At 27.2% G+C, this 461,373-nt stretch carries 402 protein-coding genes, 14 tRNA genes, 6 rRNA genes, 2 other RNA genes, 2 pseudogenes, 2 riboswitches and 1 other annotated feature (2 of these 429 running past the window's edge); of the genes and pseudogenes, 136 read left to right on the top strand and 290 right to left on the bottom strand.

Annotated features, from left to right (window positions below):
* The 55 genes from MENTO_RS02310 to MENTO_RS02045 form a co-directional block, all read left to right on the top strand.
* Nucleotides 1-998, top strand: partial view of an ABC transporter ATP-binding protein gene (locus tag MENTO_RS02310; protein ID WP_099651260.1) — the 3' portion only. 841 nt of this gene lie to the left of the window's left edge; only the last 998 of its 1,839 coding nucleotides appear in the window; the start codon falls outside the window, past its left edge; its stop codon occupies nucleotides 996-998.
* A gap of 10 nt (nucleotides 999-1,008) precedes the next feature.
* Nucleotides 1,009-2,841, top strand: a complete 1,833-nt coding sequence (locus tag MENTO_RS02305) for an ABC transporter ATP-binding protein (RefSeq protein WP_099651259.1) — start codon at nucleotides 1,009-1,011, stop codon at nucleotides 2,839-2,841.
* Nucleotides 2,842-3,002: 161 nt separating this feature from the next.
* Entirely contained in the window at nucleotides 3,003-4,199 is a 1,197-nt protein-coding gene (locus MENTO_RS02300; protein ID WP_407657509.1) for an arginine deiminase, read from the top strand.
* 30 nt (nucleotides 4,200-4,229) lie between these two features.
* Nucleotides 4,230-5,228, top strand: a complete 999-nt coding sequence (gene argF / locus MENTO_RS02295) for an ornithine carbamoyltransferase (RefSeq protein WP_099651257.1) — start codon at nucleotides 4,230-4,232, stop codon at nucleotides 5,226-5,228.
* A 99-nt stretch (nucleotides 5,229-5,327) separates the two neighbouring features.
* Nucleotides 5,328-6,893, top strand: a complete 1,566-nt coding sequence (locus tag MENTO_RS02290; protein ID WP_099651529.1) for a YfcC family protein — start codon at nucleotides 5,328-5,330, stop codon at nucleotides 6,891-6,893.
* Between the two features lie 20 nt (nucleotides 6,894-6,913).
* The gene (gene arcC / locus MENTO_RS02285) at nucleotides 6,914-7,846 is read left to right on the top strand and encodes a carbamate kinase (protein ID WP_099651256.1); all 933 of its coding nucleotides are present in this window, start codon (nucleotides 6,914-6,916) and stop codon (nucleotides 7,844-7,846) included.
* Between the two features lie 106 nt (nucleotides 7,847-7,952).
* Complete coding sequence (locus MENTO_RS02280; RefSeq protein ID WP_099651255.1) at nucleotides 7,953-9,008, top strand: hypothetical protein; 1,056 nt, start codon at nucleotides 7,953-7,955, stop codon at nucleotides 9,006-9,008.
* 40 nt (nucleotides 9,009-9,048) lie between these two features.
* Nucleotides 9,049-9,597 (top strand): Holliday junction branch migration protein RuvA, encoded by a 549-nt coding sequence (ruvA, locus tag MENTO_RS02275; RefSeq protein ID WP_099651254.1) that lies wholly within the window; start codon nucleotides 9,049-9,051, stop codon nucleotides 9,595-9,597.
* A complete protein-coding gene (gene ruvB, locus MENTO_RS02270) occupies nucleotides 9,590-10,537 on the top strand; it encodes a Holliday junction branch migration DNA helicase RuvB (RefSeq protein ID WP_099651253.1) in 948 nt (315 codons plus the stop codon). The genes ruvA and ruvB overlap by 8 nt, the downstream gene beginning before the upstream one ends.
* A gap of 58 nt (nucleotides 10,538-10,595) precedes the next feature.
* The gene (locus MENTO_RS02265) at nucleotides 10,596-11,462 is read left to right on the top strand and encodes a thymidylate synthase (protein ID WP_099651252.1); all 867 of its coding nucleotides are present in this window, start codon (nucleotides 10,596-10,598) and stop codon (nucleotides 11,460-11,462) included.
* 115 nt (nucleotides 11,463-11,577) lie between these two features.
* The gene (locus tag MENTO_RS02260; protein ID WP_099651251.1) at nucleotides 11,578-13,713 is read left to right on the top strand and encodes an ATP-dependent Clp protease ATP-binding subunit; all 2,136 of its coding nucleotides are present in this window, start codon (nucleotides 11,578-11,580) and stop codon (nucleotides 13,711-13,713) included.
* 55 nt (nucleotides 13,714-13,768) lie between these two features.
* Complete coding sequence (hrcA, locus tag MENTO_RS02255) at nucleotides 13,769-14,797, top strand: heat-inducible transcriptional repressor HrcA (protein ID WP_099651250.1); 1,029 nt, start codon at nucleotides 13,769-13,771, stop codon at nucleotides 14,795-14,797.
* The gene (locus MENTO_RS03885) at nucleotides 14,790-15,353 is read left to right on the top strand and encodes a nucleotide exchange factor GrpE (protein WP_206335753.1); all 564 of its coding nucleotides are present in this window, start codon (nucleotides 14,790-14,792) and stop codon (nucleotides 15,351-15,353) included. Before hrcA ends, MENTO_RS03885 begins: the two co-directional genes overlap by 8 nt.
* A 27-nt stretch (nucleotides 15,354-15,380) precedes the next feature.
* Nucleotides 15,381-17,159, top strand: a complete 1,779-nt coding sequence (gene dnaK / locus MENTO_RS02250) for a molecular chaperone DnaK (protein WP_206335751.1) — start codon at nucleotides 15,381-15,383, stop codon at nucleotides 17,157-17,159.
* A gap of 57 nt (nucleotides 17,160-17,216) precedes the next feature.
* The gene (gene dnaJ, locus MENTO_RS02245; protein WP_099651249.1) at nucleotides 17,217-18,341 is read left to right on the top strand and encodes a molecular chaperone DnaJ; all 1,125 of its coding nucleotides are present in this window, start codon (nucleotides 17,217-17,219) and stop codon (nucleotides 18,339-18,341) included.
* A gap of 67 nt (nucleotides 18,342-18,408) precedes the next feature.
* A riboswitch (purine riboswitch) is annotated at nucleotides 18,409-18,503 on the top strand.
* Between the two features lie 83 nt (nucleotides 18,504-18,586).
* Entirely contained in the window at nucleotides 18,587-20,122 is a 1,536-nt protein-coding gene (locus MENTO_RS02240) for an NCS2 family permease (RefSeq protein WP_099651248.1), read from the top strand.
* A gap of 70 nt (nucleotides 20,123-20,192) precedes the next feature.
* Nucleotides 20,193-21,317, top strand: a complete 1,125-nt coding sequence (gene mnmA / locus MENTO_RS02235; RefSeq protein WP_099651247.1) for a tRNA 2-thiouridine(34) synthase MnmA — start codon at nucleotides 20,193-20,195, stop codon at nucleotides 21,315-21,317.
* A gap of 58 nt (nucleotides 21,318-21,375) precedes the next feature.
* Entirely contained in the window at nucleotides 21,376-21,993 is a 618-nt protein-coding gene (locus tag MENTO_RS02230) for a hypothetical protein (protein ID WP_099651246.1), read from the top strand.
* Nucleotides 21,994-22,111: 118 nt separating this feature from the next.
* Nucleotides 22,112-24,241, top strand: coding sequence for a DUF2779 domain-containing protein (locus MENTO_RS02225; protein ID WP_099651245.1), 2,130 nt, complete (start codon nucleotides 22,112-22,114; stop codon nucleotides 24,239-24,241).
* Entirely contained in the window at nucleotides 24,228-25,169 is a 942-nt protein-coding gene (gene fmt, locus MENTO_RS02220) for a methionyl-tRNA formyltransferase (RefSeq protein WP_099651244.1), read from the top strand. The genes MENTO_RS02225 and fmt overlap by 14 nt, the downstream gene beginning before the upstream one ends.
* A complete protein-coding gene (locus MENTO_RS02215; RefSeq protein WP_164703974.1) occupies nucleotides 25,162-25,683 on the top strand; it encodes an ECF transporter S component family protein in 522 nt (173 codons plus the stop codon). Before fmt ends, MENTO_RS02215 begins: the two co-directional genes overlap by 8 nt.
* Nucleotides 25,684-25,744: 61 nt before the next feature.
* Entirely contained in the window at nucleotides 25,745-26,302 is a 558-nt protein-coding gene (efp, locus tag MENTO_RS02210) for an elongation factor P (RefSeq protein WP_099651242.1), read from the top strand.
* 24 nt (nucleotides 26,303-26,326) lie between these two features.
* Nucleotides 26,327-26,626: an MMB_0454 family protein gene (locus MENTO_RS02205; RefSeq protein ID WP_099651241.1), complete on the top strand. Its 300-nt coding sequence runs from the start codon at nucleotides 26,327-26,329 to the stop codon at nucleotides 26,624-26,626.
* Between the two features lie 23 nt (nucleotides 26,627-26,649).
* Nucleotides 26,650-27,930 carry a trigger factor gene (tig, locus tag MENTO_RS02200; RefSeq protein WP_099651240.1) on the top strand — a complete coding sequence of 427 codons (1,281 nt, stop codon included), beginning with the start codon at nucleotides 26,650-26,652 and terminating at the stop codon, nucleotides 27,928-27,930.
* Nucleotides 27,931-28,039: 109 nt separating this feature from the next.
* Nucleotides 28,040-30,403: an endopeptidase La gene (gene lon / locus MENTO_RS02195; protein WP_099651239.1), complete on the top strand. Its 2,364-nt coding sequence runs from the start codon at nucleotides 28,040-28,042 to the stop codon at nucleotides 30,401-30,403.
* A 50-nt stretch (nucleotides 30,404-30,453) separates the two neighbouring features.
* Nucleotides 30,454-31,686 carry a replication-associated recombination protein A gene (locus MENTO_RS02190; RefSeq protein WP_099651238.1) on the top strand — a complete coding sequence of 411 codons (1,233 nt, stop codon included), beginning with the start codon at nucleotides 30,454-30,456 and terminating at the stop codon, nucleotides 31,684-31,686.
* Between the two features lie 2 nt (nucleotides 31,687-31,688).
* A complete protein-coding gene (locus MENTO_RS02185; protein ID WP_099651237.1) occupies nucleotides 31,689-32,135 on the top strand; it encodes a MepB family protein in 447 nt (148 codons plus the stop codon).
* A 242-nt stretch (nucleotides 32,136-32,377) separates the two neighbouring features.
* Nucleotides 32,378-33,902 (top strand): 16S ribosomal RNA (locus MENTO_RS02180).
* 208 nt (nucleotides 33,903-34,110) lie between these two features.
* Nucleotides 34,111-37,024: ribosomal RNA gene (locus tag MENTO_RS02175) — 23S ribosomal RNA — on the top strand.
* Nucleotides 37,025-37,088: 64 nt separating this feature from the next.
* Nucleotides 37,089-37,196, top strand: a 5S ribosomal RNA gene (rrf, locus tag MENTO_RS02170).
* An 82-nt stretch (nucleotides 37,197-37,278) separates the two neighbouring features.
* On the top strand, nucleotides 37,279-41,511 hold the full coding sequence (locus MENTO_RS02165) for an FtsX-like permease family protein (RefSeq protein ID WP_099651236.1): 4,233 nt from the start codon (nucleotides 37,279-37,281) through the stop codon (nucleotides 41,509-41,511).
* Nucleotides 41,512-41,518: 7 nt separating this feature from the next.
* A complete protein-coding gene (locus MENTO_RS02160; RefSeq protein ID WP_099651235.1) occupies nucleotides 41,519-42,139 on the top strand; it encodes a hypothetical protein in 621 nt (206 codons plus the stop codon).
* Nucleotides 42,140-42,153: 14 nt separating this feature from the next.
* Nucleotides 42,154-43,206: a phenylalanine--tRNA ligase subunit alpha gene (gene pheS, locus MENTO_RS02155; protein ID WP_099651234.1), complete on the top strand. Its 1,053-nt coding sequence runs from the start codon at nucleotides 42,154-42,156 to the stop codon at nucleotides 43,204-43,206.
* Nucleotides 43,207-43,213: 7 nt separating this feature from the next.
* Nucleotides 43,214-45,595 carry a phenylalanine--tRNA ligase subunit beta gene (gene pheT / locus MENTO_RS02150; RefSeq protein WP_099651233.1) on the top strand — a complete coding sequence of 794 codons (2,382 nt, stop codon included), beginning with the start codon at nucleotides 43,214-43,216 and terminating at the stop codon, nucleotides 45,593-45,595.
* Nucleotides 45,579-46,094, top strand: coding sequence for a YceD family protein (locus MENTO_RS02145; RefSeq protein ID WP_244162686.1), 516 nt, complete (start codon nucleotides 45,579-45,581; stop codon nucleotides 46,092-46,094). The genes pheT and MENTO_RS02145 overlap by 17 nt, the downstream gene beginning before the upstream one ends.
* 21 nt (nucleotides 46,095-46,115) lie before the next feature.
* Nucleotides 46,116-46,295 carry a 50S ribosomal protein L32 gene (rpmF, locus tag MENTO_RS02140; protein ID WP_011183295.1) on the top strand — a complete coding sequence of 60 codons (180 nt, stop codon included), beginning with the start codon at nucleotides 46,116-46,118 and terminating at the stop codon, nucleotides 46,293-46,295.
* Nucleotides 46,296-46,428: 133 nt separating this feature from the next.
* Nucleotides 46,429-46,884, top strand: coding sequence for a division/cell wall cluster transcriptional repressor MraZ (mraZ, locus tag MENTO_RS02135; RefSeq protein ID WP_099651232.1), 456 nt, complete (start codon nucleotides 46,429-46,431; stop codon nucleotides 46,882-46,884).
* Entirely contained in the window at nucleotides 46,884-47,810 is a 927-nt protein-coding gene (gene rsmH / locus MENTO_RS02130; protein ID WP_099651231.1) for a 16S rRNA (cytosine(1402)-N(4))-methyltransferase RsmH, read from the top strand. The genes mraZ and rsmH overlap by 1 nt, the downstream gene beginning before the upstream one ends.
* Nucleotides 47,811-47,832: 22 nt before the next feature.
* Nucleotides 47,833-49,140 (top strand): hypothetical protein, encoded by a 1,308-nt coding sequence (locus MENTO_RS02125; protein ID WP_099651230.1) that lies wholly within the window; start codon nucleotides 47,833-47,835, stop codon nucleotides 49,138-49,140.
* Nucleotides 49,141-49,155: 15 nt separating this feature from the next.
* Nucleotides 49,156-50,346 carry a cell division protein FtsZ gene (gene ftsZ, locus MENTO_RS02120; RefSeq protein WP_099651229.1) on the top strand — a complete coding sequence of 397 codons (1,191 nt, stop codon included), beginning with the start codon at nucleotides 49,156-49,158 and terminating at the stop codon, nucleotides 50,344-50,346.
* 12 nt (nucleotides 50,347-50,358) lie between these two features.
* Nucleotides 50,359-50,757, top strand: coding sequence for a cell division protein SepF (gene sepF / locus MENTO_RS02115; protein WP_167372682.1), 399 nt, complete (start codon nucleotides 50,359-50,361; stop codon nucleotides 50,755-50,757).
* Nucleotides 50,758-50,828: 71 nt separating this feature from the next.
* Nucleotides 50,829-51,806: an alpha/beta hydrolase gene (locus tag MENTO_RS02110; RefSeq protein WP_167372709.1), complete on the top strand. Its 978-nt coding sequence runs from the start codon at nucleotides 50,829-50,831 to the stop codon at nucleotides 51,804-51,806.
* Between the two features lie 26 nt (nucleotides 51,807-51,832).
* Nucleotides 51,833-52,047, top strand: a binding site (T-box leader).
* 38 nt (nucleotides 52,048-52,085) lie between these two features.
* Nucleotides 52,086-54,812 (top strand): isoleucine--tRNA ligase, encoded by a 2,727-nt coding sequence (ileS, locus tag MENTO_RS02105; RefSeq protein WP_099651227.1) that lies wholly within the window; start codon nucleotides 52,086-52,088, stop codon nucleotides 54,810-54,812.
* 22 nt (nucleotides 54,813-54,834) lie between these two features.
* A complete protein-coding gene (locus MENTO_RS02100) occupies nucleotides 54,835-55,446 on the top strand; it encodes a signal peptidase II (protein WP_099651226.1) in 612 nt (203 codons plus the stop codon).
* A complete protein-coding gene (locus MENTO_RS02095; protein WP_099651225.1) occupies nucleotides 55,430-56,365 on the top strand; it encodes an RluA family pseudouridine synthase in 936 nt (311 codons plus the stop codon). The genes MENTO_RS02100 and MENTO_RS02095 overlap by 17 nt, the downstream gene beginning before the upstream one ends.
* The gene (locus MENTO_RS02090; RefSeq protein ID WP_099651224.1) at nucleotides 56,346-57,797 is read left to right on the top strand and encodes a hypothetical protein; all 1,452 of its coding nucleotides are present in this window, start codon (nucleotides 56,346-56,348) and stop codon (nucleotides 57,795-57,797) included. The genes MENTO_RS02095 and MENTO_RS02090 overlap by 20 nt, the downstream gene beginning before the upstream one ends.
* Nucleotides 57,797-58,270, top strand: coding sequence for a deoxycytidylate deaminase (locus tag MENTO_RS02085; protein ID WP_099651223.1), 474 nt, complete (start codon nucleotides 57,797-57,799; stop codon nucleotides 58,268-58,270). Before MENTO_RS02090 ends, MENTO_RS02085 begins: the two co-directional genes overlap by 1 nt.
* A gap of 80 nt (nucleotides 58,271-58,350) precedes the next feature.
* A complete protein-coding gene (locus tag MENTO_RS02080; protein WP_099651222.1) occupies nucleotides 58,351-58,686 on the top strand; it encodes a holo-ACP synthase in 336 nt (111 codons plus the stop codon).
* Nucleotides 58,679-59,164, top strand: a complete 486-nt coding sequence (locus MENTO_RS02075) for a dihydrofolate reductase (protein ID WP_099651221.1) — start codon at nucleotides 58,679-58,681, stop codon at nucleotides 59,162-59,164. Before MENTO_RS02080 ends, MENTO_RS02075 begins: the two co-directional genes overlap by 8 nt.
* Nucleotide 59,165: 1 nt before the next feature.
* Nucleotides 59,166-60,305 (top strand): lysophospholipid acyltransferase family protein, encoded by a 1,140-nt coding sequence (locus MENTO_RS02070; protein ID WP_099651220.1) that lies wholly within the window; start codon nucleotides 59,166-59,168, stop codon nucleotides 60,303-60,305.
* A 118-nt stretch (nucleotides 60,306-60,423) separates the two neighbouring features.
* Nucleotides 60,424-60,499, top strand: a tRNA-Thr gene (locus tag MENTO_RS02065).
* A gap of 7 nt (nucleotides 60,500-60,506) precedes the next feature.
* Nucleotides 60,507-60,590: transfer RNA gene (locus MENTO_RS02060), tRNA-Tyr, on the top strand.
* Nucleotides 60,591-60,595: 5 nt separating this feature from the next.
* Nucleotides 60,596-60,670 (top strand) — tRNA-Gln (locus MENTO_RS02055).
* A gap of 5 nt (nucleotides 60,671-60,675) precedes the next feature.
* Nucleotides 60,676-60,751: transfer RNA gene (locus MENTO_RS02050), tRNA-Lys, on the top strand.
* A gap of 7 nt (nucleotides 60,752-60,758) precedes the next feature.
* Nucleotides 60,759-60,847: transfer RNA gene (locus MENTO_RS02045), tRNA-Leu, on the top strand.
* Between the two features lie 75 nt (nucleotides 60,848-60,922).
* Here MENTO_RS02045 and MENTO_RS02040 read toward each other — a convergent pair.
* Nucleotides 60,923-61,984: a lipoprotein gene (locus MENTO_RS02040; RefSeq protein ID WP_099651219.1), complete on the bottom strand. Its 1,062-nt coding sequence runs from the start codon at nucleotides 61,982-61,984 to the stop codon at nucleotides 60,923-60,925.
* Nucleotides 61,985-62,167: 183 nt separating this feature from the next.
* On the opposite strand from MENTO_RS02040, the gene rpmG (MENTO_RS02035) reads away from it, so the two are divergent.
* The 5 genes from rpmG (MENTO_RS02035) to MENTO_RS02015 all read left to right on the top strand — a co-directional run bounded on the left by rpmG (MENTO_RS02035) (nucleotide 62,168) and on the right by MENTO_RS02015 (nucleotide 67,038).
* Complete coding sequence (rpmG, locus tag MENTO_RS02035) at nucleotides 62,168-62,311, top strand: 50S ribosomal protein L33 (RefSeq protein ID WP_011183279.1); 144 nt, start codon at nucleotides 62,168-62,170, stop codon at nucleotides 62,309-62,311.
* A gap of 58 nt (nucleotides 62,312-62,369) precedes the next feature.
* A complete protein-coding gene (locus MENTO_RS02030; protein WP_099651218.1) occupies nucleotides 62,370-63,443 on the top strand; it encodes an aminopeptidase P family protein in 1,074 nt (357 codons plus the stop codon).
* Between the two features lie 95 nt (nucleotides 63,444-63,538).
* Nucleotides 63,539-64,669 carry an AEC family transporter gene (locus MENTO_RS02025; protein WP_099651217.1) on the top strand — a complete coding sequence of 377 codons (1,131 nt, stop codon included), beginning with the start codon at nucleotides 63,539-63,541 and terminating at the stop codon, nucleotides 64,667-64,669.
* A gap of 80 nt (nucleotides 64,670-64,749) precedes the next feature.
* Nucleotides 64,750-65,847, top strand: coding sequence for a phosphatase PAP2 family protein (locus MENTO_RS02020; RefSeq protein WP_099651216.1), 1,098 nt, complete (start codon nucleotides 64,750-64,752; stop codon nucleotides 65,845-65,847).
* Between the two features lie 111 nt (nucleotides 65,848-65,958).
* Nucleotides 65,959-67,038, top strand: a complete 1,080-nt coding sequence (locus MENTO_RS02015; RefSeq protein WP_099651215.1) for an acyltransferase family protein — start codon at nucleotides 65,959-65,961, stop codon at nucleotides 67,036-67,038.
* Between the two features lie 4 nt (nucleotides 67,039-67,042).
* On the opposite strand, the gene MENTO_RS02010 is transcribed toward MENTO_RS02015, so the two are convergent.
* Nucleotides 67,043-67,804, bottom strand: coding sequence for a phosphotransferase family protein (locus tag MENTO_RS02010; RefSeq protein WP_099651214.1), 762 nt, complete (start codon nucleotides 67,802-67,804; stop codon nucleotides 67,043-67,045).
* A gap of 62 nt (nucleotides 67,805-67,866) precedes the next feature.
* Here MENTO_RS02010 and MENTO_RS02005 point away from each other — a divergent pair, with 62 nt between their 5' ends.
* From MENTO_RS02005 to MENTO_RS01975, 7 genes are read left to right on the top strand one after another with little or no spacing between them, the layout of a single operon-like run.
* Nucleotides 67,867-68,463, top strand: a complete 597-nt coding sequence (locus tag MENTO_RS02005) for a non-canonical purine NTP pyrophosphatase (RefSeq protein WP_099651213.1) — start codon at nucleotides 67,867-67,869, stop codon at nucleotides 68,461-68,463.
* The gene (locus MENTO_RS02000) at nucleotides 68,460-69,002 is read left to right on the top strand and encodes a tRNA (cytidine(34)-2'-O)-methyltransferase (RefSeq protein WP_167372707.1); all 543 of its coding nucleotides are present in this window, start codon (nucleotides 68,460-68,462) and stop codon (nucleotides 69,000-69,002) included. Before MENTO_RS02005 ends, MENTO_RS02000 begins: the two co-directional genes overlap by 4 nt.
* The gene (locus MENTO_RS01995; RefSeq protein WP_099651211.1) at nucleotides 68,992-70,101 is read left to right on the top strand and encodes a nicotinate-nucleotide adenylyltransferase; all 1,110 of its coding nucleotides are present in this window, start codon (nucleotides 68,992-68,994) and stop codon (nucleotides 70,099-70,101) included. The genes MENTO_RS02000 and MENTO_RS01995 overlap by 11 nt, the downstream gene beginning before the upstream one ends.
* Nucleotides 70,101-70,751 carry a 5'-methylthioadenosine/S-adenosylhomocysteine nucleosidase gene (gene mtnN, locus MENTO_RS01990; protein WP_099651210.1) on the top strand — a complete coding sequence of 217 codons (651 nt, stop codon included), beginning with the start codon at nucleotides 70,101-70,103 and terminating at the stop codon, nucleotides 70,749-70,751. The genes MENTO_RS01995 and mtnN overlap by 1 nt, the downstream gene beginning before the upstream one ends.
* A 27-nt stretch (nucleotides 70,752-70,778) precedes the next feature.
* Nucleotides 70,779-71,129: a 30S ribosome-binding factor RbfA gene (rbfA, locus tag MENTO_RS01985; protein WP_099651209.1), complete on the top strand. Its 351-nt coding sequence runs from the start codon at nucleotides 70,779-70,781 to the stop codon at nucleotides 71,127-71,129.
* A gap of 56 nt (nucleotides 71,130-71,185) precedes the next feature.
* Entirely contained in the window at nucleotides 71,186-71,680 is a 495-nt protein-coding gene (locus MENTO_RS01980; RefSeq protein WP_099651208.1) for a hypothetical protein, read from the top strand.
* Nucleotides 71,646-73,679: a ComEC/Rec2 family competence protein gene (locus MENTO_RS01975; RefSeq protein WP_167372681.1), complete on the top strand. Its 2,034-nt coding sequence runs from the start codon at nucleotides 71,646-71,648 to the stop codon at nucleotides 73,677-73,679. Before MENTO_RS01980 ends, MENTO_RS01975 begins: the two co-directional genes overlap by 35 nt.
* 41 nt (nucleotides 73,680-73,720) lie before the next feature.
* Here MENTO_RS01975 and rpsT read toward each other — a convergent pair whose 3' ends face one another.
* On the bottom strand, nucleotides 73,721-73,966 hold the full coding sequence (rpsT, locus tag MENTO_RS01970) for a 30S ribosomal protein S20 (RefSeq protein WP_011183267.1): 246 nt from the start codon (nucleotides 73,964-73,966) through the stop codon (nucleotides 73,721-73,723).
* Nucleotides 73,967-74,103: 137 nt separating this feature from the next.
* Here rpsT and holA point away from each other — a divergent pair, with 137 nt between their 5' ends.
* The 8 genes from holA to MENTO_RS01930 all read left to right on the top strand — a co-directional run bounded on the left by holA (nucleotide 74,104) and on the right by MENTO_RS01930 (nucleotide 81,818).
* The gene (gene holA, locus MENTO_RS01965; RefSeq protein ID WP_099651207.1) at nucleotides 74,104-75,063 is read left to right on the top strand and encodes a DNA polymerase III subunit delta; all 960 of its coding nucleotides are present in this window, start codon (nucleotides 74,104-74,106) and stop codon (nucleotides 75,061-75,063) included.
* Complete coding sequence (locus MENTO_RS01960; protein WP_099651206.1) at nucleotides 75,056-76,498, top strand: hypothetical protein; 1,443 nt, start codon at nucleotides 75,056-75,058, stop codon at nucleotides 76,496-76,498. The genes holA and MENTO_RS01960 overlap by 8 nt, the downstream gene beginning before the upstream one ends.
* Before the next feature lie 100 nt (nucleotides 76,499-76,598).
* Nucleotides 76,599-77,846: a histidine--tRNA ligase gene (hisS, locus tag MENTO_RS01955; protein ID WP_099651526.1), complete on the top strand. Its 1,248-nt coding sequence runs from the start codon at nucleotides 76,599-76,601 to the stop codon at nucleotides 77,844-77,846.
* 2 nt (nucleotides 77,847-77,848) lie between these two features.
* Complete coding sequence (gene aspS, locus MENTO_RS01950; RefSeq protein WP_099651205.1) at nucleotides 77,849-79,582, top strand: aspartate--tRNA ligase; 1,734 nt, start codon at nucleotides 77,849-77,851, stop codon at nucleotides 79,580-79,582.
* A 99-nt stretch (nucleotides 79,583-79,681) separates the two neighbouring features.
* Complete coding sequence (locus MENTO_RS01945) at nucleotides 79,682-79,921, top strand: TIGR04561 family membrane protein (RefSeq protein WP_099651204.1); 240 nt, start codon at nucleotides 79,682-79,684, stop codon at nucleotides 79,919-79,921.
* Between the two features lie 8 nt (nucleotides 79,922-79,929).
* Nucleotides 79,930-80,808, top strand: coding sequence for an MSC_0882 family membrane protein (locus MENTO_RS01940; RefSeq protein WP_099651203.1), 879 nt, complete (start codon nucleotides 79,930-79,932; stop codon nucleotides 80,806-80,808).
* A 117-nt stretch (nucleotides 80,809-80,925) separates the two neighbouring features.
* The gene (rpsU, locus tag MENTO_RS01935; RefSeq protein ID WP_011183260.1) at nucleotides 80,926-81,090 is read left to right on the top strand and encodes a 30S ribosomal protein S21; all 165 of its coding nucleotides are present in this window, start codon (nucleotides 80,926-80,928) and stop codon (nucleotides 81,088-81,090) included.
* Between the two features lie 119 nt (nucleotides 81,091-81,209).
* Nucleotides 81,210-81,818 carry a short chain dehydrogenase gene (locus MENTO_RS01930; RefSeq protein ID WP_099651202.1) on the top strand — a complete coding sequence of 203 codons (609 nt, stop codon included), beginning with the start codon at nucleotides 81,210-81,212 and terminating at the stop codon, nucleotides 81,816-81,818.
* 39 nt (nucleotides 81,819-81,857) lie between these two features.
* Here MENTO_RS01930 and MENTO_RS01925 read toward each other — a convergent pair whose 3' ends face one another.
* Entirely contained in the window at nucleotides 81,858-82,568 is a 711-nt protein-coding gene (locus MENTO_RS01925) for a hypothetical protein (protein WP_099651201.1), read from the bottom strand.
* Between the two features lie 79 nt (nucleotides 82,569-82,647).
* Between MENTO_RS01925 and MENTO_RS01920 the strand changes: the two genes are divergently transcribed.
* From MENTO_RS01920 to MENTO_RS01890, 7 genes are all read left to right on the top strand, one after another.
* Complete coding sequence (locus MENTO_RS01920) at nucleotides 82,648-83,307, top strand: hypothetical protein (RefSeq protein ID WP_099651200.1); 660 nt, start codon at nucleotides 82,648-82,650, stop codon at nucleotides 83,305-83,307.
* A 1-nt stretch (nucleotide 83,308) separates the two neighbouring features.
* A complete protein-coding gene (locus MENTO_RS01915) occupies nucleotides 83,309-83,917 on the top strand; it encodes a hypothetical protein (RefSeq protein ID WP_099651199.1) in 609 nt (202 codons plus the stop codon).
* A 1-nt stretch (nucleotide 83,918) separates the two neighbouring features.
* Complete coding sequence (locus MENTO_RS01910; protein WP_099651198.1) at nucleotides 83,919-84,455, top strand: hypothetical protein; 537 nt, start codon at nucleotides 83,919-83,921, stop codon at nucleotides 84,453-84,455.
* A 9-nt stretch (nucleotides 84,456-84,464) separates the two neighbouring features.
* Nucleotides 84,465-85,061, top strand: coding sequence for a ribosome biogenesis GTP-binding protein YihA/YsxC (gene yihA / locus MENTO_RS01905; RefSeq protein WP_099651197.1), 597 nt, complete (start codon nucleotides 84,465-84,467; stop codon nucleotides 85,059-85,061).
* The gene (locus tag MENTO_RS01900) at nucleotides 85,054-87,969 is read left to right on the top strand and encodes a cation-translocating P-type ATPase (RefSeq protein WP_099651196.1); all 2,916 of its coding nucleotides are present in this window, start codon (nucleotides 85,054-85,056) and stop codon (nucleotides 87,967-87,969) included. The genes yihA and MENTO_RS01900 overlap by 8 nt, the downstream gene beginning before the upstream one ends.
* Before the next feature lie 107 nt (nucleotides 87,970-88,076).
* Nucleotides 88,077-90,698 (top strand): valine--tRNA ligase, encoded by a 2,622-nt coding sequence (locus MENTO_RS01895; RefSeq protein WP_099651195.1) that lies wholly within the window; start codon nucleotides 88,077-88,079, stop codon nucleotides 90,696-90,698.
* Nucleotides 90,699-90,785: 87 nt separating this feature from the next.
* Nucleotides 90,786-93,338: a hypothetical protein gene (locus tag MENTO_RS01890; protein WP_099651194.1), complete on the top strand. Its 2,553-nt coding sequence runs from the start codon at nucleotides 90,786-90,788 to the stop codon at nucleotides 93,336-93,338.
* A gap of 35 nt (nucleotides 93,339-93,373) precedes the next feature.
* On the opposite strand, the gene MENTO_RS01885 is transcribed toward MENTO_RS01890, so the two are convergent.
* Entirely contained in the window at nucleotides 93,374-94,090 is a 717-nt protein-coding gene (locus MENTO_RS01885; RefSeq protein ID WP_099651193.1) for a hypothetical protein, read from the bottom strand.
* Between the two features lie 103 nt (nucleotides 94,091-94,193).
* Between MENTO_RS01885 and MENTO_RS01880 the strand changes: the two genes are divergently transcribed.
* From MENTO_RS01880 to MENTO_RS01855, 6 genes are all read left to right on the top strand, one after another.
* Complete coding sequence (locus MENTO_RS01880; RefSeq protein ID WP_099651192.1) at nucleotides 94,194-95,105, top strand: hypothetical protein; 912 nt, start codon at nucleotides 94,194-94,196, stop codon at nucleotides 95,103-95,105.
* Complete coding sequence (yqeH, locus tag MENTO_RS01875) at nucleotides 95,090-96,187, top strand: ribosome biogenesis GTPase YqeH (protein ID WP_099651191.1); 1,098 nt, start codon at nucleotides 95,090-95,092, stop codon at nucleotides 96,185-96,187. Before MENTO_RS01880 ends, yqeH begins: the two co-directional genes overlap by 16 nt.
* Nucleotides 96,188-96,215: 28 nt before the next feature.
* Nucleotides 96,216-96,470: a DUF896 domain-containing protein gene (locus tag MENTO_RS01870; RefSeq protein WP_099651190.1), complete on the top strand. Its 255-nt coding sequence runs from the start codon at nucleotides 96,216-96,218 to the stop codon at nucleotides 96,468-96,470.
* On the top strand, nucleotides 96,454-98,421 hold the full coding sequence (gene tkt, locus MENTO_RS01865; protein WP_099651189.1) for a transketolase: 1,968 nt from the start codon (nucleotides 96,454-96,456) through the stop codon (nucleotides 98,419-98,421). The genes MENTO_RS01870 and tkt overlap by 17 nt, the downstream gene beginning before the upstream one ends.
* A 37-nt stretch (nucleotides 98,422-98,458) precedes the next feature.
* The gene (locus MENTO_RS01860) at nucleotides 98,459-98,710 is read left to right on the top strand and encodes a YneF family protein (protein WP_099651188.1); all 252 of its coding nucleotides are present in this window, start codon (nucleotides 98,459-98,461) and stop codon (nucleotides 98,708-98,710) included.
* A 248-nt stretch (nucleotides 98,711-98,958) separates the two neighbouring features.
* The gene (locus MENTO_RS01855) at nucleotides 98,959-101,625 is read left to right on the top strand and encodes a glycosyl hydrolase family 18 protein (protein ID WP_167372680.1); all 2,667 of its coding nucleotides are present in this window, start codon (nucleotides 98,959-98,961) and stop codon (nucleotides 101,623-101,625) included.
* A gap of 73 nt (nucleotides 101,626-101,698) precedes the next feature.
* Here MENTO_RS01855 and MENTO_RS01850 read toward each other — a convergent pair whose 3' ends face one another.
* The 7 genes from MENTO_RS01850 to MENTO_RS01820 all read right to left on the bottom strand — a co-directional run bounded on the left by MENTO_RS01850 (nucleotide 101,699) and on the right by MENTO_RS01820 (nucleotide 107,597).
* On the bottom strand, nucleotides 101,699-102,166 hold the full coding sequence (locus MENTO_RS01850) for a hypothetical protein (protein WP_099651186.1): 468 nt from the start codon (nucleotides 102,164-102,166) through the stop codon (nucleotides 101,699-101,701).
* A 15-nt stretch (nucleotides 102,167-102,181) separates the two neighbouring features.
* Nucleotides 102,182-102,733 carry a hypothetical protein gene (locus MENTO_RS01845; RefSeq protein WP_099651185.1) on the bottom strand — a complete coding sequence of 184 codons (552 nt, stop codon included), beginning with the start codon at nucleotides 102,731-102,733 and terminating at the stop codon, nucleotides 102,182-102,184.
* Nucleotides 102,734-102,992: 259 nt separating this feature from the next.
* On the bottom strand, nucleotides 102,993-104,123 hold the full coding sequence (guaB, locus tag MENTO_RS01840) for an IMP dehydrogenase (protein ID WP_169916095.1): 1,131 nt from the start codon (nucleotides 104,121-104,123) through the stop codon (nucleotides 102,993-102,995).
* Between the two features lie 2 nt (nucleotides 104,124-104,125).
* Nucleotides 104,126-105,667 carry a glutamine-hydrolyzing GMP synthase gene (guaA, locus tag MENTO_RS01835; protein ID WP_099651183.1) on the bottom strand — a complete coding sequence of 514 codons (1,542 nt, stop codon included), beginning with the start codon at nucleotides 105,665-105,667 and terminating at the stop codon, nucleotides 104,126-104,128.
* Between the two features lie 54 nt (nucleotides 105,668-105,721).
* Nucleotides 105,722-105,784: riboswitch (nucleoside riboswitch) on the bottom strand.
* 128 nt (nucleotides 105,785-105,912) lie between these two features.
* Nucleotides 105,913-106,149 (bottom strand): S1 RNA-binding domain-containing protein, encoded by a 237-nt coding sequence (locus MENTO_RS01830; RefSeq protein WP_099651182.1) that lies wholly within the window; start codon nucleotides 106,147-106,149, stop codon nucleotides 105,913-105,915.
* Between the two features lie 128 nt (nucleotides 106,150-106,277).
* Nucleotides 106,278-106,769: an isochorismatase family protein gene (locus MENTO_RS01825; RefSeq protein WP_099651181.1), complete on the bottom strand. Its 492-nt coding sequence runs from the start codon at nucleotides 106,767-106,769 to the stop codon at nucleotides 106,278-106,280.
* Nucleotides 106,770-106,820: 51 nt separating this feature from the next.
* The gene (locus MENTO_RS01820) at nucleotides 106,821-107,597 is read right to left on the bottom strand and encodes a glycerol-3-phosphate acyltransferase (RefSeq protein WP_099651180.1); all 777 of its coding nucleotides are present in this window, start codon (nucleotides 107,595-107,597) and stop codon (nucleotides 106,821-106,823) included.
* A 101-nt stretch (nucleotides 107,598-107,698) separates the two neighbouring features.
* Here MENTO_RS01820 and MENTO_RS01815 point away from each other — a divergent pair, with 101 nt between their 5' ends.
* The gene (locus tag MENTO_RS01815) at nucleotides 107,699-108,007 is read left to right on the top strand and encodes a hypothetical protein (RefSeq protein WP_099651179.1); all 309 of its coding nucleotides are present in this window, start codon (nucleotides 107,699-107,701) and stop codon (nucleotides 108,005-108,007) included.
* A gap of 40 nt (nucleotides 108,008-108,047) precedes the next feature.
* On the opposite strand, the gene MENTO_RS01810 is transcribed toward MENTO_RS01815, so the two are convergent.
* Nucleotides 108,048-109,058 carry a hypothetical protein gene (locus MENTO_RS01810; protein WP_099651178.1) on the bottom strand — a complete coding sequence of 337 codons (1,011 nt, stop codon included), beginning with the start codon at nucleotides 109,056-109,058 and terminating at the stop codon, nucleotides 108,048-108,050.
* 128 nt (nucleotides 109,059-109,186) lie between these two features.
* On the opposite strand from MENTO_RS01810, the gene MENTO_RS01805 reads away from it, so the two are divergent.
* From MENTO_RS01805 to MENTO_RS01760, 10 genes are read left to right on the top strand one after another with little or no spacing between them, the layout of a single operon-like run.
* The gene (locus MENTO_RS01805; protein ID WP_099651177.1) at nucleotides 109,187-110,011 is read left to right on the top strand and encodes a riboflavin kinase; all 825 of its coding nucleotides are present in this window, start codon (nucleotides 109,187-109,189) and stop codon (nucleotides 110,009-110,011) included.
* A 1-nt stretch (nucleotide 110,012) separates the two neighbouring features.
* Complete coding sequence (locus MENTO_RS01800) at nucleotides 110,013-110,894, top strand: deoxyribonuclease IV (protein ID WP_099651176.1); 882 nt, start codon at nucleotides 110,013-110,015, stop codon at nucleotides 110,892-110,894.
* 36 nt (nucleotides 110,895-110,930) lie between these two features.
* Entirely contained in the window at nucleotides 110,931-111,335 is a 405-nt protein-coding gene (gene nusB, locus MENTO_RS01795; RefSeq protein ID WP_099651175.1) for a transcription antitermination factor NusB, read from the top strand.
* Nucleotides 111,335-112,549, top strand: coding sequence for an exodeoxyribonuclease VII large subunit (xseA, locus tag MENTO_RS01790; RefSeq protein ID WP_099651174.1), 1,215 nt, complete (start codon nucleotides 111,335-111,337; stop codon nucleotides 112,547-112,549). The genes nusB and xseA overlap by 1 nt, the downstream gene beginning before the upstream one ends.
* On the top strand, nucleotides 112,539-112,745 hold the full coding sequence (gene xseB / locus MENTO_RS01785) for an exodeoxyribonuclease VII small subunit (protein ID WP_099651173.1): 207 nt from the start codon (nucleotides 112,539-112,541) through the stop codon (nucleotides 112,743-112,745). The genes xseA and xseB overlap by 11 nt, the downstream gene beginning before the upstream one ends.
* Nucleotides 112,745-113,548 carry a TlyA family RNA methyltransferase gene (locus MENTO_RS01780; RefSeq protein WP_099651172.1) on the top strand — a complete coding sequence of 268 codons (804 nt, stop codon included), beginning with the start codon at nucleotides 112,745-112,747 and terminating at the stop codon, nucleotides 113,546-113,548. Before xseB ends, MENTO_RS01780 begins: the two co-directional genes overlap by 1 nt.
* A 16-nt stretch (nucleotides 113,549-113,564) precedes the next feature.
* Nucleotides 113,565-114,677, top strand: coding sequence for a Y-family DNA polymerase (locus MENTO_RS01775; protein ID WP_099651171.1), 1,113 nt, complete (start codon nucleotides 113,565-113,567; stop codon nucleotides 114,675-114,677).
* A 58-nt stretch (nucleotides 114,678-114,735) separates the two neighbouring features.
* A complete protein-coding gene (locus MENTO_RS01770; protein WP_099651170.1) occupies nucleotides 114,736-115,656 on the top strand; it encodes a hypothetical protein in 921 nt (306 codons plus the stop codon).
* A gap of 1 nt (nucleotide 115,657) precedes the next feature.
* A complete protein-coding gene (locus MENTO_RS01765; RefSeq protein ID WP_099651169.1) occupies nucleotides 115,658-116,965 on the top strand; it encodes an SGNH/GDSL hydrolase family protein in 1,308 nt (435 codons plus the stop codon).
* On the top strand, nucleotides 116,953-118,971 hold the full coding sequence (locus MENTO_RS01760) for a lipoprotein (protein WP_099651168.1): 2,019 nt from the start codon (nucleotides 116,953-116,955) through the stop codon (nucleotides 118,969-118,971). Before MENTO_RS01765 ends, MENTO_RS01760 begins: the two co-directional genes overlap by 13 nt.
* A gap of 19 nt (nucleotides 118,972-118,990) precedes the next feature.
* On the opposite strand, the gene MENTO_RS01755 is transcribed toward MENTO_RS01760, so the two are convergent.
* Together MENTO_RS01755 and recD2 are read right to left on the bottom strand one after the other, a co-directional pair.
* Nucleotides 118,991-119,626, bottom strand: coding sequence for a hypothetical protein (locus MENTO_RS01755; protein ID WP_099651167.1), 636 nt, complete (start codon nucleotides 119,624-119,626; stop codon nucleotides 118,991-118,993).
* Nucleotides 119,619-121,850 carry an SF1B family DNA helicase RecD2 gene (gene recD2, locus MENTO_RS01750; RefSeq protein ID WP_099651166.1) on the bottom strand — a complete coding sequence of 744 codons (2,232 nt, stop codon included), beginning with the start codon at nucleotides 121,848-121,850 and terminating at the stop codon, nucleotides 119,619-119,621. The genes MENTO_RS01755 and recD2 overlap by 8 nt, the downstream gene beginning before the upstream one ends.
* A 112-nt stretch (nucleotides 121,851-121,962) precedes the next feature.
* Here recD2 and MENTO_RS01745 point away from each other — a divergent pair, with 112 nt between their 5' ends.
* The 4 genes from MENTO_RS01745 (at nucleotide 121,963) to MENTO_RS01730 (ending at nucleotide 127,366) form a co-directional block, all read left to right on the top strand.
* Nucleotides 121,963-122,517: a hypothetical protein gene (locus MENTO_RS01745; RefSeq protein WP_099651165.1), complete on the top strand. Its 555-nt coding sequence runs from the start codon at nucleotides 121,963-121,965 to the stop codon at nucleotides 122,515-122,517.
* Between the two features lie 139 nt (nucleotides 122,518-122,656).
* Nucleotides 122,657-123,793 carry a DUF1700 domain-containing protein gene (locus tag MENTO_RS01740; protein WP_099651164.1) on the top strand — a complete coding sequence of 379 codons (1,137 nt, stop codon included), beginning with the start codon at nucleotides 122,657-122,659 and terminating at the stop codon, nucleotides 123,791-123,793.
* 4 nt (nucleotides 123,794-123,797) lie between these two features.
* On the top strand, nucleotides 123,798-124,106 hold the full coding sequence (locus MENTO_RS01735; RefSeq protein WP_099651163.1) for a PadR family transcriptional regulator: 309 nt from the start codon (nucleotides 123,798-123,800) through the stop codon (nucleotides 124,104-124,106).
* A gap of 416 nt (nucleotides 124,107-124,522) precedes the next feature.
* Nucleotides 124,523-127,366, top strand: a complete 2,844-nt coding sequence (locus MENTO_RS01730) for a BspA family leucine-rich repeat surface protein (protein ID WP_099651162.1) — start codon at nucleotides 124,523-124,525, stop codon at nucleotides 127,364-127,366.
* Nucleotides 127,367-127,558: 192 nt separating this feature from the next.
* On the opposite strand, the gene MENTO_RS01725 is transcribed toward MENTO_RS01730, so the two are convergent.
* The 4 genes from MENTO_RS01725 to MENTO_RS01710 form a co-directional block, all read right to left on the bottom strand.
* Complete coding sequence (locus tag MENTO_RS01725; RefSeq protein ID WP_099651161.1) at nucleotides 127,559-128,575, bottom strand: alpha/beta hydrolase; 1,017 nt, start codon at nucleotides 128,573-128,575, stop codon at nucleotides 127,559-127,561.
* Nucleotides 128,576-128,608: 33 nt separating this feature from the next.
* Nucleotides 128,609-131,326 carry a DEAD/DEAH box helicase family protein gene (locus MENTO_RS01720; RefSeq protein ID WP_099651160.1) on the bottom strand — a complete coding sequence of 906 codons (2,718 nt, stop codon included), beginning with the start codon at nucleotides 131,324-131,326 and terminating at the stop codon, nucleotides 128,609-128,611.
* A gap of 404 nt (nucleotides 131,327-131,730) precedes the next feature.
* The gene (locus MENTO_RS01715) at nucleotides 131,731-132,195 is read right to left on the bottom strand and encodes a hypothetical protein (protein ID WP_099651159.1); all 465 of its coding nucleotides are present in this window, start codon (nucleotides 132,193-132,195) and stop codon (nucleotides 131,731-131,733) included.
* Nucleotides 132,196-132,483: 288 nt separating this feature from the next.
* Complete coding sequence (locus tag MENTO_RS01710) at nucleotides 132,484-133,407, bottom strand: IS30 family transposase (protein WP_099651158.1); 924 nt, start codon at nucleotides 133,405-133,407, stop codon at nucleotides 132,484-132,486.
* Between the two features lie 511 nt (nucleotides 133,408-133,918).
* Between MENTO_RS01710 and MENTO_RS01705 the strand changes: the two genes are divergently transcribed.
* Nucleotides 133,919-135,052, top strand: a complete 1,134-nt coding sequence (locus MENTO_RS01705) for a hypothetical protein (protein ID WP_099651157.1) — start codon at nucleotides 133,919-133,921, stop codon at nucleotides 135,050-135,052.
* Nucleotides 135,053-135,087: 35 nt separating this feature from the next.
* Here MENTO_RS01705 and MENTO_RS01700 read toward each other — a convergent pair whose 3' ends face one another.
* Together MENTO_RS01700 and MENTO_RS01695 are read right to left on the bottom strand one after the other, a co-directional pair.
* A complete protein-coding gene (locus MENTO_RS01700) occupies nucleotides 135,088-138,468 on the bottom strand; it encodes a lipoprotein (protein ID WP_099651156.1) in 3,381 nt (1,126 codons plus the stop codon).
* Between the two features lie 264 nt (nucleotides 138,469-138,732).
* Nucleotides 138,733-141,321 carry an AAA domain-containing protein gene (locus MENTO_RS01695; RefSeq protein WP_099651155.1) on the bottom strand — a complete coding sequence of 863 codons (2,589 nt, stop codon included), beginning with the start codon at nucleotides 141,319-141,321 and terminating at the stop codon, nucleotides 138,733-138,735.
* Between the two features lie 237 nt (nucleotides 141,322-141,558).
* Here MENTO_RS01695 and MENTO_RS01690 point away from each other — a divergent pair, with 237 nt between their 5' ends.
* Both MENTO_RS01690 and MENTO_RS01680 read left to right on the top strand, forming a co-directional pair.
* Nucleotides 141,559-143,427, top strand: a complete 1,869-nt coding sequence (locus MENTO_RS01690) for a glycoside hydrolase family 18 protein (RefSeq protein ID WP_099651154.1) — start codon at nucleotides 141,559-141,561, stop codon at nucleotides 143,425-143,427.
* Between the two features lie 420 nt (nucleotides 143,428-143,847).
* Entirely contained in the window at nucleotides 143,848-144,540 is a 693-nt protein-coding gene (locus MENTO_RS01680) for a hypothetical protein (protein ID WP_099651152.1), read from the top strand.
* A gap of 27 nt (nucleotides 144,541-144,567) precedes the next feature.
* On the opposite strand, the gene parC is transcribed toward MENTO_RS01680, so the two are convergent.
* From parC to MENTO_RS03815, 18 genes and pseudogenes are all read right to left on the bottom strand, one after another.
* The gene (parC, locus tag MENTO_RS01675; protein WP_099651151.1) at nucleotides 144,568-147,294 is read right to left on the bottom strand and encodes a DNA topoisomerase IV subunit A; all 2,727 of its coding nucleotides are present in this window, start codon (nucleotides 147,292-147,294) and stop codon (nucleotides 144,568-144,570) included.
* A 23-nt stretch (nucleotides 147,295-147,317) separates the two neighbouring features.
* A complete protein-coding gene (locus MENTO_RS01670; RefSeq protein ID WP_099651150.1) occupies nucleotides 147,318-149,255 on the bottom strand; it encodes a GmrSD restriction endonuclease domain-containing protein in 1,938 nt (645 codons plus the stop codon).
* 17 nt (nucleotides 149,256-149,272) lie between these two features.
* Nucleotides 149,273-151,216, bottom strand: a complete 1,944-nt coding sequence (parE, locus tag MENTO_RS01665; RefSeq protein ID WP_099651149.1) for a DNA topoisomerase IV subunit B — start codon at nucleotides 151,214-151,216, stop codon at nucleotides 149,273-149,275.
* Between the two features lie 106 nt (nucleotides 151,217-151,322).
* Nucleotides 151,323-153,242 (bottom strand): AIPR family protein, encoded by a 1,920-nt coding sequence (locus tag MENTO_RS01660; protein ID WP_099651148.1) that lies wholly within the window; start codon nucleotides 153,240-153,242, stop codon nucleotides 151,323-151,325.
* Between the two features lies 1 nt (nucleotide 153,243).
* Nucleotides 153,244-153,477: a hypothetical protein gene (locus tag MENTO_RS01655; RefSeq protein WP_099651147.1), complete on the bottom strand. Its 234-nt coding sequence runs from the start codon at nucleotides 153,475-153,477 to the stop codon at nucleotides 153,244-153,246.
* A gap of 16 nt (nucleotides 153,478-153,493) precedes the next feature.
* Nucleotides 153,494-155,326, bottom strand: a complete 1,833-nt coding sequence (locus tag MENTO_RS01650; protein WP_099651146.1) for a hypothetical protein — start codon at nucleotides 155,324-155,326, stop codon at nucleotides 153,494-153,496.
* Between the two features lie 122 nt (nucleotides 155,327-155,448).
* Complete coding sequence (udk, locus tag MENTO_RS01645) at nucleotides 155,449-156,072, bottom strand: uridine kinase (protein WP_099651145.1); 624 nt, start codon at nucleotides 156,070-156,072, stop codon at nucleotides 155,449-155,451.
* Nucleotides 156,072-157,121 (bottom strand): hypothetical protein, encoded by a 1,050-nt coding sequence (locus MENTO_RS01640; RefSeq protein ID WP_099651144.1) that lies wholly within the window; start codon nucleotides 157,119-157,121, stop codon nucleotides 156,072-156,074. The genes udk and MENTO_RS01640 overlap by 1 nt, the downstream gene beginning before the upstream one ends.
* A gap of 147 nt (nucleotides 157,122-157,268) precedes the next feature.
* The gene (locus MENTO_RS01635; protein WP_099651143.1) at nucleotides 157,269-157,982 is read right to left on the bottom strand and encodes an RsmE family RNA methyltransferase; all 714 of its coding nucleotides are present in this window, start codon (nucleotides 157,980-157,982) and stop codon (nucleotides 157,269-157,271) included.
* Nucleotides 157,975-158,694: a hypothetical protein gene (locus MENTO_RS01630; RefSeq protein WP_099651142.1), complete on the bottom strand. Its 720-nt coding sequence runs from the start codon at nucleotides 158,692-158,694 to the stop codon at nucleotides 157,975-157,977. The genes MENTO_RS01635 and MENTO_RS01630 overlap by 8 nt, the downstream gene beginning before the upstream one ends.
* Nucleotides 158,695-158,712: 18 nt before the next feature.
* Nucleotides 158,713-159,498: an MFS transporter gene (locus MENTO_RS01625; RefSeq protein WP_099651141.1), complete on the bottom strand. Its 786-nt coding sequence runs from the start codon at nucleotides 159,496-159,498 to the stop codon at nucleotides 158,713-158,715.
* Complete coding sequence (locus MENTO_RS03880) at nucleotides 159,498-160,148, bottom strand: J domain-containing protein (protein ID WP_208611562.1); 651 nt, start codon at nucleotides 160,146-160,148, stop codon at nucleotides 159,498-159,500. The genes MENTO_RS01625 and MENTO_RS03880 overlap by 1 nt, the downstream gene beginning before the upstream one ends.
* A gap of 36 nt (nucleotides 160,149-160,184) precedes the next feature.
* On the bottom strand, nucleotides 160,185-160,325 hold the full coding sequence (locus MENTO_RS03785) for a hypothetical protein (protein ID WP_157769389.1): 141 nt from the start codon (nucleotides 160,323-160,325) through the stop codon (nucleotides 160,185-160,187).
* 207 nt (nucleotides 160,326-160,532) lie between these two features.
* Nucleotides 160,533-161,111 (bottom strand): hypothetical protein, encoded by a 579-nt coding sequence (locus tag MENTO_RS01615; protein WP_099651139.1) that lies wholly within the window; start codon nucleotides 161,109-161,111, stop codon nucleotides 160,533-160,535.
* 26 nt (nucleotides 161,112-161,137) lie between these two features.
* On the bottom strand, nucleotides 161,138-163,270 hold the full coding sequence (locus MENTO_RS01610) for an AAA family ATPase (RefSeq protein WP_099651138.1): 2,133 nt from the start codon (nucleotides 163,268-163,270) through the stop codon (nucleotides 161,138-161,140).
* A 78-nt stretch (nucleotides 163,271-163,348) separates the two neighbouring features.
* Nucleotides 163,349-163,881, bottom strand: a pseudogene (locus tag MENTO_RS03990) (translation initiation factor IF-2); the annotation flags it as partial.
* 39 nt (nucleotides 163,882-163,920) lie between these two features.
* Nucleotides 163,921-164,055 (bottom strand): DnaJ domain-containing protein, encoded by a 135-nt coding sequence (locus MENTO_RS03820; protein WP_407657519.1) that lies wholly within the window; start codon nucleotides 164,053-164,055, stop codon nucleotides 163,921-163,923.
* Between the two features lie 218 nt (nucleotides 164,056-164,273).
* The gene (locus MENTO_RS03815) at nucleotides 164,274-164,483 is read right to left on the bottom strand and encodes a hypothetical protein (protein ID WP_167372677.1); all 210 of its coding nucleotides are present in this window, start codon (nucleotides 164,481-164,483) and stop codon (nucleotides 164,274-164,276) included.
* Between the two features lie 288 nt (nucleotides 164,484-164,771).
* Here MENTO_RS03815 and MENTO_RS01595 point away from each other — a divergent pair, with 288 nt between their 5' ends.
* Nucleotides 164,772-165,998 (top strand): hypothetical protein, encoded by a 1,227-nt coding sequence (locus MENTO_RS01595; RefSeq protein WP_099651137.1) that lies wholly within the window; start codon nucleotides 164,772-164,774, stop codon nucleotides 165,996-165,998.
* 278 nt (nucleotides 165,999-166,276) lie between these two features.
* Here the strand turns inward: MENTO_RS01595 and MENTO_RS01590 are convergent, their stop codons facing one another.
* The 10 genes from MENTO_RS01590 to MENTO_RS03810 all read right to left on the bottom strand — a co-directional run bounded on the left by MENTO_RS01590 (nucleotide 166,277) and on the right by MENTO_RS03810 (nucleotide 177,004).
* Nucleotides 166,277-167,044 (bottom strand): DNA-methyltransferase, encoded by a 768-nt coding sequence (locus tag MENTO_RS01590; RefSeq protein WP_099651136.1) that lies wholly within the window; start codon nucleotides 167,042-167,044, stop codon nucleotides 166,277-166,279.
* Entirely contained in the window at nucleotides 167,020-167,838 is an 819-nt protein-coding gene (locus MENTO_RS01585) for a DNA-methyltransferase (RefSeq protein ID WP_099651525.1), read from the bottom strand. The genes MENTO_RS01590 and MENTO_RS01585 overlap by 25 nt, the downstream gene beginning before the upstream one ends.
* Nucleotides 167,839-167,961: 123 nt before the next feature.
* Nucleotides 167,962-169,851: a translation initiation factor IF-2 gene (gene infB, locus MENTO_RS01580; RefSeq protein ID WP_099651135.1), complete on the bottom strand. Its 1,890-nt coding sequence runs from the start codon at nucleotides 169,849-169,851 to the stop codon at nucleotides 167,962-167,964.
* An 18-nt stretch (nucleotides 169,852-169,869) separates the two neighbouring features.
* On the bottom strand, nucleotides 169,870-170,169 hold the full coding sequence (locus tag MENTO_RS01575; protein WP_011183191.1) for a L7Ae/L30e/S12e/Gadd45 family ribosomal protein: 300 nt from the start codon (nucleotides 170,167-170,169) through the stop codon (nucleotides 169,870-169,872).
* Entirely contained in the window at nucleotides 170,156-170,464 is a 309-nt protein-coding gene (gene rnpM / locus MENTO_RS01570) for an RNase P modulator RnpM (protein ID WP_407657518.1), read from the bottom strand. Before rnpM ends, MENTO_RS01575 begins: the two co-directional genes overlap by 14 nt.
* Nucleotides 170,406-171,821 carry a transcription termination factor NusA gene (gene nusA / locus MENTO_RS01565; protein WP_099651133.1) on the bottom strand — a complete coding sequence of 472 codons (1,416 nt, stop codon included), beginning with the start codon at nucleotides 171,819-171,821 and terminating at the stop codon, nucleotides 170,406-170,408. The genes rnpM and nusA overlap by 59 nt, the downstream gene beginning before the upstream one ends.
* A 9-nt stretch (nucleotides 171,822-171,830) precedes the next feature.
* Entirely contained in the window at nucleotides 171,831-172,325 is a 495-nt protein-coding gene (gene rimP, locus MENTO_RS01560; RefSeq protein WP_099651132.1) for a ribosome maturation factor RimP, read from the bottom strand.
* 96 nt (nucleotides 172,326-172,421) lie between these two features.
* Nucleotides 172,422-175,061: a hypothetical protein gene (locus MENTO_RS01555; protein WP_099651131.1), complete on the bottom strand. Its 2,640-nt coding sequence runs from the start codon at nucleotides 175,059-175,061 to the stop codon at nucleotides 172,422-172,424.
* A gap of 35 nt (nucleotides 175,062-175,096) precedes the next feature.
* On the bottom strand, nucleotides 175,097-176,680 hold the full coding sequence (locus tag MENTO_RS01550; protein ID WP_099651130.1) for an SIR2 family protein: 1,584 nt from the start codon (nucleotides 176,678-176,680) through the stop codon (nucleotides 175,097-175,099).
* A gap of 54 nt (nucleotides 176,681-176,734) precedes the next feature.
* A complete protein-coding gene (locus tag MENTO_RS03810; protein WP_167372675.1) occupies nucleotides 176,735-177,004 on the bottom strand; it encodes a nitroreductase family protein in 270 nt (89 codons plus the stop codon).
* Nucleotides 177,005-177,567: 563 nt separating this feature from the next.
* Between MENTO_RS03810 and MENTO_RS03960 the strand changes: the two genes are divergently transcribed.
* Both MENTO_RS03960 and MENTO_RS01540 read left to right on the top strand, forming a co-directional pair.
* A complete protein-coding gene (locus MENTO_RS03960; RefSeq protein ID WP_279626463.1) occupies nucleotides 177,568-177,690 on the top strand; it encodes a hypothetical protein in 123 nt (40 codons plus the stop codon).
* A gap of 8 nt (nucleotides 177,691-177,698) precedes the next feature.
* Entirely contained in the window at nucleotides 177,699-178,436 is a 738-nt protein-coding gene (locus MENTO_RS01540) for a hypothetical protein (protein WP_099651129.1), read from the top strand.
* Between the two features lie 271 nt (nucleotides 178,437-178,707).
* Here MENTO_RS01540 and MENTO_RS01535 read toward each other — a convergent pair whose 3' ends face one another.
* From MENTO_RS01535 to MENTO_RS01330, 42 genes are all read right to left on the bottom strand, one after another.
* The gene (locus tag MENTO_RS01535; protein WP_099651128.1) at nucleotides 178,708-179,334 is read right to left on the bottom strand and encodes an NAD(P)H-dependent oxidoreductase; all 627 of its coding nucleotides are present in this window, start codon (nucleotides 179,332-179,334) and stop codon (nucleotides 178,708-178,710) included.
* A gap of 22 nt (nucleotides 179,335-179,356) precedes the next feature.
* Entirely contained in the window at nucleotides 179,357-183,838 is a 4,482-nt protein-coding gene (locus MENTO_RS01530) for a PolC-type DNA polymerase III (RefSeq protein ID WP_099651127.1), read from the bottom strand.
* Between the two features lie 14 nt (nucleotides 183,839-183,852).
* Nucleotides 183,853-185,121 (bottom strand): RIP metalloprotease RseP, encoded by a 1,269-nt coding sequence (rseP, locus tag MENTO_RS01525; RefSeq protein ID WP_167372674.1) that lies wholly within the window; start codon nucleotides 185,119-185,121, stop codon nucleotides 183,853-183,855.
* Between the two features lie 26 nt (nucleotides 185,122-185,147).
* The gene (locus tag MENTO_RS01520) at nucleotides 185,148-186,203 is read right to left on the bottom strand and encodes a phosphatidate cytidylyltransferase (protein ID WP_099651125.1); all 1,056 of its coding nucleotides are present in this window, start codon (nucleotides 186,201-186,203) and stop codon (nucleotides 185,148-185,150) included.
* Between the two features lie 73 nt (nucleotides 186,204-186,276).
* The gene (locus MENTO_RS01515) at nucleotides 186,277-186,993 is read right to left on the bottom strand and encodes a DxFTY motif-containing membrane protein (RefSeq protein ID WP_099651124.1); all 717 of its coding nucleotides are present in this window, start codon (nucleotides 186,991-186,993) and stop codon (nucleotides 186,277-186,279) included.
* A gap of 75 nt (nucleotides 186,994-187,068) precedes the next feature.
* A tRNA-Gly gene (locus MENTO_RS01510) sits at nucleotides 187,069-187,142 on the bottom strand.
* Nucleotides 187,143-187,211: 69 nt separating this feature from the next.
* Nucleotides 187,212-187,478, bottom strand: a complete 267-nt coding sequence (gene rpsO, locus MENTO_RS01505; RefSeq protein ID WP_099651123.1) for a 30S ribosomal protein S15 — start codon at nucleotides 187,476-187,478, stop codon at nucleotides 187,212-187,214.
* A gap of 112 nt (nucleotides 187,479-187,590) precedes the next feature.
* Nucleotides 187,591-188,136 carry a nucleotidyl transferase family protein gene (locus MENTO_RS01500; RefSeq protein ID WP_099651122.1) on the bottom strand — a complete coding sequence of 182 codons (546 nt, stop codon included), beginning with the start codon at nucleotides 188,134-188,136 and terminating at the stop codon, nucleotides 187,591-187,593.
* The gene (gene truB, locus MENTO_RS01495; RefSeq protein WP_099651121.1) at nucleotides 188,136-188,996 is read right to left on the bottom strand and encodes a tRNA pseudouridine(55) synthase TruB; all 861 of its coding nucleotides are present in this window, start codon (nucleotides 188,994-188,996) and stop codon (nucleotides 188,136-188,138) included. Before truB ends, MENTO_RS01500 begins: the two co-directional genes overlap by 1 nt.
* Nucleotides 188,997-189,025: 29 nt before the next feature.
* On the bottom strand, nucleotides 189,026-189,586 hold the full coding sequence (gene coaE / locus MENTO_RS01490) for a dephospho-CoA kinase (protein WP_099651120.1): 561 nt from the start codon (nucleotides 189,584-189,586) through the stop codon (nucleotides 189,026-189,028).
* 1 nt (nucleotide 189,587) lies between these two features.
* The gene (locus tag MENTO_RS01485) at nucleotides 189,588-189,866 is read right to left on the bottom strand and encodes a hypothetical protein (protein ID WP_099651119.1); all 279 of its coding nucleotides are present in this window, start codon (nucleotides 189,864-189,866) and stop codon (nucleotides 189,588-189,590) included.
* Between the two features lie 26 nt (nucleotides 189,867-189,892).
* Entirely contained in the window at nucleotides 189,893-190,480 is a 588-nt protein-coding gene (locus tag MENTO_RS01480; protein ID WP_099651118.1) for a sigma factor-like helix-turn-helix DNA-binding protein, read from the bottom strand.
* A gap of 96 nt (nucleotides 190,481-190,576) precedes the next feature.
* Nucleotides 190,577-192,874 (bottom strand): RelA/SpoT family protein, encoded by a 2,298-nt coding sequence (locus MENTO_RS01475; RefSeq protein ID WP_099651117.1) that lies wholly within the window; start codon nucleotides 192,872-192,874, stop codon nucleotides 190,577-190,579.
* An 80-nt stretch (nucleotides 192,875-192,954) separates the two neighbouring features.
* Entirely contained in the window at nucleotides 192,955-193,512 is a 558-nt protein-coding gene (locus MENTO_RS01470; RefSeq protein WP_099651116.1) for a DNA-3-methyladenine glycosylase I, read from the bottom strand.
* Nucleotides 193,513-193,568: 56 nt separating this feature from the next.
* The gene (locus MENTO_RS01465; protein ID WP_099651115.1) at nucleotides 193,569-194,081 is read right to left on the bottom strand and encodes an adenine phosphoribosyltransferase; all 513 of its coding nucleotides are present in this window, start codon (nucleotides 194,079-194,081) and stop codon (nucleotides 193,569-193,571) included.
* Between the two features lie 21 nt (nucleotides 194,082-194,102).
* Nucleotides 194,103-198,101, bottom strand: coding sequence for a protein translocase SecDF, variant type (locus tag MENTO_RS01460; RefSeq protein ID WP_099651114.1), 3,999 nt, complete (start codon nucleotides 198,099-198,101; stop codon nucleotides 194,103-194,105).
* A gap of 63 nt (nucleotides 198,102-198,164) precedes the next feature.
* Entirely contained in the window at nucleotides 198,165-199,700 is a 1,536-nt protein-coding gene (locus MENTO_RS01455; protein WP_099651113.1) for a YitT family ABC transporter, read from the bottom strand.
* A gap of 90 nt (nucleotides 199,701-199,790) precedes the next feature.
* Nucleotides 199,791-201,155: a DEAD/DEAH box helicase gene (locus MENTO_RS01450; RefSeq protein ID WP_164704004.1), complete on the bottom strand. Its 1,365-nt coding sequence runs from the start codon at nucleotides 201,153-201,155 to the stop codon at nucleotides 199,791-199,793.
* A gap of 7 nt (nucleotides 201,156-201,162) precedes the next feature.
* Complete coding sequence (locus MENTO_RS01445) at nucleotides 201,163-201,939, bottom strand: Nif3-like dinuclear metal center hexameric protein (protein ID WP_099651111.1); 777 nt, start codon at nucleotides 201,937-201,939, stop codon at nucleotides 201,163-201,165.
* Nucleotides 201,917-202,606 (bottom strand): tRNA (adenine(22)-N(1))-methyltransferase, encoded by a 690-nt coding sequence (locus MENTO_RS01440; RefSeq protein ID WP_099651110.1) that lies wholly within the window; start codon nucleotides 202,604-202,606, stop codon nucleotides 201,917-201,919. The genes MENTO_RS01445 and MENTO_RS01440 overlap by 23 nt, the downstream gene beginning before the upstream one ends.
* A 1-nt stretch (nucleotide 202,607) precedes the next feature.
* Nucleotides 202,608-204,023 (bottom strand): sigma-70 family RNA polymerase sigma factor, encoded by a 1,416-nt coding sequence (locus tag MENTO_RS01435; RefSeq protein WP_099651109.1) that lies wholly within the window; start codon nucleotides 204,021-204,023, stop codon nucleotides 202,608-202,610.
* Nucleotides 204,024-204,038: 15 nt separating this feature from the next.
* Entirely contained in the window at nucleotides 204,039-205,916 is a 1,878-nt protein-coding gene (gene dnaG / locus MENTO_RS01430; RefSeq protein ID WP_167372673.1) for a DNA primase, read from the bottom strand.
* A gap of 27 nt (nucleotides 205,917-205,943) precedes the next feature.
* Nucleotides 205,944-207,299: a glycine--tRNA ligase gene (locus MENTO_RS01425; protein WP_099651107.1), complete on the bottom strand. Its 1,356-nt coding sequence runs from the start codon at nucleotides 207,297-207,299 to the stop codon at nucleotides 205,944-205,946.
* A 90-nt stretch (nucleotides 207,300-207,389) separates the two neighbouring features.
* Nucleotides 207,390-208,193: a DNA repair protein RecO gene (recO, locus tag MENTO_RS01420; RefSeq protein WP_099651106.1), complete on the bottom strand. Its 804-nt coding sequence runs from the start codon at nucleotides 208,191-208,193 to the stop codon at nucleotides 207,390-207,392.
* The gene (gene era, locus MENTO_RS01415) at nucleotides 208,193-209,098 is read right to left on the bottom strand and encodes a GTPase Era (RefSeq protein ID WP_099651105.1); all 906 of its coding nucleotides are present in this window, start codon (nucleotides 209,096-209,098) and stop codon (nucleotides 208,193-208,195) included. Before era ends, recO begins: the two co-directional genes overlap by 1 nt.
* Nucleotides 209,091-209,600: an rRNA maturation RNase YbeY gene (gene ybeY, locus MENTO_RS01410; protein WP_099651104.1), complete on the bottom strand. Its 510-nt coding sequence runs from the start codon at nucleotides 209,598-209,600 to the stop codon at nucleotides 209,091-209,093. Before ybeY ends, era begins: the two co-directional genes overlap by 8 nt.
* Before the next feature lie 32 nt (nucleotides 209,601-209,632).
* Nucleotides 209,633-211,441, bottom strand: a complete 1,809-nt coding sequence (locus MENTO_RS01405) for a cysteine peptidase family C39 domain-containing protein (protein WP_167372672.1) — start codon at nucleotides 211,439-211,441, stop codon at nucleotides 209,633-209,635.
* 44 nt (nucleotides 211,442-211,485) lie between these two features.
* Nucleotides 211,486-212,031, bottom strand: a complete 546-nt coding sequence (locus MENTO_RS01400) for a DJ-1 family glyoxalase III (RefSeq protein ID WP_099651102.1) — start codon at nucleotides 212,029-212,031, stop codon at nucleotides 211,486-211,488.
* An 8-nt stretch (nucleotides 212,032-212,039) separates the two neighbouring features.
* Complete coding sequence (locus MENTO_RS01395) at nucleotides 212,040-217,112, bottom strand: ABC transporter permease (protein WP_167372671.1); 5,073 nt, start codon at nucleotides 217,110-217,112, stop codon at nucleotides 212,040-212,042.
* Between the two features lie 195 nt (nucleotides 217,113-217,307).
* Nucleotides 217,308-222,365, bottom strand: coding sequence for an ABC transporter permease (locus tag MENTO_RS01390; protein WP_099651100.1), 5,058 nt, complete (start codon nucleotides 222,363-222,365; stop codon nucleotides 217,308-217,310).
* A gap of 25 nt (nucleotides 222,366-222,390) precedes the next feature.
* Nucleotides 222,391-224,865, bottom strand: a complete 2,475-nt coding sequence (locus MENTO_RS01385) for an MOLPALP family lipoprotein (protein WP_099651099.1) — start codon at nucleotides 224,863-224,865, stop codon at nucleotides 222,391-222,393.
* Nucleotides 224,866-225,003: 138 nt separating this feature from the next.
* On the bottom strand, nucleotides 225,004-226,422 hold the full coding sequence (locus MENTO_RS01380) for an NADP-dependent glyceraldehyde-3-phosphate dehydrogenase (RefSeq protein ID WP_099651098.1): 1,419 nt from the start codon (nucleotides 226,420-226,422) through the stop codon (nucleotides 225,004-225,006).
* Nucleotides 226,423-226,503: 81 nt separating this feature from the next.
* A complete protein-coding gene (locus MENTO_RS01375; RefSeq protein ID WP_099651097.1) occupies nucleotides 226,504-227,259 on the bottom strand; it encodes a TrmH family RNA methyltransferase in 756 nt (251 codons plus the stop codon).
* A gap of 1 nt (nucleotide 227,260) precedes the next feature.
* Nucleotides 227,261-227,764, bottom strand: coding sequence for a dUTP diphosphatase (locus MENTO_RS01370; protein ID WP_099651096.1), 504 nt, complete (start codon nucleotides 227,762-227,764; stop codon nucleotides 227,261-227,263).
* 110 nt (nucleotides 227,765-227,874) lie between these two features.
* Nucleotides 227,875-228,840 carry a hypothetical protein gene (locus tag MENTO_RS01365; protein ID WP_099651095.1) on the bottom strand — a complete coding sequence of 322 codons (966 nt, stop codon included), beginning with the start codon at nucleotides 228,838-228,840 and terminating at the stop codon, nucleotides 227,875-227,877.
* A complete protein-coding gene (locus tag MENTO_RS01360) occupies nucleotides 228,840-229,544 on the bottom strand; it encodes an ABC transporter ATP-binding protein (protein WP_099651094.1) in 705 nt (234 codons plus the stop codon). Before MENTO_RS01360 ends, MENTO_RS01365 begins: the two co-directional genes overlap by 1 nt.
* Before the next feature lie 114 nt (nucleotides 229,545-229,658).
* On the bottom strand, nucleotides 229,659-230,939 hold the full coding sequence (locus MENTO_RS01355) for a glucose-6-phosphate isomerase (RefSeq protein WP_099651093.1): 1,281 nt from the start codon (nucleotides 230,937-230,939) through the stop codon (nucleotides 229,659-229,661).
* Nucleotides 230,940-231,031: 92 nt separating this feature from the next.
* On the bottom strand, nucleotides 231,032-232,018 hold the full coding sequence (locus tag MENTO_RS01350) for an aldo/keto reductase (protein WP_099651092.1): 987 nt from the start codon (nucleotides 232,016-232,018) through the stop codon (nucleotides 231,032-231,034).
* Nucleotides 232,019-232,090: 72 nt separating this feature from the next.
* Nucleotides 232,091-232,294 carry a MerR family transcriptional regulator gene (locus MENTO_RS03805; protein ID WP_167372670.1) on the bottom strand — a complete coding sequence of 68 codons (204 nt, stop codon included), beginning with the start codon at nucleotides 232,292-232,294 and terminating at the stop codon, nucleotides 232,091-232,093.
* Between the two features lie 250 nt (nucleotides 232,295-232,544).
* Nucleotides 232,545-233,192 (bottom strand): 5-formyltetrahydrofolate cyclo-ligase, encoded by a 648-nt coding sequence (locus tag MENTO_RS01340; protein ID WP_099651091.1) that lies wholly within the window; start codon nucleotides 233,190-233,192, stop codon nucleotides 232,545-232,547.
* A gap of 73 nt (nucleotides 233,193-233,265) precedes the next feature.
* Nucleotides 233,266-233,694: an iron-sulfur cluster assembly scaffold protein gene (locus tag MENTO_RS01335; RefSeq protein WP_099651090.1), complete on the bottom strand. Its 429-nt coding sequence runs from the start codon at nucleotides 233,692-233,694 to the stop codon at nucleotides 233,266-233,268.
* Between the two features lie 9 nt (nucleotides 233,695-233,703).
* Nucleotides 233,704-234,930 carry an aminotransferase class V-fold PLP-dependent enzyme gene (locus tag MENTO_RS01330; protein WP_099651089.1) on the bottom strand — a complete coding sequence of 409 codons (1,227 nt, stop codon included), beginning with the start codon at nucleotides 234,928-234,930 and terminating at the stop codon, nucleotides 233,704-233,706.
* A 152-nt stretch (nucleotides 234,931-235,082) separates the two neighbouring features.
* On the opposite strand from MENTO_RS01330, the gene MENTO_RS01325 reads away from it, so the two are divergent.
* The 3 genes from MENTO_RS01325 to MENTO_RS01315 are packed head-to-tail and all read left to right on the top strand — an operon-like array spanning nucleotide 235,083 to nucleotide 240,420.
* Complete coding sequence (locus MENTO_RS01325) at nucleotides 235,083-237,920, top strand: lipoprotein (RefSeq protein ID WP_099651088.1); 2,838 nt, start codon at nucleotides 235,083-235,085, stop codon at nucleotides 237,918-237,920.
* Nucleotides 237,920-240,013 (top strand): lipoprotein, encoded by a 2,094-nt coding sequence (locus MENTO_RS01320; RefSeq protein WP_099651087.1) that lies wholly within the window; start codon nucleotides 237,920-237,922, stop codon nucleotides 240,011-240,013. The genes MENTO_RS01325 and MENTO_RS01320 overlap by 1 nt, the downstream gene beginning before the upstream one ends.
* Nucleotides 240,013-240,420: an HIT family protein gene (locus MENTO_RS01315; RefSeq protein WP_099651086.1), complete on the top strand. Its 408-nt coding sequence runs from the start codon at nucleotides 240,013-240,015 to the stop codon at nucleotides 240,418-240,420. Before MENTO_RS01320 ends, MENTO_RS01315 begins: the two co-directional genes overlap by 1 nt.
* 66 nt (nucleotides 240,421-240,486) lie before the next feature.
* On the opposite strand, the gene MENTO_RS01310 is transcribed toward MENTO_RS01315, so the two are convergent.
* From MENTO_RS01310 to MENTO_RS01290, 5 genes are all read right to left on the bottom strand, one after another.
* A complete protein-coding gene (locus tag MENTO_RS01310) occupies nucleotides 240,487-241,467 on the bottom strand; it encodes a 3'-5' exoribonuclease YhaM family protein (RefSeq protein ID WP_099651085.1) in 981 nt (326 codons plus the stop codon).
* A gap of 26 nt (nucleotides 241,468-241,493) precedes the next feature.
* Entirely contained in the window at nucleotides 241,494-242,144 is a 651-nt protein-coding gene (locus MENTO_RS01305; RefSeq protein ID WP_099651084.1) for a uracil-DNA glycosylase, read from the bottom strand.
* Nucleotides 242,137-243,465, bottom strand: coding sequence for a methylenetetrahydrofolate--tRNA-(uracil(54)-C(5))-methyltransferase (FADH(2)-oxidizing) TrmFO (trmFO, locus tag MENTO_RS01300; RefSeq protein WP_099651083.1), 1,329 nt, complete (start codon nucleotides 243,463-243,465; stop codon nucleotides 242,137-242,139). The genes MENTO_RS01305 and trmFO overlap by 8 nt, the downstream gene beginning before the upstream one ends.
* Before the next feature lie 78 nt (nucleotides 243,466-243,543).
* Nucleotides 243,544-245,442, bottom strand: coding sequence for a M13 family metallopeptidase (locus tag MENTO_RS01295; RefSeq protein ID WP_099651082.1), 1,899 nt, complete (start codon nucleotides 245,440-245,442; stop codon nucleotides 243,544-243,546).
* A gap of 62 nt (nucleotides 245,443-245,504) precedes the next feature.
* Complete coding sequence (locus MENTO_RS01290) at nucleotides 245,505-246,557, bottom strand: FtsX-like permease family protein (RefSeq protein ID WP_322787567.1); 1,053 nt, start codon at nucleotides 246,555-246,557, stop codon at nucleotides 245,505-245,507.
* Here MENTO_RS01290 and MENTO_RS03875 point away from each other — a divergent pair.
* Entirely contained in the window at nucleotides 246,457-246,738 is a 282-nt protein-coding gene (locus MENTO_RS03875; protein ID WP_208611556.1) for a hypothetical protein, read from the top strand. The two genes, MENTO_RS01290 and MENTO_RS03875, sit on opposite strands and share 101 nt — an antisense overlap.
* Before the next feature lie 36 nt (nucleotides 246,739-246,774).
* On the opposite strand, the gene MENTO_RS01285 is transcribed toward MENTO_RS03875, so the two are convergent.
* The 14 genes from MENTO_RS01285 to MENTO_RS01215 all read right to left on the bottom strand — a co-directional run bounded on the left by MENTO_RS01285 (nucleotide 246,775) and on the right by MENTO_RS01215 (nucleotide 263,423).
* Nucleotides 246,775-247,482: an ABC transporter ATP-binding protein gene (locus MENTO_RS01285; RefSeq protein ID WP_099651080.1), complete on the bottom strand. Its 708-nt coding sequence runs from the start codon at nucleotides 247,480-247,482 to the stop codon at nucleotides 246,775-246,777.
* 589 nt (nucleotides 247,483-248,071) lie between these two features.
* Entirely contained in the window at nucleotides 248,072-249,205 is a 1,134-nt protein-coding gene (gene metK, locus MENTO_RS01275) for a methionine adenosyltransferase (protein WP_099651078.1), read from the bottom strand.
* Between the two features lie 86 nt (nucleotides 249,206-249,291).
* Nucleotides 249,292-250,056: a TIGR00282 family metallophosphoesterase gene (locus MENTO_RS01270; protein WP_099651077.1), complete on the bottom strand. Its 765-nt coding sequence runs from the start codon at nucleotides 250,054-250,056 to the stop codon at nucleotides 249,292-249,294.
* A complete protein-coding gene (ylxM, locus tag MENTO_RS01265; RefSeq protein ID WP_099651076.1) occupies nucleotides 250,056-250,382 on the bottom strand; it encodes a YlxM family DNA-binding protein in 327 nt (108 codons plus the stop codon). The genes MENTO_RS01270 and ylxM overlap by 1 nt, the downstream gene beginning before the upstream one ends.
* A complete protein-coding gene (ftsY, locus tag MENTO_RS01260; RefSeq protein WP_099651075.1) occupies nucleotides 250,375-251,475 on the bottom strand; it encodes a signal recognition particle-docking protein FtsY in 1,101 nt (366 codons plus the stop codon). The genes ylxM and ftsY overlap by 8 nt, the downstream gene beginning before the upstream one ends.
* Nucleotides 251,476-251,556: 81 nt before the next feature.
* Complete coding sequence (phoU, locus tag MENTO_RS01255) at nucleotides 251,557-252,243, bottom strand: phosphate signaling complex protein PhoU (RefSeq protein WP_099651074.1); 687 nt, start codon at nucleotides 252,241-252,243, stop codon at nucleotides 251,557-251,559.
* A 3-nt stretch (nucleotides 252,244-252,246) separates the two neighbouring features.
* Complete coding sequence (gene pstB, locus MENTO_RS01250; protein WP_099651073.1) at nucleotides 252,247-253,107, bottom strand: phosphate ABC transporter ATP-binding protein PstB; 861 nt, start codon at nucleotides 253,105-253,107, stop codon at nucleotides 252,247-252,249.
* Entirely contained in the window at nucleotides 253,100-255,244 is a 2,145-nt protein-coding gene (pstA, locus tag MENTO_RS01245) for a phosphate ABC transporter permease PstA (protein WP_099651072.1), read from the bottom strand. The genes pstB and pstA overlap by 8 nt, the downstream gene beginning before the upstream one ends.
* Before the next feature lie 39 nt (nucleotides 255,245-255,283).
* Nucleotides 255,284-256,393, bottom strand: coding sequence for a phosphate ABC transporter substrate-binding protein (gene ptsS / locus MENTO_RS01240; RefSeq protein ID WP_099651071.1), 1,110 nt, complete (start codon nucleotides 256,391-256,393; stop codon nucleotides 255,284-255,286).
* Between the two features lie 148 nt (nucleotides 256,394-256,541).
* Nucleotides 256,542-259,529, bottom strand: a complete 2,988-nt coding sequence (locus tag MENTO_RS01235; RefSeq protein ID WP_099651070.1) for an AAA family ATPase — start codon at nucleotides 259,527-259,529, stop codon at nucleotides 256,542-256,544.
* Between the two features lie 148 nt (nucleotides 259,530-259,677).
* A complete protein-coding gene (gene rnc, locus MENTO_RS01230) occupies nucleotides 259,678-260,373 on the bottom strand; it encodes a ribonuclease III (protein WP_099651069.1) in 696 nt (231 codons plus the stop codon).
* 1 nt (nucleotide 260,374) lies between these two features.
* On the bottom strand, nucleotides 260,375-261,370 hold the full coding sequence (gene plsX / locus MENTO_RS01225) for a phosphate acyltransferase PlsX (protein WP_099651068.1): 996 nt from the start codon (nucleotides 261,368-261,370) through the stop codon (nucleotides 260,375-260,377).
* Between the two features lie 67 nt (nucleotides 261,371-261,437).
* On the bottom strand, nucleotides 261,438-263,084 hold the full coding sequence (locus tag MENTO_RS01220; RefSeq protein WP_099651067.1) for a DAK2 domain-containing protein: 1,647 nt from the start codon (nucleotides 263,082-263,084) through the stop codon (nucleotides 261,438-261,440).
* 27 nt (nucleotides 263,085-263,111) lie between these two features.
* The gene (locus MENTO_RS01215) at nucleotides 263,112-263,423 is read right to left on the bottom strand and encodes an Asp23/Gls24 family envelope stress response protein (RefSeq protein WP_011183125.1); all 312 of its coding nucleotides are present in this window, start codon (nucleotides 263,421-263,423) and stop codon (nucleotides 263,112-263,114) included.
* Nucleotides 263,424-263,579: 156 nt separating this feature from the next.
* Here MENTO_RS01215 and rpmB point away from each other — a divergent pair, with 156 nt between their 5' ends.
* On the top strand, nucleotides 263,580-263,780 hold the full coding sequence (gene rpmB, locus MENTO_RS01210) for a 50S ribosomal protein L28 (RefSeq protein ID WP_011183124.1): 201 nt from the start codon (nucleotides 263,580-263,582) through the stop codon (nucleotides 263,778-263,780).
* A gap of 36 nt (nucleotides 263,781-263,816) precedes the next feature.
* Here the strand turns inward: rpmB and MENTO_RS01205 are convergent, their stop codons facing one another.
* Entirely contained in the window at nucleotides 263,817-264,560 is a 744-nt protein-coding gene (locus MENTO_RS01205) for a hypothetical protein (RefSeq protein ID WP_099651066.1), read from the bottom strand.
* A gap of 54 nt (nucleotides 264,561-264,614) precedes the next feature.
* Between MENTO_RS01205 and MENTO_RS01200 the strand changes: the two genes are divergently transcribed.
* Nucleotides 264,615-264,699: transfer RNA gene (locus tag MENTO_RS01200), tRNA-Leu, on the top strand.
* A gap of 107 nt (nucleotides 264,700-264,806) precedes the next feature.
* Nucleotides 264,807-265,244 carry a hypothetical protein gene (locus MENTO_RS01195; protein WP_099651065.1) on the top strand — a complete coding sequence of 146 codons (438 nt, stop codon included), beginning with the start codon at nucleotides 264,807-264,809 and terminating at the stop codon, nucleotides 265,242-265,244.
* Between the two features lie 11 nt (nucleotides 265,245-265,255).
* Here the strand turns inward: MENTO_RS01195 and MENTO_RS01190 are convergent, their stop codons facing one another.
* The 8 genes from MENTO_RS01190 to mgtE are packed head-to-tail and all read right to left on the bottom strand — an operon-like array spanning nucleotide 265,256 to nucleotide 272,902.
* Nucleotides 265,256-265,879, bottom strand: a complete 624-nt coding sequence (locus MENTO_RS01190) for a thiamine diphosphokinase (RefSeq protein WP_099651064.1) — start codon at nucleotides 265,877-265,879, stop codon at nucleotides 265,256-265,258.
* Nucleotides 265,872-266,543, bottom strand: coding sequence for a ribulose-phosphate 3-epimerase (locus tag MENTO_RS01185; protein WP_099651063.1), 672 nt, complete (start codon nucleotides 266,541-266,543; stop codon nucleotides 265,872-265,874). Before MENTO_RS01185 ends, MENTO_RS01190 begins: the two co-directional genes overlap by 8 nt.
* Nucleotides 266,543-267,439 carry a ribosome small subunit-dependent GTPase A gene (gene rsgA, locus MENTO_RS01180; protein WP_099651062.1) on the bottom strand — a complete coding sequence of 299 codons (897 nt, stop codon included), beginning with the start codon at nucleotides 267,437-267,439 and terminating at the stop codon, nucleotides 266,543-266,545. The genes MENTO_RS01185 and rsgA overlap by 1 nt, the downstream gene beginning before the upstream one ends.
* A 12-nt stretch (nucleotides 267,440-267,451) precedes the next feature.
* On the bottom strand, nucleotides 267,452-268,618 hold the full coding sequence (locus MENTO_RS01175; protein ID WP_099651061.1) for a serine/threonine-protein kinase: 1,167 nt from the start codon (nucleotides 268,616-268,618) through the stop codon (nucleotides 267,452-267,454).
* Between the two features lie 2 nt (nucleotides 268,619-268,620).
* Nucleotides 268,621-269,385: a PP2C family protein-serine/threonine phosphatase gene (locus MENTO_RS01170; protein ID WP_099651060.1), complete on the bottom strand. Its 765-nt coding sequence runs from the start codon at nucleotides 269,383-269,385 to the stop codon at nucleotides 268,621-268,623.
* A gap of 26 nt (nucleotides 269,386-269,411) precedes the next feature.
* The gene (locus MENTO_RS01165; protein WP_167372669.1) at nucleotides 269,412-270,764 is read right to left on the bottom strand and encodes a hypothetical protein; all 1,353 of its coding nucleotides are present in this window, start codon (nucleotides 270,762-270,764) and stop codon (nucleotides 269,412-269,414) included.
* A gap of 51 nt (nucleotides 270,765-270,815) precedes the next feature.
* Nucleotides 270,816-271,487 (bottom strand): tRNA (guanosine(46)-N7)-methyltransferase TrmB, encoded by a 672-nt coding sequence (gene trmB / locus MENTO_RS01160; protein WP_099651059.1) that lies wholly within the window; start codon nucleotides 271,485-271,487, stop codon nucleotides 270,816-270,818.
* A gap of 8 nt (nucleotides 271,488-271,495) precedes the next feature.
* Entirely contained in the window at nucleotides 271,496-272,902 is a 1,407-nt protein-coding gene (gene mgtE, locus MENTO_RS01155) for a magnesium transporter (protein WP_099651058.1), read from the bottom strand.
* Nucleotides 272,903-272,951: 49 nt separating this feature from the next.
* Between mgtE and ssrA the strand changes: the two genes are divergently transcribed.
* Nucleotides 272,952-273,363: a transfer-messenger RNA gene (gene ssrA, locus MENTO_RS01150) on the top strand.
* Between the two features lie 40 nt (nucleotides 273,364-273,403).
* On the opposite strand, the gene MENTO_RS01145 is transcribed toward ssrA, so the two are convergent.
* From MENTO_RS01145 to MENTO_RS01085, 13 genes are all read right to left on the bottom strand, one after another.
* Complete coding sequence (locus MENTO_RS01145) at nucleotides 273,404-274,522, bottom strand: serine hydrolase domain-containing protein (protein WP_099651057.1); 1,119 nt, start codon at nucleotides 274,520-274,522, stop codon at nucleotides 273,404-273,406.
* Nucleotides 274,523-274,600: 78 nt separating this feature from the next.
* Nucleotides 274,601-276,697: a PTS transporter subunit EIIC gene (locus tag MENTO_RS01140; protein ID WP_099651056.1), complete on the bottom strand. Its 2,097-nt coding sequence runs from the start codon at nucleotides 276,695-276,697 to the stop codon at nucleotides 274,601-274,603.
* 42 nt (nucleotides 276,698-276,739) lie between these two features.
* Nucleotides 276,740-276,973, bottom strand: a complete 234-nt coding sequence (locus MENTO_RS01135; protein WP_164703954.1) for a hypothetical protein — start codon at nucleotides 276,971-276,973, stop codon at nucleotides 276,740-276,742.
* Between the two features lie 79 nt (nucleotides 276,974-277,052).
* Complete coding sequence (locus tag MENTO_RS01130) at nucleotides 277,053-277,541, bottom strand: hypothetical protein (protein ID WP_099651055.1); 489 nt, start codon at nucleotides 277,539-277,541, stop codon at nucleotides 277,053-277,055.
* A 9-nt stretch (nucleotides 277,542-277,550) separates the two neighbouring features.
* Nucleotides 277,551-277,781, bottom strand: coding sequence for a hypothetical protein (locus MENTO_RS01125; protein WP_099651054.1), 231 nt, complete (start codon nucleotides 277,779-277,781; stop codon nucleotides 277,551-277,553).
* A gap of 9 nt (nucleotides 277,782-277,790) precedes the next feature.
* Nucleotides 277,791-278,240, bottom strand: a complete 450-nt coding sequence (smpB, locus tag MENTO_RS01120) for an SsrA-binding protein SmpB (protein ID WP_099651053.1) — start codon at nucleotides 278,238-278,240, stop codon at nucleotides 277,791-277,793.
* A gap of 19 nt (nucleotides 278,241-278,259) precedes the next feature.
* Nucleotides 278,260-280,374 carry a ribonuclease R gene (rnr, locus tag MENTO_RS01115; protein WP_099651052.1) on the bottom strand — a complete coding sequence of 705 codons (2,115 nt, stop codon included), beginning with the start codon at nucleotides 280,372-280,374 and terminating at the stop codon, nucleotides 278,260-278,262.
* Between the two features lie 53 nt (nucleotides 280,375-280,427).
* Nucleotides 280,428-281,390 (bottom strand): Gfo/Idh/MocA family protein, encoded by a 963-nt coding sequence (locus MENTO_RS01110; RefSeq protein ID WP_099651051.1) that lies wholly within the window; start codon nucleotides 281,388-281,390, stop codon nucleotides 280,428-280,430.
* A 74-nt stretch (nucleotides 281,391-281,464) separates the two neighbouring features.
* Nucleotides 281,465-282,976 (bottom strand): ribonuclease Y, encoded by a 1,512-nt coding sequence (gene rny, locus MENTO_RS01105; protein WP_099651050.1) that lies wholly within the window; start codon nucleotides 282,974-282,976, stop codon nucleotides 281,465-281,467.
* A gap of 92 nt (nucleotides 282,977-283,068) precedes the next feature.
* Nucleotides 283,069-284,109, bottom strand: coding sequence for a recombinase RecA (gene recA / locus MENTO_RS01100; RefSeq protein WP_099651049.1), 1,041 nt, complete (start codon nucleotides 284,107-284,109; stop codon nucleotides 283,069-283,071).
* A 40-nt stretch (nucleotides 284,110-284,149) separates the two neighbouring features.
* Nucleotides 284,150-284,617 carry a CinA family protein gene (locus MENTO_RS01095; protein ID WP_167372668.1) on the bottom strand — a complete coding sequence of 156 codons (468 nt, stop codon included), beginning with the start codon at nucleotides 284,615-284,617 and terminating at the stop codon, nucleotides 284,150-284,152.
* 34 nt (nucleotides 284,618-284,651) lie between these two features.
* Nucleotides 284,652-284,987: RNase P RNA component class B (gene rnpB, locus MENTO_RS01090), an RNA gene on the bottom strand.
* Nucleotides 284,988-285,033: 46 nt separating this feature from the next.
* A complete protein-coding gene (locus MENTO_RS01085; RefSeq protein WP_099651048.1) occupies nucleotides 285,034-285,390 on the bottom strand; it encodes a hypothetical protein in 357 nt (118 codons plus the stop codon).
* Nucleotides 285,391-285,469: 79 nt separating this feature from the next.
* Between MENTO_RS01085 and MENTO_RS01080 the strand changes: the two genes are divergently transcribed.
* Nucleotides 285,470-285,970, top strand: coding sequence for a Holliday junction resolvase RecU (locus MENTO_RS01080; protein ID WP_099651047.1), 501 nt, complete (start codon nucleotides 285,470-285,472; stop codon nucleotides 285,968-285,970).
* Here MENTO_RS01080 and MENTO_RS01075 read toward each other — a convergent pair.
* The 10 genes from MENTO_RS01075 to MENTO_RS01030 form a co-directional block, all read right to left on the bottom strand.
* Complete coding sequence (locus MENTO_RS01075) at nucleotides 285,951-286,490, bottom strand: DnaD family protein (protein ID WP_099651046.1); 540 nt, start codon at nucleotides 286,488-286,490, stop codon at nucleotides 285,951-285,953. The genes MENTO_RS01080 and MENTO_RS01075 overlap by 20 nt on opposite strands.
* Nucleotides 286,491-286,564: 74 nt before the next feature.
* Nucleotides 286,565-286,837, bottom strand: coding sequence for an HU family DNA-binding protein (locus MENTO_RS01070; RefSeq protein WP_099651045.1), 273 nt, complete (start codon nucleotides 286,835-286,837; stop codon nucleotides 286,565-286,567).
* Nucleotides 286,838-286,855: 18 nt separating this feature from the next.
* The gene (locus MENTO_RS01065) at nucleotides 286,856-287,860 is read right to left on the bottom strand and encodes an NAD(P)H-dependent glycerol-3-phosphate dehydrogenase (RefSeq protein ID WP_099651044.1); all 1,005 of its coding nucleotides are present in this window, start codon (nucleotides 287,858-287,860) and stop codon (nucleotides 286,856-286,858) included.
* Nucleotides 287,861-287,865: 5 nt separating this feature from the next.
* A complete protein-coding gene (der, locus tag MENTO_RS01060) occupies nucleotides 287,866-289,173 on the bottom strand; it encodes a ribosome biogenesis GTPase Der (protein WP_099651043.1) in 1,308 nt (435 codons plus the stop codon).
* 1 nt (nucleotide 289,174) lies between these two features.
* Nucleotides 289,175-289,834: a (d)CMP kinase gene (gene cmk / locus MENTO_RS01055; protein WP_099651042.1), complete on the bottom strand. Its 660-nt coding sequence runs from the start codon at nucleotides 289,832-289,834 to the stop codon at nucleotides 289,175-289,177.
* Nucleotides 289,835-289,846: 12 nt separating this feature from the next.
* On the bottom strand, nucleotides 289,847-290,542 hold the full coding sequence (locus tag MENTO_RS01050) for a hypothetical protein (RefSeq protein ID WP_099651041.1): 696 nt from the start codon (nucleotides 290,540-290,542) through the stop codon (nucleotides 289,847-289,849).
* An 86-nt stretch (nucleotides 290,543-290,628) separates the two neighbouring features.
* Nucleotides 290,629-291,906, bottom strand: a complete 1,278-nt coding sequence (rsmB, locus tag MENTO_RS01045) for a 16S rRNA (cytosine(967)-C(5))-methyltransferase RsmB (RefSeq protein WP_099651040.1) — start codon at nucleotides 291,904-291,906, stop codon at nucleotides 290,629-290,631.
* Nucleotides 291,887-292,780, bottom strand: coding sequence for a guanylate kinase (gmk, locus tag MENTO_RS01040; protein ID WP_099651039.1), 894 nt, complete (start codon nucleotides 292,778-292,780; stop codon nucleotides 291,887-291,889). The genes rsmB and gmk overlap by 20 nt, the downstream gene beginning before the upstream one ends.
* On the bottom strand, nucleotides 292,770-293,339 hold the full coding sequence (gene rsmD / locus MENTO_RS01035) for a 16S rRNA (guanine(966)-N(2))-methyltransferase RsmD (RefSeq protein ID WP_099651038.1): 570 nt from the start codon (nucleotides 293,337-293,339) through the stop codon (nucleotides 292,770-292,772). The genes gmk and rsmD overlap by 11 nt, the downstream gene beginning before the upstream one ends.
* 57 nt (nucleotides 293,340-293,396) lie before the next feature.
* Nucleotides 293,397-294,176, bottom strand: coding sequence for an NAD(+)/NADH kinase (locus MENTO_RS01030; protein WP_099651037.1), 780 nt, complete (start codon nucleotides 294,174-294,176; stop codon nucleotides 293,397-293,399).
* Between the two features lie 92 nt (nucleotides 294,177-294,268).
* Between MENTO_RS01030 and trpS the strand changes: the two genes are divergently transcribed.
* Nucleotides 294,269-295,279: a tryptophan--tRNA ligase gene (trpS, locus tag MENTO_RS01025; protein WP_167372667.1), complete on the top strand. Its 1,011-nt coding sequence runs from the start codon at nucleotides 294,269-294,271 to the stop codon at nucleotides 295,277-295,279.
* A gap of 54 nt (nucleotides 295,280-295,333) precedes the next feature.
* Here trpS and MENTO_RS01020 read toward each other — a convergent pair whose 3' ends face one another.
* The 5 genes from MENTO_RS01020 to MENTO_RS01000 form a co-directional block, all read right to left on the bottom strand.
* On the bottom strand, nucleotides 295,334-295,666 hold the full coding sequence (locus tag MENTO_RS01020) for a hypothetical protein (protein ID WP_099651035.1): 333 nt from the start codon (nucleotides 295,664-295,666) through the stop codon (nucleotides 295,334-295,336).
* A gap of 7 nt (nucleotides 295,667-295,673) precedes the next feature.
* Nucleotides 295,674-296,036, bottom strand: coding sequence for a 50S ribosomal protein L20 (gene rplT / locus MENTO_RS01015; RefSeq protein ID WP_099651034.1), 363 nt, complete (start codon nucleotides 296,034-296,036; stop codon nucleotides 295,674-295,676).
* A gap of 23 nt (nucleotides 296,037-296,059) precedes the next feature.
* Nucleotides 296,060-296,254 (bottom strand): 50S ribosomal protein L35, encoded by a 195-nt coding sequence (gene rpmI, locus MENTO_RS01010; protein WP_011183086.1) that lies wholly within the window; start codon nucleotides 296,252-296,254, stop codon nucleotides 296,060-296,062.
* Between the two features lie 31 nt (nucleotides 296,255-296,285).
* A complete protein-coding gene (gene infC, locus MENTO_RS01005) occupies nucleotides 296,286-296,828 on the bottom strand; it encodes a translation initiation factor IF-3 (protein WP_099651033.1) in 543 nt (180 codons plus the stop codon).
* Between the two features lie 173 nt (nucleotides 296,829-297,001).
* Complete coding sequence (locus MENTO_RS01000; protein WP_099651032.1) at nucleotides 297,002-297,475, bottom strand: PTS sugar transporter subunit IIA; 474 nt, start codon at nucleotides 297,473-297,475, stop codon at nucleotides 297,002-297,004.
* Nucleotides 297,476-297,652: 177 nt separating this feature from the next.
* Between MENTO_RS01000 and MENTO_RS00995 the strand changes: the two genes are divergently transcribed.
* Nucleotides 297,653-298,708 (top strand): formate/nitrite transporter family protein, encoded by a 1,056-nt coding sequence (locus tag MENTO_RS00995; RefSeq protein WP_099651031.1) that lies wholly within the window; start codon nucleotides 297,653-297,655, stop codon nucleotides 298,706-298,708.
* A gap of 9 nt (nucleotides 298,709-298,717) precedes the next feature.
* Here MENTO_RS00995 and MENTO_RS00990 read toward each other — a convergent pair whose 3' ends face one another.
* The 9 genes from MENTO_RS00990 to thrS all read right to left on the bottom strand — a co-directional run bounded on the left by MENTO_RS00990 (nucleotide 298,718) and on the right by thrS (nucleotide 308,536).
* On the bottom strand, nucleotides 298,718-298,903 hold the full coding sequence (locus MENTO_RS00990; RefSeq protein WP_099651030.1) for a hypothetical protein: 186 nt from the start codon (nucleotides 298,901-298,903) through the stop codon (nucleotides 298,718-298,720).
* Between the two features lie 4 nt (nucleotides 298,904-298,907).
* Entirely contained in the window at nucleotides 298,908-299,849 is a 942-nt protein-coding gene (locus MENTO_RS00985) for an ABC transporter permease (protein ID WP_099651029.1), read from the bottom strand.
* Nucleotides 299,849-300,883, bottom strand: coding sequence for a hypothetical protein (locus tag MENTO_RS00980; RefSeq protein WP_099651028.1), 1,035 nt, complete (start codon nucleotides 300,881-300,883; stop codon nucleotides 299,849-299,851). The genes MENTO_RS00985 and MENTO_RS00980 overlap by 1 nt, the downstream gene beginning before the upstream one ends.
* Nucleotides 300,870-302,189 (bottom strand): ATP-binding cassette domain-containing protein, encoded by a 1,320-nt coding sequence (locus tag MENTO_RS00975; RefSeq protein ID WP_167372666.1) that lies wholly within the window; start codon nucleotides 302,187-302,189, stop codon nucleotides 300,870-300,872. The genes MENTO_RS00980 and MENTO_RS00975 overlap by 14 nt, the downstream gene beginning before the upstream one ends.
* A 103-nt stretch (nucleotides 302,190-302,292) precedes the next feature.
* Nucleotides 302,293-304,458, bottom strand: a complete 2,166-nt coding sequence (locus tag MENTO_RS00970; protein WP_099651027.1) for a PTS fructose transporter subunit IIABC — start codon at nucleotides 304,456-304,458, stop codon at nucleotides 302,293-302,295.
* Nucleotides 304,459-304,467: 9 nt separating this feature from the next.
* Entirely contained in the window at nucleotides 304,468-305,403 is a 936-nt protein-coding gene (gene pfkB / locus MENTO_RS00965) for a 1-phosphofructokinase (RefSeq protein WP_099651026.1), read from the bottom strand.
* A 13-nt stretch (nucleotides 305,404-305,416) separates the two neighbouring features.
* Complete coding sequence (locus tag MENTO_RS00960) at nucleotides 305,417-306,109, bottom strand: DeoR/GlpR family DNA-binding transcription regulator (RefSeq protein ID WP_099651025.1); 693 nt, start codon at nucleotides 306,107-306,109, stop codon at nucleotides 305,417-305,419.
* 138 nt (nucleotides 306,110-306,247) lie between these two features.
* The gene (gene trxA / locus MENTO_RS00955; protein ID WP_099651024.1) at nucleotides 306,248-306,556 is read right to left on the bottom strand and encodes a thioredoxin; all 309 of its coding nucleotides are present in this window, start codon (nucleotides 306,554-306,556) and stop codon (nucleotides 306,248-306,250) included.
* A 45-nt stretch (nucleotides 306,557-306,601) separates the two neighbouring features.
* A complete protein-coding gene (gene thrS, locus MENTO_RS00950; RefSeq protein WP_099651023.1) occupies nucleotides 306,602-308,536 on the bottom strand; it encodes a threonine--tRNA ligase in 1,935 nt (644 codons plus the stop codon).
* Nucleotides 308,537-308,924: 388 nt separating this feature from the next.
* Here thrS and MENTO_RS00945 point away from each other — a divergent pair, with 388 nt between their 5' ends.
* Nucleotides 308,925-309,311: a nuclear transport factor 2 family protein gene (locus tag MENTO_RS00945; protein ID WP_167372665.1), complete on the top strand. Its 387-nt coding sequence runs from the start codon at nucleotides 308,925-308,927 to the stop codon at nucleotides 309,309-309,311.
* A gap of 50 nt (nucleotides 309,312-309,361) precedes the next feature.
* Here the strand turns inward: MENTO_RS00945 and pyk are convergent, their stop codons facing one another.
* The 21 genes from pyk to MENTO_RS00840 all read right to left on the bottom strand — a co-directional run bounded on the left by pyk (nucleotide 309,362) and on the right by MENTO_RS00840 (nucleotide 329,856).
* Nucleotides 309,362-310,798 (bottom strand): pyruvate kinase, encoded by a 1,437-nt coding sequence (gene pyk, locus MENTO_RS00940; RefSeq protein ID WP_099651021.1) that lies wholly within the window; start codon nucleotides 310,796-310,798, stop codon nucleotides 309,362-309,364.
* Between the two features lie 52 nt (nucleotides 310,799-310,850).
* Entirely contained in the window at nucleotides 310,851-311,822 is a 972-nt protein-coding gene (gene pfkA, locus MENTO_RS00935; protein ID WP_099651020.1) for a 6-phosphofructokinase, read from the bottom strand.
* 124 nt (nucleotides 311,823-311,946) lie between these two features.
* A complete protein-coding gene (locus MENTO_RS00930) occupies nucleotides 311,947-312,783 on the bottom strand; it encodes an SDR family oxidoreductase (RefSeq protein WP_099651019.1) in 837 nt (278 codons plus the stop codon).
* An 18-nt stretch (nucleotides 312,784-312,801) separates the two neighbouring features.
* Complete coding sequence (locus MENTO_RS00925; RefSeq protein WP_099651018.1) at nucleotides 312,802-313,641, bottom strand: SDR family oxidoreductase; 840 nt, start codon at nucleotides 313,639-313,641, stop codon at nucleotides 312,802-312,804.
* 72 nt (nucleotides 313,642-313,713) lie between these two features.
* A complete protein-coding gene (locus MENTO_RS00920) occupies nucleotides 313,714-314,193 on the bottom strand; it encodes a MerR family transcriptional regulator (protein WP_099651017.1) in 480 nt (159 codons plus the stop codon).
* A gap of 8 nt (nucleotides 314,194-314,201) precedes the next feature.
* Entirely contained in the window at nucleotides 314,202-315,164 is a 963-nt protein-coding gene (locus tag MENTO_RS00915; protein ID WP_099651016.1) for a GMP reductase, read from the bottom strand.
* A gap of 200 nt (nucleotides 315,165-315,364) precedes the next feature.
* Nucleotides 315,365-316,204 (bottom strand): HAD family hydrolase, encoded by an 840-nt coding sequence (locus MENTO_RS00910; protein WP_099651015.1) that lies wholly within the window; start codon nucleotides 316,202-316,204, stop codon nucleotides 315,365-315,367.
* Between the two features lie 185 nt (nucleotides 316,205-316,389).
* Nucleotides 316,390-316,617 carry a hypothetical protein gene (locus MENTO_RS00905; protein WP_099651014.1) on the bottom strand — a complete coding sequence of 76 codons (228 nt, stop codon included), beginning with the start codon at nucleotides 316,615-316,617 and terminating at the stop codon, nucleotides 316,390-316,392.
* Between the two features lie 625 nt (nucleotides 316,618-317,242).
* A complete protein-coding gene (locus tag MENTO_RS00900; RefSeq protein ID WP_099651013.1) occupies nucleotides 317,243-318,832 on the bottom strand; it encodes an ATP-binding cassette domain-containing protein in 1,590 nt (529 codons plus the stop codon).
* Between the two features lie 72 nt (nucleotides 318,833-318,904).
* Nucleotides 318,905-321,151 carry a class III lanthionine synthetase LanKC N-terminal domain-containing protein gene (locus tag MENTO_RS00895; protein ID WP_167372664.1) on the bottom strand — a complete coding sequence of 749 codons (2,247 nt, stop codon included), beginning with the start codon at nucleotides 321,149-321,151 and terminating at the stop codon, nucleotides 318,905-318,907.
* Between the two features lie 268 nt (nucleotides 321,152-321,419).
* Nucleotides 321,420-321,527, bottom strand: a 5S ribosomal RNA gene (gene rrf / locus MENTO_RS00890).
* 64 nt (nucleotides 321,528-321,591) lie between these two features.
* Nucleotides 321,592-324,505: ribosomal RNA gene (locus MENTO_RS00885) — 23S ribosomal RNA — on the bottom strand.
* Nucleotides 324,506-324,713: 208 nt separating this feature from the next.
* Nucleotides 324,714-326,238 (bottom strand): 16S ribosomal RNA (locus tag MENTO_RS00880).
* A 269-nt stretch (nucleotides 326,239-326,507) separates the two neighbouring features.
* Nucleotides 326,508-326,591, bottom strand: a tRNA-Leu gene (locus tag MENTO_RS00875).
* 4 nt (nucleotides 326,592-326,595) lie between these two features.
* A tRNA-Lys gene (locus tag MENTO_RS00870) sits at nucleotides 326,596-326,671 on the bottom strand.
* Between the two features lie 115 nt (nucleotides 326,672-326,786).
* A tRNA-Thr gene (locus MENTO_RS00865) sits at nucleotides 326,787-326,862 on the bottom strand.
* Nucleotides 326,863-326,872: 10 nt separating this feature from the next.
* Nucleotides 326,873-326,948, bottom strand: a tRNA-Val gene (locus tag MENTO_RS00860).
* A gap of 9 nt (nucleotides 326,949-326,957) precedes the next feature.
* Nucleotides 326,958-327,033 (bottom strand) — tRNA-Glu (locus MENTO_RS00855).
* An 8-nt stretch (nucleotides 327,034-327,041) separates the two neighbouring features.
* Nucleotides 327,042-327,117: transfer RNA gene (locus MENTO_RS00850), tRNA-Asn, on the bottom strand.
* Between the two features lie 151 nt (nucleotides 327,118-327,268).
* Nucleotides 327,269-328,123, bottom strand: a complete 855-nt coding sequence (locus MENTO_RS00845) for a bifunctional 5,10-methylenetetrahydrofolate dehydrogenase/5,10-methenyltetrahydrofolate cyclohydrolase (protein ID WP_099651011.1) — start codon at nucleotides 328,121-328,123, stop codon at nucleotides 327,269-327,271.
* Nucleotides 328,124-328,131: 8 nt separating this feature from the next.
* Complete coding sequence (locus MENTO_RS00840; protein ID WP_099651010.1) at nucleotides 328,132-329,856, bottom strand: potassium transporter TrkG; 1,725 nt, start codon at nucleotides 329,854-329,856, stop codon at nucleotides 328,132-328,134.
* Nucleotides 329,857-329,924: 68 nt separating this feature from the next.
* Here MENTO_RS00840 and MENTO_RS00835 point away from each other — a divergent pair, with 68 nt between their 5' ends.
* Nucleotides 329,925-330,839 (top strand): potassium channel family protein, encoded by a 915-nt coding sequence (locus MENTO_RS00835; protein ID WP_099651009.1) that lies wholly within the window; start codon nucleotides 329,925-329,927, stop codon nucleotides 330,837-330,839.
* A gap of 85 nt (nucleotides 330,840-330,924) precedes the next feature.
* Entirely contained in the window at nucleotides 330,925-331,374 is a 450-nt protein-coding gene (locus tag MENTO_RS00830; RefSeq protein WP_099651008.1) for a hypothetical protein, read from the top strand.
* 37 nt (nucleotides 331,375-331,411) lie between these two features.
* On the opposite strand, the gene gatB is transcribed toward MENTO_RS00830, so the two are convergent.
* The 5 genes from gatB to MENTO_RS00805 all read right to left on the bottom strand — a co-directional run bounded on the left by gatB (nucleotide 331,412) and on the right by MENTO_RS00805 (nucleotide 342,163).
* Nucleotides 331,412-332,851, bottom strand: a complete 1,440-nt coding sequence (gatB, locus tag MENTO_RS00825; RefSeq protein WP_099651007.1) for an Asp-tRNA(Asn)/Glu-tRNA(Gln) amidotransferase subunit GatB — start codon at nucleotides 332,849-332,851, stop codon at nucleotides 331,412-331,414.
* Nucleotide 332,852: 1 nt separating this feature from the next.
* Entirely contained in the window at nucleotides 332,853-334,301 is a 1,449-nt protein-coding gene (locus tag MENTO_RS00820; protein WP_099651006.1) for an amidase family protein, read from the bottom strand.
* Nucleotides 334,301-334,588 (bottom strand): Asp-tRNA(Asn)/Glu-tRNA(Gln) amidotransferase subunit GatC, encoded by a 288-nt coding sequence (locus MENTO_RS00815; RefSeq protein ID WP_099651005.1) that lies wholly within the window; start codon nucleotides 334,586-334,588, stop codon nucleotides 334,301-334,303. The genes MENTO_RS00820 and MENTO_RS00815 overlap by 1 nt, the downstream gene beginning before the upstream one ends.
* 1 nt (nucleotide 334,589) lies before the next feature.
* Nucleotides 334,590-336,590 (bottom strand): NAD-dependent DNA ligase LigA, encoded by a 2,001-nt coding sequence (ligA, locus tag MENTO_RS00810; protein WP_099651004.1) that lies wholly within the window; start codon nucleotides 336,588-336,590, stop codon nucleotides 334,590-334,592.
* A gap of 98 nt (nucleotides 336,591-336,688) precedes the next feature.
* On the bottom strand, nucleotides 336,689-342,163 hold the full coding sequence (locus tag MENTO_RS00805) for an ABC transporter permease (RefSeq protein WP_099651003.1): 5,475 nt from the start codon (nucleotides 342,161-342,163) through the stop codon (nucleotides 336,689-336,691).
* Nucleotides 342,164-342,302: 139 nt separating this feature from the next.
* On the opposite strand from MENTO_RS00805, the gene MENTO_RS00800 reads away from it, so the two are divergent.
* Nucleotides 342,303-344,804, top strand: a complete 2,502-nt coding sequence (locus MENTO_RS00800) for a hypothetical protein (RefSeq protein WP_167372663.1) — start codon at nucleotides 342,303-342,305, stop codon at nucleotides 344,802-344,804.
* Nucleotides 344,805-344,821: 17 nt separating this feature from the next.
* Here MENTO_RS00800 and MENTO_RS00795 read toward each other — a convergent pair whose 3' ends face one another.
* From MENTO_RS00795 to MENTO_RS00610, 38 genes are all read right to left on the bottom strand, one after another.
* The gene (locus MENTO_RS00795) at nucleotides 344,822-347,359 is read right to left on the bottom strand and encodes a hypothetical protein (protein WP_099651002.1); all 2,538 of its coding nucleotides are present in this window, start codon (nucleotides 347,357-347,359) and stop codon (nucleotides 344,822-344,824) included.
* 20 nt (nucleotides 347,360-347,379) lie between these two features.
* Nucleotides 347,380-351,666, bottom strand: coding sequence for an ABC transporter permease (locus MENTO_RS00790; RefSeq protein WP_099651001.1), 4,287 nt, complete (start codon nucleotides 351,664-351,666; stop codon nucleotides 347,380-347,382).
* A gap of 227 nt (nucleotides 351,667-351,893) precedes the next feature.
* The gene (gene truA, locus MENTO_RS00785) at nucleotides 351,894-352,649 is read right to left on the bottom strand and encodes a tRNA pseudouridine(38-40) synthase TruA (protein WP_099651000.1); all 756 of its coding nucleotides are present in this window, start codon (nucleotides 352,647-352,649) and stop codon (nucleotides 351,894-351,896) included.
* 3 nt (nucleotides 352,650-352,652) lie between these two features.
* On the bottom strand, nucleotides 352,653-353,654 hold the full coding sequence (locus tag MENTO_RS00780) for an energy-coupling factor transporter transmembrane component T family protein (RefSeq protein WP_099650999.1): 1,002 nt from the start codon (nucleotides 353,652-353,654) through the stop codon (nucleotides 352,653-352,655).
* A 1-nt stretch (nucleotide 353,655) separates the two neighbouring features.
* The gene (locus MENTO_RS00775) at nucleotides 353,656-354,603 is read right to left on the bottom strand and encodes an energy-coupling factor transporter ATPase (RefSeq protein ID WP_099650998.1); all 948 of its coding nucleotides are present in this window, start codon (nucleotides 354,601-354,603) and stop codon (nucleotides 353,656-353,658) included.
* Complete coding sequence (locus MENTO_RS00770) at nucleotides 354,594-355,451, bottom strand: energy-coupling factor transporter ATPase (protein ID WP_164703840.1); 858 nt, start codon at nucleotides 355,449-355,451, stop codon at nucleotides 354,594-354,596. Before MENTO_RS00770 ends, MENTO_RS00775 begins: the two co-directional genes overlap by 10 nt.
* Nucleotides 355,452-355,916: 465 nt before the next feature.
* Nucleotides 355,917-356,276, bottom strand: a complete 360-nt coding sequence (gene rplQ, locus MENTO_RS00765; protein WP_011183048.1) for a 50S ribosomal protein L17 — start codon at nucleotides 356,274-356,276, stop codon at nucleotides 355,917-355,919.
* Nucleotides 356,277-356,297: 21 nt separating this feature from the next.
* Nucleotides 356,298-357,251, bottom strand: a complete 954-nt coding sequence (locus tag MENTO_RS00760; protein ID WP_099650996.1) for a DNA-directed RNA polymerase subunit alpha — start codon at nucleotides 357,249-357,251, stop codon at nucleotides 356,298-356,300.
* 24 nt (nucleotides 357,252-357,275) lie between these two features.
* Complete coding sequence (gene rpsK, locus MENTO_RS00755) at nucleotides 357,276-357,668, bottom strand: 30S ribosomal protein S11 (RefSeq protein ID WP_011183046.1); 393 nt, start codon at nucleotides 357,666-357,668, stop codon at nucleotides 357,276-357,278.
* Between the two features lie 22 nt (nucleotides 357,669-357,690).
* Nucleotides 357,691-358,056 carry a 30S ribosomal protein S13 gene (gene rpsM / locus MENTO_RS00750; protein ID WP_099650995.1) on the bottom strand — a complete coding sequence of 122 codons (366 nt, stop codon included), beginning with the start codon at nucleotides 358,054-358,056 and terminating at the stop codon, nucleotides 357,691-357,693.
* A gap of 57 nt (nucleotides 358,057-358,113) precedes the next feature.
* On the bottom strand, nucleotides 358,114-358,227 hold the full coding sequence (gene rpmJ / locus MENTO_RS00745; RefSeq protein ID WP_011183044.1) for a 50S ribosomal protein L36: 114 nt from the start codon (nucleotides 358,225-358,227) through the stop codon (nucleotides 358,114-358,116).
* Nucleotides 358,228-358,295: 68 nt separating this feature from the next.
* Nucleotides 358,296-358,532, bottom strand: coding sequence for a translation initiation factor IF-1 (gene infA, locus MENTO_RS00740; RefSeq protein ID WP_028124060.1), 237 nt, complete (start codon nucleotides 358,530-358,532; stop codon nucleotides 358,296-358,298).
* A gap of 12 nt (nucleotides 358,533-358,544) precedes the next feature.
* Nucleotides 358,545-359,303, bottom strand: coding sequence for a type I methionyl aminopeptidase (gene map, locus MENTO_RS00735; protein WP_099650994.1), 759 nt, complete (start codon nucleotides 359,301-359,303; stop codon nucleotides 358,545-358,547).
* Complete coding sequence (locus MENTO_RS00730) at nucleotides 359,304-359,942, bottom strand: adenylate kinase family protein (RefSeq protein WP_099650993.1); 639 nt, start codon at nucleotides 359,940-359,942, stop codon at nucleotides 359,304-359,306. It abuts the gene before it with no gap.
* Nucleotides 359,943-359,954: 12 nt separating this feature from the next.
* Nucleotides 359,955-360,362, bottom strand: a complete 408-nt coding sequence (gene cdd / locus MENTO_RS00725) for a cytidine deaminase (RefSeq protein ID WP_099650992.1) — start codon at nucleotides 360,360-360,362, stop codon at nucleotides 359,955-359,957.
* Between the two features lie 81 nt (nucleotides 360,363-360,443).
* Nucleotides 360,444-361,904: a preprotein translocase subunit SecY gene (gene secY / locus MENTO_RS00720; RefSeq protein WP_099650991.1), complete on the bottom strand. Its 1,461-nt coding sequence runs from the start codon at nucleotides 361,902-361,904 to the stop codon at nucleotides 360,444-360,446.
* A gap of 1 nt (nucleotide 361,905) precedes the next feature.
* Nucleotides 361,906-362,343: a 50S ribosomal protein L15 gene (gene rplO / locus MENTO_RS00715; RefSeq protein ID WP_099650990.1), complete on the bottom strand. Its 438-nt coding sequence runs from the start codon at nucleotides 362,341-362,343 to the stop codon at nucleotides 361,906-361,908.
* A 20-nt stretch (nucleotides 362,344-362,363) separates the two neighbouring features.
* Nucleotides 362,364-362,984: a 30S ribosomal protein S5 gene (gene rpsE / locus MENTO_RS00710; protein ID WP_099650989.1), complete on the bottom strand. Its 621-nt coding sequence runs from the start codon at nucleotides 362,982-362,984 to the stop codon at nucleotides 362,364-362,366.
* A 20-nt stretch (nucleotides 362,985-363,004) separates the two neighbouring features.
* Nucleotides 363,005-363,352, bottom strand: coding sequence for a 50S ribosomal protein L18 (gene rplR, locus MENTO_RS00705; protein WP_099650988.1), 348 nt, complete (start codon nucleotides 363,350-363,352; stop codon nucleotides 363,005-363,007).
* A gap of 25 nt (nucleotides 363,353-363,377) precedes the next feature.
* Entirely contained in the window at nucleotides 363,378-363,920 is a 543-nt protein-coding gene (gene rplF, locus MENTO_RS00700; RefSeq protein WP_099650987.1) for a 50S ribosomal protein L6, read from the bottom strand.
* Nucleotides 363,921-363,939: 19 nt separating this feature from the next.
* Nucleotides 363,940-364,329 (bottom strand): 30S ribosomal protein S8, encoded by a 390-nt coding sequence (gene rpsH / locus MENTO_RS00695; protein ID WP_011183034.1) that lies wholly within the window; start codon nucleotides 364,327-364,329, stop codon nucleotides 363,940-363,942.
* A 31-nt stretch (nucleotides 364,330-364,360) separates the two neighbouring features.
* Nucleotides 364,361-364,546: a type Z 30S ribosomal protein S14 gene (locus MENTO_RS00690; RefSeq protein ID WP_011183033.1), complete on the bottom strand. Its 186-nt coding sequence runs from the start codon at nucleotides 364,544-364,546 to the stop codon at nucleotides 364,361-364,363.
* A 19-nt stretch (nucleotides 364,547-364,565) separates the two neighbouring features.
* A complete protein-coding gene (rplE, locus tag MENTO_RS00685) occupies nucleotides 364,566-365,108 on the bottom strand; it encodes a 50S ribosomal protein L5 (RefSeq protein ID WP_099650986.1) in 543 nt (180 codons plus the stop codon).
* A 17-nt stretch (nucleotides 365,109-365,125) separates the two neighbouring features.
* Complete coding sequence (gene rplX, locus MENTO_RS00680; protein WP_011183031.1) at nucleotides 365,126-365,455, bottom strand: 50S ribosomal protein L24; 330 nt, start codon at nucleotides 365,453-365,455, stop codon at nucleotides 365,126-365,128.
* A 13-nt stretch (nucleotides 365,456-365,468) separates the two neighbouring features.
* Complete coding sequence (gene rplN, locus MENTO_RS00675) at nucleotides 365,469-365,837, bottom strand: 50S ribosomal protein L14 (protein WP_011183030.1); 369 nt, start codon at nucleotides 365,835-365,837, stop codon at nucleotides 365,469-365,471.
* A 13-nt stretch (nucleotides 365,838-365,850) separates the two neighbouring features.
* Entirely contained in the window at nucleotides 365,851-366,111 is a 261-nt protein-coding gene (gene rpsQ / locus MENTO_RS00670) for a 30S ribosomal protein S17 (protein ID WP_206335786.1), read from the bottom strand.
* Nucleotides 366,108-366,527, bottom strand: coding sequence for a 50S ribosomal protein L29 (gene rpmC, locus MENTO_RS03985; protein WP_011183028.1), 420 nt, complete (start codon nucleotides 366,525-366,527; stop codon nucleotides 366,108-366,110). The genes rpsQ and rpmC overlap by 4 nt, the downstream gene beginning before the upstream one ends.
* Nucleotides 366,527-366,940, bottom strand: a complete 414-nt coding sequence (gene rplP, locus MENTO_RS00660; protein ID WP_011183027.1) for a 50S ribosomal protein L16 — start codon at nucleotides 366,938-366,940, stop codon at nucleotides 366,527-366,529. Before rplP ends, rpmC begins: the two co-directional genes overlap by 1 nt.
* Nucleotides 366,940-367,665 (bottom strand): 30S ribosomal protein S3, encoded by a 726-nt coding sequence (gene rpsC, locus MENTO_RS00655; RefSeq protein ID WP_011183026.1) that lies wholly within the window; start codon nucleotides 367,663-367,665, stop codon nucleotides 366,940-366,942. Before rpsC ends, rplP begins: the two co-directional genes overlap by 1 nt.
* Nucleotides 367,666-367,682: 17 nt before the next feature.
* Nucleotides 367,683-368,021 carry a 50S ribosomal protein L22 gene (gene rplV, locus MENTO_RS00650; protein ID WP_099650984.1) on the bottom strand — a complete coding sequence of 113 codons (339 nt, stop codon included), beginning with the start codon at nucleotides 368,019-368,021 and terminating at the stop codon, nucleotides 367,683-367,685.
* Between the two features lie 18 nt (nucleotides 368,022-368,039).
* A complete protein-coding gene (gene rpsS, locus MENTO_RS00645; RefSeq protein ID WP_011183024.1) occupies nucleotides 368,040-368,303 on the bottom strand; it encodes a 30S ribosomal protein S19 in 264 nt (87 codons plus the stop codon).
* A gap of 18 nt (nucleotides 368,304-368,321) precedes the next feature.
* Entirely contained in the window at nucleotides 368,322-369,167 is an 846-nt protein-coding gene (rplB, locus tag MENTO_RS00640; protein ID WP_099650983.1) for a 50S ribosomal protein L2, read from the bottom strand.
* Nucleotides 369,168-369,233: 66 nt separating this feature from the next.
* Nucleotides 369,234-369,518, bottom strand: coding sequence for a 50S ribosomal protein L23 (gene rplW / locus MENTO_RS00635; protein WP_011183022.1), 285 nt, complete (start codon nucleotides 369,516-369,518; stop codon nucleotides 369,234-369,236).
* Nucleotides 369,518-370,144, bottom strand: a complete 627-nt coding sequence (gene rplD / locus MENTO_RS00630; RefSeq protein WP_099650982.1) for a 50S ribosomal protein L4 — start codon at nucleotides 370,142-370,144, stop codon at nucleotides 369,518-369,520. The genes rplW and rplD overlap by 1 nt, the downstream gene beginning before the upstream one ends.
* A 13-nt stretch (nucleotides 370,145-370,157) precedes the next feature.
* On the bottom strand, nucleotides 370,158-370,874 hold the full coding sequence (gene rplC, locus MENTO_RS00625) for a 50S ribosomal protein L3 (RefSeq protein ID WP_099650981.1): 717 nt from the start codon (nucleotides 370,872-370,874) through the stop codon (nucleotides 370,158-370,160).
* Nucleotides 370,875-370,937: 63 nt separating this feature from the next.
* On the bottom strand, nucleotides 370,938-371,246 hold the full coding sequence (gene rpsJ / locus MENTO_RS00620) for a 30S ribosomal protein S10 (protein WP_027875738.1): 309 nt from the start codon (nucleotides 371,244-371,246) through the stop codon (nucleotides 370,938-370,940).
* A 221-nt stretch (nucleotides 371,247-371,467) separates the two neighbouring features.
* Nucleotides 371,468-372,130: a deoxyribose-phosphate aldolase gene (gene deoC / locus MENTO_RS00615; RefSeq protein ID WP_099650980.1), complete on the bottom strand. Its 663-nt coding sequence runs from the start codon at nucleotides 372,128-372,130 to the stop codon at nucleotides 371,468-371,470.
* A gap of 10 nt (nucleotides 372,131-372,140) precedes the next feature.
* Nucleotides 372,141-373,826: a phospho-sugar mutase gene (locus tag MENTO_RS00610; RefSeq protein WP_099650979.1), complete on the bottom strand. Its 1,686-nt coding sequence runs from the start codon at nucleotides 373,824-373,826 to the stop codon at nucleotides 372,141-372,143.
* 93 nt (nucleotides 373,827-373,919) lie between these two features.
* Here MENTO_RS00610 and MENTO_RS00605 point away from each other — a divergent pair, with 93 nt between their 5' ends.
* Entirely contained in the window at nucleotides 373,920-375,224 is a 1,305-nt protein-coding gene (locus MENTO_RS00605) for a thymidine phosphorylase (protein WP_099650978.1), read from the top strand.
* A gap of 32 nt (nucleotides 375,225-375,256) precedes the next feature.
* Here MENTO_RS00605 and MENTO_RS00600 read toward each other — a convergent pair whose 3' ends face one another.
* From MENTO_RS00600 to rpiB, 13 genes are all read right to left on the bottom strand, one after another.
* Entirely contained in the window at nucleotides 375,257-375,661 is a 405-nt protein-coding gene (locus MENTO_RS00600) for an organic hydroperoxide resistance protein (RefSeq protein WP_099650977.1), read from the bottom strand.
* 80 nt (nucleotides 375,662-375,741) lie between these two features.
* Nucleotides 375,742-376,041, bottom strand: coding sequence for a hypothetical protein (locus tag MENTO_RS00595; RefSeq protein WP_099650976.1), 300 nt, complete (start codon nucleotides 376,039-376,041; stop codon nucleotides 375,742-375,744).
* 10 nt (nucleotides 376,042-376,051) lie between these two features.
* Entirely contained in the window at nucleotides 376,052-377,491 is a 1,440-nt protein-coding gene (atpD, locus tag MENTO_RS00590; RefSeq protein WP_099650975.1) for a F0F1 ATP synthase subunit beta, read from the bottom strand.
* Between the two features lie 9 nt (nucleotides 377,492-377,500).
* Nucleotides 377,501-378,346, bottom strand: a complete 846-nt coding sequence (gene atpG / locus MENTO_RS00585; RefSeq protein WP_099650974.1) for an ATP synthase F1 subunit gamma — start codon at nucleotides 378,344-378,346, stop codon at nucleotides 377,501-377,503.
* The gene (atpA, locus tag MENTO_RS00580; RefSeq protein WP_099650973.1) at nucleotides 378,346-379,923 is read right to left on the bottom strand and encodes a F0F1 ATP synthase subunit alpha; all 1,578 of its coding nucleotides are present in this window, start codon (nucleotides 379,921-379,923) and stop codon (nucleotides 378,346-378,348) included. Before atpA ends, atpG begins: the two co-directional genes overlap by 1 nt.
* 12 nt (nucleotides 379,924-379,935) lie before the next feature.
* Entirely contained in the window at nucleotides 379,936-380,487 is a 552-nt protein-coding gene (locus MENTO_RS00575; RefSeq protein WP_099650972.1) for a F0F1 ATP synthase subunit delta, read from the bottom strand.
* A gap of 2 nt (nucleotides 380,488-380,489) precedes the next feature.
* Nucleotides 380,490-381,023 (bottom strand): F0F1 ATP synthase subunit B, encoded by a 534-nt coding sequence (atpF, locus tag MENTO_RS00570; RefSeq protein WP_099650971.1) that lies wholly within the window; start codon nucleotides 381,021-381,023, stop codon nucleotides 380,490-380,492.
* Between the two features lie 28 nt (nucleotides 381,024-381,051).
* Nucleotides 381,052-381,303, bottom strand: a complete 252-nt coding sequence (atpE, locus tag MENTO_RS00565) for an ATP synthase F0 subunit C (RefSeq protein WP_407657517.1) — start codon at nucleotides 381,301-381,303, stop codon at nucleotides 381,052-381,054.
* 85 nt (nucleotides 381,304-381,388) lie between these two features.
* Complete coding sequence (locus MENTO_RS00560) at nucleotides 381,389-382,246, bottom strand: F0F1 ATP synthase subunit A (protein ID WP_099650969.1); 858 nt, start codon at nucleotides 382,244-382,246, stop codon at nucleotides 381,389-381,391.
* Nucleotides 382,247-382,275: 29 nt separating this feature from the next.
* Entirely contained in the window at nucleotides 382,276-382,671 is a 396-nt protein-coding gene (locus tag MENTO_RS00555; protein ID WP_099650968.1) for an MG406 family protein, read from the bottom strand.
* A gap of 123 nt (nucleotides 382,672-382,794) precedes the next feature.
* Nucleotides 382,795-383,418 (bottom strand): uracil phosphoribosyltransferase, encoded by a 624-nt coding sequence (upp, locus tag MENTO_RS00550; RefSeq protein ID WP_099651520.1) that lies wholly within the window; start codon nucleotides 383,416-383,418, stop codon nucleotides 382,795-382,797.
* A 46-nt stretch (nucleotides 383,419-383,464) separates the two neighbouring features.
* On the bottom strand, nucleotides 383,465-384,703 hold the full coding sequence (locus MENTO_RS00545) for a serine hydroxymethyltransferase (RefSeq protein ID WP_099650967.1): 1,239 nt from the start codon (nucleotides 384,701-384,703) through the stop codon (nucleotides 383,465-383,467).
* Nucleotides 384,687-385,127: a ribose 5-phosphate isomerase B gene (gene rpiB, locus MENTO_RS00540; protein ID WP_099650966.1), complete on the bottom strand. Its 441-nt coding sequence runs from the start codon at nucleotides 385,125-385,127 to the stop codon at nucleotides 384,687-384,689. The genes MENTO_RS00545 and rpiB overlap by 17 nt, the downstream gene beginning before the upstream one ends.
* A 72-nt stretch (nucleotides 385,128-385,199) precedes the next feature.
* On the opposite strand from rpiB, the gene MENTO_RS00535 reads away from it, so the two are divergent.
* A complete protein-coding gene (locus MENTO_RS00535) occupies nucleotides 385,200-385,499 on the top strand; it encodes a rhodanese-like domain-containing protein (RefSeq protein ID WP_099650965.1) in 300 nt (99 codons plus the stop codon).
* A 37-nt stretch (nucleotides 385,500-385,536) separates the two neighbouring features.
* On the opposite strand, the gene MENTO_RS00530 is transcribed toward MENTO_RS00535, so the two are convergent.
* The 11 genes from MENTO_RS00530 to oppB all read right to left on the bottom strand — a co-directional run bounded on the left by MENTO_RS00530 (nucleotide 385,537) and on the right by oppB (nucleotide 401,675).
* A tRNA-His gene (locus MENTO_RS00530) sits at nucleotides 385,537-385,612 on the bottom strand.
* Nucleotides 385,613-385,668: 56 nt separating this feature from the next.
* On the bottom strand, nucleotides 385,669-386,541 hold the full coding sequence (rsmI, locus tag MENTO_RS00525; RefSeq protein ID WP_099650964.1) for a 16S rRNA (cytidine(1402)-2'-O)-methyltransferase: 873 nt from the start codon (nucleotides 386,539-386,541) through the stop codon (nucleotides 385,669-385,671).
* 38 nt (nucleotides 386,542-386,579) lie between these two features.
* Nucleotides 386,580-387,050, bottom strand: coding sequence for a transcription elongation factor GreA (gene greA, locus MENTO_RS00520; RefSeq protein ID WP_099650963.1), 471 nt, complete (start codon nucleotides 387,048-387,050; stop codon nucleotides 386,580-386,582).
* 58 nt (nucleotides 387,051-387,108) lie between these two features.
* Nucleotides 387,109-388,875 carry an excinuclease ABC subunit UvrC gene (gene uvrC, locus MENTO_RS00515; RefSeq protein ID WP_099650962.1) on the bottom strand — a complete coding sequence of 589 codons (1,767 nt, stop codon included), beginning with the start codon at nucleotides 388,873-388,875 and terminating at the stop codon, nucleotides 387,109-387,111.
* Nucleotides 388,876-388,928: 53 nt separating this feature from the next.
* A complete protein-coding gene (locus MENTO_RS00510; protein ID WP_099650961.1) occupies nucleotides 388,929-391,796 on the bottom strand; it encodes a DNA translocase FtsK in 2,868 nt (955 codons plus the stop codon).
* Between the two features lie 91 nt (nucleotides 391,797-391,887).
* Nucleotides 391,888-392,817, bottom strand: a complete 930-nt coding sequence (locus MENTO_RS00505) for an alpha/beta fold hydrolase (protein WP_099650960.1) — start codon at nucleotides 392,815-392,817, stop codon at nucleotides 391,888-391,890.
* A gap of 63 nt (nucleotides 392,818-392,880) precedes the next feature.
* Nucleotides 392,881-395,916 carry an oligopeptide ABC transporter substrate-binding protein OppA gene (oppA, locus tag MENTO_RS00500; protein ID WP_099650959.1) on the bottom strand — a complete coding sequence of 1,012 codons (3,036 nt, stop codon included), beginning with the start codon at nucleotides 395,914-395,916 and terminating at the stop codon, nucleotides 392,881-392,883.
* 2 nt (nucleotides 395,917-395,918) lie between these two features.
* A complete protein-coding gene (locus MENTO_RS03955) occupies nucleotides 395,919-397,772 on the bottom strand; it encodes an ATP-binding cassette domain-containing protein (protein ID WP_099650958.1) in 1,854 nt (617 codons plus the stop codon).
* Between the two features lies 1 nt (nucleotide 397,773).
* Nucleotides 397,774-399,342: an oligopeptide/dipeptide ABC transporter ATP-binding protein gene (locus MENTO_RS03950; protein ID WP_099650957.1), complete on the bottom strand. Its 1,569-nt coding sequence runs from the start codon at nucleotides 399,340-399,342 to the stop codon at nucleotides 397,774-397,776.
* An 11-nt stretch (nucleotides 399,343-399,353) separates the two neighbouring features.
* Complete coding sequence (gene oppC / locus MENTO_RS00485; protein ID WP_099650956.1) at nucleotides 399,354-400,325, bottom strand: oligopeptide ABC transporter permease OppC; 972 nt, start codon at nucleotides 400,323-400,325, stop codon at nucleotides 399,354-399,356.
* 15 nt (nucleotides 400,326-400,340) lie between these two features.
* Nucleotides 400,341-401,675, bottom strand: a complete 1,335-nt coding sequence (oppB, locus tag MENTO_RS00480; protein WP_099650955.1) for an oligopeptide ABC transporter permease OppB — start codon at nucleotides 401,673-401,675, stop codon at nucleotides 400,341-400,343.
* Nucleotides 401,676-401,753: 78 nt separating this feature from the next.
* Here oppB and MENTO_RS00475 point away from each other — a divergent pair, with 78 nt between their 5' ends.
* Nucleotides 401,754-402,260 carry a MotA/TolQ/ExbB proton channel family protein gene (locus tag MENTO_RS00475; protein ID WP_099650954.1) on the top strand — a complete coding sequence of 169 codons (507 nt, stop codon included), beginning with the start codon at nucleotides 401,754-401,756 and terminating at the stop codon, nucleotides 402,258-402,260.
* Nucleotides 402,261-402,271: 11 nt separating this feature from the next.
* Here the strand turns inward: MENTO_RS00475 and MENTO_RS00470 are convergent, their stop codons facing one another.
* The 13 genes from MENTO_RS00470 to rpsF all read right to left on the bottom strand — a co-directional run bounded on the left by MENTO_RS00470 (nucleotide 402,272) and on the right by rpsF (nucleotide 413,494).
* On the bottom strand, nucleotides 402,272-404,032 hold the full coding sequence (locus MENTO_RS00470) for a ribonuclease J (RefSeq protein WP_099650953.1): 1,761 nt from the start codon (nucleotides 404,030-404,032) through the stop codon (nucleotides 402,272-402,274).
* A 135-nt stretch (nucleotides 404,033-404,167) separates the two neighbouring features.
* On the bottom strand, nucleotides 404,168-404,791 hold the full coding sequence (gene nusG / locus MENTO_RS00465; RefSeq protein WP_099650952.1) for a transcription termination/antitermination protein NusG: 624 nt from the start codon (nucleotides 404,789-404,791) through the stop codon (nucleotides 404,168-404,170).
* A 13-nt stretch (nucleotides 404,792-404,804) separates the two neighbouring features.
* The gene (gene secE / locus MENTO_RS00460; RefSeq protein WP_099650951.1) at nucleotides 404,805-405,140 is read right to left on the bottom strand and encodes a preprotein translocase subunit SecE; all 336 of its coding nucleotides are present in this window, start codon (nucleotides 405,138-405,140) and stop codon (nucleotides 404,805-404,807) included.
* Nucleotides 405,140-405,304, bottom strand: a complete 165-nt coding sequence (rpmG, locus tag MENTO_RS00455; protein WP_099650950.1) for a 50S ribosomal protein L33 — start codon at nucleotides 405,302-405,304, stop codon at nucleotides 405,140-405,142. Before rpmG (MENTO_RS00455) ends, secE begins: the two co-directional genes overlap by 1 nt.
* A gap of 78 nt (nucleotides 405,305-405,382) precedes the next feature.
* Complete coding sequence (rlmB, locus tag MENTO_RS00450; RefSeq protein ID WP_099650949.1) at nucleotides 405,383-406,111, bottom strand: 23S rRNA (guanosine(2251)-2'-O)-methyltransferase RlmB; 729 nt, start codon at nucleotides 406,109-406,111, stop codon at nucleotides 405,383-405,385.
* A 1-nt stretch (nucleotide 406,112) separates the two neighbouring features.
* Nucleotides 406,113-407,438 (bottom strand): cysteine--tRNA ligase, encoded by a 1,326-nt coding sequence (gene cysS / locus MENTO_RS00445; RefSeq protein WP_099650948.1) that lies wholly within the window; start codon nucleotides 407,436-407,438, stop codon nucleotides 406,113-406,115.
* A 15-nt stretch (nucleotides 407,439-407,453) separates the two neighbouring features.
* Nucleotides 407,454-408,368, bottom strand: a complete 915-nt coding sequence (locus MENTO_RS00440) for an ECF transporter S component (protein ID WP_241033061.1) — start codon at nucleotides 408,366-408,368, stop codon at nucleotides 407,454-407,456.
* A gap of 107 nt (nucleotides 408,369-408,475) precedes the next feature.
* Nucleotides 408,476-409,906, bottom strand: a complete 1,431-nt coding sequence (locus tag MENTO_RS00435; protein WP_099650946.1) for a hypothetical protein — start codon at nucleotides 409,904-409,906, stop codon at nucleotides 408,476-408,478.
* A 67-nt stretch (nucleotides 409,907-409,973) separates the two neighbouring features.
* Nucleotides 409,974-411,320, bottom strand: coding sequence for a replicative DNA helicase (dnaB, locus tag MENTO_RS00430; protein WP_099650945.1), 1,347 nt, complete (start codon nucleotides 411,318-411,320; stop codon nucleotides 409,974-409,976).
* Between the two features lies 1 nt (nucleotide 411,321).
* A complete protein-coding gene (gene rplI / locus MENTO_RS00425) occupies nucleotides 411,322-411,765 on the bottom strand; it encodes a 50S ribosomal protein L9 (protein WP_099650944.1) in 444 nt (147 codons plus the stop codon).
* Nucleotides 411,766-411,900: 135 nt separating this feature from the next.
* Entirely contained in the window at nucleotides 411,901-412,131 is a 231-nt protein-coding gene (rpsR, locus tag MENTO_RS00420; RefSeq protein ID WP_011182979.1) for a 30S ribosomal protein S18, read from the bottom strand.
* A gap of 26 nt (nucleotides 412,132-412,157) precedes the next feature.
* Nucleotides 412,158-412,613, bottom strand: coding sequence for a single-stranded DNA-binding protein (locus MENTO_RS00415; protein ID WP_099650943.1), 456 nt, complete (start codon nucleotides 412,611-412,613; stop codon nucleotides 412,158-412,160).
* Between the two features lie 59 nt (nucleotides 412,614-412,672).
* On the bottom strand, nucleotides 412,673-413,494 hold the full coding sequence (gene rpsF, locus MENTO_RS00410) for a 30S ribosomal protein S6 (protein WP_099650942.1): 822 nt from the start codon (nucleotides 413,492-413,494) through the stop codon (nucleotides 412,673-412,675).
* Between the two features lie 165 nt (nucleotides 413,495-413,659).
* Between rpsF and MENTO_RS00405 the strand changes: the two genes are divergently transcribed.
* Together MENTO_RS00405 and MENTO_RS00400 are read left to right on the top strand one after the other, a co-directional pair.
* Nucleotides 413,660-414,181 carry a hypothetical protein gene (locus MENTO_RS00405; RefSeq protein ID WP_099650941.1) on the top strand — a complete coding sequence of 174 codons (522 nt, stop codon included), beginning with the start codon at nucleotides 413,660-413,662 and terminating at the stop codon, nucleotides 414,179-414,181.
* Between the two features lie 38 nt (nucleotides 414,182-414,219).
* Complete coding sequence (locus MENTO_RS00400) at nucleotides 414,220-414,963, top strand: class I SAM-dependent methyltransferase (protein ID WP_099650940.1); 744 nt, start codon at nucleotides 414,220-414,222, stop codon at nucleotides 414,961-414,963.
* 15 nt (nucleotides 414,964-414,978) lie between these two features.
* Here the strand turns inward: MENTO_RS00400 and pth are convergent, their stop codons facing one another.
* The 23 genes from pth to secA all read right to left on the bottom strand — a co-directional run bounded on the left by pth (nucleotide 414,979) and on the right by secA (nucleotide 446,655).
* The gene (gene pth, locus MENTO_RS00395; RefSeq protein ID WP_099650939.1) at nucleotides 414,979-415,539 is read right to left on the bottom strand and encodes an aminoacyl-tRNA hydrolase; all 561 of its coding nucleotides are present in this window, start codon (nucleotides 415,537-415,539) and stop codon (nucleotides 414,979-414,981) included.
* A gap of 16 nt (nucleotides 415,540-415,555) precedes the next feature.
* Nucleotides 415,556-416,599 carry a ribose-phosphate diphosphokinase gene (locus MENTO_RS00390; protein WP_099650938.1) on the bottom strand — a complete coding sequence of 348 codons (1,044 nt, stop codon included), beginning with the start codon at nucleotides 416,597-416,599 and terminating at the stop codon, nucleotides 415,556-415,558.
* Between the two features lie 36 nt (nucleotides 416,600-416,635).
* The gene (gene purB, locus MENTO_RS00385; RefSeq protein ID WP_099650937.1) at nucleotides 416,636-417,934 is read right to left on the bottom strand and encodes an adenylosuccinate lyase; all 1,299 of its coding nucleotides are present in this window, start codon (nucleotides 417,932-417,934) and stop codon (nucleotides 416,636-416,638) included.
* An 18-nt stretch (nucleotides 417,935-417,952) separates the two neighbouring features.
* Nucleotides 417,953-419,242, bottom strand: coding sequence for an adenylosuccinate synthase (locus MENTO_RS00380; protein ID WP_099650936.1), 1,290 nt, complete (start codon nucleotides 419,240-419,242; stop codon nucleotides 417,953-417,955).
* A gap of 206 nt (nucleotides 419,243-419,448) precedes the next feature.
* The gene (locus MENTO_RS00375) at nucleotides 419,449-420,123 is read right to left on the bottom strand and encodes a hypothetical protein (RefSeq protein ID WP_099650935.1); all 675 of its coding nucleotides are present in this window, start codon (nucleotides 420,121-420,123) and stop codon (nucleotides 419,449-419,451) included.
* 49 nt (nucleotides 420,124-420,172) lie between these two features.
* Nucleotides 420,173-421,522: a leucyl aminopeptidase family protein gene (locus MENTO_RS00370; protein ID WP_099650934.1), complete on the bottom strand. Its 1,350-nt coding sequence runs from the start codon at nucleotides 421,520-421,522 to the stop codon at nucleotides 420,173-420,175.
* A 54-nt stretch (nucleotides 421,523-421,576) separates the two neighbouring features.
* Nucleotides 421,577-422,920, bottom strand: a complete 1,344-nt coding sequence (locus tag MENTO_RS00365; RefSeq protein ID WP_099650933.1) for a M17 family metallopeptidase — start codon at nucleotides 422,918-422,920, stop codon at nucleotides 421,577-421,579.
* A gap of 91 nt (nucleotides 422,921-423,011) precedes the next feature.
* Nucleotides 423,012-424,358: a M17 family metallopeptidase gene (locus tag MENTO_RS00360; protein ID WP_099650932.1), complete on the bottom strand. Its 1,347-nt coding sequence runs from the start codon at nucleotides 424,356-424,358 to the stop codon at nucleotides 423,012-423,014.
* 9 nt (nucleotides 424,359-424,367) lie between these two features.
* On the bottom strand, nucleotides 424,368-427,967 hold the full coding sequence (locus tag MENTO_RS00355; protein ID WP_099650931.1) for an FtsX-like permease family protein: 3,600 nt from the start codon (nucleotides 427,965-427,967) through the stop codon (nucleotides 424,368-424,370).
* A 24-nt stretch (nucleotides 427,968-427,991) separates the two neighbouring features.
* The gene (gene secG / locus MENTO_RS00350; protein ID WP_099650930.1) at nucleotides 427,992-428,258 is read right to left on the bottom strand and encodes a preprotein translocase subunit SecG; all 267 of its coding nucleotides are present in this window, start codon (nucleotides 428,256-428,258) and stop codon (nucleotides 427,992-427,994) included.
* A gap of 73 nt (nucleotides 428,259-428,331) precedes the next feature.
* Entirely contained in the window at nucleotides 428,332-428,568 is a 237-nt protein-coding gene (locus tag MENTO_RS00345; protein WP_099650929.1) for a helix-turn-helix domain-containing protein, read from the bottom strand.
* Nucleotides 428,569-428,626: 58 nt separating this feature from the next.
* Nucleotides 428,627-429,580, bottom strand: coding sequence for a DNA-binding protein WhiA (gene whiA / locus MENTO_RS00340; protein WP_099650928.1), 954 nt, complete (start codon nucleotides 429,578-429,580; stop codon nucleotides 428,627-428,629).
* A gap of 20 nt (nucleotides 429,581-429,600) precedes the next feature.
* Nucleotides 429,601-431,019 (bottom strand): prolipoprotein diacylglyceryl transferase family protein, encoded by a 1,419-nt coding sequence (locus tag MENTO_RS00335; protein WP_099650927.1) that lies wholly within the window; start codon nucleotides 431,017-431,019, stop codon nucleotides 429,601-429,603.
* Nucleotides 431,020-431,046: 27 nt separating this feature from the next.
* Nucleotides 431,047-431,982 (bottom strand): thioredoxin-disulfide reductase, encoded by a 936-nt coding sequence (gene trxB / locus MENTO_RS00330; protein ID WP_099650926.1) that lies wholly within the window; start codon nucleotides 431,980-431,982, stop codon nucleotides 431,047-431,049.
* Nucleotides 431,966-433,576, bottom strand: coding sequence for a prolipoprotein diacylglyceryl transferase family protein (locus tag MENTO_RS00325; RefSeq protein ID WP_099650925.1), 1,611 nt, complete (start codon nucleotides 433,574-433,576; stop codon nucleotides 431,966-431,968). The genes trxB and MENTO_RS00325 overlap by 17 nt, the downstream gene beginning before the upstream one ends.
* 7 nt (nucleotides 433,577-433,583) lie before the next feature.
* On the bottom strand, nucleotides 433,584-434,516 hold the full coding sequence (hprK, locus tag MENTO_RS00320; RefSeq protein WP_099650924.1) for an HPr(Ser) kinase/phosphatase: 933 nt from the start codon (nucleotides 434,514-434,516) through the stop codon (nucleotides 433,584-433,586).
* Nucleotides 434,517-434,704: 188 nt separating this feature from the next.
* The gene (locus MENTO_RS00315; protein ID WP_099650923.1) at nucleotides 434,705-435,259 is read right to left on the bottom strand and encodes a hypothetical protein; all 555 of its coding nucleotides are present in this window, start codon (nucleotides 435,257-435,259) and stop codon (nucleotides 434,705-434,707) included.
* A 71-nt stretch (nucleotides 435,260-435,330) separates the two neighbouring features.
* Nucleotides 435,331-436,935, bottom strand: a complete 1,605-nt coding sequence (locus MENTO_RS00310) for a hypothetical protein (protein WP_099650922.1) — start codon at nucleotides 436,933-436,935, stop codon at nucleotides 435,331-435,333.
* Between the two features lie 169 nt (nucleotides 436,936-437,104).
* Entirely contained in the window at nucleotides 437,105-437,779 is a 675-nt protein-coding gene (locus MENTO_RS00305) for a folate family ECF transporter S component (RefSeq protein WP_099650921.1), read from the bottom strand.
* A gap of 16 nt (nucleotides 437,780-437,795) precedes the next feature.
* Entirely contained in the window at nucleotides 437,796-438,902 is a 1,107-nt protein-coding gene (locus tag MENTO_RS00300; protein ID WP_099650920.1) for a bifunctional folylpolyglutamate synthase/dihydrofolate synthase, read from the bottom strand.
* On the bottom strand, nucleotides 438,886-441,735 hold the full coding sequence (gene uvrA / locus MENTO_RS00295) for an excinuclease ABC subunit UvrA (protein WP_099650919.1): 2,850 nt from the start codon (nucleotides 441,733-441,735) through the stop codon (nucleotides 438,886-438,888). The genes MENTO_RS00300 and uvrA overlap by 17 nt, the downstream gene beginning before the upstream one ends.
* Nucleotides 441,735-443,738, bottom strand: a complete 2,004-nt coding sequence (uvrB, locus tag MENTO_RS00290; RefSeq protein WP_099650918.1) for an excinuclease ABC subunit UvrB — start codon at nucleotides 443,736-443,738, stop codon at nucleotides 441,735-441,737. The genes uvrA and uvrB overlap by 1 nt, the downstream gene beginning before the upstream one ends.
* 85 nt (nucleotides 443,739-443,823) lie before the next feature.
* Nucleotides 443,824-446,655, bottom strand: coding sequence for a preprotein translocase subunit SecA (gene secA, locus MENTO_RS00285; protein WP_099650917.1), 2,832 nt, complete (start codon nucleotides 446,653-446,655; stop codon nucleotides 443,824-443,826).
* An 88-nt stretch (nucleotides 446,656-446,743) separates the two neighbouring features.
* Between secA and MENTO_RS00280 the strand changes: the two genes are divergently transcribed.
* The 4 genes from MENTO_RS00280 to MENTO_RS00265 all read left to right on the top strand — a co-directional run bounded on the left by MENTO_RS00280 (nucleotide 446,744) and on the right by MENTO_RS00265 (nucleotide 451,042).
* Entirely contained in the window at nucleotides 446,744-447,304 is a 561-nt protein-coding gene (locus MENTO_RS00280; protein WP_167372662.1) for an IMPACT family protein, read from the top strand.
* A 59-nt stretch (nucleotides 447,305-447,363) separates the two neighbouring features.
* Nucleotides 447,364-448,311 (top strand): 5'-3' exonuclease, encoded by a 948-nt coding sequence (locus tag MENTO_RS00275; RefSeq protein WP_099650916.1) that lies wholly within the window; start codon nucleotides 447,364-447,366, stop codon nucleotides 448,309-448,311.
* Entirely contained in the window at nucleotides 448,289-449,434 is a 1,146-nt protein-coding gene (locus MENTO_RS03800; protein ID WP_167372661.1) for a phosphatase PAP2 family protein, read from the top strand. The genes MENTO_RS00275 and MENTO_RS03800 overlap by 23 nt, the downstream gene beginning before the upstream one ends.
* Nucleotides 449,435-449,503: 69 nt before the next feature.
* The gene (locus MENTO_RS00265) at nucleotides 449,504-451,042 is read left to right on the top strand and encodes an ABC-F family ATP-binding cassette domain-containing protein (RefSeq protein WP_099650915.1); all 1,539 of its coding nucleotides are present in this window, start codon (nucleotides 449,504-449,506) and stop codon (nucleotides 451,040-451,042) included.
* Nucleotides 451,043-451,080: 38 nt separating this feature from the next.
* On the opposite strand, the gene MENTO_RS00260 is transcribed toward MENTO_RS00265, so the two are convergent.
* On the bottom strand, nucleotides 451,081-451,680 hold the full coding sequence (locus tag MENTO_RS00260; protein WP_099650914.1) for an FMN-dependent NADH-azoreductase: 600 nt from the start codon (nucleotides 451,678-451,680) through the stop codon (nucleotides 451,081-451,083).
* A gap of 117 nt (nucleotides 451,681-451,797) precedes the next feature.
* Between MENTO_RS00260 and MENTO_RS00255 the strand changes: the two genes are divergently transcribed.
* Nucleotides 451,798-452,103 (top strand): winged helix-turn-helix transcriptional regulator, encoded by a 306-nt coding sequence (locus tag MENTO_RS00255; protein WP_099650913.1) that lies wholly within the window; start codon nucleotides 451,798-451,800, stop codon nucleotides 452,101-452,103.
* 3 nt (nucleotides 452,104-452,106) lie between these two features.
* Here MENTO_RS00255 and MENTO_RS00250 read toward each other — a convergent pair whose 3' ends face one another.
* The 3 genes from MENTO_RS00250 to MENTO_RS00240 all read right to left on the bottom strand — a co-directional run bounded on the left by MENTO_RS00250 (nucleotide 452,107) and on the right by MENTO_RS00240 (nucleotide 454,324).
* Nucleotides 452,107-452,436, bottom strand: coding sequence for a hypothetical protein (locus tag MENTO_RS00250; RefSeq protein WP_099650912.1), 330 nt, complete (start codon nucleotides 452,434-452,436; stop codon nucleotides 452,107-452,109).
* Between the two features lie 250 nt (nucleotides 452,437-452,686).
* The gene (locus MENTO_RS00245; RefSeq protein ID WP_099650911.1) at nucleotides 452,687-453,478 is read right to left on the bottom strand and encodes a TatD family hydrolase; all 792 of its coding nucleotides are present in this window, start codon (nucleotides 453,476-453,478) and stop codon (nucleotides 452,687-452,689) included.
* A 45-nt stretch (nucleotides 453,479-453,523) separates the two neighbouring features.
* Nucleotides 453,524-454,324 carry a TatD family hydrolase gene (locus MENTO_RS00240; RefSeq protein ID WP_099650910.1) on the bottom strand — a complete coding sequence of 267 codons (801 nt, stop codon included), beginning with the start codon at nucleotides 454,322-454,324 and terminating at the stop codon, nucleotides 453,524-453,526.
* A gap of 84 nt (nucleotides 454,325-454,408) precedes the next feature.
* Here MENTO_RS00240 and MENTO_RS00235 point away from each other — a divergent pair, with 84 nt between their 5' ends.
* Nucleotides 454,409-455,008 carry an FMN-dependent NADH-azoreductase gene (locus MENTO_RS00235; protein ID WP_099650909.1) on the top strand — a complete coding sequence of 200 codons (600 nt, stop codon included), beginning with the start codon at nucleotides 454,409-454,411 and terminating at the stop codon, nucleotides 455,006-455,008.
* Nucleotides 455,009-455,156: 148 nt separating this feature from the next.
* Nucleotides 455,157-455,723 carry an acyltransferase gene (locus MENTO_RS00230; RefSeq protein ID WP_099650908.1) on the top strand — a complete coding sequence of 189 codons (567 nt, stop codon included), beginning with the start codon at nucleotides 455,157-455,159 and terminating at the stop codon, nucleotides 455,721-455,723.
* A gap of 39 nt (nucleotides 455,724-455,762) precedes the next feature.
* Here MENTO_RS00230 and MENTO_RS00225 read toward each other — a convergent pair whose 3' ends face one another.
* From MENTO_RS00225 to MENTO_RS00205, 6 genes and pseudogenes are all read right to left on the bottom strand, one after another.
* The gene (locus MENTO_RS00225; RefSeq protein ID WP_099650907.1) at nucleotides 455,763-456,563 is read right to left on the bottom strand and encodes a pyrroline-5-carboxylate reductase family protein; all 801 of its coding nucleotides are present in this window, start codon (nucleotides 456,561-456,563) and stop codon (nucleotides 455,763-455,765) included.
* Nucleotides 456,564-456,634: 71 nt separating this feature from the next.
* Complete coding sequence (locus tag MENTO_RS00220; protein WP_099650906.1) at nucleotides 456,635-457,825, bottom strand: acetate kinase; 1,191 nt, start codon at nucleotides 457,823-457,825, stop codon at nucleotides 456,635-456,637.
* A 1-nt stretch (nucleotide 457,826) separates the two neighbouring features.
* Nucleotides 457,827-458,795 (bottom strand): phosphate acetyltransferase, encoded by a 969-nt coding sequence (pta, locus tag MENTO_RS00215; RefSeq protein ID WP_099650905.1) that lies wholly within the window; start codon nucleotides 458,793-458,795, stop codon nucleotides 457,827-457,829.
* A 1-nt stretch (nucleotide 458,796) separates the two neighbouring features.
* Nucleotides 458,797-460,188, bottom strand: coding sequence for a dihydrolipoyl dehydrogenase (gene lpdA, locus MENTO_RS00210; RefSeq protein ID WP_407657516.1), 1,392 nt, complete (start codon nucleotides 460,186-460,188; stop codon nucleotides 458,797-458,799).
* A gap of 78 nt (nucleotides 460,189-460,266) precedes the next feature.
* Nucleotides 460,267-460,584, bottom strand: a pseudogene (locus MENTO_RS03980) (biotin/lipoyl-containing protein); the annotation flags it as partial.
* Nucleotides 460,585-460,599: 15 nt separating this feature from the next.
* On the bottom strand, nucleotides 460,600-461,373 hold the 3' portion of the coding sequence (locus MENTO_RS00205) for a dihydrolipoamide acetyltransferase family protein (RefSeq protein ID WP_099650903.1). The gene runs 495 nt beyond the window's last position; the window shows 774 of its 1,269 coding nt (coding positions 496-1,269); its start codon lies beyond the right edge, outside the window; the stop codon is at nucleotides 460,600-460,602.

Raw genomic sequence — 461,373 nt, 5'->3', positions numbered from 1 at the left:
TCATTGCAGGGATTATTTACTCAATTATGGGTGATCAAGAAGCATCATCAACATTCTTTTCAACTACATTCCCAGCATACATGATCAATCAAGCAAGTTTAATAGCAACATATAGTAGTTTAATGGGAATTACATTCTCATTAGCTGTAGCTGGAGTTGCTAGTGTAAAAGTATCAAACTTATTAAAAGATGAATCAAGACTAGATCCACATTATACTGATGGAATTATAGTTAATGATATTAAAGGAGATATCGTATTTAAAGATATTGAATTTAGATACCCAGAAAAACCAGAAAAATTAATTTTACCTAAATTTAATTTTACATTTGAAGAAGGTAAATCATATGCGTTTGTTGGAGAGACTGGTTCTGGTAAATCAACAATTGCTAGATTATTATTAAGATTCTATGATCCAAGTAATGGTGATATTATTATTAATAAAAATCAAAACTTAAAAGATTTAAACTTATCAAGTTATTTAAGACATGTTGGTTATGTAGAACAAGAGCCACAAATTTTATTTGGTGATGTTTATGAAAACGTTAAGTATGGAAGATTTGATGCAACTAATGAAGAAGTTATTGAAGCATGTAAAAAAGCTGAAATACATAAATTAATTAGTTCATGACCAGAAGGATATGACACAATTCTTGGAGAAAGAGGATTTATGCTTTCTGGAGGGCAAAAACAAAGATTAGTTATTGCCAGAATGATTTTAAAAAATCCACAAATTTTAATTTTAGATGAAGCTACTTCTGCATTAGATAATATTGTAGAAAAAGAAATTCAAGCAAAACTAAATGAATTGATGAAAGGTAGAACAAGTTTTACTATTGCTCATAGACTTTCAACAATTAAAAACGTTGATCATATCATTGTTTTAGGTGGAAATGCTAAAGGTATAGTTCAACAAGGAACATTTAAAGAGTTAGTTAAAGTGGATGGTCATTTTAAAAACTTATACGAAGCAGGTTTATTAGAAGAACAAAATCAATAGGGAGGGAATTATGAAAAAGAAAAAAGAAATTTCAAATAGTCGAGCTTTTATATATTTATTTTTTAAATATTATAAGCAAGATTTTAAAAAAAATTGATGAGTAATTCCTAACTTTGTTTTTTGGGCTTTAATGTTATTTTTAGCTCCGCTACTAACAAACCAAATAAATTTAGCTTTAAGCTTAACTGATGCACAAAAAGCTGCATCTACTGGTTTTTGATTAGTTAGATTTTGAGGATTAGAAACAACTCAACTAATTATTATTTCAGTAGCATTATTATTCTTTAACTTATTTAACTCATTCTTATTTAACTGATGATCAAATACGTTTGCAAAACAAATTGAAACGCATTTAAGAAATGAAGTTTTAGAAAAACTAATAAGACAAGATATTTCTTATTATTCAGATAAAAAGATTGGTGAACTTTTAACTAATGTTATTTCTGATGCTCAAGTTGTAGGAAATCAAGCTGTTGATATTCCAATGAATGTGGCTAGTGCATTTTTCCAATCAATTATTGGATTATCATTAACTTTTATTCTTGAGTGAAGAATTGCTTTAGTCGGATGTGTAATTTTTGTATTAATTTTAATTGCGTTTTTTGGTTGTTATATTGCATTAGTTAAAAAATGAGAAAAAGTTAGATTAACATTGGAAAAAACAAATGGTAATGTAATTGATCGTGTTATCTCAATTAGATTAATTAAATCAACTGGAACAGAAGATTATGAAACACAATACTTTAAAGATAAACATGTTGATTATTATGACCAAGGAAGACCAATTGGAAAATGATTAAGTTTATTTTCAGTGATTGTTTTTGCTGGAGATTTCTTATTATTGTTTACTGCTCCTGTATTTGCTGCTGTTTTCTTTGCTGGAGATTCAGATACCACTAGAATGCAAGCATTCTTCCAAATCTTCCCTGCTTTTGTAATGGCGCAGGGAATGTTAACTGGGCCAATTATTACCTTATTTGTAATATCTGGTGGTGCTGCTATGGCTGGAGTTTCTTCATCAAGAATTCTAAAAACATTAAATGCTGAATCAATTTTAGATTTCCATTATCATGAAGGAAAAGAAATTAAAGACTTAAAAGGTGATATTGTATTCAAAAATGTTAAATTCAGATATCCTGAAAAACCAGAAAACTTAATCTTACCTAACTTTAACTTTACTTTACAATATGGTAAGTCATATGCCTTTGTTGGAGAAACAGGTTCTGGTAAATCAACTATTGCTAAATTGCTATTGAGATTTTATGATCCTAGTGAAGGACAAATATTGATTAATAATAAAGATGATTTAAAAGATTTAAATCTATCACATTACTTAAACCATGTTGGTTATGTAGAACAAGAACCACAAATTTTATTTGGTACTGTTTTAGAAAATATTAAATATGGTAAATTTGATGCAACTGATGATGATGCGATTGAAGCATGTAAAAAAGCTGAGCTACATGCATTAGTTATGAGTTGACCTGAAGGTTATCAAACTGTTTTAGGTGAACGTGGATTTATGCTTTCTGGTGGACAAAAACAACGTTTAGTTATTGCTAGAATGATTTTAAAAAATCCTGAGTTATTAATTTTAGATGAAGCTACTTCTGCTTTAGATAATATTGTGGAAAAAGAAATTCAAAATAAGTTGAATCAATTAATGAAAGGTAGAACAAGTGTTACTATCGCTCATAAACTTTCAACTATTAAAAATGTTGATCATATCATTGTACTTGGTGCTAATGGTGCTGGAATTGTACAAGAAGGAACATTTAATGAATTAACTAAAAAAGAAGGTCATTTTAAAAACTTATACGAAGCTGGAAAAATAGACAAATAATAAAACGCTAAAAAACTTAGCGTTTTTTTCTTTTTACGCAAAACACCTTTATTCAAAATAATAATTTTCAAAAATTTTCCCAAAATTTGGAAATTGTTATTTAAAAGTGCAATAATAAATTTGAGGTTAGTACCTTAACTTTAAAAAATTAGAAAAGGAAGTTGAAAAATATGTCTAAAATTAATGTTTATTCAGAAATTGGAAAATTAAAATCTGTTTTAGTACATAGACCTGGGGATGAAGTTGAAAACTTAGTTCCCGATTTATTGGAAAGGCTATTATTTGATGATATTCCATTCAAAAAAGTAGCCATTGAAGAACACGATAGATTTACAGATTTATTAAGAAGAGAAGGGGTTGAAGTTTTATACATTGAAAGATTAGTGGCTGAAGCTTTAGATCAAAATCCTAACTTGAAAGATGAATTTGTTAATAAATTTATCAAAGAAGGTATCAATGATAAAAAATACACTAAAGAATTTAAAAAATATTTATTAAGTTTATCAAATTTTGAAATGGTAAATAAAATGATAGCAGGGACTAAAAAAATAGAATTAGGTATTCATGATGAAAATCACTATCCTTTCATAGCTGATCCATTACCTAACGTATTGTTCCAAAGAGACCCTTTTGCATCAGTTGGTAATGGTGTGACTTTACACAAAATGTGATCTGTAACTCGTAACAGAGAGACATTGTTCCCGGACTTTGTGTTTAAAAATCACTCAAGATTTGCCAATGATGTGCCGCATTTCTATGAAAGAGAATGAGAAGAACCAATTGAAGGTGGAGACATCATGGTTCTTAACAAAGAAATTCTAGTTATTGGTGTTTCACAAAGAACAAGCATGAAAGCAATTGAAAGAATGTCTAAAGAAGTATTTGCAAAAGGAACATACAAAAAAATACTTGTATTAGACTTACCAAAAACAAGAGCATTTATGCACCTAGATACAGTATTAACAAATGCGGATTACGATAAATTTATCGCTCACCCATTAATATTTGATAATGTTGATGCTTTTAAAATTTATTTAATAACACCAGAAGGAAAAACTGAAATTAAAAAATCTTTAATTGATGTTTTATCAGAATTAGTTGGAAAATCAGTAAAAATAATCAAATGTGGTGGTGATGATGAAATTGCTGCTGGTAGAGAACAATGAAACGATGGAACTAACCATTTAGTTGTTGCACCAGGCAAAGTTATTGCTTATGAAAGAAACTGAGTAACAATTGATTTAATGGAAAAAGCTGGAATTGAAGTTATCAAAACTCCTTCAGCTGAATTGTCAAGAGGACGTGGAGGTCCTAGATGTATGTCTATGCCTTTATGAAGAGAAGATTTAAAACAATAAAAATATAAAAGAAAGATAAGGTTATAAAATATGGCAGTTAATTTAAAAGGAAGAAGTTTTTTAAAATTACTAGACTTCACACCTAGAGAAATCAGGTATTTACTAAATTTAAGTAGAGACTTAAAACGTGCTAAATATGCTGGTACAGAACAAAAAAATATGGAAGGTAAAAATATTGTTTTACTATTCCAAAAAGATTCAACAAGAACAAGATGTGCATTTGAGGTTGGTGCATTAGACCAAGGTGCTCATGTTACATATTTAGGACCTTCAGGATCTCAATTTGGTAAAAAAGAATCAGTTGTTGATTCAGCAAAAGTTTTAGGTAGAATGTATGATGCAATTCAATTTAGAGGATTCAAACAAAGTGATGTTGAAGACTTAGCAAAATACTCAGGAGTGCCAGTTTATAATGGTTTAACTGATGAGTTTCACCCAACACAAATTTTGGCAGACTTTTTAACAATTGAAGAAATCAAAGGTGACTTAAAAGGAATTAAATTTGTTTTTGCTGGAGATGCAAGAAACAACATGGGTAATTCATTAATGGTCGGATGTGCCAAAATGGGAATGCATTTTGTGGCAGCAGCTCCAAAAGAATTATGACCAGATGAAGCTCTAGTAAAACAATGTAAAGAAATAGCAGCAGAAACAGGTGGAACAATTACTTTATCTGATGATATGAAAAAAGCATGTACAGACGCTGATGTTGTTTATACAGACGTTTGAGTGTCAATGGGTGAAGCACCAGAAGTTTGAGAAAGTAGAATTAAACAATTAAAACCTTTCCAAGTTTCAAAAGAAAATCTTGTTAATGCTAAAAAAGATTATCTTTTCATGCACTGCTTACCAGCATTCCATGATTTAAATACATCTGTTGGTCAAGATATTCATGAAAAATTTGGACTTGAAAGTATGGAAGTAACTGATGAAATTTTCCAATCAAAACATTCAGTTGTTTTTGAAGAAGCAGAAAACAGACTACATACTATTAAAGCAGTTATGGTGGCAACTATCGGTAAACAATAGAATGCTCTAAGGAGAAATATGACAGCAACTGAAAAAAGAAAGGATGAAGATTTCAATTTAGCAGCTAAACAAGAAAAACCACAAAAAAGGAAATTTAAAATGTGGTCAGCATTCTCAATTTTATTATTGATAATTGCTTTCTTAGTTTTATTATCTTGAATTCTACATTGAACTGGAGTTTCAACAGATGTTAAAAGCACTATTGAAACACCCTGAACAGATCCTGCAACAGGATTGCCAGGTACAATAATAACAGAAACTACAAATCCAACTAAAATTCAAGCGGCTGGATTAGTCGATATATTGTTTGCACCTATGAAAGGTTTTCAAGGCAAAGCTGATGTTATTATATTTATCTTAGTTTTAGGGGCTTTTATTCAATTAACAATTGCTTCTAAATCTTTACAAGGATTCTCACAAGGAATTCTTGCAAAACTACAAGGAAAAGAAATTTATGCAATTATTCCATTAATGATTTTCTTTTCAATTTGTGGAACAGCAGAAGGAATGGCAGAAGAATCATTAGGTTTCTACATGATTTGTATTCCGCTAATGATCGCTGCTGGTTACGACACATTCACAGGTTTAATGATTGTTTTAGTTGGAGCGGGAGTAGGAGTTATTTGTTCTACAGTTAACCCATTCGTTATTACAATTGCTATGGATGGATTAAACAGTGGTTCAGGATTATCTGGTGGAAATGGTATTTCTGCTGGTGATGGTTTAGTTTGAAGATTAATCACATGAATGGTAATGACTGGAGCAGCTATTGCTTATGTTATGTGATATGCAAACAAAGTTAAAAATAATCCTTCAAAATCTGTTACATTCTCAACTTATGAAGGAGACAAACAATTCTTCTTATCAGAAAATAATGAAAAAATTATAATGACAGGAAAAAGAAAAACTTCTTTAGCAATCTTTGGATTGACATTCTTAGTTATGATTATGTATCTTGTTAATTGAGATTCAATTACAGGTACAACAGCGATGGCTGACTTTGGAGATAAAATTAATCAAAGTTTCCCATACTTAACATCAATGATTCCTGGATTTGGCCAAGGAGGATTAGATGTAGTAGCTACAATTTTCTTAATTGCTGCTATTATCATGAGTTTAGTTTTAGGATTAGGAGAAGAAGGATTCTTACAAGAATTTATGGCTGGTGCTTCAGATATTCTATCAGTTTGTTTAGTTATTGCTACAGCAGCTGGAGTAGGAGTTATTTTACAAGCAACTCACTTACAAGAACTATTTGTTAGTGGATTAAATTCATCAATTGGTGGAATTAATAGTCAAGTAGGTAAAATATTAGTTTTATTTATTCTATTCTTACCATTATCATTCTTAATCCCATCATCATCAGGATTTGCAGCAGCAATATTTCCATTAATTGCAACATCAGTAGCAGTTAAAGACTCTAATGGTGTAGTTACTGGATTCCAAGATGCAGCAGCGTCAGGATCTGTAATGGCGTTCTCAATGGCAAATGGAATATTAAACTTATTTACACCAACTTCAGGTGTTGTAATGGGAGCTGTAGCAATTTCAAGAGTTGGATATGATAGATTCTTGAAAGGAATTTGACCAGTTGTTTTAGGAGCATTTATTATTAGTATAATAATGCTTTCAATTGGTGGTGCAATCGGAGGAAGTATGGCTTAAAATATGAAAGGAAATAATATATGGCAAAAATAGTTGTAGCAATTGGTGGTAATGCTTTAGGTAATAATCCTGAAGAACAAAAACTAATTGTTAAAAATACAGCGAAACATTTAGTTGATTTTATTGAACAAAATAATGATTTAATTATTGTTCATGGAAATGGTCCTCAAGTAGGAATGATTAATAATGGATTTGAAGTAGCTAACAAAACAGATGAAAAAAATCCTATTGTTGATTTTCCTGAATGTGGAGCAATGTCTCAAGGATATATTGGTTATCATTTGCAACAAGCGATTACAAATGAATTAAATATTAGAAAAATTAAAAAAAGTGTGGCTTCAATTGTCACGCAAACATTAGTTGATAAAAATGATCTAGCTTTTAAAGATCCAACTAAACCAATCGGATCTTTTATGGATGAACAAACAGCTAAGAAAATGGCTTCTTTAAATAATTGAAATGTTAAAGAAGATGCTGGTAGAGGATGAAGAAGAGTAATAGCTTCACCAAAACCAATTAGTATTATTGAAAAAAATATGATTTCTAAATTAGTTGATGATGGATTTATTTTAATTGCAGCTGGTGGAGGAGGGGTTCCTGTTATTGAAGAAAATAATTTTATTCAAGGAGTAGCCGCTGTTATTGATAAAGACTTTGCAGCAGCAAAAATTGCAGAATTATGTAATGCGGATTCTCTTATTATACTTACAGCTGTTGATAGAGTTTTAATTAACTACAATAAAGCAAATCAATCTTCAATTAAAGAAATGAATATTAAATTAGCAGAACAATACATTTTGGAAAACCAGTTTGCCTCAGGTTCAATGCTACCTAAAGTGCAAGCAGCAATGGCATTTGTCAAATCATCAAATGGTAAACCTGCATATATAGGTTCACTAGATAAAGTTGCAGCAGTTTTAAAAGGCGAATCAGGAACAAAAATAACAAAATAACAAATAAAAAACCTTTAAACAAAATTTTTATGATTTATAAAGGTTTTTTTATTTTTAAATTATGTTTTACTCAGTTTGTTAAAATAAATCAAAAGGTTAAAAAATAATGAATAATAAAATAAAAATGCACACATTTCCAAAATCTTTGATATTAAGATCAGTTGATAACTATTTATTTGTTGATCCGAATAAATCATTTACATTAGTAAAAATAAATTTAAGGAATATCAAAATAGAAAAAACTTATACCATCAATGACTTAAAAGATTTTAAAAAATTTATTCAGACTGATAGTAATTTTTATTTTGAATTAGCAAATGATTCTAATAAAACTGAAATTGAAAAAAGCTGGTCCAAAATAGAATCAAATTTTTGTAATTTTATTTCAAAGTGTAAAAATAAAATTGATGATTTAGAAATAAATAGCTCATTTCAATCAAAATCTATCAATTCACTAGATAAGTTTTTTGAACAACATGAAAAAACAATTAATGATTTCATTAAACTTACATTATTTAGAGATACTAATTTTTATAACAAAGTTTTACACGCTGTTGATTTAACAAATAATAAAGTTGATTTATTAAATTTAAATCAACTTATAAATGAGCAAAAATTTACAAGCTTTAAAGATGTTGAAAACTCTTATAACAATTTTGAATTTAATCAAGATGAGTATGAATTTAGAATAATACCCTTTTTTGATAATTTTTTAACAACTCCAATAATTAGGAATTTAAACAATAAAGGTTTTTTAATTCCTTTTTGCGATTTTTTTGCAATTTTATATGTTAAAAAGAATTATGTTTTTTGTATAAATAACCAAGGTTTAATAAGTCTTGAAGAAAAAGAAAAAAACTATAAAATATTTTCAAGAATACCTCCTTTTTTGAGTATTTACATTGATGAAAAATTTGATTTTGAAAAAAATTTATCAGTTGAAATGATTATTACAAAATTAGCTAATTATTCTTTTGATTGCTGATTAAAATCTAATTATACAAACCATCAAAACTTATATATTATTGATCAATCAGATAAATTTGATGAGAACTTTAAAATGAACTTTAATAAATTGGAAATGATTTTGAAAGAAATTAATGAATATTTACTTAAAGATAAAACTATTCAAAAAGCTTTTGTTTTTAAAATAAAATCATAATTTTTGTTTTTTTCCTTAATAACTATATGAGGTGAAAAGAATGAAGGATTATATAGTTTGTGATATTAACTCAATTGATGATAATTATTTATATGTTGAGTATCAAAATAAAGGAGAATACTTTTCTTATTTATCAAAAGATAATTTTAAAAATGAAAAAAACATTAAATTATTTATTGTTGATCATAATACTGAATTTGAAAATGTTGAAATAGCTTTCAGATCAAGAGATGAAAGAAACCTTTTTAAAGAATTGGTGAAAATTAAAACAGTAGGGCTTAAAACTTCTTTTTATTTATTAAATAATTTTTCATTTGAAGAATTTATAAAAATGATTGAAGAATACGATATTGAAAGATTGGCTAAATTAAAAGGAATTGGCAATTATACAGCTAAACTAATAATTGAAGAATTACAAAAGCATTTTTTCAAAAACAAAATAACTCAAAAAAAAGAAAAAATAATGACAGCACTTGTTAAGTTAGGATTTTCTTATAAAACAATAATGAAAAATATTGCTAATGTTGATAACTCACTTTCAGTGGATGAAATAACTAAAATAGTTATGGAACAAATTAGTTATGAGTAATGATTTTAGACCAAGTAAGTGGAGTGAGTACATTGGACAAGAAAAGGTTATTAAGAATTTAAAAATATGTATAGAATCATCAATCAAACAAAATAAAGTTTTAGATCCGATAATTTTCTCAGGACCAAGTGGAATGGGTAAAACAAGCTTAGCTTATTTGTTAAGCAAAATATTAAAAACCAAAATTTATATCATAAATGGTCCTAGTTTACAAAGACCAAGTGACTTAATTTCAGTTCTAACAAGTATAAAAGAAAACCAAATTCTTTTTATTGATGAAGTTCATTCAGTTAGCAAAGACATCATGGAAGTTTTATATCCGGTTTTAGAAGAAAATAAACTTAGCATTATTATTGGAAAAGAATATAATTCTAAAATAGTTAATATAAAGTTACCAAATTTCACTATCATAACTGCAACAACAGAAATAAATAAATTACCATTTCCTTTTTTAAATAGATTTCCAATACAATTTGAATTAGTGGGTTACAATCATGATGATTTGACGAAAATTATAATTAATACATTTAATAAATTAGAATACAAAATAGAAATAGAACAAGCAAAGATTATTGCTAAATTTTCTCGATTAGTCCCAAGAGTTGCTATAAATTTGGTAAAAAGAATTTATGATTTTTTAATAACAGAAAAAATAATAGACTTATCAGAAAAAAATTTAATATGAGTTTTTAAACAAATGGGACTTTATGAATATGGTTTAAATGAAAAAGATTTAGACTACTTATTTACACTATCAGAAAATAATACATTGTCATTAGATAGCTTAGCACAAATTATAAATGTACCTAATCAAACAATTTTAAATAATATGGAGCCAATCTTTTTAAAAGAAAGATTAATTATAAAAACAGGCCGTGGTAGACAATTAACTAACAAAGGAAAAATGTATTTAGAAAAAAATAAAAATCAATATATTTAGAAAAGAAAATTAATAATTTTGGAATTATAATCTTAACATTGAATAAGGGAGATCAAACATGAAACAATATATTGAATTAGTTAATGAAATTTTAAAAGATGGAGAAAAACGAGAAGATCGAACAAACACAGGAACAATATCTAAGTTTGGTGTGCAAAAAAGATATGATCTTCGTGAAGGTTTTCCTTTATTAACAACTAAAAAAGTTTTCTATAAAGCAATATTTCATGAAATGTTATGATTTATTAGAGGGGATACTAACATAAAATATTTAGTTGACAATAATGTAAAGATTTGAAATGAATGACCTTATGATAATTTTAAAAAATCAGCTGAATTTAATAATGAAACTTTACAAGAATTTGTCGAAAGATTAAAAAGTGATAATGATTTTTGTAGTAAATGAGGAGATTTAGGTCCTGTTTATGGAAAACAATGAAGAGACTTTGGTGGAGTTGATCAATTTACTAAATTAATTAATGATATTAAAAACAATCCATTTTCAAGAAGACATATTGTTTCAGCATGAAATCCAGCAGAAGTAGATAACATGCTATTACCTCCGTGTCATTCATTTTGACAAGTTTATGTTTCAAAAGATGGTTGATTAGATTTACAATTGTATCAAAGAAGTGGAGATGTATTTTTGGGAGTTCCTTTCAATATAGCTTCATATGCATTGCTAATGGAATTAATTGCAAAAGAATGTAATTTAAAGGCGAGATACTTCGTTCATACAATTGGTGATGCACATATTTATTTAAATCACTTAGATCAAATTAATGAACAATTAAAAAGAGAACCGTTGCCATTATGTAAAATTAATATAAATTCAAATAAATCAATTTTTGATATATCATTTGAAGATATTGAAATTGAAGGTTATCAAAGTCATGCAAAAATTACAGGAGAAGTTGCAGTTTAGTAGCTTCTTTTTTCTTAGTTACAATATTAGCACTCTCCTATTGACTTTGCTAAATTTATGTATTAATATATTTACAAACCTAGGAAATAGGTTTTTATCAAGGAGGGAATTTATTATGGAATTTCAACAAAAAGGCGAAGAAGTAAACGCATTAGAAAAATATACTCGTGACTTAACTCAAACAGCTAAGGATGGGAAAATTGATCCAATCATTGGAAGAGAAGAAGAAATTTTAAGAGTTATTAGAATTCTTTCAAGAAAAACTAAAAATAATCCAGTTTTAATTGGTGAACCTGGAGTTGGTAAAACAGCTGTAGTTGAAGGACTTGCTCAAAGAATAGTCAAAGGAGATGTTCCTTCAATTTTAAAAGGCAAAAGAATATTAGAGTTAGACATGGGAAGTTTAATGGCAGGAGCAATGTATCTTGGTGATTATGAATCAAGAGTTAAAGCTATTGTTAATGAAATAAAAAAATCAGAAGGTGAAATAATTCTATTTATAGATGAACTTCACTTAATTGTTGGTGCAGGTAAAACAGGTAGTGGGGGAGGAATGGATGTTTCTAACCTATTGAAACCAGCTCTTGCAAGAGGTGAATTAAAAGCAATTGGTGCAACAACTTTAAAAGAATATAGGGAATACATTGAAAAAGATTCTGCTTTAGAAAGAAGATTCCAAAGAGTTATGGTTGAAGAACCAACAGTTGATCAAACTATTTCAATACTTAGAGGATTAAAAGAAAGATTTGAAACATATCATGGAGTTAGAATTCATGATAATGCAATTGTTAGTGCTGCAAATTTATCAAATAGATATATAGCGGATAGATTTTTACCAGATAAAGCAATTGACTTAATTGATGAAGCTTCATCAACTATTAAAACTGAATTAGCAAGTGTGCCTACTGAGCTAGATCAAATAAATAGAAAAGTTATGCAATTAGAAATTGAAAAAAGTGCTCTTTCAAAAGAAAAAGATGACAAGTCAAAAGAAAGATTAGCTGAAGCTATTAAAGAACTTGAAAAAACAAAAATTGCACAAGAAAAATTAGCTAGTGAATGAAATGAACAAAAATCAGAACTAGAAAAAATTAATGGTTTTAAAACAACAATTGAAAATTTAAGAAATGAATTAGAAATTGCACAAAATGAAGGTAATTATAAACGTGCTGGTGAAATTCAATATTCATTATTGCCAACTTTAGAAAAACAATTAAGTGAAGCTGAAAAAAATACTCGTGAAACATTAGTTAGTGAAGAAGTTACTGAAAAAAATGTAGCTGAAATCGTTGCTAAATGAACAGGTATTCCAGTTGATAGATTAGTTGAATCAGAAAAAACTAAATTACTTGAACTTGAAACTACACTTGAAGAAAGAGTAAAAGGTCAAAACGAAGCTATTGAAGCAGTTTCTCAAGCAATCTTAAGAAGTAGAAGTGGAATTAAAGATCCAAATAAACCAATTGGTTCTTTCCTATTTTTGGGACCTACTGGAGTTGGTAAAACTGAAATAGCAAGAAGCTTAGCTGATATATTATTTAACTCAAGTAAAAAAATGGTAAGAATTGACATGAGTGAATATATGGAAAAACATAGTGTTTCAAAATTAATTGGTTCTCCTCCTGGATATGTTGGATATGAAGAAGGTGGAAGATTAACTGAAGCAGTTAGAAGAAATCCTTATTCAATCGTTTTATTTGATGAAATTGAAAAAGCTCACCCAGATGTTTTTAATATTCTATTACAAGTGTTGGATGAAGGAAGAATTACTGACTCTCTAGGAAAAACAGTGGACTTTAAAAATACAATTATTATTTTAACTTCAAATTTAGGTAGTGAATATATTTTAAAAAACGGTTCAACATCTGAAGAAAGTAAAATAGCAATTCAATCTGAATTATTAAAACACTTTAGACCAGAGTTTTTAAATAGAATTGATAATGTTGTAATATTTAATCCATTATCAAAAGAAAATATTGCTGAAATTGTTACAAAAGAATTAAACATTTTATCAACTAGATTAGAAAATGATAAAAACTTATTTTTAACATTTGACTTAAAGGCAAAAAATAAAATAATTGATGAAGGTTACGATCCACAATTTGGAGCTAGACCAATTAAAAGATATATTGAGAAAAACATTGAAACTTTATTAGCTCAAAAAATTATTTCTGGTGAAATTGAAGAAAACATTAGATATACAATAACAGTTGAAAATGATAGCTTTTCTTTATCAAAAATTAGAAATTAGTAAAAAAAGTAGCAATCTAATACATAGAGTGCTAAAATAAAAACAGGTGATCATAATGTTAAGCGAAAGACAAGCTCAAATTTTAAAAGTAATTGTTTCAGAGTATATTAAGACTAATCAAGCTGTTAGTTCAAAAAGAATTCAAGAATTACTTAATATACAAGTTTCAAGCGCAACAATCAGAAATGATTCTGCAACACTTGAGGAAATGAATTATTTAGAAAAACAACACACATCATCTGGAAGAGTTCCTTCAACAAAGGGATACAGATATTATGTTGATCACTTAATGGAATTTGATGATTGTAATGAGAGTTTAAAAGAAAACTTGAAAACAATTTTATTTCAACGTGGGACAAAAATTGAAAATGTTTTAGAACAAGCTAGTCAAATAATTAGTGAAATGACTAAGATGACTGCTATTGTTACCAAACAAAACTTAAATAGTGAGTTAATGGTTAAAAAAATAGATCTAATTCCATTATCAGAAACTATGGCATCAGTAATTTTCATTCTTTCAAATGGAGAAATGCAAAATCAACTGTTCGATCTAAAAAATATTTCATTATCAGATTTATCAATATCAATAAAAATATTTTCAGATTGTTTAGTAGATACTCCTGTTAAGGAAATAGAAAATAACATATCACTTATTAGACCTAACTTAGAAAACACAGTTAAAAACTATGATTTAATTTTAGAGACTTTTATGTCAAACATTTTACAACCAAAAGAATCTAAAAAAGAAATTGTTGGAATGAAAAACATGTTAGAAAATCCTGAGTTTAATGACACAGAAAAACTTAAAAAAGTTATTAACATAATGGAAAACATGTCACCGTTTGACTGATTTGATGTAAGTTATAGTTCAAATCAAAAAATGATTCAAATAAGTACAAAAATCGGTGAAGAAATATCTGAAGATTTAAGTGATATTTCAATTGTCGAAACGGCAATTAAAACTGAACAAGGTTCGACCATGTTAACATTGGTTGGGCCTAAGAGAGTTGATTATTCTCAAGCTAATCAATTAATTAACTTGATTGTAGAAATAATAAATGGAGATGATCATAAAAATGAGTAATGAAAAAGAATTAAAAAAAGAAGAAACTTCAGTTGAAAATAATGAAAAAGAAGTTATAACTGAAGAAATAAAAAAAGAAAAAAAAGATTATAAAAAAATGATTCAAGATCTTAAAAAGCAAATTGAGAGTTGTGAAAAAGAAATTGAATTTCAAAAAGGTTTAAGAAATGCAGATATTGCAAATTTAACTAAAAAAAGAAATGAACAAGAAGCTTTAATTAGAAAATATGGTTCAAGCAATTTAGCTGAAGACTTAATTAAACCAATTGATTTATTAAAAAAAGTAGTTGATACACCTACTGAAAGTCCAGAATTACAAAACTATTTAATGGGATTTAAAATGATCATCAGTCAAATAGAAAATGCATTTGAAAATAATGGAATAAAAGCAATGGGTGTTAAAGCGGGGGATGAATTCGATTCGAATTTTCATGAAGCAAATGAATCACTAGAAGATAGTGGTATGGAATCAAATAAAATAGTGTCTGTGATTTCAGATGGATATATGATTCACGATAGAGTATTAATTCACGCAATTGTAAAAGTGGCAAAATAGTTAAATATTAAGAGGAGAAATAATTTTATGGCAAAAGAAAGAATTATAGGAATAGATTTAGGTACAACTAACTCAGTTGTTTCAATCATGGAGGGTGGACAACCAATCATTTTAGAAAACCCAGAAGGACAAAGAACAACACCATCAGTTGTAGCATTTAAAAATGAAGACATTATTGTTGGTGGAGCTGCAAAACGTCAAGCAGTTACAAATCCAAACGTTGTTATCTCAGTTAAATCAAAAATGGGAACAAATGAAAAAATTGATGTAAATGGTAAACAATATACACCAGAACAAATTTCAGCAGAAATTTTAAGATACATGAAAAAATATGCTGAAGAAAAAGTTGGAGAAAAAATTACTAAAGCAGTTATTACAGTTCCTGCTTACTTCAATGATTCACAACGTAAAGCAACTAAAGACGCAGGTAAAATTGCAGGTTTAGAAGTTGAAAGAATTATTAATGAACCAACAGCTGCTGCGTTAGCTTATGGTTTAGAGAAAAAAGATAAAGAAGAAAAAGTTTTAGTTTATGATCTAGGGGGAGGAACATTTGACGTTTCTATCTTAGAATTAGCTGATGGAACATTCGAGGTTTTATCAACAAGTGGAGATAACAAACTTGGTGGAGATAACTTTGATACTCAAATCATTAACTGATTAATTGAAAAAATTAAAATTGAAAGTGGTGTTGATTTAAAAAACGATAAAATGGCATTACAAAGATTAAAAGACGAAGCTGAAAAAGCAAAAATCAATTTATCAAGTCAATTAGAAGTAGAAATTAATTTACCATTTATTGCAATGAACGAAAATGGACCTGTTTCATTCTCAACTCAATTCTCAAGAACAGAATTTGACAAAATTACAAAAGAATTAGTTGATAGAACTTCAAAACCTGTTAAAGATGCATTACAAGCAGCTAAATTAAGCGCAAGTGACATTGATGAAGTTTTATTAGTTGGTGGATCAACAAGAATTCCAGCAGTTCAAAAAATTGTTAAAGAATTATTAGGTAAAGAACCTAACCGTTCAATTAACCCAGATGAAGTTGTAGCTATGGGTGCTGCTATTCAAGGTGGAGTATTAGCTGGAGATGTTACTGATGTATTATTATTAGACGTTACACCATTATCTTTAGGAATCGAAACTATGGGTGGAGTTATGACTAAATTAATTGATAGAAATACAACTATCCCTACAGAAAAATCACAAGTATTCTCAACAGCAGTTGATAACCAACCAGCAGTTGATATTAATGTATTGCAAGGTGAAAGACCAATGGCAGCTGACAATAAATCATTAGGTCAATTCCAATTGACTGGAATTAAACCAGCTCCAAAAGGTACTCCACAAATTGAAGTTACATTTAAAATTGATGTAAATGGAATTGTAAGTGTTATTGCTAAAGATAAAGACACTAATGAAGAAAAATCTATTACAATTAGTAATTCTGGAGCATTAAGTGATGCTGATATTGAAAAAATGATTAAAGAAGCTGAAGCAAATGCAGAAGCTGATGAACTAAAAAGAAAAAATATTGAATTAAAACATAAAGCTGAAAGTTATGTTGCAATTATTGAATCAAGCTTAACTCAAGAAGGAATAGAAGTTCCACAAGAACAAAAAGAACAAGCTGAAAAAATGATAACTGAAGTTAAAGAATTAATTGAAAAAGAAGATTATGAAACTTTAGAAACTAAAGTTAATGAATTAGAACAAATGATTCAAATGGCAAGTCAATTTGCTCAAGCACAAGGTGTTCAACCTGAAGAAGAAAAATCAGATTCAGAAGAAAACAAATAAAAATAAATTTAAAAAACTAACAACTGTTAGTTTTATTTTTTAAAAAGGAATAACAACATGGCAAAAAGAGATTATTATGAAGTTTTAGGTGTTTCTAAAACTTCAACAGAACAAGAAATTAAAAGTGCTTATAGAAAACTTGCTAAAAAGTACCACCCTGATGTGAATAAAGAAAGCGGTGCTGAAGAAAAGTTTAAAGAAGTAAATGAAGCTGCAAGCATTTTACTTGATGCTGACAAAAGAGCTAAATATGATCAATTTGGTCATGCTGCTTTTGATGGTAGTTCAGGATTTGGCGGTTCTGGTTTTGGAGGATTTGAGGATTTCTTCTCAAACATGGGTGGAGGAATGGACTTTGGTGACATTTTCTCAGACCTATTTGGTGGAGGAAGAAGTAGTCGTTCATCTAGAAGAGGACCAAGCAAAGGCCAAGATATCGGTTTAGAAGTAACTTTAACTTATAGAGAATTAGTTTTTGGAGTTAACAAAAGAACAATTTTAAATTTAATTAAGAATTGTGCTAAATGTAATGGTGTTGGAGCAGAAAATCCAAACGATGTTCATACTTGTACAAAATGTAATGGAGCAGGACAAATAATTGTTAACAAACAAATGGGTCCTTTCCAAGTTCAAAACCAAATTACTTGTGATAAATGTAATGGAATCGGAAAAGAATTCAAAAATAAATGTAAAAATTGTCATGGTAAAGGTGTTGAAACAAAAAGAGAAGAAATTGAAATACCATTACCAAAAGGATTATGACCTGGTCAACAGTTTGTTATGCGTGGACAAGGACATGCTTCATTAGAAGGTGGAATGCCTGGAGATCTTTTTATAACTATTGGTATAGTTAAAAGTGATGTATTTGAATTAGTACAAAATTCTAATGATTTAATTATGAATTATAATATTTCATATCTTGATGCAATTTTGGGAAATGAAGTTATTATTAAAACTTTAGATGGACCTGTTAAATTAAAAATACCAAAAGGTGTTCATTCAGGGCAATTAATAAAAGTTCATGACAAAGGTCTATTTAAAAATCAAACATCTGATAAACGTGGAGATTTATTAATTAGAATTAATATATCAGTCCCAACTTCAGTTTCAAAAGAAGAGAAAAAAATACTTAAAAATTTAGAAGAACTTTCATCATTTGAACCAAAAAACAATATTGAATAAAATCAACTTTAATTATAAGTTGATTTTTTATTTGAATATTAATAATTTATTAGATAAAATAACTAAGTATAAAATGAATATGAAAACTTATATAATCCTTCATATCGGGAAGGAGTCTCTACCTAACACCAATGTTAGATTATGAGTTTTATAGTTTTCACTATGCGTATTTTGCGCGTTGTGAAAACTCTTTTTATTTTTGCTGAGTTCTTCATTGAATTTTATACATAGAAAGAATAGGCAAAATGAATAATAAAAGTCCTAAACAGACTCAAGCTGAAAATGAGTCTGAATTATTTTTAAATGAAACACCTGAGCAAACAGCTCAGAGAAACAAGGAAGCTTTTGTCTTCAGCAACAATAAAGCTATCCGTTCAATTGAAAAGTACTTTAAGTTTGATACTTTAGGTGCGATTATGAAAAAAGAAATCATTGGTGGAGTTACAACTTTCCTTTCACTAATGTATATTCTTACAGTTAACCCTGGGTTGGTTTCAAATACTCCTTCAATAAACGAAAGCGCAGGAGCAATGAATTACTTTGGTATTTTCTTTGCTACAGCATTGGTTTCAGGTATTTGTTGTATTGTTATGGGTTTATTTGCTAATATTCCTGTTGCAATGTCTACATCAATGGGTATGAATGCTTTAGTAAGCGTAAACATTGGAATCAGTGGTGGTTTAGGTTTTGAAGGAGCTATGATAGTTACAATGCTTTCATCAGTAGTTTTTGTAACTGTTTCACTAACACCACTAAGATCATTTATTATTAAGTCAATTCCAAAAGGAATAGTTTTAGCAATTGGTATAGGTATTGGTTTATTTATAGCTTATGTTGGGATTTCAAGCATGGGTTGATTAGCTATGCAAGAAGATTCTGGAGTACCAGTAGCTTCTGTTGCAACATTAAGAGATAACTACTTGCCAATTATTTTAGGCTCTGTAACATTACTTTTAATTTTATTTTTAACATTTAAAAAAATACCGGGAGCAGTTGCTTTAGCAATTTTATCAATGTCAGTTATAGCAATTATACTAGCTTCTACACTTCCAAGTGATTCAAAAGCAATTTCATTATTAGGTTCAGCTGACTTAAGAAAATGAGAAGGTTGAAATTATGATTTTGAAGGATTCGCATGAAATTGAAAATCAACATTTAAAGCATTTGGAAATACTAAAATTTGAACATCACCTGTAACTTATATTTCAATATTTGTTGTTATGTTAATTAACTTCTTTGATGCTACAGGAACTATGGCAGCATTTACAAATCAATTAGATAAAAAAACAAATCAACATAAAGAAATTAGTCAAAGAGCTTTAGTTATTGACTCAGTTGGTACAATGATGGCTTCAGTAACAGGAACAACACCTTTAGGAGTTTTTGCAGAATCTGGAGCAGGAATTGAGCAAGGCGCAAAAACAGGATTGGCAGCAATTGTTAATGGTATATTATTCTTATTAGCTATTGCATTATTTCCAATCTTTAAATTAATTCCTCAACCTATTACAAGTGCAGCTTGTGTATACATTGGAATTATGATGATAAAAGAAGCAGCTCATGTTGAATGAGAAAAGCCAGAATTTTTGGTTCCAACTTTCTTATCAATTTTATTTATGATAGCAACTTATGAAATTGCTAATGGTGTAGCAATGGCGTTTATTAGCTATTCATTCATGATGATGATAACTGGTAAAGCTAAAAAGGTTAACCCTTCAGTTTATTGTTTATCTTTATTATTTATTATTTACTTTATTGCTTTTGCATTCATACAAATATAATTTGAAATAAACAAAAATATGATAAAATTAAATTACTCATTTGAGTAATTTTTTTGTGTAAGGAGGAACTATGAAAAAGAAAGTTATTGTAGGTTTAAGCGGTGGAGTTGATTCATCAGTAGCAGCTTATTTACTAATTCAACAGGGTTATGAAGTTGAAGGATTATTTATGCGTAACTGAGATTCCTCAGCAAACAATGATATTTTAGGTAATCAAGAAATTGATAATGATGTGTGTCCTCAAGAACAAGATTATTTAGATGCTTTAGAAGTAGCAAATAAATTGGGAATTAAATTACATAGAATTGATTTTGTTCAAGAATATTGAGAATATGTTTTTGAATACTTTATTAAAGAATATAAAAAAGGAAGAACTCCTAACCCAGATATCTTATGCAACAAATATATTAAATTTGATAAATTTTTAAATCATGCAATTAATGAATTGAAAGCAGATTATATTGCTATGGGTCATTATGCTGGAGTTAGATTTAATGAAGAAACAAAACAATATGAAATGATTCGTGCAGTTGATACAAACAAAGATCAAACATATTTCTTATGTCAATTAACTCAAGCTCAGTTATCAAAAACTTTATTTCCGTTACAAAGTTTGGAAAAACCTGAAATTAGAAAAATTGCAGCTGAACAAGGATTAATTACAGCTGACAAAAAAGATTCAACAGGAATTTGTTTTATTGGTGAAAGAGAATTTACTAAATTCTTACAAAACTATATTTCAAATCAACCTGGTGATATTGTTGATATTAAAACTAATGCAGTTGTTGGAAAACACATTGGAGCTATGTATTACACAATAGGGCAAAGAAAAGGTCTTAATTTGGGTGGAATGAAAGAACCCTACTATGTTGCTGCAAAAGATATTGAGAAAAAAATAATTTATGTTTGTCCAGCAAGTGATGAAAGTTATTTATTATCAAATAGTGCAACTGTAAATGAAATTAATTGATCATTAGATATATCAAAATATTTAGATAATATTAATGAATTTGAATGTACAGCAAAATTTAGATATAGACAACCTGATGTAAAAGTTAAACTAACTAAAATTAAAGATACGCAATATAAAGTATCTTATGATGCAGTAGTTAAAGCGGTAACTCCAGGTCAAGAAGCAGTATTCTACTTAAACGATATTTGTTTAGGTGGAGGAATTATTGATATAGTAGAATAATTTTAGAAAAAATAATTTATAATAATAAAGAATTTAAAAGAAAAGGAATGATGTTTTTATGGGTAACAGTGCAGGTTTAATAATTCTTTTAGTTATGTTAGTTGTTGTTGTAGGATTTGTAATCATTACAACAATTACTGGAAAAAAAGCAGCTAAAAAAGAAAAAGAACAAAGATATAAAGCGGTTAGAAATGAAATCAAAGCATTTTTAGCTAAAACAGATAACAGAAAAAATATTAGAGTTGAATTTGAAAAAGTTTATTCAAGAAAAGGACCCGAATATAAATATCGTGACGTTTTTGATGTTGTTGTTGAATTAATTGAGCCTAAAACACAAAAGTCAATTGAAAGAAGAGCTTATGAGGTTGAAGGTATTACAACTAAAATTGATAAAAAGAATTATGCAACTAAATGAGTAGTCAATACAATTTTAGATTTAAATGAAACAGAACAAAGAATTGCTATTGGTCAAAAAGAAGTTAAATTAACTAAAGAAGAAAGAAAGGCAATTAAAAAATCTGATCGAATTAAGGAAAAAGAATTAGCTAAAATTGAAAAAGAAGAAATCAAAAAAATTAGAGCTGAAGCTAAAGAAAACAAAAAGAACCCAGTTATCCAAAGAACAACTGACCATAAAGAAAAATTTGTTCCTATCAGAAGTAAAGAAGGAAATTAATAATATCAATAACTTGTAATTATGTACTCATAATGCAAGTTATTTTTTATTAACACATTAATAACACATGTAAAGTTGATAAAATATAAATAATAAAAACTTTAATAAGGAGAAAAATATGTTTAAATTGAATGCAAAAGTTAATAAAGAGACATTTAAGCTTGCAATGAAAGAGTGCGTTAAAAAAGCTTGAGTTTGGGATAATAAAGAAAATTTTACCAGTGCTGTAAAATGAAAGAAGGATAGGATCCTTGAAATTGATGCAGATGCTAATTTTGAAGATGAAAATGAATTTTCTGAATCAGCAGAATCAATTGATATTTTTTCTGCATACCTAAACATTGACTCTTTAGACGAAAATGAAAAAGAGGAATTTCTTAAAAGATGAAATTCAGCATGAGATTCTGAAACAGGCTTTGATCCAGAACTATTTGCAGGTGAAACAATTGAAGATGGTAATGCGTTTGGGGATAAAGTTAGAGAATACTTTGACATGAAAAATATCATTGCAAATGATAAAAGAACTAATAAAAAAATAACAGTAAACTTAGATGAAATGAAATTCTTTGAAGCAGAACAAAAAACAAAAGAATTACTTAAAGAAGATAATTGTGAATATATTTATGAAGCAGCATTCAGTTATGATAATGAAAAAATTAGAACAAGATGTGACGTTTTAAAAATTAAAGAAAACAAACACGTTGAAATCATTGAAGCTAAGGCTACAACAAAAGTTAAAGCTGAACATTTCTTTGACTTAATGTATCAAGTATTTGTTTTAGAAAAATGTGGATTTATTGTTGATGATATTTGTATTGCAAAAATTAATTCAGATTATGTAATGAACTCAGATTTAATAATAACTGCTAAAACTTTTGGTGATCAAGCAAAAGAATTTATAAACCAACTTGGAAAAATTAAATATGAAGAAATTGAAGAATTTGTTAAAAGTGATTTTGAAGTTGAATATGATACAGATCCAATTGAAGTTGAATTAGATAAATTAATAGCGCTTGATTATTTAACATATGGGTCTAACGCAAAGAGACCTACTTTAAAAGATGAATTGAAAATGTTCAGAGAAAAGTTTGATTTAGATCAAATATTTGTAACTTTATCAAACTACTTAAATATTAAATCTGAAAATGGTGAAATCCCAGAGTTTATGCATAATAAAAAATGTACTTTAAATTACAATAAAGACCGTGCTGGAAATTGAGATCATGGATTTAACCATGATGAATATGATAACTGTTATCATGTAATGAACTGGTTTGATAAAAATGAACCTGGGTTTTGAAACATTGGAAAATTTAAACGCGCTTTAAAATCACATGTTATAAGAAATTCAAAATCACCTTACTTCAAGGATTATGAAAGTTTGTTTGAACCAAGTATTGTACTGAATAATAAAGGCGAATCATTTTTTGAAAAAAATAGAATTGCAAAAAGAATGTTTGAAGTTTATGATTTGAAAAAACAATACCCAGATGATGAATCAAAATGAAGAATTATAGATTTTGATAATATTGAATGAATAGATAGTTTATTAAATATTTATAAAGATTTTCCTATTTATATGTATGACTTTGAAACATCTAAATGAGCAATCCCAAGATTTAATTTAGTTAATACTTACTATCAAACTCCATTTCAATATTCAATTGATGTAATAGTTGATGAAAATTATGACTACAATAAACCTGAAACAATGCATCACTATAGTTTTTTAAGTAATGAACAAGATACAGATCCAAGAATTAAGTTTATTGAAAACTTTATTAAAGATTCATTTAAACATGGCCCTGGTGTTTATGTTGCTTATAACAAAAGTTTTGAACAAGGTGTATTAAGAAAATTAGCAATGATGTTTCCTAAATATGCTAAACCATTAGCTTATATTATTCAAAACACAGTTGATTTAATGGATTTCTTTACAAGTGCTACAAAAGGAACTGGTAGACCAGCATTTTTAATTTATCACCCAAATTTTAAAGGTAGTTATTCAATTAAAAAAACACAACCAAGTTTAGATCCTAGTTTTTCATATAATGATTTAGTAATCAATAAAGGCGATAAAGCTAGTGAAACATTTAGAAAGTTTGTTGATGGTAGAATACCAAAAGCAGCTTGAGATTTGAAAGTAAAAGAAGGAATGCTTAAATATTGCGATAGAGATACTTTAGCAATGGTAGTTATTCTTAAAAAAGTTAAAGAATTAGTGGAGGCTTACAATGGAAAAAATTAAAGTTATATTTTGTGGCACTCCACAAATTGGTGCTGACATTTTAACAGCTCTAACTGAAATGGAAAACGTGGAAATAGTTTTAGTTATTTCTCAACCAGATAGACCAGTAGGTAGAAAAAAAGAATTAAAACCAACTCCTGTAAAAGAAGTTGCTTTATTAAATAATTTGAAAATAATTCAACCTGTTAAAATTTCTGAAGCTTATGATGAAATTGCAAAAATTGAAAGTGACTTTATTGTAACTTGTGCATATGGTCAGTTTGTTCCTACAAAAATCTTGGATTTACCAAGAATTGATTCAATAAATATTCATGGTAGTCTATTACCTAAATATCGTGGTGGAGCACCAATTCAGTATGCCATTAAAAATGGAGATTCTGAAACAGGAATTTCAATTATGAAAATGGTAAAAAAAATGGATGCTGGTGATTATTACATTCAAGAATCTATAAAGATTGAAGATTGTGATGATACTGGAACTATGTTTGAAAAATTAGCAAAGTTAGGTCAAAAAATGATCAAAGAAAACTTAGTTAAAATTTATAATAATGAATTAGGACCAATCGCACAAAATGAAGATCAAGTAACTTTTTCAAAAAATATTTCAACTGAAGAAGAAAGAATTAATTGAAATGATTCAACAGTTAATGTTTGAAATCATGTTAGAAGTTTATCTCCTTGACCAATTGCTCATACATTTAAAGGTCAAGAAAGATACAAAATTCAAAAAGTAAAAATAATTAATAATAATGTCGAACAAAAACCTGGAACAATTGTTGATATTAATGAGAATGGAATTAATGTTCAAACAAACAATGGGCAAGTTCAAATTCAACTAATTCAAAAACCAGGTAAAAAAATGATGGAAGCTAGTGCATATAAACTAACTAATTTATCAGATTTAAAAGTAGGCGATTATTTTGAATAAGAAAAGGTGATCAATTAAATATATTTGTTTAATTGGAATGTTATCAGCTTTACTGGTTACATTGTCTTTAGTAACAATGCTATTTACAAGTGATGGAGTTGCTATTCAATTCACAACCGGAGTTTATTTAGTCTTTTGTTATTTAGTACCAGGATATGGAATGTTGGTTGGTGGAATTGTTTATGGAGCTATTATGGATTTAGCCTTAAATTCAGTAATAACAATGGGTATAACAATTTTAATAAATGTATTAATGTTCTTTATTATGAAGTATGGTTCAAAATTGATAACAAAGCATGCAGCAGTAATTTTAGCAGCGAGTTTAGTATTTTTATATATCCCATTTTTATATTATGTAGTTTGAAATACACAAGAAATTTCAACAAGAAATGGGCTCGCTTTGAAAGAAGCAATTGTTGATAGTATTCAATGAATAGTTTCAATAGTTATTTTTGAAGTTATGTATTTTACTTTATCAAAAACAAAACTAAATGAAAAACTTTCAAACTTTTAGGTTAAATGCTATAATTTACTATGATTAAAATTAAATCTTAAAAAAGAAAGAAGGAAAACAAATGTCAGTAAATGATTTACGTCCTGGAACAACATTTATATACGAAGGTAATTTATTTGTTGTTATTGAACAGTCTTTCTCAAAAACAGGAAGACAACAAGGAAAAGTTAGTGTAAAAGCTAAAAACTTGAGAACTGGATCAAGAGTTGAAATAACTTTCACTGGTGGAGAAAAAGTTGAAAAAGCGATGATTGAAAGAAAAGATATGCAATACCTATACAATGATGGTACTGATGCATACTTAATGGATACAGATACTTATGAACAAATTCAAATTCCAATGACTAGATTAGAATGAGAAAGTAAATTCTTAACAGATGGATTAATGATTAAAATGACTGAATTTGATGGAGAAGTTTTAGGAATTTCTTTACCAGATAAAGTTGAATTAGAAGTAACTGAAGCTGAGGCAGCAGTTAAAGGTGATACAACAAGTGGAGCATTAAAAAAAGCTGTTGTTGAAACTGGATTAGATATTATGGTTCCATTATTTGTTAATGTAGGAACAAGAGTTATTATTTCTACAGTAGATGGTAAATATAGCGGTAGAGCTCAATAATAAAAGAAATAGAGGTGTAAGAATATGTATATTTCAATAGAGAGAAATAATCGTGGAGCATTAGAAATTGAAGTTAATGCTTTAAATAAGTTAATTCAGAATACAATTCTAATGCGTTCAAACTCAGATTTAAACAATGTAGATAATATTGAAGTATTAACAGACTTATATCATGATAACTTACTTTATGTTTTAATTAAAATTGATTTAAAAAACAAAGCTCAAATGTTAGAAGAAAATCAAATTAATAAAATAGTAGAGGAAATAATTATAAAAACTTTAAGCATTAAGCCAAAAAATATTGCTATTGCTTACAAAAGATAGAATAGAATAACGAGGAATAAAAAATGAAATTCACAGAATTAAAAATTATTGAAGAAGGTCAAGGTAAATGAATTGTTACTATTGATGGAACAGAATGAACTGAAACTTTAAAAAAAGCAAAAAATAGAGTTCTTGCTAACTTAGAAGTTCCAGGATTCAGAAAAGGAAAAATTCCAGCTGCTCAAGCTGAAAAATATGTAACTCCTTCAAAAGTTTACAATGAAGCATACAGAATTATGGTTTCTCCAGCATTTGATTTTGCAAGAGCTCAAGATGTTAAAATTGAGCCAATGAACTCACCAGAACCAATTCCAGCAAAAGTAAGCGAAAAAGAATTAGTTATTGAATTCTTATTTGACTTAAAACCTGAAATTAAATTGGGTGATTACAAAAACATAAAATCAGTTAAAAAAGAAACTGTTGAAGTTACAAATGAAGAAATTGAAGCAGTTATTGATCAATACTGTGAACAATTTGTTATGGAAAAACCAAAAGCAGCTGATGCTAAAATTGCAAAAGGTGACATCGTTACTTTTGACTTTAAAGGGTTCATCGATGGTGAAGCTTTCAAAGGCGGAGAAGCTAAAGGTCACAAATTAGTAATTGGTTCAAACCAATTTATCCCAGGATTTGAAGATTCAATGATTGGTTTAGGATTAGGAGAAGCTAAAATTAATGTAACTTTCCCTGAAGGATACACTCCTGAATTAGCAAATAAACCAGCAACTTTTGAATTAAACATTACTGAAATTAAAGCAAGAGAATTACCTAAAAAAGATGATGAACTTGTAAAAGATTTAAACTTACCTAATGTTGAAACTTTTGCTCAATTTGAAGCAAAAGTAAAAGAAGACATTGCAAAACAAAAATCACAAAATGTTAAAAACCAATTTGTAAATGAAATTATTGCTGAAGTTATTAAAAACTCAACAATTGAATTACCAAAATCAGCTATTGAAAATCAAGCAGCTGATTTAAGAAAAGAATTTGAAGCTCAATTAAAACAACAAGGTTTAGATATCAAAAAATACAAAAAAGTAACAGGTTTAAATGACGATGCAATTAAAGCTGAGCTATTAGCTGATGCTAAAAATAAATTAGAAACTTACTTAGTAACAACTGAAATTAGAAGTAAAGAAAAATTTGAAGTTACTGAAGAAGCTATTAATGCAAAATTCGAAAATTTAGCGGCACAGTTTGGAATTCCTGCTGATCAAATCAAAACTATGGTAAATCCAGAAATGTTGAAATCAGAAATAATCAATGATTTATTGGTTGACTTCTTATACTCAAATAACGGATAATTATAAAAATAATCAAACCTGATAAAGGTTTTTTTATTTTTAGCACTCTACTATTGTAATTGCTAATCAATATGATAATATATACTTAACCACGTGGGAGGTTATAAAAATGAGTAAAAAAATAAAACTACCTATTTTCCAAATTAGAGGTTCATTTATTGTTCCTGGAATAAAAGAAAATTTAGAAGTTGGAAGAAAAAACACATTAGCAAGTGTTAATTATGCAATTAAAAATTCAAATAATCAAATGATTGCAATACCGCAAATCGATGCTTCTGTTGAAAAGCCAGAATTTTCAGATTTACATAAGTTTGGAATTTTAATTGATTTTGAAGTGATCAAAGAATGAAAAGATAATTCATTAACAATCAGCACAAATCCAATCCAAAGATGTAAAGTAATTAATTTCTTTGAAAATGAAGATGAAGTACCTTATGCAGAAGTTGAGTTAATTGAATCAATTAATGATTTTACTGAACAAGAGTACGAAGAATTAATTGAAAAAATTTCTGAAGCTATTAAAACTAAAGGAAGTTTAGTAACAAAGCAAATTAAACAATTAATTTCAGGTGAATCTGACGATTTAAGTTTAGCTTTTGATTCAATTATGTTTAAACTTGCACCTTCAAAAATTTTAACTAATTCAGAATATATAACATCTTCATCTTTAAAAGAAAGATGATCTATCATTGAAAGAGTAATTTTTTCAGAGGATGGAATTGTAACTAGAAATGCTGAATCAATTGATGCTGCTAGACATAAAAATGAAATTGAACAAGAATTAAACCATAAATTAAAAGAAAAAATGGATAAGCAACAAAAAGAATATTATTTAAGAGAAAAAATGAGAATCATCAAAGACGAATTAGAAGATGAAGATGGTTCTGATGATAGCTCTTTAGACAAATACAAAGATCGTTTATCTAAAGAACCATTCCCAGAAGAAGTTAAAAGAAAAATTTTAGCTTCAATTAAAAGAGTAGAAGCTCTTCAATCAGGAACACCTGAGTGAAACACAGAGAAAAACTATATTGATTGAATGATGAGTATTCCATGATGAGAAGAAACTGAAGATTTGACTGATTTAAAATATGCAAAAGAAATCTTAGACAAACATCATTATGGAATGAAAAAAGTTAAAGAAAGAATTATTGAATATTTAGCTGTTAAAACTAAAACTAAATCTTTAAAAGCACCAATTATAACATTAGTTGGTCCTCCAGGAGTTGGGAAAACTAGTTTAGCAAAATCAATTGCTGAAGCAGTTGGAAAAAACTTTGTTAAAGTAAGTTTAGGTGGTGTAAAAGATGAATCAGAAATTCGTGGACACAGAAAAACTTATGTAGGTTCAATGCCTGGAAGAATTATTCAAACAATGAAAAGAGCAAAAGTAAAAAACCCATTATTCTTGCTTGATGAAATTGATAAAATGGCATCTGATCACAGAGGTGATCCTGCAAGTGCAATGTTAGAGGTTTTAGACCCAGAACAAAACAAAGAATTCTCAGATCACTATATTGAAGAACCTTATGACTTGAGTCAAGTTATGTTTATTGCAACTGCTAACTACCCTGAAGATATTCCAGAAGCATTATATGACCGTATGGAAATCATAAACTTATCAAGTTATACAGAAATTGAAAAAGTTAAAATTGCACAAGACTATTTAGTTCCAAAAGCAATTGAACAACATGAATTGACATCAGAAGAAATCTCATTTACTGAAGGTTCAATTAATGAAATAATTAAATACTACACTAGAGAAGCTGGTGTTCGTCAACTAGAAAGACATATTAATTCTATTATTAGAAAATATATTGTTAAAAATCTAAATGGTGAAATGGATAAAATTGTAATTGATGAAAAACAAGTTAATGATTTATTAGGTAAAAGAATATTTGATCATACTGAAAAACAAGAAGAATCACAAATTGGAGTTGTTACTGGTTTAGCGTATACACAATTTGGTGGAGATATCTTGCCAATTGAAGTAAGTTTATACCCAGGTAAAGGAAATCTAATTTTAACTGGTAAACTTGGTGAAGTAATGAAAGAATCAGCAACTATAGCGTTGACTTATGTAAAGTCAAATTATGAAAAATTTGGTGTAGATAAAAAAATATTTGAAGAAAATGATATTCACATCCACGTTCCTGAAGGAGCAGTTCCAAAAGATGGTCCAAGTGCAGGTATTACAATCACAACAGCTTTAATTTCAGCACTTTCAGATAAACCAGTTTCAAAAGAAATTGGTATGACTGGTGAAATTACACTAAGAGGTAATGTATTGCCAATTGGTGGTTTAAGAGAAAAATCTATTTCAGCTTCAAGAAGCGGATTAAAAACAATCATCATTCCAAAGAAAAATGAAAGAGACTTAGACGAAATCCCAGATGAAGTAAAAGCAAAATTAAAAATTATTCCAGCTGAAAAATATGAAGAAGTATTCGGGATAGTTTTTGAAACAAAATAAGAGTAGAATAATAACTAGTAAACACTAGTTATTTTTTATTAGGAGGAATTATGAATACACCATTAGCATATTTATTAAGACCAACATCGACATCAGAAATAATAGGACAAGAAAACTTATTAAAAGAAGATGGTTTAATCAAAAGAATGATTAGTAATAATTTTTGCAGGTCTTTAATTTTTTATGGCCCAAGTGGTGTCGGAAAAACTTCTTTTGCCATTGCTCTAGCCAATGATTTAAAGATTGAATATGATCTTTTTAATGCTAGTTATGATAAAAAAGAAAATTTAACAAAGATTATTGATAAAGCTATTAATAAAGAAAGATTTATTTTAATCATTGATGAAATTCATAGATTAAATCGTGATAAGCAAGATATTTTATTAAATTTTATGGAAAGCGGAAATGTTTATTTATTTGCTACAACCACAGAAAATCCATTTTTTACTATAAATCCAGCAATTAGAAGTAGAGCAACAATACTAGAACTAAAAAGAATTAACCATGAAGATTCTTTCAATTTTGTTAATAAATTAATAAGTGATAAAAAAATCGATATTAATATTAAACCAGAGTCGCTTAAATATTTATGTGAGCTTAATAGTGGAGATATTAGAAGTTTATTAAATAACATTGAATTATTTGATTCATTATATAAAGGCGAAGAAATAACAATGGATTTAATTTCAACAATAATTTCTCAAGGTAAAAATCCAAGTGGAGCAGCTGGTGATGATTTTCATGATTTAAAATCTGCATTGCAAAAATCAGTTAGAGGTAGTGATGTGGATGCTAGTTTACATTATTTTAGTAGATTATTATCAATTGGAGATTATGAAACTTTAATGCGAAGAATGATAATTATGGCATATGAAGATATTGGATTAGCAAATCCAACTTTGCCACCAAGAGTTATGCAAGCTTGTGATGCTTTTAGACAAATTGGTATGCCCGAAGGAATTATTCCATTAGGCTTAGTTATTATTGAAATGGCCTTAAGTCAAAAATCTAATTCCGCTTTAATGGCAAGCAGCAAAGCTTTTGAAGATGTTAAGAACGGAATGGCATATGATGTACCATCTCATTTAAAAGATAATCATTATAAATCAGCAATTAAATTAAATAGGGGAGTAAATTATTTATATCCACACGTTGAAGAAAAAGGATGAGTAGCTCAACAGTACCTTCCTGATGAAATTAAAAATATTAAATACTTTAAACCAAAATCTAATTCTGCGTATGAAAGAAAACTTTGATCCTTATATGAGGAGATGAAAAAATAATTATGTATGAATCAATTAAAAGAATGAATGAAATTTTTGAAAATAAAATCACAGATATTAAAATTGAAATAATAAATAAAGAATATGAAGCCGCAAAATTTATTCTTCATGGAGAAACATGCTATTTCAGAAAAGTTAAGAAGACTCCTAAAAAAGCAGGATATTTTGTAGCAGTGTATAAAATAGAGAATAAAAACATTCCTATAAATTATAATGATCAAATTGATAAACTTATTCTTTATGTGTTAGATGGAACTAATGAAGGATATTTTGTTTTTGATAAAAATACATTACTGAATAATGGGATTTTATCTTTTGAAAATAAAAGAGGTAAAATGGCTTTTAGAGTTTATCCTAATTGAATTAATGATTTAAATTCAACAGCGGAGAAAACAAAAACATGAGAAACGAAACATTTTTTCGAAATAAAAAATAGTTTTCTAATTTAATAAAAATTAAAGAAATTTTGAGGCAAAACTAAGTAGTCTCAACATTTTTTTTATTTTTTGGAAAAATTTTTTAAAATTTATTGCAACTTGATAAAAACTTATGCTATTATTAAAAAGTCCCTGATTGGGAAATGATCTTTGAAAACTAAATAGAACAACAATTGTACAATCCTGTAACAATTTCAAATTGAGTACAGAATAATATACAAAAAAATATAATAGTCAGAATCAAAACAATAATTTAAAATGAGAGTTTGATCCTGGCTCAGGATAAACGCTGGCGGCATGCCTAATACATGCAAGTCGAACGGAGGTGCTTGCACCTCAGTGGCGAACGGGTGAGTAACACGTATCTAATCTACCTTCTAGCGGGGGATAACTTTTGGAAACGAAAGGTAATACCGCATGTGGATGTTATTATCGCATGAGAAAACATTCAAAGATCCGTTTGGATCACTAGAAGATGAGGATGCGGCGTATTAGCTAGTAGGCGGGGTAAAGGCCCACCTAGGCGATGATACGTAGCCGAACTGAGAGGTTGATCGGCCACATTGGGACTGAGATACGGCCCAGACTCCTACGGGAGGCAGCAGTAGGGAATTTTTCACAATGGACGAAAGTCTGATGAAGCAATGCCGCGTGAGTGATGACGGCCTTCGGGTTGTAAAGCTCTGTTGTAAGGGAAGAAAACATAGGAGAGGAAATGCTCTTATCTTGACGGTACCTTACCAGAAAGCCACGGCTAACTATGTGCCAGCAGCCGCGGTAATACATAGGTGGCAAGCGTTATCCGGATTTATTGGGCGTATAGGGTGCGTAGGCGGTTTCGCAAGTTTGAGGTTAAAGCCCGGAGCTCAACTCCGGTTCGCCTTGAAAACTGCGGGACTAGAATATCAGAGAGGTAAGCGGAATTCCATGTGTAGCGGTAAAATGCGTAGATATATGGAAGAACACCAGTGGCGAAAGCGGCTTACTGGCTGATTATTGACGCTGAGGCACGAAAGCGTGGGGAGCAAATAGGATTAGATACCCTAGTAGTCCACGCCGTAAACGTTGAGTACTAAGTATTGGGGATTACCTCAGTGCTGCAGCTAACGCATTAAGTACTCCGCCTGAGTAGTATGCTCGCAAGAGTGAAACTCAAAGGAATTGACGGGGACCCGCACAAGTGGTGGAGCATGTGGTTTAATTCGAAGCAACACGAAGAACCTTACCAGGGCTTGACATACAGTGCAAAGCTACAGAGATGTAGTGGAGGTTAACATTGATACAGGTGGTGCATGGTTGTCGTCAGTTCGTGCCGTGAGGTGTTGGGTTAAGTCCCGCAACGAACGCAACCCTTGTCGTTAGTTACTAACATTAAGTTGAGGACTCTAACGAGACTGCTAGTGTAAGCTAGAGGAAGGTGGGGATGACGTCAAATCATCATGCCCCTTATGTCCTGGGCTACACACGTGCTACAATGGCCGATACAAAGAGTCGCAATCTCGCGAGGGGGAGCTAATCTCAAAAAGTCGGTCTCAGTTCGGATTGAAGTCTGCAACTCGACTTCATGAAGCCGGAATCACTAGTAATCGCGAATCAGCTATGTCGCGGTGAATACGTTCTCGGGTCTTGTACACACCGCCCGTCAAACCACGAGAGTTGGTAATACCAGAAGTACGTTTCCTAACCGTAAGGAAGGCGCGTCCCAAGGTAGGACTAGCGATTGGGGTTAAGTCGTAACAAGGTATCCGTACGGGAACGTGCGGATGGATCACCTCCTTTCTATGGAGATAAAAACAAAACAGATTGACTATTATATGTTCTATTTAGTTTTCAGGGATTATTTAAATATAATCTCTGAAAGAGAATTGTTCTTTGAAAACTGAATATTAGATGAAAAGCATTGTAAAAGATTAAAATAAATCAACAATTTTTAACAAATAAAAATAAATTTTTACTGAATCAATTATCAATTGCTTTAAGATTTTTTCTAAAAAATAGTAAGGGCACATGGTGAATGCCTTGGAAAATGGAGCCGAAGAAGGACGTGATTACCTGCGAAAAGCATCGGGGAGCTGGAAGTGAGCTTTGATCCGGTGATATCCGAATGGGGAAACCCAATACGATTAATCTCGTATTATCCATAAGTGAATACATAGCTTATGAGAAGGGAACCTTGGGAACTGAAACATCTTAGTACCAAGAGGAAAAGAAAATAAATAATGATTCTGTTAGTAGCGGCGAGCGAACGCGGAAGAGGCCAAACCAGTCTACGGGCTGGGGTTGTAGGACATCTTTTTAGAGTTACAAAATCAACATATAGTAGAAGCTACTGGGAAGTAGCGGCATAGAGGGTGATACCCCCGTATACGAAATGTGTTGATCTCTTAGATGGATCCTGAGTACGGCGAAACACGTGAAATTTTGTCGGAATCCGCCGAGACCACTCGGCAAGCCTAAATACTCCCATTTTACCGATAGTGAACCAGTACCGTGAGGGAAAGGTGAAAAGTACCCCGAGAGGGGAGTGAAATAGTTCCTGAAACCATGTGCTTACAAGAAGATAGAGCCCGTTAATGGGTGATATCGTGCTTTTTGTAGAAAGAGCCGGCGAGTTAATGTATCGTGCGAGGTTAAGCAGAATATGCGGAGCCGTAGTGAAAGCGAGCCTTAATAGGGCGTTTAGTACGTTGCATTAGACACGAAACCGGGTGATCTAGCCATGAGCAGGTTGAAGTTTGGGTAAAACCAAATGGAGGACCGAACCGACGTTCGTTGAAATGACCGCGGATGACTTGTGGCTAGCGGTGAAATTCCAATCGAACCCGGAGATAGCTAGTTCTCCCCGAAATATATTTAAGTATAGCGTCGAGGTTTACCGCAATGGAGGTAGAGCACTGAATCTATGATGGCCCCACCTAGGGGTACTGAATAGAATTAAACTCCGAATGCCATTGTCGGATACTCGGCAGTCAGAACATGGGTGATAAGGTCCATGCTCGAGAGGGAAACAGCCCAGATCGTCAGCTAAGGTCCCTAAATTTAGGTTAAGTGTGTAAGGATGTGGAATTGCACAGACAGCTAGGATGTTGGCTTAGAAGCAGCCACCATTTAAAGAGTGCGTAACAGCTCACTAGTCGAGTGATTCTGCGCCGAAAATGTACCGGGGCTAAACCTAATACCGAAGCTACGGATTGTATTTTTAATACAGTGATAGGGGAGCGTTCTAATTGTGATGAAGTCAGACTGTGAGGACTGGTGGAACGATTAGAAGTGATTATGCCGGCATGAGTAACGATTGAATGTGAGAATCATTCATACCGTTTGACCAAGGTTTCCTGGGCAAGGTTCGTCCACCCAGGGTTAGTCAGGACCTAAGGCGAGGCCGAAAGGCGTAGTCGATGGACAACAGGTTGATATTCCTGTACCTGCTAGTTAGTGATGGAGTGACGGAGAAAGGTAGTGTATCCCAGGTGATGGATGTCCTGGGTTAAGCACAAAGACGGCAACATAGGCAAATCCGTGTTGTATTAAACGTTGAAGTGTTATGAGGAGTGAACGGTTCGCCTAGTAACGAAGTACATGACCCTACGCTTCCAAGAAAAGCTTCTAACTTAATAACTAGTAGCCTGTACCTATAACGAACACACGTGGTCAAGGAGAAAATCCTAAGGTAAGCGAGATAACTGTAGCTAAGGAACTCTGCAAAATAACTCCGTAACTTCGGAAGAAGGAGTGCTCAACGCAAGTTGAGCCGCAGTGAAGAGGGAGGGGCAACTGTTTAGCAAAAACACAGCTCTCTGCTAAGTCGCAAGACGAAGTATAGGGGGTGACGCCTGCCCAGTGCCGGAAGGTTAAGAGGAGAAGTCAGCGCAAGCGAAGCTTCGAATTGAAGCCCCGGTGAACGGCGGCCGTAACTATAACGGTCCTAAGGTAGCGAAATTCCTTGTCAGGTAAGTTCTGACCCGCACGAAAGGCGTAATGATCCCTTCGCTGTCTCGGCTGCAGACTCGGTGAAATTTTAGTACCGGTGAAGATGCCGGTTACCCGCAACTAGACGGAAAGACCCCGTGGAGCTTTACTATAACTTGATATTGAAATTTGGTATAACGTGTAGAGGATAGGTGGGAGACTTTGAAGCTGGACCGCTAGGGCCAGTGGAGTCAACCTTGGAATACCACCCTCGTTATATTGGATTTCTAACTTCGACCCGTTATCCGGGTTAAGGACAGTGTCTGGTGGGTAGTTTGACTGGGGCGGTCGCCTCCTAAAATGTAACGGAGGCGCTCAAAGTTACACTCAGCATGGTTGGAAATCATGCATAGAGCGCAAAAGTATAAGTGTGATTGACTGTGAGACTTACAAGTCGAACAGGTACGAAAGTAGGATTTAGTGATCCGGCGGTCCCGAGTGGAAGGGCCGTCGCTCAACGGATAAAAGTTACCCCGGGGATAACAGGCTGATCTCCCCCAAGAGTTCACATCGACGGGGAGGTTTGGCACCTCGATGTCGGCTCATCGCATCCTGGAGCTGTAGTCGGTTCCAAGGGTTGGGCTGTTCGCCCATTAAAGCGGTACGCGAGCTGGGTTCAGAACGTCGTGAGACAGTTTGGTCCCTATCTGTTGTGGGCGTAGGAAAATTGAAGAGAGCTGTTCCTAGTACGAGAGGACCGGAATGGACACACCTCTGGTGCTCCTGTTGTCACGCCAGTGGCACAGCAGGGTAGCTATGTGTGGAACGGATAATCGCTGAAGGCATCTAAGCGAGAAGCCTCCTTTAAGATGAATTTTCCCATTTCTTTAGAATGTAAGATCCCTTATAGACTATGAGGTTGATAGGATGGATGTGTAAGTGTCGCGAGGCATTAAGCTAACCATTACTAATAGATCGAGAGAATTTTAGAAAAAAGAAGCAATTGAGTATGTAATCATCTAATATCCAGTTTTCAGAGAACAATTTAAAAAAAGATCTGGTGGTCATAGCGTAGAGGTCACACCTGTTCCCATACCGAACACAGAAGTTAAGCTCTACAGCGTCGACGATATTGCATTGTGAGAAAATAGAACGCTGCCAGTTTATGAAAGAATCCGCAAGGATTCTTTTTTTATGCATAAAATGTTAGAATATATATAAATATGAAAGGTTTTTGGTGATGTAAATGAATAAAATAATGAAAAGTTATTTAAAGACTTTTTTTAAAAACTGATTATCAACTTTATTCATGATAATTTTTATTGTCACTTTAGCTGCATCAGTTATTGGAATGCTTGCTACACCTCTACAAATCTATTCAAAAATGCAATCAGCTCAAAAGCAAAATATTGCATATAATACCAATTATTCTTCAAGAAAAAATGAAATTTCATATAGTGAAGATTTTGTTGTTAATTATAGTAAAAAATATCTAGATGAAAACTTTATAAGTCTTTTGGATGAAAAAATCAAACAAGAACTAGGAGTTTCATCAACTTCATCTGCTGATGAAAAAAATGAACTTTTAACTTTATTAGTAAATAATGCTTTAAAAAATTATCGAAGCGGTGCTAATTTGTCTGCTATTGAATTAGATGTTAAAGATTCAAATATTAATCCAAAACAAATTTTGAATTTGCATATTCAAAAAAGTTTGAAAGAAGCTTACTATGAATTAAATAATTTTTTACAAGATGATGATAAAACAAAACTTATTCCTGAATTATCATCAATTCTTTTTTCAGCATTTTATAGAGTTTATTCTTTTGCTTCTATGAATGGTATCAGTATTGAATTAAATTTACTACCGATTAATGAAATTAAAACAATTGAAGATTTAAAAAAAATGATAACTGCTTTAATGGAAAATATTGAAAAATCATTCGAAGCATGAAAACCTCAAACAATTAAAATTTCAGCTTATACAATTTTTGATGATAAATATTCTGAAATTTTAGCTTCAAGTAAATATCAACATGATGATCGAATATTTTTATTTGATCAAATACTAAATTCAAATTCAAATAAGGAATTGTATAAACTAAATATAAATAAAAACTTTGCATTTTCAAATTCAAATTCACTACCTACTGAATCTAAAAAAACATTTGAAATAAAGAATGATTCTGGAGAAGAATTTAATAATATTATTTTTGATAAAAAAGCTAAGAATTCAAAAAGAGCTGATAAATGAAGATTAGGTCAGATGCCTGAAGTAGTAATTTCGTCAGCTTATGCAACAAAAAATAAGATTAATGTTGGTGATGAAATTGAAATACCTTCTCAACAAATATCAAATACAGCATTTTCAAAAATATTAGATTCATTTAACTTTGCTCCAAAAGAAGGATTCTTCAATAGTGAAAATTTAAAAGTTAAAGTTGTTGGAATTGGTCAAACTTTTGATGATTTTGTTCCTGGTCCTAATTACTCTTCATTTTCTCAAACAATGGAAAATTATGGTTTCTTGTATTTTAATCAATCATTTATTAATGAGTTCAGAAATTATTCTTGAAATTTTTTAACTAGTAGTTCAAACTATGGTTTGGAAGTAAAAATCAAAAACGCAGCGTCAGCGCCTGAGACACCATACAACTTATTTACACTTAATAAAGATGGTGAAGAAATAAAAATACTATCAAATCTTGAAACAAGTTTAATACCATGAAAAGAAACAAGTTTAGCAACATCATTGGACAATTTAAAGATAAGAATTATCATTAACCTTGTTTTAGGAATTATTATTTTAGTACTATCATTTGTATTTATCAATTTCCAATTGAAAAAAGAAATGAATGAGACAAGAAAACAACTTGGTATATTTAAATCATTTGGATACAAAACAAGCGAATTAAGTTGAATTTTCTCAATAAAAACTGGTTTAATATTTTTAATAAGTTTAATAATAGGATTTTTTATATCAATACCAATTCAATTATTTGCAGCTCAAGCTTTTGATAATACTATAACAATAAGTTTTAGTAGAATATATACTAGTCCGATGTTTTTATTTAGTTTATTTATTATTATTCCAGGTTTATTTTTATTAATAAGTTACATAACAACAATCTTCTATATCAAAGAACCTGTATTGTCATTAATGTCTAATGGTAAAAAAGTTAAAACAAATATTAAGCAGCCTTTTATATTTAGAAAAATATTTACAGGGCAAGCAACTTTTAATTGAAGATTAAGAAGAGCTTTTGTTAAAACTTCAAAAGGAAAATTTTACACAGTACAAATATTATTTGCTGCAGCATCATTTACATACATATTATTATTTGGTGCACAAACACTTATGACAAAAATGTTAAATCAAACTTTTGCTGTTTACAATGAAAAAATTGATCATATGTTCCAGTGAGGAAATTCAAATCCTCAAGTTGATATTAAAGATGCAAATGGTAAGTATGTTTATAAAAAAACTTCTAAGGAAAATGTTAATTACAAATATAGCGATTATTCTGCTTTTGATAATACAAATGATTATTTAAAAAGTATTGAAGCAGAAAATGATATCAGATTTAAAGTTGATGCTGTTATTCAAATGACAAATAATTATTTTATGTCATTAAAAACAATTTCTGAAAAAGTAGAATTCATGTTGCCAAAAGATGAAATGCTTTATATTCTAGAAACTTCTAAAATTAAAACTGAACCGATTAATGTAAATGAAGAAGGTAAAAAATTAAACTTTATATCAACTATTTTAAACTACGATTTAAATTCACAAGATGCTAATTATATAAAAGCTGTAGAAGAAGTTAAACAAACAGGTGAAACTAAAGAAAAAATTAATATTAATAGTAATCTTAAAAATGAAAATTCATTGACAATTGGAAATATGAATTCAGAGCAAGCAAAAAATATTTTTAGTAAAGACTTGGCATATATTTATTCATTAAAAACTGCTCAAATTGACTTAACTTATTCTGTATTACCAGAACTAATGGGGAAAACCAATGGAGAAAAAATAGGGATTAAAGATTTTGCAACTAAAGTAACTAGTGAAAACTTTAATAAAGCTTATAAAAAATTGCAAGAAAGCAACTTGGTTAATAAAGTAAATATACTAAGCGATCAACAAATTAAAGTTTCTGAAAATTGATTACTAACTCAATTTATTGATATATTTGATGATGAATTTAAAGGTTTAGTTAATATTTTAGTTCAGTCTAATTTCGCAAATATGTCTACAACTTCATCAAATGTATTTAAAACAGTTCAATTAACTGATTATGCTAACTATGACAACTATGATTACATGATGAATATAAATGAAATTATGTTTGATAAAGAAAATGAAGTTTTATTCAACACTGTTATGCTATCTCAAGAAGGAACTTATGATGATCTTGATGTTAGTGCTAGATTAGTAAATACGCAAAGCAATGACTATGGAAATTTTGAACAAGCATTCAATTTTGCTGATATTAGCGCAGAGCAAATGAATAGATTTAAAAATTCTGAAAAAGAAAATGCGGGAACAGACATAATTAATGGAATTATTCCTTATAGTATGGCTAAAACATATAATTATAAAGTTAATGACATTATTGAGTTAGAAACAAAAACAACTGTAAAACAAAAAGTACGTATTAGAATAGTCGGAATAAACAAAAATGAAAGTATTAAAATGCTTGTGAATACTATTTGACTAAGCAATGAACATTTTAAAAATATGTATTATTCAGAAAACTTAAAACAAATTCCAATGTATTCAAACTTATATTCAAAAAATAAAATGTTGGACATTGATTTAAAAAACAAAGACATGACTAAAATGTTAATGTCACTAAAAGTTATTGAACAAAACTTTACAATTCAAGTTAAAGCAAATAAAGCCATTATGGCAGATATCTTAAAACCTATTTTTAAAACAACACAAACAATGTATCAAAATGAAAAACCAGATAGTAAATCAATTATTAATCCCTATATTTTGGGAATAAGCAAAATGAGTGTAACTAGTTCTTTTGTTATTAATACATTAGTTATAAACAAAGCAACTGAAATTGTTAATCAAATCATGTTAGTGTTCGTATTACTAACAACAATTTTATTGGCTATTATTCTTGTTGTTATTATTGGAATTATAGTGGAAGAAGCAAAAATAATAATCTTAACTTTACAAGCATTAGGATATAAAGATAAAGAAATTAACTGAGTAGTAATGGGGAGTTATGCAATTGGTGCATTAGTTTCATTTATTATTGCATATGTTGGATCTGTCATATTTTGAAAAATTTTATTAAATTGAATAGCTGGTAAGTTTAGCGTTTATATTTTTATGAGTGTTGATTTAAGAACTATATTGATCACTTTAGGAGTTATTTCAGTAGTATTATTGTTTGGATGATATGCATCAAATAAACAAGTTAAAAGAAATCCTTTAACTCAAATAACAAGTTTAGCTTAGGAGAAATATGGAAGTAAAACAATCAATAATAAATCACTTTGAAAACACCAGAATTAAAAAAGAACAAGCAACAAAAATATTTGAAATAAATTTTACATGGGAATATACAAACCTGTTTGAAATTATTTCTAAACCAAGATTCTTAAAATATTTAAATATGAAATATAAAAAAGAATTAACAAGAAAAACAATTTCAAACTTTAATGAAGCAATTGATCAAATTAGAGTTTTTAATAAAGAAGTAGAACAAACAATGTGGGACTACCTAATTCAAACTAATAATGATAAAATTATTTACAATATATATGAAGAATTTTTAGCTTTTATATATAGTTCAACAAAAACATTTATTAATGATATTTTGATTGAACAAATAATATATTGAAATGAAAATATTGAAGTTAAAATGGTTAATAATAAACACTATGATACAAATTTATATTTTGAATATGAATTAGAAAAATACAAAAAAAATTTTCAAAACTTTATATTTAAAAAATTGAAAACCTTACAAAAAGCAGAACCAAATAACTCTATTATTGGGATAGTTGTTCAAGCATATGAAGAAAATTTAAAAGAAAATGAAATGAAGTTAGTTTCTTTAAAACAAACAGCTTTATTAAAATAGCAAAAGGAGTTTTTATGATAAAAAAAATTAATAAGATTAAAGAGCAATTCGTATCTGATTTAAACAAAGTTAAGACAGTCGATGATGCTGAAAAATTAAAAAAATCTTTATTAGGTAAAGAATCAGAATTAAGTGTGATTTTAAAATCTTTAAAAGATTCAGATGCTGAGAATAAACAAGCAATTGGTATTGCAAGTCATGAGTTAAGAACATTCATTACTTCAACTATTGATGAGTTTATAGCAAGAGTCAAAAAAGAAGAACTTGATGCAAAATTAGCAAGTGAAAAAATTGATGTTTCACTTACAGGGTCATTAGCGCAATTTGGTACTAAACATCCTCTTAATATTGTTGTTGAAGAAATTACTCAAATCTTTACTGAAATTGGATTTGATGTTTTAAATGGAAATGATGTTGAAAGTGATGAATATTGTTTCCAAAAATTAAACTTACCAGTTGGTCACCCAGCTAGAGATATGCAAGACACTTTCTACATTAATGAAGAAACAGTTTTAAGTACTCACTGTACACACATGACTGCCAGAGTTTTAACTCAAATGGCAGAAGATAAAAACTTTGAAGGCAATTACGCTTGTGTTGCTATTGGTAATGTTTATAGAAGAGACGACGATGATGCAACACACTCACACCAATTTATGCAATTAGACTTACTATGTATTGGTAAAAAAATTACTTTTGCTAATTTGAAATGAGTATTAAAATACATGTGTAAAAGATTATTTGGTGAAGAAGTTAATATCAGATTAAGACCAAGTCTTTTTCCATTTACTGAACCTAGTGTAGAAGTTGATGTAAGTTGTTTCAAATGTGCTGGTCAAGGTTGTTCAATATGCAAATATTCAGGGTGAATTGAAATTTTAGGATCAGGAATTATTAATGAACAAGTAATGTTGTTAAATGGAATGGATCCAGAAAAAAATACTGCTTTAGCATTTGGAGCTGGTATTGAAAGAATAGCAATGCTTAAATTTGGAATTTCAAACATTAGAAACTTATATGAAAACAATGTTAAGTTTTTAGAACAATTTAAATTTTATGGGGAGTAGATAGAATATGATTATTACAAGAAAATGATTAGAAAAATATTTAGATCTTTCTAATATAACAAATGAACAAATTTCAGTATGTCTAAACTCTTTAGGATTTGAAGTAGAACAAGAAATTGATTATGCAAAATTAAATACAAAATTAGTTATTGGTCATATTGAAGAAGTTGATCCAATTGAAGGAACAAAATTAAACAAAACTAAAACTCGTATTGGTGAAAATAAATATGTAACAATTTTATCAACATCAAGAAATATTGAAGAAGATAAATTTGCAATTGTAGCTTTACCAGGTGCTAAATTGGCTAATGGACTTGAATTGGAAAATAGAGAAATTTTAGGTATTACATCTGAAGGTATGTTCTGTGGTTTCAATGAAATTGGATTACCTAACTCAGTTCTAACTGAGGCTGAACAAGTAGAAGTCTACTACATTGATTCAATCTTTAAAAACATGGATGAAATGGTTGGAAAAGAAATCAGTGAAGTATTGAACTATGATGACTACACATTTGAAGTAGACTTAACTTTAAATAGAAGCGATGCATTAGCTGCAAAACAATTAGTTAAAGAAATTGCGAATTACTTTGATTTACAAATTAATCATTCAGAACACAAAATTAAATATGAAAAATCATCTGAATCAATTAACATTGAAGTAAATAAAAAAGTTGAAGAAGCAGTGAATACTGTGTCACATACTTTTATTGGTTTAAAAAATACAAATACGCCTTTTGATTCATCACATGATGTTTGACTAAAGCATTCTAACGTTAAATCAACAGAAAATAAATTTGAAAACATCGCTAACATGGCGACTTTAATTTCAGGTCAACCATTTATTTTAATTGATGCTGAAAAAGTTAATGGAGAATTAACTTTGACAAAACAAATTATTGATGAAAAGGAATTAGTAGTTTTAAAATCAAATAAGGATATTGTAAATATTTTAGGATTAAAAACTGAAGAAAAATTTAAAGTCACAGAAAGCACAAATACAATGTTAGTTGTTATGCTAAATCTTGATCAAATCACAATGCGTAAACAGCAAAAAAACTTAAACATAAGTAATGTTGACACACAAAGATATGCTAAGCCCTTAAATCCAAATCTTTATGATCAAGGGATTGAAGAATTAGTTACAATCTTAAATGAATATAAGATGATTGAAGATGTGCAAAAAGTAGTAACAACTATTCAAAAACAAAACTATGATAATGTTTACTCAATAACTTTAGAAAAAGTTAAAGATATTCTTGGTATTGAAATAACAATTGATGAAATTATAAGTTTATTTAGAACATTAGATATTGATATATCTGTTAAGAAATCAGAATTAACATTTACTATTGATAAAAACAGAACAGACATATATGGTAAAAATGATCTTTGTGAAGAAATAGCTAGATTATATGGTTATGACAACATCATCGAACAACCATTAGAATATGTAAGTTTCAAGAAAACTAAAAACTTAGATAAAAAACTTAAAGATAAATTAAGCGATTATTTAGTTGGTGCAGGATTTAATAACATTAAAACTTATTCATTAACTGATATTGAATCAAATAAAACTTGAAACCTATTCAAAGTTAAAGATCCAGTTGTTTTAATGAGTCCTTTATCAAGTCAACGTGAAACATTTAGAAACAATTTATCAAAATCAATGATTGAAACAATTATTTTTAATGCTAATAATGGTAATAAATCAGTTAAATTTTTTGAAATGGCGGATATATTTGCATTGAATGGATTTAGACAATCTAACTTATGTTTTGGTGTATCAGGTGAAGCAATCTCTGATTCTTTAAATCAAGTACATATTAAATCAAATTATGCTTATATAAGCTCAGTATTAATGAGTATCTTAGATTTATACAGAATTAACACTTCTAATATAACATTTGAAGTGAATGAAAAAGTAATTGATGAAATTCACCCATACATTAATGCTGTTATCAAACATAAAAATAAAAAAGTTGGATTTATTTATAAATTAAACCCAGCATTTGAATCTGCTAATAAAATTCACCCAACATTCATTTGCGAAGTAAACTTAAACTTATTATTAGAAATAGCAGATAAAGTACATGTAACTAATGAGGTTTCAAAATTCCAACAATCAACAAGAGATATTTCTTTTGAATTGAAAAATGAAGTTTCATTTGATTCAATTGTTAAGGCAATGTTAAAAGATTTAAATTACTTAACTAATTACAAAGTAATAGACAAATATTCTGATGATGAAATGAATAAACAAAATATTTCATCTTTAACTGTTAAATTAACATTTAATAGTTTAGATCACCAATTAACTGAAAAAGAAATTAATGATGATTTTGAAAGAATATTAAGTAATTTAAAAAAACTTAATGTTAAAGTTAGATAATATGATGAATAGACAATATTTTGAAAAAAATGCGCATACGGAATTAACTGAAATAATTAGTGATTTAGAAGCTATTAAGCTTAATAATGTGCTAGTTAAAAAAGTTAAGTATTTAGATTATGATATTGATGTTGATTGAGTTGACTCAATTGAAACGGTAAACGTTAATGGTGTGATTAATTTTACACTTGATGCGATCGATTCTAGAACTGGTGAGGAATTTGAATATACAGATTCAATTGATTGAAATGATGAATATTCATTTTCAAATTCTATAAATGATCATGCTAACATTATAGTTGGTGAAGAATTTGATATAAAAAACTATGTAATCGAACAAATAAATATAAATTTACCTTTCAATTTATCAAATAATAGTGATATAATAAAAAAGACTGGATTTGGTTGGACAATTATGTCTGAAGATGAGTTTTATCAAAGTGAACAAAACAAAGTTGATCAGAGATGAGATAAATTAAATGAGTTCAAAAAAAAATAAAAATGTTAAGGGGGTTTTGAGATGGCTGTACCATTTAGAAAGACAAGTAAATCTGCTAAAAATAAAAGAAGAAGTCATTTAGCTTTAGTAGCTTCTAATTTAGTTTCATGCGAAAACTGTGGGTCAATGATTAAACCACACAGAGTTTGTAGAGAATGTGGATTCTATAAAGGAAAAGAAGTTAAATCTGTTCAAGATTAATTTCTGTTAATAATAAAAAGATGAGGTGATCCTCATCTTTTTTTGTATTTATTTAACATTTTAAATAACTTTTGCATTTTTTATTAACAAAATAGAATAAATATAGTAATATATATTTATAAAGTGGGAAGAAATGGGGGAAAGTGGTATGTTATTCTTTGGAACATATGATCATAATCTGGATGATAAGCAAAGACTTACCATTCCTTCAAAAATGAGAAACAAGATTTTAAACTCAACAGTTTATGTTTCTAAAGGTTTCGAAGGAAGCCTTGAAATGAGAACTGAAGAAGAATTTGAAAAATGAAGCTCTCAAATCTTAAATCTTTCTTCTTTTAATAAAGAAACAAGAATGTTAACCCGTGAAATTATTGGTAATACTCATGAAGTCGAGATTGATAAGATGGGGAGAATTAAAATCCCAAACAACTTATTAAAATTAGCCAACATTGAAAAAAGTGTTTACATTCTTGGGATGGGTGACAGAGTTGAAATATGAGATCAAAACTCATATGACAATTATCAAAATGAAAATAGTGACAAAATGGAAGAAATTGCTGAAACAATTTATCAAGGTTTAAATAAATAATGGAAAAACATATACCAGTATTATTAAAAGAATCAATTGATTACTTAAACATAAATGAAAATGGAACTTATGTTGACTGCACTCTTGGTAGAGCAGGGCATTCAAGTGAAATATTAAAAAGATTAAGTAAGGGTAAATTATTTTCAATTGACCAAGATGAAACAGCTATTAACGAAGGAACTGAAAAACTTAAACAAATTAGTGATAATTTCAAAATCTTAGAAGGAAACTTTGTTAATATTTCAGCAATGTTAGCAATGCAAGGAGTATTCAAAGTTGATGGAATCCTTTACGACTTAGGAGTTTCTTCACCACAATTTGATGTGGCAGAAAGAGGATTCAGTTATAGATTTGATGGTCCACTTGACATGAGAATGGATAGAACCAACAATAATTTAACAGCTCATGAAATAGTAAATAATTATAGTCAAGATGAACTTGAACAAATATTGTGAAACTATGGAGATGAAAAGTTTGCTAGATCAATTGTTAAAAACATAATTGCTTCAAGACCAATTAATACAACTTTTGAATTAGTAGCAGTAATTAAAAAATCCTTGCCTGCAAAAATTTTGAAACAACAAAAACACCCAGCTAAAAAAACTTTTCAAGCTTTAAGAATAAGAGTTAACAATGAAATGGAAACTTTAGAAAGTTCATTAGAGCAAAGTTTAAACTTATTAAATTCAAAAGGAAGAATAGTAGTTATTACTTTCCATTCGTTAGAAGAAAAAGTAGTTAAAAATATATTTAAGAAGTATACACTTGATGAGCAACAATTTTATTTAAGCAATTTACCTTATGAAGTTGAATCGTCAAAAGACTTTAAATTACTTTTCAAGAAACCATTAAAACCTACAAACACAGAAATTGAAAATAATAACAGAAGCCATAGTGCAAAACTATGAGTTATAGAGAAAAAATAAGAAATAAAAAGAGGTAAAAGTTATGATAGGAAATAATAAAACATTCACAACAGTAGAAATTAGAAAAAATGTAGTTAAAATTAATGCTTATAGAGTATTAGAAAAAAACATTATTTCTATTTTTGAACACGAAATTGAAGCTAAAAATAACTCTGCCTTTTTAACTGATAATGGAATCGTTAAAAGTTCAGTTTCAAGTGAACTTAAAAAAGAAATTTCAGCAGTTATCAAATCTATTATTAAAGATCAAGCCGATTTCAAAGATAATAAAATTTTTATGATTCTACCTAGTTCAACTTATGCATTTGCAACAAGAACTTATCATATTAATAGTTCAAGTACAATTTTAATTAATGAAGAATATATTAATGATTTATTCAAAAAAACTGTTAAAAAAGAGCAACAAGCAAATAATGCATTTCATTTAGATGTTCAATTTGCAAAAATTAAAATTGATGGTGTTAAATATGCTAATAAAAACTTAAAAGTTGAAGGTAATAATATTGAATTAACTGTTTCAGTAAGATCAATTTTCAAAAAAGTTTATGATACACATAAAAATGTAATTGAAAAAGTTGAAGATGGTGAAAATTCTTTTATGACCAATCTTGAAGCTTTATACAACTCAATTCAAAGACCTGGAAAAGACGAAAATGATATTGTTGTGGTTAACTGAAAAGAAGAACATATTGAAGCTGGTTTATTTAAAAATGGGTCTTTTATTGAATATACTTCAACAAATTTTGGAATGAATAAAGTTATTGCAAAATTATCAGATGAATTTGGATTAAGTGATGAGATGAGTAAACATTATTTATACAACAACATTAACTTTGATTCATCAAACATTTTAAGAACAATACTTTTAAAATTTAAAAATTCAGTCATTACTAAAACATTATCAGGTGAACAAATTCAATTAATTGTAAAAAAATACGTTAAAGAAGCTTATAAAGAAATTAAAGAGTCATTTGTTTCAAAAGAAAAAATTGATTTTGTTGTAACACCAATATTTAATTTTGGTTTAATTCAAGAAATTCCAAATGGAATATCTTTAATATCAAACAATAAAGTTTCTTCTGATTACATTAATCAAGTAAGAATTATAGGAGCTTTAAAAAATAATGAACACTTTGAGAGTTATGGTTTCATTAGTAAAATTGTAAATAAATTTATCACAACTCAAATTAAAACTAAAAAGCAAAAAATTACCAATGCAGGTCTTAACATGCAGTTTTCATTTTATGATGATTTCAGTGGTCAAAATAAAGCAAGTAGTCAATTATATTTAAAAAATGATGGTATACTAATAGATAAAGTAGAAGCATAAAAAGGAGAAAAAATTATGAACAATAATACACAAGAATTTAGCCAAAAAGCCAAAATAAAAGTTATTGGAGTTGGTGGTGGTGGAAATAACGCCGTATCAAGAATGTTCGAACAAGGAGCACATGGTGTTGATTTCTATATAGCAAATACTGATGCACAAGTTTTAGCAGGATCAAATGTTCCAAATAAAATCATTTTGGGCGAAAAATCAACTAAGGGATTAGGAGCTGGAGCAAATCCTGAAGTAGGTAAAACAGCTGCATTAGAATCAGAAAATGAATTAAAAGCTGCACTTGAAGGTGCTGACTTAATTTTCGTAACAGCTGGAATGGGTGGAGGAACTGGAACAGGTGCTGCTCCAGTTATCGCAAGAATCGCTCAGGAAACAGGAGCATTAGTTGTTGCTATTGTAACTAAACCATTCAGATTTGAAGGTAAATACAGAAATACTTTTGCTGAAGAAGGAATTATTGAATTAAAAAAATATGTTGATTCAACAATTGTTATTTCAAATGACCGTTTATTAGAATTTATTGGAGCTAAACCTATTCAAGAGGCATTCGCTGAAGCTGACGCAATTTTAAAACAAGGTGTTCAAACAATTACAGATTTAATTGCAGTACCAGCGCTAATTAACTTAGACTTCGCGGACGTTAAAACAGTTATGTCTAAAAAAGGAAATGCATTATTTGGGATTGGATTAGGAACAGGACCAGATAAAGCTAACTTAGCAGCAAATGATGCTATTTCATCAACTTTACTAGAAGCTGCTATTGTAGGAGCTAAAGACGTTATTGTTAATGTTACTGGTGGAGAAGGGATATCATTAAATGACGCTTATGATGTTGTTGACGTTGTTAACCAAGCAATTGATAATCCAGAGGTAAACATTGTATTTGGAGTTGCCATTAATAAAGAATTAACTGAAAAAGATGAATTAGTTGTAACTGTTATTGCCACTGGATTTGACGAAGAAATGATGAAAGCAACAGCAAGTTTAGGAACAAAATCAAACGCAACATCAACATTTGCTAACTTAAGAACATCAAGTCTTTACAAATCAACTCATGTTGAAGAAGAACCAAAAGTTCAAACATCTTTTGAAGAAGATGTATTACACGCACACCAAACTATGCACTCTACAAATAACACAACTTCAAATTATTCTGATGAAACTGAAGATGATTTCCCAACATTCTTGAAGTAGTAGGAGAATAAAATGAAAATTAAAGAACTATTAGATAAAATAAAAGCTAAAAAAGTTGAATCAGGGGAAACAGATCAAGCTTTAAGCGATGTAAATGCATACAGTATTTATGATGAAGAAATGAAATCTACTAATGAAGAAGTGGAATATGCAAAAGAAAGTGAATTAAACACAATCAACCAAGATATTCCTTCTAGAAGAACTGAAATAATTAAACCAGTTTCATTTTCAGATGCAGCAAAAATTGCAGATGAATTGAAAGTTAATAAAATTGTTTTAATAGATCTTTCTGAATTAGAAAAAACAGAAAAAAGAAGAATTATTGATTTTATATCAGGTGTAATATACATTAACGATGGTATCTACAAAAAAATTGAAGGTAACATTTATAAAATATTAATTAGGAAATAAGCATTGCTTATTTTTTTATTTCATTTTTATTTGTATGTTTATAGTAAAATATAAATAATAGAAGAGAGGTTATTATGTCAGAATATTCAACATTAGCACATAAAATGATTCAAATGTGGAACTCAAGTTTTTCAAAAATAATCAAACAACGTGAAGAAGCTGCTAGCTTAAAAATTAATTTTGTTAAAGCGATTAATAACTTTAATTCGACTAATAGAAATTCAAATAAGAAATTAAAAATAAAAGAATATAAAAACCCAACATCTAACTTTACGATTCTTTCAAAAGATGGCGTAAAAATAGTTGCAAGTGTATGATTGAACCCTAAACCAAGTAACAAATGAGTAATAGGTGTACATGGGTTTAATTCTGGAAGATTCAATGTTTTATATTTAACTTGACACTATCGTTCACTAGGATACAATATTATAACTTTTGATTTTAGAAATCACGGATCAAGTGATAGTGATGTTGTAACTTGAGGTTATAAAGAAAAGTGAGACTTAATGACAATTATTTCATGAGTAACACAAAATTATAAACCAGAAGAAATAGGTCTTGTTGGAACAAGTATGGGTGGTTTTACAGTTAATTACTTGGCTTTAACAGAGGAAAAATTTGTTAAAGAGAATAATATTAAATGAGCAATCTCTGATTCAGCTTATATGTCAGTTTCAAAACTCTTAAGAAGAATGGTTGCTAATAATGCTCCAAAAATATTTGAAAATTACGTTAACTTAGTGTTAGAAGATATGTTAAAAATTTATAAGAATGAATATGGTGTAAATCTAGCTGAACTTGATTTTATTAATTTAATTGAAGCAAAGCATAAATATATACCGATTATGTATATTCATAATAGATTTGATCGAGTAACAAACTTTTTGGATAGTTTTAAAATGCATGATGTCAAAAATAACATTGAAGAATCAGAGGCAAATGAATTGATTATTTATGATACTGGAATTAATCACACTAAATCAATTATTAAGTTTACTGAAGATTACATTTTAAGAACAACTGAATTTGTAAAAAAACATCAAATTTAATCAAAAATAAGATAAAATATTATTATAAAAACTAAAGGACAAGTTTTTTAAATCAATTATTTAGAGAGAACTAGTGTTTGGTGTGAACTAGTAATAATATTTAAAAGATATCACCTTTTTTTAACAGAAAAGAAAAATTATATTGAGTAGAATTCTGCGGTGGCACCGTTAAAACCTTAAAGATGATAAATTAAGTTTTAATTTATTAATTAGGATGGTACCGCGGTTGATCGCTCCTTTTTATAGGGGCGATTTTTATTTTTAAAAGGAGATTAGAAAATGAAAAATGTTTATAAAGATACATTATTAATAGGTCAAACAGATTTTGACATGAGAGCCGGATTAAAAGATAAAGAACCAGTAATCCAAGAAATGTGAGAAGCAAAAGGTATTTATGATAAAAAACAAAAATTAAATGAAGGTAAGCCTTTATTTATGTTACATGATGGTCCACCATATGCTAATGGTGATTTACATATTGGTCATGCATTGAATAAAACTTTAAAAGATATGATAATTAGATGAAAAAACGCTAATGGATATTTAGCTCCTTTTATCATGGGATGAGATACACATGGATTGCCTATTGAAACAGCTGTTACTAAAATGGGTATTGATCGTAAAAAAACACCTGCAGTTGAATTTAGAAATATGTGTAAAGATTACGCTTTAAAACAAGTTGCAAATCAAGCTAACCAATTTAAACGTTTAGGTATTTTTTCAAATAGTGATGTCAAATATGTAACTTTGACGCATGATTTTGAAGTTAGTGAATTAAGATTATTCCAGAAAATGTATGAAAAAGAAATGGTTTACAAAGCCTTAAAACCTATTTACTGATCTCCTTCAAGTGAATCTGCTTTAGCTGAATCAGAAATTGAATATAAAGATGTTAAATCACCAACTATCTTTGTAGCTATGAAAATTGTTGAAGGTAATGCAAAAATTGACACTGATACTGAAATTGTTATCTGAACAACAACACCTTGAACTATCCCTTCAAACCAAATGGCTGCTGTTGGTGAAAACATAGAATATAATATTGTTAAAGCAAACAATAGAAAATTTATTTTAGCGTCGTCATTAGTTAATAAAGTGGCTGAACAAATTGGTTGAGAAACATTTGAAATTTTAGAAACTCTAAAAGGCCCTGAAATTGCAGGTATTAAATATGCTCACCCACTGTATGAACAAAAAATTAATCAAATTGTAATTGGACATCATGTTACTGATGAAGCAGGAACAGGTATTGTTCATATCGCTGGTGGTTTTGGCGAAGATGACTACTTAATCGTAAAACAACATGGTTTAGAACCATTTGCTCCAATTGATGATCAAGGTAAATTCACAAACGAAATTGCTGAATTTAATAAAGAACTAGTTGGTGTATTTTATGAAGATGCGAATAAAATTGTTGGAATGGATTTAGACGCTAAACAAAGATTATTAAAATTAAAATTTGTTTCACACTCTTATCCACATGACTGAAGAACTAAAAAACCAGTTATATACCGTTGTACTTCACAATGATTTATTGGTTTAGATAAAGCAAAAGATGAAATTTTAGCTAACGTTGATAAAATAACAACAAAACCAGAGTGAGCTAAAAAACGTTTATATCAAGTATTAGAAGATAGAACTGATTGAACTATTTCGCGTCAAAGATTATGAGGTGTACCAATTGTTGCATTCTATGATGAAAATGATAAGTTAGTATTAAACAATGAAATCTTAGCATTTGCTATTGATAGAATCGCTGAACTTGGAACAAACTCATGATTTGAAAAACCAGCAGATACATTCTTGCCTGAAACTTACAGAAATAAAAACCTAAGAAAAGAAAAAGATATTTTAGACGTTTGATTTGATTCAGGATCAAGTGCTATTGCATTAAGTGAAAGATTTGAAAACTTACCATTACCATATGATTTATATTTAGAAGGTAATGATCAATATCGTGGATGATTTAATGCATCAATGATTAACTCAACTATTTACTCAGGTAAATCTCCATATAAAAAACTTATTTCACATGGAATGACAGTTGATGAAAAAGGAAATAAAATGTCAAAATCATTAGGTAATGGAATTGACCCTATTGAATTTGCAAATACACAAGGAGCAGATATTTTAAGATTATGAGTAGCTTCAACAGACTACACTGATGATCAAAAAATTGGCCCTGAAATTATTAAACAAATTGGTGAATCTTACAGAAAAATAAGAAATACAATGAGATTTATTTTAGCAAACTTATTTGATTTTGATCCAAGCAAAGATTATCAATCAGATTTAACTGAAGTTGATAGATATGCTTTACACAATTTAAGTGTTATTAAAAATAAAGCTAGTGAAGCTTATGATAACTTAGCATATAACCAAGTTTATAACTTAGTAGTAAATTATGTAACTAAAGATTTATCTTCATTCTATTTAGACTTTATTAAAGATATTTTATATATCGAACAAAAAGATTCATTAAGAAGAAGACAAGTTCAAACGGTTTTATACGAACAACTTTGAATGTTAATAGATTTATTAAGACCAGTATTAATTCATACAATTGAAGAAGTTTACCAATCAATGGTTAACTTAAAAAAAGTTGAATCTGTTCATTTATTAGATAATAAAAAACAAGATTTCATTGAGTCAGATGATTTTGTAAATAAATGAAATAACATTATGATCTTAAGAGATGACGTAAATAAAGCATTAGAAATTGCAAGAGAAGAAAAAGTTATTAATAAGGGTTTTGAAGCTGTTGTTAAAGTTTGTTTAAAGGATGAGTTTAAAAATATTGAGTCAACATCAGAATTAGAAAAAATATTCATTGTTAACTCATTAAATTTTACGAGTGACTGTTCAAGTTTATCAGAACAAAAAATAGCTTATGTTGGTGTTGAACCAAAACAAGGAGCAAAATGTGAAAGATGTTGAGGAATATTTGACACATTAATTAATGATGAAATTTGTGAAAGATGTAATTCAGTAGTAAAATCATTATAAATATGTTTAAGGGGTGATAGTTATGTTTAAAAATTGAATAAACAATTTTGTTTATGGTTTAAAAGCCTATGATTTCAAGTGAAAATTTAAACTAGTTGTCGCAACCCCAATTATGAGTTTTTTGATTTTAGCAGATTGAATTGTTAAATGAGTTGTTGTAGCAACAATGCAGCAAAAAGAAGAAAAACAATTTATAAAAGGTTTCTTAAAATTAAATTTTATTATTAATCCTGGATCAGCTTATGGAAGAAATTCAAACAAAATTGAATTAGCAATAACATTAGCAACTGTATTTGTAATATGTTTAATAGTTCTATTTATATTTTTAAATGATAAAAAATGAATTATAACTTCATCACTTTTACTAGCTGGTGGATTTGCTAATTTATTAGCTAGATCATGAGCGCCATTTGATGAAGTAAATAAAGTTTATGGTGGAGTTGTTGATATGTTTGTTTGAGATTTTAATTTTTTAGGATCATCAGGCTATATATTTAATTTAGCTGACATGTGAGTAAACATAGGGATTGGATTTGGAGCAATTTGTTTCATAATTGAAATATTCCATGTATTTAAACCAAAAAAAGAAAAAGAAATGAATAAAGAGGTAGAAATAAATGAAATTGATAGCTAATGTCGAAAAAGTAAGATTAGATAAATACTTGGTAGATGCATTGGCTGAATCTACCGAATATTCAAGAAGTTACATTCAAACTTTAATTAAAGATGGAAATATTAAAGTTAATGGAAATGTTGAAACAAAACAAAACTTTAACTTGATTGGAGATATTGAAATTGAAATAACAATTCCTGAAGTTAAATCATCAACAATTAATCCAGAAAAAATAGATTTAGATATTGTTTATGAAGACGATGATATTTTAGTTGTTAACAAACCAAATAACATGGTTGTTCACCCAGGTGCTGGAAATACTGAAGGAACAATGGTTAATGCCTTACTAGGCAGAGATGCTGAGTTTTTAAGCACAATAGGTGGAATTGAAAGACCAGGTATTGTTCATAGAATTGATAAACAAACTACAGGGTTACTAATTGTTGCTAAAAATGATAAGTCTCATCAAGTATTAACTGAAATGTTAAAGAACCATGAAATATACAAAGAATATGTAGCTTTAGTATGAGGTGAAATTAAAGAAGATAAAGGGATCATTGATGCGCCGATCGGAAGACATCAAAATGATCGTAAAAAAATGATGGTAACATCAAAAAATTCTAAATATGCAGTAACAAATTTTGATGTTATTAAACGTCTAGATAAAACTACTTTAGTTAAATGTGCAATTGAAACAGGTAGAACACATCAAATTAGAGTTCACTTCAATTTCATTAAACATCCTATAGTAAATGACCCTGCATATGGTAAGTTAGCTGAAAAGCAAACTGATTTCGGACAAATGCTTCATGCCTATAAATTAGAATTTTTACACCCAATCACAAAAGAAATGGTAAAATTAAAAGCAGAATTACCAAAAGAATTTACTGATAAAATTCTTCAGGAGGGTGGTGTTGAAAATGACTGAAAAACAATCTAACACTTATCAGGCATTAGTAAAGTTTTTAAAGAAAGAATACAAATACAAAAATGTGGATAAAAAAATAAAAGAATCACGTGTTTTATTTATTAATAATTCTAATGAGTATGCACTGATAGAAGTTCAAATTCAAGGTTCAACAGAAACTTGATCAAACATTGAAATGAGTGCGCAAAAAAACTTTATGAGTCAAAAAATTAAAAAATTAAAAATTGTGATTAGTGAAAATGAAAATAATTTAACTGAAGACGATACTGAAATTTTGGTTGTAACTACACCAAAGGAACTTAAAAATAATTTAGTTAAATTCTTACCATCAATTTCAAAATTAAACGAAAGTTATATTTCAATAGAAAAAGTAAAAGAAAATAAGATTCAAGATGAAGAATTAAATGATGAAATCAAATTAAACAATTTTAAAATTGCTTTAAATAAAATTAAAAACAATAATATTGGCTTCACTTGAATTATTTTATTCTTTTTCATAATAATGCCAGTTTCATTTACAATTATTGGATTATTTATGAATTTAAGTATTCTACAAGAAGTTGCTTATGGTAGTGGTGGTGCTGAAAAGCCTTCTTATTTATCAACTATTTGGTGACAAGCGCCAATGATTATATTTGGTGGAACCAATCAATCACTAACAATTGCTGGTGGACAATGATGAAGAATATTTACTTATGGATTTAGTGCGATGGATTCTGCTAATGGTATAGTGTTTAGTGCATTAATGATTTTCTTATTAACAACCTCACTATTTTCAATAAGTAAAATTACTGAAATTATTATCGGTAATGTTTGAAAGCTGGCTATTTCATTTGTTTTAGCATATATTACACTTGGATTTGTAGTTTCAGCTACACTTCCATATACAATAACTTCTGGTTCTTTACCAATTATAGGAATCATGGTTGGTATATTAGCAATGAATATTTCAGGAGAAACATCTCCAATTGCAAGATTTGGTAAAGTTAAAGTTATTTGACCAATAATTTTAATCATCTTAGCTATATTTAATAGTCAAGACCAATTAAGTTCATTTTCAGTATTAATGTCAGGTATCATCTTTGGTTCTATTTTTGCTGGATTAGTTAAAAAACCAGTTAAAGAATGAACATGAAGAGAAAACATTTTAATTTTATTCTTAATTGTATTTATAGTTGTAGGAATAGTATTTGCTGTGACTCTTAAAAACGCCCCAGCATATAACTATAATGTTATTACTGCCTTACAATTTTATGCAAAAAATAATATTGGTGGTAATTTTGATCACTATAACCAAATTATTGCAAAAATTGGATGAATTGGAAGATTTGAACAGGGACTTTGAAATGATAAATTCCCTATGCAATCTACTCCAGTAGCAACAAATAATATTGCATCTATAATTGATTCAATTTCAAGTTTTAGTTTAGGATTAAAATTATAATGAAAAGAGAAGATTTTTTAAGCTGAGAACAATTCTTTATGACCGTTGCAAAAGTTTGTGCAATGAGAAGTAAAGATCCTTCAACTCAGGTTGGTGCTATTCTTGTAAATAAATTAAATCAAATAATATCTACAGGTTATAATGGCTTTCCCAGAGGTGTAGACGATGATAAATTTCCTTGAACAAGAGAAGGGGAATGAATTGATACTAAATACCCATATGTAGCTCATGCCGAGTTAAATGCCATTGTGAGTGCCAGAACTAATTTAACTGATTGTGATGTTTATGTAACATTATTCCCATGTAATGAATGTACTAAAATCATTATTCAAGCAGGTATTAAAAAAGTATTTTATCTTGAAGATAAATACAAAGATTCAAACGAAGTTAAAGCGTCTAAGAAAATGCTAGATGCAGCACAAATTGAATACAAACAAATTAATGATTTTAATGTAAAAGTATCAATAAACTAATTGAAAACCTCACAAATGTTAGCGTGAGGTTTTTTTATTTGCTATAAATTGATAAAATTAAATAAAATAAAGGATGAAATATGATAGAAAAAATTGGGATTGATATTGTTAAAAATAAAAGAGTTAATTTAAGACAAAGTTTTTTAAATAAAGTTTTATCAAGTTCTGAACTTGATAAGTTACAAACAATATTATCAAAAAAATCTAAGATTGAATTTGTTGCGGGTAGATGAGCAGTTAAAGAAGCTATCATCAAAACTTTTAATAATGATCAAAAATTTGTGATGAGTAAAATTGATATAGGTTACACTGAAAAAACACCTATTATTTTAAATAAAGAATTAAAGAATATATTAATTTCAATTTCACATGAAAAAAAATACTCAGTTGGTATGGCGGTGAAACAAAATGATTAAGATGATTTGAGCACAAACAAAAGATGGAGTCATAGGTAAGGATAATTCATTGCCTTGATCAATTAAAGAAGAGATGCAGCATTTTAGAAATACAACATTGAATCAGAATGTATTAATGGGGAGCAATACTTTTGAATCAATGAACTTTAAAGGACTGCCAAATCGAATCAATTATGTACTAACAAGAGATATATATAAGTATAAGCATTTAGAAGCAGATAATTTAATATTCATAAATAATAGAGAAGAAATTATTAATAAGTTTAAAGGAATTGAATCAAAAGATATTTTTATAATAGGTGGTAGCCAAATTTATGAACTATTCTTTGAAGATTGTGACGAAATAATAAGAAGTGTTATTAAAAATCATTTTGAAGGAAATATACATATCAAAAACTTTAATTATGATAATTTTGATAAAATAAGTATAGTGGAAAAAGAACACTTTTATGTAGAATACATGAGTAGGAGAAAATAAAATGACTAAAGAAAAAGAAATTATTAAAACTGAAGCTAAAAAACCTGTGGCTAAAAAAAGTACATCAACTGACAAAACAGCAGCAGTTAAAAAAACTGGGACTAAAAAAAGTACATCAACTGACAAAACAGCAGCAGTTAAAAAAACAACTGTAAAAAAAGTTGAAGTTAAAGAAAATAAAACAAAACCAGTTGAAACTGTTGAAGTGTTTGAATCAAAAACAGTTCAAGAACCAAAAGTTAAAAAATCAAAAAAGAAAAAAGAAAAATTAAAATTAAATTTTTGAAAAATGACATACATGTGGTTCCCAATGTGAAACATGATGCGTAAAGCAAAGAAAATTAGCAAAAAAAATATCAAAAGTCCAGGATACTTTTCAGAAGAATATTGTTATAATTTTGTAAAAAAAGCTGCAAAAAGAATATTGTATGTTTCAGATATTACAGTTAAATGTGAAGGAATTGAAAATTGATTAGATCGTGGTGTTATTTTAGCTCCTAATCATCAATCAAACTTTGATCCAGTAGCTCTTGTTGCTTTAAATAACTTTTACTTACAACAACCATTAGCATTCATTGCTAAAAAAGAATTATGAGAAGATAAAAAGTTTGGTAGATTTGTACGTTTAATGGATTGTATACCATTAGATAGAAAAAACCCAAGAAGTGCATTAGAGGCTTTCAAAGAAGGAAAAGAATTAGTTGTTGATTTTAGACGTTCATTGGCTATATTCCCTGAAGGAACAAGAAGTCATTCACAAGAAGTGGGTGAATTTCAACCAGCAGCATTAAAAGTAGCTCAAATGGCTAATGCCCCTGTTGTTCCTGTAACAATCATTAACTCATACCAAGTATTTAGTAAAAACAGACCAAAACATATTGAAATTAAAGTTGTGTTTGGCAAACCAATCATGCCTTTAAAACATATCTCATTAAAAACAGAAGACTTAACAAAAAATACAAGAAAAGTTGTTGTTGAAAATATGGAAAAATGAGCTGATAAAGAAATGTTATTAGATCACAAGATAATAAATAAAATTAATTTAAAAAATAGAGAAGATTTTAAAAAATCAGGCAAAACAAAAGCTAAAAAAGCAAAAGATAAGAAAAAAATTAAAGACATATTTAAAGTTGTTGATTAACAACTTTTTTTATTTTAAAAAAAAGTTATTTTTTTCAAAATTTTACTTGTTTATTTAAATTTAATAATATAAAATAAATAATGTCCTTGTTAAAAGAGGATAGCAAAAAAAAGGCATCGCTGACTTAGCTCAGTTGGTAGAGCAATTGACTAGTAATCAATAGGTCGAAGGTTCAAGTCCTTTAGTCAGCACCATTTAAATGGAGGGGTAGCGAAGCGGTCAAACGCGGGTGGCTGTAACCCACTTCCTTTCGGTTCGGGGGTTCGAATCCCTCCCCCTCCACCATTTATTGGGCTATAGCCAAGCGGTAAGGCAAGGGACTTTGACTCCCTCATGCGCCGGTTCGAATCCTGCTAGCCCAACCAACTTTGACTCGCTAGCTCAGTCGGTAGAGCAACTGGCTTTTAACCAGTGGGTCCGGAGTTCGAGCCTCCGGCGAGTCACCATATACATCCCCAAGTGGCGGAATCGGTAGACGCAGTGGACTTAAAATCCACCGGGCTTTATCTCCCGTGCCAGTTCAAGTCTGGCCTTGGGGACCATTTAAAAAATAGAATCAATCTTCGGATTGATTTTTTTGTTTATAAGCGTATAAAAAAAATAGGATCTTAACCCTATTAGTATTTATTTAAATTATAAGAGAAAGTTTCTGATCCAGATTCAGATTCTGATGATTTAGAATCTCTAACAACTCAGTTATCTCAATTCTTTCAATTTCAATTGCTCTTAGAATTTTTACTCAAATCATAATCATAACTTTCGCTTGTTGGTGAATATGTGTTAGTCATAATATCTTTTGTATTAACTACATTTTTAATGCTTTCATTAAAAGTTTGTATTAAATCATCAGGTTTATATTTACCTTTAGCAATTGTAGTATTATCTCCCGATTTTCAAAGGTCTTGATATGCTTCATAACCCTGCAAGAATCCAACAAATTCACCGTTTCTTATTATTAAAAATAAAGGACCTTTTGAATTTTTAATGGCTTCAACTCTTGAATTAATTTCTTCATTAACTTTTTTTATCTTTTCTTTGTCTTTAGTTTTATCTGAAGAAGGATTATAACTTGCTGAATACACCATTCTAGCTACAGAAGGTTTTATTCAATCATTTAATATTTTTTTAGTTGCTTTGTCTGTTCAAAGATCACCAACAGTTTCAACTGTGGTACCGTGCATTTCTATTTTAGTACTAGTTGCTTGTTGACTAAAAGTAAATAATTCAGTTTGACTTTCAAAATATCATAAGTTTTGTTTTTTATTATAAGTGACATTAGTTTGTGCTAAATTACCATCTTCACCATATGCATCATTAGTTTCAAAAACATTACCTATATTTTTAAAATTCCCGCCAAAAGTATTATCATCACTTGCATTTGCTTCATTTAATTTTGCAAAAGCTTCATCTAAACTTGCATCTTCACCAACATTAGTTGCTTCTTTTAGCGCGTATTCAAATGATAATGAAGAAAGATTATCTTGTGCACCAATATAGTAGACAAGAGTTGAACCATTTTTTTGCATTTCACCATCTTCATTTAAGGTTGGTCTAGTTGCATCAGCTAATTTAGAAAAGTTATCATAAGCTGGGACTGAACTATTTCCACAAGAAACAACAAGTGAAGCTGAAGATGCTGTTAAAGTTACTGCTCCTAAAAGGGCTATTAATTTTTTCATAATTCCTCCTTAAGTTGAATGAATAAAATCATTAATAATATTTTACTATAAAACATTAAAAATAACCAATTTAATATTTAATAATAAAATATTTTGTCATCTAACTTGTAAAAAAGTAGAAAGGTTGATAATATTAAATAGATATTGTATCTATACAAGAAAAAGTTTAGCGAGGTGACGTTTATGCGTGAAAAATATATTCTACGTTGTACAGAATGTAAAAATGAAAATTACATTGGTAAAAACGATAAGAAAAAAGAAAAAATAGAAGTTAAAAAATTCTGCAGCAACTGTAACAAACACGAATTACATAAACAAAAAAAATAGTTTTAACTATTTTATTTTTTTATCTAAATATAAAAATTAATTCAAACAAGGAGTACTTATGAAAAAACAAGAAATAATAAATGAATTATTAGACTCTAATTCAGCGGAGGCAATTTTATTTTACTCGCCTGAAAACAGATACTGATTTTCAAGATTTAAATCTTCATTAGGATATTTATTAGTAACTAAAACAAAAAGTTATTTATTAGTTGATGGAAGATACATTACAGCTGCAAGAAATTCAAAAAATATTCCAGCTGAAATCGAAATCAGGGAATTCTCAAATAATTTATTTACTCAAATAAAAGAAATTTTAAAACAACATGATGTGAAAAAATTAGGATTTGAATCAGATTGAGTACATTATGCAGATTTTGAAAAATATACTTCAATTTTTAAAGATCAAACTCTAGTACCAATAAATTGTTCAGAAATCAGAATTGTTAAAGATGAGTGAGAAATTGAACAGTTGCAAAAGGCTTGTGACATCACAAATGAAGTTTTTGAAGCAATTCTTGACTATGTAAAACCAGGGATGACTGAAAAAGAATTGCAAAGATTTATAGATAATGAATTCCTAGTAAAAGGTGCTGAAAAAATATCATTTGATACTATTATTGCATCTGGTGTAAACGGAAGTATGCCTCATGCTGTTCCAACTGATAAAAAAATAGAAGTTGGAGATCTTGTAACTATTGATATGGGATGTTATTACAATGGATATTGCTCAGATCAAACTAGAACTATTGCTATTGGTGAAATTGATGCTAAATTAGAGGATATTTATAATGCAGTTTATGAAGCACAATCATTAGGAATAAGTTTAGTATCTGAAGGTGTTAATGCTGGAGAAATACATAAACAAGTTTATGATTTCATTGAAAAAAGAGGGTATGGTGGATACTTTACTCATGGTTTAGGTCATGGTTATGGAGTTGAAATTCACGAAGAACCATATGCATCTGCTGCAGGTAATACTGTTTTAAAAGAAAACATGACTTTAACAATTGAACCAGGAATTTACATTCCAGGTTTAGGTGGAGTTAGAATTGAAGATGATATTTTAGTTTTAAAAGACGGTTACAGAATGCTAACTTCAGCAACAAGAGAATTAGTAAAACTTAAATTTTAATCAAAGTGAACTAAAGGTTCATTTTTTTATATTTATGTAACTTATCAAATTATTAATACTTTATAATTGTTATAAATATAGTTTTGGAGAAAAAAATGTTTTATAGTAGTTCAATAAAAGCTATGATAGATGTATTATCAAATTTTAATTTTTGAAGCATTCTAATAGCAGCATCGTTTATTATTTTTATAGGCTTCATATTTCAAAGAAAAAAACTCATTTTTGCTGATTGAGAAAAAGTTGTTGTGAAGATAATTTTATATGCGGCATTGCCTGCATTAGCACTTAAAAGTTTTTTAATTGATATAAATACTGATTATATTTGAGAATCTATTTTTGTAGCAATTTTAGGTTTGATATTTTATACAAGTTTAACTTTTGGTTCCAAATATTTTTTCATAGGTAAGACAAAATCAATACAAGATACTTTAGGAATGAGTGTTGCTTTTTCATCAGCAGTTTATTTTGGTGTAATGATTATAAAAGCAATATCTCCAGCTGATCAGCAACAGTCAATAGATTTATATTCATCATTATTTTTAATTGGATTTTGAATTTTCATGTATTCAGCAGCGGATAATATAATGAAAAAGAAAAGATATGATGAAAACGAAGTACAAAATAGTTTGTTAGCTGAAAAACAAAAGTTTTCATTTATGAGCATGCTTAAAGTTTTTAAAAACCCAGTTATAATAGCTACATTTATAGGAATATTTTTATGATTATTTCAATTAATTCCAGGTGTTAAAGTAATTCACATAAATAATACATATTATTCAATAAGTAGAATAGATAAATTTATTCCAGGTTTAAATCAAGTATTAGGTATATTAGCTCCATTAGCTAGTCCACTTGCATGATTTTCAATGGGAGCAGTTTTAGCAAAGAGTCAAATCAAAGAATCTTTCCAATCATGTTTAGTTTGATGAGCAACTTTTGTAAAAAATATAATTACACCGTTATTTTGCGTTGGATTATTTATTATATTTAGCTTATTACTGAAAATAACTACTGGAAAAGGTATAACTTCACTAGCATTTGTATTATGTGTAGCAATCATAGCTTCACCAACAGCCAACACAATTGTAGGATATGCAATTATTTACAATAAAGAACCAAAAATCGCCTCTCATGTAGGTACTTTGACAATTTTAACAAGTATAATTACAATACCATTTTGAATACTAATATCGTCTGCTATTGGTGCAACAAGTTTGTTCTCGTAAAACGGCAAAACACTTTTTTGATTGAAAAAGTGTTTTTTTTGTCTACAATAAATCTTAACAAGCTTAAGGAATATAAAGATATGCAATTTTTAAAGGAAAAAAATAAACTAAATAAATTTATTATTTATCCTTTGATAGGTATTTTTTTACTTAACTTATTCTTTTTTATATTTTCATCATTTTACGATTATGAAATAATGCAAATATTTGGCCAGTTATTAAAAATTGATTTTATAAAATATCTTTCAATTTATTATTTACAATCAGGTTACACAGATTTATACATTGTTTTTGCATTGACAGCTTTCATTATAATAGAATATATTTTAATAAATTTAAATAAGAAAAAGGGATTAGATAAGGACTTTTGATCTTGAATCTTTTTTGTTCTGATATTGATTGCATGATTTATTTTTATGCTTTTAAAAGTAGATAGCTCATGAAAATTTAATAAAACAGTTGAAACTATTGATGGAAATATATTGGAATTTGACATTAAAAAATTTATTAGTGCAAAAGATTTTAGAATATTGTTAGTTATCATAGCTATTTTACAATTCGCTATATTATTAAGCGTACTATTATATGCAAAATTAGTTTGATTTAAAAAACCATTTTTTTATGAAAATAAATACTGAATTAAATGTATTCAAGTAATTGTTTTCTTCTTTTTAGCGTATGCCATAGTAGGATCATTAAAAATATTAATGGGAAGAGATTACTATAACTCGATCGAAGTTGTTTTAAAAGAAAGAGTAAACATGTTCCAAGAAAAATATGGAATTACATTAAAATTTAATCCAGATTGAATTAAATCACCTGATGGTTTTCAGCCTTGATGAATTTTTAATGGATTAATTGGTAATCCAAATAAAATAGAATGATCTATTGAAAAATTATTTAATGCTAATGCTTTCCCATCAGGACACATGGCTCAAATGGGAATGTGTGGATTTGCATTTATTTTTATAATTGATTTTAAAAATCTCAATAATTTATCAAAAGGAAAAATAATTGGAATTTATTTATTCTTTGTGCACCAATTATTTCTAGTAATATCATTTTTAATTAATGGAAGTCACTGACTTACTGATACAACATTTACTTGAATGTGAATTATCATATGTTCTTATTTATCTATAGTTATAGTTAATAAAATAGTAAATAAAAAGTCATAGTTTAAAACTATGATTTTGTTTTAAAATACATTTTTGACTAAAATTTACGACTTGTTTTTTTAATTCTTTTGGTTTTAAATATAGTTATTAAATATTTTAAAAGGGACTATAATGAAAAAAAGAAATTCAGGATTGGATATAATTAAAATATTTTTATCCTTATTTGTTGTTATATATCATCAATACTTGCATCAAAGAACGATTTTCAATGAAAATTTTAGTCAATTTGATAGTTGATTTTTTAGCTCTTTTTCAGTAATAATTGCTTCCCCAGTTCCTATTTTTATTTTAATTTCTGCTTATTTTGCAACTATTTCATCTAAGCAAGATTTAAGAAGTTTTTTTAAATTTGGGATAGACACTTTTTTATATTGAGCTATATGTGTTATTTTGGTTATTATTTTTGTTTCTGGTTTAAATGTTGATATTAGTATCAGTACAACATTGACTTTTGGAGGAAGAGACTGATGATATTTATGATCTTTTCTGATTATCAAATCAATTTCTCCTATATTAGTTCAGGGTATAAAAAGTGCTAATAAAATTGTTAGTTTAGTAGGAATTATATTTCTTTTAGGTATTAGATTTGCTTTTATAAAAGCAAACAATGATGAGCTATTTAATGCTGGAACGATAATAGGTTTTTTGTCTGTTTATTTGATAGGCATATGGATGACTTTTTTTCTAAAAGAGCAGATGAAAAATAAAAGAGTTATAAAAGCTTCAATAATTGTTTGTTGTATGTTTGTTGTATTGCCTTTTATTTTTAAGATAATGCAATTTTGAATAGATCTTAATATTTCTAAACTATTAGGATTTGATTCGCCAATGACACCTTTCCCTGTTATATTTAGCATATTTGCATTTATTTTGATTACAAATGTCTATATTGAAGAGAATAAGTTTACTAATTTGATTGCTAAGACCTTATTGCCAGTTTATTTATTTCACTTTGTTTTTGAGATCGCAATGAACCAATTGGTTTGAAGTAAAGTTTTTAAAAACTCAAATAGTTTAGCTTTATATGAATTAAATTTCTGTATAGCCTTAATTACATGACTTATTGCAGAAGTATTTGCTTTTTTAATAATTTATCCTCATGATTTTGTTTCAAAATATTTAAATATATCTCTTTGGACAACAATAAATTTTATAAATCAGAAATATAAAAAAATCTTAGCTAAATGCTAAGATTTTACTTTATATTTTCAAATTTTTCTTTGGCTATATCTTTAAAAATTTGATCGTTAGTTTGTTCAAACATATAACTTGCTCAATAAATTCATAAGTAATTTTGATATAAAATTAAATCAGTTATTTTACTTAATTCTGTTTGAGATAAATTTAATAAATTTAAAAATACATTTCATCTTTTTTTATTTAAAGATTCACTTACAAAACTAGCGTAATCAAATAAATAGTGATTATACATTGCATATTCAAAATCAATTACTTTTCACCCTTTTTTAAAATTAATAAAATTCCCTTTTACTAAGTCATTGTGTGAAAAAACTGGTTTAGAGTTATCACTTCAATAATTATCTATTATTAAATTCACTTGCTCTTTTATAAAAGTTAAATCATACAAACATTCTTTTGTATTTTTAGTAAAAAAATTTAAAAATTCTTTAGGATCAAATGTCTTTATATCAACCAATTCTAAATTATGAATTTTACTAATTATTTTAATTATTGATTTCATCTTATTGACACATATATCTGTTTCATGAAGAGTTATAGCATTATCAAAAAATTCAGTTTTAGAGATCAATTGTGCTTTATTCTTTTTTCATTCAAAAGGTATAATTATAAAATCATTTTTTAAATAATTTAATTGCTCATAAACCTTAATTTCATTAATTCTATCAAGGTATTTATCAACATATGGATAAGATTCTTTAATTAAAACTTTTTCTTTAACAAATATTTTATTACTTAAACCGTGAACTGCTTTCATTTTTATACCTAAACCTCTAAAATATATAATATATATTATCAAATTATCTCAGAAAGGCAGTCATGAATAAAAAAGAATTATGAATAGCTACCAATAATGAGGGTAAAATCAAAGAATTTAAAATGTTACTACCTGGTTATGAAATAAAAAGTGTTAAAGACTTACCAGAATATGTTGAACCAGAAGAAAATGGTGAAACTTTATTAGAAAACGCAAAAATTAAAGCTGAAGCACTTTCAAAATATATTAATGGCTGAGCTATTGGAGATGATACTGGTTATTTTTTTGATGCGCTTGATGGTTTTCCTGGAGTTTATTCAAGAAGATGAGCATATCCAGTAACTGATTTTAAAGATATATGTAAAATGATAATGAAAAAAACAGAAAATTCAGATAACAAAAATATGAGCATGCAAACTGCAATTGTAATTTGTAATTATAATCAAAATGAAAGTTTTGAAGCCTTAGGTGTTACAAAAGGTGTTATGGGAGAAGAATTAAAAGTGTCAGATCATACTTTTGGTTATGACTATATTTTTAAACCAGAACCATTTAATGTTTATTGTGCTGAATTAACTGAAGATGAAAAAATAAATTGTTCTGCAAGAGCATATGCATTAAATGATATTAAGAAAATAATTGAAAAGGAAATTAAATAATGGAAAGACAAGTTAATATAGTTTTATACGAACCAGAAATAGCTCAAAATGTTGCAGCTATCATTAGAACATGTGTTGCTACTAATGCTAAACTACATATTATTGAACCATTAGGTTTTATATTCAAAAAGGAAGAATTGAATCGTGCAAGTGCAGGTACTTTTGATTTAGTTGAATATGAGTTATACGATGACTGAGAAGATTTTTGTGAAAAAAATCCAAGTATTGATTTATTCTGTATTTCAAGATACGGAGAAAAACCTCATAGTGATTTTGATTTTAATTCTTATGAAAAACCTGTTTTTGTAATGTTTGGTAAAGAATCAACAGGGATTCCAAAACAAATAATAAAAGATAATTATCAAAACACTTTTAGACTGCCAATGTCACCTCAAACAAGAAGCATTAATGTAGCTAATACTGTTGGAATTGTAACGTATGAAATTTTAAGACAATGAGATTATCCAGCTTTAAGTAAAACCGAAGTTCAAAAAGGTAAAGATTACATTATGAGTGAAAGATGAAAAGATGAAAAATAATAAAAAAATAGCACTTTTTGGTGGTAGTTTTGATCCTGTTCATACTGACCATTTTAATATGGCTAAAGCATGTCATGATAAATTAGGTTTTGAGGAGGTTTGAATAATCCCAACTTTCTTGAATCCATTTAAATCTTCAACTAAAACATCAAACGAAGAAAGACTTAATTTACTTAATTTAATTTTTAAAAATGAAAATTACATTAAAATTGATCAATTTGAAATGAATAATCAAAGAGTAACAACAACTTATGAAACTGTTTCTCATTTTAAAAAAATGTATCCTTACTATGATTTTTCTTTTGTAATAGGTTCTGATAATTTAAATCGTTTAGAAGAATGAAATAATTTTGATGAATTAATTAGCTTGGTTAATTTTATTGTTTTTGAAAGAAGTAATGATTACAAAAAAGAGGTTGCACAAAAATACAATCTGCCAATTTATCATTTTGAGAATAATTATTTAAGTTCAACTAAAATCAGAGAACTTGAAGATTTAAAATTATTAACTCCAAGTGTTAATGACTATATTAATTATCACTTGTTATATCTTGATATAAGAATGAAACCATTTATGGATAAGGAAAGATATCAACATTGTTTAAACGTTGGAGAAATGGCTGCTAAATTAGCTGAATTAAACAATATTGACCCACAAAAAGCAAAAGTTGCTGGAACATTGCATGATATAACAAAGAGATGATCAGAAGAAAAACAAATTGCATACTTAACTAAGTATGAAAAAGCTTTACTTGGTGAACCAAAACCAGTTTGACATTCATACACTGGAGCATTTCATTTAAAATATGATTGATTAATTAATGATGAAGAAATTATTAATGCAGTTTATAACCATACAGTTGGCTGTGAAGAAATGACAACATTAGATATGATAGTTTTTTGTGCAGACAAAATTAGTGTTGAACGTGATTATGAAGATGTTCAATATTTTCGTGAAGAATGTTTTAAAGATTTAAAAACAGGATTTATTAAATTATTAATAAATCAATATGATGTAGCAATTAAAACTCATGGAATTGAAGCTATTGGAGATAAGCTTTTAAAAACATATAACTTTTACGTAAAAGGAGATAATTAATGAAATTAATAATTGGAGCTATGCATGAGGAATTACAAGATTCAATAGCGTTTTATAATTTAAAAAAAATTGATGAAGAAAAATTTGTTATTTATAAAAATGAAGAAATTATGTTTTGTATAACAGGTGTTGGATTAATTAATTCAGCAGCTCAATTAGCATATATTTTAACTAAATATGAAATTGATTCAATAATTAATATTGGAACTAGTGGTGGTTGTGATAAGAGTTTAAAACAAGGTGATATTATACTTGTTGATAAAGTTTATAATAGTGTTGCTGATGCAACAGTTTTTGGTTATGCATATGGACAAGTTCCAAGAATGCCAAAATACTATGAAACAAATAAAGAAAAAATAATGAATAAAATTGATTCTGCAAAAATTAAGAATATTGCATCATCTGATATATTTATTCACTCGATTGATCAAGTAAATTCTTTAGTAAAAAAGATTGATGATGAAATTAGCATTTTAGATATGGAATGTTTTGCCTATGCTCAAACTGCTTATTTATTTAAAAAGGAATTTAGTGTAATTAAAATTGTAAGTGATATTATTGGAAAAAAAGATGCAAATAATGTCCAATTTAATGATTTTATTAAAATTGCAGGAAAAGAAATTTTGGAAATACTTAAAAAAATATTATAATAATAGTATAGAACTCGAGGTGGATTTATGGCAAATCACAAAATTAAAGGTAGAAAAGAAGCTACAATCTTAAGAGAACTTACAATCATTATTGAAAGAGAAATGAAAAATGACATTTTAAGAGCTCTTTCAATCGCTGAAGTAAGATTAACAAATGATAGTGAAATAGCTAAAATTTATTGATCATTCTTACCATTAAACAAAGAAATAACAAAAGAATTAATAGCAAGTGAATTAGAAGACAACAAAAAAACAATTCGTATGAAATTAGCACATAAACTAAATACAAGAACTGTTCCAGATTTATTTTTTGAATATGATACAAGTTTAGAAAATGCTAATAGAATTGAAGAAATTCTAAATAAAGTAAATAAATAATTCAATAATTAATCTACTTAGGTAGATTTTTTTTTATTTTTTCATTAATAACTAGTATGAAAAAGACTAAGTACATATTAGCTACAATTGTAATTTTAATTCTTGTTTTTATAACAAGTATTTTTAGTTTTGATAACTTAAGTAAAAAAGAAATGTTTGTATTTGAAATGAGATATGAATTTAAAACAACAATTGATGACTTTAAATATCCTAAAAAATTACCTAAAAATAAATATAAAAACTATTGAAAGGAATTTCAAGATATTAATAGTAATTTAAATTGATTTGAACCCATTAAAATTCAACTCAATACAGATTATATAATTCTTGATATAAAAGAAAATTATGTGGAAAAAATAAATTACACTAATTTAAAAATAAATGATCTTTTAGTTTTCAATTTAAGTCATGTTGAAAATACTGAATTGTTTCTAATTTTGAACCAGTCAAAACCTTCTTCTATTATTGAAAGTGAGGTGAAATCATTCTGTGAATCTAAAAACGACAAATTTTTATATGAAAAAGGGATTATTAAGTTGATTACATTTTAAACCAATATCATATTTTGCTTTCTTGGTTTCACTTGTGACTATTTATAATTTTATATATTCAAAAGAAGTAATTTACTTATTATTAACAATATTGTTATTAATCTATTTTATTTATACACAAGAAAAGTATAAAAAAGCATTTATAGCTTTTTGAATAATTAGTGCTTTATTTTTACTTTTAATTTACTTGTACTGAAATTCAAATACTTTTCAGCAAGATCAAGTAATAGAAGAACAAGGACGAGTAATAAAATGTAAAACTAATTATATTATTGTGAAAATTAAAAACTCCAAATTCTATGTTCAAGCAACACAAAATAACTATGTTGTTGGAATGAAAGTAAAAATTACAGGTAATGTTTCTGAAATAAATTCGACAGCTAATTATTATCAATTTGACTTTAAAGATTATTTAATGAAGGATTATGTTAGGTATCAATTAAAAGTATCAAACATAGAACAATTAAATAATTTTAATATAAGAGTTGTATTTTATAAACTTTTTAAACTTAATAATGCCCACGCATTGATAAATATTCTTTTTCTTAATAAACAAGATTCATCTGACTTACTGATTTCTAATCTTAATAATTTAGGTTTGAAGTTTTTAATGAATTTTAACTTAATAAATATAGTATTATTTTTTAAATTATTGGAAAAATTAATAGGTAAAAAAGTAATAATATTTTTAATGTTTATTTTATTTGTATGAAACTATCTTACATGTTGACCATTAATTATGACTAGAATTTTGTTTAACCAAATATTAAATAGTTTTAAAAAGCTAAAAGACAAAAAAGAACTTAAAAATTTAATAGTTATGATTTGATTAATTTTATTATTTCCAAACTTTATTTCAAGTTCAGGCTTCTGATATATTAACTTAATTATTCTTTTTAGTTCATTAATGAATAAGAAAGTTAACAAAATTTGAATTTTTTTATATTTTTATATTCTGTTTAATATATTAAATATCTATTTTACATATCAGTTAAATGTAACAGCAAGTTTTTACGCTATTTTACTTTCACCTATAATAAGCATTTATTATCTATTAACACCAATTATATATTTTGTTGATAAAAATCTATTAAACAATTTATATAATGTATTGCTATTAATAATTTCAGCATTTAATAGTTTTAGTTTAATTAGAAATATAGGAAGTTTTAACATTTTATTTTTAGTATTAGGATTTATAATGTCAATTAGCTTATCAACTAATTTAGTCACAATTAAAATAAAATTATTTTGAACAACATTGTTTGTACTCACATGAGGCTTACTTTGATTATTAAAGCCTAGCGAATATTTATCAATGCTAAATGTAGGGAATGGAAATAGCTTTGTTTATCACAATAAATGGAATAACATAACTATTATATTTGATGCTGGAGTAGGCAAACAAAGAAGTTCAGATTTAGTTAGTGATTTCTTAAGGTACGAAGGAATAAATAAAATTGACATTGTTTTCATTTCGCATACGCATGAGGATCATTATAATAATTTATTTAGTTTAAAAGAAAATTTTAAGATAAAACAAATTATTTTAAACGATGATTTCGCTAATAGTATCAAAATAAAGAATGTAATGATTAATGTTTTCATTAATCCCAATGCTAATTCAGAAAATAATAAAAGTTTAGTTTTAATAGTAGATGTAGGCAATATAAGATCTGTTTTTATGGGAGATGCAGAAAAAGAAACAGAAAATCATTTAATTAACAGAATAGATTTCTTATATATTTTAAATTTAAGAAAAGTTAATATTTTGCAAATAGGGCATCATGGAAGTAAAACAAGTTCAAGCGTTGAGTTTATTAATTTAATAAACCCTGATATAGCTTTAATTAGCGGAGAAAATGAAGGAGGAAATAAGAAATTTCCTCATCAAGAAACAATAAACACTTTGAAAAGATTGAAAATTAACTATTACATAACAAATGGAAATAACAATTTTTTTGTAATGTTCAAAAATTTAAAAGTCGTAAAAAAATAAGGCAACATTTGTTGCCTTACATTATTCTTTTTAGTTGAGAATTACGCTTGCATTAAACGTGATTTTTCTCTTGCAGCTTTATTAGGTTTTAAGATACCTTTTTTAACACCTTTGTCAACTAAACTAACTGCGTGGTTAATTAAATCTGTTGCATCAGTAGCTTCATCTTTTTTAGCAGCTAAAGCTTTTTTAATCGCTGTTCTAATTTCTGATTTAATCGCTTTGTTTGAAGCTCTTGATTTTTCGTTAGTTAAAACACGTTTTTTTTGTGATTTAATATTTGGCATAATTTCAACTCCTTTATATAATTTTTAGTACAATTTAGATTATAACAAATAACTAGATAAAATTAAACATTTTTATTCTTTAAACATTTTTATCTAATCATTGATATAAAATAAGAATAACATTTGTGGAGGTAAGCATGTATTTTATTTATTCAGAAGATCATTTTTTATTAACAAAAACAGTAAATAAACTAGTTAAAGGATTACTAACTGAAAAAGATTATGAAGTTGAAAATTATTCTTTAATTTACAATGATATATCTGAGATTTATACTACCTTAAATACGTTTTCATTATTTGGCCAGCCAAAAATATTAATAATAAGTGATGCATGATTTGCAACTGAAGAGAAAATAAGTTTGCACAAAAATTATTCAGAAGAAGCTTTATACAAAATTCTTGAAAGCAAAACAGATAATATAGTTATTTTCACTTTGAATAATGAAAGAATATCAAAAAGATTAAAATTAGTTAAATATATGGAAGAAAATTTGGAAGTAACAAATGTTAAACCAATGCAAGAAAATGAAGTTTTAAATTATATTAAGGCATTTTTTACAAAAAGTGAAAAGTCAATAACAGATAATGACGCCGCATTTATATTTCAATCAATTCCAAAGGATATGCAAACATTAACAAATGAATTAACAAAACTTTCTCATATAGAATCAGATCTAATTACACTTGAAGATATTAAAAATAACCTAACTAAGTACATTGATAATGATATTTTTGAATTATCAAACGCCTTTGTAAATAATCAAACAAAAATATTTTTAAAATTATATAAAGATTATTTATTATTGAATGATGATATATCAAAATTGGTAGCCCTATTAAGCTCAACAGTTGTTTTCTTTAGAGATGTGAATGTTATGAGACAGCAAGGCATGAGAAATGATGAAATAGTTCAAATAACTAAGGCTCACCCCTATAGAGTTAAAGTTGCACTATCAAATAAACTTAACATTAAAAAATTAAATGATAAAATTAAATTATTATATTCTATTCAACAAGGCGTTTTAAATAACACTATGGATAAAGATAATATAGTTGAATATCAATTTATAAAAAACATGGAGGATAAAAATGGATAATAAAAAGATTTATATTAGTATTTCACATTTAATGTTTAATGTTATCAAGAACAATAAATTAAAGTACTATTTAAGAAAAGATGAAGCTTTTAGAAAAGAAGTTATAAAATTAATTGATTTATTACTACTTTTAGAAAGTGATAAATTTAAATGTAGATATAATCGTAAAAAGATCGCTGCTGAATTTGCTAAAGCTTATGTAAAAATTACAAAAGTTTCAAATAGATTTGAAGTACCTGAAGATGAAATGAATAGTGAAGAAATATATGCTGAATATTCACGCGTTGTTGGATTTATTAGTGAAAACTATAAAACAGCAAGAAAAACATTAACAAATGAGGAAGAGTTATTTACAATTGAAGATATCGAATTAAATGGTAAATTATCAGCTGACTTTGTTAAAAAAATGGATGAAAAATTGGCTGATGAAGCAAAAGAGAAAGCAGAAAAAGAAGCTAAGGAAAAAGCAGAAAAAGAAAAAACTAATTCTGAAGATAAAAAAACAACTAATTCAGAAAATATAAATCAACAAAATTTCAAACAACAAAATTTTAATCAACAACAAAATTTCTTTGGTGGTAACATGGGTGGGGATATGCCTCAAAACATTTTCTTAAATCCAAAATTCTATCCTTTTAAAACAAAACCTAAGTATATGCCAATACTTAAAAAATGTTTTACATTACTTATGTTAATTACAATAGTTTTTTATGTAACACTAGTTATTTATGTAGGCACTGTAAGAGTTGACTTAGATTATAAAAATCAAAGTTCATTAATTCATGTTCTTTTACCTAAAGCAAAATGGGAAGCTGGATTTGAATATTGAATAGTAACAACAAGTGCAAACGCAAAAGTTCCAAGTTTTTCAACAAATGTTGATATTTTCGCTAAGTCAACGACAAATATTGGTTCTATTATATTCGCAATTTTCTACTTGTTATGATTTGGTTATATAGGCTATACATTTTGAAAAAAACAGGATGCATCAAGATTGAAATTTAGAGTAAGTGGATTCACATTATTAATTGTTGCAGTATTTGTATTTTTCCTTTTATTTGAAACTGCTGGTTCAATATCAAATGATTTAGTTATGAAAAAATGAAATTCTTATGGTTCATTATCAATCAAACTAGCTGGAGAAACAAATCCAATACCAATTAATGATTTTAACTACTATGATGATTTTATTGCAAAATTAACATTAAATTATGCTTCACAATTAAAAGTTGTTACAAGTCTTTCAATATGTGCTTTTGTTTCATCAATTTTAACTTTAATGGGAGCTATAATGTTAGTTATCATTAATCCAAAAAAAGACGTTCAAAAAATTATGAAAGCGAGAGCTGAACAAGCAAACGCAACAATGGCTGCAATGCAAGGAAAACATTATGAAATCGATTCTTCACTATTTGACGAGGATGAACAAAAATAATAATTAAATGATAGATTTCTATCATTTTTTTTATTTTGCAAATGCATATTCTTTGTTCAGAAATGAAAATGTTATAATATTTAAAGCAAAAGGAGATTTTATGATTCAAAAACCTAGGGGAACACAAGATTTATTTTTAAATAATTCAAAAGAATGAAATGCAGTAGAAGAAAAATTTAGAAAAGTTCTAAATGTTTTTAATTATGGTGAAATTATTACTCCAATGTTTGAATCAAAAGAATTATTTGTTAGAGGTGTAGGAGACTCAAGCGATATTGTAAGTAAAGAAATGTACGAATTTACTGATCGCAAAGGTCGCGAATATGTTTTAAGACCTGAAGGAACAGCACCAACTGTTAGAGCAATTATTGAAAATAAATTATATATTCAAGAAAATTTACCTTATAAAACATTTTACATAGGACCTATTTTTAGATATGAAAGACCTCAAGCTGGAAGATATAGACAATTTAATCAATTAGGTGTGGAAACATTTGGCATTGATTCAATAAGCCATGATGTTGAATTAATTTCACTAGGTCAATCATTCTTAAACGAACTAAAAATTGATAAAGATGTAGTTGTGGAAATCAACTATTTAATAAGTGGGGATGAAAGAAAAACATATGAAGCAGAACTTAAAAAATACTTAAGTTCATTTACTGATTTATGTTCAGATTGTCAAACAAGAATTAATAAAAATGTTTTACGTGTATTAGATTGTAAAATAGACGGAAATAAATTTACTGATGCTCCAAAAATGTTTGAATTTGCGAGTCAAGAAAATAACGACAGATTAAACAAAACATTTATTCAATTAAAAGAACTTGGAATTGAAACACAAATAAACTTTAACTTAGTCAGAGGATTAGATTATTACACAGGTTTAGTATTTGAATTTAAAAATGTTAAAACAGATCAAGCTATTATAGCTGGTGGTTCATATAATAATTTAGTTGAAGAACTAGGTGGACCAAGTTTGCCTGCTAGTGGTTTTGCAATTGGGATTGAAAGAATAATGATGATTCTTAAAGATCAAAATATAAAAGTATCAGATGAAGATGAATTAGATCTATTCATTATTCCTTTATCTGATGAAGCTCAATTTTTAACAAATAAACTTTTACTAGAAGCAAGAAGTGCTAACTTGAAAGTTGACACAAACTGAAATATTAAAAACTTAAAAGCAGGATTTAAATCAGCAGAGAGAATGAATGCAAAGAATATAGTCATTGTTGGCGAAAATTCAATTAATAGCGATAATTATGCAATCAAAGATCAAATTTCTGGGGAAACAACAGAAGTAAAATTTAATGATATTGTTAAATATTTAAAGGGGAAAAAATAAAAATGAAAAGAACACATAATTGTAATCAATTAAACATTTCAAATATAAATCAAGAAGTAACCTTAAAAGGATGAATCAAAAAAATTCGTAAAATGGGTCAAATAACATTTATTGATTTAAGAGATTTTTATGGAATTACTCAAATTGTTGTTGGCGAAAGCAAACAAGAACTTATTGCTAACTTAAGACCTGAATATGTAATTTCAATAACAGGTAAAGTTATTGAGCGTAAATCAAAGAATACAGATATTGCTACTGGGGAAATTGAAATTGATGCTGATACAATTCAAATAATCAATAAAAGTGAATTAACTCCTTTTGTCATTGAAAATGATGTAGAAGTTTCAGAAGAGACAAGAATGTCATATAGATATTTAGATTTAAGACGTCAAAAAATTCAAAATAATATGCTTTTAAGAGCAAAAGTTAACAGCATCATTCGTAGAGAATTTGAAGCTGATAATTTTGTTGAAGTTGAAACTCCGTACTTTGGTAAATCAACACCAGAAGGAGCAAGAGATTTTTTAGTGCCTTCAAGATTAAACAAAAATACTTTTTATGCTTTACCTCAATCACCTCAATTATATAAACAATTATTAATGGTTAGTGGATTTGATAAATACTACCAAATTGTTAGATGTTTTAGAGATGAAGATTTAAGAAATGATCGTCAACCAGAGTTTACTCAATTAGATATGGAAATGTCATTTGCTACAGCTGAAGAAGTTCAAGATCAAATTGAAAAAGTAATTAAAAAAATATTCTTGGAAGTTAAAGGAATAGACTTTAAAGAAAAATTAATTAAAATGCCTTTTAAAGAAGCAATAGATTTGTATGGTAGTGATAAACCAGATATTAGATTTGATTTAAAAATTAATACATTAAATGAAATTTTTGAAAAAACTGAAATTAAATTATTTGAAGGGTTTAAAGAAAACAACTTATCAATTAGAGGAATTTGTGTTGAAGAGTTGCTAAGTAAAAAACAGTTAGAAGCTTTAACTGAAACTGCAAAACAAAAAAACTTTAACAATTTAGCTTTTGCCAAATTTGAGAACGGAAATTGAAGTGGTTCAATTGCTTCAAGTTTATCAGATAATGAAAAAGAAGCTATAGTAAAAAAATTTGATATTAAAGATAAAGCAACTATTTTGTTAAATGTTGGTAAATATGACAAAGTATCAGATATGTTAGGTGCTGTTAGAAATAAAGCAGCTGAAATCTTAAACTTGACAGATCCTAATGACTATAAACTATTATGAATCATTGATTTCCCATTATACGAATGAAGTGATGAAGAAGAAAGATATGTAGCAGCTCATAATCCATTTACAATGCCAAATATTAAATCAATTGCTGATTTTGAAACTAATAAAGAAAATGCAATTGCTGATTCATATGACTTAGTATTAAATGGATTTGAACTTGGAAGCGGTGGAGTTCGTATTACAGACTCAGAAATTCAACAAAGAATGTTTGAAGCAGTAGGATTAGATGATGAAACTATTGAAAAAAACTTTGGTTGATTTATCAATGCATATAAATATGGAGCGCCAAACCATGCAGGATTTGCTTTTGGTATTGATAGAGTAATTATGTTATTAACTAATTCAGAATCAATTAGAGATGTTATAGCATTTCCTAAAAATTCAAAAGGAATTGATATGATGAATGATGCACCTAGTTATGTAGAAGATAAACAATTAACAGAATTAAGTATTAAAACAATAAAATAAGCTAAACATCAATTGTTTAGTTTTTTATTTAATACAGAGTATTTTAACTAAAAAACAATTAAAACTAAAAAATGATAAAATTATTTAAAGGAGAATGCTATGAAGGGAATATTTGATATAGAAAATGCCTTAGTTATATTTGGTAAGCCAATTCCGTTTTTATTTATTTTTATTTTCTTTGCATCACTTCTTTTATTATCTTTGTTTATTTATTTAACAAAGTTTATTGTGACAAAAACAAAAATAGATAAAAGTAATAATAACTTAGAACTTGAAAAAATTAAAATTGATGAAGAAATTAACTCAATAATTAGAGAAACAAAAAGTAAAGAAAGGTAAGATAAACAATGAACAATGATATTATGAATGGTGCTAATCAGCAAAATCCGAATGAACAAAATCAAATCAAAAATCCAAACTATGTTAATTCTAATAACTTAGCGTTTGGCGACAAAAAATTTATTGCTATAGCTCCTGAGTTTACAAAAAAGGAATTAGAAGCAGTTAATGTAAACAAAAGAATAGCTAAAGAAATTAAGATGGAAAAATACAAAATTGCTTTTTTAATGTTTACATCAATTATTTGTTCATTAGTTTCTGCATTTTTTATTGCTTTAAATTATATTAAACTTCAAGATGGTCAAAATTTTTTAAAGATTAAACCTGAATTGGTTCCAAGTGCGGCAATTATGATAAGCATTTTAATTTTGAGTTTAATAGTAATGGTAATAGCTTTAATTGATTTAAGGCATATCTTGATTGATGTCAAAGGATATAAAACAGATTTATTAATGGGAAAGGAAAGAATTCCGTTCTTTATAATTAAAAGTTACAAAAAAATAGTTAAAAGACATATTTACTTAAATTGAACATGTTTTGGAATCTATTTATACGGTGGTTTAACAACTTTGATTTTATTTTTAGTTAATAAATCAGATAAAGTTAGTTTAGATTCAGAAATAATGATTTTTATTATAGTTTTATCATTAACTGCTGTTATTCAAATTTTTTCACTAATGTTTAATTATTCAAGAAAAGGTAATATTGATTCATTTTATGGATATGAAATAATTCCTCTTGATCAGCAACTAGCTTTAAAAAAAGCTGCAAATAAATTTTGTATGCTAGTTTTCTTTACAATATTAGCAATTGTACTATTTGTAATATTTATTCCTTACTTTATCATGAGAAAAAAATCTGATAAAAAACTTTGATGATTCTTATAGAAAATAAAATTAATTCTTAATAAATTTCATTAAATAATATTTTTTTATTAAAAGTCTTGTAATTTGTACTAAATTTGAGATAAAATATTAATAGTTTATTGAATTGGAGTTGAAAAAATGGCAAGTATTATCGTACACGAGGGAGAATCAATCGAAAAAGCTCTTAAACGATTTCAAAAAGTAGCATCATCTAATAAAGCTGAAGCTAGAAAACGTGAATATCACCTAAGTAAAAAAGAAAAAAGAATTTACAAACAAAAACAAAACCGTAAATATAAATAATAATTAGCAATAAATGCTAAAAGATGCTTATAAGCATCTTTTTTTTATATTCTTTCTAATATTAGTTATTAATTAAAATTCAATATATAATTTATTTAAAAGCAATAGAGGAGAAAGATATGAAAATATTAGTTTTAGGTGGTTGTGGAACTTTGGGTTCAGCAATCGTTAGTCAATTAAAAGAAAAAGATAGTTCTTATGAAATAATCACAGCTGGAAGAAAAACTGGCGATGTTCATGTAGATATGACTTCAGAAGAAAGTATTGAGGCAATGTTTGCGAAAATAGGTAATGTGGATCACATAGTTAATGCTGCTGGTTCAGCTGAAATGAAACCAATGGAAGATTTAACTCAAGATGATATAAAATTCTCAATAAATAGTAAATTGTTAGGTCAAGTTAACATGGTGTTAATTGGAAGCAAATATTTAAACGTAAAGGGAAGTATTTCATTAATTGCTGGTGTAATTAAAGATGAATTAATTAAAATGGGAACAATGTATGCTTTAACTAATGGTGCTATTGCTGCATTTGCAAAAGCAGCTGCATTTGATACTAAAAAAGATATTAGAATTAATTGTATTAGTCCAAGTGTGCTTGATGAATCAATGGTTGAATATGCTGAATATTTTAAAGGTGTAAAATCAGTGCCAGCATCAAAAGCAGCAAAAGCATTTATTGATGTCATTGAAAGCGATGTTAACGGCCAAGAGATAAAAGTTTATTAGTAAAAAAGAACTATTAGCAATTAAAACTAATAGTTCTTTTTATTTTAAATTGATTGTAAAACCTTTATAAATATAAATGAAGGATTCAATATAATTTGATTGAAGATAAGCCAAATACATGATATTTAAAAATTGCTTTTCAGTTATTTCAGTTCGCTTTAATAGGTTTGATGCATATTTAACGATTGTGTTAACAATAACCCTTGAATCAAAGAAAATTCCATCATAAACAACTTCATTTTCAAAAATCCCTTTAATAACATCCTTAATTATTTCATTTCCACCAAAAGTTACGAGAACTTCCTTTTTAAATTTATTTCATTTATCTAGTAAAACTATATTAGCAAAATTAATTGCTTCTGTTTTATTAAAATTATTTAGATCATAATCAACTTTTTCAGTATAAAACGCAGCTATAGTACTTAAAGAAGCAACATATCCATTTAGTTGCATATAATTAATAATTGACTTATCAAACTTTTTAAAAGCATGTCTTTCACTAACTATAGTTTTTAGTTTAGGTGTATAGAAATTTAAGTAGTTATTAATACCTTTAATAAAATCATTAAACTTAACTTCATTTATACTGTCAAAAGTAATGTAATCATTTGGTTGCAATCCAAATTTAGTAATAAATATTTTACATTTTTGTAACTTTTTATTTACTGGTTTATCTCATCATGAATTTAATTCTTCTAAATGTGATAATTCAGCTTCATTTAACTCTTTTAACTTGAAAATTTGAATCATTATAACTCCTCTATTTTATTCTTTTTTATATTATAAGGTATAATTAAATAAAATTATACTTTTAAAAGGGAGAAAGAATATGAATAATGAAATCGAAATTGATTTTTTAGAACCAGGATTGGCTATTATCATTTCAAGTTTAGAGAACATTGAAGCAGAATTGAAAAATAATAAGGAACTAACTTTTCTTTTAGATGATTTAAATGAAGTTGAAGAATTAGAAGATTTAGCTAAATTGTTAACAAAATTAAAAAGTCTTGAAAAACAATTGTTATCAGAAATTAAAGCTTTAAATCATTTGGAAGAGTTCGATATAGTTTCTGATTTACAAATAGCAACAGCGATGAGTGATTTTTTAGCAGCTGATGAATTTTTATTTAAATTTACAGAATTAGTTGAAACAAAAGATATTGTTGTAACTCAAGAAAATATTTTAGAAATTTTTAAAGAAGAAATAATTAAACAAGTTAACAAAATTTACAAAGAAGCTATTTCTAAATTGAAAAATATTTATGACAATGAAAATGAATTTATGAAAGTTTTAAAAATTGCAACTGATGAAAGTAACTTAAATGATTTAAGAGAAGCAAGCAAATTAATGATTAATTTACTAAAAATTGAAAGAACTGTTAGTGAAGAAAAAAAATATGAAATTCTAGCAATTCTAAACAAAGCTGAATCATTAATTAATTTAATTGATATTTGATCACAATACGAAATTGATTTTGAAGAAGAATAAAATGGATTCAAAATTTATAATTGCAATTTGCATAATAGGTTTATATGGATTAATACTTTTAATTGTAGGAATTTTAGCTTATATGTATTCAATTAAACATAAACCTTATAAAAAAGTTAATGATGAATATTTGAAAGAAATAGCAGAGTATAAAAAAAATGAAGCAGAAGTTTTAAAAAGTTTAAAACCAATCAAAACAAAATTCAAACTATCAGAAGATGAAAATGTTTATTTTATAGATGAATTAAATGTTTCTTATAATGAATTTGAAATTAAAAAAAACAAGAAAAAAGAATTTGATGATGAATATGATCAATACATTAAGAACTTAAAGAAAAATTATTCATTATTTAAATTTAAACCAAAACAAAATGATCTTGAAAAATCACTTATTTATATAAGTAATAAAAGAATTGTTTTAGATGATGGTAAAGAGTTCAAAATTATAAAATTAGAGAATATACTTTTAACAGAATATTTCATTTTGAACTTTGGTGGAGAATATTTAAAAGCAACTTATTTAAAAACAAAAAATGAAGAAATTTATTTTGTTACAGATGATTTAAAATTAAATTCTATTATTACAAGTTTTAGAATGGAGAATGATTAGTATGAAAATAATTATGTTTCCTTTAATAATTACTATATTTCTAATGTCGTACTCACTTTATATAATTGCTAAAGACTATAAATATTTTAATCAAATCAAGAAATTAATAAACCAAGAAAGTAAACACTACAAAAATAAAAAAATATTTAATATCTGTTTGATTTTCTTTATTTGCATATTATTGATGAGTTTAGCTTTTGTTGTGTTAACAATTATTTGCTTGATAATAATGAGCAATACATTGATTTTAATACAATCAGTTGTTTGTATTATTTACATGCTAATGTTAATTCTTTGAATAACTTTGATTCAAAACAAAATTAAATCAATTTATGTAGTTGTTAAAAATAATAAAATGGTTATTTGAAATAAAGTTTTTGAATTTGAAGAAATTGAAGTTATTAAAAATGATGTTAATCGTAAAAAAATAATATTCAAAGTTAAAGAAGCTGAAGGTTATGATTTCATAAAGGTTTCATATCACTGAGAGTTAAAAGATTTTTTAACTGAATTAAAAATAAAAACAGAATTTATATAGGAGGTAAATATGTTTAAACAAAGTGAATTTATAAAGTCTGCAGCAAATAAGTCTGGATGAATTGAAGATAGTATCCCAGAAGTTTGTTTTGTAGGAAGAAGTAATGTAGGTAAATCTAGTTTTATTAACACATTAGCAAATAAGAAAAAATTAGCAAAAGTAGCTAACACACCAGGTAAAACAAGATTATTAAATTTTTTTGATATAAATAATGGTAGTTTTAGACTTGTTGATGCTCCTGGTTATGGATATGCTAAAATATCTAACTCGATGAAAGTTGAGTTTGGTATTATGATGGAAGATTATTTAACCTCAAGAGAAAACCTAAAACTAGTTTGTATGTTAGTTGATTTAAGACATAAACCAACAAATGATGATATTCAAATGTATGACTTTTTGAAAGCAAATGATATTCCAGTATTAATGATTGGAACAAAGTTGGATAAGTTAAAAAGAAATGAAATCGTCAAAAATGAAAAATTAATAAAAGAAACTTTGAAATTTAATCAAAATGATGTGTTTGTTAAAGTTTCAAATTTAGATAAAATAAATATTAAAGAAAGTTATGATGCTTTAATTAGATTAATAGAGGTAGAAAATGGATAGTTGAGAGAGTAGTCAGATAAAAGAGATTGAAAATAAGTTAGATACTGACGTAAGAGTAGGTTTAACAGAAGAAGAAGCTGCAAAAAGGCTTTTAGAAAATGGCAAAAATGAATTGCCAACTGCAAAAGTAACACCTTGATGAGTTACATTTTTGCATGCATTTCTTGAACCATTACAACTAATATTAATGTTTGCTGCTGTTATTTCAGTTGTAGCGCCATTAATTTCATCGCCTGGTCAAAAAATAGGCTTTCATGAGTTTATTGACTTTATAGTTATTATGCTTATAGTTATTGTTGATGCTGTTTTAGAAACAGTTCAAACAGTAAAAGCAAGAAAAAGTGTAGATGCTTTAAAATCACTTTCTAAACCAAAAGCAATTGTATTAAGAGAACATAACCAAAAAGAAATTGATGCATCTGACTTAGTAATTGGTGATATTGTAGTTCTTGAAGCTGGAAAATATGTGCCTGCTGAATTGAGAATTATTGAATCAGCTGATTTCATGATTGATGAAGCAATTTTAACTGGTGAATCTGTGCCTGTTGAAAAATCTCAGAAAGCTATTAAAGAAACTACAATATTAGCTGAAAAAACAAATATTGCTTTCATGTCAACGTTTACAACTGCAGGTAGAGCTGTTGGGATTGTTATTGCAACTGGATTAAACACTGAAATTGGGAAAATTTCAGAGGCAATTGACAAAAACGAAGAAAGTGAAACTCCACTTGAGAAAAAAATTAGCAAATTTGGATATCTAATTAGTTGTGTTGCTGGTTTCATTGGTATTCTTGTATTTTTATTATTATCATTAGTTGGTGGTTTTGAAGCCTGAGCAAGTTACTTAATGGTTGCTATTACTTTAGCAATTGGAATTATTCCTGAATCATTAGCTGCTGTTATTTCTATTACATTAAGTTTTTCAACAAAAAGAATGGCTAAAAATAACGTTATTGTTAAAAAATTAGCTAGTGTTGAAACTTTAGGATCAGTTAATGTTATTTGTACAGATAAAACTGGTACTTTAACTCAAAATAAAATGACTGTTAAAAAAGTTATTGATAACAATAGAATAATGGATTCTAATGAATATTTAGATTTAGATAAAAGCATTCAAAAAGAATTATTGTTAAAAGCATTAGTTTTACCCAATGATAGTATTACTGAGGGAACTGAAAGAATTGGTGACCCAACTGAATTAGCATTAGTTGACTTTGCTGAATTAATGGGTGTTGATGAATTAGTTTATCGTAAAAAATTTGAAAGAATTGCCGAAATACCTTTTGATAGTGAAAGAAAACTGATGAGTACATTAAATACTGTTGGAAAAAAATCATTAGCATTTACTAAAGGTGCTATTGATCAATTGTTAAGTATTTGTGATCATATAATGATTGAAAACGAAGTTATTAAATTAACTGAATCACATAAAAATGAAATTATGCGTGCAAGTACTAATTTAAGTGATGATGCTTTAAGGGTTTTAGCTTTTGCATACAAAGAAGTTAAAAATGAAAAGTTTGAGGAAAAAGGACTTACTTTTATTGGAGCTGTTGCTATGATTGACCCAGTTAGAAAAGAAGCTGTTCAAGCTATTGAAGAAGCTCATGCTGCTGGAATTGAAGTATGTATGATTACAGGTGATCATGCCATTACTGCTTTAGCAATTGCTAGAGATTTAGGATTAGCATATGACGCTAAACAAGTTATCTCATCAGATAAATTAGATACAATGTCTGATGAAGAACTGGAAGAAATCATTGACAATATAAGAGTGTTTGCTCGTGTTAATCCAGAACACAAAGTTAAAATTGTTGCAACATTGCAGAAAAAGGGATATATTGTCTCAATGACTGGTGATGGAGTAAATGATGCACCAAGTTTAAGTAAAGCTGATATTGGTGTTGCTATGGGTATCACAGGTACTGATGTAGCTAAACAAGCCAGTGATGTTATTTTAACTGATGATAACTTTGCAACTATTATGACTGGAGTTAATGAAGGAAGAAACGTTTATCAAAAAATTAAACGAGCAATTACTTTATTAATGGGATTCAACTTAGCAAATGTTTTGTCAATTTTAATTATTTCTTTAATATTTAAAATATCACCATTAGAAGCAACAAATATTTTATATATTAACTTAATTGTAGAATCATGCTTAGCTATTGCTATTGGAATGGGTCCATTAGATGACACTCTAATGAAGCTTAAACCACAAGTTGGTAAAAATGGATTATTAAAAGGATTAATAATCCCTATTATTAAAATTGGTGTGCTATCAGCATTATGTTCAATCGGTTCATTCTTTATAGGAATGATGGCTACAGACGTCAATGCTTGAAACAATATATTTAAATCAGGTGAATATGTTGGAAAAATAAGTTTAGATTCAAATAACTGACTAGACCAAATTCATGCAATTATGAATAGTAGTTTATCAGCTATTGATAGAAATAAATTACTAGATGAATATATCGTATTTGGAAGAACAGCAATGTTTATAACCATAGTTATGTCACCTTTATTTTTTGCACATTTAATCAAAATATCAAATTGAAAAGCATCTAAAAAAATTAAATTACAAGTATCTAAACCTTTAATTTTTGCATCTTTATTTGCATTAGTTTTATCAATTGGAGTTATTACAATTCCTGGATTAAACAGTGACATTTTAGGATTAGTAGGATATTCCAAAGAAACAGCAAAATGAGCAAGTAATAATATTTGAATTATGTTTGTAGCATTTGCAATTTCAGTTGTCCCATTTTTCTTAATTTTATTAATTGATGCAATTGTATTTTACTCATATCATTTATCAGTTGGTAATTGACAAAAAAATCAAATGTTAATTGCTGAAATGATTAATCAAGATGTAAAAGAACAAAATAAAAAGCGTAAAAAATAATGAAGTAAACTCATTATTTTTTTTATTTGTACATAAATAATATGATTTTACTTTTTGTTAAAGACTAAATATTATAAAATTAATATATTGAAATGGAGAAATGAATAATGAAAAAAGAATTAGAAGCTAAATATAGTTATGAAATAGTTGAAGAAAATAGATATGATTGATGGATTCAAAATGAATATTTCAAAGCTAACCCAGATTCTAAAAAACCAAAATTTTCAATTGTTTTACCTCCACCTAATGTAACAGGTAAATTACACATTGGTCATGCATGAGATGGAAGCTTGCAAGACGCAATTATTAGATTTAAAAAATTAAATGGATTTGATGTTTTATATTTACCAGGTATGGATCACGCTGGAATTAGCACTCAAGTTAAGGTTGAAGCTAAACTAAGAGAACAAGGAATTAGTCGTTTTGAATTAGGAAGAGAAAAGTTCTTAGAGCAAGCATGAAAATGAAAACATGAATATGCATCAATCATTAGACAGCAATGAGCTAAATTAGGTTTAGCATTTGATTACAGCATGGAAAAATTTACATTAGATGAGGACATTAATAAAATTGTTACTGAAATATTTGTAGATTTTTACAATAAGGGTTTAATCTACAAAGGAAAAAGAATTGTTAACTGAGATCCAATTCAAAAAACTGCAATTTCAAATGTAGAAGTTATTTACAAAGAAATTGAAGGCTTTATGTATCATTTTAAATATATGATTGAAGGAACTAATGAATTTTTAAGTGTAGCTACAACAAGACCAGAAACTATGTTTGCTGATCAATGTTTAGTGGTAAATCCAAAAGATGAAAGATATGAAACATTTATTGGTAAAAATGCTATTAATCCTGTTAATAATCAAGCTATACCAATTATTGCTGATGATTACGTAGAATTAGAGTTTGGAACTGGAGTTATGAAATGTACTCCAGCACATGATTTAAATGACTTTGAAATCGCTGTTCGTCATAATTTAGCAAAACCTATTTGTATGAATGAAGATGGAACAATAAATGAAATGGGTGGAAGTGAATATGAAGGATTAGATCGTTTTGATGCTAGAACTAAAATCATTGAAAACCTAACAAAGGAAAAAACATTTATTAAAGCAGAACCTATAATTCACCAAGTTGGTTTTAGCGAAAGAAGCAATGCTATTGTTGAACCTTATTTAAGTGATCAGTGATTTGTTAAAATGGATAGTTTTGCAGATATGATTTTAAAACTTCAAGAAAGCGATAAACACATTAAATTCTTTCCTGAGCGTTTTGATCAAGTATTAAAAAAATGAATGGAAAATATTCATGATTGAACTATTTCTAGACAGTTATGATGAGGACATAGAATTCCTGCTTGATATCACAAAGATGATAAAACAAAAATTTATGTTGGAATGACAGCACCAAATGATGCTGAAAATTGAACTCAAGATGAGGATGTTTTAGATACTTGATTCTCATCAGGTTTATGACCTTTTGCTACATTAATGCGTGGTGAAGGTTTTGAATCAAAATATTTTAAAGAATACTTACCAAATGGTGTATTAGTTACAGGGCATGATATTATTTTTTCTTGAGTTTCAAGAATGATATTCCAAACAATTGAATATACAGGGCAAATACCATTTAATGATGTTCTAATCCATGGTTTAGTAAGAGATGAAAACGGAACTAAAATGAGTAAGTCTTTAGGGAATGGAATTGATCCAATGGATGTTATTGCTAATAACGGTTCAGATTCATTGAGATTTTCATTATTAACCAATTCTACTCCAGGGCAAGACATTAGATATAGTGATGCTAAAGTTAAATCAGCATGAAATTTCATTAATAAATTATGAAATGCTTCAAGATATGTTTTAATGAATTTAGAAGAAAACTTTAAGCCTTGAACTGAAGAAGAGATTTTAAATTCAGCAGCACTAAATGAAACTGATAAATGGGTTCTAACTGAATTTAGTAAAGTTTCAAAACAAGTTAACTATTTAATTGATAAATACGAATTTGCGATTGCTGGAAAAATGTTATATGATTTTGTTTGAAATACATACTGTAGTTGATACATTGAATTTGCAAAAGTAAATTTAAACAATCTAGAAACAAAAGAAGCAACTCAACAAACAATAGTTTATTTATTAAAAAATATTTTAATTATGTTGCATCCATATCTACCATTTGTAACAGAACATATTTACAAAACATTGGATATGAAAAAATCTATTTTAGAAGAATCATGATTTGATAAAGAATTTGCTTTTGAAACAGATTATATTAATGTTGTTATTGAATTAATTAATTCAATAAGAGAATTTAGAGCAACAAACAATATTAAAAATAGTGTAGTGTTAAATTGAAATGCAACCAATGGTAATTTAGATATCATAAGTAAATATACTAAAGAAATTAATAATTTCTTAAATGAATTTGTTAATGCAAATTTAACAATTAATGAAAATATATTAACTCAAACAACAAGCTTATCAGTTCTTGATTTCTTTATTGAAATTCCTAATAATGATTTTATTGATAAAGAGAAAATGCTAAATGAATTAATCAACAAGAAAAATGAACTCCAAAATGAAATAACTAGATCAGAAAGAATGCTGAATAATGATAATTTTATTTCTAAAGCAGCTCCTTCAAAAATTGAAGAAGAAAAAGAAAAATACGAATTATATAAGCAACAATTGCAACTAATCGAAGATAAGTTAAGTAAAATCTAAAAAAACGGTAAAAACACCGTTTTTTTTGCTATTTTGAAATAATAAAACAGTTGTAAATAAAGTATAATTTATTTAAAAGGGGTTAATATGAGAAACATTTCAATAGATTTAATAAATAAAATAAATAATTACATTCTAAAACAAAAGTTTTCAGCTGATGCAACATTGGCAATCTTAAATAAGGAACTTTTAAATTATGACAAGGCAACTCAAGAACATATTAAAAAATATACACTATATTTAATTTGACTTGATGATAACAAAAAAGATGCATCTCAAGCATGAGAAAAATATGTTGCTAGAGTTGAGGTTTTAGAAGCTAAGAATAATGTTAAATTAGTTAATGAAAAACAAACTGAGAAGTTAATTAAAGACCTACAAGATCCTTTTAGCAAAATAAATCAAAACAAACAAAAACGCAGTAGATTAAATTCTTTATCCAATAACTTATGAAAAAAACAAGAGGAAGAAAAACCAAAACAAATTGCTTTTGAAGAAGTTATTTCAAAAGAAGGAGAGATTTTAATTACTAACATCTATGCTGAAACAGTTGATAATGATTTAACAAATGAAACAATTGAAGATATTACAGAAGAAAATACAATCCCAACTTATGATGAAGAGCAATCTCAAGACGCTTCTGAATTGATTGAATCAATTAATAAAACAATTAGTGAAAACTTTGATAAATCAGAAGAATTAGATTTTGATGAGGACTTAATTGATTTAACATCAACTTTTGAAGAACTAAAAACTAGTGGAACCATTAATACCCATGAAAAAACAATTAGTGAAATTATTTCTTCAACATTACAAGCAGATAAAAAAGAAATATTTTATGAAGAATATAGTGATGATCAAACTGATCCAGTTTCTGAAAATATAGATAATGATGATTTAATCTTTGAAAACTATGATCAATTACCAGAAGATGAAAAGACAATAGCATTATTTGATGATGAAATTAATGATTACTCAACAATTGATATTCTTGGAGAAATTGAATATGTTGAAGATGAAGAATTAATAATTTTAGAAAATTCGCTAGAAAGACAACATGATGATACTTTCTTAAATACAGCTGAATTAAATGAACAAAGTGATGATTCAATTCAAACTGCTGATTACAATGAATTAGATGGTGAAGCATTATCATTTGAAGAACCTAACAAAGAAATTAGATTTAATTCAGAAGAAGATAAAGTTCATTTTTTACATGAAAAAGATTATATTAAAGAAGGATTTAATAAGCCATTTAAATCAACTGATATAATGCAAGAAAAAAATGAAATAAACTTTGACTTTGATCAAGATGCAATCAAAACTGAAGACTATAAAGAATTAAAACAAGATACACTAACTATATTTGATGAAACAGAAGAAAGACAACATGATGATACTTTCTTAAATACAGCTGAATTAAATGAACAAAGTGATGATTCAATTCAAACTGCTGATTACAATGAATTAGATGGTGAAGCATTATCATTTGAAGAACCTAACAAAGAAATTAGATTTAATTCAGAAGAAGATAAAGTTCATTTTTTACATGAAAAAGATTATATTAAAGAAGGATTTAATAAGCCATTTAAATCAACTGATATAATGCAAGAAAAAAATGAAATAAACTTTGACTTTGATCAAGATGCAATCAAAACTGAAGACTATGAAGAATTAGAAAAAATGACAACTGCAAGTTTATTAGAAACTGATGAAGATAGTTTAAAAGACTTTGAATTTAATACATTTGAGGAAAAAGAAATATCAATTATAAGTGAAACTCAATTTAACGATAACGGTTACAATAATATTGAAGAAATAAGCAATGAAACTGAAGTTAAAGATGGATCAGCAAATCATTTAATAGATAATAAAGTTCAATATGGTGAAATTGATGAAAACTTTGATCATGAAATCGAAAAAGAATTAAATCAAATTGAAGAAACAATTAGCAATCTTGAAAGTTACACTGAAAAAGTCAATAATGAAATTGATGATTTATTTTTTAGTGAAGAGGAAAGAACATTATTTGAATTTGAATCTGAGGAATTAGACGTTGATGATACAATGTTTGAAAATGTAACATTATCGTCTGGTATTGATCAAGAAGCTAGCACAATGGATGCATTAAAATTCCTTGATGATGTCGAAGATAAATATGAAAATATTCTAAGTGTTGATTTGGAAGAAGAAATGCTAAATGATGCACGTGAAGATTCAACAATGGATGCATTAAAATTCCTTGATGAAGTCGAAGATAAATATGAAAGTTTATTAAGTAATAATTTAGATGAAGAAATGCTAAATGATGCACGTGAAGATTCAACAATGGATGCATTAAAATTTCTTGACGAAGTCGAAGATAAATACTCAAAACTATTTGAATCAATGGATGAAGATGAAATTGGAACTATTGATAACTTAAACTGACAATCTGATGAAGAAGTTGATCAAATTGACTCAATAAATCTTGATCACATTGCTAAAGTTGGAGAAATTATAAAATATAATAACTCAGACTATATAGTTGTAGGTATGAGTCAAAAAACTGATAATTTTGGTGAAATTGTTGAAACTATTTTAGTTAGTGAAAACGGAGATATAGACAACTCAATTGAATTAATTGTAGAAATTAAATAAGAAAAAATACTTCAAATATGAAGTATTTTTTTATATTAAATTGATTTTTTAATAAAATTTACAACATCTATAAATTTTATTAAAAAATTGATTGAAGTGGACATTTTAGAAATTCTTATAATTTCTTCAACATCATTCATTTCTAATATAGAATCAAAATTTATATCTCTTAAAATTTTTTCCAAGAGCTTCTTTTTATCATTTAATGAGAATGTTTCAAATTCTTCAAGCAATATATCAGATGAATCCAGTATGCTTATATTTATGCCAACATGTTCTCTTATGGTTTTGAATCTTTTGCTAATATTAAATTCAATTAGAGAGTAAAATTCTGGTTCATTTTGCTTATTTATTTCAATATCTAAGCCCATTTTGTCTAATATTCAGTTAAAAGAAATAATTACTTTTTTATAATTCATTAATTTATTTTGAACAAAAATAATAAATTCAAATATTCTTTTTTTATTTTCTTGCTCTTTTTTATTAGTTTCGTTAAATCTTTGTTTTTCTTCAATTAGTAGTTTGCTTATTTCTTCAATGAACTCATCAATGAACTCATCAATTTTAGATAATTCTTTTTCTAAATTAACTAATTTAATTAAATTTTTATCATACATTTTATACAGAGAATCAAAATTATATTCGTTTGATTCATTTAATTCTTGAACTAAATTAATATTTTTTATACACGCATTAACATCATCAATTATTTCATCAACTAATATGTTGCTGACTAATTTACTTAATATCATGAAAAAAACCTCCATTTAACGTCTTATAACCTATAAATAATATTATACAACAATGAAATACTATATTAATTTGTTAAAATATAAAAAGGAAAAGAAGAGAACTATGAAGTATAAAAATTTGGAAATAAAAAATAATTCAGTTAAATTAAATAAATACCAATCAATCTACTTTAACTTTGAGGGTTTACAAAGTAAATTAAAAGAAATTAAGTTTCCAGTTTTAATTTTAGATACAGAGTTTTTTAATCGTAGTCATGACTTTGACAATATTGAACCAAAATTATATGGGGAAAAAGAAAAAGACATAGTTTATTTGATGAACTATTCATTTGCTAAGAGCTTTAATGAGATTCAATCAAGAAACAATCATAAGTCAATTAATAGTTTATCCATAAAAAGAAAAGTAAATGATGACAAATATGACTTTAAAAGTCAATATCAATCAATGATCAAAAGTTTTATAAATATGTGTATTAATAAAAACATTAGAACTATTATTTTTGCTGGACAAGACAATGATAAAAAAATAATTGAACAATGAATCAATACTTATAAAGCATTATTTAAAAATAAAAAAACAGATTTATTTATTTTTAACAAAGATACAAAAAAATATAGACTAAATAGTTTTGATATTTATGATGCATTAGAACAAAACTTAAGTTTTGCAAATTATTTAAAAGATGGGACAAAATTTTATAATGAACAAAATCTTAAAAAGGGTGATATTGAAGATTCAATTAAAATTAGAAGCTTGAAAAAATTCTTTGACTATACAGAAGAACTACATAGTAAATATAATTTTAAAGAAGACAATATTACGTTCTTATGTAGCAGAGCATTAAAACTATTTAGTTTAGAAAAAGTATCACAAAGTGAACATGATAAATTATCAAAAAGTTTAAAAGAAGCTAGATCGCATTGTTATGATGATGTTCTAAAAATATTAGTTTTAATCAAATTCTTAAGCTATATTATGAATAAACAAATGGGGGAAACATGAGCAAGTGTATAGGTTGTGGAATTTTAAAACAAAATAGTGATCAAAATAAGGCCGGTTATGTTATTAAACCTGAAAATGAATACTGTTTAAGATGTTTTAAAATTAAAAATTACAACGAGTTAATTAATCAAGAAATAAATGCTGAAGAATTTATTTTAAAATTAAAAACTTTAATTCAAAATGAAAGACCAAAAGACATTGAATTTTTCTATATTATTGATATTTTTGACTTAGAAGGAAGCAGAGTAAAAGAGATTGAAGCAGCTATTAAAAAATACCCTGTGACAATTGTTGTTAATAAAATAGATTTACTTCCAAAAGCAGTTAAGTTAGCCAAAATAAGAAGATATATAACTGACCTATTTGCAAAAAGCGATTTACTTGATGCAAATATTATATTGAACACTAGTTTCAAAAATAACTTCACAAATAGTCTATTAAACAAAATTAAAAAAACTAAAACTAAAAAATATTTTATAGGTAGTTCAAACGTTGGTAAGTCATCAATTATTAATTCTCTGTTAAAAGCAAATAATTTGATCCCACAAATTGTTGAATCAAAATACTTTAATACAACACTAGATTTTATTCAAATTAAATTATCAAGTGATGACATAATATTTGACACTCCAGGAATAGCTAGAAGTAATTCAACAGCAAATTTATTAAATAAAGAAGATTGAAAATACATTTATTTTAATAAAGAGGTTGCCCAAAATACATTCCAATTAAAACCTGGCAATACCATTTTTTATGCAGGAATAGCTTGAGTTGATTTTGAATGAATAGAGGAAGAAATTAATAGTTTTCATTTCTTTAATAATAAGGAAGTTAAATTACACAGAACAAATATAAAAAATGCATTTGATTACTACAATAGAAATAAGGAAAATATAGTTCCGTATAACTTTAATACAAAGTTTATAAAAAGAGAGTTTATTTTTAATGAAAAAGATATTAATAAAGAATTTGAAATATCTATTTCAGGATTAGGGTGATTTAATTTTAAAGTTAAAAATTCTATGAAAATAACAATAAATATTCCAACTGACAATGTTGAAGTTGAAACAACATTAAGAAAACCATTGGTTTAGTATAAAATAAACTTAAGGGAGTATTAAGATGAGTGAATTAAAAGAATTAACTATGCCAGAGGTTATAAAAGAAATAAACCGTTTGGCAAAGATCAAAAAAGAGCGTGAGTTAAATGCAAAAGAAAGTGCTTATAGAGAAGAACTAAAAGTGCTTTACTTAAAATACTTTAGAAGTGGTTTTGAGCAACAACTAAAAAGTACAAAAGTAATTGATGCAAATGGAAATGATGTTACACCAAGCAAACTAAAAAAAGAAGGAGAGAAACATGATAAACAAAAATAACAACAACTTAAATGCTTTAAGAATTTTAGGAGTTTCAGCTATTAATAAAGCAAATTCAGGGCACCCTGGTATAGTTTTAGGTGCTGCTCCAGTTGTCTATACATTATTTAACAAGATAATGAAACATAACCCTAAAAATCCAAAATGATTTGATAGAGATAGATTCGTATTATCAGCAGGGCATGGAAGTGCATTGTTATATTCAGCATTACATTTAGCAGGGTATAATTTATCAATGGATGAAATCAAAAATTTTAGACAATGAAATAGTAAAACACCAGGTCACCCTGAATCTCATTTAACTGAAGGTGTTGATGTAACAACTGGACCTTTAGGACAAGGTGTTGCGATGGGTGTTGGATTAGCAATTGCTGAATCTCATACTGCTTCAGTTTACAATCAATCAGGAATTAATTTAGTCGATCACCATACATTTGTTTTATGTGGTGATGGAGACTTACAAGAAGGTGTAGCTCAAGAATCAATTAGTTTAGCTGGTAGATTAAAATTGAATAAATTAATTTTAATTCACGACTCAAATGACATTCAATTAGACGACAAAGTAGAAAAAGCTCAGAGTGAAAACATGCATGAGAGATTTAAAGCTGCTCAATGAAATACTTTAAAAGTAACTGATGGTGAAGACTTAGTTGCTATTGAAAAAGCAATTAATGATGCTAAATTATCAGAAAAGCCTACATATATCGAAGTTAAAACAATTATTGGTATTGGAGCTTCAAAACAAGGAACAAGTGCTGTGCACGGAGCTCCTATTGGTGCTGATATTGAAACTGTTAAAAATGTATTTGAATGAAAATATAATGATTTTGAAATACCTACAGAAGTTTATGCACACTGAAATGAAAATATTTCAAAAAACTTATCTATTGAAGAAAAGTGAAATCAAGAATTAGATAAATTGAAAGATGTAAATCCTGAATTATGAAAACAATTCACAGATGCTATTAACAAAGAAATTAATTTTGATTTTGAAGCATTAAAAGGTAAAACTCCAGAAAAAGCAGAAGCTACTAGAGTTAGTTCAGGAAATATTTGAGATAGCATAAATGCTCAAGTTAAATTCTTAATTGGAGGATCAGCTGATTTAGTTTCATCAACAAGAATTAAAGGTGCTGATGGTCAATTTGACGTTGATAATAGAAGTGGAAGAAACATTCTTTATGGTGTTAGAGAATTTGCAATGGGCGCAATCAACAATGGTATTCACCAACATGGAGGGTTAATACCATTCTCAAGTGGATTCTTTGTATTCTCAGATTACATGAAACCAGCAATGCGTTTATCATCAATTATGAATACTCAACAATTATTTATCTTTACTCACGATTCAGTTGCAGTTGGAGAAGATGGTCCAACTCATCAACCAATCGAACAACTAGCAATGATTAGAAGTATTCCAAATCATATTACATTTAGACCAGCTGATTATGCTGAAACATTAGCCTCATACAAAATAGCATTACAAGATTTAAAAAACTGTCCATCAACTTTAGTTTTAACTAGACAAGATTTAACTCAATTACCTCATAATGATGTTTATGAAGAAGTTAAAAAAGGAGCTTATGTAATGTTAGACCAACCAAATGCAACAGTAACACTAATTGCAACTGGTAGTGAAGTTGGATTAGCAATGGAAACAGCTAACAAATTAAAAGAAGATGGCATTATTGCTAAAGTAGTTTCAATGCCATCAACAAACTTATTTGATCAACAAGAACAATCATACAAAGACAAAGTTATTGATAAATCAACATTAAGAGTTTCAATTGAAATGGGGACAACTTATGGATGAAGTAAATATACAGGTGATGATGGATTAAACATTGGAATCGATATTTTTGGAGCAAGTGCACCAGCTAATACAGTAATTAGTGAATATGGATTTACAAGTGAACAAATTTTTAATAAAATTAAAAAGGTTATAAAGTAAGAATTTAAAAATAAAAAAAATAGAATAGAGTGAAATTATGATATTATTTACAACAGAATTTAAGGCAGGAGAATTAGCAGGAATGTTAATCGGAGTTATCTTAGGAGCAATTATCTTAGGAGCAATTATTGGCTTTTTCATTACTAGAGCAATGGTTAAAAAACAATTAAAAGATAACCCGCCTGTTACAGAAAAACAAATTCGTGCAATGTACATGAGTATGGGAAGAAAACCAAGTGAATCAGACATTAAAAAAACAATGCGTGCAATGCAGCAAGCTAAAAAATAATTATAAGTGAAATATTTTTTTCAACATATAAAAAAATAATTAATAAATTAAAAATATGTATTTGATGCAAGCACCAAATACATATTTTTTGTTTTAAATTTTCAAATAAATGCATTTTTTAAACACTAATAAAATTACTTTCTAAATTTACTCAAAAATAAACTCACATATCACACTTATCCTTTATTTATTAACAATTTCATATAAAATATAATATTTTGTAAATAAAATAAATGAGGAGAAATATTTTGAAAAAATTACTAGGTTTATTAGGCACGATATCATTGATAGTACCAACAACAATTTTAACAGTATCATGTAGTACTAATACTAAAAAAATTAATATTGCAACAATCATTGAAAAAAAGAATTTAGGGATTATAAATAAATCAACAGAATATGAAATAAGACAAGCTGTTTTGTTAAATAATCCAAAGTTATTTACATCAGATTTTGAAATAACAAATATTAATATAAGTGAAGGTTCAGGAACTGCAAGATTAATTGGTCAGGATAAATATAATGGCGAAGTTACAGTTTCTTTTTACATTGTCCCAGCTTTAGAAGACAATCTCATAAATACTGAATTGGGCGTTATAAGTAGCAAAACAGAAAGTACAATTCGAAGTGCGATATTATCAAAAAATCCAGATATTAATACTAATGGTTTTGAAATTACAGAAATAGATTCAACATCAGCATTAATAATAGGTGATGATTTTATATATAATGGCTCAGTCACAGTTGTTTTTACAATACAGGCAAAAAAACCAAATTTAAGTAGTGTTATCACTGAAAAAGATTTAGGGATTTTATCTGATAACAACGCGCTAACAATTCAACAAGCAGTCATTAAATTAAATCCTAAGTTAACATCAAAAGATATTAGTATCACTTCTATAACTCAAACATCAGCAAAAGTTAATTCAACATCATCTGGAAGATATACAGGTTTTGTAAATGTTACATTTACTATCAATGGAACAAAACCAGAAAAAACTAATTTAGCGAATGTTATAACTAATCAAAATATTACAACTGTTTTACCAAATGCAGATCCTGATATAATATTAAATGCTTTAGTAAAAGATAATTCTAAGTTAGATTCTAATTATGTAAGAATATATGACGCAGGTTTTAATTCTTCAAGTGGCTGAGGTTGAGCTAGAGTTACTTCAACTGATGAAAATGTTTATATCAATCCAAAAGAAGGTTATCTTGATTTAACTTTTAAAGTAGATGAAAATCTTTTAGCTACTGATTTAGCATCAGTAATTATAAATACAAATTTAGGTACTTTAGATAAATTAGATGAAATAACTATTAAAAGTCAATTAGCAAAATTGAATCCTAATTTGGAAGTTAATTACGTAGATATTAATAATATAACTGAAGTATCAGCAACAGTTACATCAAATAATCCAAGCAAATATAAAGGAAGTGTAAACATAATTTTTAAACTTGATACTTCAAAAGCTGTTCCTCTAGCTTCAGTATTAAAACAAACTAGTTTAGGAACATTAAACTCAACTGATGAAGATACAATTAAACAAGCAATTAAATCAAAAAATCCAAGTATAGATATTAATGCAATAGAAATTGATGCACAATCAATTACTACATCAAACGCATTAGTTAAATCAACTGATCCAACAAAATATAGTGGATCGGTTGAAATAGAATATATTATAGATACAGCAAATGCAGTTGATTTAAGCACTTTAATAAAAGAAAGGAATTTAAAAGGTATATCTGACAACTTAGACTCAGGAATAATCAGAAATATTTTAAAATTTAACCCAGCTACAACAATTCAAGAAAAAGATTTAAAAGTAATCAATAAAACAAATGAATTAGCAACGATTCAATCTAATAATTTAGCCAAATATAAAGGCAGTGTAGAAGTTCAATATGAAGTAAAAACCCTAGTTGGATATCATTATGATTGAGGAGGAAATTTTGAAAATAAAATTGCATTAAATGATAAAGATTTGTTAACTTCTTCTTATAATGTTATTAATTTATCATTTTTATATTCTAATGTAGAATATCAAATGCCAACTTATAACCCTAATAATCCTGTCGCAATAAAAGAAGGAATTAAAGCGTTACAATCTCAAGGTAAAAGAGTACTTATATCAATGGGAGGAGCTACTGCTGAACATATGAAATTTAGAAGTGATCAAAAAGAACAATTAAAAGCAGCGATTAAAAGTGTGATTAACGAATATGGTTTTGATGGATTAGACATAGACTGAGAATCTGCTTCTTTAAATAGTTCAGAAAGTAAAAATGTAACAGCTCAAGCTCTTAAAGAATTAAAAGATGAATATAAATCTGAAGGAAAAGATTTCATTATAACTATGGCCCCTGAATTTCCTTACCTTAGAAAAAACACTGAAGGTAGAAACTATAAAGAATTTTTAGATGGGCTTGATGGTTATTATGACTGAATAAATCCCCAATTTTATAATGGTTGAGGAGATGGTGTTCAAGTAGAAACAAGTGATGATGCTGCAAAAACAGGTGTTCAACAAAACACATATATTACAAATGACAATGTTGATAAACGTGGTGAATTTTATTATTTAATGTCAAAATACATTACTTCAAGGCCTAATAATCAAAATGGTTTTTATCAAATACCAGCAGATAAATTCATTATTGGTGCTTCAACAAATGAACCAGCAGGAAGAGGAGCAGGTTCAAAAGAAGCTTTCAATAAAGCTTATAATTTATTAAATTCTGATGGGATTAAAATTAGAGGATTAATGACATGATCAATTCTTTTTGATGCGTTTGAGGGTATGATACCAGATACTTATGGAGGGACAGAGCCAAAAATTATGTGATATAGATGATCATACAGTAAATGATTTGATGAAAGTTTTGGTAAATTAAAAAATGTAAAATAAAGTGTAAAATTTAATAGCAAGTAATTAATAATTAAAAAAACTCATTTAAAATGAGTTTTTTTAATATAAACAGTTATTTTCATATTCCTTCTTCTTTTATTATTGGTACAAGTATAATAAATAATCAAATAACGTTGACTAAAGGTAATAGAAATAATAAATTAAAGATTATTTTTTTGCTCTTTTGATTAAATAAGCTTTCATTATTAAATTTATTTTTAAATGTTTTACTAATTGAAATAAATAAGATATTTAAAAATTTAAAAATAATTAAAATAATTAATAAAACTATTGAGTAATAAAATCCAGGACTTGGTAGTTTTGAATTACTATCTAAAACAATAACCATCAATAAAGCTAAATTTAAAATTAATCAAAAAGTTATGAAAAGATCCAAAATAGAAACTAAAACAATATAAATTTTAATTTCATCATGATCATTATAATCGTTGGTATCTTTTTTAATCTCTAAATTATGTATTTGTATTAAACCTATAATACTAGGCATTAATGATAAAAAATATAAAATACTTCAAAACATTTTACTTGGCTCTTATTATTCTAAATAACAATTAACTAAAGGAGTTATGAAATAAGAAAATCCAACAACCACATTTTTATCTGAATTTCAAAATTCTTTTGAGCAAATACATATTGCTGCCTGTGATATATGAATAGCAGCAACTCCCATCGTAGCGCCAATAGCTGCTGCTAAAACAGGAGCTTGTGTAGTTAGTAAAGAAATCATTGTAGTAACGGGTATTGAACCAGGAGGTAATTTAGGGCCTTCACGCACACTATTAACCATTTCAACAAATGCTTCATAGCCAATATGTCATCTGAATCCTCATCAATGCCACGAAATATAGTTTGTTTTTCTATTTCTATTTAATATATATTCAAACTTAGCATCAGAGTATTGATTTATCATGTCTGAAAACTCGAAATTATCATCTTTTAAATTTGGTTTTATTTGATTTTCTATAACTTCAGAAATTTTTATTCAATCTTTATTTTTTTGCAATTCCTCATAAGAACCTATAAATTGAAAATCTCTATATTTTTTGTCAATATTATCTAAAATTTTTTTAAATTGTTCTTTTTCCATAATACTTAATTTGCCTTTCCTCTTTCCTTTTGTAATAACAAAAGCTATTACACCTAAATTTTAACATTGCAATAAAAAAAGTGTAAAATTCAAAAATTAAATTAGGTAACAAATTATTTAAACAAACAAATATTATGAAATATTTCTAACTTTAAAATTTATAAATACTAACTAGGAACTAAGTGAACTTAATGACTTCAAACTAGATTATTCTTAATTAAATAAAAAACATAACATCCCTTAAAAGATGCCATGTTTTTTATTTATAGTTAGGAGCTTCAGCTGAAATTTCAACATCATGAGGATGAGATTCTTTTAAACTAGCTCCAGTTATTTTGACAAATTTAGCATTGTGTCTTAAAGTTTCTATTGTAGCAGAACCAGTATAACCCATTCCACTTCTTAAACCACCAACCAATTGGAAAATAACTTCTTCTAAAGTTCCTTTAAAAGGAACAACAGCTTCAATTCCTTCAGGAACTAATTTTTTAGCTCCTTTTTGAAAGTAACGATCACTACTTCCACGTTTCATTGCTGCTAAGGAACCCATTCCAACATAAGTTTTATATCTTTTATTATTTATAATAACTTCTTGGCCAGGAGCTTCTTCAGTTCCAGCTAACATACTTCCTAACATTACAGAATGAGCGCCCGCTGCTAAAGCTTTAACAACATCACCAGAGTATTTAATTCCACCATCTGCAATTAAAGTTACATCTTTATTAATTGATCAATTGTAAACATCATTAATTGCCGTAATTTGAGGTACTCCAACTCCAGCAACAACTCTAGTTGTACAAATACTTCCAGGACCAATACCAACTTTAACACAATTAGCTCCAGCATTATAAAGTGCTTCAGCACCTTCAACTGTACAAATGTTACCAGCAATGATATCTAAGTTAGGGTATTTAGTTCTAATTGCTTTTACAACATCAATAATACCTTTACTATGACCATGTGCTGAATCAACTACTAAAACATCAATACCAGCTGAAATTAAACCTTCTACACGTGTTAGAGTTTCATCATTGACTCCAACAGCGCCACCAACTCTTAAAAATCCATTAGCATCAACACAAGCATTTGGAAATTCATCTGTAGGTTTAATTGATTTAACTATTCTAATTTCATTTACTTGTTGTTCAATTGTTAAATTTTTATGAACAATACCAATACCACCAATACTTGCAATCGCAATTGCTAACTCAGATTCAGTAACTGTATCCATTGCAGCAGAAATGATAGGAATATTTAATTCTATATTTTTAGTTAATTTAGTTTTTAAACAAACTTCATGAGGTAAAACTTCTGAGTAATTAGGCACTAATAGTACATCATCAAAAGTAATTGCTTTATTTATAATTTTTCCATTTAGATCTTTATTCATATTTATTCTCATTCTATTGTTCCTGGAGGTTTAGATGTAACATCATAAACTACTCGGTTAACATTATCTACTTTATTTATTATTTCATTTACTACTTCATCTAAAAATTCTCAAGGAAGATGTGTGCTAGTTGCTGTCATAAAATCAATTGTATTAACACTTCTTAAAGCAACAACATAATCATAAGTACGATTATCACCCATTACACCAACTGTTTTAACTGGTAATAATGTAACAAAGGCTTGTGAAACTGAATTATATAAATTTCACTCTCTTAATTTTTTAATAAAAATAGCATCTACTTCTTGTAAAATTTCAACTTTTTCTTTAGTTACTTCTTCAATGACTCTAATTCCTAACCCAGGTCCAGGGAAAGGATGACGATTAATCATTTCTTCAGGTAACCCTAATTTAAAACCAACTTGTCTAACTTCATCTTTAAATAAGTTTCTTAAAGGTTCAATTAATTTAAATTTTAAATCTTCTGGTAATCCACCAACATTGTGATGAGATTTAATTGTTTTAGAACTAGCTCCATGAGAAGAAGATTCAATTACATCTGGATAAATAGTTCCTTGTGCTAAGAAATCAGCATCTTTATATTGTCTAGCCGCATCAGTGAAAACATCTATAAAACATTTACCAATAATTTTTCTTTTAGCTTCAGGTTCTTTAATTCCTTTTAATTCAGAAAAGAAAAGATCACTTGCATCAACTAATTTAATATTAATGTCAAAGTTAGTTTCATATGCTTTCATAACCTCAACAGATTCATTTTTTCTTAATAAACCTGTATCAACAAAAATACAAGTTAATTGTTTACCAATTGCTTTACCAATGATTGCTGCAGCAACAGATGAATCAACCCCACCGCTTAATCCTAAAATAACTTGTTTATCCTGAACAATTTCTCTAATTTCTTTAATTTGTTGTTCAATAAAATCATCAAGATTTCAGTCTTTTTTACATTTTGCTATATCATATAAGAAGTTTTCTAACATTTGTTTACCTTGTAGAGAATGAGTAACTTCAGCATGGAATTGAATACCATAAATTGGTTTAGTATTATGAGAAATAGCAGCAATACTCGCATTAGAATGTGCAATTTGTTTAAAATCTTTTGGTAATTTAGTTACGTGATCAGCATGACTCATTCAAACTTGTGAGCTTTCATCAACATTTTTAAAAAGAAGATTAGATTTATCATCAATTGATATAATAGCTTTACCAAATTCTTGTTCATCAGCTAATTCAACAGCCCCTTCAAAATATTGAGTTAACAATTGCATTCCATAACATACACCTAAAATAGCAATATCCAAATTTAAAATTTCGGGATGAATTTTATAAGCATTTTGTAAATAAACACTTGAAGGTCCACCAGAAAGAATAATTCCTTTTAATAAAGGATATTCTTTAATCTTTTCAATTGATGTATCAAAAGGTAAAACTTCTGTGTAAATATTAGCTTCTCTAACTCGTCTAGCTAATAATTGTGTATATTGACTTCCAAAATCTAAAATTAAGATTTGAGTATTTTTCATTTTATATCTCCTTCTAAATAAAAAAAGAGGTTTTTGTGTATCAAAAAACCTCACGCTTATAGTCTAAGGATAGGTCCAGAGGCAGGTCGGCAGCCCATTATGCTGCCATGTATAAGTTTTTTATATTTAATTATTTAAAATATTATATATTATAGTTGTATTTATATTCAATAATAAATACAAAAATATTTTAATTATAAAAAAAGAGAACAATAAGTTCTCTTTTTTAGTTCGTTAATTATTAATTAAGCGTTAACTTTTTTAATTGATAATTTTGCTTGAGCTTTTTCGTCGTTTAATTCTAAAATTAGAACTTCAACATCTTGACCAACTTTAACGAAATCGTTAATGTCGTTTACAAAAGTGTTAGCAATTTCACTAATATGAATTAAACCTTTGTATTGTTTACCGTCTAATTCAAAAATAGCAAATGCACCAAAAGGAGCAATATCAGAAATTTTAACTGAGATAACTTTGTTCATTTTGTCGTCTACTTTCTATAATACTGATCAAATAGATAAAATTATGAACTGTAATGTTAAAATTTTAAGATTCGATTTGTTCAAATACTAACTTTATTATATCAATTACTTTTAAAATTTTGTAGTTTTTATTTTTTATCTTGAAATCCAGCACAACCTTTTAAATCTATCACTGTTTCATATCCTAATTCAATTGCATGATCAAAAGTTGCTTTTACACATACTTCTAAAGCAACTCCGACAATTGTTAAACTAGTTATTTTATTTGCTTTTAAATATTCATCTAGATTATTTGAATTACCTTTTTCATCAAAAAAAGCACTATAACTTTCTGTATTTTTATTAGTTCCTTTTTTAATAACCATATCAACTTGTGAATCATTAAAATATAAATCAGTTCCAATTGTACCAACAACACAATGTGGACCTCATTCAGAAAAAGAGTAATGATCAACGGGATGAACGTCCTTAGTTGCAAAAACAAGATTATCATTTGCTTTAAATTCTTGAATTAATTCTTCAATATATTCTTTTTTAGTTTCAGCAGTTGGTACATACAATTTTCCATTAGGATCAACAAAATCAAATTGATAATCAACTATTATTAAAGCTTTGCTCATATCAACATCTCCTTTTTGATATTATAACAAATAAAAATGTAGCAATTTTTGCTACATTTTAGTATTCTTTTGTTTTTTAGGGTAAATTGGTTCTTCAGTTTTATTTTTTAATTTAACAATGTTTGTTTTATGTCTAACAACTAAAATAATCATTCCGACTAAAATAATAATTTGACCTGTTAACATTCCATCAGCATAGTTAATTCCGTGTATTTCAGAAGAAAACTTATGGAAAAAATTATAAAAACTAAAAACAATATTATTATCTCAAGCATCAATGAATGAATCATAACCATTAAATAAACTATAACCCATTACTCCATATGTTCAAGGCAATCACATTAATAGCAAGATAGTTGCTGTTCCAATAATTGAAGATAAACTAACTTTACGATATTTGAAAGCAAATATTCATCAAACAATAAAGAAAATTAAAAAGTATAAATAATTAACTACAACTAATAATCCTAAGAAACAACTAACTGCTTTACCACCTTTGAATTTAAATCAAATTGGTCAACAGTGTCCAATTAAAACAAAGATACAAGGAATAAAATAACTTGTTTTGCTGAATAATTCACTTGGTATCATTGAAAGACCAATAGCAAATGCAGCAGTAATTAAAACTTTAAAACCATCAAGTAAAGCAACTGCTAAACCTCATCTTTTTCCTAAAATTCTAACTGTATTAGTGGCTCCTGGGTTGTTTGAACCAACTTCGTAAATACTTACACCTTTAACTCATTTAGTAACAGGAACTGATCAAAGAACACTACCTAATAAATAACCAAAGATAGAAGCAATAATAATTCCTAAATAGGGAAACATTTAATCAACTCCTTTCATTAATAAATTTATTATATCAAATAGTATATTAGATTTTTATGTTAAAATTTATTGTAGTTAAAAACAGATATATAGGAGAAACTATGAGTGAACAAATTTTAAAAAGAAATTTAGATTTACCAATTGAAGAGCTTGTGAAGCAAAATGCTCAACTGAAAGTAGAAAACAAAGATTTTTACAAACAAGTAAGTAAAATTGATAGCAAAACAGCTGGATGATTAAGATTATTATGATTTGTTCCAATCTTAGGATGAGTTATTTATAATGCTTTAATGGCAGGAAGAAAAGCAAATCCTAAGTATTTAAATCAAGTTTTACCTATTAAAGAAAAAATAGCAAAAAATGAATTTCAAATTATCTATAATGAGAAATTAATTGAAGATAAAAAATAAAAACCTCATGTTAATTCATGAGGTTTTTTAAATATAAATACTAAATTTCGAATAAATCTAAGAAAATTGTGTCATAAATTCTTTCTAATCAGAAAAGTTTATGAACAGTAGCCTTATTGAATTTAGCTTTCATTCTATTTTCAAGTAAGTCAACATAACTCTCTCAAATTTCTTTATAACGATCTAATATCTCATTATTAATTTCAATCATTCTTCCTTGATCAGGTCTAGTTAAATCATCTTTATTAACTAAAATAAATAATCCATTTTTTGAAGTTAAACTGTTTTTACTAAATTTTAAGTTTAAATAGTTATCTTCGAATTCTACATCTTCAAATAATGATTTATTTGAGAAATATTGATCTTTAATCAATTTAACATAGTTTGCATCAATTGCTTTAGATTTATCAGCAATTTTGTTAAATGAGTTTAAGAATGATGGAAGAAGCATCATATCAATAGTAGTTCTTAAAATAGCTCAGATTAAAACTTTATTATCACCAGTTGATACAAAGTTTTGTTGAATTTCAAAGTTTACTAAAATAGTGATGTAAAAATTTGATGCAACAAAGAAAATCAAGAATCAAATTGGTGTAAATGAGATTTCTCTAACTGCTCTAAATTTTTGTCTATCAACTTTTGATTTGTATTTAAATACAATAATTTTTTTAAAATATAGGTTTTTTGAAAATCAGTTCATGTAAGTAAATTTTGCAAGCATGAATGCTGAAACACCTAATAATATGTATCTAACAACAGTAGCTGCTGTTCCTTCAAGTACAAATGCTGAAAGAACGAATAACACTGTAATCACACTCAACATTGCAACGTCTAATATAAATAAGAATAATAAGTATGGAATAGTTTTTAATAAAAGATTTGTAATTTTTTTATGAGTTTTGATTAAAGTCAATCTTTTTTCTTTTTCCGAAACTTCACTATTGTTAATTTTGCTATTTAAATCAGAAAGTAATTCTTTAGTTTGTTTAGTTTCCTTTTTTAGCGGTTTAACAACTTTAATTTTGCTTTTAGCTTGTTTTTTTTCAGCCATAAATTTCTCCTTTTCACATTTTATAATTATAATGTAAAATAGAAATAAAAAATAATTTAGTACAACAATAATTTGATTTTTAGAAATATAATTAAATTAATTTGTAAATAAATAAAAGGAGTAAAGAAATGGCTATACATTATAATGAAATGCTAATGATGCTATGAAACCTACCTGAAACAGTAGCTGTTTTTGCAGAATTTGACAGATGAGATGAGAATGAAACAAATATAATTAAAAAAGCAAAGGAAGAGAATTTGAAAGTTATTTTAGTTCAAAAAGAAACAAGTAACTTTAAAAATATTATTCCAAATAATGGAATAGAACAAAAGGCAACTGAATTAGACTGTGAAGTTGTTTTATGACATTCATTTAATCAAGAGTTTAATTATGAAAGAATTAAACAGGATTTAAATATAAAAAAAGCTTATATTTTGAGCAATAATATTGATTTAGACAAAATAAAATCTGCTTTTATGGAAAATAAGGTAATTAGTTATGATCAAAATCTTAATAAGCAAATTATAAAAAGTGAAATTCTTTTAAAAGAAGGGAAAATAAAAGAATATAAGCAATTAAATGGATTTAATTTTGGATTTAAGGGATTTGTTGAGCATGGTAACCATATTGGTAGAACAATTGATTATCCAACAGCAAATATCGTAATTAATGATGAATTGAAATTAAAAGAAGCAGTTTATTTAACAACAACTAAATTACCAAATGATGAAAAATTATACCCAAGTATTAGTGCTTATTGAACAAATAAAAATGGAGTTAATGTTTTTGAAAGTCATATTTTAGATTTTGACCAAGACATTTATGGTTGAGGAATAGAAGTTGAAATTATAGATTTTATTCGTGAGAGTGTTAAAGTAAATAATTTAGAAGAATTAAAAGAGTTATTGAACAAAGATAAAGAATGCGCAATAAAGCATTTTAAAGGAGAATAAAATGAAAAAACCAATCTTAGGTAGTCATGTTGGAATGAGCAAAACTAATAAACATGGTGAATATTTAATCGGAAGTGTTAATGAAGCAATAAGTTATGATGCTAATACATTAATGTTTTATACTGGAGCACCTCAAAATTCAGTGCGTACAGCAACAGAGAAATTACATATTGAAAAATTTGATCAAATCTTGAAAGAAAATAATATTAATAAAGATCATTTAGTAGTTCATGCACCTTACATTATCAATATTTCAAATCCAGTTAACCAAACTACTTGAGATTTTGGTGTTGATTTTTTAAAACAAGAGATTAAAAGATGTGAAGAAATTGGAGTTAAGATTTTAGTTTTACATCCAGGAGCTAGACTAAAAGGTGATTATACAGATGCATTAAATGCATTAGTTAAAGGATTAAATGCTGTTGCTGCAACTCAAAATAATGTAGTTATTGCTTTAGAAACAATGGCTGGAAAAGGTACTGAGGTTGGATTATCATTAAGCGATTTTAAATATGTAATTGATAATGTTGAACAACCAGATAAAGTAGCAGTTTGCTTAGACACATGCCATATGCATGATGCAGGTTATGATTTCAATGATTGAGATTCAATCAAAAAAGATATTAATAATACCATTGGTAAAGAAAAAGTTATTTGCTTCCATCTAAATGATTCAAAAAACCCTTTATTAGCACATAAAGATAGACATGAAAACATCGGATATGGTTATATTGGATTTGATAATCTTTTAAAAGTGCTTTGAGATGAAGAATATATTGATGTACCAAAAATTTTAGAAACTCCATATGTAGAAAATAAAGCTCCATATAAAGAAGAAATTGAAAACTTACTTAATAAAAAATTTACAAAAAAAGTTAAATAAAATATGAGATAATTAAACAAAAGGGAAGGTGATATTATGAGCGAACAAAAATTAAGCATGACTAAAAGACGTACATATTTAGTGCAAATGTTTTACAGATATTTATTAATGGATAATGATGTTAACTACATCAAGCAAGATATATTGGATGAAACACAAGAAAAATTGGATGTTGAAACAACTTTAATAGCAAATAATATTGCTGAAAAACTTTCAGATCTAAAAAATGAAATTAAAAAGCACTTAAGTTCAAATTGAAAATGAGATAGAATTCCAACATATATTCAATCAGTTTTAATTATTGGTGCTTATGAAATTATCTTTACTCCAACTCCAAAAGCTGTAACAATTAATGAATTAGTTAATTTAGTAAAAGAAAACGAAGTTGATTTTGATTACAAATTTGTAAATGCATGTTTAGATAAGGTTATAAAACTATAATGGAAAACAAAATATTTTCAGTAGCTGAAATAAGTCAAATATTTAAAGAAGCTATTGAAGGCAGTAATTATTTCAAAAATATATATGTCAGAGGAGAAGTAGGTAATCTAACTTTTAACAAATCAGGACATGTATATTTTTCTTTAAAAGATAATCAAAGTACAATAGCTGCAATGATATGAAAAAGCAATGCACATAAACTCACTAACCTAAATGTAAAAGAGGGAATGGAAATAACATGTTATGGAAGATTAACATATTATGTACCTAATGGAAGAGTAAGTTTTGAAGCTGTTGATGTAAGTGTTGAAGGAAAAGGCGATCTTCAAGCTATTTTTGAAGAACGTTTAAAAGAAATAACTGCTTTAGGTTGAACAGATCAATCAAGAAAAAAACCAATTAATCGCTTTGCTAAAAATATAGGTTTAATTACAACTGATTCAGGAGCTGCTATTAAAGATTTAATAACAACTTTAAAAAGAAGAATGCCTTCAGTTAATATTTATTTATTTCCTACAATGGTTCAAGGAGAAACAGCTAAGTTTGATATAGCTAAAAAAATACAACAAGCAAATCTATTTGAACCTAAACTAGATATTCTTATTGTTGGTCGCGGTGGTGGAAGCTATGAAGACTTATGAACTTTCAATGAAATGGAAGTTTTAAAAGCAATAGTTGATTCGTCTATTCCAGTTATAAGTGCGGTTGGTCATGAACCTGATATTACATTAAGTGATTATGTTGCTGATTTAAGAGCAGCAACACCAACAGCGGCAGCTGAACTAGCTTCAATTAGTACTGAAGAACTTTTAAAAGAATTAGCATATAATTATGAAAACCAAATTCGATTATTTAAAAATGTTTATAACAATCATCAGTTAAAATTAGAAGACCTTAAAAAACAAAATGTTTTAAAGATTAATAATAAATATGATATGCAATCACTCGATTTAAATTACATTGAAAAAAGTTTTATTAATAATATTAAAAACATAATTGCACGCAATGAAATGTTTATTGAAAACATTGAATCAAAAACAGCTTTGTTAGACCCTAAAAAGCCTATGGACAAAGGATTTGGACTAATAATGAGTAAAGATAAGCAAATAATCAATTCAATTGATAAGGTAGCTATAAATCAAGAAATTAAATTGGTTTTAAAAGATGGAGAAATCGAAACTATTATTAAAGGAGTAAAGAAAAATGGAAAATAAAACATATGATCAGTTAATAACTGAATTAAAAGAAGAAACATTAAAGTTATCATCAAGTGAAATTTCAATGGAACAAGCAATGAAAATATTTGAAGAAAACATTAAAAGAATTCAATTAGCAAAAGAAAAACTAACTGAATACAAGGGTACTATTAACAAAGTTTTAGAAGAAAATAAAATCGAAGAATTTAATTAATGAAAAAACGTTTAGATGAAGTTCTTGTAGAAAAAGAATTAGTTTCTACAAGAAGCAAGGCAAAAGAACGAATCGTTAATAGAAAAGAAGTATATGTAAATAATACTTTAGTAACAAAAGCTGGTTTTATGGTAAACGAAACAGACTTAATTGAAATAAAATTGAAACAAAGCACTTTTGTTTCAAGAGCTGGTTTAAAGCTTGAAAAAGCAATTAAAGATTGAAAAATAGACTTAAACAATAAAATATGTTTAGACATCGGAGCTTCAACTGGTGGTTTTACAGAAGTTTGTTTAGAAAACAAGGCAAGTTTAGTATATGCAGTTGATGTAGGAACTGATCAATTAGATTCTTCTTTAAAAAATAATCCTTTAGTAAAAGACATGCAAAAATATAATTTTAGATATGCAAAACAAGAAGATTTCAATCAAACAATTGATTTTTTTTGTTGTGATGTAAGTTTTATTTCACTAGACAAAATTTTACCGGCCTTAAATAGTTTAATTAAGGAACAAACATATGGTGTTGTATTATTAAAACCTGAATTTGAGGCAGGAAGTGAATTAGCTAAAAATGGAAAAGTAAATTTAAAATCAACTCATCTGCAAGTTATTAAAAATTTTATATTTTATGCTAAGCAAAACGGTTTTTCAGTTGATAGATTAACTTATTCACCAATTGTTGGTAATAAAAAGCAAAATATTGAGTATTTAGCTTATTTAACTAAAACAGAAAATCAAAAAAATTGAAAAGAAGAAGAATTGAATAAGGTTGTTAATCAATCTTGAAAATATTTAACTTAAAAAGGGAGGCATCCACATGAATCAAAAAGTTATTTTGCATCTTGATATGGATGCTTTTTTTGCAAGTTGTGAACAAGCTCATGATAAAACATTAAAAAATAAACCAGTTGTTGTTGCACGTAATAACGATAAAAGCATTATTGTTGCTGCTTCATATGATGCTAGAAAATACGGAATAAAAGCAGGAACGCCTATTTTTGAAGCAAAAAAATTAGCTTATGGAGAATTAATTATCAAAGAAGGCAATAGAGATTTATATGAAGAATATAGTGAAAGAATTTTTAACTTAATTAAAGAACAATTTACTTATAAAGTCGAAATACTAGGAATAGATGAATGTTTTATTGATGCTACTAATATTTGAAAAAAATATGGTAATGTTAAAAATCTTAGTTTGGCTATTCAAACTGCAGTTTATCAAGAAACAGGTTTAACATGTAGTATTGGTGTTAGTTTTACTAGATTATTTGCAAAAATGGGTAGTGATATGAAAAAGCCAAATGGAATTACTATTATAACTAAAGAAAATTACAAAACTCTAATTTGAAATAAACCAATAAAAGATGTTATTGGAGTTGGAGTTTCATCATTAGAAAAAATGGAAAAATTAAATGTAGAAACTGTAAATGACTTTATTAAACTTGATGAAAAAATTATTGAAAATACTTTTGGATTAGTTGGACAAAAAATGTTTCAAAAACTTAACGGAATAAAAAATAACGAAATAGCTTATTGAGATACATCGATGAAATCAATTTCAAAAGAAAAGACTTTTGAAAAAAGAAATATGTCTATTGAAGAAATTGAAGAAGTTTTATTTAGTTTAGCTGAAAAAGTAGTCATTAGAATGCAAAAAAATAACCTACTTGCTAAAACTGTTTCACTATTAATAAAGTTTTATAATCAAGAAATAAATTTTGATAAAAAAGAGCATAAGAAACGAAAATCATATAGTGAAACTTTTATAGAATATACTGATAGTTTAGAAAAAATTTATTCAACAGTAAAAACAGTTTTAGATGATATTTATGAAGGTGAATCTATATCATTAATTGGTATTGGGGTAACAAATTTACTAGAAAAAGACAAATTGGTAAAACAGCAAAGTTTTGAAAACATAATTATTTAATGTATAATAATAATTAATATAAAAAATGAAGTAACTAATCAGGATTAGGAGAAATTTTATGAAGTTTGGACTTAAAAAACAAGGAATAACACTTATTGTGTTGTCTTCTTTATATGGAATTGCAGCAGTTGCTTCAACAGTACCTGGAGTGGGAATTGAATCAATTAGATTTATTAATTCAGTTAAAAAACAATTACAGGTCATAATGCCTAAAGATAAATATGTTTTAGATCCTAAAAGTCCATTATACGAACCAATCATGGATAATGTAATTAAAAGCTCATATTTAGCTGACGCAATATCAACAATTGATTCTTATAACATAGCAGAAAAAGAAAAATTTACACCCTTATATACTGATTTTACAAATCAATGATTTACTAAGAAATGACAACCTGTTATTGATCAAAAGCAAGAAATTGATTTTTATGACATAGCTATGGACATGATTAAATTTGACCAAGCAATTGCAAAAGAATTCCAATCATATGGTTATGTTAATACTGGGACACAATGAATTTTCCATAAAAATGGAATTAAAGAAATGTTTTCAAGTGATTTAAAGCAAAATGCAATTAAGCAACAATCTGTTTGAAATCAAGATGACTACGAAGAATTAATACAGAGTACTGGACCTGGTTTAACAGGAATGAAAGTTAAACAATCACCAGGAACAAAATTGGTAAATAATAAAGTATGATTTTTAAATGAACAAATTGATTCAATTAAATACGCAATTAGTATTCAGACTTTACAAAATCCTTTTGTAAACAAAAATCTTAAAGCCGATGATGTTGCGGACTATGTAACTATTGATGATTTATATCATCCTAACTTTACAAGAGGAATAACAATGGCACAGGCAACTTTTATTATTATGTTGTCAGCTATTATAATAACTCCTACAGGTTTAGGTATAGGAATATGAAAATATAAAAAATGAGAAAAGACTGAAGCTCAAGAAGGCGCAGGTGAATAGTATGAAAAAATTATTAGCGATTTTGGCAGCTACTGCACTAATTACACCTGTTGTAACTAGTGTAGTTAGTTGTGGTGAAACTGAAGAATCAATGCGTAATAATCCATTATTAATTGGAAAAGGCATTGATAAATCAAAAGCTATTGATGATAGTCAACCAGGTAAATATGGATTTACTAATTTTTATATTGTTGGTGATAGTTTAAGTGATACTGATGGAATTTCAAATTTAATTAAAACTAAGTTTGCAAATTCATTGGTTGATCTTAATGTGAGATTATCTGGTGCCTATGGGTATGAAAAAAATAATACTCACTATTCTGCATTTAGTAATGGTATGACAGCTGGAACTATTCTTTCAGAAAAACTAGGTTTTGGTGAAATGAAACCAAGTAACTTTTTATCTAAAAAGGAAGAAAGTAATTATGGTAAAAATTATTCAGTTGGAGGAGCTACTGCAGCCAAGCTTGATTTACCTACAGGAATATTATTAAATGATGCTACAATTGATAGACAAACAGAAGCATTAATATCTCAACACAAAATTAATAATAATGATTTAGTGTTCTTTGAAATTGGAGGAAATGATTTATTTTCATTAATTGGATTTTATGGAAATGAAGCAAAACAAACAGAATTCATGAAAGATAGCGTTGATAGAGTTAGAACAGCATTGTTTAATCTTTTAAACAACGGAATTAAAAACATTATTTTTATGACTCCTCCAAGAATGGATTTTCCTCCTAGATATCGTCATGTTTTTGAAGATGCAAAAAAACCTGAAAATCTTGAAGCACAAAAAAAGGCTAATTTTATAATTAATATTTGTGATGAATACTATTCAAAAATAATGAATGTTTTAAATGAAGTTGAACTTTATTATCCAGATTCAATTCAACTATATGATTTATTCAAAAAAACTGATGAACTTGAGAAACAATTTAAAGATTTAGTTGCACTAGATGGTTCAGAAGCGATTATTAATGAAGCATATAGTAATGGTCAATCAATTGAGGTTAATTTAAATAATGAAAAAGTAAAATTTAATACTAATCCTAATGTTGATTTGTTACAAAACATTAGTGGAGTCATTAATGAATTTAAAGGTGACATTGTATTTGGTGCTAAAAATACTTTAGATATAACAATTTCAGCAACCAGAAATCATACTACAATCTCAGATCGTGATAAAGCAATGAAAAATTATTTCTTTACTGATTTTGTTCACCCAACTAAAGAAGTTCATAGATTAGTTTCTGATATTCTTTTAGGTTATGCAAAGGAGTTGAGTAAAAAATGAGAAAATTAATTTCTTTATTAGCTGCAATAACTTTAACAGCTTCAGCTTCAGCTTCTCTTATTGCTTGTAGTCAAATACAACCTAAAGCAAAAAAACCTGCTGTTTATGATTCACAAGATATAAATATTTTATTAAAACAAGTTTCAAAAGCTTATTATCTAAATTCTGACAAAACAATAAATTATGATTTTAATTTTGTTTATGAAAATATGATTAAAAATAAATGAATTAAGGAATTAGATAAGTCAGCTGAAGCTTCTGGAAAAAATGGAATTGATAATACATCACGTATTTCAGATATTCAGTCAGTTTATTTTGGTGATCAAATTATAAATAGTAAATTAAAAGATAAAAGTGAAATAAAAATAGTAGCAGGTCAAGCTCCTAAAAATCCAAATTTATTAATGAACTTATCAGGTATTTATCCGACATTAATTTCATTTATAAATAATGGTCAAATTATTGAATTGGTTTTATATTTGGTAGATTTAGGTATTAATGTAATGCCTCAAATAATTTCAGATCAGGGAATTTTAGATTATGCTGCTGCTTTATTACCAGATGCTAATATTAAAAAACTAGCCGAAGCTTTAAATCCTCCAAAAGATAAATACAAAAATTATACAATGGAAGAAGTTTTAAATTCAGCTATTGTAGATTTTGGAAATGCTTTAAATATTTTTGCAGGTAAAGATCAAAGATACAAGAATTCGTCATCTGATGAGGCAAATAAATGAAGAGCATCTGCTTTAAACGGAGTTGTTCTTGCTATGCAAGACCTACCAAAACAATCTAATATAAATTTAAACATAGTAGATAACTGGGATGCTTTATCTGGAGTAATAAACTTTGCAAGAGTTATGGTTATTTATCTAAATAATTTTGCTGCACAAAGACTTACAGTTATTGAAAATACACAAGGTACAATTAAAGAATTATCATGAGATGAATTACAAAAAATTAGAAATACTAAATATGAAAAAGTAAATAATGAATTAGATATTAAAAATTTTATTAAATATTTAGACAAAGCTTTTAACGATAAAAGTGGTAAAGAATTACAAAACTTACTACAATTTTTATTTAGAGGGCAAAAAAACTATAAACAAGTAGCTGGTTCATTACCTATTCCAGATATAGATGGATTTATTTCAAACTTTACTAATAAAGTTTATGATGATGTTGGACTAAGTGGAGTATTTAAAGCCATTTTAAACGGAACATCTACTTCAGAAAAACCAATTGGTAGTATGCTAGTTGGTGGTTTAGGATTAGTAAGTTCAAATAACAATATTGTTGGTAAACTTAGTGAAAAAGTAATTAAACCTTTAATTATAACAGCTTTAAAAGCTGCAGTAGCTGTAGGAACGATTAATGAAAAAACAGCAAATTTAATTATTGATTTAATGAACAAAGGTGTCTTATTAAATCCGTGAGATGTTACTTGAGAAAGTTTTTTAAATCCTTTTATGGATAAACAACTAAATCCAGGCAAAAAAGTTAATATATTAGGATTTCCTATAAGCGGAGATTACACAATAAGAACACTACTAAACCGTTTAACATATTTGACAACAACAGAAAATAATGATTCATTGAAGTTAGATTTTAAAAATTTATCTGATTTAATTAATCAATTACAAGGTGTTATTAAGGTTGCTCAAGAAAATCCAAAAGAATTGCTAACTAAACTAGGTTATATAAGACCTTCAAAAAATGATGAAGACGTATTCATTAAATCAGGTTCATTTTTTGATTATTTAAATAGAATTTTAAATGATACAAAAGGAAGCAATGGATTGTTTAATGCACTTAATGTAAAAACTGAAGAATTTAAAGACATGCAAGCAAAATTAAAAGAAGATATGCAAGCAAAATTTAATTCAGTTGAGGTAAGTAGTGAAAAACAAATAGATCATAATACATTTGAATATATAATTAATAATAAAACTATAACTATTAAAATTGATGTAGTAAAAAATAAATATTCAATAACAGCAATTAGTATGAAATAAGCACAATAAAAAAAAGACATTAATCTTTAAAAGGATTAGTGTCTTTTTCTTTTTTCTTTTTAACAATATCTGCTTTTAATAATTGTTCTGCTTCTTTTGTTCTTTTCTTATTAGTATTAACTATCATTTTTGCTTCATCCTCAGTAATAGTGTTATCTTCTGAAATCATTTTTTTGATGCGTTCTTTTTTAAGGATTTGTGATTCTTCATATTCTTTTCTAGCCATATGACTTTGATATCCTAAACGACTAATCATTTCAAATACCGAACCAACTATTAAACCTAATAAAATAAAAACTAACATTACAAAAAATAGTACAGTTATTTCTGCCATGCTATGAGCAACTATAATAAATATCATAGTTAATAAAAAACTTAATGTATAAAGCCCTAAAGCACTCATAAAGTAAATTTTTTCTTTTTTGTTCATTACGTATTCTTTTTCTTTTTTCAGATCATAGAATTTAACAAATCAATAAAAACCTAATAATAAGCCACCAATTAAAAATAGTATTATTTCAGTTACTAATAAACCTGTTGTGTTTCCATTAAAAACGCCTTTTTTAAAATCAAAATATTTAACAAGCAACGTGCTTAAGAAAAATAATCCTGAAGTTGTTGCTAAGTATTTTAAGTATGTTTGTTTTTTACCCATTTATTTCTCTCTTTTCTAAAATTGCTTCAATTAAAGTTGTATTTCTTCTTGGTGGAGTTATTTTAATTGCATTAAAGAATAAATCACTATCACCTAAAATTACAATTTTATCTTTGGCTCTTGTTACAGCAGTATATATCAATGTTTTATTAATAAAACCCGAATTATATTTAGGATTATCAATGACTAATAAAACATTATTATATTCACTACCTTGAGTCTTATGCACACTAGTTGCATAAGATAATTTTACATCACTAAAGTTTTTAGGTTGTAATAATATTTCTTTATCATTAAATTCTGTTAAAACATCTTTTAACTTACCAATTGCGTTATAGTTTATTTTAATAATCTTTCCAACATCACCGTTAGCTAAATCTAAATCAGTATCATTTTTCAAGAACATAATTTTATCATCAACTACAAATCGATAATCTCCTCGATCATATACTTTCTTTTTATCTTTAACATTCTCGTTAAATTCATTTTGAATTTGAGCATTAATTTCATCAATTCCTAAACTACCACCATACATTGGACATATCACTTGTAAGTGGTTAGCTTTTTTTTCTAATTCATCTCAATGTTGACCTACCAACTCAGTTACTTTATTCATTGTATTTTGATTATTGTAATCAAAATTAATTTCAACATTGCTCATAGATTCTAAATCGCTTATTTCTAATGTCTCATTTAAAACTTTATATGCTAAATCAACTATCCCATTTCCATTTTTTTGTCTATGCACTGTATCTAGTTTAATTGTTTTTAAAAAATCTAATTCCAATAAATCAGCAAAAGTATTTCCATAACCTACACTTGGCAATTGATTAGCATCTCCTACTAATACAACTTTTCAAACACGATCACATGATTGAATGAAACTTGCAAATAACTTATTATCAATCATTGAACATTCATCCAAAATTACTAATTTTTGATTTAAAGGATTGTTTTGTGTAATTTGAAATTTATTTAATTCTTTAGCTTCTAGTAATTTATGAATAGTTGTAGCATATGATTTTTTGTATGTTTCTCTGATTCTTGCTGCTGCTCTTCCAGTTGGAGTGGCTATTGCATAATCTTCAGTTCCACTCATACGATTAAATAACTTAACTATTCCTTTAATTAAAGTTGTTTTACCTGTCCCTGGTCCTCCAGTAATAATTGAAAGTTTATTATTAGCAAATAACTCTAAGGCTTCTCTTTGTTTTTCATCAAACTTAAAATCTTTAATTTTATTCTCATAAGCAATTTCTTGTTCTATTTGATCTATTTCTCATGATATACCCTCTTTATTCACGTTTTTAGTGGGTATATTAAGCTTAATTATGTTATCTGCGATAATTTGTTCTTCTCTTCATGATTCTTCTGTGTAGATACGATTTTTAGTTAATTTTAAAATACCTTTTTCTTTAGCGTATAAAATACCTTCAAATAAAAGTTCTGTATCTTGTATTTTTAACTTACGCATTAAACTTCTTGATAAGTAATCCTTATTTGTATAACTATCTCCAGATGAAAACAAAAAGTCATCCGCTAACTTTCATGCTCAATATGCAATTCTTTCTGGTGAATGTAATTCTAAACCAAAATGAACAGCAACTTTATCAAGTTCATCAAATGAAGCTATTTCTTTGTCTTTTGCAAATGATAAAAATGAATTTGAAAAAATATTTTCAATAATATCATTATCTTGATCAAAGTGATTATCCATTCAATCAAGAATTGAAGTTTTAAGATTGTTTTCAAAAAAGATGTATCTTAATCTTTCTTGCCCTTCTTGTCTAATGTTTTCTTCAATACCTTTTTTAATAATTGGAATATAAATTGGATTTAAACCAGGTATTTCATTTAATAAATTAATATCTTTTACTAACTTAGTAATAGCTTTATCACCTAAATGATTTATTATGATTTCAGCTGTTTTATCTCCTACTCCAGGAAATGCTGGACCTGCTAAAAATTTAACTTGTTCTTTAGTTGAATGAATAGGTGCTTTTCGATAAGTTTGAACGTTGAAACTTTTACCATAACGTGGATGTTCTTCAAAATAACCAGTTATTTCATATAAAGTTTTTTTATCCATACTAGTTATTGAGCCTTTAATGCTCATATGCTGTTTTAAATTATCTTCACTTGCAAATGTACCAGTTCCTCACCCAGCATCATTTGAAAAACCATATTTAACAACATACCCTCTAAAAGTTAATATTTCGTTCATCTTCTCACCTTTTATATTTATATATTTTATAACAAAAGTTTATTAAAACTAACAAATTATTTTTTAAATAAATTTTAATTATATATGTGATAATTATGTTATCGGAGAAACTATGATCGAAATAAAATTTAAAAATCAAAATGAAATAGATTCATATAATAAATATAAAGAACTTAAAGGTATTGAATATCATCAATATATTGCTAAATACTTAAACACTGATGAATATTCTAAAATAGCAGCTGTTATTCAATATGATCTAAGACTTAAATATATTCTTTATCGCTATATTTGTTTTTTTGAAGAATACATTAGAGCAGTATTAATGAATTGCGAAATTAAAGATGTTGAATTCTTTTTAAAAGAAAATGTTAATATGAGTGAAGCGCAAAACTTATATTATAAACATATTAATAAAATACAAACCAAATATGGTGATAGACCTTTAATACCTAGAAATGAATTTGATGGTATACGTGAATTAAGAAATCAGATCTCTCACTTTAAACCAATCATTTTAGACAATATTTTTGAAAATCAAATGAACATCAATTTTTTATACAATAACTTAACTAAAAACTATCAATCTAATTTTAAAAATGAAATAAATATGGCAGGTAATGAAATAGATTTAGTTGATCAAGTAAAAATTAAATTTGATATATAAAAAACTTATTAATGAAATTAATAAAGAATTCTCGTTCTTTCTAATTTGCAAATAGTTTTTATTTTTTTAATTTGTAATACTTGATAATATAGAGTAGTTAGTATACGATTATCCTTGAAAGCAAAAGGAAAATAAAAATATGAATAAAAAAACAACTAAGCAAATGGATAAATGACTTAATCTTTTATCAAAAAAACTTTCTGGATTAAAAACTTCAGATCGCAAAGATATAATTGAAAACTATAAAGATTTATGAAGCGAAGAACTTTCTGAAGGTAAAACAGTAAATGAAATTCTTTTAAGTTTAAGACCTATTAATGAAATAGCTAAAGAACTTTATGAAGAATTTGGAGTTATTAAAAATACAAAATCAGATGTTACCAAAATAAAAATAGTTAATAGCAAATCTGAAGTTACTTCTTCATGAATTAAAAATTTTAATAATTTTTGTTTAAAATTCTTTGGATTTATATATTCAATAACAGCTATTTTATTATCACTTGTATTATTTCTAACTTTTGTTGCAATAATTGTAGCTATTCCTGTAGCATTAGTTTTAGCATTTGTAAATTATGAATTCTTGGTGGTATTACCACTAGCGATTGGGGTCATGGGTATTGGTATAATTGTTGCAATATTCTTCTTTTTTCTAAGTAGTTCTTCTTATTCAACTGTTAAAGCAATATTTAACAAATGATTTTCTAAAACTTCTGTTGCTACAAAAAATAAAAGAAGAATTTGAAGTAGATTAATGTTAGTAATGATAATTATTGGTGGAAGCATGGCTGGAATTGGAGCTGTCACATCAATAGTTGGTAACAATAGCATATATGGATCAGTATTATCTGGTAACTATTTAAATAAAACTGAATCTGAAACCTTTAATTTAAACGCAACAATTGGTAAAGTCCTTGAAAATAAAGAATCTGAGTTTTCTAAGGATTCAAAAGTATATCTTGATTTTGATTGAGGTTTATCTCCTTGAACAACTTTTGAAGCAAAACAAGATTCTGAATTAAATCAAAATCAAATATCAATTCAAAAACATTTCAACTTTAAAGAAAGTTTAGGTAGTGAATTTAAGATATCAGAAAAGCCTGAATCAAGTTATTGAGTTAAAAACAATGTTAATGATAATGGTTCCTTATACTTAAAATTTCATATATCAGCACCTTGAAATGCTAAATTTCTTTCAATAACACCAATTAAATACGAAATATCATACAACTTTAAAATTAATAATACACCTGTTGAAAATATTATTGTAAGATTTTAGTGTTATGGATAAAGAACTTAAAAAAGGTATATTGGAAATGTTGGTGCTTAACTTTCTATCACAAAAAACCTTCTACGCTTATGAATTAAATAAAAAACTTAATGAAGTTGTTGAAACTAATGAATCAACAACTTATGCAATATTTAAGAAATTAGTTGATAAAGGATTTTGTGAACACTTCTTTGAAGAATCATCAAGTGGGCCAATGAGAAAATGTTATAAGATAACTTCACTTGGTAGAGAACAGTTAATCAATCAAAAAAATGCGTGAAAAGATATTTCAGATAAAGTTAATTCTTTGATATTAGAGTAGAAAAACATATAAAAAATAGAAGTTATTTGTAGTGATAACAAAATGGTAAGTATTTAATTGAAATAGCAGTAATCTTCTATTTTATTAAAATGCTTATTTTTTTATTAAGTATATTTTGAAATTTTAACGTTTTATTTATTAAAGTGAGGTTTAGAAAGAACTATTTTCAAAAACACTATTTAGAAATAAAAATTTATACTTACAATACAATTAAAAATAATAAGTTTTTTTAAGAATGTAAATTTTTTATAAAGAATTTTCTTTGCTTTTTGCATTATTTATTTTCTTGATAATAATAAACTTTAAATATTCTTTTAAAAGAGTAAAAATAATTGAAATGTTTCAATTTTATTTTTGAAATGTTTCAATTATTTGTTATACTATTGTTGTACATTAATTTTATAAGGGGGATATTTATGAAAAAATTATTGTCAATTTTAGCTGCTGTGACTATAAGCGCAACAGCATCTTCTACTATCATTTCATGTGGTAGCAAAACAAAAGCAAGCAAAACAGCCATAGATTCAAATGGACTACAACAAAAATTTGAAGATATTAGTTCTTCAAAAGAAAGTTGAATGATGAAAGATGAAGAAATTATTGCTGCATTAAATCAAGTTGAGTGAGATGGAGTAACAAAAATACAAGCTGTTAAGGAAGAAAAAGAAAATAGCCAAGAAACAAGAACTTTTAAAATAACAGTTGAAATAGATTCAAAAAATTATACTATTGATAAAAATACTTTTGAAATTGTAGTAGGTAAAGATAATAGAAAAATAATACATACAGAGTCTTTAATATCAAAAGTAGAACAATATAATAATTTAAAAATAAATGTAAGTAGCGAAGACGAAGTTGTTAAAACACTAAAATATATAATTGAAGAAGATTTAGGTGATAATCAAGATTTAGTTAATATAAGCCTTGAATTAAATTCTTTAGAAATAGTTGTTAAAGACGAAAATAAAGAACTTTTAACTTCACCAGTTAATATAAAAGAAGATTTTTTAAGTAACAAAACTATAAAAAATCAAAATTATTCAGTTGCAACTACTCAAGATACAGTTTATTTAAATGAAAATCACGAATTAGCTTCTACAAGTGATTCTGATTTAAGTTTAATAAAATCAGAAATAGTTTATCAAATAGGTTTTAACGAAGATGGAAAAGTTGCAAAAATGCCTTTTAGCATTTTGAAAATATCTAACCATTTACCGCCACAAATAACAAGTCTTGATGACATGTTTAAAGGAGCTTTAAATTTTAATCAAGATCTTTCGGAGTGAAAAGTATCAAATGTAAAAAGTTTAAATTCAACTTTTGAAAATGCTACAAAATTCAATGGTGATTTAGCTTCTTTTGACAACTTAATTTCAACTAAAAAAACTTTTGCAGGAGCTACTTCTTTTAATTCTGAAAGTTTAAAAACATGAAAAACTAATAAAGTAATGGATATGTCAGAAATGTTTTTAAATGCTGAGTCATTTAACCAAGATCTTTCTTCATGAAATGTGGAACAAATCGAATATCCAAATTTTTTAAATTTTAGTACAGGGGCAAAAAGTTGAATTGAAGCAAAACCTAATTTTAAAGAAAGATTAGATTTATCTAAGGTTTTAGTAGGATATAAAATAGATAAAATAGATACTGATTCAACAGATGAAGAAATTTTAGATTCAATCTCTAATTACATAAAAGAAAATAATGGTTGTGATGTTAAAGCCAATGATGATATAGTTATTTCAAGTAGAGGAAATTCAAAAATTGGTGAATATAGTTCAATTACAATTAGTGGAGCAGAAAATTCAAAATTAGTATTTGGTAGCAAAACTATAACATTAAATCCTTTAGGTAAAGTTGATATAGCATCTTTATTAGAAAAGAATCAATCAATAATATCAACAAAAACAACTGACGAACAAATAATTACAATAATTAATATGAATATTAAAACAGGGCAAAAAGTTACGAAAGAAGATTTATCTATTTCAAGACAAATAGAAGAATTAGGGAAAGAAGGCAAAATAGAAATTAATTCTTCTCCTAGTTCTTCTCTTATTGAAAATTCTTGATCAAAAACTTACCCTTCAATTAAAATTGATTTAAATGAAGCCCTTAAAAACTATTCTGCTAAAGAAAATGATACTAAATCTGACATTTTAAATTATTTAAAGGACACTTATCCTGAGTTAGAGAACATTGATGATTTAGAATTAAGTAAATTAAATTTTAATATAGTTAAACCAAGTTATGAAGGTCAATGAGGCTACACAGAAACTTATGCGGATCAAGATTCAAAATACTTTATAAATTCAAGTAAAAATGATATACGTGCAAAAACAAGAGATTTAAAAGATCTTTTTGAAGATTTTCCTATAAACAATTATAAATTTGAAAGTATTACAAAAACAACATTATCTAATTGACTCTATGAAACAAAAAGAATTAACATTACAGAAAGATATATAAACTTACAACATAATTTACCACCATCTATGCCTGTTGAAAATTCACCTAGTCTATATTCGTCTTCAATTACAATAACTTCAACTAATTCTGAATATTATACTGGTTCATGTTCTCTTCATGCAAAAACTAATATTAAAGTTTTAGAAAATGTTTTTAACATGACAATTGAAAAAAATCCGGTTTTTAGCCTTGACCCAGAAAATGCTTTTAGAAGTGTTATACGTAATTTAAATTGAAATTATTATAATTTTGATGAATTTGAAAGAACTTGAACAAGAGACGAAAATTTAAGTAGTGATCTTAGTTATACACCAATAACTATAAAACTTACTGCTAAAAGTACAAGCAAAATGTATGAAGGTACTGCAAACTTTAAAGTTAACATTTATAATAAAAAATCTATTGAATGGACAGATCTTTCTTCAGAAATTATAGAGCTTATTAACAATGATCATTCTAAAAAATGAAAAAAATCTAATTGATCAAAAGTTAATGTGGAAAACTACTTTAAAGAAATGCTAAATAATAATACAACTTTAAAAAATAAGTTTCACATTAAAAAATTTGTAGGTTTAAATTTTAAAAAAGATCTTGATAACGGTGATTTATTTTCTTATAATTCAACTAAATTTGAAATAAATGAAGTTGTGTTTGAAATGGAAAGCAGCTTTCAATATATAACATTCTATGGTCAGTTTAATAAAAAATATCATTGATATGACTGAGATACAACAAGCACTTTTTATTCACCGTTTTCTTTTGATGTTAAAATAAATGGAAGACAAAGATAAAAATATTAAAGTATTAAATAAAATATTGGAAAAGATGCGAAATTGCGTCTTTTTTTGTACTTTTATTTAATTGACAAACAAATTCAAAAATTGAAACTTCATATTTTTTGATAATTGTGAAAAGGTCATTCTTTTTAAAATGTTCTTTCACTATATTTTCTTTCTCTTGAGTTGTTAGGATAAAAATATTTTTTATTTGTTTCTCATTATTTCTCTTACAAAGTCTATTGTTATTAATACATATTCTTCTTGATGATCAACTATTGAACTGCTGTGTTCTGAATCATCAAATATTTTAATTTTAGTATTATCAGAATCTTTTGATTTTTCGCAATACATTATTATTGAGTTATTGTAGTCAATAAATGAGTCTAACTTACCATGAATAAATAAAACTGGCAAATCTCTAAATGAATTTAAATTCTTTTGTAAATTCATATCTTTTAAATTAGTTCTAGAATATTTCTTAAAAAATAAGTTAATTTTAAAAGATGCAATTCACCAAGGCAGTCACTTAAAATATTTTTTAAGGAAAAATCTAATTTGTTCTACTGGCTGAGTTAATGCACAATCTGAAATTAATCAATCGATTTTATTTACTTGATAGTATTGCTGTGCTCAATAAACAGCTGTTGCTGCTCCCATACTTACACCAATAACACCTATTTCATCAACATGATTATTATTCTTAACTCAGTTAATCACTTCATTTAATACCTTTGAATTAGTAACTCCTAAATCAGAATATTTACCATATGTTTTACCATGAGCATAAGCATCAAATGACATTACATTATATCCTTTTTTATAAAATTGAATTGCATTTCTTACACCCATATATTTATTTCTTTTAAATCCATGTAATGCAACAACTCATTTATTTGAATTATTTCTTAAAATTAAGCAACTGATTTTTGCTTCATCTGGACCAATTTCAAATTCTTCAATTTGATCTTTTGATAGTTCTCAGTTTTTTAGTTTCTTTTCTTTGATGTCTGCCAAATAATGATTTAAATTATTAACTTCTTGTCCGTTTTCATCAATTCCTACTCTTGGATACTTGAATAAGTATGGAGTAAAGAATTTTGATAGTATCGCACTAACAATAAATACTATTGGAAATAAGATAAATGTTCCTAAAACTTTTAAAAAAGTATACTTATATTTTCTAATTTGCTTCTTTGATTTTCTGAAATTTATATTTTTCATTATTTGTTTCCGCCTTTAATACTTTAATTTAGTTTATTTTAACTTAAATTTAGCTGTAAGGAAATCATCAAACAACATTTCTTCAAATTTTCCTATACCTGTAAATTTATACAGTTTTAAATATAAGTTCTTTTTCTTTACATTTTGCCTGTCTTGAATAAATAAGTATTTTTTAATATTTTCATTTTCAAAATCTTTAATTATTTTATTTTTAATTGTCATTTTTTCAGGTAATGATCAATAAAATAAATTATTAATATCATCATGTTTAGTCTTTTTACCATAGTTCTCGCTTTCTTCATCAGCTAAAATAATTTGTTTTGAATTATCAAAAGTTAAAAAGCCTGCTTGAAATGTCAAAACTTTCATTTCAGTTCGATAATGTAAAAAGTTAGTACGATTAACTAAGGATAAAACTTGCTTTACAGTATATGTTGAACTTACATTCAATCCTGTTTCATACTCGTTTTCAAAAATTAAAGTTTCATTATCTAATTTGTATTTAAGAATCATTACTAACTCTTCAACAATCACTTTATGCTCATCAATAAAATTTTCGACTAAATCATTAATTTCTAAATAGTTAGGATAAACATTTAAAAATTTTTCCATACTAGTTATTTCATATAAACATGAAGTAATTAATAAGTTATCTAAGTCTAAATTAATTTCATTGCTTGGTAGTTGCTTTGTTAAGCGCTTATAAAAATAATTAATGATTTTATGGTTATTTAAAAATAAAAACTGTTTTAAAATGTTCTTATTTCTATTTGTATTATTTTCATTATCTTTAAACTTATTAATTTGTTTAGCAATTGGCATAAATAAGTTATCTAAGTTATTATAAAAATCAATTAAAGTTAAATCATAATCTTTCAACATATTATTAAGTGCTTTTTCTTTAAATCTTTCATAATATTCAACAATATATGATTTCATTGAGTTTTTATTTAAATATCAACTCTTCATACTATTAATAATAATTTCTTCAGTATGCTTTTCTAAGTTAATTGTGCAATTATAAGGTAAACCTTCTTTAGCACTAATTGACTTACTACTTCTAATAGCTGGATTAAATAAATTTCTAATTCCTAAAGTAATATCGTATTTATTATCTATATTAGATATTAAATCATATACTTCCAGTTTATTTTTAAGTTCAGTTTTTCTTAAACCTCTACCTAGTTGTTGTAAGTATACAGTTTTAGAATTAGTCGGTCTTAATAAAATAATAGTATTAATTTCAGGAATATCTACTCCCTCATTAAAGATATTAACTACACATAAATAGTTAATTCTTCCTGTACTAAATTCATGTAAGATTCTTTTTCGATCTTTTGTGTTTTGTGAAGTTAAGGCTTCTGCTTTTAAATTTTTTGATTTTAAGTAATTTGATATATTAATAGCATGTTCAACAGTAACACAAAAAATTAATGCTGTTGGTCTTGCATAAACACCTAAATATTTTTTTATTGTTTCAAATAATAATTCATTTCTAGATTCAGTATTAACTACTTTAAAAATATCTTTATCAGAGTTTAAATCAACTCCTTGTAAATTAGTATTAGTATCATCTATACAATAATAATCAAATGGACATAATAGTTTTTGATCAATAGCATCTCATAGTCTTAATTCAGTAGCATATTCATCATCAAAATATGCTTTAATATCTTTATTGTCTTCTCTTTCTGGAGTTGCTGTTAAACCTAAAATTTGTTGAGGTTTAAAATAGTTAAATACTTTATCAAAAGTGTTAGCTGCTATATGATGTGCTTCATCATATACAATAATGTCAAAATCATCTGGTTCAAATTTATCTAATCTTGTAGATAAAGTTTGAATTGTTGCAAATAAATGATTCGGTTTATCACTATTAATACTTCCATCATACATAACTTCACCAAATTCATTATTCTCAAGCACATGACGATAAGTTTTGATTGCTTGATCAACTATTTCTCTTTGATGTGCTAAAAATAGGATTTTAAGGTCCTTTTTAGCTTGCTCTGTTTGTCTTTTGTAATCAAATGCAGAAACTAGTGTTTTGCCCGTTCCTGTGGCCATAATTACTAAGTTCTTATTTTTATTAATATGTCTTCGATAACTTAGTTTATCAATAATTTCTTTTTGAAATTTATATAAGTATTTTTTAGTTAAGTTATTTGATAATAATTCTATTTTTGATTGAACTACAGCTTGTTGGTTTTCTTTAATCTTTTGAATTAATAATTCTCTTTGAAATTCATCTGAAAAATCAACAAATTCTTCATTTCATAAACTATCAAATTCATTAATCATTTTATTAATTAACTCTTTATTGTTTTGTTCTGATAATTTAATGTTTCATTCTCTTCCAGAAATCATTCCTTTAACAGTTAAATTAGAAGAACCAATAATTACTGTTGATAATTCATTATTTCTTTTAAAGATTGAAGCTTTAATATGAATTCTTTCACTAGTTCTTTCTAAGTTATCTTCTATTTTAATTTTGATATTAGAATACTTATCAGCTAATAGCTTAAGTTCATTTAAATTATTATATTGAGCTAGATCATCGAACGTTGTTGAGATAATTTTAATTTGAATATTGTTTTTAGCACAGAATTCAAAAGTAGAAGCTATTTTGTTAAGAACACTTTTAGATATGAAAGGATAGATTAAATAAACCTCATTGGAAGTTAATATTTCATTATTTATTTCTTCTAATAATTTTTGTTCATCTTTATTTGTAAATAATTTTTCTTTCATAATTTGATTCCTTTTAAAATATTTTCTCATAGTTAATAAATATATAAAATAAAAAAACAGATTCCTTTTGAGAAATAACCAGTTGGCAATCTATATCAAAACTTTCATTTGAATTAGTTCTTAATATAACTCCATATTTTTTACTACTTGCAACGATTAAATATTGAAATTTTAAATATTTTTTCTAATTATTTCATTATGAGGTTTATACTCATAAATATTTTTGATAATTTTAAAAAGCTCACTTTTAGCTTCTTGTATTTTTATTTTGAAATTTTTGTCTCTAGTTATTTCGTAATGTTCATTTAAGTTTTTTCTATCATTTTTCTATTTCCACCATAAATTTCATTCTTATCTTTTTAGGGATATCTAATCTTTTTTTAATATTATCTAATAGTTCTTTTTTATAACTGATATTTCATTCTTTTGGTAAGTTTAGGTATAAAACTTTCATTGAAGATAGGTTTTTTTAAGATCAGTATGAATAAGATTTGAATGATGCATAACAATGTTTCTAAGTTTAATAATTTTTTTAAGCTCTTAATGATTTCGCTATCATTCTTTTTATTATTTAAACTAAAATCTCTGATAACAAATTTGGACTCATTATTCACAACAAAGCTGATTAATGAAAAGCAATATTTAACTTTAAGAAATCTATATTTTTTAAGACTATTTCAATCATCTAATGTTCTTCTTGTCTCAATATCTAAGCTTTCTTTTTTGATTTTTTTTACCAAGATATCGTTATCCTTTTGTCTTTTTTCTATTTTTATCTTAAATGTATAATTTTCTATAATTACATTATTAAATCATTCTTCATAAGTTGCTAAAAATTTATAATTAATTAATTTAAATTTTTTATCCATTCTTATAAAATCATTTACAACTTTATAAGATATTTTATTATTAATTAATGTTTCTTCTTCGTAATTATCTAAACAAAATTTAGCTATAGAAAAATATAATTCTTTGCTTCTTAAAAAATTATATTTTTGAAAATTTACTTTATCATTTTAGTCAAAATAAATTATATTGTCAATTTTTAAGTTTTCCATTTTTAATATTCCCTTTCGTTTTAATATACTTAAATAATATAATTATAATTAAAAAATACAGAATTAACTGTATAAATTAAAATTGGAAGTGCAACACTTCTAACCGAATGTCTCATAAAATTCCAAAGCTGATTTATAGTTCAGAATTTTACGAGGCATTTTATTTATTTCATTTAATATTTCTATTATATTATCATCTTTTAAATTTCTAAAATTTGTTTTCTTAGGTAAATATCTTCTGATTAATCCATTAAAGTTTTCATTAGTGCCTTTTTCACAAGAAACATACGTATTACATGTATAAAGTGGAACATTTAATTCTTGTGTAACTTCATGTAAAAGATTAAACTCCATTCTATTATCTTTTGTAATTGATTTAATGTTTAAATTTTCTTTTGCAATTAACTCTTTTAACTTTTCATTTGTATGCTTCATGGTTTTGTTTTCTAACTTAATCGCAAAACCTTTTCTGGTAACTCTTTCAACAAGCGTAATTATTGCTTTTGAAGTGTTACCTGCACCCACAACCAAATCTATTTCAAAATGACCTACGTCTTTTCTTTTATTAATATTTTTAGGTCTATAAGTAATTGGAATAGAGTTCATTTTTGAAATTTCTCATATATATTTCTTATATTTACTAGACTTTCTTCATCAAAACCTAGGTCTAAGCAAGTCTTTTGATTTTATTTTTATTTGTTTATTTTTAATTCAATTGTAAACAGTTTGAGTTGTTGGGATTTTGATTCCAAGTTCTTTGGCCTTAAAAACGCAAACATCAATACTAAAGCTTTTTGGATTAAAATTTGCATAAAGAAATCTTAAGAATTCCTTATATTTATTTATTTCATTTAGATGAGATAAGGTGTTATTAATGTCTCTAGTAAATTGCGCATCTTTAGCTTTATAAATTACAGCTGCTTTATTTCTTTTGATTTCTCTGTAAAACGTTGATCTATTTCTATTTAGTTCTTTAGCTATGAAAGAAACTGATTTATTTTGAACATTTAATAAGATATTCAATTAATGTTCTTTCTTTTAAAGAAATTTGTTTATAATTATTCATGGTAACTCCTTTGGGCTTTAGTCGGTCAAGGGGTTGCTTTTTTGTATCAAAAAAACTGCAATTCCTATGAGATTATTTTCTCATAAGTGTTGTAGTTCCAATTTTAATTCGTAAATATTATTTAAAATTAAAGATGCAAATAATATTGAAGATTAAAAAGTTCAACTTTTAAAAAGTTTTACAGATGAATATATTAGCTATTCAAAACATTTCATAAATTTAAAAAATGGAAAGATTTATAATTTTATTCAAAAAAGTGGAGCTAATTTTTTCGCAATAATATATTATTTTGAATTCATATTTGCAATAGTATTATCCATTTTTATAAGTTTTACATTTTTTAATAAAAAATTATAAAATAAACTTGACTTATCATTTTTTAAAAGTTATTATAATAATGTACAAAAGGATCTCTGAACTAAAAAGGGTCCTTTTTTTGCGTATGTTAAATAGAAAATAGGTTTTAAAATGACAAAATGACATAGATTTATCCCTTTCATCAACTGTGCCTTAAATAATATATGTATTTTAAACGGAATTATTTTTAATGATTATAAATTTAATTTTAAAATAATAAAAAACTTAGATTTTTCTAAAGCTTTAAAAAAATTCATTTTAATTAATTCATTATATGAAATTTCAGAAAATGAAATTAAAAATAAAATCGATAATATTATAGAATTAAGGCATTTAATTTTTCACCCTGAAAGAAAAAAGAAATTTAATAATTTAAATAATTATAGTGAAAGTAATTTAATTGAACTATTATCTTTATTTTTATACAAAGAACAACTTCTTTTATTAATTGAAAATTTAGATAAATCTACTAATGAAAGCGAATATTTGAGGCTTTTTTTAAATAAAAAACACACTCAATTAACTTCAAGTTTAAATGATGAATTTTTAGATAGATATTTAACTGTTTTTTTTAGCTGACTTAACAATAACAATAATAATGGACTAAAAGAAATATTTTCATTCTCCGAAGAACTATCAACAAATAAAAATATTTGAGACTTAGCAAAAAATGAACAAATATCAATTATAATAAATTATTTTTTTAAAATTAAATTTAATTTAAATGAAAAAAATAATCTAGAAATAACTTTTGATTATGAAAAAATGAAAGTTTGTTTTAATTTTAAGAACTGAGAAAACAAAAAAATATTTATTATATTAAATAAAATAACAGATATAAAAAAAATTAAACCTTATGGACTTAATAAACATATATTTAAAAATAAAAAAGAATTTACAATTGAAGAATATAATACACTTATTAATCAATTTCAAATTAAAAAAAACAAAAATATTTTAAAATTAATTTTTAAATTAAATTCTAGAAAAATAAATTGTAATAACTTTAACAAAAAATATAAATTTAAAATAAATAATAAAAATTTGAAAATAATAAGAAATAATTATTTTCATTTTTGTTATCTAACTGATAAAGATAGCGAAATTATTTCACAATTATTATATGTTATTATAAATTTTGAAGACGAGGATGAAAAGAGAATTGAAAAAGTAAACAAAATAGTAAGTAATTTTACTGCTTTTGACATTGAACTAATTTTTCAAAAACTTTCTTTATATGAATAAAAAAACTAATCATTGAGCTGATTAGTTTTTTTAAGTTATTTTTGAATTGATGATCAATCACCAACAAATATTTTACTAAAATCATATTGATTTAAGTATCATAGACCATGAGTTAATAAAGATTTATTAATTTCTTTTCCATCTAATGATTTTCCTCTATCATCATTCATTGATCACATTGATAAGTAAGCAAGTTTTTTTTCTTGTGCTCAGTTATATAATTCTTTAGCATCTTCATCTGTAAACACACCTTCAACAGTATCATTAACACCAATCATTGGAGTTACACCAATTAAGCTATATAATTGATTTTCATTGACTGACTCTTTAAAGTTTTCTAAAATTGATCTTTTTAAATTAATTACAGTATTATCAATAGCATCTTTTGCCAAATCAAAATTAGTTTTCCGATCAGCTAAAGCTGATAAATAAATAGGGTCACCATAGTCCATTAACATTAAGTTAATTACTGGCAAGTCTGAAATTGAAAGCCCTGCAGCTTTATATTCTTTAACAAATATATTCATTACATTATATCCTACGCTTGTTAAACCTGATGGTAAAACTGGTAAGGTTACTGAAAAATTTCATGCAGGGTCTGCTTTTTTCATTTTAGCCAAAGTTTTAGCTAATAAAATATTATCATTACCTAAATTTTGCGCATTTCCTTCAATATCAAAATCAATTGATTTAGGCATTTCGTATTTTTTATTACCATATTTTTCAGCAATTTTAACTAATTCCTTTTGATAATTTATTAAAGCTTTTCTTAAATCTTCTTGAGCTTGTTGAGAATTATTTTGATGTAATTTATTTGCTAATGTTCAAGGATTTTTTTCAGTATATCCACCTGTAGTTGCACCACCATAAGCTACTTTAATATTCTTAAAGTTTCCAGCATCAGAAATAGGTTTTAACATTTTACCTCATAATTGAGTTTCTTCTCATCATTGATATGAAGCATTATTCTTAGCTTGTCCAGCAATAGATAATTCTAAATGATTACTATGTTCATTAACTTGTTGAACAAAAGCTAAAGTTAAATGATCTAAATGTTTCATTTCTGAAATATTATTACCTTCATATAAACCAGCATCTAAATAAGGTGAAAAATATGTAGTTTTATTCGCTTTATGTTTATCCTTAATCTTTTTACCATTTCTGTTCGGGTTAGCTTCATCTCATGTTTTATAAGCACTTTTACCTTTACCAGTTGGTGGTGGCGAAACTATGTTTCCACCACTTTCAGAACCACCAGCACCAGATCCGCCGTTTTCTCCACCAATACTTGGTCCATCTCAACCTTGTCCAGGTTGTTGATTAACTTGATCTAAAGCATTATTATTTCTAATTTGTTTATCATAATCAATTCCACCACGTTTGATAATTTCTTCTATATCATTAGTATCTTCTTCTTTAATATCTTCTTTTGTTCCATTTAAAGCTCCAGCAAATGAGTATTTTGAAAATCCCATTCCTGACCTAATGTTTTGATCAAGAGCATTTAAATCTCCTGTATTGTTGTGATTAGGTTTATATTCACTTGGAATATCTCTTGATAGGTAAAACATTCCAACTGCTCCAAAATTTTCTTCACTAGCAAATTTTCTTAAGTTTTCAGCATCTTTAGTAGTAAAACTTCAATTTGGAACTTCTGCTCTTCTACCAATTCAAGGAGTAATTTTCATTCTCTTTGAAACTGATTTTTTATCTTCTGCAGAAATTCCATTAACAACACCTGAACCATCATTTCCTCATGTAGAATTAGCTGTAATTTCAGCGCTTGGATTTAAAACGTTGTTAAGTTTAATTCAATTATCTCTTGTTTTAACTGAAGCTTCCTGAATTAATTTCAATTCCCAATTTTCATCATCATTTATTTGTTTTTCAGAATAACCATAAACCATATTTAGTTTAAAATTCATTCCTAGATATTTTGTAAAGTTATATAGTGGAAAAGCCTCATCACCAATTAGTTTTAAGTTTCCTTTTTCATTTGGATTATTACTAAAAAAACCGCTATTAATTGAAACTCCATCTTTTGAAGAAGTAACTAATGATAATTGAATATCTCATGCAGAATCACGTTCTATTAAAATCTTTAATGCTGAAGCTAAAAGTCTTTGAGAATCAGCATATTGTCCTGATGCAGATAAATATGGTGCAGCAAAATAAAAATCTAATTTTTTAGTTTGATATTTTTCTCCAATTTTTTCAAATACAGAAGCTAATTCTTCAGGAGTTTTATTATTTTGTCATGCTGTATGTCAAAATGAGTTTGCAAATGGACCAAATGATATTCTGACATCTTTAGGATTTAAATTACCTGTTTTTTTATTTCCTTCTCATCTTGATTGATTTGCATTTGATTTAGAAGTTCAATTTCTGTATCTATCATTAAATCACTTAGCATATTCTGTTTCTGAACCTTTATCATCTAAAATACCATTACCACCATTTGAAGGTGCTGCATTTCACATTGGAACTAATTCACCTGTATCACTTGCATTTTGCATGAAACCTAAAGTTATCTCAGTATCTTGTGTAAAAATGTTTTTATTACCTGCTAATTCACCTAAATCATTATAAACTGCATTTGTGTCTTTTAATGATTCCATTGCTATATTTCTTGATGCTTGACTTACACCTTTATTTTTTAATAAATATTCAGATGTGTCTTCTACAATACCCATATCAGCGTATGGCGTAAATTGTAAATTTTTTGATAAATGATTATTAATTACATTTTTTGAACCTAATGTTGATTGATCATTATCTAACAATGAGTAAGATGAATAATTTTTGACTGAATTTGAATAATCTGTTTTTAAAACTTTTTGTCAATCTTGATTTTTAACTGATTTTGTTTTAGATTCTCCAAGTTTACTTTCGTTTTTAATGATAAACAAAACTTTATACTCAATTTTTGTTTTTTTATCTAAAATAATAGCTAAAGTTGAAGTTTTATTTAAAATTTTTAAATTATCACCATCTAAGTTTGAAACTTTTGATTTAAATGCTGAAATTATTGTTTCATCATTATTATTATCAACTTCGCCTAAGTCAAGTTCTTCTCTTATTTTTTCAATAATTATTACTTTTGAAGAATCATTTTTGATATATTTTGACCCTTTTACAGACTTGATTATAATCAAGCCTTCTTTTGTTTGATCTGATGGTTCAATTTTTATAGTGACATCTATATTCAATTCAATATTTTCTAATCCTTCAATTCTTTTCAGTGAATTTAAGATATCATTTTCAGTGATTTTGTTTAATAATTTAATATCCAATTCAATAGTTGATAAGTCTATCAAATTTATCTTACCTGGTTTCCCTGTACCACATGAAATTACAGCCGAAGCTGAAGTAGCAGTAAGTGTAACAGCTGCTAAAAGACTTAATAGTTTTTTCATTTTATTTTATATCCTTTCCTTTTTGAAACGTTTCAAAAATCTCTAATATCAATATTACCAAAACTTTTTTTAAAAAAACAAAAAAATGAAAAACAAAATAAAAATGTTAACTGACATAGTTAACATTTTTAATAATATTCTTTTTTTAAAAGAATACTTTTTGCTTTATTCTTAACTTTTTTTTGAAAAAATGTATTCTTGTTGTAAATCCATTTTTAGCTGCCACTATTTTTTTATATTAAGTCATATAATATTTATTTCATTTTACGTTTTTTCTTTTATTTTTAAAAGCTCATTTTTAATTTTTGACTTTATATTTTCTGTTATTGCTGTTGAGATTCTAATTATTGGAATATTTTGCATTTTTAAAGCTTTATCTTTTATTTCATCTCTTCAAGTTTGTTTTTGCTTTTTATGAAATGTTAAACCATCTACTTCAATAACTAAAACAGGGGCATGACTAAATTTATCATAAAGTAAAAAATCAACATGAGCTCAATGATGTTTTAAAAAACTTAATTCTTTTTGATTAAATTCTTTCGACTCAATTGCATCAGGAACTAACAAGCTAAGTTTCTTAAATAAAGTTATGTCTAAATGTTGATAATTTTCTTCTTTAATAATTTCTTCTAAAATATTATGAATAATAATTTCACTAGGCTCTTTTGTGCCATTACTATGAGATAAATTATAATCAACTATAAGTTTTAAAAGATCATTATTAAATTCCTTTGATAATATATAAAATTCAGAATTTTTAGCGATGTTTTTGATTGCATCCGGATAATTATAATTTATATATTTTAATAAATCCTTAATATCATTATCAGGTGTTTGTTCTAAATTGCCTGCATAAGCTAATATAAATTTGTTTTTTGCCCTTGAAACCGCAACATTAATAAGTTTAGGATTAGAAACAAAATCTTTTCTACCATTTATTTTAGCTTTTGTTACAGCAAATAAAATTGTGTCTTTTTCTTGTCCTTGAAATTTATGAATTGTGTTAGCTATTATTTTTTCAGATCTAAAGGTTTTTGCCAACAAATTTGCTTGATTTCTAAATGGACTAATAATACCAATCTCATCAATTTTATTTTTATCCAAATATTCTTTTATATTTTGAATTTCTTTTTTGCTTGTTTTTGAAGTGTCATTATAATGTAATGATTCTCCTATAATTGTTTCAAAAGGATTTGTATTTTTACTATTTTCTGTCATGATGATTAGTTTGTTATCATAATACTTTTTGTTGCAAAATCCTATGATTCCTGGATGACATCTATAATGTTCTCTTAGCAGTTGATTTGGTACTTTATTTTTATATATTGTTAATAAAGATTTTAAAATATTATTTCCAAAATATTTATAACCATCTTCAATTTCAAAATTATGCATTTCAAAATATTTTTTAAATATTTTATTCTCAACCTGTGGTAATTGTTTAAGGTCTCCAACAACTATTATGTTTTTTGCGCATGCCATAGCCCCAATACAAGCTAACATATCTGTTTGTGAAGATTCATCAATAATTAAATAATCATATAAAACTGAACTATTTTTTGAATTAATTATGGAATAGATGGTGCTTAGTATGATTGGTCTTTTTTTAATAAAGTTTTGAAAGTCAGAAACCTTTTGAAATGTATTAAAATTGCTAGAAGTTAATTTTATTTCATCTTCTAACATAAAATTTTTATAAATATGTGTTAATAAATTTTGTTTTGATAATTTTATTAAATCTTCAATTTTATTCTTTCCTATTTTTTTCAAGTATTTACTATCATTTTTAATTGCTAATTCTAATCCTTCATGCTTTTTGTTTAAAATATGAAAATACAATTCGGCAATAAAATCACTTTCAAAAAATTCTTTTTTTATTTGATATATAAATCGGGTTTTAAATTTAAACCATCAAGTAAATTTTTCTTTTCTATACATTTTTAAATTTAAATGAAGTTTCTTAAGCTTTTTAAGTGAAAGTTTTTTTAAATTCTTATCATTTTTCATGCTTAGTTGAACGTTTAATACAAGTAGTTCTAATTCTTTTAAAACTTTATTTAATTCATTTTTATTTTCTAGAATAACTTCATTTAGTCTCTGAACTTCTTCAATCTCAAAAACTAATTCATCAATTTTGAATTTATTTTTAGCGAAATCTTTTTTACTAACTCAATAATCAGAGTTTTCTAAAGTATTTCTTCAAATTTCTTGAGTATTTAAGATTTCTTGCTGATTTTCTTTTGAAAAATATTTTTCATTATTACTTTTTTTACCTAAAAAACTTGTTAAAAATCAAATATCATCAATTACATTTATTTTTTTACCTTCACTATTAACTTTTGAGTGTAATTTTTCTATTACATTATCAATTGCTGAATTATTATTAGAAACCACAGCTACTGTTTTATTTTCCATTAAGATATTTGCTAATATGTTTAAAATTGTTTGAGTTTTACCTGTTCCTGGAGGGCCTTGAATTATTGAAATATTAGATTTAAATGCATTTTCAACTGCTTTTCTTTGGCTATTATTAATTCCGAATGGATAAATAAACGTTTTTTCATTTCAATTTTTATATTCTTTATGCTTTGCATTTAAAAAATAATAAAGAATTGATTCTTTGTTTATATATTCATATTTTCTTAATAAAGTTTTATTTATAAAGTATTCAATATTTGAATAAGGATTTATTTTTTGTTTGTCTTGGTTTTTTTTGTGTTTTTCTTCATCACTAAAATCAGATTCTTCTCATTGTTCTTGTAAGTCCATACTTATATTGTTTTGTTCTGCAATATTATAAAGATCATTTGCAACTCTAACTCAGTAATTAAATTTTTCTTTTACTTTTAACATATTAACTCCTTAAAGATAATAAAAAATAATATTATTTAATTTTAACACTTATAATGTTTTATTTTTTAAAAATATTTAATATTTTAAACTTTATTTTTTATCTTTTTTAAACTTATACAAAGTATAAAATAAAAAAAATAAATTTAAAAAATGAAACGTTTCATTTTTCATTGATTTTATTTTTTAATTTTGCTAAATTCATACTATAGTGAATAAATAGAAAAGGAAAAAAGAAAAATGAAAAAACTTATTGCTATATTATCTTCTTTAACAATTGCAGCTGCTGCGCCACTACCAATAATTGCATGTAGCGCTAAAGAATCAAATTTTTTAAGAGTTAAATATATTGCAAATCAAACAACCGCAATTAAAAATTTAGAAAACATAAATGAAGTTAACAAAGAACTTGAAAAAATTACAAAAAAAAATGATGGAGTTGTTTCATTAATTGCTACTAGAAATTCGAATCAAACAGATGTTACTGTTAAAGTAACAATTGAACAAAACTATAAAATTGATTCTAATACTTTTATTATCAAAAATGCACTTATTAAACCAATAACTGGACAAGTTGTAATTTCAAAAATAAAAGATCAGAGACTAGACTTAGCAAAAGAATGAGAAAAAGAAATTGAGTTAGATATTACTAATTACAATGAAAACTTAAAAATAACTGCTAAGTCAGAAGCCTATATTCCTTCCGTGGGAAATGCAAATAACTATCCTCAAAAATCAAATGTTACTGATGTAACTGTTGAAGGAAGAACTTTAAAAATAAAATCTTTAGGAAACAAAGGTCAAGATATTATTACTGTTAATGTTGGTAGATATGAACCTGTCAAATTTAAAGTTAGTGTTTATGAAGAAAAATATATTGAGAATCCAATAGGTAAAGGCAAAAGTCATTATTATGATTGACAAGAAGCTAATCCAAATAGAAAAGAAAAATACATAGAACAAGTTAAAACTAATAGTAAGACAAAATTTGTTCCTTATATTGATGCTGCTTTATACAATGGTGATAAAGTTGAAGATATTCTACAACAAAACAAAAATATAGATGGTTTAACTTTTGCTTTTGCGAATCAAGATAACAAAAATCAAGATAAATTATCAATATCATTTGCTGGTTTAGACAAAACTACTGAAGGATATAAATGATATACTGAACATAAACTATTGCCTGACATTTTAAAACCCTTAGCAAGTAGGGATTTATTTAAAAATTCAAGAGTTTCTTATGGAGGCTATAATGCTGGAGAAGCTCCAGAAAAAAATTTACCTTGAATTTTAGCAACAAAATTAGCTCCAGATGATCAAGTTAAAGCACAAAAGATGTTAGAACAAGCATTTATTGATTACCAACAAGAATTGGCTAATTTAGTTGGTCAAAAAATGGTTAAAAAGATAGACTTTGATATCGAAGGTGGAGCCCAAGATGATAAATATAAAAATGATACTGCTTTATTAGCTAGAACAATAGCTGGAATGAAAAAGGCTGATAAAGAATGAGACTTTTCAGTAACTGTAGCTGTATTAAATGATGGATTAATAAGTGGCCCTAATAAAGGAATGCAAGTTGTTGAAACATTTATTCAAGAATATGCAAAAGTTGGTTTAAGTGTTAATGATTTACCTAAATTTAATCCTATGGTTATGGATTATGGTAATGATATTTATGAAAAAGCAATAGCTGAAGGAAAAACAAACTTTGATTTAGCTAAACAAGCAACTGAATCGACAATGCGACAAATTCAATCAATTATTAAAACTGAATTTCATCAAACAATAACTGATGCTCAAACTTATGCCATGATGGGTTCAACTCCAATGATTGGTGTTAATGATACTGAAAAAGGTGTTTTCACGTTAGAAGACGCTAAAGATTTTTACAATTGAAGTCACACAATTGGTATTGATTATATTTCTATGTGATCAATTAATGATGATAGAGGTTTAAGCTATCCAATTTATGATGATCCTAATTATCCAGGAGGAGTGTTTGGAGGTCAACCAGCAAATAAATCTCAAACTTCACATGGACTTTTATATCTTAATGAATATGACTTTACAAGAGTATTCTCAGGTGATTGAGAATTAGTTTAGAATAAATGTGATAGATATTTAACTTATTAATAAAAAATATTAATATTAGATTATATTTTATATACTTCTAATTTACAAAAAATATTGTTACAATTCTAAATAAAATATTTAATCTAATGGTATTTTAAAAATAAAATAAAATAAGGGCTCAGCTATATTGCTCACATGAAAGTGAATAAGCAATAGTAAATAATTTATGATTTGCAGAAGACTTCTACTTAACAAAGTTTTTGCTGCTATAGATAACGAATTTATTTATTTATTTATTTATTTAACTTCAACATGAAGTTCAAATCCAAATCCATTTTATATAGGTGATAAAGAAAACACAAAAAAACATTTGCTGAACTCTATATATTTAGTTTGAAAAAGAATAACTATTTTATTTACATATAAATAACAGAAAGGGGGAGTGTTATTTTGAATATACTAAGTTGAATAACAAGCATTTGAGTTGTTTTAATGTTTATTTGAATAATAGCGTTTTTTATTTGTATAATTGTATTATCTGTTTATAGAAATGAAAAAACAGTATTAAAAAAGTACAAAATAATTTTAAGTAAAAAAGCAAAGTTTAATGATTCAAGTGATTTACTAAAAAGACTTGTTAAAATTGAAAGAAATAAAAGAGAAAAATATTCTTGAGCTTATTTATTTTTAACTTTTTTTATAATGTTTTTTATTAATATATTATTTATTAGTTTAATTTATTTCATTTTGCCAAACTTTGGCATTAAAAATTCTTTAAACATAACATTAAATCAAGTTTTTGATACAGTAAGTTTTATTTTACTTTTAGTTTCTTCTTTATACGGACTATTTAGTTTAATATGAAGATGAGCCAATAAAAGCACAATTAAGTATGAGAAATCAATTTCAATTGAATCTGATAGTCAATTAGAAAAATATCAAATTATTTATCAAAAAAATTTAGTAGAACTTGATACTTTAAAAGATAAAAAAAATAATTTATTAGTTAATGATTTGATTGTTAGAATTGAAATTTGTAATGATGAAATTGAAAAAGCAGTTAAATTTTGAAATTTTTATAATGAAAATTCTAAACTTTTGAAAAATAATCCTGAAGAATTTTTTGAATTATGATTTAAATAAAAAAATCAACTTATAAAGTTGATTTTTTTATTCTTCTAGTAGTTCACTTAGATCTAATTGAAATTCATCTTTAACTTCTTTTTTGGGTTTTGGTTTACTTGGTGTTCCTAATACTGAAGAAATATCTCCTAGTAAATCACTTAAACCACCAGTTAATGATTGAATACGTTTTTCGCTTTCTTCTTTAACATTTTTGCTTACCACTACTTTAGCTGACACTTTACCTTTGTTTGCTTCTTGACGTGCTCTAATTTCTTCTTTAGACACATATCCTTCAGCATCATCATCAGCATTTAAAGCACCTGGGGGCATATCGTTTGGTTTAACCTTATTAATTTCACTTAAACTAGCAAATGCAACATCTTTAATATCAAAATCACCAGTTACACTAGTTAATTCAATATGACGATATTTGTTTACATTAACTTCTTGATACATATCTTGAGTATCAATTGTTTTAATAATGTTTTCTTCATTTGCATTAAAGTTAAATACAAATGTAATGTATTCAGTTCCACGTTTACGTTCTGGTAATACTCTTACTCCACGTTTTGGTCTAATATAGATTGGTAAATCTTCATTTCTGAATTTTTTAACTCCATCTTTTTCAGTTAGATACATAATAGTATCTTCACTTGTTAATCCTAAACCTGCAACTATGTAATCTTCTTTTAGATTAGCTGCTTTAACTCCTTTTGAATTAGTTCCTTGAACAGGAATATCTTCAATATGGTATCTTACCCCATAACCATTTCTTGTAATAATTCCACAAGTTCTAGTTTTTGAAGTAATTAGACTAGCACTAACAATTTCATCAGCTGCATCTAATTTCATAATTCTAAATGCACGTGTAAAGATTTTTGTTTCTAAATCTTTAACTGGTATACGTTTAATGTTTCCATTTTTACTTGTGATTAAGATTTGTTGTAAAGCTTCAGCAAAATCTTTAACTACAAATGCACTAACAATATGTTCACTTGGATCCATTGTAGCAATAGTGTTAACATGAACTCCCATGTCTCTTCATTTACTCATTGGTAATTTATATAAAGGAATTGAATAGTATGTTCCTTTATTTGTGATTAAGATTAAATGTTGTAAGTTACTTACTTCTCCAGCTGCAATTCACATATCGTTTGGTTTTCTACCAAATACAGCAGGATCATTTTTACTAATTAGTTTTGATTCAATAGCTTTTAAATATCCATCTTTTGAAATTCATAAGTTATATTCATGTTCAACTAATACTTCTTTTTGCTCAACATCTAAGTTTTCAATGCTATCTTCAACAGTTGATCTTCTTGGAGTTTGGAATTGTTTTTTAACTTCTCGTAAACGATTAATAATTTCATTATCCATTACTTCTTCACTATTTAAAATAGCTTTTAACTTAGCAATGTTTACATCTAATTCTTCTTTTTCATTTTGTAGTTTAACCACATCAGTTGAAGTTAAACGATATAGTCTCATATCAACAATAGCTGCTGCTTGAGGTTGAGAGAATATAAATTTTGAAACTAAGTTTTCAATAGCATCACTTCTATTTGTTGAACTTCTAATTACTGAGATAACTTGATCTAAAATACTCATTGCTTTAATTAAACCTAAAATAATTTCTAAACGTTTTTCAGCTTTATTTAAATCAAATTGAGTTCTAAATGTAAATACTTCTTTATAGTGAGCAATATATGCATGAATTAATTCAATAATTCCTAATTGTTTAGGTTGTAAATCAACAATAGCCACATTGTTATAGTTATATGAAATACTTAATGGAGTTGATTTAAATAAAAATTTTCTAACTGTATCTAAATTAGCTTTATCACTTAAATCAATTGCTATTCTTAATCCATTTCGATCAGTTTCATCTCTTACTTCTAAGATCCCTAAACCTGGATTAGCGTCAATAACATCACCAATTTTTTTAACTAAATCTTGTTTAACAACTTCATAAGGGATTTCATCAATAATGATGTTATTATCTTCTTCATGTCATTTTGAATTAACAATAACTTTACCTTTTCCTGTTGTAAATGCATCTTTAATACCATTACGACCTTGAACAGTTCCTCCAGTTGGGAAATCTGGTCCTTTAACGATTTCTAAAATAGTATCTATTCTAGTATTTGGAGTTCTAATTAATTTAATAGTTGCATCAATAATTTCACCAAGGTTATGTGGAGGCATGTTTGTAGCATAACCAGCAGCAATTCCTGTTGATCCATTAACTAGAATGTTAGGGAAATAACTTGGTAAAACAGTTGGTTCTTTTTCACTATCATCAAAGTTAGGTGCAAACTTAACTGTATTTTTATTTAAGTCATCTAACATTAAATCACTAATTTTTGCTAAACGAGTTTCAGTATAACGCATTGCAGCTGCACTATCACCATCAATAGATCCGTTATTACCTTGCATATCAATTAAAGGCATTCCTAGTTTTCATCATTGACTCATACGAACCATTGCATCATAAATTGATGTATCACCATGTGGGTGGTACTTACCAATAACTTCTCCAACTACTCTAGCTGATTTTTTATATGGTTTATCATAAGTTAGATTTAATTCATTCATTGCATATAAAATACGTCTTTGAACTGGTTTTAAACCATCTCTAGCATCTGGTAATGCACGTTCTTGAATAATGTATTTAGCATATCTACCAAAACGTTCACCCATTAAGTCTTCTAAAGCATAACTAATTATTCCTTTTTCAGATTCAATATTTGAATTATCTATTTTTTTTGCCATGTATATTTCTCCTTTCTTGATTTCTAACTATATTTTCAAAATTTCATAAACTTTTCAATGTATCTGCTTTCTCGTATTTCTGACATATTTTGTAAATCTTTTTCAATTTGCTTTCATTCTTTACCTTCAAAACTAAATAATCCAAATTCATTTCTATTAATAAAAGTTCAATTTTCAACTTCTTCTGTACTAAAAATTTCACCTTTAATAAGTTTATACAAATCTTTATCAGATTTTATTGAATTGGATTCCGAATCTATTAATGCAAGATTTCCTAATCTATTAATATCAATTTTTTCATTCTTATTTTCACTTATTTTAAATGGTATTAAATGATCTATGTGATAACTATCAATGTTATAAGTTGTACTTAGAATATTTTGATAAGTTATAGATATAAGTATTCGAATTGATTTATCAAACTTTGGCCTTTTGCTCTTGTTATTGTTGGATTTCACATTAAAATTGTTTATAACTTTCTCGACTGAATAAAGCATTTCCCCTTTTTCAATTGGTTTATTATATCTAAAAATGTTGGATGAAATTATGTCATCAACTGTTTTATTTGATGACTTACTAAATAAATCATTAAAAGTATCATATACATAGTGCTGAGCTAGGTAAAAATTATTTTGTATTTCTTTAGTTATTTCTTGATCAAATTTTTCATTGTAATTTTCAAATTTATTGTTATTTCTAAATATTGTTCTAAAAATTTCGACTACAAATGAAATTGATTGAAATTTACTTGGTTTTAATAAACTTCCCGCATCTTCTTTCTCGTTAGTTCCTCAAACAATATTTTTATTATTTAATGAGCCTAATAATATCTTGTTTGAATCATGACCAAAGTAGTCATTTACAGCTTTAACAGTAGTTTTAACATATTTTAATAAACTAACTATCTCATTAAGCTCAATATTATTATTTTTTATATTAAAAAATTCAATAAATTTCTTATTAAGTTTATCAAAGTTTTTATTTACTCCACCCATGCAATAATTTATAATTTCAAAACCTTCTTCAAAAATATCAATTTTTTTATTTTTAGTAGGCAAAAACAAATTATTACTTATGTCTTCAAGAACTTTTGAAAAACCAAATAATAATTCAAATAGATCAATGCTTGCATCTTTATCTAAGTCAGATGCTTTTTTGTTCATTTGAATACCCGTTTTATTTTTGTTTTCCTCGTAGTATTTATACTTTTCTTTTATTTTATCCACTATTTGTTTTGAAAATGAATCATTTTTATAATCATTTATTTTAATTTGAATGTCTTGTCAATCAGCTGCTGCTATTTCATATTTAGATAACTTCTGTCCTGAAGTATTAAGTTTTGTGAATATATCCGCAATAACTTCATGTTGATCAAATGTTGTCACTATTATGACAGGAATAGTTGTATCTTTCAAATTTTCACTTTTTCTTTTTATTTCATCTATTTTAAAAGATATAAGTGGTTCAATTTTATCAGCTAGTTGCAAAATATTAAATTGATCACTATTCTTTTGTTTTAAAATAATATCATTTAAAACATTTTTAATAATTTGATAAGTTGTTGCATTTCTTTCAATTTGAAACTTATAAATAATTTGATTTTTAAATTTTTTCATTATTTTTTCATTTTTTAATATATCAAGTAGTTGATCATCATTAATATTAAATTCTTCCCATTTTAAAGAATTAAATGGTTGCTCACAAAACTCTTTTATTGTCGATAACCTTTGATAACCGTCTATAAGTAACTGTCTTTCATCATATGCTTTTTGATGAATTAATATTGAACCAAAAGGGTAATTTTTAGAAAGTGATTCTTTAAATCTTTCCTTCATTTTATTAGTTCATACTTTATTTCTTTGAAAAATAGGCAATTCTAATTTTCCATTTTCAAGATTCTCTAAAAGATTTCGCACTGGTATTAATTTAGGACTTGATTCAACATTTTGTGTAGGTTTCATTTTTTATGCATCTCTTTCTAGTTATTTTCTTGTTTTTCATTTAAGATGATTGCATCATCATTATCTTCTAATGTAAATTTAACATTTTCTTGAATTCATACTTTACGTTTTTCAGCATCTTCACCCATTAAAGTTCTGAATGATTTTTCTGCCATTAATGCATCTTCAATAGTTACCACAATTAATTTACGTTGTGAAGGATTCATTGTTGTTTCTCATAATTGATCAGCATTCATTTCTCCAAGTCCTTTATAACGTTGGATTTCATATTTTTTAGTAGCTGTTTTAGCATAATCAGCTAATTCTTGTTCATCTCATAAATAAATAAATTTACGATCTGCAAAAGTTAATTTATATAATGGTGGTAATGCAATAAATACATGTTTATTAATAATTAAGTCTTTCATATATCTGTAAAAGAATGTTAATAATAAAGTTTGAATATGTGCACCATCAGTATCAGCATCGGTCATAATAATAACTTTTCCATAGTTAATGTCACTAACATCAAAGTCTTGACCAATTCCAGCACCAATTGCAGTAATGATTGTTTGAATTTCTTCATTTTTCATTAATTCTGTTAATTTAGCTTTTTCAGAGTTAATAACTTTTCCTCTTAAAGGTAGAATAGCTTGGAATGTACGATCTCTTCCAGATTTAGCACTTCCTCCAGCTGAATCCCCCTCAACAAGATATAATTCATTAATTTCTTTTTTTCTACCTTGAGCTGGTGTTAATTTACCTAACATTGCTCTTGTTGTTTTTTTACCTTTTGAATCACGAATTGCTTGTCTTGCTTTACGGGCTTCTTCTCTAGCTCTTCTTGCTAACATTGCTTTTTCAATAATTTTTGTAGCAGGTACTTTATTTTCAATTAATCAGAAGTTCATAAAGTCATAAGTAACTTGTTCAACAGCTGTTTTAGCATCTGGTGTACCTAACTTACCTTTAGTTTGTCCTTCATATTCAATTAAGTCTTCAGGAATTTTAACAGTAACAATAGCTACTAATCCTTCTCTTAAATCATTTGAATCTAATCTTGGATCTTTATCTTTTAAGATTTTATTATTTTTAGCATAATCATTAATTGCTCTAACTAATCCAGTTTTAAAACCTGTAATATGTGTTCCACCATCTCCAGTTTTAACATTATTAGCAAAACCTAAAATAGTTTCATTAAAATCTTCTGTATATTGAATACAAATTTCTGAAGCAATTCTTTTTGATTCTCCAGTAATAACAACAGGATCAGTAATATGAGTAAATTCACTTGATAATTCTTTAACAAACTCTACTAAACCATTTTCAAATTGATATTCAACAAACTTATCATTAACTTTATCAGATATAGTTATTTTTAAACCTGAGTTTAATAAAGCTGATTCTTTTAATCTTTCACTAATTGTTGTGAAGTTAAATTTTGTAGTATTAAAAATTGAATCATCTGGTAAGAAGTTAACAACAGTACCAGTTTTGTTAGTTGTTCCAACTTCTGTTAAAGGAATATTTAATTTTCCTCCATTAGTAAATTCAATTTCATTAACTTTTTTATCACGATAAATTGTTACATTAAATTTTTTAGATAAAGCATTAACAACAGATGACCCAACCCCATGAAGTCCTCCTGATGTTTTATAACCACTTCCACCAAATTTTCCTCCAGCATGAAGTACACTAAAAATAACTTCAGGTGTTGGTCTTCCTGTTGAGTGCATTCCAATTGGAACTCCACGTCCATTATCAGCAACAGTGACACTTCCATTTTTTTCTAAAGTTACATTAATTTCTGTACAATATCCAGCTAAAGCTTCATCGATTGAGTTATCTACAATTTCTCATACTAAGTGGTGTAGTCCTCTAACATCAGTTGAACCAATATACATCCCTGGACGTTTTCTAACAGCTTCTAAACCTTCAAGGACCTGAATGGCCGATTCATCATATTTTACTTCTTTTGCCATGTATTCTCCCTCTACACATAAAGTCTAATAATATATTAATTATAAATTAATAAGTGTTTTTTTGCTTTTAATAAAAGAAAAAAGCATTTTTACTATGCTTTTTTAATTATAAATTAAATAATAAATTACATTTTTCTAAAATTTCGGGTTCTGCCTCTATTTCATTTACAAATTCTTTAATGAATGTTTTAAATGATGATTGCGTTTTTGTGAAGTTGGTTACAGAAACACTTGAGCTTTTAATTTCTTTAATAATTTCAACAATTTTAAGAAAAACGACATTAAAAAAAGTTTCAAATCGAATATCTAAATCATTTTCAGTATTTCTGTTTTTCTTGAATATACTATCCATTACTTTATTTTTCTTGTAAAAAGAGAATAATTGATCAATTTTGTTTATATCAAGTGTTTCGTTTTCTATCTCGGGAAATTTTAAATGAATTCATAAGTAAAAAATAGTTGACTGAATAAACAATTTAGCATTATTAAGTACTTCAATATTAAACAAAGTATTCTGTTTAATTCTTTCAATAGTGGTCATTTCAATTTTTGACTTAAACTCTCTAATCATTTTAGACTTAATTGAATTCATCATTGCATCCATTTCTAAAATATCTTTAATTAAAAATAAATTGCTTTCTTTTTTATTGTCTAATAAATCAAAAATACTAAATATTTTTTCAAAACTATTTGTAGATGCTTGATCTTTATTTAAAAAATCTCCAAAACCACTTCTTGCTAAACCAGGTTGTAAACAAACAGATCATAATGCATTTTTCAAGAAACTTTCAACAGTCAATATTTTAACATCTTTATTTTTTTCAACTATCGATCCTTTTTTACTCTTAAATATAATTTTTAATTCATCATTACCTGATACTTTAGAATTAAAACCTTTGATGTACTCTCTTATTTTTTGCTCTTGAGAAAGAAGATCTTGTGTTTTCACTGGTTTTTGGTTATTTGAAGCTTGAGATAAAGAAGAAATATATTCTTGCTTTTCTTCATCATTTTTAAATGAACTAATGTCAATTATTTTTGCAAAAACTCCAACATCTTCAAGTTTATCATCATCAATTGTGCTTATAAGTGTTGTTGTTTGAGCACCATTTAAAATACACATTTTATCAATTTTAATATTTGTTCCATCTCTTTCAATGTTTTCTCCTATTATTGTTAAACCATTATTAAAAGTAAAAAAATCATTAGGCTTATTTTCCAAAGTTTTTTTTATTTTTTTATCAACTTTGTTATCTTTAAAATATTCTCTTACATTTCAAGAAAATAAACTATTAAGATCATAATTTTCTTCTAATTTCTTGTAAATTTTCTTCAAGCTTGAAGCTTTAATAACAGCTAATCTGGTTATTACGCCATCATTTGTATCTCCAAATTTTAAAACTGATCCTTCAGCTGTTGCAGTTGTTTTTAAATATTCTAAAGTTGTTCTACCATAAACCCCTTCTTCTGAAATATATTGCATTGTTTTGATATTTAATTGCGCGAAACCTAATATTCTTATTTGAACTTGAATTTTTTTATTAAACATATCGCTAAATAATGCTTCAAGTTCTTTTATTTGCATATTTATAAAGTTTGTAAAGATTTTATTAGGTAATTTGTTTAAATAATTAAAATTAAATATTAATTTGGGTATATAATTATTTTCAACATAATTTTCTATTTGGCTTAAAGCATGATTAAATCATTTAACTTCCTGCATATTTTTATTTTTAAATTGAATAAAATCACTTGATATATCCTTTTTTATAGCTTTAAAAAGATCATCTTCAGATAAAAAATCTAATTCGTTTAAAAGAAATATTTCTAAATCTTGATCAATGCTTTCGAAAATCATTTTTAAATTACCTGAGTTTAAAAATTCTTTTTCGTTTTCAATTCCTTCATATTCATTATAAATATATTCATCACGATAAACTCTGAAAAAAGTATCTAATTCACTTTTAAAATTATGTCTTACCATGCTCATTTTATTATCTATTGTACTATTAAATTTTAATTTCATATTACTTGTCCTCTTTCATTCAATTATATTGTTTTTCCTTGTAAAAGTTTTTTACGTTTTCATCATCAACTCATGCTCAATTAAAAATCTTTTCACAATCCATGCACTCATTAGTTATCACTAGTCTATCACAAGCTAGATAAATTATATTATCTTTTATTCTATCTCTAATTGTGCCTGCTTTACAGATTTTTATTGTCTTATGTATATGTAGACATGTTGTTATTTTATTCATATAATCGTACTCCTTTTTAGTATTTAAATTTGACCCTATAAACTGAACTAGTTGCTTTTACTAAATCATTTTCTGTTATTAACAAATTTGATTTTTCATTAACTTTTAATATCGGTGTAATTTCACCAATATGTGTTGTTTTCCCTTCCTTAATAAAGTTAGTCTTTATTAAAGCTTTTTTGATATCTATACATTCAGGTTCTTTATAATATGCTTGTCAAAAGTCTTTTGGCTCTATAAAACGTAAATTAATATATTCAATATCCGTTTCAAAACTATTTAATGCAATTTTAGAGAAAAAACCTAAGTAAGGAATAAAATCTAAATTTTCGTTGTACCTTTCTTTATATTCATTAACTATTTCATTAAATACTTCAAAATCAAAATAGCATTCTTTATTATCATTTCTTGTTAACATAAAGAAAAGATATACTTTATTATTATATTTATATCTGAATAATCAAGCATAGGTTTCATCTTTATCATTAACTAAACATTCAATAACAGGATCAATTAAATATTTATTTTGCATTTTAAATAAATCAATTCAATTCCCTCTATTTCTAATAATGTAATCATCTGCAACAAGTTGTTTAGTATTTTTTTCTTTTTTAATATAGCTACTTTTTAATAAATCACTTTCAGTTTTACTATCATTTTTAAAAGCACCTCTTAAAATCTGTATTGGAAATATCACATCATCATTTTCTTGTAAGAAATTGGAAATAATATTTTTATTTATTTTATCTTTGTTAAAGTTAATCATAAAAATTTGACTATATTGAAATAAGCCAAGAACAAAATTTGAAAATTCTTCGTCTGTTAATTCAAAAATAAAATTCTTTATGCATTCATAAATTTCAAAAATTTCTTGTGTTTTCAATTCTTCACATAGACTTCTTCAGGATGTATGTTGAGAACTTAATATTAAATTTATGTCATCAACTTGTCTTTTAACCGCATCTAAATTATTTTCAGATTTAAAATATTCAATATTTTCAAATGATGGTTCGAAAATGGTTGATATATTTTTTGAATACTTTAATTCTTGCATTTCTCTTTCTTTTATTTCACTTCTTAAAGATTTTAAGGAAAAGAAATATAAAAGAAGTCTCATCTTTCCATTAACTAAATACGTATCTGTATGTTCATTTATTGCAATTCCAATAGTACCTAATGAATATGGAGCTTTATTATTACCTGAGTTTAGAATGCTTTTTAAAACTAATTGTATTTTTCTAATTGTTTTTGTGAATGTTGAATCAATTAATATTGAACTTTTATTTTCTAATATTTTAAATAATTCAATACCTATGTTACTTACACTAAAAGTTTTAACTAAATTTTCATTTTCAAAAATAATATCATTGTTAAAAACTTTAGAATCAACGGTCATATAATCTCTTAAATAGATTGAATCATCAAAAGATTTTAAATTAAATATAATACCTAAATGTTTGTGCATTAGAAATGAAATTAAATAATGAAGTCTTCTAAACGCTGCAATATTATCTGTTAAAGATCTGTCAAAATTATAAATATCAACTTTATTGCTATGAGTATTTTGATTACCTAATCTTCATAAATATATAACTGTTAATTCCAATTCTTGAAAATCAGAATGATCTATTTTCTTTTCAATACTTTTTACAAAATCAATTAAAATATGTTCTTTTAATTTATTAAACTTTTTATTTAGTATAAAAGTCTTAAAAAATATTTCCATTGTATTTCTAATTCTATGTTTTACTTTATCATCAACCAAATTCTTTTCAATAGCAGTTATATTTTCTATAAGAAGTTCCTTTTCTTTGTGTTCTGGTAATTTTTTTAAAAAATCAAAATTCATTTTATTTCCATCCTAACAACTATGAATGTACCACTTATTAATTTAAATTCAATCAAAAAAACTATTGACATTGACAAACTGGAATTTTTATGCATCATAAAATAAAAAAGCCAAATGGCTTTTTAAGATAACAAAGTTAATATTTTAGTTGCTACTAAATCAACGGCAACTTCATTTCCTTCTTTATAAGGAATAATTAAATCAGCATATTCAATACTTGGCCCAATAAATGCGTCATGCATTGGCTTAACTTCATTTAAGTATTGATCAATAACACTTTCTAAAGTTCTGCCTCTTTCATTTACATCTCTTTGTAAACGTCTAATGAATCTTAAATCATTAGCAGTTTTAATAAATATTTTAATATCTCCAAGTTTTCTAATTTCTTTGATTGCTAATGCAAAAATACCATCAAGAATTACAACATCACTTGGTTTAACTGTAATTGTTTCTTTAGTTCTTGAAGAAGTTTTAAAATCATAAACTGGAACTTTAATTGGTTGATAATCTTTTAAAGCTTGTAAATCATTTAAAAGTAATTCACTATCAACACTATTTGGGTGATCAAAATTTATTTTTCTTCTTTCTTCCAAAGTTAATTCACCAAAATCTTTATAATAATTATCCATTGAAATATGAGTTACTGATTTGCCTTTTAAAATTTCATTAGCTATTCTGTCAGCAACTGTTGTTTTACCTGAGGCTGTTCCACCAGCGATTAAAATTAAAGTAACCTTTTTATTCATTAATATGCTTCCTTCCATTCTATATTCATTTCTGAATTATTTACAACAAAATTATTGACTGTATTAAAATTTAAATCAGTTATATTTTTTTCAACTTCAATCATAACTATATTTTTAGTAACTTTATATTCTTCTTGCCAAAAATCTGAATCTTTTCTTAACAAATATTCATAAAAATATAATTGTCCTATTGATTTTGTTAATTGTCCAATTATATTTTTGTCATGAACAGTCTTGAATTCATAAATATCAATTTTTTTCTTTGAAAAATCTTTTATAACTAAATCTGCAAATTTACCTTCTTTAACAATAAAATTTTTATTGTTTTCAAAAGATTTGCTAAATGTTCTTATTTGTTCTTCATGTATTAAATTATACTTCTGAATTTTGTCTATTGCGTCATCATAAGTTTTCGAAGAATTATTTATAAATGCTTTTATATTATAATTAGCTGCATATTTAATTTCTCTTAATATTTCAACTAATTCAGAAGTATCATTCTGCGCTAAATTTTCTTTCACAATTATTGTTTTATGACTTTTTATATTGCTTTTATCATTCATTGCTAAGCTTCTTAAATAATTATCTCTTTTTTTGCTTTCAAAATGAGGCAGTAATTGATACTGCATATTTTGCAGATCAGATATTCACATTTTATTATTAATGTAGTATTCTCCTAAATAAACAAAATGCGAAGGTTTATTTTTTATAAAAACATGCAATTTAAATTTTTTTTCTTTTTGAAATGCTAGTTCCATTACTTTATTTTTTGATGTGGGCTTATAAATTTCTTGATCGATTTTTCAATCATTTGCTCTACCGAAATATTTTATTTGTTTAATTCCTACTATATCTTCATACTTATTATTAATATTTGAAGTTTTATGATTGCTAATATAAATAATAGCCTCATTTAAATCTTTTGAAAATGAAGGGCTGCTAATCCCTGAACCACTTGTAAAATATGGTTTTATATCGTTTATTTCATTTAATTTGCTTTTATCTTTTTTGTTATTTTGATTAACATATTCTTTTAATAATTGGAACATAATATTTACCTCACATTATATTAATTATATAAAAAAATCACCGGTTAGGGTGATGTGTCTGGCTAAAATATAATTGATAATTAAGGAAAGGCGGTGCCAGACACTTTTTAATTATATACTTATTGGTCCTTATTTTAAATACTAAGATTATTTATTTTCATAAATTAAGCTACTTAAAATATAAGTTGGAGCAGTTTCTGCTCTTAATATATTAGTTCCTAGACTAACATTTTTAAAACCTATTTCATGCAGAATTTTAATTTCACTAACATCAATTCCACCTTCACACCCAATAATAAAACTAATTGAATTAAAGTCTTGTGTTAAATATGTTTTAAGTTCAATATTTTTTTCTTCTTCTCAAGCCACAAGATTTAAATCACATAAATTGTTTTTTAAGTCTTTTAGATTAGTTATTAAATTATTAACAACAGGAATTGTTGTTCTTTTTGCTTGTTTAGCAGCTGTATCACAAATTGCTTGTCATCTTTGAAGTTTTTGATCAATCTTTTTTTCATCTATTTTTACTACATTTCGTTTAAAAATAACAGGAATGATCTCATCAACTCCAAGTTCAGTTGATTTTTGCAATAAATAATCTCATTTTTGTTCTCTTAAAACTCCAGCTATTAAAACTTTTTTAACATTGCTTATTGTTGTTTCTACTTTATTAATAATTTCAACAATCACATTATTTTCAATAGTTAAATCAATAATCTTTGTTTGATAAACTTCTTTTTCATAAACACATTCAATAATTTCATTATTTTTAAGTTTTACAACATTTTTTATATGATGCACATCGTTATTATTAATAATAAAATTATTTTCTTTTTTAATTTCAACAAAATATCTAAACATTGAATTCACCTTTTATAAATAATTTAAATATCTCATATTTTTCTTTATCAGGTTTAAAATCTTTTAATAATGTATTCTTAGGATCTTTTTTATAATAATCATTTAAAAAATTATATCTCTTAGGGTCTTTTAATCTAGTTAAAGCTATTTCTCTTTCCTTTAAATACTCGTTTAATTCTTTATCTCATAAATTTTGATACTTTTTCTTTTGGTCTTGTGTTGTTTTAAAATTAATACTATTTAAAACATTCAAATTATTAGTATATTGTTTCTTACGATTATCAGTTAAAATAAAAAGTTTTTTCTTAAGTTTTCTAATTGATATCAATTTATTCTTTGATATTAATTTTTGAATTACTAAATCTAAAAACTTTTGATCTATCTCATATGTTTTTAATCTTTTTTCTTTAATTATTTCAAAGTTTTCTAATTTTATTAGTTTTTTTATAGCTTTAATTTTATATTTTTCTTTTATTGGTAATAACTCAACTTCTTTAATAATAGAACTTACTCATTGTTTAGTAAACATCATAAATTTATATGCTTGTCTTGCTTCACCTTCTTGAGAAACAAAATAAAGATTTGTTTTGTCAAAACCAGCTTTCACAACTTTTTGCAAAATATCTTTTATTACATATTTTTGAATTTTTAAATCTCTATACTTAATTTCTTGTTCTGACATTTCAATTTTTTCATTCATTCTATTGCTCATAATAGTTTTTCCCTTCTTTTATTTATTTAAAATAGCTACTATATCTGATAAGTTATTTTTAGTTAAAATATTGTTTTTAAATTCTTTAATTTTAGCTTTTTCATCAATTTCTTTTAAGAAAGCTTCAAATAATAAATATACTTCAAATAATGAAATTTGTTCATTAATATTATTAATACGATTATTTAATCTTTTTACTATTTTTTGTGAATTGATATCTTTTTCATTTTTTAATAGTTCAATTGTTTTAGTATTTAAATTTATATCATTAATTGCCTTATTTAAACTTGTATTACCTGTTATTACATATTTAATATCTTTTCTAAGTGCATCAGTTTTCATATCACCTTCAGTTTGCGTTATATTTGCTATCTTTTTATAAAATGCTCCTAAAAATGGAGAAACTATTACTAAAGCAGCAGAAATTAAACTTAATAAATCTAGGGCAATACTATTATCTGTATCATTTACAAATAAAAATATTATTGTTGCAATAGTTACAAATACTAATATAAAAAATGATGTATAAAATATTAAAAAGTTATGAATATAATTTCTTTTTTCAATATATGACTTAAAGATTAAATTTTCTTTAATTGTATTATTAAATTTTTTTATAATAACTTTTCTTCTTATTACAAATACTAAATTGTGTAATACAAATAATATATATCCAACTCCAGCTGTTAAAAAGATTAGTCATGATCATTTAAATGATAATATAACCATTGATAATATAATTAAAGCTTCCAATGCTAATAAAAAACCAATTGACAATTTTAATTTTCTTATTTTACTCTTCATTATTCTTTTCCTTTTAATATATTATATGCTTTATTTATTAGTTTCATCATTTCTTCAGCTTCTGGGTCCTTATTATTATCTGGATGATACTTCTTAGCTAATGTTTTATAAGCTTGTTTTATTTGCATATCTGAAGCATTTAGACTAATTCCCAGTATTTCATAAGATCAGAAGTCGCCACTTGAATTAGAGCCTAATATATTTTTATGTGAAAAGTCTTCAAACCTATTTTTGTTTTTAGAAAAATTGATTTCAATTGATTCAAAATCAATTTCATATGTTGCTAATATAAATTGTTTTAATTTTTTAATAGTTAAAATGTAATTTTCATTTAATTTGTAAATGATTTCATTCATTAACTGTTCAAGCTTTTTTAAATCAATTTCTTTGAAGTTTTCATCAATTAATTCTATTTTGTTTTCAATAATATCTTGATTCATTAAAACTTTTAGTTTAAATTCATTATATAAATTTGATGAAAAATCAGTATCTGTGAATTGATTAATATTGTTTTTGATATTTTGTATTTCAAATGATAACTTATTCATTAAATTAATAGTTTTATTTGAAAAGCGTTCATAAAGAAAAAGCAACTCTACTTTAAGTTGCTCTTGTATTTTTAAGTTATTAATAAAATTTGAATTTTTCATCATTAAAACCTCTTACAATCTCATTGTATTCTTTTTTTAATAGTTTGTTATTAATAATTCTCCTACTTTTCCTCTACCGCCAGTTCTTGAATTTATAGTTTTCTTAGCATAAAATATTTCTATTTTAAAATTTGCATATATTTTTCTAACAAAATCCGTATTATGATTTGATATCATCACATATGCCCCTTTTTACTCAATTTTTCTATAAATTTTGCTAACTTAATTTGTTCATCTTTTCCAAACTCATTTTTATTATATTGAGCAAATGTATCATTTTTTTATTTTGTCATATGACGGATCAATATAAACAAAATCTTCTTTCCTTATATATTTAGAGCGTCTTTTCATAAGAAATATTCTTTATTTTTATATTAAAATAGTTTATAAATCATTAAAAAGGAATCTGTACATATTTATTAATGCTTCGTTAAAAATTGAAAAAACTAAAATTAAAAAAGACTCATCGACAGTATATACATATTCAATATTATCTGCAATTAAAAGTAATACTAAATCAGAATTTGCATTTCTTTGAAATATTAAACTTATGTCTAATATTTTATTTTCATTTTTTTTAGTTTTATCGATTACTTTATTGATATTTTCAATATCATCAAAAGACAATATTTTTTTAAGAAGCATTGATTCAGCTATGTCTTTTACGTTGCTTAAATAGGAATCCTTGTGTCAATTTACATTCCTAAATTTATGTGCGAAAAAAAATATGTTTTGATTTTCTTCAAATATTTTTGGATCTTCATTTTCATATAATTCCTTAAAAGATCTCAATAGAAAAGTTAAAGTATTTAATTCTGTAGGCTGTAATTTTGTTAACAAAACATTTTCAAAATCAAAGTATTTTCACGATTGTTTTTCAATTTGAAATTTATTTATTGAATATATTAACTCTAGACATTTGTATTTGAAAATATTATTTCTTTTTAAATTTTCAATGCTCATTTTTCCCTTTCTAAAAACTTTAAAATTTATGTTTTATTTGAATCATAGTGTAACTTATCAGTTATTTTTATTTTACTCATTAAAAACTTTGCTGAGTCCAATATTTCTTTTGGATGCCTTGAAATTTTGTGCGAAAGTATATTACAAACATTCAATAGAACACTTATTTTTTTTCTATCGTTATTTGAAATATTTTCTCCACATAAAACTTTACTAATAGTATTTATGTTACCCTGCGTTGCTTTTATTTCTTTAGAACACTTAAAATTCAAAAACTCTTCAAGGATTTTTCTCATAGCATTTGGATAGTGATACATTTCGCAATCAGACATTTCTTCTAATTTACCATTTTTTGAAAAATTATAAATTTCCTTAAATTGTTGTTTATACGGAGACTCAATTGTTCTAATTTCTTCAATATAACTTGTCACTTGATTCTTCTTAATTTCAAATAATGAAATTTTTTTATTATTATTACTACTATATGATAAATTACAAAAATCGTCTCAAACATGAGTTAAAATAAATAATTGAAACTTTTTATTTATTTTTTTAGTTATTAAATCTTTCAATAAGCTTAATATATACATTTTGTTTGAATCATCAATACTTGATATTGGATCATCAATAACTATAATATCAATCTCACTTTTTAAATTGTTTTGTTCTTTATCAATAAACAATTCATAGTAAAAATAAAGTAATCCTAGCAAATTCTTTTCTCCTTCACTAATATCGCTTAATGTTAAAATAGAATCTGACATTGAATGTTTCAATAAATAATCGCCTTCAATAAGCACTAATTGTAAATTTATTTCTAAGTTTTCTAAAATTTGACTTAAGTGTTCAGCAAAATCTGTTTTATTTGTTTTACTATTTCTAAGGATATTAATCTTTTCAAAATAAGTTTTATTTTCTTTTTCTATATTAACTATTTTGCTTTGTATTTCATTTAATAACCGCATTTTTTTATTAATTAATGAATTATTTCTTATTTCCAAACCTACGGATCCTTTTATTAATAGGCTTGTTTTTTTTATCATTTTATTCATTAAATTTATTTCATTTTCTTTTGAATTTTGAATATTTTTAAAACTAGCTATCGAAGAATCAATAACCTTAAGTAATTTTTCTGATTCAAAAGTAACTTTCATCGCTATGTTATTAATCTTTTCATTAATTGTTTTTATAAAAAATGATATAATTTCATGATTTAAAGAAATTGTATCAAAATCATTTGATAAATTTGCTTTTAATGAGAATTGAATTGTTTTTTGATTTTTCTTAACAATTTCTAGTTGATTATTAAACTCATTTAACTCTTTATTTAATACAAATAAAAAAGCTTTAGATTTTTGTTTATCATCTAAGTTATACTTTTCTATCCTAAATTTTATATCTTCTAAATTTATGATACTTCCGCAAAACTCACATTTTTTATGTTCTTTGTGTAGTTCAAGTCCATCATTTAATCACTGTATAATTTTATATGAAGGAATATGATTCTGAACAAAATTTTTTTGAAAAATATTTGAAGCCTTTTCAATTTTTTTGCTTGATATATAGTTAAGTTCTGGAATAATTAACATTTCTTTTTGTTGTAATTCTTTTTCTAAAGAATCACTACCTTCGATTTTCAAAAGTCTTTCTTTCGAATGTTCTATTTTTAAAGCATCTTCTATAAAATTTTCATAAATATTTATTAAATCATAAATATTTTCATATTTAATTTTATTAATCTTTGTATTACCTTTTTTTGTTTTGAAAATTTCATTTATTTCCTCTTCAATTTCTGCTTCTAAATTTTTTTTATTTTTTAAAAAAGGTTCAATATTAACAATTAAATTTTCTGTTTCTTCTATATTTTTTTCTATATCAATGAGTGTTTTTCCAAAATTGGCAGTAACACCTTTTATTTTTGATTCATCACTTTGACTTAGTAGAAGATTTTCAGTTACATATTTTTGATTAAAAAATCTGTAATTTTTAATATCATTAACATTGCCTTTTAAAACTTCTTCAATTATTCCTGTTGCCAAAGAAGTCTTACCCTTACCATTGTATCCAAATATAATATTAACTTCATTGAATTCTGTAATTGGTCCACTGTATTCTTTAAAAGATTTTTTATTTAAATTTTTAACTTTTGTGACAATCATTATCTAACCTCACTTATTATTAAAATTTTACCATTTTTAACTATTAAATTCTTAAATTATAGAAAAACAGTTTTCTGATTATTTCTTAACTTCTTCTTCCTTATACCCTTCAACAATATCGCCTTCTTTGATATCATTAAAGTTTTTGATTGTTAATCCACCTTCTGAGTTGATTTTAGCTTCTTTAATATCATCTTTTAAATTTTTTAAAGTTGCTAATTCTCCAGTATAAATAACAATACCATTTCTAATAATACGAACTTTAGATTTACGTTCAATACTTCCATCAACAATATGTAATCCACCAATTGTTCCGATGTCAGAGTACTTGAATGTTGCTCTAATTTCAGCTGATCCTGTAACTACTTCTTTGTATTCTGGATCTAACATCCCTTTAGCTGCATCTTCTAATACTTCAATAACTTTGTAAATAATGTTATGTAAACGAATTTCAATACCTTATTCTTCAGCTTTTTTACCTACAACTGCATCAGGTCTTACATTAAATCCATAGATTAATACAACCCATCAGTTAAAGTTGAAGCTAAAGTAACATCACTTAATGTAATAGTTCCAATCCTAATAAAAAATCAATTGTTAATATTAATTTTCTTATTTCACTATTCACTATTTTTTTACCTTTTAATATATTATATGTTTTTATTTATTTGTTTCATCATTTCATGAGCTTCTGGGTCTTTATTATTATCTGCATATACTTTCTTCGCTATTGTTTTATAAGCTTGTTTTATTTGCATATCTGAAGCATTTAGACTAATTCCCAGTATTTCATGTCAGCATTTGAATTAGAACCTAATATATTCATATGTGAAAAGTATTCAAACTTATTTTTGTTTTTAGAAAAATTGATTTCGATTGTTTCAAAATCAATTTCATATGTTGCTAATATAAATTGTTTTAGTTTCTTGATAGTTAAAATTTAATTTTCATTTAATTTATAAATGATTTCATTAATTAACTGTCCAAGTTTTTTTAAATCAATTTATTTAAAATTTTCATCAATTGATTCTATTTTGTTTTCAATGATATCTTGATTCATTAGAACTTTTAATTTAAATTCATTGTAAATATTTGATGAAAAATCAATATCTGTGAATTGATTAATGTTGTTTTCAATATTTTGTATTTTAAATGATAACTTATTAATTAAATTAATAGTCTTATTTGAAAAGCGTTCATAAAGAAAAAGCAACTCTACTTTAAGTTGCTCTTGTATTTTTAAGTTATTAATAAAAATTAAATTATTATGAAAAAATCTTAGTTTCTTTTTATTAATACATTATCATTTATTAATATTATTAAGTTATAAAATAAAAAATTATCCTGTGATATAGAAACTTTAGGACCTTTAAATTATGTAGTTTTTAGTTTTTAAGACATAAGAATTCATAATAAATGATATTTTTAAAAATGTAATTTATAAATTATTTATTTTTTATTATAAAATTACCTTATAAAAAAATAATAAAGGGAGCAGAAAATGTTAAGACTAAGTAATAATTATAAAGACGTTAAAAATTTCTTAGAATATAGAATTTCTTCAAAAGATTATAGAGGAATGCATTTATTTCAACATAATAGAATAACAACAGATAAAATAAAGGCTATATATGACTCATATAAAAAGATAAATAAAGAATTTATTGAAATTCCCAGAGGCGATGAATACAATAAGAAAAATAAACCTAATGGTTTTAAGTTGCATGAATTTCCTGAATATGAGCTTTTTGTTAAATTAATAAATGAAGCTATTTCTCAAGGCAGCGCTATGGCTATTAAAAAAAATTTACTTGTAGATCTTGCACGATTAGAGGTAATTGATAGATTTGATCAAAATAAAAATAAATTAAACCCATATAAAAAATGCGTTGCACATTATTTTAAAATTAATAGCGATTTTTTTCTTAAATATGATAATTCAGACATAAGTCTAGAAATACTTTTAAAGAAAAAAATAGAACTTTCTTTATCTAATTTATTAAAATGCATATTTGATCTTATATCTAATCCTAATTTGAATTATATGACTTTTGATGAATTCTTTTTGTTTGTAACTTGATTTGATTTTGATTACAAAGGTAAAAAAATTGATAATAATTATTTAGTAAATTTGATTATAGAGTATAGAAAAATAGCAAAAAGTGAAAAAAATATATTATTTGAAGATCTTAAAAAAATAGGGACACCAGATAAAAATGTGAAAAAAATATACAAAAAAGATTATAATAATTGAAAAAATGAAGCACAGGAAATTTTTTCAATATTAAAAGGCTTTGCTCTTTTTCAATTTAATAATAAATTAAATAGTATTGAATTTAATTTTAAAAAAATTGATAGAAATCAAATAAAATTTGCGAGATCTATGTCAACTAAGGAAAATTATTTCAACGAGCATAATATTAAAAAGCAAATTGGTTTTGAATTAGACCATGTTATACCTTTTTCATTAATAAGTAACTATAATGAGTATATAGAAATAGATAATTGAAGAAATTTGGTCTATATAGATGCAAATACACATAGAATAAAAACAAGTTTACAAAATAAATACATGTTTTTATCGAAAAAAAATGAAAAACTTAATATGTATGCAGCAGATGGTGATAATTTAGAATTAATTAATGGTAATAATTTACTTATTAATGATGAACTTATTGAAGGTACAATTCAATACAATAAATATCTTTCAAAAAAATACAATATATAATTTAAAATTAAATATAAATAACAAAGAAATTAAAAAATAACTCCTTATCAAGTCATAATGGAGTTATTTTTAATACAATATAAAATATTAGATTTATAATATAAAAATAATATATATTTTAAGCATACTTTTATTTTCAATTTATAATGATATTTTATTTTATTTAGTTAAAATGTTAGTTATTAGAATTGACTGAAGTTTCAAAATTATTATTAAATATCATTATAAAAATTGTTTTAATATAATTATTCAATTAATTTTATACAAATAAAATATGATTATTTAAGTCTTTCCTTAATTATAGAAACGTAATTATTTTCTTTTTCAATAGCAATATATTGTCTATTATATTTTTTAGCAATGAAAGATGTTGTTCCAGTTCCTGCAAATAAATCTAAAATTAAATCATTTTCATCAGAACTAGCCAGAATAATTCTTTCTATTAGTTTTTCAGGTTTTGGAGTTGGATGTAACATTTTTACAACTTTACCATTTACTTTTTTATTGTGTCTTTCTGAAGAAAATTCCCAAACATCTGTACACATTTTTCCATTTGGATTTGGAAATCATCTTTTACCATTTTTTAAAATACCCTTTTTATTTGCATGCTCAATTCTTTCTAATGATTCATAAGGTATCCTTATTTCATCATAATTAAATTTAAATTTTTCAGATTTACTAAAAAATAGAATAACCTCTTGGTTAGATACAAATTTTTTTTTGGAAACTGAAAAACCATCTTTTTTATTTCAAACAATCCAATTTTGAAATTTTAAGCCTTTAGTTAATAAGTAGTTTGCTATTTTTATCGAATTATATTGATTATTAAATATATATATTTGACCATTTTCACTTAATTTTTCTATAGCTAAATCAATTCAAGCAAATGTGAAATCAAAAAATTCTTTTTCACTTTTAAAAATATCTCACTTTTCATTTATTTGATTATAAGGTGGATCTGAAATAATTAAATCAAACTTAAAATCAATTTTTTTTAAATGTTTAAAAACATCACCTTTTACTATTTGATTTTTTTTATATTCCATTCGATTTCTCCCATCTCTAATTTTTCTTCTATAACCTCTTTATAATTTTCATATAATTCATAACCTATAAATTTTCTTCCTACTGATAAAGCAACTTTGCCAGTTGTTCCTGATCCTGTAAATGGATCCAAAATAACATCGCCAATATTAGAAAACATTTTTATTAATCTGTAAGGTATTTCTTCTGGCATTATTGCGCTATGTTTACCAAATGCTTTATCTTTTTTATTAGGAATAGGTATATTCCAAATTTGCTTAGTATATTCAATTCACTCTTCCTTTGTAATTTTACTCTCATTCTTATTTTTTTTGATTTGCTCATTTTTTCCATCTTTAACATATATAGCTATAAATTCAGTTGTATTTTGAGCATATAAATTTCCAGGATTTGGGTAACTACCAAACATCAATTTTTTTGTAGAATTTGTTCTATTTCATATATATAAATCCATTAAATAAATATCTTTTAAATTTTTTAAAATTGAGTTTTGTATATCGCTATTTAAATCAAATATATGTCTATTATAATGTGTATTATATTCTTTTTTTAACATAGGCATCAAAGGAACATTTATACAAAGTTTTCCATTAGGTTTCAATACTCTGCTGCATTCTTTTCAAATTTTTAACATTGAATTTATGTAATTATCATAAATAGCAGTATTAGAAACATCATTTCTTTTTCTTTTAGAATGATTTTCTTCTTGTCGACCATCCTTTGAATAATCTTTTACATTGAAATAAGGAGGAGATGTAATAATTAAATCTATCGAACAATCTTCTACTTCTTTCATATTTGAACTACTTTTATAATAAATTATTTTTTCCATTTAATCTCAACCTTTACTAAAAATTATTATAACATAAAATAAGCTTTTTTATTAACTGATAAAAGCAAAAAATAGAGTATAAAAACTCTACTTCTTAACTTCTTCTTCCTTATATGCTTCAACAATATCGCCTTCTTTGATATCATTAAAGTTTTTGATTGTTAATCCACCTTCTGAGTTGATTTTAGCTTCTTTAATATCATCTTTTAGATGTTTTAAAGTTGCTAATTCTCCAGTATAAATAACAATACCATTTCTAATAATACGAACTTTAGATTTACGTTCAATACTTCCATCAACAATATGGAACCCACCAATTGTTCCGATGTCAGAGTGTTTGAATGTTGCTCTAATTTCAGCTGATCCAGTAACTACTTCTTTGTATTCTGGATCTAACATCCCTTTAGCTGCATCTTCTAATTCTTCAATTACTTTATAAATAATGTTATGTAAACGAATTTCAATACCTTCTTCTTCAGCTTTTTTACGTACAACTGCATCTGGTCTTACATTAAATCCATAGATTAATACAATTCCATCAGTTACAGTTGAAGCTAAAGTAACATCACTTAATGTAATAGTTCCAACTGAAGCTCTAATAATGTTTAATTTAACACCAGGAATATCAATTTTAGTTAAACTTCCTTTAAGTGCTTCAACTGAACCTTGAGTATCAGCTTTAACAATTAAGTTAATTGCTTTTAATTCTCCATCATCAATATGTTTTTTAATTGAATCTAAACTAAAGATTTGATTTGATTGACGTTCAGCTGCTAATTTCTTTTCAGCTTGTGCTTCAGCAATAGTTCTAGCCATTTTTTCATCATTCATAACAATGAATTTATCTCCAGCACTTGGAACTTCATTTAACCCATAAACAACAACTGGTTTACTTGGTCCTGCTTTTAATACTTTTTTATTATGTTCATCTTCCATATGTTTAATATTTCCATATGTAGTTCCTGCAATAATCATATCTCTAATATCTAAAGTACCTTCTTTAACAAGAATAGAAGCTACTGGTCCTTTTGCTTTATCTAAGTGAGCTTCAATAACAACCCCTTTAGCTAATTTGTTTGGATTTGCTTTATAATCTTGCATTTCAGCAATTAATAAAATAGTTTCTTCTAATTGGTCTAAACCAATCTTTTGTTTAGCACTACCTTGAACAAATGGAATATCTCCACCATATTCTTCAGCTACTATTTCATATTTCATTAATTCAGCTTTAACACGTTCAGGATCTGCTCCTGGTTTATCACATTTATTAATAAATACAATAATTGGTACATTTGCTAACTTAGCATGATCAATTGCTTCTTCTGTTTGAGGCATAACCCCATCATCAGCAGCAACAATTAAAATAACAATATCAGTTACATTAGCTCCACGACTACGCATTTCTGAAAATGCTTCGTGACCTGGAGTATCAATAAATGTTATTTTTTTACCATCTTTGTTTTTAACTTGGTAAGCTCCAATTGCTTGAGTAATTCCTCCAGCTTCTCCACCAACAACATTTGTGTTTTTGATAGAGTCTAATAAAGTAGTTTTACCATGGTCAACGTGACCCATAATTGTTACAATTGGTGCTCTATGTTCTAAATCTTCTGGTTTATCTTCTTCACTAGCATCTAATGCTTCAAAGAAGTTTTCTTTAGTTAAAGATTCTTCTTTTCTAAAGTCAAAACCAAACTCTAAAGCAAGTTCAGCCATTTGTTCTTCTGATAACACAACATTTTGATTTAACATTAGTCCTTGTGCAAAGAAATATTTAAGTATTTCAGCAACACTTTTCCCAATTTGGTTAGCAAAATCAGCAATGCTTAAAGCTTCAGTATAAACAAACACCCCATCAATGATTCCAGTTGCAACTGTTTCATTTAATTGTTGCTTAATTTGTTTAGCATGTTGTTTAGACATTTCTTTTTTGTTTACTTGTTGTGGTTTTTTATTTGTTTTTATATTTTTAGCCATGTAAAAATCCCCTTTCTTCTATAAATTGTTTTTAATTAATTTAATAATATTAATATCATTAACACCAATCGCTACAATTGTGGTAGATCCACACGCTTGTGAAATTTCATCAACAGTTAATACATCATCAATAAATTCAATATTATAAAATTTACATTTATCACTGAATTTCTTTTTTTGACTAGCACCCATATCTGTTGATAGAATAACAAATTTTACTTTGTTTCTTTTAATTGAATCTAATAATTTTTCACCTTTAATTAATTTAGCAGAGTTATAAGCTAATCCAATAGCATTTAATAATTTAGTTTTGTTCATTAAATAACTTTTCTAATTCATCATAAATACTTAAATCTACTTTTGTTTTTAATCCTCTGCTTAAAAGGTTTTTTTGTTTAGCGATTTTAATTGAGTTTAAATCTTTTTTAACATAAACTCCACGTCCATCTGCTTTATAAGTTAAATCAATAAAAATTTCATTGTTTTTATTCAAAACAACTCTAATTAGTTCTGATTTGTCTAACATTTCTTTACTAACGACATCTTTTCTTAGATTACTCTTGATCATATAAGTCTTCGTATTCGTCTTCTTCAAAATATTCTTCATCTTCATCATTTAAAATATCATTAAATGATTCTAATTCAGATTGAATTGATTCTAAATCTTTATTTTCTTCAACAACTGCGTTTGTTTCTTCAATTAACTCTTCAACTTGGTTGTATTCTTCTTCAACTTCAGCTTGGAAACTCATTAATTCTTCTTCATTATTTGCTTGTGCATTTCTGAATGAATTTTTATGGTATTCTGGTTTAACTGTTTGAGAGTTGATTTTACGTTTATTTACTTCGTTAATAAAGTCTGGGTTGTTTACTTCTTCTTCTGTAATGTTTCCATTTCATAAAACATCCATGTTGTCAGTAATAGCATTTTCTAAACTGTAAATGTTAATACGACGTTTTAATAAGTTAGCAACTAATTTAGCAGCCATTCCACCTTTACCAATAGCTAATGATAATTGTTGGTTAGGTACTACAATATCAAATTCACCTTCAACTTCATTTACAGAAATAACTTTAACAGGTGCCATTGCGTTAATAATAAATGGAATGATTTCATCATCTCATTTAACAACATCAATTTTTTCTCCTCTTAATTCTTTTGAAATGTTATTGATTCTTGAACCTTTAACTCCAACAATAGCTCCAATTGGTTCTACATCTTCATCATGTGATAAAACAGCAATTTTTGCACGTTTACCTGGCTCTCTTGAAACTGACATTACTTCAACTATTCCTTGAGCAACTTCGCTAACTTCTTTTTCAACTAATTTAGCTAAGAATTTAGGTGCTACTCTTGAAACAACCAATTGTGAGTATTTATTTTCTCTTGCAACTTCTTCTAATAAAACATCAACTAATTCGTTAACAACAAATTCTTCTTTGTTAATTGTTTTTTGGTTTCATAATGAAGTATGTACTCCATCAATATCTAAAATGTATGAAGTTCCTTGATCGTTCATTCCAACAATTTTTCCTCTAACAATTTCACCTTCTAATTCAATGAATTTTTCATAAATCATTGCTCTTTCAGTAGCTCTAATTTTTTGTTGGAAGATTTGTCTTACTTGTCCAACTGCTACTCTTGAGAATTCTTCATCAAAATCAATTGGTTTGTATACTTTATCTCCAACTTTTGCTTCTTTATTGATTTTTAAAGCATCTTCTAAAACAATTTCTAATCAATCATCTTCGATTTCATCATCTGTAGCCACTACCATTAATTCTTGAAACAAGTTGATTAATCCTGTTTGTTCATTAATTTCAGTTTTAACTATAGCTTCTGTATCAAAAAATCTTTCATAAGCTTTTTGAAATCCTTCTTTAATTCCTTCAATAGCAATTTCTTTGCTAATGCTTTTTTCACTTTCTAATGAAGCTAATGCTTCTAATATTTGTGCTCCGTTTACCATATTTTCTCCTTAAAATTTAACTGCATATCTTGCAAACTTTACTTGTTCATATTTAAAGTCAACTTTTTTCTTTTGACCTTTTAAAAAGTAGGTGATTCTAAATGTATCTTTGTCTACATCAAAATCTAATAAAATACCTTCTATTTGACTACTTGCATTTTTTTCTTGATTTAATTCAACATGAATATAACTGTTAACAGCTTTGATCAATTCATCTTTACTTCTAATTGGTTTTTCAATTCCAGCACTAGCTACTTCTAACATATAAGGTTCACTTAATCCTGGAAAGTTTTCTAAAGCATCAGATAATTTTTCATTACTTGAAATAATTGAATCAAAGTCTAAAGCTTTGTTTGGTTCAGTTATATCTTCAACTAAGATTTGCAAAACATCACTTTCAAAATCAAAGAAATTATTTATTTCATATATTTGTAAGTTGTGTTCCTTTAAAATTGATTCAGCAATCTTTTGGATTTCATCTTTGATAGATGCAAAATTTTTCACTTAAAATCTCCTTTCAAATCAATAAGAAAGCAAGACCGATAAGTCTTGCTGTTTCATATTGTTATTTATATTATAGCAAATAAAATTACTAAAATACTAAAAGTTTATTTTTTCCAATATTTCAATATTTGACTTAAGTGTTTCAAATTCTTTTTTTATTTTTCATTTTTCTATAAATATGTAGACTTTATTATAGTTAACAAATGAAAAATTTTCGTCGTTTATTAAATCATATGCACTTTTTGATATCCTTATTTTTGGGTTATATTTTTTAATGTCCTCAAAGATTAAAAAATATTGAAATAAAAATATTTTATTATTTATTTCATTTAAATACTTTTGTTCGTATAAAAATCAATTTGTTTTAGAATCTTTATCTATATAATTTCACATATCTTCCAATTCTTTTTCTTTTAATCAGTTATTAGTATCTAAATCTGATCTTAATGAAATTTGTAACATCTTTTTTATTGGTTTTTCTGTCGAAGTGATAAATTGTCACATTTTATTAAATTTTTTTTCATTAATTAAATAATCAAATCCATGAAATAGATGGATTAAACAATTCATAGTGTTAAGTTGATTTTTCTGATTTAAAAAAATCATTAATGACTCTTGAGAAACTTGTTTCTTACTAAAAAATCAATACGAAGAAATAAATATATTAAGCATTCCTATTAAAGAAAAATCAAATATGTAACTTGCTTTAAATTTTTCATTCAATTTTTTATGTAAATCATCTTTTGTAAATTGAACAATTTTTTCTTTTCTCTTTTCTATTTGTTCAATTAAAAAATCAGACCCTATCATTTTTTCTGAAACATCAATTAAAAATTTTCCATTTCTTCAGTATGAAAATCAAACTAAGTTAAAAATTATAAACAGTAAGGCCATATCCTTATCAGTTTCCTTTATTTTTTCTAAATAATATTTTTGCATTTTTTGAGTGCCAGAATTTAACATAAAACCTCTCATATTAAAAATGTGTATATCACTGCCTTCAAATCTCATGCTTTCAAATAAAATTGCAAAAATTAATATATTATTTTTACAATTTGCTTCATACTTATGTAATTCATTTAAATTATTATAATTTTCTATATATACATTTTTAATATTTAAAATCTTTTCTTCTACTGTAATTGTTTTTTTAATTTTAGTATTACAAAACATTTGGTCTATTTTTCTAACAAAATCATCAGAAATATAATTAAAAATGTATTTTGATTTTTCATGTTCTGAGTACTTATATTTGATAATAAAAAAATCATTGAGTTTACCTAAAAAAACCTTAAAATTAACTTCATCTACTTCTTCCTTTTTTTCATCTAACAAAGCAAGGTATTCAATTAAATTATTATTTATAATTTTTGAGTTAACAACATCTTTTAATAATGAAGTTATTAAAAATATATTTTTTTGAACCCATTCAATTTCATTTTCGTTTACATCAAAAAACATTTCACTAAGTTCTTTTGAATTACTTTTTGTTAAGCCAATAATATCAAAAATAATTTCTTCGAAATTTTCTTTTTGTATTCAGATTTGTTCCATTAAGTTGCCAATAAAATACATTTCTTCATTTAAGATTTCTTTTGCCTTTAATGCAAATATTAATGCCTTTTTTTTTCTATCAGCATTTTTTATAAAATTTGCTTCCTTTTCATATACATCCTTAACATTTTGTGTAGAAAAAGTAACTGTATTATCCAAATTTAAAAAGCTTCTGTCATAGAAGTTTTCATCTACTAACCTCAGATAATTGTAACTATTTTTCTTTTCTAACTCTTGCTTATATATATTATTAACAATTTTATTTTGTTCTATCAAAATTTTAAAGTTTTTTTCACTAATTTTCTTATTATAAAAACGAAAAATCTCAATATATAAAAAAGTATAATCATTTTCTAAATTTTGAACTCTACAGTTTTCATCAATTACTTTTCATAAATCATTAACAGTTGAAACTGTTTTATTAACTAATATAAAAGGTATTCATTTAACAATATATTTTTCATATTGAAATCTTTCTTTATAATACTCCAATAATTCTTTTGAAAAAAATTTGTTTAATACTTGCATACTAAATCTTTTATCATATCCATTTTTCAAACTTTTAGATAATTTTATACAACTTTTTTCTTCATTATTATTTAAAAAATAATATAACAAAACATCAATAGGTGTTTTAAGATTTTTTGGATATATTGAAAAATCATAATTAAAATCATTTGAATACAAAATAAGATCATTATCATTTTTAAACTTATTAATTAATCAAATTATTTTTTCTTTTTGTTCAAATCAGTCTAAAGATGCTTGATTTGAAAAATTTTTGAATTCAATTTCAACATAATTATTATTAACTTTTTTAAATAATATTTTTTTGTCAATTGCAAAGAAAGCATTTAAATATTTATTGAATAAATTTTCATCAAAAAAATTTATAACTTTTTTTTCAAGTAAAATTATAAATCTATATAATAGTTCAAGCTTTAAATCTTTATTTATTTTTTTATAAATTTCCAATAAATTTCATATGCAAAATATATAAACTATTTCTTCTCTTTCCACTTCCTTCAAAAAAGAATTTAAATTATCATCTATATATTTTATAGCTTGTCTTATTTCATTATTTCAGTCAGAACTATTAATTCCTTTTTCTAATTCTATTTTTAACCTTAGTATATTTTTAACTTTATTTTCTTTTAAACAATGTAGATCTTCTAGTCTCATTCTAATTCTCCTTGTTAGTTAAATTCATTAATTTCCTATTTTGAAAACTGAGTTACTAAAAAAATTTCATTAAATAATTCAATATCATTTTTTGTGTTTTCAACAATAGTTTTATATTTTAAAAATTCATCCAAAATTATTTTATATTCTTTATCATCTGAATATATTTCATTTTCATAATACATTAAAGCGTAAATATAAATGTAAATAAGTTTTTTATTAATACTATTCTTTAATATATCTAATGTTTTTAAGGAATCATATTTTAAAATATTTCGATAGAAAAAGATATACATAAAAGCTTTTTTCCATAATTTCTTTTCATTGCTAATTTCACTATCAATTATTTTATTTATTTGCATTAATTTTTCATTAACTTTAACATAAAAACCTTTTATATAATCTAAAATAGTGTCATAATATGAAAATCTAATATTAGCGTAGTTTTCAGAATTTTTAAAAAACTCAAAAATTATATTCAAATAATTTTTTTCTCCACAAATTTCAAATATATCTTTTTGCTTATTTTTAATTTCTTCTTCCAATTTAATATAATGCTTTTCATACTTAGATTTTTTAGTTCTCATAAATTTGTTTATTGAGTCTAAATTAATGTACTCTACAAAGTCAAAATCTAATTTTTTATAAAAACTATTTATTTCGCATATTTTTCCCTTGAAATTTATTTTTAAACCATTAAAAAGTTTTCTTTCAAAATCATCATAAAATATATATATTTTTGTTTTAGTATATTTTTTGTTTTTATACTTTAAAAGTATTTTATTTAGTTCTGAAGAAACAAAATAATCATCAAAACTATATCCAAAAAAGAAAATAACATCGTTATTATCTGACTTCATTACATTTTCAAATACTGCTTTAATAGTTCTCACTTGTTTACTTTTGTTAGAACTATAATTTTTCTTAAAACTAGAAAATGAATCTATTATAGGGAAAAATTCTTTTTCTTTTCATGGATTCAATTCCATATCTGCTTTTGAAATTATATAATCATGTATAACATTTCCATGAATGGGCAAAAAAAAGGAGTCTTTTAAAACTATTTCTTCAGTTTTTATTGTTTGATTTAACAATATTTTTTGTTGTGATTCAATTGGATATTTTCATAATAACAAGTTATCATAATTAGTTGTTATTACTCTGCTTATTTTTTTCGTAAAATCATCTAATAAATCAGCATTTGAAGTTCCATTTTTAATAAAAAAATTTGAATCAACTAAAAAATTTTTCTTATACTGCTCTTTTATTATTTTAATTTTTGAACCATATTCTTTGCTGTTCTCATTTATTTGATCAAATTTAACTATATTAAAAAGTAAATCAAGAGCAAAATCTAATTTAATTTCGTCTCTTTTTATAGCTTCACTAAGCTTTTTTAAATTATCTAATATTTCATTTTTTTCCAATTCATATAATGAAATATTATTTTTAAAATAAAATTCAAATTCTGAATTTAATTCTAAAATAAAATTTTTTCAATTATTTATAGAAAAATTATAGGAAAAACCCGCACCCAAAAAAGCAATTGCATTTTTATTCTCAATTTCACTAATTAAATTAAATAAAGTTAACAAATCATTTTCTTGAATAGTCTTCATATACATCCTCTTGTTTTAATTATAAATCTAAATAAAAAAAGAATCTTTTGATTCTTAAATTTCTTTCACAAAATCTTTTAATTCAGATCTAAGTTTTTCACCACTGATTTTTGTACTTTTACCAAATGCAATTGTAATGAATGGTGTTTCATAATTATACATTAAACCTTCTTGAATCAAGTATTCACCTAAAACTTTTGCATTAAATCCACCAATCATACAAGTATCTATATCTAAACTAGCAGCCACCACTGGAGCTACAATGTGTATGATAGGAAGTTTATTTGCAACTCTAGTTTCTGAGTCACCAAATTTTAAATCCATTGTATGAGTAGTAGCGGTTTTTAAACTTTGTGATTAGCTGCTAATACAATAATAAATTTTTGTTGCATTAACATAGTTTAATTGATTATAAAAGAATGGTACTAATTTCTTAAACATTTATCTAAGATTGGATTATTAATAATCTTTACCACCTAAATACCATATGAAGATGGTTACATTTTCATTGCTTGGATAATATCTATTTCATAACAAACAACAAAATCTCAAGAACTTCTCTTTTCTCTCATTAATTCTGCTAAATTTTTCATATTCTTTCTTTCAATCTATCTTTTAATTAAAAAGTTAAATTCTAATTGTTATCTTTTGCAAGTGTATCTAACACATTTAATTGTTTAAATATTTTTAATTCTGTTTGAGTAGTAGTTTCTCTTAAACTAAGTCATTTTTTGTCTTTTCTTCCTTTTTTTTCTTATACCTGCTTAATAGTTTTTTATGATGCTAAGTAAATAATCAATTTTAATAGATTATGAAAATTTATAACTTATAATTAACTTAATCCATTTTAATAAAATGTGATCTAAAAAGAAAGGCGTATATTTGTTATGAAAAAAATACTTAGTTTAACTAAAACATCTGCTATTCTAACTTGATGCTTTCTAGCAATAATTTCAGTTATTGGTGGCGCAGGGGCAGTAACTGCTTGAATAAGTTATAATAACTTTTAAGGATTACCATGACTTGAGATATATACATTTGAATTTGTTTAAGTTTCATGATATTAAGTCTTGGATGACCTTTTACTGCATGAATTATAAACCATTACAACTTAGAAGTTAAAAATAAATGAGTTTGCAATTATTTTAAAACTTCTTTGGAATTAAATAATTTACCTTTATTTTTAAAAAATGAAAAATGAAAATTACTCATTGTTTATTATTTAACTGCTTTTTTGACTTCAATTACTTACATAGGTTATTCATTTTTAATACCTAATTCTGAGTATTTTTTTATAATTCATATGATATTAATAACTGTACTTTATTTAATATCTTTAACATTAATTATTGTTATTTTCATTAGATTTAAAAATAAGATTAAATCAATAAAATTTCACTCAAAAAACCAAACACACAAGTATTTTGTTGATAATTTTCAAAAAAGTGAAAAAACACAATATCAAAACTTTAAATTGCTTAATCAAAATGATGGTAAAATTTCTGTTTATAATTCACCTTTCCAACTTAATCAAAAAATATTTCAAAAGAAACTTAAAAAAACTGCTTTGAATAACTCAGCATCAGAATTTGAAATTTTTTTAAACTACTTAAGAGCAAATGCAAATTTTATTCACAGAATTTATGATAAAAAAGAAATCATTATTTTCGTTAATGGTAAACAAATTGCTTTAGAACAACTAGAATTTATTTTGATTGAAAATTTTAAATATATGATGCAAAATGCAAAAAAATAAATAGTTATTAAAATATAATTAAATTGCATAAATTAAAATCGTAAGTGCAACATATGATGTCAAATAATTTTTGTTTTTTATATTTTTTATTGCAACTCCTTGTGCTATTAATGACTCAAGGTGTTGCTTTTTAAATACTGAAACTATAATTTCACTTTAAATTATTAATATTTGTTTTAATTTAGTCCTTTGTATATAAATATGCTTTTCTTTACTTTTACTCATGCTTTTATCAATTTATGGCTTGAAATAAAAAAGAATCTTTCGATTCTTAAATTTCTTTCACAAAATCTTTTAATTCAGATCTAAGTTTTTCACCACTAATTTTTGTACTTTTACCAAATGCCATTGTAATGAATGGTGTCTCATAATCATACATTAAACCTTCTTGAATCAAGTATTCACCTAAAGCTTTTGCATTAAATCCACCAATCATACAAGTATCTATATTTAAACTAGCAGCCACCACTGTAGCAACTCCTGTTGTAATGTAAGTTTGTTGACTTGAATAACTATCTAGTCTTTCATCACTTAAATTACCACTAAATAAAACCTTATGAATATTTCCTTCATAAGCAGCTCTAGCTTCTGAGTCACCAAATTTTAAATCCATTGTATGAGTAGTAGCGTCTTTTAATCCTTTGTGATTAGCTGCTAATACAATAATAAACTTTGATGCATTAACATAGTTTAATTGATTATAGAAAAATGGTGCTAATTTCTCACGCATTTCTCCACGATTGATTACTAATAATCTTTGTCCTAAAATACCATACGAAGATGGTGACATTCTCATTGCTTGAATAATATCATTAAAATCTGCTTCAGGTATTTCATAATTAACATCAAAATCTCGAGCACTTCTTCTTTGTGTCATTAATTCTGCTAAATTTTTCATATTCATTCTCTCAATCTATCTTTTAGTTAAAAAAGTCAAATTCTAATTGCTCATCTTGTGCTAGTGTATCTAACACATTTAATTGTTCAAATATTTTCATTTGTGTTTGAGTAATAGTTGTTCGCATTGTTAAATCTTTAACACTAGTTAATGGTCTTTCACTTCTAGCTTTAATAATTGAATCAGCCACAGCATCTCCAAGTGAATCAATTACTAAGAATGGAGGATATAGTGTAGCTTCACCAGTTGTTTCATCTTTTTCAATAATATACTTATCTGCTAAAGATTTTTCAAAGTTTAAGTTAGCCATTTTAATTCCACGACTAAACATTTCTAATCCAATTTCTAGAACTGGCATTAAAGCTAGTTCTTTTGTTGTCATTTTATCTTTTCTGTTTTTTCTTGATTCTAATTCTGCTAGTTTTTCTTTAACACCATTATAACCACCTAAGAACGTTTTTAAATCAAAAGCATCAGCCCTATTAGTTAAAAATGTTGCATAGTATTCAGCTGGATAATAAATTTTATATCAAGCAATTCGATAAGCCATTAATACATAAGCAGTAGCATGGGCTTTAGGGAACATATACTTAATTTTTAAACATGATTCAATATATCATTCCGGAACATTATGCGCTAACATAATTTCTTTTCATTCTTTTCTTAATCCTTGTCCTTTACGCACTGATTCCATTATTTTGAATGAAGTAGTTGCATCAATTCCTTGTCCCATTAAATAAACCATAATATCATCACGACAACCAATAACAGTTGAAATGTTAGCTATATCATTTTTAATTAAGTCTCTAGCATTTCCTAATCAAACATCAGTACCATGTGATAGTCCTGAAATTTGCACTAAATCAGCAAATGTTTTAGGTTTTGTTTCTCTTAACATTGATCTAACAAATCCTGTACCAAATTCTGGTAAACCAATGGCTCCAGTTTTTTCTCCATTAATTTGCTCTGGTTTAATATTTAAAGCAGATAAATCACTAAATAATGAATATACTTTTGGATCATTTGTTGGAATACTAATTGGATTAACTCCCGTTAAATCTTTAAGCATTCTTAATGCAGTTGGGTCGACGTGACCTAAAATATCCATTTTTAATAAATTATCATGAATTGAGTGGAAATCAAAGTGAGTTGTCTTTCATGAACTTGTTGCATCATCAGCTGGGAAATTGACTGGTGTAAAATCTTCTATTTCAAACTCTTTAGGTAAAATAATAATTCCTCCAGGGTGTTGTCCTGTTGTTCTTTTTACCCCTTCAACTAATTTGGCTTGTCTTTCGATTTCAATTTTTCTTGGCATATCTTCTTCTAATACACCATTTTCCTCATAAAATGCTTTTACATATCCAAAAGCAGTTTTTTCAGCAACTGTTGAGATTGTTCCAGCTCTAAATACATTATCTTCACCAAACATTTCTTTAGTAAAGTTATGTGCAATTGGTTGGTATTCTCCAGAGAAGTTTAAATCAATATCTGGAACTTTATCTCCATCAAATCCTAAGAAAGTTTCAAATGGAATATCATGTCCATCTCCAATTAATTTTTGATTACATTTTGGACAAATTTGTTCTGGTAAATCATATCCACATTTAATCTCAATTGGAGTATTAAAATCTGAATACTTACAGTTTAAACATCTATAGTGTGCTTTTAATGGGTTAACCTCAGTAATATTTGAAGTTGTTGCCACAAATGAAGAACCAACACTTCCTCTTGAACCAACAAGATACCCGTCATTATTAGATTTTTCAACTAATAAGTGAGAAATTCAATAAACAACAGCAAATCCATGTTTAATAATTGATGTTAATTCTTTTTCTAAACGTGCTTCAACAATTTCAGGTAAAACTTCTCCATACATTGCATGCGCAGTTTCATAACACTTATTTTTTAATAGAGTATCTACATTTTCAATATTTGGTGTAAATAGTCCATCTTTAATAACTACAATATTTGAATCGATCATATCAGCTATTTTATTTGTATTTGTAATTACCATTTCATCAACTAATGCTGCATCATTTAATCATGCAAATTCTTTTAGCATTTCATTTGTTGTTCTAAGATATTGATCAGGATAGTCTACTAATTTATTTTTATTTTTAAAACTAAATAATGGGTGTCTACTTCCACCAAGTCCTTTTGCATTAATATAAACATCACGAATTTTTTTTAATTCTGGTCTTGTATAGTGAGCATCACTAGTTGCAACTAACATAACATTATGTTTTTTAGCTAATTTAATAATTTTATTAATTACATTTATTAATTCGTTTTCTTCTAATTGATTATCATTAATTAAATTTTTATAAACACTTAGTGGTTGTATTTCAATATAGTCATAGAAAGGCATAATTTCTTCAAGTTTTTGATCAGTTCCAATTCTAGCTATTTCAAACACTTCAGAGTTAACACACCCAGCACCAATTAAAATATTATTTTTTTCTTTAATTTTTTTTAATTTTTCCTTAAATACTTTAGGAGAGTTAAAAAAGTTATCAGTGTGCGAAATTGAAACTAATTTAAATATATCTTTTAATCCTTGTTGATTTTTAGCTAACACGTTAACATGAACTCCACGTGATCTTAATAAGTTAACATTCTCTTTGTCATTTTCAGGTTCTAACTTCATTAAATCATTATCAAAAATAATTGGAGTTGTTAGTTTTAATTCAGCCATTATTTTAAAGAATAAGTCATTTAAAACATCAGCATCATAGTCGGCACGGTGAGCAACATGTTCATCATATAAAATTCCAAATTTCTTACAAACAGCACCAAGTCTATGAGATTTTAAAGCAGGTCTGACAATTCTAGAAAGAGTTAGAGTATCAATTACTGTATTTTCTAATTCACCATAACCTAAACGTTTAGAAAGTGCGTTTAAGAAGTTAAAGTCGAAGTTTGCATTATGTGCAATTAATATACTGTCTTTAATTAAGTCATAAATTTTGGCAAAATCATCTTCAATATTTTTTTTATTATCTAACATTTCAGGTGTTATGTTAGTCAAATCAATTGTGAATTGTTTCAATGGTTCTTTTGGTTTAAATAAGTAATCATGTTTAGTTGTTTTTCCAGTCACTGGATCAAATACAACAGCACCAAATTCGATAATTTCATTAAATTCTGGTGATAATCCTGTTGTTTCTAAATCGAATACAACCATTTTAGATTCTCTGATTTTTTGGCCTTTAGGATTTTTAATAATTCAGTAATCTTCTTTTTGAATCATATTCATTTCAAGCCCATAAATTAATTTAAGTTTATCTTCATCAGCTTTATTTTTATTTATTTTTCTTAATTCATTATATGCATCAGGGAATGTTTGTACATTAATATGATCAGTTACTGCGATAGCCTTTCAATTTCATTTATCAACCATTTGTAAATAGTCTTGAATTGATGAAACACCATCCATAGCACTCATTTTTGTATGCACATGAAGTTCAACACGTTTTTTTGCTGCTTCATCTTTAACTGTAGATTCAGAACGAGAAATTTTACCTATTTTATCAATAATGAAATTTTGCTCTCTATCAAATTGTGAGTATGATGTTTTACCTTTAACAGCAATTCAATCACCTTTAGCAATTCTTTTTGCTCGTATTTCATCAATTCTGTCTGAAGTTAATTCTTCTTCAGTTAAAGGATCCATAATTGTTCTTTCGTCTTCTTTACCAAAATAAATACATTTGATTGATGAGTTGTTATCTGTCAAACCGATTGAATATATTTTACGATTATTTGCTTTAGAATCTCTAATTTCAATACTCATAACTTTACCATGTAAAACAATATTTTGAGCATCTTCTTCAATATCTTCAAATGTTTCATAACTTGGTTTATCTAATGATTGGTTTCATTTTTGTGAGTTTTGTCTAGAAACAATAATACTTTGAGATTTCTCAGTTTGTTCAGGTGCAAATTGCTTATACTGTTCTTTAGTTTGTTGCTCAATTATAAGTGATTGTTTTATGTATTCTTCGGTTTTATCTTCAACTTCAATTTCATAATTTAAATCTTTAAATCCAAACTGAGATAATTTTGCCAAGCAATAGTTCATTTCAATTGTTAATTGATTTTTTAATTCATTAGAATCAACAACAAATTTAATAATATTTTCATCAACATCATAATCAAACCCCTCTGAGTCAATAAAATTTCAGATAATTGTTTTATTTTGAGCTTTTTCATTTTTAATGAATTCAATATATTCGCAAAGTATTTCTTTGTCTATTCTTTGTTGTTGAACATTTAAAATTAATTTTATTTTTAAGTCTTCAGCACCTACACATTTTGAATGAATTTCACTTAAAACTCTAATTGGTAAAAAGTTTTTTATCTTTAAAGACAATTTAAGCTTACCTTTAGTTGAACTCATAGAAGCTTTTTCAATTTCAGAATGTTCAAAAAATGAAAGCTCACCTTCATTTAAGTTAATCTTCAATTTTTGAAATAATTCTAATACTTTATTGTCTGACATATAAACTTCCTTTTTTAAATTATAAAATCTTTGATTGATATCACAACTATGAAACTTATTAGTAAAATAGCTCCAGTTGCATATATTATTGTTTTTGTTTTTTGACTAACTTCTTTTTTAGTTACTCATTCAACTAGTGTTTCTCAAAATTTGTATCCATCTAATGGTGGGAATGGAAGCATGTTAAGCATAAACAAGTTAGCTGATATTGAAGATACATAGAATATGCGACTAGCAGTCATTGATGTTGTTGCTGTGGTTGTAGTTCCTATTGATGATTTCGCAATACCTACAGGTCCTGAAATAGCACTGAAATCACCTGTAAAGAATTTACCAATCCCAACCAAAAGTGAAAATGATTGATTTCAAGTTTCAACAAATGTATAACCAAGCTTTTGACCACCATTTTTAAAATATCTATCTGGTGGTGCAATTGCTATACCAGTTATTTGCTTAGCTTTTTTTCAATTTGAAATTGGAGTTCCTTCTAAAGTAGCTCAGTCTGATGCTTTCTCTTTATCTAAAAATAAATTGCCTGAATAAAGATTGTCTAATTTTAAGTACTCAAATTGAAATTTAACAATTGTTTGATCATCAAGATTATTTTTAGTGATGTATTCATATACTTCTTTTTTTCCATGATTAAACATTGCTGAAATTTCTTTATAAGTTGGTGCACTTTCTTTTTTTGAAACAGTAAACTCTCAATCTTTAATATCTTTTTGTGTTTTATCAACCAGTTGAACGTTTCATCCAGTAATTGCAACTTTTAAATGATTAGAAACATATTTGTTTCCTTCTTCAGGTTTAATTCCTTCTTTTTCAGCAATCATTTTATAAGCAATAGAATTAGTTGAAAAGTTTTGACCATAAAAGTTTGGATCGCTTGGCATATAACCAACTCCAAACATTACTGAAAATATTAAAATATAAGCAACGAATAAATTAATTAAAGGTCCAAATAATATAAATAATGTTTTCTTTCACTTAATTGCATAATCAATTTTACGAGCATCAGGAATTTTTTCAAATTCTTCTTCTCTTCCTTTTGGAGGCTCTGCAAAATCACTAGCAATTGATACATATCCACCCAAAGGTATTAACCTAATAGAATATCAAGTTTCTTTTCTTTTTATTACAAATAGTTTAGGACCAAAGCCAATTGCAAACTCAAACACATAAGCTTTTGATAATTTTGCTACAATGAAATGCCCAAGTTCATGAAGCGTAATTAACACTAATACAACAATAATTGAAATTAATATTGATAAAATTACTATCATTACACTTCCCATACAAACTCCTTAAACTAATTAATTAATGTAAACAAATACATAAATAAAAATACTAGCATGAATGAGTCAAGTCTATCTAAAACTCCTCCGTGGCCTGGTATTAAATTTGAAAAATCTTTTATATCATTTTTTCTTTTAATTAGCGAGAAAAATAAATCTCCTAATTGACCTATAAATGAAATTAAAGACGCTAAAAGAATATACAAGAATATAACTAATCCTGTTCCCAAATTATTCTGGATATTACTCATATAATCTTTAAAAACAGAATGAGTATTAACAAAGAAGAAAAATAATATTGCCATAGTTACTGAAATAACAAAAGCTGTAGTAAATCCTCCAATTGCACCCTCTCAACTTTTTTTAGGAGAAATTTTTGGAGCCATTTTATGTTTACCAAAAGCTACACCAAATATATAAGCAAATGTATCTGTTAAAATAACAATTAATCAAATTCAAATTGCTGTCACATAACCAAATCTAATACTTGAATAATCTTGTGAAATATAATCATTTGTTAGTGATATGTAAGTGAACCCTTTCATACCAAATATTATGATTAATGAAGTTCCAATAATCATAACCATTTTCTTAAAATTAATTCCTGATAAATAAGCTGTTATTGAAGAAATACTCAAAAATATAATTAAATAAGTAATTTGCATATATCACTCTGCTAGCTTAGCTTTTAAAATTCAATCTTGGTAAATGAATAAATCATTTAAATTTCTTATCGAAGTTATTGGTGCTAAAAATAATCCCAAAGCTAATAATTCCATAATAATTATAAAAACTTTATTTTTAATCTTTAGTGACGTAGACAATTCATATATACTAAACATTAATATAGCAACAGATATACATAACATTACAATTCCAAGAGCTTCACTAACAGTTTTTGCTGTATTTTTATCTCTTAAATTGACTCATAATTCTTCACTTAATATCGCTGTTGACAAGAATAAAATTATCATAGCAACTATAATTACACTTGATGAAAATCTTATAAAGAAATTATTATTTTTTAAATTTAAAAATTTATTTTGATTTGATTCCACTTTATTAGTCATAATAAACCTTTCTTTAAAATATATTATATTAATTTTAGCAAATTTTAGACTATTTTTTAACCCTTAAACAAGGTTATTTTTTATTATTTTTTTTATTTCGTTTTTTGTTTTCCTTTTCATCCAATTTCACATGCTTTTTGTTTTTTAGTTCAATAGCTATTTTTTCATTTAGTTCTTCTTTAAACTTATTTAATTCTTCTATTTCTTGTTCTTTTTTAATTCTAAATTTTTCTGCTCTGTCTAATCTTATTTTTTTAACAGAAGGTATTTCTTCACCATTTTTATAGGCTTCTAATAGTATTTGATCTTCTTCTTCAATTTTAAATCTAAAGTTTCTTATAAGCATAGTTCCTAATGTTCCTATAAATATTCCAATTAAAGCAAATACTACTAAGAATATTAGTTTTAAAAATATTGCAAATCCACCTATTGATAATTTATCGATTCAAATACTATTTGTTACAAAGCCTGTTAAACATAATGCTATTGCAGTTGTAAAAGTGAAACTGTCTTCTTTTTGTCACTTTAGAAGGTATGTTATTAAATTAAAACCTAAAGCAATTATTACATATACTATACATATCATTGTAAGTAAAAATTCTTTTACGGGTAAATCATCATAGTAATTATGAAATTTTTCAGTATTTCAAGAGCTACCTATTAATATTCAAATTGCTACATATGGTAAAACAACAGCAATTATTTCAAATGTGAAACTTATTCAAACATTTGTTCTTTCAAGATCAAATTCTCTTGTTTTCTTTCAATCCAAGTTTTTTATTTCACTCATTTGATTCACCTTTTTTCTATTTTTAATTATATCAAAAAATAAAAAAACAACCTTTCGGTTGTTCTATTTTTTAAATGGAGCAGGTGAAGGGAATCGAACCCTCACAGTCAGCTTGGAAGGCTGAAGTTCTACCATTAAACTACACCTGCGTTTTAGACACATAAATATAATATAAAAATTAAATCTATGTGTCAATAATTTTTAAGTTTTTTTTGAAATTATTTTCTCAAGCCTAATTTAGCAATAATTTCTTTATATCTGTTAACATCTTTTTTAATTAAGAAATCTAATAAGTGTCTTCTTTGAGCAACTTTTTTTAATAAAGTTCTTCTTGTAGGAACATCTTTTTTGTGTTCTTTTAAATGTTCAGTCATGTTAGCGATATCTTCAGTTAATAAAGCAATTTGAACTTCAGCTAATCCTGTGTTAGCGTCGCTTCCACCAAATTCTTTAATAATTTCAGCTTTTCTTGTTTTTGAAATCATGATCTGTCTCCCTTTCATTTTGATTTTTAGTGTTTCATCAAAGGTGCATTCATGGGAGCGAATAACATCTCTGGTGAACAATCACTTTTTATATTATAGACTTTTTCCAATTTTATTTCAATAAATTAATATTAACTTCTAATTCTTCGTCAATTTGATCAATTTTATTTTGTTTTACTAATTCCTTAATTTTTGAAGTTGATATATTTTCATTTCTTTCATAAACAAATACATTTTCTTCACCAAAATTATTTTTTAAATATTGAATATCTCCAGATTTTTGAAACCCAAATCTAAAATCACTGCCTTCAACTAACTTAACAGTTTTTAGTTTCGTTTTTAATATATCAACAAATTCTTTTTTTGTTGTTTCAATCAAATTTTCATCTACTTTTAAAATTATTAGTTGATCAATTTTGAAATTTTCTTTTAGAAATTCAATTTTCTTTTTTTCATTTAGTAATGTTTGCGTTTTTTTATTGGGTTTATGGTCAAATGTTATTATTACAGATTCTAAATCATTTTCTCTTGCTATTGACTCTGTTTTGTTAATTATAATTTTGTGGTACTTATGTAAAGCATCAAACATTCCTATAGTAACACAAGATTTTTTTTCACTTTGGTTAATATTATTAATATCAGTTTTAAAAACTTTCATTAAATATTCAACCCTCCACGTTTACATTTAAATAGATTGTTCTTTTCTCTTTCATAGCAAGCAATTACTTGGTCTGCTTTATTTGAGATAAATACAATATCATTTTTAGTTTCTAATTCAATCTTCTTACCATGTTCAATGTTTAGAATATTTTCTAATTTAATAATTTCGTAGTTTGCCATTTTGATAGCATCAAACATTTCTATTAAATTTGATTCATCACAGTCTTCTAAAGAAACTGAGTCAGCAATTTTGAAATTTCCTGATTCTATTCTATTCAAACGTGTTACATGTGCTATTGTATTTAATTCTTTTGCAATATCAACAATCAAACTTCTAATGTAAGTGCCTTTTGAGCAATATACAGTCAATGATATTTCATCTTCTTCATATTTATCTAAAATCAATGAATTAATTTTTATAGTTCTTTTCTTAACTTTTACAATTTGATTTTCACGAGCATATTCATATAATTTTTTACCTTCAACTTTTATTGCTGAATACATTGGCGGTTCTTGTTCATACGTAAGACCATTAAACTTTGATACAACTTCTTCTATTTCCTGTTTTTTAATTTCAAAGTGTTCTTGTTCTTCAATTATTTCTCCATCACTATCATAAGTGTCTGTAGATTTAAATAACTTCATTGTTACTTCATATGCTTTATTTTCATTTAAAAAGTAGTCACTTAGTTTTGTTCCACTGTTAATTAGACAAATAACCACTCCTGTAGCTAAAGGATCTAAAGTTCCGGCGTGTCCTATTTTTTTAACATTTAATTTCTTTTTAAGTCTTTGAATTAAATGATTTGTTGTTAAACCTTGGGGTTTATTTAATATTATTATTCCTGATTTATTCATACTATTTATTTTATCTTAATTAAAGTTAATTATTTAAAAATTTTTTTGTGCAGTTGTTTGTAAGTTATACTTTTCGTTCATATATTATTATTTATTATTACTTGATTATCTATTTTATATTTTTTAATTCTTTGTTTTTGTTGTTTGTAAATTGAATAGGTTTCTTTAAAAGGCTTTTTGTCTCTTTTTTTAACTCTTCAAAGAGTTGTTAATAAATTTGCTTTAACTCTAATGTATTTATCTACTTCAAGATTTAATTCAGGTAATAAAGCAGCATCTATAACAATATTCCCTGAATTTGTTTGAATAATTAATAAAATTTGATTTTTAATTTCAGGTCAAACAATAGAATTTAATTTATTTAAGCTATTTTCATTTTCAGAAATGATTTTTCTTAATTTACTTCTATCTAATACATCATTTACAAATGCATTAGGAAATGCATTTTTTAATTGTTTTTGAATATCTCTTGAATTTAAAATTTCCTTTGAAATTTTATCTGCATTGATTACTTTGAATTTTAATTTTTTAATACTGTTTGAAATAGTTGTTTTTCCAGCACCAATAGTGCCATAGACTCCAATTATCATTTTATCATCCACCCATCAATCTTAATTGTTTTTCAGCTGATACAAGTGTCACGGTTACTAATGTATTACTGCTTTCATTAATAACAAAGAAAATGTTTGTATTAGAAGCTGATAAATACAGCATTCCATTTATTTTAAATGTTTTGGTCGAATTAAATATATGTTTTTTAATTGCTTCTTTTACTTCTCAATCCTGCTTATCTTGCAATTTAAGTCTTTCTTTAGCTCTTTGCAAGGCATGTACTGAATAACCCATACTTGGTTTATAGTAATAACTCATTCAATCACGCCCCTTTACAATATATTTTAATCTAAAAATACTTGATTGGAAACTACTTGTCGAATTTCTGGTAAAACTTTATAAAAAGTGTTTCTTACTTTTGCTGATGACATATTTAACTCTTCAGCTATTTCAACAAAACTCATTCCATAAATGTAAAGAGTAAAAATTTTTTTGGGTATTTGATCTGTTCTTTTTGCAAAAAATTGTTCAAATAGTTGTGTTCAGCCAATTTCTTTGTAAGATTCATTTTCGACACTAATATTATTAATCATTTCTTTATATTCTTCAGCAATATAACTACTTATTCTCATACCTTGATTCATCATTTTATATTTATTTGTTACGAATTTAGCACAAACATTCATTGCTTTTCAATAAACAGCATCTACTAAACAACTCTCAAAACTTTTTCTCATGTTTCTATCATAATACTTATCTAGAATATCTAAATATGCTTCTCAGGCATAAAACTCGAAGTCTTCTAGTTCTAAAGGTATTGAATCAAATTTACTATATGCTTTTTTAATTGCAAAGTAAATTCTAGCTTTATGTGAGTTAAATAATTTATATTTTTCTTCCATTGTTAACTCTTCTTTTTTTCTTTTTTTCATATTTTTATTTCCTTTCAAGGTCATTATATTATTAATAATAATTTTTTGAAAAAAATTGAAAAAAATATTTAAAAACAAAAAAAATAGGCTTTGAACCTATTTAATACTCTTAAATGATCTTTCACAATCTATAATATTTGCAATCGATTTAATTGTTAAAATGATTTGATTTAATTGTGCTGAACTCTTGACTTTGATAGTTAACTCACCATTAACAAGTAATGATTTATCATCTAAACCTATTTTTACATTAATCGTTGTAGCTTTTAAATTAGATAGCGCTCTCGATATATCGTATAAAAGATTTGGTCTATCTGTTGCAAAGTATTTTAATTTCGTTGTATACAAACTATTTTCAGCTACTGCTGAGTTTCATTGAACCTGAACTAAACGCTTAATTTCTTCTGTTGCATATAAGTTATAACATTCTTTTAAATGAACTTTAATACCATTTCCTGACTTAGCAACATAACCGATAACATCTTCATATGGAATTGGTAAACAACAACTTGCAATTGAAGTTTTAATATTTGTTATACCATCAATAACAATATCATTTTTTAAACTTCTATCATTAATTGTTTTAGACTTAATACTTCTTAAAGCTTCTTCATCTTTTGAAAAGTTGTGGTTAATAAAGAATTTATCTGTTGCTTCAACAATTGATAATTCTCCCTTCCCTACACTTATTAAAAATTCCTCTAAACTTGCATATCCTGCTTTTTTAACAGCATCAAGAACTTCACTAGAAGATTTTCTTTTTCATTTAATTTCTTTTTGATTAATATATGAATTAATTAAGTTTTCAGTTTTTCTTGCTAATTCTTTTCTATCTTCGTCAAATGAATTATCTTCTTTAAGTTTATTTCCTAAATACTTTCTAATTCTATTTTTAGCATTTGATGTAGTAGCAATTTTCAATCATTCGTGTGTTGGTTGTTGTTTAGATGATGTTTTAATTTCAACAACTTGCCCTGATTCTAAAACAGTATTAATTGGTGAAAATATTCCATCAATTTTAGCCCCTGTTGTTTTTTCTCCGATTTCAGTATGAATTCTATAAGCAAAATCTAATACTGTTGCCCCATAAGGCAGAGTAATAACATTTTGGGTCGGAGTTAAAACATAAATCATTGAACCAAAAACATCTTTTTGTAGCTGATTTTCTAGTTCTTTTTCTTTTGAGTTTTCTTCCTCATTAATTTGATCGGTTAAATCTAAAATTCTACTGAATATATCAATTTGCTCATCAATTTGTTTTTGACGTTTATCAATATCAACAACTTCACCTTCTTTATACCTTCAGTGAGCAGCAGCTCCGGCTTCAGCAACATCATCCATTTGTTGAGTTCTAATTTGAACTTCAAAAAGCATTCCTTTGCTGTTACTTAAAGTTGTATGTAAAGATTGATAGACGTTATTTTTTGGTGTTGCTATATAATCTTTAAATCTTCCTGATAAAGGTAAATATTTTTGGTGTAAATAACCTAAAATTTTATAGCAGTCATCAGTTGACTTAGCAATAATTCTAATAGCGACTAAATCATGCAGTTCTTCAAATTGTTTTCCATTAACATTCATTTTTCGATAAATTGAATAAATTGTTTTTTCTCTTCCAAAAATATCAATTATTTTAATATGTTTTTCTTTTCTTAAAAAAAATGAAATATCATCAATTGTTTTTGCAATATTTACTTCCCTTGATTCACGGCCTTTTTCAATTAAATTTTTAATATCCTCAAAATCTTTAAGATTCAATACTTTAAATGCCATATCTTCTAATTTAGATTTTGCATTCTTCATTCCAATACGGTGTGCAATCGCTGCATAAATAGTTAATGTTTCCTTGGCAATTACTTTTTGCTTTTCTTCAGGTAAATTTTCAATTGTTAACATATTATGTAATCTATCAGCAATCTTGATAATAATAACCCTTATATCTTTAGCCATTGATATATAAAGTTTTCTTAAATATTCAGATTTTATTTGTTCACGATTTTCTTCTGCAAAATAACTTACTTTTGTAACTGATTCAACAAGTGAAGCTATTTCTTTTCCGAACTTTTCTTCAATTTCCTCAATTTTAACTGGGGTGTCTTCTACAACATCATGCAATAGTCCAGCTTTAATTGTTTTTGGGCCCATTTGTAATTGGGCAAGATAATATGCTGTTGATAATGGGTGATAAATATATGGATCTCCGTTTTTTCGTTTTTGATTACTGTGCATTTTTTCAGCAAATAAGTAAGCTTCTTTAATTTTATTTAAAGCTTTTCTATCCTTAATATATTTTTTTAGTTCATTCTCTAAAGTTATGTATTCTTTGATTTCAACAATATCTAAGTTTGTTGAAGCTCTTTTGCTAGTTCTTCTAGGTAATATAATACCAGCCATGAAATCACCCATTCTATTTTTTAAATTATAACAAAAAATAGACTTAAAATAAGTCTATAAAACTCTTATATAATGAATTTTTAATTTTTACAGAAACATTTATCTAAATGATCATCAATAATCCCAATTGCTTGTAAAAATGAATAAACAATCACAGGTCCTACAAATTTGAAACCCTTGCTTTTTAAATCTTTAGAAATTATAACTGACAGTTCAGTTTGGCTTGGTAAATCTGAAATTAACTTTCAGTTATTGACTATTTGTTTATTGTTAGTGAAACTTCAAATATATTTATCAAATGAACCATATTCTTTTTGTACATTTATAAAGGCAATCGCATTTGAACTAGCTGATTTGATTTTTAATTTATTTCTAATTATTCCTGAATTTGTTATTAATTCATCAAACTTGCTTTGATCATACTTAGCAATAATTTTATAGTCTAAATTATCAAAAGCTTTTTTAAACTCTTTTCTTTTAAGAAGAATTGTCAATCAATTTAAGCCTGCTTGCATGTTTTCAAGAAATAATATTTCAAAAATATAATCATCATTATGATTAACTTTCCCTCATTCATTATCATGATAATTATTTAAGATTTCATTTAATGACCAGTCACATCTTTGTTTATTACTCATATTTCACCTTTTCGTTTTTTAATAAAAAACACCTATATTAATTATAGGTGTTAATCTTAATATTTAACAAGCTTTTGTACTTTGTACTCTTGTAGTAAGTCTTCACTATGCAATGCAGGCAGATCAATTAAAAAAGATACTCCTTCAACTTTTCCATCTTGCATTTCAACTAATTTAACAATTGCTTCAATAGTTCCACCGGTAGCTAAAACATCATCAATAATAACTATTTTATCTCCAGGTTTAATATCTCCTTTATGCATTTGTTGGTGATTAGTTCCATATTCTAATGTATATTCAATATCAATTACTTCACGAGGTAATTTACCTGGTTTTCTAACTAATACAAATCTTGTGTGTGACTTATAAGCTACAGCACTTGCGAATAAGAAACCTCTAGCTTCTGGTGCTACTACAACGTTTGCTCCACACTCAATTACAAATTTTGCCATTTCATCGATTACATAAGCAAAAGCATCAGCATCATTTAATAAAGGTGTTACGTCTTTAAAATCTACACCATCAATAGGAAAATCTTTAACATTTAAAATGTATTTTTTCAAATCCATATTATTTTTACTCCTTTTAAATTAGTCATTAATGTCTTTAACTATTTGTTCCTCTTGAGAAACACTGGTTTGAGAAATAAATTCTTTTCTACCATAGTTTGAAACTATTCTTCGTTTTTCTAATCATATTAATAATGGTAGTGACATAGTTAATATAACAATATTTGCCACAAATACACCAATTAATAATGTAATTCCTACTCCAGCGATTGATGGAATTGTAATTGCTAAAATAATTGCAAACATTAAGTAAAATCCTGAAATATAAATTAATCTATTAATTCCAAATTTTAATGAATCAACAAACAATGATTTAACAAATTTATTATCTTTTAAGATTGATGTTATTTCTTTTCTTCCTGCTTTTTTAATAGCTTTAATTTCTTTTCTTAAAGTTTTTAGATGAGTTTTATTTTCTTTTCTAATATCTTTAATATCTTTTTTAAATTCTAAAATTTCAGGTGTTCTATTTGATTTGAATAGTGACTTAAATGCATCTCAAGCATAAAATTTTGATTTTTTAATAATTTTAATATCAACAATTTTTGTTCTGATATATTTAACACGCTTTTTGTTAGATTTATTTAGATCTTTTTTGTTATTAATAGCTTGTAAAACTTTATGTTTGATTATTGTCTGTGCATTTGCCTCTTTCTCAAACTCAAATCTTAATTCATTTTTATTTTTAACTGATATTAAAGTTTTTGTTTTTCCTAAAACAAATATTACAGACATTATTGTGAATGCTACTATTGAAATCATAGTTACTAATATTTCGGTGCTTAATGGCACTCTAAACATTATTACAAGTGAAGCTGTAATTAAAATAACAACTACAAGTGCCAATGCTAATGCTACATAATAAGTTCATTTGTATCTTATTAAGATATAAACAATTAAAATCAATAATAATATTGCAAATGCTATAAGTATTTGATTAATTTGTCCATAAGCAGTATATGGAATTTGGTACATTCCTAAAATACCTTTTGAAGCATTAGTGTAATTGTTTCCTAAACGAGTTTTTCCTGTAAAAATACCATTTAGTAACCTTTTTGTTTTGGTTATATTTGTTTGGTTAGAAAGTTCTATTTGAATGTATGGTAATAGATCATCTTCAGATGTTCCTTCACCCTTATATCCGTAATCTGCACCACTTTGTACTGAGTTTAACTTAGTAGTTCCTTTATAACCTGAATAAAAATCTTTAACTAAATTGTTATTAAATATGTATTCTATAGTATATTTACCTAAATCGGCCACAAATTCTTTATCATCTGTTCCTGATTCAATATCATTATGTTTATATGATTTTGCAATTTCTTCTGCGCCAGTTCTAAATTGGTTTGCTGTTTCTTCAGATTGAGCTTCTTCTATTTTTGCAACAACATTATCAAAGTTGTTTCCTGGAAGATTAGATAAATATTCACCATAAACAATGTATGTATTATCTTTTCCAAATAAGTTTGAATAATTAGGACCAACTGTAGCTGCTACAATACCACCAATTACTGAAAAAACTAATAATAAAACAATAATTATTCTATTCAAATTGAAAATTCAATTTTGATTACGTTTTGTTTTAACATTTTCAATTATGACTGTGTCTTCATTTGCTGAAACAGCTTTTGCAACATCACGATTAACTTTTAAGAAAGCAATTCAGTCTTTTTTATATCAACGAACTTTTTTGTTTGATTTTTCAATCTTTTCAATTTTTTGAGTTAATTTAATAACTTTTTCTTTATTTTTCTTAACTACTTTTAATTGATAATTTTTTTCCTTATTTTCAATTTTTAATTTTAAACTTTCAATTAAATCATTAATTTTTTTAATTTTTAATAATTCTTTTGAACTAACTTTGTCTTTATTGGTTAAGATGTTTAATTGATACTCATATTTTGATAAGTTAATTTTTTCACGAATTGCTACGCCTGAATTAATATCTTTTGTATCAATAGGTAGTCACAATGGATGATTTTTGAAAATTTGAAGTTTAACTGTTAAAAATAACATTAATCTGAACACTACAATAACTAAAATTAAGATTATAGCTGTTGATACAGTTGCAACTGTTGCAAAATTTTTCAATGACCCTGTTCCAATTCAGAAAATAATCAAGTTAGGAATTAATATTAAAATAAATGAATCAAGAATAATTCCTAAATTTTCTCTATATGATAATTTAAATGATTCAGTGATTGATCTTTTTTCTTTATTTAAATGTTTCTTAAATGCCTCAATCGTTAGAATACATGATTCTAATACTAGACCCAACATTACAAATATTAAAGTATAAATTTCAATTCCAATTGCTATACCAAATAATGTTGGAGTAAATAAAGTTATTGCTACTGAAGTTACTGCAATTATTAATGTATAAATACCCAATAGTCTATAAGCAATAATTAAGAAAATCATTGTTACAACAGCAAGGATTAATAAGAATATAATTGATGCTAATAACATGTAAAGAGTAATTTCAGGATTAAACTCAGTTAATTTAATAACTTTAAAACTAAATCCTGAAGTTGTTTGAGAAATTGAAGCCTCAATTGTTTTTGCAATGGTTGCTGATCTTGTTTTTACTTTTAATTGATTTGTTGATCCATTATAAACAACACTTGGTGTAAATGAAGATCTTGACAATTTTTCAGATGCTGATGAAACTCCTGTTTGAGTTACAGAATCATTAATCATGATAAAATTTTTATCAAAAATTGACTCATTTAAATATTGTGAAAATGTTGAAGATGAAGATTTTTGAGCAAATAAAACTTTTGATAACATAATGTCATTTATTGATTTAGCAATCTCATCAATTCTCATTGAGTTATCACCATATAATTTTACAGGAGCATAATATTTACCTTCTTGTTTATCACCACTTGCAGCTGTAAAATCATCTGTTGTTGAGTTTGGATCAATAACATATTTATTAACATTATTTGTAAAACTATAAGTATAGTTATTTGGTGCTTGTTTACCATCATATATCCCGTAAAATAAAGCTTTTAAATCTTTAACAATAAGCTCTGTATTCCCTGAAGTAAAAATACCTTCTGGAGAAGCACTATCAGTTCATCATTTGTTAAATGTTCCAGAAATTAGTGAAGTTGATTGCATTCTACCATCTTTAGTCATATAAGAAATTGTAAAGAAATCATCAATTACAGATTTATTTACCCCAGCATTTGGGTAATAACTTAAAATAGGCTGCAAAACACCCTTATAATAGTTTTCCAAATACTTATCAACTTCTTTTTCATTTGGAGATTGTAAGAAGTATTCTCTTAAATTATTTAAGATTGTTTCAAATGAAGAAATTACTGTTAAATTTGCAGGTGTTGGTGTTTGGCCTTCTGCTGCTGCTGATGCAGCTGTTAAATTTTTTAAATAACTTCCATTTGAACCCTCTTCAAAAGTTAAAAATGGTGAGTTTTGTTGACCTGAACCGCTTTCTGATTTATCAGGTGTATATTTAACTGACCCAAAAATTTCTGAAATTGCTAATTTATTAGTAATTTCATTATTACTATCATAAATACCATTTTCTGAACCTGTAATTTTTTTAACTGATGCATCATCAAATAAAACATCAGTATAAGCATTATTTGATTGAGTGAAAGCCATTAATCCACCATCTTGTTCTATGGCGTTAATAAATAGTTTCGGATTATTTTGATATTGTTCTTTAGTAGCTCTAATTGAAACCCTGTGTTGCCCTACGACTTTAACATCAATTGTATTATCTGAAAAAGGCGATAGTTTCTTTTGTAATGATTCGGCAGCTTTTCTAGCATCACCGTTTGGTTTTGATTCTAATTGCGTTGTTGAGTTTTGTTTTTTATCATATACTTCAACAAGAGCATCATATCCACCAGAATATCTAGTGTTTAGATTAGTTTTGTTTGCAACACTAATTGAAGAAAAAATAATTGAAATAATTAATGAAAAGATAATTAATAGCAGACAAAAAGTTTGCGTTATTTTCTTTAACGAAGGTTTTTTATTATTCATTTATTTACTCCTCCTTGTCTGAAAAGTTAATACTTAAAATAAAAAAGTATAATCTATAAAAGATTATACCTCATTTTGTACATTAACACCATTTTTTTTCATTTTTTTATATGTCTTAATGATAGTATTGCTTTCAATTTTTTTCATTAATTTACCATTATTCATAAATTCCTCTGTCAATGCTTTTTCGCGTAATTCATTATCAAAAGTATAACTAAAGTTTTTACCTTTAACAGATTTACTTCCAATGATATTAATTATCATATCTTCATCAATCTTCATTAAATAGTCTTCAATTTTTTTAAAGTATAACAATGGCATTGAAATCATAATTAAATCTTGCTCTTGATCATTTCATGCATTTTTCTTAGAAGTTACAGTTCTTCAAATAAAAATGTTATTTGTATATCCAACACTAAATAAGTATTGCTGTATGTCATTAATTTTATTTGTTGAAATAAAAAGGTTTAAAACTTTATTTTTTGGATAAAGTCTATTAACAGTTAAACCTTGAATAATAATTAATGTTAACGATGCAAATAAACTTGGTCCAATAATTCACTTAAATTTCATTTTTCAAATTAGTGCAGTTGTGTAGCTTGAATCAAACTCAGTTGTTGATGAAACATATTTTGATATGTTAAATCAATCATCACTGTTTCAATTATGCTCTAAATTTTTTCAACTTTGATTCATTGAATTATCTTTAACTTCACTAAGTACTTTATTTAAATGTTTACCTAAGTCAGAACTTATTAAAGAATCTCAATTATCATATTCATTGTAAACAGCGCTCAATTTAATAGTTTGATCAATATGCTCTGTTTTTAAAATAATTGTATTTAGACAAATAACAATAAACAAAATAAAAATATTAATTTTAATATTTAGTGAACCAATATCTTTATTTAACTTTTTTGAATAATAATAAGTTATTCAATCGCTTCCACCAGTAGATGCATTTGCTTTATAAGTGATTGAATAACTAAATCCATTAATCATTCCACCAAAAATAGCAAAACCGAAAATTCAAATAATTGCTCCTCATGCTCCAGGAACTGAACTAATTAAATTGTAGTCAATTAACAAACTTAATTCATTAGGATTAATATAAGGAACGTTTTGTAATATAAGGTCAAAGAAAATTGAAACAACAGAATAAATTAAAGTTAAAGTGGAGAATTTTCAACCTATCTTTATAAAACCAAAAATTACTAATGGAATATTCATGATGAAATAAATTATAAAATAAAGTGTACTTGCAGATACTGTTATATTATTAGCGCCAATAATTGAGAAAAAACGAGCAATGGCTCCTAGTCCCCCTGGGAAAAGCCCTGCATTACCAGTTATAGAAATAAAGTAGTCAATTGCTACTGTTGAAAGAAATGCTCCAATTAAAACATAAAGCAAATCCTTTCAAAAACCTATTGCATAATAGTTACGAACTTCAAATGCTTGTTTTCCCTTATTAAATTCAGCTTCATAATTTTTTTCATAGCTGGGATCATTTTTTACCATTAAGATTTCATCTGGAGAAAGTAGTAATGCTTTTTTACCATTAGACGAATAAATTTTTATTCTTTTTTTTCTTGTCATACCTACTTTTCCTTATTATTAATTAATTCCTTTAATTATAATACTAAAAATTATAAAAATAAAAAGCAGAATAATCTACTTTTTTAAATATTAATCAAATAATTCTTCACGACGTTTTCTGTACTTTTCTTTTTTAATTTTATCTATACTTTGTTTGATATGTTCACGGCGTTTTTTTCTTGTTATTTCATCAAGTTCTCTTTTTCTTTTTTTCTTATATCCTGGTTTAACTTTTTGATTACTATATTTAGCAATTACTTTTTTTGAATCAGTATCTAAATCTTCATAATGTTTAGCTTTTTTCTTGTTTTTGCTTCTAATTTCAATAAGTTGATTGTTATCCATTCTTAAACGAACAAATTCTATTCCTATTTTTTCTAATGCTTCAATTCTTTCTTGGTTTTTAACATTAAATAAAACATAACTTTCACCAGTCATTTTGCTTCTACCAGTTCTACCACTTCTATGAATGTAATATGAAAGATCAGTCGGCAAATCAATTGATATAACATGACTAACTCCGATAATATCAACACCTCTTGCAGCAACATCAGTTGCAACAACAAATTTAAATTCATTGTTTTTAATTTTCTTTAGCATGTTCATTCTTGTTCTTGGTTGTAAATCACCATGTAACTCACCAACATTTTGACCAGTGATTTCTCTAATTAATTTAACATATCTTGGGATGTCATCTTTATGATTAGAAAATATTAAACATAAATATGGATTAATAGAACTTAAAACATTAGTTAAAACTGGCTCTATTTCCTTATTTTTGGTATCAATTAAAACATGTTTAATGTTTTTGTTTGATACATTCTTTTCAGTTACATCGATAAAGTGAGCATTTCTTGCATATTTAGTAACAAAAGGTCTTAATTGTTCAGGTATTGTTGCACTGAACATTGACAAGTTAACATTTTGTTTAGCTTTTGATACAACAAAATCAACATCTTCAATAAATCCTAAATCAAAAATCATATCGCACTCATCAATAATGATGTAATCTGATGTTGTTGCCTTTAAATGGTTTTGCTCATATAGTTCTTTAATTCTTGTCGGAGTACCAACAGCAATTGTTGGTTGTCTTTTACCTAAAGATTCAATTTGCTTATTAATATCTTCTCCACCAATAAATAAGTCAACTTTAAGTTGAGGCTCATTTTTTATAAATGGTCTGACATTATCATAAATTTGTTTAGCAAGTTCTCTTGTTGGAGCAATGATTAAAGCTTGAACATTTTTTTTGTCTTGATCAAATTTTAAGTTATTTAAAATAGGCAGCAAAAACGCATGTGTTTTTCCTGTACCAGTATGAGAAAGAGCAATAACATTTTGATGTTTCTTAATTAGTGGTATTATTTCTGTTTGTATTCTTGTTGGTGTTTCAAAATTTATATCTTTTAAAGTATCATTAATATATTTTTTGAAACCAAAATCACTAAACTTTATTTCGTTATTATTTGACATAGTATTGTTCCTTTATATCTATTTTCTCTATTTTTAAATCCTTAAAATTATTTGATAGTCTTGCTTCAATATCGTTAATGAAATAGTTTTCCATATAATGTCCTACAACAATTAGTGTAACATTATTATCATTTGCATAAATTCAATCACTTCATTTAGCCTCTCCTGTTATAAAAACAGAATCTTTTATTTGCTTTGAAACTATTGAACTAGCTCCACTTCCTTGATTAATAAAAAACTTAGATGTTTTAAATTGATCATTGTTGTTTATTTGAATTGTTTTAGTATTAAAAATCTTTTTTAAGCTTTCAATTAATTCATTATTAGTTATTTCTTTACTTAAATTAACTTCTAGGTATTCTTTATGCAATAATGGGAATTTTGCTTTTTTAATACTAAATTGCTTTGAAAGTTCTTCAACAAAAGCATTGTATCCACAAATATCATAATTTGTATGAATTGAAAATACATATATATTTTGCTTTGTTAAAAATTTGATTAATTCTTTTTTAAAAGGATTTTCCTTTTCCTTATTTAAATCATTAAAAATAAACGGATGTCTTGTAATAATAAAATCAATTTTATTGTTTTTAATTCTATCAAGAGACATTTTGTTTAAATCCATTGTTATTAATACATTCAAAATTTCTTTATCTAAATCTACGACTTTTCTATTAAATTTTTGAATTCCTACATTATCTCACTCATAAGCTTTACTACTAGGGAATTTTTTATCTAAATATTTAATTAATTTTGTCAATTTCATTTAAAAAACCTCTAATTTCTGTAATCTTATTTTCAATGTCATTGTATGATTTATGATGTTTAGTTTTATCTATTTTATTTAATATTTTTTTAAATTTAATAATTTCATTTTCATAATATTTAATGTTCTCATTATTGTTTTTAAAAAAGTTTTTATTTCCAAATAAAATGTCTTTTTCAGAAACTAAATTTTTATCGTTTTTTTCAATAATTATAACTCAATACCCTTTTTGACTATCAATAATATAATCTTCAAAACTTATTGAATATTTTTTATTTGCAACTCAGCTTCTAATGTTGCTAACTTCAGTATTAGAGCAAATAATATATTTACCAATCTTTTCATTATCACTTTTTATAATTTCAAGAATAGTTGTGCTACCTAATCCGCAAATCGTAACAACATCAATTTCTTTAATATCATCTTTTAAAACAAAATCCAAACCATTACTTAGAATAGTTTGCATTTTTTCAGAACAATTATGTTGTTTAATATTTTTCTTAGCTCAACCTAATGGTTCACTATTAACATCAACTGCATAAGCAAATTTTGCTTTTCCCTCTTTAACTAAAGTAATTGGCAAATATGCATGATCTGTTCCAATATCTGCAACAACATTGCAAGAATCAATTAAATCTGCAATAGTTCTTAGTCTTTTTGTTAGCATATTAGCCTTTATAAAATTCTTTTAAAACTTTACCTGATTTATTAGTATTAGCAGGTTGTTTTAATTTTCTAATTGTTTTAGCTTCAATTTGTCTAATTCTTTCTCTTGTAACATTTAATTCTTTTCCAACTTCTTCTAAAGTTTTTGATGCCTCATATTTTAATAAATGTTCTTGAATTATTTTACTATCAACAGTTCTAATTTTTTCAACTGGTGTTTCTAAATGAATATCAAATTTTTTAATTGCTTTTGCTAACTCTGGAGCAGTTTCATCATTACATTCTTCAGCTAATCTAATTAATGTTCTAACTTTAGTTGGAACTATTCCGTATCTCATACGAATGACTTTTTCTTCTCTTGCTGGCATGTCTTCAAAAACTTTATCAATAACTTCTCTTAGAATTTCTTTTTCTGTAAAATCTGTTGGAGAAATCATGTCTTTATCTTCAACAAAATCTCCAAAGTGAGTATCATCTTCATCACCAAATGGCTTTTCTAAACTAACAGGCTCAACAGCAATCTTTTTAATTTCAACAACTTTTTCAGCTGTCATATCTCCACCCATTCTTTCAGCAACTTCTTTAGATGAAGGTTCTCTACCTAATTCCTGAGTTAATTGTCTTTCTATTCTTGAAAGTTTGTTGATTGTTTCTACCATATGCACAGGTATTCTAATTGTTCTTGCTTGATCGGCAATAGCTCTTGTAATTGCTTGACGAATTCATCATGTTGCATAAGTTGAGAATTTAAATCCTTTTTCATAATCAAATTTATCAACTGCTTTAATTAAACCAATATTTCCTTCTTCAATTAAGTCAGCAAAATCTAATCCTCTATTTAAATGTTTTCTAGCTACTGAAATAACTAATTTTAAGTTAGAAGTGATTAACATATCTCTTCCTTCTTTTCTTTCTTCTGGATCTTCAGAATTAGCCAATTTGGCATAAACAATTTCTTGATCTTTTGTTAAAATTTTTGTTTGTCCAATTGTTGAAAAATAAGTTTTAATTAAATCTTGAATTTTAGTCTCATTTGAAATTGAACCTACTCTGTATTTAGTAGTTCCAGCATCTTTTGGTCTTCTACCAGGTCCTTTTCTTTCACCAATTAATTCATCAGCATAAGCGTCATCATCAGCAACTTCTACATCTTCTTCAACTTCTTCATCAAGATCAATTTCTTCATCAAGATCAATATCTTCTAAATCTGTAAACTGAATGCCTTTTGCTTGTAAGTCTTCTAATAATTTTTCATATTCATTATCTGTTGCATTTGCAAATATTTTACTAAAACTCATTTGAACTTCTTCAGATGTTATTTCGTTATTATTTTGCTTAGCATATTCAACTGTTGATTCATAAAAATCTTCAATTGTCTTAATTTTTGCTATTTCTTTTTTATCCATGTATTTTTTCATTTTGTTCCTCTTTCACTAATTATTTTTATCTTTAAAATTTGCTAGTCATTCTTCTCTTTTTTTTATTCTTTCGGATAGAATGTCCATTAAATTTTCCCGATCAATTCTACTTAAATTTTCTGCTTTTAGCATTTCATTAATTTCATTTATTTTTTTTTCGTTGGAGTACATTTTAAGCTTCTCAAATGAATTTTCAATTAACTTAGATGTATTTATATTCGACTTAATTCTAAACATTAAGGGATCTAATTCAAATGTTTTTATTTCTTCCAATGTTTCTACTGAAAAACTTTGAGTTAAAATTTCTTTAATTTGAGATTCATTATAATTTATGTTTTCTTCATATGAATTAATGATTTTAGATATTAATCTTCCAAATTCTTTATGTGGGAATTTAACTTCTCTGATCTTCTCTTTAACTAAATCTAAATTCTTATTTGATTTTATTAGATCAAATAAAATAGTTTTTTCAGCTAACTCATATGCTTTTAAAGAAGTTAGAACATTGAAGCTTGTATTACCGTCTTTTTTTTCTTCAGGTTTAATTTCTAAATTTCGTTCGATTGTGTCTACTTTTTTATTAAAACCATTTAAATTTTGTTTTAATGATATTTTTTTGTAAAAACTAATAATTGCAGTTTTTGATAAACCTGTAACTTTTTCAAGTTCTTCAACTGAAGTCTCATATAATATATTGTTATTACATTTTAAAACAAATGAACATATTTCCTTCATAAATTCTTCAACTGAATTAAAGTCCTTTGAATCAACTTTAGGTCAACGTTTTGAAATTATATATTGAAGTGGGTTCAAAGCTTCAACAACCATTTTTTCAAGTTCTGATTTTCTGCCTTGTTTAATTAATTCATCAGGGTCATTATTTGTAGGATTATTTACAATCAAAACCTTTTGATTATTTAAAATTAATGTTTGAGAAGCCTCGATATTCCCTTTTATTCCTGGTTCATCACCATCTAAGAACATTTTTACAGTTCCTTTAATAGTTTTAAATAAATTTACATGATATTGAGATAAAGCAGTTCCCATTAATGCAATTGCGTTATCAATTCCATTTTTGTGTAAGCTTATTACGTCCATATAACCTTCAAGAACAATTATTTCTTTTTTAATTCGTGCTGCTCTAATTGCTTCACTAAAGTTGTAAGCAATTTTTCTTTTTGAAAAAACCCTTGTTTCTTTTGTATTTAAATATTTTGGTCTATCAGAATTTGTTTCTATTATTCTTCCACTGAAACCAATTAATTCTTTATTTTCATTTCTAATAGGAAATAATATTCTATCTACAAAAATATCATACAATTTTTGATGTTCTTCATTATAAGTTCCTAAACCAGCATCAACAATATCTGAAATGTTGTATCCCTTACTTATTAAATGTTCAACTAAACTTTTTGTTTTTGGCAAGTACCCAATTTCAAAAAAAAGTATATCTTCATTTGTTATATCTCTTGAATGTAAATATTTAACAGCAGGTTTTGCTTCATTAGATCTTAAATTTAATTTAAAAAATGCTAATGACTCCTCATTCAATTTGTAAATAATTGCATCTTGATTTTGTTTTAAAGGTACATTACTTTCAAATTTAGATAAATCATAATTTATTAAACCTGCTAATTTTTTAACAGCTTCTTGAAAACTTGTGTTATCAAAATCTTTAATAAAATCTAAAACTGTTCCTGAAACTTGACACGAAAAACATTTAAAAAACTTTTTTTCGGGTGAAACTGACATAGATGCATTTTGATCTTGGTGAAAAGGACATAAACCTCAGAAATTTCTTCCTTTTTTAGAAAGTGTTACTCTTTCACTAACAATAGAAACTATATCGGATTTTTGAATAATATCGTCAATAACTTCTTTTGGTATTAACATGAACATCACTTCCTTTCAATATATGAATTAAAATTTAAGTTTTAAATATGTTTCAAGTTCATTTAAATCAATACGAACTTGTTCCATTGAATCTCTTTCTCTTACAGTGACTGAATTTGTTTCTGGAGTATCAAAGTCGACAGTAATAACAAAAGGTGTTCCAATTGCATCTTGTCTTCTGTATCTTTTTCCAACATTGCCAGTTTCATCATATGTAACGTCAAAATTATTTAAAAGTTGATTATATAAAGCTTGAGCCTGATCATTTTGTTGTTTTTGCAATGGCATAACAGCTATTTGATATGGAGCTAAATTGTAAGGTAATTTCATAACTACACGTGAGTTTCCCTCACCTAAATTTTCTTCATGATAAGCTTGCCATAGAATAGCTAGCATCATTCTTTCAACACCAACGCTTGGTTCTATCACATGCGGTAAGATTTTTTGGTTAGTTGTTGGATCTAAATAAGTTAAATCCTGTTTAGAAGCTTCTTGATGAGCATTTAAATCAAAACTTCCTCTATGAGCAACACCTCATAGTTCACCTCAACCAAACGGGAACTTAAATTCAATGTCGCTTGTGGCTGTTGAATAGTGAGCTAGTTCATCTTTTTCATGATTTCTAACTCTATAATTTTCTTTGCTTATTTTAACTTTGTCTTGTAAGAATATTTCAACTTCATTTAATCAATATGAAAATCAATCTTTTTCGTCAGATGGATTAAAGAAAAATTCTAATTCCATTTGTTCAAATTCACGAGTTCTAAAAATAAAGTTACCTGGTGTAATTTCATTTCTAAATGATTTACCAATTTGACCAATTCCAAATGGTAATTTTTTTCTTAAAGATCTTTGTGCATTTTTAAAGTTAATAAAAATACCCTGAGCAGTTTCAGGTCTTAAATAAACACTTGATGATTCATCTTCAAGCACACCTTGATTAGTTTTAAACATCAATGCAAATTTTCTTATTTGTGTAAAATCACATGCTTGACATTTAGGGCACTTAATATTTTGTTCTTTTATAAATTCTTCCATTTGATTTTCAGTCATAACTCCAGCATTAATTTCAGAATTAAATTCTTCAATTAATTTATCGGCTCTTCATCTACTGTTGCACTTTTTACAATCAATTAATGGGTCATTGAAACCATCGATGTGACCACTCGCTTTTCAAACACTTGAATTTAAAATGATTGAACTATCCAAACCAATGTTGTAAGGATTTTTTCTAACAAAATGATTTCATCAAGCTTGTTTCAATTTATTTTTAACTTCTACTCCTAATGGACCATAGTCTCATGAATTAGCTAGTCCTCCATAAATTTCTGATCCCTGAAAAATAAAACCTTGAGATTTTAAATGGGCAATTAATTTCTCCATATCTTTCTCCTTTATTGTCTATATGTAAAAATAACAAAAGTCAGCTATTGGCTGACAATGAAACTATTTCAATTATAAATTATTCTATCTTTAAATACTACTGTTTGTCAACACTCTATGAGAGTACTCTCAAAACGTGTTTTCATTATATACTTCTTTTTTTAAAATCTCTTTTATTGGGAATGAATATATTCCTAATTCATTTAAATAATATCCTAAGATTAATTTAGAGATAATTATTTCATAAGATACGTTTATAGAGAATTTTTGTATTGTGAAAAATGTGTTATTATCCATCCTTTGCAAATACTTAATAAACTCAAAGTCTTGTTCTTCTTCATTTTCATAAATACAGTTTGGACAAACAAGACCAAAATTATTTAAATCAAATCTTCTGTATATTTTACTTGGTTTATTACATCTATAACATTTTTTTAGTTCTCAATTTCCACCAAAGTTTTTTAACGAATAAAATAGGAATCAAACCATATTTGAAAAGGGATTTATTTCGTCATTAATGTTCTTAATTGCTTCTTGAAGCATGTCAAACCACTTAGGGTCTTTATTGTAAAATAAATCTTCTTGCAAAATGACTGAAGATATAATACTAGCAAACAAATAGTTATTGTATGATTTAGTTATTTTAAAATTGTCATTTATTAGTGTTCCGGTTTTTAACTTTGAAATAGATTGAGCTTTTCTTGACTTAAATATTTCAAAATTAGCTACTGAAAACAGATTAAGTGAGTAATTGTTTTTACTTGAAGGTTTATTTGCTCCAAGCGCAATAAAGCTTAGTTTACCGAATTCTTTAGAGTAAACTGTAATTATTTTGTCATTTTCTTCATAATTAAAAGAATCTAAAACAACAGCTTTTATTTTTATTTCACTCATTAGTATTTATCCTTGTCATATCCCATCTTCTTAATTAAACTTGCAGAGTTTCTTCAATTTTCTTGAACTTTTACAAATAATTCTAAGTTCACATCTTTTTCAAAAAGCTCTTTTATTTGTTTTCTTGATTTATATTTAATATCACTTATTTTTTTACCTTGATGGCCTATAATAATTCCCTTTTGAGATTTTCTTTCAACAATAATTGATGCAACAATATTAATTTCATCTTCTGTCTCTTCAAGTTCATCAACAAGTATAGCAACTGAGTGAGGAACTTCTTGTCCAGCTTTTAAAAGTACACTTTCTCTTATTATTTCTCTAATTGCAAAACGATTAGGTTGATCTGTTATAGAATCTTCGTCATAAAAATAATGTCCTGTTTCAGGTAAAAAACCAACTATTGTTTCTATTAATTTATCAATATTAATATTTTCAGTTGAAGAAGTAATAATTATTTCATCAAAGATTTTTTCGTATGTGTTTCATTCAGTTGCTTTTAAAAATAGTTTTTCTTTGCTAACAACGTCTGCTTTTGAAATAACAAGTATTTTTTTAATGTCATTTTTTTTTGATAATTCATTTAAAATAAATAAATCATTTTTTCCTATTGTTTCATCAGCTGGTGCCATAAATACAACAACATCTACTTCTTTCATACTTCTCATAGCACTTGAATTCATAAATCTATCAATTTGATTTTTTGATGTGTGTATCCCAGGTGTATCCACAAATATTAATTGATATTCTTTTTCTGTCAGAATACCTCTTATATTATTTCTTGTTGTTTGAGCTTTATTTGTAACAATTGAAATCTTATGACCTATTATTTTATTTAATAAAGTTGATTTACCAACATTAGGTCTACCAACTATAGATATAAATCCTGATTTAATTTTATTCATCTTTGTCCTCTATTTCTTTGTAATCTTCTTCTGTAAATTTGATTGTGTAATTTATTTTATTCATTTTAAGTATCTCATCTTGAATGAAAAACATTTCTTCTTCATCTTTTTCATTTTCTTCATGATCATAACCCATTAAGTGTAAAAAACCATGAGTGAATAAAAATCCCATTTCTTCTTTTAAAGAGTGCTCATACTTAATGCTTTTTCTTTCAGCTTCTTCAATACAAATAAAGATGTCTCCTATTTCTTGATAACCCAAAGCTTTTATTTCTTGTTCTGACATTTCTATTGGAAAAGAAGTTACATCAGGTATGTAAGAATAGTTTCTATATTCTTGATTTAATTTTTGAGCTGGTTCGCTATCTAAAAAAGTAATAGATAAATTTATTTTATTTTTTAGTTTCAGATATTTAAAACCTGACTTAATTATCTGCATAGCTAATTCTTCTCATTCTTTTACTTTTAAATCAGTTTCATTTATAAAATCAATATTTATCATTCTTATCCTTTTTTTACTTTATTATATTAATTTTAAGACAAAATCAAAAATTTATCATCACTTAATTTAGTAAAGATAGCTAAAATGGACTTTATTTCATCAAAACTTATTATTTGAAAATCATTTTTAATCAATATTACTTTTTTATTAATGTAAAACACATTTAATAATTTAATTATTTCTTTTTCAAGTTGAGTATTAGTTTCTGGTTTAACTAGTTTAGTTATTTTAATTGAATATTTATTTAAAAGGTCATTAATTTCTTTAATAGTAAAAATATTTATGCCTTGCTTATTTGATGAAGTTATATTTTGAAAAATTGTTCCAAATTTAATTTGAAAATTTTTTGAATAATAAATGTGTTTACGTAAATCAGATGTTTTTAAATTACTAATGTTTTTATTATTTATGTAGACGTTAACATTTGTGTCATTTTTAGTTTTATTTATATTACCTAAATCAATTTTTGAATTTATTATGTTTAGCCCTTTAATTAATTTTATTTTTTCTTCTGTGCTTGAAATTTCAATATTGTTTATATCTTCATTAAAGTTAATGTAATTATTTTCAATAAAAATCTTTTCAAATTTAATAATCGCTATTTTATATTTTTTTATTCAGATTATGGTTTGACCCAAATTAAAAATATTAACTCTGCTAAAGTTTTTTAATAACAAAATTATAAAGAAAAATGAAAACTCTAAATTGCCATTTTTTAATAAAGACCAACTAATAATATAAATTAATATTAACCCAGCTTTATCTCAAACTTCAATTCAATTAAGTGTTGAGTTAGCTAATTTGTCTTTTTCTTCTAGTTTAATAAGTTCATTTAATACATCATATTCAGCACAAATATTTTTTATGTGTTGTATATTACTTAAAAAATTAAATCATTCCTTATCAGAACTTAAATTATCTTTTTTAACAAAATTGTTTATACAAATATTTATAAATATATAAATAATGTCGGATATAAGTATTATTAAAAACAACTCTTTAATAATAAAATAAATAAAAATTAAACTTACTATTTCAGAAATAAGTGATGAAACGCTGCTTTTTAAACTGTAGTTTTCATATTGACATACTCATTTTATTTCTTGATATAAATAAAATAAATCTTCTGAATTTGTAGTTTCAATTAGATTTGAAAATTTTTTCAATAAAGAATATTTTCTTTTTTTATAATTAATATTAATGATATGAATTGATATATTCTTGAATAGAATATTGAATAGTAAAATAATTAGTGGAAATAAGTAAATCAAAAAGTCTTGTGTTTTTTCAGATAATGAGTTTGAAAACATCTTCAAAAATTGTGTATCTAAAATAAATAAAATTGTTGATATTAAGTTTATTATTAAGTAAAGAATAAAATCAAAATTGAAAATATTCAAAAACTTTTTAAAATTAAATTTAAAGTCGTTATTAAATTCTTTAATATTAGATTTAAAAATTATTACATTGTCATTAAAACTTTTTAAAAATTCAGGCAAACTTTGCTTTGTCTTTTTTTCTTTGCTAGGGTCAAATATAATTAAATCATTTTGCAAAATACTTTCGACTATAACAAAATGCAATAGTCCATCAGAATTAACTACTTGTGCTAAAAAGGGAACTTTATTTTTTAGTTCTAAAAAATCTTGGTCTACTTTAAAAGCATCTCCTTTCAAATAAAAATTACTAGCTAAATCAATAATGTCATAAAAACTTAGTTCATCATCATGAATTGATAAGTAATTTTTAACTTGTTGTAAATCTATTTCATACTTATAAAAATGATTTATCATCATTGCTATGCAAGCTACACCACAATCTTGATATGAGGTTTGTCTCACTATCTTCAAAAAAATCACCTCACTGTATTAGTAAGGTGATTTTGTTAAATAATTACAAGTTGTTGTTTAATTTTTTCTTTTTGTTCTTTCCCTTGTAGATATTCTATTATATTTAAGGCAAATGGGACTACTGTTCCAATACTTGATCCTGTAACGATATTTTTGTCTATAATACTATCTTTTTCTTGAATAAAAGCTTTTTCTAAATATTTATTAGAAGTAGGGAATTTTACAATTTTAATACCATCAATAATGCCAGCTTGACCTAAGATTTGTGGTGCAGCACATATGGCACTAATCATTTTGTTACTACTATTAAAATCTCTTATTAAATTTAATAATATTTCATTATCAAATAAATCATTTACCCCGGGTCCTCCAGGTATAACGATTCCATCATAATCATCTGAATTCAATGATTCAACCTTATATTCTGTTTTTACAATTATATTATGAGAACCTACTTGAAAATCTTTTTCTTGAAGATTGTATATATCTACAATGATTTCAGATCTTCTCAATATATCTATTGTTACAATAGCTTCTGATTCTTCAAAATTTTTATGCAAAATAATTGCTACTTTTTTCATAACTTCTCCTATTCGTGAGTTTCACTTAATAATCCAGCTGGATCACCTTTTCTTATTTTTCTAGTTATAACAGATAAACTTCCAAAGAAAGATAATCCTATAATAATAGCTGAAACAATAAATGGTCATCAAGTTAGAGCCATTGGTATGGCAAGCCCATATGAGGCTAATATTATTGAAACTGAAGACATTGCTGCAGTTGCTAATAGTGTTGATATAAATCAAGCAAATACTGCCAGGATACTAACTACCCCAAATGAATATTTCTGCGTTTTTCAATTTGAATATCCGAATGACTTCATTAATATCATAAACCTTTGTAGTGAAGCTATGTAAATATCTCCGATTAACATTATTAATAAAGATGCTGTGATAATTACGATTATGATAAAGAATGAACCTAAAATAATAGCTAAACTTGTTATTTGCTTAATCAATTCTTTTTCTGTTGAAAGAAGCTTAGAACTGATAATTCCACTTGTTGTATATGCTTGAGATATGTTTCCAATTGGTGATTGACTTAACATTAATAATCCATTATTTTCTGAAACACTTTGTCAAATACCTGTTGTTAAATCAATTGTTTCTTCAACATTTGAATATTTTGTATTGCTTCACATGTATTGAGTATATTGAGTTGAGTTTGTACCTTTTGATAACATATTAGTTCAATCATTTAAATAAATATCTTGATTATCATCGCGCAATTCATATCTATCAAACTCACTGACAATTTGATTTCCATTATTATCTGTTATAGTTTCTCCTGCTTTAACTTTTGGAGTATCTTCAAAAACATTATTTTTAACATCTTGTTTTTTTGCTAGAGAATAATTTGAAAGAATATTAGCCATCTTTTGATCCATTAATATTAGACTTGTATTATAAGAATTTAATGTTCCTACAACTTTATAGTCTATATTTAAATCTGAATTTAAATACTTAACAGTATCATTTTCTTGTTTAAATAAATTATCTCTCATGGCATTTGCATATCAAACATAATTAGATTCTTTTTCTAACAAGTTTGCTAAACCTTTGTTTTTGTAATCAGTTTTTTTATAACTTAAAGAATAAGGTTTAATTTTAATATACTTGGAATCTTTTGCTGATGAGTACATGCTTTCTCAAGCATGTTTAACATCTTCTGGTATATTATCACCACTAATATTTGATTCAAAGTATTTTGATTTATCTGGTTGTTTACTTGAAACGTTAGCTCATTCATCAACTGAGCCAATTAAATTTTCGGGGATATATAACTCAATATTTTCGTACTGATAGTATGGTCTAACATAACTTACACCATTTTCATTGTCATCAATAGCAAAATCATTAAACATGTACGCATTATTATCTAATAATATGTTTTCATTTTCACCAGTATATTGGATCTTATAAGTAAATTTATTGTTATCAAGATTTGCAGGATCTAAATAGTTTTTATCACTTATAACACCTGTTCTATTACTTTTAATGCTTGAATCTTTATCTTTTTGATTTAAATTAGTTTTAAAGTAATCTGAATTCAAGAAATCTGAATCATTATATACTCAAGCTTGTTTTGGTAAACTTAAAAATTGATTATCATTTTTTGATTTAAATTTTAATTGATTTCCAAACACACCTTCATTTTGTAAAATTTTGTTATTTGATAAGCCATATTTATTTTTTGCTTGATTATTTGGCATTATAGGAACTGTTAAAGTTTTTGTTTGGGCATCATAATAGACAAAACCATTTTCTGAAATTGATTTTGTCATATCTCATTGATTATTTATTAACATTTCAATTTGAGTTGCTGTTTTAGCACTTACAAATATTTTTTCATTGTCCAATTCAAATGCTTGTTGATTTGGGTTTATACCTGTAAAATTCATATTTTTAAATTTTTCAGTATCAACATTTATATTTGTAGCTAATGAATCTTGATTTTTAGTAACTTTTTTAACATTATATCCAAAAGCATATTGTTCTTTACGTGAGGGATCTTGTAAATATTTTTCTACATAAGGAGGAACATTTTTTAAAATAATTGACAGAATATCTTCTTTTCAATTACCTGTTGACTCTCCTGAACCTCCACCCAAGATAGCACCAAGTATGATCGGTATTGCATCTGTTAAGTTTTTTGTAATAATATTAAACTTATTTAAGTTATCCATGTCACTATTTATTCTTGAATAAGCATTTGTGCCATAAGCAGTCGCATCATAATAAGAATTCATAATAACATTCAATGCTTGATCTATCATACCAACACTAAATTGTGAACCTATACCATTTGCAAAGTTATTACCAAATTGTTCAGTAACTAATTGAAATAATCCTGTATTATTAGTATTTTCTTCTGTATCTGTTGAATAAATCGCATTATTACTTGAATCATTAACAATATATTTGAATGTATTTGTGATTTGTCCATTATTATCTTGGTTTTTTGAATAAACATATTTAGATAATGGAGAAACATCAAATGATGAATCATAACTATATGTTGGATTTGAATAATAATCCATTAAAGCTGTAGATTTAAAATTCTTGTCTATTGTTTTTAAATCTTCAGTATAACTAATTGTCGATTTCGACAACGGCGCGTTATAAACATTTTCTGCAAATCTATGATAGTTGTTATAGTTCAAATGGTTATAGTAACCATTTTTAGTTGTTTCAACTAAAGCGGGAATCGATAGGCCAAAGAAAATCAAGAAAGAAGAAATAAAAATTACAAATGTTGTTGTTGCTGTATTTCTAATTGCCGATGCACTTACAATTAAACTGAATCTTAAAGTAAATTTTGAATTTGCAAAAACTCTATTTATTCAGTTCATTATTGCAGCTTGTTGTTTTATTTTACCAACCTTGTTCAGCATTAAAGTAACATCTTTTCTTGTTTCAATGTATGCAAACAAAATAGACAAAATAATTACAGCAAAACCAAATGCAAATATTCCAATTAATAAAGCAATAATTGAAATTGATATTTGTGAAATTTGTACACTAAAATACGGAACAAACATTTTAATAAATATTAGTTGTACTGATGTTCCAACTATTCAACCAACAGGTATTACAATGAAGGTTATTATTAAACCAATAACAGCATATGATTTTGCTATTGAGAACGAATTCACTCCCATGGCTTTTAATATTGCTATTTGCTTTATATTTGCATTAACCATTTTTTTAATATAAATTATAACTCCTAATAATGATATGATACCAACAATAACAGATATTGATATCATAGCTATTAATAACCCTGAAACTATTAATGGTTGAAGGATTCAATTCATTCTGTAACTTGATTTATCAAAAGTTTTAACATTTTGTGATAACGGAGTAAATGATTTAAAAGTTTCAAAGTTTTTTAGAACATTATCATCTTTAGATCATAAAAAATAATTAATATTTGTATTAGATATTTGTTCTTTTGAAGTTGATTGTGAATTTTGAACTATTGGAAATAAAGTTTCTTCACTACCATATATAATTGCTGAGTTTCTATATTGAGGTAATGGCACATTTTCATCAACAATTGGATAGTAAAAAAATGTGTCAGTCGCAACACCTACAACGGTTAAAACTTGAGGGCCTATTTTAATGACTGAATTATTCTTAATTTTATGCGCTTTTGCATACTGTTCAGAAACTAATACTTCCCCATGACTTAAAGGTAATCTACCACCTTCATTTTCATTTAATATTTTTAAGTTAGTGTGATTATATTCATCAAGTATGACAGCTTTATATTGTATTTGATTTAAATTGTCAAATACATTAAATTCTTTTCTAAATTCAATATCAAAATTTGAGTATGATGCTGCAATTTTTAAAAACATTCTATAATTATTTGACATGTTATTTGTTCATGGACTATTATCACTAAATAATGAATAACTGTTTTGACTTCAAGTTAATCATTCAATATTTCTTTCCGAAAATAAATTAGCAAAAAAATAATCAGACATGTCGGAATTATTAATTGCACTGAACTTACCACTTCAATCATCATTTAAACTATCTGAATTTAAACTTAAGGGATTTAAATTGATATATTCAGATGAAGCTTTAGTTATTTTATTTTCTTCATCATAGAATGCAATAATTGGGGTTGATTTACCTTTTAAACCACTTTTTTGAATTTCTGCATGAACACCAGAACTATTATCATTTCCCACATATATGTAGTTTTTTTCTTTTGTATCTCCTGTTACTACAGAATCATACAATTTGTTTTGCTCATTAACTATTCACTCTTCGGATACATTTGATTGATTTCAGTTGTATAGAATATCCTGACCTGTTAAAAATTGAAAAATAGCTTTTCCTCTATTTTCTCTTGCAAAACCTCAAATAGAATTATTTAAAAAATCTCTTATAAAAGCAAACACACTTGAAAAAGCATTTGATGCATATAAGTAGATATCCTTATTTTCAATTCCAATAATATCATTAATCTGTCAATTATTATTATTTAAATCGTTAAGGGCAAAAGCAGTGTTATTTTCATTTATATTCTCATTAAATTTTTTGGTTGAAAGATTTATTTTTATATTATTTAAATCATGTTCTATAAAGCTTTTATCTTCTATTTGGTTTATATAACTAACAATAGGAACATAATTTAAATAATCTACACTTGAGTCTTTATGATTATAGTAAAGATCTAAATCTGTATAAAAACTTTCCAATAATAACATTCTTGTTGTTCAAAAAAATGCATTTGATGTAAAAGCATTTCAATTGCTACTTGAATCTTCATTGTAAGTATTTGAAATAAAAGTATTTAGCATTCTGTTATCTTTTTCAAAAGCTTCTGTAATAAATGTTCTTCCATATATTGAATTAAAGTTAATGTTCACTGTTTCTACTTGATTGACAATTGTTCTTGAATCAATTGGTAAAAAACTAAGGATTAATTGTTTTGAAACTTTATTAGTTGAAGGTTGATTTTTAATGAAAGATAATTGATCAGAAATGTGATAATCAAATTTCTTAACATCTCCTACAACTGAATTATAAGTATGATTAAGTCTATCTTTTATTGTAAGTGAACTTGTTAAGACTACTATAGACATAAAAGACAATAACAAAATACTTAGGAATTGAATCCTAAACTTAAATATGGATTTTAAACTTTGTTTAAAAAATAACCAATTATTTTTTATTTTACTCATATTATTGCCTTTATTTCTTTTAATAAAATTATACAATATGATAGCAAAAAACTTACCAATTTTTTGGATAAATTCCAAAGTGGTAAGTTTTATTTTTTATTCGTGAGTTTCCATCAACAGACCTGCTGGATCTCCTTTTCTTACTTTTCTAGAAATTAAAATTAAACTTCCAAAATAAGAAAAAGAAACAACAGCTAAACTGGCTACAAATGGTCACCAAGAAATAATGAATGGGACAGCAAATCCTGTCATTTTAAGCATGAACATAATTAATGCTATTAATCCACATGCTAGTAATGTAGCTAATATTCATCCAATAATAGATAAAATAGTTACTGTTCCAAATGAGTATTTCTGAACTTTTCAATTTGAATAACCAAATGATTTCATTAAAATCATAAATCTTTCATAATGCGTTATATAAATATCTCCGATTAATATAATTAGTAACGAAGATGTTATGATAACACTTACAATAATTAACATTGCAATTGAAATTGCTAATTGAGAAATTTGCGTTATTAAGTCTTTTTCAATACTTAATAATTTTTGATCAGCTACTTGCAATCTCAATTCTTCTTTAGATATATTACCTATTGGTACTTGTGATAAATGCAGAATACCATTATTCTCTTGTGTTGTTTGAAAGAATCCAGTAGTTAGATCAACTGCTTCATCAATATTAGAAAATTTAGCATTGTTTCACATCATTTGTGTATAACTAAGCGAATCAGCACCATTATTTAGCATTTTTGTATAATCTGAAACATATAAATCTTCATTTTCGTTATGCAATTTATACTTATCATAATTAGATGTAAATGCTGCACCATTAGTGTTAATAGTTTGTCCTGCTTTAATTACAATTTCTGGCTCAAAGAAATTATAATTAACATCGTATTTTTTGCTAATTGAGAAATTACCAATTAAGTTTGCTAATCCCTGATCAACAATTGTTAAACGACCATTATATGAATCAAGACTCCCAACAGATTTTAAACTAACTTTTAAATCAGTATTTGCATACTTAACTTGAGTTATTTCTTGTTTAAATAAGTTTGCTCTCATTGCATCAGTAAATCACAAAGGTTGTCCTTGTACGATATTTGCTAAACCTCTGTTAATTGATTCTTCTTTAGAAAAACTATATTCCAATGAATAAGGCTTTATCATTATGTAGCCTTTAGAACTAGCTTCAGTTCCATAAACTGATTCTCATGCTTTTTTAGTAGCTGATGGTATATTGTTTGAGGCTACATTGTTTTCAAAGTATCCTTCAGCTTTTACACCATTTTTTTTGTTAAAATTTGCTCATTTATTTATTCCATTTTTTTCTTCTTCATTTAATAATGCCTTAGGCAGGAACAATTTAATATTTGAGAATTCATAATATGGTCTAACATATGAAATTCCTTCATTATTTTTAACAGCAAAATCATTAAATAAATAGCTATCCTTTTGAAGGATATTCTGGTCATCGTATAAATATTTATATGTGAATTTATTATTATCTAAATCATATAAACTTAAATAACTTTTATCTGTTTGATATGTACCTGTTCTATCATTTGTTATAGTTTTAGCTTTTTCGCTATCTTTACCAAAAGAATTATTAAAGTAATTTGAATTAATAAAATCAGAATCATCATATATTCATGCTTCTTTTGGCAGAACATCATATGTTGTGTTATTTTCATTTTTATGTTCGAATAAAATTTGTTGTTGTTTTGTGAAAATATTATCAATTGTGGCATTTTTATTTAACTCATATGAATTTAAAGCTTGTCTATTAGGTAAGATCGGCACATTTATTGTGTTTGTTTCATGATCATAATATTTAAAGCCATTTTCTACAATATCAGAATCATATTTTGTGCCATTGAAGACATTATTTATTTTGTCTAAAGTCTCTTCACTTACAAAAAGTTTATTTTTTAAATTATCATTTATTGTAAATGCTTTTTGATTTTTTTCCAAACCAGTTAGATTAATATTATTTTTACTGTTTGAAACTTGAATATTTGTTGCAAAAGTTTCACTGTCTTTAAAAATTTTTTTAACACCATATCCAAATCCATACTGTTGGACTCTTGAAGGGTCTTGAATATAACTTTGAACAAATGCTGGGGCTGCTGATGATATAACTGATAATATTTGTTCTTTTCAATCTTTTTCACCACCACTTGTGTTTGATCCTAATATGCTTCCTAATATCATTGGAATAGCTTGAGTTAAGTTCTTAGTAATAACATCATATTTCTTTTGAACTAAAGCGTCAGTTAAATATGCTTCTTGAGCAATATTTGTTTCAGGTTTTAGTGTAGTTGCATCATAAAGTGAACTTGATAAAAGACCAAAAATTTGCTCAATAGTTCCGATTGAAAATTGAGAACCTATTCCATTAGCGAAGTTATTACCAAATTGTTCTGTAATAATTTGGAATAATCCAGTTTTAGCTTCAGTTTCACCTTCACTGTTTGATGGCATGTTTGCTGAATCAGAAACTAAATACTTAACTGTATTTGAAAATACAGGTTTATCATTAGCACTCATTCCATTATACAAGTACTTAGAAATTGGTGATGAATCATACGTTGATTCAAAATAATTTGAAGGATTTGAATATGAATAAATGTCCCCATGTTTAGTATAATCTTTGTCTATTACATTAGGATCTTTTGAATAACTTATTGTGCCTTTAGACAATGGCGCATTAGAAACGTTGTCAATATAATTATAACTATTTGAATATTCAACATTTTTATAATATGCAGATTGAGCTGTTTTTACAGTTGCTGGAATAGTGAATCCTATTGAAACTAAAAATGATGTTATAAAAATAACTATTGTCATTAAATATATATTTTTTCTATTTGTTGAAGCTAGAGTTATACTAAATTTTAAAGTAAATTTAGATTTATTGAAAACTGTATTTTTCATTTTATTTAAAATTCAAGAATGAGTTTTTTTAGTTTCTTCAACCCTTAAAATTTCAATAACAGGTTTATTTGTTAGTCTTCATGCAACCAAGAATGAAACGATCACAGACAATAAACCAAAAAATATGAATCCCAAAATAAGTGGTAAAGCAGAAACTTGGATTTGATATAATTGAATACTGAAATATGGAATAAATAAATGTACAAATCCAGATTGAACTAGTAATCCTATAGCTCAACTTAATGGAATAATAAATATAGCAATAATAACTGATTGTGCTATGTAAGATAAAGCAATGTTATGTGGTTCCACACCCAATGCTTTTAAAATACCTATTTGTTTTGTATTTGCCTTGATTGACTTTTTAAGTGATATCAATAAACCAGATAAAGCTATTGCACCTATTATCAATGATACTATGATGGTAAATAAACTATATGCCAATACAACTTGAGGCTGTAAGTCTCAAGAAAATCTGTATACAGATTCAGAAAATGTTTTTGGTTTTTGAGATGTGGCAAATAAATAATTGAATAAGCTCATGTCTGATTTTTCATTTGTTCAAACAAATCTTTTTGCATATGTTTTAGTTATTTTTTCTCCATTTGAAGAAGGTGCATCTTGACTTAATGGTTTTATTGTATCTAATGATGCATAAATAATTCCCGTGTTTTTAGGTTGTGGTATTGGTAAGTCATCGTTTACAACAGGATAATATGAAAATGTATCTGTAGCATATCCAACAACAGTAAAGTTCTGAGCTCCTACTTTTAAATCTGAAAATAACGGTATTTTTCTTGCTCTAGCAAATTGTTCAGAAATTAATATCTCACCTTTTGCAATTGGTTTTCTTCCTCCCTTATCGGGATTTAATATTTTTAAATTTGAGTGATTCATTTCATCTAAAACAACAACTTTATACTGAACTTGTGATGAATTATCAAATACTGAAAATTCTTTTCTGAACTCTGTATCTACATTTGAAGCAATTGCTGCAATATCAGATTGCATTTTGTATGTAAAAGATAATATATTAGCTACTTTATTATTCATATTTGCATAATTCTTGCCTTGCAAAATTCAATCATAATTAGAATCATTCATTAACTCATTAAAGAAGCTTTCATTAATTTTAGTAGAGTCAAACGCTGTTAGCCTAGCAGACCAATCATCACCATTTGCAGCTGATTGTAATTTAAATGAATTAAGGTTTATAACTTTATTATTTTTGTTATTTTTTTGAACAAATGTTGGAGTAGATATGCCTTTTAATCCATTTGTTTTTATAGCCTGTTCAATGTCCAGTGTAGAGTTTGAATTAATTTTTATTAAGGCATCACTATTTGTTGAATTGTTTACTCTAAGTGAATATTTATTTTGATTATTAACAATTAAATTAGGATTAATAGGAGTTTCTCTTAAACTATTACCTGTAATTATTTCATATGTTACATCTGCAAGTTGACCTGGATTTGTTTCATTCAAATTGTACGTATTATTAATTTCAGAAATGTATGCGGCAATACTGCTAAATGCTATTGTTGAAAAATAAAACAAATCCTTTTCTTTTATTTCATACATATCAATTGGATATATTGATTGGTATTTTTTAATAACTTCATAATCAGATCTTATTTCATCTTTGTTTAAAGATAAAGCATAAGCAAAAATTGGTGCTTTTTCTAAATTGAGAGAACTTTCTGTTTCTTTTCCATTTAAAGCTGCAACTAAATCACAGTAAAAATAATTTAATAATATGTTTCTTGTTTTTACCATAAAATCTTTACTAGTTAAAAGATCTCAATCGCTTGTTTCATATGTGCTTTTCATTTTTTGATCTAGAAATGCTTCAGTTATAAAAGTTTTACCACCATATATTTCATTAAAAGAAATATTAAAAGTTTTAGAATCTCCATTAATTGTTGAGTATGATTCTGGGTCAACAAACATTATCATTGGATTTTGTGAAACACTATTTGATGTAACCCCACCAGAGATACCAAAAAATTCATCAGCATATTCATAATCAAACTTATCAACACTTTTTACAACTTCGTTGTAAGTATGGTTTAATCTATCTCTTAAAGAAATAGAGGTTGTCAAAATAAAAATTGATAAAAAAGAAAGAATTAAAATAATAACAAATTGAATTTTAAATTTAAATATACCTTTTAAACCTTGCTTAAAAAGTAATCAATTACTTGTTTTTTTCATAAAAGCATCCTTTCCTTTTTTCTGTTTATTTTTTTCTAGTTATATTTGAAATATAGAAATATTTATTTCCTATTGATTCATTCATTGGAACTTTATCTCTTTTTAAAGTAACTTGATAAGTCTCTTTAATTTTGTATTTTTTATTTTTGTAAATTAAGTTATATTTTATTTCGGCATCATTATGAATTTTGTCAAAATTTGAATAATTGAGAATTTGAGTTGTTCAGTTCTCTTGATCAAAGAAATGACCAAAATTATCATTATAATATTGTTTTTCCGATGTTTTTGACATTCATGATATTCCCTCAAGCATAACAGAAATCATTTTAATTGTATTTTCTCTTTTTTCAGGTATTTCTACACGTTTTCCATCAACAATTACACCATGACCATACGCTTGAGCTATTGAGTCAAATATTGAACCCTCCATAAATTTATTTGGATTTTCAGGATTTAAACCTAAAACATTTACTATTGACTTTGAATCATTAACTACTTTGTTATCAAAAGTAACTGACTCATTTTTTAATGCTGCTGAAACAACTTTTAAAGTTGCAAATAAATTATTTGGATCTGTATAATGCTCATTGTTAATTGAGATAGATTTATAAGAACTATTGAAAAACGAAAGAATAATATTTCTAATAGCACCTAAATCAAGGAAGTATTCTTTTCCTTCTATTGGGTCTATAAATTGTTTAGAGATAGTGTCTACAATAGTAGCTATTGAAGAATTTTTCATACCGTATAAAAATTGCATATTATTATCATAATCAATATTTAACATTTGAGTGAAAATTATATCCATTTTAGTATTAAAAATTGAACTTAAATCCTTAAAATTTTTAATTACAACATCGCTAAATATAGGTTTTTTTGAACCATCTTTAGTTGTAAAATAATTAATAGTTTGGAAAATACTTTTCAGTAATCCACCATCATATAAAGCTTTAAATGGGTTTTGAGATCCTGTTAAACTTGATATTTTTAACAATGGAGCTGAATCAATAACAACTTTATTGTGATTTTTAGCATTTACTGATTCTGCAAGTAAATATAATATATCACCTATCAATAATATTGATTTCCCATCTTCTGTTAATGGTCTAAAAACAGCTTCATTCAATAAAGACTGAATTATTGTATACATATCTTTATTTTCATTTGCTAAAATTTCTTGTAAAACACCAAGTAATCTAATTATTTCTTTAACAATTTCCTTTGGTAAAGAATTATTTACTTTAAGAATCTCAGTTAAAAATTTTATTATTTCTGTTATGTTTAAGCCAAACATTTTAGATTGATTAGATTTGAAACTATAAGTTTCAGGAGTAGTTGAAGAATTACTTGATAAAGCTTGAAATATTGGTTCAACAATTATATTAGACTTTGGTTTAAAATCAGCAGTTGATGTTGGAATACCAAAAAGAACAATAACAAGGTTTTTTGCTTTTCTTATGTCTCTTCCTGGATTTAAAAAATTATTTAAAATTTTAAAAGTTTTATTAAGATTTATTTGATCATAATTTTTAACATCATTAGCATTTATCTTTTGACTTAAAACATCACTTAAATTATCTGGAGTAATATTTGTATCTATAATATCAGCAAATTCTTGAATGTATCATATTAGCGTAAATATGTACTGAAATGCTGATGACATTTTGCTAAGTGCTCTAGATTCTTCATTTATTGAGTTTTCTCCACTATCACCACTACCTTTATTGAAAATCTCTGTCCAAAAATTTCTCGATATTTCATTTATTGCTTCATATTTTGTTTTACCAACATATTTATTTAAAGGATTAGAAAAACTTTGTTTCAAACTTTCAGGAAGTTTTTCAAATTTTAATGATAAATCCTCTAAAGTTTTTGCTAAACTTTGTTTTGTTGCGCTAGGCAATTGGTTTAAAATAGTAGCAATATTATCATTTAAAAACCCTGCTTCTGAAACACTAAAGTCACTTCCTAAAACAACACCAATTAATGATGAAACTATACCTGCAGTTGTAGTTATAGAACTTGAACCTGTCTTTTTACCTTTATGTGAATTATCATTTGTTATACTTGATGAATTTATGTTATTGACTCAATTACTCCCATAGTTTTTAAATAAATAACGATCCATCTTTGTATTATCATCATTAGGTTTATTTGAAGGTGAAAGTAATAAATCTTCTTTAGGCAAAAATTGACTAGCTTTCATGCCACTAAAGTTATTTAATGTATATGAATAACCAATGTTTGCATTAGTTGTTGAATATTCAATTCCGTTTATTTTTTTACTGTTGTTATTATAGTCATTAATAGCCAAATTAGAGTTTGGCATATTACTTGAAGTTAATATTTGTGCTTCAGCAGAAACATTTGCAACATTAATTATCTTTTGAATACTTTTTACAAATTCACTTTTAGCTTTCATCGTATAAGTACAACTAACAGTTGCAGTTGATGAAGCTAACATACTAACAGCAGTCAAGCTTAAAAGCATTTTTTTCATATTAACTCCCTTTCCTTTGATTAATATAAACTAAAAATATTTATATTATTATACCATTTTTAGATATTTAGATAAAAAAAGAGGTCAATTTAAATACTAAAAATAAAAAAATAAGGGTTTTAAGACCCTTATAGTTTGTTATTTTTTAATTATTATTCCTCTATATCTTGTTGTTGATAAAATAGTTTCTTTTATTCCTTGAACACCAAATCCTGAGTCTTTTACTCCTAAGAATGGTAAAACATCAGGCCCTCTTTGAGTTCTTCTATTAATATTTACAGTTCCAACTTCTAATTGTTCAGCAACTTTATAAGCTAAGTCTACATCTTTTGAATAAACTGAAGTTTGTAAACCAAAATTTGATTTGTTAGCAATATTAATCATGTTTTCAATTTCATTTATTCTTATAATTGGAAGCACAGGACCAAATGGTTCCTCTCAAGCTACATTCATCTCAACTGTAACATTATCCAACAATGTAGGTTGCAATAAGTTTTTATCTCTAGATCCACCATAAACCAAAGTTGCTCCTTTTTTAATAGCATCATTAATTAAGTCAGTTACAAAATCAGCACTTTTTTTATCTATCATAGGTGTAATGATAGGATTTTCGCTTGGTAATCCAACAGTTAATTTAGCAACTTCTGCCTTAATTAACGGTGTTAGTTTATCTGCTATATCATTTGTAGTAATAACCCTTTTAATTGCTGTACATCTTTGTCCAGAATAACTAAATGCCCCTGCAACTATATCTTTAGCAATGTTTTCTAAGTTATGATCATCTAATAAAATAGCTGCATCTTTCCCACCTAATTCTAAAACTAAGTCTTTTGAGCTTGAAATTTCCATTAATCTTCTACCCACAGGTACACTTCCTGTAAATGAAATAAAGTCAATTAATGGGTTTGTTACAATAACATCTCCAATTTCTCTTCCACGCCCAGTTACAACGTTTAATACACCAGCTGGTATACCGGCTTCAATTGCTAATTGACCAATTTTAATACCTACAATACTTCCTTGAGTTGCTGGTTTAAATACAAATGTATTTCCAGTTAATAATCCTGGTGCTAATTTAGAAACAGCTAAATTAATAGGGTAGTTAAATGGTGAAATACCAACACCAACACCTTTTGCTATTCTTTTGTATTCAGCAATTATATCTTCGTTGATACCTTTAGAATTTTTATCAAAAGTTAAAACTTGTAAATCATTATATTCTGAAATTGTTAAATCTATATATTCAGCTGTTCTACGAACTTCAGTTAAACAATCTTTATAGGCTTTTGCAATTTCATGCATCATTGTTGTTGCTAAATCTTCTTCGTTTTTTAACATTAGATCTCTTCATCTAGTTAAAAACTCAATTCTTTTTTCAATACCAATTGCTTCTCAGTTTTTTTGAGCAGCCTTAGCAGCCTTAAATGCTGAGTCTATTTCTTGAGCAGATAGTGCACTAACTTGTGCATAAACTTCATCAGTTGTTGGGTCCATAATATCTAATCAAGAGTTAGATTCTATTTCTTGATTGTTAATTATTGCTTTGAATTTTTCCATATTAAATTCTCCTTTATTTGATTGTAATTTAATTTTAAAACATTCAACCTACTATAAGGCAATACAAAAATAAAAATTTAATTATTTTTTAATGTTATACATAATGATTGAACCTGCAATTGCTGCATTTAAAGATTCAACTTCATTGCTCATTTCTATGTTTAAATTAATGTCTATTAAAGGTTTAAGTTCTTCACTTATGCCTTTTGCTTCATTGCCTATTATTAACGCATAGTTTTGATTTTTGCTAAATTCTATTTGTTTCAGAAATTTTGATTCATCATTTAAAACAGTTCCTATGATTTGGTAATCATTTTGCTTCAATTTGCTAATAACTTTAATTAAATCATCATTTATTAAATTTATTGAAAATAAGTTTCCCTGAGTAGACCTTAAAACCTTAGGATTATAAAAACTAACAGAATTGTTTGAAGCAATCACAGTCTGAAAATCAAAAGAAGCTGCACTTCTAATTAAAGTACCCATATTACCTGGATCTTGAATTTGATCTAAAATTAATATATTTTCTGACATATTAATTTCTTGTTCTTCCAATGTGCAAGTTGCAAAAATTCCTTGGCTTGTTTTGGTTGAAGAAATTTTATTTGAAACATTTTCTGAAATTAAGATACATTCAAAATTATTAATATCATAAATTTTGCTTAACATTTTTTCTTCCAAAAATATAGTTTTGACAATATTTCTTTTAATTGCTTCATTAACCATATGCAATCCTTCGATTACAAAAAGATTTTCAATCATTTGGATTTTTTTATCATCTCTTAATTTGATTAAATCTTTGATTTTGTTATTTGATGTTGATGTTATTTTTTCCATTTTAATAATTTTCTACTTGTCTTTGTTGGTTTTTTTCATGTTTAGCTTTATAAGTTTTGATTAAATCTTCTTCTGAATAATTTTGAACTTTTGCAATTTGTAAAAATGAATTAAAAATTTTAGCAAATGATTCATTATTTGGATTATCAACTAGAGCAGTTAAATCTTTTATTAATTCAAAGTAACAATCAATGTTATTGTTATGTCCCAAATCAATAAAATTAAAGTTGTCAAAATTATAGTTAATTTGATTTCCCAAACTTATGATAAAATGTAATCCATCAATGTATTCTTCTAATTGAACTTCTTTAGCACTGGGTGCTCCTTGTTTTCAATATTTAAAACTCTTTTCTTCATTAGCATATTCACCTAATTCTACTCAAAAAGCAATAAGTTTTTTTCTAAAAATTTCGTGATCTAAAGTTAAATTATGTTTTTCTATTATTTTATTATCTAAAAATTCCTGTTGCTCACTTAATCATTTAAGTGTTTCTTTTTTAATCATATATGTTCTCCTTATTAATTTTAAATATTATATATTAATGATTTTATCTTATAAAATATTTAATTATTGAAATAAAGGTATTGAAATAAAAAAAATCAGCAATGCCAATTTTAGATATTGAAATCTTTTTTATTTACAATTTTTAAATTTAAAGTTTCAATTAAACAAATTAAAGTTATATTAATAAATAAAGAGATTACTAATCATCATGTTTTTGCAATATTTAATGTAGCTACCTCATATATTTCATTTGAGTTAAGTGATTCGTCTGATATATATTTATCAATATTAAAAGTTAAAAATTGAGCATATAAAGTTTGTGGAGCAATATATTTGAAATTTTCTAACCATTTATAAGGTCTTGTATAAACATTCACTATTGTTCCTTCAATGTCTTCTTGATGCGTTTTAGTTATATGAGAAAAACTAATTATTATTGAAGTAAGAAACATTCAAACCAAAATGGCTACACAAAGAATTATAGCTAAAGTAACTTTGTCTGATAAAGTAGTCAAAATTATACTGAAAACTGCACTTATAAGAATAACAAATACAAAGAAATAAATTAATTGCCCAAATACATTAATGAAATATTTATCTGCATCATATGATAAAGAAGCAAATATAATTATTGAAAAAAACATAGGTAAATAAATTAAAAATAAAGTTAAAATAACAAATAAAAATTTAAATAGCATAATATTCTTTTTAGATATTGGAGACGTTAGTCAAATACTTATTTGAGTTGTCTTAACTTCTTTATTGAAAGTTATAAAAATAAAAATTAAAGATAATATACTGAATATTGATACACAACCCGCACTTAATAATATAGAACTAATTGGATACTGAAGACCCATTCCACCACTTAAAGATGTTCCTGATCCTGAAGGACCTGAGCTTGTTACAGTAAGACTTCATGGAGCAATATATTTTCTGCCTTGATCTCCAAGAAGAAAAATTCATAAAACAAGAACTGATCCTGCAAGAGCAATTAAAAATAAAAATAAAATTAGTTTTCAATTAGACTTTAAATGAGTTTTTATTATTTGAAACCCTGAAACTTTTTTAACCATTATAAAATACTCTCCTTAATAAAAACACTTTTAAATTTTTCTCTAATTATTTCGATATTTTTTTCTTTAATTACAAACTCTTCTATTAATTCACCAGACTTAATCATTCCTACATTATCAGCAAGTGCTACAACTTCTTCAAAAATATGAGAACAAATTATAACTGTTGAGTTGTTTTCTCTTTTTAATTTTAAAATCAATTCATTAAATCTCTGTTGCATTATTGGATCTAATCCTGATGTTGGCTCATCCAATACTAAAAAAGCTGGTTTATTCATAGTTGCTGATATTATAGCTATTTTTTGTTTCATTCCTTTTGACATTTTTTTTATTTTTCTTGATGTGTCAAGTTCAAAATATTCAATTAGTTTTTCAACAAAAGATCAATCAACATTAGCTTTTAAATTAGACATTAATTTTAGAAACTGCATTCCTGTATAGTCTTCATAAATACTAACTTCACCAGCTATATAACCTGTTCATTCCATTATTTCTTGTCTTTTTTCTCATGAATGCATAGAATTAATTGTTATATTGCCATCATCAGGTTTTACAAAACCTAATATCTGCCTAATTAAAGTAGTTTTACCAGCACCATTAGGACCTATTATTCCATAAATTTCGCCTTTTTTAATTTCTATATTTATATTAAAGTTTCCTACTTTTTCTCCATATTTTTTGCTTACATTATTTATACTTATCATTAGTTTCCCCTTCTTTGTATATAGGTCTTATTCTACTCACAAAAAAAAAAAAAAAAGAACTTTTTTGGAAAAAGTTCTTTTTTTTAAAATAATAATGGATTTTTTTGGTTTTTACTATTTAACTCCTGGTTTTCCTAGTAACTTAAACATATTGTATTTATAAACTTCAACTCCTGGTTGATCAAATGGATTAACTTCTAATAAGTATCCACTCATCGCAACAGCTATTTCGAAGAAGTAAACTAAGTATCCAAATTGTACATCATTCATTTTGTCAAATTCTAATACAATGTTTGGCATTTTTCCAGTATTAACGTGAGCATCAATTACTCCTTCAATAGCAGTTGAATTAATTTCGTGGAATGATTTACCAGCTAAGTAATTTAAACCATCATAGTTATCAGCATCAGCTTCAACTAACATATTAGCTACTGGTTCTTTTACTTTAATAACTGTTTCAAATAATACGTTTCTTTCACCTTCTTGAACTCATTGTCCTAGTGAGTGTAAATCTGTTGAGAAAATCATTGATGTAGGATATAAACCTTTATTGTCTTTTCCTTCTGATTCTCCAAATAATTGTTTTCATCATTCAGCAGTATATTGCATTTGTAGTTCATAAGCAACTAAAGCTTCAGCTTTATAACCTTCATTATATAAAGCATTACGAGCAGCAGCATATTTATAGGCTTCATTTGTTAAATCGCCTTGAACTAATTCATCCATTGCTTTGATAGCTCCTGCAAAAATATTATCAGTATTAACTCCTGCAACTAATAATGGGAAAATTCCAACAGGTGTTAAAACTGAAAAACGTCCTCCAATATCATCTGGGATTACAAATGTTGGATAACCTTTATTATCAGCTAGAGTTTTTAAAGCTCCTTTTGATGAATCTGTTACAGCTACAATTAATTCTTTTGAAGCTTCAACTCCAACTTGTTCAATTAATTGTTTTTCTAATGCTCTAAAAGCAATCCCTGGCTCTGTAGTTGTTCCTGATTTAGAAATAACACAAATTCCAAATTTTTTACCTTTTAAGTAATCTGATAACTGAGCAACATAAGTTGAACTCATTGTATGTCCTGCATAAATTACTTGAACTTTATCAGAATGATTAATTCCTCTAATCATTTCATCAGCAGCTCTAATACCTAAGTATGAACCACCAATTCCAACAGTTACTAATACATCAATTTTACTTCTTAATGAAGAAGCAACTTTTTTCATTTCTTCATATTCTTTTTTATCAAATGTTTTTGGTCATTCAATTCATCCTAAAAAATCATTACCTTTTCCAGTTTTATTAATTATCATCTCATGAACTTTTTTAACTTTTGCTTCATTTAAATCAGCTATAGAAAGTCCTGAGTGTTGTAAATCAACTTTAATCATATATTTTCTCCTTAAATTTTTACTTTACAAGAATTATTATACTCTTATCAAATAAAAAAATAGCAATTGCTATTCTTTAATGAATATTTTAATTATTTATCTATTCTACTTTCATTTAAATCATTGTATCTATTTCCAATTAATTCAATTTGATCTAAGATTTGTTTAATATTTTGTAATTCTTTTTTTGTGAAAGAAATTTGTGATCCAGAATTATTTTCTTTAACTCTTTCAATTTTTTTAGTTCCAGGAATTGGTACTATTCACGGTTTTTGAGCTAACAATCAACCAATTGCGACTGCCGCAGGAGTTGTGCTTTTTGCTTCTGCAAGTTTTTTAATATATTCAACTAATTTAAAATTATTTTCCAAATATTCAGGTGTATTAAATCTTGGAATTGTGTTTCTAAAGTCTCCCTCTGGAAAAACATGACCAGGTTTAATAGTTCCTGTTAAAAAACCTTTTCCCAATGGAGAAAATGGAACAAATCCTATGCCTAGTTCTTGTAATGTCGGCATTACTTTAGTTTCTGCTTCTCTTCAAAACATTGAATATTCACTTTGTAAAGCAGTAACTGGGCAAATTGCATGAGCTTTTCTGATAGTATTTGCAGATGCTTCGCTTAAACCTCAATGTTTTATTTTACCTTGCTCAATTAATTCTTTCATTACTTGTGCTACTTCTTCAATTGGCGTATTTGGATCTACTCTATGTTGATAGTATAAGTCTATATAGTTTGTCTGTAATCTTTTTAATGAGCCTTCAATGGCTCTTAAAATATTTTCTCTGCTACTATCAACCCCAGTTACATTTTTATCATCAAAAGAAAAACCAAATTTAGTAGCAATTATAACTTTATTCCTAATATCTTTAAATGCTTCTCCAAGTAATTCTTCATTATTAAAAGGCCCATATACTTCTGCTGTATCAAAAAAAGTTACACCTTCTTCATATGCATTTCTTAAAAATTTAATAGCTTCTTCTTTAGTTGGAAATGGTGGCTGACTATAACTTAAACCCATGCAACCTAATCCAATTTCTGAAACTATTAAATCTTTACCTAATGTTCTTGTTTTCATAAATTAACTCCTTTGAGTTTTAAACTCATTCTCATCATATTTCATTAAACCTACTTTAATGCAATAACATTTTTAATTATTTTTGTATAAATTTTTCTTATAGTTAATATATTCAAGTTGTTCTTGTAGTTCTTTTATCTTTTGTTTAACAATTTTTTCTTGTTCTATCATCATTTTAAGTCTTTTAGAATAAGTGTTATTTCCTTCTAAAGCCAAATTTATATATTCTTTTATTTTAAGTAAAGACATACCTGATTTTTTTAAACATAAAACCATTCTAATCCATTCTAGTTTTTCTTTTTTAATGAATCTATAATTATTTTCATCTCGTTCAAAAAATGGAAATAATCCTTTTGAATCTTAAAATCTTAAAATATATTCTGGAACACCTAATTCCTTTGATATATCTTTCATATATAGCTTTTCCATATTTAACTCCTTTAAGGTTACTTATATTTATTGTAAAAGATTAAACTTACTTTAATGCAATATAAAATAAAAAAAAATAGGCATTGCCTATTAAAAATTAACCTACAATTGTTTCATCATTGAATACAGAATAAGTAACATCATAATCAAATTCTTGTTCTTCTTCAATAAAAGGAACATAAATTTCTTTTTCAGTAATTACATTGTCTAATCTAACATCAAATTCTTCAGCATCTATATTTTCATTTGATAATTGTGAAGAAGCAGATAAACCAATTTTATAACCTGAATAGTTATTTTCATTTATTCAACGATCATAAAAGCCTTTTCCCATACCTAATCTGTTTAATTGTTTATCAAAAGCTACTAGGGGAATAAACATAGTATTAATATAATTGCCTTCTGACAATAATTCACATGTTTTTTTAGGTTGCAAAATATTTAGTACTTTATTTTCTTCTAAATCAGTTTCTAAATTAGTGATTTTTCTAAATTCCATTTTATTTTCATCAACAATTAACGGAACATAAACTTCAATCCCTCTTTTTAGACTTGTTTCAATGACATTTAAAGTATTTGGCTCGTTTTCAGTTGAAAGATAAATTGCAAATTTTTCTAAATTATATCTTTCAATATAGTGATTAACTTTTCTTTCAATTATTTTATTAACTTCTTCTTTATAAGCTTTAGATAAAAAAGATCTTGTTTTAAGAAATTTATCTCTAATTTGATTTTTATTACTCATGGTTTCTCCTTTTATTAAATAATTAATTATTTCATAATTTAATTATACATAAACAAGCTATTCTATAAACAAGCTATTCTATAATTTCATTTATTGCATCAATTGCTAAATTGGCACATAATATACGATTTTTTTGTTTATTAATGTTTTTAAAAACTATTAACTTATCCAATAATTCAATTTTTGATGCCTCTCCAGTATTTAAAAAAATTTTATACTGATTTATAATTTTTTTTACATCACTTTTTGATTTGTTAATTATCAATTCAAAAAAAATATCAGCGCTTGATGTTGCAACTGCACAGGCAGTTCCTTCAAAGCTAATTTCTTTAAAAATATCATTTTCAATCAATATTTCAATTTGCATTTCATCAGCACAAGTTTGTGATTTTGCATCTTTAATTATGGCTTTTTTGTTATTTTTTAAACCTTTGTTAATTGGTTCAGTAAAATGTTTCATTAAAATTTTTCTCAATAAAATATCATCATTAATATCTATCATTTTTCTCCTTTAAAATAGTACATCTAAAAAACTATTTGTATTCTTTAAAGCTTCTATAAATTTATCAATTTCAGCTTTATTATTGTTAATACCAAAACTAGCTCTAATAGCTATTTTTGTATTGATTACACCTTCAATTCTTCTAGCACAATTGGCCCCACCACGAACCAAAATATTGTATTTATCATCTAAAAAATTAGTTATATCTTGAGGATTTACTCCTTTTACATTAAACAAAATGATCGGTGTTTTAATATCTAAATTATAAAAAATGATATGCTTTTCAAGATTGTTTTCTTTAACTTTATCAACAAAGTATTTTTTAAGTTCAAGTTCATATTTTTCAATATTTTCTAAGCCGATTAAATTTACAAACTTAATTGATTCTATAAACCCTACTATTGCGCTAATATTTGGTGTACCACCTTCCAATTTTTCAGGTAAAGTTGCTAGTGAATAATTTATTAAATCACTTTCAATTTTTAAGCTCATTCCACCACCATAAAATAATGGTTCTAATTGATTCAATAAGTCATATTTCCCATATAAACAACCCAGACCAAAAGGACCATACATTTTATGTGCCGATCATGACATGAAGTCAATATTTAAATCAGTTACATCTGTTCTTATATGCCCTATTGATTGTGCTGCATCTACATGTACAATTATATCTTTATTAAAATCTTTAATTACTTTAGTAATTAGTTTAATATCATTTTTTGCTCCGATAGTATTTGAAATACTTGCAAATGAAACTATTTTTGTTTTACTTGATAATATTGCTTTAAACGAATCAATATCAATTGTAAAATCATCATTTAACTCAACTTTTTTAACTTTTGCACCATTTGATTTTGCCAAAACTATTCATGGTAATAAATTTGCTGAATGTTCAAGTTCAGTTACTATAATTTCATCACCCTTTTTAATTAATTTTTTAAGTCCATTTGCCAATAAATTTATTGAGTGAGTTGTACCACTTGTAAAAATTATTTCTTCAGGTTTTTTAGCATTTATAAATTCTTTTGTTAATTGCCTTGCTTGTTCAATTAATTCAAGTGCTTGATAGCCTTTTTTGTAGTCAACAGCATGAGGATTTGTGCCATTTTCAGTTAGAAATTGCATTTCAGCATCAATTACTTTCTTAATTTTAAGACTAGTTGCTGAACTGTCAAAGTAAATCAGATTACTTTGTTTATCATAAAATGGAAAATATTTTTTTAAATCTTTCATTCACAAACCTTCTTTTCTATCTAGGTAATTATACTATTTAGAACAAAAAAAATTGATAAATTTATATTGTTTTGAGTTATAATATTATCAATGCTTATATTTATATAAAAATAAAGCGTTAACAGAAACAATTTTCGCAGGAGGAAAATATAATGAAAAAACTACTATCACTAATTGGTGCTTTTACTTTGACAGCTAGTGCTACAAGTGTTTTAATTTCATGTTCAAATAAAGATGATGATGACAAATATGGAAATATTTTCATTAATGATGATGGTGATTTTAAAATTACTACTGAAGATTTATTAAATTGATACAATGATACTTATGGTCGCTTAGGTAAAGACCCACAAAAATTCTTAGTAGAATTTTATAACATCTTTGCAGTTGCAGTTTATGAAAATGCAAGCACAGAAAATAGCGTTTTCAAAGGTAAAACAACTAAATCTAATGGTTATATAAATGAATATTTAAATGATGAAGGTATTGAAGATGGAAATCAGTTTGCAAAAAGTTTAGAAACTCAATATGGTAAGAAATCAAAAGCTGCTAATACTATTTATGGTCGTGCAAATAATGAAATGGAAAATGCAAGAAAAGAATATCTTGATAATAAAAAACAAGGTACAAAAGCTTGAGTTAAATATTTAAAAGGTCAATTTCCTTGAGTTAATGGTGATCAAACTGCATTAGAAAATGCTTGAATTTCAAATTATATTTTAACTGATTCAACTAACTCAGCATATGCAAACTTGTCTAAAACTTTAGGATTTGGTGCTACTGATTCTACTTGATCTAATGGTTACAATACAATTAAAGTTAATGATACAGAAATTTCTGCATTACTTGCAACATTTTTATCTGTAAATGCAGATGTTAATATAGATAATACTTCTTTAAATGAACCTGTAATAAAACAAGCAACAAGCGAATCTCAAAAAACTTCTATTATTAATTTAATAAATGTTTTAGGTGGAAAAAACGCGTTTAATTCTACAACTGATACAACTGATGGTTTCAAAATTGATTTTATTGAAAATATTAATGACACTTTCTTTACTAATTTAACATGAAATACTTTCTTATCAGGCATTAGTTTAAGTTTTGCTAACAATAAAATGTTAGGTAAAATTTCTGAAATGAAAGATATATTTACCATTTCAAATGTTACTGCAATAAAATTAGATCAGAAAAATGAATATAAAGATTTTTATAATTACGAAGGAATATCATCTAGAAATCTTAATAAAACACAAATTGTTTCTGTTGCACCTATATTAAATTCAAAAAAAGATAATCAAAAAATAAATATTTTATCAAATTCTCAAAGATACTTAATTGATAATTACTTTGAAGCAAAAAAACCTGTAGCAACTTCTGAAATTGTTTTAGACTTTTCAAAAATTAATAGTTCATCAACTCCTGATATTAATAAAGAAATAAGTCCTGCACAATTTGTAAACACATCTAGTACAGTTGATGAATTAATTAAATACTTTGAAGGTTTCTACAATTTCTATACAGCTTATATTTCAAATAGCGTTGGTGGAAGTAATAATAAACAAAGTGCTACAAGTATTTATTCAAATGCAGAAACTAGTTCAACTACTGGATTAACTGATTTTGAAACATTTTACAGAGGTGCAAATAAAGGAAACCTTTGAAAATTAGGTCAAAATCAAACTGATACTGGTATTGGATCATTTTTAACAGCAAAAAATAATGAAAAATTATTAACACTAGACTATGATACAACTGCTGGAACTTATTCAAACCTTGCTAAGTATTCTGTTTATGATTTTTTAACTTCAGAAAATACTCAATATGAACCTCAAATAAAAACAGATTGGGATTCATCAACAACTAATATAGATAATTGAGATACCTTCAAGGGAAAAATGGAAAAGATGAAAGATAATGCTAATGCAGTAGCTGGTATGAATTTATTATTCACACTTGTTAATGACTTAGGAAGACACCTTCCTGAATCAACTTCTGCAAAAGGTAATACTTCTGCAGAAGCACCAAAACCATATAAAGTATTAAATGATAAAGATGGAATAATTGCTTTTATTGATACTGATGGATTACATTTCATGAAAATTGATGGTTACAGTCTATTTAACTCAGAAACTAAAACTGAAAATAAAGATAAAGAACAATCAATGGCTTATGATCTTCTTTCAAAAACTAATAAAGAGTTAGTACCTTATTTATTAAATCCTAAAATTAAAAGTGATAAGCCTACTACTCAAAATAGTATTGTTAAAGTTGATAATGGGACTGAAAGTGCTACAACTCCAACTCCCGGAACAAACGCTGATATAAGTAAACAAGAAATCATTGAGGGTATGGGAACAAGTTTTGGAAATGACTACAGTAAAATAATAAACTATTCAATTACTAACGATTATGAGAGATTTTTAGTTAACAATACTGTTGCTAAAGGAATGTTATCAAGTGATAATGATAAAAATAATTTATTCTACAATTTTGATATTTTAGCTGATGCCAAGTCAACAATTTCAACATCTGAAAATTTTGGATTATTGAGTCAATGATTATGAATATATTTAGGTGAAATTTTAGGTAAAGATGGCGAAGAATTATTTGGTTCATTTTTTGCAACAGACGGTGAGAATGTAGATAAAAAAGCAGTTGCAGAATTATTAAGTGTTATTGAAAATCAACAAAACAAAATTTCAGAATTCACAATGAATTTTAATGATCAAAATGACAAGTGAATTGAATCTGTAAAGGATAATTACAATAAGCAATATCATGATTTAGAAACTAAAGTTTCTAGAAAATTCATTCCTAACTATGCAATTGAAGTACCTTTAGAAAATATTGATTCAAGTAAAATTTGAATAACAGAAATTTCTAAAGGAAAAACAAATTCTATTTTTATTTATAAAGTATCAGATTATTTTTATAATGATGAAATCATTATCAATAGTTTAAATAAACATAAAGGAGGAGTAAAATAATGAAAAAATTATTAGCTATAATAGCAGCAGTCGGATTAACTGCTACTACTTCTTCAGTTGTTGTTTCTTGTACAACTACAGTAAATAGATTTTCAAAATTGAATTTCAGTGATAAAAAAATTTATGATACCTTAATTTTAAAAATGTTAGATAATGAATTTATTAGTGTTTCTCAAGCACAAAAGTTCTTAAAAATAAGCGACTCTGAAATTATTACTGACGTTTTAAAAATATTAGATAGAAAAATTGCAGAAGAAGAGTATAAAGCAACTAGTTCTACATTAGCTTCTACATTCAAAGTTAAAGAAAAAGATGTAAAAGAAAACATTACAAATAAATTGCTAAATGATTTAGCAACTAATCAATTCTTTAGCGAGTATACTGCTGCTATCATTGGTAATAGTAAAGGTTTAGTTAATGACTATAATTACTCAAACAATCATTCTTTAAACCCCTTTGATTTATTTAAAGATGATGCTAAAATAAGTTACTCAATTTATTTTGAAAATAGTGAAGATTCAAAAACAACAACAAGTGGTTCTTTGACTAGATGACAAGTACGTGGAGAGTTTGGAGAAAATAATTGAAACATACCAAGCTTTGAAACTTTAAATAATAATAAATTTTATATTGTTGGTTCGACAGATAAAAAAGGACATGTACCTGCACTTACTGCAAAACCTAGTATTTCAAAAGTTTTAAATAAAGAAACTTCAGTTAGTGATATTAATGGCAATTTTTTAGTAAAACCATCAGAAAGTCAAGATTGATTTACTGGTAAAGAGATTATGAAATATCGTTTTCAATCTTATATTAACGCAAAAATTATACCTGATATTTATACTCAATTAATTAGCTTAGCTTATTTAGATAGTAATTTATACACAACAAACCTAACAAATACTAACTATACAAGATCATTTGCTAGATTAAATACTACTAACAAATTAGTTTCATCTTTCCAAAACTCTTTAACAGCTGCTCCAACTTCTGTAAATTCAAATATTAAATTAATTTGATCATTCAAAGCTGATGTTTCACAAGATGCAACTGAGTGAGTTAATTCATACAAAAAAGCATTAAATGACCCAAATGCAGCTGGTAATGTTATTCTAAAAGATGACAGCATAAAAATCTTAAGAGATAATTTCAATTCAACTGAAGCTGGTGATAAATTAGTTAATACTACTAAGTTAGGAATGGATCCATTTTCAATCGGCTTAAAAGGATATAACGGTATTGTTAAAAATAACGACACTGGAGTTGAAGCAATTAGTGGTTCACTAAGTATTTCAACAGATGCTCAAACTGCTGCTAAATCAGTTAATCAGCCAACTTTATTAACTGGTCCAAAAGGTCAAGGTTTTGCTGTTGGTGATAAAGGTGAGAGTGAAATTGTTTTAGTTCTACCATTATATTTAAATGATATTTATGACGCTACAAATGTAACTATTCTGCCAATAAACGGTAAAGCTGAAATGTCAATTCCTGAAAATACTTGATTACCTCTTGGTGACAAATACAGCCAAAGCATTGATGACATGAAGGAATATTCAAACCCAAATAATATTGATGTTATAAAAGATAAAAGTGGGAATCTTTACATAAAGGTTCAAGACGGGCAAGAATCTGGACAAATAACTTTAGGTAAAAATAGAAAAACTACTATTACAGTTAAATCAAAAGATGATACTATGTTAGGTATTCATGAAACAATTAACAAAGCTGATTCAAGTTTTACTTCTAGTTTTGATGAAGATGCACAAGCTAAAGTAAAAGACACAGATAAAATCTTATTCTCTATTTTATTAGCTAGAAACTCAGATCCAAAAAGTATTTCGCAATTAACAACTAATTGAAATAACTCTGATAAAACAAGTTCAGATATTAAAAACTTGTCTGCTACTAACAAACAATTATTAATTTCAGAAATTGAAAAAGGTTTAGTGACTGGGGATACTGATTATACTACTGAAGCTAAAGAAGAACTTTATACTAAATACATTATGGATGGAGATAATGTTTTATTCCAAGGTCTGTATGATGAAATTTCTAAATATATTAAAGAAGACGAAGGGAATAGTTCAGACTAATGAATGATTGTTTATTTTGTAAAATTATAAAACAAGAAATTCCTTCATATAAAATTTATGAGAATGAGTATGTTTACGCGTTCTTAGACATTAATCCTGTATCTGATGGTCATGCTTTAGTAATTCCAAAAGTACATGCTGAAAACTTAACTAAAACTCCAGATTTATATTTAGTTGAAGTAAGCAAAGCAAGAAAAATAGTTGCTGAAATACTACAATCAAAACTGAATGGTGTTAAAGGTTTTAACTATATTTCTAATCAAGAAGCAATAGCTAAGCAGGTTATATTCCATTATCACGAACATATATTACCTAAGTTTAAAGAAGATGAAGGTTTCTTACATGATAAGAACGTTAATCTTAAATATGCAACCTTAGAAGATGTGTTTAATGAAATAACAAAATAAAAGATGACAATTAAGTCATCTTTTTTCATACACTTTTGAATATAAAAATGTAACTTAAGTGTTACATTACTTTTTATGTTTATAAAACATTTTCCCATCAACGCTAATAATTCTTGGTGTTCATGTTTTATGTTCAACTTTATTTAATTCATCATTTATTTTAAATACTTTAGCATCTAGATCATCAAACATTGACAACATGATTGCTTCAATAATAACTGGTTCAGTTGGTGAACCATATTCTTTTTTACCATGACTAGCAATAATCATATGTTGCAATAAAGTTAATGATTCATTTATATTTCCCTGTTCATCTTTGTACAAATTTAATTCTTCTGCAACTTTGTTAAGTTCAGTATTACCAATACTAATATGTCCAATTACTTTACCTTGTAAACTATAATCAGTTCCAGTTGAATCAATAATTTCAATTACTTTACCTATATCATGTAGGATTGCTCCACAAATCAACAATTCTCAATCAATTGAAGCATAAGCATAACTTGGTTTTAAAGCTAGAGCATTTTTAACTAGTGTGAAGCTATGTCAGAATAATCCGCCTTTAACATTATGGTGAATTGACATTGCAGCTGGGTAAGTTAAAAATTCTTTTTCATATTTTTTAATTAAGCTAATTGTTAATTCACGATAAGTTTGATTTGTTAAACTTTCAAGAATACTCATTAACTCCGCATAGTTTTTTTCAATGTTAATCGGTGCTTCAATAAAAAAGTCTTTTCCCTCTAATCCAAAGTGATTTAAATCAACTTCGCTAAGAATACTATAATCGCTTACTTTAAGCTGCAATACGCCCCTAAATTCGTTCACAGCAGCATTCTTGAATAAAACAAAAGCATTTGGTTGCAATAATTGTTTATCTTCATCAGTTACAGTTCATTTTCTAGCTTCTACTCTACCAGTTTTATCTGATAAATTTAAAATTAAATACGATGAGCCATTAGTTGCTGTTGAAACAATAACTTTTTCTAATCTAACAACTAAGTCAGTTGAAGACACTGTGTTATTTAATTCATTTATTTTTTTCATATGTAACTCCTTATTATTATTTTACCTTATTTAGACCAATCTATTGGTTCTAAATCATTATTAAGCAAAATTGCATTTATTTTTGAAAAAGGCTTTGATTCTTTAAAACCTTTTAGGTAACTAAATGGTGATGGATGAGCTGAGCTAATTACATTAGACGTTTTGAACTCTAAGTTTTCATAAACTCTTTTCGCATAGTTACCTCATAAACAATAAACTAAATTTGGATTATTTTTATTTAAATTACTTAAAATAACGCTAACTATTTCTTGTCAACCTAGTTTAGCATGACTTCCAGGATTATTTTCAATAACTGTTCAACAAGTATTTATTAATAAAACACCTTGTTCAACTCAACCACTTAAATCATTATTATCATAATGTTTAATATTTAAATCACTGTCTAACTCTTTAAAAATATTAATTAAACTTTTAGGCGTTTTAATTTCATTACTAGCACTAAAAGCAATTCCATTTGCTTGTTTAGGGTTATGATATGGATCTTGACCAATAATAACAACTTTAACTTCTTTTGGAGATATTAAATTAAATAACCTTAAGCAATCTTCTTTTGATGGATAAATAGTTTCTTTAGTTTTGTATGCTTTATTTATTAATTCTTCAATTTTTTTTAAAAGATTATTATTCGCTAGAAAATTATTTCATTCTCTATTCATTGGTATCACCTATTTTTGCAAAACTGCTTATTATTTTAATAAATGCTTTTATTTCTTTTTCTGATTCATCGAATGAATAAAATTCTGATTTAGCAGTTTTGTTTTGTTGATCTAAAATCCCTAAGTTACATTTCATTGGTTTTAATTTTTCGTGCTTAGGATTTGTTATATAAAAATTTAAAGCCCCTAACATTGATTTTCTTGATGGTTGCTCTATTTTCTTATTATTTAGATAAGCTAATACATTGATTGCAGTTAAGATTCCACTACTTGCAGATTCAATGTATCCTTCGACACCAGTTATTTGCCCTGCAAAAAATACATTCTTATTTCTTTTTACTTGCAGTGCTCTATTAAGCAATTTGGGTGAGTTGATGTAATAGTTTTTATGCATAACTCCATATCTAATAATATTTAAATTTTCAAGACCAGGTAATGTTTGTAAAATTCTTTTTTGTTCTGGCCATTTAATGTTTGTTTGAAAACCAACAAAATTATAAAGTGAATCAATTGCATCATCTTGTCGTAGTTGTATAACTGCAAATGGAGTTTCACCGTTTTGATCAACTAAATTATTTGGTGATAATGGACCATTTAATAAAACTTTTTTACTAGTTTTAGCTATTTGCTCAATTGGTTGACATCCTTTAAAATATATTTCTTTTTCAAAGGATTTTAATTTAACTGTATCAGCATTTTTTAACTCATTTACAAATGTGTTAAATTGTTCTTCATTCAGCGGTATACAAATATATTGACCATCTTTGCCTTCATTATGTCTGCTTGCTCAATATACCTTATCAAAATCAATACTATCTTTTGTGATGATAGGAGCAGATGCATCTAAAAAGAATAATTTTTCATTTCCTGTCATTAATTCGATATTCTTACCTAATTTTTCTGTTGTTAAAGGCCCTGAAGCTACAATAGTTACTTTTGTATAATCAATTTCAAAAACTTCTTGTTCAATTAAAGTTATATTTTCGTGATTCTTAATTTTTTCAGTAATATATTTACTAAATCCAAATCGGTCAACACTTAAAGCATCATCACCAGGAATTTCATTTGCTAATGCTGCCTGTATAACTAATGAATTTAATAATTTCATTTCATTTTTTAAAATTCCTGCTGCGTTTTTTTTGGATTTGCTTCTTAAAGTATTTGAGCAAACTAATTCCCCTAGGTCATTAGTTTTTTGAATATCATTTTTTATTAAAGATTTAACTTCATATAAATTAACTTTTATTCCATTATTGGCTAATAGATAAGCAGCTTCACAACCTGCCAATCCTGCTCCTATAATATTCACTTCTTTTTGCATGATATACCTCTTACTTCTATATAAAATTATAAGTTAAAACAAGAAAAAAACCATCTTTAAGATGGTTTAATTAGTTTATTATCAAACTTTAGTTCTTTCTTCTTTTGGTTTATACATACCATCACCAGGTTTAGTTTCATAAACTTCGTGGAATTCATTTATATTTACCAATACACCATTACATCTGAATTCTTCAGGCGAATGAGGATCAACTAGTAATCTTGTGTTTTTTTGCTCATCTGTTGCTTTTCTTCTTCATACTAAAGCATAGTTTGTAAAGAAATCTTTTAAGTTTTCCGGGCTTTGTGCCTTGCATATATCTAAAGCAGCAGCAACTCCACTTAAGTCACCAATATTTTCACCAAGTGTTAATTTACCATTAACATTAGAACCATTAATTTGATATTCATTATATTGATCAACAACTCTTTGAGTTCTTAACTTATATTGCTCGTTATCTGTTTGAGTTCATCAATTTTCAAAATTTCCATCTTTATCAAATTTACTTCCTTCATCATCAAAACCATGACTTACTTCGTGACCAATAACTGCACCAATTCCACCAAGATTAGCAGCATGTGATTGATTTACATCATAAAATGGTTTTTGCAAAATTCCTGCAGGGAAACAAATTTCATTTGACGTTGGATTATAATAAGCATTAACTGTTTGAGCATCCATATATCATTTTGTTTTATCAACTGGTAAATTGATTTCTTTTAATTCTTTGTTAATGTAGTGTTTTGCTAAGCTTTGCATGTTTTCAAATAAACTTCCGCCTTCTTCATAACTAAGAATTTCAACATCACTTAAATCCTCTCATTTATCTGGGTAACCAATTTTAATAGTAAAAGACTTTAATTTTTCAATAGCTTTAATTTTTGTTTCTTCTGACATTCAATCTAATGCATTAATTCTATTTTCATAAACTTTTAATAAATCATTAACCATTTTTAAAACATCTTTTTTTGCATCTTCTGAAAAATGACGTTTTACATATTCTTTTGAAATTAATTCTCCAAGTGTGCTATCAATAAATTCAACAACTCTATCTTCGATAGGTTTCATTTTCTTAACACCACTAAATACTGATCCATATTTAAATGCATTTTCATATAAATCAATTGTTAGCATTCTTGAATAAGAACTAGTTATTTTATATAACATGATATCCTTTAAATCATCTAAACTAATTTCTTCAATCATTTCGCTTAGCTTTTCAAAATATTTAGGCTCAGTTAGTATAATTTTTGCTGCTTTATCATATCCTGTTTGGCTTAGGTATGATGTTCAGTCAATAATTGGACATATAGTATTTAAATCTTGAATGGTTACAACATTATAAATGTTTTCTGGTTCACGTAATTCTTCTTGCTTAAACATTGATTTTGAGATTTTTTCTTCAAAGTTATAAATCAAAGTAAAAATATCTGAAGTCTTCAAATCTACTTTTGAAAGTTTAACTAAATTTTCAATGTAATTTTTATAAGCTTTTTTAATTTCTTCATGTCTTGGGTGAGTTGCTTCATAAAAATCTCTATCAGACATTCCTAATCCCATAGAATCAATCATTAATGCCCTTAGATTACTATCTTTAAAATCTGAGTCAACTCCTTTTGAATGGAATAAAGAAATTCCTCAACCTTTAAATAATTCAATAAATAAAGCTGTTAATTGAGTTTTATCAGCTAATTCTTTTATTTTATTTAAAATTGGAATAATTGGACTAATTCCTTGCTGATTTCTTGCTTGATTATTCAAATAGTTTGATCTCAAGTTAGCAATCATTTGACTTTCTCTATCTAAGCTCTTTGCGCTAACAAGTTCATTGATTATTGCTTTGATATCGTCTGTTGATTTCTTTTGTAGCATTTCAAAACTACCTCATGATGCATATCCATCTGGTAACTCATTATTATCTATTCATTCTTTATTTACTGAATCATAGAAATTATCTTGTGGTCTAATTTTTGTCATATAAACTCTCCTTTTATTAGTTATTATTTTATAATAAAAAAACGTCAATTAAGACGTCAAAATTATTTATTTTTAATAATTTTAAAAAATCAATTACTTAAGCATAGTAGCAACATAAGTATTAGAACCGCAAAAATTTCAATAATTCAGTATATAAAATTGGATAAAGCTGCTTTATCATTTCAAATTAATGATATTAAAACTGTTGCTGTAAATGCTAATATTACATAAAGAAATCAAATTATAATAAATTGTAAAACATTTCTGACAAAAACTTTTTTTCTAGTAAAGCCTAGTTGTCTTAATATAAAATTTTCTTTTTCTAAACTTCTTAAATACATTAAAAAACCGTTGACTATAATAACAAATGTAAAACTCACAAATACAATGTTTAAATATGCTCCTAAAAATATCAAACCATTTATATATTGAGTGTTAGGATTTATTTCATAACTTTGAACACCCATTTTGCCTATTACGTTAATTGAAAAATTTAAAAAAATCATTGAGTTAACAAGCATTAAAATAATTTTAGTTATTAGAGATGCATTATATTGCATATTTTTTATTGAACTAGAGAATACAAATGAACTTGTAGAAACACGAAAAAGTATTTTGGTAATTATTTTTATCATAATTTCTAACAATAGATGTAGGCCTATAATAAAGAATATTCCTCCAAATAAATATAAAACCTCTGTATTATTAAATACAATTAGTAGAAAATACGAAATGATAAACATAAATCCTAATACAATTTTAATAATTTGACTTTTAATGGTTTTCTTTTTATTATCTTTGTTGCTTTCTTCAATTCATTGGTATTTTTTTGTTGATGCATAAATAATTGCAAACAAAGTTACAAAACTTATTAAAAGTACTAAAATTATATTTAAAAATGAATAGTTTATTAAAAAGTCTTGTTGAAGTATAGACTTTTGAATTAAATTTGCAATAAGCAGTTTATTTAAGACTATTGAAAAACAAAATCCTAAAATAAAACTCGGAACCATTATGATTAGCTGTTCATGCAATAAATTTTTAAATAAATTTTTAAAAGACAATCCTATTAATCTTCTATTTATTAGATCTTTTTCTCTGACATTAAAATTTATACTTATTATTAATGTAGTCATTGATATTGAAATTAATAGTAATAGTCCAAAAAGGATAATAAAAATTAAAGACATGTTAGAATTCTTATCAAACTGTTTAAGCGAAGAAATAAATAAAAATAAAGATGAATTAGTAAACACTGAAGATAAAAATAATGTTATGAATATTGGTATGTTATAACTTTTATAAAACTTTAATTGCTTAAATATTTTACTATTATGCATTTTCAATAAGTAGTTTTTTTTCTAATTTAGCCATTGTTATTTCTTTAGTTTTAATTTCTTCTGTTATTTTTCCATTATTCATTAAAATAATCTTTTCTGTTTCAAGTCCAACTTGTGGTGAATGGGTAACTATAATTAAAGTTTTTCCCAATTTTTTACTATTAACTACTAATTCTTCTAATACCTTTTTAGTGTTGATTAAATCAAGAGCTCCTGTTGGTTCATCTGCCAATATTATCTTTGAATTTCCAAGTAATGCTCGTGCAATTGCTACACGTTGTTTTTGTCCACCTGATAACTTAGATACAATAATCTTTTCTTTTTCAATTAATCCAAGTTCTTTTAGTAAATTAAAATATTTTTGTTCGTTAATTATGTTTTTATTATTTTTCTCTACAAATTTTATATTTTGTTCAACAGTTAAATATTCAATTAATTTATAATCTTGATAAATGTATGATATTTCTTTTGATCTAAATTTTGTTAATTTAGGTTCCTTCAATTCTGATATATTAGTTCCATCAATTATAATGCTTCCTTCTGATGGTTTTTCAATACCTGACAAGATGTTTAAAAGTGTTGATTTACCCACTCCGCTATTGCCCATAATTGAAATACATTCATTTTCAAAAACACTTAAATTTATTTCCTGTAAAATATTTGTTTTTTTTATATTGTTTATTTTGATTAATTCTTTCATGAGAATCCTCCTATTTTATTTTTTGTTAAAATAGAAGGATTCTAAATAGAAGAAATATCTTGTCTATACCAAATTAATTTTTTAAGGACAATCAATTTTCCTCAGAAACATGAGTAATTAATATTTTTAATAATTTTTGTAAAAAAAACATATAATCTAAAGTTATTTTTATCACTTAAGATTGTTATTTTCATAAATGGATTAAAATTAAATACCATTATTAGTGAACAAAATATTGTAACTGATAATTTAAAGTTTAATAATGTACTATTATTTTTAAATATAACTAATAAAATTGCAATTGTAAAAACCAGAATAAACAATGTCCAAAGAAAGAAAAGAATAAAGAATATTCCTATAAATTTAGGCTTAACTCTAATTTCTTTAAAAATTTTAAAAACTGAATAAAAAAGTGAAAACACTACAATTAAAGGCACTAAAAATCCTAATTTTGGTAGAAAAAATGAAACTGTAAAATACAAGACTAATATTCTAAAAAAATTATTGCTTATTAATTTATTCATTTTTTTCTCCTTTTATTAATTAATATTTTATAACAAAAAAATCACTTTTAAAAAGTGATTTGTTTTTATTTTTTAATTGCTTTAACTTTATCTAATTGTTCTCATGTTAATTCATGTTTTCCAAAGTGTCCATAAGTTGCAGTTTTCAAAAATGTCGGTTTTCTTAAATCTAATTTTTTAATAATTTCATTAACTGAAAAATTGAAATTATCATTTAGTACTTTTGCAATAATTTCTTTGCTTACTTTTTCTGTTCCAAATGTTTCGATAAAAATTGAAACTGGTTCTGGTTTACCAATAGCATATGAAACTTGAATTTCAATTTTATCAGCCAAACCAGCAGCAACTAAGTTTTTAGCAGCATATCTCGCCATATAAGCAGCACTTCTATCAACTTTTGTTGCATCTTTTCCTGAAAAAGCTCCTCCTCCATGACGTGAGTAGCCTCCATATGTATCAACAATAATTTTTCTTCCTGTTAATCCAGTATCCCCTTGAGGTCCACCAATAACAAATCTACCTGTTGGGTTAATCAGTACTTTAAAATCAGTATTTAATTTAAACTCTTTAGCAACAACATCCATGATTTCTGATTTTATAAAATTTTTAAATTCTTCTTCAATCATCTCATCATCGTGTTGAATTGACATCAAGATTGTATCAATTTTAGGATTTGACTCATCAGTGTAATCAATTGTTACTTGAGACTTCATGTCAGGTCTTGCTCATTTAAATTTTCCTTCTTTTCTTAGCTTAGAAGCTAAATAAACTAACTCATGTGAAATAGTAATAGCTAATGGTAAGAAAGTTTTAGATTCATTTGTAGCATATCCAAACATAATTCCTTGGTCACCAGCTCCAATTACTTCAGTATCTAAATCGATTCCTAAGGCAATATCGGCTGATTGTTGTTCAACTTTGATATCAATTTGACAAGTGTCGGCATTGATTCCATAAGCATCATTGTTATATCCAATTTTTCTTAATACATCACGTGCAATTTTTTCATAATCAACAGTTGCAATTGTTGTAATCTGTCCGCCAATTAATAAATAGTTTGTGGTAGCAAATGTTTCGCAGGCTACCTTAGCGTTTGGGTCTTGTTTCAATATTTCATCCAATATCGCATCAGATATCTGATCACATATTTTGTCTGGATGTCCTTCTGAAACACTTTCGCTAGTAAATAATTTTCTCATTTTTCCATTTTTCCCTTCTGCGATATCAATATAAATTATACTAAATCCGATTAAAAATCTGAAATAAAAAAGCAAATAATTTGCTTTTAAATACTTATTCTATTAATGCTTATAGCTTTATTTGACTTTTCATCAATTTGAATAATTACTCCATTCAATTTTGCTTCACCTTTTGCTGGTTGAAAGCGTCTTATCAATCCTGTTTTTTGTTTATAAATAGCATCAGCTGCTTCAATACCAATAACAGAATCAATTACTCCGCTCATGCCTAAATCAGTTATAAATGCTGTACCCTTTGGTAATATTCTTTCATCTGCAGTTTGCACATGAGTGTGAGTTCCTACAAAAGCAGTTATAACTCCGTCATAGTTTAATGCAAAAGCTATTTTTTCAGCTGTTGTTTCAGCATGAAAGTCAACTAATAATATATCATATGATAATTTTAATGATAAAAAATCATCCATAGTTTCATAAACACTGTTTGAAGGATCCATAAAGTTATTACCCATTAAATTCAATACACATATTTTTTTATTATTTTTTTCAATAATCACATATCCGTTACCTGGTGTTTTATACATGTTTAATGGTTTTAACAAATCAGGAGTCTGGTTTATATACTCTAGAACTTCTGCATTTTTAAATATATGATTACCACTTGTTATTACATCAACGTAATTTTCCTTGTAAAAATGGTAATGTTCTTTTGAAATCGATTTACCATGTGTTGTATTTTCTCCATTAACAACAACAATATCAATTTGATTATCTTTAATTAGGCTTTTAATATTTTTTTTAAAGACTTCTCTGCCTGGCTTAGCAAAGATATCTCCTACCATAAGTACTTTCATTAGATAACCTCTTCTATTTCTTTTATAAGTTCCAAAACCTCTTTATTCTCAGAACTATTGTGTTTTTCAATAATACCTTGAATTTTTATTTTTCGTTCATTCATTTGTAGCTTACCTTCTAAATCATTTAATGATTTAATAATTTTATTAATTGCATCATGTGCTGCTGCTTTAGATATTGCTAGTTGATCAGCTATTTCTTGAAAACTCAAATCTTCTTCAAAATATAATTCAAAATATTCAACTTGTTTTTCAGTTAGCATATTTTTATATAAATAAAATAGTGATGATAACTCCAAAGTTTTTTCTAATGTTATTTTACTCATCTTCTTCTCTTTCTTCCATGAAACCAACTACTAAATTATATACATATTGGTCTACATCGAATTTTTCAATATCATCAACTTGTTCTCCAACACCCACCAATTTAACAGGTATATTTAATTGATCTTTAATTGATAGTGCAATACCACCTTTACTTGTTCCATCCATTTTTGTTAAAACAATACCAGAAATGTCAGCAACTTCGTTAAACTCTTGAGCTTGCATAACTCCATTTTGACCTGTTGTTGCATCAATCACCAATAAAAGCTCATGTGGTGCTTTTTTATCAAATTTATGAACTATTTGATACATTTTTTCTAACTCTTTCATTAAGTTAACTTTATTTTGTAATCTACCAGCAGTGTCAATCAATAATAAATCATATCCCTCTGCTTTTGCCTTTTCTAAAGCATCAAATACTACACTTGCAGGATCTTGATTTTGTTTTTTTCCCTTTACTAGGTCAACTTTATTATCAAGTCTTTTATCAACTCATTCTTCTAATTGTTCAATAGCTCCTGCTCTAAATGTGTCAGCAGCCGCTATTAAAACTTTTTTGTTTTGTTCAGCGTAAAAATTTGCAATTTTTGATAATGAAGTAGTTTTTCCAGTTCCATTTACACCAATAACCATAAAAACATTTAATCTTTTGTCTTCGAAATTTAATTCTTCCACTTTTTTAGAACCGTCTGTATAAATATCATAAATTTCTTCAGCAAGAATTTCTCTAAATTCATTTGCTTCAGACGTGTTTTTTACTTTTCTTCTAATATTATTGGAAATTTTTAAAACCATTTTCATACCCATATCAGTTTTAATTAAAACTTCTTCAAGTTCGTCAAAGAAATCATCATCCATCTTTTTATATTTTTTAGAAAGTTTTTTAATATCCTTTGAAAAATCTAAAGCTGATTTTGCAATTGCCTTTTCGGCCTTTTCTTTTTTTGCTTTTTGCTTTTGTTTTTTAGCAATTTCTTTTTCAGTTAGTTGTTTTTGCTCAATAATAGGTTCAGTTTTAACTGTCTTTTCCTCATTATTTTGTTTTTCTGTTTGATTGCCAGATATTTTATCTTTTAACTTATTTCAAAAACCCATGATATACCTCTATCTACTAATTATTATTTTATCAAATTATCATAAAATTAAAAAAATTCTGATTAAACAGAATTTAATTTACTACATCAATGTTTTTAAATTGTCATATATTTCTGAAGTTTCTTCAAATCTTCCTGTTCTAATGAATGAAACAATTTCTTGAACAGTTAATAAGTGATCTCCAGCTCTTTCCAGATTTTTAGCTTGTTTCATAGCTTCTGAAATTTCTATCACTTCTTCATTTGTTTCAGCTTTTTTAAGAGCTTTTACTAAATATGAATATAAGTCTTCAAATTCTTTATTAATTTGTGATTCAAGTTCCATAACTTTAACAACTAGATTTGTATCAAAGTTTGAAAATAGTTCTGAAAAACTATCTAACATATCTATAACTAACTGAAAAAGATTTAGAATTGATGTTGTATATTTTTTTGTTGGTTTAAATTTTGAAAAAAAGATACATAATTTTTTAGAGTAATCCGCAATGATTTCAATTTCTCTAGCTAATAGTATACCTCCAACAGCAAGTCTTAGGTCACGAGCAACTAATTGTTGTTTTGCAATTTTTCAAAGTGCTGTTGATGTAAATTCATTCAACTTATCATTAATAATTTTGTCATGCTCTACGATCATTGCTGCACCTTCAACGTTATTTTTTGTAATAACTTCAAATGTTTCAGCAAATTGAACTTTAGTTTCTTTAATCATGTCTTCAAGCATGCTTCTTAGTTGTCGAATATCATTATCTAAAATTTTGTTAATTGACATATTCTAATCACCATACCTTCCTGAAATATAATCTTCTGTTCTTGAGTCTTTTGGACTAATAAATATTTTTTTAGTCGTATTGTATTCTATTAACTCACCTTTTAAGAAATAAGCTGTCATATCACTAATTCTTGTTGCTTGTTGTAGTGAATGAGTAACCATAACTATAGTATATTCTTTTTTAAGTTCTAAGACTAATTCTTCAACTTTTAAAGTTGCAATTGGGTCTAACGCAGATGTTGGTTCATCCATTAATAAAATTTTTGGATGCATTGCAATAGCTCTAGCAATACATAGTCTTTGTTGTTGTCCACCAGAAAGACCAAGCGCTGGAGTTTCTAATTTATCTTTTACTTCTTCTCAAAGTGCTGCTTTTCTTAGTGAGTCTTCACAAATTTGGTCTAATATTTTTTTGCTTTTAACCCCTTGTGTTTTTGGTCCATAAATTACATTTTCATAAATTGATAAAGGAAATGGATTAGCTTTTTGAAAAACCATACCAACTTCAGTTCTTAATTTTGAAACATCTGTTCCTTGCTTATAAATTTCTTCATTAAATACTTCAATTGATCCTTCAACAGTTGAGCCACTTATTAAATCATTCATTCTGTTAATTGATCTTAAAAGTGTAGATTTACCACACCCTGAAGGGCCGATAAAAGTTGTAATAGAATTTTCTTTAATATCCATGTTGATATCAAATAAAGCTTGTTTTTTACCTTTATAGAAAAAGTTAAAGTTTGTTACTTTAATAACATCAGCTCTTTTTGAAAGAGCTGGTAATTTTGCTGGCTTATCTTCTTTTAAATTTTTATTTAAATTTAAGCCTTTGAAAGTTTCATCTTTTTTAAGTGTATTACTCATTATCTATAACTCCTTTTTTTAATTTTCTATATTGTTTTTTTCGTTTGATTCAAGCTTTATTCTTTGCTGAAATCTCTTTAAAGAATTTCAATTCAACTTCACCTTTTCTTAATTTGCTTTGCAATTTCATTCATTTAAATTTAAGCGAAGGCTTTAGTTTCTTAATTCTTGCTTTAGTTTTAACTTTAAATTCTTTACGTTTAATTTTTGATTTTGCTTTTAAATCTTTTGTTTTTTGAACAAGCAATGATGAAAGTCTTCCAGAAGTAAAATTCAATCCAATAATTAATATAATTGTAATTAATGCCATTAAGTAAATTGTTCCTTGACCATGACCAGGTATTCCTTCAGCCACCATCATATAGATTCCGGTAGTTAATGTTGTTCCTTGAGATAAGAATCCCTGCGCTGGCATTTGAATATCTGTTCCAAGAGTTAGATAAATTGGAGCAGATTCTCCTATTATTTTAGCCATCGCTAGGATAATCCCAGTAATTATACCTTCCATTGCATTAGGCAAAATAATTTTAAATAATATTTGAATTTTTGTTAAACCTAAAGCTGAACCAGCTTCACGGTATTGATGAGGTACCTGTTGCAGCGCATCCTCGAAATTAGAAATTAACATTGGAAGAACAACTATTGTCATTGTTAGACCAGCAGCTAATATACTAAACGGTAAACCTAAAAGAACAATAAATATTGATAAACCAAATATACCAAAAACAATTGATGGAGTTGACGCTAATAAGTTAATTGAAAATCTAAATGTTTTAGTTAACGCTGAACTTTTTCTTGCATATTCGTTTAAATAAATTGCGGCTGCTAAAGCAAAAGGAATAGCAAATACTAAAGTACAAACAACTAATAAGATTGTTGTAAGTAATGCTGCAAAAATTCCTCCACCTGTTCTATTTTCAGTGTCCATGTGAATAAATGCAACAGGATCTGATAGTCCTATTAATCCTCTAATAATGACATCACCCAAAATTCAAAACGTAAATGAAATAATAATTGCAGTTGAAATTCACATCAACATTAACATTATTGACGAATAAGTTTTTTTAAAGAATTTATTTTCTGTTCTATTATGAACCATCATTCCTAACATTCGCTTATCGTAAACATATTTAGGCGCTTTAATTTTTCTTGAAGAGTCCTTATTAATTTTTTCTTCCCTTTTAATTCTTCTTGAGTATTTAATATTATCAACATTAGACATAAATAAAATAACTATATTAATAATAAAAACCAATAAGAAAAGAATTAAACCAATTGCATATAATGCTGATTGATGAGTTGAACCACTGTTTTCTGTCATTTCAAGACCAATTGTTGCAGCTAATGTTCTAATAGATGAAAATAAGAAACCACTTATTCCACTGTTTGTTATAAAACCACCAGTTGAATTACCTGCAATCATCATGATAGCCATTGTTTCTCCAATTACTCTAGCCATACCTAATATAATTGCTGAAATAATTTTAGCTGAAGCTGATTTTCTAATAATTTTAAATGTTGTTTTTTCTTTAGAAATACCTAAACCTAAGCTACCTAATCGATAGCCTTCGGGAACAGATTGAACGGCATTATAACTCAAACTTATCATTGTTGGGGCTGCCATAAAAGTCATTGTCACTGAAGCAACCATCAAGTTATCATTATTTGGAGCACCCATTAATTGAAATAATGCTCCAATTTGATCTCTTGCAAAAAGCCCAAAAACAACTGATGGTACACTGGCTAGTAGTTTAATAACTGTTAGTACTTTTTTCTGCATACTTATTGATAGGTATTCAGAAATAAACAAAGTTGTAAATATTGTTAATGGAATGGAAAACATCATTGATATAGTTAAAAGTACTAAGGTCATTAAAATAATTAATCCTATACCATATTGTCCCCCATCTTTACCAGGTTTTCAATTTGTACCTGTTATGAAGCTTCAGAAACCTTGTTCTTTAAAAACATGAGTTGATTTTAAAACAACAAAAATAACTAAAACTAATAAAATAGCAATAACAGTAAAAGTTAGTGAATAAATAATTGATTTGAAAAATTTAGCATTAAAATTTTGTTTTGGCTTAAATATTTTAGCTTTAAAAGCATTTTCTTCATTCTTTTTATTTGCAAACATGGGTATCTCCTTTCCATTTATTAATTATTTCTTTTTTGACTATTTAGCTTGAACAGACTGTATTAAGCCAACAGATGCATATATTTTTTCAACTTCTGGGCTTGAAGCCATTCAAAACAAGAAGTCTAGCATACTATTTAAATCCTTGTTGTTTTTGTCATATTTATAAATTGCTATAAAAGGTCTTGTTAAAGGGTAATCCACTAACTCTTGAGACGAATCATTTGAAGGATCTCAAGTTTTTTCACCTTTGCCAATTTTTACTGATTTAACAGTAGATGAATTTGCTGAACCATATAACATTGAAACAAACCCGATTGATCCTGGAGATTTCTCAATTTGGCTGTAAATAGTTCCATTAGCTCCGTATTCTTTAACAGCATTACCAGGTTCTATTCCTGTTAAATTTGAAAACGAAGTTCTTGTCCCTGACCCACTTGTTGATGAATAAGGTGTTACTTTAACTTTATTTGAAACTTCTTCTGCGAGTGATAAATTTGCTTCCTTAGTTTCTGGTAGTGAAAATTCATTTGCAATTAATTTTGCTAAATCATTTCAGCTTATTAAATCATTTTGTGAATCTGGTTTATAAATTGCATTAAGAATTTTATAACTTTTTCCCTCTTTAACAAATTTTCCATTTTCATCAACTTCAAACTTAAATTCTAAGTTTGATTTTCTTAAAAACTCATCAAAACCCGTTCCTTTATCATTGTAAACAAATACAATTGAATCTCTTGCAAACTCTATTGAACGATATGTGCCTTCCACACCTGGAGTCATTGCTAAATTGTTTGAATATCATTTTTTATCATTAATTGCTTGTTTTGAAAGATTACTAAATAACGCTTCGTTTTCGTTAATGGGTTCTTTTTCTCAATCATCTTTTTTAATATCTTTTGAAATAAATCCAATATCATAAACACCTTCTTTGACATTTGTAACTCCAGCACCTGAACCAGTTGCTGAATAAACAAATTTTTTACCATCTTCAGTTTTATATTTATCAGTAAGTTTCTTCAATAAAGGCTGAACACTGGCACTACCACCAATGCTTATTGAGTTATTCGGTGCTGCTAAAGTTCATGATCATAGACCAACAATAGCCCCTACAACTATCACCATTACTAAAAAGAATTTCTTGTTCATGTTTTTCTCCTATTTAGAAATAATTAATATTATTATACCAATTTAAGTATGCAATTAGTAAAAAATATACTTTTAGATTATTTGTTTAATCATAGATTAAAGGGTTAATAATTTAACAAAAAAATTGCATATTAGTGCAATTTTGAACTTATTCCTTATTTTTATTGATTAGCTTTTTAATTTTATCAATATCTAAAGCTAATTGAACTATTTTTGTAATTCCTTTTGTCTCCATAGTTACACCATATAAGATATCGCAGTTTTCCATTGTACCTTCACGATGAGTTACAATAATGAATTGAGTGTTATCAACAAAGTCTCTTACATAACGTGCAAATCTTGTTACGTTTGCTGGATCTAATGGAGCTTCAGCTTCATCTAAGATAACTAGTGGTAATGGTCTTACTTTTAAAATTGAAAATAGCACTGATAATGCTACCAATGATTTTTCTCCCCCACTTAATAAGTTTAAGTTAGTAATTTTTTTGCCTGGAGGATTAACCTCAATATCAATTCCAGTTTCTAAAATATCGTCTGGGTTTGTGTAAATTAAACGAGCAGTTCCACCATTAAATAATTTTTGGAATGCCTCTGGTAATGCTGCATTGACATCATCAACAATACGTTTAAATTGAGTTTTCATTTCTATATCAATGTTTAAAATTATTTCATTTAGTTTATCTGCTGATTCTTGAACTTCATTTAAATTTGAAACATAGTATTCATATTCTTTTTTTGTTTCTTCATACTCTTGAATTGCATCCATTGAAACTTCTCCAATTGATTTTAATTCAATAGTTAATTCTTGAATTCTAACTCTTGTTTCCTCAGGATTTTCTATTTCATCAAAATGCATTTCTCTAATAGCATCTAATGACAAGTTGTATCCCTCTGATAATCTTTTTAGAATTTGAATATTTGTTGATTCTAAAATTGTTAAATCAGATTTAACATTAGCTAGTTCGTCTTTTCAATTATTTAAAATTTCACGTTTTTCTTTGTTTTCTTTATTTAATTCATGTTGACGATCAGTTGTTTTAGTTTTAGACTCTGATAAACTATTAACTTTGATTGAAATTTCATTTCTTTCAGTTTCAAGTTTAGCAATTTCTCTAGCTAATCTAATTGATTCTGATTCATCAAATGATGAAGCAACCTGGTTATTTAATAAATCTTTACCTGTAATAATTTTGTAGTTATCAGATAATTCAATTAAAGAAGAATTAAGAATATTAATTGAGTTTTTACCAATTCTAATGTTTGATGCTGTCTGGTTAATATCATCAACTAATTTTTCTCTTACTTCTTTTAAATCATTAAATATTTTTTGTTTCTCATTAAAAATTTTATCTAAAGTAGCAATTTTTGTTTTAATTGATTCTGGGTCAAATGATTCATCAATTTTTTTAGCAGCAAAAATGTTTGATGCTTTATTAACAGAACCACCACTCATTGCTCCTCTTGGTAAAACTCTTTGACCATCTAATGAAACTATTCCATAACGGAAGTTTATGCTTTTTCCAAGTCTAGTTGCATCATCAAAGTTTCTTGTAACAATTGTTGTACCATAAATATAATCCAACACAATTTGACAGTCTTTTTCAATTTCAACTAATTCGTTTGCAAACCCAACGAATCCAGGAGCCCTTTTTATTATGTCTCTTTGTGGCCCTGCTATTGAAGAAGGATTTAAAGTGTCAATAGGTAATGCGTTTACTCTACCTAATCTTTGATTTTTTAAGAACTCAATTCCTTTTTTAGCATCATCGCTTGTTTTAAAAACTACAGATTGTAAATGGTTACCTGTTATTAATGAAATAGCTATTTGGTGTTCTTCTTTAACATCAATTAATGAACCAACAGTTCCTACAACTCCTGACAATCTTTTTGCATTATCAATAATTGCCTTTGCACCTGACATTGGATTTAAGTTATTTGTATTTTGTTTATGTTCCAATTCTTCTAAACGGTATTGCAACTTGTTTTTTTCAGATTCAATTTCTTGAGATTGCATATGAAAAGTTCTAAACTGGTCATTAACTTCGTCATATCTTCTTTTTAATTCTAATTCTGTTTTTTCAAGATTTGCTACAAGATCTTTTTCACTATTAAATGAAATTGATTTTTCATCAAATTCTTTTTTAATAGCTCTAGCTTTTATATCATCAACGTTTTGGTTAACGTTTTCTGAATTTTCTCTAGCTTCAACTTGCTGTTTTTGAGCTTTTAAACTTGCTATTCTTTCAACAATTCTTTGGAAATTTAAATTTAATTGAGTTATTTCTTTATCTGCATCACCATTTTTAGATAACATTACATCTAATTCATCTTGTGATAAGTTAATTTCATTTGCTAATTTTTGAACTTCTATATCTAATTGACGTCTTTTATCTCTTAATGAAGATAATTCAGTTTCAAACCTTAAAGCATCACTTGCTAAAATTGTCAATTCAATTTTTTGTAATTCTTCAATTTTATCTTTATATTTGGCAGCTTTTTCAGCTTTTTCTTTTTCTCTTGGTAATCTTTTTTCCAAAGTAGATTTAATATCAGTAATTCTTGTTAAGTTTTCAGTTGTTTTTGCTAATTGTTTAAGAGCTTCTAATTTTCTTTTTTTGTATTTTGCTAATCCCGCAGCTTCATCAAAAATTTCTCTTCTTGCATCAGGCTTAGCTTCAGCAAATGTTGAAATTGTTCCTTGTGAAATAATTGCTATACTTGATTTAGTTAATCCTGTTTCTAATGCTATATCTTGGATATCTCTTAATTTACATTTTTCACCATTAATAAAAAAATCACTATCACGAGTTTTTTTATTAAATCTTCTCGTGATTTCAACAACATTTGTTTTGATAGTAGAAAAAATATCTCTTTGATTATCAAAAACTAATGTTACTTCTGCAAAGTCAGCAGCAGGCTTATCAGCGCTTCCTGAAAAAACAATATCATCCATGTTTGAACCACGTAATGATTTAGTTGATTGCTCTCCTAAAGCTCATCTTATAGAGTCTGTAATGTTTGATTTACCTGATCCGTTTGGTCCAACAACACCAATCATTTCTTTTGTGAAGTTTAATGTTGTAGGCTCAGCAAACGATTTAAATCCAACTGCTCTAATTTGTTTTAAAAATAGCATAAATTTGTAACTCCTTCTTTAAATATAATAACTAATAAAATTATACCAAAAAAACCTAAAAAAATAATTGATTTTAATATCCTTATACTATGTATAAAAGAATAATTTATAATAAATAAAAAGTGAGTTTTCAGCTCACTTTTTATCATTACTTTGTTGGTTTTTTTAATTTATTTAAACAATCCTTTGCAGCATTTTGTGATGCTTCTTGCTTAGAAAAACCAATACCAACTCCATACTTCTGTCCATCTAAATTAACGCTAACAGTATATTGTATTTTATTATCTTTTTCAATGTGGATCTGGTTTTCAACTTTATATTCTAAATCACTTCTAATCTCAGCTTGAATGATCTCTTGCAACTCAGATTTGTAATCATGATTAAGTTGTTTGTAATCATTTTTTTCAATGTATTTGAATATTGTTGCTTTAATTCAAGAAATTAATATTTCTTCAGTTTGATCTAAATAAATAGCAGCAGTTACTGCTTCATAGACATCAGATAAAATCGAAGGTTTTTCATAACCTTTTGATTTTATTTCTCCTTGACCTAATCTAATAATCTTACCAAGATCAATCATTTTAGCAATTTCACTTAATGTTTCTTGTCTAACAATATCAGATCTTGTTTTTGTTAATTTACCTTCTGGTGCATTTGAAAAGTTTAAATACAAAAATTTTGATACATACATTTGTAAAACAGCATCACCTAGAAACTCCAGTCTTTGATAAGTTTCTTTTGTTTTTGTTTCGTTGGCATAAGAATTATGAGTTAATGCTGTGCTAAAAATTTTTGAGTCATTAATTTTAATACCAAAATTTTCAAAGAATTCGTGCATTGTCATATTATATTAATTCCTTTTTAATTTTATTTAAAACATCATTTTCAATAGCATCACAAGTCATTCTTAATGTTGCTTCAAATGATTTAACATCACTTGATCCATGTGCTTTAAATGCAATACCATTAACACCTAATAAAATAGCTCCAGAGTGATTTTTATAATCAAATTTCTTTGAAACATTATTAAATGATTTTTTAAGTGTTAAAGCCTTTAACTTAGTAAAAATTGTTTTGTATAACTGAGATTTAATTTCAGTCATTAAAATTTTTGAAGCTCCTTCAAATGCCTTTAAACACATATTTCCTGTGTAACCATCAGTAACAATAATATCAACTTTACCAGCTAAAATATCTCTTGATTCAAGATTACCAAAGAAGTTTATATTTTCATCTGCTTCTAGCTCTTTATAGATTTCTTTTTGTAATAAAGTACCTTTTGACTTTTCTTCACCAATATTTAATTGAGCAATAGAAGGATTTTCAATTTTTAAGACGCTTTTAGAGTATATATTAGCCATTTTAGCATAACCTATGATATCTTCAACGTCTGCTTCAAGATTTGCTCCTACATCTAATAATAAAGTTAGTTTATTATTTACTGCAGTTGGAAGTGTTGGCATGAAACCAGGTCTTGATATACCATTTAACTCACCAAGGATAAAATGTGATCCTGCAATGAAAGCTGCAGAGTTACCACCAGTAATCATAGCATCAACTTTATTATCTTTTAAAGCTTCAAGTGCTTTTACCATTGATGAGTCTTTTTTTCTTCTAATATCCATTATTGAACCATTCATATCAATAAACTCTGTAGTTGCAAGAATTTCATATCTTGATTCATCAATAGGAAATTTTTTCAATGATGTTTCTATTTGTTCTTTATCCCCAACAAAAATAAGATATAATTCTTTTTTTGTCTTAATAAATTTGCTTGCTGCTTCAATAGCAACTAAACTACCATTATCTGATCCCATTACGTCAAACGCTATTTTATACATTTGTAGTACCTTCCTTCTTTTTTCTTTATTTTATAAAATTAAAACACCAATTTGGTGCTTTAATAAATTATTCTACTGCAATTATAAAACTGTAAACTTTTTGACCACCTTCAATGATCTCATATTCTACATCAAAATTTTCATCTAAAAATTTTCTTAATTGACTAACACTTTTTGCTGAAGCATCTTGTCCAATAAAAATAGTTATAATTTCTGTTTTATTAGTTATATATCTTGATAATTGTTTTTCAAATAATATACCAATATCATTTGCTGTACCAACAATTTTTCCATCAACAATAGCCATTTGTTGGTCTTTCTTAATTTTAATTCCATTAACAACTGAATCTTTAGCAGCTTGTGAAACTTGAAAAGAAATCACATTTTTAATTGCTGAAGTAATTGCTTTAGTATTTTTTACAGTTGTTGCAGATGGATCAAATGATAATGCTGCAGTCATTCCTTGTTGAATAGTTTTTGTTGGAATAACAATAATTTTTGATTTTGTTTCTTCTTTTTCAGCCTGTTTTGCTGCTAATAAAACGTTTCCATTATTAGGCATTAAGTAAACAGCTTTAGCATCAACTTCTTCAATAGCTTTTAAGAAATCATTAGTTGAAGGATTCATTTTTGAACCTCCATCAATAGCTATATCAATACCAAGTTCTTTTTCAAAGTATTTTTTCATTTCTGGTGATGATACAACAGCAATTGTTGCATAATCATTATTAAGATTTCTTTCAAGTTTAATTGATGTGTTTTCTTGTCATCCAGAACCTTCGCTACCTTTAACTTGCTTATCAGCTTGTAAGTTCATGTTATCAACTTTGATAGTTCTAAAATCACCATATTGTTGTAAGAACATTAAGACTTGTCCCGGGCTTAAAGCATGAGTATGAACTTTTAAGATATCCTCGTCAATAACAACTACGATTGAAGTATTTCCATAAATTTGTAATTGATCTCTGATTGCACTAGTTTGTAGTTTGTTAATTCATTCCTCATTTAACATTACAATACCTTCAGTACAGTAACCAAATTCGGCTTCAATTTCCATTTCGATGTTCCCGCCTTCATTGATTTCAAGTTTATCTGTCTTAGCTATTATTTTATTTGTTTGAATTACTGAGTTCATACCTTCTAAAAATTTAACTAATCCATAAGCCCCTGAGTCAACAACACCAACATCTTTAAGCGCTTGTAATAAGTTTGGAGTATTTTCTAATGCTTCATTCGCGATTAATATTATTTTGTTTCAAAATTCTTTTATTTCCATGTCATCAGGCAATAATGCTGATTGTTCAGCAACTTCTCTAATAACTGTTAAAATTGTGCCTTCAACAGGTTTCATAACTGCTCTATAAGCTATCAATTTAGATTCTGCAAACCCTTTTTTTCATTCTGCTGCATTCAATTCAGTAGCATCGTTCATTCCTTTTGCTAAACCTTTAATAATTTGAGAAAAAATAACACCAGAGTTACCTCTAGCACCCATAATTAAACCTCTAGAAAAAGCATTTAAAAATTCACCGATTGTTTTAAATTCAATATCTTTTACATCATTATATCCATTAGTAGCAGTTAAATTCATGTTAGTTCCTGTATCTCCATCTGGAACAGGGAATACATTTAACTTATCAATATGTGGATAATTGTTATATAAATTGTTTACAGCACTCGTCATTGAGTCTTTTATCAAAATTAATTTTTCCATTTTATTCCTTCACCTATTACTTTGCTTTTAAGCTAAATCATCTACTACAACATCTACCATGTATTTCATAGTAAATTTTGAAATTTTTTCTAGTTCATATTTTACTCTAATTTGAATTTCTTTAATAACATCTTTAATGTTAACACCAGATAATATTATAACATGTATTCTAAAACGAGTTATATTGTCGGTATTTGTAAACTCAATAGCATTGTTGATATCATTTGTTGCGATCTCATCATATGAATCTGCATTAAAATTAGAAAATGAAACTACACCAGGCACAGTTACTATGGCATCTTTAATTACTTTAATCACTGATTTATCTATTGTGTTCACAAAATCACCTTACTTTCACTTATATTATTTTAACAATATTATATAAAAGTTGGGAAAAAAAGCAAAATTTTATTTATATATGTTGTATTATCTCTTTATTTTTAGTATTATTTTTTTAGTGTTATTAATCTTAACTATAGACAGAGGTGAAATGAGATGGCAAGAAAAGATATGTTAACTGGTAAAAGTGCGTTATCTGGTAATTCAAGATCACACGCTTTAAATGCAACAAAAAGAAAATGAAATTTGAACTTACAAAAAGTTAAAGTTATGGACGAAAACGGTAATGTATTTACTATCAAAGTTTCAGCAAGAACTTTAAGAACTTTAAAAAAACAAAACGTTGTTGTTGCTTAATTAATAAAACACATGCTTAATTGCATGTGTTTTTTTCTAAAAATCTTTTCTGTTTTCCTTAAACGTTGTAATTATTTGTTCTATATCATTAATTGTGATTAATTGAACTATTTCTTCTTTTGTTCAACCAAATTTTTCTAAGTCTTTAATTAGTTTTTCTTGTTTAAGAAATTGATCAACATATTCATAATTAGTTAGAGAATTTGATGTTAAGGTGATTATCTTAAATGTATTTTTTTCCTCTGAATATTTTTTCAATACTTTCTTATAAACAAATTTAGTATAACTTTTGTAGACTTCTCTTTTATTTTCTTCTAATTTTTTTGCAATATTTTTTTTAGAAGCTTTTTTATTTTCATCAGTTAAGTTTAACTTTGCCAGCTTTTTATCTATTTTTGCTTTTTCAAGTTCTATTTCTCAACCAGCCATTAAAATATTTTTTTCTTCAAAAGCTTTTTCATTATCCTGACTCTGTAAAATATCTAAAGATTCTAGTTCAGAAACTATTTTATAACTTATCAGCAATGAAAATATATTTAGTGAACACATAAAAAATAATAAATTTGTTATCCCTATTTTTCTTTTTTTGTATGATATTACATAAAAAATAATAATTGAAATAAAAGAGAATATTGGCAAAATTGCTAATATCGCAACAAATGTTTGTTTTAACGATATGCAAATAACCAGTATAGTAGCTATAATTAATAAGCTGAACAAGATCGTGAATATTGCATTTAATATATTTAGTATTAATATTTTAATAGTTTGTTTTTTCATAATACCTCTTTCAATAGAAATATTTTACCAAAAAATGTATTATAATTGTTATATGCCTCCTTGGCGGAATTGGCAGACGCATCAGACTCAAAATCTGACGAGGAAACTCGTATCGGTTCGACCCCGATAGGAGGCACCATTTATAAAAATATTAAGGGTTATAAATACCCTTTTTTATTTGCTAAAGTATTATTTGTTTTTATCTAAACTTTTTAATATAATATTAAAAAGAAAAGAGTGAATGTCATGCCTTGAAAAATTGTTAAAACTGAAAAAGAAGTAGTTGTAACTAATGATGATTTAGGTTCTTTTAAAGAAAAAGATGATGCAATTGCTGAAGCAAAAAAATTAGCTAGGGAGCATAAATTAGTTGCTAAAATATATGACAATAGAGAAAATACTCATTCAACTGATGAAATGACAATTGACTACACTAGTTTTTTTAATTCTCAAGAAATTCATGAAAGGTCTTTAAGTGAATTAAAGTTAGCTAAGGCAGAAGTCAACGTTGCTAAACTTGAACTAGATCAAAGAAAAAAAGAATTAAAAAGTAACAAAAATGAATTTGAAAAAATAACTTTTAAGGCTAAGGTTAGAAATGCTAAAATTAGACTTAAAAAAGCTAAATTAAATCTTAAGGCAGCAGAAAAAAGGATTAAACTGCAGGAAAAAAAGGAAATTTAATTTCCTTTTTTTTATTTTGTTGCAATACATATTATTTCATTATTAGTATTAATTATTGGATTTTTACTTAATACCATGGCATTTGATATGCAAGTATTTTCTCAAGCCTTTAATTCCAATTTATCACATTCATATTTTAAATTTTTTAAAGTTATTGTAGTATCAACTTTTGAAAAGAAACTTATAAAAGTGTAGATTTGAAAATTACTAAATTCTAATTCTGTTTTACCTGATGGTATTTTGAAAATCACACTTTCATCGTTTAATAATTTAATTCCATATTTAAATATAAGATTTAAAATTGAAAAATTCATGTCATATCTTTTTGTTGGATTAGCTATAAATAAAATATTAGCTGTTGAAGAGATTTTTTTAGCTTCTTTTATTGCCACTTCACCATCCAACAAGTCTTTCTCGCCTGAAAGTATTTGAATTCTTTTTGAATAAGACTTAATCATTTCTAATTCTTCATCTAATACCTGATCAAAATCAGAAATTGCTAAATCAATTTTTATATTTTTTTCAATTAAATCTAAACATCCACGTTCAATACCTATTATATAAGTTTGATCATTATTAAAAACACTTAAATCTATTTTAGTTTTAGAAGTTACAATAACAATATTTTTAATCATGTTTTAATGTTTCAACTTTCTCTATAAAATTTTCACTCTCAAATAAATAACTTCCTGCAACCATCATTTCAACACCAGCATTAATGGCTTTTTTACTTGTTTGCTCGTTAATTCCACCATCAATTTCAATTGTGTAGTTGAACTGATTTGTTTTTTTTAAAGATGCTAAGAATTCCACTTTCTTTAAAACTTCAGGTATAAATGATTGGCCACCAAATCCAGGTTCTACACTCATTATTAAAATATTATCTAATTTATCTAATCACTCATCTAAAACATGAATATCTGTTTTTGGTGAAACAGCTAAGCTAAACATAATCTTATTTGATTTACACAACTCATAAAATTTTTGAGTTTCTTCTTTTGTCATTGACTCGATATGCATAGTCATCATACTTGGATTGCATTTAATATACTCAGCAAAAAAATCTTCAAATTTCACTGTTTTTACTTTAACCATAAAATGAATATCAATTTTAAACTTACTTGAATTTACGATATCTTTTAATATTTTTGAACCAAATGTTAAATTTGGAACAAAATCATAGTCCATTACATCATAGTGTATTCATTCAATTTTAGCTAACTCGCATCGCGCTATTTCTTTTTTTAAATCAGCAAAGTTTGCAGATAAAAAACTTGGTGCAATAATTATTTCTTTCATTAGTATTTCACCTTCCTGTTTGATATTTCCTCATAAATCTTTTTATAATCTTCATATATAAATAATGGTATATCATCTGCTTCAACCGCATCTTTTACACCACATTTCTTTTCATGAATATGAATACAATCGATAAATTTACAGTTGTTATTAAACTTATTTAATACTTTTGAAGTTCTCAAAATATTTTCAACTTCAAGATTAACAAGTTCAAAACTTGAAAAACCTGGAGTATCAGCTATCAAAATATTATCAGGTAAGTTATATATTTTTACATTCGTAGTTGTGTGCTTACCTCTATTAAGTTTCAAAGATATTTCATTAGTTTTAATTTGATAATCAACTAAATAATTGTTAAGTGTTGTAGACTTACCGGCACCTGTTTGTCCTGTAAAAAATGAAACTTTATCAACTAATTTTAATCTTAAATTCTTTATTTCTTCATTATATTTTTCATTTTCTATATTATCAAGTATGAATACTTCATATCCTATATCTTTGTAAGAATTTACTTTTTGCATTACTTCTTCATAAAATTTTGTTTTATTCAATAGTTCATTTTTTGTAAATAAAAGAATTGGTTTTATTTTTTTGGCTTCAATCATAAAAATATATTTATTCAAAATATATGATGCAAATAATGGTTCAAATAAAGATGTAACTATAATAACCTGATCAACATTGGCAATTCTTGGTCTATATATTTCATTTTTTCTAGGTATTATTTTTGTTATATTACCTTTTAAATCTTCGATAAACTCAAATTCTACATCGTCTCCGACTAAGGGTTTAGTTTCTTTTTTAACATTGCCTTTGATAAATACTTCATATACTTTACCATCTTTAGCAAGAACAAAACTTATATTGCTATCTATTTGAATAATTTTTCCATTCACAATTTTTACCTCCTATCATATTAAAACAAGCATAAATAAAACTAATATTACGAAAATGCATACAATTACTGGTACAACTTTTGTATTAATAAAACTTGATATAAAATTCTTAAATTTCATATTTTCATTTTCAAATTTTTTAATATTTTCATTTCTATAAGGTTCATTTTTGAACTTTTTAATTGCTATTTTTTCGCCTTTACCAATTGCTTTAAGATCTTTTGCCACTTCATTAGCTGTTTTGTATCTATCAACAACATTTTTTTCAAGACACTTCATAATTATGCTTTCTAAATTTTTGTCAATTGTTGGATTAATCACTGAGGGCAAAATAATCTCTGCAACTAAACTTTGATCTAAAAGATAAGTATTTTTGTCTTTTCTATCTCTATCATTTTTTGGCATAAATAATCTAGAATCATTAATTTTAATTAGTTCGACACCAGTTGCTGCTTCATACATCATTACCCCTAATGAATAAATATCTGACTGGAATGATATTTTATCATCATTTGAAGCGTCAGATTCAATATATTGTTCTGGAGATGCAAATCTAGGTGTTCCTGGCGATGAAGGTTTCAATGTTCTTTTAGCGCTTCCTCCCTCATAAACAAATCCTTTAACATGTGAAATTCCAAAGTCTGTTATCTTTATCTTTTTATCCTTTGTTAACAAAATATTACCTGGTTTAATATCACGGTGGATCATGTTCATATCATGAACACCTTGTAACCCTAAAGCTATTTCGCTAAAGTAGTAAATTATTTCTTCAAAAGTTAAAGTACCATCCTTTTCTTTTAACATGTCTTGCAATGACTGACCATCCACATATTCCATAACAATTAATAAAAAATTATCTCATTGTAGATAATCTTGAATTTTAACAACTCTTGGATTAAATATTTGAGTTGAATATTTCTTAATTTCATCTCTTACTTCTTGCTCTCTCAATCTGTCATTTTCATTTTTAATGTTGGGAACAAACATTAATTTAATAGCTAAAAAACTATCTTTTGAATAATTCGTTGGATTGCTTAAATCTTTCGCTTTATAGACTAGACCAAAAGTTCCTCTACCTATTTCTTTTATCAACAAGTAGCTGCCATTTATTTTTTTATTAGCAAAATAGTCTTCTGGGATTTGATCAATTCTCGTATATTTTTGATTATTATCTTGCATATCTATTCACCCATCATTTCTACAATTAGCAATGATAAGTTATCAGTTGAAAAATTATTTAACGCATACTCAATGATTTCTTTTGCTTTAGCTTTTAATCTTCTTTTTGAAGTTAATATTTCAGTAAAAGTTTCTGCATCAATGTAGTCATGAACACCATCAGTTGTTAAGACAAAAGTACCCACATTATCAGTTAGCAAATAAGTATCGATTTTTGTATTCTTATTTGGTCCTAAAGCACTTGTTAGAACTTTTCAATATGTCATTTCGTTAAATCTAGGCCCTAAATGGTTTTTTATTTCTTCTTTTCTTTTTTCACGATTTTCTTTATCATTTCATAAATTTTGATCAACTGTTATTTGACTTAACTTACCATCTTTAATTCTGTATGTTCTTGAATCACCAATGTTTATAACAAATGCTTTTTTCTCAACAAAAAGTACAGCAGTTAATGTTGTTCCCATATCATTAGTTTCAAAGAAAACATCAACATGATTTTTCATTTCTTGAATTATTTGCTTTACAGACTCTCTCAATCATTGATTTATTTCATTATCACTCTTTTCTAAAAAAGTAGATTTTTCAAATAATCTAATAAATGTTTCAACTGCCATTTTAGAAGCTAATTCGCCATAAGCATGACCACCCATACCATCACAAACAATAGCAAAAAGACAACCTTCGTTGTTTTCTGTGTATCCTAAAAAATCTTGATTTGATTTTCTAACTCTACCTATGTCAGTTAGTGATTGAATTTTGTATCTCATGCGCGATATCCCTCAACTTTTTCTTTTTATATTTTATCATTTTTTCGATATATCTTTTTTAGTTTTTTCAATAATTCAGGTAACAAAATAAAACTAAACATGAATATACTAAATAAAAATAGAATAATTGATTTTAAATATTTACTTTGCTTATTTGTTTTTAATTCAGGATTATCATCTGCTTTTTCACCTTCAATTCAAGAAGGGTTTTCACTGTCAATATTTTCTTTGTTGGATTCACTTCAATTGCTTGATTTTAAAACTAAATTAATTTCAAATTCACCAAATATATTATTTTTGTATTTTGGATTAACTTTAGCTAATCATTTTTGATCATTAATTTTTTCAAGTAAGAGTATTTCCTCAAATAAAAAACTATGTGAGCTAAAATTTAAAATTATTAAATTATTTGTAACTGTTGAGTAATCATCGACATAAATTATTTTTTTAAATCCCAAGTTATTTATATTAAACTTTTGTATAAATTCTATTTTTATAGTTGGAGATGTTAAGGAGTTTAAAAATGAATCTTTTTCTACTAAATAACTTTTGCTACACTCAATTTTAAATATTTGGACTAGATCTTTACTAATTGAAGAAAGTTTTGATAAGTCACTATTAACTAAACTAATCCCCGAAAATAAATAATAAAATACTTTTGAATCAATACTTAATGTATCTAACAAATTAATTAATTCTATATTTATTTGCTTGTTTATTTCAGCTGCATTTAAACCAATTTTCGTAGGATCATAATAAACAGTAATTCTTGCCTTTTCAAACATAGAATAATCAATCTTTGGTATAAGCAAAATAGTCATTTTATTAATATTTAATATTCTTTGTTCGAATATAATTAGATTTTTAAGTGATTGATCATTTGCTAAATTATTTGAAACTAACACTGTTAATTGATAATTTTCTTTTTTGCTTAATTCGGCAATTATTAAGCTTTGATAATTGATTATTCTATTGGTTCCTTTTTCTTTATAAGAATGATTTTGTATGATTACTTTAGAAGCAATGTTTTTATACACTATAAGCTCAACAATATTTTTTGTAGAATAAGATTGATTATTTATATCGACAAGTCTTTCTAAAATTTCAAACTGTATTTTGAAATCAAAATACTCAAATGAATATTTATCGAAATCATTTAAATTAACAACAAATGTGTAGTCATAATTTGTTTTCCATAAATGTCCGTTGTAAACAACATTTTGAACAAAATTTATATTTGTTGAATATTCTTTTGTAGGATATTTAATATCTTGATTATCATTGGATTTTAATTCTTTTTTCTCTGAGACATAGTTCATATTCTCAAATTGATTAAAACCAAAAATAGTTGATAAAAAAATAAGTATTAAATTAATCATATTTTCACCTCATAAGTTATTAACTAAAAAACTTGGATTTCTCCAAGTTAATTAAAAGGTTTTTTTAATTATTAATTTATTAATGTTTTTTCCAATATTATGAAATTTAGTTTCATACTCAGTTGGAATATTATTTTTTAAAGCAGTTTGATCAGAATATAGATCTGTTGTTTGATAAATTAATTCTCAGTTCTTGTTTTCTGAAATTTCTTCTAAGGAAAATGCAAATAGGCCATCATTATCAGTTTTAAATTCCAAAATTCCATTTGATTTAATAATATTTGCATAGATATCTAAAAAGGTTCTATATGTTAGTCTTTTTTTAGCATGTCTGGCTTTTGGTCAGGGATCAGAAAAATTTAAATAAATTTTATCAATTGATGATGGCGCAAATATATCTGATAAATCCTCAGCAAAATCATTAAAATATTTTAAATTAGTTACTTCTCGGTTTTTTTGTTTAAACTCTGTTAAAGTTTTTTTAAGTGCAACTCCAACAACGGTCTCTTCTTTTTCCATTCCAATAAAGTTAATATTTTCTTCTTTTAACGCATGATTTGTAATAAAGTTACCTTTACCACAGCCAATCTCTAGATGAACAGGCTGTTTTGTATTTTCAAATAAATCAGCTAAATTAATTTTTGATTCTTTATCTCATTTAATTAAATATATACTATTATTTTCTAAATATTCCTTTACCCAAGGTTTATTTCTTAATCTCATATTTTCTCCTAAACTATAATTAATGCAAATCCTATAAATACAAGTACACACAAAATATCAACCAGACTAGTAATTAATGGTGATGATGCAATTGTTGGATCTTTCTTAATTTTCTTCAATAATAATGGCAGTAAAATTCCTAATAAGTTAGCTAACATAACAACAACAAGTATTCCAAGTGTTGAAAATAAAACAACCATTCATTCACTATGATTAATTGTTCCACCTTCTTGAACTGCATAAATTATAAGTAATCTAATAACATTTATAAATGCTAATGTAATGCCTAATAAGAATCCAACTAATAATTCTTTTCCAAATATTGTTTTAATTTCTTTTTTATGAACTTGATTTAAGGCTAGTGATCTAATCATCATTAGAGATGATTGGTTAGCAATATTTCCTGATACTCCAGCTAAAACAATTAATATTGGAATCATCATAATTACTTCTTTACCCGATGGTAAATCTTTTAAACCTTCAACTAAATTAAACATTAATAACATAATTACGTGAGTAATTACTCCAATTAGTAATAGAATTGATAATCAAACAACTCTTGACTTGTACATTTTGAAAATACTTGTTTCAAAATAATCTGATTCTACATCATCAGCATCAATTCCTGCAAAATTCTGAATGTCTTCAGTTGATTCTTCGACTAGTACATCAATAACATCATCAACAGTTATAATACCAACTAATTGTTGATTTTTATTAACAACAGGTAAAGTGTTTATGTCATAACGTTTAAAATAGTTTGCAACTTCTTCTTGGTCCATCTCTACATTAACGTTAACAATTTTTGAATTCATTACTGTACCAAGTTTTGTTTTTGGACTATTAATTAGTAATTGTTTTAATTCAATTCAACCTAATAATTTATTATGTTCATCAATAATAAATAAGTCATCTATCTCATCATAATCATCATGACGACGTTTAATAGCCTTAATTGCCATTTCTACTGTGTTATCTGCCTTTAACTCAGTAAAATTGATACTCATTATGGCTCCTGCAGTATGTTCTTTATATTTAAGGATATTGTTTAATTCTTTTCTTACATCTTTTGTTGTTGCTTTTAAAATCTTTTTAACAACTTCACTTGGCATTTCATCAATTAAGTCAATTATGTCATCAGTATAAAGTTCATCCATGATTTCTTGAATTTCAGTATTAGTAAAAGCCTCAATTATATATTCTTGATGTTCTGAATCTAAGTATGTAAAAATTTCAGCCGCTTCTTCAAGTTCCAATAATCTAAATATTTTTAATACCTTTTTACTTTCAAATTGTTCCATTGCTTCTGCAAAGTCTACAAATTGGAATTCTTTAGAAATACTTCTTATTTTTTTAACATCTTTTTCTTCTAAAGCTTTTTCAAGCATTTCTTCAATATGATCTAGTTTCAACATAATTTACCTTTCATGAACTTCTTATTAATATATTGTATAATAAAAATATGGGGATGTCCTGGTTTCGACAGGATACTCTGGTCATATAATAGCAGTGGTGTGGTAGACCATAAGACTTCTAGGTTTGATAAAATGCAAACAAAAACGAAGAAAAAACAAACGAAGTTCCAACATTTATGTTAAATGCTGGACAAGCAAATTACGCTTTCGCTTAATTTGACTTTCAATATATAAATATAACGTTTGGCAATTTTTAACAGTGTTGGAATCTGTTAATTATTGTACATACCTATTCCAATAGAAATTATGATCGTAATAAATAATTTTGAAAATGAATTACGAATGTTATATTAGTCTTTTGATAGTTTTATTTAATATAGCAAATTAGAAAATTATCTAAACTGTAGAATTTATATGATTTGGTATTTTGGACGTGGGTTCGATTCCCACCATCTCCACCATTTATTAAGAAAAATAGCCTAGTTAGAAATAACTAGGTTTTTATTTTATTATATTAAGTTCTCTCAAGTCTTTATACACTGCATCAAATAACTCTGTTTGAACAATTTTATTATTACCAGGATAGCTAGAACTTAAAAAAGTCATTGTTATATTATTTTTTGGATCAACAAGTCCAGCACTGCCTAAAGCACCATCTCAACCAAACTCACCAATTTCTGTTAAAGGGTGCAAATCATTTTTTAGTCTAACTCTAACACCGTATCCATATGAATAGTCTTTGTTGAATGTTCATCTAAATGAATCTTTTATTTCTTTTAGTTGATCACTTCTCATTAAATCAAGTAGTTCTTTTTCTAAGAATTGAATTCCATTGATTTTTCCATCAATTAAAAAATTTAAAAATTTTGCATAATCACTAGCTGTTGAGAATAAACCACTTCCGCCTAATGGTGCTAATGGTTGGTTATTTGTAAAGGGCATTAAAAAATGAAAATTATCATTTGCTGTCAATTTATTACCATCAATAGTTTTTTTAAAGTCATATACTTTTGTTTTACGATTTAAATCTTTAACATAAAATGTCGTATCTTTCATTTCTAATACTGAAAATATATTTTCTTCAAGGAATTCATTAAAAGGTTGATTTGTTACTTTTTCGATAATACCACCAATAATATCAAGAGATACTCCATAATATCATTCAGTTCCTGGTTCTGATATAACTTTTGACTTGCTAACTTTCTCACAAAATTTTTGTAAGGTTATATTTTCATTTTCAACTAAATCAAAAGCATTTTTAATTTCTTTTCCACTATCAGAATTATTCCAAAAATAAGTTAATCCTGACGTCATATTTAATAAATGCTTAATTTTAATTTTTTCATTAAAGTCAGAATAAAATTTTTTTATTGGTTCTTCAAGTGATAATTGATTTCTTTGAATCAATAATAAACAAGCTACAACAGTTATAGGTTTTGTCATGGAATATAAAGCAAATATATTATCTTTTTGAATTTTAATTTCATTTTCCTTATCTGAATATCCAAAGTTTTCAAAATAAATGTCTTCATTATCTTTTGTTATCTTAATAACTAATCCATTAAATAAATTATTATTAATAAATTCCTTTAATTTTATCTGGGTATTATTTCAATTCATATAACCACCTATATTTATATTTATTATTATATTCTTAAAATATTAAAAAAAGAGACATTGTCTCTTTTAAAAAATAAATTATTTTTTTGCTTTTCTTTGTTCATCTAAGATTTTAATCATACGAGGTTTGATAGCTTCTTGTTCACCACCATAAACAACTTGTACGTTTGTTCCTCTAATTAGAGCTCCAGTAGCTCCACCTAAAGAAATAATTCCATCTTTATCAACTAAAGATCCGTCTTTAACAGTTAAACGTAAACGACTAGCACATGCATCAACGTCAACAATGTTTGCTTCTCCACCTAAGAATTCAATGATTTTTGTAGCTTTTTGAATTCTTGCTTCTTCAACAGCGTCTTTAGCAGATGCTTTTGAAGTTTTTCCGTCTTCAATTTTGCTTCCATCAACATTTAATCCTTTTGATGCTTTATAATCAGCTTTTGTTGCTAATTGAACATTTGAACTTCCATCACGACCCGGTACCATAACATTTCCGTATTTTACTGCAAAGTAGAATGCGAAGAAGTAAGCAGGTGCCATTGCGGCTGAAACTCCTAATATTGCAAATGCTGATTTAGCTGACATTGCTTTTGATCCAAAGTAAGGGATAACTCCGAATACGATGTAATCAATAAATCCTCCAGAAACAGTCATTGATACGTGAGTTTTGAATAACCCAGCAAATAAGAATGAAATAGCTGCTAAAGGCATATGTACACCATAGAATAATCAAGGTGCTAAGAATAAGAATGTATATTCGATTGGTTCTGTAATACCTGTTAAGAAACAAGTAAAGGCTGCTGAGAAGTAAATTCCCATAACTTCTTTTCTGTTTTCTTTAGGTACGTTTAATCACATAGCTAATCCAGCCATTGGTAATCCCAATAACATAAATCCGAATTTACCTGATTGGAATCTACCAATATTTAATCCTAAAGCTTCTAAATCTGTAAAGTTTAATACTTTTGTATTAGCAATAACTTTGTAAGCCATAGTTTGATCACCCATTGATTGTCATAAATCAGTGTAATCACGTGATATTAATGCTCTAATTGATTCAAAATCTGCATTTGTTAAACCTAATGCTGATGCATTATGGTTTTTATTTCAAATTTCCACAAAAGCATTTTTTTGAGCATCAGTTGCTGAATTAAATGCTTCAGCAATTGAACCACCAGCATTTGTTCATCATAATGGTGCATAGAAAACGTGGTGTAGACCAAATGGTACTAATGAACGTTCTGCAACTTCATAAATAAATGAGTCCAATCCACCAGGCAATTTACCTGATGCTTGTCCAAATGCAGCTAATCCCATACCAATGTATGGTCAAATAAACATAAATATAAATGATAAAGGTATAACAGCAACAAATGTTACAATAGGAACTAATTTTGTTCCACTAAAGAAACTAATTGCTGATGGTAATTGAGTTTGGTGATATTTATTGTAACATTTAGCTGCAATAGCACCAACAAAAATTCCAGCGAATACACCTGTATTTAGTGAATTAATTCCTATATTTGATGTAATCAATCCATTAGGAATTTTGTTAATTCATAATAAAGTATAGTAAACTGATCCTGCTCCATCAATTAATTCAAATTTTGAATTAACCATTTGTAAATTATCAGCACTTGAACCAATTCCTCAAGCCATAATATTTTCCAAGTGTATATTTGATGCACTTCAATCAATTTTTCCATCTTTTATAGCTGTAAAATGTTCTCAAACTGGTTTTCCATTTTCAATACCTGTTTGAACTCATAAATTACTTTCATTAATTGATAAAGTTTGTGTGTGTAATAAAGCTGCTTGCATACCGTTCATAACCAAGAAACCTACAACAGCTGTGATAGCTGCAATTCCTGAGTCTTTAGTATAAGCAAGGGCAACTGATATACAGAATAGCACTGGTAAATTTCCAAAACATACATCACCCATTTTATTTAGTAATGTACCAAAGAAGTAACCAAAGCTATCCGCACTTGAATTTGAAGCAATAGCTGACCCCACACCTAAGAATACTCCCGCAATAGGAAGCAATGCAATAGGTAAAAGGAAAGCCTTACTTAATTTTGAAAGTGTAGGCATAATGTTTCCACAACCCTTTTTGAACATTTCTCAAGAGTTTTTAGCGCTACCTTTTCATTCAATAGAAGAAAAACTTTTCATCTTTTTTCCCTTTCTTAATTTAGTTTTAAAAGAATACAAAACTTAGACTAACATCATTAGTCCTGAAAACGCCATAACAAATCCAAATAGAGCTAAAAATATTGGGAAATTCTTTTTAGTAAATTCTCAAATAGTTTGGCTCTCTTTGTTTCGTCTATAAAATTCATCGTGAATTTTTGATCTGTTCTTAACCCAAAAAGCTAACACACCAAAAATTACCATAATAAATAGACCAATAATCATTATAACTAGTCCTAATAATTTGTTTGTTTCCATTTTGTACCTCATAATATATTTTTACACAAAAAAAAAAAAAAAAGGTTTTATTTGGAAAAATATTCCAAAGAAAACCACTTTAAGTGTTAAAACCTTTATTTTTACTTCCTGTCAATTTAATTCATTCTTCTTTTTTAACTTTTGAATTCATTTCTTCAAGTTGCACAAAGAAGATTTCTTTAACTGTTTTTTTATTTTCTTTCATGTAATTATTTATAGTTTCAAACTCATTTTCAACTATTTTTAAAACTAATTCTTTTGATTCATGCTCAAAATCATCAGCCGCAAATATGTATATGGGCAGAAAAAAATCATTTTTTTCAACTTTAGCAAAAGTTAAAGCAAATATGCCATGATTAATATCAAAACTTTGACCAAATTTTATAGCTTTTTTATTTAAAAATAATTCATTTCAAACTATTGAAGAAGAAGTTGCAGAATGCTTTCTTTTTAAATTAAAGCCAGAGAAAAATCCCCAGCAAGCAATAATTAGCGCTAAGACAAATACTATTATTAAAATTGCTATTCCTCAAGAAGGAAGTGGTTTTATATTCGTGTTATTTTCCATTTTACTCCTTTAGATTAAAAATATTAATCCCGTAATTGCTAATACTAAACCAAATAAAGAAAGAAAAAGAGTAAAATTTGTTTTTGTAAATTCCCACATACCTACATGTTTTTTTTCAGTTAAAAATTCATCAGACTTTTTAATAGTTTTTTTATAAAATAGTGCTACTAAACCAAAGCCTATAAAAAATGCTAAGCCTATTAATAAAATAATTAATCCAATAGTTTGTTGTCTATCCATATACTTCTCCTAATACTTATATTTACGCATTTCTTTTCTTTCACTATCTCTTTTTTTAATTGTTTCTCGCTTATCGTGCATTTTTTTACCACGCCCAAGACCAATTTCCAATTTAGCATAGTTACCTTTTAAATAAAGTTTTAAAGGCACTATAGTTAATTTTTCTAACATTACTCTTTTTAAAATTTTATTTATTTCTCTTTTATGTAATAATAATTTCCTTGTTCTTAAAGGATCAATACCCTTCACAAAATTTGCATAATCGTATTTTTTAATGTTTGCATTTATTAAAAAGGCTTCCTTTTTTCTTATAAGAATAAAAGCCTCAGCAATATTTGCCTCATGGTTTCTAATTGATTTGATTTCAGGACCATAAAGTTCGATTCCTGCTTCTCAAGTTTCAAGTATTTCATAATTAAATCTAGCTTTTTTATTTATTGCAATAACATGCTCGCCCATAAAAAGAACCTCCTTACTTTTATTTAACTAAAATAAAGTCAATTTTTCTTTTTCTTATATCAGCACTTATAACTTTAATTTTAACTTTTTGGCCCATTCTGTAGAATGTATTATCATGCTTAATTAAAATTTTATTTGTTTCATCATAAACTATGTTTGGTTCTAGATTTGAAATATGGACTAAACCTTCAACCATATTATCTAGTTGTACAAAAATACCAAATTTTAAAGCTACCGATATTGTTCCTTCATATATATTACCGATTTTATCACTCATGTACTCAACTGTACATGCTTTAACAACTTCGCGCTCACAATCAACACTAGTTGTTTCAGTTTCGTTAATAATAACTGATGCTTTCTTAATAAATGCTTCATTTATTTCCAATGCTTTTTTATCATAATTTTTATTAATTACATATTGTTTTAAGTATCGATGGACAATTAAGTCGCTATACCTTCTGATCGGAGAAGTAAAGTGTGTATAGCATTGACTTGACAATCCAAAATGACCAATATTTTCTAACTCATATTTAGCTTTAGCCATATATCTTAGAAGTGATAAGTTCAATAACTCTTCTTCGATAGGATCTTTTGTTTGTTCGCTAATGCGTTTTAATGTCTTATTGATATTTAAAGGATCAAGCATTTCTGCTGGAGTTAATTTAGGGTCAATTCCGAATGATTTAAGTGATTGATATCAAGTAATTAAATCTTCTTCATCGGGTTTATCATGATTTCTATAAATAAATGGCAATTCCATTTCATAAACTATTTCAGCAACTGCTTCATTTGCACTAACCATAAATTGTTCAATTAATTTTTCAGATTCACCTGTTTGTCTTGCCTTAATTTCAATAACATTACTATTTTCATCCATTATAACTTTTGGTTCACGTACATCAAATGTAATAGTTCCACGCTTTATTTTAACCTGTTCAATTAATTTAAATAATTCAATAGCTTGATTAATCATTGTTTTTGATTCATCACAATGGTTTCAAGTTTTGTTTGCGATATATTCATTAACTTCATTATAATTCAATCTTACTTTTGAGATCATAATTGTTTCATAAATCTCTTTACTAATCATAATTCCATTTTTATCAAATTTCATTTCACATGCTAATGCAAATTTTTTAGTATTAGGATTTAATGAACATAAATTATCACTTAAAATTTTTGGTAACATCGGTAAAACTCTATTTGCTAAGTACGTAGAATTTCCTCTTATTAATGCTTCTTTATCTAGTGGTGTTTTTGGTTTTACATAATGGCTTACATCAGCGATAGCTACATATAATTTAAACTCACCATTATCTAATTTTTCAACACATATTGCATCATCCAAATCCTTTGAATCAATCCCATCAATTGTAACAACCATTTTATCAAGTAAAGAATGTTTCATTCTTTTATTAATTTCATCAACTTCTTTTTCAACAGGAATGTTAACTCTTTCTGCTTCTTTTAAAGTTGCTTTTTCAAACTCAGTTCTAATTTCAAATTCCTCTGCAATTGATAAAATTCTATCGCTAGCTTTTCTAGCATCACCAATAACTTTTTTTAGCCTAACAAACATTAATCTTTCTTTAACTGAAATTATTTTTGCTTTAACTATTTGATATTCTTGGATAGGAAATTCTTGTTTATTTAAAATTCTAATTCTAAATCCTGTAAATGATTGATCACTAGGTATAAAGTCTAAAAACTTGCCATCATAACTTCTAACTATTTCACCAATTAAAAATTCTTTAACTCTCAAGCATAATTCTACGATTTCAGCTCTTGTTTTATCTTGATCTTTAATAACTTTAAATATAACTTCATCACTATCAAAGCACCCATTTAAACTAACTGGTGGTACAAAATAAGCTTCTTCTTCTGGCTGTAATATGTCATTAACAAATCCAAAACCCTTTGGATTCATTCTTAAATTCCCTTTTTTGTAAGTTCCTCCTAATAAATAAACATTTTTTTCAGTTGTAAGCGCTATTGCATTTTCTTCATTTAATTCATTTAACACTTTTTCTAATATAGGAAAATCAAAATAGTTTAGCTTTGAAGCTAAACTGTTTATTGATATGGTCTCATTATTTTCTTTTACTATTTGTAATATTATTTCTTTATTCATACTAATAATTATAAAGTATTATGAATTATTTACTTACTTCTTTTAGAATTAAGCTAGTTAATGTTTTCAATAATTTCAAGAACTCTTATTGTTTCGATTGTTATATCAAGTCAATAATTCATTTTTTCAAAATCATTATTAATTATTAAATTAAGAAAATCTTTTATCTCATATCACATTGTATTACTCTTAGAAATTTTAATATTGAGAGGTGCAACTCTTAAAATAGAATTATTAATTGTAAATTCATCAATCGAAGTAATATTTTTAATTTCAATGTTTTTATCTTCAGCAAATATTTGCGAATTTATTGATTGAGAATTATTTTTTGAACATGTTATTGAAGTTATTATTCCATTATTGTGAACTAAAATTGAGTGATTTAAAATTCCAACTTTATTTTTTAATCTAAGATTTGCTGCTTTAACATCTTTGACTTTTCCAAATAGTTTTATTGCTAGTTCAACAGGATATACATTTAGATCAAATGAAGAACCTTTACCTAAATTAAAATCAAAAACCGAATTAAATACTTCATTTTTAACATCTCTCATTCTGCTTGAATATTGATTTAAATTAAAAACCGCTGAATTAACATTATTATTTTTAATAAAATCTTCTAATATTGCTATTTCATCAATGTGAACTGACTTTGTTGCCTCCATTAGTATGACTTTATTTTTATTTGCTAAATCTTTTAATTCCATAATTTCTGCAGTCTTAAAAGTTGCAGGTTTTTCTAAAATAACATTTTTATAACTATTTAATAAAAGTTTAGCTTGTTCATAATGTAAACCATTTGGCGAAGCTACATAAACAAAATCACAATCAGATTTTGCAAGTTCGTTTAAATCAGTAATGATTTTTGTATTAATATAATTTATTTCACTTAAAAACTTAGCTGCTGTTTCATATTTTCTACTATAGCAGATAGTATATTCAAGTTCAGCAAACTCCTTTGCTGCATCTAAAAATTCTTTAACTATTCATCCTGTTCCAATTGTTGCAAATTTCATAAAATTACCTTCATTTTTCTAATTTACTTAATTTTAAAACTTTTAAGCAAACAAAAAAAGGTTAAACAACCTTTTTAGTTAAATACCAAGATTTCTCTTTTTTCTCTTATTGCAGTAATTGTTATTTCTCCTGGAATAATAACACTATTTTTTAAGTCATTTTTTAGAGTTTCTAATATTCGTGCAAGATCTTTATCATCAGTTGTTACCGGATCAACAATAACTCTGATTTGTCTTCCTGCTTGGAAAGCATAAGTTTTTGATATACCTGGAATCTTATTACCAATTTTTTCAATTTCCTTCATTCTTATAATGAAATCTTCAATTGAATTATTTCTAGCTCCAGGTTTTGAAGCACTAATAGCATCAGCAATAGCTACAATAACAGCTATTTCACTTTCTTTAGCTACATCTTCATGGTGAGCTTCTATTGAATTAATAATTACATCTTCTTCGCCATATTTTTTTGCTGCTTCAACGCCTAAAAATACATGACTTCCTGTTTTTTCAAAATCTATTGCTTTACCAATATCATGTAATAGTCCCGCACGTAATGCTTGTTTAGCATTTAACCCGAGTTCAGATGCAATACTTGATGCAATTTTTGCAACTTCAACAGAATGCAGTAAAACATTTTGACCATAACTAGTTCTATATTTAAGTTTACCTACTAATTTAACTAACTCTTTATCCATATCATGAATACCCAGTTCGTCCATTACTTGAAAACCTATTTCTAAAATTGTTTGATCAATTAATATTTCTTGATTTTTTAATTCTTTTTCAATTTTTATTGGTTGAATTCTTTTATCAATTAACAGTTTTTCTAAAGTTTTAGTTGCGATTTCTCTTCTAATTGGATTGAATGAAGAAATTGTAACAACTTCAGGTGTATCATCAATAATTATTTCAACTCCAGCTAATTGTTCAAAGGTTTTAAGGTTTCTACCGTCTTTACCAATAATTCAACCTTTAATATCATCATTTGGAAGCTTTACTAAATTTGTTGTTTTTTCATTAACAATATCAGTTTTAAATCTTTCCATTGCAGATAATATAATACTATTTGACAACTCTTTAGCCCTTGAGTGAGCTAAATTTTCTGCTTGTTTTATTCGACTCACGATTTCATATTGAATTTTTGATTCAACATTTTTCATTAACTCTGCTTTAGCTTCAAAACTTGTCATATTACTTATAACTTCTAATCTTTTAATAAGTTCTTCTCTTTTATCAGAATAATCATTTATTCTTTTATCTAAGTCTATACTTTTAAGATCAAGAGTTTCTTGTTGCTTATCAATAATGGCTCTTTCTTTAATTAATAAGTTACTTTCATTTTCAATATTTTGTTTAGCTATCTCTAATTTATTTTTTTCAAATTGAAGTTTATCTTCAAATAACTTTTTTTGTTCATTTATTTCTCTATATGTATCTGAGAGAATTTTTTTTCTTTCAATTTTAGCTTCTTTAATCTTTTTTGCATTTAAGACTTTTTGTGATTTAGAAGTCAATATATAAAGCAATGAGCATAGTGTTACTACAAAGGCTACTGAAACAATTATCAGTCCTATAATAGTTACCATTTTTACTCCTTATTTAAGTGTGTTAATTAGACACATATATATTATACTTTAAAATAAAGACTAAAAAAATATACTTCTTAAATAAGATAAATTTATGCTTTTTCAATATACTCTTTTAATTCAGTTTCAATTTTAATTGCTTTTTCTGGATTTTTACTTAATCATTCTTTAACAGCGTTTTTACCTTGACCAATTTTTTCTTTTTCATAAGAATATCAAACACCTGATTTATCTAAAATATTATAAAGAGTTGCTAATTCAATTATTTCATTAGTGCGTTCTATTCCTTTGTCGTATCCTATAGTAATCAATGTTTGTTTGAATGGTGCTGCTACTTTATTTTTAACAATTTTAACTTTCACTTTATTAGCAACTACTACACCATTTTCAATTAATGATTCGCCCTTTCTAACTTCTACTCTTAAAGTTGAAAAGAATTTTAATGCTCTTCCACCAGTAGTTGTTTCTGGATTACCAAACATTATTCCAATTTTTTCTCTTAATTGATTAATAAAAATAACTGTTGTTTTAGACTTTGAAATAGCACCATTTAATTTTCTTAATGCTTTTGACATCATTCTTGCTTGTAATCCTATAGACTGATCAGACATTTCACCTTCTAATTCACTTTTAGGAACTAAAGCCGCAACCGAATCAACAACTACTAGATTTACTGAATTTGATTTTACCAATGTCTCTAATATATCTAGTGCTTCTTCACCATATGATGGTTGACTAACAAGTAAGTTATTAATATCTACTCCTATTTTTTTAGCATAGTTTAAATCAAGTGAATGTTCAGCGTCTATAAATGCTGCAATACCTTGTTGTTTTTGTGCTTCTGCTATTGCATGTAAAGCAAGCGTAGTTTTACCAGATGACTCAGGGCCAAATATTTCAACTACTCTTCCTTTAGGATATCCACCAATCCCAATTGCTTGATCAATTAAAAACGAACCTGATGAAATTACATCATGATCTATATCATCACCTTCGTTGTAAACTACTAATGCTTCTTTACCATAATTTTTTTCAATTGTTTTTAAAGCTGACACTAGAGCTTCATTTTTTCAAATATCGTTTTTATTACTCATTGCTTTTGAAGCTCCTTCTAATGTTCTTGTATTATTCATGTTATTTACCTCCAATAAATTATTAAGGTAAATTATGTTTTTATTTTACAAAGTTTAAAAAAAGATTTACTCCTACAGTTAAACCATTTTCTTTGAATTGTTTTCTACTCATGTTATTTTCATAAATTTTAATGACTTCATATTTTGTTCTAGAACAAACACAAATATAAGCTAATCCAACTTCTTTTTTTTCCATTGCAATAGGTCCAGCATTACCTGTAAAACTAATTGAAAAATCTGAATTAGTTAATTCTAAAGTTTTTTGTGCCATTTCAATCGCACATTCTTCAGACACAACACCATATTTTTTAATAATTCGTTCATTAATACCAACTATAGATTGTTTAAATGAATTTTGGTAACTAACAAAAGATCCTACATAAACTTTGCTAGCTCCTGAAATATTTGTTATCTCATTAGCAAACATTCCTCCTGTGAAAGATTCACAAGTTGAAATAGTTTGATTATTTGTTTTTAAATAATCTACAAGTTTTTTCATTGTTTCCATAATTCACCACAAACTATTAAAAAATATGAGATTTTAATATAACCCACGTTTTGTACCTTTCGGTGTCAATCATCTATCTAGGATATAATCCTCCTGGTTCACATTCATTTCTGTTCACCAAGTTCCTTTACCAAAATTTAAGTTTCTTACTTATGGGGTTTACCGCGTTCCATTTCAAGGTTTCCCTATACTCGTCTCTGTGGCACTTCATAACATCACCATAGCAAAGCCTTAGGTTAGTTATGCCGTCAATACTTGTGTATTGCCTAGACTTATTTTTTCGTCTAGCATAATCACTACAACCATCTCAGATTGTGCAAGCGTGGAGTTTCCTCTACATTTTTTAAAAATGCAGCGATTGACCATAAAATCTCATATATTATTTTATCTTATAATCTATTAACTTATAATATTTATTATTTATTTTCCAATTTTTCTAAAATTTGCTTCATTGTTTTTTCTAATGTATCAATTTGTTTTGATTGTTTAACAAAGTCTGAATTTGAAAAACGCTCTTTTGTCAATTTATCAATTTCAGCGCTTTTATTAATGAACATTGCATGATAATCAGATGACTTTTGTTCTAGAACAGCAATATCGCTATTTTTTTCTTCTATAACTTTATTTAGTCGTACTAATTCTTCTTCATAGAATTTCATTTGAACAATAATTTTGTCTAGTAAATTATCAACACTTTCAACTTTATACCCTGGGAATTCACTAGGAATTTTTTCGTGCAAAATCTCATCTGCTAATATAATTTGTTTTTTCATAAGTACCTCCAATATTTATTATTTATTTTATCATGTATTAAAAATAAAAAATCTATTAATACTAATATGAGGTGATTAAATGAATCCAATTAAAAATCAAGGAATGTTTCTTGAAACACTTTTAAATATTACACATCAAAAATATATTGACAATAACGATTGTGTTGTTTCAAAGATACCAACTAATATACTTCCAATTAGTACAAAAAATAATCAAATAACAAATGCGAAATTTAAAAATAGTATTAATTGTGATTACATTGGCGTTTATAAAGGCATTTACTTTGAGTTTGAAGCCAAAGAAACTTATAAAGATTATTTTGATTTTCATCTGATACGAAAAAATCAAAATGAAAAAATGAAGTTAGTTACAAGTAATAAAGGTATAGCTTTTTTAATAATTTACTTTGGTAGTTATGAAGAGTTCTTTTTAGTTAGCTATTTAACTTTAATTGCATGAGTTAATAAAAACAAAAAAACCATTCCATATGAATGATTTTTAGATAATGCATATCAAATTTACTTAGATAGTGAGTTTAAATTAAATTACTTGCCTAAACTTAATTTTCTAATCAATTAAATTTCAGAGATTTCTCAATTTTGTTTGAATATTTTCCAATTAGTTTAAGGAATGTCTCATAATCATTTATTTTATGTTTATATAAAATGTCTAAAACTTGTTGTCGTGATATAGAAGTTTGTAAAATATCTTTCAATTCTTCAATTTGAGGAATTGTAAATTTTCAGCCAATTTCTTTTTCAATTGTTTGAATAAAATATGTTTCTCCTTTTTTAATTGATTCATTTTCAATTAGTAAAACTATTTTCAAAAATAATTGACTAAAATCTATTTCTTTTGGTTTGATCTTAACAAGTCTTTTATCAACTAAATCTTGTAACTCAGCCTCAATTGTATCAATAGAAATATTCATAAATTTAGATAATTTCAAAGGTGTAATCATTTTTTTATTTTCATCACTAAACTGCATTGTTAATAAAACTATCATCACCTGATTTTCATTCATTGAAATCTTTTTATAGTTTTCTAATAATAATTTATGTTTTGAAATTAATCCTTTTGCTAATAATTCTATAAGCATAACTACACATCCTTTTTTGGTATATGTATTTTATTTTAATTTAAAAATAAAAAAAAGTAAGCATATGCTTACTTTTAGTTTAATTTTTCTTTTAATTGTTTAGCTGCTTTAAATTTAGCTGATTTTGAAGAAGCAATTGAAATTTTTTCACCTGTAGAAGGGTTGATACCTTCTCTTGCTGCTCTTTCGCTAATTGCAAATTTACCAAAACCTGCGATTGAAACTTCATTTCCTGAAGATAATTCTTCAATGATTAAATCGAATAATGAGTTTACTACTGATTCACATTCAACTTTTGAAATGTTTTCATTAGCAATGATTTCATTAATTAAGTCTTTTTTTGTCATATTTTCTCCTTTAATTTTTTAAACTAATTTCACGTCTCTAAAGACATTATTTAAAAGTGAAATAGGCTTAACATTATTATATAAAATATTATATATTATTTCAAAAAAATTCATGTTAATTTCATATTTTATCCCTATTTCATGGGCTATTCTGGCTGTTTCCACCCCTTCAACAGTTAATTTAAATGATTCTAAAGCTTTTTTAGCATCATTTAATTCAACAATTGTTTCACCTAATCTAAAATTTCTAGATTTTTTACTTGATGCAGTTAATATTAAATCACCTAATCCAGCAAAGTTTAAAAATGTTTCTAGCTTAGCTCCAAAATGTTTTCCAAACTCATACATTTCATTTAATCCTAACGTCAATAATGTAGCATGAGCATTATCCCCTGCATTATATGCTTTAAGAATTCCACCACCAATTGCAATTGAATTTTTTAATGCAGCTGATATTTCACAACCAGCAATATCAGTTGTTGGATACATGTAAAAGTATTCATTTGAAAATACGTCACATAGTTCTTTAGCTTTTTCAATTGTTTCTGACGCAATCATTATAGCGGTAGGTTGACGATCAACAACTTCAATAGCAATTGAGGGACCATACAAAGCTGAGTATGATGCTAAAACGTTTGATTTTTCAAAGTATTTTTTAATTTTATCTGAAAGTAAACCTAAATTCTCTTCATCAAGACCTTTTGCTGTATTAATTATATCCATTGGTTTTTTAGCATATTTAATAATATCATTAACTACATGTTTGATTGCAGTTGTAGGAACTCCCAAAATTAAAATATCAGTATTTTCCAATGCTGCTGCCATTGAATTAGTAGCTCTAATTTTTTTATTTATTTTTTTATTATCAAAAAAAACTGAATTTTGATGATAAATATTAATATCGTCAACTTGTTGTTCAACAATTCCATACATAATAACATTGTTATCATTATCGGCTAATACATTTGCTAATGCAGTTCCGTAAGCTCCAGTTCCGATAATTGTTATATTTTTTTTACTCATAGTTTTTATTTCCTTTCTCTGAAAATAATTGACATTGGCACACCTTCAAATCCAAATTGAAGTCTTATTTGATTTTCTAAAAATCTTTTGTATGAGAAGTGAACATAATCCGGGTTGTTAACAAACAAAACAAATGTAGGTAAATAAGCTTCCACTTGTGCACCATAATAAATCTTTAGTCTTCCACCGTTAAAGTTTGGTGCAGGATTAATTAATTGTGCTTTATTTAAAACTTCATTGAATACTGATGTTTTAATTTTTTTATCAAGTGCTGTTCTAATGTCTTCAACTGCAGTAAATATTTTAGTTATTCTAGTTTTATCATGCGCTGACACGAATAAAATTTTGGCGTACGCTAAATATTTAAAGTAAGCTCTTATTTCATCTTCCTTTTTTAATATCTCTTTTTCTTTATTTTCTACTAAATCTCATTTATTAGCAATTATTATAATTGGTTTTCTTTCTTCGAAAGCCAATCCACCAATATTTGTATCTAAATCACTAATTGGTACTGATGCATCTAACATAAGTAAAACAACATCACTTCCATTAATTGTTGTTAACGATCTCAAGTAACTGTACTTTTCAACGTTTTGAAAGATCTTAGATTTCTTTCTAATACCTGCAGTATCAATAAGTGTATATTCAATATTATTTACTTTAACAACTGAGTCAACTGCATCCAAGGTTGTACCAGGTATATCACTAACAATCATTCTTTCCTCACCAATTAATGAATTAACTAATGAAGATTTACCAACGTTTGGTCTCCCTATAATTGAAACTCTTGTTCTATTATCTTTATTTATTTCATCATTTGAAGGCATTTGATGAATTATATCGTCTAATAAATCCCCAGTTCCGATACCGTGAGTTGCACTTATAAGAATTGGCTCTCCAAATCCTAAACTCATGTACTCATATTGATCAAAATTAGAAGTTTTTTTATCATATTTATTTACTGCTAAAACAATTGGTTTTTTAGTCTTGTATAAAATTTTTGCAATCATTTTATCCTCATCTGATAAACCTTCTTGATGATTCAATAAAAAAACAATTACATCAGCTTCTTCCATAGCTATTTCAGCTTGAACCTTAATCTCTTTAGCAAATGGTTGATCTTCAAGTGTTATACCACCAGTGTCAATAACAATAAATTCTCTTGTTAATCATTCTGCTGTCCCATAAATTCTATCTCTGGTTACACCTGGTGTATCTTCAACAATTGATTTTTTTTCTCTAATTATTCTGTTAAATAACGATGATTTACCAACGTTTGGTCTTCCTACTATTGCTACAATTCCCTTTTTCATTTTATTTACCTTCCAATTCTTTTATTTTATCAATAACCATATTAACAACGTCTTGGATTGGAATATTTGAATTATCAATTAATCAAGCATCTTCTACTTTTTTTAATCCATTTTTAAAGTCCTGTTCATCTCTGTTAATTATCGAATTTTTTATTTCCTCAAAATTATTATTTTTAATACCTAATCTTTTATTTTGCTTAAATCTTCTTTCAGCTCTAGCTTCAACACTTGAATCTAAATAAATTTTTAAATCCGCATCAGGCAATACAACAGTTGTTATATCTCTACCTATTTCAATGTATCCGCCACCAGTTACCATTGCTCTTTGAGCTTTTATCATGAACTTTCTCACTTCTGGTATTGGAGTTACATAATTAATGAATTCGACTATGTCATTTTCTTGAATTCTTTTTTCTACTTCTTTTCCATTTAAATAAGGTTTACCATTTTTAACTGAAAAGTCAAAAATATTTAATGTATCAATAATTTGCTCTTTATTTGAAAAATCAATTTTTGATTCTATACAAAGCAAAGTAAATGCTCTATACATTAATCCTGTATCAATAAATTCATAACCTATTTTTTGAGCAACTGCATTGAACGTAGCAGTTTTTCCACTACCTGCAGTCCCATCAACAGCTACAATAATTTTCTTATTCATATTAACCTCCTTCTAAATGAAAAAAATGATTATTATCCCTATTAAACCAACTAAAGTAAATCCAGCAAAAACAAATGTGAATATTTTTGTATTTATTTTAAATCTTTTTTTACTCTGAGTTAAATTGTGCATTTTTTCTCTTTGTTTATTTCTAATATCGTGAATTAATGTTTTATTTCCGTCAATTTTTTGAGCAATTATTTTTTTTTCTTGATCACTTAAAAAACTTTTAGCTAGAGTTTGATTTTTATCACCTGCATAGTTTGTTTTATATGCTTCACTGTTATTTACTCTATCTAAAAATTTTCTATTTTTTTCGTTTAATGAATTAAGTAAATCTTCCAATTCTTTTTTATAGAATTCTTTTTCTTGAAACATAATTTCACTTTTACTATTACCATTACCACTTAACTCATAACTTTGAATTTTCTTCAACTCATCAAGCGAATCATTTAACTGACTAATGATTTCATAATTAAAATGTTTTATTTCAGGATCATGTTCTAAATGAAACTTAACATTATCGTTTTCCTGATTTAAAACTTTTTCAACTCTTGTGAAAAAATCAGGATCAATATTTTTCAAGGTCTCCAAAGAAGAACTAACTAATGAATTCATAGCTAAAATGTCTCTATTTTCAACAGACTTCTTATTCATTTCTTTTATTTGGTCTTTGTGTAATTCACTTCTTGATAATTGCTTATCCACGTTAATTCCTCCTTTTATACTTTTATATATTTTATAACAAATACTAGTTTTAATCTTACACAACAAAAAATAAAAGGTTAAACCTTCTATTTTTTAATCATTTTACAAATATAAAAACCATCCGTATTCATTTCATAACCAAATAATTGCTTTTCTTCAATAATCTTAATATCTTTATATTTCTTTGTAAATTCTTTAATTTGATGCTGATTTTCAAAAGGGTTTATTGTGCAGGTAGAATAAACCATGACACCATTACTTTTAAGGTTAAAATAAGCAGTATCTAATAATTTTTTTTGAAGTTGTACAATATTATTAATACTTTTCATTTCAATATTATTAATTTTTATTTCTGGCTTTCTTTTTAATACACCAAAACCTGAACAGGGGGCATCTAATAATATAAAATCAAAATTTTCTTTTTCATCAATTAAAGTTGCATCTCCACATTTAAGTTCAATATTTTTACAACTTAATCTTTCAATATTTTGTTCTATCAGTTTTATTTTATTTTGGCTTATTTCATATCCAGTGATATGACCTGTATTTTCCATTAGCATACTTAAATGAGTTAATTTGCCCCCTGGAGCACTACACATATCTAAAACTTTTGCTCCTTTAGTTGGATTTAAAACATTCCCAACCAAAATAGAAGCTGGGTCTTGAATAGTTATTTCTCCGTTTGTATAACTATCACTTTTAACAATTGCTTTTTTAGAAACTAAACAGTTTTCGATTTGAGTTTTTTCTAGTCCATACTCTTCTTTATTTTTATTAAAAAAATCGTCTTCAGTTATTTTTAATGTATTAACCCTGAAACTAATCACAGGTTTTTGATTAGAATCTACAGCTACTTTTTTTGCAATTTCATTTCCATAGCCTTTTTGAATTAAGACAAACAAATTTTTAGGAAATGAATTTTCAATGCAAATTCTTTCAGTTTCATCTTTATTTGAAAAATCAAATAATTCCTCCTCATTATTAATAACTTTTTTTAAACAGGCATTTATTAGGCCAGAAAATTTATGGTTGACAGACTTAGCAATCATTACTGATTCATTGACAATAGCATACTGCGGGATTGTTTTTAAAAAACGAATTTGATAAATGCTCATTCATAACAATATTTGAATATCAATATTTGTTTTCTTAACATCTATTATTTTTCTTGAAACTTGGTCAAGTAATATTTGGTTTGTAATAGTACCATGTACTATAGCAAAAATTAAGTTCTTAAATTTATTTGAAATTTGCATTTTAGATACATCATTTAAAAGGATATTTGAAAAAGATTTGTTCTTAAACACTTTTTTCAGAATATCAAATGCAATTCTTCTTGAGTTATTAGTCTCCACTGAAATCACTTCTTTGTTTTATGCTGAAAAAGTTAATTTTGAACATTAATTTTTGAATTTTAAAATCTACAAATTCTACATCATTAATTTTTGAAAAATCTCCATGAGCCAAAGTTTTTCTATAAACTTCAGAAGAAAGTATTTTAATTAGTTCTTCTCTAGCATCAAAGTTTTGTGCTTCTTCTTTTGCTTCAGTATTATGCGCTAATATTTTAACATTAGCTTCTCAGTTGTTAATAAAGTAAGTATATTTTTCATCAACAATATTTTCAACTATTTTAACAAGATCTTTAAACTTAGATTCCTTGTTTGCTCCTGCACATTTTTCCCTAATTAAAATGTCAGTAATTTTTGACACAGCGTTTTCAACAGAATCATTTTCAACAACATAATCATAATTATGCTTTAATGGTATTTCTAATAATGCTTTATCTAAACGAGCTTTAATTTTTTCATCTGATTCAGTTGCTCTACCCTTTATTCTTGCTTCTAGCTCATTTAAAGTTGGTGGCATTAAAAATATTGATAAAACATTTTCCTCATTTCTTAAAACTTGAGTTGCTCCATCAACTTCAATTTCTAAAATAACATTTTTACCTTGATTTAATTTTTCCTCAACGTATTTTCTTGGTGTTCCATAAGAATTACCAACAAAATTGGCATACTCAATAAGTTCATTGTTGACAATTGCATTTGCAAATTCTTCTTTTGACACAAAGAAATAGTTAACCCCATTTACTTCACCTTCACGTGGTGGTCTTGTTGTCATTGAAACTGAATATTCTAATTTCAATTCTTTATTTCTCAATAATTCCCCATTAACACTACCCTTACCAACACCGCTTGGTCCTGATATAATAATTACTTTTCCTTTATTTTCCATCTTTGTTCTCCAATCTTATAATGTATAAATGTTTTTTATTGTAATCTTTGTATTTTAATAATTTAAATTCTGATATAACTTTTTTATCTAATGGCATTTCTGATTCAATCATTATTATTGCTCAGTTATTTAATAGGTTTAAATCAAGTAATTTTTTAAACACTTGATCGTATGACTCAACTTTTGCAAATGGTGGGTCCATATAAACCAAATCAAATTTTTCATTTCTAAAAGCTAAATAGTCAATCAATTCTAAATAGTCCTTATTGTGAGTTTCTCAATTTTTAGATTTAGTTTTTTCTAAGTTTGACTTTATTACTCTTAAGGCATCTCTTGAAAAATCATTAACCACAGCATATGGTATTCCTCTACTTAAACCTTCAATAGTTAAAGCACCGCTCCCACCAAAAATATCTAAACTTTTTTTGCCGTCAAAGATAAAATAGTTATCAATAATATTGAATGCATCTTCTTTAATTCTAGTCAAAGTAGGTCTAGTATTCATACCTTCAAGTGTATTTAATTTTAACCCTTTATATTTGCCTGATATTACGTTCATTTAACTCCTTGATAATTTAATATTATATAGCATAACACTTATAAAAGCACTAAAGAGCTAATTATAAGATTTGTTTGTTGTGAAAATATAATTCAATATTCTTGTCTTTGTTAATTTTTCACTGTTTTTTGAAATCAATTTTATATTTTTATCACTTAATTGAATTTTGATTGAGTTATTTGCTGGTAGTTTACATTTTCTGCTATCCACAATAATTTCAACATCATTTGGTTTTGTTATTACTACTTCCACCTTATGCTTTCTTGAAAAAATAACTGGAGCATTTAATGTTCTGAAGTTGTTATTTGATACTGCAGCTATTTCTAGCATCTGAAAAATATTATTTTCATCAATTATTACAGCTCCATTGTGAGATTTTGCAAATCCAGTGCTTCCACCAGAAGTTGAGAATACTAAACCTGTTCCTCTAAAAGTTTCTAGCAATTCACCATCAATTAAAACATCAACTTCCAATGGTCTTAAGTTATTAATGATTTTAATTTCATTAATAACTTTATAATCGTTAGCCTCCAAAACTGAAATTTCAATTGGTTCTTGTTTTTCTATATTATTTAATATGTCCTTAATATCTGAGATTCTGTTATGGTTTGTGTAAAAACCAATACCCCCTGACTTGATTGGTACAAAGATTACTTCTTCTAAAATGTTATTAAATAGTTCTGCTGCTTTTAGAAACGTACCATCTCCGCCAATCACAAAAATGTAATTAGGATTTTTATTATCTAAAATTCATTTTTTACTAATTAATAAATTTGAAAGTTCCTCAGCAATTTTTTTTGATTCGTCATAATCATTTTTTACAATACTATATTTCATTTTGCACCTCAAGTTAATGTAAAATAATTATATCAATTATTAGGTTATATATGTTTGATATAATATTATATATAAAAGCGAGGAATATAAGAATGCAAAAAGAAAGAATGATAACTGGTATTACACCGAGTGATTCAATGAGTTTGGGAAACTATTTAGGAGTCGTTAAAAATTTAATTGAGTATCAAAATGAATATGATTTATTTGTTTTTGTTGCTAATTTACATGCTATAACAATCCCTAAAGATCCAACTCAATTAAAACTTAAAACAAAGGAAATGACAGCACTTTATATTGCATGTGGACTTGACCCCGAAAAGATGACTCTTTTCTTACAATCTGATGTTGTTGAACACTCTCAGTTAGGTTGAATTCTTACTACTCAATCAACAATGGGTGAATTATCAAGAATGACTCAATTCAAAGATAAATCAGCAAAAGAAAGTAACGGAGAAAATATTTCTATTCCTACAGGTTTATTTACATATCCTTGTTTAATGGCTGCTGATATTTTACTTTATGATCCAAAATTTGTTCCTGTTGGTGTGGACCAAAAACAACATTTAGAATTGGCTAGAGACATAGCAAGTAGAATGAATAACAAATATGGAGAAATGCATGTTGTTCCAGAACCTATATTAACTAAAGGTAATATTAAAATTATGGACTTGCAAGATCCTACTAAAAAAATGAGTAAATCTAGCGAAAACCCTAAAGCTGTTATCAAAATGTTAGATTCACCTGCTGAAATAGCAAATAAAATTAAAGCCGCTGTAACAGATAGTGAAAACTTAATTAAATACGATCCTGTTAATAAACCAGGGGTTTCTAACCTAATGAATATATATTCAATCATCAAAGATGTTTCAATTGAAGAATGTAATAAAAGATGAGAAGGAAAAAATTATAAAGATCTGAAAGACGATGTGACTGAAGCGTTATTAGAATTAATTATTCCGATTCATGAAAAATACAATGAAATTATTAAAGGTGATTACTTAAAAGAAGTACTTGAAAAAGGTGCTTCAAAGGCTAAAAAAGTTGCTAATAAAAAAGTTAATAAAGTTCAAAATAAATTAGGAATTAATTGATATAGAAAATAAACCTTCAGAGGTTTATTTTTTTATATAAAAAAGATGCTTATGCATCTTTGTTCATTATTCAGGTGCCATTCAACCAACCATTTTAATTCTTTTGATTAGTTTAGTAGCATTCTTTTTAGTTCTGTTCTCAACACAATTAGCATGTACGCCAATATAGTTTTCAATTTCAAGAACTGGTTTTTTAATATTTATTAAATCAATTACTCAAGCAGTTTCATCATCACTCATGTTTTCATTAATTTTGAATTCCATTGGATATTTACATATATAACAAAGTCTAAAGTCTTTTCGGTCTCTATTTTGAATAATAGGACAATTTTCTCAAGCTTTAGCATATTCAGCATTAGTGAAGATTACTTTATTTGATTTTTGATCTATTTTAGCCATAATTTTATTATTTTGAAGCTAATGCTTTATTTGATGCATCAACTAATAATTTAAATTGTTCTGGGTTTGAAATAGCTAATTCTGATAACATTTTACGGTTAACATCAATATTTGCTAATTTTAATCCATTCATAAATCTTGAATATGATAAACCATAAGGTCTAACAGCTGCGTTGATACGTACAATTCATAATTTTCTAAAATCACGTTTCTTTTGTTTACGCCCGATAAAAGCGTAAGCCATAGAACGAACTACTTGTTCGTGCGCTTTTTTATATGAAGAATGTTTAGTTCCATAGTAACCTTTTGCACGTTTAATTCAACGTTTTCTTCTTGCTCTAGTTACTTTTCCAAATTTAACTCTTGCCATAACTTATTTTCCTTTTACCTTTCTTATTTTTGTAATAAACCTTTAATACGTTTCATATCTGTTACATGAACGATTGTAGCTTTTTCTAAGTGACGTTTTTGTTTTGTAGTTTTACCTGTAGCACGGTGAGATCTATAAGCTTTACCTCTTTTTAAAGTACCGTTTTTCTTAGCAATAACTCTTTTTGCTAATGATTTTTTTGATTTCATTTTTGGCATAATACTTAATTTCCTTTCAATACTTTTCTAATTATTTCTTTGGCACAACGTACATGTCTAAGAATCTTGAGTTTAATTTAGCTTCTTTTTCAATTTTAGCTATATCTTCAATTTCCTTGTAGAATCTGTCCAGTGTTTCTTTTCCTAAATCCATGTATGCAATTTCTCTACCTTTAAATTTTAAAGAAATTTTAACTCTATCTCCAGCTTCTAAAAACTCTCTAGCTTTTTTAGCTTTTGTAACTAAGTCATGATGACCGATGTTAACGGTCAATCTGATTTCTTTGTTTTCAACCTTAACTTGGTTTTTCTTAGCTTCTTTATTTTTCTTTTGTTGTTGGTATTTAAATTTACCATAATCTAAAATTTTACAAATTGCTAAACCATCAGGTTGTTGACCTACTTGCATTAAATCTAAACCTTTTTCTTCAGCTAATTGAATAGCTTCATTTCTTTTTAAAGGTCCTAGTTTTTCACCATTGTCTCCAATGATTAAAACTTCTCTAGCTCTAATAAAAGTGTTTATTGGGTCTTGATTTTTAATAGGTTTTGAATTGTTTCTTCTTTGATCCATCTAATACTCCTTTGGATAAATAAAATGTGTGCCGTCAAAAAATTAGATAGCACACATTATAATATTCTTTATATTACTAATTCAACCACTTTACGTTAAGTTTGTGGTGAGCCTGTGCTTCTTTTTCTTTAACATTTAAATTATAACAAATAAATTAATGATTTGTAAATATATTAACCAACAGTTGCGATTAATTCACCTTTTTTAACTTTTCCCATTTTTACAATAGTAATTTCTTTACCATTTTGGTTAGTTACAATAATAGGTGTTGTAATTGAAGGAACTTTTGGTTTAACAAATTTTAAGTCAACTTTAACCATTGGGTCACCATGGTTAACTTTGTCTCCTTGTTTAACAAATGATTCAAATCCTTCTCCATCAAGGTTAACTGTGTCTAGTCCAATATGAACTAAAACTTCAACTCCTGATTTTTCTCTAAATCCATATGCGTGTTTTGTTGGGAAAACACTAGCTAATTCACCATTCATTGGTGAAACAAAATCACCATTTGCAGGAACAATAGCTAAACCATCACCCATCATTTTTCCACTAAAAACTTCATCTTCAACTTTGTCTAATCCAACTACCTCACCATCAACTGGTGCAAAGATTTCAACAAGTTTGCTTTTTTTGCTAAATAATCCCATGTTTTATATTTCTCCTCTTTTAAACTAATTAGGCTAATAAAATTATAACACTTAAATATATAGATGATAAAGTCCAATAAGTAAAAATGTATAAAAAAATAAAATAATTTTGAAAAATATAATTCCATTAATGTATTATTAAAATAGAAAATAATTTTAGAGAAGGAAAAATAAAGAATGATAAAATGGAAAAAAAGAGTCCATTTAACTGATGAACAAAAAATACAAAATTACAAAAAGGAAATATTAACTTTAGAACAAGTTGATTATTCTCCACTTTATAGTCAAGACGTTGCTTATCATAACTATGGATACATTCATACATTTAGAGTTATATCTGATGGGTTAAGACTATCAAACATGAAACAATTTATGGCTGGTATTTTAGCTGGTATTTGAATTGGATTAGTTTATGTTGCAGTTGCTATGGCTACGTATTCATTTGTAGGTGCTGATAAAGCTGTACTTGAATCACTAGTAAAAATATTAACCGGATTAATATTTGGTAGTGTTATATTACTTATATCATTTCTTGGAGGGGGTTTTGTTACAGCACACATGTGATACAACAGAACAATGTTCAAGAAAGTTGAAAGATGATCAATTTTCTTAAAAGCTTGCGGACTTGTTTATGCTGGTAACATAATTGGAATTATGATATTTACTTGTATTTTTCAATTAAGTGGAGCTTTAAACCACAGCCCAGCATTGGCCCAACATATATACAATGCTTTTGGCAAAGCTAAACTTTATGAAGTAGGTTCAGCAATAGAAGCTAAAGATGCTTTAAAAGCTGGTGAAATATTTAAAACAATTGGTTATGTATTTGCAAGTGCTGTATTATGTAACTTCTTAATCTGTTTAGCAACTCAAGGTTCTAAATCAGCAAAAGGAAATACAGTTGCAGCAATGATCATGTACTTTTTAGTATTATTCTATTTTGCAATTGGTGGTTACCAACACTGTGTAGCTAACTGATTTGGCGCTTGAATGTTAATATTAAGAGCAATATCTGATCCAACAACTCAACATGCAAACATGGCTTGAGCATTCGTTGCTTTCAATATTATTCCTGCATTATTAGGTAACTTTGTTGGTGCGTTAATAATTGGAACATTTATGGGCCTATTTAACAAAGAATTTGATACATTATTGGTTCAAGAAGCTAGAATGAAATTTCTAGCAGAAGAAATTGAAAGAATTGAAAACAAAAAAATGAAAATAAAAAAATAATCGTTGCGATTATTTTTTTTGTCCTCTTAAGTTGCTTAATACTGTTTGCATGCAATCATGACAGTAATATAACGTAATTCTTTTGTAAACTGGTTCAGTTGTTAATCACTTGTTTTGTGTTGAGTTAACATCTAATATTTTTTCTGCAAATGATGCACTTGCATCATTTTTACAATTTGTGTTGTAACATTTCATTTTTTTAATCCCTTTGTCTTCTATCTTCTCTTAATCTTTTTAAAAACTCTATATCATTTGTTTCATTAATCTTTTTAATATAAAGTTTTGATTCTGCCCTCAATCTCTTTATTTTGTTTTTTGATCTAAATTTATAGTTTGAATCAACTATTCTTTTTGACACTAAACAAATTATATACCCACTAATTGTTATTAGTGCTAAAAAATAAGGCAATCATTTTTTTTCTGCATATCCGAAGTCAACATTGATTCTCAATGCTTCATTTATATAGTGAAAATTTGGTTGGTTAACAAATCCTGCTTGAACTATATTAATTGAATATCTCATTGGATGTAAATATAATATGTAATTTAGTCATTGTTGTTCAACAATAGTTTGAAATGGAAATCCTAAACCTAAAAAATACATGGTTGAAAAATAAATTAATAAACCAATCATTACTGTTCACTTTGTGTTATTAATGAAAGTGTATAAGAATAATGCAATTACATAACATGTAACTCAACATATTAGTAAGCCAAAAATGACCATCAATGCATTCATGTTCTCTATATAGGTTCACTGAGCTGGAAATAGTATAATTGATAATAAAAATAATACTAAACAAATAATAAATGTTGATACAAAGTTAAACGCCAACAGCGAAGCATGTTTTGTTTTATTGCTAATATCAGTCATGCTCATTTTATCAACAAAGTTTTTTCCTCTTCAATCATTTATTGTTCTTAAATAAATGTACATTGAGTTTCTAACCATAGCTACACAAATTCCTGAGACTAATAAAAATGGATCATTATTTTTGAATGCTAATCAGCATAACATTGTGTAAAAAGAAATAAAAACACCCAAAAATATATTTAACGGATTTTTAAATCAATGTTTAGTTTGAATAACAAATAACATACTAAAAACTTTATATTCTTTTTTGAACTTTGCTGATTTCATTATTTACCACCTCGCTTTTTGCTAGGTTTAATTGTTTTAATCTTATTGCGTTTTTTAGTTTTTTCTTCTTTATAATTTAAACCAGCTATTTCTACTAATGCTTTTAACTCATCAATTGAACTTGTTTTTTTAATTAATTCAATATTATTTGTATGTTTTTTAATACCTTTAAATTTTGAATATTTTCTTATTCCAAATTGGTAATTATTTTTTAAACGTATATAGAAAGCTAGAGCAAATAAAATAATAAAACTAATTGAAATAACTGCTGGTAGTCATCATCCGTTTCCTCCATAACCAAAACCATGTTGCCCTAATCATGAACTTGCTTCTACACCTGGGAAAGCCATATTTGATGCATTTCCAACTCATGCTGCTTGCATTAAGTGTAATGTGTATCTGTGCGGAGCAATGTAAGTTAAAATATTAATTACTGGTATTTGGCCAACTACGTTTCAAGGAATACCCAAACCTAATAAATACATTGGTCCAAAATATGATAATAAAGAAATAATAAATACATACTCTTTATTTTTAAATGTAGTTGACAAAAATAAAGCTATAACATTTGAAAGTAAAATATTTAAAACAAAACCTATTAAAAATGGCCCTCATTCAACATTAGAAATAACTTGTCTTTGCGAACTAAATAACATTGCTAAAGAAATTAAAAGTAATGTAACTAAAATATTAACTATTCAGTTAAAACATAAAATTGAAGAATATAAAATTCTTTTAGAAACTGGTGTTGTTAATAAGTTTCTGATAAATCTTGTTTCTCTTCAATCAGCTAGTGTTAAGTTTAAATTATATTGTGAGTTTCTAATAGAAGAAATCCCAATTGCTGATGCTAAAACGAAACTATCAGCTAAAAGACCTGATTCTGCATCATGAGGTTTAAAAGCTACTCAACACAACATTGTTACTGTTGTTAAAACAACACCCAAAATAATATTTATTGGATCTGTAATATAGTTGAAAGTTTGAGCCTTCATTAGTCTTAAAAAAATTCTGAAATTCTTATTTGATTTCATTAGTTGCGTCCTCTTTTAAAGAATTATGAACTAGCTTATCATTTAACTTCTTTTCTTTTTCTTTTTTAAATTGCTGTTTTAATATTTTTCTTCTAATTATTTTTTGTTCTTCTCTAATGTATTTTTCTTTAAGTTTATCTAACTGTTTTTTTTCTGATTCAGACATTGTGATGCTTAAAACGTCTCCATTGACAATAATCTTATCATTTGCAAAAGTTCTTTTTAACTCTTTGCTTAAGAATTTTTCAATACCATTTAAAGTTTTATGGTATTTTTTATATTTATAATTAATAGTTAATTTATTTATTAATTTAATAGTTACTTTAATTTTTTTAGAAATAGTTTTAATAGCATTTGCATTAATATATGAAACAGACAAGTTATCAATGCTTGTTTTTAAATCCAAAATACTAAAGTAAACTTCTTTTAATCTATTTAAAACTTTTTCGCTGTGATTTTCTTGAACTTCAAGTTGTTCAATTATTGATTGTAAGTTGTTTGAATATGTTTCTGTCTTACTATTCATTGTAGAGAAAAATTTACTTTTGTTTTTGATTTTCTTTTCGGCTATAAGTTCTTCTTTAAATATAGACTTAGTATATTCCATTACAGATTTATATTCTTTTTTAACTTCTTTAATTGATAGATCCTCAAAGATTTCACCATCATTTAAATAAACTACTCTATCTGTTAAGTTTTCTAAAAAATAATAACTTGGGCTATTTAAAACAACTGTATTGCCTTCATCTAAGTATTCTTTCAAGAAAATAGTGATTTTTTCTTCATATCTAAAGTCTATATCCGATGATAACTCATCAATTAAAACTAATTCAGGTTTTGAGATGAAAGCTAAGAAAATCGCATATATTTGTAATCTTACAATTGATAGTTTATTAAGATATTTTTCTTCAATTTCGTTGACACCAAAAACATCTTTTAGTTTATTAATTCATTCTAGATCGTTTATGTCATATATTCTAATTCATAAGTCATTTATATCTTTTACTTTAAATCCGTTTGGCCACGCTTGTTCTCTTTTTTGTAGCCCAATCGCCTTTAAAATATTTTCTTCTTCTAAATTATAATTAATAGTTCCTGTTGTGTTTTTTAAATTATTTGCAATAATTCTTAGTAAAGTTGTTTTACCACTACCATTAGAACCTAAAAGTGAAATACATTCACCGCGATATAATTTCAAGTCAATTTTCTTTAATGCTCAAATTTGTTTATTATATATTTTTGATACATTTGATAATTCTACTATAGGAGCTTTTAAATCCATTAATAAGTACCTTTCTCTTTCCATTTTTTGTTTTTTCTCATTTATAAATTATTTTACTCCTTGAAAAAAAATATAGAGTTTTTTGGAAAGAAAAAAACCTTAAATAAATAAGGTTTTTATTTAAATATTAATTGGTAATAACTAATTTACCTTTTTTAATGTCATATGTTTTTCAAAATCCTAAGATTGTTGCCATAATTACTGTACCAACAACGATTGCTAAGATGTATAAACCTACACCTAAACCAATTGCTCCACCTGAATTCATTTGTTCTGGGTTTGTTCCAAGTAATCCAGATTTTAATAACGGGAATACTGCTATTCCACCATGAGGTGCTCCTAAAGTAATTTTACATCCACCAACAATTAAACCAGTGATTGTTCCACCAGCCATTGCAGAAACTGAAATTCTTTTTGGATCAGTTACCATGAATGGTATAGCTCCTTCTGAAATAAAGAATGCTCCCATTAGTCAGTTAGCTTTTGCTGAATCTTTTTCTTTTGTTGTTCATGCATTTCTAAATAATAAAGTACATAATGCAATTCCTAGAGGTGGAACCATTCCACCAGCCATAGCAGCTGCCATTGTAACAGTTATTAAAGGATCGTTACCTAAACCACCAGAAACTGATAAAGTTCCAGTTACATAAGCTATTTTATTGATTGGTCCTCCCATATCAATGCACATCATTAATCCTAGGATAGCTCCTAATAATATTAATAAATTATGATCAGCTAGTAATTTTAAGAATTGTTGTAGACCATACATTGTATAACCTAAAGGAATATTTAAAGCAAACATCGCTAAAGAAATACCTAAAAGTGATAATACAGGAATTAGAACTATATCTCTTACTCCATGGAAAGATTTTTTAAATTTTTTAAATCCCAATGTTAATCCAAATACAATTAAGGCTGCTACATATGCACCAACCATACCCCCAATAAATCCTGATTGCATAGGAATTATAGTTTCTCCATTTTCATTTAAAGGAAATAATACTGATCATAATCCTGATCAACCGCCTGGTTTACTTGCATATGCAAATCCACCTGTTCCATCTGCAAGTATACCTGCAATAAAACCTGGCATTAATCCTTGAGGGCCAACAATTGTATATGAAATATATGCTGCTAAAACAGGAACCATCATCATCATGCCTGTTTTACCAATTGCTGAAAATCAACCCGCAACTTCGCTGTGTGTTCCAAAATTTCCCATTCATCAATTAGTTCATTCTGCTAATATATCAACTTTAGATTTGTCATATATATTGTTAAATCAATAATCAAATGTTGCACCAGTCATTCCTGGAACATTACCATTACCTGCTGCAAAATCAATTAAGAATCCAATTCCTAATATAATTCCTCCAGCAACAACAAATGGTAACATTCTTGAAACACCAGCAAGTAAGTTCCCTTTAACTTGAGCAAATTTTTTCATTGAAAAATCATCGCTTACTTCATCATCTTTTGAAGATACAACTTTTGCTGTAGTAGTTTTATCTGTTTTTCCAAATTCCTCAATTAATTGTTTTCCATTAAAAATTGCATCTTTAGTAGTTGTATCAATTACTTGTTTACCACTAAATCTAGCCATACCTTGTAAGTTTTTGTCGTGAGCTAAAATAATCACCTTAGCATTATCAACATCTTCTTGAGTTAATTTATTTTCAGTTCCTCTACGTCCTTGAGTTTCAATTTTAACACTTAAACCTAATTCTGTAGCATACTCAATTAATTTTTCTTCTGCTAAATATGTATGAGCAATCCCTGTTGGACATGCTGTTATACCAATAACATCATATTTTCCATCTTGTGCTTCAATTTTTTTAGTTTCTGAATCTATGTCAAAAGCTTTTGAAAGATCTTTAAAAGTTTTTGCACTTCTTAATGCCTCTTGAAATTCAGGTTTCATTAAGAATTTTGATAAATCAGCCAATGCACCCAAGTGTGCTTCACCTTTTTCATCATTTGTAGCAATCATAAAGATTAGGTCTACTGGTTTGTTATCTAAACTTTGTCAGTCTATCGGTGATTTTAAACTTAAGAAAGCAATGCAAGGTTCTTTAACTGTATTGTTAATTGCGTGAGGAATACCAATTCCATCACCCATACCTGTTGATGCTTCGCCTTCTCTTTTTAAAATCGCATCTTTAAAAGTTTTTTTGTTAGCTATCATTTTTTCTGATGATAATTTATCAACTAAAAAATCAATGACTTCTTCTTTTGATTTTAAATCTGCTTGAAAGACTGAAACTTTAGATTTAAATAAATCTTTTAATTCCATAATTGTCTCCTATTTTATTTTATTAACTTTAATTTCTTCTTTTAGTCTTAAAATGTCGTCTTTTAATCCAAGTCATTCAGTAAAAGCTGTTGCTCCACCTGCTGCTGCACCAAATTGTAAACACTCTTCAATTGATAAATTTTTATATAATCCATATGTGAATCCCGCAATCATACTATCACCTGATCCAACTGAATTAACTAATTTACCTTTGGCAATTCCTGCTTCATAAATTGAGTTATCTTCTGCAAAGAAATAACTTCCTTTACTTCCTCTGCTTAATAAAACGTTTTTAGCACCTAATGACTTTAATTTTTGAACCATTTCAGTCACTTCTTCAAATGAGTATTCTTTGAATGGTAAACTTAATATTTCACAAATCTCTTCAACATTAGGTTTTATTAAGTAAGGTTTTGCTTTTAATCCATTTAGCATGCTTACTTTTGAAGTATCTAAGATAAATATTGCATTCTTTTCATTTGCAATATTCCCTATTTCTTCATAAATATTATTTTCAACACCAGTTGGTATACTTCCAGCTGCTACTAAAATATCACCGTTTTTTAAGTTTTTTCTTAAAAAATCTTTTAACTCATTTATTACTTCTAAGCTAACTGTTGATCCTAAACCATTTAATTCAGTTTCTTCAAATTTAGCTAAATTTTTTATTTTCAAATTTGTTCTTGTGGCACCTTTGTTTATAAAGAATTCATTGTTCAGTTTGTTTTCTTGAAACTTTTCTAAAAATGAACCTTTATTGTTTGAACCCAAGATACCAGTTGATAAAACTTCTGCTTCTAAATTATTTAAAACTATAGAAACATTAATACCTTTACCACCAATTACTACATATTCATTTTTGTAATAATTTGTTTCTCCGATATTAAATCCATCAGTTTCAATTATATGATCTAAAGCAGGATTTAATGTAACTGTATATATCATTTTTTTCCTCTTTTTATATTAATTTAATTGATTCTTTGTCAGCAAATTTATAAAAGGATTTTCGATCCATTTTACTAGAATCAGCTAATCCATAGCTTTCTCTTGAATTTTTTATTACTTCGATTTTTACTTGAGCATGTTCCGGACTTGTTGTGTAAATGAATCCATCTTCGTCTACAGCATTTACACCTAAAAATGCTTTATCAAAATTATAATTTTTCAAGGCTTCAAGAGCTTCGAACCCTAAAATAGCTCCTGTTACATTTGTAAACTTACCACCAAGTAAGTAAACATTATCGTGACCGTTTTTAATTAGTTCCAAAACATTATAAATAGAATTGGTTACAATTTGTAAATTAAGATCAGCTTTTAAGTATTTAGCAATAAAATAAGCATTTGATCCTGAATCAATAAATATTGAATCATTCTTATTAATTTTTTTTATAGCTTCTTTGGCAATTGTTTCTTTTTCTTTAACATTGTCTTTTATTTTCTTTTCAAAAAAATCTTCATAGATAAATGCTGGTTCTTTATACTCAACTCCACCATGCAACTTAACTACCTTCTTCAACTCTTCAAGTTCTATTAAGTCTCTTCTTAAAGTTGTTAGCGGAATTTTAAATTCATTTGAAAGGGTTTCAACAGTAACAATTTTTTTGCCCTTTAAAAAATTTAAAATCATTGTTTGTCTTTGTTTTTTTATCATATTACCCTTTCTAATTTCATATTACCAAAAAAAACCAAAAAAAACCAAAATTTTAATTTTGTTTTATTTATTTTTAATAATTATATAAGATAAAATGGATTTTTTTCCAATTAAAAAAAGACCTAAGTCTTTTTATTATTATTTAACGAAATTATCTAACTTAGTTGGATCCATAAATCCTACATTTTTTTTAGCTTCTTTTCCATCTTCAAATAACATTAAAGTTGGAATTGACATAACTTGGTATTGTTGTGCAACCTCAGGAACTAAATCTACATCCAAATCAATAAATTTAATGCCTTCTGTTTTTTGAGCTAGCATATGCACTAAAGGCATTTGCATTTTACAAGGTCCACATCATGTTGCATTAAAATCAACAAATGTTTTTCCTTCACTAATAATTTTATCGAACTCTTCTTTTGATGAAACTTTAATCATTTCTGCCATAATTATATTCTCCTTTGTTTCTTTGTATTTATAGTTTATATCAAACTATTTCTTATTACAAATTAAATCTAATATCATATTTTTAAATTCTTCTAGCTTAACTGTAGTTTGTTGTTCACTACCATATTGGCGATAAGTTACTGAATCGTCTTTTCTTTCTTGATCTCCAATAACTAACTGATATGGTATTTTGCTTGTTTGAGCATCGCGTATTTTATAACTTAAACGTTCATCTCTTAAATCAACATGTGTTCTAACAAAGTCCTTTTTCAAGTATTTTCTTATTTTTTGTGCATATTCAATATTTTCTTCGCTACCAACTGGAATAATCTCAACTTGGTTTGGTGCTAGTCATAAAGGCAATACACCTTTAGTTTGTTCTAACAATGTTGCTATAAATCGTTCATAAGTGCCTATAACACCTCTATGTATCATAATTGGTGCTTTAAATTCTTGATTTTGATCAACATATGTTACATCAAACTTTTTGGGTAATAAGAAGTCTAATTGAATTGTTGAAACTGTAATTTCATGATTTTGAGCAGTTTTAATTTGAATATCTAATTTAGGACCATAGAATGCTGCTTCTCCGATGCATTTTTTATAATCAATTTTTAAGTCTTTTAGCACTTTTTCTAAAGCTGCTTCCGCTTCATCTCACATTTTATCATCTTGATAATATTTAACTTTATCTTCAGGATCTCTTAAACTTAAACTTAAGTAATCAATTTGAATATTAAATGTTTGTAGCACTTCATTAATCATTTTGTAAATTGATTTAAATTCAGCTTCAACTTGATCTGGTCTTACAAAAATATGACTATCTGTTAATTCCATAGCCCTTACACGTTCTAAACCTGTTAGACTACCACTTGATTCATATCTATGTTGTAAAGCATGTTCTGCAATTCTTAAAGGTAAGTCTCTATAACTTCTTTGCTCTTGTTTATAAACAGCTACGTGGTGTGGACAGTTCATAGGTCTTAAAATAAATTGTTCATCGCTTCCACTCCCACCATTAAATGGCTGAAACATGTCTTCACCATAGTGATCTCAGTGTCCAGATTTTTTATACAATTCAACTGTACCAATAACTGGTGTAGTCACATTTATATAGTCATATTCTCATTCTTTTTCCTTAATGAAATTTTTAATTTGTTCTTTAATAATTGTTCCATTTGGCATTCATAAGGGTAATCCTGGTCCAACTAAATGATCAAAACCAAATATTTTCAAAGTCTTATTAATAATTCTGTGGTCTCTGCTTCTTCTGTCTTCTAAAATATCTTTTTTAGCAGTTAATGTTTCAATGCTTTCAGCAGCCATACCATGAATTTTTTGCAGCATAATGTTATCTGAATCATTTAATCAGTATTCACCAGTTAATTGTTGAACTTCAGCAACTTTAATATTTTTTAAATTTAAAACTATTGGATGTTTTGAAACTATTGATACACCATTTAAAGTGTAGACACTAACTTCTCCATAAGTTTTAAACATTTCTTTTGCTAAATGTTTTTGGTATTCATTATCATTAAATAATTCTTCTGCTTCTTTTAATTCCATTTCTCTAGAAATAATAGAATCGTTTTTAATAATTTGGTTAACTCTATTTTGAATGTTTTGCATTTCTTCTAAACCAATTCGTGGTTCAACTTCAAAAGTGATACCATATTCTAATTCGTCTTCTTTATACAATACTTTTGCCAATTTAACATCTTTAAATAATTCTGAAATAGCTACTCCTGTTACAAAAGCTGCAGTGTAGTTTAAAGTTTTATAAAAATCTTCATGTTTATTTGTTATTAATTCTAAAGTTGAATCTTTTCCAACAATATAATCAACTGAAACATATCTTCCATTAACTTTTGCAGCTGCTGTAGCTTTTTTCAGACTTATTGCAATAGCTTCAGCTATTGATTTAACGTTCATTGCTTGATCAAATTCTTTAATTGATCCATCTAATAATTTTATTTTCATACTTTTTCCTCCTTAAAAAAACAAAAACGCCCCTATTTGTTTAGGAGCGTTTAAAACGCGGTACCATCCTAATTTGTATTAAATTAAAAAACTTAATACCTTAATTCAAGGTTTATCGCACCCAACGTAACATTATTTATTTGGTAGTAATGACTATCTATCTTTATTGTTTTTCAGCACCAACAACTCTCTTTAAAAGAATCAATAGTATCGTGTCCAAAATGTTAATTAATATTCACTTTACAAAAATAATTATACAATATTTTCTTTTGATTATAAAAGTTATATACTTTATTTATGCAAAAAAACTAAAGGGAGAATTAAAATAGAAAAAGAATTAGTTTTAAAAGAATTTTATGAAGCTTTTACTAAAGGCAATTTTAAAAAAATGAATAGTTTATATGATCAATCAATCATTTTTAATGACCCCATTTTTAAAGATCTTAATAATAAACAAGTAACTAATATGTGAAAGTCATTGCTTTCAAATAAAAAAGAGTCAAAATTTGAAGTTTCTTATGAAATTATAAAAGAAAATGAAGATATTTTTGTTAGATGAACAGCGACATATTTATTTGGCCCTAAAAAAAGAAAAGTAACTAATGTTGTAGATTCAAAAATGGAAGTCGTAAATGGAAAAATAGTTAAACATACAGATTCATTTAACTTTAAAAAATGAGCAAAACAATCAATTGGTGGACCTGCTTATATTTTTGGTAATCAAAAGTGATTTAAAAATAAAGTTTCAAAAGCTGCTCTTGAAAAAATAGTTTAACAAGTAAAAAAAATCTACCTTTCGGTAGTTTTTTTATTATTTTATTTGAATTAAGCTACTGTAATTTCACGAATATCTTTGTTTCTTACAACTAAGATTTTTGATCCTGATTTTGCACCTCATAATTTTGCAATTTCTGAGATTTGAGCAATATTTTCTTCCAATTCTAATAAGTTAGCAGTTTTGTTCATAAAGATTGAATGTCATACACCAAATGCAGTTCATAATCTTTCTGATTCACTTACTCCTAAAATAGTTACATTTGGTCTAAATTTTGAAATAGTTTTTAACAGAGCTCCAGTTCTTGATAAAACAACAGCAAATTCGTATTGTCCATCACGAGTTCTTTCAGCTAAGTCCATTGCAATATCAGCGCGTGGTCCACTAGTTGAATTTTTAGCGTTTTCTAACTGAGTTTGGTAGTATGCTTTTTTGTAGAATTCAATTTCAGCACGTTTGTTAATTGTAGCCATTGTATTAACAGTAATGAATGGATAATCTCCAGCAGCTGATTCTCCTGATAACATTGTAGCATCTGCTCCCAATTCAGTAGCAAAGTAAACGTCAGTTACTTCAGCTCTTGTAGGTGCTGGGTTTTCTGTCATAGTTTCTAACATTTGAGTAGCAACAATAACAACTTTACCTGCTTCACGACATTTTCTGATAATAATTTTTTCTCAGTATGGTACATCATAGTAAGGGATTTCTAATCCTAAGTCACCACGAGCTATCATAATTCCATCTGATGCTTCAATAATTGCATCAATGTTATCAATTCCAACTTGTGATTCAATTTTTGAAATAATTTGAATATCTGATCCATTAGCTTCTGCTAAAATATCACGAATTTCTTTAACATTTTCAGCTGAGTTAACAAATGATGCAGCAATGTAGTCAACACCTTGTTCTACTCCGTATTTAATATCATTGATATCTTTTTGTGCTAAGAATGGCATTGAGAAATCAACACCTGGTAAATTAACACGCTTGTTAGTTTTAACTAAGTGATTATTGAAAGCAACAGCTTTAACTACACCTGGTTTAACTTCTTCAACAGTCATTTCCAATTTACCATCATCAATTAAAATTGTATCTCCAATTTTTAAGTCAACTGACATATCGTATGCAACTGTCATTTCTCCTGATAAACATTCTTTGTTTTTGAATGATTCAGCATCTGTGTAAATTGTAATTGCTTGGTTTGCAACTACTTCTTGTTTTCCATCTACAAATTTACCAACACGAATTTCTGGTCCCTTTGTATCTAATAAGATTGAAACAGGTTTTCCTAATTCTTCTCTAACTTTTTTTGCTCCAGCAATTCTGTATCCTTGTTCTTCATAATCACCATGTGAAAAATTTAAACGGATTGTTGTCATTCCATTTTGAAATAATTCTTTGATTTGTTCTGGTTCATTTGTTGAAGGACCAGTTGTAGTGATAATTTTAGTACGTTTTACACGTGCTTGTAATTCTTTCTTGTTCATTTATTTTTTTCTCCTATGTACTTTTTCAATATATATTTTAAATTATTTTTTCTTATTTTGATATCTTTGCGTTCAATAATCTTATTTTTTCGATAAATTCTCTCTTATCAGGCTTCGGCATGTTTAATGTTGACTCAATATCTCTTGCAACAAGTTTGTTTTCACTAAGACCAACATATAATCCACCTTTACCTTCAATTAATTTTTCAACTGCATAAAGTGCGGCTGTGAAGGCTAGATAACGATCCATTCCTGATGGACGCCCACCTCTTTGAACGTGTCCTAAGATTGTTGCTCTTGTTACATAACCACTTGCTTCTTCAACTTTTTTTGCCAATTCATTAGCATCAAATTGTTTTTCGCTAACTAAAATAATTAAACTTCTATGGTTTACTTCAGCGAACTTTTTAGCCTGTTCACAAATTTGTTCAATAGTTAATTTACTTTCACTTGGCGAAAATATTTCTGCTTGAGTTGCGATAGCTGCATAAGTAACTAAGTCACCACAACCATTTCCCATAACTTCAATTACAGCTGCACGATTGTGTGATTGCATAGTATCTCGAACTTTTTCAATTGATTCAATAACTGTATTTAATGCTGTATCAAATCCAATTGTGTAATCACTTGAAACAATATCATTATCGATTGTTCCAGGTAAACCAATACAATTAATTCCCATTTCTGTTAATCTTTGAGCTCCCATGTAGCTTCCATCTCCACCAATTACAACTAATGCTTCAATGTCATGAGCTTTTAATTGATCAACAGCTTTTTGTCTTACACTTTCTTCTTTGAATTCTGGTAATCTAGCTGAACCTAAAACAGTTCCACCTTTTGAAATGATTTCTAAAGCAAATTTAGAATCTAATTTTTCAAATCAACCATTAATTAAACCTTTATATCCATCTCTTACACCATAAACTTCAATGCCTTGAGCTTCAGCTGCTTTAACAACTCCAGCAATTGCATTGTTCATTCCAGGTGCATCTCCTCCTGAAGTTAAAACTCCAATTCTTTTCATATTACCCCTTCTTTCATAAAATAAGAATACTTTCTAATTATACTAAACATCTTGTTTTTATGCTCTATGTTTTAAGGAGAAAAAATGAAATAAATAATAAAAAAACCAACATAGTTGGTTTCTTTTATCTTACATGTAAATCAGTTGCTTCAGTTTTAAGAATTTCCATATCTTCTTTAATTTGTTTTATTTTATTTTCAGCATATTCATATGAATCTCTACCTGTAAAAATGTGAAGAGGAGGAGCTTTATCAGTTTTAGTAATATTAATTACAAAGTCACAATATCTTTCAGGGTCTCCATCTTGTTGTTTGTCAAAAGAAGCTAAATTATTAAATCATTTATCTCTTCCTTCTTTATAATCTAAAATTGTTTCTTCTCCAGTAATCAATGACCCTGAACTTAAGAAATTAGTTCTGAATCCACCTGGTTTTATGCATGAAACAGTTATACCTAATGGTTTTAATTCATGACTAATTGATTCTGTTCAACCATCAGTTGCAAACTTAACTGCAGCATAAGTGCTATTATAAGGAACCCCTACATATCCTCAAATTGATGAAGTTGTAAATATATGTCCATATTTTTGTTTACGCATTACTGGTAAAACTGAGCGAGTTACATTGATTGTTCCAAAGAAATTTACTTCAAAACATTCTCTAATTTGCTTATCTGTTGATTCTTCAAATGTTCACAATTGACCATAACCAGCATTATTTAATAATATATCAATTGATCCAAATTCTGCTACGGTTTTTGCAACAGCTTCGTCAATTTCTTTTTGGTTTGAAAGATCTACTTTTAAAGCTAATAGATTTTTATTTGTTCCTAGTTCATCAATTAATTTTTTAGTATTTCTAGTTGTAGCAGCAACTTTGTGTCCTTGCTCTAAAAGTTTTTTTGTTATTCCTAGACCAAATCCTTGACTTGCTCCGGTAATAAATCATACTTTATTTTTCATTATTTTAATATCCTTTAATTAATTTTCAAAATGTAAATTTGTCGCTTGTTTTTCTAATTTATCCATATCTTTTTGAACTGCTGCAATTTTGTTTTTAGCAATTTCATATGAATCTCTACCTGCAAATATGTGCATTGGTGGAACAGAATCATTTTCTGTTAATCCAATAATAAACTCTGCGTATTTTTGAGGATTACCATCTTGATAACCATTTCATGATTTAACTGTGTTAACTCATTCGTCTCTACCAGTTGCATATTCTTCAATTGTTGATTTTCCTGTTTGTAAAGAATCTGAGGTTAAGAAGTTTGTTCTTACTCCTCCAGGTTTAATACTTGAAATACTAATTCCCACAGTTTTTAATTCATGACTAATTGATTCTGCAAATCCATCTAAACCGAATTTAACTACAGCATAAACACTGTTATAAGGAACAGTACCATATCCTCAAGCTGATGATGTAATGTAAATATGTCCATGTTTTTGTTTACGCATTACTGGTATAACTGCATGTGTTACATTTAAAGTACCAATTAAATTAGTTTCAATGTTACCTTTTACATCTTCCATATCAGTTTCTTCAAAAGTTCACATTTGTGAGTAACCAGCATTGTTTAACAATACATCAATTTCTCCAAATTTTTCAACTCCTGTTTCAACTGCTTTTTCAACAGCTTTTAAATCTTTAATATCAACTGATAATGCTAATAAATTTTGATTATCTCCAATAGCGTCTTTGATTTTATCTTTATTACGACTTGTAGCAATAACTTTATGTCCTTTTTTTAATAATTCTTTTGTAACTACTAAACCAATTCCTTGGCCAGCTCCTGTTACGAATCATACTTTATTTTTCATTTTAAAATCTCCTTTATATGATTATAAATTGATTTTAAAACATTATAGTAACTATAGGGCAAGCAAAAAATGTTATTTTAATTTTTTTTGTATTATTTCTTCGAAATTAACTGGATTTCATTCATCCAATATGTTTTCTTCAAGAATTTTTTTATAATGTTTTTCTTTGCTTGTTAACAATTCAAGCTCAGATTGTAAGCCTTTGATTTTTGAAATTAAATCTTTTTTTTGGCTTTGAATGATTTTTAGTCTTTGAGGAACAGTTGAATCACCTTCCATACATAAATTTATATATTCTCTTATGTTTTTTATTTCCATTCCGGCAGATCTTAGTAAGAAAACCATTTTAAATCATTGCAAATTTTCAACTGTTGTATATCTGTAATTATTATCTTCTCTTTCAAAAAATGGCAGCAAGCCTTTTGAATCATAAAATCTTATTGTTTGCTCAGAAACATCAAATATAGTTGCTATTTCTTTAATACCTAACTTTTGTTTTGTTATAACTTTTATATTTTCATTTAATCCTTCACTATTTGTTAAATTATTCATTTTTAAAATTAAAAGTTACTTGTCTTTAAAATTACGTAGTCTACTTTTTTAATAGCTTTTAATGTTTTACCACCTGCATATGAAATAGATGATTGTAAATCTTCTTCCATTTCTTTGTAAGTGTCCATTAATTTACCACGTATTTTAATAAGTTCCTTTTTCCCTTCTACGTATCTTTTTTCACCTTTGTTATATTCACTTGCACTTCCATAGTACTCTTTAAATAAAACACCATCAACTGTTACATTTTTTCCTGGCGATTCTTCATGAGCTGCAAATAAACTTCCTATCATACACATTGTAGCTCCAAATCTAATTGATTTAGCAATATCACCATTAACTCTTAAACCCCCATCTGCAATGATTGGCTTTGTTGCAGCTTTACTGCATCATTTAATTGCTCCAAGTTGTCATCCACCTGTTCCAAAACCTGTTTTTAATTTAGTGATGCAAACTTTACCTGGACCTACTCCAACTTTTGTTGCATCTGCTCCTCAGTGTTCTAAATCTCTTACTGCTTGTGGAGTTGCAACATTACCAGCAATAATAAAAGTTTGATCTCCCATTTTAGTTCTAATGTGTTCAATCATTTCTTTTACACTATTTGCATGTCCATGAGCAATATCAATAGTTATATAATCTGGTATTAAGTTTAATTCAGTTAATTCATTAATCATTTTAAAATCTTGTTCTTTAACACCTACACTAATTGATGATATTAATTTCTTTTCTTTCATTTTTTTTATAAATGAAACAGCATCAAAATCAAATCTATGCATTACATAAAAATAGTTTTTTTCTGCTAACATAACAGATAATTCTTCATTAATAACTGTTGCCATATTTGCTGGAACAACAGGCATTTTAAAAGTATGTTTCCCTAGTGTTACAGAAGTGTTACATTCACTCCTTGAATTTACAACACACATGTTTGGTATAAGTTGAATATCTTCATAATCAAAAGCGTACATATTTTTTCCTCTTAAATTCTCTATAGTTCTATTATAAATAAAAATACCTATTTTTTACAAAATAAGTATTTCTAATATATATGATTCATCCGCTATTTAAAAATCGGGATAAAGTATAAAGAGCTAAGTATTATAATTTCAACCATTAAAATTCACTATTCTTTTTCTTTTTTACTAAGATTAAAATATTATTTAAATTTTTATTTTTTAAAAATTTTGTCATTAATGTATCTTGCTACGCCGTCTTGATAATTTGGGTATTCAGTAATATCATAAGCTGTTTCTTTTAATTCATCTAATGCATTTTCCATAGCTATCCCGTAATCAACTGCTGCTATTAAAGAAAAATCATTGTAACTATCTCCAAAACCATAAGTTTCATATTGACCTGTATTGTTTAAATATTTATTAATTATTTCAACAGCATATCCTTTATCGATATCTTTTGGAGCAATACTTATTACTCTGTTATGGTAATTATCAATTCTGTAGTCATTTCCATATTTCGATTTTATTTTATTAAAATGATGTAAATAAGTATCTAAATCTGTTCCTTTTTTAGTTATTATAGAAATACTTACGATATCTTCTACAATTTCATTTGAGTTTGAAATAACTTTAAATTGTTGTTCCATAATTTCTGCTCATTTCTTAGTGTTTTCTGATTCACCAAATGAATATACAATTTCTTCAGAAGCGAAATTAACTTTACATTCTTTTTCTTCATCAGCTTCTGTGTAATATAAATTAAATACTTCATTAATAATGTTTTTGTCCACTGTTTTATTTAGTATATATTTTCCAGTTTTAAAATCAAAAATTTGAGCTCCATTATTACCAGCAATAATACCACCAAGCTCATCAATTTTTAATTGTTTTGCTATATTTTTTAAGTTTTTTAAAGTTCTGGCTGTAACTGGAATTAAATAACTTCCATTTTCATAAATATTTTTAACTGTGTTAATTGTGTAATCAGAAAACTTGTAGTCATCAAATAATAAAGTTCCATCACAATCACTAAATGCTATAATTTTTTTCATTTCATGCTTTTCCTTTTTCTATTTAATTATTTTATCAAATAAACATTAAAATAATTTTCAAATACATATTAAAAATGGAAGTGCAGAGCTTCTAAGCGAATGTTTCTAAAATTCATAAGCTGATTTGTAGTTCAGAATTTTGCAAATGAAAAAATTTATTTATTTCATTTAATATTTAAATTATATTAGAATCTTTTAAAATTAGTTTTCTTAAGTAAATATCCTTTGATTAATTTATTAACGTTTTCATTAGTATCTTTTTCATAAGAGGTATATGTACTACATGTATAACGTCATAGGTTAAGTTCTTGCACAACTTCATGCAAAAGACTAAATTCTTTTCTATTGTTTTTTGTAATTGATTTAATATTTAAATTTTCTTTTGCAATTAATTCATATTTTTTTATTTGCATGCTTCATGGTTTTATTTCCCATTTTTAATTGCAAACCCTTCTCTGGTAACTCTTTTAAATAGTATGATTATGATTTTCAAACTATATTACAGCTAATAACTAAATCAATTAAAATGACTAATATTTTTTCTTTGATTAATATTTTTAGGTTTATAAGTAATAGGAATTAAATTCATTTTTGAAATTTCTTATAGACAATGCTCATATTTATTGAATTTTTTTCATCAAAATCTAGATAAAAGTAAGTCTTTTAGATTTTATTTTAATTTGTTTCTTTCATTTTAATGAACAAATATTGTTAATGTCTATAAGAAAACTGCACATCTTTGGTTTCTAAATAATTGCGGTCTATTTCTTTTATTTCCTCAGAAAATTGTTGATCAATTTTTATTCAATTTTTTAGCTATAAAAGAAACAAACTTTTTTAACACTTTATAGATAGTTTTTCATTTAAAATTGTTTCTATAATTATTGATCCTAACTTTTTTGGGCTTTAATCAGTCGCAAGTTGCTTTTTTGTATCAAAGAAACTGAAATTTCTATCAGATTATTTTTTTGATAAGTGTTGCAGTTACATTTTTAATTCGTATTTTTAAAATTGTTTTTAAGATCTTTCATTTCACTATTACAACTTTATAACCTTGTCAAACATTTGATTTTCAATATCAGAAGTATGTGAAATAAATAAAACTGTTAAATCAGAGTTTTTTAGAATTAAATTCTCTATTAATTCAGTATTACTTTTATCTAAACTAGCTGTAGGTTCATCTAAATAAATAACTTTTTTATTTGATAACAGTGCTCTACCTATTGCGATTCTTTGAGCTTCACCTTTAGAAATATCTTTGCATTTAAATGATAAAATATTGTTGTTTTTTGATACTAACTCTTGTAAATTAACTAGTTTAACAATATTAAAAATTTCTTTATCACTAATTGACGAATCAAATAAAGTAATATTTTCCTTAAAACTTGCATCAAAAATAATTGTTTCCTGTTGAACATAATAAATTTGATTTCAAATTTGTTTGCTACTAATTTTTAATAAATTTAAATCATTATTTCAAAGAATTTCACCATCATATTCAGATATTAGGCCAAATAAAATTTTCATAAGTGTGCTTTTACCCACACCACTTCTACCTGAAATTAAATATTTCTTACCCTTTTTAATTTCAAAATTTAAACTATTATATAAATTATTTTCATTAATACTTAAATTTAAGTTTTTAATTTTAATTGAGTTAAAAGGCTCAATTTCATTGATCTTAAGTTCTGTATTTTTAAAAATGAATTTTTTAAACAATTCTTTGCTTCCTAATAAGCCAAAAAAAGCTCCTAGCGATCTTTGCGCATTACCTAAAAAATTTCCAGCCAATTGAGGAACAGCAAAAACTAATCCTATTGGTGCTATTTTATATGAAGCTAATATAACAGTCATTATAACAAGACCAATTTGACAAATAGCACCAATTGAATTAATTCCAGTTATCTGTAAATTTTCAATATTTTTATTTTTTTGTTTATAAGTTTCTAGTTCAAAACTCTTTTGACTGATTATTTCACTAAAGATTTCTGTTTTATCATTATATAAAAATTCTCTATATCCCGAAATTACATCTTCAACTTTTGAAGAAAATTCTTCTTGTTTTAACGAAACTTTGTTTACTATTTTAACCATGGATTTTTGTAAAAGCGAAGGAACAATTAGTAGAATAATAAAACATAAAATTGTTACTAATCCCGTTATTCAATTTAATAAAAATATTGCTATTATTGCTAAAAATGCTGTTAAAAATGTTTCAATAAATAAAAACATATTTTCAAAATTTTTACTTTCTATTTGATTTATATCGTTTGTTAATCAACTTATAAGATCTCCTTTATTTTTAGAATCCAAATCTTTTAAATCCAAATTTATAATTTTATTAGAGACTTTATTTCTTAAATATAAATTAAATTCTTTAATTATTTTATTTTTTTGCTGAGTTTGCAAGTATGAAAATAATAAGCATATTCCAAAAGATAAAGCACAAACACCAATTTCTATAAAAAGCAAATTCATTTTTTCTGATGCTCCATTGACTACATCAACAGCTGTATTTATTAAATAACTAATAACGTATCCAGAAAATACTAATGCTGCTGCAGCTATAAAAGCAAGAATAGAAAACCATAGAATACCCATTTTATTTTTTGCATAGACATTTTTCATATATTCACCCCTTTTATTTTTTTATATTAAGGAAATCATACTCTTTTTAATATAAAATAACAATTAAAAAATTTATTTTAAAATAATTTCAAGAACGTAAGGACCAATTAGTGTATTTAAAAAATAGTTACTATGATCATTTTCAACTTGTGCTCTAAAAAAACCATTTTTGTCTTTTAAAGTATTTAAAATTTTTTTTATTTCGTTTATTTTTAATAAGGATGCTTTACTTTCACTTAATTTATACAATACAAATAAAATGCCTGGTAATCCATATAAAAAATCTGTTTTTGAGCAAAGCTGCAAATTAATTTCTAATATTTTATTACAATAAAACTTTTTTTTGTTTTTATTAAAAAGTGACAAAATATAGAGAATTCCTGATGTGCCATTACCAAAATAAGGAGATGCTATATTTTTGGTAACATAGCATCCATTTTTTAAATTATTAACTAACTCATTTTCAATTTTTTTTATAATTTCTAAAAAATCAAAATTATTTTTTAATTTATTTTGTTTTTCATAATGATAAATAAAAAAGAGAATTCCTGAAATGCCCAAATCGAAAGTTAAATTAAAAAAATTTGAAATATTTTCAATTTCAGCAATAGCGCTGTAATAAATTTTTTCTACAATTTTATTTAATTGAAAATCTTCATTATTATAAATTTTTAAAAGAAAAAAACCTATTCCAGATAATCCATTTTTAAAAGAAAAATCTTTAATAAATAATAGAAAATCTATTTTTTTCATTATTTCTTTTTTATAATCTTTAAGCATTTTATTATTAAATTTACTTTTAAATGTGTTTTCTGAAAAATTATTTTTTAATAAAAATAAATTGCAAAATTTTGTTTGATAATTATTTAATTGAATATTATATACATTTTTAGGGTTAAATAATTTCTTGGTTTTTTTTGTTCACATTGTTTTCGTTTCATATTTTAGTGTTATTTTATTTTTTTGAATATTATTGTTATTTTTTCTAAAAAATAAAGTCGAAAAATTAAAGTCAGTAATTTTTAATGTTCTTTTATTTAACTTATTTATAAGTCTCTCAAAGATTTGAATATCAATATTAAAAAGATTACATACATAAGATAATCTTTCATTAATTTTTATCTCTTTTTGCATAGGAAGTAAAAAAGAAAAAGGGGCAAATAAGTCTAATAAAATAAAAAGCAAACTTATTTCATCGCAGCTTTGTTTTTTATAAAAATAGTTATGTTCTAAATTTCTCAAATATGGCTTAAAATCATACAAAAAATTTGATGATTCAAAATCAATTAATATTGGTTCATCATTTTTTATCATTATATTATCTAATTTTAAATCTCCATGAATAATTTTATTATCCTTTAGTATTTTAATCTTATTGACTATTTTTTGAAATATTTCAAGAGATTTACTAACATAATTTTTAATTTCCTTATTTGATGGGTTATTTTGGTTACATATAAATGGGTTATTGGTCATCACTCATTGATTTAAATTTATACCTTCAATAAACTCCTCTATAATATAATAATTTTCTCATTCATAAAATGAATCAATTAATTTTGGTGATATGCTTTTGTTAAGTAAATTACATTTATATTGAACTTTTTCAAGATTTTTAGCAAAATATAATGAATCTATATTTTTTTTCACCAAAAGTGTATTTGGTCTAAATTCTCTAATTATTATTTTTTTCTTATTTTCTAAATAACCCATATAAACATTACCTGAATTATTTTCTTTAATGATATTTTTAATAAAATATTCCTTATTAAGTTTTTTCAATTTGTAAAAATTATATTTTTTGTACTCTCTTTCTAGTGGATCTTTTTTATTTAAATAAAAAGGCTTTGTTAGATTTTCAGAATAATATTGATTTTTTTTCATTTCTATTAATCTTTCTTCACCGAAAACATAACAGTTTTCACCTTTTAAAATCCCATATCTGTAGTAAATACATTTTGAATCTTTAAATCTTCTATCAGAAAAAATGAAAGGGCCTTCTATTTCTTTTGTTTTTGAATATAAAATATTTATAATATTTATAAATTGCTTTTGATTTAAGCAATAAATAGTTATAAATTTTCCTGTTGAAAATTTATTTGTATGTTTTTGTGAATCTTCAATAATTTTTTTATAACTTGTTTGATATTTAAAATTTAAATTAAATTTAAAACAAATTTTTTTTGTAATATTTAATAATTTTTTGTAATTTTTTAAATTTGCTGATAAGTGTATCTTTCATCCTAATTTCGGTACTTTATTAAAAGTTTTATGGTTTAAATAATAAATATAATTTAAATCACGTTTTTTTCTATACATTTTTAAGTTAAATTCATGAATAAAAAGACTAATGCCTAAAAACATTAGTCAAGAAATAAAAATTTTTATGCTTTACAAATAATTGTTATTTGAATTATCGCCTCACTCGCAAAAACAGGTGTTTCTTTCTCTGTATTTATTTGTAAATCTAGAATTTCATTAATTGTCATGAATTTCGCCTTCCTTTCTATTTATGAAAGATATTACTCTTATAAAACAATAAAATCAATAATTAAATAAAAAAAGAATCCGTAAGGATTCTTTCATAAACTGGCAGCGTTCTATTTTCTCACAATGCAATATCGTCGACGCTGTAGAGCTTAACTTCTGTGTTCGGTATGGGAACAGGTGTGACCTCTACGCTATGACCACCAGATCTTTTTTTAAATTGTTCTCTGAAAACTGGATATTAGATGATTACATACTCAATTGCTTCTTTTTTCTAAAATTCTCTCGATCTATTAGTAATGGTTAGCTTAATGCCTCGCGACACTTACACATCCATCCTATCAACCTCATAGTCTATAAGGGATCTTACATTCTAAAGAAATGGGAAAATTCATCTTAAAGGAGGCTTCTCGCTTAGATGCCTTCAGCGATTATCCGTTCCACACATAGCTACCCTGCTGTGCCACTGGCGTGACAACAGGAGCACCAGAGGTGTGTCCATTCCGGTCCTCTCGTACTAGGAACAGCTCTCTTCAATTTTCCTACGCCCACAACAGATAGGGACCAAACTGTCTCACGACGTTCTGAACCCAGCTCGCGTACCGCTTTAATGGGCGAACAGCCCAACCCTTGGAACCGACTACAGCTCCAGGATGCGATGAGCCGACATCGAGGTGCCAAACCTCCCCGTCGATGTGAACTCTTGGGGGAGATCAGCCTGTTATCCCCGGGGTAACTTTTATCCGTTGAGCGACGGCCCTTCCACTCGGGACCGCCGGATCACTAAATCCTACTTTCGTACCTGTTCGACTTGTAAGTCTCACAGTCAATCACACTTATACTTTTGCGCTCTATGCATGATTTCCAACCATGCTGAGTGTAACTTTGAGCGCCTCCGTTACATTTTAGGAGGCGACCGCCCCAGTCAAACTACCCACCAGACACTGTCCTTAACCCGGATAACGGGTCGAAGTTAGAAATCCAATATAACGAGGGTGGTATTCCAAGGTTGACTCCACTGGCCCTAGCGGTCCAGCTTCAAAGTCTCCCACCTATCCTCTACACGTTATACCAAATTTCAATATCAAGTTATAGTAAAGCTCCACGGGGTCTTTCCGTCTAGTTGCGGGTAACCGGCATCTTCACCGGTACTAAAATTTCACCGAGTCTGCAGCCGAGACAGCGAAGGGATCATTACGCCTTTCGTGCGGGTCAGAACTTACCTGACAAGGAATTTCGCTACCTTAGGACCGTTATAGTTACGGCCGCCGTTCACCGGGGCTTCAATTCGAAGCTTCGCTTGCGCTGACTTCTCCTCTTAACCTTCCGGCACTGGGCAGGCGTCACCCCCTATACTTCGTCTTGCGACTTAGCAGAGAGCTGTGTTTTTGCTAAACAGTTGCCCCTCCCTCTTCACTGCGGCTCAACTTGCGTTGAGCACTCCTTCTTCCGAAGTTACGGAGTTATTTTGCAGAGTTCCTTAGCTACAGTTATCTCGCTTACCTTAGGATTTTCTCCTTGACCACGTGTGTTCGTTATAGGTACAGGCTACTAGTTATTAAGTTAGAAGCTTTTCTTGGAAGCGTAGGGTCATGTACTTCGTTACTAGGCGAACCGTTCACTCCTCATAACACTTCAACGTTTAATACAACACGGATTTGCCTATGTTGCCGTCTTTGTGCTTAACCCAGGACATCCATCACCTGGGATACACTACCTTTCTCCGTCACTCCATCACTAACTAGCAGGTACAGGAATATCAACCTGTTGTCCATCGACTACGCCTTTCGGCCTCGCCTTAGGTCCTGACTAACCCTGGGTGGACGAACCTTGCCCAGGAAACCTTGGTCAAACGGTATGAATGATTCTCACATTCAATCGTTACTCATGCCGGCATAATCACTTCTAATCGTTCCACCAGTCCTCACAGTCTGACTTCATCACAATTAGAACGCTCCCCTATCACTGTATTAAAAATACAATCCGTAGCTTCGGTATTAGGTTTAGCCCCGGTACATTTTCGGCGCAGAATCACTCGACTAGTGAGCTGTTACGCACTCTTTAAATGGTGGCTGCTTCTAAGCCAACATCCTAGCTGTCTGTGCAATTCCACATCCTTACACACTTAACCTAAATTTAGGGACCTTAGCTGACGATCTGGGCTGTTTCCCTCTCGAGCATGGACCTTATCACCCATGTTCTGACTGCCGAGTATCCGACAATGGCATTCGGAGTTTAATTCTATTCAGTACCCCTAGGTGGGGCCATCATAGATTCAGTGCTCTACCTCCATTGTGGTAAACCTCGACGCTATACTTAAATATATTTCGGGGAGAACTAGCTATCTCCGGGTTCGATTGGAATTTCACCGCTAGCCACAAGTCATCCGCGGTCATTTCAACGAACGTCGGTTCGGTCCTCCATTTGGTTTTACCCAAACTTCAACCTGCTCATGGCTAGATCACCCGGTTTCGTGTCTAATGCAACGTACTAAACGCCCTATTAAGGCTCGCTTTCACTACGGCTCCGCATATTCTGCTTAACCTCGCACGATACATTAACTCGCCGGCTCTTTCTACAAAAAGCACGATATCACCCATTAACGGGCTCTATCTTCTTGTAAGCACATGGTTTCAGGAACTATTTCACTCCCCTCTCGGGGTACTTTTCACCTTTCCCTCACGGTACTGGTTCACTATCGGTAAAATGGGAGTATTTAGGCTTGCCGAGTGGTCTCGGCGGATTCCGACAAAATTTCACGTGTTTCGCCGTACTCAGGATCCATCTAAGAGATCAACACATTTCGTATACGGGGGTATCACCCTCTATGCCGCTACTTCCCAGTAGCTTCTACTATATGTTGATTTTGTAACTCTAAAAAGATGTCCTACAACCCCAGCCCGTAGACTGGTTTGGCCTCTTCCGCGTTCGCTCGCCGCTACTAACAGAATCATTATTTATTTTCTTTTCCTCTTGGTACTAAGATGTTTCAGTTCCCAAGGTTCCCTTCTCATAAGCTATGTATTCACTTATGGATAATACGAGATTAATCGTATTGGGTTTCCCCATTCGGATATCACCGGATCAAAGCTCACTTCCAGCTCCCCGATGCTTTTCGCAGGTAATCACGTCCTTCTTCGGCTCCATTTTCCAAGGCATTCACCATGTGCCCTTACTATTTTTTAGAAAAAATCTTAAAGCAATTGATAATTGATTCAGTAAAAATTTATTTTTATTTGTTAAAAATTGTTGATTTATTTTAATCTTTTACAATGCTTTTCATCTAATATTCAGTTTTCAAAGAACAATTCTCTTTCAGAGATTATATTTAAATAATCCCTGAAAACTAAATAGAACATATAATAGTCAATCTGTTTTGTTTTTATCTCCATAGAAAGGAGGTGATCCATCCGCACGTTCCCGTACGGATACCTTGTTACGACTTAACCCCAATCGCTAGTCCTACCTTGGGACGCGCCTTCCTTACGGTTAGGAAACGTACTTCTGGTATTACCAACTCTCGTGGTTTGACGGGCGGTGTGTACAAGACCCGAGAACGTATTCACCGCGACATAGCTGATTCGCGATTACTAGTGATTCCGGCTTCATGAAGTCGAGTTGCAGACTTCAATCCGAACTGAGACCGACTTTTTGAGATTAGCTCCCCCTCGCGAGATTGCGACTCTTTGTATCGGCCATTGTAGCACGTGTGTAGCCCAGGACATAAGGGGCATGATGATTTGACGTCATCCCCACCTTCCTCTAGCTTACACTAGCAGTCTCGTTAGAGTCCTCAACTTAATGTTAGTAACTAACGACAAGGGTTGCGTTCGTTGCGGGACTTAACCCAACACCTCACGGCACGAACTGACGACAACCATGCACCACCTGTATCAATGTTAACCTCCACTACATCTCTGTAGCTTTGCACTGTATGTCAAGCCCTGGTAAGGTTCTTCGTGTTGCTTCGAATTAAACCACATGCTCCACCACTTGTGCGGGTCCCCGTCAATTCCTTTGAGTTTCACTCTTGCGAGCATACTACTCAGGCGGAGTACTTAATGCGTTAGCTGCAGCACTGAGGTAATCCCCAATACTTAGTACTCAACGTTTACGGCGTGGACTACTAGGGTATCTAATCCTATTTGCTCCCCACGCTTTCGTGCCTCAGCGTCAATAATCAGCCAGTAAGCCGCTTTCGCCACTGGTGTTCTTCCATATATCTACGCATTTTACCGCTACACATGGAATTCCGCTTACCTCTCTGATATTCTAGTCCCGCAGTTTTCAAGGCGAACCGGAGTTGAGCTCCGGGCTTTAACCTCAAACTTGCGAAACCGCCTACGCACCCTATACGCCCAATAAATCCGGATAACGCTTGCCACCTATGTATTACCGCGGCTGCTGGCACATAGTTAGCCGTGGCTTTCTGGTAAGGTACCGTCAAGATAAGAGCATTTCCTCTCCTATGTTTTCTTCCCTTACAACAGAGCTTTACAACCCGAAGGCCGTCATCACTCACGCGGCATTGCTTCATCAGACTTTCGTCCATTGTGAAAAATTCCCTACTGCTGCCTCCCGTAGGAGTCTGGGCCGTATCTCAGTCCCAATGTGGCCGATCAACCTCTCAGTTCGGCTACGTATCATCGCCTAGGTGGGCCTTTACCCCGCCTACTAGCTAATACGCCGCATCCTCATCTTCTAGTGATCCAAACGGATCTTTGAATGTTTTCTCATGCGATAATAACATCCACATGCGGTATTACCTTTCGTTTCCAAAAGTTATCCCCCGCTAGAAGGTAGATTAGATACGTGTTACTCACCCGTTCGCCACTGAGGTGCAAGCACCTCCGTTCGACTTGCATGTATTAGGCATGCCGCCAGCGTTTATCCTGAGCCAGGATCAAACTCTCATTTTAAATTATTGTTTTGATTCTGACTATTATATTTTTTTGTATATTATTCTGTACTCAATTTGAAATTGTTACAGGATTGTACAATTGTTGTTCTATTTAGTTTTCAAAGATCATTTTTATGCCTTTTTAAGGGCACAATAATAAATATACACTAATTTTATTTTGTATGCAATATTTTTTTTAAATTAATTAAAATATTTTTAAAAAGTTAATTTAGCTATATTTTCAAATAAAAAAACTAGCAATATTTGTATACTAGTTTTGTTTTCTTATGGTGCGGGATAAGGGACTCGAACCCTTACGTCAAAGACGCTAGATCCTAAGTCTAGTGCGTCTGCCAATTCCGCCAATCCCGCAGGATGGTGACTCGCCGGAGGCTCGAACTCCGGACCCACTGGTTAAAAGCCAGTTGCTCTACCGACTGAGCTAGCGAGTCATTAACTTTGGACAATAAAAATATTATCATTATTTTTTTAAATAATCAATGTTAAATATAAAAATAAAATTTTAATAAAATAAAAGCACCAATGGTGCTAATTCAAAATTGACAATGGTGCTGACTAGAGGATTTGAACCCCCGACCTACTGATTACAAGTCAGTTGCTCTACCAACTGAGCTAAGTCAGCACAAAAAAAATGGTGGAGTGCAACGGGCTCGAACCGCTGACCGCCTGCTTGTAAGGCAGGAGCTCTCCCAACTGAGCTAGCACTCCAATAATAAATGGTAGCCTGTACGGGGTTCGAACCCGTGTGTCCACGGATGAAAACCGTGTGTGTTAACCGCTTCACCAACAGGCCAAATGTAATGGCGGCTTTTACAGGACTTGAACCTGTGACAAACCGGTTAACAGCCGGTTGCTCTACCAACTGAGCTAAAAAGCCAAATACAAATTATTGGTTATTTATTTAATTTTGTTATCCCTTGGGACAATAAAAATATTATCATATAAAAAATAAGTTGTAAATAAAATTTTGTAATTTTTATTTTTTTTTAATTTTATATCAAAAAAACACTCTTTTTTGAGTGTTTAGTTTATTTACTTATATGTTTTTCGTATAAAACAAATGTATTTTCCATTAACGTTATTACTGTCATTGGACCAACCCCACCCGGAACTGGAGTTATGTAACTAGCTTTTAATTTAACTTTTTCAAAATCAACATCCCCAACAAGCTTATTAGTTATTGGATCTCTTATGATTCCTACGTCTATAACAATAGCATCATTTTTGATCATATCTTCAGTAATAATAAATTGTTTTCCAGTTGCGCTAATAATAATATCAGCACCAACTGTGTGTTTTTTAATATCTTTTGTATTTTTGTTGCACATTGTTACAGTTGCTTGTTTATTTAATAACATCATTCCTAAAGGTTTACCTACAATATTGCTTGTTCCAATTAAAGTAATATCTTTATTATTAATATTAATATTGTATTCTTCCAATAAATTAATGATTCCTAAGGGTGTACATGGATAAATAGTGTCATATCCTTGTAACATTTTTCCCTGATTTATATAATGAAAACCATCAACATCTTTTAATGGAGTTATTGCTTGTAAATAATCTTCTTCAACAAAATCAATTGGTAAAGGTAATTGTAATAATATTCCATCAATACTTGCATCTTTATTTAGTTCATTAATTTTGTTATATAAATCTTCTTTTTTAATATTATTTTCAAATCTTAAAAGTTGAGAATCAATCCCTACTTCATTAGCAACTTTAATTTTATGAGAAACATAAACTTCACTAGCAGGATCATTGCCAACCATAATAACAACTAATTTAGGTTTTCTTAATCCTTGATTTTGATATTTTGAAATTCTTAATGCTAATTCTTTTTTTCTTTTTAAAGCTATTTTTTTTCCATCTAAAATAATCATAATATCACCTATCCTATTGTTACGTCTTCTTCTAAATATTTAAAGTTTGTTTTTCTTGATGGTTTAATAAATGCTAATAATGTATTTGAAATTCCTAATTGACCTAAGAACATACATAAAATAATCAATAGCTTAGTTAATACACCAAAGTTATACATTTGATGTTGAGTGAAAGGATTCATTCCGACGGTTCCATAAGCACTAGTTATCAAAGTTAATATTTGAATTATGCTTGCATCACCTTGATTTTGCACAAGTTCTCCTGCTACTCCATTTTCAACACCGGGTGTTAAATAAGCGTTTGAATCAAAGTAAATTAATATAATTACAATAGTTAATATAAGTACAGAAATAAAGAATACTGAAAAACTTCTTCTTACGGTTTCAGCAGGAATGACTTTTTTAAATGCACTTGTGTAGTTTTTATTTCTAATAACTGCTCATGTTGAAAGAATAATAATTGCAAATGTTGTAGTTCGAATTCCTCCTGCTGTTGAAGATGGCGCTGAACCTATAAACATTAATGAAGATAATATTGTTTTTGATGAGGCATTAAAATCATTAATAGGAACAGTTGAAAATCCAGCGTTTCTACAAGCAGTAGTATTAAATATAATATCCATTGCTACAGCATATCCTGGTTTAGCTTGAGTTACAATAACATTAATTGGCATTTGAGTTAATGGATCTGTTTCATATGTATAGTAATTAAAAATCAATGAGTTCGCTTGATTTGAATATTCACTTGCAAAAACCAATAAAGGCCCTACAACAAATAAAATTGAATAAACCCAGAAGTTTAGCTTTGTAAATAAACTAAATCTAACTTTTTGTCCAACTCTTCTAGCTTTTAATTTTCTTTTAATATCATGGAATGTTGGATAACCTAATCCACCAATTACTCATTCCAATAAAAAAACTATTTGGATAGCATACGCTTGATGACCTTCAATATTATAAGGTTGAAGTGAATTTGTTGATAATAAATCATAACCAGCATTATTAATTGCACTAGTTGAGTGAAAAATAGCAAATCAAATTGATTTCATAAAATTGTGATAAGGTGAAACAACATTTAAATTTGGGTTTGAATGAGTACCATTAGCACCAATAACCTGATTTAATGATTCACTTGCTGGTTCTGAAAAGAAAAATAAGAAAAATAAAACTCCTGCAGCAATTAATTGCACAAATGTTAAAAATATAAATCCATCTTTTATTAACTCAATAGTTGATGACTTAACATCATTTCCACGTTCTGATTGAGCAACCACAGTATCACTAAGTGAAATTTTTTTATTGATGGCAATAAATAAAATAATTTTTAATGTTAAAACTCCAATCCCACCCATTTCAATTAAGATAAGTAAAATTAATTGACCTCAAAATGTGTAATCATGTGAAGGATCAATAATGTTAATCCCAGTATCACTAAACGCACTTGAAGCTGTAAATATTCCGGTTAAATAATCTCATCTAAAGTCATAACCATTTAAGTCGTTATTTACAACTATTCCAGGAATACATAGCAAAAATCCACCAAATAAAACTATAAATAAATAAATTAAAAATATTCTTCCTGATACTTTAGATAATGGTCATCAAGTTTTAAGTTTAAAAAAAGCTTTTTGGGGATCAAACTTATTTTTTTGCTGGTTGTCTTTTGACATTTTGAGTCAATTAGGTTTATCTGACCTTTTTCTTTTACTAGTCATTTGATTACCCCCATTCATAGTAATTATTATACAATTTAATTATTACAAATGTATAATTATTAAAGTATCAAGAGAAGGTGTATATTATGGCAAAGAAAAAAAGTATTGCAATTATTGGAGTTTCAAATTTTAGTTTATCTGTAATAAAAACGCTTGTTGACAAAAAACAACAAGTTACAGTTTTTGATTATGATGAAGATAAATTAAACTTGCATTTATCAGAATACGAGTATGGAGTTGATGTTGTTGTATTAGATTCAACTAACAAAATGGCGTTGACTAAAAATGGAATTAAAGCATATGATGTTGTTATTGTTGGAGTTGGAACAAACATTGAATCAGGATTAATGACAGTTTTAAACTTAATTGACTTAGAATGTGAGAATGTTATTGCCAGAGCCAGAGATGAAAAACACAAAAGAATTCTTACAGCATTAGGTTTGAGTGAAAATCAGATTATTCTTCCAGATGCATTAGCTGGTAATATAGTTGCAGCTAGATCAATGTTTAATATTGATTTGGACGTAGACGTTCAATCAATAGATGAAGACTTTATTTCAACAACATTAAATGTGACAAACCATAATATATTTAATAAAACTATTTTAGCCGCAGGACTTTCAACAACAAAAGACTTTAACATTATTCAAATAAGACGCAAAGGTAAAATTTTATTACCTGATGATTACACTGAATTAAAAGAAGCAGACGATGTTGTAGTTTTTGCTAGAACAACAGTTATTAATGAACTAGCTGAGAAAATCCAAGGTGGAGCTAAAGACAAAAAAGATGTTAATGATGAATTAGTTATTTTTGAAGAATTGGAAAACGATAATAATAAAAATGTTAATAAGTCTATTGACGATAAAAAGAAAGATGATGACTTGTTTGATTCAACTGCTGCAGACGATCTGTTTGATTCAATTATATTTGACGATAATGTCAATGAAACCGTTGATGTTCTAAAATTGGAAAAAAATAAGAAATCATTAAAAAAATAATAATAACATGATAGTATTTTGCTATCTTTTTTATATGCAAATTTAAAATTTATCATTTATAATTTTATGCAAGGAGGAAAAAATTATGAAAGAATGAGCTAAAAAGAATTTATGATCTTTAATTTCAGTTATTGCTGCAGCTGCTTTTGCAATTTTAGTTATTGCAACAATCTTTGGAATTGGTTTAGGAGCTAAACAAGGTGGATCAGTTATTAAATATGGTGCCGAAGGATTAGAAGAGTTACACAAAAGTGTAAACAGCATGATTTCAGCTGCTTTAGCATTAGCATGTATTGCTATTGTACCTGTGGTTATTAGATTAATCTTAGGAATCTTAGGAATCGATGCTTTTGCTAGATTATTTAACTCAGCTTCAATTGGACTTGCATTAATATCAGTTATTTTATTAATTGCTGGTAACATCACATTATTAAGTGCTGATGGAGTTAAAGTTGCAGTTGGATCAATTATAGGATTCTATGTTGTAATTATCTTGGGCTTCTTAGTTTTAACTGGACCTGTTGTTAGAAAATAATTTCAAAAATAAAAATGAAGCTCGCGCTTCATTTTTTTTAATTTAATTTAGATTCAACCAATTTAACAATTATATTCATTCCAGCTTCTGGATTAACGTTTCCACCAGTTACTTTCATTAATTGACCCATAATAGTTTTTGTAACTCTTTCTGGTCTTTCATTATATTGTTCAAGTAATTCGATATTACTTTCAATAATAGGATTTACTAAATTTGTTATTTCATTTTCATCACTAATCATTTTAATATTTAGTTCTTCAACAATTGTCATTACAGATTTTGATGAATCTTTCATAATAATAGGTAAGATTGTTTTTGTATGTTTTGATGATATAACAGATTGATCAACTAAATTAATCATTTCAGCTAAGTAAACTGGTGATAATGCCATTTTATCAATTGATGTATTTTCATTATTTAATTGCGCTTGAATATCACTAATTAAAATATTTGCTACTTTAGTATAGTTATTAGTATGTTTAATTGCTTCTTCAAAAAATTCAGTCATTTCAATACTTGTTAATATAATATTTGCATCATTGCTAGATAATTTATATTCGTTAGTATACTTAACTCTTTTAATATCAGCTAATTCAGGAGAATTTTTAATACATTCATCTACTCAATTTTCATCTAATTGAATTGGCATAATGTTTGGTTCTCTAAAATATTTGTAATCTAACGCATCAGATTTACTACGCATAGAAACTGTTGAGTTTGTTGAATCATCAAATCTACGTGTTTCTTGAATAATAGGTTGATTGTTCAACATCATTTTAGTTTGACGTTCAACTTCAAATTCAATAGCTCTTTTAATGTTAGAAATTGAGTTCAAGTTTTTAACTTCTACTTTGTTTGAGAATTCTTCAGTTCCAAATGGTCTAATAGAAATATTAACATCTGTTCTTAAACTTCCTTCATTCATTTTAACGTCACTGACTTTTAAGAATAATAATACTTCTCTCAATTTTTCAACATAAGCACATGCTTCATCAGCACTTCTCAAAACTGGTCTTGTAACAATTTCCACTAAACCTGTTCCTGCTCTATTGTAGTCAATAAATGTTAAATCATCTTTATGAATTTGTTTAGCTGTATCTTCTTCCATGTGTAGTCTTTCAATATCAACTTCTTTTTCAACTCCATTAACATTAATGATCAATTTACCATTTTTCCCAATTGGATTATATTGTTGGGTAATTTGATAACCTTTAGTTAAATCTGGGTAAAAGTAATTTTTACGATCAAATTTTACTAAAGTATCTATTTCCATTTTTAAAGCACTACATGCTCTAATTGCTAATTCAATTCCTTTTTTGTTAATTGTTGGTAAACTTCCAGGATAAGCCATATCAGTTTCATTTACATTTGTATTTGGAGTTTCACCATAACTCACTGGAGCTGATGAAAACATCTTAGTTTTGGTTTTTAATTCAACATGATTTTCAATCCCGATAATTATTTCAAAATTTTTCATCTTAATCCTCCACTATTTCATTTTTAATACCAATTATATCTTCAAGCATTTTTGCAGCTTGTAAACATAAAAGATCTTCTTTTGGTTTTGCATTTATATTAATACCAATTCCAAGTTTTCCTTCCTTTAAAAACGGAATAGTAATTGATGGTGAACCATTGAAGTTAGCTAAAGTAAGAATGTCGTTTAAGTATTCTTTTTCTGGTGTTGATTTAATTTTTGTTTCTTCAATCAATGGCGCTACTTTATCTGTTGGGGGAATTATCAGAATGTCTACTTCTTTAAACACTTTATTCAATTCTTCAACAATTAGTCTTCTAACTTGTTTTGCTTTATTTAAATAAATTGTTTGATTTTCTTTATTTAAATTTAATGCTCCTACAAGAAATCTTTGCTTAACTTCTTCACCAAATCCTTCAGTTCTTGAATTTGTTATTATTTCAACATAATCAGTACCAGTTGATCTTCGACCAAATTTAATTCCATCTAAGTTTGCATTAGTTGAAACAGATTCACTAAATGAAATCATTTTATATATAGCTGATAATGAATCTAATAATTCTTGTTTAAATTCAACTTCTTTAACTTCAAAGCCATTTGATTTTAAAGTTTCAAATAAATTGTAATAAGCGTTTTTAACATCTTCATTTAAATCATCAATAACTTTTTTGATATATCCAAATTTAACCGCTTTGCTTAAACCTTCAATTTTTTCAAACATATTTTTTGAATTATTTTCATGACTAGTTGCGTCTTTAGTGTCATAACCAAAAGTTGCATCACAAACAATTGCCATGTCAGTTACATTTCTTGTAAAGAATCCAACAGTATCTAAACTTGGCGAATATGGTAATAAACCATATCTACTAATTGCTCCATATGATGGTTTAAAACCAACAATGTTATTAAATGATGCTGGTTTTCTAATTGAGTCACCTGTATCACTACCAGTTGCAAATGGAACAATACCTTTTGCTACTAGATAAGCACTACCACTGCTACTTCCACCAACAATTCTTTTATCATCAGCTGGATTAGTTATGATTCCATTACATGAATAAAGACCAACTCCACCCATTCCTAATTCATCAAGAGCAGCTTTACCAATTAAAACAGCTCCTTTATCTTCTAATTTTGAAATAGAAGTTGCATTAAATGGTGGAATATATCCTTTCAATATATTTGATGAAGAAGTTGTTTCAAGTCCTTTTGTTGCAAAGTTATCTTTTGCAAAGTAAGGTATTCCATACAATAAAGAATTTGTATTTAATACTTTTTCCATTTCCTTAGAAAAGGCAATAGCATTTTCTGCGTTCATTTTATTTATAGCATTAGATGATTTAACTTTATTTGCTTCAAATATTACTGCGTTAGTTAATTCTAAAATACTTATTTCTTTATTAATAATTTTATTGTGTAATTCTAAAATTGATAATTTTTTATAATTCATTATTTAACCACCTTTTTTATTGTGACAAAATCACCCTCAGAAGTTGGGGCGTTTGATAATATTATTTTTTGATCTATAGTTGTTGTTTCTTCATCTTCTCTTAAATATAAATGAATATCATCGTAAGGATAAAATAATGGTTTAATATTTGTTGTATCAATTTTTAATACTTTTTCAAATTCTTTTTTTAAATCTTCTTGTTTAGCAACAATCTCATCAATTTCCGCATCTGAAAATTTCAACATTGAATCTTGAGCTAAATCTTCATAGTACTTTTTATCTTTCATTTTACTCTCCTTTTAGAATTGCAAAGAACTCTTCTTCATTAATAACTTTAACGTTTAATTCTTCAGCTTTTGTTAATTTACTTCCAGCATTTTCTCCTGCTAAAACATAATCAGTTTTTTTCGAAACAGAACCAATAACTTTACCGTTGTTTAATTCGATTATATCTTTAAAATAATCTCTAGATTCAGATAGTGTACCTGTTATTACAAAAGATTTTTCACTAATTGTTGATTCAGTGTTTTTGGCTTGTCCCAAATATTCAAAATTAACATCAAATGATTTTAATTCATTAATTAATTGTAAATTAGACTCAATTTTAAATCAATCTACAATTGACATAGCCAACACTTCTCCAACTGAGTCTATTGAACTTAATTCTTCATACGTTGCATTTTTTAGATTATCAATATTTTTATATATTTGAGCTAAAGTTAAAGCTGTCTTAGAACCAACGTGTCTAATACCTAAACCAAATAAAGTTTTTTCAAATGAATTATTTTTAGATTCTTTAATCGAAGCAATTAAGTTTTCAAAACTTTTTTCTCCAAATTTTTCAAAATTAATTATATTTTCTTTATGTTCTTCAACTTTAAAAATATCTGCAATATTTGTTATTAATTTTTCTTCAAATAATTTTTTAATTGTTTGACCACCAAGACCAACTATATTTGCAGCACCTCTACTTGCAAAATGTTCTAAACTTCTCAATATTTGTGCTGGACAGTTAAAGTTAACACAAAATTGATCAACCTCTGTTGAAGTTTTTTCTAAAAGTTCAGCACACGCAGGACATTGAATATCTTTTTCTCAAATTGGTAATGAATCAAAGTTTTCGTCTTTAATAACACTAATAACTTCAGGAATAATATCTCCTGCTTTTTTTACTTTAACAATTGAATTTATTCTAAGGTCTTTTGCCATTATATACTCAGCATTGTTTAACGATGCTGCAGAAACTGTTGTACCAGCAATTTGTACAGGTTCTAACTTGGCGTTGTATGTAATTTTACCAGTTCTTCCAACAGTAGGAAATATATCTAATAATTTAGTTTGTTTAACTTCAGCTGGAAATTTATAAGCAATTGCTCATTTTGGTGTTTTTGCTGTGTATCCAACTTCTTCTTGCAATTTTTTATCGTTTAATTTAAATACAATACCATCTATTTCATAATCTAATTCGTTTCTTTTTTCAGTGTAATATTCAATGTATGATTTTACCTCTTCTAATGTCTTACAGATTTTAGTTTCTTTATTTATTTTTAAACCTAAATTCTTTATTTGATTAATAGAATCATACTGTGTATTAATTGGGTTATTTTCGTTGAAATAATAGTAAAGATAAGCATCAAGATTTCTTTCAGCAACTATTTTAGAATCTAATTGTCTTAAAGTTCCAGCTGCTGCATTTCTTGGGTTGGCAAAAAGTTGCTCTCCATTCAATAATCTTTCTTCATTAATTTTTGCAAATTCTTTTTTACCTAAAAAAATTTCTCCTCTAATTTCAGTTTCATCTTTTGAAGGTATTGATAATGGTATTGATTTAATTGTTTTTACATTTGTTGTAACATTCTCACCAACTTTACCATCACCACGAGTTACACCTTTTTGTAATACACCATCTTTATAAATTAAAGATATTGATAATCCATCAATTTTTAGTTCTGCAGTATATTCATTGTTTTCTGTGCCTGTAACTTTTGCAACTTGTTTATTGAAGTTAATGAACTCCTCTCAAGAAAAAATATCAGCAAGACTTAACATTGGATATTTATGTGTGTGCTTTTCAAATTTATCACTTACTATTCCACCAACTTTTTGAGTTATAGAGTCAGATGTTATTAATTCAGGAAATTGATTTTCAAGATCAATAAGTTGATGGATAGCTTTATCATATTCTGCATCATCAACACTAGGGTTATCTAGAACATAGTATTCTCTAGCTCATTCGTTAAGTTTTTTTCGTAATTCATTTATTAATGTAATTGCTTTTTCTTTATTCATGATAACTCCTCATATCTATATAATTATAAACTTTTTTATTTTTAAATCTAATTGATTTATCTATAAATAAAAAGAAGCGTCAAACGCTTCTTAAAATATTATGTCAGTGATTTTAACTTGTCTTTCATTGGTTTTCTTAAAGAAATAATAAATGCAACTACAAACATCGTAGCTATTATTACTAGTATTAGTGGAGTTGCTCATCAATTTGTTGCAACCGGTATAAATACCCCTGATGATTCCAAGCTAAACATCAAGCTACTTAAAATTATTTTTGCAATTAAGTACCCCATTAACACAAATCCAAATGCAAAGAAAATTGGAATTAAAAGCGTATTTAACGTTATTTCTTTTCGAGAGTATCCAAGTGCTTTCATAGTAACCATAAATCTGTGATATTTCATTATGTATACATCCGAAATAATTGTTATGACTAATAATGCAATTAATATAACACCAGTTATTAAGAACATGGCTATTAGTAAAATTGACTCACTTACATTAACAATAATACCCAACTGTGTACTAACAAGATCAATTCCATTATACATAATACCCATACCATTATTTATTGTATTTGCTCCTCCACCAATTGCAAAAACTCCAGGAGAATTTTTTATAATTCCTCTAATTCCACCAGTTATACCATAGGCCTCTGTAAAACCTGAATATTTACTATTAAAATCTCTATTTTGAATTATTTTTTCATATGCCTCTTGATCTGATAAACCATACATAGTCTTTAATTCATCTTTCATAAAGAATTTTTTATTTTTTTGTAAATCTTCAAGTTGTTGAACTGGATTTTTCATTTCATTTATAGTGATTGTATGATCTTTATGTTTAATTTGTCCGTTTTCAATCTTTGAAATTGGATCTCCATAAAAGTCATAATCAACAGGTATATATTTTGCAGTTGATTTGTTTGTTAATAAATTTAAAATATCTTGGTCAGCTATTATCATATTTCCATTGTAAGTTGGAATTGTATCAACGGCCTCAATATAAACACCATTTAAAAATGATGGCAACTGATTTGTTGTTTTTATTAATGCATCAGAACTTGAGCCACTTTCAAGAATTTTGTCACTTGCTCAAGTGTAAATATTATTTAAATCAGTTGCTATATTTTGAATTCATCCTTTTCTATTAGGATCTGATATTTTTCTACTATAATTAATACTAAATGGTGCTATTCACTCTCAATCTGAAACATTTGAGTATTTAGAACCTCAAGCTAGTTTAACATTATCTGGAACATCTTGTGAATTTACTGTTCCGTGTCATAAATCTATGTTTGATCTTCAATCTGATGCTTCATTAACAGATGTGTTTGAAGTGTTAGCATATTTACCGTTTAATAATGAAGACATTGAGTTTGTTATATTTCTTGGTACAAACAATTTTAGGTTATTATAGTGATAATATGGTCTTAATTCAAAGTCTAATGTGTTTAAATTATAATCATCTTCATTAAGTGAATTTATAAATCACTTTGATTGATCATGAATGCCTGTAATGTTTCCCATGCTGTCATATTCAAATTGTTTAGTGTAAGTAAATTTATTTGAATCAATATTTGATGGATCAATTCATTTTTGTTCTTTTTCCATATTAAGTCTAGGGTCAAATAAACTTTTACTACTTTCAGTTATTTCTCTATTGTCATAAATTCAAGCATTTTTTGGAATAATATTACCATCAATAGATAATGCTTTATAGTTGATACCTCGTATTTCAACTTTATTTTTTAATTTATTTTGTTTATAAGATTTTAAGTTTGTAATGACAGGTATATTAAGAATTTTTGCTGATGAATCATAAATTTTATATTTATCATTTAAATAAATATCTCCACCAGTGTATTTATCTTGTTTTTCAAATAAATTATTTAATTGCTTAATTGTATCCGCTTTAGAGATAAAAACATCATCAGTTTTTAGCGAATTTAAATTGTAAACATTTTGATTTGATTTTAAACCTGTTAAATTTGTGATTGAATCATTTATTGAAGCTTTAACTTCAGTTGATAATGAATCAATATTTGGTGTATAGTTTTCTGAGTTTAATGAAATAGAAAATTGTGTAGCTCTATTTGATGAATCTCTTAAATATTGTTGACCTGCATTCGGTAAAAATGAAAGTGCTAAAAGAATTAAATTTTCTTTTCAAGTTGTATTAATAGGTTTTTCAATCGGCGGTAGTCCTTCAACAGTACCACTATTTAAAAATGAAACTAAGAATTGTAAAGCCATTTGAACAAACTCACCACTAGATTTTGATGAATCTTTTTTCATATTTCAAATACGTTCTAGGTTATTATCATTTATTTCAACATTATTAAAATATGATTTACCTGTGTTAGGGTTAATTTCTGTATTTCAAACATAACTAGATATTTTTTCAAAAATACCTGCAGATATAGTTGAACCATTAAAGTTTCCCAATTGCCCAATTGCTGGATTTAAAAATTTTAAAAGTTTAGAACTATCTTCTTTTGTTTGCAAGTTATCGTCAAAAATTCATTTTTCAGTTCAATTTAAATTTTGTTTTCATTCTCCATTGTCTCATGCTGATCCAAATAAAATTGGAGGTAATAAACTGCTATCTCAACTTGAATCAGCATAATATTTATTATTATTAAAATAAATATCTGTTACATTCTCATTATCGTTATTTCCCAATAATACTTTAGGTTCTTGATATATTGACTCAGTATATGGAATACCCCTTGAGGCTGTTAAAGAAGATTTAGCGGTTGGCAATCCTGTTAGTTGATCATCCATCATGTACTGATTATCATATTTATAATACATTCCAGCGTCTATTATAAACACACTTAGCATTGATGGAGTCAAAATTGAAAGCGAAATAACCAATGTTGCAAAGAATGCAACAAAACTCATCATAAAAATTTGTTTTGTTCCTCTTAGAGAAACTTTTAAAGGGAATCTAAATTTAAAATCAAAAATATTAATTATGTTTAGTTTTCTTGGAATAATATTTCTTCACTTAGAAGTTTCATTTTCTTTATTAATTATTTTTAAAACATCTTTTGAAACTAAGAAAAGTGCAATTAAATAACTAAATACAAATGATATAACTCCAAAAACTAAAATAAGAATTAATAAAATTTTAAAATCAAAAACAAATTCATACAATGTTGTTGCGAAATATGAAGCAAATAATTTGGTTATTAATTCTTGAAATAAGCCTGCAGTCAGTCAAGCAAAAGGAACAATTATTAAAGTAATTAATAATGAATAAGCCGTATATGATACAGACATTTGGTAACAACCAACACCCTGCGATTTAAGAAAACCAATTTGATTCGAATTATAATCAATTGTTTTTTTGATTCCAAATACTATAGATACAAAAGCCATTATTATAACTAAAAGTGAAGTTACAATTGAAGCAAGGTTAATAATACTCAATAATTTAGGTTGAAGTGTTCAATTTAAATTAAAATAAGTGTCTTCAAAATTTTTAATATTATTGATTGATTTATAATTTTGAGCACTGCCATTGTTATCTAAAATTTCTAAACCCTGTGAAAGTTTAGTTTTATCACTCAATAAAATACCGTCATATTTTTGCATTCTTTCTTCAATAGTTGAGCTATCATTGATAGCGTCTTTTATAAAGAAATAACTTGTAAATTTGACATCTTTTGAGTTACCTAAATTCATAACTTCTTCAACTATTGCCTTTGGTGCATAGACTATAACTGAATTTGCAAAATCAGTTATAGGAACTTCGGGGTCTGCTAGTGGATAGTATGTTAAAGCATCACTACCAAATCCTGAAATAATGAAATTTGCATTGCCAATTTTTATTCTATCGCCTACTGAATAACCATTTTTAAATGCATATTGTTGTGAAATAACAATTTCACTTGAATGCATTGATCCTAGTCCAGCTGTGACTTTAAAATTATAGTCATATTTGTCATTAGTTATTACAAATCTAAAATTAGTTTTTGTATTTCTATCATAAAAAAATGCCTCTTCTCTAACAAAAAAATCTAGATCATATTTATTTGCGGCCATTTGTTGATGAATTAAGTTACTTGAATATGGGTTAAATCAATCATACATTGTTTTATATTTTTTTGGATCATATTCAAAGTCATATTTCTTAGCATTGTTTTCATTTTCAAACTTATCACCGGTATTAACTTTTTCGAAAGGATTAATTGAATTAGAAGTTTTAATTCTATAGTCTGATGTTTCACTATCTATTTCAATTTGAGCAGGGTTTGCAAGACCTCTTAATCCGTTTTTTTCAATATTCATTCCATTATTAATTATTTGATCATCAGAAGCCTTAATTTGATATAAAGATTCTACATCTTTAAAATTTACAACATAATCATTATTAACAGTTTCGTCAAAATCATAAATTGAGCCAAAAATATATTCAAAAGTTAATTCTCTGTTATATTCTTGAATTTTTTCTAAAGACGAATTATCTTGGACAATAACGTCCTTATCGTTTAAATAAATAAAAATTTGCATTTCTCCATTTTGAATTGCTTGTTCATTAAATTGAGTAACAAACTTTTTAGCTTTTTCAGCATCTGTATTACCTGCAGTATTTCAATCGAAATTACTCATGTAATTTGACATTCTTAGATATGAATTATCTAAGAATTTTCTAATTTGTGAAGTTATAAAATAACTAACACTTTCTAAAGCATTGTATATAAACAACTGATATTCACCCTTAGATGATATTTGTTTTTTGTACTCGTCATATCATTCAGTATTTTCGGTGTCCGAAACATTAAATTTAGTTAGGTTTATTTTTGAAAAATCTTTTTCAACTTCTAATTCGTTACTTTTTCAATAAGTATAAAATAAAGAATTTTGCATTGACTGATCAATAGTATCGTTTTTTAAATCTTCGTATAATTTATCTGATAATAGTTTTACAAACATATATGTTAGCGATGTAAATATATGATAAGGATCAGAATATGTATTTGTTAAATCAACATCATATTTATCTATTTTTTCTCCAAAATTTGTAGAAAATCCTTGACTATAATAATCAATTCCACTTTTATTTGGATTTAAGTCAACTTCTGAGAGGTTACCTCAAAAATTTCTTTGATTTATTCCGTTTTCAAAATCATTTCCTCATATATTTTTTAATTCATCTGTTGGAGTACCATTTGCATTAAAAAATGATTTTGTAATAAAGTTTGTTTGATATCCATTTTGTTCAAGACCATGATTATTCAAAACCAAATTAAATGAATCATTAATAACTTTGCCATTTTCTTTAAATAAATTTGTAGAATTCGGTAAAAAATCCAAAATTGGCAAAAATGTTTTATTAGAATTACCTAAATTTGATTCATTAGCTCTTGTTGCATAAGAATAATCAAATTTTTCATAATTTCTAACTATTTCGTTATACGACTTGTTCATTCTTGAATTCAAACTTGTTGTTGAAACCAAATAAAATGAAGCAAAAAATGATAATAAAATTATCACAATGAACTGAATTTTAAATTTAAATATACTTTTCGAACCTTGTTTAAATAAAAGCCAAGTATTTTTCATATATTGATCCGCCTATTTTTTAATTTTTTATTTTGTCAAATATAACTTACTTAATCTTAATAAAAAAAATAAAAAATTAAAGCAGTTTCTTACAAATTATTTAATAAAAAGATCAATATTAAGGTAAAATTATTTTATTATGATAGGAATTAAAAAATTAATCACTTTAATAAGTGCGGCATCAATTTCAGCAACTCCAGCTATGGCTGTTGTTTCTTGTAAATATGTGGATACTGTTCAAAAAAGTATAGACAACAAATTAGCTGAAGTTATGTCTTCAACATCTAATTACTTTAAGGGTGCAATTTTGGCTAATTCTAAAGGTTATAATGGACAAGATGTTGATAAATATATATCAAATTTAAGTGTTCGCGATATAACTCAAAATTCAAAAGACACAACATCTTTTTCAAAACTTTTTTCAAGTCTTTTAGATACTTCTCAAACAAATGAATATATGAATAAAAATGTTTACACAAAAGATGATTTTAATAACCCGAAACCAGAAAATCCTTTAGCTGAAAAACTTTCAGTAATTCAAAAAGCCTATAATGAAATTTATAAACTTATTGGTGTTAGTTTTGATCCAATGGTTTGAAATGATTTACTGCCTATTCTTTTAAAATCAGTTAACGATGATACGTCTTTTTCAATTCAAGAAATAATGTCTAAGATTACATCTTCTCTTTCAATAATGAAGGAAGTAAAGGTCCCCAATTATAAAGAACTTATAAAAATGGGAATCAAAACAAATAGAGACTTACAAATGTATTTTTCTAGTCAATTAACCACGTTTATTGCTAATTTATTTGGAAAAGATATTCCTGAAGATTTATATTTCGACTTTAGTGTTGAACATGAAGATATAAGAAAAGATTTTTATAATTGAAATAAAGAACAAATGTCAAAAATTTTTATAAATGATAAAACTTCTGAAAAAATAACAGTATCATTTACTAGCCAAAGTTTAGCTTTATTATTTAATGCACTTTTTGGAATTAATTGATATATACAAAATTTTACAACTGACGAATATAATTTAAAATCAACTGATATGATTGATGATAATCATGTTTTTTCAAAAACAAAAACTAATTTAGAGATAATAAGTGAAATTAATAATAAAAAAATTGAAGAGTCAATTATTGACGCTACTAATATTGATGGCCTTGTTCAATTATTTTATGATCTTTTTTCAGGAGAAAAAGATAAAGATTCTTACAAATTACTTAGAACTTTTAAAATATTATTTCAGGTTGATAATGACATAATAACTGGAAATGAAAAACTTGAATTCAAAACTAAGATCTTAAAAACTACTAAAACTACTTTGGACATCGAACTTGGTGAATGAGCAACAAATGGTCAAACTGAAAATGGAGCATTAAACACTTTCTTGTCATCAACAATTAATGGAATAATAACTGGATTTATAACTAATAAAATTGACAAAGATGGTGGAATATTAAAATTCTTAAATAGAATAGGATTAGGACCTGAACAACTTGGAGGAGTTGCTTCTGGAATTATAAGTTCTATGCTATCTGGAATTGACATGACCCACTTCTTTAAAACATTTATTTCTCAGTTAACTGTCTCACTTAATCATATAAAAGAGTGAAATAGCATTTTAATTAATGAGGATATAAAAAATAAAATAGAATGACTCATTAAAAAAATGTCTGAAATTCAAGAGAAATATAAATGAATTATTAAAGATAATGGCATATTTACAAATAAATTCTTAGGCTACTTAGCTAATACTGATATTAGAACAATTATGCATGTACTAGGCTTAACAAATGAATTGCCAATCGAATTACCAAAAATATCTTTAAAACAACTTATTAATGTTCAATTAACAAGCAATATAAAGCTTGGTGACATATTAACACTTGGAACTAATGCTGCGAGTTATTTAATTGCATTATTGGGTAAAGGAGTAGCTCCTAAATTAGTTAATATTGCAGAGGCGTTCCAAGATACCAGATTATTTCAAAATAATGATTTTGAAATTAAAAATGCAATTGGTACAACTATTTCATATCACGATGAAGAATTAGGCTTAGATGAAAGATTAATTCTTAAAGATGCTAACGGAGTTGAATACACCTACACATTTGTACTAGCATCAAAACTATTTACAAATGAAGGATGGACTGTAACAATTCCTGCTGGTAAAGAATCTGGTTTATCTGAAAAAAGAACATTTAGTAATCTCCAAGCTGGTAAATGATTAATGGGACTTGGTGTTGAAACAAAAACAGGTATAGATTGACTTCAATTTAGACCGGGAACAATATTATATTCAGTTAGTCAACTATGAAATTATGAAACAGGTAATTTAATCAAAGATGTAATGAAAAGTATAAATGAAATACTTATTTTAATAAATAACATGTTTGACGATAAAAATAAAGCATCTTATCTACCTGATCTTAATTACTTGTATTTTTCAACAAAATTAGTAAGTTATACAAACTTTAAAAATAAAAAAGATGAAAGTACAATTAAATACGAAATTAATTATAAAAACGGTGGAATAAATAATACATATATTGTTGAATTATTATTGCCTAAAATTACAGCAACAAATAATGATGTTAAATATCAAATTCAAAATTTTGAGATAAAAAAATAAGAGCGATAATATTGCTCTTATTTTTTATTAAAACTTAAAATTTCATATTTTTCTGCGTTTAATTGTTTAAAAACAGCAACTTCATATGTTATATAAGTATCTTTTTTAATTTTGTAGTTTATGTTGTACTTTAATACCTCTTGTTTTGAATCAGTTGAATAATCAATAAAGTCTGTTGAGAATAAATCTTTATTTGATCAGTAATTCATTTTTTTATTTCTATTAAAAGTTATATCGCTTAAATTGTAATCAATATACTTTCTAGTCATTTTTACAGGTCATTGAATTATTTTAGCTGTTAATCCATTTGTTAATAGCTCATTTACATAAAACAAGATTGAATCTTGATTGTAACTCTTATCATCATAGTTTAATCCTAAAAGATATTTTCAAGCTTTACTCCCTCAAATTTTTTCTTCTTCAGTATTATTTGAATTTTTAGGTCTAATACCTAAAACCTTATTTTTTCCATTTTCATCTTTTACAAATTTCATCATTGATCATATAACTGCTAAATCAGAAGTTCTGCCATCTTTTGAAGTGTAACCAAGAACCTCATCAATAGATGAAAGAGGTTCTTCTTGACCTTTGATAAAGAAATCATATTCATTAGATATATCACTGCCTGTTACACTAGCTAATAAACCTAAAACTTTGTAAAACAACGGAAGAGTTGAATCAAATCCTTTTAAAATTAATGTTATAACATCTCCTATTGATATTCCTAAAACATTTATTCTAAAAATATCTTTAACTGATTTATTAGACATATCTATTGGTAAAATAACATTAAATAATTTTAAAATTGATTGTAATCTACCTTTCTGATTTAAAAGTTGATTGAAAAGATTATCAAATAAACTTCATGTTTCTGTTGAATTTTCACTAACTTTTATATTATTGAATTTTTTCATAATTTGATCTAAATAATCTATAAAGTCATCTGTTGGTTTATTCTTAAAATTCCCTGTTGGTTTTTTATTTGGTGAATTATCAGTACCAAAACCCATACTAGTCAGTTGCTTTTCAAGTGGTTTCTTAACTTGAGAACCTATGCTACCTCATAAACCTCAACCATAAATATTATTTAAAGTTTTATTCAATTGAGATGATAAATTTTCAAAAAAATATTTCATGTCTATACCGGACAAAATAGAACTTATTAAGCCTGCTAGTATACTACCTAAATTTTCTGTTGAAAGTTGAAGTACACTAAGTATTATTTGAATTCCCCCTGAAATTTGATTATCTAAAAAACCTTTAACTAAAGATGCTAATAAAGTATTAAATATACCATTAGGTCCTGTGGTGTTATTTTTTCATTCACCAGCAGTATCAAATGCACTAGTAACAGACGATCCTGCTCTAATAACCTTAGTATTTAAATCAAGTTTTTTGTTGCCATCAGTTATGTCGTCATCAACTTGAAATAAAATTTTTAAGACTCTTGAAGATCTATAACCATTGGGGTCACTACCTTTATACATAATGTCATAAAAAATAGATAATATTCCATTTAAACTTCTTTTATCAATATTTTCTTTTGAAATATTTTTATTATAAATTTCATTCATTATTTCAAGATTAGTTTTATTAGAACTAAATAAATGATTTTGATCTCTTACCATTGAAGGATTAAGCACATATTCTGGTTGATTGAATGCATCTATATAATAAGATAATGAATATATAAAATTTAACAAATAAACTACACTATCTGAAGTAAATTTAAACTCATGTTTTGATACTTTTTGATCATTTTTAGAAAATATTTCTTTGTACATAGCAGAAGATGCATTAAAGAAATTTCTAGCGATATTGCTTGAACCCTCATCTTGAATTTTAAAATTTCATGCTCCAGTTTCGCTTGTCAATCCATAGTTGACACTCATGAAACTATTGAAATTTGATAAAACATAAAATTTTAAACCTCTATAGGTCTTAACTCCCTCACTTTTTAATTGATTGTAAGTTGGAGCTGGATAATGTTTGAACATTTTAACAAAAGATATTTTATCAGCAAATTTTAATATGCTTGAATCAAATTTATCAGCTTTTAAACTTCCACCGCTTGCAAATGAAACATAAGAAATTCAATTTAAAAATTCATTAACACCATCAACTTTTAATCCATCGTCATCAATTGAATTTTCTAATAAGCTTACACCTTTATCAGCTGCGCCAAATATAAGTTCTGATGTTGCATCTTCATTTTTATATTTATAATTTTTGTCTTTGTAAATTTTATTTAAAGTTTTTTCAGCTGATTTCATATCATATTTTTCAGCGTTAAAATCTGCATAACTTAAAGCACTATCAATATTGCTAATGTTACTTATTTTTTGAGCATTTAATCAATTTGTTGTAACATCAGAATTTTGCTTTTGAGCATTAGTTATAATTGGTGCTTTAAATAAAACAGAAGTTTCATCAATTTTCTTTTGAATTTCTGATGTTACTTGAGTAATTACTTGTTTTTGGCCAACGTTTAATAATGATACAGCTGGAGTTGCTCCAATAGTCAGAGCACTTAAACTTAATAATATTTTTTTCATAATTTAAATACCCTTTCTAATTAGAGATCTGCATTTTGTAAAATTTGTACAGAATTGGTTTTTGTTATTCTTTTATATCCTGCATAAATGGCAATTGCATAAATACCAACTATTCCTAAGAAAACTACAATTGGTAATCAAATTGGGAATGTTATTGGTAAAACAACACCATTTAACAACATAATGTTTACGGCTTTTGCAAAAATAAATCATCCTGCTACAAATCCCACAGCAAACATTGTTGATATAACAATTAGGTACATTCCCATTACCGTTTTAACAACATAAGCATCATGATATCCTAAAACTCTCATTGTTGATATAAATCTTATGTTGTCAGTAATAATAATTGATGTTGTTAGTAAAATAATTACAAATGTTAAAGATAGTATTAAAACTATCGCTATTGCAATTAACAATAAAATTAATTGTGATATTTCTTCTAACATATCTTTTGATAAATCAATTGGTAATATTCATTCAACAGTTCCAATACCACTACCATCAAATGATGAGTGAGTAGAACTAAATTTAGCTTCCATTCCATTTAAAGCTGTTGGAGAATAGTCCCCAAATGAATTTGAAACACTAAGCACTGTATTATAATCAGCTAAATCAGTTTTGTTAGAATACTTGTAATTGAAAACCGGATATTGATTTTCAAATATTTTAAGAATCAATTTTCCTAATTCTTTTTCATCATTATTTTGCGGATGTTCTATAAATTTATTTTTAAATAAATCTAAATCATCTAAACCATTTTTTGATAAATCTAAACCTTTAATTTTATTGTAAATTTTTAGTTCCTCTTGTTCTTTATCTTCAATAATTATTTTATTGTTAAATTGATCAAGTGTTGAATATCCAAACTGAGTGTTTCATTGTTTAGCAAAGAAATTTTTTCATAAGTAATTTTCAACTTCATCATATTTTAAAATAGATTTTGCATCATCATTCTTAATTCATGCTTGAGCTGATCCGTATCCTTCATGAATACCAAGAATTTTGAATTTTGTATTAGTTGATTTATTACCAATGATTGTGTCACCATTTAATACTGAATTATAATATTCAGTTGGTTTAGATATACTTGTCATAAAGTCTATTGCATTTTTATCTTCTAAATCAGGTCTTGTAACTAATACATTAGAACCTAAATTGTTGGTTCTTGAATTTTGCTTAAATCCACCAGTTCCATTTCATAAACTACTTGTATCTCAATCGTTTAATTTATAAGGAACAATTTCGCCTTTTGTTGCATCTTGTAATTCATTTTGAATAACATTAAAGTCTACTTCTTGTCCTTGTTTAAGATTTAAAGTTTTTGCAAGTGTTTCATTAATAACAATTCCATTTTTTTCTTTAGAATTAAATAGATCTTGCATTAAATCATTATTATTAGAATCTCTTAAATCTAAAAATCTATCATCATTATCAATTCCATAAATTTTAAAGTTCTTACCATTCTTTTCAGCTTGGATTTTCGTTCCCAATGCTTCTTGATTTGGATCATATGAAACTAAGTTGAACGCCATTGAGTAATTTTTATCATCTGAATTAAATGCATTAATTAAAGTTTGTTTAACTGAATAAGGTGGTCTTGAGAAAGCTGATTGAATCACTGCTTGATCAACACGATTATTGAATAAGAATGTAAATCATTCTCACATGTCTATGATAGCTTCTGTTGCATTTTTTTCATCATTTTCTTTTGCCAATTTATCAAAGTTTAATCCTAAGTAATAATCATTGATTGACTCTTTTGTATTATGCTCTGATGCAATTCTAAAAGAACCAATACCTGTGTATTTTGAATTAGTTAATTTAAATTTCTTTGCTTCATTTGTTTGATCTTCATATTGAACTTTACCATTTTCTGTTTTCAATAATGTTTTTAACATATTTTCATTATTTTTTAGATACTGGTTTGCTAAATTACCATTTGATAAATTAAATACATTAATTTTCTGATCTTTAGTAGCATTGATTCAATCCTTATCACTCATAAAATTATCATAATCACTTCTAAAATCATTGCTAATAGATAAACCAATTGATTCAGAATATTTAGCATAGAAAGTTTGCATAGCAGCTCCTGCTTCATATAATGTTTTTGCTGAATTTATTTCACTAAATAAATTTTGGTAATCAAATCATTGTTTTAAAATCAGGGGAGAAATCATTTTTCCCAATACATCTGAATTACTTGCAGCAGGAACACCATATTTAGATAATTGTCTAAAGTAATTACTATCAAATATTGAACCTTCTAAATTTAAGAGTTTCATATTTGCTAGTGATAATTCAACAATGTTTGGAATTGCATATTCACTGTTGCTTGATGGAGTAAATAAATTTTGAATGAAAATTGAATAGTATTTTTCACTTATTTCATTATTAAAATAATCAGTCATTATTTGATCATAATCAAAATCACCATTATCTCTTAAAGCCAAACTTGTTCATCCCCCAACAGTTTTTGAGTAAACCATTTCATATTGTTTTGTTGCTGGGTTAAATGTTTTAGCAAAAGTAAGGGGGTTATTATAACTTGGCTGAGCGTATTCAACTATTTGTTTATATTTAACACCAGTATAAGTTGCTTTCTCATTTCTTTTTAAAATATCTGGAGCTGCGAATGAAACTGTAAATAACATTGATGAGAGCAATACTACAAAACCAATTGCCATCATTTTTCCAAAAGCATCTACTAATAAAGCTTTTCTTAATTTTGAACCAAATGTTTTTCTAAAATGAATACTTCTTAATTTAGCTTTAAATGCACTAGTTTTTTGATTAAAGGTTGCAGTAATTAAACTTAATGATGATTTACGCATTAACATTGTAGCTATAACAAATGATATCGCTGATAAAATAAATCACATAACTCCAATCATTAAAGCTAATGAAATTCAATCAAAATCAAATTTTGAATAATTAAGTGAGAAATAATTTGAAAATTCATTAGTTAACGTGTTTGAAACACTTATTGAAACAATATATCCTAATAATCCACCAATTGTTGATGCAATTACAGGTAGCATAACAAAATTATAAACAAGTACACGTTTTCTGTACCCTAATGCTTTTAATGTACCTAATTGTTTTGATGCTTTTTCAATTTGTTTTTTTGTAACAAGTGATATTGTGTACAAGCATACAAATAAAATTAAAATAAATATTATAAAAGCAGCTATATTATAAGTTTGAATAGTTTTTTGAATTAAAAGAATTCTTTTGCTAAATCTATACCTTGAATCTTCTTTTCCATAAACTATTTTATTATTTGAATTTCTTCTAATTAGTTCTTTTAAATCACTCTCAAATTGTTCTAATCCTGTTTTTTTAACTTTGTTAGCATCTTTGAATTTGATTGAGTAAAATGATTCAATTTCTACATTTGAAGAAACTACTAAATTACCATTTTGGTTTAAGTTATATTCGTATAGATTTGACTCTTGGTTATATTTTAAACCAAATGCTGCTGGGCTAACATAAATCATAACTTCTTTGCTACGACTTGGTAATGTAGTTGATGCATTAAAGATTGGAGACATAAAATCTGCTGAACTACCAAATCCTACAACTTGAAATCACTGATAGTTTGAATAGTAAGTGTTGTATTTACCATTAACTGCGTCTATTTCTGTTCTTGTATCTTCAATTTCTTTAATATCACTAGCTAGTTGGGTGTTTTTTGTATCTCTAACCAATAAAGAATTACCTAAGTTATCAGCTTGTATCCTAATAACATCACCTAATTTAATACCGTTATTTTTTGCATAATTTGGATCAATTACAACTTGATGGTGACTTTGTATATCTTGACCTTCAAAAATAACTAATTTATCTACTTCTTGATTATTGAAAGTATTTTTTTGCGTTGTTTTAGTAATTGCTTTAATTGTTAAATCATTATCATTATGTTTTACTTGAGAAAACTCTCTAGCTTCTGTTCTAGATCACTCAAATTGCAGATCACTTGACTCTTCAAAATATTTTTCTTGCAACTTGTATATTCAATATTGTTGAGCTGCAACAAGATTTTTTGGTGCTTCCTCAGTTTCTTCATTTTCCCCAGTTGCTACTTTATCATAAGGGTTTAAATCAATAACAGCATCATGAACTCTTGAATTTTCATTCATTTCTTTATATTTTTCAATAACACGAACATTCATTGAAACAACTAAAGTTAAAACTAAAGACAGTAAAAAGGCTAAAACAGTAACACCAATTAATTGTGTTTTGCTTTTAGTGGCATTTTTAAATGAATTTTTTAACATTAAATAAATTTTTTTAAAATGCATAATTAATACCTTCCCTTTAGAATTAAAATGTATTTATTTAATTTTATCAAATTAAAGAAAAAAAAGACACATTTGTGTCTTTTTTAGGGTGCTTGCTTGTAGTGAACTCATAAACATATCGTTTTCCTTCTTTGCCTAAGCTTATTCAAAAACAGACGATAATTTTATCAGTTTATTACATTAGTGATATTGTTTTAACAACACCCTTAACATAATAATACACTATTTTATGAGTTAAATACAATTTTGTTTAATTTAAGTCCTTTAGCAGGGGCATTAAATGGAGGTTTAGTTCCTTTCCCCTGCAATTTTTCTTGAATTTGCTCTGCAGATATTTTTTTATCTAAATAACAATTTAAAGCTGATTGAACTATCATTCTAATTTGATATCTAATGAATCCTTTTGCTTTAAAATTGATGATCACTTTATCATCAACTCTAACTACTTTTATTGATTCGATATTTCTTATTGTTTTAATATTATTGACTTCAAGTTCTTTCCCATTTAAGCCTGAAAATAATTTAAAATCATGTTCCCCAACAAATAAATCAAATATTGATTGCATTTTTTTAACATCTATTTGACCAAAGTTTCAATTAAGTTCAAATCTATTTGTTAATAAATTATATTGCCCGTCATTAACTGTGTAAGAATATTCTTTATATAAAACATCTCTTATATTAAAATTATTTTCAATTTTCTCAATAGAACTTATTCTAATAGTTTCAGGCAAGGCTTTATTGATTGCCTTTTTAAATAATTCTAATTTTGGGTTAAATTCTAAATCTAAAGTTACTTTTTGATCAATAGCATGTACCCCAGTGTCTGTTTTACTAGCGCCAACTGTCTTGAATTTGGTACTTTTTGTAACTTTATTAATAGCCTTATTTAATTCACCTTGGATAGTTGAAGAATTTGGTTGTTCAATTCAACCATGAAAATCAGAACCATCATATTGTAATGTTAATAAAAACTTAAACATTTATTAATATGCTTTAATACCTATTATAGTATCAAGTCTTGGTATACCAATTTGTCATAATCCTAATACACCAACTGAGTATAAAATTAAGAATAGCATTAATGCGAAAGCAAATAATAATAACATTAAATCCATTGCTCTAAATTTAAATTGAATATATCTTGTTCTTTTTGAATAAGGATCATATCCCCTTGCTTCCATAGCATATGATAAATCTTCTGCTTTTTGGAAAGCTGATACTAATAAAGGAATAATTAATGAAGTAAGACCTTTTACTTTATCTTTAAGTTTACCGTTTTTAACATCAATCCCTCTTGAAGACTGAGCTTTCATAATTCTTCCAGCTTCATCAATTAAAGTAGGGATCATACGTAATGCAATAGAAATGATCATTGAAAGTATATAAACTGGTATTCCAATTCATTTCAATGGGTACAGTAAATCTTCAATCGCTAATGTTAATTGTAATGGTGAAGTTGAAGCTGTAAGTATGCAAGTTAATGAAATCATTAAATAAATTCTAAATGTCATGATTAATGCATTATATAAAGCTTTTTCACTTAATCAAATAGGCCCTATTTTATAAAATAAACCTATATTTTGATAACCATTAGGTAAGTCTGATATATTGCTTGCATTTGTTAAAAATTGACCTACTACTGCTCCTCCTGAAAGTTTATTTACTCAAACCCCAGATACTTTACTTCCTTCATTTAAAAATTGCTCTAAAATCTTTGGGTCTGGGTGCGTTAAGAAAGCATTCATTAAAAAGATAACTACAAATACAAATACTACAGGTGGTAATAATCCAAGTAACATTCTAAAACTTAATTTAGATAGTGCAAAAATTGTTAAAATAACAACAGCACAGATAATATAACCTGTAAAACCAATAGGTAAAAATATACTTACCATTAATAGGATAATCATTACCAATTTGAACCTAGGATCCATTGCATGGATAATAGAATTCTTTGGTAAATATCTACCGAATGTTACTCTCATATTATTTCCCCTTTCTTAATTCTTTAAATGCTTTTGCAAATTCATCAATAGTTCTAATATGTTTATTTAATAAATCTGTTCCTTGTTCTTTTAGTTTATACATTAGTTTGTATAATTTTGGTGGTTCAATTTGAATTTTTGATAATAATTCTTCATTAGAAAATATTTCAAATGGTGTTCCCTTTGAAATAACTTTTCCTTCATGCATTACAATTACTTCATCAGCTACTTTCAAAACTTGGTCCATGTTATGAGTTACCATAATAATTCTTTTACCTTGCTTTTTATTTAGTCTTAAAAATAAATTCATGAAGTCTTCTTCACCTTTTGGATCTAATCCTCCAGTTGGTTCATCAAGTACTAAAGTTTTACCATCCATTGCAATAATTCCAGCAATAGCAGTTCTTCTTTTTTGTCCACCAGATAATTCAAAAGGCGATCTTTTTGCATATTCTCTTGGTAATGAAACTAAGTCCAATAATTCAGGAATTTTTTTATAAACTTCTTCTTTATCAGCACCTAAATGAATAGGTCCAAATGCTATATCTTTTTCAATAGTATCTTGAAACAGTTGATATTCCGGGAATTGGAAGACTAGTCCAACTTCTCTTCTTAAATCTTTAACTTCTTTTATTTTTTTTAATCCTGCTGGTATTTTATAATCCCCAACAATTGTTTGACCTGTTTCAGAAATTAATAATCCATTTGTTAACTGAATCATTGTTGATTTACCCGAACCTGTAGTACCTATAACGCATGTTATCTTTTTATCAGCTATTGTTAAATTTGCATTATCAAGAGCTCTAAATTCAAATGGAGTTTTTCTTGAATAAGTATAACTTACATTATCTAAAACAATATCTCCCGTAAATGAAAAATTTTTAACATTCTTTTTTTCTTTATTTCATTTTTTTAAGTTTTGCTTAATTTCTTTTTTATTTATTTGCATAATTGCTTCACCAACTCATCCATATTTTGACTATGTTTAACTTTAATGCCTTCGTTACCTAAAGCTTCTTCAACTAAAGATAAAAATGGAATTTCCAATTTGATTGATCTTAAAAATTCTTTTTCTTTTAAAACTTCTTCTGGTTTACCTATTTTAACCATACGCCCACCATTCATAACAATAACTTTATCAGCATTAAGAATTTCATCCATGTCGTGTGTAATTGAAATAATTGTTTTTTTCATTTTATCTCTTAGTTCAACCATAATTTCTTTTATTTCTCTATTACCTTTTGGATCAAGCATACTTGTTGCTTCATCAAAAATTAAGATATCAGGGTTTAATGCTAGAGCACTAGCAATAGCAACTCTTTGTTTTTGTCCACCAGATAGGTTTAATGGTTCCTTATCTAAAAAGTTTTCCATTCCTACTTTTTTTGCTGAGTCATAAATTATTTTTTGCATTTCCTTTGGATTAACACGTTTATTTTCTAAACCAAATGCAATGTCAGCCTCTACACTTGAACCAATAAACTGATTATCAGGATTTTGGAATACAATTCCAAGGAATTTACGAGCTTGATCCAAGTTGTCTTGAGTTACGACATTACCATAAATACTAACATGTCCTTCCTGTGCAGAAAGAACTCCAATTAACATTTTTGAAAGAGTTGATTTACCACTTCCATTATGACCAATAACAGCAACATATTCACCATCATTGATTTCAAAACTTACATCATTTAGTGCATAAGGGAAATCAGGAGCATATTTAAATTTTAGGTTTTCAACTTTTACTGCAACTTTATCAAGTTTTGTTAATTGAGCACCTCTACCATGGTCTTTAATTGAATCTCTAGCTTCTCTTTTTAAAATTCTTGCTTCATTCAATTCTGCCTTAGCTTGCTCTAAAATAACAGAACTATTTTTTCTTGTAGTTGAGTTATAAATTTTTGATATTGTTTTTAAATTATTAGTAAATGATTTATCTTTACAAATTTCTTTAAACGCTTTTTTAGCCTCTAAAGATTTAGTTTTATACTCTGCTAATTCCTCTTTTGTTATTTTTCCTTGTTTTTCAGCTTCTTTAAATTTAAAGAAATTATTATTTGCTTCTAACATTTCAATGTATTTTGCATGTAGCTTGATCTTGAAATCATTAAGATCTTTACCTGTAAGTTTTGTTTCTTTAAATTTTTTTAATGAATCCATGTTGTATCTCCCCTGTTTTAAGTTTAGTTTATAATAATTATAAATTAAAATAGACAAAATAGACAAAAAAAATAAGGCATATTAACCTTAAATTTTTTATTACTAAACTAATTCAATAATAACCATTGGTGCATTATCACCCTTACGGTTATCTAATTTTAAGATACGTGTGTATCCACCATCTCTATCTTTATATTTTTTAGCGATAGTTGTAAATAATTTTTGTAAAACGTCTTCTTTTGAACTAGCTTCAATATTTCTTAATCATGAAGCAGCTTGACGTCTAGCGTGTAAATCGCCACGCTTTGCTAAAGTAACCATTTTATCTAAATGTTTTCTTAACTCTTTAGCTCTTGTTTCAGTAATTTCTAAACGTTCTGAAACAATTAATTCACTAGTTAAGTTACGCATTAAAGCTACTCTTCATGCAGTATTCTTACCTTGTTTTTGAATATATGACATATATTTACCTCCTTATTAATCTTAATTTTGTTTAAATGTTAATTCTAAAGTCGCAACTTTATCTTTAATTTCTTTTAATGACTTACGTCCTAAATTTCTAATATCTTGAATTTCATCTTCAGTTTTAGAAACTAATTCTCTTAATGTGCTTATTCCAGCACGTTTTAAGCAGTTTAAACTTCTTTGAGTAAACTCTAATTCTTCAACAGGTTTGTCTAACTCTTTTTCTTCCACAGTTTCAACACCCATAATTGCTACTTCTTCAACTTCTTCAGCCAAAGTAGTAAATACATCAAAGTGTGAAATTAAAATTTTTGATGCTAATGAGACTGCATCAGATGCTAAGATTGATCCATCTGTCTCTACTTCCAAGATTAATTTTTCAAAATCTTGAGCTTTACCTAAGTTGATTGGTATTGAACCATAAGCAACTTTGATAATTGGTGAGTAGTTTGAATCGATTGTAATCATCCCTGGCACTACATCTTTTAATTCTTTGTTTTCTTTGAAAGTTTTGTAACCTCTTGAGTTTTTAGCATACAATACTAAATCTAAATTACCACCTTCAGCAACATTAGCAATAACAAGGTCTTTGTTTAAAACCTCTACTCCTGCTGGTAAAACTAAGCTTCCTGCAGTAACTGGACCAACAGTAGATGTTCCTACTTTTAGTTCAACAGTTTCATCATCACTGTAAATTGCGTTATCGATTCTTAATATTAATTTTTTAACATTTAAAACGATACGAGTTACATTTTCTTCAATACCTGAGATTGAAGTAAACTCATGTTGTGCTCCAGCAATTTTAATTGCAAAAACACTAGCTCCCGGTGTTGATGATAATAATGTTCTTCTTAATGCATTACCTAAAGTTACAGCAAATCCTCTTTCAAGAGGAGCTGCTTCAAACTTACCGTAAAATTTATTTGGTGATTCTTTTACAATTCCGAATTCTGGTTTATTAAATTGTTTCATTCGCTAAAACTCCTTGTTCTATAATTATTTTCTTGGGCGTTTTTTAGGACGAACTCCATTATGAGGGATTGGCGTACAATCCTTAATTGAAGTTACTTCCATTCCTACGATTGTTAATGCTCTAACAGCAGCATCACGACCTGGACCTGGACCTTTTACTTCAACTTGAACTGATTTAACACCTTGATCCATTGCACCTTTTGCAGCTGCTTCTGAAATCATTTGTGCTGCATAAGGTGTAGATTTTTTAGAACCTTTAAACCCGATTGCTCCAGCGCTTGATCAAGAAAGTACGTTCCCTTTTTCATCACTAATAGTAACAATTGTATTGTTAAAAGTAGAGTGAATATGAGCGATACCTTTTGGAATATTTTTCTTAATACGTTTTTTTGTATTATTTGTTTTTGGTTTTGCCATTTTTGTAATCTCCTTCTACCTTCTATTTTTTCTTGTTAGCTACAGTTTTTCTTGGACCTTTAACAGTTCTTGCGTTTGTTTTTGAAGATTGCCCTCTTACAGGTAATCCTTTACGGTGTCTTAATCCTCTGTAACATCCTATTTCCATTAAACGTTTAATATTTAATGATACTTCTCTACGTAATTCCCCTTCAACTTTGAAGTTTGAAATTTCTGTAGAAATTGCTTTAATTTGTTCTTCAGTTAAATCTTTTGTACGAACATCTTCACTGATGTTTAACTTTGATAAAACTTTTTGAGATGTTGATAATCCAATTCCATAAATATATGTTAATGAAATTACAACTCTTTTTTCGTTTGGGATTTCTACTCCACTAATACGAGCCATATCTCTAATTCCTTTCTTAAATAAAATTTATTTCTAATAATTTTATATTTAGACTAATTAACCTTGTCTTTGTTTGTGCTTTGGTTGTGCACAAATAATCATTACGCGGCCTTTACGTCTAATAACACGACATTTGTCGCAAATTTTTTTGACTGATGATCTTACTTTCATCTGTAACCTCCGTATTTGTTCTTTTTGTGTTTAAACAATTTAAATTGACCTAAGTCAATTTTTATTAATTACATTTCTGCTTTTTTAGCAATTTTTCTATATGTAATTCTTCCACGTGTCATATCATAAGGTGATATCACGACTGTTACTTTATCTCCAGGTAAGATGCGAATGTAATGCATTCGGATTTTACCTGACACGTGCGCATCAATAACAATGTCGTTTTCCAGTTGTACTTTGAATTTTGCATTAGGCAATACTTCTACAACCGTACCTTCAAATTCCATTTCTGCTTCTTTTGCCATAAACTACAACCCCTATCTTTTTGATTTAGTTAATACTTCATAACCACTATCAGTAATTAAAATAGTGTGTTCAAAGTGAGCAGTCATACTCTTGTCAGCTGAAAGAACTGTTCAATTGTCTGCTGCAAGTTTTGTTTTGTAAGTTCCCATTTGAATCATTGGTTCAATACAAATAACCATTCCAGCTTGTAAACGCATTCCGGTATCCTTTTTACCATAATTTGGTATGAATGGATCTTCATGCATTTCTGTTCCAATTCCGTGTCCTGTATAATCTCTTGGAACTCCAAACCCAAAGCTTTCAGCATGAGTTTGAACTATACTTCCAATAGTTCCAATACGAACGCCTGGAGCTAAAGCTTTAATAGCTAAGTCCAAACATTCTTCAGTGACTTTTAATAGTATATCATGTTTTGCATCTTTTGCAATCCCAACTATCATACTAAATGCACTATCAGCGTGATATCCTTCATAAATGCAGCCTGTATCAACAGAAACTATATCTCCCTCTTCTAAAATTCTATCTTGAGGAATTCCGTGGACTAATTGCTCATTGATAGATACACAAATTGTTTTTGGGTACCCATGATAGTTTTTAAAGTTTGATTTACATTTTTTTTCAGTTATAAATTTTTCAAATTCTTTATCCAAATCTAAACAATTTACTCCTGGTTTAATCATTGATTTTAACATTTCAATTGCTTCTGCTAGTACTTGCCCAGCAACTCGCATTTTATCAATTTCTTGTGGTGATTTTATTGTTACAGCCATTTATAAAGCTCCTAAAACTTCTGCATAAACTTCCTCTGCAGTTGTATTTGCATTGTCAACAATGTGTACAAACCCTGGTTTATTTTTGTAGTAATCAACCAATGGTGCAGTTTCATTTGCATATGCTTCAAGTCTAACTTTAACTTTTTCTGGAGCATCATCTGGTCTACGAACTAGTTCACTACCGTCATTATCACAGATTCCCTCTGCTTTTGGTTTTCTGCTAATAATGTGATAACTTACTTTACATTTTGGGCAAATTAGTCTTCCACTAATTCTGTCTAAAAGAATTTGTGTAGGAACATCAATGTAAATAACTTTGTCAATTCTTGCATTTAATTCAACTAAGTTTTCTTCTAAAATTTTAGCTTGATTTAATGTTCTTGGAATACCATCAAAAATTAATTGATTATGGTTGTCTTGTAAAAAGTTTTTAACAATCCCCATTGTAACTTCATCAGGAACTAGTTTACCTTCATTCATGTATCTGGCACATTCAATTCCTAAAGGTGTTTCTTCTTTTATTTCTTTACGCATCAAGTCTCCAGTTGACATTTGTTTGAATCCTTGATTTTTAATTAATTTTTCAGCTAATGTGCCTTTTCCTGAACCTGGGGCACCTAATAACATAATATTCATATTTCTCTCCTCTTATTTAATAAGTTGTGCAGGCTCAAAAGCGTGTGGCAACAACTCTTTAATGTTTGTTTCTAACTGAAACCCATTTTTATTGTAAATTGAAATAGTTGCAGATCAATCTACTAATTCAGAAATAACCTGACGGCAAACTCCACAAGGTGAACCTAATGTTTCAGAATCTGTGTATAACTCTAAAGACTTTATGTCACTTTTTTTATAACCTAAAGAATAAGCTTGAGCTAAGGCTGACCTTTCAGCACATATAGTTGCTGGATATGCAGCATTCTCAATATTTACACCCTTTATTTTTTCACCGTTGCTTAAATAAATTAAACAAGCAACTTTAAAATTTGAATATGGGCTATATGAGTTTTCCTTTAATCTTAATAATTCTTCAAATACATTTTGCTTATCAGCCATCATTAATACCTCTTTCATATCTATTATATTATATCTAAAAAATAATTTTTAGTTGAATCAAAAAAGACCCCTATGAGTCTTTTATCAAATATGAGTTGAAGATTTAGTTGAGGCTTCTTCAGTAAAGTTTTGTTTTTTACTTTCAATAAATTTATGTTGAGTAATTCTACCTTGCAATTGTTGCGTTGTTTGAATCGCAACCGATATACAAATAATTAAACCAGTTCCTCCAATAGCTAATTGACTTGGTAAATTAGTTAATTTAGATATTACATATGGCAGCGCTGCAATTGCTGCTAAGAATATAGCTCCAAATAAAGATAATCGATTAATTGTCCCTTTTAGGAAATTAGTTGTGTCTTTACCTGGTTTAATACCTGGTATAAATGTTCCTGATTTTTGAAAGTTTTCACTTATTTTTTCAGGATTAATTTGGACTTGTGCATATAAGAATGTAAATAATACAATCATTACAGCAAATATTCCAATTCCTCATCACGTATTAAATGAAAGGTAGTGCTGTGTAAACCTTACAAATGCATTTGCCGAGTTAACGGTAGCCGTGCTAGCAGTTGGGTCGATAATTTGTGCAATTGTAATTGGTGTAGAAATCAAGGCTGATGCAAAGATAACTGGTATAACCCCAGCATTATTCAATTTTAAAGGTAAATATGGTGTATGATCTTTTGAATCAATTAAACCACTTCCTGTTTGTTGAATTGGAACTTTTCGTTCTGCTTCATTCATAAGTACAACAGAAAATATAACAACAAAGAAAACTAACATATAAATTGAAAACTTAATTATTCCATCAAAGAAAACGTTAATACTTTCATTTGAAGGTATTCAGAAATCATATGTAGCTTTAATTTGGTTAGGTAATTGAACAATAATACCAATAAAGATAACTATCGAAATACCATTACCAACACCTTTGATTGTAATTTGGTCAGCAATTCATAACATAAAGTATGAACCAGCTAACATAACAAGCGGTACTAATACATAATAAAATGCTGGAGATGCTAATACATTGTCACTTGATCAACCTGGCTCAATAACGCCCTGTTGTTGAAGAGTAAATATCGTTGCAATCCCTTGCATTAGAGCAAATGGAATCATTAATACTTTTGTTAATTTATCTAATTTTTTTCTTCCTCTTTCACCAGACTTATTTCATCTAGTTAAAATAGGAACAACATCAGTTGAAAGCAACTGAACAATAATTGAAGCGGTAATATACGGTGAAACACCTAATGCTAAAATTGAGAATCTCCCAATTGTACCTCCCCCTAATGTTGAAAGTAATTGAAAGAACTGTGAATTGTTAATAGCATTTTGATAATCAGAAGTTAATCTAATACCAGGCACTGTAATATATACTCCAATCCTTATAACCACTAATAATAATAAAGTAAAAGCGATTCTACCTAGAATATCTTTATTTTTAATAAAGAAGTTGCCAGTTTTTAAATCGCTATTATTACTTTGTGATTTTTTGGCTGAATATTGTTTGCTTTTTTTAGCGAACTTTTTTGCCATATTAAATCACCTCTACTTTTCCTCCAAGTTTTTCAATTTCAGCTTGAGCTGATTTTGAAACTTTGTTTAATTTTACATTAATTGCTGAAGTAATTGAACCATTACCTAAAACTTTTACTAATTGTTTTTCGTTTTTAATAACTTTTTGTTCAACTAATGTCTTGTGATCAACTAATGCTAAATTTAATCTTTCTAAGTCAGAAAGATTTAAAATGACATATTCTTTTTGGTTTGGAGATGTGAAACCAATTTTTGGTAGTCTTCTATATAAAGGAGTTTGTCCCCCTTCGAATCCTACACGAACTCCCCCACCTGAACGTGAGTTTTGTCCTTTATGACCTCTTGTAGAAGTTTTTCCTTTTCCAGAAGCCATACCTCTACCTACTCTAGTAACATCTTTTTTGCTACCTTCAGTATATTTTAATTCATGTAATTTCATAGTCTATGTATGCTCCTTTCTTATTTAGTTTCTTCTACTTTTGGTTTCTCAGTTTTAACAACTGGTTTACCAAATCTTAAGTCATTTACTTTTTTAGCTGTATGCATTGATGATAAACCATCGATTGTAGCTCTAATCATGTTAATTGGATTATTTCTACCTAATGATTTAGCATAAACGTCTGCAATACCTGCTAATTCAATAACAGCACGAGCTGGTCCACCGGCAATAACTCCAGTACCAGGTTTAGCTGGTTTAATTAGAACTTGACCTGCACCAAAGTGACCGATCACTTCATGAGGAACTGTTGTCCCTCTTAAAGGTACTCTAACTAAGTTCTTTTTAGCTTCTTTAACAGCTTTTTTAATTGCTTCAGGAACTTCATTTGCTTTTCCTGTTCCTAAACCAACTTGACCTTTTTTATCTCCAACAACAACAACTGCTGCGAATCTAAAATGACGTCCACCTTTTGTAACTTTAGTAACACGTCTAATTGTTACTACTTTTTCTTCAAAATCATCTTTTTGGAATTGTTTTGGTCCTTGAGGACGACGGTTTGGTTTTCTATCAAACTTTTTTCTTTCAGGTTGAGTTTGATTGTTAGCGTTTTCAGCTACTACTACTTCTGTTTTATTTTCCATATTTCTCACTCTTTACCTTTCTAGAATTTCAATCCGTTTTCTCTTGCTGCTTCAGCAAAAGCTTTTACTTTACCATGGTATAAGTATCCACCACGGTCAAATACTACATCAACAATGCTTTTTGCAATTGCCAATTTAGCAATTTCTTCAGCAACTTTTTTTGCTGCTTCAATGTTACCTGATTTTAATCCCAAGTTTAATGATGATGCTGAAACCAAAGTTGTTCCAGTTGTGTCGTCAATTATTTGTGCGTAGAAATTAGTGTTTGATTTGAAAACATTTAATCTTGGTTTAGCAGCAGTTCCAGAAACTTTACTTCTAACACGGTAATGTCTTCTTTTTCTTGCTTCTTGTTTAGTATGTTTCATAATTCTATAACCTTAAGCTCTGATATTATTTACCAGCTGCTTTCCCTTCTTTTCTAATAATGATTTCATCTGAGTACTTAATTCCTTTACCTTTATAAGGTTCTGGTCTTCTGTATGATCTAATTTCTGCTGCAACTTGTCCTACAACTTGTTTATCAATACCTGAAATAATGATTTGAGTTGGTTTTGGACATTCAACTACAATCCCTTGAGGAATTGTGTATTCAACTGGGTGTGAGTATCCTAGTGAAAGATTTAATTTACTTCCTGCTAAAGCTGCTCTATATCCAACCCCGTTGATGTCAAGAGTTTTTTTGAACCCTTCGCTTACACCGATTAACATTCCTTGTAATAAAGAGTTTGTTGTTCCGTGTAATTGTTTTGTATGTTTAATTTCATTAGCTCTAGTTGTTGAAAGACTTGCTCCTTCAACTTTGATTGTGATTACTTCCGCGAATTTTTGAGTTAAAGTTCCCTTTGACCCTTTTACTGTAACTGTGTTGTCTGATGCAACACTAACTTCAACACCTGCTGGGATAGTTAAAATTCTGTTTCCTATACGTGACATATTTTACCTCTACCTCCTATTATCAGACGAAAGCCAATACTTCTCCACCAATGTTTGATAGACGAGCTTGTTTTCCTGTCATGATTCCTTGTGATGTTGAAACTATTGCAATTCCTAAACCGTTTAATACTTGTGGGATTTCGTTTGCTGGTGCATAAACTCTAAGACCTGGTTTAGAGATCTTTTTAAGTCCTGAGATTACTCTTTGTTTTCCTTGATATTTTAATTCAATAGTAATAGTTTTTTTAACTTCACCTTCAACAGTGAAGCTTGAAATGAATCCTTCTTCTTTTAAGATGTTTGCAATTTCCAATTTCATTTTTGATGAAGGAATATTAACAGTTTTTAACATTCTTTGGTTTGCATTACGGATTCTAGTTAACATATCTGCGATTACGTCTGTTGTCATATTTTATTTCCTTTACTCTTTCTATTTTCTACTATCAAGAAGCTTTTCTAATCCCTGGGATTTGACCTTCGTATGCATATTTTCTAAAGCATAGACGGCAAATTCCAAATTTTTTAAGCACAGCATGTGGTCTACCACAGTTATTACATCTAGTGTAGTTTCTTACGCCAAACTTTTGGTGTTTAGCTTGTTTAACTTTTAATGATTTTTTAGCCATTTATTCCTAATCCCCTTTATTATTTAGCGAAAGGCATTCCAAATTTTTCTAATAATTTGTATGCTTCCTCGTTTGTTTTTGCAGTAGTTACAATTGTGATATCCATTCCGCGTAATTTTTGAACTTTATCATAATCAATTTCTGGGAAAATAATTTGTTCTTTAATTCCCAATGTGTAGTTTCCAAATCCATCAAATGAAGTTTTTGGAACTCCTCTGAAGTCACGCACACGTGGTAATGCAACGTTTGTTAGACGGTCTAAGAAGTCATACATCTTTTTCCCTCTTAAAGTTACTTTTGTACCAATTGGCATTCCTTCTCTTAATTTAAATACAGCTAATGATTTTTTTGCTTTTGTTACTAATGGTTTTTGACCAGTTAATTGTTCTAATTCAAGAACAGCTGCATCAAGTTTTTTTGGATCAGTTGTAGCTTCTCCAACTCCCATGTTAATAACGATTTTTGTAAGTTTTGGAACTTGCATTACTGATTTATATCCTAATTCTTTAAATAATTCAGGAGCAATTTGTTCAGCATATCTAGTTTCTAATCTTGATTTCATTTCTTCATGTCCCTTTCTTATTTACTTGCCTTTTTCAATGGTGAGTTAGATTTTTTTGCAATTCTAACTTTTTTACCATCTTCAATTTGATATCCCACTTTTGAAATACCATCTTTGTTTTTAGGATCTTGTAATGCTACGTTTGATAAATTAATTTTTGATGGAACTTCTTTAATTCCACCTTCTGAGTCAGTCTGTGAAGGTTTAACATGTTTTAAAGAGTTAATTCCTTGAACTGATACTCACTTTTTGTCTTTTGATATTCAAGTGATTGGTCCTAATTCACCTTTATGTGAACCAGCGATAACTTTAACCACGTCACCTACTAAGATTTTTGATTTGCTCATTCTCTGGTTCCTCCTATAATACTTCTGGAGCTAAAGATGCAATTTTTGCAAATCCAGCTTCTTTAATCTCACGTGCAATTGGACCGAAAATACGAGTTCCACGTGGAGATTTATCTTCTTTAATAATTACTACAGCATTTTCTGAGAAACGAATGTATGTACCATCTTCTCTTTTTAATTCTCTAGTAGTTCTAACAATAACAGCTTTAACAACTTGACCTTTTTTAACAGCTCCTCCTGGAGTTGCTGATTGAACTGAACAAACGATGATGTCTCCAATTCCTGTAAACTTTCTAACTGATCCACCTAAATTACGAATAACACGAACTTCTTTAGCACCTGAGTTATCTGCTACTTTTAATTTTGATAATGTTTGAATCATATCTCTTTATCTCCTATAAAACAGCTTTTTCTACTACTTTTACTAATCTGAAGTTTTTTGTTTTTGATAAAGGACGTGTTTCCATAATTTGAACTTTGTCCCCTATTTTAGCAATTTGTTGTTCGTCGTGTGCTTTATATTTTTTAGAATACTTAACACGTTTTTTGTAGATTGGGTGGTTTTTGTAAGTTTCAACTAATACAGTAATTGTTTTATCCATTTTGTCAGATACAACTTTACCAACTAGTATTCTTCTACTATTTCTTTCCATTATTTAGTTTCTCCTTCGTTTACATCATTTTGTTCTTCAACTACTGCATTAGCCATAGCTTCTGCGATAGCGTCATCATTACTTGCACCGTTGTTTTCATATTGTGCTTGTAATTCTTCGATCATTTTACGTTGTTTTGCTCTAACTTCTTTACCAGCTTTTTCAGCTTCAGTTACAGCTTGGTTATAGTTTGTTTTAACAGTTTTGTTTACTTCTTCACCAGCTTTAGCTTTTTCAGCTATTACTAATTGAATTCTTGCAATTTCTTTTTTAATTTCTTTAATACGGTGTGTTTGTTCTAAACTTCCAACAGCAGCTTGGAATTTTAATGCGAATAACTCAGCTTTTTTGGCTTCGTTTCTTTCTAATAATTGTTCTACTGAAAGCGCTCTAATTTCATCCATTAATTTATTTGCCATTATTCTTCACCTCTTTTAACGAATTTGCAACGAACTGGTAATTTGTGCATTGCAAGACGTAAAGCTTCTCTTGCAGTTTCTTCACTAACTCCAGCAATTTCAAACATAACTGTTCCTTCTTTTACAACTGCTACTCATTTTTCAGGGTTCCCTTTTCCAGATCCCATTCTAACTTCAGCAGGTTTTTTTGACATTGAAATGTGTGGGAAAATTCTCATTCAAACTTTTCCATCACGTCTCATATAACGTGTCATAGCAATACGAGCTGCTTCAATTTGACGGTTATCGATTCATGCCCCATCAAGAGACATTAATCCATATTCACCAAAGTTGATTGTTTTAGCTCCTTTTGCTTTTCCTTTAAAACTAACTTTATGAGGTTTACGATATTTGGTTCTTTTTGGTAATAACATTATTTACGTCCCCCTCTGTTGTTGTTTTTGTTGTTGAATCTTCTATCATTATTCATTGGTGCTTTTTCAGAAACTCTTTGGCTTTGACCTCCGATAACTTCACCATGATTAATTCAAACTTTAACACCAATTTGTCCATATGTAGTTGGAGCTTCATATAAAGCATAATCAATGTCTGCTCTTAATGTAGATAGAGGTACTGATCCTTCGATGTACCCTTCTGTACGAGCCATTTCAACTCCACCTAAACGTCCACTTACAGAAGTTTTGATTCCTTTAACTCCTGCTTTTAAAGCTTTTCTAATAGCTAATTTTTGAACTGTTCTAAATGAAGCACGGTTTGTAATTTGTTCTCCGATTCATCTTGCAACTAATGTTGCATCTGCATCAGGGTTTTTTACTTCAATTACTTTAACTTCAACTTTTAAGTTTCTATCTTTAGCAATTTTTTGAACTGCTGTTGCGATATTTGAAACGTTTTTACCTTCTTGACCAAGCACGATAGCTGGACGAGCAGTTCTAATGATTAAAGTAATGTTTGAGTTTGTTCTTTCAATTTTAATTTTTGATACAGCTGCATCTTTTAATAACTTAAGAACTCCTTCACGGATTTTGATATCTTGATCTAATCATTTAACGTATTGATCTTTTTCAGCATATCAAGTGTCTTCTCAATCTCTAACGATTCCTAAACGTAAAACATTAGGTGATACTTTTTGTCCCATATATTATCTCGTCCTTCCTATATTCTTTCATCACTAACAATAATTGTTATGTGTGATGTTCTTTTTAAAATTTCGTATGCTCTACCATGAGCTCTTGGTCTAAAACGTTTTAAAGTTGGTCCTTCGTTAACAAAAATAGTTTTAACAAATAATTTATCTGCATCCATTCCATTATTGTTAACTGCGTTTGCGATTGCTGAGTTTAATAATTTTAATACTGGCTCAGCTGATCTTTTATCTAAGTTGTATAATGTTGCAATTGCGGCTGCAACTGGTTTGTTTCTGATTGTATCTGCTACTAATCTAACTTTTCTAGGAGAGATACGAATCATATTTAAATAAGCTTTTGCTTCCATATTGTCATCCTACCTCTTCTATTTCTTACCTTTGTCGTCTCCGTGACCACCGAATTTACGAGTTGGGGCAAATTCTCCTAATTTGTGCCCAACCATATCTTCTGTTACGTACACGGGAATAAATTCTTTACCATTGTATACTCCGAAAGTTTTACCGATGAATTCAGGGAAAATAGTTGATCTACGTGATCAAGTTTTTATAACTTCTCCATCTTTTGCAACTTCAGCTTTTTTAAATAAGTTTTCGTCTACAAATGGTCCTTTTTTTAATGATCTTGCCATGTCTTCTATTCTCCTTCCCTATTTCTTAGCATTACGCTTTCTTACAATAAGTTTCTCTGATGGTTTCTTAGTGTTTCTTGTTTTAACACCAAGAGCTTTTTTACCTCATGGAGTAACTGGGCTTTTACGTCCGATTGGAGTACGCCCTTCCCCTCCCCCATGTGGGTGATCGTTAGGGTTCATTACTGAACCACGAACTGTTGGACGAATACCTCTTCAACGGTTACGTCCAGCTTTTCCTCAATTAACTAAGTTGTATTCTTCGTTTCCAACTTCTCCAATTGTTGCGTAACATTCAGCTAAAACTTTTCTTACTTCTCCAGATGTTAAACGTAAAGTTACATACTTACCATCATCATCTTTTCCTAAGATTTGTACTGATGTTCCAGCACTTCTAGCCATTTGTCCACCTTTTCCAGGTTTTAATTCAACGTTGTGAATTAATGTCCCTTCAGGAATGTTTTTTAATGGAGCTGCATTTCCAACTTTAATATCTGCATGTTCTGAAGCAACAATTTTCATTCCAACTGTCATTCCTTTTGCAAATAAGATGTAACGTTTTTCTCCATCTAAGTAATTAACTAAACAAATAAATGCATTTCTGTTTGGATCATACTCGATTGTAGCGATTGTTCCAACAACATCTCTTTTATTACGTTTAAAGTCAATAATTCTGTATTTTTGTTTGTGTCCTCCACCTTTGTGACGAGTAGTTATTAAACCACGGTTGTTACGTCCGGCTTTAGAGTTTTTAGCAGCTAGTAATGATTTTTCAGGAGTACTTGTAGTTAAAGTAGCTTTGTAATCAATACTAGTCATATTTCTACGACCGTTTGTCGTAGGTTTATATTTTTTAATTGCCATAATATCCCTTTCTATAGCTTTTTCTTTTTGATTTATAATATTTTTCGCCTATGGGCTAGGTTTTTTCTATAAATCACTTAAAATATCTAATGTTTCACCATCTTTTAAAGTGATGATTGCTTTTTTGTAGTTATTTGTTTTTCCGACAAATCTACCCATTCTTTTTTCTTTTCCGTCATAGTTCATTGTTCTTACTGATTCAACTTTTACTTCAAAGATTTCTTCGAATGTTTTTTTAATTTGAACTTTATTAGCTCTTCTGTCAACTAAGAAAGTATATACACCGTTTGCGTGACCTAAAAATGATTTTTCAGTTAACACAGGTTTTTTAATTACTTCTGTTAAATGCATTATGCGTATACCCCCTCAACAGCCATTACAGCTTCTTCTGTCATAACTAATTTAGTTGCATTTAAGATATCAAATACATTTAATTTGATTGATGGTAAAGTTTTTACCCCTTTAATGTTACTTGAAGATTTAATTACTAATTCTTCATTTTCTTTAGTAATGATTAATGTTTTTTGATCATCAATTTGTAAATTTTTCATTGCGCTAATCATTTCTTTTGTTGATGGTTTAGCGAAATCGAATTTATCAACGATTACAAGATTTTGTTCACTAGCTTTAATTGATAATGCTGATTTAAATGCTAATGCTCTTACTTTTTTGTTTACTGATTTCTTGTAGTTAATATCAGGTGTTGGACCAAAAGTAACCCCTCCACCTCTTCAGTGTGGTGCTCTAATTGATCCTTGACGTGCACGTCCAGTTCCTTTTTGTCTTCAAGGTTTTTTACCACCACCACGTACTTCAGCACGAGTTTTAGTTTTTTTAGTTCCTTGTCTTAAAGCAGCTTGTTGTGAAATAACAGTGTCATAAATAGCTTGTTTATGTGGTGCCACATTTCAAACACTATCATTTAATGAAATTGTTTTAACTTCTTGTCCTTGGACGTTTAATACTTTTAATTCCATAATTGTTCTCCTATTACTCTTCTGTAGAAACAGCTTCTTCAACAACTGGTGCTTCGATTGGAGCTTCAGTAGCTACTGGTGCGTTTCTTACTAATAATTCTGCTGCTTGTGTGTTTGATAGACCTTTAACATTAGCTTTGATTGTAACAAATCCTTTGTTTGGTCCTGGAATTGAACCTTTAACTAACATAATGTTGTTATCGATTGCAATTACTTCTAAGTTTTGAACTGTACGTTTAACATGTCCCATGTGACCTGCCATTTTTTTAGATTTGAAAATACGGTTAATAATAGCTCCCATTGAACCGATACCACGGTGGTAACCTGACCCGTGAGCCATTGGTCCTCTTGAGTAGTTATGTCTTTTGATTGCTCCCGCAAATCCTTTTCCTTTTGAAATTCCTGTAACGTCAACGTATTGACCAGTTTCGAAAATGTCTGATGCTGAAATTACTGATCCAACTTCAAACCCTTCCATGTTTCTGATCTCTTTTACGAAGCGCTTAGGAACTGAATTAGCTTTTTTGAATTGTCCTAATTCAGGTTTGTTTACTAAGTTTTCTCTTTTGTCGAATACTCCTAATTGAGTAGCAACGTAACCATTTGTTTCAAGAGTTTTAACTTGTAAGATAGTGTTTGGTTGAACTTCAACTACAGTAACTGGTACTAATTTCCCGTTAGCTGTAAAAACTTGAGTCATTTCAACTTTACGTCCTAAGATTCCTTTCATCTTTTTATCCTCCTAATTGATAATCATGTATATTTCGTTACTTAATTTTGTATTTGTATTTTTTTATAATTTGATTTCGATATCTACACCACTTGGTAATTGAACTCTTTTTAATACGTCCATTGTAGTTGGTGTTGGATTTAAAATCTCTAATAATCTTTTGTGTGTTCTCATTTCGAATTGTTCACGAGAGTCTTTGTACTTGTGAACAGCTCTTAAGATGGTAATCACTTGTTTATCTGTTGGTAATGGGATAGGTCCTCTAACCTTTGCCCCAGTTCCTTCAGCAGCTTCAATAATTTTTGAAATGCTTTGATCAATGATTGCGTGATCATAGCCTTTTAATTTTATTCTCATTTTTTGTTCTGCCATTGTAACCTCCATTTTTAATAATTTTTTCATTCATCAACAACCCTTACCGGTGTGTTGTAAATGAGCACACAAAATACACATGCTAAAATATTATATTCTATGACCTTTATAAAATCAACTAAAATGTTCTTTTTAATAAACTTTAGCTAAAATATAATGTTCTTTTAGCTGCTTTTTTGCTAATTTTTAATAAAAATAAGTTAAATAAAAAAACGCCAGTTTTAGTAACTTGCGTTGTTTTCTTCACCTCTAATAATAGCAACACCACCACTTGTACCCAAGCGATCAGCACCTGCTTCAATCATTTTTTGAGCATCATCAAATGTTCTAACTCCACCAGCAGCTTTAACTAAAGCATTATCTTTAACAACTGATTTCATTAGTTTAACGTCTTCAAATGTTGCACCTGATTTTGAGAACCCTGTTGATGTTTTAACAAATTCAAATCCAGCTTCAACAGCTATTTCACAGGCTTTTATGATTTCTTCTCTTGTTAGTAAGCAATTTTCCATGATACATTTTACGACATGTGATCCAGCTGCTTTTTTAACAGCTTTCATATCTTCTAAAACTAATTCATAATTTTTATCTTTTAAAGCACCGATATTTAATACCATATCAATTTCAGTTGCACCATTTTTAATTGCTTCTGTTACTTCAAAAGCTTTTGTAGCACTTGTACATGCTCCTAATGGAAAACCAACAACATTTGTAATTCCAACATCAGTTCCTTTTAATAAGTCTTTACAATAGCTTGTTCAGTATGAATTAACACATACTGTTGCAAAATCAAATTCGATTGCTTCATCACATAATTGCTTGATTTCAGCTTTTGTTGCATCCTGTTTTAACAGCGTGTGATCAATATATTTGTTTAGTTTCATTTCTTTTCTCCTAGATATTCATTTTCATTTTTAATTCTTCAATAATTTTATCAACTTTAACTTTGGCTACTTCGACATTTTCACCAACTCCTATAAAATATATTTTTAATTTTGGTTCTGTTCCACTTGGACGAACAGCAAATCAAGATTTATCTTCCAAATAAAATTTTAATAAGTCTTGACCAGGCATGTTGTACATACCGTCAATGTAATCTTCAATATTAACAACTTTTAAACCAGCTATCTGAGTTAAAGGTGTTGATCTTAATGACTTCATTAATGGTTCAATTTTTAGTTTCTTCTCTTCAGGTTTGAAATTTAGATTTAAAGTAAATGTGTAATATGCACCCATTTCTCTAAATAAGTCTTCTAAGTAATTTACTAATGTCTTATTTTGTTTTTTATAAAATCAAGCAGCTTCTGCAATTAAAATTGATGCTTGTATTCCGTCTTTATCTCTAGCTGAGTCATCAATAACATAACCATAACTTTCCTCATAAGCAAATACAAAGTTTAAACCGTTATCTACTTCTTTAGCAATTTCTCTACCCATTCATTTAAATCCAGTTAAAGTTTTTACAATATTAACTCCATATTTTTCATGAGCGATTCTATCACCTAAATCACTTGTTACAAAACTTGAATATAAAGCTGGATTTTGTGGCACTTTATTCAATCTTTTTAAATTAGATAATTTTCAATCAATTAATATTGGCCCAGTTTGATTTCCATCTAATCTAATAAATTCTCCGTTATGTTTAATAGCCATACCAAATCTGTCTGCATCAGGATCATTCATGATGATTATATCTGCATCATGTTTAACACCATATTCAAGAGGTATTTTTCAAGCTGGATCAAATTCTGGATTTGGATTTACAACATTCTTAAATGTTTCATCTTCAAATGCATGTTCTTCAACTTCAATAACATCATATCCTGATTCACGCAAAATTTTAGGAGTGAATTTAGTCCCTGTTCCATTAACCGCGCTAAAAATAATTTTTAAATCATTTTTTGAAATTTGCTCATCCTTATAAAATTCTAGGTTTTTTATCATACCTACATAACCGTTAATAACTTCTTGATTAACTACTTCAATTAAGGAATTATTAACTTCATAATCTCAATTTAATATATCTGTTATTTCGTCCATTCTTTTAGCAATAACTGCTGTTTGCTCATCTTGCAGTTGGCATCCATATGAATCATAAATTTTATATCCATTGTATTCTGATGGATTATGTGATGCTGTTATTACAATTCCACCAATGCAATTTAAAGCTTTAGTTGCGTATGAAACAACTGGAGTTGGCATCATTTCGTTATTTTTAAACAAATAAGCCTTGATCCCAAAACTTGATAAAACTTCCGCTACTACTTTTGCAAAAACTTTTGAATTATGACGATTGTCGTGACCCACAACAATTCCATCATTTAATCTATTTGGGTAGTTGCTTTTTAATAACTCTGCAAATGCAATAGTTACTTTTTTGACTGTATACACATTGAAACGCCCAGGCCCTGCACCAAGAACACCTCTAATTCCAGCTGTTCCAAATTCTAATTCTATTCCTTCAAATGCTGCATGCAATTCTTCATCACTAGCATTTTCTAAAAGGTTTCTTAATTCATCATCTAATTTATGATTGTTAATTCACTCACCATAAACTTTGTTACTTTTATCAAAAACCATTTGTACTCCTTATATATTTATATATCTATTCTATTATAATATAGTAGAAAGATAATGGTGTAAATAATTTTACACTCTTATAAAAGGAGACCTATGAACTACATTTTTAGTGAAATTATAGAGAAAAAGAAACATTCTATTGAATTATCAAGTGAGGAAATTAAATGGCTGATAAATAGTTATGTAAGAAATAAAGTTACAGATTATCAAATGGCAGCTTTTGCAATGGCTATTTACTTTAATGGAATGACCAAAGCAGAAACTTTGGCATTAACTCAAGCATATGTTGAATCAGGATATGTTTATGATGTTAGTGAAGTTAAAGGTTTAAAAGCTGATAAACACTCAACTGGTGGAGTAGGAGACAAAACTAGTTTAGTATATAGCCCCTTAGTTGCTAGTTATGGAGTAAAGGTTTGCAAACTTTCTGGTAGAGGGCTTGGAGTAACTGGAGGCACTATTGATAAATTAGAATCATGTAAAGGTTGAACAAGCGAGTTATCAAAAGAAAAATTTATTAAAACAATTAATGAAGTTGGAATGAGCATTACAGGTCAATCAGATGATATCGTTCCTGCTGATAAAAAAATGTATGCGTTAAGAGACGTTACTGGGACTGTTGATTCTATTCCTTTAATTGCTGCTTCTATTATGAGCAAAAAATTAGTTATCGATAGCGACAGTTTGATTTTAGATGTTAAAGTTGGAGCTGGTGCATTTATGAAAAATATAGACATCGCTGAAAAATTAGCAAACGAAATGATTACTATTGGGCATGGATATAATAGAAAAGTTTCAATTCTGCTTACTGATATGCAAAAACCTTTAGGAAAAGCTATTGGAAATGCAATTGAAGTTAAAGAAGCTTGAGATACCTTAAATAATAACGGTCCAGAAGATTTAAAAGAGGTTGTTTGTACAGCTGCTGGTTTAACTTTAACTGACCTTGGCATTTTTGATAAATTAGAAGATGCTATAAGTGATTGTTACAAAAAACTAGAAACAGGTGAATGCGCACACTTTTTACAAGAATTTGTTGAAGCGCAAGGTGGAAATTTTGAATTAATTATAAACTATGATCAAAATTTTACAACTAAGAATAAAATTGAAGTTTTTGCAGAAGAGGATGGTTACATCATTTCACAAGATGCTGAAACTATAGGATTACTTTCAATGGAGCTTGGAGCAGGTAGAAAAACAAAAGAGGATTTAATAGATTTCTCAGCTGGAATATATTTAAATAAAAAAACTGGTGATGTTGTAAAAACTGGTGATGTTGTTTTAACTTTCTATACAAACTATGACATTAATAATGATTGAATTGAAAGAGCTAAAAAAAGTTTTACTATTTCAATGCAAAATGAAAAACAAAAAAACATTATAAAAATTATTAGATAAAAGAACACCTACAAGGTGTTCTTTTTATGTTGTTATTTTAAACTCAATGTAACTTCTACATTGTTTTTTAAGGCTTTTGAATAAGGACATACCAAGTCTGCTTCATGCATTAATTTTTCAGCAATTTCTTTATCTGCTCCTATAATTTCAACTTGCAAATCAACTGATATATTGAAGTTCAATTCTCCGTTATTATGTAATGCCACTTTTGCTGTTACATTTGACTTAAATGAAACTTTATTTTTAGCCATTACAGCTTGCAATGCTCCATTAAAACATGAGCTATATCCTGCTGCAAATAATTGCTCAGGATTTGTTGTTCCTTCTAAATTTAATGTAGGTGATGATATCTTTAAACTAAATTTTCCATCAGATGAAATAACTTCTCCAGTTCTTCCTCCTGTATTAGTTACTGTTGTTTCATAAATTTTACTCATAATATATTCTCCTTTAATTTAATTATGTTCTTAAAAATACAAAAAAAACTTTATTTCTTAAAAAGAGATAAAGTTTTTAATTAATCTAATTTATCTGGTGTTTGTACTTTAGTACCGTTTTCGTTTACCAAATATAATCTTTCTGTAATTATCTTACATTCTGTTGCGTTAATTATTGCTAGTCCTCTATGTAAGTGAATTCATTGTGTTTGATTATTAACTTTAAAATTCATATTGCCAATTTTTAAAGCTGTAACCAAAGGCGACATATTCCCTAATACTCCAATATCTCCGTCAATAGTTTTTAGGTTGATAATATCGACTTTTTTGTTATCTACAAATTTTCCATTTGGAGTAGAAATTATTAAATTAATTGCCATTTAAATTCACCTACTTTTTATTTTTAACTTTTGTTTCATTATATGCTTGAATAACATCTTCAGCTGTTCCTTTATATAAGAACAAGATTTCAGGAATGTCATCCATTTCACCATCAAGAATCATTTTAAATGATCTTACTGTGTCAGATACTTTTACATATTGTCCAGGACGACCTGTAAATTTTTCCCCTACGAAGAATGATTGAGATAAAAAGTTTCTTATTTTACGAGCTCTTTGCACGATTAATTTATCTTCTGCACTTAATTCATCCATACCTAAGATCGCAATGATTGATTGTAAATCTTGGTATTTTTGTAAAGTTCCTTGAACACCTAAAGCTACATTGTAATGTTCTTCTCCAATAATTTCTGGATCTAACATTCTTGATGAAGATGAAAGTGGGTCAACTGCAGGATAGATTCCTAAACTTGCAATTGAACGGTCAAGAACAATTTTTGCATCTAAGTGTGTAAATGTTGTTGCAGGTGCAGGGTCAGTTAAATCATCAGCTGGTACATAAACAGCTTGAACTGATGTAATTGATCCTTTATTTGTTGAAGTAATACGTTCTTGTAATGCTCCCATTTCTGTAGATAAAGTTGGTTGATATCCAACAGCTGAAGGCATACGCCCTAATAAGGCACTAACTTCACTACCTGCTTGTGTAAACCTGAAAATGTTATCAATGAATAATAGCACATCCATGTTTTTTTCATCTCTAAAGTGTTCAGCAATTGTTAAACCTGTTAAAGCAACACGCATACGTGCCCCTGGTGGTTCATTCATTTGTCCAAATACTAAACTTGTTTTATCTAAAACTCCAGCTTCGATAAATTCATGATAAAGATCATTTCCTTCACGAGTTCTTTCACCAACTCCAGCGAAAACTGAAACTCCACTGTGAGCTTTAGCAATATTGTTAATTAATTCTTGAATTAAAACTGTTTTACCAACTCCGGCTCCACCAAATAATCCAATTTTTCCACCTTTAGCAAATGGAATCATTAAGTCGATAACTTTAATTCCTGTTTCCAAAATTTCAGCATTAGTAATTAGTTCTTCATAAGCTGGTGCATCACGGTGAATAGGCATTCTTTTACCTGTGAATTCTGGTTTTTCATCAATTGCATGTCCTGTAACATTAAACATACGTCCTAAAACATCGTCACCAACTGGTGCTTGTATTGGAGCATTTGTATTAATAACTGGAAGACCTTTTGCCAGTCCTTCAGTTGGTCCCATTGCAATTGTTCTAACAACTTCATCACCCATGTGTTGCTCAACTTCTAAAACTAATTCAACTCCATTGTTATCTACAACCAAAGCATCATAGATCATAGGAATATTATCTTCGCTGAATTTAACATCAACAACTGGTCCTAAAATTTGGAATACAAAACCATTTGCTGAATTAACAGTATTTTTACTTGTTGTTTTTTTTGCTGCCATATTTTTCTCCTATCCCATTAAAGCATTAGCACCAGAAACAATCTCTGATATTTCTTGTGTAATTGATGCTTGTCTTTCACGATTATATTGAATACTTAAATTGTATTCTAATTCTTTACCATTATTTGTTGCATTTTCCATAGCTAATCTACGGCTTGCTTGTTCACTTACTTGTGATTCAACAATTGTTCCAAAGATTATAGTGCTTAAATACAAAGTAACAGCATTATTTAAAACTTCTTCAGCACTTGGCTCAAAGCTATAGTAACTACTTGAAGTTTCTTGAGCATCCTCTTTAATAATTGGGAAAACTCTTAATTTTGTTGGTTCAAATGTTACATTGTTAATAAACTTTGTATAAACAATTTGAATTTCATCAAATTCTCCACTTGAATAATAACTTAATAACTCATTACCAATTTGTTTTGCTTGTGATGGTGAGAAATCAATATCAACACCAGTACATTCATTTTTAATTTTCATTTTTTTACTATTGAAAGCAGAAACAGCTTTTGAACCAATAGCATAAATTTGATCTTCTTTTTTGAAATTACTAATAACTAATTTATTAACGTTAGTGTTATATCCACCACATAAACCTAAATTTGAGTTAACAACAACTCATAAAGTTTTTTTAATATCATTAGTAGAATTTTTTAAATAAATTGATTCACTTGAATGTTTAATTATTTCATTAAAAATTGAATAAACTTCAGATACATATTCTTGAGTTTCAGTAACTTTTTTACCAATACGGCGTAATTTTGCACTTGCAACTAATTGCATCGCATTAGTAATTTTACCGATATCTTGAGTATTTGAAATTTGTGTTTTTAAATTACTTAAATTTGCCATTACTTACCTAATTTTTTAAATTCTTTTTCATCCCCAAAAATAGTTGGGTTGTAGTTATTTAAAGTAGAAGTGAATTTAACAACTAATTTTTCAATTTCTTTTTGAATTCCACTTTCAAGATCAGCGCTTCATTCAAGTTTTTTAGCTAATTCAGCTTTTAAAGCTTTCGCCTCTTTTTCATTATTAAAGAATGTAATTATTTCAGTTTTGAAATCTCTAATGTTTTCTAAAGGAATTCATTTAATTAAGTGAGATTTAATTGCAAATAAAATAATTGCTTCATCTATTTGATTTAAAGGTGAATATTGACGTTGAACTAACATTTGGATAATTCTTGCCCCATGATCTAAAGTAGCTTTTGTTGATTCGTCTAAGTCTGAACCAAATTTTGAAAAAGCTTCCAATTCATAGTATTGTGCTAGTTCCAATTTCAATGTTCCTGAGACTTGTTTAACAGCTTTAATTTGTGCTGATGAACCAACCCTAGAAACTGAAGGACCAATATTAATAGCTGGTCTAATACCTGCCATGAATAAATCACTTGATAAGAAAATTTGTCCATCAGTAATTGAAATAACGTTTGTTGGAATATATGCTGAAATATCACTTGCTTGAGTTTCGATAATAGGTAGTGCTGTAATTGATCCACCACCAAATTTTTCATTAACTCTAGCTGCTCTTTCTAAAAGACGTGAGTGTAAGTAGAAAACATCACCAGGGTAAGCTTCACGACCTGGTGGTCTTCTTAATAGAAGAGACATTTCACGGTAAGCTACCGCATGTTTAGACAAGTCATCATAAACAATTAAAACATCTTCGCCATTTTCCATTCATTCTTCACCAATAGTTACACCTGTATAAGGTGCTAAGTATTGTAATGGTGCTGAATCACTAGCTCCTGCATTAACAACAGTAGTATATTCCATTGCACCATATTTTTTAAGCTTTTCAACAACTTGCGCAATTGTTGAATCTTTTTGTCCAATTGATACATAAATACATTTAACATTTTTACCTTTTTGATTAATTATTGTATCAATAGCAACAGCTGTTTTACCAGTTTGACGGTCACCAATGATTAACTCACGTTGACCTTTTCCAATTGGAATAGAAGCATCAATTCCTAGAATACCTGTTTCTAAAGGTTGACTAACTGATTTACGAGCCATAACTCCAGTTGCAATTTTTTCAACTGGTTTAAATTTTTTAGTTTTGATTGGTCCATTGTTATCAATTGGTTGACCTAATGCATTAACAACTCTACCAATCATTGCATCACCAACAGGTGTTTCAACAACTTTACCTGTACGTTTAACAATGTCACCTTCTTTGATAAGTTTATAGTCCCCAAGAATAACAGCACCAACTGCACCTTCTTCAAGACTTAAAACCATACCATAAACATCATTAGGGAAAATTAATAATTCACCCATTAAAGCTTTGTCTAATCCGTAAATTAAAGAAACACCATCCCCAATAGTAACAACACTACCTTGCTCAGCTTCGATAATGTCTTTACCATAGTTTTTTATTTGTTTTTCAATAACTTCAGAGATTTCTTTAATATTTAATGCCATATATTAAACCTCCTATTTTTCTTTCAATACTTGATATTTCATTTCATCAAGTTTACTTCTTAATGAGCCATCATAAACTTTGTTATGAACAACTACTTGAATACCTGCAATTAATTTAGGGTCAATTTTGTTAACCAATTTAACTTCCTTATTAATTTTTTTAGACATTTTTTCTTCAATTTCCTTAATTTGTTTAGCTGAGATTTCTTCAGTAGACCAAACTACACCATAAGTCATATTGTCTAATTCAACAAGTTTTCCTCTTAATCTTTTTAAAATATCTCTAGCATTGACAAATGCCTGCATATGAACTAATATTTTAAAAGCGTTCATGATATCTTGATCAATGTTAAATTGACCAAAAGTATCATCAATTATTTTGATTCTTTTTTCTTCATCGTGTGCTGATTTAAAAGTAAGAATATCAACAAATTCATTTTTATTTTTTAGAACTTCAATTAGCACATGTGCTTGTTCTAACATTTTTTTGACTTTGTTTTCTTTTACAGCAATTTTTGTTAAAGCATTTGCTCAATTATCAATAACGTTATCTTTTAAAACCATAATTATTTATCAAGGTTTTCAATAAACTCATCAACAATTTCTTTGTTTTTAGTTTTATTGATTTCTTTTTGTAAAATCTGTTCAGCAGCATCAAACGCAACATTAACTATTGTTGTTTTAATTTCTGCTTCAATTTTTGATCTTTCTTGAGCGATGTCTTTTTCTGCTTGATTCTTAATAATGTCAGCATATTTGTGAGCTTCATTAATGATGTGAGTTTTTTGAATATCAGCATCAACTTTTGAAGTTTGAATAATTAATGAAGATTCTGTTTTAGCGTCTTGCAATAATGCTTCGGCTTTTTTAACACCCATATTTGCTTCTGTTTGCTTTTGCACAGCCTCGCTTAATAATTCATTTATTTTGTTTCTTCTGTCTTTAATAGTTTTTCTAAATGGTTTATACATCAATTTTGATAATATAACTATTAAAACAATTGTAGCTATAACATGCGCAATAAAGTTTGGCAAGTTAGGAAATAAAGATGTTATGATTTCTGGAACTCCAGCTGTTTGTGTTTCTGCGATAAATATCATTTAACACACCCTTCTTTCTTTATATTTCTTAAGCTACGAAAATTAATAAAATAGCAACAACTAAAGCGTAAATAGCTCCTGATTCTGCAATCCCCGCTGCAATAATCATAGTTGAAGTAATTTTTGGTGCCATTTCTGGGTTTCTTCCGATTGCCATACATGCACCTTGTCCAACAGCACCTTGTCCGATTCCTGCTCCAGCAACCCCAACAATAGCAACTCCAGCTCCTAATAATTTAAGACCATCACCTGTTGAAGTTGATTCTGCTAATAAAGGCATAATACTTGATAATACATTAAAGTATCCCACTAAAAAATTTGCCATGTAATCTGTAAATAACATAAATAATAATTCTCCTTTTATTTTATTTTTGTAATTCTATTTTTTTCAATTTTTGAGTTTTTTTTGAACTATTTCTACCCTCACCTTTGTGAGTTAACTCTTGTTCCTCTCCCATACCTTCTGCTCAGTATGAAAGCGATAACATTGTAAATACAACAGCTTGGATAACAGCATCAAACATATCAAAGTACATATGTAAAAATGGAGTTATAGCACTTGTGAAAATATTAACCCCTGATCATCAGTATGTATACTGCATCTTTCAAGCATTGTCGTCTTCTAAAACACCTGCATTTCATATTCCGAATGATGGTCAGTGCATTCCTTCGTCTCCAAAACTAATTGTCCCATGTGCTCAACTACTTTGGAAACCAATAAACAATGCGTACACTAATCCTAAAATAATTGATCCACCTAAAAGGTTACCAAATAGACGGAAAGACATAGATAATAATGGTGTAAATTGTGTAAATATTTCAATTGGATTTATATATCTTTTTAGATAAGCTCATTTTTGATATTTAAATGCAAAATAATAAATCATCACAAATGTAACAAAAGCCATTGATAAAGTAATTGTGTATGAAGAAGAAGGTGATTCAAAACCAAGTAATGAAACCAATGATCCTACTATGATATACAAACAAATGTATAAAAAGTATGGAGTCAATTTACGATATTTTTTCCCCATGATTGAAACAACTAAGTTTTCAACTGAAGAAACAAACATATCGATAATAACAATCATTCCAGATAATTCTTTATCTTCTTCTTGCCCTCTCACTTTAATGTTATAAGTAATACAAATAGCACAAATAAGAATTGTGGTAATGATGATTGCACTAAACTGTGTTGTCAAAGATCATAAACCTTCAAACATATTGTCCAATTTGAACCCTCCTTAAATTTCTAATAACTTTTAATATTTAAGATTTTATGATTTGTAAAAGGCAATAGTAAAATTGGGCTAAGGCCAACTAATACACCTCTATAATCAAAAATAATATTGTTATTAAAAAAAGCAATAAATAACGGAGTGGCGTAAGCACCTATTCTTAATAAAAAGAAAAAGTAAAATAAAAAATGATTTTCATTTTCAAGAAGAAGAACAACTGACTTCTTACTAATAAAAATACCAACTAAAAACGAAGTTAAACCTAAAACCCAACCTGTTAATCAACTATAACTAATAATTTTTAACACAAATAACAAAGTGATTGTCATTCCTGTTAAAAAGCTAATTATAAATATAATTGTTAATGCAGGGTTTTTGAACCAGTTTTTATATATACTTTTTAATTCCATTCAAGTAGCACCTCGCCTACTACGTTCTTTAATATTCTACTCCTATAAAGAAAAAATAAAACAAAACTGGAAAAAGTAAAAAAACTCCAAATTAAGGAGTTTTTTTAAAAGAAAATTTCTATTTTACTTTGTTCCAAATATTCTATCACCAGCATCTCCTAGACCTGGTATGATATATCCTTTATCTGAAAGTTTTTCATCTTTTGATGCTGCATATATTTCTACATCTGGGTGTTTTTCTAAGACATTACTTATTCCTGGCTCAACAGCTACCAAGCAAACAAACTTAATATTTTTGACCCCTCAACCTTTAACAATGTTGATTGCTTTGTTAGCACTTCCACCAGTTGCTAGCATTGGATCAACTATTATTACATAGCTTTCATCAATCGATTCAGTTTTCTTTGCAAAATATTGATGAATTTCTAAAGTTTTTTCATCACGATAAAGCCCAATATGAGCTATTCTTGCTGTTGGAATTAATTTTTGAATTCCATCTAACATTCCTATACCGGCTCTTAAAATTGGAACTAACACAATTGGTTTATCAATTGTATAACCTGTTGTTTTTGTCATTGGTGTTTCAATTTCAATTGGTTTAAGTTCTAAATCTCTGAAGATTTCATAAACCATCAATTGAGCTATTTCATTAAGATTTTCCCTAAAATCTTTTGATGATGTTTCTTTTCTACGCATTCTTGATAATTTATCAATTATCAAAGGATGTTTTAACTCTGTAAATGCCATATTCATTTTCCCCCTTATTTGTCCAAATTATTAATATTATAAAGCATTAATATGATAATTGTTCGTAAATTGGGAATTGCTTACATAAATTTGCAACTTCAATTGCTAGTTTATCTAAGTTATTTTGTGATTGATCTTTTAGGGCACTAGCAATAATTCTAGCAACTTCTCTAAATTCGTTTTCTTTGAATCCTCTCGTTGTCATTGCTGCTGTTCCAACTCTAATACCACTAGTTACAAAAGGTTTTTCTGTATCAAATGGAATCATATTTTTATTTGAAACTATTCCAATACTTTCAAGTATTTTTTCTGCATCTTTACCTGTTACATTTAAAGTATTTTTAACATCTAAATTAATTAAGTGATTATCTGTTCCATTAGCAATTAAGCGCATCCCATTATCGGCTAATGCTTTAGCAAATGCTTTTGAGTTTTCTACTACTTGTTGAACATATTTTTTGAATTCAGGAGTGTCGGCTTCATATAAAGCTTGTACTTTTCCTGCAATTTGATTTTCTAAAGGACCTCCTTGAGTTCCTGGGAAAACAGCCGAGTCAATCTTTTTACCAATTTCTGCTTTTGATAAAATCATTCCACCTCTAGCACCTCTTAAAGTTTTATGAGTTGTTGTTGTGACAACATCAGCATATTCCATTGGATTTGGGTGAACCCCTCCTGCAACTAAACCTGCAATATGAGCCATATCAACCATTAATAAAGCTCCAACTTCATCTGCAATTTCTTTAAATTTTTTGAAATCAATAATTCTTGAATATGCGCTAGCACCTGCAACAATTAATTTTGGTTTATGCTCTAAGACAACTCTTCTCACTTCTTCAAAATCAATTTCTTCAGTTTCCTTATTTACTCCATAAAATTTGAAGTCATAGTTATTTCCTGAAAAGTTAATTGGGTATCCATGTGTTAAGTGACCACCTGCATCTAAACTCATTGAAACTATTTTGTCTCCATTTTGTAATAATGCACGATAAACAGCTTCATTAGCTTGGCTTCCTGAATGAGGTTGTAAGTTAGCATGTTCAGCATTGAATATTTTTTTAGCTAACTCTATTCCTTGCTTTTCAATTTGATCAACAAATTCACATCCGCCATAATATCTTTTGTCTGGATATCCTTCTGCATATTTATTTGTTAAAATACTTCCTGATAATTGTAGGACTGCTTCACTAACATAGTTTTCACTAGCAATTAATTCTATATGATCTTGTTGTCTTTTTAACTCACCTCTAAGTGATTCTAAAATGTTTTTATTTATTGTACTCATCTAATGTACCTACTCTTTCTTTATGTCTTCCACCTTCAAATTCAGTACTTAAAAAAGTATCTACTAATAAAAGTGCCTTTTCAATTGCAATCAATCTAGCTCCAGTTGCTAAAATATTTGCATCATTATGTTGTCTTGTTAATTCTGCTGTTTGAACTTCATAAACTAATCCAGCTCTTGCTCCCTTAACTTTATTTGCAGCAATACTAATTCCAATACCTGTGCCACATAATGCAATACCTTTGCTATTGGTATCAGAAACTACAGCTTCAGCTAAAGTGATTCCAATATTTGCATAGTTACATGATGTTCCATCATTATTACCTAAATCTACAACTTCAAACCCTTGCCCTACTAAGTGTTTTTTAATAGCATTCTTCATTTCAATAGCAGTATGATCATTTGCAATATATATCTTTTTCATAAAACCCCCACATTATTCTTTTAATAATTTTAACTTATTAGTGAGATAATATTTATATAAAAGGATTGAATTATGAATAATTATGAAATAAATAAAAATGATTTTTATAAATTTATTGAACAAGGATACAAAGTTATTGATGTTCGTAGCGTTGGTGAAGATAAAATGACTGGCTTAAGCTACCAAGGCTCTTATAATATTCCATACCCTGGAGTTGTAAGAAAAGCTGAACAACTTTTTCCTGATAAAAATGAAAAATTAATTATAGTTTGCAATTATGGTTCGCGAAGCGGTCTAACTGCTAAAACATATAGACAAAAAGGTTATCCTAATGTATTTGTTCTTCATGGTGGATTATATGGATTAAAATAAAAAGCAGGTATTACTACCTGCTTGTTTTTTGCTTAAATGGGGCGCCGAACGGGAATTGAACCCGCGAATGTCAGAGCCACAACCTGATGTGTTAACCACTTCACCACCGGCGCCATAAAAGATAACGTTTTTATTATCTTAAAATTACGTTGATTTGTCAATTGAAAATCTACTTTTTAATAAATATTTGATAAACCTCATTTTTAGATTTATTAATCTTTGCGCCAACAATATCACATGCTTGCTTCAACTTGTATCCTTGTTTTATTTCTTCTTCAACTAATAAAATTATTTCATCATCATTGATAATATCAATTTGTTTTTTTTGAGAATCAACAACAACAACAAATTCGCCTTTTAAAACAAGTTCTTCACTTTGAACAAAAGCATTAACATCTGAGATTTCACCTTGAATATATTGTTCATTTAATTTTGTTAATTCCCTGCCTATCAATACACTTTGGTCTGAATTTAAAATTTCATTCATTTTAAAAATCGTGTCTTTTAGTCTATGAACTGATTCATAAAAACTTATTATAGAATTTGAATTTTTACTTAACATATCTTTTAATTCATTAAACTTTGATTTATCACTTTTGTTTTCTAAAAATCCATGAAAGTAATTTTCTTTTGCCGTATATCCACTAGCAACGATTGCATGAATATATGCAGGACCAACATTAACACTAGTCACGTTACAATCATAAACATTTAAAATTTGCTTAATAAAGTTTGCTCCTGGATCACTAATAGCAGGACAACCTGCATCGCTAATTATTGCTACATCATTTTGATTTTCTAAAACTCTTATTATTTCATTAATTCTTTCAGCCTCATTATATTTATGAAGTGAAACAAGTTTTTTATTAATGTCATATTTCTTTAAAAAGGTTTGGCTGGTTCTTGTGTCTTCACAACAAATAACATCAACCTTTTTAAGAGTATCTAGTGCTCTAAAACTTATATCTTCTAAATTTCCAATAGGTGTACCTATTAAATAAATAGTTGGTTTGTTATTTTTAAATGTTGATTGGTTTCTCATAACTCTCCTTAAAATAAAATTACCCACAAGGGTAATTATTAATTAACTTCTTTGATTTCAATTGAGTAAGGTAAATTGATATCTTTAACTTCAACAGATTCCCCAACTTTTTTACCCAAGATTGCTTTTGCAATTGGCGATTCATTTGAAATTAAGCCTTTGAACGGATCTGCTTCAACAGCTCCAACAATTTTAACTTCTCTTTGTTGTTTAGTATTTAACATGATGAATTTAACTTTTGAACCAATTTTGATTGCTCCATCAGTTGTAGAAGAATCCTCAATTAATTTTGCTTTGCTAATCATTGCTTCAAGTTCTTTAATTCTTGCTTCAACTTCAGCTTGACGATTACGTGCTGCATCATAGTCAGCATTTTCACTTAAATCACCTTGGTTACGTGCTTCTACTAATTCTTCGATTACTTGTGGACGAACTACTTCTAATAAGTGTTTTAATTCGTGTTTTAATTCCTCAATACCTTCTTGAGTTAAGATAATTTCTTTTGCCATGTTTGTCTCCTAATTCATTAACTTTTTAATTATATAATATTTGTTTCAAAAATTGTATTTATTTTCGGTTCTTTAAGTATATGTTTAAGTTGTCTAATGCTTTCTTATTTTTAAGTATTTTGAATAAATCCTCTTGATCAGCTTGTTCAATTTCACTTATAGTATTATACTTTTTGAACAAGTCTTGAATTCTTTTTTTACCAAGTCCTTCAACTCCTTCAAGTTCTGATTTTAAAAATGAATTGTTTTGTTTTTTTCTAAATCCTGACTTTGCATACTCATCAACTCTAATTTGAATACTGCTTAATCAGTTAAACAATTTTGGTTGATCTTTTATGTTAACTTCATCTTCATTAGTATCAAGCAAAAATGATGTATTATGATGTTCATCTTTAACTAATCCAATAATTTGTATTTCAGATAAGCCTAATGCATTTATTATTTCTTTTGCAGCATGTACCTGAATTATTCCACCATCCATGATTATTAAATCTGGTAGCATTCTTTTTTCAAGCAGAGCCTTTTGAAATCTTCGGTATAACATTTCCTTCATTCTGTCATAATCAGATTTAAACTTACTTTCAATGTTATATTTTCTAAATTCATTTCTGACAGGTTTACCATTTATATAAACAACACAACTTCCAATAATAAACTCATTTCCAATGTTTGATATATCGAACATTTCCAATCTATATGGTTCTTTGTTAAGCTTTGCTTTTTCTTGTAGTTGTAATAATAATTCATTTTCATTACCAATATTAGTTGTCGTAGATATTTTAGATTTTCTTATTGCTTCTTTTGCATTATCTATAGCTATTTGATAAATTATTTTTTCTTCTTCTTTTATGGGATGAGTCAATAATGACTTATATTTTTCGTTCATGTCAAATAATTCAATTTCTTTGTCAACTATTATTTTGTTGGGTAAAATATTTTTTTCATAAATTTGAGTCATGAATGAATCTATCAAGTCAGTAAGGTCTTGTTCAAAATAAAGTTGTACATGTTCATCTTTGAAAAGCAATTTACCTGATCTGTAAAATAAAGTTACAAGAGCAATTTTTTCTTCTTCAATATAATAACTTATAACATCAACATCAGCTTGACTTTTAAACTCAACATTTTGTTTTGTTGTTGTGAAATCTAAACTTATAATTTGTTCTTTAATTCTTTGAGCTTCTTCAAACTGTAAGTTTTCAGCTGCTTTCTGCATTTGATTTGTAAGTATCGTTTTTACTTCATTTATGTTTCCCTTGAAAAAATTATCAACTTTTTTAATTTGTTCTTGATAGTATTGTTTATCAACATCTTTAAAACAAGCTCCACTACATTGACCAATAAAGTAGTGTAAACATGGTTTGCCTAAATCACCTTTACATCTTCTCAATGGAAATAGTCTTTGCAATGTTATTAAAGTCTCTCTTGCATTTGAACCTATTGGCAAAGGCCCAAAACTTCTTAGTGCTTTTTTATCTAATTTCCTTACATACTTATATGATGGATTTTTTTCATTAGTAATAATAATATATGGATAAGCTTTATCATCATTTAATAGCACATTATATTTCGGTCTATATTTTTTAATTAAGTTTTCTTCCAAAAGCAAAGACTCTTTTTCATTTGAAACCACAAAATATTCAAGATCAATAATTTCTCTTACTAACCTTGTTGTTTTTAAATTTTGAGCTCTATCAAAGTATGAAGAAACTCTTTTCTTTAAGTTTTTTGCTTTACCTACATAAATAACGTGATTATCTTTATTTAAATATAAATAACAACCTGGCTTATTTGGTAAATTGCTAACCTTATTTTTTAATTCCATTTTACTTATCCTTTCTATTATTTTAGAAAAATAAAACCCTAAAATAAAGGGTTTTATTTGTCAACTAATACTTCTCTAGGTCTTGAACCATTTTTTGGTCCAACAATTCCTTCTTCTTCTAATTGATTTAGAATATTGGTTGCTCTAGCATCGGCAATTCTAAATTTACCTTTAATTGAAGATGAAGATGCATCTTGTTTTTCAATAACAAATTGTTTAACTTGTGAATATAATTCATCAGTTGACCCAATTGAATTTAAATTATTTTGATCAAATTCATCAGAATAGATTGCTTGTTGTTGAGCAATTGTGAAATCAACAATTTCTTCAATTTCTTCATCGCTTAAGTAAGCACCTTGGGCTCTCATTAGATCTCCGCCACCTGGTGGCATAAACAACATGTCACCTCTACCTAATAGGTTTTCAGCACCAGTTGAGTCTAAGATTGTTCTTGAGTCAATTCCTGTAGTTACAGCAAAAGCAATTCTTGTTGGTATGTTAGTTTTAATTGTTCCTGTTATAACATCTGTTGATGGTCTTTGAGTAGCAACAATCAAATGTATACCAGCAGCACGAGCCATTTGAGTAATTCTCATAATTGATTCTTCAACTTGTTTTCTATCACCAGTCATCATTAAGTCAGCAAGCTCATCAATAATAATAACTTGAAATGGCATTTTTTTAGAATCTGCAACTTTTCTGTTGTATCCATCAATATTTCTAACACCTAAGTTCATAAATAATTCATAACGTCTTTCCATTTCAGCAACAACCATTTTTAATGCATTCGCTGCTTGCTTCATATCAGAAATAACTGGTGCTAGCATGTGTGGAACTCTAGAATAAACTGAAAGTTCAACTTTTTTAGGGTCTATCATTAAAAATTTAACTTCATTTGGTTTTGCTCTTAGAAGAATTGAACAAATTAAAGCGTTAATCATAACTGACTTACCACTACCTGTTGATCCTGCAACAAGTAGGTGAGGCATTTTATTAAGTTGAGCTGTTAATGGTTCTCCTAAAACATTTTTTCCTAAAACAAATAATAGTTTTTCATTTTCTTGTTCTCTAGGTATTGATTCAATAATTTCTCGCATTGAAACCATTTCTGAACTTGCGTTTGCTAATTCAATACCAATTAAATTTTTTCCTGGTATCGGAGCTTCTAAACGCATATTTTGAGTTGCAAGAGCTAATTTCAAATCATTTTCTAAATTTGTAATACTATTAACTTTAACTCCGGGTTCAGCCTGAATTTCAAATTTCATAACACTAGGACCAATAATTGAATTAATAACTTTTGCTTTAACTCCAAATTGAGAGAAAGTTTCATCAATTGCTAAAGCTTTTAACGCTGCATTTTCTTTATTTGCTCTTTCTTTGTTATAATCTTTTTCCATTACTGCTAAAACATCTACAGGAGGAAGTTTATAATTTTTATTAATTATTATTTTTGGTTCTTCATTATCAGGTGTTGAAATAACTTGTTTTTCAAAAATAGGAGCAACCTGCGCTTCAACTTTTTGTTGAGCTACAACTTGTTCTGAAATTATTTTTTTTTCATCAGAAAAATCATATTTTTCTTCAAATTTGCTTAATGCATCAAATGCTTCCACAGTTTCACTTTTTTGATTATTTTCTTTTTCTTCATAAATTGCATCAAAGAAAGTGTCATCACCATCAACAGTTAAATCTTTAATTGCTTCTTCCGCTAAAGATTCTTTCATTAAAATTACATTTTCGTTTTTAACTACTTGATTTGTATCTTGAGTAATTGGTCTCAATCCTGGGTTTTTAATAACACTTTCAACTTTGTTATTTTCTTGAACTCTTCTTGAAACAAAACGTGGTCTATGTGGATCAAAAACAGTTTCTTCAGTAATGGTTTGTATTTCTTTATCGTTTGAAATTCTTTCTTGAGAGAAAGTAGATTTAATAACTTCTTCAGGTAGTGAACATTCTATTTGTTCTTCTTGATCAATTTTATCCAATAATTCTTTCTCTTCTTTTTTAACATAAGAAGGCAATTGAATTGTTAAGTCACTTGTTCTAGTTTCTTCTTCTTCATCAAAGGCCAAGTTACCAAAAACATTAATTGATTCTCATCCATTTTTTTCAACTTTTTCTTCTGTTGGAAAATCAATTTTATCTTCCTTCATTTTTTTGCGATTTGGATTTCTTTTTGATTTTAAAGTCAATATTCTTAAAGCTTTACCTTTTCTTTTTGTTTTTGGTTTAAATAAGAAAATTGGATCACCTGTGAAAATTCACATTCCATTAATAAAAATTAAAAAAGCTAATAAAATGTATGAACCAACAATTGATAGATATGATGTGACACCAACCATTAAAGTTCCAGTAACTCCTCCTCCACTGTAAAGATTGAAATATCCATCTGCTCCAGTTTTTAAAAAGTAATCAATTACTTCTTTGTAGTATTGTCCTGAGAATATTGAATGTTTTAATCATTCATCAGCATAAACACTAAACATTTGACTAAAAAAATCTCCTTGCCAAAGTTTATTTAAGCTTTCATTTTTTGAGGCAATTATTTGGGTAAATAATATTAGTGAAATTAATCAACATAATAGTATAAATGATGTCATAACCATAAATAAAAATCTTTTTTTAAACTTAAATCTTATTCCTGAAAAAATACATAAATCTACAACAAATAAAATAATGTAAATAAAATACTTAAATCATCCAAATAAAAAGTTGAAAAAAACATCATCTAAAAATTGGCCAATCACAGTTATTCTTCCTAATGAAAAAACTGTTATAAATAAAATAACAAGTCCAGAAACCATTCATGATATTGAATCATTTCTTCTTTTTTGTTTAGTTGTTACGAATGCAGCTGTTTTTTCCTCATTTCATTCGTAATTAGCTAAAAACTTTTCCTCTGTGCTTTTTTCCATGTTATCACCCTTTGCAATAATATAATTATACCAATTTTGCAATAATTAGTGTTATTTTAAAGTTTTAGTACTTTTAACAAAAAATAGTAAATTATTTGTTTTGCAAAGTTTCATTTATGAAAAGAATAATATCTTTTTCAACTTTATGTTTTTTCTCATCAAATAAGATTTCATGTCTTTGATTTTCATAAAGATTAACTTTAACATTTAAATTATTCTTATTAAATATTTTATTTGTTTTTAGTACCATTTTTCCGTAGTTTCCTACAGGGTCTTCTTTACCAGAGACTAATAAAATAGGAGTGCTTTTTTTAATTTTTTTAATATTCGATTTTTTTTGAATATATAACAAACCATAAAACATATCTTTGAATGCTGATGATGTAAATACTTGACCAGTTAAAGGATCTAATATAAATTCGTTTTTATTGACTGAGTCATTTGATAACCATTCAAATCCTGTTGCCTTTTCAGAATTAAATTTTTTATTAAGTGGCTTATAGCTTAATTTTCAAATAAAATTATCTGGTTTTTTGCCACCATTAAATTTCCTTCTGATATAAGCTATATTTTTTGAAAAAATTAATAATGCCTTGTTATGTCAAGCAGTACCACTAATTACATATGCATCAACTGTATTGGGGTAATCAATCATGTATGTTCTAACCATAAAACTTCCCATTGAATGTCCAAGCATTATTATTGGTAAGTTCATATATTGGTCTTTTATAAATGAGTTAACCTGTTTTAAGTCAGAAACAATCTTATTTCAGCCATTATTTTTTGAAAAATATCCTAAAGGTTCATTGTTTAAGATTGCTGTTTTTCCATGACCTCTATGATCACTACTTATAACTATAATTTGATTATCGTTCATTTTCTTTGCAAATTCTTTATAACGCAAAGAATGTTCGCAACTACCATGAACAAGTTGAATAATCGCTTTAGGATTTTTAACTTCATCTCAAATAAAAATATTTATTTTCTTATCATCCAAAGATTTAATTATTTTTTCTTTCATACTTTCTCCTTTTTTAATATTTTACACTCCCTTGTACAAATAAAAAAGAATGCTTTTGCATTCTTATTTTATTGCTGAGTTTGAAGCTATAACTTCACTATCAGATTTAGGGTCATAAACGTAAAGTTTTTTATATTCTTCAACATTATTTAATGATCCTTTTTCAAATTGAGATTGAGCTGCTAAGAAATCTTCTCTATTTCAAAGTTGTTCAATCATTTTTACACCAAATAATCTTAAATTTGAACTTCCAGCTATAAATGAAGATCTAGTAAATGGATCTAAGTATGATAACTGAATAGTTTTCATTGGAGTTTTATTGTAAAGAGGTGTTGTTAAAGCAACATCGTAAAGTGCATAAGTTTCAGCTTCTGATAAAGTTTTCAATCTTTCTGTGAAATCTCCCATGCCTTTAGCTGTTTCAACTATACCTGTATATTTAGTAATTGACTTATTGATATCTTGATAAACTGTTTCATATTTTTTAAATTCATCTTTTATTTTTAATTTTGGTTCATTAGATGAAGTTTTACTTTCTTCTTTAAATGTTTGGTTTTTTCCAGAAGAATCAGTTTCAAGAACTTTACCGATGTTAGTATAAACACCATACTCTCCACCTCAAATTAATGTATGTAAAAAGTTATAAGGGTCAGTATAATCTGGTCCTCAACCACTAACATATATATCAAAATCACCAATTTTTGACAAGTTTAAATAATCTGAAACGTCATTTGAAGTTTTAGTTTTTAAAGTAATTGGACTTGAAGTACCAACAGCCTTATTAAATTCATCTACTAAATATTCAACTCTTGGATTTAAAGTTAATCTTGATGCTCCATTTAAAAGTCACTCAATAGAAATAGAATCTTTTTTATTATTTGAATCTAAAATATTTTTATCTTCAAGATCTTTTCTAACGACATTACCCAATATTTCTGCTTTTGCTTTTTCATTTTTTTGATCTACTTCTTTACTATTTTGTTTTCTATCTACAATTGAAGTATACGCTAAATTTGCAAACTTTTGTAGTTCACTTTGCAATGAATGTTTTACATTTCCATTATCATCCAAGAACATTCCTAAAGCCATTAAATCATTTTGATAAAAAGCGTCATTTCCATCTATTAATGATCCAAATTCTTCGTTATAAAATTTTTCTAATAAATTTTTATCTCAATTTGGAATTGATATGTTCTCTTCTAATATACTTAATCTTGTTTTATCTGCTTTTGAAATAGTTTCATTAACAGGTGAAGCATTTTGATTTGTTAATTGAGTATTAGTTAAACCATAAGCTTTGTTATAATCAGCACCAATATTTTGAATAGTATAATCTTCCAGAGGAATTCCATTAACTTTTCCGTTTTGCACAGTATCAGATGATTCTTTAGTTGGATTAGTTGCTAATCTTGGAATTGTAAAAGTATTTCTTAATAAGGTTGAAGATCTAGTTTTAACATTTTTGTCTTCTCCACCATCTCATGCTAATGATTCCTTTGTATTTTTATCATTATCTAATTTACCCGCTACATAAGCTGGATATTGAGTTCTTTGCATAAAGTAATTTAAGTACAATCTAACAGATTTTTGTGCTAAAGCTAATGATGATTTTGATATATCTTTACCATCTTTTGTCAATCTTCCATAGTTATAGAAGGTTGTAAAAGTATATTGACTTGGAACAGTAGAAGTTGCATGAGTTCCTTCAAATGCAAATTTTTGTTCTTCTGAATTGTAATCATCACCAACATATTTTTTTCATCCACTTGCATCATTAGGTGAAATAGCTACTTCTGAAGCATCGCCACCTTCGAATCAAAGCCTGTTTGAATCAACAGATTGACTTCTAGTTAAAGTGAAAGTTGCTTTTTCAATATATGTTCTATCTGCTTGATAGTAATTAGGGTTTTTTAATAAAACAGTGTTTGAAGATGCTTTGTATGATTTTAAGTAATAAGCACCTGAAAATCACATTTCATTAATACTTGGTTGGTATCTTTTTGAAAAGTTATATCATGATCTATTTTGATTATCTGAGTAACTAACCGCGTAGTATGGTAAAGGCTTTAATGAACCATATCCAGCAGCTGATGTAAAGAATGAAGTTGAAGCATTTTCCAAAGTATATCTAATGTTATAAACTTGTTCATTACTTGTTTCATATGTTCCTTTTGAAGAAGTTGCTGTTCCTAATCCTTCTTTTGAAAGAGAAATAGCCATCATTCCACCGTTTTGTGCACTATCTGAAATTAATTTTTGAAAGTTTTCTTCACCTTGGTATTTTTCCATTTCAGTAATTAAGGCATCAAATTCAGGAGTTTGTTGGTAACCAATTATTATATCTTTACCATCTTTATCTTTACCATTTGTAATTGGAATAATTTTGGCATTGGCTAATGCATCAATTTTAGCTTGCCCGTCTTTTTCAGCAGTTCAAAGGTTAACTAACATAACAATGATGTCAAAGTTTCTTGTCGAAATAGCTTCAGCACCAATATTTTGTTGTCCACCTTGAGCAGTTGTTCTACCAAAATTTTTACCCTCTAATTTAACAGCATCATATGTTGAAATAGTTGATAATATGCTTTGTAATTTTGAACCGTTTTTAAATAATCCATTTGTTGGAGCAGCCCCATCAGCTGAACTATTTGGGTTAAATGTAAATCTAAATGCATTATAGAAGTCCATAGTTGTAACATCTTGTGTGCTTTTAATTTGACCATTTTTAACAGCAGTTCATTTTGGAACCCCTGTTTTTCTTCCATCTTTAGATTCTGTTTCTTTATCTCTTAAGTGAAAGTAATATTCAGTTCCTTCTGCATTATGTCCCCATCAATCAGCCATTTGACCTTCGATTTCACCATGAGCATTAGGAGTTAATAATCCGTCATATAAGTTTTCTAATATGATTGAGTCTGAATTTTGCATAGTTGATCCAGGTGATCAAGTATTAAGAGCCGCAGTCATGAAACCTTTATACTCTTTTGTATTTACTTTTCTTGCCATTAGTTTTGTTGTAGACATTCCACAAGAAACTAAAGTTGATCCGGCTGTTGTAACTAAAGTTGCAGCAGCAATTATACTAAGTAATTTTTTCATAATTATGCTCCTTTCTCGATTTTTTTAGATTTTCTTTTATCGGATTTAATTTCAGCAACTTCTCTTTCATTCGCTAAAATAAAGTGTCCTTTTTGAACTTCTCTTCATTTTGGAGAATCTGTAATGTAATCAAAATGTTGCTCCTCAGGTTTGTATTTGATGCTTTTTTTCTTTTTCTCTAAATCTGGATCTGGTAATGGTACAGCAGATAATAATGATTTAGTATATGGGTGTAATGGATTATTAAATAATTCATCAGCATCAGCTAATTCAACAATATCTCCACGATAAATAACTGCAATTCTATTTGCAATAAATCTAACAACACTTAAGTCGTGAGCAATGAAAATATATGTTAAATCAAATTCTAATTGAAATTTAGCTAGTAAGTTAATTACTTGTGCTCTAATTGAAACATCAAGTGCTGAGATAGGTTCATCACAAACAACAAATGATGGTTTCATAACTAATGCTCTAGCAATACCAATACGTTGACGTTGACCACCAGAGAATTCATGTGGGTAACGTGACAAGTGTTCAGGTAACATACCAACAGTAGTTAATAACTGTAAAATTAAAAATTGTTTTACTTTTTGGTATTTAATGTTTTCTAATGTTATTTTTCCTACTTTATCTGGATTATTTAAATTAAATCAGTCAATATAAGTTTGAGCAGCTTGTTCATTTTTGTATAATTCAGGGAAATTATCTAAACCTTCAGCAATAATTTCTTCAACTGGCATTCTATCATTTAATGATGATGCTGGATCTTGGAAAATCATTTGCATTTGTTTTTTTAATTCATGTCTTTCTGAACTAGTTGGTAATGAATATTTTGGTGATTTTTCTAATGTTTTTTGAATATTTTCCATAGACATTAGTTCTCTGATTAGTTCTAATTCAGCAACTTTTGATTCATCACCGATTGTTGCTATTTTTTCATTTATTCATTTTAATCATTGTTTTTTATCACTACCTGTTGATACAATTGCAGAACTTAATTTTTGAGCTTGTTTTAAATCAGAAATCATAGGCGATACTAATTTATGTTCAGCAATTAAAATTTCTAATAGTTTACCTAAGTCAAAGAAAAATCTTTTTACTGATTTGTACTTGCCTTTTCTAACATCGTCTCTAACCTTTTCAATTTCTTGAATTGTTAAGTACATTTTAGATTCTGATTTTCTAATTTTAATTGTTAGCTTATTTGTTCTTGCATGCAATTCATTAACTTTTTTTAATAACTCTGGATTAATAATTCCATCCTCTTTTAACATTTTTAAAAATGCTAAAGACTTATCTTGAAGTTTGTATAATTTTAAAATTCTTTTAATAATTTCTTTAACAGCATCCTCAACTAATTTTAATTTTGGATCTTTTGATTTTGAAACTAATTTATGATCTTTTAAATCTAAACCCTCTTCAATTTTTCTAATTTTATTATCAGAATATTCAACAGTTTCTTTTGATTTTAAGTCATAATATCTTCCTTCAATATATTTGAAGTAAACACGCTTGTAATCTTCTGAATAAATTTCTAAAGCTTTAGTAATAGCAGTTTGATTAAGTTTCATTACTTTAATGTGGTGTTCCATTTTTTCATTCATCTTAATTAAATTAGGTGCTTTACCAAATGCTAATGTATCTTGGTAGTAAATAGTTCCATCATTAATTGGTTCGATTCCCATCAAGGCTTTACCAATAGTTGATTTACCAGAACCAGATTCTCCTACCAGTCCAAAAGTTTCTCCTTTATAAATATCAAAAGAAACTTCTTTAACAGCGGAAACTTTGTTTTTACCGTGTCCATATTCAATTAAAAGATCACGTACTTTTATGATTGAATCCTTAGCCATACTATTCACCTACCTTTGCTTCAATTACAGCTTCTTTTAAGTTTTCTAACATTTTAGGTTTTTCAACTTTAGGTGCTCTTGGATCTAATAATCAAGTTCTTGCACCATGAGTTTTACTAATTTCAAACATTGGTGGATTATATTCAAAATCAATTGCTAAAGCGAATTTATTTCTTGGCGCAAATGCATCACCTTTAATTTTGTTAAATAAACTTGGAGGTGTACCTGTAATAGCAAATAATTCTTCACCTTTTGTTCCTAATTGAGGTAATGAAGACAATAATGCTCAAGTATATGGGTGTCTTGCATCAAAGAAAATATCTTTAACAGTTCCATATTCAATAATTTGACCAGCGTACAATACTGCAACACGATCTGCAACATTTGCAACTACCCCTAAGTCATGAGTAATGAATATTACAGTTAAATTAAATTCTTTTTTAAGTTCTTTAATTAACTCCAAAATTTGAGCTTGAATAGTAACATCAAGTGCTGTTGTTGGTTCATCACAAATTAAAACTTTTGGTTTACATGCTAATGCAATGGCAATAACAATACGTTGTCTCATACCACCAGAGTATTTCCCTGGAATGTCATGATAACGTTTTTCAGCATTTGGAATACCTACTTTATTCATTAATTCAATTGCTTGTTGCTTAGCAGCATGTCTTGAAACTTTATTATGCAATCTAATTGCTTCTGAAATTTGAAAACCTACACTTAGTAATGGGTTTAATGAAGTCATTGGGTCCTGAAAAATTGTAGCAATTGTCCCCCCTCTAACTTGTTTTAATTTTTTTATAGCTTCTCTCTTATTTAATCAAGTTGGAGTTGTTTGAAACTTTCATGCAGCTAATAAAGTATTAACTTCATGTTCTTCAACAGTTTCAGCATTTTTTAACTTTTCTAAAACATGTTTTAAGTTTAATTCAAATTCAGTTAAAAACTCTTGTTCTGCAAGAATTCTTAATCCAGCAAGAATTTGTCTTCCTTTCATTAAAGAAAGATTTCTCTTTTTATTTGAAATTTCTTTCATTGTTGGAGTTAAACGTAAAACCGTTCTTTTTCTTAATCTTGAGAATGTTGAAAGTTCATAATAAGCATCATGGATGATTTCACTTTCCTCTTTTATTTTTGCCAATGTATCTTCTGTATCTACACCTTTAACTCCTAAACGAGCATTAAGTGCCTCCAAACGAATCTTTGCATTATTAATTGTTTTGTAATTACTTTTTTTAATTTTTTTTCTAGTATCTGAAGTCAATGAACCTTTGTGATAATTAACTAAGTTTACATCTTCTCTAATAGCTGTTTCAGAATTATTTTTTGATTCTTCTGTTGGAAAGTACATAATTGTTCCATTTGAAATGTAACCATTACTTTCTAACATATTAGTTAATGTTTTAGTTAAAACTGATTTACCTGATCCAGATTCACCAACTATAGCAACTGTTTCTCCGTCATAAATATCAAAAGAAACATTTCTAATAGCTGTTAACATTTTTCCACGAACATTGAATTTAACAACAACGTCTTGAAGAGAAATAATTTTGTCTTTATTTGTAGCCATAAGTTGGTCTCCTATCTATGATTTTTTGGATCTAATGAGTCAGCAAATACCCTAGCAGCTAAGAAGAATACAACTGAAACTATCATAATAACTGCCATTGGAGCAATTAATAAATTTGGATAGATTTGTCATTTTGTTTCATTCATAACTTGGTTTAATATTTGCCCTAAAGATGTTTGTCCCGCTGGAATAAAGTCAAATGCTAAGTAAGCAAGTGAAGCCTCAATTGAAATAGCTGTTGGGATTGCAAATGCAGCTGTCTGTACGATAACTGGTAAAATTTTTGGCATAATGTTTTTGTTTATAATTCTGTATGAACTTGAACCTAAACTTACTGATGCAGTATTATAGTCAGTGTTTTTTACTAACATAATTTGTACCCTTACCATTTGTGCAATACCAACTCATGCTTGAAGTGATATAGCAAAAACAATAACTCAGTAACCTTTACTATTGAATAAGAAAACCATTAATAGTAATAAAATAAATTGTGGAACAATTGTAATGATACTTGCCACTTGAATAAAAATTAAATCTGATTTTCTAAAGTAACCTCAGATTGAACCTAGAACAACTCCTACAACTACTTGAATAGCTGCAATTAAGAAAGCAAATAACAAAGTTGTTCTTGTCCCTGCTCAAACTCTAGCAAATAAATCTTCACCATTCATTCCAATACCAAACAAGTGTTCTCATGATGGTAAAGCAGGATCTCCAATAGTACTTGAAGTATTTTTATAATTCATTACTTCAGGTACAATGAATGCTAAAAGTAAAATTGCAATTAAAACTAAAATAGAAATCATGAAAGTAGGAGAGGTAACTAGTAATTTACCTACAGATTTTCAATAACTATAAGGCTTTGAGTTTAATCTTTCACTTTCGCTAGTTTGTTCTTCGATGATTTGAAACATTTGTTCGTCAATTTCATCAAAATTAACTTTGTTTTCTCTTTCGAATTTTTCTCTATCGATGTTTGTCATATTTTCTCCTTCTTTCTATCTACCACTTAATTTAACTCTAGGGTCCATTAAGACCATAAATAAGTCTGAAACTAATGTTGCAGCAATTTTTACTAATGACGCAAAAGTAATGAATCCTAAAATAACAAATGAGTCACGGTTATTAACTCCATTAATAATTAATTGTGACATACCTGGTATGTTTCATTGAGTTTCAGTTAAAATTGAAGCTCCAAATAATGTAAATGCTAAATCTAAAGGCAACTCACGTAAAATTCTTACTCCAGCATTTCTAAAAATGTGAACGTAGAAAACTTTTGATTCACCTAATCCTTTTGCATATGCAAACTTTGTATAATCAGCAGTCATTTCATCAACAACATAACGTCTTGTTAATATAATTGTTGTTGGAGTCATTAATATAACTAAGGCAACAACTGGTCAAAATCTTGTTCAGAATGATCCTGAACTAAAAATTGAGGAATGACCAAAAACTAAAATTGAAATTAAATAAATTGATATAACAATAACTAATGAAGGCACAGCTAATAAGAATGTAGCAGTTCCGTTAATTGCTCCATCTGTTGCTTTCCCTTTTCTTTTAGCAGCTTCAATACCTAGAGGAATACCAATTAAATAAGAAAATAAAACAGCTACACTTCCAATTCCAAATGAATATGGAATTGCACTTGCAAATAAACTTGTTACTTCAGTTGAACCTGGCATACCCATAGAACTTGATTTAACAACACCTAAGTATACTCAAACAGTTTTGTATGAAGCACTAATTGTGATTGCATCAATTAATTCTTTTGATCCTGTTTTTAATAAACCATCAACTTGTCCACCTGTAAATAAAACTGTGTTAATGATAATTTGAGAATCAGATAAATTAGAAGCATTGGGGAATATAACAGATTGCCCTACTAAAATATGTTTTGGAATAAATGGAATAATGTTTTTAAAGTATCTTAATAATCTATCTATAGCATTACCACTAACTCCAAATAATTCTAATCTTGTTTGTAAAAATGCCTCGTATTTTGGCCCTTCATTACCAATACCCATTTTTCCTAATTCAGAAACATCTGGTAAATATGATGAATCTGGTGTTACAAAGTTAACTAAAAAGAAAACTATCGCAATACTTACAATTAATGTTAATAGTCCATAAATAATACGCTTAAAAGAATACCCAATAAGTGGATGTCTTCTAAAATATTTTAAAGTCTCTTCTTTTAATTCCTCAAATCTATAAGAAGCAGTTCTTCAGAATGTGGGTTGCGCATAAATTAACTCTTCATTTAGATCTAAATCTAACACATCTAAGTTAAAGTTTTTTAAAGTGCTTTTGTTTTTTGATTTAATCATGGTCTTAACCTCCTTATATATATTATTTTTTAATATGATAAACTAAAAGAGTATGTAAGTCAATTGAAAGGAGCAAATATGGCAAAGAATGAATTAAAAAACCTTAAAAAATTAAGAAAAGAAGGTTTAGATCAACACTATAAGGATATTAATAAAGAATTAAATAGTGATTTAAAAGCAGCTGAAAATTATACTAAAATGAAAAAATTTAGAGAAATCAAAAAATTTAATTGAGTAAGCTGAATATCAATTTTAGGTATTACTTTAATTGGTATAGGACTAAGTTTTGGACTTGGTTATGCATTCAAAGATGTTGCAAGTTTTGCTCCTAATATAACAAGCAAAAAAAGATTTCTTGATGCAACGGCTTTTGTTGCTACAGCATATTTATGTATTGAGATTTTAGCTATTTTTATTATTAACTACATTAGAAATAAAAAAGCTGTAAATTATTTTAATGATAAAAGATTAAGATATCAAAAAACTTATACTAAGGAAGAAGCCATTTTAATTAGATGAAGAAATACAATTACTTTTTCCTTATTGCCATTTTTAATTTTTGTTATAGTAATGTATACAATATAAAAAAGGATCAATTATTTTGATCCTTTTTTGCTATTATTATTATTATTTCTATAATTATTTCTATTTAAGTTATTTCTTGGTTTAAACACATAGTCTTTACCATCATATTCATTAACTATTACTAAAACAATTGGCTGTTTACCAGATTCTTGTTTTATTAATGTTCTAACTCTTGTGGCTATATCTTTTTTTATTTCATTAATATCATATTTATTTGGGTTTTCTTTGAATTGACTTTGACCCTGTTCCAAAAGTGATTCAATTTCTTTTTGAATTATTCTAAAAATTGGATTTTCTTCTTTAATATATAAAACTCCGCGCATTTGAGTATCAATCATTGAAATTAATTCCTTATTTCTTGAATCAATTGTTGCACCAATAATCATTACACCATCAGTTGCTAATAATTTTCTTTCATTTAAAACTATGGCTCCAACATCTCCAACTCCAGCTTGATCAACATATGAATTACCTATATCAACTTTTTTATCAGCTATAGAAATTGAGTTTTTTGAAATATTAGCAACTTGACCATTATCTAATATAACAACATTTCTTTCATTTACACCAGCTTCAATTGCTGCCTTCTCAGCTTTTAGAGAATCTTTGAATAATGCTTTAACTGGAATAAAATATTTTGGATTTAACATACTTGTGAAAACTTTAATATCTTCATAAGATGCATGCATTGATCAAATATTTCTGTCGCTTAATGCAATTAACCTAGCGTCTGTTCTTGCTAATTCATCAAGAATTTGCGCATGTCTTTTTTCAACACCTGGTGCTGGTGGTGTTGCTAAGATGATTAAGTCCTTTTCAGCAAACTCAACAACTTCATCGTTCCCTGTAGCAATTTTTGCTAATTTTGAATATAAAACATCTCCTGTTCCTGAAATAATTAAAAGGCCATTTTCTGATTTCATGTATTCGTCAACAGTAATAATGTCTTCTGGAAGAATTTGTAAATTTTCATTAATTAAATTTGATTTTAATATTTCTGTCATTGTTCTTCCATAAACAGCAATCTTGCGATTATTTTCTTTTGCTGCCATACAAATTTCACCTAATTTAAAAATATCTTCTTCAAAAATACCAATAGCTATTTTAGTTTTCTTTTCTTTAAATGAAGTTGAAATGAAGTTTTCAATTTTATGATTAGGAACAGTGAATCCGCTTCTTGATGCATATTCACTATCTGCAATTAGAGCAAGAACACCTTTTTTGCCAATTTCATTTATATGGTTAAAATCTGTTGAAAAGTATGATTGTTCCTTACCATCAATAATATAATCTCCAGCATATACAATTGTTCCTTCTTCAGTATGGAAAGCATAACCATATGATTGAGGTGAAGCTGATGTAGTTCTAAAAACTTCAACTTTCACTTTTCCAAAATCTAAAATTTGCTTATCTTTAACAACAACAAAATTTTGGTCTTTTGTGTTTTTGATACGCATTCTTGATATTTTAATTTTTCCAACTAATTGAGTAATTTCATTACAATAAACTGGAATGTCCATTGTTTTTAAAATGTATGGAACAGAGCCCATATTGTAACTTGCAGAATTTGTTAAAAAAATTCCTTTAATTTTTTGTTTGTTATTTTTTAAGTAATCTAGTTTTGGTGTAACTATATCTACACCTAAAATACCTTTATCAGGATATTTAACACCCGCGTCCAAAATGAAAAGATTATCATCTATATCTAAAACAAAAAGATTTTTTCCTCTTTCATCTTGTCCACCAAGTGCCATAAATTTAATTTTTGACATTTAGTTTCTCCTTATTATTTTAATTTATATAATATTCACTAATCGCGATTAACGTTAGATTAGATAAGTTTTACTTTTTATTATTTTAACATAAGAAAACCAAATAAAAAATGACTCACGTCATTTAATTTATTATTAGTATTCTTTAACTGGTTCAACGTTTTCAAAAGAAATTTCAAGATTTGTATATCTACCAAACATTTCGATAAGAACAACAGCAACACCTTTTTCAAAGTCCATTGAACTTACTTCACCTTCTTCTCCTGCATTGATTCCTTCTTTAACTCTTACAAAATCACCAACAACAAAAGGAGCTGTGAATAATGGTTTTTTAGCAACTGCTTCATTTTCACTATTTTTAACTTCTTCAACTATAACTTCTGTTTTTGGTACTAACATTTCAACAACCTCATCCACTGTTAATGGAAATGGCTTTGCTCCACGACCTGATGATCCAATAAATCCTGTTACACCCGGGGTATTACGGACAACGAATCATGACTCTTCAGACATAATCATGTTAATAAACAAATATCCTGGGAACAAGTTTTTTTCTTTTTCTTTTCCGGTTTTAGTTAAAACCAAACCTTTAGAAATTTTAATATCAAAAACTTGATCTTCCATTTTTTCAGCCTTAATTTTATTTTTTAAGTCATTTAAAACTTTTTCTTCATGTCCTGTTTGTGAGTTAACAACAAATCACTGACCTTTTGAAGCCAAGATTTCAGCTTCTAATTTTAATAATTCTTCTTTATTCATATTTACTCCTATTTTAATATACTTTGATTAATCTAAATAATGCTTCAATACCTAATCCAATACAGAAAAATAATATTGCAAAAAATACCATAAATAATAAAACAATTATGTATTTCTTTTTAAGGTTATCTCATCCAGATCATTTAATTTTATTTATTTCTTTGACTATTTTAATTGGCAATTCTTTCATTGCCAATTTAAAGTTTTTCTTTTCTTTTTGTTTTTTAACTTTGATTGATTTTTTAGTTTGTTTAGAAATCTTAATTTTCTTTTTTTTAGGTTTATCCAAGTTTTCTTCTTGAATGTTAGTTTCTTCTAAAATTACTTGATTTTGTTTTTTCATAGCCATTATCTTGTTTCCTTATGTAATGTGTGTTTATTGCACATTGCGCAAAATTTTTTGATTTCTAAACGTTCTTTTTGAGTTAAGTTACTTTTATTCAACGAATAATTTCTACTTAAACAATCTTCACATACTAAAATTATTTTTCTCGTAGATTTTGTTTTATGCATATTAACCCTCCTCAACCAAGTCATTGTCTAATTAAAAAGGAGGTTGACCTCCTAATAACTATGTTTATTATACATTTATTATTTAAGTTTTCCAATATAATTGGCAACATGAAATAGAATTAAAGATGCGGCTACGTTAGCATTGTATGAGTCTATTGTATTAGTTGATGGTATAAATACATTCATATCACTATTTTTCATAACTAACTCACTTACACCTTTGTGCTCATTTCCGATTACAATTGCTGTTTTATTTGCAAAATCAACTTTTCTCATATCACTAGATTGTGAATTTAAATGTGTTGAATATATTCAAAAGCCCTTTTTTTGTAAATCCTTAATTGCATTACTTAAATTTGTTACTTTACTAATTTTCATGTCATATACAGTTCCAGCTGATGTTTTCACAACTGTTGAGTTAACAAAAACTTGTTTATGATCTAAAATAACAATTTGATCAACGCCCAATAAACTAGAACTTCTAATTATTGCACCAAAATTGTACGGGTCTTGAATTTGGTCTAAAATTAAAACTAATTTTGGTTCATCATTATTCATCTCGTTTAGGGCTTCATTAAAAGGCTTATAATTAAACTCTTTAACTTCAGCTATGACACCTTGGTGATTAACTTCATGTCCGATTAATTCCTCAATTTTTTTAATATCTGTATTTATAACTTGAAATTTATAGTCAGTGATTTCAATTTTAAAATTATTAGAGCTATAAACTTTTTTTATTAAATTTGGGTGTTTTTTTATAAACTCATTAACTGCATGTTTACCATAAATTAAACTTAAATTATCCATTTTATAAAACCCCTTTACTAATCAATACTTTTCTTATTTCATCTGCTTTTTCAAAGTCTTTTTCACTAACAGCGCGTTTTCAACTTCAAAATATTTCTTTTTCATCTTGGCTAATAATAGTGTTTATATTAACACTTAAACCTAAAGTTTTTAAGATGTAATTTAGTGAGTTAATTTTTAAAGCAAATTTTTCAAATTCTTTAGTTAAAATTAGTTTATTTATCTCTTTTATAATTTCTTCAATTAAGGTTAATACCCTAGAAGTATTTAAATCATCAAGCATATGTTTTTTGAATTCTTTTAAGATATTTTCATCTAAAATATTTGTCATATCAATTTGTTCAGTTATGATTATTTGTTTTATTTTTTTACTCAAGTTATTAATCTTTTGAATAAATTTATTTGCTTGATCAATAATATCATCTGATATATTTATTGGTTGTCTATAATAAGTTGATAAAAATATTCATCTTAAAATATCAGAATTATATTGATTTAAGAAATTTGCTAATGTCATAACATTTCCTAATGACTTACTCATCTTTTCACCATCAATAGTTAAGTGTCCATTGTGCATTCAAATATCAGCTAATTCTTTATTATTTTTTGCAATGAATTGAATTCTTTCATTTTCATGGTGGGGGAATTGTAAATCAATGCCTCCTGAGTGAATATCAATTGTTTGGCCTTTAAAATATTCATCGATTAGTAAAGCACATTCTGTATGTCAACCAGGTCTACCTTTACCAAATGAAGAGTCAAATAAGATTCCTTTATTGGTTTTTTTTCAAACGTTAAAATCCAATGGGTTCATCTTTTTATTATCAATTTCCACTCTATTTCCTGAAATCAAGTCATCAATTTTTTTGTTAGATAATTTTCCATATTCTTTTGCAAATTTTTGAATATCAAAATAAACATCGCCTTCGACATCATATGCCGCTTCTGCTTTCACTAATTCTGAAATAAAAAAATTCATTTCATTAATTTTTTCACTAATGGGTATTAATTTATCTGGCATTCTTATATTTAATTTATTTAGGTTTTCTAAAAAAGCAGCCAAATATTTGTCTGTTATTTCTTTTTCAGTTTTATTTTCAACTAAAGCTTTTTCAATTATCTTATCGTCAATGTCAGTTATGTTTTGTAAAAAATTGACCTTTACATCATTTGATTCCAAGAATCTAATTAATGTGTCCATTAAAATAATTGGTCTTGCATTACCAATATGGATATAGTCATAAATTGTAGGTCCACATGAATATATATTGATAGATTTTTTGTTTATTTTCTTATGTTCTTGAGTTAATGTATCAAATAGTTTCATATAGATCCTTTCGTATTATTTTTTAATTAATGGTCTCAGAACTGAATAAACAGTTGCTAATAAAGCTGTATTAAAAATAATTTTTATAGGTATTTGAAGCACCCTTAAGGCTACCATGCTAATGTAACCATCATCTGTATTTGAAGTTAACAACCCTGCATCACCTCAAGCAGCAGTTAAAACAGTTATCAGTATTTCTGTAACTATACAAATAAGGAAAATTGGAAGAATTATTTCTAATCATTTTTGCTTTTTCAATAAAACAAAAACACTGCACATTATGTAGCAAATTGATAATAGTACTCCCATCATTATAATGAATAGCATTGGAATTAATTCTTTTTTAACTGCTATACCAAATAATTTAACATTGCCGTTTTCATCTGGTGTTAAATATTGAAGAGTGTTATATAAAAATGCAGTTGCAGCAATTATAAATAAAGTTATTATAACAACAGTAATTCATTGATGCTTTGATTTCAATTTAAATGTAAATGATGCCATACCAGCTCAGAAACCAAAACCAATGGCAACAATAAAGTAAGCTGGGTGAATAAATGATGGAATAAATAGCATAGTTAGCAATTCTGTAATTAATCCAACAATCAATCCTATTATTGGTCCAAAAATCATACCGGTAATTTTAATCATAATCCCTTCAAAAGCTACTCTGATTGGTGGAAAAACAGTAATAGGAGCTACTAAAGAAATAACAACAGTAACCGAAACTGAACATGCAATCATTATTCCCATGTATGTAATATTTTTTGTGTTAAAAGTAGGAGAAATAAATAAATCACCTTTTCTTACTAAGTATTTTTTATATATAAAAGAACCTAACCCAAAAAGAACTAAACAAGAAAGTGTTAGTAAACTAGAAGCATATGCTAGATGATTTCCAGACATCAATCATTTTAAAAAATTATCCATCATATCTCCTCTCAAGCTAAAATACTTAATAATATTATACTTGTATTATATAATTTTTGCTTTTTTAAATAAAAAAAGCATTATTATAATGCTTTATAAATATTAAATTAAGCTTTTTTAAATTCAAATTTACTTATATTGAAATCATTAAACTTCTTATTAGTAGCTGCCATTTTTTTATTTGGTTTTTCGGTATACTGTGTTCCATCTTCATTATAACCAATAATATTTTTTGAATTAAACTGATAACCCATGAATCTTCAACCAACATATGGAATACCAGATTTATCTTTAACTACTTCATCTTTTTCATTTTTGTATGATGTAAACCCTAAAATAGGTTTAAATGCAGCGCTTAATCCTTCAATAGTTAAATCAATAATATAATTTTGATTTCCAGGTTTAGGTTTACCTGTTTTTAAGTCTAAATTATCATTATATGTTAACTCTAAATTAATTGGTTCTAAAGAAACTAAAGAGTAACCATATGCATATGGCGTTTTGTTTCCCTTTTCATCTTCAGTGTATTCAAATTCAGGTTGTTTACTTTTTTCAGCAACATTTTCTGAATTTAAAATAAGCCCTTGTTTTTTAACGTTTTCTTTACTTATATCCGATTGTTCTTTAACTTTTTTAACTTGAATCGGAACTTCAGGTGAACCTTGTAATTCAGAAATTAGAAGTTGAGAAAAAAAGTCAACTGCTAAATTAGTTCCAGCAATATATTCTCCATAACCTTTTGTTGGGTCATTTGGATCAGTTTCTTTTGCTGTTTTTTCACTATAGTTTGTTTCTTTTGAAATGTAGCTAGAAACATATGAATCAATTTTAATAGGTTCATTATTAGCTTCTTCTGATTTTTCAATTCCTTCTGTAGTTTTTTTAGCTAAACCAATTTTTCCTTCATACAATTTTGGAGTTGATTTTATTTTAACATTTGTTATTCCTTGATTATTTGAACTTTCAAACATTTTGCTTTCATTAACTAATTTTATTGTTTCTTCTGATAAAGTAATAGGTTTTTTAGCTTCAGCAACTTTAATTTCTTCAACATTAGTTGATTGAGAATTGCTTCATTCTGAATACTGCATTAGTCCTAGTAAAGAAGCAATTTTTGAAACATTTGAATAATAATCATTTATTTTATCTTGTTGCTTACTATTTAATCCGGCTGTTCTATATTGACCATCAGCATATACACCTTCTTTATCTGTTCTAAATAAATATTGTCATATATTTTTTGAATTTTGAGTAACGCTTAAATTAGCATTAAAAAATAAGGAATTAATCATATCAGCAACTAAAGATGAAGCAAAATTTCCTGTTATACCATCAAGAGCTTTTTTAACATCTGCTTCAGTATTTTTATATGACTCTTTTGGTTTATATTGACCATCCTTAAATTCATATTTTAATGACTGTTCAAATTCAGGGACTTCAATTTTAAATTCATTTGTAATAACTTTACATGAGACTAAACTACTAGTTGCTGATGCAGCCACAGTTAGAGCTGTAATAATAGATAATAATTTTTTCATAATTCCTCCTTATGAGTATATCTTGTATAATTATAGCAAAAAAAAAATGGAATTTCTCCCATTTTAGTTACCCTTTATCCATGAACTTACCATGACTTTTATCGAATAAGATACTAATGGTTCCAGTAGCACCGTTTCTATGTTTAGAAAGAATTAAATCTGTTGAACTTACTTGATCAACAATTTTGTTTTCTTCTTCATTTGCATCTTTATGTTTATAGTAATCGTCACGATATAAGAACATAATAATATCTGCATCTTGTTCAATAGCTCCTGAATCACGCAAGTCAGACATTATAGGTCTTTTATCTTCACGTTTTTCTACACTTCTTGATAATTGTGATAAACAAACTATTGGAATTCTTAATTCCCTTGCAACTCTTTTTAACTGGCGAGAAATATTTGATATTTCATTCTGTCTATCAGCAGTGCTATTTGTTGAACTAATTAATTGAAGATAATCCACAACACAGAATTTTACATCATGATCTCTCTTTAATTTATATAACTTTGATTGAATTTGTTGAACAGTAATTCCTGGAGTATCATCAATATAAATTGGTAATTGGGAAACAATTTCTTTAGAAGCTAACAAGTTACTTCATTCAGCTTTCGAAATATTTTTACCTGTTCTTAATTTTCTTGAATCAATTTTTGAAACCATTGTCATAATTCTTTGTGTTAATTGTTCAGCTGGCATTTCTAGTGAGAATACAGCAACACCATTTTTATGTCTTGCTGCATTGTATGCAAGGTTTAAAGCAAAAGCAGTTTTTCCCATACTTGGACGAGCTGCTAGAATAATAAGGTCACCCTCTTGAAGCCCTGAAGTTATTTCGTCTAATTCAAATAAATCTGTTGGAATACCTGTTAAAGTTTCACTTCTTTTTTCTAATTCTTGAATTTTTTTAATCAATGATTCTGTTGAAACATGTATACTTTGAACATCGTTCTTTTGTGCATTAAGGTCAATTTTTAATAACTCTTTTTGCATTTCATTAATAGATGTTTCAATATCCATTTGCTCTTCTCTTCTTAAGTTTTGCACTCTTCTTAGTGCTGCATCAAATTTTCTTGATGAACTTGCATAAAAAATATCCTCAATAAAGTTTTCAATCCCTTCATCTGAAAAGAAATCTAGAGCTATATCTTGTAATCTTTGAATTCCACCAATTGATTCTAAATTCCCTTTTTTCTCAATTTGATTTGCAACAGAGTTAATAGTAACTTCTTTGCTTTGTGTATGTAAGTCGGTTATTGCTTGAAAAACTATTTTGTGTGTTGAATCTAAAAAGTCATCGGCAACTAGTCCAGTCATAATATCAGGCAATGCATTTGGAGAATGCATTGCAATAGCCAAAACCATTTTTTCAACCGTATATAAATTATTTTCACTCATATCTTTTCTGCTCATTTTATACCCCTTGAACTTCTACTTTTAATTTGGCTTCAATACCAAACCCCAATTTTATAACTATATAATGCAGACCTAATTGATTAAGGTTTTTAAAATTAACAAATTTTCTTTTATCCAAGTCAATTTTGTATGAGTTTTTTAATTGATCTACTATATCTTGATTTGAAATTGAATGGAAAGCTTTTCCTTCGTTTATTTGCAATTTAAATTTTAATGTTATTTCTTCTAACAATGATTTTAATTGCTTAGTTTCTGCAATAGCTAAATCTTTTTCTTGCTCTTCAACAATTTTTCTGTTTTTAACTGTTTTTACACTACCTTCAGTTGCTATTTTAGCTAGACCTTTTGGAAATAAGAAGTTTCTTGCATAACCATCGCTTATTTCCTTTATCTCGTCTTTTTTCCCTTGTCCTTTTACGTCTTGTAAAAAAATTACTTTCATAAAAACCCCCTAAGTATTTTTAACTTATTTATATTATAAATCACTTTGATTTAATTAACATATTGTAATGTTATATCATTTCAAAAAAACATGATAAAATAAAAAACCATCAATGAATGACGGTTTTAGTTTTAATTAGTCAATTACGTATGGTAATAAAGCCATTTGACGTGCTCTTTTAATTGCAACAGCCAATTGTCTTTGATGTTTTGGAGATGTACCAGTAATTCTTCTTGGTAAGATTTGTCCATTTCCTGAAATGAATTTTTTTAATAATTCAACATCTTTGTAATCGATGTAGTTAATTTTGTTTTTAGCAAAAAAGTTAACTTTTTTTCTTTTTTTAACGAATTTTTTCATTGCCATAATTTTAGTAGCCTTTCTAATTTATATTAATCTCATAAAATTGATTCATCTTCACTTAAAATGATTTCTTCTGTTTGCACATTATTTGATGCAATAGATGAAGTTCTATTTTGAATAGGTGAATCTAAATTAATGTTTGAATTTGTTTCAACAGAGTTATTTGATCCTCTATTTTTAGCAGATTCTAAAAAGTTTACACGGTCGGCAGTAATAGTTACAATAGTTTCATATTTTCCATCGCTTTGTGATGTTCTAACATTAACTCTACCTGAAACTGATATTAGACTTCCTTTTGATAAAAATCTAGCCATATTTTCAGCAGTGTTATTAAAAGCAAAACAAGGAATAAAATTTGTGATTTCTTTTTGACCAGAATATTCACTAACAGCTAATGTGAATGAAACAAATTTTCCTTGCCCATTAGTTGTGTTTCTTAATTCAATGTCTTTTGTAATTCTTCCTATTAAACATACTTGGTTCATAGTTTACTGCTCCTTTTTAAGTTCATTGAACTTATATATTTCTTACTTTGATTATATAACTATTTAGCTAATGCAGCACGAACTTTTCTCATGTATTCGATTAGTTCTTTTTTAGTTAAATCTCTTAAGTTAACTTCTTGTAATTTTTTTGATAAGTTTTTTTCGATTGCAACACTTCTTAATTTGTTTGAATATTTTTGTAATTCGTATCTTTCTTCATCAATATTGTGTGATCCATCAACTTTAGCTCTTTCAGCAGCTGACATTTTTGGTGCAGCTTCTTTTTTAGCTGTAGTTTTTGTCTCATTAACTTCAACTTCTTCAACATGCTCTTCAACAGTTTCAGCTAAGTGAGCTTTATATTTTTCTTCCATTTTTGAAACAAAATCATGAGCTTCTTCATGTGAAACTTCTTCAACAACTTTAGCAGCTTTAACTTCAGTTGTTGATTCTAAAGGTTTTTCAAAAGTTCTTTTTTCAGTTGGTTTAGTAAATTCTTTTTTAACAAAAGGTTTTTTGAAATCTCTTTTTGCTTTTCTTTCTTCTTCGAATTTAGTCATATCAGTTTTTGATAATTGAACTGATTGTTCATAACCTTGTTCATTTTCTGTATTGATGATTAAAGTTCTAACAACATTTTTTTCAATGTTTGCGATTCTTTCAAATTCTTTAATAGCTTCAGCACTAGCTTCAACTATAACTACAAAATAGTGTCCTTTTTTCTTATGGTTAATTTTGTATGCAAATTCGATTAATCCTAAATCGTTTTTTTCAATTACTTTTCCATCTTTAGAAATGATATCAATCATTCTTGATGATAAAGCGTTAACATCTTGTGTATCTTGGTCTAAGATAAACATAGCTTCATATTTTCTTAACATTTTTAATGTCCTCCTTTTGGTCTTTGGGCCTTTGGGCCAAGGAGTTAATCCCGTGTACATTAACTCGCTTAAAATATTATACAAGATTACACTCTTAAAATCTAGTTTAACCCTTTAAAAACACAAATTAATGCAAAAAAAGTTTAAAGGTGTATAATAATTTTTATGAAAAAGAATATAAAAGTAGAAACAAGAATTCTTATAACAGTTGAATTAATTAGTGCACTTTGTGGAACAATAGGAATTATCCTAGGAATATTAAGTCTTCTAAGTTTAAGTTCAAAGACTTGAGGAGAAGCAGATCCAGAAGCTTCATTTATTTTTACAATATTAACTGTTTGCTTTGATACACTAAGTACAGCAACAGCAATTATTGCTTTTAAATATGGTGGAACTATATTAAAAAGAAAATGTGAAAAAGGTTTAAAAATATTACCACTAGAAAAATTTGCAAATAGACTAGACTTATACAGTTTTTTCTTTGGTTTAGCAGGTTTATCTTTGAGTATTCTAAGTTTGTTGTTCCTATTTCAATTTATGAAATCAGACGAAACTTCAAAAATTTCAACAATACTTTCAATAATATGTGATTCTATTAGTGCAGGTATAGTAATTTGAGTTGTAAAAATTATGTTAAAAATTAGTTATTTGGAACACCAAATAAGAAAAGGTAAAATTAAGGTTTAAAGCCTTAATTTTTTTATATTTAATTTATAATATTAAATATGGAAAATAACAAAAAAAATTATTATGGAAGTTTGTCTGCATTAGTCTGTGATCAAACAAAACCACCAGGAGCATCAATTGATGGAGATATAGAATTCTACACTAATGAATTAATTCAAAGAGATGGAATTGTTTTAGAAGCTGGTGTAGGAAATGGAAGGATGGCTATTCCGCTTTTGAGAAAAGGAATAGAAATTTTTGCATTAGATAATTCTAAAGAAATGCTAGAGATATATAAACAAAATCTAATTAAATACAATATGCACTCTGAATTTATGCTTAGTGATTTAAAAGACTTTAAAACTGATTTGAAATTTGAAACAATAATAATGCCAAATGGAAGTTTTTGCTTGCTAGACAGAGAAAATATAATTTCAGTTTTAAACAATTTTAAAAATCATTTAACAGAAAACGGGAGAATTTATTTGGATTTTATATTTCCTACTTCTTTTAAAGCTGGAAATATTCATGAGTACGATTTTGTCTGTGACAATGATGACTTGATAAAAATAAAAAATAAATCAATTTCAATAGATTGAATAAATCAAAAAACTTACACTGAATTAGAATACACAAGAAATTTAGAAAATGAAGTTCAACCTTTTACATTATGATGGTATGGCGTTGAAGAGTTTAAAAATATTCTTAAAAAGTTAGGATTTAAAAATATTCAAACAATAAAAAATTATAAGAATGTTAAAATTTTAAATTTAAAAACACTTACATTTATTTTTGAAAAGTAAATAAAAATACAACTATTAGTTGTATAAATTCATTATATTTTGAAATGATGTGCCTTTAGTTCAATCACTGACAAAGTTTGAAATAGTTTTTGAGGTTGACATTATACTTTCTAATTCATCTGGTTTGAATTTTGAAAGAACTCAGTCTATTATTTTTCAACCATATTCAGGTTGACCAATGCCAATCCTATATCTATTAAAATTTTGAGTTCCCAAATATTGAATTACTGATTTTACTCCATTATGCCCTGCTGCAGAACCATTCATTTTAAACTGATTTTTTCCAACAGGAAAATCCTTTTCATCATGCAAAATAACTAAGTCCTTGACATCAATTTTATAGTAATGCATGATTGCTTGAATTGCTATTCCTGAATTGTTCATATAAGTTTGGGGTTTCACAAATAATACTTTTTCATTATTAATACTAGAAAAGAAAATTATTGAGTTATGTTCATTTTTTTGCTGTGTAAAACCATATTTTTCAATAAGTTGATCCAACACTATTCAACCTGCGTTATGTCTTGTAGTTTCATATAGAGAACCATAATTTCCTAATCCTACTATTAATTTCATTTTATATTCCTCTTAATTATTTTTTAAATTTATTTACTATAAATTGAGCTCTATCTCAAATAATTTGCTTTTTATTATTATAAACTTCAGTTAATGATTCATGACTAATTGATGAATCAATCATTTCGGCTAATAAAGGGGCAACTGATATAATTTTTAATCCTTTGAATTTTTTTTCTTCAGCCAATTGAATTGTATTAGTAACAACAACTTCTTGCACAATATCCTCACTTATAGCTGCTTGCATTCTTTCTTTTGCTGGACCATTAAATAATCCATGACAAGCAAATATATGTACATCTTTAGCGCCTTGCTCTTTTAAAGCTTTAGCTGCATTAATGATAGTCCCACCTGTATCAATCATGTCATCGATAATGAAACAGTGTTTATCTTTAATATCCCCAAGAACAAATTCAACTTCTGCTTTATTTGGCTCTGGTCTTCTTTTACCAATAACTGCAATTCCATTAGTTACTCCACCTGTATATGATTCAACTTTATGAACTCTAGTCATTCCGCCATAATCTGGTGATACTAAAATACAGTTAGCTGGATCTCAATTTTTAGCTTCAATTGTATCTATGATTTCAGTTGCTAATGTTTGAGCAGTGTAAAAGTTATCCATTGGTACATCAAAGAATCCCATCGATTGTGGTGAATGTATATCAATTGTCATAACTCTATCAGCACCTGCTTTTGTCAATAAATCAGCTACTAATTTTGAAGTAATTGGTTGTCTTCCTTTTGCTTTACGGTCTTGTCTAGCATAACCATAATATGGAATTACAACGTTAATTTTTTCTGCACTTCCTCTTTTGAATGCATCAATGGCAATTAATAATTCCATGATGCTTTCATTAACTGGTGTTGAAGTAGATTGAATTACAAAAATCTCTTTACCTCTTACTGAGTCTAATGATTCAATTAAAATTTCACCATCAGCAAATTTTAAAGTTTTAACTTCTTTTCTTTTTACTCCTAATATATCGCAAATTTCTTGAGCTAACTCAACTCCTTGAGTTAAACCAAATATATGTACATTTTCTTTGTTTGAAAGCATTTTTAATTTTTCCCCTTTTGTCTTTATAATATCAAATTATTTATTTAATGTTCTGTTATATATCTTCTCAACATTCCTAATAAAGTAGTTTATATTAAAAATTTCATCAAGAACACTTATATTTTGTAAATATTTCTTTATATTGTTGTTAATTAATGATTGCTTAAAATCGATTTTGTTATTCATTGTTTCGAAAGTACACTTCTGAATAAAGTCGTATATTTCTTCTCTTGATTTATCACAATTGATTAACAAGTAGTTTAGTATTGGTTGACTATAAAAAACGTTAAACTGAGAATTTATATGTTCTAACATTTTATTCTCATCAATAACTAAATCATTAAGCGTATCGTTTAATCTATCAACTGTGTAAACTAAAACATTAAATACATCAACAAATATTATTCTTTCATTTGAACTATGTGATATGTCTCTCTCATGTCATAAAACATTGTTTTCAAATGCAGTATTTGTAAATGATCTTAAATATCTTGAAAGTCCTGTTATGTTTTCAGAACTAATTGGATTTTTCTTATGTGGCATTGAACTTGAACCTTTTTGATTTGGTTTAAATCCTTCATGTCATTCTTGAACTTCACTTCTTTGAAATAATCTAATTTCAGTTGCTATTTTTTCAAGTGTAGAAGCAATGTTAGCAAACACACTGATTAAAAAAGCATGTCTATCTCTTTGTGTGACCTGTGTTGAAATATTATCAATACCTAAACCCATTTCATGAGCAACAATTTCTTCAACCTCAAATTCTAAGTTCGCATAGTTCCCCATAGACCCTGATATTTTTGCAACTTCAATTTGAATTCTAGCTAGTGCAAATCTTTCAATTTGTCTTTGCAATTCATCAAATCATAACAAGAACTTCAACCCTAGAGAAGTCGGTTCTCCATAGATACCATGTGATCTACCCATTGTTAAAGTATTTTTGTAAAGCAATGCTTTTTCCTTTAAAGTTTCTTTTAAACTATTTAGTGATTCTAAAACTAAATCATTTGATTGCTGAATTAATTTGTTTTGCGCAGTATCAACAACATCTGTTGATGTTAAACCTAAATGAATTCATTTTTTTTCATCACCTAAAGTTTCTGAAATGGCTCTAGTAAACGCGACAACATCATGGCGTGTCTCTTTTTCTATTTCTAACATTCTTTCAATATTTATTTTTGCGTTATCGTTAATTAGTTTATATTCTTTCTCAGAAATGACATTTAATTTCATTCATGCGAAAGTAACTTTTTTCTCAACATCTAATCAAACATTTAATTTGTTATTTTCATCTCAAATTTGTTCAATTTTTTTTACCGAATATCTTTTTATCATATTTAACCTAAAATTTTTCTACATTATTTCTTTTGTTATAACAGTTTGCAATCTATCTGGTCCAACTGAAAAACCAGTTATTTCAATATCACAAATCTCAGCAATTTTATTCAAGTAATTTTTTGCATTTGTAGGCAATTCATTAAACGACTTAACTTGAGTTATATCTTCTTTTCAACCTGGCATTGAAATGTATTTGGCTTCACATTTTTCATGTTTAGAACTTGTAGCTGGAATAAAGTCAATTTCTCGACCATCTAAAACATATTTTTCACAAATCATTAATTCATCAACACCTGATAATACATCAAGTAATGTAATGAATAAATAATCAATTCCAGATGTTCTGACAGCGTGTTTTAAAGCAACTAAATCTAATCAACCAACACGTCTTGGTCTTTTCGTATTTGACCCATATTCATGTCCACGTTCTCTGATTCCATCACCAATCTCATTTAGTAATTCTGTCGGGAATGCACCAGCTCCAACTCTTGTTGAGTATGCTTTTACAACTCCAAGAGTATTACTGATTAGTTTATGAGAAATTCCAGTACCTGTTGATGCATTGTTTGCAGATGTATTTGAACTTGTAACGTAAGGGTAAGTTCCATGATCAATATCTAAAAGCGCACCTTGAGCACCTTCAAATAAAACTTTTTTGCCAGACTTAATAGCTTCTTCAATAAAGATACCTGTGTCTGTAATACAATCTTTGATTACTTCATATGCTTTCATTAAATCTGAATATGTTTTTTCAAAACTAATAGATTCAATATTAAACATTTTATTTAGGAATGTCATTTGGTAATCAAAAATTTCTTTAAAAGTTTCTTTAAAATCTTTTTCTTCAATATCAGCAATTCTAATACCTAATCTTGCTGCTTTATCTTGATAAGTTGGACCAATTCCTCTTTTTGTTGTTCCAATTTTTCTAGCACCTCTAGCTTCTTCCTGAGCACCATCAATTAAAATATGGTATGGTAGAATCAATTGAGCTCTATCTGAAATTAAAAGCTTACCTAATTTAACTCCGCTTTTTTGAATTGTTTCTAATTCTTTCACTAAATTAATTAAGTTAACAACACACCCATTACCAATAACGCTTGTTACTTCTGAATTGAAAATACCTGATGGAATTATTGTAACCTTATGTTTTTGACCATTAAAATTGATAACATGACCTGCATTATCACCACCGGCAAATCTAACAACAACATCTGCTTTTTGAGCAAAATAGTCTGTCATTTTCCCCTTACCTTCGTCTCCTCATTGACTACCAACTACAACTAATGAATTTATTTCTCTCATAAAAATCCTTTTCTAAATAAAAAATAACCTCAATGCATTTTTGCGCATTTTGAGATTATTTTTATATTACTTGAGTTATTTTTGATGTTGTTCTATTAAGTTTTATTACCTGGATAAGAACCTTCATCAATATCTCCTTTATCTTTAAATTACTTTTTTATTATATATAAAATATTTCTTATTTAAAATAGTTATTTATAATACTATTAGTTTTTTTCATTTCTTAACTTATTAAGTTCTTCTTGTTGTTCAACAACAACGTTGTTTAATTTTCTTAATGCATTATCAAAAAATAAAATTAAATTTGATTGAAGAATTGATAATGAAACAATTCTGTCTTTTCTTTCATCATCTGGCATTTCAGTTTTTTGTAGAAATTCCATTTGTTTATTATATTCAGTCATACCAGCTTGTAAACTTTGCAAAATGTTTGGTAAAGCAATTTTATTAAAATCCAATTCTGTAAAAATATCAGCTTTTCCTAGATCTTCTTCTGTTGAGTAATCTTTTGTATCAAATTCGATTGATTCAGTTCTAAAGAATACATTATAAACTTCAACAAGTTTTTCAATATTTTCTAATCTTATTGGTTTTGAAAGATTTGTCCCACTAATTTCGATAGGTTTTAAGTTTTCAGATTGAGTTATCCCTAAGTTTCCTTTAAAGATTGCATAAACATCATCATGAGATAATTCTTTATTTTGTAAATCAACAATTATAGTTGCTGATTTTTCTTTTGGTAAACCAAATCCTAATAATCTATTTGGTTGATTAATATCAGGTCTTAAAACTAAGAATACGATATCTCCGGATAGTAATGAGTTCATTTGTACGTCAACTAAATCTTTAGCGTCGTAAAATGTTCATGTATTAATTTTCATATTTATTCCTCTATTTTCTTATTACTTATTATATCTTAAAAATCACTTATTATTTTTTAAGCAGTTCAAACATTGTTTTAACAATATATCCCTGTCCCTTTAATCCAACTCTTACAACTCTTGAGCAATCAATGTGTAAGAATTTTTTATCCTCTGCAAAAAAAGTTAAAAAGGCTGCTGCAGTTGATCCACCCGGACCTTTGTTACATGAATTAGTTAAGTCAGCTAAAACTGAATCATTTTGAACTTGTTCCTTGTGTTCATCAAAAACAGGCAATCTTCAAAATCTTTCTGCTGTATAGTTTGAAGCTTCGCTTAGTTTATTTCACATTTCATCAAACTCTGTGAATACTCCTGATGCTGACTCTCCTAATGCCATTGCAGTTGCTCCAGTTAGCGTTGCAATATCATAAACGACATCAGCATTTTTTTCTCTAATAGCGTATGTTATACCATCTGCTAAAACTAATCTTCCCTCAGCATCAGTGTTGTTGATTTCAACAGTTAATCCATTTTTTGATTTTATAATTGATTCAGGCAAAACAGCTTTTTGACCTATTTTGTTATCTGTAAATAAACCAACTGCTACAAAATTAATTTTTGCTTTTGCTTCAGCTAACGCCATAGCAATAGACATAACAATTGCGGCACCAGTCATGTCAAATTTCATACCCTCAATAAACATTGAAGGTTTTAAATCATAACCTCCAGTATCAAAACAGATTCCTTTTCCAATAAGTGCTACTTTTTCACCATTTGGGTTATTATTATATTCCAATACTACAACATTTGCTTCATGGTTTGAACCTTGGTTTACTGCTAAAACAAGATTCATTTCTAAATCTTTCAATTCTTTATTTTTTAAAACAGTGACCTTTAATCCTTCAATTTTTGAAGCATCATTTAAAAGTTTTTCACCATAAAAATCACTAGTTCCGATATTTGGTGGAAAGTCTTGTAAATCTCTTGCATAGTTAACATACTTATTTTTTAAGATATTTTCATCTAATAAATTTTTCATCTCATCAGAACAATCAATATTTATTGTGTGATTGATGTTCTTAATATCTTTTTTGTATGTTATAAAATTATGTGACTCAAATGAAATAACATCGCAGATTACATTAAAGATTATTTCTTTTTCAACATCATTAATTATCTCGATGATACTTTTAAAATCAATATTAGTATCAGCTTTAATATTCTTCACAAAATCCGACAATCCTAATTTTAATTGTCTTAAATATGACATTGTGTCTTTTTTGATTACTAAATAATATGTTTTACTTTCGCTAATAAAAGTTATTGATCCAGGTTTATCACATATATCTTTGTTTATTTTATTATTTCTAACAGCTACTAATTTGTATTCCAAATTATTATTATTTATTGTTATCATATAGTCTCTTTCTATTCAAAAAAATCATAAGTTAATACTTATGATTAATTTTTATTATTTTAAAACTTCAAATAATGTTTTAACTAAAACACCTTGTCCACGTCCGTCAATATCAGCTGTTCCAGCAATATCAAAGTGAATGAATGGTTTTTCTTCAGCAAACTCATTTAAGAATGCTGCTGCTGTCGAACTTCCTTCGTATCCTTTAACTGCATTTGATAAGTCACCTAATACTGCTCCAGATTTAACTCTTTCTAAATGTTCTTCAAAAATTGGCAATCTTCACATTCTTTCTCTAGTTTGAAATGAAGCTGTTTCGAAAGTATTTCATAATTCGTCTTGATGAGTAAATACACCAATTGCTGAACTTCCTAAAGCAACTAATAATGCTCCAGTTAAAGTTGAAGCTTCAATAATTTGATCTACACCTTTTTCTCTAATTGCGTATGTCATACCATCAGCTAAAACTAATCTTCCTTCAGCATCAGTATTGTTAATTTCAACAGTTAAACCGTTCATTGAAGTTAAAACTGATTCTGGTAAAGTTGCGTTTTGACCAATTTTGTTGTCTGTAAACATTGCTACAGCAACAACGTTTGCTTTTGCTTTTGCTTTTGCTAAAGCCATAGTTGCTGATAACATAATAGCAGCACCTGACATATCAAATTTCATTCCTAACATTGAAGCTGAAGGCTTTAAGTTATAACCCCCTGAATCAAAGCAAATTCCTTTTCCAACTAATCCTGTTTTTGGTTTTGAAGAATCTCCACAGTATTCCATAACAACAATTCTTGGTTCGTGCGCTGATCCAGCATTAACACCTAAGAATAATCCCATTCCGAACTTCTCTGCTTCTTTTCTTCCTAAAACAGTAACTTTTAATCCGTCAATTTTTTCTGCATCTTTTGAAATTTTTTCAGCGTAGTATTCACTTGTTCCAATGTTTGGTGGAGTATCTTGTAAATCTCTAGCATAGTTAATAAATTCTGTTTTAATAGCTGCTGCAGCTTCTAATTCTGAAAAATCTCTTGATGTTTCAATATTAAATTCAATGTTACTTGGTTTTGAATCTTTTTTGTATGAAATAACATCATGTGATAAGAATGAAATTGTTTCATAAACCGTATTGAAAACTAAGTCCTTATGTTCTTCTCCCAATTGATTGATAATTGAATCTAAATCAATGTTTAAGTTTTTTTTGTAGTTTGCTAAAGCTGATTTTAATCCTGCTTTAATTTGTTTAACTCTACATCCTTTTTGTTTAATAACTAAATAGATTGTTTTATCTTCTGAAATAAATGTAACTGCTCCCGCACTGTCTTTGATAAATTCATTAGTTTTGTTGTCAGCAACAGCAACTAATTTAATATCGTGATTTTGTTTATTTAATGTAATCATAAATATATACCATCTTTCTATTTAAAAAAATTATAGCACTTAATGAACTAAACAATAAGTAGTTAGCAAAATAAAAAAGTGGAAACCCACTTTATTTGAACATTTCAAATAATGTTTTAACTAAAACACCTTGACCTTTATTTTCTTTATCAGCTGTTCCTGCAATATCTAAATGCAAGAATGGTTTATTTTCCGCAAATTCATTTAAGAATGCTGCAGCATATGAACAGTCCTCATATCTTACTTTGCAAGCATTTGTTAAATCTGCTAAAGGAGCAGCATCTTTTTTAACTTGTTTTAAATGTTCTTTAAAAATTGGTAATCTTCAAAATCTTTCACCTGATTTTTCAGATGCTTTCATTAACTCTTTAATTAATTCATCTGAATGAGAAAACGCTCCTGTTGCATTATGCCCTAAAGCAAATAAAACCGTACCAGTTAAAGTTGATGCATCAATAATCATATCAACTTTTTTTTCTTTGACTACATAACTAATACCATCAGCCAACACTAATCTTCCTTCTGCGTCTGTATCATAAATTAAAACCTTTTTACCATTCATTGATTCAATAACAGAATCTGGCAAAGTAGCATTTTGGCCAATTTTATTGTCAGTGAACATACCAACGGCAACAATGTTAGCTTTCGCATTTGCCTTTGCTAATGCCATTGTTGCTGATAAAACAACTGCAGCTCCTGACATATCAAATTTCATTCCTTCCATATAGTTTGAAGGTTTTAAGTTATATCCTCCAGAGTCAAAGCAAATTCCTTTTCCAACTAATCCTGTTTTTGGTTTTGAAGAATCTCCACAGTATTCCATAACAACGATTCTTGGCTCGTGAGCTGATCCTGCATTAACACCTAGGAACAGTCCCATATTTAATTTAGCAGCTTCTTTTTTACCTAAAACAGTGACCTTTAATCCCTTTATTCCTTTTGCATCATTAACTAATTTTTCAGCATAATATTCACTAGTTCCAATGTTTGGCGGTGTATCTTGCAAATCTCTAGCATAATTAATTTGTTCGCAAACAATTTTTAATTCAGAAATTAAGTTAATATAATCTCCGCTGAAAACTAAGTTATAATTTACTTCTTTTTCTGTTTTAGTAATTGATAAACCTTTATGAGTCTCAAATGAAATTGTCTCAAAAATTGTTTTAATAATTGTTTCTTTTTTTGTACCTTTACAAATGGTTTCCAAAGAATCAATTTCTATATCTATGTCAAAATCAAAATTTGAAATAACAGATTTCATACCCGTTGAAATTTGTTCAATAAATGTTTCTTCAGCTTTTTTAAGAACTAAATAAACTGTTTTATCTTCTGATATTAAAGTTATTTCTCCTGGCTTATCCTTTATTAGTTTATTTTTAGAGTTATCTTTTACCGCTATTAATTTAATAGCTTTTTTTGTTTCATTTATTTTGATCATATTTTCTCCTTATTTGATTGCTTCTTTTGGATTTTGTCTTTTCGTATATATTTTAATTGAACCTAATATTAATAATATAAAACTTGTAGTAAGAATTACAGCATATAAAATATAAGAATAACTTAAAACATATGTTAGGGAAATACCGGCAGTTTCATATACTATAGGTGACAAGTAACCTATAATATATTTATTTACTACAAGGGCTATTATTATGGCTCCAATCGCTGCTAGCAAGTAGCCAGTAACAAGATACTTGTTAATTTCTCTGGTTTTATAACCAAGCGATTTAAATAGAATAATTGTATTTTTATTTTCAAATAAAATTAGTGAAATTAAAACTAATGATATAGCTAAAACCATACAAACTAAAGCCTGATCAAGTGTTCTCATAATATTTTGGAATGGAGCAGCTTTAGCTAAAATTGCATCTCTAATTAGTCTATAGTTTCATACATCTTTTGAAAGCGAATTAAAATATAAACCATTTTTAGAATTTCAAAATTCATCTGCTGAATCTATTTTGTCTCAATAACTTAATAGATCTGTTCTATCACTTTGTGTATTATTTAAATCATCCTTAATTAAGTCACCAATAAGCTTATTAGAAACTTTAGGCAATGTTAAATACCTAATATTTACTGGTATATCATTTTTTGAAAATTGTGAATTATTTAAAACTTGATTTTCAGTAGGGTCACTTGATTCTGATTTTTCTATTATTTCATCTATTAAATTTATATAACTTTCTCATTCAGAACTTTTTAAAACTTCATTATCATGATTTTTTGCAATCATTGGCTGTGCTCTATTTTCAAGTGTTTCTTTTAAAACTTTAAAATAATCTGTTTTTTCAAAATATACATTTTTAGTTAAAAGATCATCATCTCTTATACCTGAAATATAGATAGGAATTCTTACTTCTGAAATTTCATTAGTTTTTAAAGATTCAACGCTCATTAACATCGTATTACCAGAACGCATTCCATATTTGTCAGCTAATGGTTTTGCCACTTCCACCTTTAATGCTGAAACTTCATTCCCGTTTGGCAATTTAATTTTTGTTATTGTATTTCCAATTGAAGTTGAATTTGTTTGAGAAAGTGTTTGAATGTTATTTTGAGCTTGTTTTTTGCTCGCTGCTACAGAAATAGCACTACCTCAAGTATGTCCATCAGAAATATTTGAAAACTTTACACCTGAACTTCAGTAGTTTTTTGTTTGTGGAATTATTACAGTTTTTCCAAATAACAAGTTAATCGGAAAAATTGATTCAGATTCAATACCTAATTCACCAAGATCAGCTTTTAAGCTAAAAACTCTATCTTGCAATAATTTATAATATTTTCAAATTGTTTTTTGATTTCCTGGATTTATTAATCAATTCACTACTTTTTCTTTTTCTTGTGGCGCTATTTGTGAATTAATACTTATGGCTATTATTAACGGATTAATAATTTCATCTTTTAACTGTTCTTCAGATTTTATTGATTCTGCAATATTTCAAATGAAATCTCCCATAATCATGTAATTAGAAGCCTCTGCGCGAATACTATTTGAGGTATTTTCAAATGATGTATTGATTATCATACCTAACAGACTTTCATAGTCGGAAACTTTAATAAGATTGTCAATTTCTTTATAATCTATTATTTGCTCAGTAGAAAAATCATAAGTGATTTTATTTTCACCTTTTTCATCAATCAAATAATTTGTTTTAAATTCTCAGGAATTACTTTGATATTTTATTGAAATGCCTGGGTAAGCAAAGCTGACCATTGAACTAGCTGAGTTATTAACTGAAGTATTAAATTGGAAAGTAAATAATATTACAGTGAAAACCAATGATAATATAATGAAGCAATAAATATTTTTTGCTATATTAGATAAAGCAAATGCTAAGCCAATTCTTGCTTTGCTAGGTAATGGATTAATAATTTTTTTAGTACTCATTATAAATTTTGAAGGCTTTTTGTTTTCTTTAAACCTATTTATTTTTGCTTTTTTACCAGATATAACTATAAAGTTATTAAACATAAAAATTCCAAAAATTCCAAAAAGAATAATTATTGTAAAAATAAATAATTTTCAAGTTAGCATTACTCCTGGTCATGAAAAAGAGTATGCAGTAGCTACAGATATTGCGAACATTTTACCAATTGGTAATGAAATGAATAAAGAAAATATAAATGAAATTAAAATAGGAATAACAGCAGATATAGATGAAATTAAAGTCAACGTGACATTGCCGCATCCCATTGCTTTTAAATTATAATAAGTTTCTTTGTTTAACTTTGAAAAATTTTCACACATAAAATAAAAAACTACAAAGATAATTAAAAGCAGACCAATTATAATTACTAGTAAAATTTTTGATAGCAATTTATATGTAACACTATATACATCAGTTTTATACATGTCATTTCATAAAGTGCTTAAATAAGCTGGTTTCAAATTGCCATTTTGATCTAGCTCTTTTGAATAATAAAAACCATCATTCATGAAATTAAATATATCTTCATTAACTTTGTTTATATTTTTATTTAAAATTGAATAGCTTAATCTCTGACTATCTAGTCTCAAATCATTTTCATTGTTGCCAATTTTTCTATTATTACCTAATAGATAATAATATCCTTGTAACCCAGTTGTCATTTTACCTTGATTGTAATTCATTGTTGTTGAATAAGGCGTCATTATTGTACCTTTAATTAAAAAAGTATATAAAATGTCATTACGAAAAATTTTTATTGTATCTCCAATTTTCAAATTGTTCAACTCTAAATATCTTGGAGTTGTATAAACAAATTGACCATTGTATATTTTTTCTCTATCTTCAATTGAAAACTCAGAAGTTGGCTTTTCGTTATAAATTTTAAAGTTACTTGCCTCATTAGGATTAAATTCAGAATACTTATTGAATTCCTCATCATTTCTAAAATTATCTCTATAATTTGGATTTAAAAATAATGTAAGACTATTTTTAAATTGATCTTTAATATTTCATTCAACAGGGTGAGACCAAAATGTATATTTATCTTTTAAACCATCATATAAATAAAGCATGAAAAGTTCACTTGAAACCAATGACAAATTTTTATAAAGATCTTCATTAATTTGAATAAGTGTTTCTATATCAATACTTAAATTTTCTGCTTTATTAATCTTCTCTAAAGATTCCTGCTTTTTTTCTGATGAAGAATATCTAAATGTTTTGATGTTTCCTTTAAAATATTGACCTATTAAATCAATATACACATCAATAATTTCATCATGTTGAGCACCTATTTTGTTTTTTGTATCTAAGTTAAGATTATTATAAATATAATTATTAAGCTTGCCTTGTGCATCAACTATGCTTCTGCCCGTTAATTTAATGCTTTCATTGCTAACATAATTTTTACTTACTAAATTGTTTTGCACATATATTTGTCCACCATATCTTGATCGATGAGCATCTTTCATATTCATTTCAGCAAAAGTTATAAACGATAAAACACCAATAATAATTCCTAATATAATTGTCAAAAAGATTATGAAAACAAAGTAAAGTATACTTTTGTTCTTATAATCTTTTCATGATTGTTTAAGAATTAATCTAAGTTTCATTTTAACTCCTTCTAAAAAGGTTAATTATAGATACATGTTTGTTAATATACATGCAGCTAATGCTACTACAAAAAATATAATACCCAATGTCATCATTCAAGTAGACAAGGTTTTATCTAATCCACGTTCTTTTGAATTTGAAAATAATTCGTCATTACCACCATTTAATGCACTTAATCCACTTTGAGAATTTTTATTTTGAAAAATACCAATTAAAATCATAATTATTGATACTACCATTGCTACAATCTCTATAACTAAAATAATTATTTGTGCTGTTGATGAATTCATAAAATTATCTCCTTTTTGTTTTTATTATATTTAATAATACTACATTTTATATTTCAATACTATATAAAACCCACTATTTAGAGTGGGTTTTTAATAGCTCTTCAGGTTGTATTTCTAATCCTTCAACTATTTTTTGAAAAACTTTAATAGTTATATTTCTTCTTCCTCTTTCAAAATCAGAAATATAATTTTTTGAAATACCACATCTAAAACCAAGTTCCTCTTGACTTAGCTTCTTAGCTTGTCTGATTTTTTTTAAATTTGCAGCTACTATTAAAAGTAGTGCATTTTCGTTTTCATATTTTTTCATCTTCTTGCCACCTTTTCCCTATCTCAATTAAACATTAAAAAAGTGGTTTTGTCCAATATTAAACTTTAAATTCTAAACTTAATTTTTCAATTATCTTAAATAAATTGCTTACTCCTGATTTTGTTATTTCGTAGCCGTTTTCATTCATTAATTCAGTTAACTCAGCATAAGATGCATTTGGATTTTGAATTCTAAGATCACAAAGATAAGCAGCTTTTTCAGAAAGTCTTTTTGTTGCCAAGTTTGCTTGAATTTTACTTATTTGATCTATTTGTTTTAGTCCCGCAGATAGAGTTTTCTTTTCATTAGAAATATCAATATTATTAACTCTATTTACATTGTTTGAAACATCCCTCATAATTCTTTCATTCTCAAAATTCATGACAGCTTGATAAGCATCAATAAATTTTAAAAAGTCAGAAACCATTATAGCTTTCTTAATATAACATATAAATAACTTTTCATTTCTTTTTAAAATTTTAAAATCAAAACCATACTTGTTCATTAACTCAATAACGTAAGTTGCTGACTCTTCATCTTTAAATTGCAATTCTAAATGATAATTAGTTGTTTCTGGTGAATTAACAGAACCTACTGCAACAAATACACCAGCCATATAAGCACGTTTTAACTTAGTTAATTCTTCTTTATTATTTTGTTGTTTTAAAGGTTTAAACTCAATAACCTTTATTCCATTTTCGTCTCAAATATTTAATAATTTTAAAAACTTCGAAATTTTGCCTATTAGGGTTATTTGAAATGTTTTATTTTGTTTTAAAGTTTGTGTTTGAGAAACTGAAATTTCAATATGACCATCAAACATTTTTTTGCAAAGACCAAATATACTTCTAGCAATTTTATTACTAATTGATGTTAACTTCAATTTTTCATTACCTGAATTTCAAATCAAGTCACCATTATATTTAATAAATCCTGCTAAAAAAGCTTTTCCTAATTCATCATCAAAAGTGTGTGAAATTACTTCTTCTTTAACCGCTAGTGCAAATGACATAATTTCACTCCTTCCTTATTTTAATTTAATGAAAAATATTCTTTCTCGTATAAATAGCCGTTTTTTCTAATTAAACTTGGTAATCAATACTGCGAAGCAACCATTCCAATTAAACCAATAAAAGCAGATATAAGAATCAATGATAAGGATAACGGTTTATCATACATAACAAATAAATGGTCATCTGGTCTACTTAATTCTAAGAAAAATCTTACAAAATTTCATGCGAAGAAATATGCAAAACATTCAACTCCAGCTTTAGTTGAAATATAATCATTCAATTTATTAGCTTTATTAATCTCTTTTGGTTTTAAATATTTTTTTCTATCCAATTCCAAACTTATTAAATATTGTTCTTTTGCTTTTTCATCAATATTTCTAAAGTACGCTAAATTTCATATATCTCTTGATGATTGAACTTCATCAGTTGATTTTATTCAAGGCATAAATCATTGTTTTATTGAAAATGATAATTTATAGTTATATTTTCCAGATTCAACTTTTCAAGGTTTTTTGCTTATTCATTTAGTTATATTAGGAATAATGAAAGTTATTATTAATCATGCAGCTAATAAACTCAATGACTCATAAAGGAAAATTGGTGATAATTGAACTAAGTCGCCTTTGTTAAATGTAATACCGTTAATGGTTTGAGAAGAATCCGCCCTAACCATTAAATTTCTGCCTATTCATTTTGGCAGTCAACTATAGTAATCATGAACATTAGTTCAATCAACTCCGTTGGACCCTAAATTTCATCCTCCACCATGATATGTAACAGCTACTGGTGCACCCATAACTTCATGATTAAAGAAATTACCTCATCTACCTATAGCTTGACCTAAAAGTATATTAGGTACAATCGCATCTGCATAAACTAACATAGATGTTTTTGTTTTTCTGCCAACGAAATAGAAAAGGATAATTCCTGCTAACAATCCTCCATATACTCCTCCGTGAATTGCCATGCCTGGCTCTCAAAATGCAAAAAGTCCTCAAAATCCAACGCCTCCAGCATTGACTCCGGGAGATTGCGCATTTAATTTACCAAAGAAACTTGCACCCATTAAAGATATAGGAATACATATAGCTATACCTATAGAAAGATGAATTACATCAAGTCCTTTTTTCCAAAACTTATACAAACTAAATAAAATTGCAACTAACATACCAATTGTCATTGCCATTGGGTAGATCGCTATTCCACCATATGATTTTGCTATGCCACCATAACTTATTTGGTCTTCCGCAAGACCGGTTGTAGAATTTGAAAAACTATCTTCCTGAGTTCAAATTACATTTTTTGTTGTTCAAAAAACAGAAAATAAAACTATTACAGCAATGAATAATGATGCTCATAAACCTATTGAAATTCATTTTATTTTATCTCTCTTAAAATCAAAAGCAATTTTATTAAACTTATCCTTTTTAATATCCATATTGCATCCGCCTCTCTTATTTATTAATTATAATTCTTGTACGTAGTTAACAGCCATTTGCCCAGCTAAAGCTCCATCACCAGCTGCGATAGCAATTTGTCTCAATGGAACCTCTCTAACATCACCAGCTATGAATAAACCTTTAACATTAGATTTTAATTTAGCATCTCCAGTTAAATAGCCCTCGCTTTTATTTAAATTAAGATTTTCTAAAAATTGAGTTACTGGAGTTGCTCCAATATAAGGGAATAAGCCAGTTACAGGAACAGTTTTAACTTCTTTAGAAATAACATTTTCAATTTCAACTGATTCTACTTTATCGTTCCCATTAACTTTTTTAACAACAGAGTTCATTATAAATTCAACATTTTCCAGTTGTTCCAATTTAGATAAAGTCACAGAGTCTACTCTAAAGTGATCTTTTCTTACAACAACATATAATTTACTTACAAATTTACTTAAATAAATTCCTTCTTCAACTGCTGAATATCCTCCACCAACAATTGCTACTGGATTCCCTTTATGAAAGGCTCCATCACAAACAGCACAATAACTGACACCTTTTCCATAAAGTTGATCTTCACCAGGTATTCCTAATTTATTCTCTAATGTACCAGTTGCAACAATCACACTCAGAGATTCAATTGTTTGACCATTTCTAGTAGTTACTGTAAATGTTTCTTCATTTTTTTCAATTTTAATAACTTCATCATAAACAAATTCAGCTCCAAGATTAATTACTTGCATATACATTTTTAGTGCTAAATCTGGTCCCTTGATACTATCAAAGCCAGGATAGTTTTCAATCGTATCGGTTTTAACCATTTTTCCACCAGGCGCTTCTTTTTCTAAAATGATAGTTTTCATTCCAGCTCTAGCAGCATAAACTCCAGCAGTTAAACCGGCTGGGCCACCACCAATAATTAAAATGTCCTTTAAGTTTTCATTAGTATGTTTTTTCATATAACCACCCAATTTCCCTTCATTTATATGGAATAACAAATTGTGTCATAACAATTATAAATATTCCTGTAAGTATTATCAAACTCAAGACTAAGAAGTTAACAACTACATGATTTGGAATCATATATTCTGTTGCTTGTCTTTGAGTTTCTAATATTGTTCTAAGTATACCATAACCTAATATATATGAACCAGCAGAAACTCCACATCTTGTGACAATAAAACCATTTGGGTTATTTGCTTTTTCAAGTTCTTTTCCATATGGATTAACGCCTAAATACCTTTGACCAAATGAAAATTTATTATTAAATTCTATTTGTTTTTCTTTCATTTTTTGTTTTTCTAAAGTGACGTTATTTTTATACTGCGTTTTTAATTCTTCTTGTAAATTACTTTTTGTGAATTTATATTTTTTATTAAATTCATTTTTCATTTTTTCTAATTTTATTTTAAATTGCTTTTTATCGCTTTGGTATTTTAAAGTAGCATTGTACAAGTCACTTCTTCACTCTTCTATTTGAGAAAATAATTTCTTGTTAGATTCATAATCAGGCTCAACTCAGTAATATGCTTTATTTCAAACACTTCTTAAACTCATAGTTAGCTCATAAGATTCACCATCTTCATTTGTTATTTTAACTTTTCTATATTTTACAGGAGCTAATGTATATCAGTCTATCAGTTTTTTTTCAGATATAGATTTAAACTTTGGGTTTCAAAAACTTGGATATGCTTCTGGCTGTAAACTTCAAGGATTGTTTTTTTTGTTTGAAAATCTGTTAATATTCCTTACGCCAAAAGTTATAAGTAATCATAAAATAATATTCCCTAGTCCTTCAATTAAAAATAACGGAGATCTGTACTGAAATAAACTCTTATTTGTCAAAAGTTCTGTTAATGTTTCGCCTGTTTCGATGTGTTTTCAATTATTAGTAATACTTAAGTTTAAAATTCCATTAGAATAAATACTTTTAAATCATAAGGGGTCATCATAAATATGTCTTCCAGGTTCAAGAGAATTTTCATAATACATAAGATTTGGAAAATAAAATAATCTATGTTTAATAAAATTAGGCATTCACGAAATGCTTTCATAACTAACTGGATTCCCTAATATTTCTTGATTATATAAATTACCTCATCTACCAAGAGCATGACCCAATAAAATATTTACTAAAATTAAATCCAAATAAACCCACATTGAAATTTGAGTTACTTTACTTCTTTTATAAAATCAACCAAAACCTGCAGCAGAGCCTAATAAAAGAGCTCCAAAAAATGACATACCTGGTTGTCAGAAGAAAAATACTTTATAAAAATTTGATCAACTTTGATAGTTTGGCAAGAATACTTTTCCAAAAAAAGTACCACCAATAATTCCTATTGGCACTATTATTAAAATGCCTATTTCTAATTCTCTAAGAGGTACTTTTCTTCTATTCATTTGAATCGCTGTTACTAAAATTACTAAACATATACCCAAAAACATAAATACTGGATAAGCAGGTACTAAACCAAAAAGAAGACGCATGTCTCCAGGTGTAGTATTTTGACTTAATAATCATTTATAGTAATCATCATATGTGCTTCACATTTTTCCTCTATTCTGTTAATTCACTATTTCTCTTTGCTAATAATTCAATAATATCTTGAGCATCAGTACTTTCGTTAACTTTTAGTTGACCAACTGCTGCTTCAATAATATTTGCTAGGTTACGTCCAGCACTAACTGGAACTCTTAAGTATGGTATTTTTAATCCTAAGAAATCTTTTTGTGTTCATTCATTACCTAGCCTGTCAGTATTATCAATTCCACCTTCTTGGAATTTAAATAATTCAATTCCCATATGTATTTTCGTTTCCGGCATTATTAATTGCTGACCTTGAACTTTAGAAATATCAATAATACCAATTCCTCTAACTTCAATTAAGTTTTGTAAAAGTGCATGTGATTTACCAAATAATTCACTATTTCTATTTGAAATAACAATTCTGTCATCCCCAACAAACAGGTGGTTTTTCTTCATTAATTCCAATGAAACTTCAGATTTACCAATCCCTGATTGTCCAAAAATTAATACACCTTTCCCAAATATATTCATTAGTGTTGAGTGAACTTCAATTGTTGGAGCAAAATACAAATCGTAAATATCTAATATTTTTTGAGTTAATTCACTAGTTGATGGATAGTTTATTCTTAACAAGGGAAAATCTAATTCACTAGCAATTTTATTTAATCTTTCATCCGTAAATTTTTGTGTAATGATAATTACAGGTGAACCCATTTTTAATAAATTAGTATACTTTTCAAAAGCTTCCTGATCAGAAAATTGTGTCATATAATTATTTTCCTTTGAAGACATTAAAATAGCACGTTTATGTTTTTTGTCCTCTTGTTCATTAAAATATCCTGTTAATTCTAAGCCGGCACGGTTAAGACCATAAACTGTAATTTCATTATTTATATTATTTGCCCCTGAAATAATTTCAAAATCAAATTTATTTACTAGTTCTTTAATAGTTAATTTGCTCATTAAATACAGCTCCTTTTTTATTATTATAATTTTACTATATTTGTTCTATAAATGATTATTAGTAATTACAATAAAAATAAAGTTTACTTTATAAAGAAAAACTTAAAAACAGATAAAAACCATTTCAATTATGAAATGGCTTATTTTAGCAAAAATATATAAGGCTGTTATTTATAAAATCTTATATTTTAAATTAATGTTTTTAAATCGTCATTTAAAATAGTTTGACTAGCATTTTTTCTTATTGATGTACCAAATATTAAGAACCCAATTTTCATTGATAAATAAAATACTAAGAACGGTAATATAAAAATAATACTCAACATCAAATCAATAGATAATTGGAATCCCGTTCCAAGAGTTGCCACAATAGAAGCAACAGGAAAAATAAATGTAAAAAAATTAAAAATTAATCATTGCCTTGGTTTAGCGGAATCCATGTAATTTTGTTTCCATATTTTTTTATTAAGTACTAAAACCATAAATTCTTTATTTAAAATGTGATCATTTACATCTAATCTTTTACAAAATGAATAAATGCCAATTAATAGCAAGAACAGTCATATGTAAGAAATCTCTAAAATTAAAATATAAAAAGCAACTATGTCAATTTTTTCTAAGTAAAAACTAACTATAACAATTGATAAAAGAACTAAAAAAATTATTGCATGCAAAGCAAAAACAAATCAAAAAATTATATAAATTCTTTTAATATTTTTCAGAAAAAAACTTTCTTTATTCATTTTTTAACCCCTTTCTTCTTAAATAAAAATGCAAATATTATGTTCCAATTTTGCAACGAATATGATTTCAATTATTTAAATATAATACCAAATGAGGCAAATTTAGAATTATTATACTGATTCAATGTTGGATAATTTTGAAGTGTATTTTTTGTTTTATAATCAAGTGAGCTACTAAAGTCATTCTTATTGTCTTTATACATGGTTGCATAATATCTTGTATTTTTTAGATTTTCAGAAATATACATTGACTTTGATGTAGATTTAGTTTTTTTTAGATAATATGGCATTAAATTTAAAGTAGTTTTTTCTAATCAATTCCCTGATTTATCAAGTTGATAACTATTGGCCATAGGCGAATTAATATCGCCATAATATGTTCCTGTTCATGTAAATTTAGTTGCTAACGTTGCTGTAAAAAAAGTAAGTTTTTGTGTTCTGTTAAAATAATGATCGTAATTCTTTTTCTTTGTATAAGTCATTCAAGGTAATCACTCCCTAAACTTAGCAGTTGAATTAGAGGGAGCACTTTTCAAATCCCATAGCGGATTTTTAGTCTGATCAGATATAAGAACCGCTCTGTCTTTTACACTTACGCTTCCAAATCAAGAACCAAACTTACCGCCTAATCCATTGTTAAAACCTTTTTTAAAATATTCCTCATATTTTTTTCAAACATCTTCACCATAACCCTCTAAAAGAGCCTTTTTATTACTTTCTAAAATAGAATTAATTTCTTTGTTTTGAATCATTTGAATGATTAATTTTGCATTAAAGTTTTGTCTTATAGGATATTTAATTAATATAGCTATTATAGAAGCTATAATGCTTGTTTCAATTCCACTAACCACAATTCCAGAAGAAGTTAAAGCTTTTACAATAGCAGCCTTTAAAGGTATTAAACCTACCATTCCAGTTCCCGCAGATGTTGCAATTAAAGAAGCTATAGCTGCTGTTATTATTGAAACAATTACAAAAGCTACTAAATATATTTTAAAAGCTTCCATAAAACCACCAACCAAATCCCAACCATTTATTGTTTGTACAAAATAGTCAGTGTTTTTTTCACTAGCAATTTCACCTTCATATTGATTGTAAGCATAATCAGATAAATAATTTAATTCTTCATTATTTGCATAACTAATTTTATTCAGATACAAATTTGATAATTTATTTTCAAATTCATTTGTAGGATGAATTGACGATAAACTTAAATATTTATTAACAAATGATGTTTCATTCTCAAAATTATAGTAGTTATATTGTTTAAAATAACTGTCATTTAATTCTTTATCAAAAAAATTATAAATAATATTCTCAATTTTATCTTTTTCATAAAGATAAACTCTTCGTGCACCAAAATAACCCGCTTTTTCGTCTCAGTAATCATAAACTTTAATATATTTACTTGTTTCTTGTCCTAAAAAAGAATATTCAGTTTCTTTGTTTACTTTTGCTTTCCCATTTTCTTTAAAACCATAATTAATAAGTTCTCTATCAAGAATTTTGGAATATTTAAAATCAGCTTTATATTCATTTAACATTTCTTCTCTCAAATTTTTAAAATTTTCTTGTACATAATCTAAGTTATTCTTACTAGAATATGCAACAAGAGCTCCTGACCCTACTAATGTAAAGGCGGATACGGTAATTATAAAAATTTTCTTTAAACTCACTTTAACCTCTTTCTATAATTCAATTTTAACACAGTTAAAATATAAAAGATTAGTAAGTATCTATATGAAAATTTTGTTTTAAAAAGAAAATAATATACAAAATGCAAATACAAATTTGTAAAATATACCTGACTTTTTTCAGCATATAATATAAGGCATTTTTTATAAATTATAATCTAACTATTTTTTTCAATATAAAATTAAGTTCACCGCTTTTCAAAAACCAAGGTCTTGAAGGTTGACTAATTTCGCTTTTTAGCAAAATGTTAGTTATTTTTAGGCATGCATAAATGCTAGGAATAAATATCATTAATTCTATAGGAAGAATAATTATCTTTTTTACAAAGTTTATTGCTGCTAAACTAGTGTAACCACTTGCAACTAAACAAATTGGAGTAATTAAAAAACTTGTTATTGCTAAACTTAAAATTAAAAAGAATACCATTTTAATAAATCATCAATTATTCTTTTTAAACAAAAATACCAATGACCCACAAAATCCAATAAAAATTTTGGCAAACATAAATCCTAAGTGAAATGTTCCACTTATATTTATCATTGATCCAACCAAGTCTGAACAAAAACCAGCAACAATTCCTCCAAGGGGACCAAATATCATTCCTGCGAAAAATATCATAAAATTACCTATCATAATTCTAAAACCAAATACCATAGAATAACCTACAACATTTGTAAGAATAATACTTAATGCAACAATCAAACCTAATAATGTAATATTTTTTACTGAGAATTTTTTAGCATAAATTTTATCTATTCCAATTCCAATAAAAAACATTAAGAGGATTAGTACGCCTGCTATTAAGTTTGTTATTCAAAATAGCATGAAACCACCTCTTTTCTTATTTACTAGTTAAATAATCATAAACCTGTGGAATAAAATACAAACTTCCACAAATTAATAAATTATTTTCTGATTCTTCAATAAACTGTTTTCAGTCTTTAATTTTATTTATATGATCAATGTCATCTATTTCTCATGATTTGTGAAAATCAAAATTTGTAATATTAACACTTTTAAAGTTAGCATCTAAGGAATCTAATATTTTTTTATGTTCTTTTCCTTCAATTGATCCATATAAAACAGTTCACTCATTTTTATTTTCAATACTACTGATCAAAGAATTGATGCCGTCTAAATTATGAGCTCCATCAATTATTATTTTTCTATTATGATAGTTTACTTGAGTAAATCTTCCAATCATTGGTTTTAAATCTAAACAGTTAAAATTATTAATTCCTAAAAATTCTAAAGCTTTTTTTGCTAAACCTTTGTTAGCCTTTTGATATATTATTGTTTCCTCTTCTAATTTGTTTGAGTATAAAACAGTGATATCTTTATTTAATTTACTTTCAATTATTTTTTTATATTTATAATTATCTTCACTAACTATTAAAGTTGTTCTTGGTTTAGCAATATTAATTTTTTGATAAATTATTTCTTCAATTGTTTCTCCTAATATTTCTGTGTGATCATAAGAAACTGAGGTTAATAAAGTTAATAGCTGATTTGAAAATAAGTTAGTTGAATCTTTAAGACCACCAATTCCAGCTTCAATCACTGCAATATCAACTTTGTTGTCATTAAAATACATAATTGCTATGAGAGTTCATGTTTCAAAAAATGTAAGTTTACATTCTTTAATGAACTTTTCAGCTTTTAAAACATATTTTTTTAAGTCATCATCGCTTATTGGCTCATTATTAATTTGAATTCTTTCATTATGATATAAGAAAGCCGGTGAAATGAATAAACCAACCTTCTTATACTTTGTTTTTAACCCGTTAGATAAGAAAAAAGAAGTACTTCCTTTTCCATTTGTACCAACTACATTAATAACTGGTATGTTTTTTTCAATATTATTTAATTTTTTTAAAACTTTATCCAAGTTATATTCATTTTGAAATCTCTGTTGAATTGGTATTAAAAAATTATCTACTGAAATCATTATACAAATATCCTTTTAAATAGGTTCCAGTATATGAGCCCTTTGTATCAGCAACTTGTTCAGGTGTTCCAGCAGCTACAATTAAACCACCACCAATTCCACCTTCTGGCCCTAAGTCAATAACATGATCAGCAACTTTAATGAAGTCCAAGTTATGTTCAATAGCTACAACAGTATTTCCTAAATCAACTAGTTTATTTAAAACGTGAACTAATCTTTTTACATCATCAATATGTAAACCAGTTGTAGGTTCATCTAATAAAAACATTGTTTTTCCAGTTTGTTTTTTTAATAAGTAAGTTGATAATTTAATTCTTTGAGCTTCTCCACCAGATAATGTTGTTGCAGATTGTCCAAGTCTAATATAACCTAAACCAACTTCCAATATAGTATCTAACTTATCCTTGATGTTTGGAATGTTTTCAAAAAATGCAGCTGCTGTTTCAACAGTCATATTTAAAACATCAGCAATTGTTTTTTCTTTAAATTTAACTTGTAAAGTTTCATCGTTATATCTTTTACCTTCACAAATTTCACACACAACTTCTACACTTGGCATGAACTGCATTGATATAGTAATTACCCCATCACCGTAACAATGCTCACATCTACCACCAGGTACATTAAATGAAAATCTACCTTTTTTGTATCCTCTAATCTTTGCTTCTGGCAAGTTTGTAAATAAATCTCTAATATCATCAAAAACACCAGTGTAAGTCGCAGGGTTTGATCTTGGGGTTTTACCAATTGGTTCTTGAGAAATAAAAATAACTTTATCAATATTTTCTAGACCATTCATTTTACTGAATTTCCCAGTTATTATTGTTTCTTTTGCAAGATTTTTTCTTATCCCTTTGTAAATAATGTCTTCTAATAATGTAGATTTACCACTACCACTTACCCCAGTAATAGCAATAAATTTATTTAATGGAATAGAAACATTAACGTTTTTAAGATTATTTTCTCTAGCACCAACGATATCAATTTTTTGGCCATTTCCGATTCTACGTTTTTTAGGAACTGGAATTGTTTCTTTACCTGAAAGGTATCTACCAGTTATAGTATCTGATTTCAATATTTCATCATATGTCCCACTAAAAGTAATTTGTCCACCATGCTCTCCTGCTTGAGGGCCAACATCAACAATTCAATCAGCAGTTTTCATTGTATCTTCATCATGCTCAACAACAATCAAAGTATTTCCTAAATCACGTAAGTGTTTTAAAGTTTTAATTAATTTATCGTTGTCTCTTTGGTGCAATCCAATTGAAGGTTCATCAAGAACATATAAAATCCCTGTTAGCTGACTACCTATTTGTTTTGCTAATCTAATTCTCTGAGCTTCTCCTCCAGATAAAGTAGTTGCTGTTCTTGCTAAATCTAAATAACCTAAACCAACTTCATTTAAGAAGCTAATTCTATTTGTAATTTCAGTTAAAACTAAGTTAGCAATTTGAGCTTGTGTTTGTGTTAACTCAACATTTAAAATAAATTCTAATTCATCTTGAATGCTCATTTTTGTGAAATCAAAAATATTTTTGTCTGCTATTTTGATTGATAAAGCTGTGGGATTCAATCTTGCTCCATCACAAGATTGACAAACACTTGATGACATAAACTTTGTGTATCATTTTCTAATTTCTTCAGATTTTGTTTCAAAATATCTTCTTTGAATTAAGTCTGCAACTCCTTCAATAAAATCATATGAGTCATATCTTCTTCCACTACTACTTAGTAATTTAATTTCAATTTGTTCATCACTACCTCTAAGTATTGCTTTAATCTGTTTATCAGTTAGTTGTTCAATTGGCAAATTCATATCAATGTAATAGTAATCACAAAGAATTTTAAATTTTTGTCATTCTAGATTATCTGTATTTAAAAAGTTTTTAAAATAAACTACTCCACCTTGGTTAATTGACAAAGTTTTATCAGGAATAATTAGTTCTGGATCAGAAACCAATCTAACACCTAAACCATCACAATCACCGCATGCTCCTAAAGGTGCATTAAAAGAAAACAGTCTTGGTTCTAACTCAGGAATATTAAATCCACACACATTACATGAATATGAATTTGAAAATAAATTATCTTCTTTATTTTCAGTTTGCGGGTACTTTATTTTTACTAAGCTATTTGAGTATTGTAAAGCTATTTCAATAGCTGAAAATAATCTTGAATGAACCTCATCATCGTCATGATAAATTAAACGATCAACAACAATATCAATATTATGTCTTTGATTTTTATCCAATGTAATTTCTTCTTCTAACATTTTGATTTCGCCATCAATTAAAACTCTAATGAAACCTTCTGCCAATAATTTTGATAACAAATCTTTATGTGTTCCTTTTTTGTCTCTAACGACTGGTGATAAAATATAAACTTGTTCATCTTCTTCGGTTGTATTTTTTATATTGTTAATTATTTCTTTAATTGTTGCTGCATGTATTTGACCATGACCATTAATACAGTATGGTGTACCAACTCTTGCGTAAAGCAATCTTAAATAGTCATAAATTTCTGTTACTGTACCAACAGTTGATCTAGGGTTGTGCGATGTTGTTTTTTGGTCAATTGAAATTGCTGGGCTCAATCCTTCAATTGAATCAACATCAGGCTTTTCATTTCCACCTAAAAATTGTCTTGCGTAAGCTGAAAGTGATTCTATATATCTTCTTCTACCTTCAGCATAAATTGTTGCAAATGCTAATGATGATTTACCACTTCCACTTAATCCGGTAAAAACAACTAATTTATTTTTGGGTATTTCTAAATCAACATTCTTTAAATTATTTTCTCTAGCACCTTTTATTACTATTTTATTTTCCATTATTTTACCTCACTTTTTTTAGCTTCTAATTCAATAATTGTATCTCTTAAAACTGCTGCTTTTTCAAAATCTAAATCTTTAGCTGCTTGGATCATTTCTGCTCTAATATCATCAATTGTTTTTTGATAAGCTTCTTTTTTGCCTTTTGCAGTTTTTTGTTTTTTAATATTATCAAGCTCTTTTTTAGTTGCTTCACTTAAAGTTGATTGACTTATTTTCTTTGTAATTGTTACTGGAATTATATTATGTTTTTCATTGTATGCTTTTTGTATTTCACGTCTACGGTTTGTTTCATCCATAGCTTCTTGCATTGATGTTGAAATTGTGTCAGCATAAAAAATTACTTTACCATTAGCATTTCTTGCTGCTCTACCTGCAGTTTGAATAAGAGATTTTGTATTTCTTAAAAAACCTTGCTTATCCGCATCTAAAACACAAACTAGACTTACTTCTGGTAAATCTAAACCTTCACGCAGTAAGTTAACTCCAACAACAGCATCATAAACACCACGTCTAAGGTCATTTAAAATTTCACTTCTCTCAAGTGTTTTTAATTCCGAATGTAAATAAGCTACTTTAATATTTCTTTCTTGTAAGTAACTTGTTAAGTCTTCACTCATTCTTATTGTTAATGTAGTTATGAAAACTTTTTCGTTAACTTTTGTTCTTTGATGTATTTGCTCAATTATGTCTTCAATTTGACCTTCAGTTTTTTTAACTTCGATAATAGGATCTAATAAACCTGTTGGTCTAATAATTTGTTCAACAACTTCATTATTAACTAAATCTAACTCATAGTCACCAGGGGTGGCAGAAGTATATATAACTTGTTTAAGTTTTCCGGTAAACTCTTCAAAATTTAATGGTCTATTATCTAATGCTGATGGTAATCTAAAACCATATTCGACAAGTGTTTGCTTTCTACTTCTATCAGTGTTGTACATTCCCCTTACTTGAGAAACCATTATATGTGATTCATCAATAATAGTTAAAAAATCACCTTTAAAATAATCTAATAATGAATATGGAGTTTCGCCCGGCGCTCTAAAATCCAAATGAGCCGAGTAGTTTTCAATTCCACTGCAAAAACCAAACTCTTCTAAACTTTCTAAATCATATCTTGTTCTTTGATCTAGTCTTTCGGCTTCTAATAATTTGCCTTCTTCTTTTAACTCTTTAAGTCTTGTTGCTAATTCTTCTCTAATATTTAAACAAGCCTGTTTTAACTTATCTTCTGGCGTTACATATGCTTGTGCTGGGTATATTGTAACTGTTGATATTCTTTCAATTAATGCTCCAGTAACAATATTTAACATATCAATCATTTCAATATGATCATCAAATAATGAAAAACGATACATAGCTGACATGGATCAACCAGGAACAACTTTTATAACATCACCTTTAACACTAAAAGTACCAGGAGAATTTTCTACATCATTTCTTGTATAACCTGTTTTTACTAAATATGTTAATAGTTCTCTTTTTGAAAACTTTTGACCTGTTTTTAGTTCAAAAAAACTTGATGCATATTGAACAGGATCTTGCGACGGATAAATTGCAGCAACAGAAGCAACAACAATTGTGTCGTTTGAAATTGATAATGCATTCATTGCGCTCATTCTTAACATATCAAGTTCCATATTTATTCTTGCATCTTTATTTATGTATAAATCTGTTGCTGGTTTATACGCTTCTGGTTGAAAAAAATCAAAGTTTGATACAAAATATTCAACTCTATTATTTGGGAAAAACTCCATTAACTCATAATAAAGTTGCATTGCTAGAGTTTTATTATGAGCTAAAACTAAAGTTGGCTTATTAATTTCCTTTATAATGTTAGCCATTGTAAATGTTTTACCAGTTCCAGTTGCTCCTAAAAGAACTTGATGTTTTTTATTTTCTTTTAAACCTTTTAAAAGACTTTCAATTGCCTTTGGCTGATCACCACCAGGTTTAAAATTACTTTTTAAATCAAATTTATTATTATTTATATATTTCATTTTTATTTCCTCCGTAATTTCCGTGGTTCCGTGGTTCGTGGTTACTTAATGCCTAAAACACTAGACTTTACTCTAGTGTTTAGTTCTAACCAATTCTTGTTTTGGCAATCTCTCCACCATCATTGTCATCATCGATAACTGATTTCAAAGAACTTGCATCTTTTTTAATTAATTCAATTTGTTCATATAATGCAATAATCACGTCTCTTGCTATATTTACAAGTTTTTTTTCTTCCGCATTAGTGCATGTTTTTAATTTTTCTTCATATTTAGAAAGTATTTCTTCTCTAGTTGTGGTTCCAACATTTTGAATCCCTAACATAGCAAGCATTTGATCAATTTCATCTTTACCAAGATTTACTGTTTGATTTCCTGAATTTTCTCTTCGTTTTTGAATTTCAATAACTAGACCTAACATAATGTCTCTTTGAATAGACAACTTTTTAATATCATTTTGATTAGTTGCTTTGTCAATTAATTCATCAAATTTAGCATTTATATCTTTATTATTAATGTTTGCTTTTGTTAGTCCAGTTGATTCTAAAATATCATCAATTATTTCATCAGTAATTTCAATTTTTTGAGATTCAACAACTTGTTCAGGGTCTCTTAAAATAATTTTTGAAAGTATATCTACTACTTCAGAAGCAATGTTAATTTTTGTTTTATTAAATAATTCAGTTGCTTGTTCTACATAAACAGCTAATGGGTTATTTTGAGCATATTGTTGTAAGTAAATACCTGCTTTTAGCTTTGAAGCTACATCTATATGTCTTGTTCAATATTTATCAAATGAAGTTAAAATATTTTTTCTTTCCATTTGAAGAACAACATCATCAGGAATATCAATAACTCTAGCCTTATAAAATTCCAACATTGCTTCTGCTATTTGAACAGCTAAGTTCATTTTTTCTTTATTATAAAAATCTTTTGCGACAAATCTTTTGTGTGCAACAAGTTTCCCATCAATAACTTTTAATAATTTTTCAGCATTTAAAGTTTTTTCACCATGAATAATTTCTGAATTTTCTTCTATCAATTCATATGCCACAGTTATTTGAAATTTTTTAATAACAACTTTTAAGTTTTCTGCTCATAAAATGGAATCACGTTGTGCATACATAGCTTCACGTTGTTGCGCTAAAATATTATCATAATCTAAAACGTTTTTACGTTGATCAAAGTTTAATCCTTCAAGTTTTTTCTGAGCATTTGTTACTGCTCTTGTAAAGAATTTTGATTTAATGTGTTCATCACCTAAACTTAAAAAACTTTTTCTTGCTCTAGGAGACGCAAAACGTATCATTAAGTCATCTTCCATAGAAATATAAAATCTTGACATACCAGGGTCTCCCTGACGTCCACTTCTACCTCTTAATTGGTTATCAATACGTCTTGCTTCATTTCGCTCAACTCCAAACACAACTAAACCACCAAGTTCTTTGACTTCTTTACTTAGTTTAATATCAGTTCCACGACCAGCCATATTAGTAGCTAATGTAATGGCGTGTTTTTGTCCAGCTTGAGAAACAATATCAGCTTCTCTGTCATGATTTTTTGCATTAATCATTTCAAAATGCAACCCTGCTTTTTCTAAGTATCTTGCGATTTGCTCTGATGATTCAACACTAGTTGTACCAATAAGGATAGGATTACCTTTTTCATTAACAATTTTAATATCTTCAATTAATTTTTTTAAAGCAGCGTGTTTTGTACCAAAAGTAAAATCTGGTTCATCTTTTCTAATAACAGGTCTATTAGTTGGACACACAACAACTCTAGTATTATAAATCTTAATAAATTCTTCTTCTTCAGTTTTAGCAGTCCCTGTCATACCAGACAATTTAGCATATAAACGGTAAAAGTTTTGGTATGTAATAGTTGCTAATGTTGTTGTTTCTTCTTCAATTTCAACTTTTTCTTTAGCCTGAATAGCTTGTTGCAATCCATCTGAATATGCACGTCCTTTTAATATACGTCCAGTAAATTGATCAATTAATTCAACTTCTCCAGTAGCCACAGTATATTCAACACCTTCTTTAAAAGTAAAGTGTGCTTTTAGGGCATTTAAAATTAAGTGAAATATTTCAGTGTTTTCTAAGGCAAAAAGATTATCTAATGAAAAGAAATCTTTTGCTTTTTTCATACCAGTTTCTGTTAAATAAACTTGTTTTGTTTCCAAATCAATATCAATATCTTCTTTATCATTAATTTTTTGTGCAAACTCATCAGCAGCTTTATATAAATTAATTCTTGATGAACTTCCACCAGAAATAATTAAAGGGGTTCTCGCTTCATCAATTAAAACAGAGTCAGCTTCATCAATAATTGCAAAATTTAGTTCTCTTTGTACTTTATGTTCTTTATCAACAACCATGTTATCTCTTAAGTAATCAAAACCTAATTCTGCATTTGTTGTATATGTTATATCTGCATGATATGCTTCCCTTTTTAAATGTTTAGGCATTCTAGTTCCATTCAATCCAACAGAAACTCCTAAAAAGTCAAAAACTTGACCATTTATTTCAGAGTCACGTCTTGATAAGTATTCGTTAACTGTAACAATGTGAACACCTTTTCCAGTTAAACTATTTAAATAAGCCGGGAATAATCCTGTAAGTGTTTTACCTTCACCAGTTCTCATTTCTGCAATATCACCAAAGTGTAAAATAATTGCACCAACCAATTGAACTTTATAAGCATTCAATCCTAAAACTCTATTTGCTGCTTCTCTAGCTAAAGCATATGCTTCAACAACTAGATCATCAACATTTTCACCATTTGCTATTCTATCTTTGAATTCTTGAGTTTTTATTGCAAAATCTTCATTTGCAAGTTTTTTCATTTTTGGTTCCAATGAAAGGATTTCATTTGCATATTTCCCATACATTCGAAGTAAACTTTTATCTGATGCCATTTTATCTCCTACTACTCCTACTAAACGTAATTTTTTAACTTTAATTATTATAATGATTATAATCTATTTAGTAAAGGAGAATAGCACTTTGAAAACAATTAAAAGCAAAATAGTTTACTCAGAAACAATTGAAATTAAAAAATCTAAGTTTATTTGTCATGCTGTACAAGTTAATTCAAAAGAAGAATTGGATCAATTTATAAAAGATTTTTCTGCGAATGATGCAAGACATAATTGTTACGCCTACAAAATTGGTTCAAACACCATTTTTGGTGGTTACAACGATGATGGTGAACCAAAAGGGACTGCTGGGAAGCCTATATTTAACGTTATAGAAAAAAATGACTTAACAAATATTTGCATTCTTATAACTCGATATTTTGGTGGCATTAAATTAGGTGCCGGTCCTCTAACAAGAGCTTATACTTCAAGTGCAGCGAGTATTGTTAAAAAAGCTGATTTTGAAGATATCAAACAAATTAATAATTTGTCAATTTATTTTAAAATAAATAATATAAAGGAAATAGAAGCTTTTCTTAATAAAAACAATATTGAAATAATTAATAAAAAATTTGAAGATACTAAATGTATTTTTGATTTAAATGCCTTAAAAAACCAAATTGAAGATATCATTCATTTGCTAAATTAGCTATATCTTTGTTTAACTTGTATAGTATGATATAATCTCCTTGTAAGGATTTAGAAAAAATGAATACATTAAATGAAAAACGCACGATATTAATTATCGACGGATATCATTTGCTACATAAGGGTTACTACGGAACTCTTAAGAGAAAAAAATTAGCAACTAATAGAGAAGGTGTTCCAATAAATGCAATTTACACCTTTGTTGCAAAAATTAATCAATTAGTAAAGAAAAATAACTACTACAGCATCATTGTTACTTTAGACATGGATGAGGGTTGTTGACGTCGAGAATTATATCCAGAATATAAAGCTAAAAGAAAAGAAACTCCTGAAGATTTAGTTCCACAAAAACAAATCATTAGAGAATTTTTAACTGCGGCTAATATTCCTTGATATGAAATGCCAAGATATGAAGCTGACGACATAATTGGAACAATTAATAGAATAGCTACAAAGTTAGACTATGATGTACACATATTGTCAAATGATAAAGATATTTTCCAACTTGTTGGTGAAAAAACTACTGTTATTACCAATAGTAGTAAAGATGATGAGCATATATTAATTAACGATGAAAAAGTTTTTGAAAAATTTGGATGTCATCCAAATCAAGTTGCAGATATCAAAGCATTAATGGGTGATCCTAGCGATAATATTAAAGGCGTTAGATACTTACACTATGCTCAAGCAACTGAACTTTTAAGTAAATATGGAAATATTGATAACATTTTTGATCATATTGACGAAATTAATAAAAATATTTCAAAAAGATTAAATGAAAGTAAAGAGTTAATTTTAACTAATAAGAAGATAACAACAATTCAGGATAGACTACCAATTGGTAGAATCAATTTGAAACCTATTAAAGTGAATTGATACGGTTTGAGTAAGTTTTTAAAAAAACATAAAATGTGAGCTTACGTTGCTGATGTTGAAAAAATGGCAAGTGAGTCGAGAAATAAAATTTTAAAGGTTAATGAAAGAAATGAAAAACGCATTCCAAAATAAAAAAAATGATTATTTAGTTTTAAAAATATTTATATTTAGTTTTCTGGCACTATCAATTATTTTATTTGGTGTTGGAAGTTTTTTTGACATGGAAATAAATTCTTGATTTGCAAAAGGCATGGACGTTTATTTCATTAAAATAATTGTTTGGATCTATGAAGAAGCCGGTATGACTCAATCATTTATTTTTATTTTTTTATTCATTGCTGTTATTTTAGAAGTTACATTCATTTCATCTTCAAAAAGTTTAAAATGGAAAATAGTTTTAATTATTTATTATGTTGGTTGATTAGTTTTTTGATTAACATTCAATATAACACAGATCATAGCTGCCCCTTTAAGAGATGATGGTTTTGGGCCTGGAGTTAATGGATGATTTCTTGATAATCAAAAGATACGACAATATATTTTAGTTTCACTTTTTATAATTGAAACTATTGGATTTGGTGGAGTTTTTTACTTTCTTAGATTTAAATTTTCTAATAGAGCCGATCTTCTACAAAATGGCTACAGAGTTGATGCTATTAAAGCGTTAACAATTTACATAGTTTCAAGTTTAGTTGTTTGAATAATGAAACCTACTTTTGGTAGACCCTACTTTTACAGTGTTGATTTCGCTAATATATTTTATTCAGATAGACTTCAACCTGAATGAAGGGATTATTGAGTTCAAACTGGACATAAAATTAAAAGTTGAGGTTATATAAATAAAGAAACAGGTCTAGTTGAAAGCGTTCCTTACAAAGAGTGATGACAAATAAACAATTTTTTTGGAAATATAAAAGATATTTTCAAACCGTTAGGTTCTCAAAAACCAGGATGATGAAATATGGATTTCCCTTCAGGGCATATGAACTCGTGCTTTGCTATTGTATTTGCAGGTTACTTCTTTATTGGAGAAAAAAAGAATCGAAAAATAACAGGATGAAAATGAATATTTTTAATTGGTTGATTCGTTCATATTAATTTAATGCAATATACTCAAATAATTTCAAGAACACACTGAATAACAGACACTTCTTTTACAATTTCAATGACATTAATTTTGTTTATTTTTAATGGTCTTGTAATAGATAAAATAATAAATAAATACAATACTAAAAATAACAGAAACTTTAGATAAAGGGGCATACCCTTTTTTATTTTTATTATTTTGATAAAATTAAAAAGATTTATTTTTTAAGGAGAACATATGAGTTTAATATTATTAGAAAACATAACACACCAAAATGGTGGTAAAAAATTATATGAAGAATCAAACATGCGAATCAATAAGGGTGAGCATGTTGCTCTTTTAGGTCCAAATGGAGCTGGTAAAACAACATTATTAAATATTATTTCTCAAAAAATTGTTCCTGATCATGGAAATGTTGAATGACATCCAAAAGCTAAAATTGGATATCTTGACCAACACCAGGAAGTTGACATGAGCGTAACTGGTGAAGAATACTTAAAAGATGCATTCAAATATCTTTTTGATATGGAAGCAGAAATTCATAAAATTTATGAAGATATGGCTATTGAATATAAAGAAGAAGAACTTGTTAAAGCGCTAGCACTACAAGATGAATTGAACATAAAAGGTTTTGATAGCATTGATAAACAAATTGGAAACTTAGTTGCTGGTTTAGGAATTGAACCAGATAATGTTAAGCGTCCTTTAGGTTCGCTTTCTGGTGGGCAAAGAGGTAAAATCTTACTAGCTAAATTACTATTAAAAAATGATGACTTTATTTTACTTGATGAGCCTACTAACTTCTTGGACGTTGAGCAAGTTGAGTGATTAGTTACTTTTTTACAAAATTATGAAAATGCCTTTTTAGTTGTTTCTCATGATAGAGATTTCATAAATAGAATTGTTAATGTTATTTACGCAATTGAAAATTTGGAAATTGTTAGATACGTTGGAAACTACGATAAATACGTTGAACTTTCAGCATTGCGTGCTGAACAATATGATAGAGCACGCGAGGCGCAACAAGGGCAAATATCAAAACTTAAAGAATACATAGCTAAAAATGGTGCTAGAGCTTCAACCGCTCGTAGTGCACAATCAAGACAAAAGCAATTAGAAAAAATTGATGTAATGGATGCTAGAAAAGAAAATGCAAAGCCTAATATGCATTTCAAATATAGAAGACCTAGCTCAACAGTTATTGTTAAGGCAGAGCAATTGGAAATTGGATATGATTTTGCTTTAACAAAACCTTTAACATTTGAATTAAGAGAAGGCGAAAAATGTATCGTTAAAGGTTACAACGGTATTGGTAAAACAACTTTCCTTAAAACAATTGCTGGTGAAATTGAAAAAATTGGCGGGTCCGTTGAAATTGGGCAAGGTGTTTTTACAAACTTTTTTCATCAAATTGATGACTTTGAAGATCATGAAACACCAGTTAGTTACTTATTAACAAGATACCCTCAAATGACACCTGGTGAAGTCAGAGCTAAAATTGGTATGTTCGGAATAAAAAGTGAATTAATGATGAACAAAATGAAGGAGCTTTCTGGGGGAGAACAAACTAAAGTTAGATTAGCTGCTCTTAGTTTGGAACCAAGTAGTTTACTTATTCTTGATGAACCAACTAATCACATTGATGTTCTTGCAAAAGAATCTTTATTGGATGCAATCAAGGCATTTGAAGGGACTGTTTTAATTACAACCCACGATATTAACTTTGAAACTCAATGGGCTGATAAAGTTTTAGATTTTGAAGATATTTTAGGATAAAAAAAATGGAACTTGTTTGTTCCTTTTTTTGTATTCAATTAGAATTTTTTTGCAGCCTCTAAGATATCACTTTTAACTTTTTCTAAGTTAGCAATAGGTGTTTGTTCTGCGTAAGGAGGAATATCCATCATGTCATTAATAATAATTGGATTTTCGACTTTAGCTCCTAAGAATTCTCATATATTTTTTACATGTTCAGTAAATGCTGAATTTGGAGTTCCAGTTCCACCTTTTGTTGCTAAGATTTGAATATTTTCAATATTTGAAAGTAAACCAATAGCATTACCATCAGTTGAACCTTTATAAGTGAATGTAAAGTTTGCTATTGTGATGTGATCAATATAATTTTTTAATATTGCTGGAATTCCTCAGTTAACCATTGAAAAGTTTAAAACAATCTTATCAATTGATTTCAGTTGCTCTATGAAACTAAATGAATCTTCATGGTTAAAATATTCATTTATGTTATTTCTTGTTAATGTTTTTTGTGACATTGGTGCTTCATTTAAATCTAACCTAATGATTTCATCGCTCGGATTTATTTTTTTGTATTCTTCCACAAACATGTTTGACATTGCTAACGAATCTGAATTGTTTAATTGAGAAACACTAGCATTAATTACTAATATTTTTTTCATTTTTATTTACCCTCTATTTGTATTTAACGCATACATGTATATAATAATATAAGGAGCGTATAAATGTAAGTACACACTAAATTGTTATATACTTACCAAAAAGAAAGTTAGGGATTTATGGAACATTTTTGTCCACTAGAATACACATTGAATTTTATTAAATCAAAATGAGTTATATTAATAATAAGAGAACTTTCGTTTGGAACATGCCGATTTAATGAATTAGAAAAAAGAATAAGCGGAATAAGTCAGAAAGTATTGACCTCAAATTTAAGATTTTTAGAAGAAAACAATTTGATTAAAAGAAAGGTTTATCCGGTTGTTCCCCCAAAAGTCGAATATTCACTAACTGATTTAGGCGAAAGCTTAAAACCTATACTAGATCAAATGAGTGAATGAGGAACTAAAAATTGTAAAAAATAGAAGTTAAAAACTTCTATTTTTTGTTATGCAATCATCACAAATGATGCATGTTCTTTTATTGGCTTTTTCATTACATAAATACATTTGTTTTTTAACTAACGAATAACTTTCTCTGCAACAATCACATCTGCTTTTATCAAACTCGTTAGCTTTTATTAATAATTCATCACCTAATTGTTTTTTTAAATATTCTTTATAAATTTTTGATCTATTTGGTTTTTGATTATATTTTTTTTCAAATAATTCTTCCATTATTAATACTTCATCATTTAGGTAGATATTTACTGGTTTACCACCAAGTCTATTTACTACTTCAAATTCTTTATTTTTCATTTTAACCTCTTTAATATAATTATACATAAAAATTTTATATACACATATTTTATATACATAATTTTAATTTCGTGGTATTATGAAATTAAGGAACATTTCCTTGGAGGTTTATATGACAGATAACAAATGTACTTGTAAAACTTGTAACTGTGCTAGTTGCACAAAAGATAATTGCACATGCAAAGATTGTAATTGCACAATGAGCGAGTGTTCTTGTGACTAATAAAAAACTTAGCTTTTGCTAAGTTTTTTATTTTTTTGGAAAGAATAACCTAATTGCATTATCTCTTGTTATTTCTGCTACATCAGATCTATTCATTTTTTTAATATTTGCAATTGCATCAACAACTAATGGTAAATATTTAGGTGCATTAGTTTTTTTATTATATGGTTTTGGTGTATCATAAGGTGCATCAGATTCAACTACAATGCTATTCATTGGTAGATCTACAATAACTTTCTTAAGATTTTTGTCTCTTGTTACTTGACCATTAATCGAAATTAAAATTCCTTTATCAATGAACATTTGAGCAACTTCCACACTTTCATTGAAAGCATGCAAAACTGCTTTAAAATATTTTTCTTTTTTTAATATCGCCAAAACATCATTATAAGCATCAATTGATCCATCAATATCTTTAATATGAAGCATTAATGGCAAATCCATTTTTTTAGCTAATTTTACTTGTTTTGTAAAGCCTGCAATTTGCTGATTTTTGTATTCGCTACCTCTTGAGTAGTCTAAACCTGTTTCACCAATTCCAACAACTTTATCAGCATTAGCTAACACTTCTAAAGTGTTATAAGCTTCATCTGTAAAGAATTGTGCATTAGTTGGGTGTATCCCAACTAATGCTCAAACATGCTTGTTTTTTTGTGCTTGTACTAAAGCAACTTTTGATGACTTGATGTCATAACCAACATTATTAATGATGTCCACACCACTTTTTTTGGCTTCTGATGCCATTTCACCACTTGTAATTTCGTTTTCAATATAAATATTGTCATTTAAGTGACAATGTGTATCGTATACTCCTGCCATTATGTAATCCTCTTTTTTCTTTTACTCTTTAATTATAAAACTTTTTTAAATATTAAAAATTAGTTTAGCATTACGAGTTGTATTTTTTATTACTTCTTCTCTAGTTGTATTTTTTAATTCAGCAATTTTTTCAACAGTTAAATTTATATATTTTGCTTCGTTTAGTTTTCCCCTATTAGGATGTGGTGTTAAGTATGGAGCATCTGTTTCAACCAACATTTTTTCTAAAGGAATATTTAAAACAGCTTCTTGAAGTGCTTTGGCATTTTTAAATGTTACTGCTCCACCAATATTAATATAACAACCTAGATCTAAGAATTTTTGCGCATATTCAGTATTTGCTGAAAAACAATGAATAACAACTTTTTTTATACTATATTTTTTTAATATTTCAATTACATCATCGTATGCTTCGTAAGAATCAACATGGTCTCTGATATGGACTTGTAAAACTTTATTATGTTTAATTGCCAATTCTATATGTTTGTTAAAAAAAACTTTTTGTAGCGCTGCATCTTCTTTAGTATAAAAATAATCAAGACCTGTTTCACCAATTGCTATTACTTCTTTATTATTAGCTAATTCATCTAATGTATCTAAAACTGATAAATCTGTTTTTGAAACATCATTTGGGTGAATCGCAATTCCGGCAAAAATAATGCCGCCATATTTTTTAGAAAGCTCAACTGCCTTAAGACTTGATTTCACATCAAAGCTTGCACAAAGAAATCCTTCAACATCGTTTTCTATAGCCTCCTTTATCATTGGATCTATCATTTGTTCAGTGTATTTATAATCATCATTAAAATGAATGTGTGCATCAAAAATTTTATTGTCCTTCAACATTTTCAAATTACCTCTCAGTCGTTTTCATAATATTGATTATAATCTTTTAGTGATATAATTAAAATAATAAAAGGAGAATATTTTATGAGCAAATTATTAGTTATAAACGGTTCTGTTATTCCAAGTGAAAAATCAAATTCACATGAAATGGCAAAAGTATTTTTAGAAGAATATAAAAAACTTAATCCAAACGATGAAATTATTGAATTAGATTTAAATAAAACTATCGTTGGAACAAATGTTCTAACAACTGAAACATTTTCATCATATTGAAATGAAGAAGAAGGAATGAAATACATTAATCAGTTAAAAGAAATTGATAAATTATTAATTATTGCACCTATGTATAACTTTCACGTTTCTGGAATGTTAAAAAACTACATTGATCATGTTGCTTTAGCAAACCAAACATTTTCTTATAAGTATGCAACAAAAGGTGCAAGCATTGGTTTGTTAGATAAATTAAAAGTTCAAATTCTTGCGACTCAAGGTGCACCAAAAGGTTGATACCCATGAGGTGATCATGTTGCTTACTTAAAAGGAACATGAGAATTTATGGGGGCAACCGTTGCTGAACCAATTTTATTGGCTGGAGTTAAAGTTGAACCATTAAGTACACAATCTCCAAAAGAAATTGTTTCGTTAATTATTCCGAAATTAATTGAGGCAGCTAAAGAATTTTAAATTTTTAAAACAAAAAATAAATTACAAATTATTATAAACAAATTGCTGAGTCAAAGATAAAAATCTACTTTTCTTAATAGAAAGTAGATTTTTATATATTTAGAATATTTTATGATTTAATTTTAATATAAAGAGGTACAAAAAAATAATGAATAGAAAAGAATATATAAATTTTACAAGAGCCAATAACGAGCCAATTAATATGAAAAACCCAGAGATAGCGAGATGAATGGATGAAATGGCCATGGAATCACAATCACAGTTAGTTAAATTAAATCAACTTTCTGATAAAACAAAGATTTTAAAACAATTTGAAATCTTAACTGATCAAAAACTTGATGAAAGCTTTAGATGTTTTTTACCCTTTTATACAGATTATGGAAAAAATATTCAAATTGGGAAGAATGTTTTTATTAATAAAAATTGCAACTTTCAAGATCGAGGGGGCATTGAAATTCATGATGGAGCTTTAATCGGAATGAATGTAAATATTGCAACGTTAAACCACGGTATCAAGCCTAATGAAAGACATATTATTTATCCACAAAGAGTTGTTATTGGAAAAAATGCTTGGATTGGTTCCGGAGTTACAATTCTTCCAGGAGTTACAATTGGTGAAAATACTATTATTGCAGCTGGAGCAATTTTGACAAAAAATGCAGAAGAAAATTCAATATATGCAGGTGTACCTGCTAAAAAAATTAAAAATTTATAAGTAATAAAAAAAAAGTATTTTAAAATAGACTGAAATATTTTAGGAAACCGCTTTTTTTTCTGCAGCTTTTAAAGCTTCTTTAATTATATTTTCAAATTCTTTATTATCTAGAACTTTTTGCCCCTCAATTGTTGAACCATTTGGTACACAGATCTGATCTACAATTGTTCTTAATGATACTTCTGATTTTGATGCATTAACTACACTTCCAATTATAGCTTCTTCTATTATTCTAAATGCTTGTTCCTTTTCAAAACCATTTGATATTGCATAGTCAGTCATTGCCTTATAAAAAGAAATTATATAAGATGGTGAACAACCTGAGATAGCTGTTAAAGTTCCAAAATTTTCTTCACTGACATTTTCAACTATTCCACAAAGTTCAAACATTTTTGTAACAAAATTTATTTTTTCATTAGACGCATTTTTTGTAGCCAAAGCTGTTACTGATTTTTGAATAGATGCATTCATATTAGGCATCATTCTGATAACCATTACATTTTCATTTTGTTTAAAACAATTTTGAACTGTATCAATTGTTACTGCATTTGCCATACAAATTATTGTTTTACCATTAATATTTAATTGATCTATTTCGCTACATAGTGGTTCTACATCAATTGGTCTAGTCCCAATTACAATAAAATCAATGTTTTTAGTTTCAATATCACTAATATCGTTCAAAGAGTTTAAACCCTTAATATTTTTTACCGCTTTTTCCTGAACTTCTTTAATAACATCGTAGCCAAAAACTTTTATTCCATTATTAGGGTTTTTCAATATTCCTTTAACAAGTGCTGTACCCATATGCCCTAAACCTATAAATAATACTTTTTTCATTGTTTACCTCTTTATTACTAGTAATTATAATTTAAAAGTTAAAAAAATAACCTCTAAGGTTATTTTTAATCTTATTTAGTTAAGCTAATTGTATCTTTACAAATCATTAACTCTTCATTAGTTCTAACTGCTAAAACTTTAATTTTAGAATCAGCTGAAGAAATATATTTATAATCTCCATAGCTTTCATCATTTTTTGCAGTATCAATTTTAATATCTAATAAAGGCAATTTTTCTAAGATAAATTGTCTTGTGTGAATTGAATTTTCACCAACACCAGCTGTAAACACAATTCCATCAATGTCGCGTCCTAATAAGTTAGCAAATCTGATAATGTAATCAGCTGCAACTTGAGTGTATTTATTAAGTGCTCGTTTGTAATCCTCATCACCTTTAAAATATCCACCAGTTACATCACGCATATCGCTTGATTTACCACTTAAACCTAATAGACCTGATTCTTTATTTAATATATTTGTTATTTTTGAAACGTCTGTTTTTAATTCTTTACACATGTATTCAATAATTGATGGATCAATATCACCACTTCTTGTACCCATCATTACACCAGCGAGAGGAGTTAATCCCATTGTTGTATCAAATGATTTACCATTTTTAATACATGTTATACTTGCACCGTTTCCCAAATGGCAAACGATAAGGTTAAGTTTATCTTTAGGTTTGTTTAAAACTTCTGACATTTTTTCTGCAATGTATTGATAACTAATTCCATGAAAACCATATTTTCTTACACCATGTTCTTTATATCAAGAATATGGAACAGCATATAGATATTGTTCTTCTGCTAAAGTTTGGTGGTAAGCAGTATCAAAACATGCAACCAATTTAGCTTTAGGCATTACTTTCTTAATTGCTTCAATGGCTGTTATGGCACCTGGGTTGTGTAAAGGTGCTAATTTAATAGCATCTTTAATTGTGTTAAAGACTTTTTCATTAATGACTGATGATTCGTTAATTGTTCCACCATGAACAACTCTAAAACCTACAGCATTGATTTCTTCAACATTACTAATAATATTTAATTCAATTAATTTATCCAAAATAAATTTAATAGCTATTTCATGATTAGGCAAATCAACCTTATATTCATATTTATTACCTTCATATTTAAATGAAACTGCTCCATCGATAGTAATTCTTTCTGCTAAACCATCAAGAATATCAATTGGGTTATTTTTATCAGTGTCATTAAATAATCTAAATTTAATTGAACTACTTCCTGCGTTAACTACTAAAATCATATTACGCCTCCAATGCTTGATAAATTGTAATAATAGCTGTATTCATAATATCTGTCAGTGTAGCTCCACGACTTAAATCATTAACAGGTTTATTAAATCCAAGAATGAACGGACCTATAGCTTCATAACCACCCATTCTTTGTGCAATTTTATAACCAATGTTTCCCGCATTTATATCAGGGAACACAAACACATCAGGTGTTTGTTTTGTTAATTTGCAGCCTTTAAATTTTTTGTCTCTGATTTCTTTATCTCATGCGGCATCAAATTGAATTTCTCCGGCATAATTGAAATCAACAGTTTGAGAATCTAATAGTTCAACTGCTTCTTTAACACGAACTACATCTTCACCAGCTCCAGAACCTGCTGTTGAATAACTTAATAGAGCAACTTCAGGTTTTTTAACATCAAATGATTGTGCAAATTTAGCTGTCATTTTAGCAATATCTGCTAATTGTTGGCTTGTTGGTTTTAAATTTAAAGCACAATCAGTAAAGAAGTAATTTTCATCACCTTTATTCATAATAAATACGCTAGCTGCTAAAGCAACATTTGGTGATGTTTTTATGATTTGTAATGCCGGTCTAATAGTATCTGCTGTTGTATATGTAATACCACATAGCATACAATCAGCTTTTTCCATCTTAACTAACATTGCACCAATATAGTTTGCCTGCCCCATTAATTTTGTGGCTTGCTCCAAATTAGTTTTGTCTTTTCTTAAATCCATAAATTTTTGGATTAAAGGTTCTTTATCCAATTCATCAATTGCAATAACTTCAATTTTTGAATCTAAAGTTGTTGGAATTGATTCAGCTTTTTGGAAAAGCATAATAACTTTTGAAATATTTTCTTTAACAAGTGTATTAGCTACTTCTTGAATTTTAGGCTCTTCACCCTCAGGTAATACAATAGTTTTTTTATGATCTGAATTTACTAGAATTTTTTTAATTTGTTCTACTGAATACATATTAAAGGTTTAATGATTTTCCTGATTCTAATGCTTCAGCTGCTTCACCAATTGCTTCACTCATAGTTGGGTGAGGGTGGATCGCTCTTGCTAATTCTGTAATAGTTCCTTCACATTCAATTAATGTTGTAAATTCTGAGATCATGTCTGTTGCTCTGTTTCCAATAATATGAGCACCTAATAAAGTTTTGTATTTTGGTTCACAAATAATTTTAACAAATCCTGTTGTATCATCATCAGCTAATGCTTTACCAATTGCAGCAAATGGGAATTTGAAAGTTTTGTATTCAACACCTTCTGCTTTTAATTGTTGTTCTGTTTTTCCAATCATTGCAATTTCTGGGTGTGAATAAATACAACTTGGAATTTTTGAATAATCCATTTTAATATCTTCAGCACCTGGTTTATTTGCTTTTAATGCAATTCTATTTGCTGTAACAATACCTGCATGTGAAGCAACGTGTGCTAACATAATTTTACTTGTTACATCACCAATAGCATAAACACCATCTAAGTTTGTTTCACCATAATCATTTGCAATAATTGATTTACGTTCTGATAATTCAAGACCAATTCCATCAAATCCTTTAGTAACTGTTTTTCTTCCAATTGATTCTAAACAGTAATCTGATTTAACAGTTTGTTCTTTACCGTCAATTTCAAATACAACTGATTTACCTTTAACTTCTTTGACTTTTGCATTAGTAAAGATTTCAATTTTGTATTTTTCTTTTAATGTTTTTGTCATTAATGCTGTAACATCTTGATCTAACATTGGAAGAATTTTTGGTGCTCCTTCAATAACTGTAACTTTTGTTCCTAAAGCTGCAAATAAACAACCAAATTCAATTCCAATAACCCCACCACCAATAACTGTTAATGCTTTTGGTATTTTTGGTAATGAAAGAATTTTTGTTGAATCAATTAAGAACCCACTGTTTCTTCCTTCTGCAAATCCTGGTAATGGTAATTCGTTTGGAACTGATCCACTAGCAATAATTAAGTTATCACAGTGGTATTTTTTACCATTTACAGTAATAGTATTTTTATCTAAAGCTGATGCTTCACCAATAATTTGTTTTACACCATTCTTAGTTAATAATGCTTTAACACCACTAGTTAGTTTGTTAACAACACCATCTTTACGCTCAAGAGCTTTATCTCAATTAATACTTGGTTCGTCTTTTGTTTTCATATCAATACCTAAGTTAGCAGCTTTGTGAACGATATCTTCAAAAACCTTTGCTGTTCTTAATAATGATTTTGTTGGAATACATCCTACATTTAAACAAACACCACCATAGTATTGTTTTTCAATAATTAAAGTTTTTAAACCTAATTGGGCTGTTTTAATAGCTGAAACATACCCTCCGATTCCAGCTCCAACAACTATAACATCAAAACTTTCTTCAGTGTCTGTGTGTTTAGTTGCAGCAGGCGCAGGTTGAGTAGGTGCTGGTCCTCTGCTTGGAATTAAATCATTAGATACCGGTGTTGAACCTACAACACTTGCATTTTCTTCTTCAGCAACCGGTGCTGCTTCAGTTGTAGCACTTCCATCATCGATTTCAATAACTACATCGCCAACTTTAATTTCTTGTCCTTCAGAAATTAAAATGTTTGCAATCTTTCCACCAACAGGTGCTGGAATTTCAGAGTTAACTTTATCTGTTTCAACAAAGAATAAAGCATCTCCTTCTTTTATTTCTTGCCCTAATTTAACAAGAACTTCTGCAACTTTTCCTTCAGTAAGTCCTTCTCCAATATCAGCAAATTTTACTTTAAACATCTTGCTTCTCCTCTTTTACATTAATAGTAATGCTGGATTACTTAAATAATTTTCTATTTTCATTAAGAATCTTCCGGCATCTCCACCGTCAATAATTCTATGATCACATGTCATTGAGAATGGCATGATTCAACCTGCTTTAATTTCATCTTTCACGAATATAGGTGTTTTTGTCATTGTACCTACTCCTAAAATAGCTGATTCAGGTGAATTAATAATTGGTGTTGCGTAATCTAAGCCAACTGATCCAAAGTTTGAAACTGTAAAAGTTGCATCTTTCATTTCAGTCATAGCTAATTTACCATCTCTAGCTTTTTTAGCTAATTCACCAATTTTGTTAGCGATTTCAAACACTGATAAGTGGTTAGCTCCTTTAATAACAGGAACCATTAATCCTTTTTCAGTATCAACTGCAATACCTATATTGATATTGTGTACTTGTAAGATTGCATTGTTTTCTGCATCTATACGAACATTAATATTTGGCATTTCTTCCAATACTTTAGCAGCAGCTTTAACAATGAATGCTAAATAAGTCAATTTAATTCCTTTTGATTCACATCCATCTTTTAACATTGCACGCATATCGTATGTTGGAGTAATGTTAATATTTTTCATTCCAGTAAATGCAGCATTTTCTGAATGAGATTTAACCATTGCTTTAACAGTAGCTTTTCTAATTCCATTCATTGGAATTGAATCTCATGATAAAGGCGCATCAATTTCAACAGATTTCATAGCTTTTTTAGGAGCAGCACTTGTATTTGAAGCAGCAACTGGTGCTGAGTC

The sequence above is a fragment of the Mesoplasma entomophilum genome (assembly GCF_002804125.1).
Classification (GTDB): domain Bacteria; phylum Bacillota_I; class Bacilli_A; order Mycoplasmatales; family Mycoplasmataceae; genus Mesoplasma; species Mesoplasma entomophilum.
The sequence above is the reverse complement of the archived record's forward strand: the minus strand, read 5'-3'. Positions and strand labels throughout refer to the sequence as shown.